Source organism: Paenibacillus sp. FSL M8-0228 (assembly GCF_038007385.1).
GTDB lineage: Bacteria > Bacillota > Bacilli > Paenibacillales > Paenibacillaceae > Paenibacillus > Paenibacillus polymyxa_D.
The window spans coordinates 2421274-2882646 of record NZ_JBBOXA010000001.1; the positions used below are offsets into that span (position 1 = coordinate 2421274).

A 461373-nucleotide genomic window follows, 5' to 3' on the forward strand; every position below is an offset into this window, starting at 1 on the left:
AAAGGCCAGGAATACGGGAATGCTGCACTTCACTGTTACATATCAGGATCATGAGGCTGTGGAGCATCATTTTGTGTATTCGGTACTTGTGCGGCCTTTGTCAGTCGTCGTGGAGGGCTTGCAGAAAGAGTATGACCAATACATTCAAGCCCGCGCTATAGATATTCTTCATTCTGCGCAGAAAATACAAATAGAGGGCCTGCTTGAAGAATTAAAAAGGTTAACGGATTTGCCGGAAGATCCTTTTGAAATCTGGGATTACCGGATTGTGCGTGAATATATCAAGCTATTAAAACAGATCTTCACAAATGGACATACCGAGCAGTCACATTCCCCATCCTTACTTCAAGAAGAACACATCTTTTTGTGTAATGACGGAATTGGGGAAGGATTTTTTGTCTCCCGTTTGGACAATAGTTTGCAACGCTATACCATTCAGCTTCCCAGAAGCTATTCGGCTGACCGACAGTATCCTCTGATCGTTCTGATGCCAGGCAAGCGATATGAGCTGGGTTTGCCGGATTTTCAGAATCGAGGTTTTGGGCGAGGCTGGGAAGAGGAAGCTATATTCGTTACTTTTTCGTGCCGTGGTGTAACGTTGGGTAGTTATATTGGAGAAGCTGCTTTTTTGGAGGGGCTGGATGTCATACTGCAAGCGTATCGAGTGGACGAAGATCGGGTCTATCTGACGGGTTATTCGAACGGAGCATATGCTGCTTGGGCGATGGCACAGGCTTATCCTTCTCGTTTTGCGGCTATTGCGGTTATCTCTGGAGCGCCACATCCCAAGCATCTGATAAATCTGTTGAATATGCCAATATTAAATGTATGTGGAGATCAGGATTACTTATTTGCACAAGCATTTACAGCCCCTGTAACAGCGCTTCCATCTGATCATTTTAAAGGTGTCGTAGAACGTCATTCTAATCACTGGGACACGCATGAGCTGAGACTTCTGGACGGTGTACTAGGCTGGCTTATGCAATGGAAAAGAGATGTCGTACCTCAGCGTATCGCCTACCGGACGGAACGGGGCAGACATAACCGGGCTTACTGGCTGGAACTGACGCGAATGGATGTAAATGAGGAATATGCCGAGTTGTACGGTGAAATGAGTGCCACAGGTGAGTTAGATATCGAGGCAGTTCACGCCGAAGAATTTATCATTCATCTTTCTCAAGAGGTCATGCCCTTGGAATTGGCCCAAGTTCGTATCGGAGCCCGTATTTTCGTGTTGGATTTGCGGGAATACAGTCGCTTTCGCTTTGTTAAGACACAGTCACATAAACGTCCCTCCCCTGAATACCGTTTGATTGCCGAACGGGAGGAAGAAAGCAGTGGATGCTTTACAAAAGAATCGGATGCCAAAAAGAAAATGGTGGATTCGAAAAGCGTGGGAAGAAACGTTTTGAGCCATGGTATGGGTGTGCTTGACGTTTATATGGATCGTCTTCACATTGTCCTTCCGTCCAGCTACGCTACACCGGAGGAAGAGCAGGCGGTGAGACGGACGGCGAACGCTTTAGCTAGCCCACGAACAGCGACTTGGAATCCGTATATCGGTGTTCATTATCCGGTGGTGTCTTCCAATGATATTACGGAGGAAGCACTGGCTGATAGCAACGTGATTTGTGTCACTTCGGGCCTGTCCAGACATGAGCTGCTTCAGAAGCACCAAGCCGATCTGCAAATTACATGTACGGAGGAAGGGTATACATTGGGCGGCGATTTTATGGCTGGCGAGTATTGCCTGTCATATATTCAACCTAGCCCATGGTCTGCAACCCAGCAAATGCTTGTCGTAGCGACCAATTCTCCCCGTATGCTGGGTAAAAACCTATTTATGCGCAGACTGATTATGCCCGGATACTTTAATGGTCTACACCCGTATTTGAATAAAGAGATTATTGTGTATGATAGCCAGGGAGTGCGTGCTTTTAACTTTACTTCTATTAGACATACGCAGCAAAAACTGCAAGGCCAATAGCCAATAAAAAAGTAACAATGTTATAATAATCCATAATTTAAAAAACCGTCTGGAGGCACATTGGCGATCCTGACGGTTTTTTGCTGGTTCATTGCAGTGATTTGTGATCGGGATGACGTCATATAAAGAAGGGCATTATGGCAGCTTAGCTTTTATATTGCTCCATCAGGTACATGATCTTTACTTCATCGGCCAAATCTCCAAAGGGTTCTAACGGATTCTCTTGAATGATATGATATAAACGCTGGACTCGTTCCTTTGGCAGTTTGCGCACATATCTGGAAATGAAAGCGGCATGGGTGACTACGTAGCGCTTTTTACGGACAGCTGCACTGGCTACGCGGACGAGAATATCTTCGCCCCCTGCCAATTCCAGAATACGGCGCTCATAAAAGACTACGTATCGGAATGTCCGGTCCTTGATCAGCTCACGATTGAGTCTGGCAATCTCTCCGATATATCTGACCATAAGCGGCTCAAAGCTCTTGATCAGGAGAGGATCGAGCGTTAATTCCATGTCTTTGCGGAGAACAAAAGATTGCAGCAGAGCGACCTGCTGGAGCCTTATCCGATCATTGTGAAGGAGTACAGCCATCTCACGCAGCATTTCATAGGAGACACGCTCACTAAGCTGCCGCAGGGCAACTGCGTTTTTATGATTAACGTTTAGTCCTTCCTGGATCTGCCCTATACGGCCTCTGAACAGACGTATAAGCTGCCTACGCCGTTCATAAGGATAAATACCCTGCTGTAGAAGCACCAAGGGCAGCAGAAGAAGCGCACCGACGATACCGCACAGAAGCATTTGTTGCGGCGAGTGGCCGAAAAAGACAGTAGCGGCCAGCAATATGACACTAACGACAAGGTCTTTACGAAAATAACGTTTGGCTCTGAGTCTGGCATATTGCTCTACAGGGACTAGTGTATCCCGACCACATGATGTGCACTCTTCTTCCCAAAGGGCGGTAAATTGTCCACAACGCTTGCAGACTCTTAGCTTTTGGAAGGCGTACTCTGTGCGGGTAAATGGGCGAAATTGTACAGCTTGTTTGGAACTATTCATTGTGCTCACTTCTCCGGTTCAGCAGCGCTAGAAGCTCGGTGTCGATTTGTGTAATCGACGGGGCGCGTTTTTTATGTATATAGTAAATTAGTGATTTGATGGCGACAAAAAGAAACATAATCGCCAGACATCCGTATGAGATCATAGTGTATTTCCTCTTTCTACTTGGATTTTTACTTCAATATTTTACATGGGCGGGTTTCGCTATTGTTATTTTTGTCGTATAAAGGAGAAGGCTGGTGCCCGATTGCCCTTGTTGGGGTATAATTATATCATTACTGCAGGATATTGGTAAAATCTCGCGGTATAACAGGCTTTTGGGTTGGATTCAGACCATTCGGGCAGTATTTTCAGCTGGCGCTCATGTAAAACTCATTATAATTTAATAGTAGGGGAGTACAACTGTAATTTAGAATGAGAATTAACCGGCAAAGGGGTACAAGCGATGTTTAGTAGAGACAGAAAATGGTTTTTGGTCATCGGAATCATATGTACAATGATCATGACCTCGATTTTGGCATGGCAGCCAAAGATGGCGAATGCAGCTTCACCCTCTGCTTCTAAGGTGGATGCGGTGCTGGTCGTCGATGTAAGTAATTCAATGAACACCAGTGATCCTGGGAAAATTGGCAATGAAGCCATGAAAATGTTCATTGATATGCTGTCGACGCAAAATGACAAGGTCGGGATTGTAGCGTATACGGATGTCGTACAGCGTGAGAAAGCCTTGCTTAATATTACATCCGAAGCGGATAAGCAGGAACTGAAGACGTTTATTGACGGACTGAACCGGGGGGCGTATACTGACACCTCCGTGGGTGTCAAGGAAGCAATCCGCATTTTGCAAGATGGTAAAACAGCTGGACATGCGCCTATGATCGTCATGCTGGCCGACGGTAACAACGATTTTAATAAGACGACAGGTAGAACCGAAAGCCAATCCGATCAGGATATGGCACAGGCTGTAGCCGAGGCTAAAAATAGCGGCGTTCCGATCTACACCATCGGCTTGAATGCAGATGGGAAGCTGAATAAAAACAAGCTCGCCGACATAGCGCAGCAAACGGGCGGCAAGTCCTTTATTACAAGCTCAGCGGATGACCTGCCGAACATTTTGAGTGAAATTTTCGCCAGCAATTTGAAGTTGAAAGTGGTGCCTTTGCAGTCCATTACGGCAAACGGCGACTATCAGGACGTAACGGTAACCGTACCGAACGATAGTGTGCTGGAGGCTAACATTTCGATCATGTCCTCGAAACCGGTGGATGCGAGACTGATAGACCCGTCGGGCAACAGCAAGCCGATTCCTTCGAGCGATGTGCTGCTGTCCAAGTCCAAAAGCTACTCACTGATTAAACTGCTCAAGCCTGCGGCTGGTGACTGGAAGCTCCAAGTCAAGGGAGTCCAGCAGGATCAGATTGATATTAATCTGGTATTTAACTATGATCTGGAGCTGAAAATGGACGCACCGCCCGCCAAATCATACAAAAAAGGCGATGCAGTTCAAATTCGTTCCTACCTGACGAGCAATAGCCAGCATCTTCAGGATCAGGAATTGTATGCGAATATGAATGCTGTTCTGAAGGTCAAGGATCTGGATTCCGGTACAACGAATGAGGTGCCGTTAACCAACGCAGGGGATTCTTTTACCGGTTCCTATACGATTCCAGATGAGCATGACTACGAACTAACCGTTAGAGCAGAGGAGAAGAGCTTCTACCGTGAAACACAGCCTGTAACCATTAGTGCTAAAGCAGGGGCGACGAGCGGTACAAATACGGGCACGACTCAGCCAACAACACCTGCTGAAAAGTCCAAGCTAATGCCACTCATTCTTTTAGGGCTGGGACTGCTCGTTCTGCTGGTTGCCGCATATTTCATCTGGAAGGCTATGAAAAAGGCCAACCGTGGCTTTGTCGGTCAAATCGTACTGGAAATCCGGGATGAGAACACTGGCGAAAAAACGTATCCGCAGTACAAGAAGCTGAACACCTTCCGGGGCAAATTTAATCTGCACCAGTTGCTGCAACTGGCACCGGAATTTGCTGGAACCGACAAGGTTGTGTTCACACCAGCCAATCAGGATCGTATCATTGTGCGCAGTACCTCCGAGATTACGATTGAAAAATCCGGGCGGGCTGTAGACACAGGCAACGGTCTTGAACTCAAAAACGGTGATCGTCTGACCATCCCGTTAGCCAGTGTGGACAAAACCATTTTGCTGGAATTTATTTCAGTAAACAGCTAAACGAACCCTTAGGAGGTCATATCTATGAAACCAGTAGTTAGAGAGCATATCCAACAATTAGACGTATCACTCGGCGGGGGGATCGTAAGCGATAAGATCAGAGTGGATACTATTGATAATCCTATTTTAATTATCGGACTCGGAGGTACGGGAATTGATGCCCTTCTCCGCTTGAAATATCAAATTAACCGCAGATTCAAGCTTCCAGCAGATCCGATCTCCAAGAAAAAGAGCGATAAACCGGACAATGTGGAATTTCTCGCTTTTGAAACGAATGAACAAGACCGCAACAAAAAATACAAGGGGATTGGTTTGGACCCCATCAATGAGTTTGTATTGCTGTCCAATGCGGAAATCGGCGGATTGCTGCAAAACCGTAGCATTCTAGAGCCGTACATTACCGATTGGCTGTCTCCAGAGCTGAGCATTACCGATGGTATGAACGGGGCGGCAGGGGTACGTCAGGCAGGACGATTACTGCTGTTCACCAAAATTAATCAGGTCGTTCAAAGCATTGACAAAAAAATCAAAACCTTGTCTGAGGGCACCAATAAGAAGCTTATGGTGTTCCTGCTGTCCGGTTTGTCCGGCGGTACAGGAAGCGGTACTTTCCTCGATATCTCATATATCGTCCGAGGAATTATTGAGCGCGATTATGGCTCTGCAGGTGTAGACCGTGTAAATACATTAGGGTATCTGTTTACACCGGATATCAATTTGGCGAACAAAAGCCTGAGTGAGCATACACGTGAATATATTAAAAAGAACGGCTATGCTGCACTGAAAGAGCTGGACTACTGGATGAATGTAGACAGCCGTGGTGAACGCTTTAAGCAGCAGTACGGAAATATTTTGACCGTGAACTCGCCGCTTCCGCCGTTTAATCTGTGCCATCTCATTTCGGCCACGAATACGGAAGGCAAGCTGTTGGAAAATGCTTATGATTACTGTATGAATGTCACCGCCGAAAACATCACCAACTTTATGGCGAGTGAGGAAAAACAATCCGGCGAAGAATTTGCCATTCATGACTATATCAGCAATATCCGTACCAACATCGCACAAATGAATAAGGCGTATCCAGCAAACTACGATTACAATATTATCGGGGCTTCCTCGGCGGTGCTGCCAATGGAGGAAATGACGACGTATCTGGCTTATCGAATGTTTGGCAAAATGTCCAAAATGTTCGAGCAATCGCCAAATCAAGAGGATGTAGAGAAGTTTGCCCGCAAGCTGGGAGTGGATCTGGATAGCATGATCAAAAACTTTGAATCCCGTGTACCTGAGCCGCTTCCGGGCTTTGAAAACAGTGAACGGTTAAGTTATAGCAATGTCGTTAAAATGCAAGTTGTCAATATGGACACCGAGCTGGAGCAAACGTTCCTGACGCGTGCCCGCGAAGAGTATATCAAAGCGAAGAAGCAGCTTCCTGGTGAAATTACAGGACAGTTTACGGATCAAATTCGCCGGATGTTTCTGCATCCTGAGCAAGGACCGTTTTATGTATCCCGCATGATTTATACTGAAAAAGGATTTAGCTTGCTGAAAATGCTGCTTTCATATGTGGAGACGTTGCGTGAATCACTGCACCGTATTCCGACGGACATTGAATGGGCGCGTGAGCAGGCGAACGAAAAGTTGGGCGATGCCAAGAGCGCGTTTGTATCCAAGGATAAAAAGAAAAATGCGTACATTGAAGCGAAAATTAATGAATATTGGCTGCGTGCTGATGTGGAACGTACAGAGCAGCTCATTGAATTTTATGAAGACCTGTATGACCTGTTGAATAAGGAAAATAACCGCATTTATAATGTATTTACTGAAATTTTGAACGCATTGAGCGCAATATTCGAGAAGAATGGTGATCTGCTGATTAACGGCGAGGAACAGTCCGATCACAAAGGTAACAAAACGTACTATTGGAATCTGGTAAGTGTACCGGATATTTCTGAAGTTGTGACCAAGCTGCTGGATAACCGCAACGGTGACGATTTGATTCGTGATTTTGCCCAAGAATTACTCGAAAATTCAGATCAATGGGTGAAGGATCAGGATATGGACATCATCAGCTCAATCTCCAATTTCTTGACTGATAAGTTCGGTGATCTCATTACCCGTTCCATGGAGGATTTCCTCGTCATGAAATACGGGCAAGATGAAGCCATTGAAAAATTTGTGGAGCGCTACATTGCGAGCAAACTGGATGAGGAAGCTGTACCTGTGTTCCATCTGAGCAATAGCTCTGGCAACTTGTACTTCCCGTCTTGGGGATTCGTTTCGGTACCTGTACAGTCGCCTAATATCCTAAAAGGCGTTCGCAATTATCAAAATAATGCAATTGGAAAATCACACTTTACTATTAAAGAAAGTGAAGTTCGTAACCGGATTTTCTGGCTCAATACGCGTAATGGTGTTCCTCTGTTTGTATATACGCCGCTCAAAGTGTATGAAGAAAGCTATGAAAAAACGATTCTTGACCGCGAAGGTATTGGCCGCCATCTGGTGCAAACAGGCCAGAACAACTGGACTAATCTGCCGTCGCCGATTCCTGAAAAGTCATGGGGCGAAACTTACGTCAATTCGCGTGTGCAAGCATACAATGCACGCATTCGTAATGATTTTGACCGTGCCAAGTCACTTGGCGTGATTCGAGAAAAGGATGTCGATCAGAATACGAGCAGCCGCTTCACTGTAATCCGTTCACATGCGCTAGATCTGAATGCGATGCTGGCAGGCTACGATATGCGCTTGCATGAATCCAAGCCGAATTTGGGTGAGGTGAAAAGAGCATGGTCTGAGTTGAAACGTCTGCTGGCTGAAGGGCTGGAGCAGGCCGGAAGCAAGGACATCTTTGGCAGCATCAATGAAGAGATGGCGAAGGAAAACCTGATCCGTTCACCAGAGTTAACACAGGTGGTTCGTGAAGAACTGGTGAAGTATACACAAATTGAAGCAAAAGCCGCTGAACTGGAAGCTTTGCTGGGTAAATATCAGGATGAAGAAAAATGGCTGGATCAGTTCATTCAGGCTCTCTATACGGATACGATTACGAAAAAAGGCGCTTTGTATGTCTATGATCGTGACGAAGAGGAAGAGGCTTGGGAGCCGTTTGCGAACGTCATGAAGAGCCGCAATTATGTGGAGTTTGAAGTGTTTACAAACTTCCGTGGTTTGGAAGAAAAGAAATTTGCAGCTCTAATGCGCAAGGCGGATCGCCGTGATGCTGTATTGACTTCATCTGAGGATATTACACCATTGCTGGCAAAGCTGGATGAACTGGCTGCAACTTACACAGAGGCCCGCAATCAATTGGAATATGAAAAGGTGGAGCTGGCTAACGGAGCGGAACTTTATGCATTCTATGCTCAAATGGCTGGAAAATTAAACGACATCCGCAGAAAGTTGAAATAAAGTATGAGAGAGCAGCTGTTACGTTATGCGGCTGACTATGCAGCCGCAGAGGACCAATTAATCGGAAGCGGGGATGGACGCAGTAGCATCCATTTCCCGTCCGTGTTTCTTTTTATCGGGGATCGCATGAACCCGGTGATGAACACCATTGCAGATATCAACCGAACCAAGTGGGATAACAGCACGGGAGTAACATATATTCAGATTCGCTCGCAGGAAGAACATGCGGCTGTAGATCGTTCGGTGGATGCTATTGTTCATACGATAGCGGTACCGGAGGAAAGTGGCCACCAAACGATACGCCGTGACTTACACCAAGCCTTTTATACACATGAATCGCAGCTAATTGAGCTTAACACCGCGTTGCGCCGGGCTAGTGGACATCTGGCAGATTACGGTCGGTTGTATTCTTCGTTCGAGCGTGTCCATTTGTCGATCTTGACGACAGCGGATGACCCCATGAACGTATTAATCCCTGAAGTTACACTGTTGGCGGAGTATATTTTTGCACAGTCTTTTAAATCGGTACAAATGGATCTGTATGTGTTGGTGAATGAAAGCGATCAGACTGCCCAATTTGGCTACAGTAGTGCAACGTCCGTTGCTTTCATGCGAGAGCTGGACTATATCCAGAGTCCGGAGTATACGTTTACGGCACCGCTTCATATGACCGAGGACAAATTGACCATTCCGGTATCCCATGCTCCATCGCCGTTGTTCGATCTCGTCTATGTGCTGTCCGACAAGAACGAACGCGGCGTAACGGTGCCGAATAGTCTGCGAGAAAGCTGTGACATCATTTGCCACATTCAGCTTCTTAAAAACCGTTATCAGGCAGGAGATTCCTATCGGTCACAGGATGGGGGATACAACAATACATCGTTTAAAAACAACATCATGACGGAATCCGGGCGGCAGGGTTATGTGTCGGCTGGATTTTCCCGAGTCAACCGCCCTAACCAGTCAATCGCACTTACGGTGCTGTATCACTTTTATGTGAAGCTGTTAGAGCGTATGAGAACAGAGCAGGAGTGGGACATACGCGATAAGCTGAATTATTTTGGTTTAGATGCTGCTGAGCGCGGTCGCACGCGAAATGATCTAGTTCCTGGTAATGAAGCGATCACGGACATGAGTGCACTGATGACCAGCGGAGCCAGCTACGGCTCGTTGAAGCGAATGACATTACGTGAGGCGGAGGAGGCCTTGTTTGGTCAGGGCTGCGAAGCCTTTTTCCGTGATAATTGTGAACGGATTGTGCACAAACGGTTGGGAGATTTTCAGGCGGAATCAGGTCTGCAGTTGGCTGTGAATGCAGCTGCCAAGGAATATCCTGAAATCGGATTTTTCGAGCTGACAGACTGGACGGATGAAAATAAAACAGGGAATGTGCTTACGGCTGTTCGGGGGCTGATTCGTGATACGTCCAATGACTTGCAGATTAGTGCCGCTGAACTGGATACCCTGTATAACGGGCGGGTGGAGGACCAGCCTTTTCAACGACTACCACTCATGGATAAGCATAATGTGCGCAGCTTGATCCGTTACCTGACCGAGACAGTTTACGGGCACAAGCTGCACATGCTGCGGATTCAAGCGGATTTGGAGTTACTTCGCCGCTATGAACTGGCACTAGAGAAATGGCATGCACAAGCGAAGCATATTACAGTACAGCTTGCCAGCCTGGAGCGTGAACTGCATCAAGCTGCAACGGACAGTATTCGGCAGGCCGACAGTTACACAGGTCAAAACCTGTTCGAGTATTACGAGCGTGTGACAGAGGATGTCATGCGTGAGCTGGAAAGCAAGCGGGGAAAATCTATATTCTTTGATACCCGGCATATGGGGCCTGTATCCGGATTGCTGGACGGGGGTCTGTCCGCATTGGTGGATCGACTTACGCAGACCTGTCGTACCTTGATTCTCAGTTCACAGCCGTTTAATCAGACCTTCGAAGAAGAATTATTGCGGCGTGCGAATGTAGCTGCTGCATATGAAAATCGGCTGGTCGTTCCGAAGGATGAGCTGTTTAGAAAACTGTATCAAACGTTAGAGGAACATGGCGGAATTAACGTACGTTTGCTCGACTATACCCATGAGCATCGGTATGAAGAAAAGTACTTCTTTGGTGACTACGAAGGCGAATTTCTTCCTTATGCGATGGATGTGGACATTACTTCGCGTATTTACAAACTGGGTTTTGTGCATGAGCGCCGCAGTAGCGGGGTGGAAAAACTGCATTTGATGGGCGGCTTCCATCTGGAGGATCTGATGGTTTACCGCAACGGCAAAACGTATTATGAGACATATACTGCGAATGGTTTCGTGTTTCACGGAATCGACGTGGACCGGTTGCCGGAATTGCGGTAGCCACATATTCATCCTACTTTAATGATGGAAGGAAGCAACGATTCTTATGAAGCAGCGTAAATTTAACGTTCTCCTATTACTGTTCGGCTTGCTGGGCGCTGTAGTAGGCTTCATCTTGGGAGAGCTTATTCTTCACAAATTGATAGGGCATTGGCCGCATATCATCGTGATCGGGCTGTATTTTGGCATCATGGCCCTGTGCATTGGCCTAGGCTGTCTGATTGGCGAACTGATTTCGCCACAGTTAAATGGACATTCATGGCGGCAGCGCTACTCCGGGTTATCCTGGAAGTTACTGGTGCCTGCTACGTTGGTGATGTTGTTCGTGGCAGGTCTGCTATTGGAGTTGGGCTATCAGGTTAACCCTGAAGGGCGCAAGAGCGTACAGGACCTCGTACTTGTGATTGATAATTCCGGAAGTATGCAACAAACAGATCCTGATAATGAACGCCTAACGGCTGCCAAGAGTCTGATTGCCCAAATGGATGGAGACAAGCGGGTAGCCATTGTTTCATTTGAATCTGCTGCGCAGTTGGTTCAGCCATTTACTCCCATTGGCACAGATGCAGAGAAGCAAGCGGTATATTCTAAAATTGATAGTATGCAAACTATAATGTCAGGCGGTACAGAGATCGGGCTTGCTTTGGACGAGACGATCAAGGAGATTGAAACCCAAGGCAATGCGGAAAAAGGTTCTCTCGTTATTATGCTCTCTGATGGTTTTAGCGATCTGGATACCCAGACAGCATTGGCTCCTTATATCGCCCGCCAGATTCCGATTAATACGATCGGGCTGAAACTGGCAGAGTCCGATGGTATAGCCTTATTGCAAAATATTGCTAACCTGACAGGTGGAACTTATTCTAATGTAGCCAATGCCCAAGGACTTACTCAGGCGTTCGGTAAAATATATAACAAAATCGGTGATCGCACACTGGTAACGGAGCGGACAGGTGAATATGCCGACAGTCTGTATTTTGCCATTTATCGTGTAACGGCTCTGGTCATTATCGGCGCTCTATTGGGATTAGCTCTTGGGCTGATGTTCGATAACCGTTTTCTTGCACGGAATTTCGCCATTGGTGGAGTCCCGGCAGGCTTGCTCGCTGGCTTTATTTTGGAAAAAGGATTATCTGGATCGCCTATAGGCGACTTGATGATTCGTTTGTTGGCAGCGCTCGTACTGGCAGCCCTTATTGCTGTCTTTTCGCTTGTTCTGCCGATTGCGGAAAATACTCGCCGATCTTCCGGTGGAGGAAGTCAGGGTGAGTCGTCAGGACGCCGAAGAGGGGCACCGGAAGCCCCGACGCGCAATCGACGCAGCAGTGGATTTTAGAACGGGAGGCTGGAACTTATGCAGTATAGGGAAGCACAGCCCGGTGATCCTATTATTTCGGAGCTGAGCCACAAAATTGATGACAACCGGGTTGTGTTACGCTGGCAGTGGCCTGAGGGCGCAGCCGTGGTATATATTGCGAAGCAATCAGCCGATGCAGGTGTGAATGGGCAAAATAAAGGTGAAGTTTTACCGCCTTTTTCAAGCCTAAAACTTTTTACACGCGAGGAGTATAAGGCTGCTGGCAGCTATCGTGACCGAATTGAAGGCATTGGACGCGTGCGGTATACCGTGTATCCGGCTGTTCGGGAGGATGGAGACACTTACGTGATCCGTCAGCAAGACGGAGCCAACCAACTGGAGTTGAGCACCGGAAGGGCTAAAATCAGATATGCGGTTCACCATAAAAAAGGCTGGTTTCGCAGCCGCAAAACCGTCCAAATTCAGGTGACAGCCGAAGTTCCTGTCCCGCAGGAGGCGCTTTGCTACGTGAAGAAGCGTGGGGGCTATCCCGCAGATCGGGACGATGGAACCTTGTATCCGTTCACAGCACCTTTTGTTGCGGGACGGAATGTTTTACCCGCTGTTGAAGTGGGGGGAGATGAATATGTGCGGCTGTTTTTTACGGACGGCCAGAAATATGGCACGGTATATGAATTAGTTCCTGAATGAAAGGAGGCCGCAACCGATGAGTTTTCTTAGCAATTTATTCAGAAGAAAGCCACAGGCAGCGCCAAGGCCGTTATTTTATGATATTGTGTGCCCTTATTGCTTTAGTAAATTCTCCCCGGAGGAAGTAGTATTCCGTGCTTCTCATCACCGTGAAGATGACGAGGACTACGCTTTGGGTGAAGATGAGCTGTTGAACAAATATCGGGAGCGTTTTGGCTTGGACAGTGTGCATGATATGGAGGCGATTTTACATCCCCTTGATGTTCCTGAGGAACATCGATTGTATTCTGATCATGTACTGACAGGACTGACCGACCGTTATGGCGAGCTGACGCGTCACCGACTGTGCCCGCACTGCCATAACGAGTTGCCCGTGACTGCGGGTAAGGTGCCTAGCAATATCATTTCGATTATTGGAGCTTCGCAGGCAGGGAAATCTGTTTATATGACCTCCCTGATTCACACGCTGCAACATGTTACGGCCGATCATTTTGACGCGGCTTGCATGCCACTCAATGCAGAGATCAGCCGAAAGTTCCGCACTATGTATGAGGAACCCTTATTTGAAAGAGGCGATCTGCTTACATCGACACAAAAAGAAAAGATGCAGGAGCCTTTTATCTTCCAGTTCGTATTTAAGGATGAGGAAAAGCCGCCACTGACGCTAGTGTTTTTTGATGTCGCCGGTGAGGGAATGGTAGATCAGGACTATCTGGGACTGCATGGACAGCATATTAAGAATTCTGCAGGTATTCTCTTTATGGTCGATCCACTACAAATCCGCTCTATTCGGGAGCGCATTAAGATTAACCTTGGCGATAAGCCGGGTGAGTGGGTCTCACAATATGATGAACCGCGTGACGTTGTACTTACGATGTTCGGTGATTTTATTGCCTATCAGGAAAAAGGGAAAACGGACATTCCGACCGCTGTCGTCCTGACCAAAAGTGATATGCTTACTGCGTTGGCAGATGAAGAAGGCACATACATCAAGACGAACAGCAATATTTTTAATCCGATGGAGCATCGCAAATATATGGATTTGGATGAGTTTGCGAACATTGATGGCGAAGTTCGGCGCTTCATCGAAAAGGTGGATAAACCGTTCAAGGGCACGATGGATGTATATTTTACGGATACGGCCTATTTCGCGGTTTCCGCGCTGGGTAGCAATCCGGTTGAGCAAAAGCTGCAAGGGTTGGTTAGTCCGATCCGTGTGGATGAGCCATTTATTTGGCTGCTTTATAAGTTGAAGTACATTGAGGGGAGAGAATCACAGTGAGTTATGCTACCTCTCATTTGATACAACAGCAGATGTACACACGGGAACGGCGTGGTATTTTCCGTTCTACGGAAGGCTTCGATACAGTGGCTAATTCCAAAGGATTGGATGCTTCTTTTATTAAAAAGGTGCTGCATCCCTTATGTGTATATGATGCGCCTGCTGCTTTGACGGCGCGCGGCGAGAAACAGGAAAGTGTCTATCCGGAAGCCATACATCTGGTACGGACGGAGTCCGGGGATGTAGTACTTGGCCGCAGTATTTATAAGGCTGCGGATTTTACTGGGCTACGAAGCGCCCTTTTCACGCACAACTATGTGATTCCAGCCGGACATGGTGAATCTCCGTCTGACTATAAGCAGTGGCTGAACACCTCCTTTGTTGATACTTATGATATTGAGCAGGGAACGGATTTGCCGGAATTGGAGCGCCTACCAGGTGGAAGTGTATTTCCGGCTGTTGACCCGTCTACAGTGCTGGCTCAATTGCAGCTGAGCGAAGAAGTGTTCAAACAGCTTTTATACGCAGTCATGATGTCCGCAGCGGGTCGCAAAAAGGTATACGTAGCGCTGAATGTTCCTGTAGAAGCGGTCGGATCTTCAGCCAAGCAACTGCTTGGTGTGTTATATGCAGCACTGCCTTATGCATTTCGCAACAGACTCGGATTTCTTACATATGCACAGGAACCAAACAGCAGAAAAGGCATTCACTTGATGTTTGTTGAGCCTTTTAGTTTGCGTCCCGGTGATCGGAATGTAGAAAAGGACTTTGTATTTGACCTGTCTAATCATAGTCGAATACTTAATGTGGATGCAGAGCAGGTGAGACAGCCGTATTTTGACTGGATCGTCCGTACGTTGTTGAATGGTGAGACGCCGGACGATTTCTTCAAATTTGCCGAGCAAATGCTGACAGGTATGGAGGCTGGGCGTGATTTGACGCCATCCAGCTATCATGAGCTAATTACGTTGTACAGAATTGAGCAGGGAGAGCGGGCATTATACAACGAACAACGAATCACTGTGTTACGAAGCCTGACTGATTATTTATCGCCACCCGATGCGCTGCCACGTAAAATGAGGCTGAATGATCTGTTTCTGTCGTTCTTTGATCATGAATTTGATCGGGTGAAGGATGGATATATTCCGGATGTAGGCCTGGTAGATAGTTTCAAGGACTATTATAAAGTTCATGCACGCAGCAGCGAAAATCGGTTGGTGGAATATTTAATCCGTTCGCTAAACAATGCTTATACTGCCAGAAATACGGAAGCAGTCACGTATATTTATCATACAATTGAAGAGAATCCATCATTAGGCAAGGCATATTTTACGAAAGTGTTGGGTAATCCGGCACTGACAAAAATGCTGTTCATTCCCTACATGGACAGTCAGATGAAAAGAACACCGGATGCCAAGGGGCTGCTGGCTGTTGTGCACGAATGGGGCAGTAGGTATATCGAAGTGTCGGCGAATGCCGATTTTCAGCTTTTGGCAGAATCTGCACTGATGGGTCGACTGCGTGCGGAAAGAAAACCAGTAGAGGCTGTGGCTGCCATTCACCAACGCTTGCGTCAATGGGACAGCAACTCTGCCGTAGGCAAACTGTCCCCGCTGGAGCAATCTGGATTGACAGAACGCTTGCAGGAAGCGTCGGATCGGTATTTACTTACCGAAGTAGAGCTAAAGGAAATATCACCCGATCAGGTCGTACAGATTCCTTTTTTCACACGGCCTGATTTGGTGCAGTGGGTTGGAAAGCTGCCTGCTCCTCTTAAGGGACAAGCTGTGCGATTAGTTGCGGCTTATGATTGGTTTAACACGGAGGACCCGGAACCGTCGGTGCTGGACGGTCTGGAGCCCGGCGAAGTAGAAAAGGTACAGGATTGGGCTTACAGCTGGCTGCCCCAGCAGCTTGCGGAAGGCCATTTTGCCCGTCTGTTGCCTGCCTTTTATCGTTCTGACGGGCCGGGAGAGGGAATATTGGATTTCGCTCGCCTGGTCAGTTCGATTCGCAAATGGGCAAAGGATAACGATACGATGTACCGCTTTATCCGATGGTCGGAGGAACACCCTGAGTTTGCTACTCCACGCGGCGGTTTTGAACCATCCTACAGACGTGCGCTACTTCTATTCTTCCAAAAGGAAGGACGAGAGGGACTGCATAAAAAAACGCTGTGGCGTCAATATTTTGAACCTGCGAAGCCTGCCTTTAAAAATTTCTATTTGGCAGCAAAGCGTGAGACGGACACGCCTCTGGTCAAAACGCTTCGTCGTTTCCGTAAAGGTGGGGTGATTTCCGGGATCGTGCTGATTGTCATTGCAGGTACGCTAGGCGGCCTGAAAGCAACCGGGGTGATCGGATCTGCTGACACACCTGCGCCTGTTGCCACTCCGAAGCCTGTACAACAACAGCCTGTAGAGCCTACAGTGCCCGTAAAAAAGGAGCCTACGGCGATAGTGACACATGTGCCTAATACCAAGTCCACTACGAAAATGGTCAAGCTGTTGTTTGCGTTTCAGACATCGACAGAGCAGGCAGAATTTAAGCCGAAGAAGCTCGTCATTGTCGGTGCGGATCAGCAGGAGCACTTATACGAAAATTTTACACTTGCTGAACAGAACGACAAGGAAGCAGCCAGTAAGGCGAACAATGATCCATCCGGTGATGTAAACACTGGGAGCGCCACTACAAAAAGCACGACAGCAGATGGACAATCCACGGACAATGGTTCCACAGCTCGTGGGGGTACATCCAGTGGAAAAAGTGGTGATCAATCTGGAGCAGTGACTGGCAACACGGACGGAGGCTTGACTTCGGAGATTACTACTGAGGGTAGTGGCAATGGAGCAAATACAGACACAGACACTGACACACCATCGGAGTATGATCTGAAGAAGTATCCTTATCGTACGCTATTGACCCTTTGGCAGCGGTTGGAACTGAATGATGCTAGCACGGTTACCGTTGATGGAGAAGAATATCCGCTAGTTCAAGTGAAAACTGCGGACTAAGCAACTATAAAACAGAAATGAATGATGAATGAAGTAAAAGACGGGTTTCCTTCAAAGGACTCGTCTTTTATTGTGCCTATATTTCCATAAAGGATGAATTTGTAATTCAAAATTAACCCTATCTAATAAAGCATCATGTTACGAAAGTATTGACACTAAGTAGACAGCTGATTAAAATTAGTTGGAATTCAAACTATTAAAATTAGATAGATATGGAGGTTCGTAGTGAGATGGGAAGCGAGGTGTATCCCGTTTGTCTTCCTTGGGAGGAAGAGAGCACGATGTATTTAATTAAATGGATTTTCACTACCGTCCGGCGCGAAATTGAAATAGCACTGCGCCCTTTGGGGCTCACCTCCCCACAATCGCAGACGCTCTATATACTGGCGATGTCGCCTGGAGTCACCAATACGGATTTGGAAAAGCTATTGCTTATTGATAAATCAAGCGTTACTAGCCTGGTTAACGGGATCGTTAAGAAAAACTGGGCAGTACGCAAAAGTCACCCGGAAGATGCACGCATGAAGCAAATCTATTTGACTGAGGAAGGCTTGAAGATTCACAAGGTAGCTGAACGTACTATTGAGGCAATTAAAAGCTCGGTAGGGGAAACGTTATCTGTCGGAGAATCGGAGACGCTGCGCGGCCTGCTTAAAAAAATTCTCCGCGACTACCACCCTGCGGACGCCCGTGCATGAGCGAATATATAGAGATTTTACCCGGATAGGGGTATTCAAAAGCAGTGAATTACGATCTTAGATAAGAGGTTTACAGGAGAGGGAGACAACCAAATGATAAATGAACAAACTTATCCGAATGCGGATAAGCTTATGCGTGTGCTAGCTTTCACACTTGTTTTTTCAGTGATGAACGCTTTTATGTTTAATGTCGTTATGCCTGTGATTCGAGAGGAGTTTCATATTAGTGCTTCCGATGTAAGTTGGTTGCTGACTGGCTATATGATCGTGTATGCGGTTGGCTCGGTGACCTACGGCAAATTGGCAGATAAATATCGTCTTAAGGATTTGCTGACGTTTGGGATTATCTTTTTTGCACTGGGTTCGCTTATTGGACTGTTGGCCAATCAATTTTGGATGCTCATTGTAGCTCGTTTGCTTCAGGCTGCAGGGGCTGCTGTTATTCCGGCCACTGCTATGATCGTCCCAGTCCGTTATTTCTCGGCTGAAAAAAGAGGACGTGCTTTGGGCGTCACAGCAATCGGCTTGGCGTTAGGTACTGCACTGGCTCCGATTATTTCCGGTTTGATCACAGGCTTTGCAAGCTGGCGTTTTTTGTTCGTCATTTCCATGCTGCCACTGATCGCATTGCCGTTCTTTCGTAAATATTTGGACGATCAGCGTGGAGAGGATCAGAAGTTCGATTTTCTTGGTGGATTATTGCTGGGTGGAACAGTAGCCTTCTTATTACTTTCGATTTCGCAAACCAATATGATGTTTTTTCTGGTCGGTATGGTGCTGTTTGCACTGTTTATATGGCGCATTAACACTGCACATGACCCATTCATCCAGCCGAAGCTGTTCCGTAACAAACAATATTCATACGGGCTCCTTATCGCTTTTTTAGGGACGGGGATTAGCTTTGGATTGCCGTACTTGGCACCGCAGTTTCTGAACAGTCTCAATCAGCTTACGCCCGCAATAATTGGACTGGTTATGTTTCCGGCTGCTATTGCTTCGGCTCTATTGGGTAAAAGAGGGGGGCGTTTGGCGGATAGCAAAGGAAATTCGTTTCTCGTCTATACAGCTGTATCGCTTTTGTTTATTTGTTTTATCAGCTTGTCTACGTTTGTGGGTGCGTCTCCGTATCTGATTTTGTTTTTGCTTATTTTCGGAAACGTAGGTCAGACCTTCATGCAAATTGCCATGTCCAACACGATTTCTCGTACCTTGTCGAAAGACCAGATTGGTGTTGGAATGGGGCTGCTATCTCTGCTGAATTTCATTGCCGGAGCGATTACGACAAGTATCTTGGGCAAAACGCTAGATAGTTCGTCGTCCTTTCATCTGAATCCTGTCGTATCTAATGTGCAGGTGTTCAACTTTAGCAATATTTTTACGGTGCTTGCACTGATTGCGCTTGTGACGATGGGACTTTATGCGTTGCAATTCCGAAGGGGTCCACGCGGTAATACGCCTGCTGTTGAACAAGGATAAACATTTGATGTAACCTCATGCCAAAACAAGGGTATAATATAGAAGGAAAAGTTCATCTATGGAAGGACGGAGTGTCCGGCATGACAAGAAACCTTCAATATGTACCCTATGGTTATGAGCCTCCGATCGAGATGCATAAAGGGACCATGGTCTACTATGATACGTTCGAGCAGATTACAGCCAGAGAGCTGGAGCTTTTTGCCGAAACGGGGGCTGCATTATCTTTTACAAAGCTGGTGCTGTATCCGCTGCATGAAGAAACCGTCAGAAGAATGTGGAAGCAGCCGGTACGTTCGTATTACAAGCGGGTGGACGAGCTGGGAGAGTGGCAGCGGGAGCAGGCTTTGAGTGCTGTTGTCATTGAGAGCTGGGAAGGTAAGCGTAAAAAGTATACGCCGATTGAAGCAGCTATTCGTTTTTTGGCGGAAAAGTATACGACCCCACTTTTTTTGTACATGAGTCCTGAAATGGCAAATTTGTGCGCTTCCTATGCATCGTTTGGAGAATGGATTAGAAATGTCAGATTGGTGCTTTCGAGCGAACCACTACAACTTCATCCGAAGCTTGCACAGTACCGTAATCGCTGGAACACGGTAGAAGAAGCGATAAACCGTGACTCTAAGGTTGACAAAGCGGAGCATGAATTATAGAATAAAACTAATCGTAAAAATTACTATTGTAATTGTATACCATGTATTCCAATTAAGGAGGAAGAGAAATGCGCGTAATTGTTACCTTGGCATGCACCGAATCCGGTGACCGCAACTATACAACAACTAAGAACAAAAGAAATCATCCGGACCGTCTTGAAATGAAAAAATACTCTCCGCGTCTGAAAAAGTACACGATCCATCGTGAAACTAGATAATTTGAGGCCTGCTGTATAGCAACCTGAATTATCCTGCTTCCTGAGCGAAGCCTGTTAAGTTTGCAAAAGCCTGCGTTATGGAACCGGCGAAAACTTGAATTAGTCCAGTGGACAGAGCGTCTAAAGTTAAAGCTTGCATCTAAGAGAACGGCTTTTTTTCACGGCTGTATGATAGATGCTGAGCTACATGGCACGCTTTGCCTTTTGAATCGAAAGCACGTGGCTACCGACTTCTCCTGTGCTGGTGTCAGCATTTGGGACGAGCCGGAGGACCATTCACTATATGCTTATATAACGATGAAGGCTGACGAAAGATCCGGAGCGTTCGTGCAATGGGCGATGCGATATATGCGGCATCGTTTGCTTGTCGTTTACGAGCTTGAGCGCCAACCGTTAAGGTCTGTCGTCTTTTTTTCTGGGACATAACCGTTCCTTTTGCCAACTGATGGAGTATTGCGCCAGTACGTTTGAAGTTGAAACTAAAACTACATGAAAGATTAGGTGAAACTAATGAAAAAAGATATTCATCCAACATTGAACAAAGTTATCTTTTTGGACCCTAGCTGTGGATTTACTTTCCTGAGTGCTTCCACTAAATATTCGCAAGAAACGATGGAATGGGAAGATGGTAACACATACCCAGTTATCCGTGTAGATACTAGCTCCGCTTCCCACCCGTTCTTCACTGGTAAACAAAGAAACGTGGATATCGGTGGCCGTGTGGATCGCTTTAACAAAAAATATAACCTTAAGTAAGAACAGTCGAGCGTTGTGTTCATGGATTATGCTTATAATCCGTGAACATCGCTTTTTAAAAAACCTCCTGCATCTGCAGGAGGTTTTTTTGTCTTAATTTAGACCTGTTATTTATAGCGAAATGAAGCACTGTTCCCATTGGTCGGTAATGGATGCTTTGTCGAGCTGCTCCCCAATGAGCGTGACATATCCCTGACTCACGGGAAGTGCAGTAGGCTGCCACTCCAAGTGATTTCCTGAAAATTGCAAAAGCATTGTCCCTTCCTGAGGAAGCACGCAATAACCTTTCGCTCGAAGCAGAGAGGAGCCTAGCCCTGTCAGAAAGCGCTCCAATCGTTGTTTTTCGAGTGGCTGAGGAGAATATTGATGCAGCGTTAAGCTCTCCAAATGGGAAAACGAGTGGGTCTGGTTGGGATCGTGGCTGTGGCTATGACTGTGTGCAGAAATAACTTTGAACGGCGTACTTATAGAGGTAATACTGGGTCGTCCGGAACTTTTGACGGGAATGGGGACAGACAGTGCATCTGCATCAGTGGGCTGGACCTGTGCAGGTGCTGGTTGAGGTGTCTGTACAGGTTTCGCGGCAACGGATGTGGAGGCCAGAACAGGCTCTAGCAGTGGTTCAAGGTCAACCCGGCTATATTCAGTAGTTTGCAGCTTGGCCGTATCGTTGAGCTTGCGGATGCTTTTGACGACCTTCGTCACTTCACGGCTGCTTGCTGCATCCGTCTTGTTCACCACAATGAAGTCTGCGGTGCGCAGTTGTCCGTGCAGGGTGCGAACCAGTTCTTTATCAGCCGTAAAACGGCTATTGTATTCATGGAACAGCTCAGCATCCACAACACTGATGCTGTGAACCAGATAAAGCTGATCTGCCAGTAGAGGGGAGCGAAGCTCCTCCAGTACTTGTTCGGGGTTGGCTACCCCGGTGGTCTCCATGAAGATCAGATCTGGCTCCTGGCTGAGCAGGGTATGCAAAGCCCCTGCCAGTTCATTTCTTTTGCTGCAACAAATGCAGCCTTCTAGCAATCCTTCTACTGTTACGTCAGGCATTTCCTCTGAAATTATAGCGCTGTCTACATTATATTCACCCATTTCGTTCATTAAAACAACAGCACGAAGGGGAATTTGGCGGGTATGGGCTAACAGGCGCAAAAGCAGTGTTGTTTTGCCGCTTCCAAGAAAACCACTGATTAAAATAACAGGAACTTTGTTCATCATTTTTCCTCCTTGGCGGGGTTAGTGTGTTGTGTTCAAGCGATCAAAGGTAGCTACCGAGTCTGCTTGGGTATAGACATAAGGGGATTCTGGCTGCTCGACAGCGGTTATTTTTTCGGATCGAATTTCAAGTACGGGAGCGTTTCCCTTTTGTGCGGTATGCAGTGTTCCTTCAATGGTCACCCAGGTATCCTTGTCAAAGGACGGGGCTTTCTGGGATTGGACGATGATCCCGAAGGGCATGGCATCGGCAGTACAGCACATGACGAGGAATCTTCCTACTGCAAAAAGCCCTTTACCCGGCAGATTGTCGTCTTTATACACAAAGCCAGTCACCTGTACTTTTTTTCCTTCAAAAGCTTGTTTATATAATTCAATGGCTCCAATAGTTTCGGAAAAAATCTCTGGCTTGATCTGTATGATAGGTTGCTGATACAGGCGTTTCGCCAGTTCGGCGAATTCCACATTGTACTTATCAGGCGGAACGAACAGCTTATCCAGCGTTTCCTGACTCCATTTCCCCTCTGGAGGGGGCGAAGTGGGGACAGAAGATGCAGTTGATAAAAGGGAGGAGGTGGATGCTTTCGTGGTCTGTGTATCTGTTTTCCGTCGGATGTCCGGGTTGGGATACGTGAAGGACATGCCTTTTTTGGCGGCCATATCACTACCAAGTGCCTGATTGGGCAGCAAAGAACCGAATAGGAGCGGAATGAGCAGCATTCCATATACGAGTGTTTTTTTGAACCAGCTTTGCGGCAACGGGTGCTCACAATCACATACATCCTCACCGTCCCGCCCCCCAACGATTCCGTGCCATGCCATCGCCAATGCGATGAACAAGAGGGGTACAGGACAGAGTAGGAGTAGCTTTTGCATATGGGGAGCTAGGTAGTAATGAAGTGCATTCGTGCGGCTTAATGAGATGATGTATACAGCCAATCCGATCATGAGCAAGGAGCGAATGCCATATTGCCAGCGGATGCTAAAGGTTGAATTCACGTTTGTATTCACCTCCCCAATAACCATTCAGCAGCTATAGAACCCACTAGAACAAGTGAAACAATGAGCAAGGCCAGGATGGCGACAAATTTGGTGCGGAAGGTGCTTAGTAGCATGAGCGTGCCTTTGAAATCTAGCATCGGACCAAGTACAAGAAAGGCCGCCAGTGGACCCAGTGTAAAGGTATGTGAAAAAGCAGTGGCTACAAAGGCATCAGAGGTGGAACACAGCGACAGTATGTAGGCAAAACCCATCATAAAGGCGTACGATCCGACCGTTCCTTCACTTAACGAAAGCATCTCATTACGTGGGATGAAGGTTTGGATGCAGGCTGTCAATAATGCGCCGATAATGAGATATTTACTCATGTCCAAAAACTCGTCCCCAGCATGTACAAAAAATCCCCGCCATGTGCGATTATGCCGATGAGTCTGATTGTTCTGCTTTTGCTGGTTAAAAGAGAGTAACGACCGTTTGAGCGGATGTACTCGCACAAAGGCATACACGATCAGTCCGATGATCGCGGAAACGGTAAAAGCCAAACCCGTTCGAACGGCAGTGACCTCGGGATGGGAAGGGAAAGCCATCATCGTCGCAGCCAGTACCACGGGATTGATAATGGGCCCGCTTAAAATAAAAGTGATACCCATATAGGCAGGCATTCCCTTGAGCATTAATTGGCGAACGACAGGGATCATGCCGCATTCACAGATGGGAAACAGTATACCTAGTAAGGAGGCCAGCAGGACACCCGGTACAGGATGTGCAGGCGCTATTTTGCGAATCCATGTCTCCGGTACAAGCCACTGCAAAAGGGATGAGACGAGCACACCGATAAGGAGAAACGGAACAGCTTCCAGAAAAATACCCATAAATACCGTTTTTAATGGCTGCAGCTGCCCCACATCTAACAAACGAAGCCACTGGGGAGATAGCGTGACAAGCACAGGGATGAGAAAGGCAAACGGAATCATAAAAGGCAGCATCTTCAACAGCGTACTGTTTTTCATTCCACGTCTCCTTGGGAATAAGGGTTCTTATCTACAGCCTATGCCTGTAAGGGGACAATCATGCCCGCCGGATTGTGTGTGAATCACCTCCCTATATTGACAAATCTGAGCATGCTCATATATATTTATACTCATTAATAGTAATTATTACGATTAAAATCCGATAAATGATTGCAAGAAGGAAATTTTTAAGGTACGATCCATATTAAATGTTGCAAAGACAAGGAGGGGTTATATGATACCGATTGTTGTTTTATCCGGTTTTTTGGGTAGCGGTAAAACCACTCTTCTTCAGCATGCGCTGGCTTACTACAAGGAAAAGGGTCTCAAGCCAGCCATTTTGATGAATGAGTTGGGTGATGTTAATCTGGACGGTAGTTTGGTGAATGGACAAGCACCCATGAAGGAAATGCTCAGTGGCTGTATATGCTGTACCATTCGCGGGGACTTGGGCGTCGAGCTCATGAATCTTGCTGAGGAATATAAGCCGGACGTGATTATTGTAGAATGTACCGGAGTGGCTAACCCGATGGAGATTGTAGATGCAGTGACAGACGCCTCAATTTATTCTACTATGATATTACAATCCGTTATCACGGTCATAGACGCGCGTCAATTTTTGGATTTTGCCTCGGGGAACGAGAGAAGCAAATCGCTTCGTTTGATGCAGGATCAGCTTCGATGCGCTTCCAAACTGATTATTAACAAGACCGATTTATTGGCTGCGGGCGAGTTACAGAAAGTACAGGCCCTCGTAAAAGAGTTAAATCCATATGTTTTGACTGTGAGCACGCAACGAAGTGACGTGGACGCTGGAATTTTTTTCTCCACTCAAGGAGAGGAGCGTATGGATGTTTCGCGACATAAGGAATCCGCAGTTGATATTGAGAGTGAACATCCTCATTTGGAAAATCATCTGCACACGTATGACCATGATGACCATACAGATCATCAGTCTCATGACCATGACCACGAACACGAACATGGGGAGCATTATCATTCCTACGACCATGTAGTTGTTCACACGCATTTTTTTGGACAACCTGTGCCACGCTACGAGTTTGAACAGTTGTTCCGCAGTTTGCCAGCTGAAATTTATCGGGCCAAAGGAATTGTGCGGTTTCTGGAATCAGAGGGTCAGATGATGTTTCAATTTGCCTATCGGGAGCTGGAAATCATTCCGATCCGCCCGCAAAAGCCAGTGAACGATGTAGCGGTTGTCATGGGTGAGAATTTCTCTGCTTCCGAGATCGAGGAACAATTGAGAAAGCTGGAAGCGGCCGAAAAGCCATTGAGTAATTCATGACTTCGAGAACGAGTCACCTTAATCCATCAAGACCTAATCCATCACAACATCATTCTCGTGCACACCTAGCGGGCAAGCCTACTTGGGGATTTACAACAATTCTGCTGCTGACTGCTGGGCTGTTGCTTTCGGTCACACTCGCGGTCATGCTGGGCCCTGTAGCTGTCGCACCGGGGACGATATGGCGAATTGCACTGTCCCATCTTCCCTGGCTGGACCAGTGGATACCCGTGACATGGACCAAGCCTGAGCAATATATCGTTTGGGAAATCCGCTTTCCACGCGTGTTGTTAGGTGTCATCGTAGGAGCAGGACTAGCTGTTACAGGGGCGACTATACAGGCATTAATTCGTAATTCGTTAGCGGATCCCTATATTTTAGGTGTCTCGTCTGGGGCTTCGGTGACAGCCACATTGGTAATTGTGTTCGGAGCTTTCGGGTTTTTAGGACGACTTGCGCTGCCTTTATCTGCTTTTATAGGATCGTTAGCTGCAATGCTTATGGTGTTCGCGTTAGCCCGTGTAGCTGGGAGCATATCGACGACCCGCTTATTGCTGGCAGGGGTGGCGGTGTCTATGATGCTGTCGGCTGTGACTAGCTTTATCGTGACGACGGCCCCGAATGAAAAAGGCATTCGTGACGCGATGTATTGGATAATGGGAAGTCTAGCAGGTGCTCAATGGGACACGCTTTTCATTCCAAGCCTTATTGTAGTCGTTGGAACGGTTGTGCTTCTGACCCGATACCGGTCGCTGAATGCTTTGCTAACGGGTGAAGAGACCGCAGTAACGCTTGGTGTGAACGTACAGGCGTTCCGCGTATTACTGGTTGTGGTGGCGTCTCTTTTAACCGGGGCAGTCGTATCCGTTAGTGGCTCGATTGGCTTTGTCGGACTAATGATTCCGCACATCGTTAGGCTGGTAGTGGGATCAGATCATCGGCGTGTACTGCCCGTCAGCCTGTTGGCGGGAGCTATTTTTGTCGTGTGGGCTGATGTATGTGCCCGGCTTGTGCTGGCTCCACAGGAGCTACCGATTGGTATTGTGACGGCTGTGTGCGGAGGACCTTTTTTTGTGTGGCTGCTGCGTCGTAGTTCCTACTCGTTTGGAGGCGAAAAATGAATATAGAAGTCGAATGCGTGACCTTCAGTATTCACGACAAACGGCTGATCGACGGCATCTGTCTCCAGGTAAAAGCAGGGGAGCTAGTCGGATTGATCGGTCCGAATGGCAGCGGGAAGTCGACGTTGCTCAAAAATATGTATCGTGTGCTAAAGCCTGACAGTGGTGTAGTTACGTTGGATGGCCAGGATATGCTACGGATGAAGTATAAAGAGACAGCCCGACAAATGGCAGTGGTGAGTCAGGATGCGCCGCAAACGTTTGATTTCTCAGTACGGGACATCGTCCTGATGGGTCGCCATCCGCATAAGAAACTGTTGGAAGCAGATACTGTCGTCGATCATGAACTGGTCGAGCAGGCGCTGGAGCGGGTAGGCATGAATGCTCAGGCAGATCAGGGCTTTGCCACCTTGTCTGGCGGCGAAAAGCAACGGGTATTGATCGCCAGAGCTTTGGCCGGGCAGGCGAAATTTCTTGTTTTGGATGAGCCGACGAATCATCTGGACATCCGGTATCAGCTGCAAATTCTGGATTTGGTCAAAACACTTCGGATAACTACGCTAGCTGCACTGCATGATTTGAATTTAGCGGCATTTTATTGTGATCGAATGTATGTATTAAAAGAAGGCAAAGTGGTAGCCTCCGGCATAACAGAGGATGTGCTTCAGCCAGACCTGCTGTGGAGTGTATTCGGGGTCGAGACAGAAATCTGCATTCATCCAAAAACCGGAAAGCCGAATATTACCTTTTTACCGGATTCTCTCAGGAGAGGAGGCCATCCATGATGTTAACAGAAAAGGCGATACGATGAGGTAAGAATAACTACAAATAAAAGAGGAGACGGTACATATGAAAAAATATAGCAGGCCCGCGTTACCGCTGGTTATGCTCGCTTTGGCGATGATGCTGTTGTTATCAGCCTGTGCAGCAGGAAACACGGCCCAAACAAGCGATCCATCCGCAAACGGGCAGCAACCTGCCGCATCCCAATCAGCAACCAAGGAGACGTCGGTAGAGCTTGAAAACATGGGCGTTAAAATGGCATTTCCCGAGGCGCCTAAACGCGCGGTTACACTGAACCAGCACGCGACTGAGGTTATGCTGGCTCTTGGACTGGAATCCTCTATGGTAGGAACTGCGTATTTGGATGATCAGATTTTGCCAAAATATAAGGCTCAATATGACAAAATCCCGGTACTGGCCGAACAATATCCGTCCAAAGAGGTGTTTATGGCCGCTGCACCGGATTTTGCCTATGCGGGCTGGAAGAGTGCTTTTAATGATAAAAATCTGGGTTCCCGTGAGGAGCTAGCCAAACAAGGGGTGCTGACCTATGTACAGGAGTCCTCAAATAAGCCGGGCCCCACATTAGAAGATGTATATCAGGATATACTAAATATTGGGCGTATTTTTAGGGTTGAGGAGCGTGCAGAAAAGCTGGTAAATGAAATGCGTGAACAAGTGCAGTCCATTCAGACTCAAATTGGTGTTGTTGAACAGGCACCCAAGGTGTTTGTTTATGACAGCGGAGAAGACAAGCCCTTTACGGCTGCCAACAATTATCTAACGTCTTTGATTGAAAGTGTGAAGGCGAAAAATATTTTTGATGATATCGACAAAAGTTTTACTGAGGTAAGCTGGGAAGAGGTTGTGAACCGTAATCCTGACGTCATTGTCATTCTCGACTATGGAGATACTTCACTGGCGGATAAAGAGAAACTGCTTCTGAACAAGCCTGCGCTGGCTGGTGTGGAAGCGATCAAAAACAAACGGTTTATAGTCCTGCCATTATCCGCAGCGGCTGAAGGCGTGCGCGCTCCGATCGCGTTGAAAACCTTGGCTGCAGGCTTGTACCCGGACAAAGTGAAGTAAACAAACAAAAGAGTTGCCAAAACATTGACGAACCTTGCCTAAACTGTTAAACTTGCTAATGCGTAAAGGTTACGTTTATCAAACGCCTATTTTTTTATTACCAAATCGTAATAATTACGATAGATGGTTTAATGATCATAAACGACCTGGAGAATCTGCGCAAAGGATGATTGCTCAGATGGCTCCAGGCTTTTTAAAGGAAAAGGAGATTTGCGTCATGTTATTGGCCTCATTGGAACAGGTCACATTTGGCTACGGAGATGTTCCTAACTTGGTGGATGCCAATGTTGAAATTTTTTCGGGAGAATTTGTAGCCATTACCGGACCGAATGGTGCTTCCAAGTCAACCATGCTCAAACTGTTGCTCGGCTTGCTTCAGCCTTGGAAGGGCAAGGTGTTCATGTCTAATCGTACAGGTGAAGGCAAAAAGCTCGTTGTTGGATTTGTATCCCAACAAATTGCCGCCTTCAATGGCGGATTTCCAAGTACGATTTTGGAATTTGTCCGTTCAGGAAGATATACTCATGGCTCTTGGTTACGCCGTATGCGGTCTGAGGATCATGATCTGACGGAGCAGGCGCTGCGTCAGGTAGGCATGTGGGATTTGCGTCACCGTAAAATCGGCGAATTGTCCGGTGGACAGAAGCAGCGTATTTGTGTGGCAAGAGCGCTCGCTCAGGAATCGGATTTGCTCATTTTGGATGAGCCTACGACCGGAATGGATCAGGAAAGCCGCTACCACTTCTACGATCTGATGAATCAACAGGTTAAGGAATATGGAAGAACCGTGGTCATGGTGACCCATGGACTATCGGAAGTGCAACATTATCTGGATCGAATTATTGAGCTTGAGAGGAAGGAAGATGGCGGATGGAAATGCTGCACTACGACTTCATGCAGCGGGCATTTTGTGCCGGTGGGGTAATTGCACTGCTGGCCTCGGTGCTTGGAGTATACCTGATGCTACGGCGTCAGGCTCTCATGGCGGACATGCTATCGCATGTATCGCTGGCAGGGGTGGCAGCAGGTGCCTATTTAGGTATTAACCCGACGATAACCGGATTTATTGTTGCCGTAATCGGAGCGATTATCGTTGAGTACGTCCGCAGGTCTTATAAAACATATAGTGAGATATCTGTGGCTATTATTATGGTAGGTGGCCTCTCGACGGCCGTTATTTTAATGAATCTGAATCAGAGCATCAACAAAGGATTTTCCGCTTATTTATTTGGTTCGGTAGTAGCTGTCAATCAGACAGAGCTGATGTTGATGATCGTTGTGGCTGTCATCGGAGGTATTTTCTTTTTCGTGTTTCGGCGCCCTTTGTATCAGATTACTTTTGATGAAGAAACGGCGAAGACCAACGGTCTTCCTGTCAAGTCCATCTCATTTGCATTTAGTATTTTAACAGGGATGATTGTAGCTGCTGCAATGCCGATTGTCGGTGTGCTGCTTGTCTCCTCACTCATCGTGCTCCCTGCAGCGCTGGCGATTCGAATTGCACCGAGCTTCGCGGCAGCCATCTGGATATCTATGGTCACTGCATTGATCGGCGTATTTATGGGTTTAACGGCATCGTATGAACTTAGTACACCCCCAGGGGGGACAATTGCCATGGTGCTGTTATTATTCCTGATTGTAGGAGCTGGTATACAAAAGCTGGTCCGCAAGCTGGGCAAGCAACAGGCTTCGCGACGGCAGAATGCGGCAGGTCAGTGAGTGTAATTACAGTGAGAATAACTAAAAAATCTAATGGATAAAGGAGTAATGAATATGAATACATGGTTCAAAAAATCATTTGTATTGTCTGCGGGACTAGCACTTATTTTGTCTGGCTGCGGAGCCAAATCTGATAATACAGCTACAAACGCTTCCCAAACCGAGCCGAATGCGGCACAAACAGCAGACAAGCTGAATGTGGTCACCACTTTTTATCCAATGTATGAATTTACCAAGCAAGTTGCTGGAGACCATGCTAACGTAACCGCGTTGATTCCAGCTGGTGCCGAGCCGCATGACTGGGAACCGAGCGCCAAAGATATGGCACAGGTAAAGGATGCTGACGTGTTTGTTTATAACGGTATCGTCGAAGGCTGGGCAGAACAGGCTTTGAGTAGCGCGTCCAACGATAAGCGTGTTGTAGTTGAAGCGAGCAAAGGGTTAAACCTGATGGAAGGCACCGCTGAGGAGGAAGAAGGAGAAGAAGCACATGCAGAGGAAGGCCATGATCACGATCATGTGATGGACCCTCATGTATGGCTTAATCCAGTCTTGGCCCAAAAAGAAGTGGAGTCCATTGAAGCAGGGCTTGTAGCAGCCGATCCAGCAAACAAAGCTGATTATGAGAAAAACGCTGATGCTTATATCGCCAAGCTGAAAGAGCTGGATACCGAGTTCAAAACAGGTCTGAAAGATGTAAAACGTAAAGACTTTATTACGCAGCATGCTGCTTTTGGTTATTTAGCTAAGCAATATGGTCTGACCCAAGTACCCATTGCCGGATTATCTCCAGAGCAAGAGCCTACACCGGACAAGCTGGCGGGTATTATCAAATTCGCTAAAGAAAATAATGTTAAAACGATTTTCTTCGAAACTCTTGTTGATCCGAAGGTCGCTGAGACCGTAGCTACTGAAATCGGTTCAAAAACCGATGTACTGAATCCGCTCGAAGGATTGACGGATGAAGACAAACAGAAGAACCTGGATTACCTTGGTGTGATGAAAAACAATCTGGAGGCTTTGAAAAAAGCTCTGAATGAATAAGAAATGCTAAACGAATAAGTTTATAAACTGACGTCGGAATGATACCGACGTCAGTTTTTTTATAACTATCCAAGAAGATTGTGCTTTTATGGCTAGTGCTCAAGATACAGTAGATATATAGTCCTTTGTAATTTGCTTTTCAGAAATGATTTACGTCATTGTGAAACGTTTTTTTGAAAACTAATTCTGTAGTAGCTAGTTTCAAATTTCTTTTATAATTCATTGGTAGCGTTTTTATTTTTACAGATTCTTTCTATTAATTTTACCAGTTTTTTCACCGATATTGAAGTTTGGGCGTGCATATCATTTGACAACGGATTGGAGAGATTAATTTGGCAGCAGTTATAGTAGTGGATGATTCTTTGTTTATGCGTTCTGTACTTAAAGATATTCTTTTGGATTTAGGTCACGCTGTTATTGCGGAAGCAGAAAACGGGTATGATGCTGTTTTGAAATACGCACACTTTCGTCCCGATTTAATCACCATGGATATTAATATGCCTAAGATGGACGGGCTTGAGGCTGTTAAAAAGATCATAGAACTTGATCCCCAAGCCAACATTTTGATGTGTTCTGCTTTGGGGCAGCAGGAAGCGATTATAAAAGCATTTCAGGCAGGTGCAAAAGACTTTATTGTTAAGCCATTTGAGATGGAAAGGGTCGTGAATGCAGTCACAAAATTGCTTGATAGTTAATGAATCAAGATTTTTAATACATAATTATTGAACATGTAGAAGCAGGAATTCCATGCTTATTTTCACGAATATGGAGATGAATAGAATGAGCAATCGAGTGTTGTCTCAAAAAGTATTTATAGACGAACTGATCGCTACGATCAAGAAAGGAGGGCTTGTCCCTGTAAATTATGAACAACTCGTCAGCGAACAAAGAGAAAGAATGGATGCTCTTAACAATGAACTCACCCTTCGAATTGAGGGATTAGAGACAGATTTGATCTCTGCTTCGACATATTCCATTCCTTTTGCCAATGGCGAAATTATGTTTCTTGCTCGCTATATTGTACTCATTGGGGATCATACCGAGGGATACTTTGTGTTCTATCGAGCAGAAGACTGTGAAAGCCCAGAGGAATATCAGTTTTTAACAAGCTCTTATCAACTTCCCCATTTATTACTTGAATTATCTCTTTCTTTAAAAGAACATGGTACTAATGAGCCGCTTGATATTCTCACTTATTGGAATGGCCCTGTCCATCCTCTGAAAGATTTGAATAAAGAAGATATTAAGCTATCCACTTATGAATTTTAATTCCCTTGAGAGAGTCAAATCCCTCAGGGGATTTTTTTACATTGATAATCAAACGCATGTTCGCATATAATACAAACAAACGTTCTGATAAGGAGTGAAGGATCATGTTGGAAAAATACGTGGGGCAGATCGTGGAAATCGTGTATTTGGATCGGAAGGGCAAACTGTCTCATCGGCGTATCGAGGTGCATCGTGTGCAGAATGGCTTGATACGAGCCACCTGTTTACAGACAGGCCAGCCACGTGTTTTTCGATTAGATCATGTATTGGCATGGCATCCGGTAACCAGAACAGCATAGGAGGGGCTTACGATGGGGAAAAAGCTTGAAGGAAATGGCATATGGGAAAGCTCGCGCATGATTTTGCCTGAGCATCGGGAGGCATATTTAAGACTGATGAAGGAGCAAGGTAGGCGCGGCAAACCGACACTGGACGATCAGGAAATGCAGCAGATTGAACAGGCCATCATCGTATCCTATAACGAACGTAAGCCTATTACGCTAAAAGTGTTCAATCCATTTGATGATGAGGAGCTGCGTGGACTGGTCACGGTGATTAACACAAGTCGGCGAGAAGTGAAGCTGTCCCGTGGGGAAGAGGATTTTAGCTGGATTAAGTTGGAGGAAATTATCGAGGCGGATATATAAAAAACAGTCTGACTAAGTCGGAGTGCTTTTTACATTTGTCCCGCCGTTTTTTTAAAAATAAGATTGTAGCTCTATGAATTCATATTTAAAATAAAACTGTAATTGCAAAAAGGAGGAGTTCAATATGAAAATAAGTAAAAATAATGCTGAACATTATATATGGGGAGATCAATGTGATGGTTGGCGCTTAGTGAAAAATAAGGATTTGAGTATTATTCATGAGCGGATGCCCGGAAATACTCATGAGGTCAGACATTATCATCATCATGCACGCCAATTTTTCTTTATTTTATCAGGTACAGCGGTACTTGAAGTGGATGGTGAACAAATCCAATTAGGATCTCAGGAAGGGTGTGAGGTTCCTCCTATGGTACCTCATCAAATGTTTAATGAAACGAATGAGGATGTTGAATTTTTGGTTATCTCTCAGCCTGCGAGCAGAGGCGATCGGGTTCTGACCGAATAACTTAGAGTATAAAAATAAAACCAGCCTAGCACATATAAATCAAGTGCCGACTGGTTTTTTATCAATAAATGTCCTTAGCATCTGCTGGGAGAGCTTTTACGCGATGGAGATAGTTCGTAACACGTTGATCGTCCAGAGTCGGATATTCGTAACCATAATGGTTCGCTACTTCCAAGGCAACTTCTCTAAATAAATTTCCCATGATCAAAAGAGACTGCCACATATGTTCATAATCTGCATCCGCAAACGTTTGAATGTAGAGCGTCCAAAGTCGAGGCTCAAGATGGTTCTCGAAATATTTTCCCTGCTTTCCCGGATCTGCCGCGAAGTCGGTTCGTATACCAATATGCCATTCCAGCATCAAGTGAAGCGCATCCCTTACAGGCCGATCTAGCATAAATTTGGCATAGGGCAGCTCCTGTCGCCATAATCCTTTAGCTACATAAGTACTGACCCACCAGAACTCTTTGCAGGAATTCGCATAGACTTGGGCAGTTGGAGGTATCGTCTTATAATCTTGAAGACTTGGCGGTGGGAAAGGCTCCACCAGTCCATCTTTATCCAGCAGCAGTACACTTAAGCTGTCTCGGGTCCAATTGACGATGTTATTCGCAGGGTAGAGTGTAAGATCTATGCGATTGCCGTCCGTAAATAACATGAGAAAAACAAAGCGATCATGGGGCGTCGAAGTAGGTTCCATATGCTCATCGGGCGTCTGCATAATGATCAATTCACCAAAGTGGTTGATCCAGTGACGTTCCTGAATAAAGCTGTCCATGGAAGATACGAGAAAGACGATATCATAATCCTGAAAAATGTCCCGTGGAGCATGTGGATTGGCGCGTGAACCATTCAGAATCACGGCACGCACCCGTTCGTCCGCTTGAGCGAATTGAAGAATAGTATGAAGCATTTCATGTTCACTTCTCATTACAGCTGTCTCCACAAGCGGTATCGAAAGGAAAAAAACGTAGACAAGACAGCAGTAGAAATAAAGGCTACCAGTTCAAGGATCATCAAGAAAAACAACCTCCTGTAAGTTATTTTATCTGGGAAAAGTCTCCTATCCTTACAATAGTCTATACACAGAAGCCATTTCAAAAGCTTATGAGAGGAAGTCCGGATAATAAAGCCTTCTTTAAAGAAATCAACATATTGCTTCAAGAAATTCTATGACCTACATATCTGGTGGCCTATTTGAATAGTTTACGAATGGACTCTATATCATAATCACTCGTAATTTTATAGGAAGTGACTTTATTTTTCGTTTTGGTTTCATCATATATTTCTATATAGTTTTGGTCATACAGGGTGATTCCAAATAAGTCCCTTTCGTTTTCGTGATCTACGAAAATACTGAGCATGTATGCAGAATTAAGACCTTTATCTAATACACTGGATTTTCTTAATTTCATTTCAGCAAGAGCATTAAGAATACTTTGAATTTCATTTTTGTCTTTTACCAATTGGTCTGTATAGTCTGGCGATTTACTAATGAGAATAGTATTAATCTTGGCTGTATCCATGCGATCCAAAACGACTTTTCTAAAAGAGGTATCCAGATTTACGATATAAATCATTCCGATTATAGCTGCAATCAGAATGATTGCAGACTTAACGATGTAACGTTTACGTCTTCTCATAGGCTACATCTCTCCTTAGTTGTAGAGGTGATGAGCTTCAAGACTTGGTACCGACTGCAAGCATATGCGGGCTCATACCGATCACAGATTCCTGCTCTTCAACCTGCCGTGCTATATCCAGCAAACGGCTGCGATGGGAAGGAAACGCCCACTTTTCCTCAAATCCGGGTGCAATCCAGACTGGACCTTCCACGCCCAGTACACGAGGCTTCGGCAATCCAGCCGCCTGCCAATCTGCACGCAAGGTATCCGGTGTATGAAAGTAGGAGCGCGCGATAAAAGAGGGGTAAGCAACAGGGCGCACATGCTGACCGTCTGTTAGCTCCTGTCTGACCATATCCATGAACGCATCTTCCTCCACAATGGTGTTGCACTCACCGTACACGGATAGTCCCCACAGTAGCGAGCCAAACCTGGAAATAGCTGAAGTAATTAGCGTTCCCCCTTTTTTTAAGACGCGTGCCGCTTCTTGGAGTGCTTTTACTCGTTCCTTCTGTTCCGTTAAATGATATAAAGGTCCCATCAATAGCACGATGTCCGCGCTTTCATCTTTACGATCGAGATTTCTGGCATCCGTAGTTTCCAGCTTGCTGATGATGGGTTTATTCAGTTGCTGCTGACGAGCGAATTCAATGGCTTGGGAAGATAGATCAAATAGATGAACTTCGTATCCCAGCTCCGCCAGCCACGAGGAGTAGACCCCTACACCGCCGCCGATATCGTAAATAACATGAGTAGACTCTCTGAGATAACGTGAAATGATTTCCTTTGATCTTTCTAGCTCTATTTTTCCGATACCTCGCTCTAACCTGCCTATTTCTGCACCGCCATCATAATAAGCCCAAATTTCATGTGTATCTTTCTCGAGCATAGTGCACCTCATCTCAACTGATTGGAATAATATAACATTATCACTTACATCATGAACAAGTCTACCGTGTTTAGGATAAAGAAACCCTCGGAAGTATTGGAAAAGAAAAAAGCTGCTCCCAGTAGCTAAACCTACTTTTTTGGGAACAGCTCTTATTTAAATGGTGTTTGTTTCCAGCATGCCTTCGAGATCTTCTTTGGTGAGATGGTAGTGTGCGTTACAAAAGTGGCAATGAGCTTCAGCCTGTCCATCGGTATGGATCATATCTTCTATTTCTTTATTTCCTAAGCTGATAATGGCATTGGTAACGCGCTCTTCTGAGCAGGGACAATGAAATTGTACAGGCATGGTTTCCAGTATATTCAGGTTGCCTTCTCCCAAAGTCTGACCCAGAATCTGCTCTGGTGTAAGACCTTCCATAACCATTGCGGAGATGCTTGGAATGCTCTTAATGCGTCGCTCGATAAAACTGATAACCTCTTCCTGCGTATCTGGCATCAGCTGAATAATGAAACCTCCAGCCGCCTGAATAGAGTTATCCGGATTAACAATAACTCCCGCTCCTACAGAAGAAGGAATTTGCTCGGATTGGACGAGATACGATGTGAAATCCTCGCCCAGCTCACCCGATATGAGAGGGACTTGTCCAACGAATGGGTGTTTTAAGCCGATATCTTTGGATACAATGAGCGCTCCATCTGTTCCTACAGCTCTGGCGACATCTAATTTCCCGATCTGATTAAGCTCAAAATGGGTTTGTGGATTTTTTACATAACCTCTAACTTCACCTTTGGAGTTGGTATCGACAAGAATAGTGCCGATAGGTCCACCACCGTTAATTCTGATCGTCAGTTTATCTTCATCTTTAAGCATGGCTCCCAGCATGACACCCACCGTCATGGAACGTCCCAGTGCAGCCGATGCTGTGGGCCAGGTATAATGACGCCGTTGGGCTTCACTTACCGTTTCCGTTGTTCTCACGGCATAAGCCCGTACCTGATTATTGTAGGCAAGAGCTTTTACTAAGTAATCGTTCATGTTCATGTTCCTCTCTGATAATTAGTGTTCTTTACAAGACCATTTTTTCCTGAATCCAGTTCTCCAAAGAAGTAATTTTGGCATCATATCCTTCTTTAAAAAAGTCAGCGGATAGTGACGCGATGGTTTCCCTTTTCAGAACGGCCTTCCAGGAGGCTTCCGCTTCTTCCATCAAATTTGTCAGTAAACAACACTGATCGTCTTTCTTTAATTCAAGCATTTCGTTGTATATACCACTGGAAGAATAAAGGGTTTGTTGTCCCTCAATCGCTAGGTAAATATCAAATACCCGTATATCCTCAGGTTTTTTCTTTAATTTGAACCCGCCCTTGACACCAGGTACAGAAGTAATCAAATCGGAGCTAACCAATTTTCGTAACAGTTTATGAAAATAAGTAGGTGAAGCACCTAACTGCTGGCTAATGGCCTCCCCAGGTAAAACAGCTTTGTCCGGCAGCATCGTGAGTAGAAGAAGAGCGTAGACAGATTGTTCGACACCTGTTTTCATATGCACTAGCAATCACCTCAATATTTATAACCAGGCTAATGTGGATAACCATTATCCACATATTTGCATAATAGATGAGCTTATCATAAAAGTAAACTGATTTTTGATAAAAACTAAAAATTTAAATCATTTGCAATTCATAACGGGACACATTATTATAATTGACGTATCAATTGATAGGTCAAAGAATTAAGGCGTTGAGGGAAATACGTATAATAATATATTGACAGGGGGTTTATATATAATGACTACGCGGAACGTTGCACTATCTATATTAGATCTTGCACCTGTCATTGAAGGCGGCACTCCTGCCGATTCCTTCCGCGACACGGTGGATCTTGCCCAGCATGCAGAACAATGGGGGTACCATCGGTACTGGCTAACGGAGCATCATAACATGCAGGCAGTTGCTAGTGCAGCTACGTCCGTGATCATCGGGCATGTAGCTGCACATACAAACAAGATTCGGGTCGGTTCAGGCGGTATTATGCTGGCGAACCATGCTCCCCTCATGATTGCGGAGCAGTTTGGAACATTAGAGTCGCTCTATCCGGGACGAATTGATCTGGGACTTGGCCGTGCTCCAGGCACGGATCAACCCGCGATGAGGGCACTGCGGCGAAGGCTTCATAGTACTGGGGAAGATTTCCCCGAGCAATTGAATGAGCTGCGTTCTTACCTGAATCCAGCGCTAAGCGGAGCAGTTCCGGGAGTAAGAGCGGTTCCTGGAGAAGGGCTGGACATTCCCATCTGGTTACTGGGATCAAGCGGATTCAGCGCACAGCTGGCAGGTCAGCTTGGGTTGCCGTTCGCGTTCGCCAGCCACTTTGCCCCGGCTCATTTGCTACAGGCTTTAGAGTTGTATCATCGCAATTTTCGACCATCTAAAGCACTGGATAAGCCCTATGTGATGGTCGGTGTTAATGTGCTTGTTGCAGATTCTGATGAGGAAGCGAAAAGGCTCTTTACATCACAAGAACAACAGTTTCTAAATGTGCTGCGCGGGCACAGCGGAGGACTGAAGCCACCAGTTGATGACATGGAGAAACTCTGGAGTGAGCAGGAAAAGGAGGCGGTTCGTGGTAATATGCTGGGGTATTCAGCCATTGGCAGTCCTGACACCGTCAAGCAAAAGATAGATTGGATTATAGACCAGACTAGAGCCAATGAGCTGATTACAACCTCTCAGGTATATGACCATCAAGCGCGCCTGCGCTCGTATGAGCTGCTAGCCAAAGTAATGCGAACAGACGATTAGTTGGTCAAACCATAAGGCCGTGCTGAAAAAGGTTCTCATAACCTGATCTGGCATGGCCTTATTATATTTTAAAGCTTATATTTACGAATCAAATAGGTTGGGGTCCAGCTCCACGCGTGACAGTAGCTGTTGATTAGATAGCTGCCGTAGGGTGAAAAGGCTTTGTTATGGGGATCGTACAACTCTCAGAACGTGTCCGCTCCATTCTGATGGGAGGCATACTGCTTTACCTGCAGGGATGTTATAAAGCCACCCTTCAAAAACCAGTGAGAAGACGATTTGGAAAACTGCGGGACTAGGTAAGCTAAAAGACTTAGAAATCCCCACAATTTGTAAGAATTTCTCCATTTGGAGGGTTGCGAAAATGTTGGAAAAGCGAGTCTATTCAGACATGGAATGTTGTTGTAACATAAAGTTACGCACCTTTCTTGTTGGCATGGTTGATTTGACACTTCCATGATACCAAACAAGTAAGGTGTTTTTTGTCAATACGGAAAAATTTATTCGATTTTTCCTTACTCACTCAAGGGGTTAGGCTGATTTTCTAGGTGCGAAAGTTGAGTTAATAATTTGTTAGATATGATTGTTTGTTTACCCACAAAATTTAGACATTTATTCAGTCAATCGGTCCGATCAAACCTCAACCTAATCAGCGGATATGACGGTGCTTGGAATTCGTGTATTCGCTGCCGTTGTTCATCACAAAAAATTATTGTTCAAAAGTTTGGTGGGATGAATTGAGCTAAAGAATTATATGATGAATGGTGAGAGTGGCGGCCGGAAGTCCAAACACTCCCAGCCTGACGAACCCGCCGTTCCTGCCACAGGATCACCTGCTTGCGAACCAGCGGAAGCCTTACAAATTTAAGAAGCTTTTCTAACCGTAGGAATGATTCAGCTATCCTGTACTAGAACATCGGCCATTGTAGCCACATATGTATACGGGAAACGCCTGTGGTGTACAGCTTTAGGGAGCAGCAACTTAAGAAAGGGTGAAAGTATGGAAATATTTAGTCAGCAAATTCAATCGCATACTAACCGACGTCTTGCAGTAATTGATACGAAGTTTCCATGGAAGCTAAGTGGTTTTCGATATTGGGAGAACTTTAATATATTCGAGCAAAGGCCTGATACTTTGTTCTTTGCAACTGAACCTAATGATGATTATTTTCCTTCTAAAGTTTATCCTTTTTCTGATTTTATGAAAGTTGCAGTGTCTGAGGGGGTTACAGATGTATATTGTGTTTTCTTAAATTTAACACTTAGTTTGCTTGGTCATGGCTTTCTTCCGGATGGAAGTTATTTGCCAGGAGCAAATCCTAATCTAAATATTAAGCCATTCTTAGATGACCGAAATATTAATCTTCATGCTACCTTGTACCCTGGTGGCGGACTGGATCCATGGACAAAAAAAGAGTTTCTTTCCATTGCAGGACAGCATTGTTCGACCGTATTTACAAACATCAATGAAGTTATGGAATCGATTGTTGGAAGTATTTATTATCCCGTTGTGATTAATACCGACTTATATACATTCAAACAGAAGAAAGTTGAAATGCCTATACAGTTAACATTCTGTGCTTTTAATGCCATTAGAAAAGGTTTCCCCATTATGGCAGATGCATTTAATCGACTTACGGATGATTTTCATCTTAATCTAATTGGTGATTGGGAAGATCAATTACTTCTATTGAAAAATAAGAATTATACATTCTATGGCTTACTTTCCCCTGAAGAGTTAAAGTCAGTGTACGAAAGAACTCATATATTTCTAAATTGCAGTGTTCCGGATCGATTTGCTTTAGATGGTTTTCCAACTACGGCTGCCGTTGATGCGATATCGACAGGATGTGTACTTGTTACGACAAACCCCCGAAATGATAGATTTATTCTTGAGGAAGGAAAGGATTATTTTGAAGTTGAACCTAACGGGTACGCAATTTCTGAGAGGTTGTTTTGGATCCAGGATCACTTTGAAGAAGCGTTGATTGTTGGAAAAAATGGTTCTAATAAGATAAAAAGTAAATTTAATGCTAGTCAAATAGTGAAATCAAAGCTTGCTAACATATTTAAGTAATTTATAAATATTTGGGTTTTGACTATATTAACTCACGGTTTTCAGCTTTGAAGCAAGAGCTGCGAGAAGGGGATACCGCAAATCGATGGGGGTTTCATTATTTATGGAATGAGAAACAAAAGCAGGAACAATTTGAGGATTTAAAAAACAAATCTGTAAGAGTGTTGTAGCATGACGCAAGTGGTATTTGTAACAAGGATGAGGGCACCCCTTTCTCTTAGGGTGCTTTTTTATGGTTTGGAATGATATAGGAAGGGGCAAATCTTTCATTTCCTTTCCTTGAGAGAGAATTAGGAGATTTCCAAAACTTGAGAACAACGAGTAGATTGAGGCTCGATCGGACCGAATGACAGAATAAATAATATCTTATTTTTTAATGGGTAAACAAACAATCATATCTAACAAATTATTAATATAATACATGGGAACTCCAGGTTCCTTTTCTATTTTCGTCCTAGTATTTTACTTGATTGCATGGAGTTATTGTTAATAACCAGTAAAGGAGGCGTTAACTTAATGGCAATATTAACAACTGGTCCTATTGAGAACAGTCCTGTTGGTGGGGTCAGGCCGATCCAACAGGTCACTGTTAAAATGGTAAACCGTGACTTAGTCAATTCTTCAACAATATTAATTCAGGGATTCATTTTAAATGGTTTACGAACATTACATGTACTAGAACAAATAGCTTTAGCCCCCAATGCAGTTGTTACGAGAAATTATCTAGCGAACTTCGACGCATATGAATTCGTTTTTACCACAAGCGGTTTGGCAGAAGAAAGTACTGATATTTCTGTTTGGGGAAAAAACGGGAGTGGTACAATCATTGGTGCTCAGCGTATTGTTGCGGATGAGCAGTTAGAGTCTTAAAACTCAACAAATGTATAGAGGTAAAGCCACAATCATATCACATGTTTTAGAAATAAAATAGAGGGAACATGATCTTGAGATAGACCTCATTGTTTACAAGAAAAGCTTGCTTTTACTAGAAAGGAGGGAATATCTAAATGGCAGTATTATCTACTGGACCCATTGCAAACGATCCTGTTCTAGGAGTCAGACCCACCCAACTGGTCACAGTAAAAATAGATAACCGAGATTCTGTAAATTCTTCTACTGTTTTGATCGAGGGTTTTGTTTTAAACGGCAGTAGAACAGTATATGTACAACAACTAGTTGTAGTGGGACCAAATGCGGTTATAACTAGGAATTTCTTTGCAAATTTAGACGCATTTGAATTCGTGTTTACCACAAGCGGACCAGCAGTGAATGAAACTCAAATTTCTGTTTGGGGTAAAGATGCATTGGGGCAATTAGTACCTGCGCATCGGTTAGTATCTGATGAACTTTTAGGAACCGATCAAGGCGTCCAAGGACCTCAGGGTGTTCAGGGAGCCCAAGGCGACCAAGGACCTCAGGGAGTTCAGGGAGCCCAAGGCGACCAAGGACCTCAGGGCGTACAAGGTGACCAAGGACCACAGGGAGTTCAAGGCGTACAAGGTGATCAAGGACCTCAGGGCGTCCAAGGCGACCAAGGACCTCAGGGCGTTCAAGGCGACCAAGGACCACAGGGAGTTCAAGGAGTCCAAGGCGACCAAGGACCTCAAGGAGTTCAAGGAGCCCAAGGCGATCAAGGACCTCAAGGAGTTCAAGGAGCCCAAGGTGATCAAGGACCTCAAGGAGTCCAAGGCGACCAAGGACCTCAGGGTGTTCAAGGCGTGCAAGGCGACCAAGGACCTCAAGGAGTTCAAGGCGTGCAAGGTGACCAAGGACCTCAAGGAGTTCAAGGCGTGCAAGGCGACCAAGGACCTCAAGGAGCCCAGGGTTCGTCCAAGGCGACCAAGGACCTCAAGGAGTTCAAGGCGTGCAAAGGACCAAGGACCTCAAGGAGTTCAAGGAGTCCCAAGGCGACCAAGGACCTCAAGGAGTTCAAGGCGACCAAGGACCAAGGACCCTCAAGGAGTTCAAGGAGCCCAAGGCGAGGGACCTCAAGGAGTTCAAGGCGACCAAGGACCTCAAGGAGTTCAAGGAGTCCAAGGCGACCAAGGACCTCAGGAGTTCAAGGCGTGCAAGGCGGAGTCCAAGGACCTCAAGGAGTTCAAGGCGTGCAAGGTGACCAAGGACCTCAAGGAGTTCAAGGCGTGCAAGGCGACCAAGGACCTCAAGGAGTTCAAGGCGTGCAAGGTGACCAAGGACCTCAAGGAGTTCAAGGCGTGCAAGGCGACCAAGGACCTCAAGGAGCCCAAGGCGACCAAGGACCTCAAGGAGTTCAAGGCGACCAAGGACCTCAAGGAGTTCAAGGAGTTCAAGGAGCCCAAGGTGATCAAGGACCTCAAGGCGTCCAAGGCGACCAAGGACCACAGGGTGTTCAAGGCGACCAAGGTGACCAAGGACCACAGGGAGTTCAGGGAGCCCAAGGCGACCAAGGACCTCAGGGAGTCCAAGGCGATCAAGGTGATCAAGGACCTCAAGGAGTCCAAGGCGACCAAGGACCTCAGGGTGTTCAAGGCGTGCAAGGCGACCAAGGACCTCAAGGAGTTCAAGGCGTGCAAGGTGACCAAGGACCTCAAGGAGTTCAAGGCGTGCAAGGCGACCAAGGACCTCAAGGAGTTCAAGGCGTGCAAGGTGACCAAGGACCTCAAGGAGTTCAAGGCGTGCAAGGCGACCAAGGACCTCAAGGAGCCCAAGGCGACCAAGGACCTCAAGGAGTTCAAGGCGACCAAGGACCACAGGGAGTTCAAGGAGTCCAAGGCGACCAAGGACCTCAAGGAGTTCAAGGAGCCCAAGGCGATCAAGGACCTCAAGGAGTTCAAGGAGTTCAAGGAGCCCAAGGTGATCAAGGACCTCAAGGCGTCCAAGGCGACCAAGGACCACAGGGTGTTCAAGGCGACCAAGGTGACCAAGGACCACAGGGAGTTCAGGGAGCCCAAGGCGACCAAGGACCTCAGGGAGTCCAAGGCGATCAAGGACCTCAGGGCGTTCAAGGCGACCAAGGACCTCAGGGCGTACAAGGTGACCAAGGACCACAGGGAGTTCAAGGCGTACAAGGTGATCAAGGACCTCAGGGCGTCCAAGGCGACCAAGGACCACAGGGTGTTCAAGGAGTTCAAGGCGACCAAGGACCTCAGGGCGTACAAGGTGACCAAGGACCTCAGGGAGTTCAAGGCGTCCAAGGCGAACAAGGACCTCAAGGAGTCCAAGGCGATCAAGGACCTCAAGGAGTTCAAGGTGTTCAAGGCGACCAAGGACCACAGGGTGTTCAAGGAGTTCAAGGCGACCAAGGACCTCAGGGTGTTCAGGGAGCCCAAGGTGACCAAGGACCTCAAGGCGTTCAAGGCGTGCAAGGCGACCAAGGACCTCAAGGTGTTCAAGGCGTCCAAGGTGACCAAGGACCTCAGGGTGTTCAAGGAGCCCAAGGCGACCAAGGACCTCAGGGTGTTCAAGGCGTGCAAGGCGACCAAGGACCTCAAGGACCACAAGGTGACCAAGGACCTCAAGGAGTTCAAGGCGTGCAAGGTGACCAAGGACCTCAAGGAGTTCAAGGCGTCCAAGGTGACCAAGGACCTCAGGGTGTTCAGGGCGTCCAAGGCGACCAAGGACCTCAGGGTGTTCAAGGAGCCCAAGGCGACCAAGGACCTCAGGGTGTTCAGGGAGCCCAAGGCGACCAAGGACCTCAAGGAGTTCAAGGCGTGCAAGGCGACCAAGGACCTCAGGGTGTTCAGGGCGTACAAGGCGACCAAGGACCTCAAGGAGTTCAAGGCGTGCAAGGCGACCAAGGACCTCAAGGAGTTCAAGGCGTGCAAGGCGACCAAGGACCTCAGGGAGTTCAAGGAGTCCAAGGCGATCAAGGACCTCAAGGAGTCCAAGGCGATCAAGGACCTCAAGGAGTCCAAGGAGACCAAGGCCCTCAAGGAGTCAAAGGAGACCAAGGCCCTCAAGGAGTCCAAGGAGACCAAGGCCCTCAAGGAGTCCAAGGCGTACAAGGTGATCAAGGACCTCAGGGAGTTCAAGGTGATCAAGGACCTCAAGGAGTCCAAGGTGACCAAGGACCTCAGGGCGCTCAAGGCGACCAAGGACCTCAGGGAGTTCAAGGAGACCAAGGACCTCAGGGAGTTCAAGGTGACCAAGGACCTCAGGGAGTTCAAGGTGACCAAGGACCACAGGGAGTTCAAGGTGATCAAGGACCTCAAGGAGTCCAAGGTGACCAAGGACCTCAAGGAGTTCAAGGTGACCAAGGACCTCAGGGTGTTCAGGGCGTACAAGGAGACCAAGGCCCTCAAGGAGTCCAAGGCGATCAGGGACCTCAAGGAGTCCAAGGCGATCAAGGCCCTCAGGGAGTTCAAGGTGACCAAGGACCTCAAGGAGTCCAAGGCGATCAAGGCCCTCAGGGAGTTCAAGGCGTACAAGGAGACCAAGGACCTCAAGGAGTCCAAGGCGATCAAGGACCTCAGGGTGTTCAAGGCCCTCAAGGAGTTCAAGGCGATCAAGGCCCTCAAGGAGTCCAAGGCGATCAAGGCCCTCAAGGAGTCCAAGGCGATCAAGGACCTCAGGGTGTTCAAGGCCCTCAAGGACCTCAGGGCGTACAAGGCGACCAAGGACCTCAAGGCGTCCAAGGCGACCAAGGACCTCAAGGAGTTCAAGGCGTGCAAGGTGACCAAGGCCCTCAGGGTGTTCAAGGACCGCAAGGCGACCAAGGCCCTCAGGGAGTTCAAGGCGTCCAAGGCGACCAAGGACCTCAAGGAGTTCAAGGCGTGCAAGGCGACCAAGGCCCTCAGGGTGTTCAAGGACCGCAAGGTGACCAAGGACCAGCTTAAGGTCAAGGTATATTTAGAGGACTCAAAAGTTATTTATAACTTTTGGGTCCTTTTTTTGTCTTAAGTTAATGTTTGCAGTCCTGCTGTAACAAAAAAAACCTTTGTCGAAGTCTCATGGAAATGATTCAGAGAGACTTCGACAAAGGTATTGGAAAATAATTGTTGGCTAATATTCTAATCAGCCTTGTTGTAATTTACGGCAACACAACCACTTTCTCTTTGCAGGACGCAATAAATTTTCCATATTGAATACAAGTTTCTAATGAATCATTTGGCTCCATAGGCCACCATCGTATGGCTCCCCTGGGAGCTTTGGAGGCATAGGTTTCGATTTCTGATGGAATTCGACCTACAACCACAATTTCGATCTCCCTAAAGTTGTTTTCAATGCCCTTTTGGAGCGTTTTAATTAATTGGGTGTGCTCTATTTCAGGACAGGAATGGGGGATAGGGAACAATATCGAGAATTTAGAAGTATCTTCTTGAATAACGTGAGCAGATTTCCGGGCAGGATCATCCGTAGAAGTCTCCCATATACGACGATAAGGCAATTGCTGTGGTAAATCGAGTTCTTTCAGTCTCATTTGTATCCTTTGAAAATAGCATCTATTTAGTTCCCCTACAAGAACCTGAATCTGCTTATTTCTTAGGAATGTAGTGTTATTCCCATGTTCGTTACGATATTGGATATATATCAAATCGGGGATGTTTGCAAATTTAGTGCAAAGAAACGTCCGGACCAGCATATCGTAATCATCTGCAACCAGTAGTTCATTGCGATGTCCCCCGATCAGATGATAACAGTCCCTTGTCCACGCACGGGGATGATTGGGTAAACCGACCAAATGTCGAATGGTTTTGCCATTAATGGTCGTATGTTTTTGTACATTTTGCCATCTGTTCATTTCATGCAGCCAGACTCGATAATGAACACTGTAGCCAAAGCCACAATCCCAGCCATACCAATGTGCATGATTGCTCCCTGCATACACTTCAGCACAATCCCCATAAACAAAGCCACAGTCAGGGTTTTGTTGAAATGCTTTGACGATTTTCTCCAGGCAGTCAGGAGTTAGCTCATCATCATGATCGACTTCTACCAAAATTTCCCCTGTACATAGACCTGCTGCAAACCTTTTGATAGCCCCTATATAACCATTGCGGGAATCCTGGCGATATCTCCGCACACGGTGATCCTCTAAAGGGAGTAAATACTCCTTGTACGTTTCATCTTCATCACCGGAATCATCCACGATTACCCATTCCCAGTTCTTGTAGGTCTGCTTCAATAAAGATTGATAAGGTCGTTGAATTTTTTCCTTTGATCTGTAGCTGGCAGTAAAGACGGATATTAAAGGTGTGTTTGAAGAAAAATGTGTAGGAGGAATCGTTCTATTCTCCGGAAGAGGATCTGTTGCCTTAAGCCAGCAGAAAAATAAATGCATAGGTTGAATTTCGTCAGGTGATTGGAAGTGTAACCAGCGTTTTTTTTCGTGACCAGGCAATGCTTTTAGTGCTGAAAATTCTCCCCACTCTTCTCCGATCGAGACGTAAACCCGAGGTTTTTGGAGGCTATTGTCTATAAGTGGCTGATCAGCCTCATACAAGTTTATTGTAATGTTATTTTCTTCCAATCTATCTATCAATTCTTTTACATGATCCTTTAAAACCTTCTTCGATACAAATAAATGAGTTGTCAGTAGCGGAGTGAAATTCAATGACATGATCATTCCCCTTTACCAGTTTCGAACATCAACGAGAGGGAGGTGCCGTTCAGACGTAAGCTATTGTTTTTATTGAAACAACCATTTTCCTGGCATCATTTTATTTCCCAGTAGTATATATGTATGTGTATGTGTTCGGGGATGTGAGAAAAATACCAGCCCATATGAACATAGCGAATAAACCGTTTGAAACCTCCGTCGTAAACACCGAAGCATTAAAGAAAGGTGGAGTAAGTGTGGAATGCCCATTAGTAAGTGTAGTTATACCTGCATATAACCGGCCGCATACACTAAAAATCGCCATCGACAGTGTATTGGAACAAACTTACCCGAACATCGAAATTATTATCTGTGATGACAGTACAACGAATGAAGTACAAGAAATGATTGATTCTTATTTAGATTCTTTTCCCCAAGTTAAATATTATAAAAATGATAAAAATCTTTTTCTTGGAAATTGGCATAAATGTTTTGATTTGGCATCAGGTGAATATATCAATTACTTGATGGATGACGATATGTTTCATAAAGAAAAAATAGCAAGGATGCTCTATTTTTTTGAAAATTTTGAAAAGATCACACTGGTTACTTCGTATCGGCAAACCATGAATGAATTAGGGGCTATTCTCCCACCGCTCTATGCAACGGAAAAGTTATACGAAGAAACAAGGATAATGGACGGAAGAATGTTGGCAAACGTTGCATTAACTCGTTGTTTAAATGTGATTGGTGAACCTACAACAGTGTTTTTCAAAAAAACAGATCTTATCGAACGGTTTGGAGTTTATAAAGGGAAACAGTATTCTCTTCTTAATGATTTAGCTTCCTGGTTGAACTTACTATCCAAAGGAAAAGCAGTTTATATTCCTGAAGCGCTAAGCTATTTTCGAATACATCCCAATCAAAATAATCAAACGCTTGGTCAAAATGCGTTCACGGAATGGTTAGATATTATGATTGCCTCGAGAGATGATGGATTTCTTGATACCAACGATTTGTTTAAAACTGCACTTCATTCTTATCATGAACGTATAAAAGGCCGTCCACAATTTGTTGCAGATATCAAGCGAATTGAAATGATATTAAAAACATTGGAATCCTAACTTGCTCATCCCATGTGCAAAGGAGGCTTGGCTTATGTTTGAAATTCCCTTCTTACGACCTAGTTTAGTAAAAAAGGAACGATTTATTGCTAATTTTGAGAAAATAGAAGAGACGCGAATTTACTCCAATTATGGCCCCTTAAATAACCTGTTTGAAGAGCGGGTCATTGCGCAAGTGTTTAATGGAATCGGTTCGGCTGTGACTGTTAGTAACGCTACCATCGGCTTGATTTTGGCTATCGCTCACAGCAAGCGACCACAGGGCAAATATGCAGTTATGCCAAGTTTTACTTTTGCTGCCACCCCACTTGCTGCTGAGTGGTGCGGGTTAGAACCCTATTTCCTTGACATTGAACCGGAGAATTGGCAAATGAATAGGGAGCAGTTAGAGCAGGCAGTCAAGCTGCTGGGAGATGAGATTGCGGTAATCGTTCCTTATGCCACTTTCGGTACAGCCATTGATTTGTCTGTATACAATAAGCTGCAGGAGCAAGGAATTCCGGTAGTCATTGATGCTGCTGCCAGTTTTGGGACTATATCTCCCGAGGAAGCCACCCATTTTGGTAAAGGCTTTGGAGGGGCCGTAGTATTCAGCTTTCATGCCACCAAATCTTTTGGTATCGGAGAGGGTGGATTGGTATACAGTTTGGACCAGGATCTCATTAAGCGAATTCGTCAGGCGGGGAATTTCGGTTTCTCCAGCAGCAGGGAGTCTGTCACCCAAGGTCTTAACAGTAAGATATCCGAGTATACCGCTGCTATCGCTTTAGCTACTCTCGATCACTTCAAAACTGTACGGGAGAATAGAAGGACGATCTACGAATATTATCTTCAAGAACTGCTCCAAGCAGACTTATTAGAACGAGGATGGTCTGTACAAAAAACACAAGGATCGGTTGTCCATCAATTTATCCCTATTCTTAGTCCGGATTCACACACGAATCAAGAGGTCGTTAAGTTATTAGCCTCTAATTCAATAGAAGCCAGAACCTATTTTTCTCCGGCGTGCCATCAGCAGAAGCAGTTCCAAAGTTATCCCCGGTCTACTCTTCATGTTACCGAGCATATTACCAAACATATTGTCAGCCTGCCCTTGTGGGAGGAACTGGATGAGATTATCGTTCGAAGAATTGTAAATGTTCTAAGAAGCTTGGGAAGAGAGACAGCCAGATGAGGAAACTCGTGATTTGGGGATCGGGCGGACATGCCAGGGAAATTAACTGGTTATGTGAAGAGTTAGGAGTTCGAGTGATAGGATTCTTAGACGAACGGCCTGAGACGAAAGGGCAGATCGTAAATGGGGTTCCTGTACTGGGGACGTTGACCGACATTAAAGCGTTAAAATATGAGGTGGAACTGATATGTGCGGGAGTGGGTGACCCAGCATTAAAGAAACGATTCGCTTATCATACAATTCAATCGGGATTTCGTATCGCAGCCCCGCTAATACATCCGCGTGTTCGTTTGTCTCGAAGAAACACCATTGGAGAGGGAAGTATGATCTTTGAAGGGGCTGTCCTGTCGGACAATATTAAGATCGGACAGCATGTGATTATCAATCGGAGTGTTAACGTGAGTCATGATGCGGTTATTGGCGATTATATAACCATAGCCCCTGGCGTGAATCTGGCAGGTAACGTAACCATAGATGAGGGGGCCTATATCGGCGTCGGTGTCTCGGTACGGGAGAGATGTCACATTGGTTGTTGGTCTATGATAGGTGGAGGTGCCTTTGTTAAAGATGATATACCCAGCTTTACCATGGCTGCAGGGGTACCAGCAGTCGTTAAAAAACGACTTGATATTCCCTGAGTAGTCTTTCTTTGGACGGAGCGTATTCGATTTGTAGTAATATGCTTGAATGAAGTGATTTACCTACCAAAAGGCCGTGCCGGAAAAGGTTCTCATAACCTGATCCCGGCGCGGCTTTTGATTAATGTACACAGATTACAGATGGATGAAAATTAAAATTTATTTTTGATTATTTTTGTATTACTTATTTTCAAATTAAAACAAAGGTGTTATAGTCTCCATAAACAAAGAATAACCACTGTAATAAAGCCTTTCAAAACTAAAACTAAACTTGGAGGTCTTTTTCCTATGGTACAAAGTCTGTGGATTTCTTCACAAGCGTCTGAGCAGAAAAGCATGCTGGAACAGCTCGTATACCGTTCTAACCTGATTGGTACAGAGAGGAGTGTGTGCAATTGGGGAGGCGGTAATACTTCGGCCAAAACGACGATACCAGATTTTCGCGGGCGTGAAGTAGAAGTGATGTACGTCAAGGGCAGCGGTTCCGATCTCGCAACAATGAAAACGCATAACTTCACAGGACTTCGTATGGAGGATATTCGTCCTTTATTTGAAAGAGAAGATATGTCTGACGAGGATATGGTCGCATATTTGGCGAACTGTATGATAGATGCCAAGCATCCACGGGCTTCAATTGAGACGCTATTACATGCTTTTCTGCCTTTTAGACATGTCGATCATACGCACCCGGACGCGATTATTAGCTTGTGCTGTGCGCACAACGGTAAGGAAATCGCTAAGGAAATTTTCGGTGACCGTTTTGTATGGGTGCCTTATATCCGTCCTGGATTTAAGCTGTCGAAAATGATTGCCCAAGGTGTACTCGATCATCCACAAGCTGAATTGGTATTGATGGAAAAGCATGGTCTGGTTACGTGGGGAGACACATCCGAAGCGGCTTATGCCAAAACGACCGATATCATCCAAGAAGCAGAAAGCTATATTAAAGCTCGTCAAGAGGAAAAGCAGGCGTTTGGAGGAACAAAATATAAAGCGCTTACTTATGAAGGACGCCGTAGCATTGCATCTCAAGTTATGCCGTCGATTCGGGGAGCGGTCAGTGATGAGAAAAAGATGATTTTAACCTTTGATGATGCGGAAGATGTGTTGGAGTTTGTGAACGGCCGGGATTCTGCTGCTTTATCCCAGGTCGGGGCTGCGTGCCCGGATCATCTGGTCCATACCAAGATGAAGCCACTCTATGTAGATTGGACACCGGATGTGGAGGATGTAGAGGGCTTGAAAGTTAAGCTTGCCGAGGGTATAGCAGCTTATAAGGAGCAGTATCAAGCTTATTTCGAGCGCAATCGGCTTGAAGGGGATGTTATGTTTGAGGCTGCGCCACGTGTAATTTTGGTTCCGGGTGTTGGTATGATCAACACAGGTAAAAGCTGGAGCAATGCGCAGGTAAGCGGTGCTCTGTACCATCGGGCTATCGCTGTCATGCAAGGGGCAACGACGTTAGGAGAGTTTGTTTCACTCAGTGAGAACGAGTCATATAACGTGGAATATTGGCCGCTGGAGCTTTATAAGCTGTCACTCGCGCCAGCAGAAGTTGAATTTTCCCGTAAAATTGCGTTCATTACAGGTGGTGCAGGCGGAATTGGCAGTGCAACCGCACGTCGTTTGGTGGATGAAGGCGCACATGTCGTACTGGCAGACCTGAATCTGGAAGGCGCGCAAAAGGTAGCCGCAGAGATCAATAGTAGCTACGGAGAAAACTGTGCCATTGCCGTAAAAATGGATGTGACGCAGGAGGAGCAAATTCAGGCTGCCTATGCAGAAACGGCATTGACCTATGGCGGTGTAGATATCATCGTCAACAATGCAGGCCTTGCTACATCCAGTCCGTTCGATGAAACATCGTTAAAGGAATGGAATTTAAATGTGAATGTGCTGGGAACGGGTTATTTTCTGGTTGCACGAGAAGCGTTCAAGCTCATGAAGGAGCAGACACTTGGCGGCAGTATGGTGTTCGTCGGCTCCAAAAACTCGGTCTACGCAGGTAAAAATGTAACGGCCTACAGCTCGGTCAAGGCGCTGGAAGCGCATTTAGCCCGATGTATTGCCGCAGAAGGTGGTGAATATGGTATCCGTGTGAACACCATTTTGCCGGATGCCATTCTGCAAGGCTCGGCAATCTGGAACTCCAACTGGCGTAATGAACGCGCCACTGCCTACGGCATTGAGCCAGACCAGCTGGAGGAGCATTACCGCAAACGGACGACGCTGCTGGTCAACATTTACCCGCAGGATATCGCCGAGGGCATTGCCTTTTTCGCCTCATCCAAGGCAGAGAAAACGACAGGTTGTATGCTGACCATCGACGGCGGCGTCCCCGCTGCCTTTACACGCTAGCCGAATTAAAATGAACCTGGGTAAGCGATAGACTCATTTCAACGGCTCAACACTTAGGATTATAACGAACTAATTTAATGTACTAATCTATTTCACTAATCCAAGCCACATGTTATACACACACTAACACTTTAAAAATAGAAGTGACTTTATGGGTGGTCAGCAGCGGAGCGATCGGAAGAACAATCCGCACGCGAAGCGATCTCCCATAACTCACTTCATTTTTCCAAGGAGGAACCATGATGAGTGACAAAGCGTACGCCTTATTCGAGGAACAACAGCAACAACGAGGCATTGACCTGGAGCGAGTAAAGGCAAAGCTGAAAGCGCTTAGCATAGAAACACCATCCTGGGGATATGGCGACTCAGGTACACGATTTAAAGTCTTTCAGAAAACGGGCGTGCCGCGTGATCCGTTCGAAAAGTTGGAGGATGCCGCGCAGGTTCATGCCGTGACGGGCTTATGTCCATCCGTTGCTATTCACATTCCGTGGGATAAAGTAGACAACTACGGCAAGCTTCGCAGTCATGCGGAAAGCCTCGGTCTGCGGATTGGGGCCGTGAATCCTAATCTGTTTCAAGACGAGGACTACATGCTCGGCAGTGTCACCAATGTAGACCCGTCCATCCGCCGCAAGGCCATCAACCATTTGCTAGAATGCGTAGATATTGCGAAGGAAACGGGCTCGAACGATTTTAGCTTATGGTTCGCAGACGGAACGAATTATCCCGGTCAGGGGGACATTCGCAAACGGAAAAATTGGATGCTGGAAGCGCTCAGTGAAATGTATAAGGCACTCACATCTGACATGCGCATGCTGATTGAATACAAGGCGTTCGAGCCAGCCTTTTATCATACGGATATTGCCGATTGGGGCATGGCGTATAATTACGCAACCAAGCTGGGGCCGCAGGCACAGGTGCTGGTGGATACTGGGCATCATCTGCCGGGAGCCAACGTGGAGCATATTGTGGCGTTTCTAATTGATGAGAAGCGATTAGGTGGTTTTCATTTTAATAGCTACAAATATGCGGATGATGATCTGATCGTGGGCTCCGCGAATCCGTATGAACTGTTCTTGATTTTTTATCAAATTTTAAATGCGGCTCAGGATGTGGATAAAGATATTCGGCATACGGTGGACAAAATTGCTTATTTGATCGATCAGTCGCACAATATTGAGCAAAAAATTCCGGCGATGATTCGTTCGGTGCTGAATGTGCAGACTCAATATGCGAAAGCGCTCCTAATTAATCATGCAGAAGTGGAGGAAGCATCGAGCCGCCAGAATGTGCTGGGTGCGGAGGATGCTGTGCGACAAGCGTTTGAGTTTGATGTGGCACCATTGCTCAGAGCGATCCGTGAAGAGCAAGGCTTACCAGCAGACCCGATGAAAGCTTACTTAGCGTCTGAGTATGGCACGCAGATTTTGCAAAGAGGCAAGGGTGGTGCAAGCTGGTGAGTATCCTCGCTTATGATTTGGGGGCAAGCAGTGGCAGGGTTCTACTCGGAGAATTGACGGATTCACGTATAGTGGTGGAGGAAATCCATCGCTTTTCGAATGATCCGGTCAAGGTTGGGGAACATCTGCACTGGGATCTGTTGCGTCTGTATCACGAGGTTCAGCAAGGATTGATCAAAGCCAAGCATAGGGGAGTGAATCCATCCAGTCTTGCGATTGACTCCTGGGCGGTCGATTTTGGACTGATCGGAGAAACTGGAGAATTGCTGGGCAACCCTTATCATTATCGGGATTGGCACACCCATGGGGTAATGGAAGAAGTACAGGAACGGCTGGGAAAAGAGTTTATTTTCCAGCGCACAGGCATTCAGTTTTTGACGTTTAATACCATTTATCAGCTGGCTGCTATGCGAAATGCGAGTTCACCGTTGCTGGAGCAGGCAAAGCATTTCTTGATGATTCCAGATCTGCTACGGTATTTTCTGACAGGTGAAATGTACAATGAGTTTTCCAATGCGACCAGCACGCAATTATATAATCCGTTGCAGCAAAAATGGGATGATGAGCTTTTGTCTGGAATCAACATTCCTCATTCCTGGTTTGGTGAGGTGCTGGAGCCAGGAAATGTTGCAGGAACGATCCGCTCGTCGGTTATGAACGATTTGGGCATTGGAGCGATTCCTGTGATTGCAGTAGCAGAGCACGATACGGGATCTGCTGTGGCTGCCGTGCCTGCGCTGGAGCGCTCGTTTGCGTACTTGAGCTGTGGAACATGGTCCCTGATGGGAACGGAAACGGCACAGCCTGTAATCAATGACGATACGCTTCGTTTTAATTTTACGAACGAAGGTGGGGTCAGTCGAACTTACAGGCTGCTTAAAAACATCATGGGCTTATGGATTTTACAGGAGGCGCGTAGGGAGTGGGAACGGCAGGGGTACTCCTATTCCTTCCCTGAACTGGTTCATATGGCAGAACAGGCTCCAGCATTCACTTCTTTGATTGATCCGGACGATGAACTATTTCTGCACGCCGGGGATATGAGAACACGAATTCGCCAATATTGCCGCAATACCCGACAGCCATTGCCCGAGACGCCGGGAGAAATCACGCGTTGTATTTTGGAGAGTCTGGCGTTAAAGTACCGTTACATTTTGGAGCTTACAGAACAGGTGTCAGGACAACGGTTTAATGGTTTACATATGGTCGGAGGAGGGATTCAAAATCGCTTGTTGTGCCAATGGACGGCCAATTCGATTCAAAAACCAGTGTGGGCGGGACCTGCAGAAGCGAGCGCAATCGGCAATCTTGCGGTACAATGGATGACACAGGGAAAGTTCGCCGATATATGGGAAGCCCGCCGGGTCATCGCGAATTCTATTTCCGTGGAGGAATATGAGCCTGCCGAATCAGAAGCGTGGGAGGATGCCTATGGGCAATTCCGGCGGGTAGCGGGACTTTTTGTACATTAAAGATGTGGAGTGAGATTGCCATGCTGGTCGCAGAAAGATATGAGATGATTGTGCAGCTCGTGAATGAAAAAGGAAGCATACGAGTGTCCGAATTGAGTGAGTTGTGCAAAGTAACGGAGGAAACGATTCGCCGTGATCTGGACCGTCTGGAGCAGGCGGGACGACTGCGCCGTTCGCATGGGGGAGCGGTCAGTGTCAAAAACGAGCAGCCTGAAACGCCCTATGCGGTACGGGAAATTATGAACGCAGAGGAAAAGCGCAGAATTGCCGAAGAAGCAGTCAAGCAGATTCAGCCGAATGATCGTATTTTGCTGGATGCCAGCACAACCGCCTGGTATATGGCCTCAAGTTTACCGGATATTCCTTTGACAATATTAACGAATTCGATTCGGGTAGCTACAGAGCTGGCGGGTAAGGAAAAAATCGAGGTCATTTCGACGGGGGGGCAGTTGCTTCAACGCTCGCTGTCATTTGTAGGCCCGCTCGCAGAGCGTTCCCTGGAAACCTATTATGTGGATAAATTGTTTTTCTCCAGCCAGGGGGTTCATCTGGATCGCGGTATTAGTGAATCGAATGAACTGCAAGCTCGTTTGAAGCAGAAAATGGTCAGCATTGCAGACCGTGTGATTTTACTGGCCGATGCGAGCAAATTTGGGCAACAGGCGTTTACGCATGTCGTGAACCTGTCGCAGGTATCCGAGATTATTACGGATTCGAGGTTGTCGGATCCGATTCGCAGTCAACTTGCGGAGCAGGCTATTCCAGTTACGGTTGTGTGAATTTAAAAATGTCGAGGTGGAGAGTGTCGCTCCGCGTTTCATTTGCTCTTACGCTCGCTGTTGCAGTGGGATTCTTTGATGATGTAAAACACGTTTAGGTGAGAATCCCACTGCAAGCTTATGCTTACGTAGAGAGCTTTCCTTTGGAAAGCTTTTAGGCAAACGCTGACGCTTCTCCAGATTCAAATGAACCGATCCGCTGGTATCCTCTATAAAGTAATAGCTATTCCATAGACGTAAGGGGTGTTCCGTATGAAGGTATCTTTATTTATTACTTGCCTGAGTGATGCGATTTATCCCAAGGTGGGGGAAGCGATGGCATGCTTGCTTTCCAGATATGGTGTTCAGCTGGATTTTCCGAAGGTACAGACATGCTGCGGACAGCCGTCCTATAACAGCGGCTATTGGGATGAAACGAGGGTTGCTGCCAAAACAATTCTGAAAGCGTTTAACGACAGCGATTTTGTCGTATCTCCTTCCGGTTCCTGTACATATATGATTCATCATTACCCGGAGTTGTTTAAGGATGAGCCCGAATGGCTCGATTCAGCACGGAGGCTGGAACAAAAGACGTATGAGTTTACGCAATTTATGGTACAGGTGCTTGGCGTGACCGATGTGGGCGCGTCTTTTCCGCATACAGTAACCTATCATCCGTCTTGCCATGGCACACGTTTGCTCGGCGTGAAGGAGGAACCGATGAAGATGCTTGGCAGTGTAAAGGGGCTGCAATTAGTACCACTTCCCTTTGCTGAGGACTGCTGTGGCTTTGGCGGGACTTTCGCGGTGAAAATGCCAGATATTTCGGGAGCGATGGTGACTGAAAAAGTGGACCATATCAGGGAGACCGAAGCCGAGGTACTGGTCGGACTAGATATGGCCTGCTTGATGAACATTGCCGGAAATCTTCGGTATCGGGAGGAGCCAGTTCGGGTCATGCATCTGGCTGAGCTGCTGTACGAAGGGGTGAAGCACGCATGACCGTCGTACACACACATTCCATGAACCAAAAGGTCAAAAAACGTGCAGAGCTGGCCCTAAATGATGATTTTCTGCGGAATGCAGTTCGTTTCACTACAGAGCGTTTGCGTAACGGAAAGCAGGTGGCTTCAGAGCAACACGGAAATTGGGAAGAATGGCGTGAACGGGGCCGTCAAATTCGTCTGCATACCATTGCCCATCTGGACTATTACTTAAATCTATTTGTAGAAAATGCCCGTGCCAACGGGGTGCATATCCATTTTGCCGATACAGCAGCCGATGCCGTACGTATTACCCTGGATATTGCTGCACATAGCCAAGCCCGTTCCGTCGTCAAATCCAAGTCGATGGTGTCGGAGGAGTTACATTTGAATCAGGCGCTGGAGGGTGCGGATATCGAGACGATTGAAAGTGACCTCGGTGAATATATTATTCAACTGGCAGGAGAGCCCCCGTCTCATATCGTCATTCCGGCGATTCACAAAAACCGCTTTCAGATTGCCGAACTGTTATCCCAAGAAGCAGGTGAGAAACTGTCCGCGGATACGACGATTTTGGCGGGCTTTGTCCGCAAAAAGCTGCGTGAGAAGTTTCTAGAAGCGGATATTGGCATGACGGGCTGTAATTTCGCCATCGCCGAGACAGGCTCCATGGTCCTGTTTGAAAATGAAGGGAACGCACGGATGGTATCCACTCTGCCCAAAACCCAAATTACGCTGATGGGCATGGAGCGGATTATTCCATCCTGGACGGATTTGGAGGTGATGGCTACATTATTGCCACGATCCGCTACGGGGCAGAAGCTGACCATGTATATGTCTGGTATTTCAGGCCCTCGGCGCAGCCAAGATGCCGATGGGCCTGACGAAATGCACATCATCATCGTAGATAACGGACGTTCACTACAGCTGGGCAATCCCGAGTTTCAAGAGTTGCTGAATTGCATTCGCTGTGGTGCTTGCCTGAATGCCTGTCCGGTGTACCGACACATTGGCGGGCACGCGTATGGCGGGACATATAGTGGCCCTATCGGTGCGGTGCTTACGCCTGCCCTTCATAGCAACATCGAAGAGTGGAACGATATTGCGAGTGCGTCCAGTCTGTGTGGTGCGTGCTATGAAGCCTGTCCGGTCAAAATACCGCTGCATGATATGCTGGTATATTTGCGCAGACGCAAGGTGGAGGCGGGACAAGGAGATAAGCTGGAAACGGCAGGGATGAAAGGTTTTGCGACCGTAGTTTCCAACTCGAAGCGATTCGCAGTGGCGATTCGGCTAGGGCAGATCGCCCAGAAAGCGATCGTCCGTAAAGGTGAAATTACCTTGAAGCTGGGCCCGTTAAAAGGCTGGAATACGTACCGTGTGGCTCCCTCTCTGGCGAAAAAATCCTTCCGTCAGCAATGGAACACGCTGGAGCATAAGCTGGAGCAGGAACGCAACGTGATGCAGCCGGATGTTCTCAGCCGAATGGAGAAGATTTTGGCAGATAGAAGTAAAGGAGGGACGCAGCATGAGTGAGCATAGTAATCCTTCTGCGCAAGCAAAAGCGGCCCATGAAGCGTGGCTTCATCAAATGGAAGAAGAATCCCGTGCCAAGCAGGTACGCTTTATGGACGGCATCGCGACGCGGCTCAAGCGTCCACGACAGACGGAGCCGCCAGTTCAGCCGTTTCGCGGGGCACCTGCATTTTGGTACGAATTCGATTGGAGCGCGGAGCGGCGCATCGAGGAGTTCACTGCTAACTTTACAAGTGTTGGCGGGCATGTCGTGCGTCTGCCGAATTTGGAGCAGACCGCAGACTGGATCGCGTGCAAAGCGCGAGAGCTGGGAGCGGCCTATATCGTCCGGCAGAATGAGCCGGACCTGGATGCGCTCCAGCTGGAATCGGCACTGCCGCAAGTCCGTTTATCGGTGTGGAACACCGATCCAGTCGAGGATTGGAAGGCCCGCGCCGCTGAGGCGGATATCGGCATCGTCATCGCCGACGAAGCGGCTGCTTACACCGGCTCGGTAGCGGTGCTATCCTCGCCGGAGAAAGGCCGTGCGGTCAGCCTTTTGCCAACCGCACTGATCATTCTTCTGCCAGTAGAGCGCTTGCGAACACGACTGGGCGAGATTCTAAGCCGCTTTGACGAAGTCGGGCGTGAGCAACTGCCTGCAGGCATTCATTTTATTACTGGACCAAGCCGCTCGTCGGATATTGAAAATGATTTGACGATCGGTGTACACGGGCCAGGTATCGTCTATACGTTGTTAGTGGGCTAGCGTGTAGACCGCCTAACGAGCATGATAGAGGGGAAAACGGGTTTCAAAATCTGTTTGTCTGCGATTACTCCTAACCGAAATGCGGCCATTGTGCAGCTCGGTAATACTTTTTGTAATCGCAAGGCCCAGCCCGGTGCCTCCAGTTTCCTTGGAACGTGATTTGTCCACCCGGTAAAACCGTTCAAACAAGTACGGGACATCTTCCGCAGGAATTGGGGTGCCGTAGTTGGTGCAGATTACCACCGCCTCGTCGTCTTCGCGTCCTATGGTGATATCAAGGCGTTTGCCGTCTTTTCCGTATCGAATAGCGTTGGAAAACAAATTTTCATACAGGCGTACCATCTCGTCGGTATCGGCTAGAATCCGAACAGGCTCGACGATTCGGACACGGTAGGACATGTCTGCCTGTTCCAGAGAGGGTACAAATTCCTCAGCAAGCTGAGTGAGCAATTTGCCGAGATCTACAGGCTCCAGCTCCAGTGGCAGGCTGCCACCGCTCACACGCGTGTATTCAAACAGCTCGTCGATCAGCTTCTTAAGCGTCAATGACTTTTCATAAGCAATGTTCACATAATAGCGCAGCTCAATTTCATCCCGATAGCGGTCGGTTTCAATATATTCCAAAAAACCGATCACGGATGTTAGCGGGGTACGAAGATCATGGGATACGCCAGTGATCAGGTCGTTTTTGGCCTTGGCAGAAGCCCGTTCTTCTTCCAGCGAGAGACGGAGCTTGTCCGCCATGGTGTTCATATTTTTCGCCAAGGTACCCAGCTCGTCCGCTGAAGAAACAGGAATCGTATAGGACAGGTCTCCGTCAGCAAACTCCTGCATCCCCGTCGTAATTTCGCGAAGGTAACCAATCGTATTTTTGGTAAAAAGGAAAAAGAAATAGATATATGTAGGTAGCCCGCCTACCAGCATGATCAGTGGGGACCCAATGTGATTTACGGTCCAGCGAACCAGACGAGTGCCAAAAAATGAACGGGAAGGATTCAGCCATAGTAGCAAAGATGCTCCATAATAAGACACCATCAAAATCAGTCCAGTTAGAGCGAAAGCGGCAAGGCTAAGGGCTGCCAGTTTCCATCCCAACGTATCATATCGTTTTGCCTTCAAGACGTGAATCCTCCATTAATCGAATTTTTCCATTTTGTAGCCGATGCCCCACACCGTTTTTAGATATTTGGGTTTTCTCGGATCAGCCTCAATTTTCTCGCGAATTTTACGCACATGAACCATCAGCGTGTTGTTGGATTCCAGATATTGCTCCTTCCACACTTTTTCATAGATCTGCTCCATGCTCAGCACTTGACCACGATTACGGGCCAACAGCTCGACAATGGCAAATTCTCGTGGGGTCAGCTTAATGGATTCTCCGGCGAGAGTGACCTCATGCGTAGCAGAATTAATGGAGAGTTCATCCAGTATCATTTCATGCTCCGATACAGGGGAGGAATGGGTATATTTCCGTACTCTACGCAGCTGGGATTTAATGCGTGCCACCAGTTCCAACGGGCTGAACGGCTTAGTGACGTAATCATCGGCCCCAACGCTGAGTCCTGTGATTTTGTCCATATCTTGTCCCTTCGCAGACAACATAATAATCGGAAAATGCTCGGTTTCCCTGATCTTCATGCAAGCTTCAACCCCGTCCATATTGGGCATCATCACATCAAGCACCATCACATCTATCGATTCCCGACTGATTTGCTCCAGAGCTTCCAGTCCGTCTCGTGCCATAAGCAGTCGATATCCTTCATTTTCCAAATAAATTTGCATCAGCTTAATAATTTCAGGCTCATCGTCTACTAATAAAATGGTTCCGTTATGCATGGCCCGTGCACCCTTTCTGTTCTTTCCAGCAGTATACAATATGGCGTATTATATACTTTTTTAAAGATGGAGGCTATGGACACTCTTCTCAGTTCGCTTGCTTGGGGACGTCAGCCTTTGGATAGTGCTGTTTCAGTTGAAGAAATACGGTTTTCTTGCTTGAATTGTCTTTTTTCTATTCCCGGTAGTTGACCGAACAGGATCCAAGCAAATGGTAGGAAACGGGAGATGGTAGACACGACGAGCCAAGAGCAAAGAAGTGCAAAGAAAAAACCTCCAGCGTACCACACATGAATAAGCTGCGGAGAACCGATATGTGGTGAAAACTGCCGATACAGAAGCAGGAAAAACGGATGAATCAGATACACACCAAAGGACAGTGTGCCCAGACGTTCCAGCTTGCGAGTGACAAAGGAATGTTGTCGTCTATACATTAAAAAGGAAATCTGTAGTATTACCAGCGTGCTGGACAGGCTGTACATATTATACATAAGTTCGAAAACTAGCGAATTATACGAGATTCCGTACATTCTATTTTCGCACCACATATAGACATGCATGGTGGCTGAAATCAGCCATAAAGCCCAAATTGTGATCCATGTCAGCACTCCGGCAACACTTCGTTGCCCCTTACGCATCAGAAACCACGTTTTCAGCTGTGGGTAGTAATAACCTAGAGCAGCACCCAGCATGTAACAGGCTACATAAGACAGTGCCCAACTGCCCTTATTTTGCACCTGAAATAGAAATTTATTGCCAATTACAAATGACCACTGTAGCAACAGCCCAAGGACAATAGACCATTGTGGAAGTTGCCGATATCGCTGGAACAGCCACAGTACGAATGGAAATGCAAGATAGAATTGCATCATGATAAAAATATAATATAAATGGGTATACGCTTTGCCTGTCGCCAGCTTCAGAGCAAAGCTTTTCGCAAGTGTGGCTATATTCCATGGTTCGGAGCTGCTAGCCATAAGAGACAGGAAGAAATAAAATAGGGAGAACATGACGTAAGGTAAGAGAATATACAGCAATCTCTGCTTATAAAAGCGACTTAAGAACTGTCGTCCCATTGGACGATCCTTGTAGTTGTAGAACAGTACCATGCTGCTAAGCGCGATAAATACGGGGGTTCCATACTTCATCAACACATTGAGCGCATTGTATACAACATATAGGCTGGAATTTGTAAGCTGAACCGTTGCATAAGAAGTGGCATGTACCATCAAGACGGCTAAAATCGCCATGGCTCTGACCAACTGCAATTCGGGAATTTTTTCTTTGGTCGTAGGCTTCATAAGCTTCATTTCCTTTCAGGAGTGAACTGTATCTTGTTGAACTCTTTCTATTAAAAGATAAAGTTCTTAACAACCCTAAAGGGAACGGCTTAAGAAACGCTTATGAACTTCTTAACTTTTGTTAAGAATTGAGGATTTTGCAAAAATCCTGAATTAAGAAAAGAACTTCCATAGCCTCAAAATGAGTGGTATGGAAGTTCTTTTTTATACTCATGATTATTCGTTATTTGCAACGTTTGATAGGTGCGCGTCTAATTTGTCCACGAATAGCACCATTCGGATGACGGATCGTGTGGACATTGACGTAGGCATTACCCTCTCTAATTTGGCACACCAAATCATAAATGGTTCTGCCTCTGAGTGGACCGGTAAGATCACATGCACGGAGCACGCCGCTAACGACGCCTCTTCTAACGGTTATTCCAAACTTCGAAGGACCAAACAGTGTAGCAACAACAGGGCCATTTTCACCTCTTCGTCCCAGATGAATATGCGCTTCGGTTACCCGTGAGATATTGCGTACAGTCAGTTCAAAGCTTAATTGTTGGCTCGTTGGACGGTAACGAAATTCGGCTGTTCCTGTCGCATTTGTTCTGACAGGAGGCACTTCATTAGCCCCCCTTAAGGTGGCTCTAAACTTATTAGACATGACATCCCTCCTTTCTCAGTGTTGGTTTAGTGTATTCACAGGGCTAGAGAAGGGGCTGCACATTAGCCTATTCATCAGAAGTTGTGTGTTTTACAAGTTATTCAGTCCAAGCACAAAACAAACTTTTTCATAGTCTATGAGTATCTGATAGAGAGAGGAGGAGAAACCATGGGAACATTTATTGATGGGAGAACATCCCAGAATGCTTCGACAGCCAACTCTATTGCCATTCCGATCACTCTTATAAATACGCCTCAATTGTTCGGGCAGATCGGGTTAAACACACTGGGAGCTACAGGTACGCCACGGGTTTTGCTTAAAGGAACTATATCGCTTCAACTTCCGCTTGCTTTAGTCGGAATAACGATCACTATTGTAAGAGGTACCCTGGTTACTGACCCTGTTGTTTATTCGGCCACGTCAACTTTTAGTTTGAGTTTGTTGGCTCCACAGGTTATTGCATTCTCAGCCGATGACTTTAACCCGCCGATTACGGAACAATTGGTGTACACTGCTTTTGTTTCAGCTAACCTGCTGGGTACAATACGTGTAGGTCCAGAGAGCTTTGACGGAATTTTGGTTGCGGATTAATGTAGTAATTTTGATATGACGAAATATCGCTTCATGAGGCTTCGCAGATGTAACTGCGAAGCTTTTTTGTGTACAAGACAAGTTTCAAGCTTAACGATTAAACTACTTTTCTTTTGCATAAGAATTACACAGGCATAACCCTGCAACAATGGGTAGAATTTTATGTATGCGCTTACAGTAAATATCCATTGCTTCGTACAATTAAAAATCTGGAGGAGGAATGAAGAATGGTGTGGAAAAAAGGATTGACTCATATGCTTTTAGCAGCTTTTTTATGTGGTGCAACAGGTGTGGGCATAGCTCTCCCGGCCCAGGCATCCGCTGGCGAGTACAAGTTTGATTTTGGCGGAGGTACGGTCGAAACGGGTTATACCGGAGTGAGCGCTTCGCTGTCTTATGACTTAGCACGTGGCTATGGCTTTCGTACCCCTGAGAATATGCGTAATGTCAGTGCTTCGGGGACTGGAGTGGCAAGTGATGCGGTACGTTTCCTGGTTACAGGTACGAAAAGCGAGAATACTTTTGATGTTGATCTTCCTCCTGGTTTGTATGAGGTGTCGGTTACTTTAGGAGATACCTCTCGTTCGAGTATTGCAGCTGAAGGGGTGTATCAGGTCATAAATATGACAGGGAATGGGGCCAAGGATCGCTTTCAAATTCCAGTAACAGACGGACAACTAAATCTGCTGGTTACTGAAGGCAAAGAGGGGGCGGTCTTCACACTCAGTGCAATGGAAATCAGGCAATTATCTAGCAATCCGGTTACGAATCGAACAATTTATATCGGTGGGGATTCTACGGTATGTAACTATTATCCGCTGGATAGCAGCGTGCAGGCGGGATGGGGTCAACTGCTGCCAGAGTTTGTGAACACGAATACTTTTCAAATTCGCAATATGGCGTCAGGAGGCCAAATTGCTAGAGGCTTCCATCAGGACGGTCAGTTGGAGGCCATCGTCCAATATATTAAGCCGGGGGATTATTTTATTCTCCAATTGGGCATTAATGACACCAATCCAAAGCATAACGAAAGCGAAGCAGAGTTTAAGGACTGGATGCGGGATATGATCCGGCAGGCGAAGGCTAAGGGGGCGACGGTAATCCTGTCAACTCCGCAAGGACGAGCCACTGACTTTAATGCTAACAATGTACACAACGCAGAAAATAGATGGTATAGAAGTGCTATTTTGGCGCTGGCTCAAGAGGAACAAACGCCTTTAGTCGACCTGAATGTTCTTAGCTCAGCTTATTTTACTTCTATTGGTAAAGTCGCTACACTGGCTTTGTACATGAACGGTGATACACTCCATCCAAACTATGAAGGTGCAAGGGAACTGGCACGATTGGTAGCACAGGATTTAAAAAGGCAGGGTCTGAGCGGATTCTAAATTTAAACGATGGGTTTTCCCCTGTTTCTTACATTTGTAGGAGCAGGGGTTTTTAGCATCTGTTCAGGGTGCTATAATTATTGAAAAAGCAATAGTAATACGGAGGAATTAGAACATGCAGCCTTTCACTGCCCGTGTGCTTCAAATTATACTGTTGATCCCTGAGGGAAAAGTAATGACTTACGGTCAAATTGCGGCAGAGGCCGGAAGCCCAAGAGGTGCCAGACAGGTGGTGCGGATTTTGCATACATTGAGCCAAAAACACCAGCTTCCTTGGCATAGAGTAGTCAACCGTTTGGGGGAGATTGCTTTGCAGGAGGATGAGTCCGCATCCCTGCAGCGTCTGTATTTGGAGGAGGAAGGCATACGGTTTAATGAAAACGGGCGCATTCCACTGGATCAATATCTCTATGATCCGCAGGCAGAGATGGAAGAATAGGCGCGGAACAAGCTATGCGGTTTTATATTAAATTTGATCATCATAAAGAACCGGGACAAGTCAATTAACGATTTGTCCCGGTCTTTTTCATCTAGCATACGAAGCAGATAACTAGAGGTAATCTGTTATTTATAGCATAAGATTCATTTGTCATTTTATCCGATAAGATGCTGCTGATCCCGTTGGGCAAGGTGAAAAGAAATGCTGTTCATCAGTGGTATATCGTTATTTTTCCGGGCTTCCCGGATGAGTTGTTTCTTTTTTTGTTCTGATTCACGTAAAAAGCGGGTCATCCACAAATCAGACGGTTCGTTAGTGGTTGTCATACGAGATTCTTTTATCATCTATTAACCCTCCCAGTGAGCGGCTGTTATTCTTTCTCTAGTATATGTTCCAAACCTTAATAGATGCTGTTGGTTTCCTTAAAATTAGCTGAAAATTAGGTAAAGTTAAGGTAAAAATAGGTTGAATCCATATCTGATTGGACGAAAAGTAGTATAAAGCGAGTAATCTGGAAGTAAAGGTTACAAAAATGTATTGTTTTGACACCTTGTACCAACACAAACCTGAAAGTACAATTAGAATGCAAAGAGTTTGTGGAAATTTATGTCGAAAAAAACGGAAAAGATTCGAAGAATGCACCGAAAGGGGAGAGATTCATCTATGAAGCAAAAAGCGGCTGCCGTGCTGCTTGTATTGTCATTATCATCAGGCTTGGCCTCCACAGTACAGGCTGAGAGTTTATCAGGAAATGTAGCATCAAGTACGTCAGTTAAACCTTCTGCTGCGGCTCCATCGAAGACATCATCCATAACGGGTCAGGCTTTACCTACATTGACACTCAAGCAGGCCGCGGAATGGGCACAGACGAACAGTTACAATACACGTACCGCCGAACGGGACGTAGAGCGTCGCAGAATGGAACTGAAAAATGCAGAAAAGGACCTGGGCAATTCACCTGTCGATTTTATAGACAATGAGTATGTTGATGATGAAACGTCATGGAGAAATTACAGTTCCTCGACGCTATCTTATTTAGCCAGCAAAAAGCAGGCGCAGTTCGCCAAAGACCAGATTTATTTTAATGTGATGAAAAGCTATCAAAGTGTGTTCGTGGCAGAGAATCAGGTGAAAAATGATCTAGAAGCGCTTGAAATCGCCCAAGCGGAGGAAAAGATTGCACTTGCCAAATTTGCGCGCGGAAAGCTGTCTGAGTATGCGAAAAACGAGAGTACACAGGCCGGAAGCCAAGCTCAGCAAACCGTAGAGCAGGGGAAAATTGCGTTGCAAAAATCCAGGGATGCCCTGAACTTCCTCATGGGACAGCCTAATGGAACAGCTTATGAATTGGTCGATCGACCCGTGTACAAGGAACCGAAGAAGCTGGATATCGAATTACATATACAACAGCTGACAGACATGAATCCAAATTTATGGAAGCTGGAGGATAGCATCAAAACTTCGGAGCTTAATGTGAGATATTTCGATTTTAACAATGGTGCTGGTGCTTATGATCTAGCTAAAATGGATGTCGATACGGCTAAGGAGGAACTCGACAAAGGTCAAAAGGATTTTGCCGAATCTCTCCGTAATTTGTATGCCACAGTTAAGGAAAATCAAAAGAAATACGTACAACTGGAAGAAAGCTTGCGTACAGCAAAAGAGGCCTTGGAATTATCACGCAAAAAGTGGGCCAGAGGTCTAATTATTGAGATGGAATTGAAAAATAATCAGTTGAAAGTGAACCAGATTGAACGGCAAATGGAAGAGCTTGCGATCGAGTTGGATCAAAATGAGTATACGTTGAACAAGCCATGGAGCACATAGGGAGGAAACGGCATTGGCAGAAACGGTTTTAAATGACGCTTTAATCAAGTTACGGAGAAAACGGAGAAAAAAGTGGATCTGGACTGCAATTGTTCTACTGGTTGTCGGTGGAGGCGGAGCAGCAGTATACCTAAATTTGCCCAAAGAACAGGCGGCACCGTTGGTTCAGGATGAGAAGCTTAAAGTAGAACGCGGCGATGTGAGCGAGAAGCTGGATACGTCCGGTACCGTACAGGCTTCCAAGGAAGTGAAGTTGAATTTTACAAGCGCAGGCGAAAATAAGCTGGCAGCGGTGAACGTGAAGGCCGGAGACAAAGTGAAGAAAGGACAAGTCCTGGCTCTTCTGGACAGTTCTGAAATTAAAATGCAAATTCAGAGTGCGTCTGATACTTTGGAAATATCTAAAGCCAAGCTGGCTGAATTGGAGAAAGGTCCGAAGGCTGAGGACATTGAAATTCAGAAAACAAATGTACTTCGGGCCAAAATGGCTATCGATACAGCGCAAGAATCATTTGAGCTGGAAGAAGCCGAAAGTCAGAAGAAAACTTCCCAAAAGCAGTTGGAACAGGCGCGAAAGGCATATGAAGACCAAAAGTTTTTACATGATGCCGGGGCGGTGTCCAACAGTGAATTGGAGCAGGCAGAGCAAGCACTGGATAAAGCACAGACGGACTATGATGGTCTGGATCTGCAGTTCCGCAAAATCATGTCACAAAAACGTCGCACCATTTCAGAGGCTGAAATCGGATATCGTACGGCAATGGCAGAGCTTCGCAAAATTCAGGTTCCGGCTGATGCATCCAATATTCAAGCCTCACGGATAGAGGTTCGAAGACAGGCGACGGAACTGGAGCAGAAGAAAAATGAATTGAACAAGCTTCAGGTTACAGCACCTTGGGACGGGGTAATCTTGAAGGTGAACGGGGATGTAGGGACCAGTCCGACAGCTCCATTCATTGTCATGAATAACTCGGATTCCAACGACCTTAAGGTGGTTGTGAAGGTAAGTCAGACCGACATTGTCAAAGTAAAGAAGGGTCTTTCAGCCGTGTTGACTACCAATGCCTATCCGGGTGAATCATTTCCAGGGAAGGTGCAATTCGTGTCACCGGAAGCCTCTACGGATGAAGGGATGACGACGTATCTGATGGAACTGTCTGTTCATGACCCGAAAGGCAAGCTCAAAACGGGCATGATTATGAATGTGGCCGTTATTTTGGGAGTACACAAAAATGTACTGTTCGTACCTGCGACTGCGCTGAGATCCGAAGGGGGACAGGATGGCGTGTATGTTTCCGCTAATAATGCTGCAAATCCAGGGGCGCGCACTTTCAAGCCCGTAGAACTCGGATTTTATACGCCAGATCGAGTCGAACTCAAGTCAGGTGTAAAGGAGGGTGACACGCTTATTGTGCCTGCTCCTGAACCTCCGCCGGACCCTTCCGCTATGGGCGGCATGCAGGGAGGCTTTTAAACGGGTATGAGATACGTCATTCAGATTGAGGATTTGAAAAAAGTGTACCATGTCGGAGATCAGGAAATTCATGCTCTGCGTGAGGTTCAACTTGATATTGCTGACGGTGATTTTGTTGCGATTATGGGACCGTCTGGATCAGGCAAGTCCACGATGATGAATGTTATCGGCTGTCTGGATTTACCTACGTCAGGACAATTTTATTTGGACGGCTATTCGATCTTAGATGCCCGTGAGGATGAACTGGCTATTATACGTAATCAGAAAATCGGATTTGTATTTCAAAAATTTCATTTGCTCCCGCGATCAACGGCTCTGGAGAATGTGGAACTGCCTATGATTTATGCAGGTATTCCTGTCAAGGAGCGTCGTTTGCGGGCAATGGAAGCCCTCACTAGCGTAGGTCTAGGCGATCGGATGAACAATAGGCCGAACGAATTGTCAGGCGGTCAGCAGCAGCGGGTATCCATTGCCCGCGCACTTGTGAACAATCCGGTCATTCTCTTGGCGGATGAACCTACAGGCGCATTGGACTCCAAAACAAGTGTTGAAATAATGGGGATTTTTCAGCGTCTGAATGATCAGGGGAAAACGGTTGTATTGGTTACTCATGATCAAGAGGTTGCGGAATACGCCAAGCGTCTGATTCATTTTCGAGATGGGCGGATTGAAGAGGATCAGCCTGTTGGGAAACGAAGAATGGCGGCAGAGGAAGTGAAGGCATGAAGTTTAAGGAAATTATCCGTGTATCACTCAACAGTTTGCGAACCAATATGCTGCGATCTTTGCTGACCATGGTGGGCATTATTATCGGAGTGGCCGCTGTGATTATGATTGTAGCCATCGGTAAAGGATCAACGGCTACGATTACATCTCAGATCAACAGTATGGGAAATAATCTGCTGATGATCTATCCTTATGCTCCATATGATGGCTCTAGTTCCATGTCGTTCAATCAGACGAAAGGAATATCTCTAAAAGATATCGATGCGCTAGAGCAGCAAAAAGCAGTAGCAGAGGTAGCACCAAGTGCTATGACCAATGCAGATATTACGTGGAGTCGCAATAAGGTCAGCGGACAAATTGAGGGGACTTCACTGGCATTCGTTCATGTGAGAAAGCTGTCACTAGCTCAAGGCAGGTCGTTTACCCACTATGAAGTGGATAAACAAATGAATGTGGCCGTGCTTGGGAGTGATGCGGCCCGTAATATTTTTGGTCCGGATGCCTCCAGAGCGGTCGGTGAGACGATCATGATCAAACAGCTTCCTTTTAAGGTGGTCGGTGTGCTGGCAAATTCCAATTCCAATATGAGTAACAGCGGTCAGCAGGTATATGTACCGATTACAACGGGGATGGAACGGCTAGGCAATATGAGTATTCAGCAGGTGAACGCCTCTGCAACATCAGAGGAGAAGATTGATCAGGCAAGTGCAGAAATTCGGCAGGTGCTTCGTGTCAGACATGAGCTAAAGCCATCAGAGGGCGATGACTTTCAGATCATGACCCAGACGGAAATCTTAAAAACAGTGTCCGGGGTTGATCGGATTATGAATATGCTGCTGGCCGGTGTAGCTGCAATTGCGCTTGGCGTTGGAGGTGTCGGCATTATGAATATTATGCTGGTGTCCGTCACGGAACGTACGAGGGAGATCGGGATTCGTAAAGCGATTGGTGCGCAACGTAGTGATATTATGCTGCAGTTTGTGGCTGAGGCTGTTTTTCTCAGTCTGATGGGTGGACTAGTTGGCGTAATGGTGGGTCTCGGAGGTGCAAAACTGCTTGAGAAATTCGTCCAAATGCCGATTGTGTATTCGATAGAGCCCGTGCTTTACTCTTTTCTGTGCTGTATGGCAGTCGGAGTGTTGTTCGGAGTATATCCGGCGCGGAAGGCGTCTAAGCTGCGTCCAATTGATGCTTTAAGATACGAATAAGAGAGCGGGTACTTCGCCTTACTCGAAAGAGCAGGGTGTAAAGTGCCCGTTTTTTTGTGTTGAATAAGTGTTTTAAATGATAAAAAGACATGAATAACCACTTTAATTTTATATATGTGATGTTTTATATGCTTTTTAAGGTTGATTTATTGTTATATATGACGTATTATATTCAATATTAGATCGCAAGAAAAAAAGGAGGGACGTTCATCATCGACCTTACGGCAAGACAAGTAGAAATTTTAAACATCGTACAAAAGCATGCCCCAATTACCGGGGATCAGATTGCGGAAATGCTTAATCTCAGTAAGGCGACCATTCGGACCGACCTATCCAAATTGGGTATTCTGAATTACATAGATGCAAAGCCCAAGGTCGGATATTTTGTTGGAAAGCGGGGCACGCCGAACCGGGAGGAAAAATTCCGGCTATTGCAAATGAAGGTGGGCGATCTTCACGGGGTTCCAGTCATCGTACGTGAAACAACAACGATTCAGGAAGCTGTTGTAGCTCTCTTTTTGGAAAATGTGAGCAATTTGATCGTTACCGATGAAGACGGAGATTTGGCAGGGGTAGCTTCCCGCAAGGATTTACTTAAGGTAACGTTAGGGAATCCCAATGCAGCAACCATTCCTGTCAGCCTAGTGATGACCCGACAGGCGAATGTTGTCACCGTTTCCCCAGAGGATACGGTATTAGAGGCAGCGCGCAAAATTATTGCCCGTCAAATCGACAGTCTGCCTGTCGTCGTCCCTTCCGACTCCGACAAGCCAGGAGAGCACTGGAAAGTCGTGGGACGTATTACAAAAACAAATATTATTAAAATGTTGCTCGATATGGTAGCAGAGGATTAATGGGAGGAATCGAATGGTTCAGGCGAGCAGTCATTTTATAGCGATCTGTTCAGACTCGATTGGCGAGACGGCAGAAGCTGTCGTACAGGCGACCATGCGCCAGTTTGAGTTACCGGACACAGAGATCAAAAGATTTATGAACGTGAGGGATGAAGACGAACTGAGCCGGGTGATGGAGGAAGTTGCCGAGCGTAGAGGCTTTGTAGCTTATACGCTGGTACAGCCGGAATTGAGAGAGGCGATGAAAGAAGAGGCTGTCCGGCTGAATGTGCGGGCTGTCGACATTATGGGACCAATGATGCAGGCGTTTGCCGATACGTTCCATAACGATCCCAAAGAGAAGCCTGGTCTGCTGCACCGACTGGACGACAACTATTTTCGGCGTGTAGAGGCCTTGGATTTTGCGGTTCAATACGATGATGGCAAAGATGTGAGCGCCATTCTCAAAGCGGATATTGTATTGCTTGGAGTATCCCGTATTTCCAAAACTCCTTTATCCATGTTTCTCGCGCATAAAGGTTATAAAACGGTCAACATACCGGTTGTGCCGGAGCTGACACCGCCTGTTCAGTTGAAGGATGTTCAGCGTGGTCGAGTGTTCGGATTAACGATCGAGCCAGAGTTACTGTTGAAAATACGCAGTGAGCGACTAAAGGTTATGGGGCTACCTAATAATGTGCAGTATGCTACAGCGACGAGAGTGGAAGAGGAAATAGCGTATGCGCAGTCTTTGTTTAAAGAGCTGAACTGTCCGGTTATTGATGTTACAGATAAGGCGATTGAAGAGACGGCAGGTTTAATTATCAGAATGTTATAGAGCCTAGTAGCTGCTCATATAACTAAAAATTAAAAACGTAGGATACAGGAGTTTAATAGATAAATAGAAAGATTGCAGCAAAGCTGCCCTAAATATATTCATTTGCTTAAGGGTAATAATTATTTTAGGAGAGGTGGAGGGATAGGTATGGAGAGTCAAATGGCATTGGAATTCGTTCGGGTAACAGAGGCAGCGGCACTGCAATCAGCACAATGGACAGGGCGTGGAGATAAGAATAGCGCAGACGAGGCGGCTACGGTAGCCATCCGCACTCATTTTAATGCGGTATCCATGGACGGCACGGTCGTCATTGGCGAAGGCGAAATGGATGAGGCTCCCATGCTGTATATCGGGGAAAGAGTAGGCAATCGCAGAGGACCGGCTATGGACATCGCTGTCGATCCACTGGAAGGAACCGAAACGGTGGCAAATGGTTTGAATAACGCTCTGTCGGTCATTGCTGCTGCACCTCGTGGTAGTCTACTCCACGCTCCGGATATGTACATGCAAAAAATGGCCGTTGGCCCGGCGCTGGCTGGAAAGCTGTCACTTGAGGACCCAATCCCGACCACATTGTCAAAAGCTGCACGAGCACTCGGTAAATCCTTGCCTGATCTTACCGTGTCTATTCTGGATCGTACACGGCACGCCGGGATTATCAAGCTTCTGCGGGAAAGCGGAGTTCGTATCAAATTGCTAGGCCATGGGGATGTGATGGGCGCGATTGAAACATGCCTGGATAGCGGTGTAGACTTGCATATCGGTTCTGGTGGCGCTCCTGAGGGTGTATTGGCCGCTGCAGCGCTGAAATGCATGGGCGGAGAAATACAGGGCCGTTTGTTGCCTCATGGTGAAGAAGAGATTGAGCGTTGCAAACGTATGGGCATTACTGATCCTGGCGCGTTGCTATCTATGGATGATATGGTCGGACGGCAAGGCGTGATGTTTGTGGCTACAGGTGTAACACCTGGAGAGTGGTTGCAGGGGGTTCGTTCTCTTCCCGGCCACAGAGCGGAAACTCATTCAGTCGTAATGCACTCGGATACAAAAACGATTCGCTTCGTGCGGAGTATCCATCATACAGCTGATTCTTCCGGTACGCTTGCGGTAGCGGCATCTTCTTGAACATTGAAGTCATGGCTTATAGTTCAATAAAACAGCGGTATCTAGGACTTATCCAAGGATACCGCTGTTTTTCATATTTTAGGGTCAATCTAACTGTCATAGAACAGATGAAGTTATCAACTCCATGGAATAAGAATCGAGTATACCTCACTTTTATTGAGTGACGTAAACATAATTATCTTTGTCATGCATCTCTCTTTAGTCTACTTCGTAATTTCTTAACCCTCTAAATGATCTACTAAATGTATATCCAACAATATACGTCTATCTGATTATTGTTTAAGGTATGAAGTACCTTGGCCCTAAAAGTTTGATAAATTTCTCTGCTAGAATAGATCAACCTTCGAAATCATCCGAGAACTAATTTGGAAAAGCAAATCCTTATGTAAAATTAGAATAACACATTTAAGTAATACTTCTGTCTATTGGGATTATGAATTACTTTGGTCTAATATCTATAGTTATCTATCAAAAGGAATTAATTGCAAGTAGAATTAATTTGGTATACGTGTTAAATTACTAGTCCAGCCAATAAAACAAGATCAAAGATTTTTAATAAGTTTGAACAAGCTGGGAACTTTTACAGATAGACTTAATTGCTTTAAATTGATATATTGTTAGTCTAGCCCGAAAATGATTATTCAATAATATGGGTTGGATGACTCGCCTGGAATTATTTACAGGTTGATTGAATTAGTTGAAAATGTTATATTATTGTTCTGGCTCAAACGAAGCCGAATGATAATTTGATCTTTGAAAACTGAACAACGAGTGAGTACGGATTTTGCTTGCAAAATCCAACGCTGAAATTTTGGTACATGCCATCCAGGCTGTATAAGATGGAAGCAAACAAGAGATATTTTTATCTCGTCAGTTTCAACATGAGCTTATCGCTCTTTCTATAAACCAGCTTCGGTTGGTCTTTAATGGAGAGTTTGATCCTGGCTCAGGACGAACGCTGGCGGCGTGCCTAATACATGCAAGTCGAGCGGGGTTAGTTAGAAGCTTGCTTCTAACTAACCTAGCGGCGGACGGGTGAGTAACACGTAGGCAACCTGCCCACAAGACAGGGATAACTACCGGAAACGGTAGCTAATACCCGATACATCCTTTTCCTGCATGGGCGAAGGAGGAAAGACGGAGCAATCTGTCACTTGTGGATGGGCCTGCGGCGCATTAGCTAGTTGGTGGGGTAAAGGCCTACCAAGGCGACGATGCGTAGCCGACCTGAGAGGGTGATCGGCCACACTGGGACTGAGACACGGCCCAGACTCCTACGGGAGGCAGCAGTAGGGAATCTTCCGCAATGGGCGAAAGCCTGACGGAGCAACGCCGCGTGAGTGATGAAGGTTTTCGGATCGTAAAGCTCTGTTGCCAGGGAAGAACGTCTTGTAGAGTAACTGCTACAAGAGTGACGGTACCTGAGAAGAAAGCCCCGGCTAACTACGTGCCAGCAGCCGCGGTAATACGTAGGGGGCAAGCGTTGTCCGGAATTATTGGGCGTAAAGCGCGCGCAGGCGGCTCTTTAAGTCTGGTGTTTAATCCCGAGGCTCAACTTCGGGTCGCACTGGAAACTGGGGAGCTTGAGTGCAGAAGAGGAGAGTGGAATTCCACGTGTAGCGGTGAAATGCGTAGAGATGTGGAGGAACACCAGTGGCGAAGGCGACTCTCTGGGCTGTAACTGACGCTGAGGCGCGAAAGCGTGGGGAGCAAACAGGATTAGATACCCTGGTAGTCCACGCCGTAAACGATGAATGCTAGGTGTTAGGGGTTTCGATACCCTTGGTGCCGAAGTTAACACATTAAGCATTCCGCCTGGGGAGTACGGTCGCAAGACTGAAACTCAAAGGAATTGACGGGGACCCGCACAAGCAGTGGAGTATGTGGTTTAATTCGAAGCAACGCGAAGAACCTTACCAGGTCTTGACATCCCTCTGACCGGTCTAGAGATAGACCTTTCCTTCGGGACAGAGGAGACAGGTGGTGCATGGTTGTCGTCAGCTCGTGTCGTGAGATGTTGGGTTAAGTCCCGCAACGAGCGCAACCCTTATGCTTAGTTGCCAGCAGGTCAAGCTGGGCACTCTAAGCAGACTGCCGGTGACAAACCGGAGGAAGGTGGGGATGACGTCAAATCATCATGCCCCTTATGACCTGGGCTACACACGTACTACAATGGCCGGTACAACGGGAAGCGAAGCCGCGAGGTGGAGCCAATCCTAGAAAAGCCGGTCTCAGTTCGGATTGTAGGCTGCAACTCGCCTACATGAAGTCGGAATTGCTAGTAATCGCGGATCAGCATGCCGCGGTGAATACGTTCCCGGGTCTTGTACACACCGCCCGTCACACCACGAGAGTTTACAACACCCGAAGTCGGTGGGGTAACCCGCAAGGGAGCCAGCCGCCGAAGGTGGGGTAGATGATTGGGGTGAAGTCGTAACAAGGTAGCCGTATCGGAAGGTGCGGCTGGATCACCTCCTTTCTATGGAGAATCGTTTCCTGCGATGGAAACATTCAAATTAGCAGGTACATGTACCTGCGACCGGATATTCAATTCGGTTCATCACATTCGTGTGAATGAAATGAATATCCTGAACTTACTCACTCGTTGCTCAGTTTTGAGAGTTCAAACTCTCAAGCTTCGACGAATACTTCATTCACACATCCGTGTGGAACCGAAATATTCATCGGGTTTCGCTTCGATGAAGCGAATTGCACCTTGAAAACTGGATACCGAAACGAAATTGCGTTTTAGAATATTCCTTTAAGCTGATCTTGTGTAAACAAGTGAAATAAAGGTAGCTGCCTTGAATTTCATTCACACGTAAGTGTTGAACCGAAATTCAAAGCAAATCGTATTTACGATGTAAATACTAGGTTAAGCTACAAAGAGCACACGGAGGATGCCTAGGCGCCAGGAGCCGACGAAGGACGTGGCGAACAACGATAAGGCCTCGGGGAGCTGTAAGCAAGCTTTGATCCGGGGATGTCCGAATGGGGAAACCCGGCTGTCTTCATCGACAGTCACTTTCTGCTGAATACATAGGCAGAATAGAGGCAGACCAGGGGAACTGAAACATCTAAGTACCCTGAGGAAGAGAAAACAATAGTGATTCCGTCAGTAGCGGCGAGCGAACGCGGATTAGCCCAAACCAAGGAGCTTGCTCCTTGGGGTTGTGGGACGTCTCACATGGAGTTACAAAGGAACCGGTTAGATGAAGAGGTCTGGAAAGGCCCGCCAGAGAAGGTAAAAGCCCTGTAGTTCAAAACTTGTTCTCTCCGAGACGGATCCCGAGTAGTGCGGGGCACGTGAAACCCCGTATGAATCCGGCAGGACCATCTGCCAAGGCTAAATACTCCCTGGCGACCGATAGTGAAGCAGTACCGTGAGGGAAAGGTGAAAAGCACCCCGGAAGGGGAGTGAAATAGATCCTGAAACCGTGTGCTTACAAGAAGTCAGAGCCCGATCTATGGGTGATGGCGTGCCTTTTGTAGAATGAACCGGCGAGTTACGTTCCCGTGCAAGGTTAAGGTGAAGAGCTGAAGCCGCAGCGAAAGCGAGTCTGAATAGGGCGAATGAGTACGTGGACGTAGACCCGAAACCGGGTGATCTACCCCTGTCCAGGGTGAAGGTGCGGTAACACGCACTGGAGGCCCGAACCCACGCATGTTGAAAAATGCGGGGATGAGGTGGGGGTAGCGGAGAAATTCCAATCGAACCCGGAGATAGCTGGTTCTCCCCGAAATAGCTTTAGGGCTAGCCTCGGAAAGAAGAATCGTGGAGGTAGAGCACTGATTGGGTGCGGGGCCCGCAAGGGTTACCAAGCTCAGTCAAACTCCGAATGCCATAGATTTAGTTCCGGGAGTCAGACAGTGAGTGCTAAGATCCATTGTCGAAAGGGAAACAGCCCAGACCATCAGCTAAGGTCCCCAAGTGTGTGTTAAGTGGGAAAGGATGTGGAGTTGCACAGACAACCAGGATGTTGGCTTAGAAGCAGCCACCATTGAAAGAGTGCGTAATAGCTCACTGGTCGAGTGACTCTGCGCCGAAAATGTAACGGGGCTAAACACACCACCGAAGCTATGGCTTGATGCTTGCATCAGGGGTAGGGGAGCGTTGAATGCGGGTTGAAGGTGTACCGTAAGGAGCGCTGGACTGCATTCAAGTGAGAATGCCGGTATGAGTAACGAAAAGATCTGTGAGAATCAGATCCGCCGAAAGCCTAAGGGTTCCTGAGGAAGGTTCGTCCGCTCAGGGTAAGTCGGGACCTAAGGCGAGGCCGATAGGCGTAGTCGAAGGACAACAGGTCGAAATTCCTGTACCACCGTAATCCGTTATGAGCGATGGGGTGACGCAGTAGGGTAGTGACGCGGACGGATGGATGTCCGTCTAAGCAGTGAGGCTGATGTGTAGGCAAATCCGCACATCGTTAAGGCTGGGCTGTGATGGGGAGCGAAAATTGTAGTAGCGAAGGTCATGATCTCAGACTGCCAAGAAAAGCCTCTAGCCAGGAGAAGGTGCCCGTACCGCAAACCGACACAGGTAGGCGAGAAGAGAATTCTAAGGCGCGCGGAAGAACTCTCGTTAAGGAACTCGGCAAAATGACCCCGTAACTTCGGGAGAAGGGGTGCCTCGGTAGGGTGAATAGCCCGAGGGGGCCGCAGTGAAAAGGCCCAAGCGACTGTTTAGCAAAAACACAGGTCTGTGCGAAGCCGCAAGGCGAAGTATACGGGCTGACGCCTGCCCGGTGCTGGAAGGTTAAGGGGAGTGGTAAGCTCGCAAGAGCGAAGCTATGAACCGAAGCCCCAGTAAACGGCGGCCGTAACTATAACGGTCCTAAGGTAGCGAAATTCCTTGTCAGGTAAATTCTGACCCGCACGAATGGCGTAACGACTTGGGCGCTGTCTCAACGAGAGATCCGGTGAAATTTTAATACCTGTGAAGATGCAGGTTACCCGCGACAAGACGGAAAGACCCCATGGAGCTTTACTGCAGCTTGATATTGAATTTGGGTACGATCTGTACAGGATAGGTGGGAGCCGTCGAACTTTGAGCGCCAGCTTGAAGGGAGGCATCCTTGGGATACCACCCTGATCGTATCTAGGTTCTAACTTGGTACCGTGAACCGGTGCGAGGACAGTGTCAGGTGGGCAGTTTGACTGGGGCGGTCGCCTCCTAAAGAGTAACGGAGGCGCCCCAAGGTTCCCTCAGAATGGTTGGAAATCATTCGAAGAGTGCAAAGGCAGAAGGGAGCTTGACTGCGAGACCTACAAGTCGAGCAGGGACGAAAGTCGGGCTTAGTGATCCGGTGGTACCGCATGGAAGGGCCATCGCTCAACGGATAAAAGCTACCCTGGGGATAACAGGCTTATCTCCCCCAAGAGTCCACATCGACGGGGAGGTTTGGCACCTCGATGTCGGCTCATCGCATCCTGGGGCTGAAGTAGGTCCCAAGGGTTGGGCTGTTCGCCCATTAAAGCGGTACGCGAGCTGGGTTCAGAACGTCGTGAGACAGTTCGGTCCCTATCTGTCGTGGGCGTAGGAAATTTGAGAGGAGCTGTCCTTAGTACGAGAGGACCGGGATGGACGTACCGCTGGTGTACCAGTTGTTCCGCCAGGAGCACCGCTGGGTAGCTATGTACGGAAGGGATAAGCGCTGAAAGCATCTAAGCGTGAAGCCCCCCTCAAGATGAGATTTCCCAATTAGTAAGACCCCTTGAAGACGACGAGGTAGATAGGTTGGGGGTGGAAGTGCAGTAATGCATGGAGCTGACCAATACTAATCGGTCGAGGGCTTATCCTAAGATAAGACGCAAATGAGTTTCGGATCCAGTTTTCAGGGTGTAACCTTGAAGGTATGTAGAAATACATACGAAATACGCATTGAAATTCATTCACACAGCTGTGATGAACCGAGTTTCAATACGGTAGAATTTGCATAGCAAATTCATGTTTGGTGGCGATAGCGGAGGGGTTCCACACGTACCCATCCCGAACACGACCGTTAAGCCCTCCAGCGCCGATGGTACTTGGACCGCAGGGTCCTGGGAGAATAGGACGTCGCCAAGCACGATAAAAAGAGCACAGCCTTAATGGGCTGTGCTCTTTTTGTATACCATAAGGCTTTCGCATTTTGGAAATTATATATACATGAACCCATACATATACTCCATTCCACTAAATTAATAAGATTGGGGGATAACTACAATAAAGCTTACAACACTCTGCATATCGACCGATAGTGAAGTCAAACATAATGAAATTTATAAAGCAGCAAGTCTCCAACAACGGGGAGCCTTGCTGTTTGCCGCTACTGTTTTTTGAGAGGGTGAAAGATTAAAAGTAAGGCTATAAATTTCTAGAGAATAGGTACTTTTGAAGCGAGATAGAAACGTTTTTATTAGAGTTTGAAAAGAAAATTCATAGATTTAGGAGAGAAAAATTCAATTCGAACTGGATTTTTTAGACGAAGAGTCAGAAAAAAATATGAAAAAAATGGTCCTTTATGACTATGGAATAACAATATTTATTACAAAAATAAAGAGTTATTAATTTTGTCTTATGTGAGCTTGATACAAATCCAATCCAATATTTAGGTGATTGAAGAGAGCTGCGGAAAAAGTCGGAATTTGTCGGATGATATCAGGTTGAATTTGTTACATTTATGTTAATGGCAAGTAAAGATAAAATTGTTGTAGGATAAGGGGTTGGGACCTCAATGTAAATCAAAATGAGTTCAGTTTTACAAAATTCGTGAAAACCTGAAATCTTGTTTTAAACTAAATTAACAGATCATGATTGACAGATAACTCATACAAAAAGTGAAATTGTTGCTTTTGAAGTTTGGAAACAAATAACATAATATGGATTTTATTTTATTTTTATGAGCTCTATCAATTTAGCCCTTTTGTCCCATGCCAAGTGGTTTTAAAGTTTGTATATTTAAAAACAGTTAGAAAGTGTTGGAAGAAAAAAAGAGATATAAGGATTTACTGTAAAATTATGAACTGCATAGAGGATGGAGGAATTCTTATGACAACTCGATCACAATCTTGGTTCGCGAAAACAGAGGTCCAACCGACTACGAAGCTCCAACTATTTTGCTTTCCCTACGCCGGTGGTGGTGCTTATATATTTAACTCTTGGAAGTCCAGGTTTGCGCCTGACATTACCGTGTTGCCTATACAACTTCCAGGACGTGAAAGCCGCTCAACAGAAGCTCCAATGGATACTCTTCAAGACATCGTTCAATCGTTGGTTCCAGCTATGGCTCCATACATACATAAGCCGTTCGCTTTTTTTGGACACAGTATGGGGGCACTGATTGCATTTGAAACAGCACGGCAATTGTACAGCAAAACTGGAAAGCTACCTGAGCATATCATCATATCCGGTAAATCCGCACCACATATTCCATATTCCAAAAAACGACTCCATGATTTAGCAGACGATTCTTTCACCGAAGAGCTTCGTTTGATGCAGGGAACACCTGAAGAGGTGCTGCAAAATGCAGAATTGATGCAAATTATTATGCCTCGTCTGCGTGCAGATTTTAAGGTATGTGAAACTTATGTTTATCAGCCGGGAAATCCATTGATATGTCCGATGACTGTTTTAGGCGGAATGAAGGATTTTGAGGTTAGCACAGATTCACTGCATGCCTGGCAACAGCATACGACATCACCTATGGATGTTCGAATGTTCGAAGGTAATCACTTTTTCATCCATGAACAAGAACAAGAGGTTATGAGCACAGTCGAGAACATTCTTTCTACATCCTCGCCGATGGCCCACGCGGCGGGAGCTCATACAGCTTACAACACAAGCACCCTACAACCACGATTCAGACAGAGTTAAATGTCCCACACATCACGATACACTTCGTTATTACCATCTCAGCAACAATCAACAACCAACCCACACCAAGATGCAAATTCCAGCATAGTTCAAAATCGCATTTTATTCTGTACGGATACTCATGCATCCAAACCCAGAGTTTATCTCAACGACGTCCACAGCCAATATAAAAAGTTCGCACTGAAAAAGTGTGGGCAGCGAAAAGAGGGATGCCCTTGTTTCGATTAAATTCTGCTTTTCGGAGACTCGCACGTTATGTAAGGCCGTATAATCTATGGGTTTTCATAACGGTGATCACCTCCTTGTGTTTGGCAGCTATTGACATTATTTTGGGTAAGGCCATTGAGCAAATGGCACAGGGGACATTCTCCTCTACCCAGAACATGATCTATCTGGTTGTTGGTATGACGCTAATTGGAATGCCCTGTAAGTTTGTGATGAGGTACGCTTCAGCGCGATTTAGTGTTAGTGCTCTGCGCGACTTGAGAGGCGATCTCGTACATAAGTTTTGCGATTTACCGGTTTCCAGCGTGGAAAGGAAATTTACCGGAGATTTGGTATCCCGTCTAACCAATAATACGGCAGTATTACAGAACTTTTTTATCCAGCAGTTTGCCAATCTGTTCTATTTACCGCTCGTGTTTACGGCATCACTCATATTGCTTTTACTGACAAGCTGGAAACTGATATTGGCAAGTCTTGCGCTCATGCCAATAGGAATGATCATAACATCACTAATGAGCAAGCCAATTGAAAAATACTCCGCGGATCTTCAGGAGAAAATTGCTCATTTGAACGCTGTGGGGCAAGATGCAATCGGAGGAATCCCTATCGTCAAGGCATTCAATATGCAAGCTGTGCTGTTGAAGAAGTATATGGTGATTATGGAGGAGGTCGTCAAGCGCGGCTTACGGCTAGAAAAGCGCTATGCAGCCATTACTCCGGTAGGTGTGATGATGCTAGCAACACCGATTATTTTGGTCATTGTATACGGAGGATACCTGATACAACATGGAGAGTTGAATGCTGGAGGCATTGTACTTTTTTTATACCTGATTTCGTTCATATTGCAGCCGATTGCCATGCTGCCGACGATCATTTCGCAAATGAAGGAAGCGGGTGGAGCCGCAAAGCATTTGTTTGAGGTGCTGGATTGGCAGAATGAACGTCAGGACGGCGAAATGACCTTGGTAGATCAGAAGCGAGAGAATAGGGCGCCTCATTTGAAAGACGATGCAGATGGGGAAGCCAACCGAATGAGTGAAGGCGGAGCAGAAAGTGATGATGACGTTGATAGTGTTGCTGTAGTCAGCTTTGAGCATTTGACCTTTGGCTACGATGAAGGGAACACAGTGCTGAAGGATATCAGCTTCCAGGCAGGGCAAGGGGATATGGTCGCGATTGTCGGTGCCAGCGGTGGGGGTAAAAGCACGATTTTCAAGCTGCTTTGCGGATTTAATGAACCTGGAGAGCATGCTGGAACCATTCAACTATTTGGAAAGAGTTTGACAGATTGGAATTTAACAAGCCTGCGCAGTCATATTTCGATGGTATCTCAGGAGCCGTCGCTTTTTCCGGCCACCATTGCAGAAAATATCGGATATGGACGTTTGGAGGCGACTCGAGAAGAAATTGTCGAGGCGGCGAAAGCGGCACATGCGCATGATTTTATTGTTCAACTTCCCGAGGGCTATGAAACCCTGTTGAGCGAGCGGGGAGGCGGATTGTCTGGCGGTCAAAAACAGCGTATTTCCATAGCAAGAGCATTATTGAAAAATGCTCCGCTACTTCTATTGGACGAGCCGACTTCAGCACTCGATAGTCAGTCGGAGGCTCAGGTGCAGAATGCGATGAATGCGGTAATGCAAAACCGGACGGTACTGGTCATTGCTCATCGACTGTCAACCGTACGTCAGGCGAACCGCATTATTGTACTCGATCAGGGGAGCATTGTGGAATCGGGTTCTCATGAGGAATTACTGGGTCGTGATGGTGTGTACCGAAAGCTGTATTTGAAAAATTTTGAAGAAGAACAGCATACGGCGGAAAACGGTAATTCGTTGCCTGAGGAAAGGGGTGAGCGTCGTGACCTTCAAGCAGGGGTTTTATGAATTTAAGCAGTTGATGTCCCTGATGAAGCCGCACCAAAAATGGTATTTTACCGGGCTGGTTGGCAATAGTCTGACCAATGCCAGCATCACGATTTTACTTTCTTTTGTGGTGCATTATTTGCTGAATTTCGCGGTTAATGGCAATGTACAGGAGCTATACCGAGCGGTCTATTTGGTCAGTGGTACATTTTTGGCATTAAGTCTTATCTCCCCCCTGTGCAGCTATATGTATAAACGGTGTGTAAAGCTGGCGATTGCTGATGTACGAATGAAACTATTTGGCCACATTGTCAAGCTATCGTACGAAAAAGCCGAAAAACACCATTCGGGTGATCTTGTATCCCGTATGACGAACGATGTACAGGCGCTAGAGCAGGCTTACACCGTTCATATTCGCTCGATTATACTGGAAATTTCGCTTTTCTTGGGCTCGTTGGTCATTTTGATGGCTTTGGATTGGCGATTTGGGATTATGGCGGTTGTACTTGGGCTGGCTTCAGCCTGGATAAATGCTCATTTCGCGAAGAAAATGCGAAAGACGAGTGAAGAGTTACAGGGACGGATGAGCAGGTTCACGGAACGATTGAGTGATTTGCTTTCCGGTTTGCAGACGGTGAAGTTGTTTGGGTTGAGGACGAAGGTAGGTGGACTATGTAACGATGCAAGCGAGGACATCAATCGCATCAGCATCCGGCAGGGACGTCATATGGGCTTGCAGGATATGTGCAATTTTGTCATAGAGTTCATTACGCTGGGCGGTGTGCTTGTCGCCGGATTGATTCTGGTATCGCAGAAGCAAATGGAACTGGGAGTATTGGGACAGATTGTACAACTGCAAACCGGTATTTCAACGGTATTTTTGGAGCTAGGGGCGGCTGTAACACTGTTACAAAACTCCTTGGCAGGCTTGGCGCGTATCCGCGAAATTCTGGATGAGTCGAAGGAAGAGGAACAGTTCCCCGCGGCTAAAAAGAAGGGACCGCTGACTAGGCTTAGCGATCCCGAGACGGCAGCTTTATCAGCCCGTGAATCTGGGGAATTCTATGGCGATGTTGAAACCTTAGGTTCAGACCACGCCATTGAACAGACTCCGGCTGCGCTGGAGCTGCACGACATCACCTTTGGCTATCAGCCTGACCATCCAACGCTGCAAAGGTTAAACTTGGTCGTGCCGGAAGGGCAGGTCACTGCACTTGTCGGTCCGAGTGGTGGTGGCAAAAGCACAGTCATGAAGTTGTTGCTGGGATTTTACCCACCGGATGAAGGTGTGCTGCGGGTTCGTGGTCGTTTGGCAGAAGAATTTCCGTTGGATGAGGTCAGGGATTTGATGGCCTATGTACCACAGGAGGCTACGCTGTTCCACGGTACAGTAGCGGATAATATCCGTTTTGGCTCACCGACTGCCACGGATGAGGAAGTGGAGGCTGCAGCCAAAACAGCCTATGCCAGCGGCTTCATAGCCGAGTTGCCAGAGGGGTACGACACGATTGTCGGTGAACGCGGAGCCAATTTGTCCGGCGGTCAAAGACAGCGGATTGCAATTGCCCGTGCTTTGCTCAAAAATGCACCGATTTTGCTATTGGATGAAGCGACCTCGGCTTTGGATGCAGAATCGGAATATGAAGTCCAGCAGGGCTTAAATGAGTTGATGAAGGATCGTACGACATTAGTTATTGCCCATCGATTGTCTACGATTGAACGGGCGGATACGATCTGTGTCCTTGCCGATGGCGAACTGAAAGAGCAAGGTACCCATGATCAGCTCCTTGCCGAGGGCGGCCATTATGCAGAGCTGTATGAGCTTCAATTTCGAAAGCATCCCGAGGAACAAACCGCATGAATATGCGAATTTCCTTTTTACCAAATATCTATTTTGTGAGGAGAGAGACGGATGACACAGCAAGATGTTCAATTGTTTTCCTTAAGCCAGCCACAGCAACGTATTTGGTATACGGAGCTTTTGTATCCTCATCGGAACACTTCAACAATTATTGCTACTGTAAAGATCAGGGGAACTGTTCGCATAGATGCCTTGCAGCAAGCAATGAATCGGGTAATTGCCCAAAATGATTCTTTTCGTATCAAAATTACTGCTCAGGATGGGATTCCATATCAATATGTAGAGCCATTTACGGCAGAAAGTATAGAAACGATCCAAGTTACCCCGGAAGAAGCGAATGTATGGTTAAAGCATCATAATCCACAGCCGTTCTCATTGTTGGATTCGCAGCTGTACCGATTTGTTATCTTGCAGCTCGGAACAGAAGAAACCTGGTTTAATTTTAAAATGCATCATATTATTTCAGACGGCGTGTCCATGAATCAGGCCATTAATGAAATCACAGGACATTATATGGATATTGTGCATGGTACAGGCCAAGATGCGCCGACCAAAGGCAATCCCTATCTGGATTTTATCCAGGTAGAGCAAAGTTATGAGCAATCAGACCGTTATCAAAAGGACAAAACGTACTGGACGGAAAAGTTTGCCGATTTGCCTGAGACTACAGGTTTGAAATCATATAACCCGCTGACACTGAGTACAGCTGCACGCCGGGAGAGCTTTATACTGGAACATGAGTTGTATCGTGGTGTTACGGCTTTTTGCGAAGAGCATAAAATTAGTATTTTCACGTTCTTCCTGGCGGCTCTGTATATTTATTTGCATAAAGTGACGGGGGAGCAGGACTTAACCGTGGGGACACTCTATGCCAACCGTACGTCTAAGAAGGAAAAGGATACCATCGGTATGTTCGTCAGCACCGTGGCTACGCGTCTGTTGGTCGAACCAGAATCCGAACTGCTGACCTTTCTGCAAGGTGTAGGGAAGGAGCAGGCGTCCATTTTGCGGCATCAGCGTTACCCGTACAACAAAATTATTCAGGATTTGCGTGAACAGCAAAGCAGCCTGGACATTCAGCGTCTGTTTGGTGCTTCCATTCAGTACCGCACCTTGAGTTTCTCCCGGTTTGATGAAGCGATTCAGCAGGTGGATAACGATTTCTGCGGAGATACGGTGAACGACTTCGATATTCACATGGTTGAAATGCTGGATGATGATAGACTCGTGCTGTATCTGGATTATCGTACCGAGCTGTTTAGTGAACAGGAAATTGCTCGAATTATTCGGCAATTTTTGAGTGTGGCGGAGCATATGGTGCAGGGCCCACACAAGCGGATACAGGAATTGTCGCTGATCAGTGAGGAAGAACGGGCGCAAATCGTCGACGTATTCAATGCTACAGCGGTGGAATATCCACACGAAGCAGGCATTCATGAGTTGTTTGAGGAACAGGCTGAACATACACCGAATCAGACAGCAGTTGTGTTTGGAAATGCCCGTTTAACTTATGGCGAACTGAATGTAAAAGCAAATCAACTGGCTCACACGTTGCGCGGACACGGTGTTACCGCCGAGCAAACTGTAGGTATCGTTGCTGAGCGTTCCACGGATATGATCGTCGGCATGTTGGCGATTCTCAAAGCGGGCGGTGCATATGTACCCATTGACCCTGATTATCCGGCTGAACGTGTACGTTACCTGTTGGAAGATTCGGGAGCGAAGTTGTTGCTGGTGCAGCGTGCAGAACAGCAACCGGAGGAATACACCGGAATCGTACTGGATCTGAGCGATGCTAAGGTGTACGCGGCAGAGGATGACCAAGGCTTGAATACCGTACATGGGGAGCAAAACGAGGCTTATCATGTGGATTATGCCGATTATACAAATCCGAAAAATGAGATTTTAAATGAGATTTTAAAGGAATCGTCCTCGTCTGTCGTAGACAGCACTGCTGGGACACAAGAATGGAAATTTGGAAACCGACTAGCTTATTTGATGTATACTTCGGGCACGACCGGACAGCCCAAAGGGGTTATGGTAGAACATCGCAATGTCGTGCGCTTGGTAAAGCATACAAACTATGCGCAACTGGGTGCTGACACGCGCATTTTGCAAACTGGCGCCGTTGTCTTTGACGCGTCCACCTTCGAAATTTGGGGTGCACTATTGAATGGTGGACAGCTCGTGCTGGTGAGTCAGGATGTTATTTTGGACGCTCCCAAGCTCAAGGAAGCCGTGCGCAACCATGGTATCACGACAATGTGGCTGACTGCGCCGCTCTTTAACCAGCTATCTCAGCAGGACTTGGAGCTGTTCGAGGGGGTAGAAGAACTGCTGGTCGGTGGTGATGTGCTGTCCGTACCGCATATTAACCGGGTGCTGGAGGCTTATCCGTCTCTGCGGATTATTAACGGCTATGGTCCGACGGAAAATACAACTTTTTCTACAACTCATGCGATTGCTGGAGTGCAATCAGAAGCGGTGCCGATTGGGCGTCCGATCCACAACTCCACAGCGTATGTCGTAGACCGTTCCATGCAGCTTCAGCCTGTTGGAGCATGGGGTGAGCTGATCGTCGGCGGCGACGGGGTGGCACGTGGCTACCGGAACCGTCCTGATTTAACGGCTGAAAAATTCGTAGATAGTCCGTTCCGTAGCGGAGAGCGCTGCTACCGTACAGGCGATTTGGTTCGCTGGAATGAGGATGGAACGCTGGAATACAAAGGACGGATCGACGCACAGGTGAAAATCCGGGGCTACCGGATTGAGCTGGGCGAGGTGGAAGCGCAGCTCTTGAAGCTAGATGCGGTACAAGAAGCTGTCGTCATTGCACGTGAGGATGAGCAGGGACAGAAACAACTCTGCGCATATGTAGTCACCCTTGTGGATATCGCGGCTAGTGAGTTGCGAAGCACCTTGAGCCAAGAATTGCCGGGTTATATGGTGCCGTCGTATTTTGTGCAGATGGAGCAATTGCCGTTAACACCAAATGGCAAAGTGGATCGTCGGGCGTTGCCGCAACCGGAGGGAAGCGTGGATTCCGGCGAGGATTATGTAGCAGCCCGTAATGAGGTAGAGCGGACATTGGTATCGGTATGGCAATCTGTACTGGGAATCGAACAGATTGGTGTTCTGGATAACTTTTTCCATTTGGGCGGCGACTCGATCAAGGCCATCCAAGTGTCTTCAAGACTGCTGCAAAATGGTTACAAGCTGGAAATGAGGGAGTTGTTCCAGTATCCGACGATTGCTGAGCTGAATGGACGGGTGCAGCGGGTGACCCGCGTTTCCGATCAAGGAGAAGTTAGTGGAACCGTGGCATTGACACCGATTCAACACTGGTTCATTGAACAGCAGCCATCCAATCCTGAGCACTATAACCAGGCTCTGATGCTGCATCGTGAGGATCGACTGGACGAAACGGCGCTTCGTCAGGCACTGCAAAGCATTGTCGAGCATCATGATGCTTTGCGCATCGTATTCCGCCAGAATGCAGACGGTGGGTATGAAGCATGGAACCGAGGCGTGCAAGAAGGAGAGCTGTATAACCTCGAAGTGGTGGATTATACAAGGGAGTCTGACTTTGCTCATTTGCTGGAGAACAAAGCCAACGAAATCCAAAGCAGCATCCGTCTAGATGAAGGACCGCTGGTAAAGCTGGGGCTGTTCCGTTGCAACGATGGAGACCATTTGTTGGTAGCAATCCACCATTTTGTGGTTGACGGTGTGTCTTGGCGTATTTTGTTGGAGGATTTGGCAACAGGCTATGAACAGGCTTTACGGGGCGAGTCTGTCCGTTTGCCAAATAAAACGGATTCCTTCCGCCTTTGGGCTAATCAGCTGCCAGCTTATGCGAACAGCACAGCATTGGAGAAGGAGCGTGCGTATTGGGAGCAAATTGAGGAAGCAGGGAAAAGCCAGGCATCCTTGCCTAAGGATTACAATCGTAAATCTCAGGCCAAGCCACAGCTTCGCGATGATCGGACGCTGACCGTAGCGTGGACGGTAGAAGAAACAGAACAATTCTTGAAACAAGCTCATCGGGCCTACAATACGGAAGCGAACGACCTCTTACTGACAGCTCTGGGCACTGCAATTCAGGAGTGGGCGGGCATCCGTCAGGTGCTTGTAAATCTGGAGGGTCATGGACGGGAAGCCATTTTGCCGGATATGGATATTACGCGCACAGTCGGTTGGTTTACCAGTCAATTCCCGGTTGTACTTGATATGAATGAGGACCGAAATGTAGGACGGCGTGTCAAGAACGTCAAAGAAGGGCTGCGCCGTTTGCCGCATAAAGGGATTGGATACGGGATTTTGAGATATCTTGCTGGCGGTGAAGGAGAAGCAACTTTTGTCAGCGAGCCGGAAATCAGCTTTAACTATCTAGGACAATTCGATCAGGATTTGAAACATAATGCATTCCGCATGTCTCCTTATTCCATCGGAGCTTCCATTAGTGACACGTTGACCAAGCGGTATGCTCTGGATATTAACGGCATGATCACGGACGGTGCACTGGAACTGACGATCAGCTACAGCAACAAAATGTTTATGAAAAAATCAATCAAAAAGCTGGCTGATCTGTTGCAGGAGGGCTTACGTGAGATATTGGCTCACTGTGTGGGTAAAGAGTTGCCGGAGCTGACGCCAAGCGACTTGTCCTTCCAAGGACTGACGGCTGGAGAGCTGGATCATATTGTAGAGCAGACGGCTAATGCGGGAGAACTGGAAAACATTTATTCGCTCACACCCATGCAAAAAGGCATTCTGTTCCACGGCTTAATGGAGCCGCAATCTGGGGCGTACTTTGAGCAGGCGACATTTGATCTGCAAGGCAGCTTTCAAGTGGAGGCTTTTGCCGAAAGCCTAAATCAGCTGGTGGATCGCCATCAAATATTCAGAACGAATTTTTATAGCGGATGGAATGAGCAGCCTTTACAGGTGGTGTACCGTCACAAGCACGCCGGGTTCCGTTTTGAAGATGTACGTTCGATGGAACAAGGTGAGCAGGACGCATATATTGCTGATTTTGCTGAGCGCGACAAAGCCGAAGGCTTTCATTTCAGCTCAGGCGAGCTGATGCGGGTGTCTATTTTACGTACAGGCGAGGAGTCGTATCGTTTTGTGTGGAGCTTCCATCATATTTTGATGGACGGTTGGTGCTTGTTCCTTGTTGTAGGGGAAGCATTTAATACGTACTTTGCCATCCTCGAAGACCGCAAGCCGGAGCCCGCCCCGGTAACATCATACAGCGAATACATTGAATGGCTGGATCGGCAGGACAACGTGGAGGCTGAACGGTTCTGGAGTGATTATTTTGCTGGCTTTGAGCAGCAGACCGTATTACCGCAGGTAAAACAGCTGGACAGTCACGCTAAAGAATATGAAGCGGACAAGCTTTCGTTTACACTGGGCCACGAAGTGACGGAACGGATGAACAAGCTGGTTAAGCAGAAGCAAGTAACGGTCAATACCCTTCTGCAAGCAGCGTGGGGCGTTGTGCTGCAACGGTATAACAACAGTCGGGATGTTGTATTTGGCAGTGTCGTATCCGGCAGATCAGCGGATATTCCGGGCATCGATAAAATGATTGGTTTGTTCATTAATACGGTTCCTGTACGAGTTCACAGTGAGAAAGATATGACGTTTGCTGCGTTAATGAAGCAGATACAGGAGCAGGCACTGGTTTCCCGTGCCTATGAAACCTATCCGTTGTATGAAATTCAGGCCCTAACAGAGCAGAAACAGGACCTGGTGAACCATATTATGGTGTTTGAAAACTACCCGGTGGAACAGCGCATGGAGCAAATGGGCAGTCGTGGCACGAATGGCTTTACGATTGCAAATGCTTCCGTGTCGGAGCAAACGAACTATGATTTCAACATTACGGTTGTGCCGGGCGATGAAATTCATGTCCATTTGGAGTACAATGCGCGAGTATTGGAACGCACAGCTGTAGAGCAAATCCGCGAGCATTTGCTGCATATGATTGAAGAAGCGATTAACAGACCAGATGCGCTGGTAGATGAACTTGAGCTGGTGACTGCTGCGGAAAAAGCAAAAATCATCGACGGTTTTGGATCCGTGGGCGTATCTGCATGGAGTGATGAAAAGCAATCAGAAGGGTTGTTCCATGCCTATGTGGAAGAACAAGCGCAGCTTGTGCCGGATCATGTGGCAGTGGTATACGAGGAGCGGCAGCTTACGTACCGCGAGCTGAACGAGCGTGGGAATCAACTTGCTCGTAGATTGCGGAATGAAGGCATTGGGCGTGAATCCATTGTTGGTATTTTGAGCGAGCGATCGGTGGACATGATGGTCGGCGTACTGGCGGTGTGGAAGGCCGGCGGTGCATACGTGCCGTTAGATGCAGATTATCCGTCCGAACGGATCCGCTTTATGCTCGAGGACAGCGGTGCGACAGTGCTGCTAACGCAAACAGGTTTGCAGGAGCGCGCGCAGGCATGGCTGGAGGAAAGCCGACAGGCCTTGGTCGGAGGGCAATCTGAGGGAGAGTTGGAGACAGCGGCTGGCGCTGAAACGATGGAAAGAGACAGCCTGAATGAAGAATTAAGCTTGAAACCAAATTCGGAGTCTGACAGCGAATCAGCATCCGAATCCGCAGTGGACTTGCGTCTGCATGCCGTGCTAGCGCTGGACGATGAGTCGCTGTACACCGGAGATGCCACGGATGTGGAACCTATCAACGAGCCGCAGGATCTGGCATATGTGATCTACACGTCCGGTACAACGGGACGTCCGAAGGGTGTCATGATCGAGCATCACAGTTTGGTAAACACAGCCGCGGCATACCGCCGGGATTACCGTCTAAATCAGTTCCCGGTACGCCTGTTACAACTGGCAAGTTTCTCCTTCGACGTATTCGTCGGCGATATCGCGCGGGCACTTTATAACGGTGGCACGATGGTTATCTGTCCAAAAGACGACCGGATTGATCCGAGCCGTCTGTACGGCTGGATTCACGATTACCAAATTACGGTGTTCGAATCCACACCGGCTTTAATCGTACCGTTTATGCAGCATGTGCATGAACAGGGCCTTGACATGAGCAGTCTGGAACTGCTGATCACCAGCTCGGATAGCTGCAGCGTGACGGATTATCGGGTGCTGCAAGAACGGTTTGGCGCAGATATTCGCATTATGAACAGCTATGGCGTCACGGAAGCGGCGATTGACTCCAGCTTCTACGACGAAGAACTGTCAAAGCTGCCAAGTAGCGGCAGTGTGCCGATTGGTCAAGCATGGCTGAACGCACGCTTCTACATCGTGGACAGCCAGCTGAATCCGGTGCCGATCGGTGTACTGGGTGAGCTGTGCATTGGCGGTGCTGGCGTGGCACGAGGCTACCTGAACCGTGCAGACCTGACGGCCGAGAAGTTCGTAGCGAATCCGTATGTAGCCGGTGAACGATTGTACCGCACAGGTGACCTGGCGCGGTGGATGCCAGACGGCAATGTGGACTTTATCGGCCGGATGGACTATCAGGTCAAAATCCGGGGCTACCGGATTGAGCTGGGCGAGATTGAAACGGCAATCCAGCGGGTACCGGGTGTGCGTCAAGCGGTAGTCATCGACCGGACGGATGAGCGTGGACACAAGTACTTGTGCGGGTACATCACGGGAGAAGCTGAGCTGCGGATCGAGGAAGTACAAGCAGAACTGGAATCCGGGTTACCAGCGCACATGGTGCCAGCACGCTTGATGCGACTGGAGACGATTCCGCTGACCAGCAACGGCAAAATCGATCGCAAGGCCTTGCCGGAACCGGAGGGAAGCATCCATACGGGTGCAGCCTATGTGGCACCACGTACTACGGCAGAGCAAGTACTGGCTGCAGTGTGGGCCGGAGTACTCGGCGTGGAAGCGGTAGGCACGCAGGATAACTTCTTTGAACTGGGCGGCGATTCGATCAAAGCACTGCAAGTATCGTCCCGCTTGCTGCAAGCAGGCTATCGATTGAACATGAAGGATCTCTTCAGCAATCCGACGGTAGCGGCGCTCAGTCCTTTGCTTCGTACAGATGGTAAGATGGCCAGTCAGGAAGAAGCAGTAGGCAAGGTAGATCTGACACCCATTCAGCGATGGTTCTTCGAGCAGCAGCCTGCTGATCTGCACCACAGCAATCAGGCGATGATGCTGTACCGAGCTGGGCGCTTTGACGTCAACGCGCTACGCCGTACAATGGACCGTATTGTCCAGCATCATGACGCATTGCGCACGGTATTCCGTGAGACGGAGCAAGGCTATGCAGCTTGGAACCGCAGTGTAGAGAAAGGCGAGCTATACACGCTGGACATTGTAGATTTTAGTGGAGTTGAAGACGAATCCACCGCTGTAGAAGCTAAGGCGAGTGAAATTCAAGCCAGCATTCATTTGAGCGAGGGGCCGCTGGTGAAGCTCGGTCTGTTCCACTGCGCTGAGGGCGACCATTTGCTAATCGTCATTCATCATTTGGTTGTGGACGGCGTATCGTGGCGTATTTTGCTGGAGGATTTGGCATCCGGTTATGAGCAGGCTATTGCAGGTAAAACAGGCACAGCTATTCGGCTGCCGCATAAAACAGATTCATTCCAGGTATGGGCCGAGCAGCTGTCGGCCTATGCGAATAGCGCGACGATGGAGCGGGAGCTTGCTTACTGGCAGCATATCGAACAAGCAGAAGCCAGTCTTGCGAAGCCTTTGCCGAAGGATTTTGCGAATGACAATGCACTGCTTGGGGACAGTGAGGTTGTGACGGTCCGCTGGACGAAGCAGGAAACCGAGCAGTTGCTCAAACAAGCTCATCGCGCATACAACACGGAAATGAATGACCTGCTGCTGGCTGCGCTCGGAAAAGCCGTATATGACTGGTCTGGTTCTGAACGGGTGCTGGTCAACCTGGAGGGCCATGGACGGGAAGCTATTGTACCGGATGTGGATATTACGCGGACAGTCGGTTGGTTTACGAGCCAGTTCCCGGTTGTACTGGATGGAAGTCTGGGACAAGGGGGGAATACGGCTCGTCTGATCAAACGGGTCAAGGAAGGGCTGCGTCATATTCCGCAGAAAGGCATCGGCTATGGTATTTTACGATACCTGTCGGATACGAATGTTCTGGAGAAAGCAGGCGTGCAGTTAAAGGCTCAGCCTGAGATCAGTTTTAACTATTTGGGCCAATTCGATCAGGATTATAAAGGCAATGATCTGGAGCCTTCCTCCTATTCCATCGGTGTGCCTGTCAGCACGAATGCGGCTATGGATTTTGCACTGGATATCAATGGAGTCATCGAGGATGGAGAACTGATTTTCACGATTCGCTACGGTACAACGCAATTCCGTCATGAGACGATTGCACGACTTGGAGAGCTGCTGGCATCCGGCTTGCGTGAGGTGATTCATCATTGTGTCGCTCAAGAAAGAACGGTGCTGACCCCAAGTGATGTCCTGTTAAACCATGTAACACTGGATGAGCTGGAGCAATTGGTGAAGGATACGCAAGATATGGGTGAGCTGGAAAATGTGTATGCTTTGACGCCGATGCAAAAGGGCATGCTCTTCTTCAGTCTGATGGATGAAAATTCGGCAGCTTATTTTGAACAGGCCACCTTTGAGTTGAACGGTCGTTTTGATGTGGTTGCTTTTGGTAAAAGCTTTGATCTGCTCGTGCAGCGTCATGAGGCATTGCGGACGAACTTTATCAGTTCATGGAAGGATGAGCCTGTACAGGTCGTCTTCCGCAACCGTAGCGGACAAATATATTATGAAGACTTGCGCGGACTAGAAAAAGAGGAACGAGAAGCTCGTGTTGAAGCTTTTGCCATCGAGGACAAAGCGAAAGGATTCAATCTCGCAGAGGATGCACTCATTCGTGTCTCCATTTTGCAAACGGGGGATGAAACGTATCACTTTGTTTGGAGCTTCCATCACATTTTGATGGATGGCTGGTGCTTGTCCTTTATGACACAGGAGGTATTTGGCAGCTATCTGACACTGCGCGCCGGTCATGAGCCAGCGCTGGAGCCTGTCACGCCGTTCAGTCGATTTATCGAATGGCTGGAACGTCAGGACCGTGAGGCAGCTTTGCAATATTGGCGTGGGTATCTGGCGGACTATGAGCAGCAAATTACGCTTCCTCAGCAAAAAACACAGCCGAAATCGATGCAAGCCGGGCTATATGTCGCTGAAGATCTGGAATGTGACTTCCAGCCAGAGCTGGTTGCTCAGATCGAACGGGTAGCGAAGCAAAATCAGGTCACGATCAATACGCTGATTCAGACCGTATGGGGCGTTCTGTTGCAAAAATATAACAACAGTACGGATATCGTGTTTGGCAGCGTTGTGTCCGGTCGTCCAGGGGATATTCCAGGCGTGGAGCACATGATCGGGCTATTTATCAATACAATTCCAGTGCGTGTGCAGTCTGAACCAGGTGAAACCTTTGTCGAGCTGATGAAACGAACACAGCGGCAGGCGCTGGCTTCCAATGCCTACGATGCGTTCCCGCTGTATGAAATTCAAGCACTGACCGAGCAGAAGCAGGATTTAATCAATCATATTATGATTTTTGAAAATTATCCGGTGGAGCAGCAGGTAGAACAGTTAGGCGGCGATGGGCAGAATAAATTTACGATTTCGAACGTGGTGTCTACAGAGGCAACCAACTATGATCTGAACGTCGTCGTGATGCCGGGAGAAGGCATCAAGATTCGTTTTATGTATAACACGCTCAGCTTTGATCAAGCAGGTATTGAGCGCTTGTATGGACATTTTGCACGTTTGCTGGAGCAAATTTCGCTCAACCCGCATGTTCGGGTGGAAGAGCTGGAACTACTCACAGCAGCAGAAAAACAAAAGATTACAGCGGCCTTTAATGACACCGCTTGTGCATTTCCGTCCCATCAGACGATCCATCAGCTGTTTGAGGAGCAGGTGGAGTGTACGCCGGATCAGGTGGCATTGGTGTTTGAACATCAGCGTCTGACGTATCAGGAGCTGAATGAACGGGCGAATTCATTGGCTCGAATGCTTCAAGCCCAGGGAGTAGGACCTGACAAACTGGTCGGTCTGATGGTACAGCGCTCCGTGGAAATGATCGTAGGTCTGCTGGCTGTGCTAAAAGCAGGCGGTGCTTATGTGCCGATTGATCCCGAATTTCCATCCTCTCGTATTGCATACATGCTGGAAGACAGCGAGGCCGCAGTGCTTCTGACCCGTCGTGAACTGGCAGAAGAACACCATTGCCATGCCAATACCCTGTTTCTTGAGGATGCCGCATTGTATCAGGGAGAAAGTAGCAACCTGGAGACGATTGCCCGCCCAGAGCATTTGGCTTATGTCATCTATACGTCGGGTTCGACTGGAAATCCGAAAGGAGTTATGCTCCAGCATCGCTCGGTCCTCAACTTTATTACTGGGATGCGCGAAGTCATTGATTTTGAAGCGAGCCAAACCATGTTGTCACTGACGACCATTTCATTCGATATTTTCGTATTGGAAACCATTCTCCCCCTGTTGGGTGGAATGACGGTGGTGCTTGGCGACAGCCAGCATCAGGTGAATCCTCAGGCGCTGGGTGAGTTGATTACTCAACATTCGATTGAGATGTTGCAAATGACACCATCTCGGCTGCAAATGCTGTTGGGTCATGAAGCAGGCTCGCGCGCGCTGCAAAGCGTGAAGGCAATTATGGTTGGGGGCGAAGCACTTCCATCCAAGCTGCTCGCAGCATTGCAAGAAATAAACGGTCCCCGTATTTATAACATGTACGGACCTACAGAAACGACGGTGTGGTCGACCGTGCAGGAACTGACCCATGCTCAACATATTAATATTGGACGTCCTATTGCGAATACACAAATCTATATCATGAATGCGAATGGGGAATTGCAGCCCGTCGGCGTGCCGGGCGAGTTATGTATTGCAGGGGAAGGCTTGGCCCGTGGATATTGGAAACGTGAAGAACTGACGGCTGAGAAATTTGTAAATAATCCGTTTGCTGGTGGCAAGGCAGGCCATGAGCGGATGTATCGTACAGGCGATTTGGCAAGATGGATGCCAGACGGCAACATTGAATATTTGGGGCGGATGGACCATCAGGTGAAAATTCGGGGCTACCGAATCGAACTGGGCGAGATCGAATCGCAGCTGTTGCAGGTGGAGTCGGTGCAAGAAACGGTCATCATGGCTCGTGGGGACGAAACGGGTCAAACACAGCTCGTGGCGTACTATGTGGCGAGTCAAGAACTGGGAGCCGGTGAGCTGAGACATGAGCTGGGACAAGAACTGCCAAGCTATATGATGCCGTCGTATTTCATCTGGTTGGAGCAGATGCCGCTGACACCGAACGGTAAAATCGACCGCAAGTCCCTGCCAGCACCGGAAGGCAATCTGCACAGCGGTGCGGATTATGTAGCGCCACGCACTGCACCGGAACGAGCGCTTGTAGTGGTCTGGCAGTCCGTCCTGGGTGTGCCAACCGTCGGTATGTTGGACAATTTCTTTGATCTGGGTGGCGATTCGATCAAGGCGATTCAAATCGTATCGCGTGCATTCCAGGCCGGCTACAAGCTGGACATGAAGGATTTGTTCCGCTATCCCATCGTCGCAACCCTGGCATCGCATATGCATGAGGTCAGTCGTATGGCAGATCAGGGAGAAGTAAGCGGAGAAACGGCGTTGCTTCCGATCCAGCACGAGTTCTTTGCGCAGGAGCAAGTGGATGCGTATCATTTTAATCAGGCGGTTATGCTGCACCGGGAGCAGGGGTTTGACGAGTCGGCTCTGCGTCAGGCGCTTGGCAAGCTGACAAAGCATCATGATGCTTTGCGGATGGTGTTCAGCAAGACAGAACAAGGCTATAAAGCATGGAGTCGCGGAATACAGGAAGGTGAGCTGTATCATCTGGATGTGGTGGACTTTACGAACTTGACGGATAAAGCCACGCTCAGCGCAGCCATTGAGGCGAAAGCCAGTGAAATTCAAAGGAGTATCCAACTGCATGAAGGGCCGCTGTTTAAAGCAGGTTTGTTCCACTGTGTAGATGGCGATCATCTCCTGATGGCGATTCACCATTTGGTCGTGGACGGGGTATCCTGGCGTATTTTGTTTGAGGATTTGGCTACTGCCTATGAACAGGCCGTTCATCAGAAAGTGCTTCAGCTGCCGGACAAAACGGATTCATTCCGTTCCTGGTCACAAAAACTTTCCGAGTATGCGAATAGCGCAGCCATGGACAGTGAACACGCCTACTGGGAACAATGGAACGCAGCTGCTTTGGCTGACCAAGTACGTTTGCCTGAGGATCAAGCGCAGGCCGAAACATTTACCTTAGCTGACACGGATACAGTGGCCTTCCAGCTTACGGAAGAAGAGACAGAAAGATTATTGAAGCAAGCACACCGTGCGTATAACACGGAAATGAACGATCTGTTGCTGACGGCTTTGGGCATGATGCTGTATACGTGGACGGGTCATGAACGCAGTCTGATTCATTTAGAGGGACACGGACGTGAGAACATTTTGCCGGATACGGACATTTCTCGTACGGTAGGCTGGTTTACGAGACCATATCCGGTATGGCTAGACATCGGTCGTGATCACGCTTTGTCGGGATGCATCAAACAGGTAAAAGAAAGTCTGCGTCATATTCCGAATCAAGGAATGGGCTACGGAATCTGGAGATATTTGAGTGAATCCGGCCAAGCCATGGCTCAGCAAGCAGATGCACTGCATCTTGGTCAACATCAAGCTTTTGCCGAGCCACAAGTGAGCTTTAACTATCTCGGACAGCTGGATCAGGACTTGCAAAACAGCGATATTCGTATGTCTCCTTACTCGATGGGATCGGTCGTTAGTGACCGGACGAAGATGAAATATGCGCTCGATGTGAGCGGGATCGTAACGAACGGCATCCTGGAACTGGACATTCGGTATAACAGCAAAGCCTTCCGTAAGGACACCGTCCAAATGCTGGCTAATCTGTTGAAATCCAATCTGCTTGAGATTATCGAGCATTGTGTCACACGAGATCGGATCGAATTAACTCCAAGTGATGTACTGTTCAAAGGTCTGACCCTGGAGCAATTAGATACGATTAAGGAGCAGACCCAGACGGTTGGGGAATTGGAAAATGTATATCCGTTAACCCCCATGCAAAAGGGTATGCTGTTCCACAGTTTGATGAATGCAGAAACAGGCGTGTATTTTGAGCAGGCGACCTTTGATCTGGAGGGCAACTTTGCGCCATCTATATTCGAGGAAAGCTTGAAGCTGCTGGTTAGTCGACATGCGATATTACGGACGAATTTCTATAGTGGCTGGCATGGTCAACCGTTGCAGATTGTCTATCGTCATAAAAATCCGAGCTTCTTTTATGAGGATGTCAGAGGGTGTGAACAGGCTGTAGCTGAATTTGTGGCCCAGGACAAAGCTCGAGGCTTTGATTTAAGCAAGGATGCGCTCATGCGTGTAGCTGTCTTCCGCACGGGTGATCGCTCATACCGTTTTGTATGGAGCTTCCATCATATTGTGATGGACGGCTGGTGCCTGTCCCTGATGACGGACGAAGTGTTTGGTGCCTATGCTGCCTTGCTGGAGAATAAGCAGCCAGAGCTCGCACCTGTCAAGCCGTATAGTGACTATATCGAATGGTTGGAACATCAAGATGCACAGGAAGCGACCCGTTATTGGAGTGACTATTTGGCGGGTTTTGAGCAGCAAACCTTGTTGCCTGGTGAGAATACGCATGTTTCTGTGGCAGAACGAGATGACGACACAAACAGAAGCGGTCAAAGTTCAAATTCCGGCTATGTTTTGGAAAAACTGCCATTTATGTTGGGCAAAGAACGAAGTGCCGCATTAAAGCAAATAGCCAAGCAACAACATGTCACGATTAACACCTTGCTGCAAAGCGTGTGGGGCGTTATTTTACAGCAATACAATAACAATCAGGATGTTGTGTTTGGTGGTGTGGTATCCGGTCGTCCGGCAGACATTCCAGGCGTGGAGGACATGATCGGACTGTTTATCAATACCATACCGGTTCGGATTCAAAGTGAACGGAATGCTACATTTGCTGAAATATTGCAGCGCACACAGGAACAGGCTTTGGCCTCCGGTGTCTATGACACATTCCCGCTGTACGACATTCAGGCACGGACTGAACAAAAACAAGACCTGATCAATCACATCATGGTCTTTGAAAACTACCCCATCGGGCAGCAGATGAAGCAGATGGGCGGCTCCGGTGAGACCAAGGCACAAACCGGCTTCTCTATTGCCAATGTGGCACTTACAGAGCAAACCAACTACGATTTCAACCTGATTGTCGTGCCTGACGAAGATATCTCTATCCTACTTGAATACAATGCGCTGGTGTATAACCGGTCTGCAATGGAGCGTATCCAGGGTCATATCGACCATGTCATCAGGCAAATCGTAGACAACCCGCATATCTGTGTGAATGAGCTGGCATTGGTGACAGCGGAAGAACAGGCACAGATCATTCAGGTTTGGGGGGATACGGCGGTAGCCTATCCGCAGGATCAGACGCTAAGTGCGTTGTTCGAGCAGCAGGCAGCGAACACGCCGGATCAGGTGGCAGTGCTGTGTGGAGCGGAATCGTTGACCTACGCTGAGTTGAATGAGCGAGCGAACCGTTTGGCTCGGACGCTGCGTGCGGAAGGTGTTGAACCGGATCAACCAGTCGGTATTCTGGTCCGCCGTTCGCTGGAGATGATCGTAGGCATCTACGCGATCCTCAAGGCAGGCGGAGCCTATGTGCCGATTGATCCAGAATATCCAGCCGACCGCATCCGCTTTATGCTGGAGGACTCGGGCGCGAAGCTGGTGCTGACGCAATCGCATCTGGCGGAGCAAGCCTCACTGAGTTTCGACGGCCAGGTGCTGGTGCTGGATCGTCAGGAGCAGGATGGCCAAGACATTTACCACAAAGACGGTTCGAATTTGGAGCCACTGGCCGGGCCGCATCATGTAGCCTATGTCATCTATACCTCCGGCTCCACAGGAAAACCGAAGGGCGTGATGGTGGAGCATCATTCCGTGCTGAACCGGATTTTGTGGATGCATGATCGTTACGGCTTGAGTGCGGAGGATACGATCCTGCAAAAGACCGCCTTCACGTTCGACGTGTCGGTGTGGGAGCTGTTCTGGTGGTCAATGGTCGGCTCGAAGGTAAGCCTGTTGTCCGTGGGCGGGGAAAAGAACCCGGAAGAGATCGTGGACACGATTGCCCGCGATGGCGTAACCACGATGCACTTTGTACCCGCTATGCTGCATGCGTTTCTGGAGTACGTGGAGCAGCAGCCTCGGGAAGTGATGCAAGCGAAGCTGGGCACGCTGCGCCATGTCTTTGCCAGTGGTGAAGCTTTACCGCCACAGCATGTGGCCCGGTTCCAACGACTCGTGTCGAGCCTGACCGGAGCGAAGCTGATCAACCTGTATGGACCAACCGAAGCGACGGTGGACGTATCGTACTTCGATTGCGAGCCGGATGAGGAATATGCGGTTATCCCGATCGGGAAACCGATTCAAAACATTCGTCTGTACATCGTGAAGGAAGGCACGGAGCAATTGCAGCCGATTGGGGTGGCAGGGGAACTGTGCATCGGCGGTGTCGGCGTAGCCCGAGGCTATCTGAATCGTCCGGAGCTGACGGCCGAGAAATTCGTAGCTGATCCGTTTGCTGGCGGGGAAGCAGGCTATGAACGGATGTACCGCACCGGCGATTTGGCGAGATGGATGCCGGACGGCAACATCGAATATCTGGGCCGGATCGACCATCAAGTCAAAATCCGGGGCTACCGGATTGAGCTGGGCGAGGTCGAATCGCAGCTGCTCCAAGTGGAATCGGTACGCGAAGCCGTCGTCATGGCTCGTGCGGATGAAACGGGACAAAAACAAATGGTGGCCTACTATGTTGCGGGGCAAGAGCTAGGAGCCAGTGAGCTGAGAAGTGAGCTGGGCCGGGAGCTGCCAAGCTATATGGTGCCATCGTACTTTGTACAGCTGGAGCAAATGCCGCTGAGTCCCAACGGCAAAATCGACCGTAAGGCCTTGCCGGCACCGGAAGGCAGCCTGCAAACTGGAGCTGATTATGCAGAGCCGCGTACGGCGCAAGAACGCGCACTGGTAGCGGTCTGGCAGTCGGTACTGGGACTACAGACGGTCGGTATTTTGGACAATTTCTTTGATCTGGGCGGCGATTCCATCAAGGCCATTCAAATCGCATCTCGTGCGTTCCAGGCCGGTTATAAGCTGGACATGAAGGATTTGTTCCAGTATCCAACGGTTGCAACACTGGCACCGCATATGCATGAGGTCAGCCGTATGGCAGATCAAGGAGAAGTGAGCGGGGAAACCGCATTGCTACCGATCCAGCATTGGTTCTTTGCGCAGGAGCGCGAGCGTCCGCAGCACTTTAATCAAGCGGTCATGCTCTATCGCGCTGAGGGCTTTAACGAGGCAGTGGTTCGGCAAGTCATGGATCACCTTGTGAAGCATCATGATGCGCTTCGTACGGTTTTCCATCAGGCTCCCGCAGGTTATACGGCTTGGACACGCCCTGTAGAGGAAGGCACGCTGTATACGCTGGAAACGGTGGATTACCGTGAACAGGAAACTTATGCAGAAGCGCTGGAAGCGAAGGTAACGGAAATTCAAAGCAGCATGGACCTGTCCGCAGGACCTTTAGTCAAACTCGGATGGTTCCGCACAGCCGAAGGCGACCATCTGCTAATCGCCATTCACCACTTGGTGGTGGACGGAGTGTCGTGGCGGATTCTGTTCGAAGATTTCTCGACAGGCTACGAGCAGGCGAGCAAGGGTGAGCCTGTACGATTGCCCTATAAAACGGATTCCTTCCAAGCATGGGCACGGGAGTTGTCGTCTTACGCCAACCGTCCTGAGGCTGCCTCGGATGAAGTTTATTGGAAGCAGCTGGAACAGGCCAAAGCGGAAGCCGCACCGCTGCCTAAGGATTTTACCTACGAGGGCTCCTTAAACGCAGACAGCGAAGTGCTGACGGTAGAGTGGACCGAAGCTGAAACGCAGCAGCTGTTAAAGCAGGTCCATCGCGCCTACAACACCGAGGTCAATGATTTGCTGCTGACCGCGCTGGGACTGGCGGTGCACAATTGGACAGGCGCAGGACAGGTACTGGTGAACCTGGAGGGCCATGGCCGGGAAGCGATCCTGCCAGAGGTGGATATGACACGTACCGTAGGTTGGTTTACGAGCTTGTATCCAGTGCTGCTGGAGACCGGCAAGGAAATGACACTGGCTCAGCGGATTAAAGAAACGAAGGAAGGTCTGCGCCGGATTCCACATAAAGGGCTGACCTATGGAACTTGGCGCTACTTGTCTCCTGCGTCTGCATCGGATGAAGCGCATACGATTGCAGCAGAACCGGAAATCAGCTTTAACTATTTGGGTCAGGTCGATCAGGATCTACAAAACAGTGGAATCGCATTGTCACCCTATAGTGCAGGGGAGACAGAGGATGCACATTCACCGCTGCAATATACGCTGGATTTAAACGCGATGATCTCGGAAGGCACGCTGCGCTTGACGATTGCTTACAGCCGTAAGCAGTATCGTAAAGAAACGCTGGAACGTGTGGCAGGACTGCTTCAATCCGCTTTGCAAGAGGTGATTACGCATTGCGTCGCTCAGGAACAGCCGGAACTGACCCCGAGTGATGTATCCTTCAAAGGTCTGACGACTAGAGAACTGGAACAAATTGCGAAACAGGCGGCACATACCGGTGATTTGGAAAATGTATACGCACTGACGCCGATGCAAAAGGGGATGCTCTTTTATAATCTGATGGATTCGCAATCGGGAGCTTATTTTGAACAGGCCTCCTTTGATCTGCGAGGACATTTTAATATCGCTGCATTTGCGGCCAGTTTGGATGTTTTAATGCAACGGCATACGGTACTGCGCACGAACTTCTACAGCGGCTGGCAGGATGAACCGCTTCAGGTTGTGTACCGCAATAAGCGCAGTGAACTGTATGTGGAAGATTTGCGGGATATGAAGGACGAGCAGCAAAACGAATACATGCTCGAATTTACGCGTAAAGACAAGCAAAGAGGCTTTGATCTGGCACAAGACGCCTTGATGCGTGTCGCTGTGTTGCGCACAGGTGAGGAGACGTACCGTTTTGTATGGAGTTTCCATCATATCGTGATGGATGGCTGGTGCTTGTCGCTGGTGACCAACGAAGTGTTTGCGAGCTATTTTGCGATCCTGGCCCATAAACAACCGGAACTGGCCCCTGTAACGCCGTACAGTCAATATATCGAATGGCTGGAGCAGCAGGATCGTCAGGCCGCATCAAGCTACTGGAGCAAGGTTCTGGAAGGATATGAGGAGCAGTCTCGTTTGCCACAGGCTAAAATTCAGGGCAAAACGGGGTATCAGTCGGAGCGTTTAGATTTTGATTTGGGCGCGGATCTCACAGCTGGTATTCAGCGCATAGCCAAGCGTTATCAGGTGACGATCAATATGTTGATGCAGACCGTTTGGGGTATTTTGCTGCAAAAATATAATGGCACCGATGATGTCGTGTTTGGCAGCGTGGTATCTGGACGTCCGGCAGACATTCCGAATGTGGAGCACATCATTGGTCTGTTTATCAATACGATTCCGGTGCGTATCCGCAGTCAAGTGGACAGTTTATTCTCCGATGTGATGAAGCAAACCCAGGAGCAATCGATTGCTTCCCATACCTATGATACGTATCCGTTGTATGAAATTCAGGGACTGTCGGAGCTTAAGCAGGATTTGATCAATCATATTCTTATTTTTGAGAACTATCCGGTCGAGGAACAAATCGAGCAATTAGGCAGCGGTGATGAGTCCAGCTTCACGATCACCGGAGCCGAGTCTGTCGAGCAGACCAACTATGACTTTAACCTGGTGGTGCTGCCGGGGAACACCATTCACATGAGCTTTGGCTATAATGCTCTGGCCTTTGAACGGGAAAGCGTAGAACAAATTCGAGGTCATCTGGTGCAATTGCTGGAGCAGGTGACTGCGAATCCGAACATCCGTGTACATGAGCTGGATATGTTAAACGAGCAGGAGCGCGAGCAAATCGTTAAGGTTTGGGGGAATACAGCAGCAACCTATGCAAGCGAGCAAACGATCCATGGCTTGTTCGAGACGCAAACGGCGCAGACACCGGAGCAGACAGCCTTGTTCTTTGAAGGAGAAACGCTGACTTATCGCGAGCTGAATGAACGCGCCAATCGCCTGGCTCGTACCTTGCGCAGTCAAGGCGTGACGAAAGATCGTTTGGTGGGTCTGATGACCGAGCGGTCGGTGGATATGATCGTGGGCATCTTCGGGATTTTAAAATCCGGAGGCGCATATGTCCCCATCGATCCAACCTACCCGGAAGAGCGTATCCGCTATATGCTGGACGACTCGGGGGCGAAGCTACTGTTGACACAAAGTCATCTGGTGGACAAAGTCGCGTTTGACGGCCACATGCTGGTGCTAGATGGAGCACAAACGGTGTATCACGAGGATGGTTCTAACCTGGAGCCGGGGTCTGGCCCGAATGATTTGGCGTATGTGATTTATACATCAGGTACAACCGGGCAGCCGAAGGGTGTCATGCTGGAGCATCACGGGCTGTGCAATCTGAAAACATATTTTGATCAGACGCTTCGAATCCGCACGTCGGATCATGCGTTGCTGTTCGCTAGCTATTCGTTTGATGCGGCTTGCTGGGAAATCTTCCAAGCGCTGTTCTGCGGAGCCACGTTATATGTGCCAACGACAGAGACGATTTTGAACTACGAGCGGTTTGAGCAATATATGGCGAATCACCGGATTACGGTGGCCGCTTTGCCGCCGACCTATGCGGTGTATCTGGAGCCAGAGCGGATGCCACACCTGCGTATTCTGTTCACTGCGGGTTCAGCATCTTCCACCGAACTGGTATACAAGTGGAAGGATCAAGTGGCGTACTACAACGGCTACGGTCCAACTGAAAACTCAGTTGCAACGTCCATCTGGCCGGTGTCCGAGGATGAGAGAGCTGGACAACTCATTTCCATTGGACGTCCTGTGCCGAATCATCGGGTATACATGGTGGATGGGCATGGACATTTGGCTCCGGTAGGCGTAGCAGGTGAGCTGTGCGTGTCTGGTCCAGGTCTGGCGCGTGGATATCTGGATCGTCCAGAGCTGACGGCGGAGAAATTTGTAGCGAACCCGTTTGCGGTTGGTGAAGCAGGCTATGAACGAATGTACCGTACGGGTGACTTGGCGAGATGGATGACGGACGGCAACATCGAATATTTGGGCCGGATCGACCATCAAGTAAAAATCCGGGGCTACCGGATCGAGCTGGGCGAAGTCGAGGCACAAATCTTGAAAGTGGAAGACGTGCAAGAGGTCATCGTACTGGCCCAGGTGGACGAGCAGGGGCAAAACCAACTGGTGGCGTACTATGTCGCTGAAAGAGACGTAAGCGCGGGTGAACTGCGCAGCTTGCTGGGTGAGGAGCTGCCCAACTATATGGTACCTTCGTACTTCATCCAGCTGGAGCAGATGCCGCTGACACCCAACGGCAAAATCGACCGCAAGGCACTGCTGGCATCGGAGGGTAGCCTGCAAAGCGGAGCGGATTATGTAGAGCCGCGCACAGCGCTGGAGCAGACGTTAGTGTCCATTTGGCAGGCTGTATTAGGAACGAAGAGAATCGGGATTTTGGATAATTTCTTTGATCTGGGCGGCGATTCGATCAAGGCAATCCAGGTATCGTCCCGCTTGCTGCAAGCGGGCTACAAGCTGGAGATGAAGGATTTGTTCCAATATCCGTCCATTTCGTTGCTGAGCGGTCATGTACACAAGGTCAGCCGTACAGCCGATCAGCGGGTGGTCTCGGGAGCAGTTAAATTGAGCCCAATACAGCAATGGTTCTTTGGACAATCCTCAGCAGAGCCACATTATTTCAACCAATCGGTGATGCTGTATAGAGCACAAGGATTCGATGAAGCCGCATTGCATCAAACGGTGACCAAGGTAACTGAGCATCATGATGCGCTGCGTATGGTCTTCCGTCAGACCGAACAGGGCTATGAAGCGTGGAATCGTGGTTTGAACGAAGGTCAGCTGTACAGTCTGGACGTTGTTGATTTGACGGGTGTCGAAGACGCGGCAGATGTGACGGTGGCGATTGAAATGAAAGCCAATGCCATCCAAAGTTCCATTCGTCTGGACGAAGGACCGCTGGTGAAGCTGGGACTTTTCCGCTGCATGGATGGAGATCATTTACTGATTGCCATTCACCATTTGGTCATAGACGGGATTTCGTGGCGGATTGTGTTTGAGGATTTTGCCACTGGGTATGAGCAGGCCGTGCGGGGAGAAGCGATTCGCCTGCCATATAAAACGGACTCTTTCTCTGCTTGGGCAGAGCAGTTGTCTCAATATGCGAACAGTCCGGCGATCGACAACGAACGCGAATATTGGCAGCATCTTGCCCAAATGGAAGTTGCATCGTTGCCTAAGGATCAAGAGAGAGCGGAGGGACAACATTCTCTAATCAGAGACACTGCGACGGTGAGCGTAGCTTGGAGCGAACAGGAAACACGGCTGCTGCTGCTGGAATCGCATCGGGCGTATAACACAGAGGTCAATGATCTGCTGTTAACCGCACTCGGCACCGCGTTATATAACTGGAGCGGTCAGGAGCGTGTGCTGGTCAATCTGGAGGGCCATGGCCGGGAAGCCATTGTTCCAGATATCGATATCACCCGTACCGTGGGCTGGTTTACGAGTCAGTATCCAGTACTGCTGGGTGTGGATGGGAAGGCAGAAGTAGGGCAGCGAATCAAGCGGGTGAAGGAAGATCTGCGTCATGTGCCGCATAAGGGTATTGGCTACGGTATTTTGAAGTATATGTCTCAGCATGATGTCCATCCTTCCTTGACCTTGCAGCCTGAAATTAGCTTTAACTATTTGGGACAGTTTGATCAGGACTTAGAAAATGGGGATATCACGCTGTCTTCGCATCCAGGTGGAGAGCCGATGAGTGACCATACCGTTCTGGAGCAGCCGCTGAATGTGAACGGCATGATTACAGCAGGCGGGCTGACACTGGAAATTCGCTATGACAGCCACGTATATCATCAGCAAAATGTAGAGAACTTTGCGCAGTTGCTGCAGGAAAGCCTGCAGGAAGTGATCGCGCATTGTGCCTCCCAAGAGCGGAGCGAACTAACCCCAAGCGATGTCTTGTTCAAAGGCTTGTCGTTGGAACAACTGGAGCAATTGACGGAGCAAACGGCTTCTGTGGGCGAACTGGAAAATGTGTATGCTCTTTCGCCGATGCAGAAGGGGATGCTGTTCCATAGTCTGATGGAGCCGGACTCAGGTGCATACTTCCAGCAAGCGTCGTTTGATCAAAAAGGCAGCTTTGATGTTGAAATTTTCCGCAAGAGTCTAGATGTACTGACACAGCGTCATGAAGCACTGCGGACGAATTTCCATCGATTTGAAACAGGACATGGTCCGGAGCCATTGCAAATCGTGTTCCGTCACAAAGATAGCGATCTGTCCTTCAAGGATATACGCGAAATGCAGGAAGCGGAGCAACAGGCGTATATCCAGACGTTTAAGCAGGAAGACCAGGCTAGAGGCTTTGATCTCGGTACGGATGCACTTATGCGTGTACAGGTATTGCAGACCGATGAAGAAACGTATCATTTGGTCTGGAGCTTCCATCACATTGTCATGGATGGCTGGTGCTTATCGCTCGTTACAGGCGAAGTGTTTGGTACGTACTTTGCGCTGCTGGAGCAGAAACAGCCGGAGCTTGCTCCTGTCACATCATATGGTCAATATATCGAATGGCTAGAGCGTCAGGATGAACGTGCGGCACAAGAGTATTGGAGCAGCTATTTGGCTGGCTTTGAACAGCAAACCTTGTTACCTGGATTGGATACTTCATCGAAAGACCAAGCGGCTAATACTGTATTCGCTACAGCAAACGAAACCAGGGAATATATTTCTGAAAAAATAACGGTAGATCTGGATCCAGCGTGGAGCGAAGCGATGTACCGGATTGCAAAGCAGCAGCAGGTCACGATTAATACGCTGATGCAGAGCGTGTGGGGCCTTATTTTGCAGAAATATAACAACAATGAGGATGTTGTATTCGGCAGTGTGGTATCTGGACGTCCGACGGATATTGCGGGTGTAGAGCATATGATCGGTCTGTTCATTAATACGATCCCAGTGCGGATTCAAAGTGAACAGAATGCCACGTTTGTGGACATCATGCGGAAAACGCAGGAGCAGGCACTGGCCTCAGGAGCCTATGACAGCTTCCCGCTGTATGAAATTCAGGCATTGACCGAGCAGAAGCAGCATCTGATTAACCACATTATGGTATTTGAGAATTATCCGGTAGAGGAGCAAGTCGAGCAGCTTGGGGAAGTTCGTCCATCCGCTTTTGAAATTACGAATGTGGAGGTTGTCGAGCAAACAAACTATGATCTGGACTTGATTGTGATGCCCGATGAAACCTTCCGCATTATGTTCAGATATAACGCCAATGTATACGATCGGTCTACGATCGAGCGGATGCAGGGACATGTACTGCATGTCATCGAGCAAATCGTGAATAATCCGCATATCCGTGTGAATGAGCTGGAATTGGTGACACCGGAAGAGCAGGCGCAGATCGTTCAGGTCTGGGGGGATACGGCGGCAGCTTATCCGCAGGATCAAACGCTAAGCGCACTGTTCGAGCAGCAGGCAGCGAATACACCGGATCAGGCAGCAGTGTTGTGCGGATCGGAATCGTTGACCTACGCGGAGTTGAATGAGCGCGCGAACCGACTCGCACGCACTTTGCGTGCGGAAGGCGTCGAGCCGGATCAGCCTGTAGGCATACTGGCTCACCGTTCTCTGGACATGATCGTAGGTATTTATGCGATCCTCAAAGCAGGCGGAGCCTACGTGCCAATTGATCCAGAATATCCGGCCGACCGCATCCGCTTCATGCTGGAGGATTCGGGAGCGAAGCTGGTGCTGACGCAATCGCATCTGGCGGAGCAAGCATCGCTGAGTTTCGACGGCCAGGTGCTGGTGCTGGATCGTCAGGAGCAGGCTGGCCAAGACATTTACCACGAAGACGGCTCGAATCTGGAGCCACTGGCCGGACCGCACCATGTCGCCTATGTCATTTATACCTCTGGCTCCACGGGAAAACCGAAGGGCGTGATGGTGGAGCACCATTCTGTGCTGAATCGGATTTTGTGGATGCATGATCGGTACGGCTTGAGTGCGGAAGATACGATCCTGCAAAAGACCGCCTTCACGTTCGACGTGTCGGTGTGGGAGCTGTTCTGGTGGTCGCTGGTCGGCTCGAAGGTGAGCTTGCTGTCGGTAGGCGGGGAAAAGAACCCGGAAGACATCGTGGACACGATTGCCCGCGATGGAGTGAGCACGATGCACTTTGTACCTGCCATGCTGCATGCGTTCCTGGAGTATGTGGAGCAGCAGCCACGGGAAGTGATGCAAGCGAAACTGGCAACGCTGCGCCATGTCTTTGCCAGTGGTGAAGCCTTGCCGCCACAGCATGTGGCTCGCTTCCAACGGCTCGTGTCGAGCCTGACCGGAGCGAAGCTGATCAACCTGTACGGTCCAACCGAAGCGACGGTGGACGTATCGTACTTTGATTGCGAGCCGACGGAAGAATATGCAGTCATTCCGATCGGAAAACCGATTCAAAACATTCGCCTGTACATCGTGAAGGAAGGCACGGAGCAATTGCAGCCGATTGGGGTTGCAGGGGAGTTGTGCATCGGTGGTGTCGGTGTGGCACGTGGGTATCTGAACCGTCCGGAGCTGACGGCCGAGAAATTTGTGAAAGATCCGTTTGCCGGCGGGGAAGCCGGGTATGAGCGGATGTACCGCACCGGCGATTTGGCGAGATGGATGCCGGACGGCAACATTGAATATTTGGGCCGGATCGACCATCAGGTGAAAATTCGGGGTTACCGGATTGAGCTGGGCGAGGTCGAAACGCAGCTGCTCCAAGTAGCGTCCGTGCGAGAAGCGGTTGTCATGGCTCGTGCAGACGAAACGGGCCAAAAACACATGGTGGCCTACTATGTCGCGGGGCAAGAAATCAGTGCCAGCGAGCTGAGAAGTGAGCTGGGCCGAGAGCTGCCAAGCTATATGGTGCCGTCCTACTTTGTACAACTGGAGCAAATGCCGCTGAGTCCCAATGGCAAAATTGACCGTAAGGCCCTGCCAGCACCGGAAGGCAGCCTGCAAAGCGGAGCCGATTATGTCGCACCGCGGACGTGGGTGGAAGTGAAGCTGGCGCAAATTTGGCAGGATGTGCTGGGCCTGGCGCAGGTCGGCGTGAAGGAAAACTTCTTCGAGATTGGCGGACACTCGCTGCGGGCGACGACACTGGCCTCGAAGATTCACAAGGAGCTGAACAAGCCGCTTCCACTGCGCAGTATTTTTGAAGCACCAACGATTGAGCAACTGGCAACGGTGTTAGAAAGTCTGGATCAAGTAACATATGCGTCCATTCCGGTAACAGAAGAACGCAGCTTCTACCCGTTATCTTCAGCACAAAAACGACTGTATGTACTGCATCAGTTTGATCCAAGTGATGTGAACTACAACATGCCGTCGGTGCTGCAAGTGAGCGGTCCGCTGGATGTGAAACGAGTAGAGGACGTGTTCCGTCAACTGATTGCCCGCCATGCGACCTTGCGTACCCGCTTTGAGCTGGTAGACAATGAGCCGATGCAATGGATTGAGGATACCGTGCCATTCGAGGTGGAATATACGAAGGTACAGGTAGAGAGTACGACTACGGCTACGTACACGAGGATTAGCGAGGAAGCACAAGAACGGGTACGGCAGTTTATCCGTCCGTTTGATCTAAAAGCTGCACCGCTGCTGCGGGTAGGCTTGGTGGATCTGGGTGTCCAAGGAGTAGAGCAAGAATCCCAGCATTTACTCATGCTCGACATGCACCATATCGTTTCGGATGGCGCGTCGATGGAGGTACTGACCGATGAGTTTGTCCGCTTGTATGGCGGTGAAGAACTGTCGCCATTGCGGATTCAGTACAAAGACTATGCCGTATGGCAGCAAAGCGAAACCCATCAGGAGTGGATGCAGCGTCAGGAAGCGTACTGGCTGGGCACCTTCCGGGGCGGAGTGCCTGTACTGGATCTGTCAACCGACTTTGCCCGTCCGGCGGTGCAGAGTACGGCAGGGGATACGATCGAATTTGCATTGGAGCGTGAGGTTAGTGAACGCCTGAAAGAACTGGCTTCGCAAACAGGCGCTACCCTATACATGGTGCTGCTGGCGGCGTACACTACGCTCTTGCACAAATACACGGGCCAAGAGGACATTGTCGTCGGCACGCCGATTGCAGGACGACCGCATGCGGAGCTCAGTAATCTGGTGGGTGTCTTCATTAACACGCTGGCGATTCGCAATTATCCGTCCAGCGACAAAACGTTTCTGGATTATCTGCAAGAGGTGAAGGAGCATGCGCTCAGTGCTTATGAGCATCAGGACTATCCTTTTGAAGAACTGGTTGAACAGCTGAATTTGACGAGAGATACGAGCCGAAATGCGCTGTTTGACACGATGTTTGAGTTGAAAACCTTGGAGCAACAGGAGTTACTGCTGGAAGGTTTGACCTTGAGCTCCTATCCACTGGAAAATCATACGGCCAAGTTTGATCTGACTTTAGATGCAGTGGAGCAGCCAGAAGGCATTCTGTGCAGTCTGGAATACAGCACGGCGTTGTACAAGCCTGAGACCATGACGCGATTGGCACAGCATTTTGCGGAAATCGTTCGAGCTATTGCATACCATCCACAACAGCCCCTGGCAACTTTGAATATGGTAACCGTTGAGGAAAAGGAGCAACTCATCTACGGTTTTGGAGAAGTGGGAGTAACGGATGGTGCTGCAGTTGAAGCAGGAGCCCTGTTCCATACCTATGTGGAAGAACAGGCACAGCTTGTACCAGATCATGTGGCGGTGGTGTACGAGGAGGAGCAGCTCACTTACCGGAAACTGAACGAGCGCGCGAACCAATTGGCGCGGAGATTGCGGAATGAAGGCGTTGGACGCGAGTCGATTGTCGGCATTTTGAGTGAACGCTCGGTAGACATGCTGGTCGGCGTACTGGCGGTGTGGAAGGCGGGAGGCGCCTATGTGCCGCTGGATGCAGACTATCCGTCTGAACGGATTCGTTTCATGCTGGAGGACAGTGGTGCGACGGTATTGTTGACCCAAATCGGCTTACAGGAGCAAGCACAGATATGGCTTGGGGAAAGCCGACAGGCCTTGGCCGGAGGGCAGACTGAGGGTGAGTTGGAAACAGCGGCTGGTGCTGAAACGATGGAAAGAGACAGCCTAAATGAAAACTTAGGCTCAAAATCAGATTCGAAGTCTGACAGCGAAGCAGCATCCGAACCGGCAACAGGGCTGCGTCTGCATACCGTATTGGCATTGGACGATGAGTCACTGTACACCGGAGATACGACAGACGTCGATCACATCAACGAACCGCACGATTTGGCGTATGTGATCTATACATCCGGGACAACCGGACGGCCGAAGGGCGTCATGATCGAGCATCGCAGCCTGGTGAATACGGCTGCGGCGTATCGCCGGGATTATCGCCTGAACCAATTCCCAGTCCGACTGCTGCAACTGGCGAGCTTCTCCTTCGACGTGTTCGTCGGGGACATTGCACGGACGCTCTATAACGGCGGCACGATGGTCATTTGTCCGAAAGACGACCGGATTGATTTTAGCCGTTTGTATGGCTGGATTCGCGATGTCCAGATAACCGTGTTCGAATCGACTCCAGCCCTGATCGTACCGTTTATGCAGCATGTGCATGAACAGGGGCTGGACATGAGCAGTCTGGAACTACTAATCACCAGTTCGGACAGCTGCAGTGTGACGGACTACCGGGTGCTGCAAGAACGGTTTGGTGCGGATATCCGCATTATGAACAGCTACGGCGTCACCGAAGCGGCGATTGACTCCAGCTTCTACGACGAAGAGCTGTCAAAGCTGCCAAGCAGCGGCCATGTGCCGATTGGTCAGGCGTGGCTGAACGCACGCTTCTACATTGTGGACAGCCAGCTGAATCCGGTGCCGATCGGCGTACTGGGTGAGCTGTGCATTGGTGGAGCCGGGGTGGCACGGGGATATCTGAATCGTGCAGACCTGACGGCCGAAAAATTCGTAGCGAATCCATATGTAGCGGGTGAACGATTGTACCGTACAGGCGATTTGGCGCGGTGGATGCCGGATGGCAATGTGGACTTTATCGGCCGGATGGATGATCAAGTCAAAATCCGGGGCTTCCGGATTGAACTGGGCGAGGTGGAAGCGCAGCTGCTGACCGTGGACGGCATTCAGAAAGCCATCGTCACCGCCTGGGAAAACGAAGACGGAGACAAGGATCTGTGTGCGTATGTCGTAGCCTCGGAGGCGCTGAATTTGCCGGATCTGCGCAGCACACTCCAGCCCAAACTGCCGGGCTATATGATCCCGACCTATGTCGTACAACTGGATCGTTTCCCGCTGACACCGAACGGAAAAATTGACCGCAAAGCGTTGCCTGCGCCAGAAGCGCGCCTCGAAGGAGGCACGGCGTACGTGGCACCGCGCACACCGCTGGAAGAGCAGTTGGTACGTATTTGGCAAAGCGTTCTGAATCATCATCAAATAGGCATCCAGGATAACTTCTTTGAAGTGGGAGGACATTCTCTGCGCGCTACCACCCTGATGGCGAAAATCCATCAGGAGCTGAATCACAAGCTGGCGTTGCGAGATATTTTCCAATATCCGACGATTGAGCAACTGGTGCAGTTGATGGGTGAAGATCAGACCCAGCAAACGTATGTATCTATTCCTGTGGTGGAGGAGCGTGAATATTATCCTGTTTCCTCGGCGCAAAAACGGATGTACGTGCTGAGTCACCTGGAAGGTGGAGAGGTTAGCTACAACATGCCAGGAGCGTTGATTATCGAAGGTTCCTTGGATAAAATGCGACTGGAACAAGCCTTCCGCCAGCTGATTGCCCGTCATGAAGCCCTGCGAACCCGATTCGAGATGGTGGATGGTGAGGTGATTCAACGGATTGAATCGGGCGTCGCATTCAGCGTGGAGCATGTGCAGGCAAGCGAAGAAGAGACCCAGCAGTATGCCCAAGACTTTGTACGCGCATTTGATCTCGCACAAGCACCATTGCTGCGGGTTCAGCTGGTGGAAACCGGACCGGAGCGTCACGTCATGCTCTATGACATGCACCATATTATTTCGGATGGCGTCACGGAAGGAATTATCGTGCAGGAGTTCTCTCAATTGTATGAAGGCAAGGAACTGCCGCCACTCCGTATTCAGTACAAGGACTATGCGGTTTGGCAGCATGCAGATATGCAAAGTGAGCGGCTTCGTGAGCAGGAAAGCTACTGGCTGAACACGATGGCTGGTGACATTCCGGTGCTGGATATGCCTACGGATTTTGCAAGACCAGCCGTACAGCGTCTGGAAGGAGCTCGATTGGAATTTGCGATCAGCCTGGAGGACAGCGAACAGTTGAAACAGCTGTCCGCGCAAACCGGTTCCACCTTGTACATGGTGTTGCTGGCCGCGTATAGCACACTCTTGCATAAATACACGGGTCAAGAGGACATTATCGTCGGCACGCCAATTGCCGGAAGACCACATGCGGAACTGGAGAGCTTGGTAGGCGTATTCCTCAACACGCTGGCAATCCGCAATTATCCGGCTGGTGACAAAACGTTCCTGGACTACTTGCAAGAGGTCAAAGAGCATGCGCTCAGTGCTTACGAACATCAGGAATATCCTTTTGAAGAGCTGGTTGAAAAGCTGAATTTAACGCGGGATACGAGCCGGAATGCGCTGTTTGACACGATGTTTGAGTTGAAAACATTTGAGCAGCAGGAGTTCGAGCTGGAAGGTCTGACCTTTAAGACGTATCCGACAGACAATCATACGGCCAAATTTGATCTGACCTTGGATGCCGTGGAGCAGCCGGAAGGCATTCTGTGCAGTCTGGAATACAGCACGGCGCTGTACAAGCCTGAGACCATTGCGCGCTTGGCACAGCATTTTACCGAACTTGTACGTGCGATTACTCTTCATCCGCAGCAATCACTGGCAGCTTTGGAAATGGTAACCGTCGAGGAAAAAGCACAAATCATCTACGGTTTTGGAGATGTGGGAGTATCGGATGTTACTGCTGAAGCAGGAGGCTTATTCCATACTTATGTGGAAGAACAGACCCAGCTTATACCAGATCATGTGGCGGTGGTGTACGAGGAACAACAACTGACGTACCGCACACTGAACGAGCGTGCGAACCAATTAGCCCGTAGACTGCGAAATGAAGGCATTGGACGCGAGTCGATTGTTGGCATTTTGAGTGAACGTTCGGTCGACATGCTGGTTGGCGTACTGGCGGTGTGGAAGGCAGGAGGCGCCTATGTGCCGCTGGATGCAGATTATCCGTCCGAACGTATTCGTTTCATGCTGGAGGACAGTGGTGCGACGGTACTGTTGACCCAAATCGGCTTGCAGGAGCGTGCACAGGCATGGCTCGAGGAAAGCCAACCTACATCCGAACCCGCAACAGGGCTGCGTCTGCACACCGTACTGGCACTGGACGATGAGTCGCTGTACACCGGAGATACCACAGACGTCAATCACATCAACGAACCGCAGGATCTGGCGTATGTGATCTACACGTCCGGTACTACAGGACGCCCGAAAGGGGTCATGATCGAGCATCGCAGCTTGGTGAATACCGCCGCGGCGTATCGTCGGGATTATCGCCTGAACCAGTTCCCGGTACGTTTGCTGCAGCTGGCAAGCTTCTCCTTCGACGTGTTCGTCGGCGATATCGCCCGGACGCTCTATAACGGCGGAACGATGGTTATCTGTCCGAAAGACGACCGGATTGACCCGAGCCGTCTGTATGGCTGGATTCGTGACTACCAGATTACCGTGTTCGAATCGACTCCAGCCCTGATCGTACCGTTCATGCAGCATGTATACGAGCAGGGACTGGACATGAGCAGTTTGGAATTGCTGATTACCAGCTCGGATAGCTGCAGCGTGACGGATTATCGGGTGTTGCAAGAACGATTTGGCGCAGATATTCGCATTATGAACAGCTATGGTGTTACGGAAGCGGCGATCGACTCCAGCTTCTACGACGAAGAACTGTCGAAGCTGCCAAGCAGCGGTAATGTGCCGATTGGACAGGCATGGCTGAACGCACGCTTCTACATCGTGGACAGCCAGCTGAATCCGGTGCCGATCGGCGTACTGGGTGAGCTGTGCATTGGCGGAGCTGGGGTAGCACGAGGCTACCTGAACCGTGCGGACCTGACGGCCGAGAAATTCGTAGCCAATCCGTTCGTGCCAGGTGAACGATTATACCGCACAGGTGACTTGGCGCGATGGATGCCGGACGGCAATGTGGACTTTATCGGCCGGATGGACTATCAAGTGAAAATCCGGGGCTATCGGATCGAGCTGGGCGAGATCGAAACGGCGATCCAGCGGGTGCCGGGTGTACGTCAAGCGGTAGTCATCGACCGGACGGATGAGCGTGGACACAAGTACTTGTGCGGATACATCACAGGAGAAGCTGAGCTGCGGATCGAGGAGGTACAGGCCGAACTGGAAGCCGGACTGCCAGCGCACATGGTGCCTGCACGTTTGATGCAACTGGAGACGATCCCGCTGACCAGCAACGGTAAAATCGACCGTAAGGCCTTGCCGGAACCGGAAGGAAGCATCCATACGGGTGCAGCCTATGTGGCACCGCGTACCACGGTGGAGCAAGTACTGGCTGCGGTATGGGCCGGAGTACTCGGCGTGGAAGCGGTAGGGACGCAGGATAACTTCTTTGAACTGGGTGGCGATTCGATCAAAGCCTTGCAAGTATCCTCCCGATTGCTGCAAGCAGGTTATCGACTGGAGATGAAAGACCTGTTCAGTCATCCAACCGTGTCTGCCTTGGCACTGAAAGTCCAATCGGTGACCCGATTGGCGGATCAGAGCGAAGTGGTGGGCGCTGTGAAGCTGACACCGGTGCAACAATGGTTCTTTGAGCAGAACCTGACGGATGCTCATCATCATAACCAGTCCATTATGCTGCATAGCAAGGACGGTTTTGATGAACCGGCATTGCGCACGGCGATGGATCAAATCGTTAGCCATCACGACGCACTGCGTATCATTTTCCGACCTACGGAGCGCGGATATGAAGCTTGGAACCGCGCGGTCGGTGAGGGCGAGCTGTATACGCTGGATCGGGCCGACTTCAGAAATGAGTCTGAGGTATCTGCGGCGATCGAGGCCAAAGTGAATGAAATTCAGGCGGGTATTCATTTAAGCGAAGGACCGCTGGTGAAGCTGGGGCTGTTCCATTGCCCCGATGGAGATCATTTGCTGATAGCTATTCATCACTTAGTGGTGGATACCGTATCTTGGCGCATTTTGTTCGAGGATATTACGACCGCCTATGAGCAGGCATTGAACGGACAAGCGGCTCGTCTTCCGCACAAAACGGATTCGTTCCGCACCTGGGCGGATGGGCAGTCTCAATATGCGAACAGTCCGGCCATGGCAGCAGAACTCGCATTCTGGCAGGAAATGGAACAAGGCGTATATCAGCCGCTTCCAAAAGACGAGTCCCCTTCTCATTCCTTAAATAGGGACAGCGAGAACATTACAGTTACGTGGACAGCTCAGGAAACGGAGCAGCTGTTAAAACAAGCGCATCGTGCTTACAACACGGAGATGAATGATTTGCTGCTTACCGCATTGGGACTGACGATTCATCGCTGGGCGGGCCTGGAACGAATGCTCGTGAGCCTGGAAGGTCATGGACGGGAGTCCATTCTGCCAGAACTGGATATTACGCGCACCGTGGGCTGGTTTACGACCCAATTCCCGGTTGTGCTGGATATGAGCGTGGGGCAAGACCTTTCACAGCGCATCAAACAGGTGAAAGAAGGACTACGTCGCATTCCGCAAAAGGGCATTGGCTACGGTATGTTGAGATACCTGTCCGCAGCACGTGAGCAAGAGCATTTTGTAACCGAACCTGAAATCAGCTTTAACTATTTGGGACAATTTGACCAAGATATGCAAAATCAATCCATTGGTGTATCTCCTTACGCTAGCGGTGCAGAGCTTAGCGCCCATGCAGCTAGAACGCACACGCTGGATATGAACGGACTGATTTCGGAAGGCAAGCTGCAATTGACGATCAGCTACAGCAAGCAGGAATATCGTCGTGAAACGATGGAGCAGTTAGCCGAACAGTTCCGAATCAGTTTGCAGGAAATCATTACGCATTGCACAAGCCGCAAACAGCAAGAGCTGACGCCAAGCGATGTCATGCTTAAACATGTAACCATGGCCGAGCTGGATCAATTGGTAGAACGGACTCGTGACATGGGGGAACTGGAAAATGTCTATGCGCTGACGCCGATGCAAAAAGGCATGTTGTTCCATAGTCTGATGGATGCAGAGTCAGGTGCTTATTTTGAACAAACGACCTTTGATTTGCATGGACGCTTCCAAGCGGATATTTTCCAGGATAGCTTGAACCATTTGGCGCAGCGGCATGAGATATTTAGAGCTAATTTCATCAGCGGTTGGCAGGATGAGCCTGTGCAGGTCATTTTCCGCCGCAAGGATGTTGGTTTTAGATGTGAAGATTTGCGTCATCTGAATGAGCAGGAGCGTGACGCGTATGTGAAGGAATTTATTCGCAAAGACAAGGCAGCCGGGTTCGATTTGTCCCGGGATGCGTTGATGCGCGTGGCGATTTTACGGACAGGTGATGAGGATTATTATTTTGTGTGGAGCTCTCATCACATCTTGATGGATGGCTGGTGTGTGGCGTTAGTCACGGATGAGGTGTTTGAGGCTTATTTTGCAGCCGTGGAGCATAGACAGCCGAAGCTTGCCCCCGTGACTCCATACAGTCAGTATATTGAGTGGCTTGAAGCACAGGATGTAGAAGCAGCAGCTTCCTACTGGAAGGATTATTTGCTCGGCTATGATCAGCAAACTTCGATTCCGACCGGAAAAGTAGGCGTGAAAGCGGACGGTGCACAATTTGAGCATATCCTGTGCGATCTCGGCAAGGACTTGACCGGACGTATGGAAATGGTGGCTAAGCAGCACCACGTGACCGCGAATACATTGCTGCAAACAGCCTGGGGCTTGCTGCTCCAAAAGTACAACGGTAGTGACGACGCTGTTTTTGGCGGTGTAGTGTCTGGTCGTCCAGCGGATATTACGGGGATCGAAAATATGGTGGGCTTGTTCATTAACACCATTCCAATACGTATCCGTAGTGGGGCTGAGGACACCTTTGCTGACATGATCAGAACGAATCAACAGCAGGCGCTGACTTCTCAAGATTATGAAACGTATCCGCTGTATGAAATTCAAGCCTTGAGCGAGCAAAAGCAAGATCTGATCAACCACATTATCGTGTTTGAAAACTATCCGGTGGAGGAGCAGGTCGAGCAACTTGGCGAAGGTGCAGCGTCGGATTTTGAAATTCGCAATGCCGGCATGATTGAACAAACCAACTATGATTTCAATCTGGTTGTCATGCCGCAGAAAGCGATGAAAATCCGATTTGAATACAATGCGAAGTTATATGATCGGGAAGCCGTTGAACGGACTCAGGGCCATCTGATACAGCTGTTGGAGCAGGTGGTGGCGAAGCCGGACATTCGAGTGCATGAGCTGGATATGGTAAGTGAGCAGGAGCGTGAGCAAATTCTCAGCGTATGGGGAAATACAGCTGCTGAGTATCCAAGCGGGCAAACGATTCATGGCTTGTTCGAGGCGCAAACCAAGCAGACACCGGAACAGCCAGCGTTGTTCTTCGAAGGAGAGCAGTTGACCTATCGCGAGCTGAATGAACGTGCGAATCGTCTGGCTCGAACCTTACGCAGTCAAGGCGTGACGAAGGATCGACTGGTGGGTCTGATGACCGAGCGTTCGGTGGACATGATCGTGGGCATCTTCGGGATTTTAAAAGCCGGGGGCGCATATGTGCCCATCGATCCGACCTATCCAGAGGAGCGTATCCGCTACATGCTGGACGACTCGGGTGCGAAGCTGTTGTTAACGCAAAACCATCTGGTTGATAAAGTGGCTTTCGACGGTAGCGTGCTGGTGCTGAATGGGGCACAGGGTGTGTATCACGAGGATGGTTCCAATCTGGAGCCGTTGTCTGGTCCGAACGATCTGGCCTATGTCATTTATACGTCAGGTACGACGGGTCAGCCGAAGGGTGTTATGTTGGAGCATCGCGGTCTATGCAATCTGAAAACGTATTTTGATCAGACGCTCAAGATCCGCACGTCGGATCATACGTTGCTGTTTGCTAGCTATTCGTTTGATGCGGCTTGCTGGGAAATCTTCCAGGCGCTGTTCTGCGGAGCCACGTTGTATGTACCAACGTCAGAGACGATTTTGGACTATGAGAGATTCGAACATTATATGACAGAACATCAGATTACGGTGGCGACGTTACCACCGACCTATGCGGTGTATCTGGAGCCGGAGCGGATGCCATACCTGCGTGTTCTGTTCACTGCGGGTTCAGCATCCTCAACAGAATTGGTATACAAGTGGAAGGATCAGGTGGCGTACTACAACGGCTACGGTCCAACCGAAAACTCGGTGGCGACGTCCGTCTGGCCGGTATCCGAGGACGAGAGAGCAGGACAACTCATTTCCATCGGACGCCCTATACCGAATCATCGGGTGTACATGGTGGATGTGCATGGACATTTGGCTCCGGTAGGCGTAGCGGGTGAACTGTGCGTGTCCGGTCCGGGTCTGGCCCGTGGTTATCTGGATCGCCCAGAGCTGACGGCTGAGAAATTTATACCAAATCCGTTTGCAGCTGGTGAAGCCGGCTACGAACGAATGTACCGTACGGGTGACTTGGCCAGATGGATGCCAGACGGCAACATTGAATATTTGGGCCGGATCGACCATCAGGTGAAAATCCGGGGTTACCGGATCGAGCTGGGCGAAGTCGAGGCACAAATTTTGAAGGTGGAGGACGTACAAGAGGTCATCGTACTGGCACAAGCGGACGAACAGGGGCAAAACCAACTGGTGGCGTACTATGTTGCTGAACGGGAAGTAAGCGCTGGTGAGCTGCGCAGCTTACTGGGCGAGGAGCTTCCAAACTACATGGTGCCTTCGTATTTGGTACAGCTAGAACAGATGCCGCTGACACCGAACGGTAAAATCGACCGCAAGGCACTGCCAACACCGGAAGGCAACCTGCAAAGCGGAGCTGATTATGTCGCACCGCGGACGTGGGTGGAAGTGAAGCTGGCGCAAATTTGGCAGGATGTGCTGGGTCTGGCGCAGGTTGGTGTGAAAGAAAACTTCTTCGAGATTGGCGGACACTCGCTGCGGGCGACGACGCTGGCCTCGAAAATTCACAAGGAGCTGAACAAGCCGCTTCCACTGCGCAGTATTTTTGAAGCGCCAACGATTGAACAACTGGCAACGGTCATGGAAGGTCTGGATCAAGTGGCGTATGCGTCCATTCCGGTAACGGAAGAACGCAGCTTCTACCCGCTTTCCTCGGCGCAAAAACGACTGTTTGTGCTGCATCAGTTCGACCCGAATGATGTGAACTACAACATGCCGTCAGTGCTGCAAGTGAGTGGTCCGTTGGACGTGAAGCGAGTGGAGGACGTGTTCCGTCAACTGATTGCCCGTCATGCGACCTTGCGCACTCGCTTTGAGCTGGTGGACGGTGAGCCGGTGCAATGGATTGAGGACACCGTGCCGTTCGAGGTGGAGTATACAAAGGTACAGGTAGAGGGTGCGACTACGGATACAGATCAGGATACAACCACGGATACGGACACGATGGTCAGCCCAGAAACGCAGGCATTGGTACGCCGCTTTGTACGTCCGTTCGATCTGAAAGCCGCTCCGCTGCTGCGGGTAGGCTTGGTAGATTTGGGCGTACAAGGAACCGAGCAGGAATCGCAGCATTTACTCATGCTCGATATGCACCACATCGTCTCGGATGGCGTGTCCATGGGGGTACTGACTGAAGAATTTGTCCGCTTGTATGACGGTGAAGAGCTGCCGCCACTGCGGATACAGTACAAAGATTATGCGGTATGGCAGCAAAGCGAAGCCCATCAAGAGTGGATGCAACGTCAGGAAGCGTACTGGCTCGACACCTTCCGGGGTGAACTGCCTGTATTGGATCTACCGACAGACTTTGCCCGTCCGTCGGTACGAAGTACGGCAGGCGATACGGTGGTGTTCGGACTGGAACGTGAAGTCAGCGAGCGGCTGAAAGAACTGGCGGCGTACACAGGCTCCACGCTGTATATGGTGCTGCTGGCGGCGTACACCGCGCTCTTACACCAATACAGCGGGCAAGAGGACATCGTAGTCGGCACACCGATTGCCGGACGACCGCATGCAGATTTGGAACCGATCCTCGGGATGTTCGTCGGTACGTTGGCATTGCGAAACTATCCGACAGCGGAACATACCTTCCGCAGCTACGTGGAAGAAGTGAAAGTTTGTGCTCTGCAAGCCTATGAACATCAGGACTATCCATTTGAGGAACTGGTGGAAAAGCTAAATGTGAAGCGGGATATGAGCCGCCATCCGCTGTTCGATACGATGTTCACCCTGCAAACCACCGAGGAAGGCGAACTGCAACTGGCAGATCTGAGCTTCCGTCCATACGGCTTGGAACAAACGCCAGCGAAGTTTGATTTGACGCTGGAAGCCAGAGAGGAAGAGGCAGGTATCCAGTTCGGATTGCAGTATGCAACTGCGTTGTACGAGCGCGAAACGGTAGAACGGATGACGCGTCACTTTGTTCGCTTGGCCGAAGCCGTGGCGGCGAACCCGGATGCGAAGCTGGGTGAGCTGGAGTTGATTACGGCAGAAGAAACCGAGCAGATTCTGAAGGTGTTTAATGCTCCGAATGCGCACAGCCTGCTTGGAGCATTACAAGGCCATTCGCTCAGCGAACGCTTTGAAGAGCAAGCGAAGCGCAACCCTGAGCGGATAGCCGTTGTGTCTGGGGCCACCGCGCTGACCTACACTGAGCTAAATGAGCGTGCGAACCAATTGGCTCGTGTGTTACGAGCGGAAGGGGTCGAAGCAGATCAACCGGTTGGCGTATTGCTGGAACGTTCTGCGGATATTCTGGTGAGCATTCTGGGGGTACTGAAGGCCGGAGGCGCGTATGTGCCGATGGATACGATGTATCCACAGGAGCGCATCGACTACATGCTCCAAGACAGTGGGGCCAAGGTCGTGATTACAAGTAGAGTTGCCAACCTGTCGCTCAGCTTGCCATCCACAGTTCGAGCTGTAGTCTTGGATGACGAGGACGTTCAAGCTCAACTGGGAGCACAGGATGCGAGCAACCTGATCCCTGTCGCCGGCCCGCATAACCTGGCCTATATGATTTACACGTCAGGCACCACCGGTCAGCCGAAAGGGGTCATGATCGAGCAGGGCAGTGTTAGCAATCTGGTAGATGCTTTATGGAAACGAGTATACAGCCGTTACGAACAGCCGCTTCATGTCGCATGGCTGTCAGCATTTGTATTTGATGCTTCGGTGAAGCAAATCTTTGCCAGCTTGCTGTTAGGCCACACTCTGCATGTGGTGTCCCGTGACGTCAGCCTGAGCGGAGAGCATTTGATCGCCTACTACCGCACGCACCGGATTGATCTGTCGGACGGCACACCTGCGCATCTGCATATTTTGAGCGAAAGCGTCAGTGTGACGGAAGCGCCGGAAGTGAAGCATTACCTGATTGGTGGCGAAGCATTATCCGTGCAGCTGGTACAAGTGTTCCTGCACAAGTGGTCCGGGTATCGTCCGGTGATTACGAACGTGTACGGTCCGACCGAAACGACGGTAGATGCGACCGCTTATACGATTGAAGATGTGGAGTCCCTGAACGCACTGCTGGAAAAAGGGGAGCATACGGTATCCATCGGAACGCCGATCGCGAACCAGTCGGTGTACATCTTGAACAGCCAGCAACAGCTGGTGCCGATCGGTATCGCAGGTGAGCTTTATATCGGGGGTGCAGGTGTCGGACGAGGATACCTGAACCTGCCGGAGCTGACGGCAGAGAAGTTCGTCCTGAATCCGTTTGCTGATGCGGCAGCAACCGATCCAGCGGACAGCACTCACGCAAACCGGATGTACCGCACGGGCGACTTGGCACGGTGGATGCCAGACGGCAGTATTGAGTATTTGGGCCGGATCGACCACCAGGTGAAAATCCGGGGTTACCGGATCGAGCTGGGCGAGGTGGAGGCGCAGCTGCTGACCGTGGACGGCATTCAGAAAGCCATCGTCACAGCATGGGAAAACGAAGACGGACACAAGGACCTGTGTGCCTACATCATAGCTTCAGCGTCCCTGAGTTTGCCGGAGCTGCGTAATGCGCTGCAGCCGAAGCTGCCGGATTACATGATCCCGACGTATGTGGTACAACTGGATCGTTTCCCGCTGACACCGAACGGGAAAATCGACCGCAAGGCGTTGCCGGCACCGGAAGCACGTCTCGAAGGAGGCCTGGAGTATGTTGCACCGCGGACGCCGCTGGAAGCCAAGCTAGCCCAAATCTGGCAGGATGTCTTGAAGCTGTCCAGCGTAGGAGTCACCGACTCATTCTTTGACGTGGGTGGGCACTCCCTGCGGGCAACGACGCTGGTGGCCAAAATCCATCAGGAACTGGACAGCCGGATTACGCTGCGTGAGGTGTTCCAACACTTTACGATTGAGCAGCAAGCCCAGCTCATCGCAACGCACGGCACAGACACCTATACGGTGATTCCTGCGGCGGCGAAACAGGCATACTACCCGGTTTCCTCGGCTCAAAAAAGACTGTACATTTTGAGCCATCTGGAAGGTGGGGATCTCAGCTACAATATGCCGGGTGTACTAACCGTGGAGGGACCGCTTCAGGCCGATCGGCTGGAGGATGCGTTCCGTCAGTTAATAGCTCGTCATGAAACGCTGCGGACTTCCTTTGAAATGCTGGAAGGCGAGGTCGTACAGCGGGTGTACGATCAAGTGGAGTTTGCAGTAGAGCACCTGCAAGCCAGGGAGTCCGAAGCCGATGCCTATATCGAGTCCTTTGTACGCAGCTTTGACCTTCGCCAGGCACCACTGCTGCGTGTCCGTCTTATTCAAACCGGACCAGAGCGCCATCTCCTGATGTACGACATGCACCATATTATTTCAGACGGTGTATCGTCGAACAATATCGTGCAGGAGTTGGTACAACTGTACGAAGGACAGGCATTGGAGCCGCTGCAAATTCAGTACAAAGACTACGCCGTGTGGCAGCAGCAGGAGATGCAGCGTGAATCATACCAACGCCGGGAACACTTCTGGCTGGAGCATTTAGCTGGAGAGTTGCCGGTACTGAATTTGCCAATTGCTTATCCTAGACCTGCTGTTCGCAGCTTCGAAGGTGCGATGTATGAATTTACAGTGGACGCGAATGTATCTGAGCAACTGCACCGAATTGCGACACAAACCGGAAGTACACTGTACATGGTGCTGTTGAGCGCCTACACCGTTCTGCTGTCCAAATACAGCGGTCAGGACGATTTGATCATCGGTACGCCAGTAGCAGGCCGCTTGTTGCCTGAGCTGGAGCCACTGATCGGAATGTTCGTCAATACGCTAGCCATCCGGCATCAGCCGAAGGGCAACCAAACGTTCCACAGCTACTTGCAGGAAGCCAGAGATCGTACGCTGCAAGCCTTTGAGCATCAGGATTATCCACTGGAAGAGTTGTTGGAAAAGCTGGATGTAGCACGGGATGCAAGCCGTAACCCGTTGTTTGACACCATGTTTGTACTGCAAAATACAGAGTCGCAGGAAACGAAGCTAGAAACGCTGTCCTTCAGTCCATATGTTCAGGAGCACAGCATCTCCAAATTCGATTTGACCTTGTCTATGAGTGATGAAGACGGGGAAATCAAGGGTTCGTTTGAATATTGCACGAAGCTGTTTGGGGCCGACGCTATTGAGAGATTAACCAGAGATTTGATAGCGATCCTGTCCCAGATTGGAATCGATCCAGATTTGCTGTTAGGCGATATTCAGGTTAACTCGGACGAGCGGCCGGAAGGCTTCTCACCGGATTCCATCGACTTTGTTTTTTAAATCCGTTTTCTAAAATGCAATGAGTTCACTTTGCGTGTGCAGAGGGCGGCGGCTTGTCCGACTGCCCTTGCCTGCAAAGTATTCTTTTTCTGACACAACGCTCATGTACGTAACAACGCACCATCCAACCGGGGAACAGGCCCCGAGAAGCAGGAGGGATGTCATTGAAAGCCTTATTTGAGAAGGAAAAAAATTACTGGAGTCATAAACTGGAATCTGAGGATCATACCATCTGCCTACCATACACTAACCATGTGTCCAGAAGTACAACTGTAACGAGTTTAAATTCCCATATGTACACGCTCACATTTCCAACTGAAATTTCCCAAAGAATATCATCTATAACAGGTGGCGCTCCATGGGCCGTGTTTATGGTCCTGCTTGCTGGAGTAGAGAGCTTATTGCATAAATACACAGGTGAGGAACGTGTGCTGCTGGGCATTCCGGTAGCCAAGTCTAGCAACGGTGCTACAAAGCCGATCAACCATCTACTTTTATTGAAAAATACGCTGGATTCCAGCACAACCTTCAAAGCCTTGCTGTCTCAAATCAAAACCTCTGTCGGCGAAGCTATTGAACATCAAAACATTCCTTTTTGGAACTATTCTGAATTACTTGACATTCAACGTGATGAGGATGGAAAGCCTCTTATTCACACCACAGTATCCTTGCGAAATATTCATATTTCTGATTTTTTGGATCACGTACAATCTGAACTAGATTTCCAGTTTCAATGGGAACATGAAGCGGTTTCCCTAAACGTAAAGTATAGTAGCGACCGTTATAGCGAGACGACGATTGAGCACTTTGTTGAGCAGCTTCTGCGGCTGTACACTATTGTTTTGCAGCAGCCAGAGTTGGCGATTTCCACAGCACAAGTGCTGTCAGAGCAAGAAATAGAGCAGCTGCTCCATACCTTCAACGATACAAATGTGGATTATCCACGTCATGCGTCTATTCATGAATTGTTCGAGAAACAGGCGAAGCAGACACCACAGCAGGTGGCGGTAGTGTATGGGCAAGATAGCCTAACCTATGCAGAATTGAATGAAAAGGCCAACCGACTGGCTCATTCTTTACGTAAGCAGGGAATCCGCACCGAGCAGACGGTCGGCATTGTAGCTGAACGCTCGATTGAGATGATTGTCGGTATGCTCGGAATTCTCAAAGCAGGTGGAGCGTATGTACCCATTGATTCTGATTACCCGGATGAGCGTGTACGCTATTTGCTGAAGGATTCCGGTGCGGACATACTGCTCGTGCAGCGAATGGAACATCGGCCCACTGATTTTAAGGGAATGGTGCTTGACCTTAGCGATGCCGCAATTTATGGAACGGATGATGCTGATCGTTACGATCCCATTTTGTCGAATGAGCACGGGACGAATACTGATTCGGGATACGTGGACTGCCTAGATCCGTTCTACTCCATTTCCGCCAGTCCCGAACTTGCTTCTACGACAACCATACAACCAGAAATCATGCAACCAAAAGCTACGCAATCAGAACAAGCAGAACCAGAACAAATACAGCAGACTTATGCAGCTAAAGAACAACCACAGGCGAGCGCAGCTGGTCGCTTGGCCTATATTATGTACACCTCAGGGACTACAGGCCAGCCCAAAGGGGTTATGGTGGAGCACCGTAATGTCGTGCGTTTGGTGACAAACACAAACTATGCACGCTTGAATGCCGACACACGCATTTTGCAGACCGGGTCTGTTGTCTTTGACGCGTCCACCTTCGAAGTTTGGGGTGCGCTATTGAACGGTGGACAGCTGGTGCTGGTGAGTCAGGATGTTATTTTGGACGCGCCCAAGCTCAAGGAAGTTGTCCGCAATCACGGCATTACCACGATGTGGCTGACCGCACCACTCTTTAATCAGCTATCCCAGCAGGACTTGGAACTATTTGAGGGGATGCGGGAGCTATTGGTCGGTGGTGATGTGCTGTCCGTACCGCATATTAATCGGGTATTGGAGGCCCATCCGAATCTACATATTATTAACGGCTACGGTCCGACGGAAAATACGACTTTTTCTACCACACAAGCCATTACTGGCGTTCAATCGGGATCTGTGCCCATTGGTAGCCCGATCTATAACTCGACGGCATATGTCGTGGACGGTTCGATGCAGCTCCAGCCTGTTGGAGCGTGGGGGGAACTGATTGTCGGCGGTGACGGGGTGGCTCGCGGATACCGCAACCGCCCAGAACTGACGACCGAAAAGTTCATTGACAGCCCGTTCCGTGGTGGCGAACGCTGCTATCGAACAGGGGACCTGGTGCGTTGGAATGCGGACGGGACGCTGGAATATAAGGGACGGATCGACGCGCAGGTAAAAATCCGGGGCTACCGGATCGAGCTGGGCGAGGTGGAAGCACAGCTGTTGAAGCTGGAGGCAGTCCGAGAAGCTGTTGTAATTGCACATGAAGATGAACAGGGGCAAAAGCTGCTCTGCGCATATGTGGTCACCCATGCGGAAGTAGCGACAAGTGAGCTGCGTAGCGCTTTGAGTCAGGAGCTGCCGGGCTACATGGTACCGTCGTATTTTGTACAGCTAGAGCAATTGCCACTGACGCCCAACGGCAAGGTGGATCGCCGAGCGTTGCCACAGCCAGAGGGAGGTGTAGGCTCAGGCGCAGAATATGTACCTCCTCAAAATCAATTACAAGCACAACTGGCTAGCATCTGGAAAGATGTGCTTGAGCTTGAGCGCATTGGCATTAAGGATAACTTTTTTGAGGCAGGAGGACATTCCCTGCGGGCGACACATGTCATATCACTCATCTATAAAGAATTGCATAGAAATGTGCAGCTAAAGGATCTGTTCCAGCATCCGACCATTGAACAGCTGGCGCAAGTTATTGAAGCACTGGAGCAAACCACTTATGAATCCATCCCTGTTACGGAGAATAAGCCATTTTATGCGGTCTCTTCGGCTCAAAAACGGATGTATATCCTCAATCAGCTTGATGGAGCGGGAATTAGCTATAACATACCTGGTGTCCTGACTCTGACCGGTTCACTTAATCACAAGGCACTGGATAGCGCGTTCCGTCAGCTTATTGACCGTCATGAAACATTGCGCACAAGTTTTGAGACCATGAACGGTGAACCTGTCCAGCGAGTACATGACGAGGTTCCTTTTTGCATGGAATTGACTAATGCTCACGGAGCTACCCCAAAGGAAACGGATGAGCTGGTACGTAACTTTGTCCAACCATTCGATCTGGGGCAGGCTCCGTTATTCCGAGTTGGTTTGATTGAAACAGACCCAGAGCATCATATTTTGCTCATGGATATGCATCATATCATTTCGGACGGCACCTCTATAAATGTACTAATTCAGGACTTCATTCATTTATATGCAGGCGACACGCTGCCCTCGTTACGCATTCAGTATAAAGACTACGCCGCTTGGCAACAGAAGCAGCAGCAAAGTGAACGCTACCGGGAACAGGAAAACTACTGGCTCAATACCTTCGCAGGAGAGCTACCAGTGCTTGATCTACCGACTGATTATCCACGGCCAGCGGTGAGAAGCTTTGAAGGAGATGTGCTGGAATTTACGCTTGACCAACGACAAAGCGCAGGCTTAAAAAGCATTGCGGTGCAGACGGAATCGACATTATATATGGTGCTGTTGGCAGCCTATTCGGCTTTGCTTAGCCACTATAGCGGGCAGGAGGATATTATTGTCGGTTCGCCAATTGCAGGGCGGCCCCATGCGGATCTTGGCAGTCTGATCGGGATGTTCGTGAATACACTGGCAATCCGTAATTATCCAGAAGGCGGGAAAACGTTCCGCGATTATGTGTTGGAGGTCAAGGAAAACGCGTTAAAGGCTTTTGAACATCAGGATTATCCGTTTGAAGAGCTAGTGGAGAAGCTAAGCGTGGATCGAGATTTAAGCCGTAATCCGTTATTTGATACCATGTTTGCACTACAAAACATAGAGCAAAAAGAGCAGCAGCTGGCGGGGCTGCAATTGGCATCTTATCCAAGTGAGCAAACGACGGCCAAATTTGATTTGAGTCTGTTCGCAGTGGAGGATGGAGAACAAATTTCCTGTGCTCTTCAATACGGAACTCGGCTGTACAAACGAGAAACCATTGAACGACTGACTGAACATTTGCAGCAGCTTATCAATGCGGTTACTCAACAGCCGGATATCGCTCTTTCGGCTATAGAAATGGTTTCGGCCCAAGAAAAAGAGCTGCTTGTGCAGAGATTCAATGATACGGTAGCAGACTATCCGTATCCACGAGATCAAGCACTGCATGTGCTGTTCGAGGAACAGGTAGCACAATCACCTGATCGGCTGGCCATCACCTTTGCGGACATGCAGCTTACCTACCGTGAGCTGAATGAACGTGCCGACCGTCTGGCACGCATTCTCGCTTCCCATGGGATACGGCGCGGGTCCGAGCCAGAGACACAGCGAGTAGCAATTATGGCTGAACGCTCCATTGAAATGGTCGTCGGTATGCTGGCGATTTTGAAGGTCGGAGGGGCTTACGTTCCCATTGATCCTGATTATCCTGAAGAGCGTATCCGTTATTTACTGGAGGATTCCGGTGCGGGGCTGTTACTGTTACAACGACGTGAGCAGATGCCTTTTGAACCAGGCATTCCGGTCATCGATTTGAGTGATGAACAACGATGGAGTACCAAATCTGAATTTGACGCTCATACGGATGGAACACTTCCGATTACAACAGGGGGATCTTCCTCGGATCTTGCGTATGTGATCTACACCTCTGGTACGACAGGCAAGCCGAAGGGCGTGATGATTGAGCACCGTAATGTCGTGCGCCTAGTGAAAAACAAAAGCTATGCCACGCTTGATGAAAATACACGTATGCTGCAATTGGGCGCAGTTGTGTTCGATGCCTCCACATTTGAAATCTGGGGAACGCTGCTGAACGGGGGACAACTGTATGTGGTAAGTCATGACACTATTCTGGATGCCTCCAAGCTCAAACAGGCAATTGACAAGTATCGTGTTAACACGATGTTCATGACCACGGCTTTATTCAATCAATATTCGCAGCAAGAAATCGGAGTGTTTGCGTCCTTGAAGGAGTTGCTCGTGGGTGGTGATGTGTTGTCTGTACCGCACGTCAATCGTGTGTTGAAGGAGTACTCGCAGCTTCGCCTAGCCAATATTTATGGGCCGACTGAGAACACCACCTTTTCCACCATCTATGACATTACAGAACCGCAAACCCAGGCTATTCCCATTGGACGTCCAATTGATCACTCGACCGCTTATGTGGTCAATCGTTCGTTGAAGCTGCAACCTATCGGGGCCTGGGGGGAACTGATCGTCGGTGGTGATGGTGTTGGGCGTGGATATCTGAATCGGCCCGAGCTTACGGCGGAAAAATTTATTGAAAGTCCATTCCGGTCTGGAGAATATTGCTATCGTACAGGGGACTTAGTGCGTTGGCGTGCTGATGGTGTACTGGAGTACAAGGGAAGAATGGATGAACAGGTCAAAATTCGCGGCTACCGCATTGAACTGGGTGAAATTGAAACCCGTTTGTCCACGATTCCAGGTGTGAAGGAATCAGTTGTTACCGTGCGGCAGGACGATCACGGACAAAAACAGCTATGTGCCTATTTTGTAACAGATAGCGAACTGAGCGCCAGCGACTTACGTAACATTTTGTCGCAGGATCTGCCTGGCTATATGGTGCCGTCCTACTTTGTGCAGCTCTCCAGACTGCCTTTGACGCTGAATGGCAAAGTAGACCGCAGGGCACTGCCCGCACCTGAGCACAATCTCGATACAGGTATGGACTATGTGGCACCCGAGACGGATGTCCAACAGGCACTGGCTACAGCTTGGGGAGCCATTCTTGGTATCCCGAAAGTCGGAATACAGGATAACTTTTTCCATTTGGGTGGTGACTCCATCAAGGCCATTCAAGTATCGTCCCGCTTATTTCAGGCTGGATACAAGCTGGAAATGAAGGACTTGTTCAAATACCCGACAATTGCAGGACTAAGCACATGTATTCAGCCTGTTAACCGAATAGCCGAGCAGGGCGAGGTTACAGGAAATGTAGTGCTTACACCGATTCAGCGCTGGTTTTTTGAACAACCAACGGGAGAACCACACTATTTTAACCAATCTGTCATGCTCTATCGGCAGGAAGGCTATGACGAACAGGCACTACGGCGGGCGCTCCATCAGATTACATCACACCATGATGCATTGCGTATGGTTTTTAGTTTGTCGGAGAACGGATGTACAGCATGGAACCGCAGTGTAGCGGAAGGCGAACCGTACCATCTGGAATGCTTTGACTATAATGACAGCGATGTAAACCAGCAAGATTTGGCGAAGATAATTGAAGCGAAGTGCAATGAAATTCAATCTGGTATTTCTCTAAGTGAAGGTCCGCTGATGAGACTGGGGCTGTTCCGTTGCCCGGATGGAGATCATCTGCTGGTCGTGATTCATCATTTGGCGGTGGACGGGGTATCTTGGCGCATTTTATTCGAGGATTTGGCGACTGCCTATGATCAAGCTTCCAAGGGTGAACAGGTGATTCAGCTGCCTCATAAAACAGATTCGTTCCAAACGTGGGCCGAGCAGCTGCACGCTTATGCCAACAGTCCAGCTATGGAACGTGAGCGTGCGTATTGGGGGAAACTTGCACAAGCGGAACTAGCCCCTTTGCCGCAGGATTACGGGTATAACGAGCACGAAAAGCCATTGATTGGCGATAGTGAGTCGGTTACTGCTTTGTGGACACACGCAGAGACAGAGCAGCTGCTCAAACAGGCCAATCGTGCCTACCGTACAGAAATTAATGACCTGTTGTTGACGGCAGTAGGAATGGCATTGCAAGCATGGAGTGGAAATGATCGGTTCCTGATAAATCTAGAGGGACATGGACGTGAAGCCATTTTACCAGAGGTGGACATTACCCGGACGATAGGGTGGTTTACAAGCCAATATCCTGTTTTGCTCGATATGCCGGAAGAACTGGCACTTTCGCAACGGATTAAGCGGGTGAAGGAAGGACTGCGCGGCATCCCGCAAAAAGGGATTGGCTACGGTGTACTGAAATACTTAGCCGATCATCAGACACAGGCACCGGAGGCATCTTCAGCTATATTTACGACAGATCCCGAAATCAGCTTTAACTATTTGGGACAGTTCGATCAGGATATGAAAGGGAACGACTTGCAATCTTCCTCATATGAGGGTGGGATGCCGCTGAGCCCGACCATGGCTCGAACGTATACGCTGGATTTTGGTGGCATCATTTCGGGAGGCCAACTGGGTCTGACGATTAGCTATAGCCGTACCAGCTATAGACCGGAGACGATCGAGCGATTGGCGAAATTACTGGAATCGAGCCTGCGTGAAATTTTGGTGCATTGCATCCATAAAGAACACCCGGAGCTGACCCCGAGTGATATTTCCTATAAAGGAATGAGTGTGGAGGGTTTGGACAGCCTCTTATCTGAAATGGGTGCTGCAGGTGAGATCGACAATGTATATGCACTGACCCCGATGCAGAAAGGGATGCTGTTTCACAGCCAGCTAGATAGTCAAGCAGCCGCGAATGACGCGTATTTTGAGCAGGTTTCTTATGATATGCGAGGTCAGATGGACATTCGGGCTTTTGCAGAAAGCCTGAATATTCTGGTTCGGCGACATGAGGCGCTGCGTACACATTTTTATTTTGGCAGAGATACGGAACCATTGCAGGTGGTGTATCGAAATCAGGATTGCGGCTTTCAATATGAAGATTTACACCATCTGGAGAAGGATGAAATAGATACCCGGGTGGAAAATTTCAAGCTACAAGATAAAGCACGAGGTTTTGATCTGCGTAGGGATGTTCTGCTGCGTGTAGCGATTTTACGTACCGGAGAAGACAGCTATCATTTTGTATGGAGCTTCCATCATATCGTCATGGACGGCTGGTGTCTGTCCCTTATAAATAAAGAAGTGTTTGAAAGCTATGCAGCACTTCAGGAGGGCAGAGTACCAGAGCTGGCACCCGCAGTGCCGTACAGCCGCTTTATTGAATGGCTCGAAGCACAGGATCGCAAGGCGGCAACCGACTACTGGAGCAGCTATTTATCCGGATATGAGCAGCAAACAGCATTACCAGCTGTAAAATCCGGTCGCAAGAGTGGAGGCAACACGGCTAGTGATTGGGTGACGGTTTTGGAACGTGAGTTGACCCTCCGGGTGGAGGAGACGGCTAAGCGATATCAAGTGACCATGAATACGTTACTACAAACCGCATGGGGGATTTTACTGCAAAAATATAACAACCACAGTGACGTCGTATTTGGCAGTGTCGTCTCAGGCCGTCCATCGGATATTATCGGGGTAGAGGATATTATCGGCTTGTTCATTAATACCATTCCTGTTCGCATCCTTAGTGAGGCAGGGGAATCTTTTGCAGAAGTTATGAAGAAAACGCAGGAGCAGGCTCTGGCTTCTCATGCGTATGATACGTATCCACTGTTTGAGATTCAGGCATTGACCGATCAGAAACAGGATTTAATTAACCATATTATGGTATTTGAAAATTATCCGGTAGATGAGCAGGTCGAAGAACTGGGAAGTGACGGGCAGGAACTATTCCCGATTTCCAACGTGGTGGCTGCAGAGCAGACTAACTATGATCTGAGCTTAGTCGTTATGCCAGGAGAATGCATCAAGATTCGTTTTATGTATAATGCGTTAAGTTATGATCAAACAGGCATTAAGCGTCTGCATGGACATTTTGTGAATCTGTTGGAGCAAGTTTTGCTTAACCCGAATGTTTGCATAGAAGAGCTGGAACTGGTTACAGCGGCGGAAAAACAACAAATTACAGGAGAGTTTAATAACACTGCCTCTGCATATCCAAGCAATCACACGATCCAAAAATTGTTTGAGGAGCAGGCAGAGCGTACGCCGGATCATATTGCCGTCGCTTTGGGTCATCAATCATTGACCTACCGGGAGCTCAATGAGACAGCCAACCGATTAGCGCATACGCTGTGTGATGCAGGGGTGAAACCCGATGAACCTGTTGGCATTTTGACGGAGCGCTCGCTGGATATGATTACGGGAACACTCGCTATTTTGAAGGCTGGTGGCGCGTATGTGCCGGTAGATCCACAATATCCGGAGGACCGTATCCGTTATATGCTGGAGGACTCGGGAGCCAAACTGCTGCTGGCTCAACAAGATTTGCTGGATCGTTGCTATTTTGACGGACAGATTGTTAATCTGAATGAGGATACGTCCTACAGTGCAGATGCTTCCAATCTGGGTATAGATGGAGCGGGTAATCATGCTGCTTATGTTATTTATACCTCAGGCTCAACAGGTAAGCCTAAGGGTGTCGTTGTTGAGCATCAAAGTGTCGTGCGCCTTGTCCGCAATACCGATTATGTGCCATTTGATGAATCGACTCGAATGCTGCAGACTTGCGCGTTTGTATTTGATGTATCTACGTTTGAAATTTGGGGCGCGCTGCTGAACGGCGGTCAGCTTGTTCTTGTGCATAAGGATGATCTATTGGACGCGGCCAAGCTTAAAGAGACGATACGGGATCATAGCATCACCATGATGTGGCTGACCACACCGTTATTTAATCAGCTTTCACAGCAGGATAGTAAACTTTTCGGCGATGTGAAGTATTTGCTGGTTGGTGGTGATGTTTTGTCTGCACCCCATATTAACCGGGTTCTGCGTGATAATCCGGACATGAACATCATTAACGGCTATGGACCAACGGAAAATACAACCTTTTCGACGACGTATCACATTACGGAAGAACAGCTGGATTCTGTGCCGATCGGACGTCCCATCTGCAATTCGACGGCGTATGTTGTGGATTCGTCATTTAACCTGCAACCGGTCGGAGCCTGGGGTGAGCTGGTTGTCGGCGGAGACGGAGTTGCACGTGGTTATTTAAATCGTTCTGAGCTGACGGCTGAGAGATTTCTTGCTAACCCGTGGGTGGACGGAGATCGCCTGTACTGTACAGGAGATCTTGTTCGCTGGCGTGAAGACGGCATATTGGAATACGCCGGACGGATTGATCAACAGGTTAAAATTCGCGGTTACCGGATTGAGCTGGGCGAAGTGGAGGCGCGGCTGGCAAGTGTACCGTCCGTGCGGGATAGCGTCGTTATCGCTTTGCGGGATGGAACGGGTCAACAGCAATTATGTGCTTACTTCACTGCCGATGAACAGCTGACCGTCCGTGAGATTCGAGCTGCGATGTCGGCCAGTCTGCCGAGCTATATGATTCCATCCGCATTTGTACAACTGGATCGGCTTCCGCTGACGACAAACGGCAAAATCGATCGCAAAGCTTTACCTGTGCCGGACAAAGGGCTGCACACGGGTATAGAATATGTCGCCCCGCGAACCGATGTGGAGCAGTTGCTGGCATCCATTTGGCAGGAAGTGCTTGAAATTCCACAAGTGGGTATCCATGATGACTTTTTCACGTTGGGTGGACATTCCTTGAAAGTACTGGAGCTTATACGCAAAGTTCACCTTGCCACAGACATTGAGCTCCCCATCCGTAGTGTTATGGACTTCCCGACTATAGAAGAGCAGGCGCTCACATTATTGAAAGCGGATCTGGAATACAAGGCCGATAGTCCAATCATACGGTTGAATGAACACGGTCCGATCTCCATCTTCTGCTTTCCTCCTATGCTTGGATACGGGCTGTCGTTCGCGGAGCTGGCCAAACAACTGGATCAGGACGCAGTCGTGTATGGATTGGAGTTCGTGGATGATGCTGCCGATGAGCAGGCCATGCTGGCACGTTACGTTGATTTGATCGTCAGCACGCAAGCGCAAGGTCCGTATGTACTGCTTGGTTATTCCATAGGTGGTAATCTGGCGCATAAGGTTGCTGACACACTGGAACGTCAAGGTCATACCGTATCAGATATTTTTATGCTCGATTCGGTCAAAAGGGCGGAAGCCCTGCCCTTCACAGCTGAAGAAACAGAGCATGAAATTCATGACATGCTGGAACAGGTTCCCGACTCCTACCGTGAGCTGTTGAATGAAACGTACCAACGTAAAATGATCGCTTACGCGGTGTATGGCAACCAGCTTGTGAATACAGAGAGCGTTCAGGCGAATATTCACGGCTTTGTCGCCGTTGGATCGGAAACGGTGAGGGGTACAGGAGATAATCGACTTTTATGGAAAGACGCTACACAAGGTAGCTATGAAGAGCATAGCTTGATTGGTAATCATTATGAACTACTGGAACCCGGATTTATCGAGAAAAATGTAAAAAGTATCCGTGCCGCAATACAAAAGATAACTCGGAACACGGACAAAGACATGACACAAGATTTAGCACATCATAAATCTTGAAAATCTACGGTTGATGATTTTAAGAACTGAATCACTAATTTTTTAATCTGTAACACATGAATCCTGATCGACAGGTAAGATGCCGTCTGCTTACACGACTCGATCAGGATTCGCTTTATTATGTGCACTCCCGCGATGGGAAGTGCGATGATTCCATAGCGCCATGCTGATGGCTTCCATACGGAGTATAAATATCTGCTCGCTATGCAATCACCGCACGGTTCAAATCATTAAATCAACTTCATACGTAAGGATGGTACTTCAATATGAAGAATAAAGGCATTTGCTACCTATCCGCATTTTTAGCAGCGTTGTTTCTCTGGAACCTGCTCATTGCTCCGGCATGGGCAATAGACAGCATAACACCTAATTCATTGGAAAAAAAAGTGGACGATATCATGGTTACAAAATTGGAAAAATTGCATATTCCGGGGGCTGCGGTCGTCGTGACTCAGGGAACCCAAATTCTTTTTAGTAAAGGCTACGGATATGCAGATCTGGAGCGGAAAATGGCATTCGATCCAGCAAAGACCATTGTTCGTGTCGGCTCTCTAACCAAATCATTTAGTGCAAGCGCCACGATGCAGCTGGTTGAGCAAAACAAGCTTGATTTGAATGAAGACGTGAATAACTATCTCCACAGCTATAAAGCTACGCAATACCAGAATCAGCCTTTCAATTTGCATCAGCTTTTGACACATACCTCAGGATTGGATGAAGCGCTGTACGACATTAACAGCTCGACTCGGGCAGGCGTTTTACCCACAGAACAGTATCTCAGCACGTATTTTCAAAATCAGCCACCTATCCGCAAACCTGGAATTCAGTATGAATACAGTAATGTCGCCTTCGGTCTGATCGGTAATATCGTGGAGCAAGTAAGCGGTCAGGGACTGAATGATTACCTTCGTACACATCTGTTCCAGCCGATGAATATGCCCAGCGCGACACTGGAATTGCCGTTAAATCATCCTGCACAGGCCCAGTCGTATCAGTGGAAGGATGGAGCGTATTTGAAACAGCCTTTGTCGTATATCAATCTGCCCGGAGCAGGAGCGTTGAACGTCACACCCAACGAGTTTTCCCATTACTTGATCACTCATTTAAACCAAGGCAAGTATGAGGGCAAAGTGGTGCTCCAACCACATACGGTAAAAGTGATGCATGCGCAGCAATTTGCAGTCGATGCACGCCTGGATGGCGTGGGCTACGGATTTTTTCGTGGTCATTTGGAGACAGGAGTACCTATGCTGTGGGCTACCGGGGAAATTGATGATTTTATTTCCGAAATGGTACTGATTCCGTCACAAAAGATCGGCATTTTTGTGATCATTAATTCAGCTGACACGGACACTCTGCTTCATGGAAAAGTCATCGATGCGATAGCCCAAATGCTGCCCGCAAATCCGCAGGCCGCTTCTCAGTCACTGGCTCGTTCTACCACGCAAGTGAAGCTTTCGCCAGAGATTGAGGGTGTATATCAGGTGGATTCTAATCCTGTTCATGGGTGGGGAAAATGGATTCGAATACTGGGAAACATTACATACACCGTGCGAATTCAAGATGATCATACGTTAATTGTTAAAGGAAAATACCCAAATGAGAATGAAGCAACAGACAAAGTTTTTCAAGCAGCAGGCGATGGATTGTTTGTGGAAAAGGAGGGCCAGCTTAAAATTTTGCTGTATCAGGAAAACGGTACGTGGATGATGGTTGCCCCGGATAGTAAAACCATGAAGCAAACGACACTTTGGCACCGCACCTGGACTCTGCTTGTCAGCTATGCAGCCGCCTCCTTATTTTTCATCACAACCTTGCTAATTTGGATCGTAAGATATGTGATCAAAGCTATCCGTAAAACGAATAATCACATTTCGTCCAACCTTGCATTCATTGCGTCACTAAACACGATTTTTCTCGGAGTGCAGGTCGTCTATGGTAACAATCAGATCGTGTATGGCTATTCCGCGTGGTATATCTGGGGAATTTGCACACTGCCACTCATTTCAGCACTCATTGCCGTGTGGGTATTGATCGTGAATGGCGCAAAGCTGATTACAGGGGAAAGAAGAACCCGGGCTGCCGGGAAAATCCTATTTGCGGTGCTCACATTGCTGCATACAGTGTATCTTTTTTATTGGAATTTCCTTCCTATCCATTATTCCTAAAGATTTACAAAACAATGCATATTCGAACATAAATGAATGCTAAAATTTGTATCTGATGCCCCCCAGAAGGGCTTTAAACCAACAAACAGGAGGGAAAGAATGGGAATCTTTCGTCGTTTTACATCCCGTAGCTTCAAATATGCAACTGCTATGGTTTTCACTTTATCGTTGTATGCTGGTGTTGCGGGCAGCATGCAACCGGTACGGGCAGAAGGTCCGGCGGACCCAGCCCCCTTCATTGCAGCGAAAGTGGTCAATGAGAACGCTGGTAAAAAAGTGCTGTTTGATAATACTCATGGACAGACAGCTGGCGCAGCAGATTGGGTGATTGATGGTGGATTTTCAGACTTCGGCCAAGCCCTCGCGAGCAATGGCTATGATGTACACGAGCTTCGCCAATCTACGCCCATTACTTACAATGATCTAAAGAATTATGATGTATTTGTTACAGCAGAGCCGAATATTCCTTTTAAACAGAGCGAACAGGCTGCAATGGAGCAGTATGTAAAAGCAGGCAATAGTATTTTTTTCATTGGAGATCATTATAACGCGGACCGCAACAAGAATCGCTGGGACGGATCGGAGAGCATTAATGGCTATCGTCGTGGTGCATGGGAAGACCCTGCGAAGGGAATGAGTGCGGAAGAAAAAAGCTCGGCAGCAATGCAGGGCGTAGTCAGCTCAGATTGGCTGGGCAGCCAGTTTGGTGTGCGCTTTCGCTACAATGCATTAGGCGATATCACGGCCAATCAGATTGTCGAGCCAGCACAGGCGTTCGGCATTACAGCTGGAGTGAGTAATGTGGCAATGCATGCAGGATCAACACTCGCAATTATCGACCCAGCGAAAGCCAAGGGAATCGTATATCTACCTAAAACCAATCAGGCTTGGGGCAACGCGGTAGATCAGGGCGTGTATAATGGAGGCGGCATTCCGGAAGGACCTTATGCAGTTGTATCGAAAGTAGGACTAGGCAAAGCTGCTTTCATTGGGGACTCGTCTCCTGTCGAAGATGCAACGCCAAAATATTTGCGCGAAGAGACAGGAACCAAGAAGACAACCTATGACGGCTTTAAGGAGCAGGATGACGCCGAGTTACTGGTCAATATCGTAGACTGGTTGTCCAAGAAGGAGGAGTATACCAGCCTGACGGAAGTGAAAAGCTTACAGCTGGACCAGCCGACGGCATTACTGCCTTTTGAAGAGCCACAGGCTTCCACGGAACCACAAGCCGAGCCTTGGTCCGCTCCCGCAGCTGGCTACAAATGGTGGGATCAGCGAACCTTCAAAGCAGGGTCCTATGGCGGACCTACAGCCAGTGCGCAGCCTGTGTACAACATCGTTCGTCAAGAGCAGCTGCCCAATGCACAGCCTTTTCAAATTCGAGTTACTGCCGATCAGCTGGCTCCCAATAGTACGATTAGCGGATTCAGCACAGGTATTTATATAGAGGGCGGCAATCAAGTAGCCCAGATTCAAAATCCGGATGGAAGCTGGCCAACCTCTTACGGCTATAGCGGAACATTTAGTCTGGAGTCCAACGGCAAAGGGCATGCCTATAAGGACTTGACGGTGCGAATCAAGCCGGGAACCAGTGGTTCAGCTAATCTTAGACTGAGGCAAAACGGCAGCAATCTGCTGACTCAATCCGTCGTGTTGGCTGATGTCCCGGCCCAGCCGTTGCCTGAGGAAGGCAATACGGTTCCAGCTCGTATCAGTGTCGCAGAAGCACGGAGTCTCCCGGCTGGTAAAGTCGTGACCTTAGAGGGTGTTGTGACGACAGAACCAGGTGTATTCGGTGGTCAAGCCTTTTACATGCAGGATGAAAGTGGCGGTATTTATGTATATCAGAACCAAAGCGGCTTTCACCAAGGGGATCGAGTAAAGCTTACAGCAAGCTTGGCACTGTTTAATAGTGAGCTAGAGTTAACCGATCCAGTGGCAATTGAAAAAACGGGAGAAGGACAACTTCCAGAAGCTGTACAAGTCACCCAACTCAGTGATGCGAGCCAAGGACAGTTGGTTGAGCTTCCTACGGCAATGATTCGTAATGTGATAGACGCGACTCCCGTAGGTTCGTTTGAATTTGATGCAGTATCAGGTGAAGTAAGTCACCATGTGCGTGTCGATGCACGTACAGGCTTAACACGGACAACTTTTCCATATCAAGAAGGACAGCACGTGAAGCTAAAAGGAATTTCGGCGATTTTCAAAGGGAATTATCAGTTGAAACCGCGTGGACTGGATGATTTTTCAGCTCAGGCAGGTGCAGAGTTGCAAGAAGTAGAGCTTTCACTGGATCAAACGACCCTCAACATTGGGGATACGGCAGTGACACATCTCAAGGGTACGCTGACAGATGGCAGCGAAGCAGATTTAAACCGCGCTTCTGTTCAGTATGTCAGCAGTCATGAATCCGTTTCGCTGGATACGTATGGAGAACTTAAGGCCCTAAAAGAGGGGAGCGCGGAGATTACAGCCAGCGTTACCTTGGATGGTAAAACGGTCGTATCCAATCCTGTAACTGTTAGAGTCGAAAAGACTGGTGTAGGTGAAGTGCCGAGTAAACCTGTGCTGTCGCATGATAACGGGCAGGACACTGGGCTGAAGGATGGCAATTACAACATCACTATGGATCTGTGGTGGGGTACGAATGGTGATGAACTCAAGTTGTACGAAAATGACAAGCTGATTGGCACTCAATCGTTGCAAGCGGCTTCTCCTGGAGCACAGCATGCAGTCATTCCTGTTACAGGTAAGACCAACGGTACCTACACGTATACTGCAGAACTGATCAACGCTTCTGGTAAAACGACCAGCGACCCGTTAACTGTCGAAGTGACCGATGCTTCTCCTGGCATTCCAGTGCTGTCTCATGACAATTGGGATGGTGATGGTGCCTATACTCTTGCTATGAACATGTGGTGGGGCACAAATGCGACGAAATACAACTTGTATGAAAACGGAAAGCTGATCGACGCGCAGGATCTGCTGAGCCAAAGTCCGCAGGCCCAAAGTGCAGTGACCAGCATCCAAAATCAAAAGCCGGGTACATATGAGTACCGGGCCGAGTTAGTCAATGCTTCAGGAGAAGTTTCTAGTCAAACGATAAGTGTAGAAGTAAAGGGCCATGAAGTAGAAATGATGGGCCGTTAAAAAGTAAGAGCATCTATTGACCTCGTGAGAGTCTATAGATGCTTTTTTATTTTTTACGAAGCGGGAATTATCATTTTAGGATTGGGTTGGCGAAGCGGAAAGTCCCTCTATATCTGAGGAGCCATAGAAGAACATGGCAACTAGAATCACAATAATGACAACCTCTGCAAAATATTCTCCATCAAACTCACTCACCACATAAGTCTCCTTTCGCCACTTGTTAATTATTTATTTTCTGTGAAAAGGCTTGTATCACCTGGTCCAGTGTCATATTCCCGTTATCATTTAAAAATTTCACCATATTATCGACATTGGATGGAGTGGATGCTAGTGTTTTGTATTTTCCTGTGAGTCCTAAAAACAATGTTGCTTGTCTGTATAAAGTCACCGAATCGACGTTTAGTTTTCCTGTTAGTAGGAGGGCTGCCACAAGGACCTCCACATTTTTTCCTTGAAGCGCGGAAAAGATAGCCGAATTACTGTTTAATCCATTTTTCTTTTGACCGTTAGGTGGGGATTTGGATTTACGATTCCCGTTTCCATTGCCATTCCCATTGCCGTTCTTTCCTAAGGAAGCCATTGAATCTTCCTCCCGCCATATACTGTTCTTGCCTGGTTTTTATGAAAATTCGGGACAAGGACAGCGGCACTACAGTGCTCATCAAAATACGTTATGATCATACGATATGCGAATAAGAGAGCATTGGTTACTATAAGAATCACCCTGGCTGAAGGCAGTTGGCTACTGTTATCCAGTAATTTATTTCGCATGTTGGTCCGATTTAGAGTAAACTACAATAAAGCAAGCCAAATGATCAATTGCATAAATCCCAGAGCGTTTTCAATCAGCAATGTTTAGACTAAAACGGTTTAGTTCGTTTATTGTATTTTTGAGCGTTGAATTGGAATTAAGCAAAATGCTGAAATAGGAGTTGTAGATAAAATATGTCGAATGAAGAAGTATTGTTAACTAAAGAGGGATTGGCCAAGCTGGAGGATGAGCTAAAGGAACTGAAGACCGTAAAACGCAAGGAGCTAGCCGAACGCCTTAAGTTGGCTATCAGCTACGGCGATTTGAAAGAAAATAGTGAGTATCACTCAGCCAAGGACGACCAAGCGTTTATGGAAACCCGCATTCTCATATTGGAGAAGATGCTGACCAAAGCCCGGGTCGTGGATGAGAGTAATTTAGACCTTAGAACCGTTAGTATTGGATCGACTGTCATTTTGAATGACATCGAATTTTCAGAAAAGATGGAATACAAAATTGTAAGTCCTGCTGAGGCGGATGTTCTTGATAACAAAATTTCCTATGAGAGTCCTTTAGGCAAGGCACTTTTGGGAAAAGAAGTGGGCAGTATCATTCATGTGGATGCACCCATGGCTGTAATTAAATATGAGCTGCTTGAAATTAAGCTCACATAGTTCATTCCCGATTCCCTTATATGAGGGGGCCGGGATTTTTTTATTTCTCGCTGCTTACATACCGTCCATGTGGAGCACAGTTGCACTCCACATACACTGGACAGGATTTTCTTTACTCCGCTAAGTGCACTAAGTTAGTCCGTCATTAGGAAGCCTGCTTGCTCCAATGCAGCGCAGGCATCATTAATTTTATCTTCATCCGAGGCATTCAAGGTGTGCAGGTGGATGCCTCCCGTCAGCTGGGACAAATAAGTGGCCTGGGTGAAGCTGATTTTACGGATAAAATCGTCCACTTCCTTGCGAGTTCCAACCCGTATCGGAGCAGTCAGATCCCCGTATACCGGATGCTCAACAATAACATCCTGCACACTTACACCGTAGTCCACAATCAGCTTTAGTTCCTCTTCTGTCTGTTCAGGTCGATGTTTACACACAATAATACGTGAGGCTAAGGGAGTTGCCTGACCCGCAGGCTCCATATAAATGTATCCTTGACTCGTTGCAAGGATAGGCTCTTGGCTTGCTTTTAACAGGGAAATATCCTGTACAATTACTTGTCGGGAGACGGAGGATCTGCGCGCCAGTTCGCTCCCGGTCAGTGGTGATTCGCTCTTGAGCCACAATAGTAGCTGTTCGCGGCGATCCGTACCTGACCGTTTTAAAGATTCAGTCAACGGGATAAGCTCCTTTCTTTTCGATGCGTCAGGTCTGTCAAAATATCTACCAATACATTCAATTCCTCGATGGTGGTCGTTCTTCCGAAAGAAACACGGATAAATTGTAACGCTTCACGGCCGGATGCTCCAAGCGCCTGTAAGGCAGGCGAAGGATCGTGGTGTCCGGCAGCACATGCGCTTCCAGTGGATATACAGACACCTCTGCGATTACATTCCAGCATAACATATTGTCCCTCGTAACCGTGAAAAAAACAGCCTACTATATGATGAAGCGCTGCTTTATTCTCGCTTTCCTGTACCACCCAACGTAACGGAATGGATCTTTCCCGAATTTTCGTAATAAAGTGTCTTCTCAGGGAAGCATATCGCTCCTGATGCGACTCCATCTGTTCGGTCATCATTTCTGCCGCCGCGACAAAGGCTGCAATCCCGGGAACATTAACCGTTCCAGGACGAAATCCGTTTTCATGTATTGTATCAGGGTACACGGGACGCCAAGGAGTTCCGGGTTTGAGATATGCAGCTCCGACGCCTTTGGGGCCATACACTTTATGGCTCGATACAGAGAGTGCATCTACTCCCATGGCTTCTACATCTACGAGAATATTCCCAAATGTCTGTACCGCATCACTATGCAGCAAAATACCCCGTTCGCGTAGCAGGGGAGATAAGGCAGCAAGGTCCTGAACCAATCCCGTTTCCGAATTGGCGTGTTGTACGGATACAAGTCCGGTGTTTTCTCTCAGGTGAGGTAAAAGAGCTTCACGAGTCACTCGTCCTTCCCGATCCGGTTGCACAATGGTCAGCTCATAGCCCTGACGTTCCAGCAAAGTGGCAAGGTTGTACATCGAGTGATGTTCCAAAGCGCTCATGATCCAATGCTTTTTATGCTGCGGCAACCCGTTCAGGATCGATTGCACAATCAGCATATTGGATTCTGTTCCCCCTGTCGTAAAATAGATGCCTTCCTTTTGCCCGCCAATCATATTTGCTATTCGTTGCCTGCTGTAATCCAGCGTGTAGGCTGCTTGACCGCCCGCATCATGAAGGCTGCTGGCATTTCCGAACATTTCCTTATTTAATACGTTAAACATATTTAAAGCTTCACCACACATAGGTGTAGAAGCGGCATAGTCGAGATAAATCACACCAAATCCTCCCTGCTTAAAAATAATTCCATTCAAAAACTCTTGAGATTATTGTAGGCATGTGTAAATATAAGTGTCAAGACACTTGTAAATATGAATGTACACAAAGCGGTTATCTGTTCGCTGAGAGCGGAACGATCAGCCGCATCGATATGGAGGGATTCTAATGTCTATGCTTGACGTTTTACAAGGAAATCGAGGGCTTATGCCAGAGCATTATAAGACACTGACGGTTGCTGAAATGGAGCAGCGAGTGGCCGAACTGAAACAAAAATGGGGACCCAAGCTGCTTATACCGGGCCACCACTATCAGAAGGACGAGGTTATTCAGTTTGCTGATATAACAGGAGATTCTCTACAGCTTGCTCAAATGGCTGCACAAAATCAGGAAGCGGAGTTCATTGTATTTTGTGGGGTACATTTTATGGCGGAGACAGCGGATATGCTGACTACCGATCGACAGACTGTTGTCCTGCCGGATATGCGTGCAGGTTGCTCGATGGCAGATATGGCGAATGTGGAACAGACAGAACGAGCATGGAAGCATTTACAGGAGTTGGTAGGAGATACGATCATTCCGTTAACATATGTAAATTCCACAGCAGAGATCAAAGCCTTTGTAGGACGGCATGGTGGGGCTACCGTGACTTCTTCGAATGCTAAGCAAGTGCTGGAGTGGGCGCTGAAGCAAAAGGAACGTATTTTGTTTTTGCCGGATCAGCATTTAGGTCGCAATACAGCTTACGATCTTGGAATTCCGCTAAATGAAATGGCCGTGTGGAATCCAATGACAGATCAGCTTGAGACTGAACAGGACCCAGCAACCGTAAAAATTATTTTATGGAAAGGGCATTGCTCCGTTCATGAAAAGTTTACAGTAGATCATATTCGCAACGTTCGCGAGCGTGATAAGAACGTCCGGGTCATCGTTCACCCCGAATGCTCTTATGAAGTCGTACAGCTCGCAGATTGCGCGGGCTCCACAAAATTCATCATCGATACCATCCGTGCGGCAGAGCCAGGGACCCAATGGGCTGTTGGCACAGAAATGAATCTCGTGCAACGAATCAAGCAGCAGTACCCTGAACAGCACATTGAATCGCTCAATCCAGATATGTGTCCCTGCCTGACCATGAACCGGATCGATCTTCCCCATTTGCTGTGGGCAATGGAACAGTTTGACCGGGGTGAGCCTGTGGGTGTGATTCGTGTGGATGCTCAGATCAGACAGGATGCTGTACTAGCATTGAATCGTATGCTTGCTATCCGTTAAGTTTTTACCGTAATATAGAGCGTCCTTCCACCGGATTTGAGCATTAGACCGAAGGAGCAGAAATAATTATTTCAGTTGCTTGTGATCCAACCCGTATCTCTAATTAAAGATTAGTCGCTTGTCCGGTTTCGTGCTATAATTGTAGCAACAAACCGAAGGAGGTGAATCCCTTGTTTGAGCTTCAAGACCTACTCCCTTATTTATTTACAATCGGTTTGCTGTGCACAGTGACTTATACGTATCTCGCTCATTTGCACGGCAATGTACCCGAATGCTGGGTCGAAGGTGGGCCCGTGAGGTCTCATGCCTCTCCGCAGATGCCGATGTCTGCCCGTGGACAGGACATGCCTGTCCGGCTGGCCCGACATATCCGGCGTAAAGAAGCGCCGGATGAAGATGCATCCGATTGTTCTCCCTCGTTGAACGATGGCACAGCCAATCAACGAGGAGGAACATATGAAACGATTCAAGGGATTCACCTTTTGGGGTAAAAAAGAACGGATATTTGGATTAATGGTAGCGTTGGCGGTGGTCATGCTACTGTCTGGTTGTGGTGCGAATGCTGCGGAGATAAATGCACAGACACCCGGATTTTTTAATCATTACGTGGTGTTCCCGCTTTCTTGGCTTATTCAGCAATTGGCGCAATGGTTTGGTGGAAGCTTTGGGCTGGCGATTATGACATTGACATTCATTGTCCGTCTGGCCTTACTGCCTCTTATGATGCGTCAAACGCGTGCCCAGCAGGGTATGAAGCGCAAGATGAGCGCTATGCAGCCCGACTTGGACCGAATTAAGAAGAAGTATGAAAACAAGAAAGATACCACCAGCCAGCAGAGTATGCAGCAGGAAATGATGTCGCTTTACAAAGAACATCAATTCAATCCGCTTAATATCGGTTGTCTGCCTATTCTCATTCAGCTCCCGATCTTGAGCGGTATGTATACAGCAATCCGCTTAACCCCGGAGCTCGCATCTCACTCTTTCCTATGGTTCCGGCTCGGACAGCCGGACTGGATTTTGTCAATCGTCGTCGCAATTGTATACTTGGCACAGGCCAAGCTTTCTCAGTTTCAGATGACGCCTGACCAGCGCAAGCAATTTGCGATCATGGGCTATCTTTCACCGATTATGATGGCGGTCTTTTCCTTCAATGCCCCTGCTGCCATGCCATTATATTGGACAGTAAGCGGCACCTTCTTGCTGCTTCAGTCGCTGTGGTTCCGCAGACGCTATCCAATAGAGGAAGCAGAGAGTAAGGTTAAACTTGGAGAAGTCACACCAACCTAATTAGTAGATGATGCTTGTTTAACTTGGGAATTACGTTTGTAGTATGCCACGTGTAATCATAGGATGTCATTCGAGCCGTTTATAAGGCTTGAATGGCGTCCTTTTTTGTTGCTGCTTTTTTCGCTACAGTCCGCTTGCGATTTTGTAGTCAATATGAATTTCTTATATTATAAAATGATTCTGAAAGTGATATTTTTTGAAAACGGGTTTCATTATGTGGAGGATGCAACTAATTCTTTTAATGAAATGATAAGGGAAAAGTGGGCAAAGTAAGACCTATATCTAAGCTAATGCTGCACTTTGTTTTATCACGCAATGAATATTATGGAGGAACTACAGAAAATGAAGCAAACATCAACAAAGCTGCCCATTTCCTTGGCTCTGCTCACATGTATAGTATGTGCATTCGGTTTTGGCTTAATCGCATTATGGGTGAGTGACCATCAAGTTCGGCATTTTGACCAGGAAATTATTTCGGTTATTGGACAACTGGAGTCGCCCGCCATGACCCGTGTAATGAAATTTTTCACCATGATCGGCAGCGGAATTCCAGTTGTGATCATTGTTTTAATGGCCATGTTCGTGCTCTATAGAGTATTGGGACACCGCAGAGAACTGCTTTTTTTGGCGGCTGGTGTATTGGGATCGGTAATGCTGAATACGATACTGAAAGTACTTTTTCAGCGTGCGAGACCGGAGATTCACCGTATTATTGAAGAGAATGGATACAGCTTTCCAAGCGGACATTCCATGACAGCTTTCAGCATGTATGCGGCGCTGACATTTTTAGTGTGGAAGCATGTTCCTTCTAGGCTGGGGCGTATCCTTCTTATTGTACTCAGCAGCCTGCTGATTGTAGCAATCGGGACGAGCCGCATTTATTTGGGCGTACATTATCCGAGCGACGTTGTGGGTGGCTATTTTATGAGTGGCTGCTGGATGGCAGCTTGTATTTGGTTTTATCAGCGGTACGAAGAACGACGAATGCTGTCACTTCGCTCTAAATCGACAGCATAACGGGTTGCATAAATAATGAAGTTTCTAAAAAGCAGACGCTTTAGCGTCTGCTTTTCATTTGGACAGAGGAAGTGTGTTCAGTCATCTTGGTTCTGGCCTGTTCACCAGGCTTGAGCCCCAGCTTCTGCTCCCATTTTTCATAAAATATAATAGCCGCCTGCATAAAGATGCCAGGTAGCTTCCGACTTCGAATGAATTGATGAACGCCGATGGCACAACCTGCACCAATAAGCGCACCTGCCAAAATATCCGAGGGATAATGCACTCCGGTCCATACGCGGGATACTGCGATGAGTACAGCTAAAATAACCCAGAGAACACGAAATTTTTGATGATGAAGCCATAAAATGGCAGCCAGAGAAAACGCTCCAAGTGCATGGTTACTCGGGAATGAAGCATTGGGATCATGATGAATAAGCTGAATGACTGAATGTCCGACAAAAGGCCGATCTCTGTAAAACAAATGTCCAAGACCCCAACTAATTACAAAGCCGATACAAACCGTTATAACGGCTTCTAAAACCATCATTCGATGCGGCATTTTAAAGGTGAACCAGTAAATCAGCAAAGCCACTCCGAATAAATACGGTGCATATTGCGCCAAGAAACGCATGGTTCCATTCAAAAAGGCGAGGGAATTAGCGAGTTCATTGATCCAGTGAAATAAAGCATAGTCTACATTAATTAACATGAATAAATTACTCCTTAACATCAAAAAATTGAATAACAAAGTTATATTATAGAGCGACTACACGGATAAAAGCTTAAAATCAAATAAAAAATGAATGTCATTTCCGTTACTCATTTGCTTTTTCTATAGAAATAGGTGGTTTTGCGATGGAAAAGTCGGTGCTGGTCATTGATGATGAAGAGAAGATATCCAGATTGCTTCAGTTGGAGTTATCCCATGAAGGATATGCAGTTGAAATCGCACAAACGGGCAGAGAAGGATTGGAAAAAGCTCTAGCACGTACATGGGATATCATCATTCTGGATGTCATGCTGCCGGAAATGAACGGGGTCGAGGTGCTGAAGCAGATTCGAAAAGTGAACAATCATACACCAGTAATTATGGTCACTGCACGTAACACGACTCCTGATAAGGTTTCAGGTCTGGATGAAGGTGCCAATGATTACATTACGAAGCCTTTTGAGATTGAGGAGTTATTAGCGCGGATGCGGGCCAGTATGAGGCATCAAATGGAGCCAACAGCTACCGCTTCACAAAAAGAGGACAAGTTGTCGTCCAGGCTCCAAGTGGATAGCTTGGTGTTGGAACGCAAGACTAGGTCAGTGGTGCGGGAAGGAAACCGAATCGAACTGACGCCCAAAGAATATGATCTGCTTCTCTATCTGATGGAGCACAAAAATCAGGTATTGCAGCGGGATGAATTGATTCAGAACGTGTGGGGGTTTGATTTTGTTGGTGATACGAATGTCGTAGATGTGTATATCCGGTATGTTCGCAAAAAAATTGATCATGGATACAAAAAGAAATTAATTAAAACCGTACGTGGTGTGGGGTACTGCATCAGGGAGGAAGAACATTGAAGCTGCGGACCAAAATCACCCTGCTCAGTTCTATTTTAGTGATGATAATACTCCTGTTTGTGGATGTCACGGTTCATTTGTTGTTCGTCAAAATCGCTACGCGAAATGAAAGAGAAGTGCTGCAAAATAAGTGGACTGAAATCATTGCCGAAACCGGACATACCATGATTCTGAAGAATGCATGGAGTCCAAAATTGAAAGATGAGCTTTCCGGAGATACTATTCTGAGGGTGTTTGATCAGCAATCCCGACTTCTGTATGAAGTAAGTCGCCAGTCACGCTTTAAGCTGGGCGATATTCGTTTTAACACTTCTCAAAGCTCTCAATTGACTGATGTACAGGGTCATAAAATTCTGGTAATCCATCTCCCCGTGCTTTCTCCGGAGGGCAATCAGAAGGGAACGCTGGAGATCGTGGAAAAATGGGATGCACTCGAAACCAATCTCGATATTTTAAATACGATTCTCATCACTTCGACTGTAGGAGCAATGATGCTAAGTTTGGTAGGGAGCACGATTTTGGCGAATGCCATATTGCTGCCGATTTCCAGTAGTATTCAAACGATGCAGGAAATTGAGAGAAGCTTAAAATTTAAAAAAATCCCCGCTGGCAGTCATAATCAAGATGAATTGTCCCAAATGACCGCTACTTTTAACCGAATGATGGAGAGATTAGAAGAAAGCTTTCAGAGCCAGCAGCAGTTTGTTTCAGATGCCTCACATGAACTGAATACCACACTTATGATTATTGAGGGCTATGCCAACATGCTGCGGCGGTGGGGCACGCGTGATGAGGACATTCATAAGGAATCCATTGAATCGATCTATGAAGAAACTCAGCGAATGCGTACGATGACACAGCAGTTGCTGACTCTTGCCTCCTCACAGCAGAAAGACCCTGAGCCGCATGAGCGGATAGAAATGATCGGTTGTTGTCAACAGGTAGTAGCGCATCTCAAGCCTGTACATGATCGTCAAATTTCTATTTTAACCGAAGAGAAAGAAATTTGGCTGGATGCCAACCTGACAAAAATGAAGCAATTGCTAGTGATCCTACTGGATAATGCATTAAAATACAGCTCGGATGAGATTGAAATAGGCTTATCTAAAGATAAAAAGGATGTCTATATCCGGGTTAAGGATTATGGGATCGGAATACCTGAGGGCGAGATCAAGCGGGTCTTCGAACGATTTTATCGGGTAGATAGCTCCAGGCATCGTAAAACTGGAGGGACCGGGCTGGGGTTGCCGATTGCCAAGGCAATTACAGATGCTCATCAGGGTACGATACGTATGGAGAGCGTAGAAGGAGAAGGAACGGTAGTCATCGTCACGCTGCCCCAAAGACAAAAGGAAAGGCTGTCCCTCCAGTAGAAATATCTACTCGCGGAACAGCCCTTTTTATTGTTATTTGTAAGTTAAGCATTCGGTGGATGGGAATCAACTAAAATTTATCCTAGAGGACACGACGTGCTGTTGTGTAATTGCGGCTCCACCAGCCCGAATTTAGATCTGTAACCGTTACGCCGCCTTTACCATACGTATGCAGAATTTTGCCGTTCCCCATGTAAATGGCTACATGATGAATTGGCGCATAGAAAAAGACCAAATCGCCTTTTTTCAGCTGACTACGCGGTACGAAAGTGCCAACAGTTGATTGCTGTCTGGACGAACGTGGAAGCTTGATGCCATTTTGTGCAAATACATATTGAGTGAACGAAGAGCAGTCAAAAGATCTTGTATTGCCTGCTGGGGCTCCATGCTCATAACGCACACCCATAAACTGGGAACCTTTAGAAATAATCTGATCAGCTTTACTTGCCGAAGCGGCATGAGTGGTGGCTGGCCCAACGACGAAGCTCCCTGCGCTCAATGCCAAAGTCATAGTAAAGCAAATACCCATCCACAATTTTTTTGAAGTACGTTTCATATATAAATTCCTCCGTTATTCGTATTGTGTTGATGTCCTGAAATGACAATAACACAAATAAAATGTCCGGAATTTACCACTCATGGTTACAAACCTGTTACCCCAACGCTTTGTCCTCATTTATTAGAAAACGATGAGAATTTTCTCCTTAATTTTAGCTTGACAAATTGTATAGACTCCCCTTATAGATAGGCTCGTATGGCAAAAAACGACTTGCAGACGATTGGCACAAGCAATCACGCAAAATATACATACCTATATACTACAATTTATAACTTGTACGGGAGTATGCTCTGATTCCCGTTGACATCGTAAGGATCACACCGTATTTCCGGTCAGGAAGGGGAATTCGTATGGCTTCAAGGCAGAATAAAGCACTCAAAAAACGGCGTCTAACCATTGTTCAGGTCATTTCCAACTATCCCGATGCACAGCCGGTACCCTCTAACAAAGGCGGAACGGAAAAGGTCGTGCATGAATTAACTGAGGAATTGGTGAGACGAGGGCATCATGTATCGCTGTTTGCCGCCCGTGGGAGCAGGAGCAGTGCGCGGTTGATTACCTACCCCAAGGGTTTGAAACAAAGTCAGATCCCCCAATATGTACTCCGGCATATGCCTTCCAACACACATATCATTCATGATCATACTTTTCGTTCTTCTGTGGGACGTAGGAAGCTGCCTTGTCCATCAGTATGCACCGTTCATCTTCCAGTGAAGAGACACGGTAAAAACCCGGTATATGTCAGTAAACGAGCGCGTCAGCTGATGGGCAGGGGCAAAGGTTTTTATATCTATAATGGTATCAACACCCATGAATACGAGTTCAGCAGTGAGAAGCGTGGCTACTTGCTGTTTATGGGCAGAATCATACGAGATAAAGGTGTATTGCAGGCCATTCAGGTTGCAGAACGAACAGGAAAAAAACTGCTTATTGCAGGTCCTATCAAAGCTCCAGAATTTTTCCGTAAAGAGATTCAGAAACGAATTCAGCGTAATCCGAATATACGCTATGTAGGTGCAGTTGGAGGTGCTCAGAAACAGAAGCTGCTGAAACATGCAGAGTGTCTGCTGTTTCCGACACTGTGGGAAGAGCCATTTGGACTCGTAATGGTCGAGGCCATGGCTTGTGGAACACCGGTGCTGGCATTAAAAAATGGCTCCGTTCCCGAGGTACTCTTGGGCTTTCCACAGTTGATTTGCAAATCAGTTAGCCAAATGGCAGGAAAGGCACAGCAAAAAAATTATCCGTCACCAGCGCAGCTTCGTTCATATGTCAACCAAAGATTTACCAACAAACAGATGACCAGTAACTACTTAAGACTATACCGTGAAATCATCCGTCGGCGAGAACAGAAGAGAGGACAACGACAGCCTATACGGAGGTGAAGGGGATGCAGGTCAAACGATATATGCTCGGAAATGGCTCTTGGGCAACTCCTTATTATATAGTCACAGGGGGGCAGAAAGGTCCGTGTGTGATGGTGGTCGCGGGGATACATGGTAATGAAATAGCTAGCATACGAGCTGCTGAGAAACTGGTGAAGCTTTTGAATCAGCAAAAACTGCGAATTAGCCAGGGTAAGCTTATAATTGTACCGATTGTAAACCAAAAGGCTTACCGCAAACGGATTAGAGGAATACCTGATCTTAATCGAACCTTTCCGCGCAAAAAAAAGCAGCTGGCAACACAACCACTTTCCGCTGCTCTATTCAAATTAACACAAAAGCATCAACCTGAATGGTATCTTGACTTGCATGAGGCCAATGGATTGTCACAAAAGGATGCCGAGGTGCTTGGTCAAACGCTAATCTCCAACAAGGCCAACCCGGTGGTTCCTGCGGTTCGTCGGGTTATTAAGCGAATGAATCGCTCCATACAGGTGAGCGACCGACATTTCAACCTTCGGCTGCATGAGCTTCCAGGTTCCTCCCGCACCGCTGTAGCCCGTATTTTAGGTGCACGCGCGGTTACCGTGGAAACGGGTTGGAGCCTGCCCAAGAAAGTACGCATACACTATCAGTTGGAGATCGTTCAGCATTTTTTAAAAGAAGCCGGAATAGTCAAAGGTAACTGCATCACAAAATAAAATCGCTTCTGGAGCAAGGACTTTTTCACCTTGCTCAGGAGCGATTTTTTATGTGCGACCTGCGACCTTCGTTCAGAATCCGTAGCGTGCATTATATCTGAGGATTTTGCAAAAATCCAATAAGCGACTTCCAATGAACAATATATAGATCGAAATGCTCTAGTTCGTCTATATATTGCACTTTGGAGCGACTGGAATCAAATTTTGCAAAATCCTGATCTATGTGTTGTCAGGACTCGGATTTATAGAAGGCGTTCACCAAGCTGTTTCCCAGACGTACCTCAATTAGCTCCAGTGGTGTATCCAGATCGGCACGGATTGTGTGATGCGTATCGACCGGAATGCTAAATACAGAACCGCTTGCCGCAGCAAAACGTTCTCCGTTCAGCATGACCTCTCCCCGGCCGGACACGATCGTCCATACTTTAAGTCCACTGCCGTGAATACGGCCATTCAAACGTTGATCTGGCAGTACCGTCAGCCGTATGGCCAGTATATCGCTCAGACTCCGATGATCAAATTCGTCCAGCACTCGGTAACTGCCCCAAGAGGTTTCACCATGCATGGGGTGAAGTTGAAGTTTACCTAGCTGCTCCTTGATTACGTGGGCATGGCTCTTGGACGCAATGAGAATGCCATCGGGACTCGCGGCAGCAATAATATCTTCCACACCAATGACATGAAGTGGATAGGGCAGCTCATTAACGATATGCGTGCCGTGAGTCTGCCCACTAATCTGTCCACGCCCGATTACTTGACTGTTTAGCTGCTCTGTTAGAGCCTGCCAGTTGCCGATGTCGTGCCATTCGCCATCGTAGGGCAGGACGATGGCATGTTCGGCACGCTCTGCAATCTCTTCGTCGAAACTGCGAACGGGGAGGCTATCATACATCGCGCATAATGCTTTATCGTTCAGCGGCAGATCACTTCGCTCCATACAGGACAACATATACCGTAATGTAAAAGCGTAAACACCACAGTTCCAGAGCGCGCCCTGATGAATAAGCTGTTGTGCTCCGGGGAGATCCGGCTTTTCTGTGAAGCGAGCAACTTGCGCATAGGAAGTTTTCCCTTCCCGTATCATTTGCAGACCCGGAACGACGTAGCCGTATTGGTCGGAGGGATGAGTGGGCCTTGTCCCAAGCATAGCCAGATCGGCTCCGCTCTCAAACAATATGCCGGAGAGCGCTGCTATGCTATGGAAGAAATCCTCTCCTGCAAACATGTCCGCTGGGGCAATGCAGAGAACTTCATCCAGCCCTGTGCCTCTGGTGTGAAAATAAGCAGCTGCCAGTGCAGCAGCGGTGAAGGTTCCACGTTTGGCAGGCTCGCCCAGAACGGGCAGACGACCTTCTGTATGGCGAAAGGCTAGATTTACCTGACTCCGATGAGCCAGAAGCAGGGCAGAGGAATCCAGCCCGGTTAAGGTAAGCTGACGGTACACCCGACCGAGCATAGATTCCTTATGCCCGTCAGGAGCGGACAACAACCGGAGAAACAGCTTCGACCGGATTTCGTTGGATAGTGGCCATAGCCGTTTTCCGGCACCACCGCATAATAATACGATGCGCACGGACGTTTCCTCCTTCAATGCAGATCTATTTTGGACTGCATCATTTTGCAGGATTTTAAAAACTATTTTAGCGATGATTCAATCTTTGTTTTTGGAGTAAGCTGGTACACCTTGCGTTGATGAAAAGATAAGGAGCGATAGCTCTTAGCCAAGACATCCAATTGTTTTTGCGACAGGGAAGAAGCCCGACGATGAAGCGCTTTATTCAATGACTTGCGCAAAATCATCCGAGAGGGCTGATTACTGTATAAATAGTTGGCATACGTTTCATATTCGGAAAACCCAAACTGTTTTGTCCGGTCTATACTGTGGATAATTGCGTTGTACCAAGGTTTTCCATGACGGGCCTCGATAACTTGCTTGAGCTGGGTAAGCCGCGCTTTTTCAAAAAGCATATAATGAGTAACAAAGGACTTTGGTGAGGGAGCTTTAACGCCCATCAGCTTGTGATGGGTGCGAAAATACTCAGGCTGGCTCCAGCTGCGGTAGTAAAAAATCGTTTTTCCGTCTTTACGGAACGTATGTGGACGAATCAAAACCGTGTCCGCGTCAATGACGAGGAAAAAAGAGGCTTTACTGATTTTGTCGCCATTCATTTTGAGCAATTGTTGATACAGCCAGCCTGAACGGTCCCAGCGCGTTGTTCCGTAATGGATATGTTTTTTGGTAATGGGCAGCACCGTTTTTTCGTCTATAAATGTACATTTCTTGTTTACGCACAGACGGCGAATCCCGGTGCTTTGCGGTGAAACGATATAAATATTTCCAATTCGGTGCTGCACGTGACGGCGCAGACTGTCAATTACCAGCGGTAGTGTGGCAATATCTTTATCAATTGCGGGAATCAGAACATCGATTGTAAGGGAACCCTTCCGTGGACCATCCGATTGCGCTGACATGTTATTCACTCCCTATATGTGCAAATATACGCTCCCAGCGTCTCCCAATATCGTATGCTTGGACAGGCGCTTTCGACCGGGCAAGGTCAAACGTCCATTTCTATGCAGGACAGGGCTGATGAAGCTTCGAATGGGGAGTTAGCGCATACGATAGATTGATCTTTTTTAACAAGAGCGTTCTACCTGAGAGTAGAGAGGAGAGGGGCAAGTGAATTCTTCACAAGCGCAGGCGTCGCGCAGCAAATGGCATAAAACCCAATTGTTGCTTCAGAATGGAAGCATCAAACCTTATGTACCAGAAACTCGCAAATATAACAAAGCAAATTTGAAGTCAATGCTGGAGAAATACGGTATGGTCTATGTAAAACCCGAGCGAGGTACCTTTGGTAAAGGTGTAATGAGAGTAGAGCAGGAGGCTGGCCAGCGTTTCGCCTATCAATATGAGGAAACGCGTCAAGAATTTAAACATTTGGATGCACTATATACCAGCCTATCGAAACATACGGGGAAGAAAAGTTATCTTATTCAAAAGGGAATCCATTTACTACGCCATCAAATGCGTTATTTTGATATTCGGGTCATGGTGCAGCGTAATGAAAAAGGGCTATGGGAGTCTACTGGAATTATTGGACGTCTGGGTCATCCCCGTAAAATCGTGACTAACTATCATAGTGGTGGCAAGCCGATGGCCTTGGAGCAGTTACTAAAATCCCATTTATCGCAAAGCAAACAGGCGGAGCTGGTCAAGAAACTAAATGAACTGGGTCTTACCATCGCCAAACAACTGCAAAAAACATATCCAAATTTCCGGCAAATTGGTGTGGATATTGGACTGGATCATCGCTTTACCCCATGGATTATTGAGGTGAATACGAAGCCAGACCCATATATTTTTAACCAATTATCAGATAAGTCCATGTACCGTAAAGTATTAGGCTATTGGCGACTGGCTAATGAAAGAAGGAAGGTTAGGGTCCCAAGCAAAGACACAAATAAAGATAAGAACAAAGATAAGAATGTAATTAAGGATTCTAAAAAAGAAAAAGTATCTTGATTAGTGGATTGCTTCATTGCCAGCCCACTCCTATATGAACAATGGAGTGGGTTATTTAAAATTGAACAACCTGTGACCCTGTGCTATGCTTACATGAAAGAGAAGCTAGACGTACTAATGATGATCTTTACTATGCGTATAAACATCTGATGATACGACGAATAGAAAGGATGTACAGCCATGAATTCTGTCATTGAACTTAACAATGTAAGCTGGAAGAGAGATAACCGCACCATACTAGATCAAATCAATTGGCAGGTAGCTGAGGGAGAGCACTGGGCTGTACTCGGCTTGAATGGGTCAGGTAAAACAACGATGCTCAATATGATTAACGGTTACATATGGCCAACCACAGGTAGTGTTGATGTATTGGGCCATACCTTTGGGGATGTGGATCTGAGGGAGCTGCGCAAATCTATTGGTTGGGTCAGTTCCTCTTTACAGGAAAGAATTAATGGGAGTCAGCGTACGCAGGATGTTGTTATTAGTGGCAAATTTGCCTCCATTGGACTTTATGATCAGACGACGGATACAGATTATGAACAGGCCGTTCAGCTTATGACGCAACTGGGGTGTGCTCATCTCGTGGATCGGTTGTATCAGGGATGCTCACAGGGAGAAAAGCAGAAAGTGCTTATCGCCCGCGCATTAATGGCCTCGCCCAAGCTACTGATTTTGGACGAGGCGTGTAATGGTTTGGACTTTTTTTCCCGGGAAGCATTGCTGGATAGCATTCGCCAGTTATCGGAGTCGCCGGCTTCGCCGAATTTACTGTATGTTACACATCATATCGAAGAAATTCTACCGATGTACACGCATACGATTTTAATCCGCCGGGGCACGGTATTTGCTAAAGGTAAAACGACTGATATTCTAAGCAGTGAAACGCTTAGTGCTTTTTTTGAAACGCCTGTGCAAGTAGAATGGAGACAGAATCGCGCATGGCTCTCTATGGTGTAGAGAGTCTTTTTTTCTCGCTAACCTGCCACCAACATAATCAGAATAGGCAATATCAGGAATGAGGCAAGCGTGCTCCACAGGATGCAGGTGGAAACCAGTTTTGGCGATGCATTAAATTTTTCTGCTAAAATGACAGCATTTACAGCAACCGGCATTGAGGCCAGAATGAAGAGAACGGAGAACAAAAGACCTGAAATTCCCAGTATCAGCATAGCAAGACAAGCCGCAAGTGGGGAGAGTAGAAGCCGAATTGTTAGTCCGGCGTAGCTGGCTTTTTTAATAGACGACTCCAACTTAAATATTTTTACATAAGCCATCTGGGTACCCAGAATCGCCAGCACGACCGGAGAATAGGCAGCAGCAATCATCGAGACGCCTGATTGAATCCCTGAGGGAAGATGCCAGTCCAGTAGCCGCAGTCCCATGGCGAGTAGAGCTGCATAGATCGCAGGAAGTGAAAACACCGACTTAACAGCACTTTGAACAGAAAATTCAGAGCGGGCTGCAAAATAAACGCCAATGGTATTGACTATAATTATCTGGATGACGACATACACGGAGGCTTTATCCAGACCGAGCTGCCCAAAGGCAAGTAAAATTAGGGGCAGGCCATAATTTGCACTATTGGTGAGTGTGGAGATTAAGGTAAGTCCAGCCGTTTCCGGAGTGCTCAGTCTAAAGATTTTCCCTGCTAATTGTGCAATTCCCCACAACAGCAGCAGGTTTAATATTGAAAAAGCGGCAGTCTGCGCCACATCATGCCAGGTAAGCTGTGCTTTGAGTAGCGTGTCCAGAATCATGGCGGGGCTTAAAAAATATAAATACAAAGTCGAGAGCGGTTTCGTTTCCAGCTTCATGAATTTTCCAAGTAAAAATCCGGCGATCACCGGAATGGACAGCGGAACGATAACCGATAATAGAGTTGAAAGTACGATTTGAATCATGAATTCCACCCATCCTTTCTGTAATGACATTTTCCATTATAAGACGCTACTTTCGAGCCCGTCCAAGATGAAAATACAATCAAGGCCATAGGTATATACTATGAAGCCTACGACACTTATTGTGAAAACAATAAAAGGGATGCCCACAGCCATGATGAACGGCTAATAGGGCATCCCTTTTATTATAATGAACCAATGATACTGCCAATTTATGCAGTAGCTACGGTTTCCGCTTTGGTTCGGCAATCGTCAGAGCAATAGTGCTGATGCTGTTCTTCGCAATCTGAACATGCAATATGCTGGAGATTGCACACTGGGCAGTTGATATAATGATCGCTCGGCGTTTCACAATGGAAGCACTTGCCGACAATGACGTCCTCATCCGTATGATTGATCGGAATCGAGATTCGTTCGTCAAATACGTAGCATTTACCGTCAAACAAACGTCCTTGTACTTCCGGGTCCTTGCTGTAAGTCACAATGCCGCCATCCAACTGGCCTACATCGTTAAATCCTTCTTTGATCAGAAGACCCGATAACTTTTCGCAACGGATACCTCCGGTGCAGTACGTCAGAATTTTCTTGTCTTTGAACTGAGTCATATTGTTGCGAATCCATTGTGGAAATTCACGGAACGATTCGACTTCGGGGCGAATAGCCCCGCGGAAATGACCGATGTCATATTCATAGTCATTACGTCCGTCCAGAACAACTACATCTTCATCTTGAAGCTGTTCATAAAACTCCTTTGGTGACAGACGCTTACCGCTAATTTCATTAGGGTCCAGCTCATCTTCATGACGCAGCGTAACAAGCTCCTGACGATGGCGTACAAATATTTTCTTGAACGCATGACCGTCAGACTCATCTATTTTAATAACGATATCGTGGAATTTCGGATTGGCGCGCAAATCACGCATATATTGCTCCGTTTGCTCTACTGTACCAGACAGTGTTCCGTTGATTCCTTCCGCAGCAATCAAGATTCTTCCCTTGACGCCCAGCTCCTTGCAGTAAGCCAGATGCTCTGCCGTAAAGGTGGCAGGATCTTCAATGTTGACATATTTGTAAAACAACAAAATTCGATAAGTATGTTCACACATGTAAAATCACCCTCTGATTCAAGTCAAAGTTTTTTAAAAGCAATTTTAAATGTACCACATTCTTTTAGTTAGTCAACTTAAATGTATAAAAAGTGGAAATGAAAAAGGAGACGAGCGACAAAAGTAAGGGTTTACATTATAATAGTTACGTACTGATGAGGGGATTTTTGGTAGCAGGATGAGATCTACTGGATGAAAGGATGAATGAAATGAAGCATCATTTGACAGCGCATACACCACCTATGGGGTGGAATAGCTGGGATTGCTACGGTGCAGCAGTACGGGAAGAGGAAGTACGGGGAAATGCTCAATATATGGCGGAGCATCTGAAGGAATATGGTTGGGAATATGTCGTGGTAGATATTCAGTGGTATGAGTCAGGAGCAGTATCTTCACAGTATCGCCCGTTTGTCCCATTGGAAATGGATTCATTTTCACGTCTTATTCCAGCAGTGAATCGGTTTCCTTCGGCAGCAGATGGACGAGGCTTCCAAGCTCTTGCGGAATATGTACACGGTCTGGGATTGAAATTTGGTATACATATTATGAGAGGCATCTCCCGTCAGGCGGTGCATCAGGATACCCCGATTTTGGGAACCACAGCCACGGCGAGACAAATTGCGCATCCCAACTCTATTTGTCCCTGGAACACAGATATGTATGGGGTAGATGCATCCAAGGAAGGCGCACAGGAGTACTATAATTCGTTGTTTGATCTGTATGCGGAATGGGGTGTGGATTTTGTCAAAGTAGATGACATTGCTGCATCACGTCTCTATGGTATTCATTTGGCGGAAATTGAATTGATTAGGCGGGCTATCGCCCAATGCGGACGTCCGATGGTGTTGAGTCTATCGCCTGGTCCTGCACCGCTGGAGCATGCATCTGATTTAATCGCAAACGTGAATATGTGGCGTATGACTGATGACTTCTGGGATGTATGGCCTTTACTGTATGGTATGTTTGAGCGCTGCGAGAAATGGGCGGAACATGTAGGGCCGGGTCACTGGCCGGATTGCGACATGCTACCACTGGGTCATCTGGGTATTCGTTCGGTAGATTCGGTAGATTCCGGCAGCCATGACAGATGGACACGCTTTACTAAGGATGAGCAGCTAACGATGATGACCTTGTGGAGCATTTTCCGGTCTCCCCTGATGTTCGGGGGCGAACTGCGGGATAATGATGCATGGACTCTTTCTTTGCTGACTAATGAAGAAGTGTTAAATGCTCATCGCAACGGTTTGAATGCACGGCAGGTGTATAGAAAGGATGAACATATCGTTTGGACTTCACATAACGGGAAAGGGCATGTATATGCAGCTTTGTTTAATGCTGGGGATGAATCTTCAAAGGTGCGTGTATCCTTAAAAGACCTTGGTATTGAAGGTCAGGCAAATGCCAGAGATTTATGGAACCATGTAGATTTAGGTGTTTTAGCACAAGAGCTGTCCACAGATTTACCTCCTCACGGAGCAGCTCTATTTATTTTGAAATAGAGGATTTTGCAAAAATCCTGAATAACATAATGTAAGGAAGAACTATGCTGTAGTTCCAACCCAATCACCCTATCGTAAAAGTGAAAGATATCTTTACAATAGGGTGTTTTTTTGCATGTGTAACTTTAGGATATTTTAACGAACTCGACATTATTCTTGGGAATATGACATTTGGAACGTGTTAATTTTATATAGTGCCTATTTCTGTACAAATTTAAATCATTTTAACGAATAGACTCGAGAAAGGAGTCAAATGATGAAATTAAAAAAAATCCACCAAAATGAACAGGACGAGCCTTGGCCCTCTAGCAAACCAATACTATGTATCGGGGGGGCCAATTTGGATCGTAAAATCATGATTAAAGGTACATTTCAGCTTCATACCTCCAATCCGAGCAGTACAAGACTGCAATCTTGCGGTGGGGTAGCACGAAATGTAGCCGAAAATTTAGGGAGGTTGAGCCAGCGGGTCAGCCTGCTGACCACAGTTGGGGACGATGCGGAAGGTGAATTTATTATCGAACAGTCCAGCCGTTACATGCACGTGGTTCCTCTGCAAGTCCAAGGTGAACCGTCAACTGGGGTTTATACTGCCTTGCTGAACGAGCGTGGTGAACTGATTGTAGCGACAGCAGAAATGGAGATTTATGATCAGATTCGTCCTTCAGTAATTTTTGAAAATGCTCCTTTAATTGCCTCATCCCGACTCGTTCTGCTGGACACTAATTTCTCTATGAACGTAATTGCAGCCACCATACATGTCTGTCATGAGCATCGGATTCCGATTGTCGTTTCTTCGGTATCGGCCTCGAAGATGAGAAAGCTTCCCCGAAATTTGCATGGAGTGGAGTGGCTGGTATGTAAACCGGTGGAGGCTGAAGCCTATTTGGAGCTAGAACTTACAGATGATCAGCATATGTTGGATGCCACCCGAATTTTTCACAAACTTGGAGTTCAGAATGTCATTTTTATCTGCGGTGCTGATCGTGTTTTGTACGCCTCTCAGGATGGAACTCATGGCCAAATTCCCATTCATCCCGTTCAAGAGGTCATTGATGTCACAGGCGCAGATGATGCTTTTATTGCCGGGATGATATATGGAATTACCCAAGGTTATCCTATGGAGCAAGTGTGCCAATTTGGAATTAGCTGTGTCGACTTGACCCTGCAAACGGATCGGACGGTCTCAGAGACTCTTTCTATGAATAAACTTCATTCTAGGTTTCAGGAGCTGTATGGCACACATACGCAAAATTTTGTGTTTTTCAAGGGCGTGTATTTTAAAAAGAATGATACATAATTAATCAAGAGAACTCTAACCTACAACAGCGCATATTTGGAGCTTCACGTATGTAATGGCCTCAATTATTGAATTTGTAAAAGGAGCATGTTGTATGATGGACAGACTGATCTATTCTATGCGGCCCTTACAGGTAGAGCAGGGTAACGAGTTTCTTGCTGTGTAGCAGAAGATTATCTCCTTGACTAGAAATTACATTTCGTGTAAAGTGGTGAAAATTGTAATATATAGGAATAGTGTAGACCAAGGATCAAAGGTTCAATACTCGCTATACAGAGAAGAAACTCATGGGCTGAAAGGTTTCTCGCCGCGAATGAACGTTTCCCTGCCTTGCGAGCTGTAGCGGTTTGTATGATAAACCGTTACCGGCTAGACGCCGTTATCTAATGAAGGACCGTTCCGTGTATGGCTACGGTCAAATGAAGGGTGGTACCACGACACATTCGTCCCTGACGGATGTGTCTTTTTGCGTACATTTTATCGTCCAACAAGGAGGAAGCTACACATGCGCCAAAGCCAATTATTACTGACAACCTTGCGTGAAGCAACCGCAGAAGCTGAAGTGATCAGTCATCAGCTTATGCTGCGGGGAGGATTTATCCGCCAACTGGCGGCTGGAATGTACACCTATATGCCCCTGGGCAGACGGGTGCTCAGAAAAGTAGAGCAAATCGTACGGGATGAAATGGATCGCGTAGGGGCTGGGGAGCTGCTGATGCCTGTATTGCAGCCAACGGAGCTGTGGCAAGAATCAGGAAGATACGATGTTTATGGTCCTGAGTTGATGCGTTTGCAAGATCGGCATGGTCGGGAGTTTGCTTTGGGGCCTACACATGAAGAGGTCATTACGTCTTTAATACGAAATGAAGTGAATTCTTATCGCAAATTGCCTGTAACGTTGTATCAAATTCAAACCAAATTTCGGGATGAACGACGTCCGCGATTTGGCCTGCTTCGCAGTAGAGAATTTTTGATGAAGGATGCCTATTCGTTTGATGCACATTGGGAAGGACTAGATCATACCTATTCGACCATGTTCCAGGCATATCATCGCATTTTCACTCGCTGTGGTCTAAACTTTCGTGCAGTAGAAGCAGATGCGGGTGCCATTGGTGGCGAAGGTGAAACCCATGAATTTATGGCTCTAGCTGATATTGGAGAGGACACCATTGTAGCATGTACCTGCTGTGAATATGCAGCTAATCTTGAAAAAGCCGTGGCGCGATCGACGGGAAAAATAGAAATATCTCCTGTCTCATATAAAAATGAACAAGTCAGCCCTCCTTCTTTTGATACAGCTAAAATGGAAAAATTCCATACTCCAGGCCTGTGTACAATAGATCAACTGGTTGAATCGCTTCACATAGAGCCCAAAGAAATCATCAAAACACTGATTTATATGGCTGACGATCAACCTATTGCTGTAGTTGTTAGGGGGGATCATGAGGTTAACGAAGTGAAAATTAAACATATTTTAGGTAGTGAAAAATTCGAAATAGCAAGTACAAACATCGTGTCAAAGGCGACTGGAACCCCCTCGGGGTTCATAGGCCCATGCGGATTGACAATCCCTGTGTGGGTGGATTACGCCGTTGTCCAAATGTCCAGCGGTATCGCAGGCGCGAACGAGCTGGATTACCATTATCGACATGTGAACCCAAGGCGCGATATAGATCTTCGGCATGTGGCTGACTTGCGCAATGTCATAGAAGGGGATAGATGTCCTCGATGTGACGAAGGGGAATTGAAACTTCATCGTGGAATTGAGATCGGACACGTATTTAAATTGGGCACCAAATATAGTGAGAAGCTGGGTGCGACCTTTCTGGATGCGTCTGGAGCTGAGCAAGCGATGATTATGGGCTGCTATGGCATTGGCTTATCCCGGATCCTTTCTGCCATTGTAGAGCAAAATCACGATCAGAACGGAATGATATGGCCTTATGCACTAGCCCCGTTTCAAGTTCATATTATTCCGATTTCTGTGAAAGACAGGCTTCAGATGCAAATAGCCGAGAAATTACACAACCAGCTGCAGGATCGCGGTGTGGAGGTGCTGCTGGATGATCGGGAGGAACGGCCTGGGGTTAAATTCAAAGACTCCGATTTAGTAGGTATTCCCGTGCGCATCATCGTAGGTAAAGATGCCGAACACGGGAAAGTAGAGTTAGTGGAACGAAAAAGCTGCAACAAAGAGACGATTCGTATTGAAGATGTAGAGAGACGAATATTGGAACTACACTAAGCATCTATATCCCGTAGAATATGGCCTTCTCCGAGTGTAATCTCATGAAAGTCCGCCATCTGACGTGCCTGAAACCGGATTGGCTTGTCCCGACCTATCATAATGATATTTTGAACGTCGGCAGCGCCTTCCGAGGGGAGCGAGAAAGTTGAGACATAGGCAAATTCTTCACGTAACGTTGTATGAATGGCATTGATCAAATGGTCGTGTTCACTTTTGCCCATTAAATTCATGATCAGGGAGCCTTCGGAATCCAGCTTTTCTTTGGCCATCTTGAAAAATTCCCAGGATACTAAATGCAAGGGCGTACCCAGCTCCGTGAAGGCGTCCAAAATAACATAGTCATAAGCATCCGGCGCTTCCTTCTCCAGAAGGCGTCGTCCATCGCCAACAGTCACATTATCCTGATCGTATCCAAAGAATGTTCGGCTGAACTCTACAACTTGTGCATCCAGCTCGGCAATCTTAAAACGTTTATCTGTAAAATGACCCGCTATTGTACCTATACCGTGCCCGATAACAAATACATCTTCAAATGATGGATCGTTCAGCTCCATAAGATGGATAATTGCTCTCGGATATTCGAACAAAATGCGTTGTGGATGATTCAAGTCCACCGCGCCTTGGACGGCTGTATTTGAAAACTGCATCACCCGAAATAATCCCTTTTCACCATACAGCTCGGTGGTTTCGTATACTGTGATTTCATGATTATGGCTCAACTTTTTGTACAAGACATCCAAGTGAATGATCTCCTTCAAGTCAGACTTCCTCTTCATCTTAGACATGGATAGGGAGATTGTCCATAGATGAGGAGAAATGAAAGTACACATTTTCAAGCATCCCTAATTAGGTAGAATTGTTTATTTTTCCATAACAGAGTTGTTTAAACTTGTTCGTATGTCCTTTAGGAGATATAATATACAAGGATATAATGAAGTTCGTTGTGTATATTCATATAGGAAGAGAGCGGGATATTATGGGACGTAAGTGGAATAACATTAAAGAAAAGAAGGCATCCAAGGATGCTAATACGAGTCGTATATATGCTAAATTTGGCGTGGAAATTTATGTGGCAGCCAAACAAGGCGAACCTGATCCTGAATCCAATCGGGTACTAAGAGTAGTTCTAGAACGTGCAAAAACGTACAATGTACCCAAAGCAATCATTGACCGTGCTATTGAAAAAGCAAAAGGTGCTGGCGATGAAAACTACGTAGAGCTTCGTTATGAAGGTTTCGGACCGAACGGTTCCATGGTCATTGTAGATGCGCTGACCAATAACGTTAACCGTACAGCATCGGATGTGCGTTCTGCTTTTACTAAAAATGGTGGTAGCCTGGGCGTGAGCGGATCTGTAGCCTACATGTTTGATTCAACAGCAGTTATTGGTCTGGTGGGTAAAACCGCAGATGAAGTGCTGGAGCTACTGATGGAGGCAGATGTAGAGGTACGTGACATCATTGAAGAAGATGAAGCCGTCATCGTATATGCAGAGCCTGATCAATTCCATGCTGTGCAGGAAGCTTTCAAACAAGCAGGAGTAACTGAGTTTACCGTTGCGGAGCTCACCATGCTTGCCCAAAATGATATTTCTCTTCCAGAAGATGCACAGGTTCAATTCGATAAATTGATTGATGCATTAGAAGATTTGGAGGATGTTCAGCAGGTTTACCACAATGTAGACTCTGAGGAATAGTCTTTGTTAATTAGTTTGTAAAAACACCGTATTTAGATACGGTCAGATTGTCGAGAAACCCCGTCATTTTGAGACGTGGGTTTCTTTTTCACATCATAATGCTCTGGTCTCTGGAGAAGCAGGGGGGGTTACCCCTGTTTCTCCAGGCGAGCTAGGTGGATCGCCATCTTCTTCATGTTCTGCACGGCTGCCGTCATAAGGGCTTGTTCCCTGACGTTTGGAAGACCGCGCAAACGGCAATAGCGAAACCCATGGAGCTCTTTGGCATCCGCGAAGCTTCGCTCAATCGTCTCTTTTCGTTTGCGGTACAGCTTTTTACCAGATGGGCTCAGCCGGTTGCTCCGTACCCACTCTTTGCTGTCTTCCCAGACATGCCGAGTCACCACTTTGCGGTGGTTTCGAGACTGGGTACACTGACTTAGCAGTGGGCAATGCTGGCACTGAGCTGGGTCAGAGGCATACTGCCGGTATCCCTTACGGTCCGTCGTTCGGTAGGGCAGTTCCTGTTGGGCTGGGCATCTATACGCATTGCGTTTGGCATCGTATTCAAACTTCCATTTCGGAAACAGTCCTTGTCTGGGATGGAATCTTCGGTGAGCAATCACGGCAAAAATCTTTCGGTTCTGCAAACCTCGGCAAATCGGCGTTGTTAAATAACCTGAATCTAGTGCAACAGCTTCTACTTGAAAACCAAAACGTTCTCTTTGGCGATCCAAACGGGACAAATAGGGGACAGAATCATGTACATTCCCTGGTGTCACATACACGTCCGTAATCAGATTGTACTTCATATCCACCGTGCGGTGGTCCAGATAGAAGAAGCCTTCGGGCTTGCCATCACGGATCATATAGCCGCTGTCCGGGTCTGTTTTGCTCACTTTAATTTCTTTTTCTTCGTTCACTTCCTCTCGGGATTTTAAGGCTTTTTTCCGTGGTTTCTCCGGTCATCCTTCACCGCTTCGTTCAGCTCGTCCATATAGTCTTTAGTATTCTGCAACACTTGTTCTTTGGTGTACTGGTGCCTGTTAGCATTGGCTTTGACGTGTGTGGAATCGGTGACGAGAACACGCCCACCCACCATTCGGTGAGAGATCGCCTGCAGCACAATTTCATCGAAGATATCTTGAAAGATCGTGGTGTCTTTAAAGCGAGTGCGACGATTCCAGCTAATCGTCGTATGGTCCGGAACTTTATCCGTTAAGCCCAACCCCAGAAACCAACGATAAGCTAGGTTCGTCTGAATTTCTCGCTCGAGTTGCCGTTCTGAGCGAATGCCATAGAAATAACCGAGAAAGATCATTTTAAACAATACGGTAGGATCAATGGCAGGACGCCCGTTGTCTGCACAATACAGTGGTCGAACTTTATCATCGATAAACGAAAAATCGATATACTTATCTACTTTGCGGAGCAAGTGATCTTGAGGAACCAGATCTTCGATGGAAACAAATTCGTAGGATTGTTGTTTTTCGCGGTTGGAGCGTAGCATATCAACACCATCCGTTCTACAATAGTTACCTATATTATACAACATTAACGCGGTGTCGTCTTAAACAAAATTAACATAAAATAGGCTGTCGAGACTTTCTCGACAGCCTGACCGTATTTAGATACGGTGTTTTTTTGTATAGTAATCATCGGACCTCTTATAGTTATTTCTTTTTAGGGTCATAAGAATAACTGGGATATTTGACAACGGGCCATTTTACCTTTCGTAAATTTGAGATCACATCAGTACCTACATGTAAATTACTCTGAATCAGTTCTGTAGGCGTAAGGGCCATCCATTGATTCAAGGAAACATCTGCAAAACGGTCACTTTTAAACATTTCAAGAAACCAAAGTGTGCTGGAGCCTGTATTTTGAATGTAATGACCGTAAGCAAAAGGCACATATCCAACATCTCCGGCTCTAAAATCAAACGTACGGGCTGCACCATTACCGCCAAAGACAGTCATCCGTCCTTGCCCGGCAAGATAGTATTGCCATTCGTCATTATTAGGATGCCAGTGCATTTCTCGCATGGCGCCGGGCTCAATCTCAACAAGAGCAGCTGCAATGGTTTTGGAAATCGGAAAATTGGAGGAGTCGACGATTCGTACGCTTCCGCCCGGCGTTTTGATTGGGGGCTGGGCTAGTAATTCATGCTTGAAGGACTGAGGTATCGTACCATAGGGAGAGGAAACCGCTTGGCTTTGAAGAGAACCGGGAACGGAATCCTGATAGATATATACTTGGTCTTGAGGAATTGCTGCAAAATCAGCTTCTGGTACACCAAAATTTGCAGAAAGTACGTCTTTGGGAGTATGTGCGAACCAATCGGAGATGGATAGGGTGTTCAGATCGGAGAAACTACCATCATCAAAAACCAGCAAAAATTCGCACCCATCCTCAAGTCCCTGTATAGAGTGCGGAATGCCAGGAGGGAAATACCAGAGATCTCCGGGACCCACATCAGCAATAAAATTACGTCCATTTTGGTCTACTGCCGTAATGCGAGCACTTCCCAACAGCATATATGACCATTCCGCTTGCTGATGCCAGTGAAGCTCACGTACACCACCCGGTGTCAAACTCATATTCACCCCGGCAAGGGTTGTAGCAATAGGTAATTCCCTTACCGTTACTTCTCTTGACCACCCACCGTGATTAAGCTGCATATGGGCATCAGAAAAAGAAAATCTCATATTTGGAATGAGACCATTGTCCGTTACGGGGGGAACCAGCATATCGGGATTCTGTAGATCCCTCATCACATCACGTGGACCCTTGTCGATGCCCCCAGCACCATCACATCTGATGGGTTGGGGGATTCTTGCATTTTTAGGGCAATCATTATGCATCATTAAATCTTCCTCTCCAGGTTGAAGCTTGATGAAGTATGGGATAAGAAAATACGCATAAAGATTTTATGATCATGTAGTGAGTTTTATGCTGTATGCGTTAGATCTGTAAACTGAGCCTGAATGATTTGAGCTAAATCGTGCGGACTTAACTCCAGTTGGGTCCCAATTTTCCCACCGCTTACAACGATGGCTTCCAGTTCCAATGCAGGCTGGTCGATAAAAGTGGGGTAGAGCTTTTTCATTCCAATGGGGGAGCAGCCACCGCGAATATATCCCGTAAACTTTTGCAAATCCTTAACTGGAAGCATTTCAATTTTTTTCTCTCCCGCGGATTTGGCTGCTTTTTTGAGATCAAGCTCTTTATGTACAGGAATTACAAAAACAAACAGATTTTGTTTGCTGTGTGCAACCAAAGTTTTGAAAACTATCTCCGGGGCTCTATCGATTTTCTCAGCCACATTCATACCGTCTATTTTTCCATCTTGATGATCATAACTCAAAATATTGTATTGTATATGTTGCCCGTCCAATATGCGCATGGCGTTTGTTTTGCTGGCACTCATCTTATTTCTTCCTTTCTTTAGAGTTTTTCCAAGTGATCCACATAATCCTTTGCATCCTTAAGGGAAAGATCCTTAGCCGTTCTCAGTTCTTTTATGGCTTGAATCTTTTTTCCTTCCCTAATGAGCAGGAGCAACCTTTCATTGATATCTTCTGAAGCTCCTGCATCTAGAATATGTGGAGGAGAGGCAGGGATGGTGCCTGACAGCGATGTTCCTTGTATTCCTGAACGATTTTCTAGACGCTCCACGTCGGATTTCAAGTCATTAAGCCGAGATTGAAGGCTGTAGACCTTAATTAAAAGTATGACGGAGAGGAGCAATGCGATGATTGCTATATACTCAATAGCTGACAACAGAATTCCCCCCTATTTAAGTGACTTTCAACGCAGAAATGCTGCACTAAAAATTTATTTCTTATTTATAGTATAGCATGATGATAGAGGAGAAGAGGAAAAGGCGTACAAATTGACTTTTTACAGGCAGAGCGTTATATTACAACTTATTATAAACCTTTTAATAAATACTGGAAAAGGAGTGTATTCAAATACAACCAGTCTCCAATAACACCATTCGGGTTAAACAAATTAATGTAGAGTTAGTTAAAAACACACTGAAATCCAAGGAATATGCAACCAAGTCATCGATAGCCAGTATCACAGGTCTTAGTGTGGCAACCTGCGGAAATATTCTGAATGAGCTTCTTCAAACCGGGGAAGTATTAGAGACGGAATTGGAAGAGTCGAACGGCGGACGTCCGGCTAGACGTTACAAATATAACGCTGATTATTCTTATATTATCTGTTTAAATGTGAAAACGGAAGGCGGTATACATTCTCTTACTTATGCTGTTGCTAATTTGCTTGGTGATATCATCATCGAGAATACTTCCATTGTGCCTCATATTGATTATGAGGTCATAGAAACCAAAATTGGAGAGCTGATTAATAACTATGGAAACGTCAAAGCCATTGGAATTGGCATCCCCGGGGTTGTTCATCAAGGAATTATCGATGTTTGTGATCTCGACCTGCTCATAGGAGTCCCTGTAGGTCCACAGCTTCAAGATAAATACGGATTAGAAGTTACCATTGAAAATGATATGCATTTAACAGTCTACGGATTTTATAACATGCAGAATTATGATGAGGATAAAACCTTTGCTATTGTTACGTTTCCAAAAGACAATTTCCCCGGAGCGGGTTTTATTGTCGATGGACATTTGTTAAAAGGAAATACCAAATTTGCGGGGGAAGTTTCCTTCTTACCTTTTGATTTAACAAGAGAGGAACAGCTTAAACAGTTAAATAGCACAGAGGGATTTGTTCCTCTGGCGATCCAAACGATAACTTCCATTATTGCGATTATAGACCCTGTATCTATCGCTTTGACTGGAGAGTTATCCAAGCCGAATCTGTTGGACGATATTTATAACGGCTGTCTAAAAGATGTACCCAAAGAACATATGCCCGAAATTTTTGTGAAAAACGATACTCATGATGAATACATGTTTGGGTTGATTTCAGTGACCCTTGAAAGTCTGACGTACAATTTGCAATTGGTGGAGAAAAGGAAATAGGGCATCGTTCAATAAAGCATGAGAGGATGAGATTAATGAATCAAAAATCGATTGCATGGACTACAGGGACATGGACTAATCATCCTGTATCATCCATAGAAGAAGACCAGTTCCTTAAAGTTGAAACCAGAGAAGGAAGCGACTACTGGGAAAAAACTTTGTATGGGTTTGAACGCAGTAGCGGACATTCCCTGCTTACAGACTGGGAAGAAGGCTCTGCCATCGAAGTCACGTTTCAATTAGGCTCATTTACGGAGCTTTACGATCAGGCCGGTATAATGCTGTATCAAGGACAACAAAAGTGGATTAAAGCCGGAATCGAATTAAATGACGGAATTCCTCAACTGGCAGTCGTAGTCACAGATGGCTATTCCGATTGGTCATTAGCTCCTGTACCCGATTGGGTAGGGAAAAATGTCACGATCCGTGCTTCACAACTACAGGACGCGGTTATCATTAGAGCCCGAACCGAAAATCAAAGCTGGCGCACTGTACGTGTAGCACGTTTTCCTTATGAAACGGGACAACAGGCAGGTCCTTTTGCCTGCGCGCCGACTCGAGCCGGCTTTCAGGTTATCTTTACACGCTGGGTAAGTACTGAACCAGATAGAGATATTCATGTAGATCCGCCATTTGAAGAATAGTCATTTTACTCAATAATAGAAGAGTTATAAATATGGGAGTAATTATTGGAGATAATACTGTGATAAGTTCTGGATGTTTTTAAAATAAAACTTGACATGAAACGCGTTACAAACCTTAAGATTCAATTAGAAGTACTTTATAACACATTTGCATAAGGGTAACGTGTTTTTATCCTAGTTAATAAAAAACATCAGCAAAGGCGGAGAAAATATGAGTACACAGTTTCCAAAAGATTTCCTGTGGGGCGGAGCAGTTGCTGCTAATCAGCTCGAAGGCGCTTATCAAGAAGATGGAAAAGGCTGGTCCATTCAGGATGTAACTCCTCGTGGTGGTTGGGGGCCCGTTACGGATGTACCCACAGAAGATAACATGAAATTGATCGGTATTGATTTTTATCATCATTATAAAGAAGATATCAAACTCTTCGCGGAAATGGGTTTCAAAGTATTCCGTACTTCTATCGCATGGTCACGTATTTTCCCTAAAGGTGACGAACTGGAGCCTAACGAAAAAGGCTTGCAATTTTATGATGATTTGTTTGATGAACTTCACAAATATGGAATTGAGCCACTCGTTACACTATCTCACTATGAAACACCTTTACATTTGTCCAGAGAATACGATGGTTGGGTAAACCGTAAGCTTGTTGATTTTTATGAGCGCTATGCTACAACTGTATTTAATCGCTACAAAGATAAAGTTAAATACTGGTTGACTTTCAATGAAATCAACTCCATTCTTGAAGCACCATTCATGAGTGGAGGAATTAGCACACCAAAAGATCAACTTAGTGAGCAAGATCTTTATCAAGCTATTCACCATGAGCTTGTAGCGAGTGCAAGAGCGGTAAAAATCGGTCATCAGATCAACCCTGATTTCAAAATTGGCTGTATGGTGCTGAGTATGCCTACTTATCCGCTGACACCAAATCCAGACGATGTCATTGCTGCGATGGAATTTGATCACAGAAACATGGCATTTGCCGATATTCACGCAAGAGGTCAATACCCAGGTTACATGAAACGTTTCTTTAAAGAAAACGGAATTACTATTCACTTTGAACCAAGTGATGCCGAAGATTTGAAACATACCGTTGATTTTATCTCGTTCAGCTATTATATGAGTACTTGTGAGACAGCTGACGAAGCTAAAAAAGTCAAAGGTGAAGGTAATATCCTTGGTGGTGTCATCAATCCGCATCTTGAGGCAAGTGAGTGGGGCTGGCAAATTGATCCGCAAGGTTTACGTTATGTCCTGAACACGTTCTATGATCGCTTACAAAAACCACTATTCATCGTTGAAAATGGTCTGGGCGCCGTTGATGAACTGATTACAAATGAAAAAGGCGAAAAAACGGTTGAAGATGACTACCGGATCAACTACCTGAATGATCATTTGGTTCAAGTTGGAGAAGCTATTGAGGACGGAGTAGAGGTTTTGGGCTATACGTCTTGGGGATGTATTGACCTTGTCAGCGCATCGACCGCTCAGCTTAAGAAACGTTATGGCTACATTTACGTAGATCGTCACGATGATGGCAGCGGTACACTTGAAAGATATCCGAAGAAATCGTTCCATTGGTATAAAGAAGTTATTGCTACGAATGGTGAAAGCTTGAAACGTTAATTTATAAATAATCCAGTGATTAATTATATATAAATGAAGGCTTATAGATAGCGACCGCTTTTTTTCTTTTACGAAGCGGTTGCTAATTTTTTAGGGGTGTTAGAATTGGACAAAAATTAATTACTAATATATATTAAGACTTATTAAAACGATAATAATAACTATACAGAAAATAGAGTCCAGTATAAATTAATGATTTTTAATGATGAGGGCTACAGAAGGAGGAAAATAATGAAGATTGAGCATGTAGCGATCTGGGTGAGAGACTTAGAAAAGATGAAGAGTTTTTACGAGCAATACTTTGATGGGAAATCTAATGATAAATATTATAATGCGACAAAAGGGTTTGAGTCCTATTTTATCACTTTTGAGGATGGAGCAAGGTTAGAAGTTATGCGCAAAACGGGAGTAGATCATTCTCCACAGATCAATATTACGGGCTGGGCTCATGTGGCATTTTCCGTTGGAAGTAAAGCACTGGTGAATGAAAAGACAGAGCAGCTCATGCTTGCAGGATATGAAGTAGTGGGTCAGCCAAGATTGACAGGTGACGGCTATTATGAAAGCGTAATTAAAGATCCAGAAGGTAATTTAGTGGAAATTTCAATGTGAGTAGCTTTTCAGTTCTGAAGAGTGAGCATGTGGAATCCTACAATGAAGCTTTAAAAGAAATCTGACTTCTGTATCTAAATAAGCGAAGCGAGGATGGATCGGTGGTAATGTGCCTTCTGGTGTGATTGCGGTTGAAAACCCTTGCAAGGTCACCCGTAAAATCACCGAAGATGATAAGTACAAATATAAAAGGAATAACAATAAACTACAGCTCACTCGGAGCTGTAGTTTATTGTCTTAAAAAGAGTATGACCAAACGAAAGAACATTTTTGCACAGATTTGTTTAGGGAATAATGCAATAATGTGCTTAAGTGGAATATTTTCAGCCTATTCAGAAAGGAAAGAATAATTATGAAATTGATGTTTATATCAGATATTCACGGCTCACTGCATTGGTTGCAATTGGCACTGGAAAAGTTCAGGGAGGAGAAAGCCGATCGTCTTGTCCTGCTCGGAGATTATATGTACCACGGACCACGTAATCCGTTACCAGAAGGGTATAATCCGGCAGAAGTCGCCGCACTGCTGAATAAGCACAAGTCCCATATTGCGGTTTCTGTGCGCGGAAATTGCGATGCAGAGGTGGATCAGATGCTGCTGGAGTTTCCTATGATGGGTGATTATGCTTTGCTATACCATGAAGGACGGAGAATCTATGTCACGCACGGACATGGCTTTAGTATCGGAAATTTACCACCACTAGAAGCGGGAGATGTGTTTATCCAGGGACATACTCATATTCCGGTAGCGGATGTGGAAAATGGGATCTTTATACTGAACCCCGGTTCGATCTCGCTGCCAAAAGAAAACTATCCATCCTCTTACGGTGTGTTGGAGGGGGCACAATTCACTGTGAAGGATTTTGATGGGAATACAGTGAAAGCAATCACATTTTCAAAGTAATTTACTCCAATGTGAATGTAAATTATTGAAAGTTTTCCGCTTCGATTGAGACAAAGATCATATTATTGTATGATAGGAGCGGAGTCTACATTATGAAAAAGAAAGAGAGCTTCAATACATGCAAATTAAGGATTCACATTATAAGATGCCGCCTGAATGGGCGCCACATGAACGCACGTATATTTCTTGGCCTGTAAAATCTTCAATGGTTTACCCGGATATGCATGCTGATGTATGCAAGGGCTATGCCGGAATTGTACGCGCCATGGCGGAATTTGAACCAGTTACTGTGGTCGTAAATCCGGAAGATTTGGAGAGCGTTAAGGCGCTTGAACTTGGGGAACGGGTAGAACTGCTGTCGATTGAGCACAGCGATGCGTGGCTGCGTGATAACGGCCCTACTTTTCTCACAGACGAGCATGGTCAGTTGGCAGGTGTTAACTGGAAGTTTAACGCCTGGGGTGGCAAATACGCCCCATGGGACCTGGATGACCAGGTTGCACCGCAAATTTTGGACAAACTTGGAGTTCCACGGTTTGATGCACCGGTTGTGATGGAAGGCGGCTCACTGCACGTAGATGGCGAAGGCACACTGATTACAACCGAAGAGTGTTTGCTCAATTCCAACCGAAATCCGGAATTAAGCAGAGAAGAAATTGAACGGCATGTATGTGAGTATACAGGTGCCGAGAAGATAATATGGCTAAAACGTGGTCTTAGTGGCGACGAAACAGACGGTCATGTGGACAATATTGCTTGTTTTGCAGCTCCTGGCAAGGTCATTATGCAAGTGTGTGATGATCCTGAGGATGAAAATTACGAAATCACGCAGGAAAACCTGCGCATTCTGGAGCAAGCAACGGATGCCAAAGGCCGTAAGCTGGAAGTGATTCGAATCGGTCAGCCGCCGCGTGTGGATTATGAAGACAGCCGATTGACACTGAGTTATATTAACTTCTATTTTGTGAATGGCGGTATTATTTTGCCAGTGTTCGGCGGCACTGCCGCTGAGAGTGATCTTGCAGCTGAGCAAGTGCTGGCAAATGTATTCCCAGATCGCACCATTCGTACTGTAGACGGTATGGCGGTCATCCGTGAAGGCGGTAACGTGCACTGTACGACCCAGCAGATGCCTGCTGTAAAGCGTTGAACGATACAACATCTAAAAGGAGGACTAAAGTGAGAAAAGTAAAAGTTGCAGCAACTCAAATGAGCTGTTCTACCAATATCGAAGAAAATATTAGTAAAGCAGAGAAGTTAGTACGTGAAGCGGCTGCGCAGGGCGCACAAATTATTTTGCTACAGGAGTTGTTCGAGACTCCATATTTCTGCCAGAAGGAAAAGTCTGATTATTATTCATATGCCACTGAGCTGGAGCACAACAAAGCGGTTAACCATTTTAGGAAAATCGCCAAAGAATTACAGGTTGTGCTGCCAATCAGCTTCTATGAAAAGAAAAACTACGCGCGCTACAACAGTCTTGCCGTCATTGACGCAGACGGTGAAGTGTTAGGTAAATACCGCAAAAGCCACATCCCGGACGGTCCTGGGTATGAGGAAAAATTTTATTTTAATCCGGGCGATACCGGTTTTAAAGTATGGAATACACGTTATGCCAAAATTGGGGTAGGCGTGTGCTGGGACCAATGGTATCCTGAGGCGGCCCGCTGTATGGCGCTCATGGGCGCAGAACTTTTGTTCTATCCGACAGCTATTGGCTCGGAACCGCAGGATTCTGCCATTGATTCCAAGGATCACTGGCAGACTTGCATGCTGGGTCATGCGGCTTCCAACCTGATTCCAGTCATAGCTTCCAATCGGATCGGAACTGAAACGGACGAAGACTCCAGTATTACATTCTACGGTTCATCCTTTATTGCCGGACATCAAGGTAACAAGATCGCAGAAGCGGGTCGTACCGATGAAGAAGTGCTTACTGCTGAATTTGACCTGGATGAGCTGGAAGTAGGACGGATTGAATGGGGCATTTTCCGTGACCGTCGTCCTGAACTGTACAATATGATTGCCACCTATGATGGTGATTTAAAAGTATAATCTTGATACGGATAGACAAGTCTCCCTTGACATCAAGCCGGGGTGTTTCCTTTCATTGGACTCACCCGGCTTTTCGGGCAGGGGATTTTTGGTTTCTGAATGGAGCACTTCTAGTGATGGATAGGAGGAAAGAAAACAGCAATGAGACATAAGGGGATAGACCAATCACTCGCACAGTTCTCAACTTCGACAGAAGAGGATCAAGAGTGGGAATACTCGAATGAAAGAGATATGGCTATTCTGGGCTTGTGGGACGAATACACACTATCTGCTCAGCGTTTATGTGAACGAATGGCTACCGAAACCCACCAATTCAGACCTTCTGAGTTCGACCCGTTCCCAACTCAGTTTGAATGGCTGGAACAGAAAGAAACAGACTTGATTATTGATGGAATATGGTCAGCTGATTTGCATGGTGATCATTGTCTGTTTATGAATATTGGGGAGCATCACCCAGAACGGCATACATCTATTGAGGCTTATATTTACGATACCCAGGTCATCGACGAAGGATTTTTCCTTAAATATCTGAATACCTCTCCTAAAGCCTCAGCCTACGCACCTTTATTCGAAGTAAATGGATATACCACAATGTGTGGACTGCTGGACAGATACGTTAGGGAAGGGATTTTGGTACGTGTACCCAACGGTTTTAAAAGAACAGCTCGGTAGATGGATACCAGAATATAAGCATGATTTTTCCACACCAAAGGGACATTCCTCACAGGATTGTTCCTTTTTTATTTTATTTATAACTCCAGTTAATCTATAGATTGAAACTATGATTTAGTACATAAAATAGCATTAGAATTTATGGATTAGATGATATAAAATCAAGTCATAAGGAATAATCGTACTCAATAACATCTCGATATTCCCAAAAGTGAAATAAATCACATATGAGAATGCTTTAATGGAAGCTTGAACATGAAATTTGTACACTCGCAAGGAGGAAGAACAATGAACCACTATCCTGCTATCTTTGAACCTCTAACCATACGACGCATGACCTTGAAAAATCGGATTGTTATGCCCCCAATGGGAACTAACTTTGCTGCCATGGACGGAAGCTTTGTTCAGGATCATATTGACTATTACGTGCAACGGGCCAAAGGTGGTACCGGCTTGATAACAGTAGAAAATGTTTGTCTGGATTTCCCAATGGGTACAAACGGAACAACCCAGCTGCGTATGGATAACGATCAGTTTATTCCCGGACTGTTTAGATTAACAGAAGCCCTACACTCTTATGGAGCTTGTGTTTCTGTACAAATTAACCATGCGGGTGCTTCAGCTTATGCGGGACGACTGAACGGAATTCAGCCTGTATCTTCTTCCAATATTCCTTCTAAAAAGGGCGGAGCGATTCCAAGACCTTTGCAAAAAGAAGAAATTTACGCCATTGTGCGCAAATACGGAGAAGCAGCGGGAAGAGCGCAACGAGCAGGATTTGACTGTGTTGAAATTCATGCGGGACACTCCTACTTGCTGAGTCAGTTTCTTTCGCCGATGTATAATAAACGCACGGATGAATTTGGCGGCAGTGCAGAAAACCGTACCCGTTTTGCCAGATTAGTCATTGATGAAATTCGTTCAGTGGTAGGCCCATTCTTCCCTATTTGCTTACGTTTTAGCGCGGAAGAGTTCACAGAAGGTGGGAACACACTGGAAGATACACTCGAGTTATTGGAGTATCTTAATGATGAGGTAGATATTTTGAATGTTTCTGCTGCTCTGAATGATTCCATCCAGTTCCAGATTGACGGGATGAACCTGCCAGATGGTTGGCGCTCATATATGGCCAAAGCGGTAAAAGAAAAATTCGGGAAGGTAACGATGACCTCAGGTAATATTCGGAGCCCACAGGCTGCGCAGGATATTTTGGTGAGAGGTGACGCGGATCTTCTGGCAATGGGTAGAGGCTTGATTGCAGAACCGAACTGGGTGCTTAAAGTGCAAAACGGCTACGAACATTTGCTTAGAAAATGTATCTCTTGCAACATTGGTTGTGCCGATCATCGTATCTCCAAAAGTAAACCGATTTGCTGTACGGTAAATCCGGATCTGTTCAAGGAAGCTGAATACCGGAAACAACGTGTTAAAAACAATGTTCAGGTTGTTGTGATCGGTGGGGGTACCGCTGGGATGGAAGCAGCATGTACGGCAGCCGAAGTAGGCTGCAAAGTAACCCTCTTTGAGGAGAAACCAGAGTTGGGCGGTTTGGCCCGTGATATTGCCCGCTTGCCAGACAAAACACGCATCAATGATTTCCCTGATTATCTGATTCAACGCACCAAACAGTTAACCAATCTGAACATTGTAACAGGGAGCCGAGCCGATTTGGCGATGATTAGTGCCCTGAATCCTGATATTATTGTCAATGCGACGGGGGCCATACCACTTCTTCCGCCTATTGCAGGTTTGCATGAGCAACTGGGCAAACCGGGGACAAAAGTGTTCTCCATCTTTGATCTTTTGCACAACATGGAGAAATTCCAGGAGTTTGAAGGTAAACGCATTGCTGTAGTTGGTGGCGGGGCTGTGGGACTGGATGTCGTCGAATATTACGCAGAGCGTGGAGCACAAGAGGTTTCCATTATTGAGATGATGCCGCTACTCGGTAAAGATCTGGATATGATTACCCGAATCTCCATGATGAAAATGGTAGAGGAGCGGGAAGTGAACGTCCATACGGAAACAGCTTTGACAGAAGTGTGTAGCGACCGTTTCAAAGTAAAGCATGGAGAACAGGAGTTTGAGATTCCTTTTGATCTTGGATTCGTATGCTTGGGTATGCGTTCATACAGTCCGCTGATGGACAGCTTGCTCGAATATGGTAAAAAACATCAAGTAGAAGTTATTAATATTGGGGATAGTAAACAAGCTCGTCGTATTATTGATGGTACACGTGAAGGTCGCAATATTCTCAAAACCATTCAACGGGTAGACGAATTTAAACATGAGTTTTCGTATTCTTACTGATTTTATAATATAAGTGATGGGTGTTCACGATGGCAACTCAGTGAATATTGAGGTTGAAGAGACAGCTTCTCTTTTCAGCCTTTTTTATTTGAGTTTTTTCTGGAAGAAGATTGATTCCTCTGTCATTTCAAAGGTAAACTATGGAAAGCATATAGTAAGTTAGTAAGTAAGGCTATTTTAACGTGGGGGGATGAGCGTGACTCAACTCTTTAGTGAAATACCGGGTGCCAGCAAGTGGAGCAACGTGGAAGAGATTCATAGAGGCTGGTCCAGTGACAAAAAATATTATATTCGAACCACTGATGGTAGAGACTTGCTGCTAAGAATGGCGGATATGGTTCATTATGATAAAAAGAAACGCGAGTTTGAAGCTGTAAAAAAGCTGAATCACGTGGAGAATCTGTTCATGTCCCGGCCGCTTGAATTTGGGTTTTGTAATGAGGGTCAATCTGTATATTCCTTGTTCACCTGGATCGAAGGGAAAGATGCTGAAGAGATGATCCCCACGTTAGCTGCAGCACAACAGTATCAACTTGGAGTTCAAGCGGGAGATGCATTGAAAAAAATGCATGAGATTCATGCAGAGCCAGATCGAGCCCCATGGGCTGAGCATTATAATGGCAAAATCAACAGGTATATTACAAACTATAAGTCATGCGGTATTTTCTTAAAGGGAGCAGATCAAGCCATAAGCTTTATTGAGCAAAACCGTCATCTATTAGAAAATCGTCCTCAAACATTTCAGCATGGGGATTATCATGTGGGCAATATGGTGGTTACCCCATCTGGTGAACTGGGTATCATCGATTTTAATAGAATGGACTATGGTGATCCTTGGGAAGAATTCAATAGAATTACCTGGTGTGCAGCATTAAGTCCTTTATTCGCTTCGGGCCGAATCCACGGTTATTTTAATAACAATGTACCTGATTTATTTTTTAGATTAATGGCTCTGTATATTGCAAGCAATCAGCTTTCATCGATCCACTGGGCCATTCCATTTGGCAAAGAAGAGGTAGACGATATGGTGCAACGAGCTGAAGAGGTATTGGAGGCATATGATGACTTTCAATCCTATATACCGAAATGGTACCTGCCCAGTTACCGCGACTTGTAAATATGAAGACCGCTGCTCCTGGGAGTGACGGTCTATTTTTAGCATTCTATTATCGTCACTTTTAGCTTAACGGTAGAACCTTTGGCAGAAACGGAGGAGGCCTTTACGCTGTTACCTTCACTAATGGATTGACCTGCCACCTGGACAGCAATGGCCTAATCGTGCCTACGTGATCGTTGTATACCAAGGTTGCTTGTTGAAACGTAACGATAAACGTTGATGTTGCTGAAGCTGCGAGCGCGTACGTTCCATTGAACATCAGGGATACCACTACCCATAGAATAGCCGATGCTTTCGTCCATATGACTTGAATCTATTTAGTAGAGAGAGGGAAGGGAAAATCTGATGAAAAAAATATATAGCGAACAAGAACTCATAGATATGACGATTAAACTGCTTGAACAAACTTCAATATATGAAGAGCAGTATGAGCAATATGTAAGACGACCTTTCTGTACGGATTTTTATGATGATCTGAGTCCGTATGTGCAAGTGAGCAAGCGGGGTTATACGCTCCAAATGTATGAAAGAGGCATACAGATGCTGAACAAGCTTACGAAAGAGGAAGAGGATGTGATTTATTGGATCATCGAAGATACAATTCACATCATTGCCCATCTGAATCTGCTTCGCAAATATAAAGTGGATAACATAAATACTCATTTAAAATATACAAAGGAGATCATGAAGGAGCTGACAACTTCAATGAACAAAGCATTTTATGAAATTGGAGGAATCTATCAGGAATGGCATGAAGCGAATAGAAGAGCAACACTGGAGAACCCATTAAAGTAAAACAAAACAAGAAATAGTTGACAATCAGTGAGGTAAAATTTACAATTTTATATTAGTGATAATGATTATCAATATCATTAATTTTAAGTATGCTTTGCACTTACTATATTTCAAAGGAGATTTGCAACATGCATCGTATGATGAACAAGAAGTTTCACATGATTTTATGTGCACTATTCGTAGTGATTTTCGTTATTTCAGGTTGTGGGAATGCTGGCAGCTCCTCTGATTCATCTGCTAAATCCGCGTCGTCCACGAAGGAAGAGGTAAGCAGTGATTCTGATACACGTACAGTCTCTACGGTAAAAGGAGATGTGAAGGTGCCCGCTAATCCTCAACGGGTAGTCGTGAACTGGTATGTTGGCGATGTATTTACACTAGGGATTAAGCCGGCCGCAGTCATGGGGTGGAAACAAGAAACGATGCCTTTTTACGATAAGTTTAGCGACGTCCCCAATATTGAAAAGTGGGAAACTGAGGAAATTATGAAGTATGATCCTGATCTTATCATTACATATGATACAAAGGATTATGATAAGCTGTCTAAAATTGCGCCTGTTCTTGTGATACCTGAGGATAAAATGACCTCCCTAGAACGTTTGAAATTTCTTGGTCAGGCCACAGGACATGAAGCAGAAGCGGACAAAGTGATTTCACTGTTTGAAAGCAAGCTGAGTCAGGCCAAAGAAAAACTAAATTCCGACATATTCAAGGACAAAACGTTTAGCATTTTCGAGGACTGGGGCAGTGGCTCCTACGGAATTTATTATGAAACAGGCTCACGCGGAGGAACGTTGCTTTACAATTATCTTGGACTTCACAAACCGGAAAAGCTCAACACATTGGTTAAAAACTCCGGAGAGAATCGTGGTTCTTTATCCTACGAGGTAGCTGCTGAATACTTTGGAGATTATGTCCTTTGGTTTAAGCAGGAAGGCAAGGAATCCGAATATGCGAAGACAAAAATCTGGAGCAGCATTCCAGCCGTTAAAAACGGACATATCATCGAAATTCCAGCGAAATATGCAGGACTGTTCTATTATTCGGACGTTGCTAGTATGACGGGACAGCTAGATTATATGATTAGCAAATTGCTGGAACAGACGAAGTAATGATGCATAATTGACCAACTAAGGGTGTAATCGATGTCTACTCACAAAGAACCAAATAAAAAAGGAATATTTCATTTTATAGGCTGCATGATCGTGGGCGTGTTCCTGCTTCTGGTGGTTACCGCAGCATCCATTACCTTTGGTGCTGCTGAAATGAGCTTGAAGCTGGCGTGGGGGGCTATATTTCAGTTTGATCCCTACATTACGGAACATCAGATTATTCACACCTTGCGGTTTCCACGCACCGTGGCAGATATCATGGTAGGGTGTAGCTTGGCTGTGTGTGGGGCGATTATGCAGGGAACCACTCGTAATCCACTAGCGGATTCGGGACTCATTGGCATAAGCTCAGGCTCGACATTTGCTATTGCGTTATGTATGGCCTTTTTGCCTGGTCGCACCTACGGAGAAACCATGCTGTATTCTTGCCTAGGTGCAGCAATCACTACGGGCATTACGTATTACATCGCATCTATAGGCAAGCGAGGCATGACGCCTCAGCGACTGGTACTGGCAGGAATGTCCATCTCCATGCTTTTTGGTGCATTTAGTACGTTTATCGCTATTAAGTATGAGATTGGCCAAGCCCTTGATTACTGGTCTGCTGGTGGTACAGCCAGTGCCAAGTGGGGTGAACTAGCTTTCATTGCTCCACTGTTTGTAGTGGGTTTGGTCTGTGCCATCGCGCTTTCTCCCTCAATTACGATTTTGAGCTTCGGGGAGGATGTAGCATCAGGCTTGGGTATTCGTGCCAATAGGATTAAGTTGTTTTCAACCCTAATTGTATTAATTCTAACAGGATTATCGGTAATTGTGGTCGGTCCTGTTGGCTTCGTGGGTTTGATCGTGCCACACATTATGCGCCATCTGGTCGGAACGGATTATCGGTATATTATCCCGGCCTCAGCTTTGTATGGAGCAGTCTTTCTGTTGGCAGCGGATTTACTTGGACGACTGATCAATCGCCCTCACGAAACACCCCTTGGCATTATTTTTGCCTTGGTGGGCGTACCCTATTTTCTCTACCTTGTGCGCAAGCAAAGGAGGGAGTTTAGTTGAAGCTGTCCCGCAATAGCAGGGGTATTAGCATTATTTTACTGTTAGTAGTGCTGACGCTGTTAGTGGCTATACTCAGTATGAATGTTGGGAAAATGAACCTTTCTCCACTCGAAGTTTTCAAGGTCATCATGGGCGAAGGAACGAGCAAACAGAACCTGATCGTGTTTGACTTTCGACTGCCACGTATTGTGCTTTCTATATTGGTAGGTATTGGCATGGGGATATCAGGCTGTATCATGCAAAGCTTGCTCAAAAACGACATGGCCAGTCCCGGGACACTCGGCATCAGCTCAGGCTCGGGGCTATTTGTACTTATGTATATTACGTTGTTCGCTAGTGAAGGATTGCTATCGCCGATTCTTCTTCCAGGGTTAGCTTTTGCAGGCGGCCTCACGGCAGCTTTCTTGATTTTTATGTTTGCTTTCAGGCGGGGAAGAGACATCTCGCCTACAGGCCTAATTTTAACCGGTGTCGCTATGGGGAGTGGCTACAGCGCATTATCTCTGATGTTGACACTCCGGCTAGACAAGCAACAGTATGACTTTGCTCTGAGATGGCAGGCTGGAGACCTGTGGGGGGACGACTGGAGCTATATTATGGTGCTGCTCCCGTGGGTGTTTATCATCTGTTTTTACGTTTTTTACAGGTCTAACACACTCAATACGTTGAATTTGGGGAATCAGACAGCATCGGGCCTCGGTGTAGCAATTAAAAGGGAGTTTATCGGCTTGACGATTGCTGCCGTTGCGCTCGCTTCTGGTAGCGTGGCACTTGGAGGGAATTTCTTTTTTGTAGGCATGGTCAGTCCCCATCTAGCGCGCAAGCTAGTAGGGCCCAATCATAAGCTATTGCTACCTACGACAGCATTAGTTGGTGCACTCGTCATTTTGATTGCTGACACACTTACTCGGACGATCAGCTTTGGTGCAGATATTCCAACCGGAATTATTATCACCATACTGGTTACCCCTTATTTCCTTTACTTGCTGTCGAAAGCTAGTTAAATGCAGAATAATGAAAAGACGCTAACCCCTGTCCATGCAAAATATGGCTGGGTTAACGTCTTTTTTCGCGTTACTACTTAGGTCTCCTTGCGGAAAGATAATTCTTTCTCGCATTCTGTTAGGATTTCCGGCCTTCGTGTCGGAGGGGATTGTAAATAAAGCCTAATCCTTGCCATAATTCAAACCAAAGTGATAAGCTTGATCCAGCAGCATTACAAAATGACCGGAATTTGAACTCAGGGTCTCATCTAAGAATTCAACCTTGGAATTGGAAACTCCGCAATAATCTGCAATTCCCACATTCAGCAAATGAGTAATCATTTCATCATAGTTACGCTTTTTCAACTGTTCTTTCGAAACGCCGGCCAAGCCAAGCCACAAGATATGCTGATGATGCAGGTGATTCGAACCGTACGCAAACCCATTGTTCCATACACGGTCAATATAACCCTTCAGCATAGCTGGCAAATTCCACCACCAAAGTGGAAAAATAAATGCCAATGCATCATGCTCCTTCATCCGCCTTATTTCCATTTCTACTTCAGGGGAAAAGGACTGTTCCGCAACTGTCAAATCCGGTTCATCTACTCCTTTTAAAATAGGATCAAAACCAATCCCATGCAAATCTAATATCTCATAATCGTGGCCTGCATCGGCAAGACCCTGTACGAAACGATCAGCAACCTTAAAGGTCAAGGAATCTTTTCTCGGGTGTGAAACAACGGTTAATACTTTCATGCTTCTTCACTACCTTTCTCAATAGCTTACTTCTAGGAATGCTCAATGCTTGATGCTATTATATACAGTAGGAAAATAATCTGGAAGTACGCACTTCTAAGTTCTATAGGATGATACAGGTGCCATAGGAACATGGAAGTGCCCTAGGTAGATTCCCTAGAAACTGATCTGAGTAATGAATTGAAGTGATGGGTTGTTCTGAGCAAACGAAGCCTTCTAAAGGAGGATTAAGAAATGACTGAACAGACAAAAAATAGGGTTCAAAAGAAGTATCAAGTTGGAGTGGAAGCGGCTTTAGAGGTGATGGGAGGGAAATGGAAGCCTTTAATTATCTACCATCTGATGACAGGACGGAAACGAACGTCTGAGTTTCGTCGGTTAATACCCGGCATTACACAAAAAATGCTGACCACTCAGCTCAGAGGCCTAGAAAAGGATGAGATCGTTACACGAAAGGTTTATAATGAAATCCCTCCTAAAGTAGAGTATGAGTTAACGGACTACGGCTGGGGATTAAAACCCGCGCTAGACCATTTATGCTACTGGGGAGAGGATCACCTGGATAAGATTCATGGAGACAAATTCAAGGTTTTGGAAGAATTCTAAGGCTGCTGTATAGAGTAACTTTAAGCTGATATTAAGCCCTCACAAAGTATTCAATTAGAATAGCTTGCGAGGGCTTAACTATCGCAGGGTAATATAACAGACTAACTGTCGGTCATTCCGTTATCATAACTTAATTGCCATTCAATTCCGAACTTATCTTTAAGGCTACCGTAACATTTGCTCCAGAATGTTTCTTGAAGTTCCATGTTTACGGTTCCTCCTTCTTTTAATTTATGAAAGTACGATCGAATTTTCTCTTCGTCCTTATTGACGATGGCGAGGCTGATGTTGTTTCCGGCTACGAATGGCATACCAGGAAAAACGTCTGAAAACATGACATTACTACCATCAATTTGAAGCCGCGTGTGCATGACCAGATTTTTGGCTTCTTCTTGTAGAGGATAATCAGGATTGGGCGGTGCTTCACCGAACGTCATAATTTGTGGTTTCTCAGTCCCAAATGCCTCTGCGTAAAACTCCGCTGCTTCACGACAGTTTCCATTAAAGTTAAGATAAACATCAACAGACATGTGTTTCACTCCTTTAAGAATCATTATTTTTCCATACTATATGGCCTTATCTCATTATTAACCTGCAAACTAACAAAAATACAGTAAGATCCGTTTTGCGAAAGTATTTGCGGCTTAACATGTTCAATTTTTAAAACAAATGGGCATTATATTCAAAGTAATGGTATGATAGCTTAGTTAAATCTGAACGACTAGTAATGGAGTGATCATATGGGTGGAAAAAGCAAGGGCGGCGGGACCGGCAGAGGCACAGGTAGTAAGGGATGGACACGCTGGAACAAAACTGCGAAGCCAGTAAGGACAAAAAGCGCTTCTACAAGCGCACCGGGAAGCAAAGCGGCAGGTGGCACAAAAGGCGGCACTGCCAAACCAACAAGGAATAAAAACGGCGGCAACAGTAGCAAATAAGCCGGGAAAGTATAAGTTGTCGTAAACGGCGAACATCTGATTAAGCAAGAACAATCAGGTGTTTTTTTAATTATTTTATTTAAACTCACATATTATAATCAGAAGCAGGTGAATCGTGAGAATTAACAAGTACATCAGTGAGACAGGATTCTGTTCACGTCGGGAAACCAACAGACTGATTGCAGCAGGACGAATTACGATTAATGGCATTGTCTGTGAAGCGGGCGCGGAAGTAGAGCCACAGGATATCGTGCTGATTGATGGGGAAGTTATTCCGTATAATTCCAGTGAACCTGTATATTTGGCTCTGAATAAGCCTATAGGCATTGTTTGTACCGCAGCAGAACAGGTTGCTGGTAATATTATTAGTTATGTTAACTACCCTTCGCGGATTTTTGCCATTGGCAGGCTGGACAAAGCGTCAGAGGGACTCATTCTATTAACCAACGATGGAAGCATTGTCAATCAAATGATGCGTTCCGAGCATGGTCATGAGAAGGAATATGTAGTAACTGTAGACAAACCTGTTACAAACGAGTTTACGCAGGCTATGTCTTGTGGCGTTGAAATATTGAACGTTATTACCAAACCGTGCAAGGTTGATCGTACAAGCGAATACGAGTTCCGCATTATTTTGACGCAGGGTCTGAACTTGCAAATTCGCAGAATGTGTAAGGCCTTGGGGTACAGGGTGCTCAAGTTGGAACGTGTTCGAATTATGAATATTACCTTGGATCATCTGGAACGTGGGCAATGGAGACATCTTGAGAGGGAGGAACTGGAGTTGCTTCTTGCTAAATTGCAATAATGAGTACAACAAAAGTTTATTTGAAGGACAGTATGTTCATACGGCCAACGCAACTTTAGTGATACTTTTTACGAAATTTTAGCGAGCCGCCTACCTTACCCACCAGCCATAGCACAATAGGAAACACGATACCGAAAATCATGGCGTAAAAAGGCCATACTGAAAAAAACTTGATTAAAAATTGCATATTTGGCCAAATAGAATGAACCATTGCCAATGCGATTAGGATCAGAGGAACTAAGAGAGAGTTAGCGCTTCGAAGACGAAAAGCATCTGCAAGCCCTTGCGCTGAAACATATAAAAGCAGTGCGAGTCGGAAAAAAATGGTGACAAACCAAAACACTGCAACGAAAATTTCAAACCGTTGAAGAAACTCTCCGTTACTGATTGTTCGGTTAATAAAAAAAGTAGGAAATGTCAAATTAGATACAACACCTTCACTCATCACGGCAATTATTTGTAAAACCATGAAAAAATACATGCCGCCGCTAATCAAAGCACAAGTTATCACTGTCTTTCTCCACTTTTTTGGATCGGGGATGTACTGTGCAAAAAAAAGATACAGAATTGCCTCAAGGTAGGGAAAGGCAAACAAATTGAACGATGCGAGAACGATAGGGTTCAAACCATACTCAAAAATAGGGAGCACATTATCTATGGTGGTATCAGAAAGAAGGGTAATCCTGACCAACAGATACAGAACCAGAAGGAAAAAAAATAGGATTTCCGCACAACGGCCAATTACAGCAGGGCCAGATCGAACGGCAAAATAAATGACTATAAGCATAATGAAATATATCGAGTCGGAGGGAGTTTCCGGCATAATAGCTGTCGTGATAAAGTCGCCCAGATTTCGAAGTGTCATAATGAACACAAGAAAGGGAAACAAAAAAATGAAAACGATGCTAATCGTCCCGCCCAAGGGACCGAAGAGGCAACGGAGATGCTCTACAAAAGATTTCCCCTGCATTTGCCTAGCGATGGAGGCATATAAAGGTATCAATAACAGATGGAAACCTAAGGAGACTGGGATGGAGAGCCAGGCATCTTGTTTAGCGACAGCGGTAATTACCGCTGGGAGCACCAGATATGCGCTTCCTATTTGATACAATGCAAACCACAAAATAGCTTGTCGAACTGTCAAATTGGAATTCATCCCCATGCCTCCTTAAGATAATATTTCAGTAAGTAACCGGCTTATCGGTTGAAATAGGATTTGGATGCCCGCCAGTGGAGTCGGCAGTTTAATGTTGGCGATCCGTAGGATAATCAATATAACGCCTATAATCAACAATATCGAGCTGAATACAATTTCACGCACATATTGTTTCGCCTTAAATTTTTTAAACTCATACAACGATGTTAAAATGGAAGTTACGAGAATCACATAAAGCATATGCATTCACTCCTGATTGTGTATTCCCATATCAATTGGACTGGTAATGTCTCCGAACCGGACTAAACGATAGTTGAGCTGAATATCCACTTTAAGCGTTTGAAATTTTTGTGGCCAATCCTCTTTCCATCTATGCCATTCACGTGGGAACTTGCGGTGAAAAGCTTCTCCAAACCCGAATATATCGGAACCGATTTGTTGTGCGTGCGAAATGCCTTTCTTCAAAGACTGTTGCAGATGCTCTTTAGCTGATTCTTGAAGATCTCTAAATGTCTCTTCATTCTTAGGGTTGGCATTGCACGAGATCGTTCCGATATTGGATTCTGTATCCACAATAAGAGAAATGTGCGGCTCATGGTCTATTATTTCTGGACGCATCTTTACTTTGGAACGGATTACTTCAACAACAAATTTCCCTTTGGAATTCGGACAATCGATGGAAGCTACGGTGCTGGAAACACGGTTGGATATATAGGTAAAGGCTTTACTTTGTGAATCATCCATCCAATCGATAAGTCGGTCGCCCTTGAAAACACCAATTCCAGTGAAAAAATATTTAACATGTTGGGGCGACTTTGTCACATTATCAATAGTTAGACCTTTTTCTACGTTTGTCAGTCGAATACCGGTGAGAACCGGTTCAATGCCATCCTCTGTAAATTTCTCTAAAATATCTTTCACATTGACCGCGGAAGTTGGAGCCCATGCTTTTTCAGAAAGCCTTAATGCCTTATACATATCCATTGCAGGCAAGATCTCGGTTGGAGCTACAAAAGTAACGGCCTCCTTTGCCGAGTTTCCTCTGACAACGGCCAAATAGAAATCAGGCCGAACTTCATGATCACGGAACAGAAAGTCCAGCGGCTCCTTGATTCCTTTTTTTGCCGTTTTCTCATCAAAAATGACAAACTTTAAGTGAGACATATACATTTTTCGGGACGATTCCGTTGTTAATTTTCGAATAGCTTCAAATATGGTATCGGCGCGCTTGGAAAAAACGATCGTTGGCGTCCGTTCCATGGGGGAATTCTGCGACATTTTCGATGGGTCAACCACTTGTAAACTGACTTCATATTGGTCATCAACGGCATCAATGCCCAGAGCCATCACGACGGAAATTGCGCTCAATTCCTTACTGTTCCAGCAACCCGTAAGAAACACCATTAGCCAGATGCACATAAACAGTAATAAAATGGTGGATCGATACGAGTTCATGATGGTTTACTCCTTTAGTTTTTACGATGTTTTTTAGTTCTATATGGAAAACGCAATATGGCGTCCCTCTGCTCCGACGATTTGTAATTGGCAAAGGGGCTCAAATACGGTACACCGAATGAATGAAGCCCATTCAGATGTACAAAGAGCATGAGAATACCAACAGTCAATCCGTACACACCAAACATAGCGGCTATGCCTATGAAAGCGAAACGTAATATCCGGATTGGAATAGCAAAAGTGTACGAGGGAATGACAAAGCTCGAAATGGCAGTTATTGCAACAACAATGACCATAACAGCCGAAACGATGTTTGCTTCTACAGCTGCTTGGCCGATCACTATTGACCCGACAATAGAAACGGCTTGACCGACCGTCCGTGGCATACGAAGACCTGCCTCCCTCAGAATTTCAAAAACCACTTCCATGATCATCGCCTCAATAAATGCTGGAAACGGTACTCCTTCACGTTGCGCGGATAAGCTTAATAACAAAACGGTTGGAATCATATCCTGATGGAATGTCGTTAATGCGACATAAATGGCCGGAGCCAACATACAGATTGCCAGGCAAATGTACCTTAATATTCGAATGATACTACTGTAAACAAAGGATTGATAATAGTCTTCTGCGGATTGAAGGAAATCTGCAAACACCGCAGGTGCAAGGATGGCGAAGGGAGATCCATCCACAAATATCGCTATTTTCCCCTCCATAATTCCTGCTGCAATAGAGTCTGGGCGATCAGAATTATAAAAGAGCGGAAATATCGTGAATTGTTTATCTTCATGGAGACATTCTTCCAAATATTCGCTTTCAAGTACGCCCTCCACATGCATGTTCTTTAACTTGGATATCATGTCCTGCACCTTTTTTGGGTCAGCGATCCCATGTAAATACATGACCGATATATCGGTCTTAGTTTTTTTGCCAACTTTTAGGGTAGTTAGACGTACTCTTGTATCCTTCACCCTTCGACGAACCATAGTCGTATTCGTACGTAAAGTTTCTGTAAACGCTTCTTGCGGACCTCTGACCACTGGCTGTGTCTTTGAGTCCGAAATGCTGCGTTCTTCCCATCCAGGCAAAGAAATGACCAATCCTTCATCCATATCGTTCAGGAGTAGGAGAAGACCACCGGAGAGGATCTGTTCCAAGGCATCTTCAAAGTTTTGAGTAAAGTTTGCTTCACCAATGTCCAAAATTGCGTTTTTCAATAACGGTAAAGTGATCTCGTCAGAGGAGACACGATCATGCAACGGACGGATCACGTTATCCTGTACCTTTTGCATGTCAGTCATGCCGTCCAAATAAAAAAGAGCAGCGTGTTTATGGCCAGTCGTGATCTCACGAACAACAAAATCCGAACTGTTTCCCATGAAGTCACAAATGAGCTCGATATTCTGGCATAATTGTCTTGAAAATTTGGTATGTAACTTCATTTTCACCCTCCTCAGATACGTAGTATTAACAATAATCCAAAATAATACCACAATAATACCACAATAATCCATAATTGCGTTGTTGTCGGTAAGGTCAATGACATCTTCAACGGTGGAGGATAAAGGCTATTCTCTTTCTTTGAAGGCTTGGTATGATGAGGAAAGGCAAAAATGGTGGGAGAACGTGACTACGAAGGATACAATACCTGCAATAACATACTATATGCTATTTATCTTAAGATGTAATATTTCATGAGAATACGCTAAAAGGAGTTTTCCTTATGAATATTACATCAGTTTTAATTTATTGTTTTATTGCTACCTTCACACCAGGCCCTACCAATATCGTCATATTATCCACAGTGCATCATTTTGGAGCAAAAAAGGCAATGAAATATACGTTTGGAGCATTTGAGTATATGTCACATCTAAAGTGAGGAGGAGGGAGTATGTTTAAATAGGCTACAGATGACTATCCTTTTTTGGAATAGTTTACTTGTGTAGTATAATATCTTTGAAGGATATTCTTTTCTATCAATTCATTTAAACATCCAAATAGAGAGGTATTTGATCATGCTATTTATTACAAAAAAAACAATCAATAAGTTAGCAGAACCTTATAGAGAATCTGACATGCTTGTCTGCTATTCAACTCCACAGAGCTTTTCGGCTTATACAAGTCGAGCCATATTACTCTTAAATAATGATAGGATTATTATCCTTTTCCTCAATCTATTTTCCACAAAAGTAGTACAAAAAGTTGAATATGAAGTTGCTGATTTACAAGAACAAAAATATCATTTTGGACACCTGTCTTCTGCAATATGGTCATTTAAAATCAAAGGCCAGCATTGTAGGTTTAGGATAATCAAAAAAATTCTTACTCTTGGCTCTATGCAAAGAGATTTTCTGAATTTCTTGCAACAAAATAATTTAAACTAGCGACCGAGTAGATCGGTAATTTCTGTCTGCCTAAGGCGGGGCACCGTAAGTACTTTATGGGGATAAGTGATGAAGGTAATATTCGGTGTTTTTTTGTTATATATCATTGAGGGGAGGAATTCTACATGAACGAACAACTCATAAAAAGCGATGGAATAGAAATCTGTAGTGAGAGTTTCGGCGAGCAAGTTAACCCGGCAATATTACTGATTATGGGGGCTCAATCCTCATTGGTCTGGTGGGAGCAAGAATTTTGTCAGCGTTTAGCTGAGACAGGTCGCTTTGTCATTCGCTATGATAACCGAGATGTTGGACGTTCTACAACCTATGAACCTGGTCAACCGGACTATACCTTCGAAGACATGGCAGATGATGCGATTCGAGTATTAGATGCTTATAAGATTGAGCAAGCGCATATCGTAGGGATGTCTATGGGCGGTATGCTGACTCAGTTGATAGCTCTACGACATCCAGACAGAGTATTAACCGTGACTCTTTTAGCAACGTCAAATTTTGCTTCCGATCTTCCACCGATGGAGAAAAAGGTTATGGACTATTTCTCGAATATGGGAGCAATAGATTGGTCGAACGAACAATCGGTGGTCGATTTTGTGGTGGGTAGATCAAGAATTTTAGTCGGTTCAAAGCATCCTTTCAATGAGAAAAAGGTTTATCAATTAGCAAAAGAAGAATGGAAAAGAAGCAACAATATGGCCAGTATGAATAATCACGCTATGCTGTCAGGCGGAGAATCCTATTTGGCTAGAACAGGGGAAATAAACGTTCCTACACTGGTTATACACGGTACTGAAGATTCGATTATCCCTTATGAACACGGAATAAATCTTGCTAACGCAATTCCGCGTGCGGTTTTACTGACATTGGAAGGTGCCGGGCATGAGCTTCACTATGACGACTGGGATTTAATAATCGATTCTATCTCAAAACACACTTCGATACTCAATTAGGTCAGCTGATGTGTAGGATAGCTGAATAAAGCCGTTTACGAGAGAAGCATTCTTCCTGAATAAAAAGGCAATCTCCTTTTTTAAGGGGATTGCCTTTTGCTATTTGTATGCCCTTATTTTCATGAAGACTGGGCAAGTCTCAAGTCTCAAGTCTCAAGTCTCAAGTCTCAAGTCTCAGGCACAAGTATCCCAAAGCTCCATCAATTTAGTTATGGCTGTATCAATGTTGTCTAAGGACACACCATCTCTGGCTTCCGTAGATATACCTTCCAGAAAGGTAACGAATAGTGTGGTTAACATGCTAACATTTGTGGATTCTTGAAGTTCTCCATTCTTGGTAGCTCGCTCAATACGAGCATAGAACTTGTTCCTAGTCACTGCTCTTTGCCTGATCAATAGTTCTCGAATATGAGTGTTTTCTGGGGAACATGTATTTGCAGAGAATATGACTAAACAACCCAAGGGATGGGTCTGTTCAGTCTGCATGATTGCTGAACTTCTTAAGGCTAATTCAATAGCTGTGCGCGATGAAAGTGAATAGTTTGTAAGGCTTGTCGATACTTGTCCGTATGTAGCCAAATACCGGTCCAGCGCTTCTTTGAATAATGCGTCTTTTGATTCAAAAGCTGCATAAAAGCTGGCTGAGGAGATGCCGCCCATCGCCTTTTTGAGTTGAGCCAAAGAGGTTGATTCATATCCATGCTCCCAAAATAACATCATAGCTTGGGAGATCGCTTCGTCGCGACAGAATTTACGTGGTCTTCCGGTTCTAACCATGGAGTCGCCTCCTTTTATCTTGTACTTATATACTAATCGATCCAAAAGTAATTGACAAGACAGAGAGGCATCTTTAAAATATGGATTGATCGATCCATAAGTAAAATAAAAGGAGGGCAAATCATTGGCATATATGCTTGATTTTTCGCTTGAACTTGTTTTGAAATCGATTTTAAGGAGCTGCGCTAATGTCCAGCAATAACTCTTCTACTACTGTAAAGATTGCTTCTTCCGCCTCCTCTGAGCGCTTTCCCTGGCTTGGTCTGCTTGCTTTGGCTATGACAGGATTCATCTGTATTATGACGGAAACGATTCCGGCTGGTTTGCTTCCGCAAATAAGCAAGGGACTTTATATTTCAGAGGCAATGGCGGGTCAACTGGTCACTGTCTATGCTATCGGTTCCCTAGTGGCTGCCATCCCTGTAGCTATAGTTACCCGCCAATGGCGGAGGCGTCCGCTGTTACTTCTGGCTATTTGGGGGTTCCTGGTTTTTAACAGTGTCACCGCAATTTCTTCCAGCTACATACTGACGCTGGCTGCCCGTCTACTGGCAGGAGTTTCGGCTGGAGTTCTATGGGGGATGATCGGCGGTTACGCTCTCCGCATGGTATCTGCTACATTGAAGGGGAGGGGGATGGCCGTTGCCATGGTTGGAACGCCGATCGCCTTGGCTATTGGTGTCCCAGCGGGGACGTTTCTGGGGAACCTTATGGGTTGGCGTTCTGTTTTTGGAATTATGTCACTACTGACAGTTATACTGATCGCGTGGGTGCTTTGGAAGGTGCCGGACTATCCGGGACAGTCCTCCGATAAGCAAGCTTCGATCTATGCAGTCTTCCTTACACCGGGGATTCGGCCCATACTATTGGTTGTACTGACCTGGATGACAGCCCATAATATTCTCTATACTTATATTGCTCCATTTCTTGCGGCCAATGGGATGGGTGAGAGAGTGGGTCTGGCTCTGTCTTTCTTTGGCATTGCTGCTCTCGTAGGTATATGGATAACTGGCGTATTCATCGACCGTTGGCTGCGTAAGCTTGTCTTGATTAGTCTTATTTCCTTCGTCTTAATTTCTATTGCCATGAGCTTTAGCAACTCCAATGCCCTTATGATCTATATCATTGTTACGGTATGGGGGTTAACTTTCGGCGGTGCAGCAACGCTGTTGCAAACGGCGCTTGCTCAGGCTGCAGGGGAGAGCAAAGTGGATATGGTTATGCCGATTAACACGACCGTATGGAATCTGGCTATCGCCGGCGGCGGGATGGCTGGGGGTATTTTACTCGAAACTTTTGGTGCGGGATCATTTTCATGGGCATTATTCATACTCTTATTCCTTGCGCTTCTCGTGGCTTGGGGTGGCAAAAAGTATTCGTTCCCTCCACACTAACCTAGTAATTAGTGAAGGTTTTTTAAAAATTTTCTTGTTATGACTTCTAACTTTAATGCACAGAAGATGCTGTCCCAAGGGCAGTTGCTATAAAATAAAGCGCATTGTCCAAGCCGATGTTGTCGACAGGGCAATGCTCCTTGTGTTTGCATTCGAACATACGATAAAAATGAAGTGCATTCCGCACCAGACTGGTAGCCTGTAAGTTCGACTTCACCATCCTTCAGAACTAGGAGCAAATGATGCTCTGTGTCTGCGAACGGCTTGTCGCCTAAGGAAAGTTGGGTAGGTACATAGATATATTATGATGGTCCCTCCGCGCTCCTTCGTAAAGCCAATAAAATGACCCATACTCTTGGTGTAAAACTGATTACGGTGGATGGGAAATCTACAATAAAAGAGAATTTTACGTTGGTTGAAAAACATTTATTGAAATAATGCACAATTAGATTAAGACTAATATTTATTTCTTAGAAATGTTATCCCGCCGGGTAGGGCTTTATTTGGTTTGTTCTATTTAGTAAATAGTCTGTGCTTGTATGGTGGAAATTAGCTAGTCTAATTAAAATCTCCGTTGGAATGTCTATTTCCCCACGTTCATAATTGCTGTATATCCGCTGGCTACAATTCAGATAATCGGCCATTTGAGTTTGAGTCAAATCCTTATCTTCACGTAAATCTCGAATCCGTTGATACATCATATTCACCTCGAACTAAGAATATCTTAGCGAAATAATCGCTATTGATTTTTAGCGAATAATTCGCTAAAATTAGTCAGAGGGTTAATAATACATATCATGAAGGAGTAGAACATGAGTATCTTGGAGAACTTTTATTACGGAAAATGTAACCCAAGTGAACGAATCAAATCGAAAGACACTGAGTTTGAACTGGTCTCTCAGAGAATAGCCGATGCTGAGGAAGCCCTCAAAACAAAATTGCCAGAACAAGATTACAAATTAATTGAAGACTTTCGGATTTACAAGATGTTTTAATTTCCTTATTGTCCGCTTCGGCTTATATTGAGGGTTATAAAATGGGGGCACTAATAATGATTGAAGTATTTGACGGGAAAGAAGAGTTGAAATAGGTAGTTCAGAAGATTGTAGGGGGCGATTATAAAAAAATAAAAAAGGTAGCTCCTTTATGAGGAGTTACCTTTTTTATTTCTAAAAGTAGCTAGCCTGCGGGATAAGGTTTTTTTTGTTTCGTTCTGTTTAACAAGTAGTCTGTGCTTGTGTTATGGAAATCAGCTAGTTTGATTAGAATCCTTGTAGGAATATCAACATCGCCGCGTTCGTAATTGCTATAAATTCGTTGACTGCAATTCAAATATTCAGCCATTTGGGATTGAGTCAAATCTCTATCTTCACGCAAATCTCGGATCCTTTGGTACATCTTCTCACCTCCAAACCTAGAATATCCCAGCGAAATAATCGCTATTTATTTTTAGCGAATATTTCGCTATTTAGTCAGAGGATTTCATTTAGGTTTAGAGCATGAAGGGAACAAACGTATGTGCATCCATTTATTGTTTGAAGTATATGATTTTGAGACTCAATATTTTTACCAAATATGCGCACCCACCGTTTCTTACTGCGCTTGCTTCTGTAGACATGATTTATGTTCCCTAATTTGGTTTGTTGAAAAATCAAAAGGCCGGCACATTGGCCGACCTGGTTCACCGAGGCTCGAAAGCGGCGGGGTGTTCCTTATTTAATTTTCCATGATATAAATATATCATGCTAAAAGTCTAACGAACGGCCATCATTCGGTCAAAAGTTATTTAATAAACAGTCTCTTTTCACAGGTTATAATAACCATTTATTGTCCAAATACTATGAATAGATATTATTACAGGAAAAATCATCTACTATATTCCTCTATTTTACAAATATATATAATTCATGTTAGTATATTGAAGAAAAATACCAAATATATGAAGAGAGTTGCCAACACCGTAGAATCTTCTATAACTTCAGAGACTAAGATAGACTTGGAAAATGGAATTGTTGATGAAAGAGTAGAGCAAGAATTAAGACAAGTTGATTATGATGACCTTTTCAAAACTGTAGGCACTAATCTTGGAATGGTCGATACTCAACGTCCATCTGGGGAAGTAAGTACACAAGGCTGGAGATCAAAGTTCGCAAAGGAAGTAGCGTTAGAATTAATTTCTAAACTGAAAAATATTGGATCACGTGCTTGGAATGAACAGATAAAAATTTATGTAGATAAGATACCACTTTTGACCGACGGTGCAAAAGAAACTTTGAAATATTATCTTGGTTATCAAGTAATAATGCAAGCTTTGGATATCATGGTAGATTTCACAGGCACAGCAGAGGACGGTCTTGCTTACGCCTTAAAATATGTTGGGTTGCCTGCGTGGTTGGCCGAACCCGCATCCAGAGCTATTGTCTTCTTCTTGCTGTAAAATCGGAAAAAAGGGGGACTAAACGTGTACATACTCGCATTGATTATACTTATTACTACAGGTTTGGTATCCATAGCTGATATTTTGTTTGATATAAAAGATTCCGGTGAAGGAATCAGGTTGATGGTTAAAACTTCACAGGCTCTATTCTTTTTATCATTGTTGTTTTTTACAGTAAAAAGCGGTACCAAGAAAAGAGACTGAACTCGTCACACACAGAAAAAGGGTGGAGTTGATAAACTATATCAACTCCACCCTTTTTAGTTATTCGTCGTACGTGTTGATATAATCGCTCCTTCTCCTGGCTTAGCAAACAACTTCACTTCCGCAAGGCAAAAGACGTGACCGGGCTGATCATTCATAACGACTAGGAATTCCAGATACACAATAACAATTATTTATTTAATGTATGCAATTTACAAATGGTATTATTGTCACCATGTTGACGATAACACAAAATGCTGTTATTGTAATTATAGTCAGTATGGTGACAATAAAAAGAAAAGGATATATTTATGGAATATTCTAAAGCGCTTAGAGAGTTATATATAATGCAACAAACTTACGCTACTTTTTTTTCCGTTACTAATAAGTTGCAAATACAAGGCGACAACTATTTTGAGAAATTAACATCACGACAGTACATGATCATGCTGGCAATAGCTCATTTGCCAGAGGATGAAACAACACTTGTTAATATTGCAAGAAAGTTAGAAACAAGCAAACAAAGCGCACAAAAGCTTATAGTCAATTTAGAGAATAAAGGATACCTAATTACGACGCCAAGCAAACGGGACAAACGTGCAATTAACGTGGAAATCACGGAATTAGGGAAAAGAGTCATGCTGGAATGTGGTGAGAAAGCAATATGCCTAATGGCAGATATTTTTAATGGATTCACAACTGAAGAATTAGAAGTGTTATGGAGTTTATTGAAAAGAATATATGGTGCTCACAACGAAGAGTACGTTGGTTTTGAGGAAGATGTAAATTATAAATTTGAAGACTTGGAAGGGTTTCAAGAAGCACAAATTCGAGCTTTAGATAGCTTTATTTTACGGAGAAAGCATTTTTAAATAATGGGAAACATTTTTCCATCAAAATTCATTGCTACTTTTGGAGGTCGCGAGATGAAATTACAAGTACAACCGAGAATTGCAATAATTGATGAAAAAATCGATTTTTGTGTCACCGGGTTACCACCAGAGGACAAAATAAAAATAACTGCATCCATGCATTTTCCTTGGGCAGTTAGTGAAAAGTATCAATCATTTGCTTGGTTTACTGCGGATTCAAACGGTAGTGTTGATTTATCGAAACAGAAACCTGATTCTGGAACTTATGATTATATAGATAGTATGGGCCTTATTGCTTCTTTACAGAAGATTAATAGTGAGGGAGGAAATATCGCTCATAATATTTCAATAGATGGTAGTCTATTTATTGACATAGTATGTGAAAATGGACAAGATCGGGAATGCATAAGTCTAGAGCGTATGTTTAAGTTACCGGAAGTGAAAAGACATCAGATTACTGATGCATTCGTGGGAGAGTTGTTTTACACTGAAAACTCAAATTATAAAACGATTGTATTATTGGGTGGGTCTGATGGTGAACTAAGTGGTCTTTCGATTTTGTCAGGACCATTGGCATCTAGAGGTTTTAATGTTTTAACCGTTGGATATTTCAATGAAAAGGGATTGCCTAAAAAGCTTGAGGAAATTCCCCTTGAATATTTTGAAAAAGTGTTCTCTTGGCTTAAAAAGAATTCATTAACACGTACTAATGAAATATATGTACATGGTACATCTAAAGGTGGAGAATTGGCGTTACTTTTGGCGTCACGATATAAATTCATTTCTAAAGTTGTGGCTTCTGCACCTCATGCATATTGTTTTCAAGCGTTGGATGGTTTGATGAGTGGTAAAAATGTTTCATCATGGTCGTATGAAGGGAGATCATTACCATTTATACCAGTTGATAATGAAATTTTTTACGACCATCAGCGTCATTGCTTAGAAAAAAATATACCTTTTGGTTTTACTACTACATATAAAAAAAGTGTGGAAAGGGCAAGAAATAAAGAGGAGGCTCGAATAAAAATAGAGAATGCAAATGCGAATTTATTGCTAATTGCAGGTCATCAAGATAATATTTGGAATACTCACGAGGCATGTGTAGAAATAATGAGTATTTTGAAAAAAAACAATTATAAATACAAATACAATCTTTTAGACTATAAGGATTTAGGTCACTCATTACCAATACCATTTATTATACCTTTAAGCGAAACATTGAACTTAAAAATGGGTGGAGGCGTTTTTACTTGTGGTGGTACTTTAAAAGGAAATTCTTTTGGTCAATCAGATTCTTGGCAGAAAACAATAGAATTTTTTATGAATTAGGGCGTGTCTTCAAACTCAGGCAAGCCAAACAATAATGGTTGCCAAGGCAAAAAAAGACTTGAATGTACACGCCATTTTACATAGTGAGTCGCCAGACGACGATAAATTCTTTACTTTATTAAAGAGCATTCCACCAAATAACGTTTTTTTGTAAACGATCTTATCATATTTTAGGATGACTCGGCGATTTTTTTCGGGAATCACTGGAATAGCCTGTTGTTCCTTCAAAAACATGCGAATGGCATGGATATCTTACGCGCGGTCGTCAATCGTATTAGGCTCCATGTTTTTTTCGACAAACACTAATGATGGAAGGAGATAAAGGAGTGAAAGGTGTTTTATCCCAGTCCGAATATTGATTTTCGAAAAAAAAGCCGCGGCTCGTTAATAAACGCTGAAGCGTGTCATTATCAGTAAAGCGACATGCAATTCGAGAAGTTGTTTTCTCCGATCCCCAATCACGGAACGTGACCCAGTGCATGATCTGGCTACTTGAATCATACGACTGTGTCCCAGATACCTTGACTTTAATTCCATCCTTATCGATAAATTTTCCCCAGATGCTTTCCTCTTGGTTGGATAAATCGGTTCCAAAGGGGTTTCGTGTTTCAAAAACAAACACCCCATTTGGCTCTAGGTGCTTGTAGACAGTTTCGAGTAAGGCTCGTTGATCCTCGTCGCTCAAAAATGCCTGGAATGCATTTCCTGTCAGATAAATCATGGAAAAACGCTTTTCGGATTCGAATGTACGAGCATCAGCTTCAATAAAATCCACAGGCAAACCTTGAGCTTTAACTCGCGCATATTCAAGCATCGATGAAGAAATATCAACACCTGTTATATGTATCCCCGATTTTGATAAATGAATGGTTGTCAATCCTGTACCACATGCAAGTTCCAAAACTTCGCCTGGGTTCAATCTAGCAATATCAAGATAGAAATTATATTTATTAATCTCGTCGCCAAATTCAAGATCATAATTAATCGGGTCTCGATACTCTTCAAGATTATCGTGATCTATCAATATAAATCATCCCTTCACTACAATACGATTTCTTTAAATCGTCCTTCATCATACCATACATTTCTGGGTATTGATATAAATGGAAACCGTGTTGAAGTTTTATGAAAACGGACTGACGCACCAGCACTTTTAAAATAAAAAAGCCGCTAATTTAGCGGATCGGATGAGACAATCGTTTCGTCTTTTCATTTGAAAATAAATTTTACCATCACCTTGACTGAAATCATAGTTTTATAGTTTGAAGACATACTCTAGTATAAGAGCCGCAAGGTTCGATACCGATTTAACATCAATAGAAAGGATGACCTACTGAGGGATGCCATAACCTAATTAAAAAGCGCTGATTTGCGTATACGTGATGTTAAGGGAGAACTTTATATTGAAGAACGATAAAGGGGCAGCGTTTAAAATGGAAAAAATAATGGATGTTAGTATAACTTTTGAGTCAAAAGATGAAGGTACAATTTTAGTAGGAACAAACAAAGGATTAGACCATTTAACCTACCCAGAAATAAAAAAAATCATAGGTGATAAAATTCTTATTAAAAATGCAGATCAAATTGAGACGGTATTAAGCGTTAGCTCTGTTCAAATTTCAACCTCAATGGCTGAAAGGAAAAATATTGGAATATGCATTGGCAAGTTAGCATCTCCTGATCTTGTTCAAGTTGGGGCAAGTATTTACAGTTTGGAACATTAATTAATATCAGTTTAAAGGTGGAATAAAATGAATATATTAAAAAAATTGAAGAAGGAAAATGTTCAATAGATGAGTTAGAAAATTTGCTAGAAGAAAAGAACCCCATAGTTTTATATCATGCAATGACACATATCGGAAAAGAAGGTATTCGTACAGAGGAAATATTTAAAAAATTAAATGGATTATCTTTAAAAAGGGAACATCAAGATAAGCTGATAGGTCATTATAAAGTAGGAGACTTAGCAATAGCTACTATGATAAAACTTGGAGAAAAAGAAGATGAGATGACTGGGTTTAAGATATTAGACGAATTTGAAAAAAAGATGGTTTTCCGTTTATTTGAAGAAATCGAATGGTAATGCCTCCTGTTCGTCTGAATGCACTTAATTCAAAACTTATTTCACCTCGAACCATGAGGAGAAATAAGTTTTTTTCATATCTAATGGAGGTGGACCAAATGAATAGAATACTTATTCAAGCTGTAGAGCGTTTGTATTCAATTCATTTTGAAAGTTTAGGTGTGTTGTTGAGGTCCAGAAGGCAAAAAGCAAACATCGTAGGTTTAGACAGGTAAAGACAATCGTTATCGATGCTAGTGCGCTTGGACTCCGTAACAATCCGTTTAATATTAAACCCAATTTCATTGAACACCTAAATATCCTTGATCTAAAAATGTTAGTGAAAACAGTTTGGCTTGGATCGTTGAATATGGTTACTGTTACGCATATCCGCGACTAAAAGAAAAGGATCGGGCATTAATGAGAGGGGATAAATGTTATTTATAGATTGAAGTTTGAATTGTAAGATAACTCATGATTGATGGCTATTCTGGTTAGAACTAGTCGCATAAAATGGCATGAATATAAGCTTCGCAACAGCCTGGAATTATTAGCATACTCCACAAGTTGCAAAGCTGTCGCCCAATTTGAACGGTCTGTTAAAGGACAGAAGCCGACACTTCTTGTTGTCGATCTTGGCATTTCCCCCCGGCAACGATTAGAATCGCATGCTTTGCTCTCCCCGGAAGGATAAAGCCTTGGCGAACCATGCAGGAATGATGCCCAATAGTATCGACCACTTGTTCCAAAGTGGCGTTTATGGTATTATATTCCTGGATATCGTTTTCCCGACTGTGTAGCCTAAAATTCGCTTCAACGCTTACTAACGACATAATATTCCTTTGTAATTATGTAAAAGCTTTCAAGTTCAACTCTAAAGTTAAAGTTTTCAATCGGTACGTGTAATGAAAAAGAAGGGAGGGGAATTTGGGAATACGATCGGTAGTTCGTTAATATACAGGGTTGCCTATGAACCAGACACTATATTTGAGCACCTTGAACTTTGGGGATTGACATTTGAGCACAAACAGCTCGAAGAGCACCATCTTGCATGAAGACGACTGTTATGGCTTGCCATCGGTGAATTAAGGCGCTGATATCCAAAAGAATGCCTGGAACCCGTGCAACGCAGTTTGCTGTATGTACCGTAACCAAGGTAATTATAAAAAGCTATTAACTGAAATTTATTGGGCGAAAATAAAAATGATGAACTGGCTAATTCGGCTTGATTCGAGTCCCCACTGTAAAAATGAAAGCGGTTACAAATTTAGAGGGGAGGCTATAATATCTGCTGAAAATGTTACAAGTCCAAGTTTCGGAGCACCAACCTTCAAATAGGATACAAAATTACTAATTAAATCTATGCATAGGCAATTTGTAAACTTTTAATAGACATAATATATAAAAATGGAGGAATATGTTTATGATTAAAAAATTTTCGGTGTTTTTATTAGCTTTTACATTATTGCTGAGTTGTTTACCAATGGTACCTGTACATGCTGCTAACAATGCAATTGCAAAGCTTCCAGGGAATTCGAATCCTCTTATGGACCATAAATTGGGCGCTGATCCCTATGCGTTGGTCTATGATGGAAGAGTCTATATCTATATGTCCAGCGATACGTATGTGTATAACAATGACGGCTCGATTAAAGACAATGACTTCAGCGGACTGGATCGCATCCAGGTCATCTCTTCCGCGGACATGGTGAACTGGACGGATCACGGTGCCATTCCGGTTGCCGGTGCGAACAACAAGAACAACGGCAGAGGCATTGCCAAGTGGGCCGGCAACTCCTGGGCTCCGGCCATTGCGCAAAAAAAAATCAATGGCAAAGATAAATTCTTTCTCTATTTTGCCAATGGTGGAGCCGGCATTGGCGTTCTGACCGCAGACACGCCGATCGGCCCTTGGACAGACCCCCTGGGCAGAGCTCTTGTGACACATAATACGCCGGGAATGGCTGGTGTAACCTGGCTTTTTGATCCGGCTGTGCTGGTGGATGATGATGGCACAGGGTACTTGTATAGCGGCGGCGGCATTCCGAACGAATCCGATCCGGCCTCCATTGCGAATCCGAAAACCGCCAGAGTCATCAAATTGGGCGCAGATATGACCAGCGTTATTGGGAGCGCTACCACCATTGATGCCCCGTACCTGTTTGAAGATTCGGGCCTTCATAAGTATAACGGAAAGTACTACTATTCCTACTGTATCAACTTTGCCGGGACACACCCGCCACAGTACCCTGCAGGTGAAATTGGCTACATGGTCAGCGACAGCCCGGTGGGTCCCTTTACTTATAAAGGGCATTTCCTGAAAAATCCGTATACGTTCTTCGGTGTGGGCGGCAACAACCATCACGCTGTATTTAACTTTAAGAATGAATGGTATGTGGTGTACCATGCCCAGACGGTCAGCAAGGCTCAAATTGGAGCTGGGAAAGGCTATCGCTCCCCGCATATTAATAAGCTGACGCATAATGGAGATGGAAGTATCGCTGAAGTGCAGGGGAATATGACAGGAATCGCTCAGTTCTCCAATCTGAATCCGTATACCAGAGTGGAAGCAGAGACCATGGCGTGGCAAGCGGGAGTCACAACCGAGCCTACTCAAGCCAGCGGCGGTCCCATTAGTAATCTGAATGTGACAAACGTACACAATGGAGATTGGATCGCTGTAGGAAATGCCGACTTTGGTAGCGGTGGAGCCAAGACGTTTAAAGCAAACATAGCATCCAATGCAGGCGGTAAAATAGAAATACGTCTGGACAGTGCAACGGGTCCTCTGGTTGGAACTCTTAATGTCAGTTCTACTGGAGGAACACAGACCTGGAAGGAAGTCGAAACCACTGTAAGCAATGCAACAGGAGTCCACAAGGTTTTCTTAGTGTTTACCGGAACAGGGACTGGTAACTTATTTAATATTGATTACTGGCAGTTTACACCCAATACTACTGGAACAAGGGTTGAAGCTGAGGATATGACTCTCGGTGGGACTTACGCTGGGAAGATCAGTTCTCCTTTCAATGGGGTCGCTTTATACGCCAATGATGATTATAGTGCATACACTCAGTATTTTGCCAACTCTACTCATAGTATTTCAGTCAGGGGTGCTTCGAATAACTCCAGTACCGCCAGAGTAGACTTGCAAATAGGAGGAACCACAGTTGGCTCCTTTTATTTTACGGGAACTACGCCGACGGTCCAAACCTTGTCTAATATCACCCATGTAACCGGAAATCAAGAGGTCAGACTGATCGTAACCACCGATAACGGTACTTGGGATGCCTATGTGGATTATTTACAATTTAATTAACTAAAACTAAAAGCTTTTGAACCTATCAAAGATTAGGGGCGATTCTAATATGTATAGGAGGATAAGTGTGCTTTTATTAGTTTTACCATTATTCATGAGTATGATGTCCAATACTTCTGTATTTGCAGCTACTACTTTTACAAACCCGTTTATACATGCTGATTCTCCAGACAACGATGTTATCAGGGTAGGTAATACTTTTTATATGACTAGCACGACCATGCACATGAATCCTGGAGTTCCGATCATGAAATCTTATGATCTCGTCAATTGGGAAATCGTAAATTATGTTTACGATACGTATGCCAACAATGACGCACAAAATCTTAACAACGGGCAGAACGAATATGGAAAAGGCTCGTGGGCAAGCAGCCTTAGATATTATAACGGCATCTACTATGTGTCCTTTGGCTCCAATTCTACCGGCAAAACATACATCTATCAAACCAGCAATATAGAAACTGGTCCATGGACATCATCAGTGCTTGACAACTATTATCATGACGCATCGCTGCTGTTTGATAATGGACGTGTATTCTTGGTTTATGGCAGTGATAATATCAGCATTATTGAGCTTACTGCAGATGCAAAGGCTATCAAGCCAGGGGGACTTAATCAGGTGATTATTTCCGCTGCCAGTAATATTGCCGGTTCCAGCTTCATAGTCAAGGCTGAAGGCGCGCACATACAAAAGATCAAGGGAATGTACTATATATTTCTTATATGCTGGCCATCGGGAGGCAACCGCACACAATTAACCTATCGTGCAAGTAGCTTGACAGGACCCTATACAGGTCAGGTGTCATTGAATGATTCAGGTATTGCACAGGGGGGAATTGTTGATACTCCTTCTGGCTCCTGGTATGCTATGCTGTTTAAAGACAGCGGAGCAATTGGACGTATGCCGTATCTTGTTCCGGTTACATGGTTAAATAATTGGCCGGTATTCGGTGTTAACGGTAAGGTTCCTCTTACGATGGATGTTCCTGTTGAAGGTTATCCCGAAAAGAAGGTCTATGCGTCTGATGAGTTTTCATCTTCTCAAGCCTCCAGTCAGCTTATTGCAAACGGTGGATTTGAAAATGCCACCATAAGCCCGTGGACGAATAATAACACTGCATTTGTTGCAGCAACCACTACAGACTATTACATCGGCTCAAAAAGCTTGTTTGTCAGCGGTAGACAACAAACAGCTGCTGGTCCAAGACAAGTAATTACCGGAAAAGTAACAGCCGGCGGAATGTATAATTTTTCTGCAAAGGTTAAATACACTGAAGGTCCTGCCACTAAGCAATTTAATTTTGGTATTCAGAATGGTCCAAGTTACACAGGTATATCGATTCTTGGGTCCACCACGCTAACCAAGGGCCAATGGGGCACAATTCAAGGAACATATACACTTCCGGCAGATGCCGACCTCTCACAAACGTTTATTTTCATTGAGACACCCTACAGTTCAACCCCAGACCCAACAAGTGATTTGATGAATTTCTATGTGGACGATGTTTCGTTTACAGGAACCTCGTCTTCTGAAGCGACTCTTAAAAAGGAGTGGCAATGGAACCACAATCCTGACAATACTCATTGGTCCCTTACACAGCGTCCTGGATTTATGAGAATGACTACAGGGAAAGTGAGTAAAAGTATTCTGGATGCCAGAAATACGCTTACCCAAAGGACATTTGGACCGAAAAGTACAGGAATCATTGCAATGGAAACAAGCGGGATGAAGGACGGAGACTATTCCGGTCTTGCAGCTTTTCAGGCTAATTATGGATTTGTAGGCATAAAGATGAACGGGACCTCCAAATCCATTGTTATGGTGAATGCCAGCTCTGGAGCAATGACTGAAGTGGCAAGTGTCCCTTTCACCCAGAACAGAGTATATCTTAAGCTTATATGTGATTTTACAAATCAGATGGATAAAGCATATTTCTACTACAGTCTTAACGGCACAAATTGGACGGCTATAGGCAACACACTTCCGATGTCATATACAATCCCTCACTTTATGGGATACCGTTTTGCTTTGTTCAATTATGCTACTAAATCAACGGGTGGTTTTGTTGATTTTGATTATTTAAACTTGCAGTGACAAACAAGAGGGTTTGAAGCTGTGGACTTAACTCCCTGGATTTATTAGATGTTAAATAATGGAAATTAAGGGCCGATAGACATCTAAGTTCGTTTCTTGCGCTCCTTCAAGGTTCTTCGGTTCGAAAATCTAACCATGCTAGGCCGCATGAATTGAAAAGCTCAGAGGAAATTACGGACTTCTCCATTGAGATAACAGGGGGAAATGAATGGACTAAACCGACTCCATAATTGGAGTCGGTTTTTACTTGCCAATGGGATAACAACGATTGAAGCTATGGAACTACGATTTTTTGATGGGCATGTTGCGTATAAAAAAAATATATATTTACAGTTGTTATAGGAACTTCTTCATTTCATTAAATGCTAACTCCCTGTGACCTGCTTGGCAGTGTTGCTCGCCACCTGTTTCTTTAGTAAATACTTTGGTTGTAATGGACGCAGCATTGATTAATTCTTGTTGGATTTGTGCGAGTCGGCTAATAGGTACGTATTGATCATCTTCTCCAGCTAGTAAAAGAACATCTTGATTAATGAATGCCCCAATGCCGTGCATCGTGTGCTTTTCGAAATTTTTAATGAGATCAAAAGGCGTTGCTTCACCGGTGTTTTCCATCCCTTTGGTAATCTTCCAATGCAAATCAATATTGTGAGTCATCATCTGTTCGAATAATGAATTCACTTGATCTACTTCATTACGTTCGACTAGCTGCACTATGCTTTGGTAAGTTTCTTCTGGCATTCCCATTTTTAAGGCATCTAAACCACAATAGAAAATGTTAAAAGCAACTACTTTATCGATTCTCTTTTCGAAGGCTGCCGCACGCATAGCTAAATATCCTCCCCAAGAAGCACCTACGAGACTTGCACGATCTAGTTTGAAATAATCAATCACCGTTGATATGGGCTTTTCCCAGTTGTGAATGAATTTTAGGCCGTTTTTTAATGCAGTTCCTTGGCCTGGACCATCAAATACAATAATATTGTAATTAATTCCCTTCATGAATTTCATCATTTTAAGCATCTCTTCCATGTAAGAATCATACCCACCAAAGACAAGTAATGTTTTCGTAGCTCCAGGCGTCAACAATTTTACAGCAGGAAGATAGGAATCTTCATATGGAATTTGGTAGGATTCATAATCAAAATCATGAAAGCCTTTATAGAAGGTATCTCTATATTTTCGATACATTTTTTCTTTATTGGGGTCTGTGGTTGCAAGATAAAATTCTGCAGCTTGATAGTAGACTGAGGCTAAGTCATAGTCCTTGCTGTCTTCGCGTTCCCTTGCAAAATTGAGCCAAGCTTCATACCAGCTATGGGTGTCTTTTAATTTCGGAATCATTTTTTCTAAGTCAGCTTGTGCTCGATCATCTTCTTGATAATAATCATTGATAAAACGATTAATTTGAAGATTGAACTGTTCGTTATGGACATAGGATTTAAACATATATTGTCCTCCTTCAATTTGGGTATGTGCTTACTATAGAGTATAGTTACTACATAAAAAATAATTAGTATCGCATAATCTGTAAGATATCTTACACGGTATATATGAAGTGTTCGAAAACTTACACATAAGGAGCAAGTGGTTAAATGAATGAAGATATCAGAATTTATAAAACAAAAATAGCTATTGAGCGAGCTTTCATTGAATTACTCCAACAACATGATTTTAAAGATATTACGATCAAAAAAATTTGTGATCAATCCCTTATCGGACGTTCTACGTTTTATAGTCATTATTTGGATAAGTACGACTTGCTAGAAAAGATAGTTAAACAGTATGCTTCTGATTTTAAAGTTGAAATTGAGCAGCGTTTTGATTCCATGGAAGATGGCAAGGTGGCAAACGCCATAGAACTTGTAACCGATCAAATGATTAAAAATAAGATGGAAATTTCAACATTGTTAACCGTTCATGAAATATCCGCCGATTTACGTAAAGAATTTGAACAAATTTTGTTTCGGACTTGTTTAGATTATTTAAAGCAACAGAATTCTTCAACTTCGATCGCATTGGAGTATTTAGCTGAACTATATGCTGCTAACTCAATGACGTCTATTCAGTGGGTTTTGAAAAATGGCAAAGATACTAACATCATTCTTCTTTTAGATCAAATGCAAGAATACATTTTTAATCAGTTAAAGTCTGATCTATATACAAGTTAGCACGCGTGGAGTGATGTTTTTATGACTGATAAATCATCAATGGGTTGCAGAAATAAACTTTAAAGAAGGGGTTGAAGGGAGGAAACAGTAGGAGAATTGAAGCACTGGTTCAATTCTTCTACGCTAACAACATCGTTTCACGAAAAGGTAGCTTGCTGGAACTTTAACTTTATAATCCTTGGGTAAGTCCTAATATCTGATCATTCACATGTACATTACTTAATCCCCCGTGATAACAAGCTACGGATGTAATGTCGAGATCTAAATACTTTTTCAATGAGAGACGAGCTGCACCCACATCCGGTGTGGTCGGGACATGAATCCCCCCCCAGAATCCCGTTTACACTGTACATCGAATCCCCGGCAATAAGAGTCTTACTTTGCCTTTCGAGGGATCTCAAGGTGACTATCTTTTAAAAGGGGGATCTCCCCTTGAATATACGGCTTATCCAGTTCGTGTGCATAGACTTTGATATGATTGCCACACTCCTGCAAAATCTCAGGAAGACAACCTATATGATCGACATCCTGATGCGTCAAAATCACAGCTTTTAGTTGGCCGAACGACACGTCTTAGCTGAAGCATTTTCTACTCCCTGTGAAATTTCCATAATATCGGACTTCACGAACACGAATTTTTGTCACATTGCCGTGAACTGCATCACGTACATATTCCGTATATTGTGTTTGAGTCACAGAAATTGGTTTCGAGACACCAACAAGTAAATGCAACGTTGCATCATAGGTGTACGTTGTTGGTACACCCAACACGTCAACAGCGCTTGTGATACTACCATAGTCGTTATAAGTCTGTGATGTATTAACCACATACTTATTGGTATTTCCTGATTCATCCTTGGTTTTACGAGTCTTCCAATACCGCAAGATCGAATTACAAAATTGTTAGGTTGATGTAAGGCAAATCGATAGCTTAGGCCAGCCTGGCAGGATAAGATTAGAACAAACGAAAATAGAAATTTTTTGAAAGGAGAATCGAGATGAGGCTGTTTGAACTGTTGCTTTTATTGTCAAACATCGGCTTATTTGCATTAACCGTACTATTAAAAAAAGGACGGCGTAGAATTCCAGTATTCGTTGCAAGCGGGATTGCCACACTTTTACTGGTCATTCATTGGACGGTGGAAGGATACAGAGTTCAGCTATTTTTCCCATATTGCATAACGATCATTTTTTTAGCCATTTCAGGTTATAGCTCTTTTAAAAAAACCGGCCCCAAAAAAATCCCACGATTCATGTTGGGTTCAGCTTATACCGCTATAGCAATAATGCTGGTCGCAACAGCGGGTCTCATGTATGCTTTTCCTGTATTTAAACTACCTGAACCGACAGGCGAATTTAAGGTAGGAACGCAAACTTTTCATTTCGTGGATACAAATAGGAAAGAGATTTTCGACGAAGCCAGAGAGGGTAAGAGAGAATTGATGGTTCAGGTCTGGTATCCGGCTCAAGCTAGCACCGGCAAGTACGCTCCCTTTATTCCCGATACCCAGATTTTACGTTATATGGCCGCGAACTATGGCCTTCCCGAGTTTACGTTTCAACACCTGAAGTACGTATCCAGTCATGCTTATTCGGGGGCCGAAGTCTCTTCGGCACAGACTTCGTACCCGCTGATCCTTGCGAATCCCGGCAACGGCTCTTCCAGGTTTCTTCACACGTCGCAAGCCGAAAATCTCGCGAGTCATGGATATATCGTGGCAGTGATCGACCATACCTACAATACATTTGCAACCGAGTTTCCGGACGGGCGAATCACGACCAGCACAACCAACGACTTATTCTCGCCCGACCATGATTACCAGACGAGTAGAGGAAATCGCGACAAGTTGGGAAAAGTTTTAACCGGCGATGTGGCGTTTGCGTTGGACCAATTCGAGCTCATCCAATCGGGGTTGATCCCAAGTCATCTAAAAGGGAGGATTGATCTCGGTCATGTCGGGACGTTCGGTCATTCCATCGGCGGAGCGACGGCCTATGACGCTTCTTATGATCCGCGAATCACGGCTGGAATAGACCTTGATGGAGGGCTTTATCGACTGCGTGACAGAGAGGGTCTACGAAAGCCGTTTTTGTTCATCAACTCGGAAAGCTATTTCGAAAAATTGAAAATGGTGATGGATAACCGGGTCTACACGGATGCAGAGCTTAACCGTATGGGATCAACAAGAGAGTGGGAGGATCAAGTAACGGAAGATAAAAAGTTGGAGCTTGAACGGATGCGCGAAACGGTCGACGAAGGAGGACAAGTCCTCTATATCGAAAATACGGAGCATTTGAATTTTACCGACGTACAGTTCATTTCTCCGATTTTCAAAATGCTGGGCATTACAGGAAAGATTGCGCCCGAAAGAGCGAACTCCGTTATCAATGCCTATATGCTGGATTTCTTCGATAGGTATCTGAAAAATCAAGGCGGAATCTTAATGAAAGGACCGGATAACCGCTTTCCGGAGGTGAAGTTCGTAACCTCGCTATTATAAATTACGGAACAGAGTACCGATTTTGATATGCTCCCCTTCAAGTAGACAGGTTTAATAAATAAACCGCTACTTCAAGGGGAGTTTTCCTTTGTCTAAGAAGAACGAATACAATGCGATTGAGAAACTAGCCATCATACAGGAGTTAAAAGCAGGGCAGAGCAGCCGTGTGGGAGTAGCAAAAAACATAACACAGCGTTACCACCTTAGTGAAGTGGCGACATCGCTATGAGTTGTACGGAATTGAGGGCTAAGGTTTCCTCCGGATAAGAAGATTTGTGGATGCTCACCACCACGTGTCTTCTGGTAATCGTAGATGACCGACGGGGCTACACCGCGTCCGGTGCGATACGTGCTACTACGTTTGTTTTAATGGCAGTTAAATTTCTTATTGATTTATAAAGACCGGCTTTATCTATATGAGAAAGTTATTTTTAAGAAAAAACCTTAAATATAGGTTGAATATGTATTTTGTTTCCATTATACTCCTGCTTGAGCGGTATACCTTTTCAATCGTCTATCTACGATTCTAATTTATGAGCTGTCCAAGAAGAAAAATATAAAGAGAGGTGATTCCCGTTTCAATCGTCAATACCGCTTGAAGGCTTATTTTCCTGAAGTGTCTAAGAACTTGGATTATTATTATTGAGGAGGGAACTAATGCTAAGAAAAGGATTATGTGCGGTTGCGCTGCTCAGTCTCCTAACCGTTCTGCTTCCAGCAATGCATACAAGCGCAGCACCGAACTCGAATCTTGTGTGGAGCGACGAATTTAATGGAACTTCGTTAAACCGGTCCAATTGGACCCCTGAAATCGGTACCGGAAGCGGCGGATGGGGAAACAATGAACTGCAGTACTATACCAACCGTACGCAGAATTTGCAGGTTACCGGAGGCAATCTGGTGATTACGGCACAAAAAGAAGCTTACGGCGGAATGAATTACACCTCTGCCCGGATCAAAACTCAAGACTTGAAAAAATTTACTTATGGGAAAGTAGAAGCGCGCATCAAGTTACCGTCCGGTCAAGGGATATGGCCAGCTTTCTGGATGTTAGGCAGCAACATCAGCTCGGTAGGTTGGCCGAAATGCGGAGAAATCGACATTATGGAACGTGTAAACAACAATCCTTCTGTGAACGGTACTGTGCATTGGGATGCGGGAGGCCACGCTGACTTTGGGCGGGTATCGGGCAATCTGGATTTTTCCCAATACCATGTGTATAGCATCGAGTGGGACTCCAAGTATATCCGCTGGTTTGTCGACGGACAGCAGTTCAATGAATTTTATATAGAGAACGGAACCGGGAACACCGAAGAATTTCAGCAGCCGTTCTTTATTCTCCTGAACCTAGCGGTCGGCGGAAACTGGCCTGGTGCTCCCAATAACTCGACGCAGTTCCCGTCCCAAATGCTAGTCGATTACGTGCGTGTCTATCAATAAAGTGTGGGCATTAGATACAATTCATATGAACATTATAAAAGCAACCCCGGTCATTTACGGGGTTGCTTCAATTCGCTATAAATTAACTCGCCACTAAGTCCTAATATCTGATCATTCACATGTACATTACTTAATCCCCCGTGATAACAAACTACGGATGCAATATCGAGATCTAAATACTTTTTCAATGAAAGACGAGCTGCATCCATATCCGGTGTGGTCGGGACATGAATTCCCCCGAGAATCCCATTTACACTGTACATCGAATCCCCGGCAATAAGAGTCTTACTTTGCCTTAAATAAAGACTGATATGACCAGGAGTATGCCCAGGCGTATGGATGACGCGAATCCTGCCGCAAAACGGCAGCTCCTGACCATCTATTAAGGTATCGTCCACTTTGCCCTTCGGGCGATGCACAAGGTGACTATCTTTTAAAAGTGGGATCTCCCCTTGAATATACGGCTTATCCAGTTCGTGTGCATAGACTTTAATATGATCGCCACACTCCTGCAAAATCTCAGGAAGACAACCTATATGATCGACATCATGATGCGTCAAAATCACAGCTTTTAGTTTGTCGAACGACACGTCTTAGCTGAATCATTTCTACTCCCTGTAAAATTTACATAATATAGGGCCTCCGTACAATGTAATTGACACCCATACTAAAATAGGTTCAAGGGGCGAATCCAACTCTATGGCGTTGCCGTTCCTTAATGTCAATGGATACGGTGCGAATAGATGTGATAGGAATAACAAGCGTTTGATATTGCGTAAGATATTTAACGAACTTGTCGTCAATCTGATCCAATATCCCGTCGCATACATTTGCCCCATCTATAAAATGAATAGTTACTTCCTTACCTTGTAAACTTGCTAACATGATATCACCTCATATTTTCTTAAAGTTTCTTGCGGATCATTAGGGTTTGAGCATACTCTATAAAGAAGTGATCACCTGATCAATAACACCATATTCCAGTGCCTCCTGAGCGGACATGTAAAAATCCCGGTCCATATCTTTTTCGACTTTTTCAAAAGATTGTCCGGTCCGTTCAGCTGTGATACGGGTTGCCTTTTCACGAGTCCATAAAATTCGTTTTGCGCTGATCGCAATATCGCTGGCCTGACCTTGTGCGCCGCCGTGCGGCTGATGGATCATGATTTCACTGTTCGGCAACGCCGAACGTTTCCCTTTGGCGCCCGCTAGCAACAGGATCGCGCCAAACGAAGCAGCGAATCCCGTACATATCGTGTGTACATTGGGTTTGATGTACTGCATCGTATCATAAATGGCAAATCCTGCGGAAGTAGAGCCACCCGGGCTGTTGATATACATGTAAATTTCTTTTTCCGGATCTTCTGCCGCCAGAAACAATAATTGAGCAATAATACTGTTAGCCAAATGATCATCGATGGCTGCCCCGACAAACACAATACGATCCTTTAATAGTCTGGAATAGATATCGTACGATCTTTCACCTTGAGCAGTTTGCTCAACAACATAAGGAACATAAACACTCATTTGTGATACCCCCAATTTCCTGTTTTCAGTTGATTTCTCCTTGTAAACGAACCGAGGCCGTAAAAAGATACGGAGGTTTCGATGGGAAAACGATTTGCGTAAATGGTGTAACTTTTACAACCACTTATTCGTTTACATTGGAGGTAACAAAAGGCTTTGCTCTAGGAAAGGGCAGAATAAGACCGTGGAGGAGAGGACCTATGCGCATAGATGATTCTATACAAATGACAGATAATACAATAAACATCGAGAACTTGGAGGAATTACAGGCAGTCCTGAAGCGTTACTGTCTGTCGCTTACCAAATCAAATTGGGATGCGGAAGAATTGGCTCAGGATACTTGGGTAAAAGCATTAGGAAAGTTAAACAATTTCGAACATACAAACCCCAAAGCGCTTTTGCTGCGGATTGCGAAGAACACCTGGATTGACGAGATACGGAGAAAAGCAGTCTACAGTCGGGTATTGAATAGAGAACAAGCGAAAGTAACTGTGCCGGATCATGGAACTTTTGAAATTGAGATAGCGTTGCAGTCCTTAATGAATCATCTATCACCGCTTCAGAGAACTGTCTTTTTGCTGCGAGATGTGTTCGCATTTTCGATTAGTGAAACATCCGACATGCTCAAAACAACGGAGGGAGCGGTAAAAGTTGCACTCCACCGGGCACGAAAATCGCTTGAAGCAGTCAAGGAGGATCTCCTCAAAGGAGAGTTATCCTTACCGGAAAGTGAAAACTCGAAAACTTTTCTGAGAGCGTTGACAGCGGCATATCATAGGGGGGATATTGCAACATTGGTTATGCTCTCCCATCAGGATGTAATGGAGCCGGACGTGGTAATCGGAATCGTTAATCATAAGCTGCACCGGAGTCTCGCTTCAGTAAAACAAACGGATTCCCATACCATGAGTATGATAGCGGCGTAGTTTGCGAAGAGAAATGTGGAACTCATCATAGTGGTTATTTCTGATAAAACATGTTCCCGGTCATTCCAATTTATAGCTCTTAGCTGGGATTAAAATGAAGTATATTAAAGAAGATAGCGGAAGGGGAAGGTTCAAATAGGTGAATTAGAAAATTTGTTAGAAGATAATAACCCCATAGTCTTATATCATGCAATGACACAGATAGGAAAAGAAGGCTTCCGTACAGAGAAAATGATAAAAAAATTAAGTGAATTATCATTAAAAAGGGAACCCCAAGATAAACTATTAGGTTATTATAAGGTGGGAGACCTAGCAATAGCGACTTTGATAAAACTTGGAGAAAAGAAAGAAGAAATATCTGGATTTAGAACTTTAGATGAATTTGAAAAAAAGATGGTTTTCCGATTATTTGAAGAAGTTGAATGGTAAGAATTCCTGTTCATCTGGATGAAAGCTTTAAATAAACTTATTTCAACTCGAACCAAGAGGAGAAATAGGTTTATTCGTATCTAATGGGCATAAACCAAATGAAAAGGATACGTAATCAATCGATGCATGGGACAAGCACATTGCGAATTAAAGCAATCTACCTGAACGAAATGAGTGTAATATTTCAAACTGTATTTCTTTTGATAACGATGCAAGAAGCCATCAACTAGTTTGGCGTTTGTCATCTGAATTACAGACCGATCTTCGAATTCCTCGGCCATATCATCATCCGTCATGGACACGAAAAAAATAATATCTTCTTTGGCTTGACCAAATTGATTGAAAAGCACGTCGTCAGTTTCCTTAACTACCTTGGCCATAATTTTTATCATTTCATCTTTATAGTCAAGCACATTGTCAGTTGCATATAGAAATTTGCTAATATGATTGAGGTGTGTTGTATCACCATATTGATATTCGCAAAATCCCCATCTATAATAATTTTCATCTTCCTTGCTGTTGCACAGCCCTTGGGCTTTCATGTTTGTGATATGTCTAACAAGTGATTCCTCTGTATTAACAGCAAGAAACAAAGTGGCAAAATCGCTGTCTGTCCCAAAAGCACAAGTGTAAACTTTCTCATTCTTCACTTCTTCCAGTATGCTTTTAAGATCATCCAAAAATCCTGCCCTAAATCTTTCCTCAAATTCATTCAAAAAATTGTTCATCTGGTTCATATGCTCCTTTATGAGTCTTATGCTTGATTATACATTATCATTATTTTGTTTGTAAGATTGGTTGCGAGACCATTAGTGGGTAAAGTGATACCCAAATTCGTAGGACAAACAAACCTTATCAGAACTTTTTCCACAGTTGGTTTAGAAATTTTGGTGTAGCATTTTGGATTGAGCTACTGGTTGCTCAGCCAATAGCAAGATTTGCAATGAAAAAAATAAACGCAAGACAGGCTAACCAAGCAGAAAGTGTAAATCAGTAACATCTAGAAGCCGCTCCTAGGCTAACGAGGACTCCTGTTCAGCTGGATAAATGCACTTAATTTCAAATTTTTATTCGGAAGCTAAGTTAGAAAGTGTGTCTCACACTCTGAAAAAAGTATTGGGGAGTCGGTTATGGATGGTAAAAAATTTGTTCTTATGCTTTTACTTTTTTGCTTGTTGGGCATTGTAGGTCTAGTTGCTTTAATCTACGGATTTATGTGGTTCGTATTCATGGTTAGTGTTTAAAATCAGCTATCTAACAGCTCAATTTTTAATCGCTTGCTTTTTGCTGATATCATTTAGCTGGTCCCAGGTGAGCAGAAGTTATGCTATACTTGCGAGGTAAAAGGGGGTGCCTACTGATGGAGAATCTGTTAGGATTGTCTGTGACTTCTTACACTCATGCAAAGCCAATTATTAAGAAAGCGTTACTTTGTATGGGGCGAAACAATTTTTAACGCTGAATAAGCTTTTTAATATTTTTGGCTTTGCACCTTATTTTAAAAAATCAAAATAAGGGGCGAGTAAAATTGAGATATACGAATGCTTCCAAAGTTTTACCTCAAGAATTAATTATAGAAATCCAAAAATATGTTCAAGGAGAGACTCTGTATATTCCTAAGCCAAAAACGGAATATATGGATTGGGGAAGCTTGAGTGGCGGGAGATGGTTGCTAGAACAGCGAAATGCCGCAATCAGAAATGCTTTTCAAAATAGAAGCAGTATCGAGCAATTAGCTAATGAGTTTTTCCTCTCTACCGAAACCATTAAGAAAATTGTTTATTCACATAAAAAGTAGATGGACATAACGTGATAAGCTTAAGACGCGACCGGATAATCGCTATGAACGACCAATCCGGTCGCGTCTTTTTGTTTGGTAAAAGGTTTGATGTGCCTTCGCATTCCCACAGCCAGATTCCGAAATACTTTTTTGGCATTCCATTTTTTTATAATTTTTATGTCAAGAATGATTCTAACTCGTTGTTTTCATTTATAAAGCTGATTTTAAACTTAAAATATAAATATAAACGACAACAACAATTGAAGGGAAATATGTATTGATTCATTGTCTTTAAAACAAGAAAGTGAGGAAAAGATTACTATGAGGGAGCAAAAAAGTAGAAGTAGACATCTGATTGATCCAGAAATTATCAGTGCAGTTGATTTAATACCAACAACCGATCTTACCGAATCTACACTAAGGGAAGCACGTAAAAATCAATCTCAAATGATGCAACAAATAGATGTAACGCAGATGTTCCCTATTACATTAGAAAAAAAGGCTGTGCCAAGTTATTTTAGTGGTCCAGATATTCAAATCGAAATCATTAAGCCCAAACAATCAAAGCATCATAAGATGCCTCTATATTATTCGATACACGGAGGCGGGATGGTCTTAGGAAGTCCAGTCGTGGATCGTCCTGCTAATGCATCTCTTGCGGCACAACATGGTTTCTGTTGCGTATCCGTGTACTATCGCCTAGCACCAGAGCATGTACAGCCAAGTCAGTTACAGGATTGTTATTCGGGCCTAAAATGGTGCATTGAACATGCGGAAGAGTTAGGGATAGATACTCAGAAAGTTGCCGTAGGGGGCAGCAGCGCTGGCGGCGGTTTGGCGGCTGGCCTAGCCTTGTACATTCGTGATCAGAAGGAATTCGAAATCCATCATCTAAGATTAATGAGGCCAATGCTAGATGATCGCACAAGTACCGCACCAGAGCACCCATACGCAGGAGAGTTTATTTGGACAAAACAAAGTAATTATTTTGGCTGGAAATCTGTATTGGGGGATGAACCGGGTCAGGAGGAGGTATGTGAGTATTATGTGCCGGCTCGTGCTAAGTCATTGGCCGGATTACCACCGACTTATATAAATATAGGTACCATTGATTTATTCATTGATGAATCCTTGTTTTTTGCAAAACAATTGGCCTTTGATGGAGTCTTAGTCGAATTACATGTCTTTCCCGGGTACCATCATATGTCGCCCGCGTTTCCGGATGCACATTTTTCCAAAGAAGGGGCCAGAACAAGTGAATACGCCTTACTGAAAGCTCTCGAGATCTTTGATATAAATTCTAATGAGTATAATGCTTGAGAGTCATTATCTTTTTTCATCTCTTCCGACTTTTACCACCCATTTAGGGTAAAATAGTACCAAGTATAAAATTCAACTACGGAAGTGGTGATGTCCCATGACAACGAGCAGCAAACCGAATAGACTATCCAAGGAAAAATCACCGTATTTGCTACAGCATGCTCACAATCCGGTAAATTGGTTCCCTTGGTCAGATGAGGCTTTTGAAATGGCTAAACGTGATAACAAGCCTATTTTCCTATCTGTTGGCTATTCCACTTGCCATTGGTGCCATGTAATGGGGAGAGAATCTTTCGAGGATGAAGAAGTGGCTGAGGTATTAAACCGGGATTATGTATCCATTAAGGTGGATCGTGAAGAACGTCCAGATGTGGATCATATCTATATGTCCATCTGCCAGACGATGACGGGGCATGGAGGCTGGCCACTGACGATATTGATGACACCGGATCAGAAACCTTTTTTTGCGGGGACGTATTTGCCCAAGGAGCAGAAGTTTGGCCGTGTCGGACTGTTGGAGCTGCTTGGCAAGGTGGGTACCCGGTGGAAAGAACAGCCGGAAGAGCTGGTGGAGTTGAGTGAGCAGGTACTGATCGAGCATGAGCGGCAGGACTTGCTTGCGGGTTATCGGGGTGAACTGGATGAACAGAGCTTGACTAAAGCTTTCCATGAATACAGCCACACCTTCGATAAGGAATATGGCGGCTTCGGGGAAGCACCCAAGTTTCCTTCTCCGCATAACCTGTCTTTTTTGCTGCGATATGCACAGCATACGGGGAATCAACAGGCACTGGAAATGGCAGAGAAGACGCTGGATGCGATGTCCCGGGGCGGAATCTACGACCATATAGGCATGGGGTTCTCACGATACTCCGTGGATGAGAAGTGGTTGGTGCCGCATTTTGAAAAAATGCTATATGACAATGCTCTGTTGGCCATCGCGTATACAGAGGCTTGGCAGGTGACAGGCAAGGAACTGTACCGACGGATTACAGAACAAATCTTTACATATATCGCAAGGGACATGACGGATGCAGGTGGTGCCTTTTATTCGGCGGAGGATGCGGATTCCGAAGGAGAAGAGGGGAGATTCTATGTCTGGGACGACTCTGAGGTAAAGGCTGTACTAGGCGATAAGGATGCCGCCTTTTTCAACGATTTGTATGGGATTACACCTTACGGCAATTTTGAAGGTCACAACATTCCAAACCTGATTGATATCAATCTGGAAGCCTATAGGATCAAGCATGACTTGACTGAGCAGGAACTGGAGCAGCGGGTTAGTGAGCTACGGGCCAAGCTGTTTGCTGCCAGAGAACAACGGGTTCATCCTCACAAAGATGACAAGATTTTGACCTCGTGGAACGGATTGATGATTGCTGCACTGGCGAAGGCAGGACAAGCTTTTGGAGACACGAGATATACAGAGCAAGCTCAGAAAGCGGAGACGTTTTTGTGGAACCATTTGAGACAGGAGGACGGACGGCTGTTGGCGCGTTATCGGGACGGCGAGGCAGCTTATCCCGGTTATGTGGATGATTATGCTTTTTATGTGTGGGGCTTGATCGAGCTATATCAGGCGACCTTCGATGTACAATATCTGCAACGGGCATTGACGCTCAATCAAAATATGATCGATTTGTTCTGGGATGAGGAACGGGACGGATTATTCTTTTATGGGTCAGATAGTGAGCAGCTCATTGCCAAGCCTAAAGAAATTGATGACGGAGCCATTCCGTCAGGTAACAGCATTGCGGCCTATAATTTTGTGCGGCTTGCGCGGCTAACGGGTGAATCTGGATTGGAGAACTATGCAGCCAAGCAGTTTAAGGCTTTTGGCGGTATGGTTGCTCATTACCCGTCAGGCCACTCCGCGTTGCTCAGCGCGTTGTTGTATGCGATGGGAACGACGAAGGAGATTGTGATTGTGGGTCACAGGGATGATCCGCAGACCGTACAGTTCATTCAGGCGGTTCGAGCTGGGTTCAGGCCGAATACGGTCGTTATTTTGAAGGATGAAGGACAGTCGGAGATTGCAGAGACGGCTCCTTATATCCGTGATTATGATCTTGTGGAAGGCAAATCAGCCGTATATGTGTGTGAGCATTTTACCTGTCAGGCACCTGTTACCAGGCTCGAAGATCTGAAGGTGTTGTTGGATTAGAACTGAATAAAGCGATCGAACCTAATCCCCTTGGGAGTAGAAAATATATGGCGATTTTCAAAAATGACCCTATGTTTGCTACCTTCAGGGGGATTATTTTCATGTTAAGTGGTAGGTATAGTGAGATGAAACTAACACTTTCTTAACATCTATACTGCATTTTTTTTAATATTTTTTAGGTATATTATATCAAAGAACCGGTTCCGACCAGCCTTGCTGTTTTCGAAAATAAGTACATATACCTATTTAACTAGCGTGTTTATATCTTTTATGTCCAAGCGTTTTAGCAGCAGATGTGAAAAATGTGAAAGAGAGTCTGTCGGGTGATTGTCGTCATCGGCAAGACGAAGAGGTTCGCTATAGGTTGGGAAATACAGGTAATGAAATGGAGATGTTTATTAATGAAGAAGTTATCGGGGAAAAAGTGGCTAGTCGCAAGGAAGCTCAGCAAAAATTTTAAAACGAAGCTAATGGTCGCCTTTATTGCATTTTTGATTTTACCGTCCATGATCGTGGGGGCTTTGTCGTTTATAAGCGCGAGTCAGCAGATTCGAAACCAGATTGAAGAAAGTGCCGAGCAGGCTATTGTCCGCACTAATTTTATTATTGATAGTACTATTGAACCCAAGGTACATGACGCAGACTATTTTGCAGAAAGACTAAAAGGCAATCGGGTAGAGACGGAGGAACAAGCGGCGAATTTGGAAGAATTCTTTAAGCAATATATTGCACTCCATCCTGAAACAGAATCCATTTATTATGGTACGAAGGACGGCAAATTTACAACCTACCCACAGAAGCAATTACCAGATAATTATGATCCACGAGTCAGACCTTGGTACGATAAAGCGATAAAGGAACAAGCGAAGGCAGCAATTAGTTCTCCTTATCTTTCGGCAAGCTCGAAGCAAATGACGGTTACTGTGTCCAAGGCAACGTCAGATGGATCGGGTGTTATTGGCATTGACCTGAAAATGAGTGGTATTAAAGAGACGTTGAACAATATTAAAGTAGGTCATGAGGGTTATGCCATATTGCTGGACAATAACCATACTTACATTGTTCATCCGACGAAGGAACCAGGTACCAAAATTACAGATATTGAATCACGCATGTTTCAGAGTGATACTGGTGAATACGAGTATGAGTATGAGGGCCAGCTCAAATATATGAACTATGCGACTAACAAGCTGACTGGCTGGAAGATAGGCGGAACGCTGTATTTGTCTGAAGTCGATGATGCAGCAGGACCGATTTTGATCAGCACTTTACTAACCATTGTCGGTTGTCTTGTGATTGGTATTATCATTGTTTATTTCCTGATCCGTTCCATCATCAAACCGATTTTAAAGTTAAAAGAACAAGCGGTAAATGTGAGCGCCGGAGATCTCACACAGGACATTCAAGTAAAGAGCGAGGACGAGATCGGAGAATTAGGAGTAGCTTTTCAAAATATGCAGAATAACTTGCGATCTGTCATTCAGAACGTAGGGAACAGTGCAGATCATGTCACAATTTCTTCCAATGAACTGACAATAAGCGCGGAACAAACCAGTGCTGCAAGTGAGCAGGTGTCCCAGGCTGTACAAGAAATTGCCAGTGGTGCAGAGAAGCAGACTACAGGGCTGGAAAATAATTCGGTGGCCCTGGATGAAATTGCACAAGGGATCACCCAAATTGCTGAACGATCGATTTCGGTAGCTGATTTGGCCAAACGATCTGCCTTGCAAGCCGAGGAAGGACGAAAGTCTGTTGAGCAGACAGGCGAGCAAATGAATTCCATTCATCAATCAGTAGAGCGTTCCAACCAGATGATTCAAACCTTGCAAGCCCGCTCTCATGAAATCGGTGAAATTACGAAGGTTATCGGCGATATCTCCAATCAGACAAACCTGTTGGCATTGAATGCAGCTATTGAGGCAGCCAGAGCGGGCGATCATGGAAAAGGCTTTGCCGTCGTTGCTGATGAGGTGCGTAAGCTGGCAGAGCAGTCTCAGACATCCGCCACACAGATTGCCACCTTGATTGCCGAAATTCAGCATGAAACCGAAACAACAGTGAAGACGATGGACAGGGTCACGACTGAGGTGCAGGATGGACTACAGATTTCCAAAGCAACCATTGTCAAGCTGGGTTATGCGATGGAAGGCATTCGAGAGACAACACCTCAGGTAGAGGAGGTCGCTGCGATTGCAGAGCAAATATCAGCCAGTGTACAAGAAATCGCAGCGACAGCCAACGAGCTGGCGACGATTGCAACCGGTAATGCCGCCACATCTGAGGAAGTTGCTGCCTCCTCACAAGAGCAACTGGCTTCCATGGAGGAAATATCAGCTTCAGCACAGTTGCTTTCGACGATGGCTGCTGATTTGAAGATGATGATCAGTCGTTTCAAATATTAAAACGAGCTTGAACCTTATGGAATCTATAGTACAATGAATGCTCGGGACAGTTCTTTAAGCCTTATGGCATAAGGAATCTGTCCTGAGTTTTTTGTATTTTCGATATATTCTAAAAAAAATGGAAGATTATAGGGGGTGGACACTTGGTTCGAGATTTAGTGCTATGTGCTATCGTGATTTTATTGTTAGTTTTGGTTTTTCAGCGTCAACTTGTTCGTCAGGCGATCACAGGTGTATTTTATGGAGGAGCGGGAATTTTGTTCTTATGTTTTGGCATAAGCGATAAAACACCGTTGACCTGCGTGCTAGAGTTAGGGATGGGTCTAATGTTCATGACTCTGTTTGTGCACACTTTAACCACCGCTAAGTATACATATGGACAACGTTTGTTAAACAAAGACCGTGATCTGCTGAATTTACTAGGTGTTCAACCTGGCTTTACCTTCAAGCTAGAGAAAAGCGGTAATGAATTTTATTATAGGCTGCTTGAAGGTGAATTGCTGGAGCGCGTGGGTCTGAATATGCAAGTCAACTACAATAAAAGGGAGCATGTGAAGCGTCTTGGGGACATTTTGGAGCTTTCCTCTGAAACGATGGAGCAGCTTTGCCAATACTACAAACAGGCCTGGTTCGGTGATCGGACCGTATTTGAATTGGAGTTTTGGGAATATTCGGCTCTCATTACCTTACATCCGGTTATGGAGGACGGGGTTACTAGCTCTGTTATCGGTCACGCATTGGATATTACGGAGTGTAAAGCCTCAGAGCAGAAGAGAAAGGAAGTGGACGAGGCTAACCGTGCGAAAAGCATTTTTTTGGCTCATATGAGTCACGAAATCCGCACCCCGCTGAATGGAATCATCGGTCTGTCAAAGCTGTTAAATAAGACTGAACTGACTGCCGTTCAAAGAGATTACCTCCACAAGCTTCTCGCTTCCTCTCGTACCCTTTCATCCATGCTCAGTAACGTATTGGACTTTTCCAAAATGGAAGCCGGCAGTCTGGAACTGGAAAAGGTAGAATTCGAGCCGGAAAAAATGCTTCGGCATCTCGCAGATACCGTTGGAACTTTACTTGAAGATAAGGAAATAGAGGTTCTATTTATAATGGACCCGGCGTTACCGAAAAGCTTTAAGGGAGACCCGCTTCGAATCGAGCAGGTGCTTTCAAATCTTCTGACCAACGCCATCAAGTTTACGGATCAGGGACATGTATTGTTACAGGTAAAAATGCTAAGTCAGCAGGAAGGGCGAGTAGGCGTTTCTTTTATGGTAGAAGATACGGGCATAGGAATTTCCGAGACGTGTATGGACAAGCTATTCGTCCCTTTTATCCAGGCGAGTACAGCAACCAGCCGCAGATATGGGGGCTCTGGGCTGGGTTTGGCCATTAGCAAGCATTTGGCTGAAGCTATGGGGGGGAAAGTAGAGGTGAAAAGCCGATTAGGAGAGTACAGTCAATTTCACTTTAATGTCGAGCTGGAAACTGGGGAATTGAATGCAGGAAGCACACGAATAGAAAAACAAATCAAAGGCAAAGCCCTAATTGTTGCGCAGCATGAACTGGTGAGATACAGCTTGAACGAACTACTGCAAGACTTGGGATTAAAAACATTCACTATTTCATCCTTCCAAGAAAGTGTGGATGCTTTTCAAAAGGGTGAGCATTTTGATTATGTTATCATTGATATGGGGATGGAAGGTTTGAGAGAACTGGACTCCCGGAGGCAATGGCTTCAAATGCTGGATAAGCAGATAACTCAGATCATTGGACTTACAACCGTGTTTCAGATGGGAAAAATAGCTGCAGGGGACATGGATTATAGTGTGGATGCCTTTTTGTCCAAGCCCGTTACCCGGAACGCTCTGCTGGAGGTTCTCTGCTGGAAGAAGGAACATTCAGTGCCTGCAGATGGTAATACTCTGGAGACTCATGCGACGATGAGTTCCCGCAATGAGATAGGGGATACAACACAAAAGTATCAAATTCTCATAGCAGAGGATAACGAAATTAACCAGGTGGTGATTACCGAGTTTTTAGCAGAGCGTAACTTTGAGGTAACGATGGTCACGAACGGAAGGGAACTAATAGCGTTACTTGAACTGCGTTACTGGGATATGGTGCTGCTTGATTTGCATATGCCAGAGATGGATGGTTTTGAGACGGCGAGACATATTCGGAGAAACAAAGCTTTTAACAGGCTTCCCATTATCGCTTTTACCGCTGATGCTGTGCAGCATGAACAGGAAGTTTGTCTTCGTGCCGGTATTAATGCCGTGTTGCTCAAGCCTGTCCATGAACTGACCGCTGCTAGAGTGTTAACTAGCTGGATTAATTTAGCGTGGCTGCAAGATTTACATGGTATTCACGCTGAGCAGTCGATAGCAGGTATGGATGGCAAGGTGTATATTTTTCAATTTGCCCTTTACAAATGGATACAGGAATACCAGTATCTCGATAAAAGAGTTGTGAGAAAAATGGACAATGGACAGTTATCTTCTGCTCTTCGATTAATCCACTCGCTTAAGGGAGGAACGGGGAACCTGTGCGCGCCTGAGTTGCTGGCAAAGGTTATAGAGCTGGAAAAGGCATTGAAGCGCAGCAATGAAACCTCAACAGGAGAACTGTATCCAGACTGGAAAGAGCATCTGAGCGCGGTTCAGAAGGATATTAACCAAATCAAGTCATCACTTCCTTGGAGCTGACCGTGTTATTGCATAAATTTGTAGCCGATTCCCCAGATGGTCTTAATCAATTGCGGTTTCTTAGGGTCTTTTTCGATTTTTCTGCGTAAATGGTTAATATGTACGTCCACGGCCCTCTCGTTAATAAAGGAGTCTGTGCCACGGAGAGCCTGAATTAAAGCATACCTGCTGAATACAATTCCTCGGTTCAAATAAAAAAGCTTCATAAGCTCAAATTCTGAATATGTTGTCTCCACATTTTGTCCGTTAACGGTAATCATTCTTCTCGCTAGATCCAAAGTAATGCCCGTTTCAGGTTCAGGTGCTCTGCCACTTCCTTGTAAGCGCGTGATTTCAATACGACGAAAAAGAGCCTCCATCCGTGCTTTTAGCTCTTGCATACTAAAAGGCTTGCAAATATAATCATCTGCTCCCAACGTAAGTGTACGAATGCGCTCTGATATGTTGTTTTCTGTAGAAATCACGATGATGGGGACGTCCGTATGCTTGCGTATCAGTGGGCAGGGATTCACGCCATCCAAATCTGGAAGCAGCAGATCCAGCAAAATAATATCGGGCTGTACGACCTTAAGCCTTGCAATACCCTCAGACGCTTGTTCCACTCGAGTAACGTTGTAGTCTTCTCCTGTTAAATACAAGGAAAGGGTATCTCCCAGCATATTGTCATCTTCAATAATCAAAACATTAGACATGATCATATTTCCTTATCTTTCTATCAAATTCGAGCCAAATAGTTAGGATAACTGCAATGTTTACAACAAGTTTTGACAGGTTCTGTTGATAGAGTAAACTCCTTTGGACAGTCTGTCAAAAGATCAGGTTTGTTGTGACAATCCTGTGGACAATTAGTCCAGATGTATATCTATTTGATATGGAAATGTACTATTTTTGAGATTTATCACTATAATACGACATTTTTCGTTTTATTTTAACAATATACTACAAGCCGCTGATGATAAATTACAAAAATTTAACAAAACACCTCAGAAACATGCATTGACTTAAATGAAAATTATGGTATTTTATTACATAGGAGTTGACATCCTCTGATAGGCCTCTTAGAAAAACCCACTATTTAATCTTCTACTAATCTACTCTCATGTGCTATCTCTGTATTTAATTTTAGTACTTTAATTGTTCTTGTAATCGTACTCATGATTCTTTGGTGTGGATATCCCATTGTGAATTCAGACTGTCTTCTCATTTAGATTACATATTTACACTTTTTTTGCTTTCCATGCTTGTATGTTTTTAAAATCAGGTCAGCGGGAGGACGAGAGATCATGAACACATTCGAAGCGCTGGAGTCCAATGTAAGATCCTATTGCAGAAGTTTTCCAGTTGTATTCAACAAAGCTAAAAACGATGTACTGTACACGGAGACAGGCAAGGGTTACATTGACTTTTTTGCCGGGGCAGGGGCTTTGAACTATGGGCATAATAATGATTTTATGAAAAACCGGTTATTGGATTATTTGACATCCGATCGGATTATGCATGGTCTGGATATGTACACGACGGCCAAGCAAGAGTTTATGGAGTCTTTTTCAGAGCGTATTCTCCAGCCCAAGGGCTTGAATTATAAGCTGCAATTTTGCGGACCGACCGGAACCAATGCGGTGGAAGCAGCACTGAAACTTGCACGCAAGGTGAAAAACAGAAATGGTATTTTTGCCTTTATGGGTGCGTTCCACGGAATGTCGCTGGGTAGTTTATCGATTACCAGCAACACCTCCATGCGAGAGAGCGCAGGGGTTCCCCTGAACAATGTTACCTTTATACCTTATAACAGCACATTTAACGGAATGGATACCATTTTGTATATGGAGCAGCTTTTAACAGACACCCATTCAGGTGTGGAAAAGCCTGCCGCGATCATTTTGGAAACGGTACAGGCTGAAGGCGGCATTCATATTGCAGATACCGAATGGCTGCGTGATTTGCGACAGTTGTGCGATGATCATGATATTTTGCTTATTGTGGACGATATTCAAGTCGGTTGCGGTCGAGTTGGTTCGTTCTTCTCATTCGAGCGGGCGGGAATCGTTCCTGATATGGTTGTTTTGTCCAAGTCGATCAGTGGATACGGTTTGCCCATGTCTCTATTGCTGCTCAAGCCAGAATTGGATATATGGAGTCCAGGTGAGCATAACGGCACCTTCCGTGGAAATCAGCTTGCTTTCGTCGGGGCAAAGGCGGCGCTTGAGTTCAGAGATACGGTAGGGCTGGAAGCACAAGTGAAGGAAAAAGAGGCTTTTGTTCAGCAGTTCTTGCGTGAACAAATCCAATCCATAGATCCTCTTATTGAAATTCGCGGCATGGGATTGATCTGGGGGATTGATGTATCTCATCTGGGAGAAGCGTTCGCCAAGGAGGTAACGACTCTCTGCTTTAGTAGGGGACTCATTGTTGAGCGTGCTGGGCGTAACGATACAGTAATTAAAATTATGCCAGCGTTAACGATAAGCTTGGAAAACTTGCGTAAGGGCTGCGACATTATTAAAGAAAGCATGGCACAGGTAACCAGTACCTTGGTTACGATGTAATCAATCAGTAAAGCCCCTTGGTTGGAGCTGCCGTCTGCTGTAAAGCAGGTATGACAGGCGCCGTCCAAGGGGCTTTCTAGTAAAAAATTAAGAAATAACTGTTTGCGCGTATTTTTGTGCGGATTGGTCTAGTTGCTCATCGGTCAGTACTGCAGCACCATATTGTACGAAATAAGGGAGCAATTTGACACCAATCATATGGCCTGTAGCTTCCAGAGGTCTCAGTAGCTCTTCGATCGTATACCTATTCCGTCCGTCATGTTGATAGTTTTCCTCAACACTGGCAGCAGACAAGGCAATCAACAACTCTTTGCCCTGTAGCTTGCCACCTTCGCTCCCATAAGCCCAGCCGTAGGTTAGAACCTTATCCAGCCATTTTTTCAGTAGGGAAGGAGTGCTGTACCAGTAAAAAGGAAATTGCAGAACGATACGGTCATGCTGCTCTAGCAGTTCCTGCTCCTGGGCGACATTGATTTGCTCATCCGGATATACTTCATACAGGTTGTGAACGGTCACGCCGGATTGTTTCTTGAGTTCTTGCACCCATCTTTTGTTAATTCGAGATTCCGCAAGATCAGGGTGAACGACAATAACGAGGGTTGGCATACAAAAATCATCTCCTTAGACTTATTTTTAGTAAGTAAATAACCAATACATATGTAACTATTTTAGTTTCAACTTATGGAGTTGTCAACTCTATTAAATTTTGAGCTCTATATACAAGAAAACTCCGGCAAGCCGGAGTCTCATCAAATGAAGCGTTTTTACATTAAGCGGTATGATTAAGAGCAACAATTTTGTTTTTCCCGGAGCGCTTGGCTTGATACAAATAGTTGTCTGTCTCCTGGAAAAATACATCTTTGTCTTTGTTCATATCCTCGGTATAGCCTTTTAATCCAATGCTAACGGTTACGGAAACGATTTGCATTTTCTCCTGAAAGGTCATATTCTCTACTTCACGCCGGATATTCTCAACGATCTGATAGGCTTCCTCAGAAGTATGCTCAAACATCAAAATAGCAAATTCTTCACCGCCATAGCGGGCCGGAATGTCATTCGCTGTAATTTGCTCTGTAATGATTTGAGAGATGCCTTCCAAAATTTTATCACCGAACTGATGTCCGTAATTGTCATTGATTTTCTTGAAATTATCAATATCCACTAACGCCAGATGGATGATCGCTCCTTGTTCAGCATATTCGAGTGCTTTTTCATAAAAGTTTTGAAAGGACAAATGATTGTACAGCTTTGTCAAACCATCAGTCATTGACATTTTGCTGATAATCGCATTACTGATCATTAATTCCTGTTGGGCACGCTTTGTTTTATACAAATCCACTAACAAATCGCGGCCGCTGGCCTGAATAATGAGAGCAAGAAAGGTGGACATAATCAAAAAGGTTGGAATCGCCACAATATCAAAGTCTGACAAATAGCTGCGGAATGATCCATCTGCTGCCAGCAACAGAAAAAAGACGACCACTTGCAATACAAAGGAAAGCCATATTAAGCGACGATTGAAGAACAGAATAGAAGAGAAAATAGGCAACAAACATAGCGCAGGAATAATCCGGATATCATAATTTAGGCGAATAATCATCCAGCAAATGACGGTGCTTGCCATAAACAGGATCGCAAAAGAATACCTGTTAAATTTAAAATGAGCCAACTCTGCCAGTAAGTTGGAACCACTCATGATTAGCGTAGGAACAATCAGGGTTCCGACGTAAAATTCATAAGGCGAAGCGGCGTAATCAAGAAATAAGTAGCTGCCCAGCTGGACGATAAAATGTACAGCTATAATCATCCAATACAGTAATAACATTTTGCGTACCCAGTGGGCTTGCTTTGTTTTGTAATCCATGGTTTGAGTAAGCCGTTTTGTCTTGTTCATGATGTCACCACACTTAATGTATCTTTAGCCATTCTCGTATTATAAGATACTATGTGATGAAGTTGAAGCTAATTTTTTTGAAGGCCATGAACTTGTTAGCCTAGTAACACTTTTACTTGGTGGATAGCCCCGTCCGCTGCAACCGGCAGAATATTATTCGTAAGGAGGGTACCGTCTACAGTAACCGTAGCTACACCCTTGGAGACATGCTGTGGATTCGTGATATGGATCACGTAGGTATCGCCACGGAAGACGCGGGTGACTATGAATTCGTCCCAGGCTGTAGGAATGCACGGGTCAATACGCAGACCGTCCCATTCCGGCTGGATACCGAGGATGGATTGAGTAATAGCTATAAAGTTCCATGCCGCTGTACCCGTCAGCCAGGAATTTTTGGCTTCGCCTTCACGAACAGCATCCTTGCCCGCAATCATTTGTGCATACACATACGGCTCGGTGCGGTGAATGTCGCTGATGTCCTCCAGATAGGCAGGTGCAATTTTGCTATATAGCTCAAAAGCGCGATCTCCACGTCCTATTACGGCTTCCGCCATCATAATCCACGGGTTATTGTGGCAGAAAATACCGGCATTTTCCTTATACCCGGGAGGGTAAGATGAGATTTCGCCCAGATTGATGTAGTAACGGGAATAAGATGGATGTTGCAGCACGATGCCGTAGGGAGTTTCCAGTCGATCACGTGTAGAATCGAGAGCTTTATGTGCCAAGCCTTCTTCAACACCAATTCCTGCCATGACACAGAAACCTTGAGGTTCAATGAAAATTTGACCTTCCTCACAATCCTTGCTTCCTATTTTGTCTCCATAATGGTCATACGCACGTAAGAACCATTCCCCATCAAAACCATGCTCCAATGTAGCTGCTCGCATACGATCCACATGGGCTTGAGCTGTGGACGCTTCTTCATCCAAACCTCTGCGCTTGCAGAGCTCAATAAAATCCGGTCCCGTATATACGAATAGTCCGGCGATAAACACGGATTCAGCTACTCGGCCCTCCAAATTCTGTGTTGTCTGATAGGACTCATCGGGTGTAGCGGAAAAACAATTGAGATTCAGACAATCGTTCCAGTCAGCTCGGCCAATGAGTGGAAGACCATGCGGACCAAGATTATTTATTACATGGTAAAAAGAACGCTTCAAATGTTCAAACAGCGTAGCCGCACGCTCTACATTTCCGTCAAAGGGCACTTGTTCGTCCAGTATGCCAAAGTCTCCCGTTTCTTTGATATACGCTGCGGTACCGACAATAAGCCATAACGGATCGTCGTTAAAGCCACCGCCAACCTCGTGGTTTCCTTTTTTGGTTAACGGTTGGTACTGATGATAAGCTCCGCCGTTTTCAAATTGAGTAGAGGCAATGTCGATAATCCGTTCCCGTGCCCGCTCCGGTATTTGGTGGACGAAACCGAGCAAATCTTGATTTGAATCCCGGAAGCCCATACCACGTCCGATACCAGATTCAAAATACGAAGCTGAACGTGACATATTGAATGTAACCATGCATTGATACGGGTTCCATATGTTTACCATTCGGTTCAGCTTGTCGTCGTGGCTTTGAAGGGTGTACTTGGACAGCAGATTGTACCAATAGGCTCGGAGTTCACTCAAAGCTTGTTTTACATCGGTTTCATCCGCAAACTGCGCAATCATGGCATGTGCCTGTTTTTTATTAATAACACCGTGGGACTCCCATTTCTCTTCCTCGGGATTTTCCACATAACCGAGTATAAAGTTACAGCTTGTTTCTTTGCCTGGCTCCAGCGTGATCTCAATGCAATGTGATCCGACAGGGGACCATCCGCTGGCAATAGAGTTCGAGGCTTGCCCAGCGGCGACCGTTTGAGGCTGATCTAATCCGTTGTAGAGTCCCAGAAAAGCTTCACGATCTGTATCATAACCCGCTAGCGGACGATTAGCAGAGAAAAAAGCATAGTGATTGCGGCGTTCACGGTATTCCGTTTTGTGATAAATGACAGAGTCCTGTATCTCAACCTCGCCCGTGTTCAAGTTGCGCTGGTAGTTGGTCATATCGTCATAGGCGTTCCACAGACAAAATTCCACGAACGAAAAGAGTTTGATCTTTTTGGTTTGTAATGATGTGTTCTGAAGCTTAACCTGATGGACCTCGCCGTCAAAGGATAGGGGTACAAAAGCCAGCTGCGTGGCTCGAATACCGTTGCGTTCTCCCATAATTGAGGTATAACCAAGTCCATGGCGGCATTCATACTGCTCCAGCTCCCGTTTGACCGGCATCCAGCCTGGAGTCCAATAATCCCCATCATCATAAATATAAAAATAACGACCACCGTTATCGACAGGAATATTATTGTAACGGTAACGTGTTAAGCGACGTAAGCGAGCATCCCGGTAAAATGCATAGCCGCCACTTGTATTGGAAATCAGTCCAAAAAATCGTTCATTACCTAAATAATTAATCCAAGGATAAGGGGTTTGAGGGGTGTGGATGACATATTCTTGATTGACATCATCGAAGAAACCATACTTCATGGCGCAGAACTCCTCTCGATTTGAAAAAATAAAAGGCCCAATACATGATTATATTCAAACATGAAGCCGTTCTTCCTTTAGGAAGATATTCCCCTCTTTATGTAAAATGCGCTTGATTTTCTCAACCTTTCTTCTGGGATTTGCAAAATATTTGAAATGGGTAAATATACCTTTTTATGCTAAAATGAAAAAGTTAGAACTTAGCAAGGCAGGAGGTTGCAAGAATGGCACCTATCACATTATTTTTCATCCCATATGCAGGCGGATCGGCGTCGGTCAGCTTCAAATGGAAAAAGTCGCTACTTCCGCAGATTAAGCTTGTTCCACTGGAATTAGCGGGCAGGGGTATTCGTTCTGGGGAACCGCTAAAGGAAAGCATTGAGGAGATGAGCGAGGATCTGATGCACAAGATCAGCGAAGAGATAGCCCCCGGCAATCCTTATGCCATATACGGCCACAGTATGGGGACGATGATCTCATTCGAGCTGTACTACAAGCTGGTGGCCGGTGGATATGGCAAGCCTGCTCATCTGTTCGTTTCGGGTGGACGGGCACCGCATGTCCCAAGAAATTCCTCGTGGTTACACGATCTGCCCGCAGATCAGTTCAGGACGCATTTGCAGCGGTACGGTCAGCTTTCGGAAGCGATTTTTGACAATCAGGAATTATACGACTATTTTATGCCCGTGTTAAGAGCGGATTTCAAAGCTGTTGAGTTGTATAAGTACACGGCTAAAGCCGCACTTTTACATTGTCCTATCACCGCTTTGACGGGAATGACCGATAACACGGTGACCTTACAAGATGCAGAGGCATGGGCACAGCATACGGATCAGCAATTTCGTATGTTTACCTTTGAGGGAGGACACTTTTTTATTCATGATGAAGTGGAGCGGATTACGCACATCATCAATGAGACCTTGGAGCAGATTACGGTAACAAGTAGCATACAAAAATAAAAATAAGAGGTGAATTTTAGTGACAGTAGGTGTATTGGCACATTTGTTTGGCAAGTTGCCTTATCGCGAATTGGCTGCAAAGGTAGGCGCAGCGGGCTTTACTCATGTTCAGCTGGCTCCGTGGAGAGCGATCAGTGATGTGGATTTTAATAAACCGGGTAAGTTCAATCCGGGATTGGCACTGTCTATCGCAGAAGAATTTCGTAAGCATGGTGTTTCCATATCGGTGCTCGGGTGCTATTTGCATTTTTTTGTACAGGATGAGGAATTGCTGCGTGAAAATGTAGAGCGCTTTAAAGAGCTGATCCGATATGCGGGTCTGTTAGGAGCACCCATGGTTGCAGCTGAAGTGGGACGTAATGAGGATGGTACCGCCTATACGGAACGTGACTGGAGAGTTGTAAGGGAAGTAGTGCGTGAATTAGCAGATGAAGCGGAGAAGTGGGGCGTATTCGTAGGATTGGAAGCTGCAAACGATCACTTGGTAGGAACTGCCGTAGAGTTGGCTACCTTTCTGGAGGAAGTGCCCTCTTCACACATCGGTGTTGTGATTGATCCTGGTAATCTGCTGAAAACGGAAAATATGGCGCAGCAGGATGAGATCATTCGGGAAGCTTTCCAACTGCTGGGCCCCCGGATTATCGCTGCGCATGCCAAAGACCGGCGTTTGTCATCGTCGGGTGAAATTGAGACGGTGCCGCCGGGTTTTGGAGACATGAACTATGGCCTCTACATGGAACTGCTGGAGCAGTACAAGCCGGGGGTTCATATTATTATGGAAGCTGCTCAGGAGCATGAGATGGCTGAATCCAGACGTTATATCGAAGGACACCGGATAGCCGCTCAGAAAGCGCAACAAGTGCAGACGAAATAATGTATTCTATCATAATACTCAGGAATGCTACGTTAATAATTCGAGAGACTTGGAAGCGCCTCCTTTTCCAAGTCTCTGTTTCTTTACCCTTGTTTAACCCTGCACAACCGCCACGATCACAATGACCCAGCTTGCCAAAAAAGCCAACCCGCCAATGGGGGTGATTGCTCCAAGCTTTTTCACACCGGATATACTAAGGGCATACAGACTACCGGAAAATAGGAGAATACCCACCAGCATAACCCAGCCTGCGGTTACGATGAGAGAAGAATGGACAAGTCTGTCAGCAAGAACTCCAAGCAGCAGCAAACCCAGTCCATGAGCGATTTGATATTGAATTCCTGTCTGGAATATGCTCATCATGTCTGCGGAAAGTCTCTTTTTCAATGCGTGTGCGCCGAACGCTCCAAGCGCTACGGCTAAAAACATCACGATACAACCAAGCAATAGCAAAATTTTCATGTTTTAACGCCTCCCTGTGAAATAGTACCGATTCCAATTGATTTCGTCAATTTTCCTTGTGAAACTCTAAACATATATAATTTTTCGACTCTCATTTGGCGCCTAGTGTGGTATATTTTTTCCAGGGCCAATGCGAAGCATTTGGAGCAATAGACAGCGTGTCCTCCACCTTTTTTATGGGAAAGTGAGGTGATGGTGCTGTCTTTTTGTGCTGTCATTTTTCGGAATAAAATCTTGTGTAAAGTCAAAATTGATAATGGAGAGGATGAATGCAAAGTGATCAGCAGAAAATCCGTGTTCAGGAAATCTGTCTCTATGGTCATGTCAGCTATTTTGGTACTTCCGTTAACCTTGGGCTTATTTCAGGCAGAACCCGACCGTGCATCAGCTACAACACCGGAATCGACACGCTTTCTACAATTGTATAAACAGCTGAAGGATCCGGCTAGCGGATACTTTTCAAAAGAAGGCATACCTTATCATTCCGTTGAAACGCTCATGAGCGAGGCTCCGGATTACGGACACTTAACGACTTCGGAAGCGTACAGCTACTGGATGTGGCTGGAAGTACTGTATGGTCATTATACCGGGGATTGGGGGCATTTGGAATCCGCGTGGGACAACATGGAGAAATATATCATTCCTGTTAATGAAGGCGACGGTAAGGAAGAGCAACCGACAATGAGTAACTATAACCCGAACAGCCCCGCCACTTATGCAGCAGAATATTCGCAGCCGGATCAGTACCCAAGCCGCCTAAGTGGTCAGTATGGTGCTGGCAAGGATCCACTGGACTCTGAGCTGAAGGCAACCTATGGCAACAACCAGACTTATCTGATGCACTGGTTGTTGGACGTGGATAATTGGTACGGTTTCGGAAATCTTCTGAATCCGTCGCATACAGCAGCCTATGTAAACACCTTCCAGCGCGGGGAACAGGAATCGGTCTGGGAGGTTGTACCACATCCATCGCAAGACAATCAAAAGTTTGGCAAGCCTAATGAAGGCTTTATGAGCTTGTTCACCAAGGAAAATAATGCCCCGGCTCAGCAATGGCGTTACACGAATGCCACCGATGCAGATGCACGGGCAGTTCAAGCGATGTACTGGGCTAAGGAATTGGGATATGACAACTCCGTATATTTGGATAAAGCCAAAAAGATGGGAGACTTTTTGCGTTACGGCATGTACGATAAATACTTCCAGAAAACCGGAAGCGCTTCCAATGGAAGTCCAATTGCTGGTACGGGCAAGGATGCCAGTCTTTATCTGATGGCATGGTATACATCCTGGGGCGGCGGACTTGGCCAAAGCGGCAACTGGGCTTGGCGTATTGGTGCCAGCCATGCACATCAGGGCTACCAAAATGTCGTCGCAGCATATGCGTTGTCCAACCAAGATGGTGGATTAATACCGAATTCACCAACGGCGGGACAGGATTGGGCGACCTCGCTGAAGCGCCAACTGGAGTTTTATACTTGGCTGCAATCCGATGAGGGGGCCATTGCAGGCGGAGCGACGAATAGCTGGGATGGTGCCTACAAGGCTTATCCATCTGGCACAAGTACCTTTTATGGCATGGCTTATACAGGGGCTCCTGTATATAACGATCCACCGTCGAATAACTGGTTCGGGATGCAGGCTTGGCCTGTCGAGCGAGTTGCCGAGCTGTACTACATTTTAGCCAAGAAAGGGGATACTTCGTCCGAGCAGTTTAAAATGGCTAAACAAGTGACGGAAAACTGGATCGCATGGTCCAAGAACTATGTATTTGCCAACGAACGGCCTGTGACTGACGTGCAGGGATATTATTTGGATGCACAAGGCAAGCGTATTCTGGGTGGCAAAAATCCGAAAGTGGCTACTACAGCAGCTAAAGGCGAATTCTGGCTGCCGAGCAATCTGGAGTGGAGTGGAAAGCCTGAAACCTGGAGCGGATTTGCCAATCATAAAGGGAATACCAATCTCCATGTGGTAACAAAGAATCCGGGGCAGGATGCCGGAGTACTGGGCAGCTATGTTAAAGCACTTACTTTCTTTGCTGCTGGAACGAAAGCTGAAAAAGGAGACTATTCCGAGTTAGGCAAGGAAGCTAAGGATCTGTCTAAAGCTTTGCTTGATGCTGCATGGGGTTATAACGATGGTATAGGTATTACAACGAAGGAAGCTCGCGAGGATTATTATCGTTATTTTACTAAAGAAGTGTATATCCCGAACGGCTGGAGTGGTAAGACTGGACAAGGCAACACGATCCCTGGCACAGACGCTACCGCTTCTGACCCGTCCAAGGGCGGCAATGGTACCTATTCCAGCTATAGCGATATCCGGCCTAATATCACTAAAGATCCGCAATGGTCCTATCTTAAAGATAAATACACGACTTCTTGGAACAATCAGACCAAAAAATGGGATAAAGGTGCTCCAGAATTTACGTATCACCGTTTCTGGTCCCAAGTCGATATGGCAACGGCTTATGCTGAGTATGACCGTCTCATTAACGGTAGTGGACCAACCGAGCCGACAGCTCCCAAAGCTCCGGCAAATGTGAAGGCAAACGCAGGGGATGCTCAGGTTACACTCACTTGGAGCAAAGCGACGGGTGCCGATAGCTATACGGTCAAGCGCTCGACAACCAGTGGTGGTCCTTATACCACAGTAGCAACGGTAACAGACAGCACTTACAAGGATACAGGAGTGCTGAATGAAACCACTTATTATTATGTAGCAAATGCAACAAATTCTTTAGGAACCAGCCCGGATTCTGTCGAGGTCAGTGCTAAGCCTACGGCAGCTCCCATTCCAGCAACGGGAGACGTGATTGCCCAATACCGCGTGGGCGACACTAATCCGGGAGATAACCAGATTCGGCCACTGTTCCGTGTTGTAAACAAGGGTAAAGAGGCTGTCGAACTGAAAAATGTTAAGCTGAGATACTACTATACCGTAGATGGCGACAAGTCACAGGAATTCCATTGTGACTATGCACAGTTGGGTAGTAGTAACGTTCAGGGACGTTTTGTGAAACTGGATAAGGCCGTTACAGGTGCAGATTATTATCTGGAGATCTCCTTTGGAGCTGGTGCGGGAAGTCTGGCAGCAGGGGAAAATACAGGAGATATTCAAATTCGCATGAACAAGACGGACTGGAGCGACTATAACGAAAGTGATGATTTTTCCTATGATTCTACCAAGACCTCTTATACGGATTGGGACAAAGCACCTTTGTATATAAACGACAAACGTGTTTGGGGCCTGGAGCCTTGATTGCGAACTGAGTGTGGAAATCGCGGGCGGAATGTGAGAGCACTGAACTGGATTCATTTCCGTCCGTTTTTTTGTGATCGGATTCGTGGTACACTATGATCGTTACATCATTACATACATGACCGAGGTGACCTGAGACATGAATGACAATTTGGCACAGGCTCTGAATGAGCAAATGAACTTTGAATTTTACTCCGCTCACGTATATCTGGCGATGGCTGCTTATTGCTCCAGTGAAAGTCTGGATGGGTTTGCAAACTTCTTCCTAGTACAAGCTGAGGAGGAACGGTTTCATGCCATGAAACTGTATAAATACATTAATGACCGTAGAGGACGTGCTACATTGGCTGCATTACCAGAGCCCAAGAACAGCTACGATTCCATGCTGGACGTATTTGAGCATGGCTACAAGCATGAGCAGCAAAACACGCAAAAATTTTATCATTTGGCTGACTTGGCCCTCGATGCACGTGAGCATGCAACGATCCATTTCTTGAAATGGTTTATTGATGAGCAAGTCGAGGAAGAAGCGCTGTTCGACAGTGTTATCCAGAAGCTTAAACGCATTGAAAGAGACAGCAACGCCTTTTATATGCTGGACAGCGAGTTTGCCAAACGCAGCTTTACTGCCCCTGCGGAGTAACACTGCAAACATGTTGTGTTTGAAAATGCCTGAGGCATGGACAGCATTTTATTCGTCAAGAAAGTAAAGGAGCCCGGCTTTCGGGCTTTTTTGCGTTGACTTTGATTTACCGAATGCCCCTCTTTCGAGGGGATATTGTTATTTTAAATGGAGTTATAGAAAAAATTAATTTGTCGCTGGATGGTGAGCATGCTACAGTTATTTTAACTTTTATATCTGATTAAATAGATAGGAATAATTATATAGTGGTTCACGCGTTTTATAAAAACACTATAAGGAGGCGGGTTAGTATGAGTGAAATCTATCGTCTGGCACTCCAAGAGGACGCAGAAAGATTGCAGTATGTGACGTATGAGGCGTATGAAACAATTCGGCAGTTGGGGCTTCGATGGCCTGCCGCTCAGGCAGACGTTGCTCTCATTCAAGAAAATATTAAAAATAATGATTGCTATGTGCTGGAAGTAGACGGTGTCATTCAGGCTACCGTTAGCCATCTCAAAAATAGAGCCCTTAATTTTATAACCGATCTACCGTTTGTGATGTGGTTTGCTGTAGACCCGGCTACCCAGGGCAAAGGATATGGGAAAAAATTGTTGAATTGGGTAGAGCAAACGATTATACGTGATCAGGTGGGAGCTCCTGCAGTAACACTGGCGACTGCAGAAAAGCATCCCTATTTGCTATCCATGTACGAGCGTTGGGGATATGAACGTATCCATGCTTTTGACCATGGAACAGGGGACGGGACGATGCATTTACTGCGTAAAGTGGTGAATCCTGAATTATTCTCCACTTACATTCGTGAAAAAAATGAAGCCGAGACAGCCAACCAAAATTAGACCCGATCAACCGGAACAGACGAAGCCGATTCGTTCGCTGAAAGGGGCTTGGAGCGAATGAATTTTCAGTTATGATTGATGAATAACGTTACCCTCTCTCATGAAATTAACCGAAATAACGGTATTTTCTGGTCGATAGCGACTGAGAGAGGGGCTTTTTAATTTTGGACAAATTGACAGAAATAAATTAAAAGAGTAACGTAATTGTATAATTATTATAATCACATAAAATTAATCGGATTAATTAAAATTTGAAAATGTGGAATCTGATGATATAAGGAGGGATTTTTTTGGGCGACTCGCAATTTAGCACGACCAAGCGCTGTATAACAGCCGAGGATTTATATCGACTTCACTGGGTTAGCGATCCAGTTATTCATCCTATTAGTGGTGAAATCGCTTACGTAGAACAGTATATTAATAAAGAACGGACAGATTATAACTCAGGAATTTGGCTATTATCGTCCGATGGCGCTAGCGCATTACCCTTTACATACGGACCGAAAGATGAAATGCCTGTCTGGTCACCCGACGGATCACAACTAGCTTTTCTCCGTACAACAGACGGCAAGCGCCAGGTATGGATTATTCCAGAACGCGGGGGAGAGGCACGACAGCTTACATACGTAGAGAACAACGTTCGTTCATTAGCCTGGTCTCCTAATGGGACCTGCATATCGTTTGTAGCTAAAACGGCCGAGAACCCGTCAAGCCCGATATCCGATGAAGGAACTCAGGAGGCGCAACTTAAGGGACGAGTTGTTAATCGAACGAAAGCTAAATCCGACGGCTATGGACTGTGGGATGATACTCGTGATCACTTGTATGTAACGGATGTGACTTCGGGGCACACAGTTCAACTGACTTCCGGCGCTTATGATGCGGCAGAGCCTGTGTGGTCACCGGATGCTCAACGTATTTTATTCGTCGCCAGAATAGCAGAACATTCGAAAGAGGATACGGATTTACGTGAACTAAATGATTTGTTTACGATAACTCCTGCGATTTCAAATGATGATGCCGCAGCACCGCTTAAGCTGACCTATACTGAACTGCACATCGAGAGTGCTGCTTATTCTCCCGACGGTTCAACGATTGCCTTTTACGGCCATGATCGACATGCCAAAGGCGCTACTCAGACCCGACTGTACACGGTTCCTTCCAGTGGGGGGACGGCAGTATGCGTTAGTGAGATGCTTGACGCTCACCTTGGTAATGCGGGTATGAGCGACATGCGTTCACATCTTCATATAGGACCACCACGCTTTAGTGCCGACGGTCAATCCCTGTACACGCTGGTTACACGTGAAGGAAATGTGCACGTATATCAGTTTGCTCTTGATGGAACTTTTAAAATTTTAACGCAAGGAGAACGAGAAATTTACCAATTCGAGCTTACATCGGATGAGCAGCATATCATTGCCGCTTCCACCGATGTAACTTTACCAGGCGATTTGTTCCGGATTGCGATTCATTCAGGAACTGAGGAACGGCTGACACGAGTAAATGATTCTTTGCTTGATGAGATTGAGATTAGTGTGCCTGAGTGCTTTTGGACGGAGGTTGAGGATGGCCGACGGGTGCAGGGATGGGTAATGAAGCCTGCTGGGTTTAAGGAGGGAGTATCCTATCCTGCCATTTTGGAGATACACGGTGGCCCTCATGCCATGTATTCCAATTCTTTTTTTCATGAATTTCAGTTGCTGGCCGCTCAGGGATATACAGTCATCTACACGAATCCCGGAGGAAGCCGAGGGTACGGACAGTCTTTTACCAATGTCGTCCTTAGAGATTACGGCGGACGCGATTACACTGATCTACTGAGCGCAGTGGACGAGGCTATACGCCAGTTCCCATTCATTGATCCGGAAAGGCTGGGTGTAACAGGGGGCAGCTATGGTGGCTTTATGACAAACTGGATTGTTGGCCATACCGATCGTTTCCGCGCAGCTGTAACCCAGCGCTCCATATCTAATTGGCTGTCAATGTATGGAGTGAGCGACATAGGGTACTCGTTTACTGAAGATGAAGTCGGCGGGAATCCGTGGGAGGATTGCGAGCTCTTGTGGAGGCAATCTCCGCTGGCTTATGTGCAGCAAATTAACACACCGCTGCTCATATTGCACGGGGAGCAGGATCTGCGATGCCCTATAGAGCAGGGAGAACAGCTGTTTACAGCATTGCGTCGCTTGGGGAAACCTACGCAATTTGTCCGTTTTCCAGCTTCAAGTCACGAGCTTTCACGAAAAGGGCACCCGCAGCTTCGCGTGGAACGACTGCAACGCATTACCAATTGGTTTGCCCAACACGAATTATAAGTTAAATCGATTTCTTGTGTTGATGTAAAAATGTCAGGTCCTCATCATAGGACTTGGCATTTTTAGTATGCCTTGCTACAATTCTCTCAACCTCATTCAAAAGGAGATATATAATGGCTGAGCCCTTAAAAAATATGTACACGGAGAATTTTCTTCAACAATTCGGTGAAAAAGTACAGTCTGCATACAGGCCGTTCGATACCATCGGATTTATCCATCAAGTGATGGATGAAAAATGGGATGAGCTGGAGCTGAAAGAACGAATACGGCGTATTTCGTTAACATTAGGGGCATTTTTGCCCAGTAATTATGAAGAAGCTCTGGGTATTCTTTTTAATATAGATGAGCATTGCAGTGGTTTTCCGTACTTGTTTTTCCCCGATTTTGTGGAGGTGTATGGGCAGGGAGAAGGGGATTGGGACCTGTCCATGAAGGCGCTGGAGCGATTCACATCTAGGTCCTCTGCGGAGTTCGCCGTAAGACCCTTCCTCCTGCGTGAACCGGAACGGATGATGCAGCAAATGACGACCTGGGCGGGACATCAAAGTGAGCACGTTCGTCGTCTTGCCAGCGAAGGCTGCCGTCCACGGCTACCCTGGGGACAGGCGTTGCCTGTGTTTAAGCGCGATCCTGCTCCAGTATTGGCTGTATTGGAATTACTGAAAGCCGATCCATCACTATATGTACGTAAAAGTGTAGCCAACAACCTGAACGATATTGCCAAGGATCATCCTGATGTGGTCATTGCTACGGCTCAACGGTGGAAAGGGACACATCCTGACACCGACTGGATTGTGCGTCATGGCTGCCGGACCCTGATTCGCAAATCTATCCCCGAAGTGATGGCAATGTTCGGCTATGCGGATGAAACAGACGGGGGACCGTTGGTCACGGGTGCCTCTTTCACCACAGACCTTACCGTGCTAAAGCTTGGTGATAGCTGTGAGTTGAGCTACGCGCTTCAGCTTCGTGAAGGTGACCCGGTACGAGTCCGCATCGAGTACGGCATTGACTTTGTAAAGGCGAGAGGACAAGTTTCACGTAAACTGTTTTTGCTATCTGACAAAACGGTCCCCGGAGGAACCCATCTTACAGGTACACGGACACACCGTTTTGCAGACCTGACAACTCGTCGCCATTATGCGGGAACGCATCGGATTGCGTTGCTCGTAAATGGTCAGGAAGCGGCTTATACAGGGGTAGAACTCCAGTTGTAGATCAAGATTGCAGTGAAGAAAAAGAGCCTGAGATCAGGCTCTCAGATTGTCGAGAAACCCCGTCATTTTGAGACGTGGGTTTCTTTTTTACATCATAATGCTCTGGTCTCTGGAGAAGCAGGGGGGTTACCCCTGTTTCTCCAGGCGATCTAGGTGGATCGCCATCTTCTTCATGTTCTGCACGGCTGCCGTCATAAGGGCTTGTTCCCTGACGTTTGGAAGACCGCGCAAACGGCAATAGCGAAACCCATGGAGCTCTTTGGCATCCGCGAAGCTTCGCTCAATCGTCTCTTTTCGTTTGCGGTACAGCTTTTTACCAGATGGGCTCAGCCGGTTGCTCCGTACCCACTCTTTGCTGTCTTCCCAGACATGCCGAGTCACCACTTTGCGGTGGTTTCGAGACTGGGTACACTGACTTAGCAGTGGGCAATGCTGGCACTGAGCTGGGTCAGAGGCATACTGCCGGTATCCCTTACGGTCCGTCGTTCGGTAGGGCAGTTCCTGTTGGGCTGGGCATCTATACGCATTGCGTTTGGCATCGTATTCAAACTTCCATTTCGGAAACAGTCCTTGTCTGGGATGGAATCTTCGGTGAGCAATCACGGCAAAAATCTTTCGGTTCTGCAAACCTCGGCAAATCGGCGTTGTTAAATAACCTGAATCTAGTGCAACAGCTTCTACTTGAAAACCAAAACGTTCTCTTTGGCGATCCAAACGGGACAAATAGGGGACAGAATCATGTACATTCCCCGGTGTCACATGCACGTCCGTAATCAGATTGTACTTCATATCCACCGTGCGGTGGTCCAGATAGAAGAAGCCTTCGGGCTTGCCATCACGGATCATATAGCCGCTGTCCGGGTCTGTTTTGCTCACTTTAATTTCTTTTTCTTCGTTCACTTCCTCTCGGGATTTTAAGGCTTTTTTCCGTGGTTTCTCCGGTCATCCTTCACCGCTTCGTTCAGCTCGTCCATATAGTCTTTAGTATTCTGCAACACTTGTTCTTTGGTGTACTGGTGCCTGTTAGCATTGGCTTTGACGTGTGTGGAATCGGTGACGAGAACACGCCCACCCACCATTCGGTGAGAGATCGCCTGCAGCACAATTTCATCGAAGATATCTTGAAAGATCGTGGTGTCTTTAAAGCGAGTACGACGATTCCAGCTAATCGTCGTATGGTCCGGAACTTTATCCGTTAAGCCCAACCTCAGAAACCAACGATAAGCTAGGTTCGTCTGAATTTCTCGCTCGAGTTGCCGTTCTGAGCGAATGCCATAGAAATAACCGAGAAAGATCATTTTAAACAATACGGTAGGATCAATGGCAGGACGCCCGTTGTCTGCACAATACAGTGGTCGAACTTTATCATCGATAAACGAAAAATCGATATACTTATCTACTTTGCGGAGCAAGTGATCTTGAGGAACCAGATCTTCGATGGAAACAAATTCGTAGGATTGTTGTTTTTCGCGGTTGGAGCGTAGCATATCAACACCATCCGTTCTACAATAGTTACCTATATTATACAACATTAACGCGGTGTCGTCTTAAACAAAATTAACATAAAATAGGCTGTCGAGACTTTCTCGACAGCCTGAGAGCCTGAGATCAGGCTCTTTCTTTTTGTTGTTGGTTTTACCCAATTTATTTTTTTCCAAAAAAATGATTAAAAAATGATTCTGGTATTAGAACCTGGTACTAAGACGTGTTATACTACAGTAAGAAAGTGGATCTCATCTTATGTATAAAGGGGAAGGTATAATTTGACAGATCAACAACAATGGCTTGCGCCTGAATATTACAATATGACTTCGGAAATGGAACACCATGAGGCTGATAAAACAGCACTTAAGTGGCTGAGTGAGACAGGAGAATACGAAGAAATCACCTATGGAGAGCTGTTGAAAAAGGCTAACCGACTGGCTGGAGGACTCGCAAGTCTGGGATTTAACAAAGGTGACAGAGTTCTGGTCGTAGTACCACGGCGTATTATTGCGTATGTAATTTATATAGCCTGCTTGAAGCTGGGGCTTGCTGTCATTCCATCTTCAGAAATGCTGCGTGCCAAGGATATTGCATATCGTCTTCGCCATTCTGAAGCACGCGCAGTCATTGCCTGGAACGGAGTAACAGGTGAAGTGGACAAAATAAGCGATGATTTGCCTACTCTGGATTATCGTATCGTGGTCTCCGGGGACGACACGCCAGATGTATCTGGCTGGCTCGTGCTGAATGAGCTGATGGATGGACAGGAAGATACTTTTGAAGCTGTGAAGACGCACCGTGACGACATGGCCATTCTGGCCTATACTTCGGGCACCACGGGAAATCCTAAAGGTGTTGTACATAGCCATGGCTGGGGATATGCTCATCTGCGGATAACATCACCATGGTTGGATATTCGAGCTTCAGACGTAGTATGGGCTACAGCTGCACCAGGATGGCAAAAGTGGATTTGGAGTCCGTTTTTATCTGTACTGGGGAATGGAGCGACCGGATTCGTATATAATGGTCCGTTTCGTCCGGGTCGCTATTTGCAGTTCATGCAGCAGTACGGAATCCAAGTGTTGTGCTGTACGCCGACAGAATATCGGATTATGGCGAAAACGGATGGTTTGGATCAATATGATCTATCCCAATTGCGCAGCGCAGTTTCTGCGGGAGAGCCTCTCAATCAGGAGGTCATTAATAAGTTTCAGGAGCAGTTCAACATTACGATTCGTGACGGCTATGGTCAAACGGAGAGCACATTAATTATTGGTAATTTAAAGGATGCACCTCTGCGTACAGGCTCGATGGGCAAATCTATTGCACCGGGACTCGTTGAGGTCGTAGACGAGGATGGCATTCCGCTGGCTCCGGGGCAAGTGGGCGATATTGCGGTACGCGCTGATCTGCCGGCATTATTCCAAACGTATTACCATGATCCAGAACGCAAATTAACTAGTGTCCACGGAGATTATTTTGTTACGGGAGACCGGGCTCGCAAAGATGAGGATGGATATTTCTGGTTCGAAGGACGTGGGGATGATATCATTATCAGTTCTGGCTATACCATTGGTCCTTTTGAAGTAGAGGAAGCGCTTATGAAGCATGACTCCGTGCAGGAATGTGCTGCCGTAGCCAGCCCTGACGAGATCCGTGGACATGTTGTAAAGGCTTTTGTCGTACTCAAAGCTGGGGTAGAAGGATCACCGGCGTTAGTGAAGGAACTGCAACATCATGTGAAAACATGGACGGCGCCTTATAAATACCCACGAAAAATAGAGTTTATTAAAGAACTCCCTAAAACCAGCTCAGGCAAAATACGAAGAGTGGAGCTGCGTGAACTGGAGAAGCAATCCGTACTGTAATGATGAAATTATTCAATATAATCAAAACGGAACAGGAGCGTGGAAAAATGAGTACATTTGAATCATTGTTGGAGCAATACGCAGAACTGGTTGTAAGAGTAGGGGTTAACATTCAGCCTGGACAGGTGTTTTTGGTAACTGCACCACTGGAAACTGTTGAGTTTACACGCCTGATTGTCAGCAAAGCCTATGAAGCAGGCGCTAAATATGTACAGGTAGAGTTTGAGGATGATTCCATTACACGTAGTCGTTTTGAACATGGTGACGAAGCTAGCTTCGATTACTACCCTGCTTGGAAGGCAGAAATGATGGAGAAATTTGCCGAAGAGGGTGGAGCCACACTAACGATTAAAGTGCCGAACCCCGATTTATATCAAGGTATTGATCCACAAAAGGTATCTCGTGCGACTAAGGCGGCAGCTACGGCGAGAGAAAGTTTTTCCAAATATACCCGAAATCATAAAATTAGCTGGTGTTTAATTAAAGCGCCGACGAAGGCTTGGGCCGATAAAGTATTTGCAGATGTAGCAGAAGAGGATCGTATACGTGTCATGTGGGATACAATCTTCCAAATGAACCGTGTAGATGGCTCTGATCCTATTCAGAATTGGCAGAAACATTTGAAAAACCTTGAACAGGTACAAGACAAGCTGAATCATAAAAAGTATAAAAGTCTCCACTATCGTGCACCAGGAACAGATTTGCGAATTGAACTGGCTGACGGGCATATTTGGCGCAGCGGCGGTGGGGAGAACGAGCGCGGAGATTACTTTGTCGCGAATATGCCGACAGAAGAAGTGTTCACGATGCCTAAGCGTACAGGTGTGAATGGTCATGTCACAAGTACCATGCCACTCAATTTAAATGGACAACTGGTGGATCGCATAACGTTTACCTTTAAGGACGGTAAAGTCACTGAATATACAGCAGAATCCGGCGAGCAGCATCTGACTCATTTGCTCGCTACGGATGAAGGGGCCAGCTATTTGGGAGAAGTTGCGCTGGTGCCGCACGATTCACCGATCTCCAATCTCAATCGTATTTTTTACAATACAGGTATCGACGAAAATGCCTCCTGTCACTTGGCCCTAGGCAGTGCGTATCCATTTAATATGGAAAATGGGACACAAATGAACCGGGAGGAGCTGCTCCAGAACGGTGCCAATGTCAGTCTGACTCATGTTGACTTCATGATCGGCTCAGCTGAGCTGGATATTGATGGCGAACTGCAAGATGGAAGTAAAGAAGCCGTGTTCCGCAAAGGAAATTGGGCTATTTAGTCCTTTTCTCAACCTCAATTCAATCAACCCGCAAACGATCTCATTCGTATGCGGGTTTTTCTATTCCCTAAATCTCAAATCACTCCTTGTTTTGTGAAATATAAAGTGCTAAACTGAGTTCAAACAAAAATTTAAACAATGTTTTAATTGTTGTTTGAAAAGTTGCTTATATAAAGTTGTCCGTTTCATTTGTCCGTTATGATTGAACGAAACAGGAGGAGGAAAAACATGAATCACCCAGACAAAAAACAACAAACCAAAGAAAAAATCTTAGACGCTACGCTGGAATTTATTCAAAAGGAAGGTTTTGAGGCGGTTACAATCCGAAAAATTGCCGATCTGTCTGCTACTAATATTTCATTAGTTAATTATTATTTTGGCTCCAAGGAAAATTTGCTCAGTGAAGCTATTGAAGTGATATTAAATGGCTTTCAACACACCTTTTCTATTTTGGATAATACAGCGATCCCCCCCCAAGATAGACTGAAACAATTTTTACATAACTATTTACAGGTGATTCGTCAATATCCAGAGCTTCTTTCGCGAATTATTGCCATGGGTAGCACGCCCTTCACATCTCAACAGGAATACGGAAGGTTTTTAAACATAATGGGATTTCCAAAGGTTCAGAACACGATCAAGGAGCTGACAGGCGAGCAACAGCCGGAGCGCTTGTTAGCGATGATGCTGCAAATATTCGGAGCTATTTTTCTGCCCGCACTGATGAGTCCGATTCTTGAATCAGGGGCAGTTGTGAAAATACCTTCAATAGAGGAACAATTAAATCTGCTGTTTGAAAGATATTTTGATCAAAAATAAAGCATAGGAGTGACTAATATGAATTATTTGAGAAAATATTGGCAAGATGCAGGGGCTATAATCGGTGTGGTCGTATGTGTTGTTTTGCTTATGAATCAAGCTATCCTTTCGGATATAACAGGCATGTTATGGTTGAGTTTTGTAGCTATATTGTTTCATCAATTTGAGGAGTACCGCTGGCCTGGATATTTTGCTGGTTTATTTAACAACGTTATGTTTAAAAGTGAAGCACCCGATCATTACCCCTTAAACACTCAATCAGCGATGATTATCAATGTTGCAATTGCCTATGTGTTTTACCTGCTCCCCGTATGGTTTCCGCAAGTAATCTGGCTTGGACTCGCACCCGTTTTTATGGGATTTTTTCAGGTCGTCTGGCACGGTATCGTCGTAAATATTAAAGCAAAAACCCTATATAATCCTGGCTTGTTTACGGCACTTCTCCTGCATGTTCCAGTCGGAATTTGGTATATACATGCAATAGTACAGCGAGACATCCCAACGGCAATAGACTGGATTGCGGGTACGATCTACTTTGTTTTTGCTGTATACATCTTCATCATTAAAGGGAATATATGGTTGAAGAAGAGTGACTCTCCTTACTCCTTTTCTAAACAACAGCTGGGATCTTATGGTCGTAAATAGTGTATATTAGAAAATCATTAATGTCCTTGTTTACAAGTTGGAAACAAGTAGAGGTATTCTGGAAACGAGGTTCGGTTACACTTGGTTTGTACCCATGAACAAGAAAAGAGTGATCTTATAATGAAGCATACACATCAATCTTATGATCGTAAAAAGTTGGCTTACAAGCTAATCACCACTAGTGCTTTATTGGCGATAGGTTTTGCTGTGATGACAGGATGCAGCAATAGCGGGGAAGCAAAATCAACTGCTCCTACTAAAGCAGAAACAGTCACATCGCCTGCTAGTTCTACAGATCAAAACACGGATCTCAATACTAATGGGCAAGGCTCAACCTCAACCTCGACCCATCAAGAATCTGCCAATAGTACAGCTACACCTCACAGTAAACACAGCCCTGCAGCTGCTATATTTAGCGCAGCCAAGCAGGGAACCTTACCGAATTTGCCTAAAGGTCTTGGCTTGGGAACTAGCAGCGATCTTTTATTTGAGCTGTGGGGGAAATCCGAGTCTGGTTCTACTGGTCCTATGAGAAGTTACGCTAAGTATCATACAGATATCATGCTGGATGGAAGCGATAAAGTTACAGAAATTACATCTTCCGATCCAGACTATAAAAAGTTGCTTATCAAACAAATTGTTGACGATTTAGGCCAACCTACGGAAACCGTTGATACCTCTAGAGACATACCTGACACAGCAGAAGCTAATTATACGATCAATAACACATCAGGACTTAGTTATAATTTAGTATTTTCCTATCAAACCAAAACGCAAAAGGTCAATTATATCCGATTATATTTTAACTCTAAAACGCCATAATTGGATGTATATAACAGAGTCGTTTCCGTTAGAATTGCGGAGGCGACTTTGTTCAAGCTCATTGTATTTTTAGGGTATGTCGTTTATACTATTTTGTAATTGATTAATCACTAATCAGAAAACTGTGTTAAATAAAAGGATGAAAAAACATGACTAAAGCTACGTCAACATCTATAAATCGCCAAAAGGAAATCATATCTGCTGCCATTGAAGTGTTTGCTGAGATGGGCTACTACCGAGCTACAACAGCCAAAGTTGCAGAACGGGCCAATATTTCTCAACCCTATGTCTTTCGTTTTTTCGCTACCAAGGAAGCATTGCTTGTTGAAGCCCTGAAGGTTTCATTTACACGTATCATAGATTCTTTTCACAGCGTCATTCATTCGGCCTCATCTGAGCAGCTCGAGCAAGAGCTAATTGCAGCCTATTCGCAAATTATGACGGAATACCGTAATGAAACACTTTTGCAAATGCAGGCGCAGACGATCCGCGAGGATGAGGTTGTAAGCGTGATGCAGCAAGGGTTACGTGAAATTCATACGACGGTGTATGATGCTTTCCGACGAGCAGGTATTGAACAAGCAATGGAAAGAACGATGCTTTTTCTCGCTAGAGGTATGCTGTGTAATATTTCGATGTCGCTGGATCTGCCAGAACTGATGAAAAAAGACGATTAATTTTGGTTTATGTTTATGCATTAGAGTCGCGTTTTTGCGCGGCTTTTTTTGCTTTTAATTTTATTTGTTTAAGACATGATTTTGTTTGCTTCTGAGAAAAAACGGCCAAATAAGTTGACAAGAGAAGTGAGTATCATTATCCTAATACCTATAGGGGTATATGTATAAAAGATTTAACTAAGCTAAGCCCCTCAAAAAACAGGCGGAGGTTATAGAATGTCATCAACTAACAATATCCAAGCAGATCATATTCTTGATTGTAAAGGGCTAGCTTGTCCTATGCCTATTGTAAAAGCAAGAAAGGCTATGAATGAGCTCGTTCCCGGAAAGATTATGGAGGTTCAGGCGACTGACAAAGGTTCATTAGCCGATTTTCAGAGCTGGGCCAAAAACACCGGACATCAATATTTGGGCACCCTCCAAGATGGAGATGTAATGCGACATTATCTACAAAAAGCAAATCTAGCTGAGGTGAAGAAGGAGCAAATATTTTCTTCTACGATAAGCCATGAAGAGCTACAAGCAAAATGTTCTGGCAAAGAGAACTTCATTTTACTCGATGTTCGTGAACCCGCTGAATTTACGCTTAAACATATCCCTGGATCTAAGCACATCCCTCTTGGCGAACTGGAGCACAGACTTTCTGAACTGAACTTGGAAGAAGAGATCGCAGTGATTTGCCAAGCTGGAGCACGCAGTGAAATGGCTTGTCAGTTATTAGTTGCCAAAGGCGCTAAAAAAGTCAAATCTGTGCTTTCAGGCATATCCGAATGGGCTGGAGAGACTAAGGGAAGCGAATCCATATGAGCACACCCAAAACAACGATTGTATTATTCAGCGGGGAGCTGGATAAGGCGATTGCTGCATTCATTATTGCGAACGGAGCGGCAGCATATGATCACGAAGTAACTATTTTCTTTACTTTTTGGGGGCTAAATACGTTACGCAAGGATGAAATCGTGAGCACTAATAAGGGGATACTCGAAAAAGCCTTTGGTTGGATCATGCCTCGTGGACCCAAAAAGCTTGCACTATCCAAAATGAATTTTGCCGGACTCGGTCCACAGATGATCAAGCATGTCATGAAAAAACACAATGCGCTTTCCTTGCCGCAGCTTATAGAGTTGGCACGAGAGCAGGGGATCAAGCTCGTCGCCTGTACCATGACCATGGATTTGTTAGGGCTGCAGCAAGAAGAGCTAATCGAAGGTTTGGAATATGCTGGGGTAGCCGCCTACTTGGGGGATGCTTCCCAGGGCAAGGTGAATCTATTTATTTAGGGTATCCTATTTATTTTTTTGGTTTATAATATACCTATACGTGTATATGGTAAGTCAAAAAAGGAGTGCATTACTTATGGATTACAATTACAGTGATGAACTGAAAACGCGCCTGAGGAGGATTGAGGGACAGGTGCGTGGGGTACTTCGTTTAATGGATGAAGGAAAATCGTGCAAAGACGTCGTTAGCCAGTTATCTGCCGTACGTAACGCATCAGATAAAGCGATTGCCCAAATTGTAGCAGAGAATCTGCAACGATGTATATTGGAAGAGCAAGAGGCAGGAGGAGACACGGATAAGCTGGTTAAAGAAGCGATTCAGCTTCTTGTGAAAAGTAGATAATCTGACTCCGGAGTCCAAGCTAGCGGGCAATGATGTCACTATGCACAAAATTACGGGAGCTGGCATATTGCCTTTGATTAAGATTATATACTAGCCGTAATTAAAAAGTTCGCTGCCTCTAGTTGGTAGCGGGCTTTTTTATTCGGACATTTCAGGAATAATCCTCTGTTTATGCTGAGGTAGGCCGGTGTAAATAACACATAACAAAACAACTTCTTCCGGGAGGCCTATTTATGGAGGTATTTGTTTCGATTGGTGTCAAATTGATCATCAGCTTTTTTGGCTTGTGGATCATTACTTTTATTACAGGTCGGAAAACACTCAGTCAGTTAACACCACTCGATTTCCTAACATCATTGGTGTTAAGCGAAATTGTGGGAAATACGTTATATGACGATAAGGTGACCATTGGGCAGCTTTTGTTTGCTTTGGCACTATGGTGCGCGCTGGCCTACTTTTTTGAAAAAGCCACGACCCATTTTGTGAAATTTGGATATATGGCAGAAGGTCGAACAGTGCTGCTCGTGGATAAAGGGCAGGTAAATCAAGAAATGCTGGAGAAATATGATATAGAATTTACACAGCTACTCTCCATGCTACGCCAGCAAAATATTTTTTCTCTGCGTGAGGTCTGGTACGCTACGTTAGAGACGAACGGCTCCTTGTCAGTCATGCGCAAACCTGAATACGAGCCACCCGCCGCTCAGGATATGGGAATAGATGCACAGCCTGATCTTTTTTCTGTTACTGTCATTGATAAGGGAAGGTTGCTAAATGAATCTATGCGTGGGAAAACAATTGATATTGGAGAGATTAAGGCTAAGGTGCGAGAGCAGGGATATGATAGTATCGATGAGATTGCCTATGCAGAGTTAAGCGAGGATGGAACACTTCATATCGTGCCAATGAAATAGAAAAAGCATTAAAAATAAGACCATTTTGATAATTAAGCCAAGAAAGAGGAGCAAGGTGAACAGTCAGGGTTGTACTTCCCAGCTCAAACAATGAAATACAGATGATCAACTCTGATACCCGGAGTATATTTTTACTCATTGCTTCCATTCACTGCTCCATATTTATTTCATGCATTTAATTATCATTTTTAGATCCCAGCAGTTCTTTAAAAGATTTTTGAAATAACCCTATAGAATATTTGAGTCCCGGATTGAGGAGACTACCTCATGAGTTTGAAATTTTTCAGAAAGTGGTGATCAGATTTGAGTTTCTCGGATGATCAGCTTATCTGTCTCCGATTTGAGGACGAACTAGGGTGTTTTGCTAAGGCTGCTGCTCCTCCTATTTATGAGACTGCTCCATTTTTCTTTGATACTTACGAAGATTATGCTGAAGCGGCTAATAATGAAAAGGAGCATTATGTCTATTCGAGGGGAACCAATCCTACCGTTCAGATTGCAGAGCAAATGATTGCTGCACTGGAAGGTGGGGCGGACTGCAAGTGCTTTGCTTCCGGAATGGCTGCTATCAGTGCGGCTCTAATGTGTAGTTTATCCGCCGGGGACCATCTGATTCTGGTCGGACACATATACGAAACCTCCGTCAGCCTAGCTAAATACTTATCGAAGTTCAATATAAATTATACAATTGTACATTCCACTTCTACGGAAGCAGTTGCTGATGCCATCAAACCGCAGACCCGTGCTATTCTTATGGAGTCTCCTACCTCATTCACATTCGATATGGTAAATATTCAGGAGGTAGCTTCGCTTTCCAAAGCGAAGGGCATCCGCACAATCATAGATAATTCATGGGCTACACCCCTTTTTCAAAAACCATTAGAATGGGGCGTAGATATCGTTGTTCACTCCGCATCCAAGTACTTGGGTGGTCATAATGATTTAATTGCAGGGGCAGTGATCGCTTCTAAAGAGATAATAAATCGTATGTATGCTGAAGAGTATGAGTTGATTGGCGGCTCGTTGGCCCCTTTTGAAGCCTGGCTACTCATTCGGGGGCTAAGAACACTCCCTCTCCGAATGGAAGCCCATCAGAGAAATGCTCTGTCGGTTGCTCGTTTTCTATCAGATCATCCGGCCATTTCAAAAGTGAATCATCCCGGACTTCCTTCTCACCCACAACATGAGCTGGCATGTAGGCAGCTCAAAGGGTATGCCGGATTATTCAGTTTTGAACTAAAAGATTTGGGTTATGAGGATATATGCAGAGTGATCAATAAACTGCGACTGATTCGGATCGGTGTATCTTGGGGGTCTATGGAGAGCCAGGTGATCTCACCAAACTACGGCTTCAATAAGCAGAGTCTAGAAAAACAACACATGCCCGAATCGCTTATCCGCCTAGCTGTAGGGCATGAGCCTGCTGAACTTCTGATACAGGATTTAGCTACAGCTTTAAGCTAAGCTAACTTTCAGGATTTTATCTAAAAAAGCGGAAGTAGCGGTTCCTCCAATACATAAAGAGCTTCTGCTTTTCTGATTTATGATGTTTATACCTGATCAACTTTGCACTTGAAGTAGGAGATAAGAGAGTCTCAGTTGTTCCAGGTAAATCACCGTGTAGAAATACAAACTAGTAAATTGGGAAATATTACAACTTGCCTGATAGGTATACACGTGATAAATTATATATCCAGCCAGTTAAACGGCTGTTGACTTGATCTTTGAAAACTGAACAACGAGTGAGTACGGATTTTGCTTGCAAAATCCAACGCTGAAATTTTGGTACATGCCTTCCAGGCTGTATAAAATGGAAGCAAACAAGAGATATTTTTATCTCGTCAGTTTCAAAATGAGCTTATCGCTCTTTCTATAAACCAACTTCGGTTGGTCTTTAATGGAGAGTTTGATCCTGGCTCAGGACGAACGCTGGCGGCGTGCCTAATACATGCAAGTCGAGCGGGGTTAGTTAGAAGCTTGCTTCTAACTAACCTAGCGGCGGACGGGTGAGTAACACGTAGGCAACCTGCCCACAAGACAGGGATAACTACCGGAAACGGTAGCTAATACCCGATACATCCTTTTCCTGCATGGGCGAAGGAGGAAAGACGGAGCAATCTGTCACTTGTGGATGGGCCTGCGGCGCATTAGCTAGTTGGTGGGGTAAAGGCCTACCAAGGCGACGATGCGTAGCCGACCTGAGAGGGTGATCGGCCACACTGGGACTGAGACACGGCCCAGACTCCTACGGGAGGCAGCAGTAGGGAATCTTCCGCAATGGGCGAAAGCCTGACGGAGCAACGCCGCGTGAGTGATGAAGGTTTTCGGATCGTAAAGCTCTGTTGCCAGGGAAGAACGTCTTGTAGAGTAACTGCTACAAGAGTGACGGTACCTGAGAAGAAAGCCCCGGCTAACTACGTGCCAGCAGCCGCGGTAATACGTAGGGGGCAAGCGTTGTCCGGAATTATTGGGCGTAAAGCGCGCGCAGGCGGCTCTTTAAGTCTGGTGTTTAATCCCGAGGCTCAACTTCGGGTCGCACTGGAAACTGGGGAGCTTGAGTGCAGAAGAGGAGAGTGGAATTCCACGTGTAGCGGTGAAATGCGTAGAGATGTGGAGGAACACCAGTGGCGAAGGCGACTCTCTGGGCTGTAACTGACGCTGAGGCGCGAAAGCGTGGGGAGCAAACAGGATTAGATACCCTGGTAGTCCACGCCGTAAACGATGAATGCTAGGTGTTAGGGGTTTCGATACCCTTGGTGCCGAAGTTAACACATTAAGCATTCCGCCTGGGGAGTACGGTCGCAAGACTGAAACTCAAAGGAATTGACGGGGACCCGCACAAGCAGTGGAGTATGTGGTTTAATTCGAAGCAACGCGAAGAACCTTACCAGGTCTTGACATCCCTCTGACCGGTCTAGAGATAGACCTTTCCTTCGGGACAGAGGAGACAGGTGGTGCATGGTTGTCGTCAGCTCGTGTCGTGAGATGTTGGGTTAAGTCCCGCAACGAGCGCAACCCTTATGCTTAGTTGCCAGCAGGTCAAGCTGGGCACTCTAAGCAGACTGCCGGTGACAAACCGGAGGAAGGTGGGGATGACGTCAAATCATCATGCCCCTTATGACCTGGGCTACACACGTACTACAATGGCCGGTACAACGGGAAGCGAAATCGCGAGGTGGAGCCAATCCTAGAAAAGCCGGTCTCAGTTCGGATTGTAGGCTGCAACTCGCCTACATGAAGTCGGAATTGCTAGTAATCGCGGATCAGCATGCCGCGGTGAATACGTTCCCGGGTCTTGTACACACCGCCCGTCACACCACGAGAGTTTACAACACCCGAAGTCGGTGGGGTAACCCGCAAGGGAGCCAGCCGCCGAAGGTGGGGTAGATGATTGGGGTGAAGTCGTAACAAGGTAGCCGTATCGGAAGGTGCGGCTGGATCACCTCCTTTCTATGGAGAATCGTTTCCTGCGATGGAAACATTCAAATTAGCAGGTATAACGTACCTGCGACCGGATATTCAATTCGGTTCATCACATTCGTGTGAATGAAATGAATATCCTGAACTTACTCACTCGTTGCTCAGTTTTGAGAGCTCAAACTCTCAAGCTTCGACGAATACTTCATTCACACATCCGTGTGGAACCGAAATATTCATCGGGTTTCGCTTCGATGAAGCGAATTGCACCTTGAAAACTGGATACCGAAACGAAATTGCGTTTTAGAATATTCCTTTAAGCTGATCTTGTGTAAACAAGTGAAATAAAGGTAGCTGCCTTGAATTTCATTCACACGTAAGTGTTGAACCGAAATTCAAAGCAAATCGTATTTACGATGTAAATACTAGGTTAAGCTACAAAGAGCACACGGAGGATGCCTAGGCGCCAGGAGCCGACGAAGGACGTGGCGAACAACGATAAAGCCTCGGGGAGCTGTAAGCAAGCTTTGATCCGGGGATGTCCGAATGGGGAAACCCGGCTGTCTTCATCGACAGTCACTTTCTGCTGAATACATAGGCAGAATAGAGGCAGACCAGGGGAACTGAAACATCTAAGTACCCTGAGGAAGAGAAAACAATAGTGATTCCGTCAGTAGCGGCGAGCGAACGCGGATTAGCCCAAACCAAGGAGCTTGCTCCTTGGGGTTGTGGGACGTCTCACATGGAGTTACAAAGGAACCGGTTAGATGAAGAGGTCTGGAAAGGCCCGCCAGAGAAGGTAAAAGCCCTGTAGTTCAAAACTGGTTCCCTCCGAGACGGATCCCGAGTAGTGCGGGGCACGTGAAACCCCGTATGAATCCGGCAGGACCATCTGCCAAGGCTAAATACTCCCTGGCGACCGATAGTGAAGCAGTACCGTGAGGGAAAGGTGAAAAGCACCCCGGAAGGGGAGTGAAATAGATCCTGAAACCGTGTGCTTACAAGAAGTCAGAGCCCTATGATATTTTCCTTTGGAAAAATCACGGGTGATGGCGTGCCTTTTGTAGAATGAACCGGCGAGTTACGTTCCCGTGCAAGGTTAAGGTGAAGAGCTGAAGCCGCAGCGAAAGCGAGTCTGAATAGGGCGAATGAGTACGTGGACGTAGACCCGAAACCGGGTGATCTACCCCTGTCCAGGGTGAAGGTGCGGTAACACGCACTGGAGGCCCGAACCCACGCATGTTGAAAAATGCGGGGATGAGGTGGGGGTAGCGGAGAAATTCCAATCGAACCCGGAGATAGCTGGTTCTCCCCGAAATAGCTTTAGGGCTAGCCTCGGAAAGAAGAATCGTGGAGGTAGAGCACTGATTGGGTGCGGGGCCCGCAAGGGTTACCAAGCTCAGTCAAACTCCGAATGCCATAGATTTAGTTCCGGGAGTCAGACAGTGAGTGCTAAGATCCATTGTCGAAAGGGAAACAGCCCAGACCATCAGCTAAGGTCCCCAAGTGTGTGTTAAGTGGGAAAGGATGTGGAGTTGCACAGACAACCAGGATGTTGGCTTAGAAGCAGCCACCATTGAAAGAGTGCGTAATAGCTCACTGGTCGAGTGACTCTGCGCCGAAAATGTAACGGGGCTAAACACACCACCGAAGCTATGGCTTGATGCTTGCATCAGGGGTAGGGGAGCGTTGAATGCGGGTTGAAGGTGTACCGTAAGGAGCGCTGGACTGCATTCAAGTGAGAATGCCGGTATGAGTAACGAAAAGATCTGTGAGAATCAGATCCGCCGAAAGCCTAAGGGTTCCTGAGGAAGGTTCGTCCGCTCAGGGTAAGTCGGGACCTAAGGCGAGGCCGATAGGCGTAGTCGAAGGACAACAGGTCGAAATTCCTGTACCACCGTAATCCGTTATGAGCGATGGGGTGACGCAGTAGGGTAGTGACGCGGACGGATGGATGTCCGTCTAAGCAGTGAGGCTGGTGTGTAGGCAAATCCGCACATCGTTAAGGCTGGGCTGTGATGGGGAGCGAAAATTATAGTAGCGAAGGTCATGATCTCAGACTGCCAAGAAAAGCCTCTAGCCAGGAGAAGGTGCCCGTACCGCAAACCGACACAGGTAGGCGAGAAGAGAATTCTAAGGCGCGCGGAAGAACTCTCGTTAAGGAACTCGGCAAAATGACCCCGTAACTTCGGGAGAAGGGGTGCCTCGGTAGGGTGAATAGCCCGAGGGGGCCGCAGTGAAAAGGCCCAAGCGACTGTTTAGCAAAAACACAGGTCTGTGCGAAGCCGCAAGGCGAAGTATACGGGCTGACGCCTGCCCGGTGCTGGAAGGTTAAGGGGAGTGGTAAGCTCGCAAGAGCGAAGCTATGAACCGAAGCCCCAGTAAACGGCGGCCGTAACTATAACGGTCCTAAGGTAGCGAAATTCCTTGTCAGGTAAATTCTGACCCGCACGAATGGCGTAACGACTTGGGCGCTGTCTCAACGAGAGATCCGGTGAAATTTTAATACCTGTGAAGATGCAGGTTACCCGCGACAAGACGGAAAGACCCCATGGAGCTTTACTGCAGCTTGATATTGAATTTGGGTACGATCTGTACAGGATAGGTGGGAGCCGTCGAACTTTGAGCGCCAGCTTGAAGGGAGGCATCCTTGGGATACCACCCTGATCGTATCTAGGTTCTAACTTGGTACCGTGAACCGGTGCGAGGACAGTGTCAGGTGGGCAGTTTGACTGGGGCGGTCGCCTCCTAAAGAGTAACGGAGGCGCCCCAAGGTTCCCTCAGAATGGTTGGAAATCATTCGAAGAGTGCAAAGGCAGAAGGGAGCTTGACTGCGAGACCTACAAGTCGAGCAGGGACGAAAGTCGGGCTTAGTGATCCGGTGGTACCGCATGGAAGGGCCATCGCTCAACGGATAAAAGCTACCCTGGGGATAACAGGCTTATCTCCCCCAAGAGTCCACATCGACGGGGAGGTTTGGCACCTCGATGTCGGCTCATCGCATCCTGGGGCTGAAGTAGGTCCCAAGGGTTGGGCTGTTCGCCCATTAAAGCGGTACGCGAGCTGGGTTCAGAACGTCGTGAGACAGTTCGGTCCCTATCTGTCGTGGGCGTAGGAAATTTGAGAGGAGCTGTCCTTAGTACGAGAGGACCGGGATGGACGTACCGCTGGTGTACCAGTTGTTCCGCCAGGAGCACCGCTGGGTAGCTATGTACGGAAGGGATAAGCGCTGAAAGCATCTAAGCGTGAAGCCCCCCTCAAGATGAGATTTCCCAATTAGTAAGACCCCTTGAAGACGACGAGGTAGATAGGTTGGGGGTGGAAGTGCAGTAATGCATGGAGCTGACCAATACTAATCGGTCGAGGGCTTATCCTAAGAATAAAACGCAAATGAGTTTCGGATCCAGTTTTCAGGGTGTAACCTTGAAGGTATGTACAAGTGACATACGACAAGCGCATGGCTATTCATTCACACGATATGTGGTGAACCGAATAACCGTACGGAAGAATTTGCGTAGCAAATTCATGTTTGGTGGCGATAGCGGAGGGGTTCCACACGTACCCATCCCGAACACGACCGTTAAGCCCTCCAGCGCCGATGGTACTTGGACTGCAGGGTCCTGGGAGAGTAGGACGTCGCCAAGCACGATAAAAGAGAGCACATCCATAATGGGCTGTGCTCTCTTTTATCTTTTCGGAATTAGATATTTAAACAGTTTAATGAAAGGATATGGAAACTAAGAAGGAATAACATAGAAGTAACCTAGTCCTGACGAAGAGTAGGGTGACGTAGTTCTTACATTGAAATAACAAAAATGGAACATGTATAAAAATGCCTTGGTCATACCCTGCTGGATTAATGAACTCGTATCCCGTTTCTAAAGCTGTAGGGAATGTTCGCCATACAGACGCAAGTTTAATTGAAGAAATTCCTCTGAACTCAAAGTGAACTGTTAGCCTAAAGAGTGCTATTATATGTATGAGCATGGATATGTATTACGTCCATATCAAATAAAAGTAAGAATAGCAGAATACTGGATTATTATGCTTGTTCCTAAAGATATGTATCTGAAAGGTTTTAAGACATTTATTTTATGGGTGCTAACAAGGACAAAGTGAGAAATCAGCTTGCTAAAGCGACGATAAGTGAAGTATCTTTTATGAGGAGCACCTTTGTAACTTAATTTTTCATTATAAAATTCGTCATAAAAAGCGTGGCATCAGGTTGCATTTTAGAACTTTTGATCTTCTTCATTTACTTTGCATACATAAAATGAAAACTGGGTCTTCATATCGTGGAAAAAAAGGGTTTCCAAAATTAAGACAAGGAACACTGACTTTAGAAATGCTGAAAAAAGCCAACTTAGGCGGATATGAGAGAACCATTTATCGTATATGACATTTCCCATTTCTTCATAAATTACTACATCAACCTAGCTTTATTATTTTTAATCCTCAGTTAGCCCAAAGCATGATTGATGCTGAGTTTATGTTGTATAACATTTTTAGTGGCAGATACATTCATTTGGGTATAAAGAAAGAAGATAATTCGGACTTTTACGTTCCTGTTACTTTTTTGGAGCGTAAACCCCCTTATCAAGGAATGACTGTTGTTAAAATTGATGACATAGATATTGATTTTACCTGAACATTCAGATAACTTAGTGCAGATGAACAGTATGTGACCTACGAAGCGTACGAAATGATCCGGCAGTTGGGACTCCAGTGGCCTGTCACTCAGGCAGACGTTGCTCTCATTCGGGAGAACATTAAACACAATGATTGCTATTGCTATGTGCTGGAAATTAACGGGGTCATTCAGGCTACTGTTAGCCATTCGAAAAATAAGCCCTTGATTATATAATCGACTTGCCGTTTGTGATGTGGTTCGCTGTAGACCCGGCTGCACAGGCCAAGGGTACGGGAGAAAACGAATTGAGTAGAACACACGATTATTCGTGATCAGTTGGGTGCCCCTGCGGTGACACTGGCGACAGCGGAGAAGCATCCATATCTGCTATCCATGTACGAGCGTTGGGAATATGAACGTATCTCGATCACCAAGAACGGACGAAGCCGATTTGTTCGCCGAAAGGGGGTTGGATAAAGCCACGAACTTTCATGAAAAGGACATGCGCAGCTTCGTTTGGAACGACTGCAACGCATTACAATTTGGTTTGTCAAGCACCAGATATAACACAAAATCTGTTTCTTGCACTTACTACACAGAAATTTTACAAAAATTCATTAAAAATTACAAACAATGCCTGATTTTTAGACAAAAGAGGGCATTGTTTGTGTGTATAATATACTTATACATTATATCGACATACTTTAATTTACTTTTATATTTATATTGAAACAAAATCATTCATATATCGCATTTTTTCCTTATTAAAGGAATTTAAAAAAGATATTGACATTTTTCGAGTCCATATCTATTATATAAATAAAATATTTCTCATTTAATACTTAACATCGAAAAACATCCTGTATGACCTCAACAATTTCTCATCACATTCATCTATGATACTGAATTTTAGGTTCCAAGCCTGGAATTCCAGTATACCTCAAGTTTTTTTACACTTCCAAGTCTACTCACACATCTGACTTTTGATCTCAATCACACCACGAATGGAAACTCCATAACCAACTCATTTTTACATGTCGATTACTGTTTTTTGACAATCGGTTTTGTTGCTTTTTGCTACATCTATCTCTACAGCTATTGTCTTCATACATATGTACATTAACACCTGAATCGTAAAAACATTTTTGCTTTGCCACATCTTTGTGGGGAGGAAAGGGGTTTGATATGAATCGCATTGCTTTGGTTTTTCCTGGGCAAGGCTCTCAGTATGTAGGAATGGGGGCTACGTGGCATAGCGGCTTTGCAGAAGCGGATCGCTTGTTCGAAGAGGCTGCTGATATTTTGGGATATGATCTGAAAGCTTTATGCATGGCAGGTCCGATGACCCAGCTATCCAGAACATTCTATACTCAGCCCGCACTTCTCACGATCAGTGTCATTGCATTCCGGCGTTATATGCATGAAATCGGAATTATCCCTGAATTTTCAGCAGGTCATAGCCTGGGTGAATATTCAGCTCTGGTAAGTAGCGGTGTTCTATCCTTTAGCGACGCTTTACGACTGGTTCAAAAGCGAGGACGCATCATGGAAGAAGCCGCAGAGGCCGGTCTGGGCAGCATGATTGCCATTCGCGGAGCTGAGTTGAACGCCGTGGAAGAATTCTGTCGTCTGCACTCCCCAATCGATCAGCCTGCTGTTATTGCTTGTTACAATTCGCCTAATCAGTATGTCATCTCTGGTCATCATACATCGATAGCTATGGTAGCTGACAAGTTAGAACAGCGGGGGGCCCAAATTACTCGCTTGCAGGTCAGCGGCCCTTTTCATAGTCCGCTTATGCAGCATGCTGCGGACAGGCTGACCATCGAGCTGCAAAAATACACTTTCCATGAAGCGCAGTGGCCCGTGATCTCCAATGTGACCGCTCTGCCATACCCCGATGTTGACAGCATCCGTCAAGGATTGATTTTGCAAATGACTCACCCGGTTCGCTGGATTCAAACCATGCAGTATATGGAGAATCATGGCGTGGAACAAGGCATCGAGTTAGGTCCACGAACGGTGCTGAAAAATTTGGCGAAGGAAATAAGCACTACCATTGAATTGCTGTCCGTGGATAGAGACTTGGATCGCGTTGAACTGGAACGCCGCTTCTCAATCCGTGATTGGGTTGCTCGTTCCCTTTCACTGGCGGTATCTACCCCCAATGCCAATTGGAATGAAGATGATTATCGAAAGGGTGTTATTTTACCTGTTCAAAGACTGGAAGAATTACTTCGAAGCTCTGAATCAGGGAGCGGTTCACCTCCTGCTTTTGAGCAAAGACAGGAGATTTTGGAGTGTATTCGCCTGGTGTTGCAAACCAAACAGGTCTCCGAAGGAGAGCAGAAAGTAATGCTAGAGCAATTGAGGAGGGATCAGGATGGAACAGTTTCAAACTTTAATTGAAATCATTCATGACCGTGCAAGCCGGGATGAGAACGGAATCACCTTTATTTCTGGTGATAAACAAGAGGAATACGTATCCTACTGTAAACTTCTGGAGCAAGCATCACAGGTACTTTATGAATTACAGGAAAAAGGGATACAACCTGGCGATGAGCTGATCATGCAGATCGACGACAATCATACCTTTGTGAATGTATTTTGGGGTTGCCTACTCGGTGGAATCGTTCCTGTTCCTGTAAGCATAGGGAATAATGATGAGCATAAAATGAAATTGTTTAAAATCTGGAATACACTTTCCCGCCCTTATATGATTGCAGATGACAAGGTATTGGAGCAGTTGGAAAAATACTCGCACCAGCACGAACTGCTGGATTCCTTTGAGCCCGTTAAAAAAGCGACTTTTTCAAGCCATATATTCGATTTTTCCAATCAGAGTAAAGGTGTTGCCCATATACCCAAACCGGAGGATTTAGCTTTTATCCAATTTTCCTCAGGTTCTACAGGTGATCCCAAAGGAGTCATGCTGACGCATGAAAATTTGGTTTACAATATTCGGGATGTCGCAAATCAAACGGGCATGAGCTCCAAGGATGCTTATTTGGGCTGGATGCCGCTTACGCATGACCTGGGATTGATCGCATTTCATTTAACCTGTGTGATCGCTAATGCCAAGCAGTTGATTATGCCAACGGCACTTTTTATCAGACGCCCGTCTTTATGGCTAAAAAAAGTATCGGAGCATAAGGTGACTCAAATATGCTCTCCCAATTTTGGATATAAATTTTTTCTCGATCAGTATAAACCCGAAACAGCAGCTAACTGGGATTTGTCAAATGTCCGTATGATCTTAAATGGAGCGGAGCCCGTATCTGTGGAGCTTTGTGATGAGTTTATGGATGCAATGAGTGTTCACGGTTTGAATAAAAATGCGATGTTTCCTGTCTACGGATTGGCAGAGGCGAGTGTGGGAGTTTCCTCTCCACCTCTGGACAAAAGCACCTTTATACCCATTCATTTGAACCGGCAGCAGTTACACGTGGGTGAACCCATAGAAGAAGTGGACAAGTCCGACAAGCGGTGTCTTACTTTTGTGGATTTGGGGTATCCGTTGGCCAGTACCTCTGTCCGCATTTGCGATGAAAAAAATCAGGTGCTTGAAGATGGGGTGATTGGACACACACAGATCCGCGGCAAAAATGTGACATCCGGATACTATAACAATCCAGAGGCTACCGCGAAGGTCAAAACAGAGGATGGCTGGCTTATCACCGGCGATTTAGGGTTTATGCGGAACGGTCGCCTGACTATTACTGGTAGAGCCAAGGATATCATTTTCGTGAACGGACAGAATGTCTACCCGCATGACATCGAGAGGATTGCCGAGGAACTGGATGGTGTGGATCTCGGAAAAGTAGCCGTGTGCGGTGTACATGATACGCAAACGAGGCAGGATCGTATTATTGCCTTTGTGATGCACACGAAAAAGATAGAGCATTTTGTACCGCTTGTCCAAAAGCTGAAAAGTCATCTAAATTACCGGGGAGGTTGGCATATTCAGGATGTGGTTCCGATCCGGCGTATTCCTAAAACAACCAGTGGAAAGGTTCAGCGCTTCAAATTAGCCCAGAGTTATGAGCAGGGCGAATTTGATGAAATATTGACAGCACTGGCCGAGGCTACTCGAGTCATGCAAGCAGCTGAGCGTGTAGTCTTACCTCAAGGAGAGATAGAACAGAAGCTGATTGGAATCTGCCAGGATATTTTAAATGTAAAGTCGATCGGGACGGACGACAGCTACTTTGATATCGGAGTGACTTCCTTGCAGCTCGTTCAAATTGTGGACCTGTTGGAGGATCAATTAGGGATTCATATTGAGGTGACGGACTTCTTTTCCTATCCGACCATCGCCAAGCTTGCTGCATATATCTCTAGTCAGGGCATGAGCAGCGACCCGGCTGCAACAGCACAGTCCGAGACCAAGGAGGAAGCAAATGTCCGGGATATCGCCATCATCGGCATGTCAGGCAAGTTTCCTCAAGCGGAAACATTAGAGCAGTTTTGGGCGAATGTGGCATCAGGGGCTGACAATATCGGCCCGTACAGCGATGAAAGAAGAAAAGATGCCGAAGATTTCATTTCCCGTTTGAATACGGAAGGACGGAATATGCAAATTGCAGAAGGCGGCTATCTGGATGAAGTAGACAAGTTCGATTACTCCTTCTTTAAGCTGACTCCACGGGAAGCCTCACTCATGGACCCGAATCAACGGTTATTTCTACAAACAGCCTGGAGCACGATTGAGGATGCGGGGTATGGGGGTAAGCAACTGGCAGGCCGAAAGGTCGGCGTGTATGTCGGCTTCTCCAAAACCAGCTTCGAATACGAGCGTTTGTTGTCTGAGGTGGAACCGGGAGCGCTGCCGAACTTTGCCATTGGTAATTTATCATCCATTATTTCCAGCAGGATTGCATATTTGCTCGATCTAAAAGGTCCGGCGCTAACCATTGATACAGCATGCTCTTCATCCCTCGTGGCAGTGCATTTGGCCTGCAAGTCCATCCTTAGCGGAGACTGCGACATGGCCTTGGCAGGAGGAGTGAAAACGATTTTACTGCCGCTGAAAGCGGGCATTGGCATGGAATCCTCCGATGATCGAGCACGCGCCTTCGACGACCAGTCGGACGGAACGGGCTGGGGTGAAGGAGTTGGAGCCGTTTTACTGAAGCCGCTGCGCAAAGCGGAACAAGACGGTGACAACATTTTAGCCGTGATCAAGGGAAGTGCCATCAATCAGGACGGCAGCACGATTGGTATTTCCGCGCCGAATGCCCTCGCTCAGGCAGAAGTGATTTCGCAGGCGTGGCGTGATGCACGGATTGATCCTGAAACGATAAGTTATATCGAAGCACATGGCACCGGCACCAAGCTGGGTGATCCGGTTGAGATTGACGGCATTACCAAGGCTTTCCGCAAGCATACACAGCGTAAGCAGTTTGTGGCGATCAGCACGGTCAAAACGAATATCGGTCATTTATACGAAGCCGCCGGGATTGCGGGCTTGATCAAATCCGTATTGTCCATGAAGCACCAACAGATTGCGCCGCTCGTTCATTTTCGCACACCAAACCAAAAGATCCATTTTGAGGAATCCCCGGTATATGCCAATACGAGGCTTAGGGAATGGAAGACGGACGGTTTCCCCAGAAGAAGCGGCCTGAGTTCCTTTGGATTCAGCGGGACAAACTGCCATGTGGTGCTGGAGGAATATATAGCGAGGGCAGAATCAGACCAAGCCTCAACGGACAGCAATAATAGATCATCACCACTGCTGCTGACCCTGTCAGCGCGGAGTGAATCCGCTTTGCACGAGCTGGTCGGGCGGTACGCAGAACGGTTCGGATGTGCGGAAGAACTCGTGATGCAGGAGGTATGCTATACGGCTAACACAGGCAGAAGTCACCTGAATCACCGGATTGCTGTTACTGCCGCAGGGGCGGATGCGTTGAAGGCGAAGGTGCTTCAGTTACACGAACAAGGTAGAGTCGTCGAAGGTGTATACACCGGGAAAGCGGATAGCACAGGTGGCGCAGAGATGGTCACTGGAAGCTTGGACACGTTGCAATCACTGGAGCAACTGGCTGCCAAGTATGTGCAAGGAGCGCAGATCGATTGGAATGCCCTCTATGCAGGTAAGCACTATAAAAAGGTTTCTCTGCCTACGTATCCATTCGAACGGAAAAGATGCTGGATTAACGTACCCGAACAGGTTCGAACGGAACAGAAGGTACCAGTTCATGAAAACTCAAAAGCAAAGGAGTCTGGAATTATGGGGAACGAGTATTCAGCGCCAGCATCTACTACCGATCAGCACAAATCATCTATTCTTCAAAAGTTAGCGAAAATGATCGGTAACGTGTCCCAACTCAGTCTGGAGGAACTGGAGCCACAAACACATTTTCTGGAGCTTGGGCTGGATTCCATTAATTTGTCCCAGGTTCGCCACAGTATCAAGGATACCTTCGGACTGGACATTCCAATGAACGAATTTTTCGAATCGTTGACCACGCTGGAGCTGTTGGCCAGCTACGTAGCCGAGCGGGTCAGCATTTTCACTTCTGCTGAAACCCCGGTTCAATCTGTGGAAAATCGTCCAGAAACAACTCTGAATCAGGTTGATCACGCAGCTTTCCCGCTAACCCAACCGTCTCATGAATCCGCTGTTCCGGCTGCGGCATCCGTTTATGCCATAGACACGGCTGGACAAACACGGGCTCAAAGCTTTCCAATCGCTACAGCTCCTGCGGCTGTAGAGCGAATTTTGGAGCAACAGCTACATCTGATGTCACAGCAGCTCGATGTTCTCCGGCATCAGCCATTTGCATCCGTAATAGCTTCCGAGGCATTTAACCCGGAAACGGGCGTTTTGCTACCGGCAAGTAGTGAAAGTGCGCAGATCATCCGTACCGAATCCAAGCAGAAAGTCGCGGCTGCATTAGCACCAGCACCATCCGTAAAGGCTGTTTTCAAGCAGACAGGCAATGAAGCCAAGCCGTATACGCCTTATAAAAAGCTGGATGTTAAAGCACGTGAATTGCTTTCGCTCCGTCAGGAACAACACCTACAAGAACTGATTGAACGCTACACGGCCCGTACGCGTAGCACCAAACAGTACACCCAGCAGTATCGCTCCGTATACGCCAATAACCGCAATGTGGCTGGTTTCCGGCCTGTTTTGAAGGAAATGGTGTATCAAATTGTATCCCAACGCGCCGATGGTTCAAAAATTTGGGATCTGGACGGCAATGAATATGTCGACTTGACGATGGGCTTTGGTGTGAATCTGTTCGGACACAATCCAGCCTTTATTCGTGAAGAAATTGAAGAAGAGCTGAAGAACGGCATGTGTGTCGGCCCCATGTCCAACATGGCCGGACAGGTCGCCGAGCGAATATGCAAGATGACCGGCGTGGAACGGATTGCCCTGTATAATTCCGGCACGGAAGCCGTCATGGTCGCGCTCCGTTTGGCACGTGCTGCCACTGGACGAGCTAAAGTCGTCATTTTTGCTGGCTCGTATCACGGTACATTCGACGGGGTGCTGGCACTGGGGAGCGCGGGTGATGACAAGGAGCATTCGACACCTCTAGCTCCAGGTATCTTGCAGCATATGGTGGACGATGTCGTCGTGCTTCATTATGGGGCGGACGATTCTCTGGATTATATCCGCACCCATGCGCATGAACTGGCCGCGGTTATCGTGGAGCCGGTACAAAGCCGCCGACCAGATTTTCAGCCTAAAGCCTTTTTGCAGGAAATTCGCCAGATAACGGAGCAGTCGGGTACTGCCTTCATTTTTGATGAAGTCATCACAGGCTTCCGGATTCAGCCCGGAGGAGCCCAAGCGTGGTTTGGGGTACAAGCCGACCTCGTAACCTACGGTAAAATCATTGGCGGCGGGCTGCCCATCGGCATCGTAGCCGGAAAAGCCGCCTTTATGAACGGGATCGACGGAGGCACGTGGAGCTTCGGGGATGATTCCTATCCGCAGCATGAGCAGCAGCGAACCTTTGTGGCAGGAACCTTCTGCCATCATCCGCTGGCAATGGCTGCATCCTTAGCGGTGCTGGATCATTTGGAGAAGCATGGCGAGCAACTGCAAAATCGCTTGAACAGCCGCACCTCGGCGTTAGCAGCGGAGCTGAACAGCTATTTCACTGACGAACGCGTACCTATGAAGGTCGTTCACTTTGGCTCCCTATTCCGCTTCGTGCTCAAAGGCGATCTGGAGCTGTTCTTCTATCACATGCTGGACAAAGGCATCTATATCTGGGAGGGACGAAACTGCTTCTTGTCTACGGCCCATACCGAGGAAGATATTGCGCGAATCGTACAAGCGGTCAAGGATAGCGTGAACGAGCTGCGTAAAGGGGGATTTTTATCGGACCCGCCCCCGAATGGAAACGGCCCGGGGCCGGGAAAGCAACCTGTACCTGTAACCGTACCTCCAGAGGCTGAAGCAGCAGAAACTGTTATTGCGTTAACTCCAGAGCAAAAGCAGCTTTGGTTCGCTTCTGTTTCAGATCGAAGTGACTCTCAATCTTTACACGAAACCGCCTTGTTGCGGTTTCGTGGTCCACTTCAGCAGCAGGCGTTCAACCAAGCTGTCCAGACCATTGTAAACCGTCATGAAGCCTTACATATCTTTATGAGCGGCGATGGGGAAACTCAGGTGTTCGCTCCTGTGGTGAAAGCGGAAATCCCGCTTCATGATTTTACCAGTTATCGCCCAGATGAACAGGAACAACATATCTGGGCATGGATGATCAAGGACAGTGAAACCCCATTTGCCATGACGCCAGGCGAGCCATTATTCCGGATTCATCTGCTGAAAATATCGAATGAAGAGCATCTGGGTGTTTTTACGTTTCATCATTTTATCGCGGATGGCTGGTCAATCAGTGTATTCATTCAGGAACTGGAACACATCTATTCTGCGCTAGTTCGACATGCTGCCTACAACCTTCCCGATCCAGTACCTTTTCGGAATTACGTTGTTTGGCAGCAGGATCAATTGAAAGCCGGGAAAGATGAGGCCCTAGCTTTTTGGTCGGCAGTGCTAGAAAAGCAGCAGCCTGTTCTCCATTTGCCATCTCCGGTGAGGGGAATACAGATTCCGTCTTCCAGAGGAAGCAGACATACCGTAATGCTCGAAGCGCCGCTCGTTAAACAATTGAGATCCGCCAGCATAAAGCTAGGCAGCAGTCTTTTTATAACGCTGCTATCCGCCTTTCAGATTTTTCTACATCGGCTGACAGGGCAGCAGGAAGTAACGGTGGGGGTTCCCACCGCAGGACAATCCCATATGGACGCCTTCTCTCTGATCGGCAACTGTGTCAACTTGCTTCCGATGATCAGCGAAGTGCGTCCTGATGCTACTTTTACGGAGCATGTCCAAACAGTCAAAAAGCGCATGAATGAACTGGATAGCTTCCAAAAGTACAGCTTTGCGGGACTCGCTCAGCTGGGGCTGAGGCATTTGCCTGTCATTAACGCTGTATTCAATATGGATCGACCGATTCCGCGTTTTCAATTCCATGAACTGGAAGTGGAACTCATTGAGAATGAGGTATCATTCAGCAAATACGAGTTGTTTTTGAACGTGACAGAGGCGCAGCAACAATTACGTCTTGATTTCGACTACAATTCGGATCTTTTTCAGCCAAACATTATCGAAGCCTGGTCAGGATATTTCCTGAATCTGCTGTATTCCATTGTAGAGGAAGAAGGGGCCCGCGTTTCCGCGCTGACTTTACTCCGTGCGTCGGAGAACGAACAACTTCGAACTGCATGGGCAGCAAATACCGACGCCAACGGAAACTATCTTTGCGTCCTCGATGCCTACAAGCATTTGGCACCTGTTGGGACAGCAGGGGAGGTGTATCAAGCCTCAGGAGCAGGCCTGTTGGGAACGACCCGAGAATGGGCTTACGTAGAAAACGATGGCAAGCTGCGACATATTGGCAATTTGAATCGGACTATCCACATTCGCGGACATCGGGTTAATTTGGGGCAGTTGGAGAAACACCTGCTGCAAACTTTCCGATTGGAGTCCTGCGTCATTACACCGCAAACGGACGAAGCTGGAAAAGTCTCATATATAACCGCCTATGTGGTCGCAAACGCATCGAAGCCATGGGAAGAAGACGCACTGAAAAAGGCTGCAATCGAAATTCTTCCAGATTATACGCAGCCCCGTTTTTGGATTCCTATGGATCATATTCCTCTTCTGCCGGATGGTCAGCCTGATCTACAGGCTTTGCCAGAGCCGGGACAAGCAAGTGTATTGACTAAAACAGACACCGCTCCTGAGAACCACGGCGTAGAAGATCAACTCGTGAACATTTGGATGGACGTTCTGAATGTAACAGATATCAGCGATGACGATAATTTTTTTCAACTGGGTGGTGATTCACTAAAAGCGACGGTCATTCTGTCGAGAGTCAATAAGGAATTGGGTGTACACATTCCACTCAGCCACATTTTTGAGCTGCAAACGATTGCTGAGCTGGCTACATACATTGCGGGTGGAACAAAGAAGAACTATGAACCGATTGTATCTGTGAAATCGCAAGCCTTCTATCCGGTATCTTCTTCCCAAAAGAGAATGTACGTGCTGGATCAGCTGGGAGGTGGAAAGGCCTATCATGTACCAGGTCAGCTTTTCATAGAGGGAGATCTGGAGGTTCCCCGCTTCATTGAAGCCGTTAGGGAAGTTATTTTGCGTCATGAATCCTTTAGGACGTATTTCGATCTGGAAGACGGGGAAGTGGTACAAAAAGTTCGGGACACGATTCCATTCGACATTCCATATACCCGTATTTCCAAGGAAGAAGCAAAACAGGCTCGGACCTTGTTTGTTCAGCCTTTTCATCTGGGAACAGCTCCTTTATTCCGCGCCGAACTGTACGAATTTATCGAAGGTGGCTTCAATCTGCTAGTGGATATGCATCACATCGTGTCCGATGGTTTCTCCATGGCCGTGCTGCTAGATGAAATCATTCAACGGTATCAGGGCAGACAGCTTGCGAACATTCAGCTTCATTACAAAGACTTTGTTGCTTGGCAGAAGCAGCAGATCACTGACGACGCATTGCAAGCGCATGAATCATATTGGCTCCAGACCTTGAAGGGCGAGCTTCCTGTACTAAATATGCCTACGGACTTTTCGCGTCCACAAGCACAAAGCTTTGAAGGTGACAGCTTGACCGTCACCTTGGAATCCAAACTTACTAACACACTCTACAAATTGGCCCAAGATACCGAATCTACGATCTTTATGGTACTTTTGGCGGCTTATAATGTCCTGCTGGGCAAATATACTGGCCAAGAGGACATTATCGTGGGTACACCTGTTGCCGGAAGACGGCATGTGGATACGCAAGCGATGATTGGCATGTTCGTCAATACGCTGGTTCTTCGCAATCAGCCGCGATCTTCTTTAACGTTCCAATCCTTTTTGCAGGAGGTTAAGCAAAACTCGCTGCTGGCACTGGAGCATCAGGAATACCCGTTTGATGAGCTTGTAGACAAACTGGAACTGGTGCGCGACGTAAGTCGAAACCCGGTGTTCGATACGATGTTCAGTTTGCAAAATGTCGGCACAGATGTTTTGGAAACAGGAGGCATTCGTTTTAAACCGGAAGAATTCAACGCGGGTATATCCAAGGTGGATTTTTCATTGCATGTGACCGAGGAAAAAGAATGTTTGTCCTTCACTTTGGAGTATGGCACAAAGCTGTTTAAACCGGAGACCATCCGACGGATGGGAGAGCATTTTGTGCGAATTTTGGAAACGGTGACGCAGGATGTCGGGGTGCGGTTGGCCGATATTACGATCGTATCTGATGAAGAGAAGCAATTACTGCTAACCGAATTTAATCATACCGTCGTACCTTTCCCGCACCATGAGACAGTTCACAGGCAGTTTGAAAAGCAGGTCGTACAGACGCCGGGTCATATAGCATTGGCGTTCGGAAATCAGCGTCTGACCTACCGGGACTTGAACGAACGTGCTAACTCACTGGCACGGATACTTCAAGCGAATGGTGTAGGACCCGATAAGCTAGTCGGCCTGATGGTGCAGCGTTCGGCGGAAATGATTATCGGTCTGCTCGCCGTGCTAAAAGCGGGTGGCGCTTATGTGCCTATCGATCCTGAATATCCGTCAGCCCGTATTGAGTATATGCTGAGTGACAGTGAGGCTGCCGTGCTCCTGACCAGTCGCGATCTGGTAGGAGAACACCATTACAGCGCCAACACCCTGTTTATCGAAGATGAGGAAGTATATCAAGGAGAAAGGACCAATCTGGAAGCCACTGCTCAGCCGGAGCATCTGGCTTACGTCATCTATACTTCTGGCTCAACCGGAAATCCGAAAGGAGTTATGCTCCAGCATCGCTCGGTGCTGAATTTTATTACAGGAATGCGTGAAGTGATTGACTTTGCAGCGCACAAAACGATTTTATCGCTAACCACTATTTCGTTCGATATTTTCGTTTTGGAAGCGATTCTGCCGCTGCTAGGCGGAATGACCGTCGTGCTAGGCGACCGCCATCATCAGGTCGATCCTCAGGCACTTGGCGAACTGATTACTGCACATCATATTGACATGCTGCAAATGACGCCATCGCGGCTGCACATGCTGCTGAGTCATGAGGAAGGCTCCCGTGCGCTGCAAGGTCTACAGGAAATTATGGTTGGGGGAGAAGCGCTTCCACCCAGGCTGCTGGAGGCATTGCAGAAATTGAATGGCCCCCGTATTTATAACATGTACGGACCTACGGAAACGACGGTTTGGTCGGCAGTGCAGGAACTTACCCATGCCAATCAGATTGACATTGGACGCCCCATTGCGAATACGCAAATTTACGTCATGGATGCGCAGGACAGATTACAGCCAATCGGTATACCGGGTGAGCTATGCATTGCAGGAGAAGGGCTGGCGCGTGGCTATTGGAACCGCGAGGATTTGACGGCAGAAAAATTTGTGGATAATCCATTTTCAATAGGGACACGAATGTACAGAACGGGTGACCTCGTTCGCTGGAAAGCAGATGGAAATCTGGAGTTTATCGGCCGAATCGACCATCAGGTGAAAGTACGTGGATTCCGGATCGAACTGGGTGAGGTTGAAAATGCTTTGATGAGCCATTCTGCAATTCAAGAGGCTGTCGTCACTGTATATCAAAACAAAGAGCAAGAATCCGTCTTGTGTGCCTACATTGTATTGCATACAGAAGAAACACCAAGCTTAACGGTCATTCATGAACATGCCGCCAAGTTGCTCCCGTATTATTCGGTTCCGTCTTACTTCGTGTTTCTGGATCGGATACCGTTGACACCGAACGGAAAAACCGACCGAAAAGCATTGCCGGAGCCTGAAAAGCTATTCCGACCGGATGTGGCCTATGTAGCGCCGCGAAATGATGTGGAAGAAGCTTTGGCCGCCGTATGGCAAGATGTTTTGGGACGCGATCAGGTGGGCATTCAGGATAACTTTTTTCTGCTCGGAGGCGACTCGATTAAAGCAGTTCAAGTCATCGCACGCATGCGTCTCCACGGGTATTTGCTGGATATCCGACACGTACTGGAGCATCCGTCCATTGAAATCCTGAGCGGCTATGCAGAAACATTGTCCCGTCCGATAGAGCAAGGTCCGATAGATGGAGAAGTACCACTGACACCGATACAACGACATCTACTCGATGGGTTTGAACGGCATCCAGCATCCGAGGCACTTCCTGCCGCAATGTCGGTACTGCTGTTGGCAAAGTCGGGCTTTGACGAGCAGCCATTGCGAGCCGCATTGAAGAAAATCGTAGAGCACCACGATGCTCTGCGCCTTGGCTTATTACAACAGGCTGACGAGTCGGTTACGCAAGCTCACAAAGGACTGCATGAACAGCTAATCACGCTGGAGGTACTGTCGCTTACGGGAACGGAAAGCGAAGCACGCAGCCAGATGGAAGCTGAATGTCAACGGATTCAAAGCAGCCTGCGGCTGTTTGAAGGACCACGAGTTCGGGCAGGGCTTTTCCGTCTGGATAGCGGAGATCATCTTTTCCTTGCTGTAGACCCACTAGTGGCTGACGCCATTTCATGGAATATTTTGCTCGAAGATCTGGCAACAGGCTACGGACAAGCTCTGGATGGGGAAACGATTGTTTTACCGGACAAAACGAACGCTTACCAAACGTGGGCAGAGCATCTTGAACATTATGCGAATAGTAAAGAGCTGCTCAAGGAGCAGGACTATTGGAACAAGATAGAGTTGTCAGAGTGGAGAACGCTTCCCAAAGACCATGAAGTCATTACGGATTCTGGATCGGAGAGACAAACACATCAGCTCCACCTGCAATTATCAACTGACGAAACCCAGCATCTGATGACACAGGTCAATCATGCCTATAATACCGTGCCGGAGGAAGTACTGCTGTCCGTACTGGGGCAAACAGTGTCCGAATGGTCAGGACAAGAACGGATTGCACTATACGTGGAGAACCCTGGCCGAGAGCAGGCTGAAACAAATTCGCTGGATATCTCCAGAACGGTAGGGCAGTTTACGTCCGTGTATCCAGTTGTACTGGACATCAAATCTGCGGATGATATAGCGCTGTTGCTCAAGCGTGTGAAGGAAACGGTTCGGCAGGTTCCAAATCACGGATTGGGCTACGGTGCATTGAGATATCTGACCGAAGCCAGCAATCCAACGGATTCTAAACGTTTTCGTCATCCGGAAATTGGTTTCCGTTATATAGACTCCCCACACCCGGAATCGGTTTATTTTTCAATATCGCCGCTGCAAGCTGAAATTGGACCAGGTACCAAGGATGTGATTAATGGTTCATCTTATGCTCTTTATATGGATAGCCGGTTGGAGGACGGAAAATTAAGTATCCGTATATCCTATGACAGGAATGCATATGAAGAGCGCACGGTCAAACAACTTTTCTCCCGCTTCGAAACACACCTGTTGAATACCATTCGTCATTGCCTTAATCAGTCCGGTCAGGAACTGACACCAACAGACGTAGGGGCAGATGATCTGGATTTGGAAGAGTTCGAAGAGATGAAGCATTTTTATGAAAGCCTATAAATATTCGATTGAGGGGGAAATCCGATGAGTAAAAGGCTTGAAATCGAAAAAGTGGCCAATTTAACGCCTTTGCAGGAGGGGATGCTCTTTCATACAGTGATGGAGCCGGAATCACAGGCGTACTATGAGCAAGTACGAATGATCATCCGGGGTGAACTGAACCTGGAGGCTCTGCAAAAGAGCTTCGAGACTCTGGTGCAGCGTCACGAAACGCTTCGTTCGAATATTTATCATAAAAGTGCTTCCCGTTCGCGGCTCATCGTGTTTAAGGAACGAAATCCAACGCTTCGTTATGAGAATCTGACGAATATTCCCGAGGCAGAGCAAGCAGAGGCCATTCGCAGCTACGCAGACGCAGACCGAAACCATCGTTACGATCTGAGCAAGGATTTGCTCATTCGTCTGGCTGTGCTTCAAACCCAAACGAACGCATATACGCTGCTTTTAAGCTTTCATCATATTATTATGGACGGCTGGTGCCTCGGCATCGTTATGGACGAGCTGTTCGCGGCTTATGAAGCACTGAAAGCAGGGAAGCCCGTACAACTGCCGAACCCGCAGCCCTATACTGGCTATGCCCGCTGGCTGGATAAGCAGGATAAGGAGGCGGCGAAGGAATACTGGCGGTCCATCCTGAACGACTATGATCAGCCAGCTGTGCTGCCTACCCTACCTGTAGCCCATCCGCTCCAGCCAGATACCGGGTACTTGCTGCATGAGCATAAAATAACACTCACGGATGAAACAACCCGTCAATTACGGACGGTGGCTGAACGCAACGGAACAACCCTTAGCAGTCTGTTTCTGGCTGCATGGGGAGTGGTGCTTGGAGGATACAACCAAAGTGAAGACGTCGTCTTCGGCACCGTTGTTTCCGGTCGACCGCCGGAGCTTGAAGGTGTTGAACAGATGTTGGGACTTTTCATTAACACCATACCGGTACGAATCAAATTGGATGCAGATCTGCCATTCTCAGATCTGCTTCGCGAAGTGCAGCGCAGCGCGATTCAATCACGGGCATATGACTATTTCTCACTCGCTGAAATACAGTCCCAGTCAGCACTCAAGCAGCAACTCATGGACCATTTTGTTGTATTTGAAAACTACCCGCTGCAGGATATGGTTGGCCGGCCTGATCTGAAGGAACGACTTGGATTCGTCGTGGAGGACGCTCAGCTGTCCGAAGAAACACCTTACCACTTCAACATCGAAGTGGAGGACGGAAAAGCGCTGAGCTTTATGCTGTCCTACAACAACTATGTTTACAGCGATGAAGCGATGACACGGTTAGCTGGGCATTTGGAGCATGTTCTCCTCCAAATTGCACGTACACCAGAACTCCTGCTGGGGAACATTCGTCTGCTGACCGCTACAGAAGAGATGGAACTCACCAATGTATGGAGCGGGCCGATTACCGACTATCCTGCTGGAACGTTTCATGGAATATTTGAGGCGCAGGCAGAACGTATCCCGGAACAGACCGCCGTCATCTACGAAGACACCGCACTTACCTATCATGAGCTGAATGAGAAGGCTAATCTGCTTGCTCAAGCACTGCAAAACCGTGGGGGCAAGCGTGAGCATCTCGTCGCCGTGATGCTTGAGCGTTCAGCAGACATGATTATCGCTGTGTTAGGGATTATGAAGGCGGGAGCTGCCTACGTACCTGTCGATCCGACCTACCCGAAAGAAAGAATTGCTTACATGCTTCAGGACAGCGGAGCTACGATTATGCTCACGCAGTCTTCCTTGACTGAACTATTAGCCGATGTGGATTTTGCGGGGGAAGTGCTGGACTTGCCAGCGTTACTTCAACAGGCTTCACAAGCGGAGCATTCCCATCAACAAGCGCCTATCTACGCACCTATTCATGATCCCGAGGCTTTGGCCTACGTCATTTACACATCGGGAACGACGGGCAACGCCAAAGGCGTGATGATCGAGCATCGCCATTACGTAAATACGGCGTGGGGCTATAGAGAAGCTCACCAGTTAAAAGAGTTTCCCGTCAAGCTCCTTCAGATTGCCAGTATGTCGTTCGATGTCTTTGCCGGTGATCTGGCCAAGACATTCGTGAACGGAGGCACCATGGTCATTTGCCCACAGGATGTGCGCAACGATCCTCCAGCTTTGGCCCAGGTTCTCGAACAGCACGAAATTACGACGTTTGAAGTTCCACCAGCCTTGTTGACGCTGCTTATGGACTACGTATATGAACACGGTACAGATGTCAGCGCCATGAAGCTGCTTACTACAGGCGCGGACAGCTTTGGCGTTGAAAACTATCGGACGCTTTTGAATCGCTTCGGCGATACGATGCGCATCATGAATACCTACGGTGTAACCGAAGCGGCTATTGATTCCAGCTTTTATGAAGAAACAGCTGAACGTTTGCCTCCATCAGGTATCGTCCCGATTGGAAAGGCACTGCCGAATCATAAAGTATATATCGTGGATGAGGCTTTTCGTCCGCTCCCTGTCGGCGTAGCCGGGGAGTTGTGTTTGGGCGGCGCTTCTGTGGCCCGCGGTTATTTGAACCGTCCTGACCTGACGGCGGAGAAATTTGTACCGAATCCTTTTGTAAAGGGAGAGCGTCTGTACCGCACCGGGGATCTGGCACGCTGGCTGCCGGATGGCAACATTGATTTCATCGGTCGGATTGACTTTCAGGTGAAAATTCGTGGCTACCGGATCGAACCTGGTGAAATTGAGTCGGCCTTACTCCAATTGGATGAGGTACGCCAAGCGGTGGTCACGGATAGAACGGATAAAACCGGACAAAAGTATTTGTGCGCCTACGTAGCAGGTACAACCGACAAATCCCTTCTGCGGACAGAGCTTGCCAAGCAGTTGCCAAGCTATATGGTGCCCGCACATATTATCGTGCTGGATCAATTACCTTTGACCCATAACGGTAAAATTGATCGACGTGCGCTTCCAGAACCCGAAGATTTTGTGTTGACCGACGTCGAGTATGAAGCGCCGCAGAGCGAACTGGAGCAAACACTCGCTTCCATCTGGGAGGAAGTCATTGGCGTTAAGCCGATTGGTCTGCGCAACAACTTTTTCGAGCTTGGTGGCGATTCGATCAAAGCGTTGCAAATCGCAGCCCGATTAAACGCGAAGGGCCTCAAAATGGACATGAAGGATTTGTTCCGCCATCCGCAGATTGATTTGATTGCTCCTTATATAAAAAAAGTAATTCGGACCATCCCGCAGGGGGCGGTACAAGGTACAGTGGAGTTGACACCGATCCAATGGGAATTTTTTGAGCATCATCGTATAGAACGTCATCATTACAGTCAGGCTGTCATGCTCCAGAACCCCGAAAGATGGAACGAAACCTGGCTGCGAAGCGCCGTGGACAAGCTGACCATGCACCATGATGCCTTGCGCATTACCTTTGATGAACGTGAAAAAGAACCTGTCGCCTATAACAGAGGCACAGCCGAAGGTGAACACTTTACATTGGAAAGCTACGATTTTTCACATGCTGACCAGCCTGAGGAAGAAATCGCGCAGCTCACTGACGCGTTACAAAGCAGTTTTAATTTGCGTAACGGCCCGCTTGTACGTTTGGCTTTAATTCGGCTGCAGGAATCCGATCATTTGTTAATCGTCATTCATCATCTTGTCGTAGACAGTGTGTCGTGGAGAATCCTGCTGGAAGACTTGGAAACAACCTACCAACAGTTAGCTAACGGTGAAAAGCTACAGTTACCCGCCAAGACCGATTCCTACAAAGAATGGGCAGCACGTTTGTCCAAGTATGCACAAAGCGAGCTGGCGCGTCAGGAAATCAGCTATTGGAATACGGTAGAAGCTCGTGAAATACTTCCGCTGCCAAAAGATCATGAGGTTCCAGATAGCTTGATCCGTGACGTGCGCAAATCCGAAGTGACACTCAGCCGGGAAGAAAGCGAAAACCTGCTAAAACATGCGCACCATGCTTACAATACAGAAACAAATGATATTTTACTGACGGCGCTAGGACTGGCTTACCGGGAATGGAGCGGACATGCTGAAATTGCAGTCCAGGTGGAAAGTCATAGCAGGACGGAATTGATTAAAGACATTGACGTATCACGTACAGTTGGCAGGTTTACGTCCGTGTATCCGTTGGTGGTAAATGTGAGCAAACCCGAAGATTTGGCCCATCAAATCAAGCTGGTTAAGGACAATTTGCGACGCGTACCCAACAAGGGTTTCGGCTATGGCATTTTACGCTACTTGACCGACAGGGAGCAGCAGAATAGGGTAACCTTTTTTTCTGCCAAGCCACCTGAGATCAGCTTTAGCTTTGACGGAGAAGCCAGAGAAGGTACGACATGGCGTACCTCGCCACTATCCACGTTTGCCGGTACTGAAATCAACCCTCTGACTAAAAAAGCGCCCAGCTTTGATATTCATGGTGCGGTGGCTGACGAAAGACTCCGCATTGTATTCGAATACAACGCACGTGAATATGAAGCATCGACGGTGGAGCGACTTACAGCCAGCTTTAAGAATCATCTGATCGAACTTATTCGCCATTGCTGTGCCAAGGATACAGCAGAACAAAGCCCGACGGATTTTACATATGGGCAATTGTCTCTGGACCAGTTTGAAAATATTGCAAATCGCTTGTCAAATAAGCTGTTAAACCACCAAGTGAAAATTAAAGATCTCTATCCGCTATCCCCGATGCAGGAGGGAATGCTATTTCATTCCATACTTGATGAAGAGTCAGAGGCTTATTTCGAACAAACGATCATTACCATTCATGAAGCTATGGATACCAACCTAATCAGCCGAAGCTTACAAAAGCTGATTGACCGATATGATATTTTCCGTACGGTATTCATGTATAAGGAGGCGGATCGTCCGCTTCAGGTTGTACTGGGGGAACGATTAGCTGCTCCTGTCCATACCCAAGATGTGCGTAGTTTACCGGATGCGGAAAAGCACAGACGACTTCAAGCCATTTTACAGGAAGAGCGGCAGAGAGGTTTTGATCTGGAAAAGGAGGTTCTCATCCGGTTAGCGCTTGTACAGTGGGATGAGGACACCTCAAAGCTCATCTGGATCTCTCATCATATTATTATGGACGGCTGGTGTCTGAGGGTGGTAGCCAAAGATTTTTTTGATATTTACACATCGCTTCGGGACGATACTCCTTTAAAATTAGAGCCTGTCCAGCCATTTAGCAGCTTTATTCAGTGGTTGGAAAGACAAAATAAAGAGGAAGCAGCAGCATACTGGAAACAATATGTGGCTGATTTTGAAAATGAAACTGTCGTGCCCGGCTATACTCAATCCGTCGATCCTTCATTTCAGGTAGAGCAACTCATATGCACATGGGGAGAGCAGCTGACCCAAGGCATGGAACAAATCGCCAAGCAAAACCGTGTCACCGTCAGCACCTTATTTCAAACAGTTTGGGGCTTATTACTACAAACGTACAACAACAGTAAGGACGTCATTTTCGGGTCTGTTGTGTCGGGCAGACCTGATGAAATCCCCGGTATTGAAAATATGGTCGGATTATTCATTAATACCATACCCGTACGTATTAAAAGCTCCGCTGAACTGCGGTTTTCCGACTTGCTTACGTCTATACAGGATTCCTTAATGGAGTCCAATCGGTATTCCTATTTTTCCTTGGCTGATATTCAAGCCCATAGTGTACTAAAACAAAACCTGATCCAGCATATTGTCGCCTTTGAAAACTTTCCCGTTTCGGAAGAACTTACTGGATTAGAAAAAAAAACCAAAGCACTCCGTGTTGGTGAAGTAGAGGATATTGAACAGACGAATTATGATTTGAATGTAATCGTCATGCCTGGGCGCGAGCTGGAAATCAAATTTAGCTATAACGCGCTGACGTATAACAAAAATGCGATCAAACAATTGGCTGCTCACCTCATCCAAATGATGGAGCAAGTTATTCAAAACCCAAATATCCGGGTTTCGGAGATTGATCTATTGACAGCGGAGGAAAAACAGCAGCTCTTATTTGATTTTAACGATACACGGAGACCGTATCCATCGGACCACACCATACATCACGTATTTGAAGAACAGGCTGAGAAAACACCGGATGCAGTAGCTATTGTATTTGAAAATCGTGAGCTAACCTACCGCGAATTAAATAAAAAAGCTAATCAGCTGGCCTCGAAGCTGCAGAAACTGGGTGTTGCGCCGGATACCATCGTAGGCATTTTGACTAAACGTTCACCAGAAATGATTATCGGTATTCTTGGTATTTTGAAGGCGGGTGGAGCCTACTTGCCATTGGAGCCTTCTTATCCGCAGGAACGGATTATGTTTATGCTTCAGGATAGCGGTAGCGAAATTCTGCTAACCCTATCCGACAAGGGAAAACAGATGCACACTTTCGATTTTTCCGGTACAGTTCTGGATCTGGCCGACATCAGCTCCGACGACTCCGACGACTTCATTTTTTCCGAATCGACAACGGCAGACGATCTGGCCTATGTCATGTATACATCTGGCTCAACTGGACGTCCCAAAGGTGTCATGATTGAACATCGGAATGTCATACGGCTGGTGAAGAACACCAATTACGTACCATTTGCCGAGAACGAACGCATTTTGCTGACCGGGGCGCTCGTGTTCGATGCCTGTACCTTTGAAATTTGGGGAGCATTGCTGAACGGATTGCGTTTGTACATTGTACCGGAATCCATAATCTTGGATGCTGTTCAGCTTGGTGAAGCGCTGGATCGATATCATATTACAACGATGTGGCTGACATCGCCCTTGTTTAACCAACTCACACAGCATAAACCAGATCTCTTTGCTTCTCTAAAGCACTTGCTGGTGGGCGGGGATGTGCTTTTACCTGGGATCATTAATACGGTTAGAGCACATTCTCCGGGACTGAACGTTATCAACGTCTATGGCCCCACAGAAAACACAACATTCTCTACTTATTTCCCGATTGATAAGGAATATAACCGCATTCCTATTGGTCGCCCAATTGGCAATTCAACTGTTTATATTTTGGACTCTTCAAGCAGGCTGCTGCCTATTGGTGCTCAAGGGGAAATTTGTGTTGGTGGGGATGGTCTGGCGCGCGGCTATCTAAACAGGGATGATCTGACCCAGCTAAATTTTGTCCCTAATCCATTCATTCTGGGCGAAAAAATATATCGGACAGGTGATTTGGGCAGATGGCTACCGGACGGCAATCTGGAGTATCTCGGACGGATAGACCAGCAGGTTAAAATCCGCGGATATCGTATTGAACCCGGCGAAATTGAAACCCAGCTCATGAAACATGATGCAGTTCGGGAGGCGCACGTAGCGGTAAAAAGCACGAAGGATGGTCAAAAAACGCTCTGTGCTTATATCTCAACCGACGTACCGCTATCCAAGAGTGATATGAAGACCCATTTGATTGGCCAGTTGCCGGATTATATGATTCCTGCCCAGTATGTGTTCCTGCCGGCGTTTCCCCTGACAACGAACGGTAAAATCGACCGCCAAGCATTGCCTGAGCCAGAAATGACCAGCGGTTCCGATATGGAATACGTTGCTCCAAGAAATGAAGTGGAACAACAGTTGGCGAACCTGTGGCAAGCGGTGCTTGGCGTTGAAAAGGTCGGCATTGACGACGGCTTTTTCGAGCTTGGAGGTCATTCATTGAAGGCCATTCAACTGGTATCGAAAGTACATGAATCGAACATTCCGCTGGATATACATCAATTGCTTCAATATCAGACAATAAGAAGTTTGTCTGATCTTTTACAACGTGTTGAAGAGGGCGGAGTGAACGCGGATACGCTCATTGCGAAAGCTCAGGAGGTTGAGCGGGCTATTACAGAAGCGTTTGGTGTACAGGTCTTTCTTCAGACTGTTTCCACCGATAATCAAAACTATTTGTTCCTGCAAGTGGAGCCTTTTCACGTAGAACAAGTTCAGGCAATCTCAGAATTTATCCAATCTCATATCCATCCAGACCTGCACCCGCATTATATCGTCCGCTGGGGAACCGACGAACCAGATAGAATTCTCGGAGCTATACCGACAAACGAAGAACAAGAAACCTTACTTAAACAACAGGCCGATGTATGGCTTGCCAGCATTGCTGAGTTAAATACTGAGTGGAATACCAATATACTAAGTCTGAATGCTATTGGGCGCTATCCGCTTGCACCAGCTCAGCATTACCATTTGCAACATTTTACAGGCTCGGGTATGGCTGTGCAGTTAGATAGCTACTTGAACACCGAGCGTTTGACCGTAACGATTCAGCGGCTTATTGAACGCCATGAATTGCTAAGAAGCGTACTTGTTCAATCATCCGGAGCATGGGAATGGGAGTTGCGTCCAGTTCCAGAGCATTTTTCTTTACCGACTGTTGATCTCTCCGGTCAGCCGGTACAAGCACAACGCAGGCTTCTTTCTTCCATTGCTTCTAAGTTATTTTTAGAACCTTATAAACTTACACAGTCGCTGCAGTACCGGATCGTCCTGATTCGCTTAAATTTGCGGGAACATCTGCTATTGCTCCCTTGCTCGCACATCATTTTTGATGCTACGAGCAGCGACATCCTGCGCAGACAACTCCTTGATGAATATCATCGTCCGCAGCAGACGGCACATGCGACAGAAGAGGTGCAATACCGGGAATATGTAAACCATATCCGCCAAGGCCCTCAAGGAATCGGGGATCAGGAAATCAGCGAGCAATTCAAACTCCAAACGTTTGGTGAGAATAATGATCGTATCCATGTGCTGACCGAAGAACGCAACTATGCGGACACTACCAGATATCGTTGGGAGCTGAATTTAAGCGACATTTCAGAGCAGCACGGCGCTGCGAATATGTGGGATATTTCGCTTCAAATGGCTGTAAGTTTTTTCAGCAGCTATTTCCAACTCTCTGATGTTCCGCTTTGGATTACTAATTATGGAAGACAATATGGCGACCGAAACTATTTTGGAACCGTAGGCGAGTGTATTGATCATATACCCGTTGTGCTGCAGGAAGATGACTCTGAATCCTATGAAAAGAGTATCCATACCCACCTGGACTTTGCTTCACGCTATCATTTGAACTTTTTCAATCTGATCTTCAATGCTGAAATGGAGAAAGCTTACCCGATATCTAGCAGCATTTTGATAAAAGGACTTGAACAGCTGCCTATCGTATTCAACTATTTGGGTGAGGGACGAGAGGATGCAGAATTGCTCGACAATCTGCATACCGAAGGCACACAGGCCAATGTCAACAAGGTTATTTTCTTTGAGTCAGAGCATGTGGGGGATATTCTGAAAATCTCACTTACCATTCCATATCATGAGAACGACCAGTATATCCATCAAATCTTCCAGACTGCTAGTGACAGGCTCTTGAATGCTTTGACCATTTTGCAGTAAGGAGATGAAGATGTGAATCCATTGTTTAAGGATAGCCGTTTTATCCGATTTTTTGCATCTCGTACTTCTGCCAATATCGCAGACAGCATTTATTCTATCGTCCTGCTGTATTTTGTTCAGCAATCGACACAGTCGGTGGCGATGACCAGCTTCACGTATACGGCCGTATCTGCGGCGTCGATTTTCAGCTTTCTCGTGGGTCCTGTGGTGGACCGTTATTCACCGCCTTTGTTAGCCAGTATCGCCTTGTTTACGCAGGCTGTGCTAATTTTGGTCGTCCCATTTCTCATTCAGGACGGGATGGTCAATCTGGTCGCTATCCTTGTTATTGTCTTCATTGCATCCTGCTTCTCCACACTGTTTTATCCGGCCAATAGTAAAATGCTGCCGCAATTGATAGGCTCGCCGGATTTGATTGTCCGGGCGAATTCCATGATTTTGTCGACGGATCAGGTTATTAATATTGTCGGATATCTGGCTGGAGCCTCGCTCATCATCGCAATGGGGATGAAAAACACGTTTTTTCTAGCCGGCGCGATGCTGTTTCTGGCAGGCTTTGTATATGTCAGGCTCAACAAGCAAATTGATGCTCCTCCGGTGGAAGACACGAACGGAAGGAGTTCGCTAAAGCTCGTGTACTATTTGAACGAATTGAAAGAAGGGTATCTTTTTGTAAAACGGCACACCTTCCTGAGAATTATGCTTCCGTTCTTTGCGCTGACAAACTTTTCGATGGCGATCTTGGTCATTGCCATGCCTTCTATCGCAGTATCCTATGGCTCGCCAATCTATTACAGCTTGCTGTATGTAGCCTACTTTATCGGTATTTTCATCGGTTCCTTTCTGGTCAGTGTATTGAAAAAGAACGGCATTACCATCGCGGTTTCCTGGGTAGCCATGGGACTGGCAATCTATGTTTTTTCCCTTGTACCCGAGATGTGGATGAAGCTGCTGGCAGCTCTGTTATTAGGCATTTTTACTGGCATCATCAATGTGCTGCAAACGTCTTTGATTCAAATTATTACACCGCTGCCGTTACTGGGACGTGTTACAGCCTTTTTAAACACCTTGTCGAATGCGGCTCTGCCATTAGGGGCCGTGATTGGAGGGGCGCTAGCTTTACGGTTTTCTCTGAGTGAGGTTCTTTTTTTCAGTGGACTGATTACTGTACTATGCGGATTGATTATGTTTCTGGTTAAGGATATTCGCCAGTATCAGATTCCTTCTGGAGAGATTGGAGGAGTTGCCCCTTCCCACAATTCCTAAGCCATCCATGCCAATGCCAGGTTCTCATCATAGAACCTGGCATTTTTAGTATGTCTGGCCTCGCCATGATAAGGCTTTATCATAGACAAAGGTAAAACTATCGTTACTTTTGGACTCCAAAGGAGATACAAGATGGCTCAGCCTTTGAAAAAATATGTACACAGCGAATTTTCTTCGCTCTTTCGGTGAAAGAAGTATAAATAGCTTATAGCTCGTTTGATACCCAGGGATTTATTCTTCAAATCATGAACGAGACGTGGGATGGGCTGGAGCTAAAAGAACGAATAAATCGGTATAATTTACATGTAGTATTCAGCAAACCTAAATGATATATTATTCATCCGGCCGTAAGATAGGCTGTGATGTAATGGTTCAAAAATTCAAAAGATCGTCTATGAGTTATTATTTACCAGTAGTATGAATCACCAAAGTATGATATATTATTAGTCCGGCCCAAGAAAAGCCGAATGAGAAAAATGATCTTTGAAAACTGAACAACGAGTGAGTACGGATTTTGTTCACAAAATCCAACGCTGAAATTTTGGTACATGCCATCAGGCTGTATAAAATGGAAGCAAACAAGAGATATTTTTATCTCGTCAGTTTCAAAATGAGCTTATCGCTCTTTCTATAAACCAGCTTCGGTTGGTCTTTAATGGAGAGTTTGATCCTGGCTCAGGACGAACGCTGGCGGCGTGCCTAATACATGCAAGTCGAGCGGGGTTGTGTAGAAGCTTGCTTCTACACAACCTAGCGGCGGACGGGTGAGTAACACGTAGGCAACCTGCCCACAAGACAGGGATAACTACCGGAAACGGTAGCTAATACCCGATACATCCTTTTCCTGCATGGGAGAGGGAGGAAAGACGGAGCAATCTGTCACTTGTGGATGGGCCTGCGGCGCATTAGCTAGTTGGTGGGGTAAAGGCCTACCAAGGCGACGATGCGTAGCCGACCTGAGAGGGTGATCGGCCACACTGGGACTGAGACACGGCCCAGACTCCTACGGGAGGCAGCAGTAGGGAATCTTCCGCAATGGGCGAAAGCCTGACGGAGCAACGCCGCGTGAGTGATGAAGGTTTTCGGATCGTAAAGCTCTGTTGCCAGGGAAGAACGTCTTGTAGAGTAACTGCTACAAGAGTGACGGTACCTGAGAAGAAAGCCCCGGCTAACTACGTGCCAGCAGCCGCGGTAATACGTAGGGGGCAAGCGTTGTCCGGAATTATTGGGCGTAAAGCGCGCGCAGGCGGCTCTTTAAGTCTGGTGTTTAATCCCGAGGCTCAACTTCGGGTCGCACTGGAAACTGGGGAGCTTGAGTGCAGAAGAGGAGAGTGGAATTCCACGTGTAGCGGTGAAATGCGTAGAGATGTGGAGGAACACCAGTGGCGAAGGCGACTCTCTGGGCTGTAACTGACGCTGAGGCGCGAAAGCGTGGGGAGCAAACAGGATTAGATACCCTGGTAGTCCACGCCGTAAACGATGAATGCTAGGTGTTAGGGGTTTCGATACCCTTGGTGCCGAAGTTAACACATTAAGCATTCCGCCTGGGGAGTACGGTCGCAAGACTGAAACTCAAAGGAATTGACGGGGACCCGCACAAGCAGTGGAGTATGTGGTTTAATTCGAAGCAACGCGAAGAACCTTACCAGGTCTTGACATCCCTCTGACCGGTCTAGAGATAGACCTTTCCTTCGGGACAGAGGAGACAGGTGGTGCATGGTTGTCGTCAGCTCGTGTCGTGAGATGTTGGGTTAAGTCCCGCAACGAGCGCAACCCTTATGCTTAGTTGCCAGCAGGTCAAGCTGGGCACTCTAAGCAGACTGCCGGTGACAAACCGGAGGAAGGTGGGGATGACGTCAAATCATCATGCCCCTTATGACCTGGGCTACACACGTACTACAATGGCCGGTACAACGGGAAGCGAAATCGCGAGGTGGAGCCAATCCTAGAAAAGCCGGTCTCAGTTCGGATTGTAGGCTGCAACTCGCCTACATGAAGTCGGAATTGCTAGTAATCGCGGATCAGCATGCCGCGGTGAATACGTTCCCGGGTCTTGTACACACCGCCCGTCACACCACGAGAGTTTACAACACCCGAAGTCGGTGGGGTAACCCGCAAGGGAGCCAGCCGCCGAAGGTGGGGTAGATGATTGGGGTGAAGTCGTAACAAGGTAGCCGTATCGGAAGGTGCGGCTGGATCACCTCCTTTCTATGGAGAATCGTTTCCTGCGATGGAAACATTCAAATTAGCAGGTACATGTACCTGCGACCGGATATTCAATTCGGTTCATCACATTCGTGTGAATGAAATGAATATCCTGAACTTACTCACTCGTTGCTCAGTTTTGAGAGTTCAAACTCTCAAGCTTCGACGAATACTTCATTCACACATCCGTGTGGAACCGAAATATTCATCGGGTTTCGCTTCGATGAAGCGAATTGCACCTTGAAAACTGGATACCGAAACGAAATTGCGTTTTAGAATATTCCTTTAAGCTGATCTTGTGTAAACAAGTGAAATAAAGGTAGCTGCCTTGAATTTCATTCACACGTAAGTGTTGAACCGAAATTCAAAGCAAATCGTATTTACGATGTAAATACTAGGTTAAGCTACAAAGAGCACACGGAGGATGCCTAGGCGCCAGGAGCCGACGAAGGACGTGGCGAACAACGATAAGGCCTCGGGGAGCTGTAAGCAAGCTTTGATCCGGGGATGTCCGAATGGGGAAACCCGGCTGTCTTCATCGACAGTCACTTTCTGCTGAATACATAGGCAGAATAGAGGCAGACCAGGGGAACTGAAACATCTAAGTACCCTGAGGAAGAGAAAACAATAGTGATTCCGTCAGTAGCGGCGAGCGAACGCGGATTAGCCCAAACCAAGGAGCTTGCTCCTTGGGGTTGTGGGACGTCTCACATGGAGTTACAAAGGAACCGGTTAGATGAAGAGGTCTGGAAAGGCCCGCCAGAGAAGGTAAAAGCCCTGTAGTTCAAAACTTGTTCTCTCCGAGACGGATCCCGAGTAGTGCGGGGCACGTGAAACCCCGTATGAATCCGGCAGGACCATCTGCCAAGGCTAAATACTCCCTGGCGACCGATAGTGAAGCAGTACCGTGAGGGAAAGGTGAAAAGCACCCCGGAAGGGGAGTGAAATAGATCCTGAAACCGTGTGCTTACAAGAAGTCAGAGCCCGATCTATGGGTGATGGCGTGCCTTTTGTAGAATGAACCGGCGAGTTACGTTCCCGTGCAAGGTTAAGGTGAAGAGCTGAAGCCGCAGCGAAAGCGAGTCTGAATAGGGCGAATGAGTACGTGGACGTAGACCCGAAACCGGGTGATCTACCCCTGTCCAGGGTGAAGGTGCGGTAACACGCACTGGAGGCCCGAACCCACGCATGTTGAAAAATGCGGGGATGAGGTGGGGGTAGCGGAGAAATTCCAATCGAACCCGGAGATAGCTGGTTCTCCCCGAAATAGCTTTAGGGCTAGCCTCGGAAAGAAGAATCGTGGAGGTAGAGCACTGATTGGGTGCGGGGCCCGCAAGGGTTACCAAGCTCAGTCAAACTCCGAATGCCATAGATTTAGTTCCGGGAGTCAGACAGTGAGTGCTAAGATCCATTGTCGAAAGGGAAACAGCCCAGACCATCAGCTAAGGTCCCCAAGTGTGTGTTAAGTGGGAAAGGATGTGGAGTTGCACAGACAACCAGGATGTTGGCTTAGAAGCAGCCACCATTGAAAGAGTGCGTAATAGCTCACTGGTCGAGTGACTCTGCGCCGAAAATGTAACGGGGCTAAACACACCACCGAAGCTATGGCTTGATGCTTGCATCAGGGGTAGGGGAGCGTTGAATGCGGGTTGAAGGTGTACCGTAAGGAGCGCTGGACTGCATTCAAGTGAGAATGCCGGTATGAGTAACGAAAAGATCTGTGAGAATCAGATCCGCCGAAAGCCTAAGGGTTCCTGAGGAAGGTTCGTCCGCTCAGGGTAAGTCGGGACCTAAGGCGAGGCCGATAGGCGTAGTCGAAGGACAACAGGTCGAAATTCCTGTACCACCGTAATCCGTTATGAGCGATGGGGTGACGCAGTAGGGTAGTGACGCGGACGGATGGATGTCCGTCTAAGCAGTGAGGCTGGTGTGTAGGCAAATCCGCACATCGTAAGGCTGGGCTGTGATGGGGAGCGAAAATTATAGTAGCGAAGGTCATGATCTCAGACTGCCAAGAAAAGCCTCTAGCCAGGAGAAGGTGCCCGTACCGCAAACCGACACAGGTAGGCGAGAAGAGAATTCTAAGGCGCGCGGAAGAACTCTCGTTAAGGAACTCGGCAAAATGACCCCGTAACTTCGGGAGAAGGGGTGCCTCGGTAGGGTGAATAGCCCGAGGGGGCCGCAGTGAAAAGGCCCAAGCGACTGTTTAGCAAAAACACAGGTCTGTGCGAAGCCGCAAGGCGAAGTATACGGGCTGACGCCTGCCCGGTGCTGGAAGGTTAAGGGGAGTGGTAAGCTCGCAAGAGCGAAGCTATGAACCGAAGCCCCAGTAAACGGCGGCCGTAACTATAACGGTCCTAAGGTAGCGAAATTCCTTGTCAGGTAAATTCTGACCCGCACGAATGGCGTAACGACTTGGGCGCTGTCTCAACGAGAGATCCGGTGAAATTTTAATACCTGTGAAGATGCAGGTTACCCGCGACAAGACGGAAAGACCCCATGGAGCTTTACTGCAGCTTGATATTGAATTTGGGTACGATCTGTACAGGATAGGTGGGAGCCGTCGAACTTTGAGCGCCAGCTTGAAGGGAGGCATCCTTGGGATACCACCCTGATCGTATCTAGGTTCTAACTTGGTACCGTAATCCGGTGCGAGGACAGTGTCAGGTGGGCAGTTTGACTGGGGCGGTCGCCTCCTAAAGAGTAACGGAGGCGCCCCAAGGTTCCCTCAGAATGGTTGGAAATCATTCGAAGAGTGCAAAGGCAGAAGGGAGCTTGACTGCGAGACCTACAAGTCGAGCAGGGACGAAAGTCGGGCTTAGTGATCCGGTGGTACCGCATGGAAGGGCCATCGCTCAACGGATAAAAGCTACCCTGGGGATAACAGGCTTATCTCCCCCAAGAGTCCACATCGACGGGGAGGTTTGGCACCTCGATGTCGGCTCATCGCATCCTGGGGCTGAAGTAGGTCCCAAGGGTTGGGCTGTTCGCCCATTAAAGCGGTACGCGAGCTGGGTTCAGAACGTCGTGAGACAGTTCGGTCCCTATCTGTCGTGGGCGTAGGAAATTTGAGAGGAGCTGTCCTTAGTACGAGAGGACCGGGATGGACGTACCGCTGGTGTACCAGTTGTTCCGCCAGGAGCACCGCTGGGTAGCTATGTACGGAAGGGATAAGCGCTGAAAGCATCTAAGCGTGAAGCCCCCCTCAAGATGAGATTTCCCAGTATGTAAGACCCCTTGAAGACGACGAGGTAGATAGGTTGGGGGTGGAAGTGCAGTAATGCATGGAGCTGACCAATACTAATCGGTCGAGGGCTTATCCTAAAGATAAAGCGCAATGAGTTTCGGATCCAGTTTTCAGGGTGTAACCTTGAACGTATGTACAAGAGACATACGACAAGCGCATGGCTATTCATTCACACGATAAGTGATGAAGCGAATAGCCGTACGATAGAATTTGCACAGCAAATTCATGTTTGGTGGCGATAGCGGAGGGGTTCCACACGTACCCATCCCGAACACGACCGTTAAGCCCTCCAGCGCCGATGGTACTTGGACCGCAGGGTCCTGGGAGAGTAGGACGTCGCCAAGCACGATAAAAGTATGACCTCTATATAAAAAACCGCGATAATCGCGGTTTTTTTGTTTCCAAAAAGATGTGTTTGTCAAAAATCCTGTATGAATGCCATAAGTCAAGACAAGTAAGACAAAAGTAAACCCGTTTTGTTTTTGAAAAAAACATGTTAAACTTTTCTCATAAAAATAAATGTACTTTCTGAGGTGAGTTGAAGTGTTGGAACGTTCTATGGAGAATACAAGGGAATTACACAAAGGAAAGGGAGTGATTTGAAAAAGAGAAGGTGATTATAAATGAGCACTTATCAAACAGTTTTTAGTGATGGATTTGAGCTGAAATATGCTATAAGAGGTAACGGAAGGCCGATATTGGTGATCGGCAGTAGTGTATATTATCCTCGTTTATTTTCAGACCATTTATATAAAAAGTTTCAGTTTATTTTTCTGGATCATCGAGGGTTTGCAAAACCGACTCGAGCTTTAAAACCAGAAGACTATACTTTGGATAAAGTTATTAATGATATAGAAACAGCAAGACAATGCCTTCATCTAAATGAATTTATCATATTAGGACATTCCGGGCATGCCTTTATGGCTTTGGAATATGCTAAACAATACCCGGATTATGTTCAAAAAGTGGTGCTATTAAATTCAGCACCTACGAACAGCCAAGAAAGACAGCGGCAAAGCTCTTCATTCTTTTATGAAACGGCCAGCCCAGAAAGAAAGGAACGTTTTGAAAAGGACATTGTTTTATTAGAGGAAGATATCAAAAGAGACCCAGATAGAAGATTTGTTCACATGTGTATACGAATGGGAGCCCAAACCTTTTATGATTATGCTTACGATGCGGCTTATATGTGGAAGGATGTATATACGAATATGCCTATCATTGATTATTTATGGGGAGAAGCTTTCGGTAACATGAATTTAATACAATCCTTGGCGGATATCCACAAACCTGTATATATTGGTTTGGGAAGGTATGATTTTTTGGTTGCGCCAGTTTCTTTATGGGATAGGGTCGATGACACCTACGAGAACGTGAAAAAAGTGATTTTTGAATATAGTGGGCATAACCCAATGTTTGAAGAACCTCATTGTTTTGATCAAACATTAGCTAAATGGATTAATGAAGATCACTAGGATTTTTGCTAAATCATCTCTTAGATGCTCAGAAGCCCGTAAAATGAGAATCACCTTCATTTTACGGGCATTCTTATTGAGCGTTATTTACCTTTTGCACCGGTGACAAAATACTATGACTTTGTTATTAGTGACTTGACGGTTTAACTAGGTTCTGTATAATAACCGAAAGGTAATAATGTATTGTTAGTTTTTCGTTGTGCTACTATCAGAAACAATCTAAGACTCATGGAACTGAACAATAGTCGTAAAGCAATGATATGGAGGTCGTTATGAAATACGAAATTATTATATTTGATGTCGATGACACGCTGTTTGATTTTAAAAAGGCAGAGAGTTATGCGCTACATAATACGTTTACCCAATTTGGCTTGCCACAAGGGGCCACGGAGTATAAAGCTAGTTATGATGAAATCAACAGCGTATTGTGGCGAGAGGCAGAGGAAGGACTTATTACCTCAGCGCAACTGCGTGTGGAGCGGTTTAAGCGATTATTTACTTTTCATGATCTAGATTTTAATCCAGATGCTTTTAGTGCTGCATATTTACGTTATTTGGGTGAAGGTGCTTTTTTAATGGACGGAGCGGTTGAATTATGTGATATGCTGTCTGATTGTCGCTTGGCGATCATTACGAATGGAATCAAAGAGGTGCAAACCTCCAGAATTCAGCTTTCACCGCTGCGTGATGTATTTGAACAGATAATTATTTCAGAGGAAGTGGGTTGCCAAAAGCCACAAGCTGGTATTTTCGATTACGCATTTACTAAGCTAGACATTTCAGATAAGAGTAAGGTTCTCATGGTTGGTGATTCTTTGACCTCCGATATTCAAGGAGGCAACAAATACGGAATGGATACCTGTTGGTTCAACCCTGCTGGGAAAACAAACGCGTCTGGCATTCAACCTACTTATGAAATAAAAAGCCTGATGGAGTTATCGAATCGTGTGCTTTCAAAGCGTCCCATCCTGAATCGTACATCGGCGGAAATCTAGATGAATGAGAAATTGGAAATCAGGATGAATAATGTCGAAATCAGAAGACGGAAGTTAAAGACACCGAAAAGTTGAATGAATTGTTTAGAGTTGTGATTACAGACACGTTCACTTAAGAAGGCATTGGTCATATGCTGGAAGATATAGAGGACGAAATTGAGACTAAGCGAGCGTATTTGGTAAGTGACATGGAGAGTCACGGTTAGCAACACGGGCACCAAAGTGATTAAACAAGGCAGGCCGGAAAATCGGTCTGCCTTGTTTTGATTTTTTTATCGTCACTGGCCAGATTCACAATTAGCAGGAAATAGCTTTAAGGCGGAAAGTAGAGCTGGTGAAGTCTCCAGAGAGATCCGAGACAACAAGCCCAATTTTCATTAGGCGGTCGCCTCCAAAAATTTCGCCATCAAATGCTACGCGGAAGGGGGAACCGCCATCTTCCACTAAGGTATTACCCGTATGGACTGCAGTGCTGCCTGTCGCCCCGTGTTCGATTATATACTTTTTATCTGGGTCAAGTCCTTTTAGAGTTAGTCGCCGGATGGGCCCATTTGGTTCAGCAAGTACGCGGAAGTAAGCGACAAACGCTTCGGATTGGTCCTCGCTAACAAACATCCAGGCCGTGTCGCCTCGGCCTTCAAACGGACTAAGCAGTCGATACATATCTCCCTGCTGTACAAGGGAACGGATTTCTTTATACTGGGCAATTTGTTTGGCAGCGAGTTCTTTTTCTTCATTCGTAAATGCAGTAAGGTCGAGTTCGTAGCCAAAATTCCCGCTCATTGCCACGTCGCCGCGTATGGCGAGGGAGGTGTTTCGTCCCACCTGGTGGTTCGGCACGTTCGATACATGTGCGCCCATGGTACTGGCCGGGTACACGATGCTTGTTCCATACTGGATAGCCAATCTTTCAATGGCATCGGTATCATCACTGGTCCATGTCTGCGGCATATAGTAGAGCATTCCGGGATCAAATCGCCCACCGCCTCCAGAACAGCTTTCGAACAAGATGTCCGGGAACTGGGAGGTCAGACGTTCCAACAGATCGTAAAGTCCGAGCATATAACGGTGCGCAGTTTCCTTTTGTCGTTCGCTAGGGGCTGTAGCCGAAGCAATCTCCGTCATGTTACGGTTCATGTCCCACTTGACATAAGTGATTGGAGCGATCGAAAATACGGAGCTAAGCGTCTCGTACAAGTAGTCGCATACTTCCTTGCGGGAGAGATCGAGCACCAGTTGGGATCGGCCTTCCGTCCGCCGCCGACCTTCCGCATGCAGGCACCAGTCGGGATGGTTGCGGTACAGTTCACTATCAGGTGATACCATTTCCGGCTCAACCCACAAACCAAACTGTAATCCTTGTTCATTAACCCGTTTGGCCAGGTCAGTAAGACCGCCGGGCAACTTGTGGCGGTCTTCGAACCAGTCCCCAAGCGAACTGTTGTCGTTGTCTCGCTTACCAAACCAACCGTCATCAAGAACAAACAGCTCAATTCCAAGAGGCCCCGCTTCTTTGGCAATCGCCTCGATTTTATCGGCGTCGAAGTCGAAATATGTGGCTTCCCAATTGTTCACGAGAATCGGACGTTCTTTGTCACGGTAAGCCCCTCGGCACAGACGTGTGCGATAGAGTCGGTGATAGGTGCGCGACATGCCCCCAAGACCTTCTTCGGAAAAGACCAATACGGCTTCAGGAGTCTGGAATGACTGACCCGGCTCAAGCCGCCAGGAGAAGTCAAAGGGATTGATTCCGATACTTACACGAGTCTGATTGAACTGCTCTACTTCTGCCTGTGCGACGAAGTTGCTGCTGTAGATTAGACTGAAACCGTACACATCCCCACGATCTTCAGTCACATCAGGCCGAAGCAGTGCCAGAAAGGGATTCATTTGGTGACTGCTGGAGCCCCGTCTACTCTCGAGCCGAATGGAGCCAGGTCCGAGGTCGCGGCGTTGGATATGTCTTTCCCGAACCCAGGCTCCAGGTAAGTAGAGGGCTTGGTAGTTGGAATCGGCGAAGTCGACAGAGGCGCTCATGGCGTGTTCAATATTCATGGTAGCGCTTCCCTTTTGTTCAAAAAGAGTAGATCTAGCAATGGCACTGTGGTCCGCAAATACAGTATAGAGCAGTGTAGTCTTAAGCCCCGAGTATTGATCCTCAAGGATCAGATAGAGGGTTGTGGCTTCATCATCCGATTCGGCATAGACGGAAGGAAGTCCCTCGAGCTTGGGTTTACCTGGTTCAATACGGTAACCACTATATTTTAGCTCAGTAGTTCGAGTACCGTCCGCAAGTGCAACCTGGTAAGCCGGTTGACGAAAGTCGCTTGTTCCATACTGGGGGTATTCCTGAGGAAGCGTGTCCAAAGAAATTATACGACTGGAAGAAACGGGAGTGGGAGAGAAGGAGCAACGCTCCCTAAGTTCCAATATACTTGCGAGACTTTGGTCATGATGAAGTTGGGCTCCCCAATAGACATGTGCGGGATATCCTTCTACAAGCTGGATAATATAGCTGCAATCCTTGGACTGCAAATGAAACAAACCAAGTGCTTCGTTAACATGAATGTTCATGATATTCACTCCTCAGGGGTTATCATATTGATTGTTTTACGAAAGGATATTAATCAATGACAATAAGACTCTCAAGTACTAATGTTAGCCTTTTTTGCATGAGCTTTCCCGAATGACAAGCTTAGTCCCGATCACGCTATACGCAGGCGGTTCACGCCCCTCAAACCGTTCAGAGAGCAGTTGCACGGCAGCCTTTCCCATCTGTTCGGGATATGCACGGATAGTGGTTAGCGGAGGCTGCACGAAGGCTGCCATCTCAATGTCGTCGAAGCCAACAACAGCCATATCCTCTGGTACTTTGACTCCAAGTCCATGAAGGGCGCGGAGGGCACCAATAGCGAGCGGATCGCTTGCGACGAAGCAGGCTGTCGGTCGTTCCTGTTGGGCTAGGAGTTCGTTCATCATGAGATAACCATCCGCGGTACTCCAGGAACCTATACGGACGAATTGAGGATTGTACAACCCTTGTTCCCGCATGAATCGTTCAAAATAATGCGTCCTTCGCTCACCGTCGCTCTTACCGCCGATAAATCCGATTTGTCGGTGGCCAAGCTCAAGTAGATGTCCGAGTGCCTGATCAACAGCTTGCCTGAAATGAAGTCGTACAGAATCATACTCTAGCTGTTCATGGTACTGGTCGACAAGGACAATGGTGTTCTTGTCAGGATGAAGCTTGAATACCTCTTCAGGATCAACGCCGCCCACAACAATCAGACCGTCCGCCTTCTGCAGGGTGCCGATGGATGAGCGGCCTCGCAAGGTCTGGCCCAACGTCAGGCCAAGCTCTTCACAGCGCAGTTCGATTCCACGGCGGATCGAAGCGTAATACGGATCGTCTCTTTCCTCCTCAATAGAACACCATAGCAGGAGGGAGACCGTTTTCCCGGCCCGTTCCGTATTCTGCTTTAATTGCCTCAGCCGGCTAGGCTTATACCCGAGTTGCTCGGCAACCCCAAAAATTCTGTTTTTGGTGTCTGAGCTTACGGACAGTGACAGATCGTTATTTAAAACCCTTGAAACGGTTGCGGCAGACACACCCGCTTCGCGGGCGATGTCTTTAATAGTTGCCAAAAGAGCTCACACCTTTTTAGTTAATAATTTTACTAAAAATCGACTTTATCCTAACACATCTCTAAAGTACTTTCAAGATGGACGGTTGAATTTTTTAAACTTTATTTTTGATCTACTACTGTAGAGATTGTTTGTGTTAACATGATGAATATTCTCTTGATGACGGAGGGGTTCTAGTTGAATATTCTGTCACTAGCTCGTAAGTGGTTTGGTCGACTTCGCTTTAAGAGCAAGGTTATAACGGTATTTCTTCCGCTAATTATTATTTCTCTGCTTATTCTTGGACTGTTGTCCAACCAACTTTTCAGCCGTTCTTTGATAGATCAAACCACCAGCAATGTGGTCGATGAGTCTCAGCTTATCTTGTCTAGGACCGATTACATTTTCAGGAGTGTGGAAACGGCGGCCAATATTATGGTCACAAATATTAACCGGATGTACGATTCAAACGGCGCCAAACCTGATACTGCCATGGAGCCTATCCAATTTGGAAACTTGATGCAGAGCCGACTATCCATTGATTTGTCAATCTTTCGTGAGGTGGATGCCGCTGTCTTCATTGATAACGAAGGGAAGATTTTCGCCTCTTATACCGAAAGCGGGGATGATCGCAAGATCTATAGCATGCTTAAGCGGGTAAGGGAATCTGAAAGTTATGGACAGGCCCTCTGGTTTGATATGGAGAAGAGGGATTTCCTAACTCCAGATCCGAGCTCTCCCGTTTTGACACTGGGGAAGACGGTCATTAATATAGACACCGGCGAACCCTATGGAACGCTTTTTCTGTTAGTGAAGGAAGAAGGTTTGTCCGATTACTTTCGTTCCAGCGATCCAGATGCACCCAAATCTTATTATTTTTTAGATAACGAAATGCGCGTGGCTGTGGCAGAAGACAATGAGATGCTGATGAATCCGGTGAATCCACAGCTGGGTGAGGCCATCCAACGTTGTGCCCCTAATGCATCCCATGGAACGTGCTCATTCGAGTATGAGGGCAACCTGATAACGGTCACTGATTATAACCGAATGGAATGGAAGTTGGTCAATATTGTTTCTCTTAGCCTGCTTACAGCTGATGTCCGGCAAAATGTTAGATTGTCGCTATTAATCGGTGTGTTATGCCTTGTTTTTTCCTGGCTGGGTGCTAGCTTTCTGTCCAGAATGGTCGTTAGTCCTCTCGAACAATTGACTAAGGCCATGCGAAAAGTAGTAACTGGTGATTTGCAACCTGTTGCAACAGTCCGTACTGAAGATGAAATCGGTACCATTGCAGAGGCGTTTAACTTTATGGTAAGACGGGTTCGGGAGCTGCTGGATGAGGTAAGGCAGGAACAGAACCGTAAGCGTGAATATGAGCTTGCACTGATAAGCGCCCAAATTAAACCGCATTTTCTGTACAACACTTTAGATACCATTTATGCACTCAATGGATTAGATCGTAATGAGGAGGCTAGAGATACTACAAAAGCGCTGGCAGATTTTTATCGAATGGTGCTGAACAAGGGACGGGAACTAATCACTTTAGAAAAGGAAGCTCAGATTACTGATGATTACCTGACGATTCTGCAAATCCGTTATCCCGATGTGTTTCGCTATGAAGTGGATATTCCTCCCGAGTTTGAAGGTACACCGATCCCGAAGCTCTCGCTTCAGCCGCTTGTCGAGAATTCGATTTACCATGGCCTTAAGAAGAAAGGAACAAAAGGTTTTATCCGCATTTTTGCCTTTAGACAGGGCGATAAGGTGGTCGTTAGAGTGGAGGACAACGGCGTGGGGATGAACGAAATACAGGTTCAGACCATTATGTCCAGACATTTGCCGGAAGAAGGAATACGATCAATCGGCACCTACAGCGTTCAGCAGCGGCTGAGCCTGTATTTTGGCGAGGAGTATGGGATATCCGTGCAAAGTGTGCTCACGAAGGGAACAACTGTTGACCTGTCGCTGCCGATGCTGCCAAAGGGGAGTGAACACCAAAATGTATAAAGTGATGATTGTCGATGATGAACCGCTGTTCCGAGACTTTCTGCGTATGAAGATAGATTGGGAAATTCATGGTTTTCGGGTTTGCTGCGAAGCAAGGAACGGACAGGAAGCACTTCAGGAAGCCGAGCGGCATCAGCCACATCTCGCCCTCGTAGATATCAATATGCCCTTCATTGACGGAATTGAATTAGCCAAGAGATTGAAAGTCAAGTTCGAACGCATCGTTATTGTATTCATATCTGGACATAACGAATTTGAATACCTACAGAAGGCGGTTCGAACCGGAGTACAGGATTATTTGTTGAAGCCGTTCAATGCAGAAGAAATGCTCTCGATGTTGGAACGCATTAAGCCGAAGCTACCGGTGCTTCCACAGGAGAGCGAAAGTGCAGAGTTAAGGGGACAGGGCGGCGAAGTGTTGCATAGCAGAGCAGGTATGCCTGATTTGGGCCATCTACGCGATGCGGTTGTGCTTGACCTCCGAATGAAAGACAGTGAAACGCTAGAGGAGGTCCGTAAGGCAATCCGTCAGCTTAGTAAATATAAATGGGGAGACGAATACGCAGATGCGATGCTTATGGGAATCGTATCTTTAGCCCTTTCCTTTGCCAGTGAACGAGGCATTCCTTATGACCGGCTATGGGAAAATGGAGGAGACAATTCTCCTTACGAACGGCTGCGAGAGTTAGATTCCTGGGAGGCTGCTGAAGGTTGGATGCTCGCTCTATACCGCAAGCTGATCCAACTGATGGAGAATATGCGTCCTACGAAGGCTTCCAATTTATTTGTGGCGGCGATCAACTATATTGAGGAACATTATGCAGACTCAGAGCTGTCTGCTGAGCAGGTTTCGTGCGGAGTATTCGTCGATCCCAGCTACCTGCGCCGCGTATTTCGCAAGGAGTCTGGCTTTTCCATAGTGGATCATATTACACACATCCGAATGAAGAAGGCTAAGGAGCTTTTGCTGAAAGGAAATCGGAAGCTGTCAGAAATCGCTGAAAGTGTAGGATACAGTGACCCCAATTATTTTGGCAAATGCTTCAAGAAACGCTTTGGCATGACACCCACTGAATATGAGCAACTCAAAAAAAGGTAGCGCCTGTCCTGCGAGGCAGGACAACTTCGATTTAAGCCTGGCGGTTTTCCTATATACGGAGAACCGCTGCTCTATTTGTCCCGTTTTTTACTGGTTATGCCCGTTTTATTCCTTAATCAAGAATAGAAGCGGCAGTATACTGTAGTCATGCAAATGAAAGCGCAAACATAAAACACACTGCATGAGGGGGATTAAGCAAATGAAAAAAACTTACAAAAGTTGGAGTGCAGCTTTGCTAGTGCTCACTATGTCGATTGGATTGATTGCTTGTGGGGAAGATAACTCGACCTCTTCCAAGAGCGAGGCAGGGGACGGTACGATCAAATTAAAGGTGTATGCACAACATTTTGATGACGATACCATAAAGCCGTTCGATTATGCGGTGGAAGAGCTTAAAAAGAAGATGCCAAACGTAGAAATTGAACTGGATCCTGCCGTACAGGACGGAGGACAGAAGCTTAAAACTTATGCGGCAACGGGCAATATGCCGGATGTCTATTTAGCGGATTGGGCTGTCCTGCAAACTTTCGCAAAATCGAAAAATGTTGAGGTGCTGGACAACTATGACACAACGGCCGAATTCAAGAAGAATCTTAATCCGGGTGTTGAATCGCGTTTGGTAGCTCCAGACAATCATGTATATGCTTATCCCGAAACCGGCATTGAATTCCAAATGATCTATTACAACAAGTCAATTTTCGAGAAGGTAGGAATTAAAACACCGCTTAAGACGATTGACCAGATGACCGATGCAGCGAAAAAGTTGAAAGCTGCTGGTTACGTACCTATGTCAATCTTTGCCAAAGAAAAATGGATTACGACCGCTTTCTATAATGGGCTGGTTACAAGGGAGCAGCCGCGTGGATTTGGAGCACTTGATGAGAAGGGTGTAAAAGCATTGCCGGAAGCATTCGTAACAGCGGCACAGCAGATGAAGCAACTGCAAGCAGCCGGATTATTCGATGCAAACGCGACGAACACCAATTATGATCAGGCTTCGTCCCTGTTTTATCAGGGCAAAGCTGCCATGTTCGTGAATGGACAATGGGAAATTTACAGCTCACAGGAAAAGCTGGGCGACCAGGTCGACTGGATGTACTGGCCTGCAAAGGATGAAGCAACCTACGAGAAATCCAAATATTTCATTGACGGCTCAGGTTCTCCGCAGGGCTACGCAGTATCATCAAGTAGCAAAAATAAGGAAACAGCCGTAAAGGTAGCGGCGTTCCTTGCCACAAAGTCAGCCGAATACAGATACACTCAACTTGGAAGCCCAATTGTTTCGCAGAAAGTGGATAAGCCAATCGCCTCCAATGTTCCAGCAATGATGCAGCGAGTTGTCAAAGAGTTGCTGCCAAATGCGCAGGAATATGCTCAACTTCTGAGTAGTACAAAAATTCAGAACACTATTAATGACAATACTCAGAATTTGATGGTAGACAACTTTTCTGAAAACGATTTTGTGAACAATCTGAATAGCACATTGGATAAAGAAAACTGAGAATTCAGGAACTCGGCTGCCCTTGGCGGCATAAGTCGCTAGGGGATGCTGTTCCGAAGATAAGGGGTGGAAGCAAGACATGAATAAATATTTGGGGAACAAACCGGCACTCGCGCTGTTTCTCCTCCCTGCTTTGATACTGTATAGCGTAATTTTGATATATCCCGTTCTGCAAACCGTTCTTCGCAGCTTTTATGATTGGGATGGCCTGAGTACGCTGACCTTTTCGGGACTGAGTAATTATCGGGAACTGTTCTCCGATCCTCTACTTGCTACTTCGCTTAAGAACGGATTAATATTTGCCATTGTTCTGGCGGTCTTTCAGATCGGACTGGGAACACTATTAGCGCTAATCTGTGCTGACCCGCGCACACGCGGGCGAAAAATACTGAAAACGTCTTATTTTATCCCAGTTGTCCTATCGGTAACCGTGGTGTGCCAGCTGTGGATCGCAATCTATGACCCAACTAACGGATTGATCAACCGACTGTTTGATCTCTTGAACATCCCGTACCAGCAAAATTGGCTGAGCTCCCCGACAGCATCGATTATTGCCATTGCCTTCGTTAATGCCTGGCAGTTTATGGGTTATCAATTTGCGTTGTTATATGCGGGAGTTAAGTCAATACCCGAAGACTACTTTGAAGCCGCCACGATTGACGGTTGCACCAAATGGAGAGCGCACTGGCATGTCACGCTTCCACTGATGAGGGAAACGTACAAATTCTGCTTCATTATTGCGATTACCTCTGGAATAGGGGCCTTTGTGCAGATGCTGATTATGACAAACGGAGGGCCCGGTACTACAAACTATACATTGACATTCATGATTTACCGCTATGCTTTTATGGAAAGCAATTATGGGTATGCGTGTGCTGTATCCGTGCTGCTTGTACTAATCTCACTACTGGCAACTGTAGTTATCAATAAGCTGTTCGACCGCGGACAAACCGCCTGATAAGGCGTGTATTGAAAAGGAGAACGAAATGAGTAAAACTGCTTTGAGCAAGTTCAGACAAGCTGTTCTGCAGATACCGCTGTGGTTGTATTTTATTGTTTCGGTCTACCCGTTGTTCTGGATGGTTTCCTACTCGTTCAAGAACAACGATGAGATCTTTGTCTCTAACCCATTTGGACTGCCAACGCATTTTCGTTACGAAAATTACATCAATGCGTGGACGCAATTTAATATTCCCCGTTACTTTCTGAACAGTCTGGTCGTATCAACGATTTCGACTTTGTTCATCCTTTTGCTGGCTCTGATGTTTGCCTTCGCAGTGGCTCGTATGAGATGGAGGTTTCGTTCAGCTGTCCGGACTTATATGATCATAGGAATGTTTATGCCACTGCAGGTTATCATGATACCGCTGGCGATTTTGGTTCGCGATTTTCATCTTACGAATACGTACGGAGCTCTTATTCTTCCTTATATCGCAATTGGGCTTCCTTTCTCGTCAATGATTTTCTATGGATTCCTAACAGCAATTCCTAAAGAGATTGAAGAGGCGGCATGCATGGATGGAGCTAATATTTATAGACTGTTCCTGAAAATCATTATGCCACTTGCATTGCCTGCAATTGCGACGGTAGCCATTTTTCAATTCTTGAACAACTGGAATGAGTTCACTTTGGCCTATATTCTAATTTCTGATGAAAATATGAAAACATTGCCTCTAGGCTTACTTTTCTTCCAGGGTTCCTACAGTACGGATTGGGGAGCCATGGGAGCTGTTATGACTATGGCCTCCTTACCGATGGTACTTGTCTACCTGTTCTTGAGTGAACAAGTGGAGCGGGCGATGACGGTAGGTTCTGCTGTAAAAGGGTAGAAAGAATAAAATGCCCGGCTAGAGAATCAGAAAAAGATTCTCTAGCCGGGCATTTTTGATATGTACATACGTTAATTCAATCCGACGATGGTTTGTGGCTAATCAGAAACCTTACAGTAAAATAGAGGTTTTTGTAAGTTTAAACTGTTGTTCGTTATGTAGAAGCTGTTATGCTGGTAAACAGCTAGGCAAGGAAAGAAGTGAAGCAAACTTTGAAAGATCCAAAGCAAAGTTTCCATGAAACATTAAAAAATCATAAAAGAACTATTATAACAGTCACAGTTATCGTTATTATAATTATACTGTTAATCACTCTGGTGCTCGGCACCATGTATATAATTCGGGATTCAATATACACCACCATGAAAAACTCCTAATCATCTACAACCAAAGGGGGTTAGATTGTTGTTATTGCTTGAACGATCAAATAAAGGCATTATATAGAGAAATCAGTTGTTAAAAATTCAAGCACTAAGAAGGTAGAAAACACGATGCAGAAGATATTAATAGTAGAGGATGACCCTCAAATCAGCTCCTTGCTCCAATCCTATCTTGAGAAATATGGTTATCAAGGAATTATTGTTTCAAATTTTGATCAAGTTCTGGCTATCTTTGAAGAGGTAAAGCCTGATTTGGTACTACTTGATGTGAATCTACCTCGTTTTGATGGATTTTATTGGTGCAGGCAAATACGGACTCAGTCTACATGCCCCATCCTTTTTGTGTCTGCACGTGATGATAAAATGGATCAGGTCATTGCTTTGCAAAACGGAGCAGATGATTACATTACGAAACCATTTTATCCCGAAGTACTACTGGCCAAAGTAGAAAGTAATTTACGGCGTGCCTATGGTTCCTATGCCGTTGCTCCACCATCACGATCCTTAACGGTGTCAGGCTTGACTCTTTATCCCGACATTATGGAACTTGTATACCATGACAAGCAGGTAGAGATGAGTCATAAAGAAGCGGCCCTCCTGGAGCTATTGATGACATATCCTAAGCAGGTTGTAGGGCGAGTTCATATCTTAGAGGCTTTATGGGATGATGACCAATATGTAGGGGAGAACACACTGAATGTTTATGTCACACGTGTCCGCAAAAAACTGAGCGAGCTGGGACTAGGGGATATCATAGAGACGGTTCGAGGGGCTGGCTATCGGCTTCACTTGACTGAGGAGGAAGAACGGTGAAGCTTTTTTGGCGCGACCATTTTTCGCTGGTCATTTTTAATATCATCCAACTTTTTCTTGTGTTAAGTATCTATTGGATGGATGGTTATCGTAACTGGTCGACGGCCCTATATTCCGTCTTTTTTGGGTCCATCCTATTGGTAGTCTATTTGCTGTTCCGATACGTTATGTATTCTGGCTTATATCGCATATTATCCGCTACAAACATTAGAGATTTAGATGAGCTTATTCAAATGAAGGTACTTAATCCGCTAGCCTCTTCTTTACAACATTTGCTTTTACAATATTATCGATTATATCAGTCCCGAATACATCAGTTAGAGCATCAGCAGCGCGATCATATTACGTTTATCAATCAGTGGGTTCACCAGATGAAAACTCCTCTTTCTGTTATTCATTTAATCCTCAAAGGAAGAATAGACCCCGAATCGGATCAGATTCACGATGAGATTGATCGAATGGGCAAAGGACTGGACATGATTTTGTATATGTCACGATTGGAATCCTTTGAACCAGATTTTCATGTGGAGCCTGTTGTATTACGAAATCTGATTAGTGATGTGATTTATGATAACAAAAGATTATTGATCCGCAACGAAATTTATCCTTCCAATGAAGTGGACGAGCAGTTGAGTGTGATTACCGATGCCAAATGGCTAGGGTTTATCATTAACCAATTGGTGACCAATGCGGTAAAGTACTCTTCAGGTCATGCCCGCAGTCTGAAGCTGATGTCTGACGTAAGAGAGGATGTCATTGTGTTGGAAGTACAGGATGAGGGGATTGGTATCCCTAAAAAAGACATAGAACGGGTATTTGAGGCTTATTACACAGGTGAAAATGGGCGGAAGTATCGTGAATCAACCGGGATGGGACTCTATTTGGTGTCTGAAATCTGCAAAAGACTGAATCATGATATTCAATTGAAATCGACGGTTGGTAAAGGGACGACGGTTCAAATCCTGTTTTCCATTGGCAAATGAGAAACCTTACAACACATTTAAGGTTTTTGTAATGTTAATCGGTCGCTTCACTTATCTGGATGGATTATGATCATGACATAGGAAAAAGAAAGGAATGAACGATGGAGATTGTACAAATGGATCAAGTTACCAAAATATACTATGGCAAGGTTCCCTACCGAGCTCTTAACAATATCCATTTAACGATCAAACAAGGCGAGTTTGTTGGTATTATGGGGCCGTCTGGTAGTGGGAAGACAACATTATTAAATATGATTTCGACCATTGATATGCCGACTTCTGGCGAGGTTAGCATTAAAGGGGAAAATCCACATCTGCTCAAGAAGGATAAGCTGGCTTTATTTCGCCGCAAAGAACTGGGGCTTGTATTTCAAGATTATAATTTGCTGGAAACCCTCACTTTGGGAGAAAACATACTGTTTCCTCTGATGCTGAATAAAAAAGGGTTAAAGGAAATGGAGCACAAACTGGAAGAAGTAGCGAAAAAACTGGATATTTCAGATGTTTTGGACAAACGGCCTTATGAGGTATCGGGGGGACAAAAACAACGTGCAGCCATAGGCAGGGCTATGATTCATTCTCCTTCGCTCCTGCTTGCAGATGAACCAACCGGAAATCTCGATTCCAAGTCTTCGCGTGTTGTAATGGAAATGCTGAGCCTTGTTCACCGTGTAGACTATTCTACAATTGTGCTGGTAACACACGGCGCCTTGGAAGCTAGCTATTGCGATCGGGTCATTTTTATTAAAGATGGTGAGTTATATAATGAAATCCGTCGTAGTCATAGTCAGCAAATATTTTTTCAGGAAATCATAGATATGCTCTCCTTTTTGGGGGGAAGTAGACATGCACATGAGCTTTCGTCTGTTAGCATGGAATAATCTCAAACGCAATGCGCGTGCTTACGTTCCTTATTATTTAAGCAGCTCCTTGATGATTACGATTTTTTTCGTATATGCGGTATTTATTTTTCACCCGGATGTCTCGAATGTAATCACAGCAGCTAACGTAAAAAAGGGATTACAGGTTGCGGATCTGTTAATCTTTATATTTTCCTTTTTTTTCGTATTATACACAAACAATATCTTTGTTGCTGCACGTAAGAAAGAATTTGGTATACTCACCATTTTAGGAGCGAGTCATAGGCAAATTTGTTTTTTGGTAGCTTTTGAAAATCTAATTATAGGCTTTTTATCATTGGTGACCGGGATGATCGGAGGATTTGTTTCAGCGAAGTTTTTCCTGCTTATGGGTTCCAATGTCATAGGAATGTATTTAAGATTTTATTTTCCCTGGAAAGCACTTGCCTTTACAGGAATTGGATTTATGTTTTTGTTTATATTGATCTCACTTGTGTCTGTTTTCTTTATCCGACGTTTTAAACTACAGCAGCTTTTTAGCAAGGCTCCTCAGCTCAACAAAGAGCCTAAAGCTTCATGGAGTCTGTCCATTCTTGCCGTAGTATTAATCGGAGCGGCTGTATATTTAATGAAGCTTGATTTTTCACCCTACATTTATCTGGCACCTTATCGTTTAGGGACCCTTTCCTTTTATATATTGCACTATTCGGTTGGAGACACCTTTAAATATACAATTATAATGGGATCTCTGGGTATTTACTTATTTTATACTCAATCATGTGTACTATTCATTCAATTGCTTAGAGCTAACAGGAAATGGTCTTGGAGCGGATCGCGTTTGTTATGGTTATCTGAGATCACATATAAAATGAGGAATAATGCCGGGCTTTTTTCATTGATTACCCTCATTTCTATCATTTCCTGTGTAGGAGCCGCATCAACTTTTGACTCCATGCAACAGCAAAAAAGATTTCTTAGGGAGCAATCTTATTCATTTGCATTTACTTCTGATGTTGTAAGTTCTAACGAGCTTGAAAAAGAGATTGACCAAAATCTGTATACGGCTGGGGTGGATTATGGAAAAGGTGAAGTATTAGTCTTCCCTTTTCGGGAACAGATTGCGCCAGTGATGAAACAATCCAACTATGAAGCACTTGCTTCCAAGTTTAAGAAGCTAAAACAGGTACCTACGCTTCGGGAGAATCAAGGTTTTTTCATTATCGATCCAAACGAGATGCCTCTCGAAGAAAAGAAAACCCTTTTTGAAAAAAAGCTAACTTACAAGCAAGGGAAATCTCATATGATGAATCTTGAGATTATGGATACTAAGACGATAGATCATAACCTGAAGTTTGATGGAAATATCGTCTCTGAACTAGGAAGGCTACTTGTTGTTACTGATCGAACTTACGACTATTTAATTGAACATCGGTATTTCAATGATCCGTTGGCATTTAAATCTACTTATTATTTTGTGCCAAAATGGAAGAATGGCCAGCTTTCCTTAGAAACTTCTGAAACTCAACAAGAGGTATGGTTGTATTCTGTGTTGGCCAATAGGGTGAATAAAGGGGTGCTTAACTCTAGGGCCGTAGACTATTTGACATCGGAGATGGATCTGGTTATTAGTGAATTTATTGGCGGATTTATCGCCATTATTATGTTGGCAAGTACAGTAAGCCTGCTGTATTTCAGACTATATGTAGATCTTCAGCGAGATGAAGAAATATACCGAGCTTTATCGAAAATTGGACTAAACTCAAGGGAAATGAGACAATCGGCTTCCAGACAAATTGCATTCCTGTTTCTTCTGCCATTAGTCGTATCGTCTATGGGAATGGTGCTTTGTTTAGTGATGTCAGAACCATCTGTAATATATGGAGTACCCGTTCATCTTACGCTGATTCAGATTATGCTGTGCTTCTGGGCCATCCAATTTCTTTCCTTTCTTATTGTACGTTCTCTGTATCTTCGTCAATTAGATTTAAAGATACTATAAGGAACGGTACGTTGTGTGTAAAAAGTTGCAGAAGGGCAGGACGGTGTTCCTCCTTTCTGGAATGTGCACCGAATAGAAGGTAAGGTCTCAAGTGGGATACAGAAGAAAACACATAATTCATATAACAACTTATTTAAGAACCGACCTTAGTCGTTACCATATTTTTAAAGTGGGGATATCTATGAAAAAACGTATGTTCATTTTATTGCTGCTCGCCTTGTCGGCCAGTTCTTTATCAGAGTCCTTTGTTCAAGCAGAGGAGGCGCAGCAGCAGGTTACCAAAGCAAGTGTGAAATTAACACTGAGTCAAGCCCAGCAGTGGGCACAATCCAATAGTTTTAGCTTGAAGGAAGCCCAGCAGACGATAGATCGCAACCGGATTATGCTAAAAAATGCAGGCAAGAATCTGGACTTCATTCCGGCAGGTCAAGGCAACGGTGAAGAAGATGCGGCTAGTAGTTCAGCATGGAAGGGGTATGCTTCATCGACAGTTTCTTATTTGGAATCCAAAAAGCAAATCGAACTTGCCCAAGATCAGACAGATTACACTGCAATGAAGAATTATTATGACGTACTTCTGGCTGATAACAAAGTAAAGAGTAGTGAGGATGCACTTTCGCTTGCGCTATTGGAGGAAAAAGCTGCTGAAGCGAAGGCCAACCGTGGAAAAATTTCTCCAGGTGATCGAAGTACGATTATTCAGACTCGTATAGAGGCTCAAAAGAATGTAGACATTGCTAAAGCTGCACTGCAAAAAGCGCAGGATTCGCTTAATACACAAATGGGGCAGTCCCAAGGAACGTTATATGAACTAGTGGACCGACCCGTTTACCGGAAGATGGATAACACGAATCTGGATACGCTGGTGACGCGTGCCATCTCGGCGAGTCCTTCAGTATGGAGACAGGAAGAGGCAGTCAAGCTAGCAAAAATGGAAATTAAATATTACACGTGGAATTCGGGAACGGATGACTATGAAATTAAGCAGATTGATGTAGATTCAGCAGAAGGTGGACTGGAAAATACCAAGGATCAACTAGCAGAAACACTGAAGAGTATGTACTTTAACTTACAGCAAAATGAAGAACAATATGAGCAAATGCGAAGTAATCTACAGAACCTTAATAAAGTGTTGGACATTTCTCGCAAAAGAAAGGACCGTGGATTTGCTACGGGCACGGAGGTCGCTACAAATCAGTTGAAAGTAAAGCAAATTGAACGGAATATGGATGAACTCGTTGTCCAAATGACGCTGCTGCAACATGCTTTAAACAAGCCGTGGAGCGTATAAAATTTAGAAAAAATACATTTTAAGGGGATATAACATTGTCGGAAACAGAAAAGAAAGATTCACTACAAGTGTTAAGAAAAAAAAGAAGAATGAAAGGAATCATAAGTATTCTGGCCTTGCTCATTATTGTAGGGATTGGTGGTACGCTCTACATGAAAAGGGGTCAGGGAAAGCCTGTGGAAGCTCCGGCGAACCAGGTGGTACAGGTACAGAAAGCTAACATAACCGAGTCGCTTGCCGTGACCGGAACCGTTCAGGCTTCCAAGGAAGTAAATATTAATTTTACAAATGTCGAGGGTGCCAAGCTCATCGCTGTCAATGTCAAAGCAGGGGATAGCGTTAAAGCAGGTCAGGTTCTAGCACGATTAGATGATTCGGACGCTAGGCTGCAAATTAAGGATGCCGAATCCAATGTCGCGATTGCAAGAGCCAAGCTGGAAGAAGCCAAGCGCGGACCCAAAACGAATGATATCGAGCTACAGAAAGCAAATGTCTTAAAGGCACAGATGGCGATTAAAACAGCCAAGAACGCGATGGAATTAGAGGAAGCCACGGCACAAAAGGAGGCAGCCAAGGTGACTTTAGATAAAGCCCAAAAGGATTATGATGACCAGGCTTATCTGGTTCAGAATGATGCGGCTGCAGAAAGTGACCTGGCGACAGCCAAGCAAAATCTGGATAAGGCAAAACTGGACATGAGTAATGCGGAGCTGCAGTACAAGAAGGCACAGACCAAGCAAACTGAGGCGATCGAAGAGGCGGAAATGGGCTATAAAACAGCATTAATACAATTAAAGGCTGCACAGTCCCCGCCTGAAGCTTCCAACATCCAATCTGCACAAGCTTCTTTATTGCAGGCTGAGACGGCATTAGAGCAGAAGAAAAGTGTTCTGAGTAAATTACAGGTTACGGCGCCGTGGGATGGGATCATTTTGAAAGTCAATGGCGATGTGGGGACTAGTCCTACTGCACCCTTTATTGTCATGAATAACTCCAACACAGGGGTTATGAAGGTTCTTGCCAAGGTTAATGAAAGTGATATTGCTAAATTGAAGACTGGACTTCAGGCGACAATGCACTCGAATTCATTCCCGGACAAAACATTTAAAGGCGAAGTACGTTTTGTTTCTCCAGAGCCGGTGACGGAATCCAATGTGACTACATACAAAATTGAATTGTCTTTGAATAGCCAAAACATAAGATTGCAACCGGGGATGAACATGGATGTATCCCTACTGTTAGCCGAACACAAAAATACGCTGTCTGTGCCATTGTTTGCCTTGAGGTCTGAAGGCGGTGTGGATGGAGTATATGTGGCGAAGAACACAGCGAATCCGGCCGATTATGAGTTTAGACCCGTGAAACTGGGTGTTTATACAGCGGATCAGGCCGAAATCAAGTCCGGTGTCAAGGAAGGTGAAACCATTGTTATTCCTCCTCAGAACAGCAGTGCTGACCCGAATGGCAGTGGAGGGGGGCAGACACAATGAGTGAAACTCAATCCATTAAAACCGTGATTGAAATTAAAGATTTGAAAAAAAGGTATGAAGTAGGCGGTCAGGAGATTCAGGCTCTACGAAGTGTGAACTTATCTATTAACGAAGGTGAATTTGTTGCTATCATGGGACCCTCTGGTTCAGGCAAGTCCACCATGATGAATGTTATTGGTTGCCTGGATCATCCGGATACCGGTAAATACTATCTGGATGGTTACTCCATATTGGATGCTCGTGAGAACGAACTTTCAGAGATTAGAAATCAGAAGCTAGGATTTGTGTTTCAGAAATTCTATCTGCTTCCTCGTACTACAGCTTTAGCAAATGTGGAGCTGCCTATGATGTATGCAGGTGTTCCTGCCAAGGAGCGTCGGGAAAGAGCTATAGAGGCGCTTCGGATGGTGGGTCTTGCAGAACGGATGTATAACAAGCCTAACGAGCTTTCTGGCGGTCAGCAGCAGCGGGTTTCCATCGCCCGAGCTTTGGTGAATCATCCGGTCATTCTGCTGGCAGATGAGCCTACGGGTGCACTGGACACGAAGACGAGCATCGAGATTATGGAGCTGTTTCAAGGCTTGAATGAGCAAGGAAAAACCATTGTCCTGGTTACTCATGAACTGGAAATAGCGGAATATGCCAAACGATTGATCAGCTTTCGGGATGGTAACATTGAGCGAGATGAGCCTATTGCAAATAGACGAATTTCATCAAGGGTGGTAAGTCTATGAATCTGATGGAAACGATCCGTGTATCGATGAACAGCTTAACTACCAACAAGATGCGCTCATTTTTAACGATACTCGGTATTATTATCGGGGTGGCAGCGGTGATTGCCATTATGGCCATCGGGAATGGCTCAAAGGCCAGTATTAAGGAGGAAATCAATAAGTTAGGGAATAACGTACTTTTGGTTGCTCCCGTCATGCCAATGACTGAGGAAGAAATAAATCAGGATACCTTGCCCTCATTTACGTGGACAGATGTCGAGGCATTGGAACAAAAGAGTTCGATTGCAGCAATGATGCCCCGTATTTCAAGCAGTTCAAAAGCTGCATGGGGGCGATATAACTATAATGCAACCATTGTAGGGACATCTGCTTCATTTTATAAGGCCAAAAAGTTTTCCTTTGCCGAGGGCAGAACATTTACCAACGATGAGATGGATAAACGTAGGAATGTTGCCATTCTGGAAAGCCAAGCGGTTGTGCGTCTTTTTGGTGGAGATACCAAAGGCGTATTGGGACGAACGTTTCAAATCAAACAGATCCCTTTCAAAGTAATCGGAGTATTGAATTCTCAGCCTGTTACGAATTTAAGCTACAGTACGAATGATCAAATCTACATCCCGGCTACAACCATGATGAACCGTCTGGGTGAGAAAAGCATTACTGGTCTGGAGGTATCCGCCAAGTCACCAGGCTTGATGGGTCAGGCTCAATCAGACATATTGGAAAGCTTGCGTGTGACGCATCAGCTAAAACCTTCGGAACCGGATCAATTTCAAGTAATGAGTCTGTCCGAAGCAGCAGGTGCAGCATCCGGTGTAGATAATATTATGACCAGCTTGCTGGGAGGTGTAGCTGCGATCTCGCTTGTGGTAGGGGGAATCGGAATTATGAATATTATGATGGTGTCGGTTATAGAGCGCACGAAAGAAATTGGTATTCGAAAAGCTATTGGTGCCAAGCCAAGAGATATTATGATTCAATTCCTGTCCGAAGCGGTCATTTTTGGTCTGCTAGGGGGGATGCTCGGGGTTGTTACAGGCGTAGGCGCCTCCAAAATAATCGAAGCAACAGCACACATGACCATTGAATTTACAATCTCGCCGATCCTATATTCGTTTCTTAGCTCTGCAGGTACAGGCATTCTATTTGGGGTATATCCGGCTTATAAAGCAGCAAGATTAAAACCAATAGATGCATTGAGATACGAATAATTGAATGGGCACATGGTCGCAACATAAAACGTGAACTGCTTCTAGATTTTTGGAGGAATATATACTATGGAAAAAGGCTATGTGCAAAATAGAACCAGAGCTCATCGAATGAAGAGGAAGAGAAGAAGACTACTGTTTATTATTCTCATTTGTATGGTTCTAATGATTATAAAACTCTTTGACATCTTCAGTAGTAAACCACAGCCAGTAAAAACGATTGAATATGCAGAAAAAATAGAATCAGTATCAACCGACAAACTAAATAACAAATCCAAAGGGAGCGAATCTTCTCTACAAAATGTTTCGGGTGTTGAAGATGCAGCATTTGTTGAAAAGTACTTAAATCAGCAAATGCAAGGGCAGCGACCTGAGGGGATCGACGGTAAAAAAGTAGTCTATTTATCTTTTGATGATGGTCCATCGGTTACCGTAACGCCTAAAATATTAGATATTCTTAAAAAAGAAAGTGTGAAAGCAACGTTTTTTGTGGTAGGAAAAGCAGTAGAGGAAAATGAAGTGACTAAAAAAATAACAAAAAGATTGGTTAAGGAAGGACATGCGATCGGAAATCATACCTACTCACATGACTACAGTTATTTGTATCCGAATCAGACTGTGAATTCGAGCAGTTTTATGAATGATATTGAAAAAACAAATCAAGTTTTAAAGCAAATATTGGGGCAGAATTTTTCCACAAGAGCGATTCGATTTCCAGGCGGCCACATGACATGGCAGAGAAATGATCCCGATGGTATGGAAGTACTGGACAAAGCACTACAGGATAAGGATTACCATCAGATTGACTGGAATGTGTTACCTAAAGATGCAGAGGGTGCACGTAAGAATGCTGAGCAATTAATTAGTGAATTCATGAGAAATATTGGGACTAGAGAAAAAGCAGTGGTACTCATGCATGACACTTATGGGAAGGAAGAGACAGCCAAAGCCTTGCCTGAAATCATAAGATATTTAAAAAAACAGGGATATGAATTTAAGACTATCAAGTAACGTACCGATTTCAATCAAAGCAGAAGGGATACGCAATAATATGGATGTTAAAGATCTGGAGGATCTATATTTATCTTGCAAATCAGACCTCTTTGGCTATCTATTGAGGATATTGCATAACAAACAGGATGCTGAAGATTTGTTGCATGAGTGTTTTATTCGGTTTATAAGAGCTTCGCCTGACTTGCCCCAAGATCGTATTCGGTTTTACCTTTTGAGAATTGCCAAAAATTTAGCTATAGATTTAATCAGAAAACGAAAAAAGATGGAGGAATACATTTTACGTAAGGGGCTGCTCCACTATCACTGGGATATCCTTGATTTTGAAATTCAGGAGGAGGTCAATCAAATTCTCTTGATGGCAAGTAATACCGAGCAAAGAACGGTACTTGAATTGCGATTAGTCCAAGGATACTCCATAAAGGAAACGGCTAGAATTTTAAACAAGAGTGAGAATGCAGTGAAGTCTTCGCTTCACAGAGCTTCCCAACGTATTAAATTGAGATATATTTCTTGAACTGATTGGATGAAAAGAGGAGTAGACATAGAGTCTGCTCCTCTTTTCGCTCAATACAGAGATAAAACAATAAGATCGATATTTTCCACCATAATAGATAATAAATATCCCCTTTTTTTGGATTGTTTCTATTTATAATGAAAGCGCACCCATAACAATCAAAGGAGCTGATTTGTTTTGACACGTAACAAACGCTTAAGAAGATTGTCCACCGCCATGTTAACGGTGCCTATGCTCACGATGTTCGCTTCAAGCGCAATGGCAGAGCAGGAATCGAACGGACATAAGCCTCCGGTTTCTACTGGAAGCGGCGTATTTTATGAAATTTATATCAATTCTTTTTATGATTCGAATGGAGACGGACATGGTGATTTGAAAGGAATCACACAAAAGCTTGATTACTTAAACGATGGAAAACCCCATTCGGGTAGGGATTTGCAGGTCAGCGGCCTCTGGCTTATGCCCCTAAATCCATCTCCAAGCTACCATAAATATGATGCAACTGATTACTATCAGGTGGACCCACAGTATGGGAGTCTAAATGATTTCCGCACCTTGATGAAAGCAGCGGACCGAAAGGGCGTTAAGGTGATCATGGACCTTGTTATCAATCATTCAAGCAGCGAGCATCCATGGTTCAAGGAGGCCAGTGCCAACCCGCAAAGCAAATTCCACGACTATTACGTATGGGCGGATGAGAACACAGATTTGGAAGAAAAGGGCTCGTGGGGTCAGCAGGTATGGCATAAGAATCCGAATGGCGAAGGGTATTTCTACAGTACGTTCTGGTCGGGCATGCCGGATCTGAACTTTGACAATCCCGAAGTCCGCAAAGAAATGATCAAAGTCGGCAAGTATTGGCTGCAGCAAGGTGCAGACGGGTTCCGACTTGACGCGGCGATGCATATTTTTAGAGGACAGACGAAAGATGGTGCGGATAAGAACATTGCCTGGTGGAGTGAATTTCGTTCCGAGATGGAGAAGGTAAATCCAAATGTATATCTGGCAGGAGAGGTATGGGACAAACCGGAGACCATAGCTCCTTATTACGGACAGCTCCACTCCTTGTTTAATTTTGACCTGGGCGGAACGATTTTGAAGTCCGTGAAAAACGGCCGAGATCAGGGTATCGCGGCATTCGCCGAGAAAACGCTGCAACTGTACAAATCATATAATAAGGCGGCACTCGATGCTCCGTTCCTGAGCAACCATGACCAGACTCGTGTCATGAGCGAGCTAGGCGGGGATGTGCGAAAAGCCAAGCTGGCCGCTTCCATTCTTTTAACGCTTCCGGGTCAGCCGTTCCTCTATTATGGCGAAGAAATTGGTATGAAGGGAGAGAAGCCTGATGAGTTTCTTCGTGAGCCTATGCGCTGGTACAAGGGAGAGGGCCCTGGTCAAACGACATGGGAGAAACCCAAATACAACAAAGGCGAGGTATCAGTGGAAGCGCAGCTGAGAGACGATGATTCCCTGCTGGAAAGCTATCGCACACTCATCCGTCTGAGGGAAAAACATGAAGCTTTACGCAGCGACAGTCTGCAACCTATACAAGCAGGCTCTGCCAGCGTGACCGCATTTAAACGTACTTCAGGCAAAGAAGCACTGTATGTATATCATAACCTGTCTGGAGAGCCGGTTACCTTGCAGATGAAAGATCCCGATAAGGGTAAATGGAAAGTGGTCTTCTCCACCTCAAAGGATGTGAAGGTGAAGAAAGGAACAGTTAAAATTCCGGCTTACAGTTCTCTGATTACCGAAGAAGACAGAAAGAGCTGAATATACGCAAAATTACCGTTCAGATGAAGCAGGACATATATCGTTGAATCCAGTTTGGGGTGTTAACAGCACCCCTTTTTTCTATTGAACCGGAAACGTACGTGTTCTAACTATACCGATTTGACGTAAAGCACGCCCCTTAGAGTACACACAGGGAAGGAAAAATGACATTCTCCAGTGTATATTCCAAGGGGCATTATTTAATACCCTCAATCATAGTAAAGATCGGACGATTCCATATGATTATAAAGGGGGTATGCCTTCCGGTATGTTTCGACTCTTGCTCTTGGCAAGCAACTGCTCATCAAACGGCAAATTCTCTTTGATCGCCCACAGATCGTCATAGCTGAGAATACAGCGATCAGCTCTGGACAGATCCTGCCGGCCGGAGCCGGGGTTATGGAAGCCGATACAGTACATTCCTGCACTTTTGGCTGCCTGGACCCCGTTATGTGAATCCTCAATAACGATGCAATGGGCTGGTGCAATGCCTAGCTGCTCGGCGGCGTATAAGAAGATGTCCGGTGCCGGCTTACCCTGCAGTACCTCTTCACCGGTGATTCGAATGTCAAAGTAACGGCCAAGTCCTGTCTTTTCCATAATGAGATCAATCAGCGCCCGCGGAGAGGAAGAGGCCACCGCGACCGGAATCCCTTTCTCTTGCAGCCAGTCCAGCCACCGCTCCAGTCCATCGATCGCCGCAAGGCCCTCGTGTGCAATCATTGTCTGCATCACATTTTTTCGGTGATAGGACAAGGCCTCTTCCACCGTATTGGTGAGCTGATGCCTGTCCAGCACTTGACGCCACATGGATTCGAGTGTCACTCCGACATAGGTGTGATGCTCTTCTTCCGTCATGGGCGCACCGAAATGGGCAAAGGAGCTGCGTTCGACCTCAAAGTAGATCGGTTCGCTGTCTACTAACACCCCGTCCATGTCGAAAATGACCGCTTTGACTGGAACGGACGCGGATAGGTCTCCTGTGCATTCATTATTCGTCGGTGTAACATGATGGATGCTCGTCATGTCCATTCTCCCCCTTGTTAGTAGCTAAATTTAGTTGTCGGAGCCACTAGATTGCAGCACAATCTTGATCGCCTGAGACGAGGGCTGAAGTGTCCGCTCGCTGATATTGCATCCAAGCGTCTTAAAGGCTTCATGGTAGTCATCCAGCGGATACGAGTGGGTAATGATTTTTTTGGCGGGAATGATTTGCTGCTCAATCAGGTAATGCGCCGTGGAGAACGTGCCCAGAGAATCAATCGAACCGATGATTTTAAGGCTACGGTCAACTACCTCTTTCGGATTAAACGAGCTTATCCCATCTCTCAGCCCCACCAGCATCAAATACCCGCCGCTCGCAAGCTGGCTTAGCACCTCAGTGCCGACCACTCCTGTGGTGTCCACAATCATGTCCACCTGATTTTTTAACGGAGCCAGCTTATGAATGGCCGATTCCAGTGTGGCGTGCGCGGACCACCGTTCGGGGGCAATAGAATCCGCTATGGCGAGCCGTTCCTCCGAGATGTCAACAAGGCAACCAGTTACGCCTTTCGAAGCAAGAGCATAGCTGTACAGAATCCCGATCGGACCTGCGCCTATAATAACGGTTGTGAAGTTCGGCAGCAGGTTAATCTGGTTGATTCCGGTCAGCATACAGCTCAGCGGCTCGGTCAGCGTCGCTTCTTCGTAGCTGATATGGTCCTTCAACTTGTACAAAAAACGGTCCTCAGTCACATAATAATCGGTGAACGTACCGTCTGCGCTGACTCCGGTCTCTGTTACGGATTTGTGTGTGCAATGATTTTGTCTTCCTGTCCGGCACATTTCGCATTGGCCGCAGTAGTAAGTTGGATCAATCACCACTCGGTCTCCAGGCTGCAGTGAACTGACGGCTGGTCCTACAGCGATCACATCCCCCGCTGATTCGTGCCCCAAAATCGTAGAAGGCACGGCATGATATTTGCCACTGATGATACCTAGATCCGTACCGCATACGCCAGTCGCCCGAATCCGGACGAGTACATCGTTATCTTTTTTTATCTCCGGGATAGGTCTTTCCTCAAGTGCGACATCCCAAGCTGATTTATATACAAGTGCGAGCATGTATAATTCCTCCTTTTGCTTATTGGGCAGATCGTTAGTGAAGGGTAGCAAGAACGGCGTCAAGCCGTTTAACAATTTCGGCAATCTCATCTTCGGTAGCCGTGAGGGAAGGTCTGACTTTGACCACATTCCCATAACCGTAACGGGAACCTCTCAGAATTAATTGTTGTTCCTCAAATGCGCGATCGATAATCCCGTTGCTTTTCACTGCATCCGGGGCATCGTCCTCGTCTACAATTTCCAGTCCCCACATCAGTCCGACGCCACGAGCCTCACCAATGCAATCATACTTGTCGGCCATCTCCGTCAGTAGGGATCCGAGCAGGCTTCCTTTGGACCGGACGGCTTCCAGAAAACCGGGCTCGGTTACAACCTCCAATGTGGATTTGGCTGCCGTGACCGAGATCAGATTGCTGCCCGAAGTAAAGGAATGTTCGTGCTTCTCCAGGACATCGAGACGAGACTGCATCAATACCGCCGCAACCGGGACTCCAATACCACCCAGACCCTTAGCGAGAGTAATAATATCCGGTTGGATGTCAAACAGTTCACTTGCGAACATGTAACCTGTCCGCCCGATTCCGGTCTGCACTTCGTCTGCAATCAGAATCATCCTATGCTCGTCGCATAGCTGACGGAGGCGCTTGAAATATCCTGCAGGCGGGATGATATTACCTCCGTTGCCCAGAATGGGTTCAATAATCATGCAGGCCACAGACCCTGAGCTTCCATACTCAATGGCGTCCGATATAGCGTCAATACAATGATGACCACACTTGTCTGGTGAAGAATTAAAAGGACAGCGATAACAGTAGGGGGCAGGCACATGCAGAGAATTTGCTGCAACTGAGTTAGGGAAATTCTTGCGACGAAAGGCATTACCGGAAATGCCTGTTGCAAACTGGGTTTGTCCATGATGTGATAGATGCAGACTGATGATATCGGTTGCTCCGGTGTATTTTTGGGCCAGCTTCACAGCACATTCGTTCGCTGTGGAGCCGGTAATATCTCTCATCCATCCGGCGTCTATGCCGTTCGGGGCATACTGGATTAGATGATCTAGGACTTCTTCGACATAAGGCTCTGTAAAAGTAGAAGACATGTGTGCAAGATTGCCGACTTGCTCCTGTACTTTGCTTACGACATGAGGGTGGTTATAACCGAGCGACAAGTTGAAGGTGCCGGATACGCCATCCAAATACTCCTTACCCGAATCGTCAATTAGAGTAATGCCTTTACCATATCTGAAACGTTCTTTGGTCAACGTATGCACGATATTTCCCCTCCATATCAGAATATACATTCTTATTAAGTCATCTTTATAAAGTCTACCACCCTATCAGAGCATAACGAGGCTGAACTCACCTCCCCAAAATAAGAAATCCACCTTCCTTGCCCTCATGGACAAGGGAGCATAATCCGGTGCTTCTGCGATAGGCCTCACCTCCCCTAAGAACTAAAACAATATCATCCTTCCTTGCCCTGATGGACAAGAGAGTCAACGACTCGGCTGCCCCGATCATTCCACAGATGCGTGAGAATAAGTGCCAGCAGCAAAATCAGAGTAAACCCTCCTAAAATCCAGAGGCTAGCCGCCACTGGCCATTCGCTCATGCTCCAGCCAATTACATATTGAAGCACCGAGCCGCCAATTCCGCCCGACGCAATCAGAATGCTGGTCGTCCGCTCGGTCATTCCTGGAATCAGCACGTTGGCATAGACAAGCGCGATACAGAAGAGTCCAGACATGAATAGACCTGCACCGAAAATTATAAGGTATGTAGCCCATTGGCTGGATATAAACACCATGGCAACTAGGAAACAGAAAGTACCGATTGCACTCCACAGCAGGTAAGGAATATATCCTGCTGACTCTGCAATCCTTCCTGAGAACATACGACCAATGATCATTGCAATCCAAAGCACGCTGACACCCAGCGAGGCTACGGATCCTTGAAGATGTAGCGTCTCTGTCAGAATAGAAGGTAGGAAGTTCATGAGCCCCAGTTCAAGACCCATATAAACAAAGAAGAATATAATGAAGATTCCTAGCAATACACGATGCTGTCCAGAGTAACGGGCTTGTTCAACTGAACGTTCAGTAGTTCGGATGTCTGCTTGGGTAAGGTGAGAGGAGGCGGATGTAGGCATGGTAAGCCACAACAGCGCTAAGACAAAAGTGAGAAGGGAGATGGTGTAAAAGGTTAGATTCCACATTCCAAGCCAGATATACAGGCTAACGATCGCCGGAATAAGCAGTGCACCAAGTGCAAAATAGACATCCAGCTTAGACATGGCCACGGCTTTTTGCTCCTCCGTGAACTCAATGGTAAACGCTCCGATGGACGATTCAATGATGCCTGAGCCGAAACCAACCCAGATGGCCATTGCGATGACCCAATTCCATGAGGGTAGTACACCCAAGATAATGCACGCTGCCACGATACTACCCAGGGCTATGGATAACATGGACTTGCGACCCAGATGCAGAGCCATGAAGGGGGTGAGCAGAACACCGACAAGAAATCCGAAAAACTGCAGGAACAGCAGTAATCCACCATCGCTGTACCCCCGTCCATAGTGAGATAGTAAAGTCGGCAGTAATGCCCCAAGCACCACACTGGTGACGCCGATTAACAGATAGAAAGCACAACTTAAAGCGAATAGTCTCTTCAAGGCCTGTCCCTCCAGTAGGTCATATTTTTTATATGAGTATTTTTTTTACTAGAATATACCATCACATTGGAAATGTATATATATTTTTATATAGAAAATGTAAAAAATTAATTTGACAATTTTACACGTATTTAACTTCAATTATGTTTAATCCAGTTAAGGTGAAACCTTTATCTAAAGAAACTGCAAGCGGCAGGAGGGAATAAGATCAGTCCAAATTGTTCTCGAACGCCAAACGGCTCATAATTAAGTCATAACTTTGAGTTTGCAATAATGTTAGTAAGGATACCTAGTAAAGATGCCTAACAGTTGCTTTACTTCATAGCAACTATGATTGATAGGGTAGAAAACGAATGTTAAACGCTTACAATTCAAAAGGGAGAGGGAATTTTATTCGCTAGTTGAGAAGGAGAAGCATGAAGAAGGGAAGAAAGGAATGCAGTGCAGCATAATTATCATTAGTCATGTGCACGGCTTTTTGAACTTTACTGCAAAAGGAGTCTACCAAAATGAATTTTTATTTAGAAATCCCGGAGCTTGACCGACATTTTCCTTTCCGGAGTTTTATTAATAAAGGCGACGTGCTTTGCTATCCTCATTGGCATAAAGAAATTGAAATTATTTATGTGACCCAGGGAACCTTGGATCTGGGAATTAACGATATTTCGATACGCATGAAACAAGGTGAAGTTCAGTTTATAAATGGGGGTGATGTTCATTATTTCTTGGCCTCTCCCGACAGCGAACGGGTGGTTATTCAATTTGATCTGAGCTTTTTTCAAGAGGTTTCCACATTAAGTGATCAGAAACGCCCTCTAAGATATATATTTACGGAGATGGAGCAATCAAGCTGGAACTGGCCAGAAGAAACAGCAGCTAAAATGCTTCCTCTGATTCAAAGCATTTATGATGAGAACGTCAACCGACACGAAGGCCATGCTTATATGATCAAAGCCAAGGTGTTTGAGATGTTGACTCTTATTATGCGTGAAGTGCCGAGAAGCATAACCCCAAGGCTTCCTGAACTCTCAGAAAGAACCTTAACACAATCCAAGGACACTCTTTATAAACTGGAACGTATTTTTGAGTATGTGGAATGTCATTATCATGAAACCATCTCGCTGAAGAATGTCGCTGATTATATGGGGTTCAGTCCTTATTATTTCGCCAGGCTGTTTAAGAAGAATACGGGGATGACCTTTGTAGCATTTTTGAATGATTACAGACTAAATAAGGCAAAATGGATCTTGTTGAATGAAAACAATCCGATTACTGAGGTCGCAGAGGCGGCAGGGTTCAGTAGTGTAAAGACGTTTCATCATCTCTTTAAGGAAGCGACAGGAACATCACCATTGAAATACCGCAGGACAATATTCGGGAATAAAACAGCAAGAAATGAGGAGGAAAGCTTTTCATGAGATTTGTATGATAGAGCTATCCGACGAAGTTAAGGGTGAGTTACGAGGACATTAAAATTTATTGACATGAGCACCCACTTGATAGGCGGTGGGCTTAAATCAGGAGTGGAGGAAGATGAAAATGGACAATCGTATATACAATGTAGTCATCATCGGTTATGGAGGCATGGGAAGCTACCATGTTCAATTGATCGAATCTAATCAGCAACTTGCCGTTGGCGGTGTATATGATATTGTCGATTACCGGATGGAACTGGCTGCGGCTGCCGGCTATAAAACCTACGCGAGCCTGGACGCCGTTCTGGCCGATGAGGCCGTCGATATTGTTTTGATAGCAACACCTAATGATGTTCATAAGGAAATCGCGATCCAGGCGCTACAAGCCGGAAAGCATGTCATTTGCGAAAAACCGGTTACGATAACGAGCGCGGATTTCTTGGATATTGTTGAGGTGGCAAAGAAAGAAAATCGTGTGTTTACGGTACATCAGAACCGTCGATGGGATGAAGACTTCCGAATTATCAAAGATATAATTGGCAATAAGACCGTGGGCGAGCTCTTCCAGCTGGAATCGCGAGTTCAGGGAGCTAATGGCATTCCAGGTGACTGGCGGCAACTAAAGGCGTATGGAGGAGGAATGCTACTGGATTGGGGAGTACATCTGTTGGACCAGCTGCTTCAGATTACGGACAGCAAAATAGAAAGCGTAGCTGCTACCCTAAGCTATATTTTGGGGACTGAAGTGGATGACGGCTTTGCCAGCTTTATTGAGTTCAAGGACGGCCTGACAGCAGTCATTGAAGTGGGTACAACCAATTACGTAAAGCTGCCACGCTGGTATATTAAAGGAACCGAAGGAACCGCAGTGATTCGAGATTGGGATTTGAGCGGAGAGATCGTCACCCGAAATCCAGATGTTGCTCACGTGGAACCCAAGCCGATTCAAGCAGGTCAAGGATTGACGAAAACGATGGCGCCGCCGTCTGAGGAATCCACCCTTAAGTTCCCGATTGAGAAAATACCTGCTGCTGCAGAAAGCTTTTATGAGAATTTTGTCTCCACCATCGAAGGAAAAGCGGAGATTGCGATCAAAAATGAAGAAGTACACCGTGTATTGGTGCTGATTGAGACGATTTTTGAGGCGGCAGCAACCAAAAGCGTGATTCGAAGAACTATTTAGATCTGCTCTATTTTTCGATCCATCATAAGAGAGATATATAGGAATCTGGAGAGAAACAAACAGATTTATTTAATGAAATTTTGGGATGCATTTAAGTAATCAGTAAACCTTTGAAATGGTGAGCAAAATAGTTTTGCCCACCATAAAACTCAAGCGGGTATCGCTCCACAACCGAATTCTATGGCTTGATCATTTTTAAGTTGCTTTTTACATAAAAATTAAATCCGCTATTTCCTCCTTAAATCAACACATTTCACTCTAAATCTTCCATGAAAACATAAAATAATCCATGAAAGAGCTAGAATAATCAGTATTAAGGGAATGACATTCCTAGGAGTGTCGGTGATTTGGGGTTTTAAAAACACACTCATAAACATATGGGTGTGTTTTTTGGTGTTGAGAATGAGTCGTTCATGCATTAACAGAATTTTATCATGATTAAGTAATTCGCCAAATCACTCATCATTGATTGAAAGTAGCCCAGATAACAATATGATGTAACATTTTCCACAGCTTATTACATTAATGTAGACACCTTAACGTACTTAAGAGTATTCTTATGTGTACTTAAGAGGGACCTCATCGCAACCAAAACCAATGAATATGTAAGTATATAAAGGAGGCCCATATATATGAAGTCTCATACCTCTGAGCGTATTAAATTCCCGCCAGGATTGTGGGCAGGATTATGTCAGTTAGGGTTTGGCGCCCACGACGTAGCACGCAAAGCACGACTGCCGATCACCATTATTACTGAACCAGTAGTCACCACCGCCCAATATTTCGCGATCTGGCAGGCATATTCTGATCTCATTGGTGACACAGCCCAAGGAATCATCAGACTTGTGACCGTCTTTGATACAGCAAAGTACCCACCGACTGTCTTAGCGACTTACCACGCTCGGGACTATCGCGACGCTCTAAACCGAATGGCTCGGTACAAACAACTGTGTCCCCCGGAAAACCTACATATCACGGAGGAGGGCGAGCACTGTACAATTGATCTGGAGTGGCTATCTCCCGAGCAGTCTGGTCCGCCGATGCTGGTTGGTAGCACGCTGGCTTGTCTTCTGGAGATTGGGCGCCGGGGCACAGGTCAACCTTTGAAAGCGCAGCTTGTTGAATTTTCGCACTACATGGGCGATATACAAGCCCTTGAAGCTTATTTCGGCTGTCGTATCCGGATTGGTGCAAAATGTAACCGATTGACGCTACATCGAAGAGACCTGGACCGCCCCTTTGTCTCGTACAACGAAGAGTTGCTGGAAATCTTGACTCCTGTTCTGGACCGATCGTTGGATGAACAGCAGCGCAGCCGTTCAATTACCGAGATGGTCAAATGGATCATGAAACGCAGCCTTACAAGAGGGCGCCCCGACATTCAGGCTGTGGCGAAGGAGCTCAGTATGAGCGATCGTACCTTGCAGCGCCGTCTTACTGACGAAAATACGAGCTTCAAGATTCTATTGACAAAAGCTAGACATGAGCAGGCACGAGAGTACTTGGCAGACCCCTCGCTCGATATTAAAGAGGTAGCATTCCTGATTGGGTACGAAGATCAAAACTCGTTTTACCGCGCCTTCCGCCAATGGGAGGGGGATACGCCTTCAAATTGGCGGACTGAACATTTAGGTACAAACTCGATATCAGGAGCACGCTAGGACTGCCTAATGAGTTTTGTCATTTGGCGTGTTAAACAAGAACTTTGGCGCAATATGCTAGTTACTGGACAATCCAGACAAGATAATATAATCACTATCCGGAGCACAATTGTTTTAAAAAAGGAGAAGTGTATTATGGATATGGGATTAAAATATAAAACAGCTTTAGTTACAGGATCAACGAAAGGCATAGGTAAAGCAATTGCCATTGAACTAGCCAAAGAAGGTGTTAATGTACTAATTAATGGACGAAATTATGAAGAGGTAGAACGAACTGTAAATGAAATTAAGTCAGATTTCCCAGCTACCTCCCCTCAAAATGCTACAGCCGATATTGTGGATATTGGACAAAGAGAAGCCTTATTTGAAAAATGCCCCGAAATTGATATTTTAGTTAACAATATGGGTATTTATGAAATTATGCAATATGTGGACGTAGACGATGAAGTATGGGAAAAATACTTCCGCACTAACGTTCTTGCTGCAAATGGATTATCAAAATTTTATTTACCTAAAATGTTGAAAAATGATTATGGTCGCCTTATTTTTATTGCGAGTGAAGAAGCAATTATGCCTTCAGGACAAATGCCTCAGTATGGTATGACAAAATCTATGTTGTTGTCATTGTCAAAAAGCTTATCTAAATTAACAATAGGAACAGAAGTTACAGTCAATACGATCATGCCGGGACCAACGCTCTCTGAGAATGTGCACCAAATAATTGAGAGTATGTATCCTCATGAAGATATGACTTTTTCAGAAAAAGAGAAAGATTTTATGGTTACAAACCTGCCTCAATCTGAAATACAGCGATTTATCAAGCCTATTGAAATAGGAAGACTAGCTACATTTGTATGTAGCCCTTATGCATCTGCATTTAAAGGTTCTCCAATCCGTATGGATGGAGGAATGGTACCGACTATTTTTTAGCGTTTGTGGAGAAACTTGCTGAAATTACGCTGACATTGCGGAACATTATGATAAGATGAAGTCAAATTTCACTCGAGGGTAGGATGAGGATCATGAACCATTTTGCTATGTATGGAAAGTTGATGGCACTTCCAGGGCAAAGGGATGCTCTTGCAGGCATCTTGCTAGAAGCGGCCGATCTGTTGAAGTCGAATACTGACTGCTATTTGTATATAGTCAATGTGTCAGACGACGACCCGAATGCGGTGTATGTGACCGAAGTGTGGAAAGATGCAGATGCTCATGCAGCCAGTCTTAAGAACGAAGAGGTACTGGCGTCGATACAACGCGGCCGACCGTTGATTGTCGGAGCGGAGCCTATTAAACTGCGTGCCCTAGGCGGAAAAGGCCTGTAGGGTTATCACTCAATAACGAGTATTCTAATCACATTAATGAAAATTATTGTTGCATATTACGCTGAAGGAGTTCAAGCAGCTAAGTTATGTTTTTAGATATTTAAAGGTCGGAGGCTACATTCGATGTGCAATCCCAGATGGTTACTTTCCGGATGAATGGTATCAAAATATAGTCAAAATCGGAGGACCTGGGAAAACGCTTTTGTAACAAGTGAAAGGTCAGCAGATAAAATTGGCCTTGGTATAATAAGGGTAATTCACTAAGGAGAGATTTTATTGTCTAGAGCTGTTCTTTACTAATCCAATTCCATAAAAAGGGGTTTTCATGTACTTACTATTTCTCTGCCCAATTTTTGTATTACGGGTGGGATTTGAAAGCTTCGGAATTAGTTAAGAACAACGGATATTACCAGATCCTTAGGGATACCTGTTATAATGAGTCCAATCCGTGTTGTTTCAGCGCGGATTTTTTTGTGGCCCAAATAGCAGTTGATATGAGGGTAGGAATGACGTATGTTCATTCCTACCCTTTTCCAATTTTTAGCAAAGTGGGATAGAAGGGAATTACTCCAATTGGATCAAATACAACCAGATTTCTTGAATGAAAGATTCAATCTAAGTAAATAGAAAGGTGGACAATATATGAACTTCAAACGAATCGGCTCTTATTAAAAACACTTGATCTTAATTTAATCGAAGCAGCAGCCCGACGTGATATAGGTGCTATTGAAGCTTTGGGTTATAAAACCAGTGATGAATGGCCGGGGCCTGATAAAAATAATGGCACTAGAGGTTTTGATTCTTGGATCATTGTAGATAAGGATAACCAAGAAATTGTTGGAGGGATTGGTTTTTTAGGAGATCCTGACCAGAACGGTATGATTGAGATCGGTTTTGCAACGAATGAAAGCCATCGCCGCAAAGGCTATTGCTATGAAGTCGCTCAAAAAATAATAGAGTGGTCATTAAATCATGAAGAAGTTCAAATCATAACGGCAAGATGCGTACTTGACAATATCAGCTCTAAGAATTTGTTATTGAAGTTAGGATTTCAAATTTGTCACAAGGATGAAGAATTGCTTTATTGGAAATATCAAATGAAGAAAGTAGGAGGGGTTTAGCAGAAAAGAATGCGAATACTGGAGGGTGGGTTCGCTAAAGTAACTGAGAACGATAGTTCAACGCTATTTTCTCATTAATATCATCATTTTCTTTTGAAATGCCGATATAAAATTGAGTCTAGAGAACTATTTTATACATAAATTTTACCTAAAGGAAGTGGAAAGAGATGTTGAAAAAGAAATGGCTTATCGCCCCGTTGGTTGCGACGACACTGTTTTTCGGTCAATCTGCCTTCGCGGCAAACACGTTTTCTGATGTGGAAGGAACAAAATATGAATGGGCTGCCGAATCGATTCGTTCCATGGTCGATAAGGGCATTGTCAAGGGCTATGAAGATGGGACCTTCAAGCCAAGCAAAACCATAACGAAAGCGGAATTTGTACATATGTTTCACAAGCTTTTTCTAGAAATTGATCGTTCTTCCGGCGAATCTTCCGATTTTGTGGATGCGCGTAAACACTGGGCGAATAAAGATTTTGCAGCAATATTCAACGGGGACTATGTTTGGCCGTATGCTGAAAGTGTTGGGGGGAAATATCCAAACTATCAATTCTATGTCAAGCCTGACAAACCACTGACCCGCTGGGATGTGATGATGATTGCCTCTCTTCGGACGAATTATACCAATCAGACGCTTCATCCTGAGATTGAGGAAGTGATCTCCGCAGCTGCGCAGTACAAGGATATGAAAGTTCGTCAAGCCAATTACAATGATAATTTCTCGGCCTACTATCCGGTGCTGTACATCGACAAGACTGGAGAAGAGTACTCCTATGATGGAGATTCCCAGGATCAAAAGGCAGAAGCATTCTACACCCTAACCAAGATGGGGGTCCTTACCGCTAATGAAGGATACCTTCACCCAAAAGCGCTAGTCACACGGGCTGAAGCTGTTACCATTTTACAGCGTTTGTACGAGGCCACAACGAAGTGATTTTTAGATCAATGATTATCAGATAAAAGCAAAAAAAGATTCAACAAATGGCTTCATTTACACCTCAAAGGGTAGTGCTGTTAGGTTTTGATAAGCCGAATTCAGAAAATAAACAAATCTAAAAGTATGTTGATGAATATGTGGGAAAATTGAGATTTCAAACCGCTGATCTGAACAAATCAGCGGTTTTTTAGTACGAAATGGGAGGGCGAATCACGTTACATCTGCTGATAAAGGGTCGACCTACCGCGCCATCGAGGCAAAAGTTAAGTCAAACCTTGATCAAGGTGGTCAGTGGATGATAGGCACTAGCCGCTTGCGCATTGTAGCCATCAAAGAAACTGAATAAGGAGATGAACTGCTTTGGAGTTTTCTACTTACTTAGTTACATATCTATGGCGACGCCTGACCGTTCATTACTGTCGAAGGACAACAACTATGTATAAAAAGTCGCCAAATTGGCGTTTTTTGTTGTAACCATCTTTAAGCCAAAAACATTAAATCAAACGTTGTATTGTCCGATAGAATACCAAGAAACGACTGATTCGTATCCAAGAAGTTAAAAGATTATAGTGATGTACTGTGATTAACTAATGTAAACGACGAATAAAATATCATTTAAATATGTGTTGAGGAAGTTTTCCTGTTTGATTGTCCAATTTTCAATCGAACAAAAAAGCTTCCTTTTTATTAAAATCCTGAAGCTACTAGAGTTTTCCCAGTATATCAAAAGCTGGGGAAATGTTATTCTTTCTTTCGGATTCTTCCCTTCTTCGATTTATGTGATGTACCTAGATTATCTAGTGTTTATTTATAAACTTTCTTTCCACCATCCTGCGTAAAGCCTTCCATTTTGAGGGGAGACACCATCTTTACGCCAGATAAATGACATTTGGTTCATGATGATCCGTGCCACACATTGGTTTGAGATATGAACTTGGTGAACCTATGACTCATGCAATTGCGCTGACTTCTGGTGCCGCCGACTTATGAATACCAAAGACAATGCAATTACCGTGAGGATAATCCCAAGCATTTGAAATCCCTTGAAGCTAAATGTACCTCCCATTACGATACCTATCAATAATGAAGAGATAATGGTTCCCAGATATCTTGATGTGCTAAATAATCCGGATGCTACACCGATTATTTCTTTTGGAGAACTTTGAAACAGGGCTGCTTGCATACCTACATTGTTCAAACCGTTGCTAATACCGAATGCAGCTAAAGCCAAACACACGCTGATAACCGGTGAATTTGGATTCAATGTCACCAGCCACACTGACCCCAATGTCATCAGAATTGCGGACACCAGCAATGCCGGTCTGGGTCCTGATTTATCGATCCATTGTCCTGCAATGGGAGAAGTAATTAGCGAGCACAAGCCTAAGCTTAGCATGAGAATGCCTGTTTGGAATTCGCTGACATGACGTACCATTTGCAAGTAGGACGGAAGCCCGAAAAAGAGCGAGTAATATAGTACGTTAACGAGCATGAATTCGACATTAATCCAAATCATCGCAGGGTAACTGGCGAATGTGCGTAAAGGAATGAAGGGTGATGTCGCTTTTAACTCATGTCGTACGAATGCCCCCAGCGCAACGAAGCCTATCAGCCCGACAATGACATTTCCTAATGAGATATGCCCAGATGATTTTGCCGAGAGTAACCCAACGAGCAGGGCAACCAGACCCAATGTGAAGAGCAGAATCCCTGTTGCATCAATCAAATCAAACCATTTACGAAAAGACATGTTGCGTGCTACGGATGTTGGCAGTTCGTCCTTAGGAATATTCCTCCAAGCCAATACAAAGCTGGCCACCACAAACGGAATATTGATGAAAAAGATAGCAGGCCAATTCCACCAATGAATCAACACCCCGCCAATAAAGGGGCCAATTGCTGCTGCTCCAGATAGGAATATGGACAAAACAGACAACGCAGTTGCTTGTTTCTCTGTAATATGAATTCGAACAATAGCCATTCCAACTCCAACCATCATGCTTGTTCCGATGGATTGCACAATGCGGAACATGATGAGCCACCCGAAATTTAGTGATAATGGAGCTAATAATGATGCAATGAAGGCTACAACAAGCCCGGTAAGGAATATCTTCCTACGACCAAATAAATCGCTGGCCTTACCCATGACAGGTTGAGCGATGCTACTTGCAATGTAGAAAGAAAAAATAATCCAGGAAACACCTGTAAAGTCAAGATGGAACACATTTTGTAGACTTGGAATAGCAACTGAAACCATCGAAGAATTTAATGGGTTCAATAGTATCCCTAGACCAACTGAAATCATTAACCACCAGCTGCGAACGCTCATTTCTGGTCCCCCCATAGCGAATTAATGTCATCGTACTTGAAATCGATTATTTATTCCAACGCATTTGATGTTATAATCTCATTGACTTGAGGGAATGAATGGAGGGCATAATGGAACTTCTTCAACTGCAATATTTTCTGACGGTAGCTCGTTTGGAACATGTGACCGAAGCTGCACGAAGTCTGCACGTTACTCAATCGTCGCTGAGCAAAACGATTCAACGCCTGGAGGAAGATCTGGGGGTTCCTCTATTCGATCGAACAGGGAGGAAACTGCGATTGAATGAGTTCGGAAGCAGATTCCTTCATCGAGCAGAGAGGGCTTTATTTGAATTGGAGCAGGGGAAGCAGGAGCTTAGTGATTTATCCAGCCCGGAACATGACACTCTCGAATTGGCGGTGACCACCGCAAGCACATTACCCAATATCCTGCGAGAGTTTCGGAAAAAGCGACCTTATATTCATTTTCATGTGCAAATGCTGACCACACAGGAAATGGTAACGCTTCTTCATAGAGGCGAGGTCGATTTTTGCTTGTCCTCACCTCCAATAGAGGGGGATAACATCGAATGCCAGATCGTGTTTATCGACCCAATCCTTGTAGCTGTTCCAAAGGGGCATCGGCTGGCAGATCGAAGCAGTGTAACATTGACAGATCTAAGGGATGAATGGTTTGTTGGTGTAAAGAGTGGCTACGGTACTCGCGATTTAGTGGACTCAGTATGCAAATCGGAAGGATTTGTACCTAAATATGTGTATGAGGGGGATGAGCCTGCAAGGCTTAGTACGCTTGTGGAAGCTGAAATTGGCATAGCCTTCATACCAAGCACGGCAAGGAATTCACGGGAACATCTTAAATATCTCCAAGTAGAAAATCACGAATTGGTACGGGAGATCGCTTTATTATGGCACAGGAGTCGGTATATTTCGCGGGCTGCTCTGGAATTCCGTGAGGTAGTTGTAGAATATTTCGGAGCGATATCCAAACAGACAATTTAATCCCAAATATAAGCGAAATAAAACATTAACAGAAGCGGTAGCGTAGGACATGTTAACCAAACGTCCTAAGCGACCGCTTATTCTTTTATTCAACTGCAAAATTTGTAATTTCAATTTGTATGCTACCATACACACACGCCCAGCTATTGAAGAAGTTTTTGGATTGTACTAACCCATCCTTCTTAGCTGACGAAACTGCTCCGGTGTGATACCTGTTTGCTCCCGAAACCTCTTGATAAAATAGCTGCTTTGATGAAAGCCAGTTTCCAGTGCAATCTGCTTTACAGTGAGTGCCGTGGATACAAGGAGATGCTTGGCCAACGTTATTCGGCATTGGAGTAAATATTGAGCTGGGGTACTGCCCATGATCTGATGGAAGAGCCGGCTAAAATGAAAGGAGCTATAACCTGACGTCGCAGCCATTGTCTTCAAATCGAGCAAGTTCTGACAATGCATACGAATATATTCCGCCGTATGACGAATCCTCTCGTGGACGGTACCGCCGGGGAAGGTGCCGAAAATTTGGTTGGAATGGTGGACGATCTCCAGAAGAATTTCATAAAGCAGGGAAGAGATCCGTACATCATAGTCGTGACGGTAAGCTTGGGCAAGTTGCAACATTTCTTCCATCAGCGGTTTTAAACGTTCTGGCCGATGGAGCGAGAACAGATACGGTCCGTGCATGCTTCGGCCTTGTAATAGCGAATCTACATCTTGCCCGTCAAAATGAATCCATCGGACATCCCAGGGATCCTCGGGTTTAGTTCGATATTGCTGCGTCGTATGCTTGCCGAAAAGAAAGCCCATGCCAGGGGTAAGCTCGATTTCCTTCCCATCATGCACAATAGCGCCTTTGCCTGCAAAAATGATATGTAAATTGTATTCCTTCAGTAATCCTGCATTCCTTCGCTCCCCATGATTGGGGAAGTTCTTGTAACGCCCTAACGATTCGGGAAACAGCATACCTTTATTTAGAATGGGCGAAGGAAGATAACAATCTATTTTAATCATGTATCCATCTCCTTGACTAAGTTAGCAAAAAAGTAATTCAATTAGCAAAATCGAGTTATTCTAATCCATTTTTTCCTATATTACAATAGATACGATTATCAGAGAATAACATTTTTGTACTATTACTTCTACTGAAGGAGAATTGGAGCATGCCGAAATCCTTATCTTTAGATCGCTTTCATTTGGGAGCTTGTTATTATCCTGAACACTGGGACGAATCGTTGTGGTCGGACGATCTCATAAGAATGAAGGAACTGGGCTTCAGCATCATTCGGATTGGAGAATTTGCTTGGTCGATCTTCGAGCCGGAGGAAGGAAAGTTCGAATTCACGCTGTTTGACCGTTTCTTGGAGCAGGCAGACGCGAACGGGATTCAAGTGATCATGGGCACACCAACAGCTACGCCACCAGCATGGCTTACTTATAAGTATCCCGAGGTGCTGAACGTATCCATGGAGGGGGTCACGTTCCAACATGGTCAGCGTCGGCATTATAACTACAGTAGTCCCATTTATTTAGAGCTTTGCGCACGTATTACAAGAGCGATGGCACAACATTACAAAGATCATCCGGCCATCATTGGGTGGCAAATTGATAATGAGCTGAACTGCGAGATAAACGTCTTCTATGCCGAGGCAGATCATCAGGCTTTCCGGCGCTGGCTAGAGGCAAAATACGGTACATTGGAGCAGCTCAACAAGGCTTGGGGTGCTGTATTCTGGAATCAAACTTATGACAGCTGGAAGCAGGTTCATCTAACTCGTCCAACCGTATCCGGGTCAACAAATCCTCATCAGGCTTTGGACGAGAAACGATTTATATCCGATAACACCATTTCGTTTGCCAAGCTACAAGTGGACATACTTCAGTCAGTGGCGCCTAATCAGTGGGTGACAACCAACGGTGTATTCGGGCATTTGGATAGCCATAGGATGACGGATCAACTACTTGATTTTTTCTCGTACGATTCTTACCCTCAATTCAGTACCATTTATCCAGACCAAGGGGAGAAGCCATTGCTGGATCGCAAGTGGGGGCTTTCTTTAAGTAACGTCAGAGGGATGTCACCAAATTTCTGCGTGATGGAGCAGCAATCCGGTCCGGGAGGATGGGTGAACAGAATGGAGATGCCATCTCCACGCCCGGGGCAGATGCGATTGTGGACCTACCAAAGCATTGCTCACGGGGCAGACATGGTTTTGTATTTCCGCTGGAGAACGGCAACGTTTGGTACGGAAATGTACTGGCATGGAATTAATGATTATCACAATCAGTCGAATCGTCGGGTCGCAGAAGCAGGTCGCGTCGGTAAGGAGCTGCAAAAGGTTGGAGGGCGGATTCTTAGCAAACGCTACGTGGCAGAGGTTGCTCTACTTCGCGATTATGATAACGAGTGGGATGGCGAGTTGGATAAATGGTATGGTCCCTTGACAAAGCAAAGTGAGCTCGGCTGGTACAAGGCACTGCAGTATGGACATATACCTTCGGATATGGTTACAATCCGTCCGGGTAAGGAATCAGAACAGTTGCGGGAACTGGCCAATTACAAGGTGCTGGTATACACGCATCCGGCGATCCTACGAGACAGTACGGCAGCTATGTTACAAAAATATGTAGAGGATGGGGGCATCCTGATCTTCGGTTGCCGCACCGGTTATAAGAACGAGTTCGGTCACTGCCGTATGCAGCCACTCCCAGGCCCTGCAGCCGCAATGAGCGGCGTTCACGTAGAGGAATTTACGATGATAAATGGGACGGCATCACCTGTATTGGTGCGATTTAAGGATCAAGCTCTTGATTTTTGTGCTCCAGGCTTCAACGATATATTGAGTGTTCATGCTGACACGGTAGAAGTACTCGCGGAGTACGCATCAAGCTACTATGAAGGGAAACCGGCCTTGACCGTCAACCGTGTTGGCGAGGGACTAGTTTACTATTGGGGTGCAGCTTTTGACTTACCGATAGCGGTTGAGCTTCTAAGACAGCTGCCAGTGACATCCCCGCTTGCGGGCTGGTGCCAAGCTCCTTCAACGGTAGAAGTCGCTATTCGTGCGGATGCACAAGAAGAGCTGGTATTTCTACTGAATTACAGCGAAGAAACGGCTCAGGTTAAACTGAGTGTTGAGACGGAGGAACTCCTTTCCGGTAGCAGGCTGACTGGTATCGTATCCTTGGAACCGTATGGAGTATGGGTATTAAAGAAAGTTTAAAATGAAGAGAGCATCAGCCGCTGATTTTAATCCAGAGATCAGTGGCTTTTTATTACATAAAGCAAGGGAATAACGTGTTGCTTTTTTGTATAGGGTTCGGCTCAATAATCGCTGTCTTTCCTATGGGTTCTTGAACCAGAGAAATCGAACGTGATCGGTATTTAATACAAAATTAATAATTTAATACAATATTATTGACTCTTTTTTTATATTGGTGTGATGTGAAAGGCATGCTCGTCTGGTCGGAAAAGGCGTCGACCTTTGAGTTCAATGATCAGCGGTTAGCCGCTTTACGAAGGAATGGCTGGAAATCGTACCGCAGCAGTACAATCATCCAAGCATCACAACTTGGGTCCCGTTCAATGAATCGTGGGGCATATCGACCATTGGACATGATGTAAGGCAGCAGCAGTTCACGCAAACCATTTATCATCTGACGAAGACGATTGATCCGTATCGTCCGGTGGTTACCAATGACGGATGGGAGCATAGGGTCTCGGATATTTTTAACTCTTCATGATTATGTGGAAACGGGCGAAGAGTTTTTGGGGCGATATCAGGACAAGGAAAGCACCGTAAACAACAGCATTTCCTTTATTCAGTCGAAGCTTTTATCGAACGTTTCCGTGCAATCACCGGAGCAATTAAAGCGACCCCCTATCTCTCGGGCTATTGCTATACACAGGTGACCGATGTACAGCAGGAAGTCAACGGGTTGTTGACGGAAGACCGAAAACCGAAGGTTCCGCTTGAAGTGATTCGGAAGATAAATCTGGCTTGAAGTGATAATTAAGATAATAGAATTTGCAGAACGGCTGTATGCTGTCTCTTCCGTTGGAGAATAAGGAATACGGCATCTTCAGCATACTTTTCGCATATAGGCTTTTTAGTAGAAAACTGGATTTAACTATTTTGATTTTTTGTTCCCCACTCACATAATCCTTCCAAAACAGGTAATAGCGTTTCTGCTTTATCTGTGAGACTGTACTCGACTTTAGGAGGAATTTGAGGATATTCTTTTCGATTTACCAGACCATCCGCTTCCAATTCTTTTAGTTGTGAACTCAATGTTTTATAAGTAATAGCCCCTATCTGTCTTTTCAGATCATTAAAGCGAACGGTTCGGTTTTCGGCTAGAAGATAAATAATAACCATTTTCCATTTACCACCAATCAATGAAACTGTATAACCAAAAGGTGTATCTTGAATATTTTTAACTTTACCTTTAAATTCAGCCATACTCATGGTAACAATATCCTTTCGGGTAGTACCTATCAAAATAGTGCGTACTACGTTTTTATTTGTGTTCAGTTTATACTAACCTTACTTTTGAAGTAAAGGAGAGAATAACATGACTAAAAAAACAATACGCCTGTTAATGCCACAATGGCAAGGGGGAAACAATCCTAATTACTCTTTTGGAGCCGAACTGCTTGCTTGGCTAGCTCCGGATAATGATCAACCCCTTATTCATGTTCCAGTTCAAGCTTATGATGGAACTCCACTTGAAAACGAAAACGGTATGAATGGGAGAACACAGCTACTTGAACAATTAGAGGCTGCTCAGCATATCATTGATGCTCATAAGCCAGATCGCATTGTAATGTTTGGTGGTGACTGCTTAGTGGAACAAGCTCCATTTGCCTATTTAAACGAACGATATGGTGGGGAATTAGGTTTAATTTGGATCGATGCTCACAGTGATTTAGTTAGATATGTAGGCTATGATAACGGACATACATTACCGCTCGGAAATCTGTTGGGAGAAGGAGATGAGGAATTCGCAAAGCATGTGAAAATCCCTCTAAAACCAGAAAATGTTTTTATCGCAGGATTAGCAACTCCTACAGAGCAAGAAATAGAAGTGATTTCAGAAGCGTTTCAAAGACTAGGTATAGCACCAACAGAACCAGATACAGAAGTGATTCAAAGACTAGGGATTAAAACTGCAGAAGCTCAAGAGTTAACAAACAGTACTGAATCTATAAAAGAGTGGATTAAAGAAAGTGGCATTAAGCATCTGGCTATTCACCTTGATTTAGATGTGCTTGACCCAAAAGCATTTCGTTCTTTATTATTCGCCAACCCTGAAGCACCTTATAATTATTCTCCTGCGGGAACAATGCAAATGCCCCAACTACTTAATCTGATTAGAGAACTATCTGAAGAAACAGATGTAGTTGGCTTAGGTATAACGGAGCATATGCCGTGGGATTCTATTAATTTAAAAAATCTGCTTGGAGAGATACCTATATTAAATAACTAAGTTCATACACGGATTATAAGAGAACAATGATCTGCTTACAGTTTGTCTGGTTCTACTCCGCTTGTACTTTTCGGAAGCTGCACATTAGGCGAATATCCCCTATAATGGATCTTAAAACTAATTACAGAAGCGTCTTATTATGTAAAAGTACGTTGAAATCGGTTACCCAATATATGAAGAAATGCCTGTTTATCCAGGATTGCCAGAAGTGAGGTTAGAGCCTAGAGAGCGTTTGGACAAAGGGGATGACTGGAATGGAGTGTGTTAAGTATAGGCTATTTTGTTCACTATGGCTTGGTTAACATCATCAGCACTGCAAGGAGAGACAACAATATATACGCATAAGAAGTCGCCATTTTGGCGGCTTTTTTGTTTTGGATAAAATTTATAGTAAGCCTTCAAAGGTGCCTATAATCTTTATAATGATGGTTTGACACTGAATTAGTGGGAAATGTGGGAAGGCGGTTCACTTGCTTCATTTGCTGAATAATTGATCATTAGCTCATAGTCTCTTTAAAAAACGTTTCTTTTAGGGAGTTACAATAACAGCTATTAAATAATTTGCATGATTCAGGCGCATTGTTATGAGTTTTTCAAATAGATTTTAAAACTTTTTATTAATCAAGGAATAGTGCTGGAGGACAAAAATATATATGCTTTAGGTCGCTTTGATGAATTTTATCTCTGGAGGACGATATAGAAAATCAATCGAAGCGAAATAAGTGATGTAACTCTAAATGAAAGCGGTTAAAGGAGGAGCCTTTATTAAGCCTTTGGGATGAAGATTTGAATAGAAAACTATGAAGGGAGGGTCGACCTAGAAAAGACAATTTAGGTAAATTAGTGAACTTCAAGATGAATAATACAGGACTAATCAAGCAGTTGTTTATTTATATGAATTGGAGGTTTTGAGATGAAAAAAACCATAACATGTTTGATTTTGTTTGGTCTGCTTATTAGTCTGTTGCCGATCAAAAATGTGAGCGCTTCCGAAAGCCTTGTTCTCACCAAATCGGCAACTGCAAGCTCCGTCGAAGATTCGAGTAAGGCGGCTGATTTTGCGATTGACGGGAATTCGCTAACTAGATGGTCTTCACAATATTCAGATCCACAGTGGATAAGTGTAGATCTCGGCAATACTACCGAAATCAATGGGGTTACGCTTAACTGGGAAGCGGCTTATGCGAAGTCCTTCCAAGTTCAAACATCAACGGATAATGATCATTGGGCTACCGTCTATTCCACTACGACTGGAGAGGGAGGAATTGAGAAGATATCTTTCGAAGCAACAAACGCAAGGTATGTAAGAATGAACGGCATCGAAAGGGCTACTGGCTACGGATATTCCCTCTGGGAATTCGAGGTGCATTCAGCCGACGAACCGGGGGATAACACACCTCCAACAGCGCCCTCCGGCCTGACTAGTTCCTCTATATCTGATACGACGGTAAGCTTAGAGTGGACGGAATCTACAGACAATGTAGGGGTTGCCGAATACGACATCTACAACGGATCAAACCTCATAGGCTCCAGTGCGTCTACGTCCTTTATCGTTACCGGCTTAACAGCTAACATGGCGTACAGCTTTTATGTGAAAGCCAGAGATGCTGCTGGGAACGCGTCGGCTGCAAGCAATGTGATTGATGTGAACACTAGCGCATCCGACACAAGTATTGTTTCAGGTGAAATTTATAAACTAACAGCACAACATAGCAGAAAAAACCTAGAGGTAGCAGGAAACTCCACTGCCGATGGAGCCAAGGTGCAGCAGTGGACGGACAGCGGCAGACCCCAGCAGAAATGGAAAGTGATCGACGTTGGCGATGGATACTATAAACTGATTGTGCAATCCAGCGGTAAAGCATTAACAGTAGCTGGAGGTTCTCTCGAAGATGGTGCTAATGTGCAGCAATGGACAGACAACGACTTATCTAATCAAAAGTGGAAGATTATTAGCGTCGGCGGCGGATATTATAAGTTGCTCGTTAAATCTAGCGGTAAAGCGCTGGATGTAATCGGGGGTTATACTAATGATGGGGCAAATGTACAGCAATGGGTGGATAACGGAAATGATCAGCAGAAATGGAAGTTTACGCTTGTCGAATCCACCGCTGATACGACAGCACCAACGGCACCAGCGAACCTGAAAAGCTTTTCCAAAACAAACACTTCGGTAAGTCTTATATGGGATGCTTCAACAGACGATGTAGGGGTTACCAGCTACGATGTGTATAATGGAACAACATTAGTCGATTCAACCGACACGACAAGTTATACGGTGACAGGACTTACCGCCAATACAACGTATAGCTTCACAGTAAAAGCCAGGGATACGGCAGGGAATGTTTCAACAACAAGCAATATCACAAATGTGACGACAAATGCTACCTCTGAGAATACAGGCTTTTATATTAACGGAACAACGCTGTACGATGCCAACGGAAATCCGTTCGTAATGAGAGGAATCAATCACGCTTATACATGGTATAAGGGTCAAGAGTCAGCAGCGATCCCTGCCATTGCGAGAACGGGAGCGAACACCATCAGAATCGTACTGTCGGATGGTCAGCAATGGACAAAAAACAATCTGTCTGAGTTACAGAATTTAATCACTTTGTCAGAGCAAAACAAATTGGTTGTTGTCCTTGAAGTACATGATGGTACAGGGTCTGATAGCGCTACTGTATTGAATAATATTGCGAATTACTGGATTGAAATGAAAGGTGCACTCATTGGAAAAGAAAGCACCGTTATCCTCAATATTGCGAACGAATGGTATGGAACATGGGATGGCGGAGGCTGGGCGCAAGGCTATAAGTCTGTTATACCCAAGCTTAGAAATGCCGGCATCAAAAACACAATCATGGTTGACGGAGCAGGATGGGGACAGTATCCGCAATCTATTTTTGACTACGGAACAGAAGTCTTTAATGCAGATCCGCTTAAAAATACGATGTTCTCTATTCATATGTATGAATATGCCGGTGGAAATGCTGCTACAGTAAAAAGCAACATGGATAATGTACTGAATAAAAACCTGGCTCTTGTGATTGGCGAATTCGGCATCAAGCATACGAGCGGTGATGTTGATGAGGCTACCATTATGAGTTACGCTGAGCAAAAGGGGGTAGGTTATCTAGCATGGTCTTGGAAAGGAAACAGCGCGGGTCTCGATTATTTGGATATGGCTACTGACTGGGAAGGAACAAGTTTTACGGAACAAGGTCGTATTATTATTGAAGGTCCCAATGGTATTAGGGCGACATCGAAATTAAGCACAGTTTATAGTGGTTCAGCCGACAAATAGCCTTCTACTGCTCCTTCCAATCTTGCGGGCGCAGTTATATGTACTAAATCCTCTTATCGGCCGATTCCACATGCAGCTACATTTCTCGCTTCCAAGAAGGCTAGTTGGCTTATCCAGATTACACCCTGAGTTATTCCAAAAATCCAGCGAATTTAGTTTTATGAATGAACAGAGCTGAGAAATGACAACTTAAGAAAGTAGTATACATCACAATTTCCAAAGGAGGATATCTGTTATGGCTCACCAGAAGAAAAGGAAAGAAGCAGCCTGGAAGTCACGAAAGCAAGAACAGCATCCCCATGGTAAAGTCAAATCGCTCAAGGAGTTGTCCAGCGAATAGGATTGAGGAGTATACTGCGTAAAAGAGAAGAGCTGTCGATGAAATTCATCGGCAGCTTCTTTTTGCAATGATTTCGCGTACACAAAGAATTCCCTTAATGCTGCAACTGGATTTACTAGCAACCATCCAGCTATTGCTTGTGAGCTTTTCAGATTGAGGGACTTGCAAAAAATGTATCTTGATGACAGACAGTTAGGGTTGGGTGGGGATCAAGCAACGCAATGATCTTTCGGACATTTTAAGCTCGATAGAAGACACGTCTTCAAACATCAAATTGCTATGTGCTACATTCATCTTCACCAATTTTAGACCAGTAACTTATAGCGTTCTAGTATAGAAGGTATCTTCTTAAATTCGTTTTTCAGAAGGGCGCCAGTTCCGGCTAAAAATTGAAGCATCTCCTGACTAGGAGATGCTTCTTCTACGTTATGATTGGGTAGTCTGAGATAAGCTGATTTATCAGGATACGATTGAATTCAGGAGACCTTGCTTCACCTGATCCGACAGTGGCATAAGTGGCAGGCGCAATTGCTCGGCGGCAATAATTTCTTGCTGGGTAAGCCACCACTTGATCGCGGCCGGGGCTGGCTCTGCAAATACATGCTGGATCAGCGGTTCCAGTAGCTTAAAACTGTCTCGCGACCCGTTCATGTCGCCAGCTGCAAAACGTTGGTACGTATCCACATACTTCTGGATATTGAGATGAGCGGATGCAAGCATACCGCCGGCAGCTCCCTGACATAGCATGGCATGGAAATAGGCATCCTCTCCGCAGAGGACAGGCTTGGTCTCGTACTGGGTCAATTTTAAGAGCAGATCAAGACCGCCCGTGCTGTCCTTGAGCCCAATTACGCCATCCAGGTCCAGCACCTTGCGTATGGTATCTATTGTCATGCGACTGCCCGTGCGAACCGGAATCTCATATACAAGCACAGGCAGGCCTACACGAGATACGACACGGAAATGCTCCAAGATCCCTTCCTGCGTCGGTCGGTTGTAATACGGAGTGACCACCATGGCTGCATCCGCTCCTAATTCAGCCGCCATTTCCGTCCGATGCACCGTTGAATAGGTATCGTTCGTTCCAGTGCCAATGACGATCGGAATGGTTTTGTTCATGCTCTTCAGAACATCCTGCGTCACCTGTACCATTTGCTTTACTTCATCCCAGGATACGGTTGGCGACTCTCCTGTCGTACCGTTAACAACCAGACCCTGAATGTCATGGCCTGCAAGATAGGTAACATACTTCCGGTACGAATCGATGTCCAACTTATAGTCACGCGTAAAAGGTGTAATCAGCGGTATGAAAATCCCATGAATATGTTGTTCGTTCATCATCACCAGTTATCCCTTCCCGTTGAATTAAATCTAATGTAACATAGGAGACAGCATCGGAGTTATCTATAATAAGCGATGATTCTAATCAAAATTTTCGATGGGGTGGCCAGAATGGATTTCATTTATCTTCAGACATTTCGGGAAGTTGCTATTCGTGAAAGCTTTACGAGAGCAGCAGAAGTGCTCGGTTACGCACAATCCAGCGTCACGACCCAGATTCAGAAGCTGGAGAAAACGTATCAAGTCAAATTGTTCGAACGCTACAGCAACAACAAGATTCGTCTTACCTCTGCCGGGGAAGAACTGTTCAAGCTTGCTGGACAAATGCTGGAGCTTTTCGAGCAATCGAAAGAAAAATTGGCCAAGCAGGGCGGCGGCTCTATGACGATCGGTACTATGGATTCCATCGCTTCGTATTTTCTGCCGCCGTTTATGCAGGCAACTCGCAAAGAATACCCTGATCTAAACATACGATTGCATACGGATCGCGAAGAGATGATTTTGCACCAGGTCAGGGAAGGGGAGGCCGATGTTGGACTGATCCTCGCGGACGATTCAAGCAATCCGGCCTTGCAGTGGATTACGATTCGAGAAGAACCGCTTGTGCTGATTGTCCATCCGAACCATCCGCTTATCGCTAAAGAGCGAATAGGCCTGGATGATCTGGTGGATGCGGAGTGGATTATGCCCGAGCATACGTGCAACTACAGACAACTGCTGGAGAGAGTGCTTCGAGCAAATGGAATCACCTATCGCGTAAGCCTAGAGCTGGGTAATCCGGAAGCGATCAAACGGAGCATCAAGACTGGAGAGGGTATATCCATTCTACCTCTAATGGCTGCGCTGGAGGAGATTGAACGGGAAGAGCTGAAGGTGTTACCCTTTGAGCATGCCGAGCTCAAGCTGGAAATTCAGCTTGTTCTTCATCCCAAGAAGTGGGTGTCCAACGCATTGAGCTTTTTTATGGAGAGCATGAGAATGTAGATTTTCCTCCACATCAAAAATTAATATACAGTACGAGCGCTTCCTAGTGGAAACCAGAAGCGCTCACAGTTTATTCAAATCATCCACGTATTTTTTTGAAAAATAAGCAATCAAAATGTGCATTAATTAATTTAAAAAGCGGGATCACTATGAAGAATAGCGTATGGCTCCGATGACTACGTGGTCAGGCAATGCCGGTTTTACGATATAGACGAAGAAGTGGCTTACTACAACAAACGAGTAAATGACGTAATCTTACTTTGAAGTTTTGAAATCATGCTTAGAGTTGACAAATGAAACAAACATGTTAGTATATATGCGTGTGCATGCATTTTGTTGTTGTATTTCCTAATATAACTCAGAGAGGAGTCTTTCTCACATGAAAGATTTATTTAGTCCCTATACAATTAAAGGTTTGGAATTGAAAAATCGCGTAGTTATGCCTCCAATGTGCCAATACTCGGTTGAAAAAAAGGACGGGGTTGCCACAGATTGGCATTATATGCACTATGTTAGCCGTGCAGTAGGCGGAGCTGGTTTTATCATAATTGAAATGACAGATGTAGAGCCGGATGGTCGTATCTCCGATTTTGATCTTGGTTTATGGTCAGATGAGCAGATTCCTGCTCTCAAACGGATTGTAGATGCTTGTCATAGCTACGGTGCCAAAGTGGGAATCCAGATCGCGCATGCCGGACGCAAGGCGGAAGATGCTGAAGTTCCTGTAGCACCATCTGCTATTGCATTTGATGAAAATTCAAAACAACCTCGCGCGCTTACAACAGAAGAGGTTAAAGGCCTGGTTGAGAAATTTCGTGCTGCTGTAGCTCGCGCTGTCAAGGCTGGATTCGACAGCATTGAAATTCATGGTGCACATGGCTATTTGGTTCATCAATTTCATTCGCCGCTTACGAACAAACGGGAAGATGAATATGGTAAAGACCTTACCCTTTTTGGTCGGGAAATCATCCAGGCAGCGAAGGGTGAAATGCCAGAAGATATGCCGCTCTTGATGCGTATTTCTGCCAAAGAATACGTAGAAGGTGGATATGGTATTAAGGAAAGCATTGCTTTTGCCAAGGAATATCAAAAGGCAGGAGTAGATATGTTTGATATTTCATCTGGCGGTGAGGGACCTATAGCTGCATGGGGCAGACCAGGAACTCACGCAGCGTATCAAGTCCCCTTAGCAAAAGAGATCAAAGAAGCTTTGGATATTCCAGTGATGGCCGTTGGAAGACTAGAAGATCCAATATTGGCGAATGCAGTTATCGGAAATGAAGAGGCCGATCTGGTTGCTGTGGGTAGAGGGATGTTGAGAAATCCTTATTGGTCACTGGAAGCCGCATCAAAATTGAAAAAAGAAACTGCAATCCCTACACAGTATACTACAGGGTTCTAAGACTGAGCTCTTGCTAATCATAATTGGCCTGTCAAAGTTAAAATGGTGGTGAACCGCTAGCTATATTTGACCAGGAAAAGATTTTAAGACCGAATGCAACGATAAAAGACTTTGAAATGGAAATGGTCGATTAAGCGAAAAAAGTACGTCCTTTAGACCTTTTGTAAAGTACTCTATCAAGGTACTCTACAGAAGGTCTAATTCAATGAACTATGCGACCACAGAGAGCATGTCAGAGGAAGATACATAAGATGAGATTCGGTTTTAGCTCTTAGGTGTTGTGATATGTGGCACTATAAGATGGTTATTCATACCATGGACGTTACAATGCAATGTAGCTATCAATGTTAGAAGTGAAGGTTGGTAAAAGCCTTGCAAACCACTCCTCGAGTTTTTGGCATTTCCATTGAACTTTTTGTGTGGAAAATTTGGTGAAAATACAAGCTGGTTACGGAGGATTTTTTGTATTCCATATTTTCTCTAATTGACTTTGTAACCCAACATTATTATTATCTTATACTATAAGATTAATTATCTCATACTATAAGGTATTAGCGAGAAGGTGTTGTGACCATTGGATTATAAAGCATTAGCGACAGAACTATTCGAGTATATCGTCAAATCGCGGAAACCAGCATTAGAGGAACGAGGGCACTTCTCACGTGGCGAAATGGGGATTCTCATTTGTCTGAATTTCAATAAGGACGGGGTTACCTCTGGCCACTTGAGCGAATACTTGTCCGTCAGTACGGGACGAGTAGCAACGGCACTGAAGAGCCTTGAGAAGAAAGGACTAGTTGTACGGCGTACTGATGTCAATGACAAACGTAAGGTGATTGTATTCATTACGGATTCAGGTAAGCAATTTATGATTGATAGGCATAAGGAAGGAATCACATGGACCGAGAATGTTCTTCGAAAGTTAGACGAACAGGATGCCAAAGAACTGATCCGGCTCATTAAGCTTATTGTCTCTAGAAGCTGAATTTCTATGCAGACGCAGGAGCACCATACTTCACCAGACATCAAAGACTATCAGATAAAAGGAGAGCAACGGAATGCTAAAGATATTCAAATATCTCAAAAAAAATGAATGGATGCTCGTGCTTTGCAGCCTGGCTTTCATCGTTGTGCAGGTTTGGCTTGATCTGAAGCTACCTGATTATATGGCGGAAATTACGACCAAGCTGCAAACAGAAGGAACACCTATGTCCGAACTGCTGATTCCCGGCAGTTACATGTTGTTTTGTGCCGTCGGCAGTATGATTGCATCTATTATTGTCGGCTATTTTGCGGCAAAGGTCGCGGCAGGGCTGGCCATGCGTCTGCGTGCGATGGTCTTTGACAAGGCCTTATCTTTTTCCATGGAAGAGATGAACAACTTTTCAACAGCCAGCCTTATCACCCGCTCCACGAACGATGTTACCCAAATTCAAACGGTGGTTGCGCTGGGGCTGCAGGTGATCATCAAGGCGCCGATTCTGGCCGTGTGGGCCATTGCAAAAATTGCGGATAAAAACTGGCAGTGGACCGCCTCTACAGGAGTGGCTGTGGCTGTCCTGATCCTGATGCTGAGTGTCATTGTTATTTTCGCTCTTCCGAGTTTCCAAAAAATCCAACGTCTCACCGATAATCTGAACAGAGTAACACGTGAGCATCTGACCGGGCTTCGGGTGGTGCGCGCTTATAATGCAGATCAGTATCAGGAGGAGAAGTTCGGGCAGGCTAATGCCGAATTGACGAATACAAACCTGTTTGCGAACCGGTTAATGGCAATGGTTGGCCCGGGTATGACCTTTATTATGTCGGGTCTGAGTGTCTCGATCTATTGGGTTGGCACTTACCTGATTAACGGAGCGGCCGTGCCGGACCGCATTACGCTATTCTCTAATATGGTCGTATTCTCCTCTTATGCGGTGCAGGTGGTCATGGCCTTTATGATGGTAAGTATGATTTTCTTCCTGATGCCTCGAGCTTCGATTTCTGCCAAACGGATCATGGAGGTTTTGAATACCGAATCCAGTATCGTTAACGGGCATGAGACGACTGGAGAAGAAAGCGTTATGGGGCAAGTGGAATTCCGTAATGTCAGCTTCAAATATCCGGACGCGGAGGAGGCCGTGCTTCGCAATATTAGCTTTACGGCGAAACGAGGCGAGACGGTTGCCTTTATTGGCGCTACAGGCAGCGGCAAAACCAGCGTGATCAATCTAATTCCCCGCTTCTATGATGTGACCGAGGGAGAGGTACTCGTGGACGGTGTGAATGTCAGGAACTATAATCAGCAGGCACTCCATAACAAAATCGGATATGTTCCCCAGAGAGCTGTACTGTTCAACGGTACGGTGGTATCCAACGTTTCGTATGGTGTTAACGGAAGAGCAGGAGCTTCAGAGAAACTCGTCAAAGAAGCCGTTGGTATTGCTCAAGGAACGGAGTTTGTTGAAAAAATGGATGGTCAGTATCAGGGTAGAATTTCGCAAGGTGGAGCGAACGTGTCCGGTGGTCAAAAGCAACGGCTGTCGATTGCGCGTGCCATCTACCGACAGCCGGAAATTTATATTTTCGATGATTCCTTCTCGGCACTAGATTACAGAACAGATCGGATTCTGCGCTCCGCTCTCAAAAAAGAAACCGGCCACGCTACGACACTTATTGTTGGTCAGCGCATAGGCACTATCAAAGACGCTGACCGAATTATCGTGCTGGACCAGGGGGAGATTGTAGGGAGTGGCACGCATGAAGAGCTGATGACGAACTGCAGCACCTATCAGGAGATCGCATATTCGCAGCTTTCGAAGGAGGAACTCATACATGGATAAGAATGAACACACCGTCGACAGCCAGCAAATGAAAATGAATCAGCCAGGTCCCATGGGCAAAGGTCCCGCGGGGGGCAGGGGTGGTGGTGAAAAAGCAAATAATTTTAAAAAGACCATCAGCCAGCTTGCATCCTACAGCAAGGCCTATGTGCCTATGATTATACTCGCTATGGTACTGGCCCTGGTCGGCTCTACCCTCAACGTGATTGGCCCAGATAAGCTCAGTGATATTGCCAACCTGATTCAGGAAGGAATCGTAACCGGGATTGATGTAAGTGCTGTTCAGAAGATTGTTTTTGTATTAGCGCTTTTATATGGATTTGGTCTTATTTTTAACTATTTTCAGGGCTTCATTACAGCAACCGTCTCACAGCGTCTTACAAAGAAGATGCGAACAGAGCTGTCTCGAAAAATCGATCATATGCCTTTGAAGTATTTTGACTCTACGAGTTACGGTAATGTGCTTAGCCGCGTAACAAACGATGTCGATACCATCGGACAAACGCTAAACAACAGTCTCGGCACGCTTGTTAGTGCGCTGGCTACCTTTGTGGGTGCTTTGATTATGATGCTGTATACGAACTGGATCATGACCGTTACCGGAATTGTAGCTACGCTGATCGGCTTTAGCCTGATGAGCGTGATTATGAAGCATTCACAGAAATATTTTGTAGCACAGCAAGCGGAGCTTGGCCAGATCAACGGTCATATCGAAGAAACCTATGCTGGTCATAACGTAGTCAAGGTCTATAACGGGGAACAAGCAGCCAAGGAAGTGTTTCATGGCATTAACACCCGCTTATATACAAATGCATGGAAGTCCCAGTTCATGTCTGGTCTGATGATGCCAGTCATGATGTTCATTGGAAATTTTGGTTATGTCGCGGTCTGTGTTGTGGGAGCTTTGCTGGTCAACCAACAGACTATAACCATCGGAACTATTGTCGCCTTCATGGTGTATATTCGTCTGTTTACACAGCCCTTGTCACAGCTGGCACAGGCTGCAACCAATCTGCAATCGGCGGCCGCTGCCAGTGAACGTGTATTCGAATTTTTGGGTGAAGAAGAACTGGCGGATGAAAGTGACAAGACTATGAAGCTGGATAACGCCAAAGGGGATGTTGAATTCAAACGTGTTCGTTTCGGTTATAACGAAGACCATATGATTATCAAAGACTTCTCTATGAAAGCTAAAGCTGGTCAGAAAGTCGCCATTGTCGGTCCGACAGGCGCTGGTAAGACCACGCTCGTGAATTTACTCATGCGGTTTTATGAGCTGAACGATGGAGAAATCTACATTGACGGAACCCCGATCAGCCAATTAACGCGTGAGAATATTCATGAATTATTCTGTATGGTGCTTCAGGATACCTGGCTGTTCGAAGGAACGATTCGTGACAATATCGTCTTTTCCAAAGATCATGTTACTGATGAGCAGGTAGAAGCTGCATGTAGAGCGGTGGGACTGCACAGTTTCATTAAAACACTGCCGCAGGGATATGATACAGTTCTGGATGACAAAGCCAATCTCTCTGCGGGTCAAAAGCAATTGATTACCATTGCAAGGGCGATGATTGAAGATTCACCTATGCTCATTCTGGATGAGGCCACAAGCTCGGTCGATACGCGTACGGAATTGCTGATTCAACAAGCGATGGACCAGCTGACTGTGGGGAAAACCTCCTTTGTGATTGCTCACCGACTTTCGACGATCAAGAATGCGGATCTGATTCTGGTCATGAAGGACGGTGACATTATCGAAATGGGTAACCATGAGGAATTGCTAGCAAAAGGCGGCTTCTATGCCGATCTATACAACAGTCAGTTTGAACATGCGTCCTAAAAAGTAACTGCTTGAAAGTATAATGAATATCCATATAGTTCCAACTTAATTAACATCATCATGTGGACATTATAAGGTATAAGAGTCAGAATTTCTTAATCATAATTGTGGAGGCAGATCAATGAACCAGCGTTTTCGAATCACCCGTTCCATGCAGGAAAATCCTGTGGAGCAATCCATTTCCCTGGAGGAGTGCAAAGATTACTTTGCATCCCAGCCAGACTTTTCGTATTCACGGGAGCTTATCATACAAGGTGCTGAGAGCACCATGTCGATCGAGGGAGATTTTTTCATGTGGAAGTATGCTGACGTAGAAATACCTTTTCGTCATTACATGGGGGATGTGTACGTGGCTATTTCCAATGAGGCTGTCGTGCCTAAGATGATTGAAATTGCAACAGATTTACAAGCAGATGTAGTGGATGGGTGAAGAACGATTCTTATTGCAGCAAAGTAGGCGTAGAAGCCAAGCTCTGATTATCCGGTTCAGTTCTCGCACCAGTTTGAATCGGTTAATGTGGACAGCCGCGGGAATCCCTTGTCATCTAAAAGACGTGATATACGATTGTTTGTCTGGATATCTGGTGAGTGGTTGCAAAGGATTTGTTCCATGTCTGATCACAGGGCAGAAGCTCAATCGGTTGTGATGCGCTCGGCAACAAAAACGATTCGATTCGTACACAGTATACATCACACAACAAATGTTTCTGGTACGTTCGCTGTGGCAGTATTCACTTCATTCTTAAGGGTCAAGTCGCCAAAACATAAAAATAGCAAGTCTCTTGCAACATGGAGACTTGCTATTTTTATGTTTCCGGTTCATTGAATTTTGCGAAAAAAATAGTTCCATAGTTATGATTTTTCTAAAAATTTATACTTTTAAAGGAAGATCAAAACGTTTCTATTAAATAAAAAGCAAAGTTTCTAGCTAAAATTAGAGAAAAATTTAATCTGAACTGAAATTTCAGAAGAAAATTAAAGAAAATTTTGCATGTGAATTAGTTCAAAAGAGCTATGAAAAGTCACTATCTATTTAAAAAATGAAGAGTTATTAATTTTGAATCACTTCAGCTTGATGTGAATAAATTCCATTATATAGGTGATTAAAGAATATTGCTGAAAAAGTTGAAATTTGTCGGATGATGTCAGAATTGATTTGTTACATTTGTGTTAATGATGTGTAACGTAAAATTTGTTTTGATACAAGGGTTTTGGACTTTTTTGCAAGTCTACGTCATTTTGATTTTATCAATTTATAAAATCAAAAATTTTGTCTTAAATCACGTTAACGGGTCATGATCGGTATTCAATTTAATAAAAAAAGTGAAATTATTGTATTTGAAGATATAAAAATAATAGAATAATATGGGTTATTTATGGATTTCATGAAATCTATCAATTTGGAACTTTTGTCCCATGCTAATCGGTTTTAAAGTTTGTATATTTAAAATAGCTAGAAAGTATTGGGAGGAAAAAAGGGATATAAGGATTTATTGTGAAATTTTGGGCAATAAGAGGATTTGAGAAATTTATATGGCGACTCCGATCATGTCTTAGTTTTTAAAAATCGTGATCTATCTGACTGAGAAGATCCAGTTATTTTCGCCCGATATGAGGACTTTGCTTAATGGCTTGCAGAACATAGAAGTTGTTCAACAGAAGCTCCATGGACATCAAGCAGGACAACATGCCCTCACTGCTTCCCGAAATGGCTTCATAAGTACATAAGCTGTTCTCTTTTTTAGACAATGTATGGGGGCACTGATTGTAATTGAAACAGCATGGCAGTTGTATAGGCCAAACTGTAAGATTCCCTGTCCATAGCATCATATCCAGTAAATCCGTCCCACATCTCCCGTATTGCAAAAGACAACTTCATTATTTTTAAGGTATGTGAAACGTATCCTTAGCAGCCTGGGAACCCCGTTGGCCCGTCCGATGACCATCATTTTTCATCCATGTACAAAATCAGGAAGTCATAAGCGCAGTCGTGAATCACGCTCCTAACCACGCTGCAGCAGCTCATGTATCTCACAGCATCGATACCCTCCAGCCAAGATTCGACAGCACACATCATGATACACTACGTTGTTAATATTGTGGCAACCATTCTACAACCCACCACCAAGATGCACTCTCAGCATAATTCAAAAATATTCTCATTCCATGCACATTTTCATACATCCAGAGTCAGAGTTATTTGCTATGTCCGCACAACTAAAAAAGCTTGCACTGCGAAAGTGTGAGCGATGAAAAGAAGATGCGCTTGTTTCGATTCAAATTCAGCTCTTTGAAGGCACCCATATCTCAATGGTATATCAGGAGTGATCGCTTTTGCCGACTACCATTGGCAATTTAATGCCGGAGAAAAGACACGCATGACTAGTTCCTTGACAAGGGCGGTCATTTATGAGGAGTTACTTTACCTCTATCTATTTCGCGAGGAGAGATACGTATGACTCAGCACAATGTTCAACTGTTTGCATTAAGCCAACCACAGCAACGTATTTGGTACACGGAGCTTGTGTATCCCAATCGCAACACGTCCACGATTATTACCACTGTTAAAATCAAGGGAACGGTTCGAATAAATGCATTGCAGCAGGCAATGAACCGGGTGATTGCACAAAACGATTCTTTTCGTATCAAAATCACGGCTCGGGATGGCATCCCCTATCAATATGTGGAACCGTTTGCTGCTCAAAGCATAGAAACGCTTCAGGTTACCCCGGAGGAAGCTGAGCTATGGGTCAGCCATCACAACGCACAGCCGTTCCCCTTACTGGATTCGCAGCTGTATCGGTTTACTATTTTGCAGCTGGGGGCAGAAGACACCTGGTTTAGTTTCAAGATGCATCATATTATTTCGGATGGCGTTACCATGGAGCAGGCCATTAATGAAATTACGGGGAATTATATGAATATTGTGCATGGTACAGGTTCAGATGCGCCGGCCCCAGCGAACTCATATCTCGATTTTATTCAGACGGAGCAAAGCTATGAGCAATCGGACCGCTATCAAAAGGATAAGATGTACTGGACGGAGAAATTTTCCAATTTGCCGGAGGTTACAGGTTTAAAATCGTATAATCCGCTCACAGTAAGCACGGCTGCACGCCGGGAGACCTATACACTGGAGCACGAATTATATCGTGGTGTCACGGCTTTTTGCGAGGCGCATAACATCAGTATTTTTACATTTTTCCTGGCTGCTCTGTATATTTATTTACATAAAACGACAGGTGAACAAGATTTAACGGTTGGTACATTGTATGCTAACCGTACGTTGAAGAAGGAAAAAAATACAATGGGCATGTTCGTCAGCACTGTGGCTACACGTTTGCAAGTTGAGCCGGAATCCGAGCTGCTTACTTTCCTACAGGGTGTTGGCAAGGAGCAGTCGTCCATTTTGCGGCATCAGCGTTATCCGTATAACAAAATCATACAGGATTTGCGTGAACAACAAAGCGGCACGGATATTGGCCGCCTGTTTGGCGTTACCATTCAGTACCGTACGCTGAGCTTCTATCGTTTTGATGAAGCTGTTCAGCAGGTGCATACCGATTTCTGCGGAGATACAGTGAGTGACTTTGATATTGCCATGATTGATATGCTGGATGACGATAAACTTGTATTGCAACTGGATTATCGGACCGAGCTGTTCAGCGAGCAGGAAATCGCTCGAATTATTCGTCAATTCTTGAGTGTGGTAGAGCATATGGTGAAAGGGCCACAGCAGCGGATTCAGGAGTTGTCACTGATGAGTGACAAAGAGCGGGCACAAATTATGAATGTATTTAATGCGACCACAGTTCCCTTTCCAGACGATGTGGGGATTCATGAGTTATTCGAGAAACAGGCAGAATGTACACCAGATCAGACAGCGGTTATGTTTGGAAGTCAGAGTCTGACTTATCGGGAACTGAATGAACGGTCGAACTCATTGGCACGAATGCTTCAAGCACAGGGAGTAGGACCTGACAAGCTGGTCGGCCTGATGATGCAGCGCTCCGTGGAAATGATCGTAGGCCTGCTGGCTGTTCTAAAAGCAGGCGGTGCTTATGTGCCGATCGATCCTGAATTTCCGTCATCTCGTATTCAATACATGCTTGAAGACAGCAAGGCTGCAGTGCTTCTGACCAGTCGTGATCTGTTGGAAGAGCATCATTGCAATGCCAATGCAATATTTCTTGAGGATGCAGCATTGTATCAGGGAGAAAGCAACAACCTGGAGACGATTGCTCGCCCAGAGCATTTGGCTTACGTCATCTATACCTCTGGATCGACCGGAAATCCAAAAGGAGTTATGCTCCAGCATCGTTCGGTACTGAACTTTATTACCGGGATGCATGAAATCATTGACTTTGAAGCTGGCAAAACCATTTTGTCACTCACGACCATTTCATTCGATATTTTCGTCTTGGAAACCATCTTGCCACTGTTGGCTGGAATGACGGTTGTGCTTGGCGACCATCAGCATCAGGTGGACCCTCAGGCGCTGGGTGAGTTGATTGCTCATCATTCTATAGACATGTTGCAAATGACACCATCCCGGCTACAGATGCTGCTGGATCATGAAGCTGGTTCCCACGCGCTGCGAGGCGTGAAGGAAATCATGGTGGGTGGTGAAGCCCTTCCGTTCAAGCTGCTCGCAGCACTGCAAGAAATAAATGGTCCCCGTATTTATAACATGTACGGACCTACAGAAACGACGGTTTGGTCGACCGTACAGGAACTGACTCATGCTCAAGAAATTAATATAGGACGTCCGATCGCGAATACCCAAATCTATATCATGAATGCGAGCTGGGAATTGCAGCCAGTCGGTATGCCGGGCGAGTTGTGTATTGCGGGGGAAGGATTGGCCCGTGGGTATTGGAATCTCGAAGATCTGACGGCAGAGAAATTTGTGGAAAATCCGTTTGCCGGAGGCAAAGAGGGCTATGAACGGATGTACCGTACAGGCGATTTGGCGAGATGGACACTGGATGGCAATATTGAATATTTGGGACGTATGGATCACCAGGTTAAAATCCGTGGCTACCGGATCGAACTGGGCGAGATCGAATCGCAGCTATTGCAGGTGGAGTCGGTACGAGAAGCGGCTGTCGTGGCCCGTGCGGACGAAACAACGGGTCAAAAACAAATGGTGGCGTTCTATGTGGCCAGTCAAGAAATGGAAGCCAGTGAACTGAGAAGTGAGCTGGGGCGGGAGCTACCAAGCTATATGGTGCCGTCGTATTTCATTCAGTTAGAGCAGATGCCGTTGACACCGAACGGTAAAATCGACCGCAAGTCCCTGCCAGCACCGGAAGGCAGTCAGCAAAGCGGAGCGGATTATGAAGCGCCCCATACCGCGCCGGAACGGGCACTCGTGGCGATCTGGCAGTCTGCCTTGGGCGTGCCAACTGTAGGTATTTTGGACAATTTCTTTGATCTGGGCGGCGATTCCATCAAGGCGATTCAAATCGTATCCCGTGCGTTCCAGGCAGGCTACAAGCTGGATATGAAGGATCTGCTTCGCTGTCCAACCATCGCAGCATTGGCACCGTTTATGGTAAGTCGTATGGCAGATCAGGGAGAAGTGAGCGGGGAAACGGCATTGCTTCCGATCCATCATTGGTTCTTTGAACAGGAGCATGTAGACGCGCATCACTTTAATCAGGCGGTTATGCTGCACCGGGAGCAGGGCTTTGACGAAGCTGCTTTGCATCAGGCGCTAATCCAGTTGACCGAGCATCACGATGCACTACGGATGGTATTCAGGAAGACCGAGCAAGGCTACCAAGCGTGGAACCGCGGAGTACAGGAAGGCGAGCTGTATCATCTGGACGTGCTAGACTTTAGGGCTTTGACGGATGAAGCCATTCTGAGCGCGACGATTGAGGCGAAAGCAACTGAAATTCAAAACAAAATGAATCTATCCGAAGGACCGCTGGTAAAGCTGGGTCTGTTCCGTTGCAACGATGGAGACCATTTGCTGGTGGCGATCCACCATTTGGTGGTTGATGATGTGTCTTGGCGTATTTTGCTGGAGGATTTGGCAACCGGCTATGAGCAGGCTTTACGGGGCGAGTCTGTCCGGTTGCCGAATAAGACGGATTCCTTCCGTCTGTGGGCAGACCAGCTATCCGCTTATGTGAGCAGTGCAGCGTTGGAGAAGGAGCGTGCGTATTGGGAGCAAATTGAGCAAGTAGGGAAGAGCCAGGCATCCTTGCCAAAAGATTACACTCGTAAATCTCAGGCCAAGCCACAGCTTCGCGATGATCGAACACTGACCGTAGCGTGGACGGTCGAAGAAACGGAACAATTCTTGAAACAAGCTCATCGGGCCTACAATACGGAAGCGAACGACCTCTTACTGACAGCTCTGGGCACTGCGATTTATGAGTGGGCAGGCATCCGTCAGGTACTTGTAAATCTGGAGGGTCACGGACGGGAAGCGATTTTGCCGGATATGGATATTACGCGCACGGTCGGTTGGTTTACCAGCCAATTCCCGGTTGTACTTGATATGGACGAGGACCGGAATGTAGGACGGCGTGTCAAGAACGTCAAAGAAGGGCTGCGCCGTTTGCCGCATAAAGGGATTGGATACGGGATTTTGAGATATCTTGCTAGCGGTGAAGGAGAAGCAGCTTTTGTTGCCGAGCCAGAAATCAGCTTTAACTATCTCGGACAATTCGATCAGGATTTAAAGAATAATGCGTTCCGCATGTCTCCTTATTCCATCGGAGCTTCCATGAGTGACACGTTGACCAAGCGGTATGCTCTGGATATCAACGGCATGATCACGGACGGTGCACTGGAACTGACGATCAGCTACAGCAACAAAATGTTTATGAAAAAATCAATCAAAAAGCTGGCTGATCTGTTGCAGGAGGGCTTACGTGAGATATTGGCTCACTGTGTGGGTAAAGAGTTGCCGGAGCTGACACCAAGCGACTTGTCCTTCCAAGGACTGACGGCTGGAGAGCTGGATCATATTGTAGAGCAGACGGCTAATGCGGGAGAACTGGAAAACATTTATTCGCTCACACCCATGCAAAAAGGCATTCTGTTCCACGGCTTAATGGAGCCGCAATCTGGGGCGTACTTTGAGCAGGCGACATTTGATCTGCAAGGCAGCTTTCAAGTGGAGGCTTTTGCCGAAAGCCTAAATCAGCTGGTGGATCGCCATCAAATATTCAGAACGAATTTTTATAGCGGATGGAATGAGCAGCCTTTACAGGTGGTGTACCGTCACAAGCACGCCGGGTTCCGTTTTGAAGATGTACGTTCGATGGAACAAGGTGAGCAGGACGCATATATTGCTGATTTTGCTGAGCGCGACAAAGCCGAAGGCTTTCATTTCAGCTCAGGCGAGCTGATGCGGGTGTCTATTTTACGTACAGGCGAGGAGTCGTATCGTTTTGTGTGGAGCTTCCATCATATTTTGATGGACGGTTGGTGCTTGTTCCTTGTTGTAGGGGAAGCATTTAATACGTACTTTGCCATCCTCGAAGACCGCAAGCCGGAGCTCGCCCCGGTAACACCATACAGCGAATACATTGAATGGCTGGATCGGCAGGACAACGTGGAGGCTGAACGGTTCTGGAGTGATTATTTTGCTGGCTTTGAGCAGCAGACCGTATTACCGCAGGTAAAACAGCTGGACGGTCACGCCAAGGGATATGAAGGGGATAAGCTTTCGTTTACACTGGGCCACGAAGTGACGGAACGGATGAACAAGCTGGTTAAGCAGAAGCAAGTAACGGTCAATACCCTTCTGCAAGCAGCGTGGGGCGTTGTGCTGCAACGGTATAACAACAGTCGGGATGTTGTATTTGGCAGTGTCGTATCCGGCAGATCAGCGGATATTCCGGGCATCGATAAAATGATTGGTTTGTTCATTAATACGGTTCCTGTACGAGTTCACAGTGAGAAAGATATGACGTTTGCTGCGTTAATGAAGCAGATACAGGAGCAGGCACTGGCTTCCCGTGCCTATGAAACCTATCCGCTGTATGAAATTCAGGCCCTGACTGAGCAGAAACAGGACCTGGTGAACCATATTATGGTGTTTGAAAACTATCCGGTGGAACAGCGTATGGAGCACATGGGGAGCCGTGACACGAACGGTTTTACGATTGTTAATGCTTCAATGTCAGAGCAAACGAACTATGATTTTAACATTACGGTTGTGCCAGGCGATGAAATAGACATTCATTTGGAATTCAACGCGCTGGTGTTTGAACGTGCAGCTGTCGAGCAAATCCGCGAGCATTTGCTGCATATGATTGAAGAAGCGATTAACAGACCAGATGCGCTGGTAGATGAGTTAGAGCTGGTGACTGCTGCGGAAAAAGCAAAAATCATCGATGGTTTTGGATCCGTGGGCGTATCTGCATGGAGTGACGAAAAAGAATCTGAATTGTTGTTCCATGCCTATGTGGAAGAACAAGCGCAGCTTGTGCCGGATCATGTGGCAGTGATATACGAGGAGCGGCAGCTTACGTACCGCGAGCTGAACGAGCGTGGGAATCAACTTGCTCGTAGATTGCGGAATGAAGGCATTGGGCGTGAATCCATTGTTGGTATTTTGAGCGAGCGCTCGGTGGACATGATGGTCGGCGTACTGGCGGTATGGAAGGCCGGCGGTGCATACGTGCCACTGGATGCAGATTATCCATCCGAACGTATCCGCTTTATGCTCGAGGACAGCGGCGCTACGGTGCTGCTTACGCAAACAGGTTTGCAGGAACGCGCGCAAGCATGGCTGGAGGAGAGCCGACAGGTCTTGGCCGGTGGGCAGTCTGAGGGCGAGTTGGAAATAGCGGCTGGCGCTGAAACGATGGAAAGAGGCAGCCTGAGTGAAGGCGTAAGTTTTAAATTAGATTCGAGTTCTGACAACGAAGAAGCATCCGAACCGGCAACAGGGCTGCGTCTGCGTACTGTATTGGCGCTGGACGATGAGTCGTTGTACACCGGAGATGCCACGGATGTGGAACATATCAACGAGCCGCAGGATCTGGCATATGTGATCTACACGTCCGGTACAACGGGACGTCCGAAGGGTGTCATGATCGAGCATCACAGTTTGGTAAACACAGCTGCGGCATACCGCCGGGATTACCGTCTGAACCAGTTCCCGGTACGCCTGTTACAACTGGCAAGTTTCTCCTTCGACGTATTCGTCGGCGATATTGCACGGGCGCTCTATAACGGTGGCACGATGGTCATCTGCCCGAAAGACGACCGCATTGATCCAAGCCGTCTGTATGGCTGGATTCACGATTATCAGATTACGGTGTTCGAATCCACACCGGCTTTAATCGTACCGTTTATGCAGCATGTGCATGAACAGGGCCTTGACATGAGCAGTCTGGAACTGCTGATCACCAGCTCGGATAGCTGCAGCGTGACGGATTATCGGGTGCTGCAAGAACGGTTTGGCGCAGATATTCGCATTATGAACAGCTATGGCGTCACGGAAGCGGCGATTGACTCCAGCTTCTACGACGAAGAACTGTCGAAGCTGCCAAGTAGCGGCAGTGTGCCGATTGGTCAGGCATGGCTGAACGCACGCTTCTACATCGTGGACAGCCAGCTGAATCCGGTGCCGATCGGTGTACTGGGTGAGCTGTGCATTGGCGGTGCTGGCGTGGCACGAGGCTACTTAAACCGTGCGGACCTGACGGCCGAGAAGTTCGTAGCGAATCCGTATGTAGCCGGTGAACGATTGTACCGCACAGGTGACCTGGCGCGGTGGATGCCAGACGGCAATGTGGACTTTATCGGCCGGATGGACTATCAGGTCAAAATCCGGGGCTACCGGATTGAGCTGGGCGAGATTGAAACGGCAATCCAGCGGGTGCCGGGTGTGCGTCAAGCCGTAGTCATCGACCGGACGGATGAGCGTGGACACAAGTACTTGTGCGGGTACATCACGGGAGAAGCTGAGCTGCGGATCGAGGAAGTACAGGCCGAGCTGGAAGCCGGGCTGCCCGTGCACATGGTGCCAGCACGCTTGATGCAGCTGGAGGCGATCCCGCTGACCAGCAACGGCAAAATCGACCGTAAGGCTTTGCCGGAACCGGAAGGCAGCATCCATGCGGGTACAGCCTATGTGGCACCGCGTACTATGGTAGAACAGGTATTAACTTCGGTATGGGCCGGGGTGCTGGGTGTCGAAACGGTAGGCACGCAGGATAACTTCTTTGAACTGGGCGGCGATTCGATCAAAGCGCTGCAAGTATCGTCCCGATTGCTGCAAGCAGGTTATCGACTGGACATGAAAGACCTGTTCAGCAATCCGACAGTAGCGGCACTCAGTCCGTTGCTTCGTACAGATGGCAAGATGGCCAGTCAGGAAGAAGCCGTAGGCAAGGTAGAGCTGACACCCATTCAGCGGTGGTTCTTCGAACAGCAGCCTGCTGATCTGCACCACAGCAATCAGGCGATGATGCTGTACCGAGCTGGGCGCTTTGACGTCGACGCGCTACGCCGTACGATGGACCGTATTGTCCAGCATCATGACGCATTGCGCACGGTATTCCGTGAGACGGAGCAGGGCTATGCCGCTTGGAACCGCAGTGTAGAGGAAGGCGAGCTATACACACTGGACATTGTAGATTTTAGCGGCGTTGAAGACGAATCCACCGCTGTAGAAGCCAAGGCCAGTGAAATTCAAGCGAGCATTTATTTGAGCGAGGGTCCGCTTGTGAAGCTTGGTCTGTTCCACTGCGCTGAGGGCGACCATTTGCTAATCGTCATTCATCATTTGGTTGTGGACGGTGTATCGTGGCGTATTTTGCTGGAGGATTTGGCATCCGGTTATGAGCAGGCTATTGCAGGCAAAACAGGCACAGCTATCCGACTACCGCATAAAACAGATTCGTTCCAGACTTGGGCCGAGCAGCTGTCGGCCTATGCGAATAGCGCGACGATGGAGCGGGAGCTTGCTTACTGGCAGCATATCGAACAAGCAGAAGCCAGTCTTGCGAAGCCTTTGCCGAAGGATTTTGCGAATGACAATGCACTGCTTGGGGACAGTGAGGTTGTGACTGTCCGCTGGACGAAGCAGGAAACCGAGCAGTTGCTCAAACAAGCTCATCGCGCATACAACACGGAAATGAATGACCTGCTGCTGGCTGCGCTCGGAAAAGCGGTATATGACTGGTCTGGTTCTGAACGGGTGCTGGTCAACCTGGAGGGCCATGGACGGGAAGCTATTGTACCGGATGTGGATATTACGCGGACAGTCGGTTGGTTTACGAGCCAGTTCCCGGTTGTACTGGATGGAAGTCTGGGACAAGGGGGGAATACGGCTCGTCTGATCAAACGGGTCAAGGAAGGGCTGCGTCATATTCCGCAGAAAGGCATCGGCTATGGTATTTTACGATACCTGTCGGATACGAATGTTCTGGAGAAAGCAGGCGTGCAGTTAAAGGCTCAGCCTGAGATCAGTTTTAACTATTTGGGCCAATTCGATCAGGATTATAAAGGCAATGATCTGGAGCCTTCCTCCTATTCCATCGGTGTGCCTGTCAGCACGAATGCGGCTATGGATTTTGCACTGGATATCAATGGAGTCATCGAGGATGGAGAACTGATTTTCACGATTCGCTACGGTACAACGCAATTCCGTCATGAGACGATTGCACGACTTGGAGAACTGCTGGCATCCGGCTTGCGTGAGGTGATTCATCATTGTGTCGCTCAAGAAAGAACGGTGTTGACCCCAAGTGATGTCCTGTTAAACCATGTAACGCTGGATGAGCTGGAGCAATTGGTGAAAGATACACAGGGTATGGGCGAACTAGAAAATGTGTATGCTTTGACACCGATGCAAAAGGGCATGCTCTTCTTCAGCCTGATGGATGAGAATTCGGCGGCTTATTTTGAACAGGCCACCTTTGAGTTGAACGGTCGTTTTGATGTGGTTGCTTTTGGTAAAAGCTTTGATCTGCTCGTGCAGCGTCATGAGGCATTGCGGACGAACTTTATCAGTTCATGGAAGGATGAGCCTGTACAGGTCGTCTTCCGCAACCGTAGCGGACAAATATATTATGAAGACTTGCGCGGACTAGAAAAAGAGGAACGAGAAGCTCGTGTTGAAGCTTTTGCCATCGAGGACAAAGCGAAAGGATTCAATCTCGCAGAGGATGCACTCATTCGTGTCTCCATTTTGCAAACGGGGGATGAAACGTATCACTTTGTTTGGAGCTTCCATCACATTTTGATGGATGGCTGGTGTTTGTCCTTTATGACACAGGAGGTATTTGGTAGCTATCTGGCACTGCGCGCGGGTCATGAGCCAGCACTAGAGCCTGTCACGCCGTTCAGTCGATTTATTGAATGGCTGGAACGTCAAGACCGTGAGGCAGCCTTGCAATACTGGCGTGGGTATCTGGCGGACTATGAGCAGCAAATTACGCTTCCCCAGCAAAAAACACAGCCGAAATCGATGCACACCGGGGAATATGTCGCTGAAGATCTGGATTGCGAATTCCAGCCAGAGTTGGTTGCGCAGATCGAACGGATGGCAAAACAAAATCAGGTGACGATCAATACGCTGATTCAAACCGTATGGGGCGTTCTGTTGCAAAAATATAACAACAGTACGGATGTCGTGTTCGGCAGCGTTGTGTCCGGTCGCCCGGGAGATATTCCAGGCGTGGAGCACATGATCGGGCTATTTATCAATACAATTCCAGTGCGTGTGCAGTCTGAACCAGGTGAAACCTTTGTCGAGCTGATGAAACGAACACAGCGGCAGGCGCTGGCTTCCAATGCCTACGATGCGTTCCCGCTGTATGAAATTCAAGCACTGACCGAGCAGAAGCAGGATTTAATCAATCATATTATGATTTTTGAAAATTATCCGGTGGAGCAGCAGGTAGAACAGTTAGGCGGCGATGGGCAGAATAAATTTACGATTTCGAACGTGGTGTCTACAGAGGCAACCAACTATGATCTGAACGTCGTCGTGATGCCGGGAGAAGGCATCAAGATTCGTTTTATGTATAACACGCTCAGCTTTGATCAAGCAGGTATTGAGCGCTTGTATGGACATTTTGCACGTTTGCTGGAGCAAATTTCGCTCAACCCGCATGTTCGGGTGGAAGAGCTGGAACTACTCACAGCAGCAGAAAAACAAAAGATTACAGCGGCCTTTAATGACACCGCTTGTGCATTTCCGTCCCATCAGACGATCCATCAGCTGTTTGAGGAGCAGGTGGAGTGTACGCCGGATCAGGTGGCATTGGTGTTTGAACATCAGCGTCTGACGTATCAGGAGCTGAATGAACGGGCGAATTCATTGGCTCGAATGCTTCAAGCCCAGGGAGTAGGACCAGACAAGCTGGTCGGTCTGATGGTACAGCGCTCCGTGGAAATGATCGTAGGTCTGCTGGCTGTGCTAAAAGCAGGCGGTGCTTATGTGCCGATTGATCCCGAATTTCCATCCTCTCGTATTGCATACATGCTGGAAGACAGCGAGGCCGCAGTGCTTCTGACCCGTCGTGAACTGGCAGAAGAACACCATTGCCATGCCAATACCCTGTTTCTTGAGGATGCCGCATTGTATCAGGGAGAAAGTAGCAACCTGGAGACGATTGCCCGCCCAGAGCATTTGGCTTATGTCATCTATACGTCGGGTTCGACTGGAAATCCGAAAGGAGTTATGCTCCAGCATCGCTCGGTCCTCAACTTTATTACTGGGATGCGCGAAGTCATTGATTTTGAAGCGAGCCAAACCATGTTGTCACTGACGACCATTTCATTCGATATTTTCGTATTGGAAACCATTCTCCCCCTGTTGGGTGGAATGACGGTTGTGCTTGGCGACAGCCAGCATCAGGTGAATCCTCAGGCGCTGGGTGAGTTGATTACTCAACATTCGATTGAGATGTTGCAAATGACACCATCTCGGCTGCAAATGCTGTTGGGTCATGAAGCAGGCTCGCGCGCGCTGCAAAGCGTGAAGGCAATTATGGTTGGGGGCGAAGCACTTCCATCCAAGCTGCTCGCAGCATTGCAAGAAATAAACGGTCCCCGTATTTATAACATGTACGGACCTACAGAAACGACGGTGTGGTCGACCGTGCAGGAACTGACCCATGCTCAACATATTAATATTGGACGTCCTATTGCGAATACACAAATCTATATCATGAATGCGAATGGGGAATTGCAGCCCGTCGGCGTGCCGGGCGAGTTATGTATTGCAGGGGAAGGCTTGGCCCGTGGATATTGGAAACGTGAAGAACTGACGGCTGAGAAATTTGTAAATAATCCGTTTGCTGGTGGCAAGGCAGGCCATGAGCGGATGTATCGTACAGGCGATTTGGCAAGATGGATGCCAGACGGCAACATTGAATATTTGGGGCGGATGGACCATCAGGTGAAAATTCGGGGCTACCGAATCGAACTGGGCGAGATCGAATCGCAGCTGTTGCAGGTGGAGTCGGTGCAAGAAACGGTCATCATGGCTCGTGGGGACGAAACGGGTCAAACACAGCTCGTGGCGTACTATGTGGCGAGTCAAGAACTGGGAGCCGGTGAGCTGAGACATGAGCTGGGACAAGAACTGCCAAGCTATATGATGCCGTCGTATTTCATCTGGTTGGAGCAGATGCCGCTGACACCGAACGGTAAAATCGACCGCAAGTCCCTGCCAGCACCGGAAGGCAATCTGCACAGCGGTGCGGATTATGTAGCGCCACGCACTGCACCGGAACGAGCGCTTGTAGTGGTCTGGCAGTCCGTTCTGGGTGTGCCAACCGTCGGTATGTTGGACAATTTCTTTGAACTGGGTGGCGATTCGATCAAGGCGATTCAAATCGTATCGCGTGCATTCCAGGCCGGCTACAAGCTGGACATGAAGGATTTGTTCCGCTATCCCATCGTCGCAACGCTGGCACCGCATATGCATGAGGTCAGTCGTATGGTAGATCAGGGAGAAGTAAGCGGAGAAACGGCGTTGCTTCCGATCCAGCACGAGTTCTTTGCGCAGGAGCAAGTAGACGTGCATCACTTTAATCAGGCGGTTATGCTGCACCGGGAGCAGGGGTTTGACGAGTCGGCTCTGCGTCAGGCGCTTGGCAAGCTGACAAAGCATCATGATGCTTTGCGAATGGTGTTCAGCAAGACCGAGCAAGGCTATAAAGCATGGAACCGTGGAATACAGGAAGGCGAGCTGTATCAGCTGGACGTGCTGGACTTTAGGGATATAACGGATGAAGCCATGCTCAGCGTGGCAATGGAGGCGAAAGCTACCGAAATTCAAAGCAGTATCCAACTGCAAGAAGGGCCGCTGTTGAAAGCAGGTTTGTTCCACTGTGTAGATGGCGATCATTTGCTGATGGTGATTCACCATTTGGTGGTGGACGGGGTATCCTGGCGTATTTTGTTTGAGGATTTGACTACTGCCTATGAACAGGCCATCCATGAAGAAGTGCTTCAGCTGCCGGACAAAACGGATTCCTTCCGTTCCTGGGCTAGGCAACTTTCCTCCTATGCGAATAGCACAGACATGGACAGTGAACACGCCTACTGGGAGCAATGGAACGCTGCCGCTTTGGCTGACCAAGTACGTTTGCCTGAGGATCAAGCGCAGGCTGAGCCATTTACCCTAGCTGACACGGATTCAGTGGCCTTCCAGCTTACGGAAGAAGAGACTGAACGGCTGTTGAAGCAAGCACACCGCGCGTACAACACGGAAGTGAACGATCTGTTGCTGACGGCTTTGGGCATGATGCTGTATACGTGGACGGGTCATGAACGCAGTCTGATTCATTTAGAGGGACACGGACGTGAGAACATTTTGCCGGATACGGACATTTCTCGTACGGTAGGCTGGTTTACGAGACCATATCCGGTATGGCTAGACATCGGTCGTGATCAGGCTTTGTCGGGATGCATCAAACAGGTAAAAGAAAGTCTGCGTCATATTCCGAATCAAGGAATGGGCTACGGAATCTGGAGATATTTGAGTGAATCCGGCCAAGCCATGGCTCAGCAAGCAGATGCACTGCATCTTGGTCAACATCAAGCTTTTGCCGAGCCACAAGTGAGCTTTAACTATCTCGGACAGCTGGATCAGGACTTGCAAAACAGCGATATTCGTATGTCTCCTTACTCGATGGGATCGGTCGTTAGTGACCGGACGAAGATGAAATATGCGCTCGATGTGAGCGGGATCGTAACGAACGGCATCCTGGAACTGGACATTCGGTATAACAGCAAAGCCTTCCGTAAGGACACCGTCCAAATGCTGGCTAATCTGTTGAAATCCAATCTGCTTGAGATTATCGAGCACTGTGTGACACGGGAGCGGACCGAATTGACTCCAAGTGATGTGCTGTTTAAAGGCCTGACAATGGAGCAATTAGATACGATTAAGGAGCAGACCCAGACGGTTGGGGAATTGGAAAATGTATATCCGTTAACCCCCATGCAAAAGGGTATGCTGTTCCACAGTTTGATGAATGCAGAAACAGGCGTGTATTTTGAGCAGGCGACCTTTGATCTGGAGGGCAACTTTGCGCCATCTATATTCGAGGAAAGCTTGAAGCTGCTGGTTAGTCGACATGCGATATTACGGACGAATTTCTATAGTGGCTGGCATGGTCAACCGTTGCAGATTGTCTATCGTCATAAAAATCCGAGCTTCTTTTATGAGGATGTCAGAGGGTGTGAACAGGCTGTAGCTGAATTTGTGGCCCAGGACAAAGCTCGAGGCTTTGATTTAAGCAAGGATGCGCTCATGCGTGTAGCTGTCTTCCGCACGGATGATCGCTCATACCGTTTTGTATGGAGCTTCCATCATATCGTAATGGACGGCTGGTGCCTGTCCCTGATGACGGACGAAGTATTTGGTGCATATTTTGCCTTGCTGGAGAACAAGCAGCCAGAGCTCGAACCTGTCAAGCCGTATAGTGACTATATCGAATGGTTGCAAGATCAGGATGCACAGGAAGCGACCCGTTATTGGAGTGACTATTTGGCAGGCTTTGAGCAGCAAACCTTGTTGCCTGGTGAGAATGCGCAAGCTTCTGTAGCCGCACGGGATGAAGAACCAGACGGAAGTGGTGGAAGTTCAAATTCTGGCTATGTTTCGGAAAAGCTGCCATTTATGTTGGGTAAAGAACGGAGTGCCGCATTAAACCAAATGGCCAAGCAACAACATGTCACGATTAACACCTTGCTGCAAAGTGTGTGGGGCGTTATTTTACAGCAATACAATAATCATCAGGATGTCGTGTTTGGTGGTGTGGTATCCGGTCGTCCAGCAGACATTCCGGGTGTGGAGAACATGATCGGGTTGTTTATCAATACCATACCGGTTCGGATTCAAAGTGAACGGAATGCTACATTTGCTGAAGTATTGCAGCGCACACAGGAACAGGCTTTGGCCTCCGGTGTCTATGACACATTCCCGCTCTACGACATTCAGGCACGGACTGAACAAAAACAAGACCTGATCAATCACATCATGGTCTTTGAAAACTACCCCATCGGGCAGCAGATGAAGCAGATGGGCGCTTCCGGCGAGACCAAGGCACAAACAGGCTTCTCTATTGCCAATGTGGCACTTGCCGAGCAAACCAACTACGATTTTAACCTGATTGTCGTGCCTGACGAGGATATCTCTATCCTGCTTGAATACAATGCTCTGGTGTATAACCGGTCTGCTATGGAGCGTATCCAGGGCCATATCGACCATGTCATCAGGCAAATTGTGGACAATCCGAATATCCGTGTGAATGAGCTGGAATTGGTAACACCAGAAGAACAGGCACAGATCGTTCAGGTTTGGGGGGATACGGCGGTAGCCTATCCACAGGATCAGACGCTAAGTGCACTGTTCGAGCAGCAGGCAGCGAATACACCGGAGCAAGTAGCGGTGCTGTGCGGAGCGGAGTCGTTGACCTACGCGGAACTGAACGAACGAGCCAACCGTCTCGCACGCACCTTGCGTGCGCAAGGGGTTCAGCCGGATCAGCCTGTAGGCATACTGGTTCACCGTTCGCTAGACATGATCGTAGGCATCTATGCGATCCTCAAGGCAGGCGGAGCCTACGTGCCGATTGACCCGGAATATCCAGCGGACCGCATCCGCTTTATGCTGGAGGACTCGGGCGCGAAGCTGATGCTGACGCAATCGCATCTGGCGGAGCAAGCATCGCTAAACTTCGATGGTCAGGTGCTGGTGTTGGATTGTCAGGAGCAGGATGGCAAGAATATTTATCACGAAGACGGTTCGAATTTGGAGCCACTGACTGGGCCACACCATGTCGCCTATGTCATCTATACCTCTGGCTCCACGGGAAGACCGAAGGGTGTGATGGTGGAGCACCATTCCGTGCTGAACCGGATTTTGTGGATGCATGATCGGTACGGTTTGAGTGCAGAAGATACGATCCTGCAAAAGACCGCCTTCACCTTTGACGTGTCGGTGTGGGAGCTGTTCTGGTGGTCGATGGTCGGCTCGAAGGTGAGCTTGCTGTCGGTCGGCGGGGAAAAGAACCCGGAAGACATCGTCGACACGATTGCCCGCGATGGCGTGAGCACAATGCACTTTGTACCGGCGATGCTGCATGCGTTCCTGGAATATGTAGAGCAGCAGCCACGAGAAGTGATGCAAGCGAAGCTGGGCACGCTGCGCCATGTCTTTGCCAGTGGTGAAGCATTGCCAACGCAGCATGTGGCCCGGTTCCAGCGGCTTATGTCGAGCCTGGCCGGAGCGAAGCTGATCAACCTGTACGGTCCAACCGAAGCGACGGTGGACGTATCGTACTTCGATTGCGAGCCGAATGAAGCCTATGCGGTCATTCCAATCGGGAAACCGATTCAAAATATTCGTCTGTACATTGTGAAGGAAGGCACGGAGCAATTGCAGCCGATTGGGGTTGCGGGTGAGCTGTGTATCGGCGGTGTCGGCGTAGCCCGAGGCTATCTGAACCGTCCAGAGCTGACGGCCGAGAAATTTGTGAAAGACCCGTTTGCAGGCGGGGAAGCAGGCTATGAACGGATGTACCGCACGGGCGATTTAGCTAGATGGATGCCGAACGGGAACATTGAATATTTGGGCCGGATTGACCATCAGGTGAAAATCCGGGGGTACCGGATTGAGCTGGGTGAAGTCGAATCGCAACTGCTTCAAGTAGCGTCCGTACGAGAAGCGGTGGTCATGGCTCGTGCGGATGAAACGGGCCAAAAACAAATGGTGGCCTACTATGTTGCGGGGCAAGAGCTCGGTGCTAGCGAGCTGAGAAGTGAGCTGGGCCGGGAGCTGCCAAGCTACATGGTGCCGTCCTACTTTGTACAACTGGAGCAAATGCCGCTGAGTCCAAATGGCAAAATTGACCGCAAGGCCCTGCCAGCACCGGAAGGCAGCCTGCAAACTGGAGCTGATTATGCAGAGCCGCGTACGGCGCAAGAACGCGCACTGGTAGCGGTCTGGCAGTCGGTACTGGGGCTGCAGACAGTCGGTATTTTGGACAATTTCTTTGATCTAGGCGGCGATTCCATCAAAGCCATCCAAATCGCATCGCGTACGTTCCAGGCCGGTTATAAGCTGGACATGAAGGATTTGTTCCAGTATCCAACGGTTGCAACACTGGCACCGCATATGCACGAGGTCCGTCGTATGGCAGATCAAGGAGAAGTAAGCGGGGAAACCGCTTTGCTTCCGATCCAGCATTGGTTCTTTGCGCAGGAGCGCGAGCGTCCGCAGCACTTTAATCAGGCGGTCATGCTCTATCGTGCCGAGGGCTTTGATGAGACGGCAGTTCGCCAAGTCATGGATCACATCGTGAAGCATCATGATGCGCTTCGTACGATATTCTGTCAGGATTCCTCTGGTTATACGGCTTGGACACGCCCTGTAGAGGAAGGCGCGTTGTATACGCTGGAAACCGCAGACTACCGTGAACAAGTAGCCTATGCGGAAGCGCTGGAAGCGAAGGCAAATGAAATTCAAAGCAGCATTCACCTGTCCGAAGGACCGCTGGTGAAGCTGGGATTGTTCCACACAGCCGAGGGCGATCATTTGCTCATAGCTATTCACCATTTGGTGATAGACGGGGTGTCGTGGCGGATTCTGTTTGAAGATTTCTCGACAGGCTACGAGCAGGCGATCAAGGGTGAGCCTGTACGATTGCCCTATAAAACGGATTCCTTCCAAACTTGGGCACGGGAGTTGTCGTCTTACGCCAACCGTCCTGAGGCTGCATCGGATGAAGTTTATTGGAAGCAGCTGGAACAGGCCAAAGCGGAAACGGCGCCGCTGCCTAAGGATTTTGCCTACGAGGGCTCCTTGAACGCAGACAGTGAAGTGCTGACCGTAGAGTGGACCGAAGCTGAAACGCAGCAGCTGTTAAAGCAGGCGCATCGCGCCTACAACACTGAGGTCAATGATTTGCTGTTGACCGCGCTGGGACTGGCGATGCACAACTGGACAGGCGCAGGCCAAGTACTGGTGAACCTGGAGGGACACGGTCGGGAAGCGATCCTGCCAGAGGTGGATATTACACGTACGATCGGCTGGTTTACGAGCTTGTATCCGGTGCTACTGGACACGGGTGCAAATCTGACGCTGGCCCAGCGGATTAAAGAAACGAAGGAAGGCCTGCGGCGGATTCCGCATAAAGGGCTAACCTATGGCACTTGGCGCTACTTGTCCCATGCATCAGAGCCGGATGAAGCGCATACGATTGCAGCAGAACCGGAAATCAGCTTTAACTATTTGGGTCAGGTCGATCAGGATCTACAAAACAGTGGAATCACATTGTCACCCTATAGTGCAGGGGAGACAGAGGATGCACATTCACCGCTGCAATATACGTTGGATTTAAACGCGATGATCTCGGAAGGCACGCTGCGCTTGACGATTGCTTACAGCCGTAAGCAGTATCGTAAAGAAACGCTGGAACGTGTGGCGGGACTGTTGCAATCCGCTTTGCAAGAGGTGATTACGCATTGCGCGGCTCAGGAGCAGCCGGAGTTGACCCCAAGTGATGTGTCTTTCAAAGGTTTGACGACTAGAGAACTGGAACAGATCGCGGAACAGGCAGCATGTATCGGTGAGCTGGAAAATGTATACGCACTGACCCCGATGCAGAAGGGCATGCTCTTTTATAATCTGATGGATTCGCAATCGGGAGCATATTTTGAACAGGCCTCCTTTGATCTGCGAGGAGAGTTTAATATCGCTGCCTTTGCGGCCAGTTTGGATGTTTTGGTGCAGCGGCATACAGTACTGCGTACGAACTTCTACAGCGGCTGGAAGGATGAACCGCTTCAGGTCGTGTACCGCAATAAGCGCAGCGAACTGTATGTTGAAGATTTGCGGGATATGGAGGAAGAGCAGCAAAACGAGTACATTCTCGAATTTACGCGCCAAGACAAACAAAGAGGTTTTGATCTGGCGCAGGATGCTTTGATGCGTGTCGCTGTTTTGCGCACAGGTGAGGATGCGTACCGTTTTGTATGGAGCTTCCATCATATCGTGATGGATGGCTGGTGCTTGTCGCTGGTGACCAACGAAGTGTTTGCGAGTTATTTTGCGATCCTGGCCCATAAACAACCGGAACTGGCCCCTGTAACGCCGTACAGTCAATATATCGAATGGCTAGAGCAGCAGGATCTTCAGGCCGCATCGAGCTACTGGAGCAAGGCTCTGGAAGGATACGAGGAGCAGTCCCGCTTGCCACAGGCAAAAATCCAGGGCAAAACAGGGTATCAGGCTGAGCGTCTGGATTTTGATTTGGGCGCGGATCTCACAGCTGGTATTCAGCGCATAGCCAAGCGTTATCAGGTGACGATCAATACGTTGATGCAGACGGTTTGGGGCCTTTTGCTGCAAAAATATAATGGCACAGATGATGTGGTGTTTGGCAGCGTGGTATCTGGACGTCCGGCAGACATTCCGAATGTGGAGCACATCATTGGTCTGTTTATCAATACCATTCCGGTACGCATCCGCAGTCAAGTGGACAGTTTATTCTCAGACGTGATGAAGCAAACCCAGGAGCAATCGATCGATTCCCATGTCTATGATACGTATCCGTTATATGAAATTCAGGGGCTGTCGGAGCTTAAGCAGGATTTGATCAATCATATTCTTATTTTTGAGAACTATCCGGTAGAGGAGCAAATTGAGCAATTAGGCAGCGGTGAAGAGTCCAGCTTCACGATCACCGGAGCCGAGTCTGTCGAGCAGACCAACTATGACTTTAACTTGGTGGTGCTGCCGGGGAACACCATTCACATGAGCTTTGGCTATAACGCCTTGGCCTTTGAACGGGAAAGTGTAGAGCAAATCCGAGGTCATCTGGTACAGCTGCTGGAGCAGGTGACAGCGAATCCGGACATCCGTGTACATGAGCTGGATATGTTAAACGAGCAGGAGCGCGAGCAAATTCTCAGCGCATGGGGAGATACGGCGACCGAGTATCCAAGCGAGCAAACGATCCATGGCTTGTTCGAGACGCAAACGGCGCAGACACCGGAGCAGACAGCCTTGTTCTTTGAAGGAGAAACGCTGACTTATCGCGAGCTGAATGAACGCGCCAATCGCCTGGCTCGTACCTTGCGCAGTCAAGGCGTGACGAAGGATCGTTTGGTGGGTCTGATGACTGAGCGGTCGGTGGACATGATCGTAGGTATCTTCGGGATTTTAAAAGCCGGGGGTGCATATGTCCCCATCGATCCAACCTATCCGGAGGAGCGTATCCGCTACATGCTGGACGACTCGGGGGCGAAGCTGCTGTTGACGCAAAGCCATCTGGTGGACAAAGCCGCTATCGACGGTCATGTGCTGGTGTTGGACGGGGAGCAAACGGTGTACCACGAGGATGATTCTAATCTGGAGCCATGGTCTGGTCCAAATGATTTGGCGTATGTGATTTATACATCGGGGACGACGGGGCAGCCGAAGGGTGTAATGCTGGAGCATCACGGGCTGTGCAATCTGAAAACATATTTTGATCAGACGCTTCGGATGAGCACGTCGGATCATGCGTTGCTGTTCGCTAGCTATTCGTTTGATGCGGCTTGCTGGGAAATCTTCCAGGCGTTGTTCTGCGGCGCCACATTATACATGCCAACGACAGAGACGATTTTGAACTACGAGCGGTTTGAGCAATATATGGCGAATCACCGGATTACGGTGGCTGCTTTGCCGCCGACCTATGCGGTGTATCTGGAGCCACAGCGGATGCCAAACTTGCGTGTTCTGTTCACTGCGGGTTCAGCATCCTCAACAGAGCTGGTATACAAGTGGAAGGATCAGGTGGCGTACTACAACGGCTACGGTCCAACCGAAAACTCGGTGGCGACGTCGATCTGGCCGGTATCCGAGGATGAGAGAGCGGGACAACTGATTTCCATCGGACGCCCTGTGCCGAATCATCGAGTATACATGGTGGATGGGCATGGACATTTGGCTCCGGTAGGCGTCGCGGGTGAGTTGTGCGTGTCCGGACCGGGTCTGGCGCGTGGTTATCTGGATCGCCCAGAGCTGACGGCTGAGAAATTTGTAGCGAACCCGTTTGCGGTTGGTGAAGCCAGCTACGGACGAATGTACCGTACGGGTGACTTGGCGAGATGGATGCCAGATGGCAACATCGAATATTTGGGCCGGATCGACCATCAAGTAAAAATCCGGGGCTACCGGATCGAGCTGGGTGAGATCGAGGCACAAATATTGAAAGTGGAAAACGTGCAAGAGGTCATCGTACTGGCCCAAGCGGACGAACAGGGGCAAAATCAACTGGTGGCGTACTATGTCGCTGAATGGGAAGTAAGCGCTGGTGAGCTGCGTAGCTTACTGGGCGAGGAGTTGCCAAACTACATGGTGCCTTCGTATTTCATCCAGCTGGAGCAGATGCCGCTGACACCGAACGGTAAAATCGACCGCAAGGCCCTGCCGGCACCCGAAGGCAGCCTGCAAAGCGGAGCGGATTATGTAGAGCCGCGCACAGCGCTGGAGCAGACGTTAGTGTCCATTTGGCAGGCTGTATTAGGAACGAAGAGAGTCGGGATTTTGGATAATTTCTTTGATCTGGGCGGCGATTCGATCAAAGCGATCCAGGTATCGTCCCGCTTGCTGCAAGCGGGCTACAAGCTGGAGATGAAGGATTTGTTCCAATATCCGTCCATTTCGCTGCTGAGCAGTCATGTACACAAAGTTAGCCGCACAGCCGATCAGCGGGTGGTTTCGGGAGCAGTTAAATTGAGCCCAATACAGCAATGGTTCTTTGGACAATCCTCAGCAGAGCCACATTATTTTAACCAATCGGTGATGCTGTATAGAGCACAAGGATTCGATGAAGCCGCATTGCATCAAACGGTGACCCAGGTGACGGAGCATCATGATGCATTGCGTATGGTCTTCCGTCAGACCGAACAGGGCTATGAAGCGTGGAATCACGGTTTGAACGAAGGCGAGCTGTATCATCTGGACGTTGTTGATTTGACAGGCGTCAAAGACACGGCAGAGGTGGTGATGGCGGTTGAAACGAAAGCCAATGCCATCCAAAGCTCCATTCGTCTGGACGAAGGACCGCTGGTGAAGCTGGGACTTTTCCGCTGCATGGATGGAGATCATTTACTGATTGCGATCCACCATTTGGTCGTAGACGGGATTTCATGGCGGATTGTGTTCGAGGATTTTGCGACTGGATATGAGCAGGCCATGCGGGGAGAAGCGATTCGCTTACCATATAAAACGGACTCTTTCTCTGCTTGGGCAGAGCAGTTGTCTCAATATGCGAACAGTCCGGCGATCGACAACGAACGCGAATATTGGCAGCGTCTTGCGCAAACGGAATTCGCATCGCTACCTAAGGATCAAGAAAGAGCGGCAGGACAGCATTTTGTGGTCAGAGACAGTGAGACGGTGAGCGTGGTTTGGAGCGAACAGGAAACCCGGCTACTGCTGCAGGAATCGCATCGTGCGTACAACACCGAGGTCAATGATCTGCTGTTAACTGCACTCGGCACCGCGTTATATAACTGGAGCGGTCAGGAGCGCGTACTGGTCAATCTGGAGGGCCATGGTCGGGAAGCCATTGTTCCAGATATCGATATCACACGTACCGTGGGCTGGTTTACAAGCCAATATCCGGTGCTGCTTGATGTGGATGGGAAGGCAGAAGTAGGGCAGCGAATCAAGCGGGTGAAGGAAGACCTGCGTCATGTGCCGCATAAGGGCATTGGCTACGGCATTTTGAAATATATGTCTCAGCATGATGCTAATTCTTCCTTGACCTTGCAGCCTGAGATCAGCTTTAACTATTTGGGACAATTTGATCAGGACTTGGAAAATGGGGATATTACGCTGTCTTCGCATCCAGGTGGAGAGTCGATGAGTGACCATACTGTACTGGAGCATCCTTTGAATGTGAACGGCATGATTACAGCGGGCGCGCTGACACTGGAAATTCGCTATGACAGTAAGGTATATCATCAGCAAAATGTAGAGAAGTTTGCCCGGTTGCTGCAGGAAAGCTTGCAGGAAGTGATCGCGCATTGTGCCTCCCAAGAGCGGAGCGAACTAACCCCAAGCGATGTCTTGTTCAAAGGCTTGTCGTTGGAACAACTGGAGCAATTGACGGAGCAAACGGCTTCTGTGGGCGAACTGGAAAATGTGTATGCTCTTTCGCCGATGCAGAAGGGGATGCTGTTCCATAGTCTGATGGAGCCGGACTCAGGTGCATACTTCCAGCAAGCGTCGTTTGATCAAAAAGGCAGCTTTGATGTTGAAATTTTCCGCAAGAGTCTAGATGTACTGACACAGCGTCATGAAGCACTGCGGACGAATTTCCATCGATTTGAAACAGGACATGGTCCGGAGCCATTGCAAATCGTGTTCCGTCACAAAGATAGCGATCTGTCCTTCAAGGATATACGCGAAATGCAGGAAGCGGAGCAACAGGCGTATATCCAGACGTTTAAGCAGGAAGACCAGGCTAGAGGCTTTGATCTGGGTACGGATGCACTTATGCGCGTACAGGTATTGCAAACCGATGAAGAAACGTATCATTTGGTCTGGAGCTTCCATCACATTGTCATGGATGGCTGGTGCTTATCGCTCGTTACAGGCGAAGTGTTTGGTACGTACTTTGCGCTGCTGGAGCAGAAACAGCCGGAGCTTGCTCATATCACACCATATGGCCAATATATCGAATGGCTAGAGCGTCAGGATGAACGTGCGGCACAAGAGTATTGGAGCAGCTATTTGGCTGGCTTTGAACAGCAAACCTTGTTACCTGGATTGGATACTTCATCGAAAGACCAAGCGGCTAATACTGTATTCGCTACAGCAAACGAAACCAGGGAATATGTTTCTGAAAAAATAACGGTAGATCTGGATCCAGCGTGGAGCGAAGCGATGTACCGGATTGCAAAGCAGCAGCAAGTCACGATTAATACGCTGATGCAGAGCGTGTGGGGCCTTATTTTGCAGAAATATAACAACAATGAGGATGTTGTATTCGGCAGTGTGGTATCTGGACGTCCGACGGATATTGCGGGTGTAGAGCATATGATCGGTCTGTTCATTAATACGATCCCAGTGCGGATTCAAAGTGAACAGAATGCCACGTTTGTGGACATCATGCGCAAAACGCAGGAGCAGGCACTGGCCTCAGGAGCCTATGACAGCTTCCCGCTGTATGAAATTCAGGCGCTGACCGAGCAGAAGCAGCATCTGATTAACCACATTATGGTATTTGAGAATTATCCGGTTGAGGAGCAAGTCGAGCAGTTGGGTGAAGTTCGTCCATCCGCTTTTGAAATTACGAATGTAGAGGTTGTTGAGCAAACGAATTATGATCTGGACTTGATTGTGATGCCAGATGAGCTTTTCCGCATCATGTTCAGATATAACGCCAATGTATACGATCGGTCTACGATCGAGCGGATGCAGGGACATGTACTGCATGTCATCGAGCAAATCGTGAATAATCCGCATATCCGTGTGAATGAGCTGGAATTGGTGACACCGGAAGAGCAGGCGCAGATCGTTCAGGTCTGGGGGGATACGGCGGCAGCTTATCCGCAGGATCAAACGCTAAGTGCACTGTTCGAGCAGCAGGCAGCGAATACACCGGATCAGGCAGCAGTGTTGTGCGGATCGGAATCGTTGACCTACGCGGAGTTGAATGAGCGCGCGAACCGTCTCGCACGCACCTTGCGTGCGCAAGGGGTTAAACCGGATCAGCCTGTGGGCATTCTGGTTCACCGTTCATTGGACATGATTGTAGGCATCTATGCGATTCTCAAGGCCGGCGGAGCCTATGTGCCGATTGATCCAGAATATCCGGCCGACCGCATCCGCTTCATGCTGGAGGATTCGGGAGCGAAGCTGGTGCTGACGCAATCGCATCTGGCGGAGCAAGCATCGCTGAGTTTCGACGGCCAGGTGCTGGTGCTGGATCGTCAGGAGCAGGCTGGCCAAGACATTTACCACGAAGACGGCTCGAATCTGGAGCCACTGGCCGGACCGCACCATGTCGCCTATGTCATTTATACCTCTGGCTCCACGGGAAAACCGAAGGGCGTGATGGTGGAGCACCATTCTGTGCTGAATCGGATTTTGTGGATGCATGATCGGTACGGCTTGAGTGCGGAAGATACGATCCTGCAAAAGACCGCCTTTACGTTCGACGTGTCGGTGTGGGAGCTGTTCTGGTGGTCGCTGGTCGGCTCGAAGGTGAGCTTGCTGTCGGTAGGCGGGGAAAAGAACCCGGAAGAGATCGTCGACGCCATTGTCCGCGATGGCGTGAGCACGATGCACTTTGTACCTGCCATGCTGCATGCGTTCCTGGAGTATGTGGAGCAGCAGCCACGGGAAGTAATGCAAGCGAAACTGGCAACGCTGCGTCATGTCTTTGCCAGTGGTGAAGCCTTGCCGCCACAGCATGTGGCTCGCTTCCAGCGGCTCGTGTCGAGCCTGACCGGAGCGAAGCTGATCAACCTGTACGGTCCAACCGAAGCGACGGTGGACGTATCGTACTTTGATTGCGAGCCGACGGAAGAATATGCAGTCATTCCGATCGGAAAACCGATTCAAAACATTCGCCTGTACATCGTGAAGGAAGGCACGGAGCAATTGCAGCCGATTGGGGTTGCAGGGGAGTTGTGCATCGGTGGTGTCGGTGTGGCACGTGGGTATCTGAACCGTCCGGAGCTGACGGCCGAGAAATTTGTGAAAGATCCGTTTGCCGGCGGGGAAGCCGGGTATGAGCGGATGTACCGCACCGGCGATTTGGCGAGATGGATGCCGGACGGCAACATTGAATATTTGGGCCGGATCGACCATCAGGTGAAAATCCGGGGGTACCGGATTGAGCTGGGCGAGGTCGAAACGCAGCTGCTCCAAGTAGCGTCCGTGCGAGAAGCGGTTGTCATGGCTCGTGCAGACGAAACGGGCCAAAAACACATGGTGGCCTACTATGTCGCGGGGCAAGAGCTAGGAGCCAGCGAGCTGAGAAGTGAGCTGGGCCGGGAACTGCCAAGCTACATGGTGCCGTCCTACTTTGTACAACTGGAGCAAATGCCGCTGAGTCCAAATGGAAAAATTGACCGCAAGGCCCTACCAGCACCGGAAGGCAGCCTGCAAAGCGGAGCCGATTATGTCGCACCGCGAACGTGGGTGGAAGTGAAACTGGCACACATTTGGCAGGAGGTGCTGGGCCTCACGCAGGTCGGTGTGAAGGAAAACTTCTTCGAGATTGGCGGACACTCGCTGCGGGCGACGACACTGGCCTCGAAGATTCACAAGGAGTTGAACAAGCCGCTTCCCCTGCGCAGTATTTTTGAAGCACCCACGATTGAACAACTGGCAGCCGTTCTGGAAGGTCTGGATCAAGTGGTGTACGCGTCCATTCCGGTAACAGAAGAACGCAGCTTCTACCCGTTATCTTCAGCACAAAAACGACTGTATGTACTGCATCAGTTTGATCCAAGTGATGTGAACTACAACATGCCGTCAGTGCTGCAAGTGAGCGGTCCGCTGGATGTGAAACGAGTAGAAGACGTGTTCCGTCAACTAATTGATCGTCATGCAACCTTGCGTACCCGCTTTGAGCTGGTAGACAATGAGCCGATGCAATGGATTGAGGATACCGTGCCATTCGAGGTGGAATATACGAAGGTACAGGTAGAGAGTACGACTACGGCTACGTACACGAGGATTAGCGAGGAAGCACAAGAACGGGTACGGCAGTTTATCCGTCCGTTTGATCTAAAAGCTGCACCGCTGCTGCGGGTAGGCTTGGTGGATCTGGGTGTCCAAGGAGTAGGGCAAGAATCCCAGCATTTACTCATGCTCGACATGCACCATATCGTTTCGGATGGCGTGTCGATGGAGGTACTGACCGATGAGTTTGTCCGCTTGTATGGCGGTGAAGAACTGTCGCCATTGCGGATTCAGTACAAAGACTATGCCGTATGGCAGCAAAGCGAAACCCATCAGGAGTGGATGCAGCGTCAGGAAGCGTACTGGCTGGGCACCTTCCGGGGCGGAGTGCCTGTACTGGATCTGTCAACCGACTTTGCCCGTCCGGCGGTGCAGAGTACGGCAGGGGATACGATCGAATTTGCATTGGAGCGTGAGGTTAGTGAACGCCTGAAAGAACTGGCTTCGCAAACAGGCGCTACCCTATACATGGTGCTGCTGGCGGCGTACACTACGCTCTTGCACAAATACACGGGCCAAGAGGACATTGTCGTCGGCACGCCGATTGCAGGACGACCGCATGCGGAGCTCAGTAATCTGGTGGGTGTCTTCATTAACACGCTGGCGATTCGCAATTATCCGTCCAGCGACAAAACGTTTCTGGATTATCTGCAAGAGGTGAAGGAGCATGCGCTCAGTGCTTATGAGCATCAGGACTATCCTTTTGAAGAACTGGTTGAACAGCTGAATTTGACGAGAGATACGAGCCGAAATGCGCTGTTTGACACGATGTTTGAGTTGAAAACCTTGGAGCAACAGGAGTTACTGCTGGAAGGTTTGACCTTGAGCTCCTATCCACTGGAAAATCATACGGCCAAGTTTGATCTGACTTTAGATGCAATGGAGCAGCCAGAAGGCATTCTGTGCAGTCTGGAATATAGCACGGCGTTGTACAAGCCTGAGACCATGACGCGATTGGCACAGCATTTTGCGGAAATCGTTCGAGCTATTGCATACCATCCACAACAGCCCCTGGCAACTTTGAATATGGTAACCGTTGAGGAAAAGGAGCAACTCATCTACGGTTTTGGAGAAGTGGGAGTAACGGATGGTGCTGCAGTTGAAGCAGGAGCCCTGTTCCATACCTATGTGGAAGAACAGGCACAGCTTGTACCAGATCATGTGGCGGTGGTGTACGAGGAGGAGCAGCTCACTTACCGGAAACTGAACGAGCGCGCGAACCAATTGGCGCGGAGATTGCGGAATGAAGGCGTTGGACGCGAGTCGATTGTCGGCATTTTGAGTGAACGCTCGGTAGACATGCTGGTCGGCGTACTGGCGGTGTGGAAGGCGGGAGGCGCCTATGTGCCGCTGGATGCAGACTATCCGTCTGAACGGATTCGTTTCATGCTGGAGGACAGTGGTGCGACGGTATTGTTGACCCAAATCGGCTTACAGGAGCAAGCACAGATATGGCTTGGGGAAAGCCGACAGGCCTTGGCCGGAGGGCAGACTGAGGGTGAGTTGGAAACAGCGGCTGGTGCTGAAACGATGGAAAGAGACAGCCTAAATGAAAACTTAGGCTCAAAATCAGATTCGAAGTCTGACAGCGAAGCAGCATCCGAACCGGCAACAGGGCTGCGTCTGCATACCGTATTGGCATTGGACGATGAGTCACTGTACACCGGAGATACGACAGACGTCGATCACATCAACGAACCGCACGATTTGGCGTATGTGATCTATACATCCGGGACAACCGGACGGCCGAAGGGCGTCATGATCGAGCATCGCAGCCTGGTGAATACGGCTGCGGCGTATCGCCGGGATTATCGCCTGAACCAATTCCCAGTCCGACTGCTGCAACTGGCGAGCTTCTCCTTCGACGTGTTCGTCGGGGACATTGCACGGACGCTCTATAACGGCGGCACGATGGTCATTTGTCCGAAAGACGACCGGATTGATTTTAGCCGTCTGCACGGATGGATTCGCGATGTCCAGATTACCGTGTTCGAATCGACTCCGGCCCTGATCGTACCGTTTATGCAGCATGTGCATGAACAGGGGCTGGACATGAGCAGTCTGGAGCTGCTGATCACGAGCTCGGATAGTTGCAGCGTGACGGACTACCGAGTGCTGCAAGAGCGGTTTGGTGCGGATATCCGCATTATGAACAGCTACGGCGTCACCGAAGCGGCGATTGACTCCAGCTTCTACGACGAAGAGCTGTCGAAGCTGCCAAGCAGCGGCCATGTGCCGATTGGTCAGGCGTGGCTGAACGCACGCTTCTACATTGTGGACAGCCAGCTGAATCCGGTGCCGATCGGCGTACTGGGTGAGCTGTGCATTGGCGGAGCCGGGGTGGCACGAGGCTACCTGAATCGTGCAGACCTGACAGCCGAGAAATTCGTAGCGAATCCGTATGTACCAGGTGAACGGTTGTACCGTACAGGCGATTTGGCGCGATGGATGCCGGACGGCAATGTAGACTTTATCGGCCGGATGGATGATCAAGTCAAAATCCGGGGCTTCCGGATTGAACTGGGCGAGGTGGAAGCGCAGCTGCTGACCGTGGACGGCATTCAGAAAGCCATCGTCACCGCCTGGGAAAACGAAGACGGAGACAAGGATCTGTGTGCGTATGTCGTAGCCTCGGAGGCGCTGAATTTGCCGGATCTGCGCAGCACACTCCAGCCCAAACTGCCGGGCTATATGATCCCGACCTATGTCGTACAACTGGATCGTTTCCCGCTGACACCGAACGGAAAAATTGACCGCAAAGCGTTGCCTGCGCCAGAAGCGCGCCTCGAAGGAGGCACGGCGTACGTGGCACCGCGCACACCGCTGGAAGAGCAGTTGGTACGTATTTGGCAAAGCGTTCTGAATCATCATCAAATAGGCATCCAGGATAACTTCTTTGAAGTGGGAGGACATTCTCTGCGCGCTACCACCCTGATGGCGAAAATCCATCAGGAGCTGAATCACAAGCTGGCGTTGCGAGATATTTTCCAATATCCGACGATTGAGCAACTGGTGCAGTTGATGGGTGAAGATCAGACCCAGCAAACGTATGTATCTATTCCTGTGGTGGAGGAGCGTGAATATTATCCTGTTTCCTCGGCGCAAAAACGGATGTACGTGCTGAGTCACCTGGAAGGTGGAGAGGTTAGCTACAACATGCCAGGAGCGTTGATTATCGAAGGTTCCTTGGATAAAAAACGACTGGAACAAGCCTTCCGCCAGCTGATTGCCCGTCATGAAGCCCTGCGAACCCGATTCGAGATGGTGGATGGTGAGGTGATTCAACGGATTGAATCGGGCGTCGCATTCAGCGTGGAGCATGTGCAGGCAAGCGAAGAAGAGACACCGCAGTACGCACAGGACTTTGTACGTGCATTTGATCTCGCACAAGCACCATTGCTGCGAGTTCAGCTGGTGGAAACCGGACCGGAGCGACACGTCATGCTCTATGACATGCACCATATTATTTCGGATGGCGTCACGGAAGGAATTATCGTGCAGGAGTTCTCTCAATTGTATGAAGGCAAGGAACTGCCGCCACTGCGCATCCAGTACAAGGACTATGCGGTTTGGCAGCATGCCGATATGCAAAGTGAGCGTCTTCGTGAGCAGGAAAGCTACTGGCTGAACACGATGGCTGGTGACATTCCGGTGCTGGATATGCCTACGGATTTTGCAAGACCAGCCGTACAGCGTCTGGAAGGAGCGCGATTGGAATTTGCGATCAGCCTGGAGGACAGCGAACAGTTGAAACAGCTGGCCGCGCAAACCGGCTCCACCTTGTACATGGTATTGCTGGCCGCGTATAGCACGCTTTTGCATAAATATTCGGGACAGGAAGACATTATCGTCGGCACGCCGATTGCCGGAAGACCACATGCGGAACTGGAGAGCTTGGTAGGCGTATTCCTCAACACGCTGGCAATCCGCAATTATCCGTCTGGTGACAAAACGTTCCTAGACTACTTGCAAGAGGTCAAAGAGCATGCGCTCAGTGCTTACGAACATCAGGAATATCCTTTTGAAGAGCTGGTTGAAAAGCTGAATTTAACGCGGGATACGAGCCGGAATGCGCTGTTTGACACCATGTTTGAATTGAAAACATTTGAACAGCAGGAGTTCGAGCTGGAGGGACTGACCTTTAAGACGTATCCGACGGACAATCATACGGCCAAATTTGATCTGACCTTGGATGCCGTGGAGCAGCCGGAAGGCATTCTGTGCAGTCTGGAATACAGCACGGCGCTGTACAAGCCTGAGACCATCGCGCGATTGGCACAGCATTTTACCGAACTTGTTCGTGCCATTACCCTTCATCCGCAGCAGCCACTGGCAGCTTTGGATATGGTAACTGTCGAGGAGAAGGCACAAATCATCTACGGTTTTGGAGATGTGGGAGTATCGGATGTTACTGCTGAAGCAGGAGGCTTATTCCATACTTATGTGGAAGAACAGACCCAGCTTATACCAGATCATGTGGCGGTGGTGTACGAGGAACAACAACTGACGTACCGCACACTGAACGAGCGTGCGAACCAATTAGCCCGTAGATTGCGAAATGAAGGCATTGGCCGTGAATCGATTGTTGGCATCTTGAGTGAACGCTCGGTCGACATGCTGGTCGGCGTATTGGCGGTATGGAAAGCCGGAGGTGCATATGTACCGCTGGATGCAGACTATCCGTCTGAACGCATCCGCTTCATGCTGGAGGACAGTGGTGCTACGGTACTGTTGACCCAAACGGGCTTACAGGAGCGCGCGCAGGTCTGGCTGGATGAAAGCGAAGCAGTATCCGAACCCGCAACGGGACTGTGTCTGCATACTGTACTGGCGCTGGACGATGAGTCGCTGTACACCGGGGATGCCACGGACGTTGAACCTATTAATGAACCGAAGGATCTGGCGTATGTGATCTACACGTCGGGAACAACGGGACGTCCGAAGGGCGTCATGATCGAGCATCGCAGCTTGGTGAATACCGCCGCGGCGTATCGTCGGGATTATCGCCTGAACCAGTTCCCGGTACGTTTGCTGCAGCTGGCAAGCTTCTCCTTCGACGTGTTCGTCGGCGATATCGCCCGGACGCTCTATAACGGCGGAACGATGGTTATCTGTCCGAAAGACGACCGGATTGACCCGAGCCGTCTGTATGGCTGGATTCGTGACTACCAGATTACCGTGTTCGAATCGACTCCAGCCCTGATCGTACCGTTCATGCAGCATGTATACGAGCAGGGACTGGACATGAGCAGTTTGGAATTGCTGATTACCAGCTCGGATAGCTGCAGCGTGACGGATTATCGGGTGTTGCAAGAACGATTTGGCGCAGATATCCGCATTATGAACAGCTACGGTGTCACGGAAGCGGCGATCGACTCCAGCTTCTACGACGAAGAACTGTTGAAGCTGCCAAGCAGCGGTAATGTGCCGATTGGACAGGCATGGCTGAACGCACGCTTCTACATCGTGGACAGCCAGCTGAATCCGGTGCCGATCGGCGTACTGGGCGAGTTGTGCATTGGCGGAGCTGGGGTAGCACGGGGATACCTGAACCGTGCGGACCTGACGGCCGAGAAATTCGTAGCCAATCCGTTCGTGCCAGGTGAACGATTATACCGCACAGGTGACTTGGCGCGATGGATGCCGGACGGCAATGTGGACTTTATCGGCCGGATGGACTATCAAGTGAAAATCCGGGGCTATCGGATCGAGCTGGGCGAGATCGAAACGGCGATCCAGCGGGTGCCGGGTGTACGTCAAGCGGTAGTCATCGACCGGACGGATGAGCGTGGACACAAGTACTTGTGCGGATACATCACAGGAGAAGCTGAGCTGCGGATCGAGGAGGTACAGGCCGAACTGGAAGCCGGACTGCCAGCGCACATGGTGCCTGCACGTTTGATGCAACTGGAGACGATCCCGCTGACCAGCAACGGTAAAATCGACCGTAAGGCCTTGCCGGAACCGGAAGGAAGCATCCATACGGGTGCAGCCTATGTGGCACCGCGTACCACGGTGGAGCAAGTACTGGCTGCGGTATGGGCCGGGGTGCTCGGCGTGGAAGCGGTAGGCACGCAGGATAACTTCTTTGAGCTGGGTGGCGATTCGATCAAAGCCTTACAAGTATCCTCCCGATTGCTGCAAGCAGGTTATCGACTGGAGATGAAAGACCTGTTCAGTCATCCAACCGTGTCTGCCTTGGCACTGAAAGTCCAATCGGTGACCCGATTGGCGGATCAGAGCGAAGTGGTGGGCGCTGTGAAACTGACACCGGTGCAACACTGGTTCTTTGAGCAGAACCTGACGGATGCTCATCATCATAACCAGTCCATCATGCTGCATAGCAAGGACGGTTTTGATGAACCGGCCCTGCGCACGGCGATGGATCAAATCGTTAGCCATCACGACGCACTGCGGATCGTTTTCCGTCCTACGGAGCACGGATATGAAGCCTGGAACCGTGCGGTTGGGGAGGGCGAGCTGTATACGCTGGAACGTATAGACCTCAGCCATGAGACTGAGGTGTCAGCGGCGATCGAGGCTAAAGTGAATGAAATTCAGGCGGGTATTCAGTTAAGCGAAGGACCGCTGGTGAAACTGGGGCTGTTCCATTGCCCAGATGGTGATCATTTGCTGATGGCGATTCATCACTTGGTGGTGGATACCGTATCTTGGCGCATTTTGTTCGAGGATATTACAACCGCCTACGAGCAGGCATTGAACGGACAAACGGCTCGCCTTCCGCACAAAACGGATTCGTTCCGCACCTGGGCGGATGGGCAGTCTCAATATGCGAATAGTCCGGCTATGGCAGCAGAACTTGAATTCTGGAAGGAAATGGAACATGGCGTATATCAGCCGCTTCCAAAAGACGAGTCCCCTTCTCATTCCTTGAATAGGGACAGCGAGAACATGACAGTTACGTGGACAGCTCAGGAAACGGAGCAGTTGTTAAAACAGGCGCATCGTGCCTACAACACGGAGATGAATGATTTGCTGCTTACCGCCTTAGGACTGACTATTCATCGCTGGGCGGGCTTGGAACGAGTGCTCGTGAGCCTGGAAGGCCATGGACGGGAGTCCATTTTGCCAGAACTGGATATTACGCGGACGGTGGGCTGGTTTACGACCCAATTCCCGGTGGTGCTGGATATGAGCGTGGGGCAAGACCTTTCACAGCGCATCAAACAGGTGAAAGAAGGACTCCGCCGCATTCCGCAAAAGGGCATTGGCTACGGGATGTTGAGATACCTGTCCGCAGCCCGTGAGCAAGAGCGTTTTGTGACCGAACCTGAAATCAGCTTTAACTATCTGGGACAATTTGATCAAGATATGCAAAGTCAGTCCATTGGCGTATCTCCTTACTCTAGCGGTGCAGAGCTTAGCGCCCATGCAGCCAGATCGCACACGCTGGATATGAACGGACTGATTTCGGAAGGCGAACTGCAATTGACAATCAGCTACAGCAAGCAGGAATATCGTCATGAAACGATGGAGCAGTTAGCTGAAGAGTTCAAAATCAGTTTGCAGGAAATCATTGCGCATTGTGTAGGCCGCAAACAGCAAGAACTGACGCCAAGCGATGTCATGCTTAAACATGTAACCATGGCCGAGCTGGATCAGTTGGTAGAGCGGACTCGTGACATCGGGGAACTGGAAAATGTATATGCGTTGACGCCGATGCAAAAAGGCATGCTGTTCCATAGTCTGATGGATGCAGCGTCAGGAGCTTATTTTGAACAAACGACCTTTGATTTGGACGGACGCTTCCAAGCGGATATTTTCCAAGATAGCTTGAATCATTTGGCGCAGCGGCATGAGATCTTTAGAGCTAATTTCATCAGCGGTTGGCAGGATGAGCCTGTGCAGGTGATTTTCCGCCGCAAGGAGGTTGGTTTCAGATGTGAAGATTTGCGTCATCTGAATGAGCAGGAGCGTGACGCGTATGTGCAGGAATTTATTCGCCAGGACAAGGCAGCCGGATTCGATTTGTCCCGGGATGCGTTGATGCGCGTGGCGATTTTACGAACAGGTGATGAGGATTATTATTTTGTGTGGAGCTCTCATCACATCTTGATGGATGGCTGGTGTGTGGCGTTAGTCACGGATGAGGTGTTTGAGGCTTATTTTGCAGCCGTGGAGCATAGACAGCCGAAGCTTGCCCCCGTGACTCCATACAGTCAGTATATTGAGTGGCTTGAAGCACAGGATGAAGAAGCAGCAGCTTCCTACTGGAAGGATTATTTGCTCGGCTATGAGCAGCAAACTTCGATTCCGACCGGAAAAGTCGGCGCGAAAGCGGACGGTGCACAATTTGAGCATATCCTGTGCGATCTGGGCAAGGACTTGACCGGACGTATGGAAATGGTGGCCAAGCAGCACCACGTGACCCCGAATACATTGCTGCAAACCGCCTGGGGCTTGCTACTCCAAAAGTACAACGGTAGTGACGACGCTGTTTTTGGCGGTGTAGTGTCGGGTCGTCCAGCGGAGATTTCGGGGATCGAAAACATGGTGGGCTTGTTCATTAACACCATTCCAATACGTATCCGCAGTGGGGCTGACGATACCTTTGCCGACCTGATCAGAACGAATCAGAAACAGGCGCTGACTTCTCAAGATTATGAAACGTATCCGCTGTATGAAATTCAAGCCTTGACCGAGCAAAAGCAAGACCTGATCAACCACATTATCGTGTTTGAAAACTATCCGGTGGAGGAGCAGGTCGAGCAACTTGGGGAAGGTGCAGCGTCGGATTTTGAAATTCGCAATGCCGGCATGATTGAACAAACCAACTATGATTTCAATCTGGTCGTTATGCCGCAGGAAGCGATGAAAATCCGATTTGAATACAATGCGAAGTTATATGATCGGGAAGCCGTTGAACGGACTCAGGGCCATCTGATACAGCTGTTGGAGCAGGTGGTAGCGAAGCCGGACATTCGGGTGCAGGAGCTGGATATGGTAAGTGAGCAGGAGCGTGAGCAAATTCTCACCGTATGGGGCAATACAGCTGCTGAGTATCCAAGCGAGCAAACGATTCATGGCTTGTTCGAGACACAAACGGCGCAGACACCGGAACAGCCAGCGTTGTTCTTTGAAGGAGAGCAGCTGACCTATCGCGAGCTGAATGAACGTGCGAATCGTCTGGCGCGCACCTTGCGTAGTCAAGGCGTGACGAAGGATCGACTGGTGGGTCTGATGACCGAGCGTTCGGTGGACATGATCGTGGGCATCTTCGGGATTTTAAAAGCCGGGGGCGCATATGTCCCCATCGATCCGACCTATCCAGAGGAGCGTATCCGCTACATGCTGGACGACTCGGGTGCGAAGCTGTTGTTAACGCAAAACCATCTGGTTGATAAAGTGGCTTTCGACGGTAGCGTGCTGGTGCTGAATGGGGCACAGGGTGTGTATCACGAGGATGGTTCCAATCTGGAGCCGTTGTCTGGTCCGAACGATCTGGCCTATGTCATTTATACGTCAGGTACGACGGGTCAGCCGAAGGGTGTTATGTTGGAGCATCGCGGTCTATGCAATCTGAAAACGTATTTTGATCAGACGCTCAAGATCCGCACGTCGGATCATACGTTGCTGTTTGCTAGCTATTCGTTTGATGCGGCTTGCTGGGAAATCTTCCAGGCGCTGTTCTGCGGAGCCACGTTGTATGTACCAACGTCAGAGACGATTTTGGACTATGAGAGATTCGAACATTATATGACAGAACATCAGATTACGGTGGCGACGTTACCACCGACCTATGCGGTGTATCTGGAGCCGGAGCGGATGCCATACCTGCGTGTTCTGTTCACTGCGGGTTCAGCATCCTCAACAGAATTGGTATACAAGTGGAAGGATCAGGTGGCGTACTACAACGGCTACGGTCCAACCGAAAACTCGGTGGCGACGTCCGTCTGGCCGGTATCCGAGGACGAGAGAGCAGGACAACTCATTTCCATCGGACGCCCTATACCGAATCATCGGGTGTACATGGTGGATGTGCATGGACATTTGGCTCCGGTAGGCGTAGCGGGTGAACTGTGCGTGTCCGGTCCGGGTCTGGCCCGTGGTTATCTGGATCGCCCAGAGCTGACGGCTGAGAAATTTATACCAAATCCGTTTGCAGCTGGTGAAGCCGGCTACGAACGAATGTACCGTACGGGTGACTTGGCCAGATGGATGCCAGACGGCAACATTGAATATTTGGGCCGGATCGACCATCAGGTGAAAATCCGGGGTTACCGGATCGAGCTGGGCGAAGTCGAGGCACAAATTTTGAAAGTGGAGGATGTACAAGAGGTCATCGTACTGGCCCAGGCGGACGAACAGGGGCAAAACCAATTGGTGGCGTACTATGTTGCTGAAAGGGAAGTGAGCGCTGGTGAGCTGCGCAGCTTACTGGGCGAGGAGCTTCCAAACTACATGGTGCCTTCGTATTTGGTACAGCTGGAGCAGATGCCGTTGACACCGAACGGTAAAATCGACCGCAAGGCTCTACCAGCACCAGAAGACAGCCTGCAAAGCGTAGCCGACTATGTCGCACCGCGGACGTGGGTGGAAGTGAAGTTGGCGCAAATCTGGCAGGATGTGCTGGGCCTGGCGCAGGTCGGCGTGAAGGAAAACTTCTTCGAGATTGGTGGACATTCACTGCGGGCGACGACGCTCGCCTCGAGGATTCACAAGGAGCTGAACAAGCCGCTTCCATTGCGCAGTATTTTTGAAGCACCAACGATTGAGCAATTGGCAGTCGTACTGGAATATCTGGATCAAGTAACATATGCGTCCATTCCAGTAACGGAAGAACGCAACTTCTACCCGTTATCGTCGGCGCAAAAACGACTGTATGTGCTGCATCAGTTCGACCCGTATGATGTGAACTACAACATGCCGTCGGTGCTGCAAGTGAGCGGACCCCTGGATGTGAAGCGGGTAGAAAACGCGTTCCATCAATTAATCGCCCGTCATGCGACCTTGCGTACCCGCTTTGCACTAGTGGACAGTGAGCCAATGCAATGGATTGAGGACACTGTGCCGTTTGAATTGGAATATACAAAGGTACAGGCAGAAGCTGCGACTATGGGTACAGACCAGGACACAACCACGGATGCGGACACGATGGTCAGCCAGGAAGTACAAGAACGGGTGCGGCAGTTTGTACGACCGTTCGATCTGCAAGCTGCTCCGCTGCTGCGAGTAGGCTTGGTAGATTTGGGCGTACAAGGAACCGAGCAGGAACCGCAGCATTTACTCATGCTCGATATGCACCACATCGTTTCGGATGGCGTGTCCATGGGTGTACTGACCGATGAATTTGTCCGCTTGTACGACGGTGAAGAGCTATTACCATTGCGGATACAATACAAGGATTATGCGGTATGGCAGCAAAGCGAAGCCCATCAAGAGTGGATGCAACGTCAGGAAGCGTACTGGCTGGGCACCTTCCAGGGTGAGCTGCCAGTGCTGGATGTACCTACGGACTTTGCCCGTCCGGCGGTGCGAAGTACGGCAGGCGATACGGTGGTGTTCGGATTGGAACGTGAAGTCAGCGAACGGCTGAAAGAACTGGCGGCGTACACAGGCTCCACGCTGTATATGGTGCTGCTGGCAGCGTACACTGCACTCCTACACCAATACAGCGGGCAAGAAGATATCGTAGTCGGCACACCAATTGCCGGACGACCGCATGCCGATCTGGAGCCGATGATTGGGATGTTCGTCGGAACGCTGGCATTGCGGAACTATCCGACGTCAGAGCAAAGCTTCCGAAGCTATGTGGAGGATGTGAAGACGCGTGCCCTGCAAGCTTACGAGCACCAGGACTATCCGTTTGAGGAGCTAGTGGAAAAGCTGAACGTGAAGCGGGATATGAGCCGCCATCCGCTGTTCGATACGATGTTTACGCTGCAAACGACTGAGGAAGGCGAACTGCAACTGGCAAACCTGAGCTTCCGTCCATACGGCCTGGAACAAACGCCAGTCAAGTTTGATTTGATGATGGAAGCTAGAGAGGAAGAGGCAGGCATCCAGTTTGGATTGCAGTATGCAACTGCGTTGTACGAGCGCGAAACGGTAGAACGGATGACGCGTCACTTTGTTCGCTTGGTCGAAGCCGTGGCGGCGAATCCGGATGCGAAGCTGGGAGAGCTGGAGTTGATTACGGCGGAAGAAACCGAGCAGATTCTGAAGGTGTTCAATGATCCGAATGCACATAGCGTGCGTTGTGCTGAACACAGACAGGTGCAAGGCCATTCGCTCAGCGAACGCTTTGAAGAGCAAGCTGAGCGCAACCCTGAGCGGATAGCCGTTGTGTCTGGGGCCACCGCGCTGACCTACACTGAGCTAAATGAGCGTGCGAACCAATTGGCTCGTGTGTTACGAGCGGAAGGGGTCGAAGCAGATCAACCGGTGGGCGTATTGCTGGAACGTTCTGCGGATATTCTGGTGAGCATTCTGGGGGTACTGAAGGCCGGAGGCGCGTATGTGCCGATGGATACGATGTATCCACAGGAGCGCATCGACTACATGCTCCAAAACAGTGGGGCCAAGGTCGTGATTACAAGTAGAGTTGCCAACCTGTCGCTCAGCTTGCCATCCACAGTTCGAGCTGTAGTCTTGGATGACGAGGACGCTCAAGCTCAACTGGGAGCACAGGATGCGAGCAACCTGATCCCTATCGCCGGCCCGCATAACCTGGCCTATATGATTTATACGTCAGGCACCACCGGTCAGCCGAAAGGGGTCATGATTGAGCAGAGCAGTGTTAGCAATCTGGTAGATGCTTTATGGAAACGAGTATACAGTCGTTACGAACAGCCGCTTCATGTCGCATGGCTGTCAGCATTTGTATTTGACGCTTCGGTGAAGCAAATCTTTGCCAGCTTGCTGTTAGGCCACACCCTGCATGTGGTGTCCCGTGACGTCAGCCTGAGCGGAGAGCATTTGATCGCCTACTACCGCACACACCGGATTGATTTGTCGGACGGCACACCTGCGCATCTGCATATTTTGAATGAAAGTGTCAGTGTGACGGAAGCACCGGAAGTGAAGCATTACCTGATCGGTGGCGAAGCATTATCCGTGCAGCTGGTACATGTGTTCCTACACAAATGGGCCGGGTATCGTCCGGTGATTACGAACGTGTACGGTCCGACCGAAACGACGGTAGATGCGACCGCTTATACGATTGAAGATATGGAGTCCCTGAACGCACTGCTGGAAAAAGGGGAGCATACGGTATCTATCGGAACGCCGATCGCGAACCAGTCGGTGTACATCCTGAACAGCCAGCAACAGCTGGTACCGATCGGTATCGCAGGTGAACTCTATATCGGGGGTGCAGGTGTCGGACGAGGATACCTGAATCTGCCAGAGCTGACGGCAGAGAAGTTTGTCCTGAATCCGTTCGCTGTTGCGGCAGCAACCGATCAAGCGGACAGCACTTACGCACACCGAATGTACCGAACGGGCGACCTGGCCCGGTGGTTGCCAGACGGCAGCATTGAGTATTTGGGCCGGATTGACCACCAAGTGAAAATCCGGGGGTACCGGATCGAGCTGGGTGAGGTGGAAGCGCAGCTGCTGACCGTGGACGGCATTCAGAAAGCCATCGTCACAGCATGGGAAAACGAAGATGGACACAAGGATCTGTGTGCCTATATCATAGCTTCAGCGTCCCTGAGTTTGCCGGAGCTACGGAATGCGCTGCAGCCGAAGCTGCCCGATTACATGATCCCGACGTATGTGGTACAACTGGATCGTTTCCCGCTGACACCGAACGGGAAAATCGACCGCAAGGCGCTGCCGGCGCCGGAAGCACGCCTCGAAGGAGGCCTGGAGTACGTTGCACCGCGGACGCCGCTGGAAGCCAAGCTAGCCCAAATCTGGCAGGATGTCTTGAAGCTGTCCAGCGTAGGAGTCACCGACTCATTCTTTGACGTGGGTGGGCACTCCCTGCGGGCAACGACGCTGGTGGCCAAAATCCATCAGGAACTGGACAGCCGGATTACGCTGCGTGAGGTGTTCCAACACTTTACGATTGAGCAGCAAGCCCAGCTCATCGCAACGCACGGCACAGACACCTATACGGTGATTCCTGCGGCGGCGCAACAGGCGTACTACCCGGTTTCCTCGGCTCAAAAAAGACTGTACATTTTGAGCCATCTGGAAGGTGGGGATCTCAGCTACAATATGCCGGGTGTATTAACCGTGGAGGGGCCGCTTCAGGTCGATCGGCTGGAGGATGCGTTCCGTCAGTTAATAGCCCGCCATGAAACGCTGCGGACTTCTTTTGAAATGGTGGAAGGCGAGGTCGTTCAGCGGGTGTACGATCAAGTGGAGTTTGCAGTAGAGCACCTGCAGGCCAGGGAGTCCGAAGCCGATGCCTATATCGAGTCCTTTGTGCGCAGCTTTGACCTTCGTCAGGCACCACTGCTGCGTGTCCGTCTTCTTCAAACCGGACCAGAGCGCCATCTCCTGATGTACGATATGCACCATATTATTTCAGACGGTGTATCGTCGAACAATATCGTGCAGGAGCTGGTACAACTGTACGAAGGGCAGGAATTAGAGCCGCTGCAAATTCAGTACAAGGACTACGCCGTGTGGCAGCAGCAGGAGATGCAGCGTGAATCATACCAACGCCGGGAACACTTCTGGCTGGAGCATTTAGCCGGAGAATTGCCGGTACTGGATTTGCCAATTGCTTATCCTAGACCTGCTGTTCGCAGCTTCGAGGGTGCGATGTATGAATTTACAGTGGACGCGAATGTATCCGAGCAACTGCACCGAATTGCGGCACAGACCGGAAGTACACTGTACATGGTACTGTTGAGCGCCTACACCGTTCTGCTGTCCAAATACAGCGGTCAGGACGATTTGATCATCGGTACGCCGGTAGCAGGCCGCTTGTTGCCTGAGCTGGAGCCACTGATCGGAATGTTCGTCAATACGCTAGCCATCCGGCATCAGCCGAAGGGCAACCAAACGTTCCACAGCTACTTGCAGGAAGCCAGAGATCGTACGCTGCAAGCCTTCGAGCATCAGGATTATCCACTGGAAGAGTTGGTGGAAAAGCTGGATGTAACACGGGATGCAAGCCGTAACCCGTTATTCGACACCATGTTTGTACTGGAAAACACAGAGTCGCCGGAAGCGAAGCTTGAAACACTGTCCTTCAGCCCGTATGTTCGGGAGCATCGTATTTCCAAATTCGATTTGACTTTGTCTATGAGTGATGAAGATGGGGAGATGAAGGGTTCCTTTGAATATTGCACGAAGCTATTTGGGGCTGACGCTATTGAGAGATTAACCAGAGATTTGATAGCGATCCTGTCCCAGATTGGAATCGATCCAGATTTGCTGTTAAGCGATATTCAGGTGAACTCGGACGAGCAGCCGGAAGGCTTCTCACCGGATTCCATCGACTTTGTTTTCTAAATCCGTTTTCTAAAATGCAATGATTTCACTTTGCGTGTGCAGAGGGTGGCGGCTTGTCCGACTGCCTTGCCTGCAAAGTATTCTTTTTCCGACACAACGCTCATGTACTAACATTAAAAAAAATACAATTCCCTTTGAAAATTTAAGTATTATAAACAATTCGTCGAGTTTAGGTTGATTATGCACATTATATATTAGGGGAAGAGTATAAGATGGATTAGCTCCATTTTATATTCCGAATTGTTTAGATTATATAAAAGGTACCACTTTGAGTAAGCTCAATGAACTCTAACAAAAGAAGACCCGCGTTTCAATAACGCGGGTCTTCTTTTGTTAGAAATTGCTGGTTTGATTTATATGCAGTTTAAAGATCAATTTGATTAAACCATCATTTTAATTACGATAATTCCAATCAATGCAAGAATTAAGCCGAATATCTCTTGACGACTCATTTTTTCTTTTAGATAGAATTGAGACACGTTCTAAAAGTGTCCCTTTATTTTTTTGATTTTTTGTTTTGCTTCATTAAAAATTACATCTGTTGAAGAAGGAACTTGTCTAATCTTAATTACAAAGCCTATAAAACAAGATGGCCAGTATGCCCCATTGCCAGTCTTGATACTGTCCTACTTGCAGATCTCGCTTGTATCTAACAACGATAAGAGAGAGGATAATGATACAGAATCCGACTAGCTGCACTAAAACGGCGTCTCTTCCCAAAGCAAAGGAGCTAGCAGGATAACAAGCGCAGGCGTTAGTCCCGAAAAAAATGCTATGACTGAAGCTCGACCAAGACAAACTTAAGATCGAAACAAAGAGATATGAGCATCAAGCTTCAGTCTCTTTTATCTTTCTCATGATTTGGTGATGTAGCAGAGTGTGTTAATATGCGGTCAAGTATTTTTTTAGTAAATGGCATAAAGTAATTGAGTATTAGCCCCCCTAAACAAACGGTTAACAAGGTTCCAATGCCAATGGGTCCGTTTAAAAGGACTGCTATGATCAAGAATATAAGGTAGATGAATGTTCTCGAAAAAAATAGATTTGTTTTAGTTAATTCCTTTATGATTAATGTTAATCGATCAACTGGAATGGGTGCAAAATTTGTCTGTAAATATGTTGCAGTTCCTAATCCTACAACAACTAAACCAATTCCAAAACAAACAACTTTGCTGTACCATAGTTCAGGTGTTATCAAATTGTGCAGTAAAAAAAGCCACATATCAATACCAATACCCGTTATAAATGCTGTTAACAACCCCAAAACTTCTGGTGTTTGTCTTTTTAAAAGCGAATTACAACCTATCAATATTATAGCTATTATGATTTCCCAACTTCCCACAGTAAGCCCCACATTTATAGACAGTCCTACTAAAAGTGCATCAAAAGGTGAAGCCCCAAGGTCTGATTGTATAGTGAACGAAATTCCAAGGGATAATATAAAAATTCCTAATACGAAAAAAATATATTTCAATTTACTCGACCTCTTTAATATAATTTTTTGTTGCAAATGCAATAAAAATAAGGTAAATTCAATATATATCATTTTTATTGCATTTGCAACAAAACAGGGGTAAAGGAGTTCATTATGAAGGAAGTACTTCGTGAAATTGGAATGATCGCAAGAGCATTAGATTCTATAAGCAATATCGAATTTAAAGAATATGACCTTACAAAAGGACAATATTTATACCTTGTACGAATATGTGAAAACCCAGGAATCATTCAAGAAAAGTTAGCCGAGATGATAAAAGTAGATCGAACAACCGCATCTCGTGCTATAAAAAAACTTGTTATTAACGGATTTATTGAAAAGGAAGAGGATCAGCATAACAAAAAAATTAATAAACTCTTTCCAACAGAAAAAGGGAATAAAGTCTATCCTTTTATAAAAAGAGAACATGATTATTCGGATAATGTTGCATTAGCGGGATTTTCGGAAAGTGAAGTAAACACCATTTTTAATCTTCTTCAAAGAGTAAGAAAAAATATAGGTGATGAATGGGAATTTGTAAAAAAAGGGAACAAGAGAAATTATTGATTTACATGAAGGAGCGATAATTTAAAGTGACTGTAAAAATAATAAAGTGCAGCCGTGAAGATCTACAAATACTCCAAGAAATAAGTATTGAAACATTCAACGATACTTTTAAGGATCTGAATTCACCTGAAAATATGAAGGCCTATCTGGAAAGAGCATTTAACTTTAAACAGTTGGAGAAGGAATTGTCCAACGTCTCTTCAGAATTCTTTTTCATCTATTTCAATGAAGAACTTGCTGGATATTTAAAGGTAAATATAAATGAGGCCCAATCCGAAAAAATGGGTGGTGAGTCGCTCGAAATAGAGAGGATTTATATAAAAAACAAATCTCAAAAACAGGGGCTTGGTAAATATCTACTAAATAAATCTATGGAAATTGCGATGAAACATAATAAAAAGAAAATCTGGCTCGGTGTATGGGAAAAAAATGAAAACGCCATTGCTTTTTATAAGAAAATGGGGTTTGTTCAAACTGGCGCACACTCTTTTTATATGGGTGATGAAGAACAAATTGATTTCATAATGACCAAAACAATGATATAAGTTTAGGGAGATATACGAATTTTTATTGATTTTATATTGTGTTTTATTCACTAATATGTATAATGTTAACTATAAAATTGAATTCAAAAATGTTTTCTAGGGTTCCGCGATAATATCGGCTGGTCCGAGAGAAAACTCACAGTCGTCGTACTGTGCCACGGAGGGATAAAAGCCTGGGAGAAAAACTGCTGTATGCAGTATTCTCTCAGGCTTTTTTTTATTGCTGCTATAAATTCATACTACATTTGCAGCATTATCTAAAAGGAGGAAGCACAGAATGAACAAGACATGGTTATCTGTTGTAGTTGCGGCATTATTCGAAGTTGGATGGGTCATCGGCCTGAAACATGCCAGCGGCTGGTTAGAGTGGGGGGGCACTTTAGTTGCCATTTTAGTAAGTTTCATACTCATGATTATGACTTCCCGTACGCTTCCGGTAGGTACGGTGTATGCAGTATTTGTCGGATTGGGAACGGCCGGCACTGTATTAGCAGAAATTTTGTTGTTTGGTGCTGAGGTAAAGGGATCTAAATTGTTGCTAATCGGGGTGCTTCTGCTCGGAGTTGTAGGACTCAAAATACAGAGTAAAGAGAAGAAACAAGGAAAAGAGGTGCACTGACGTATGAACTGGGTATTTCTTATTTTGGCAGGCGTATTTGAGATGATGGGAGTTCTCATGATTAATAAGCTCCATAAAGACCGGAATTTCCTGTCTGCTTTTTACTTGCTTGCAGGCTTTGGATTGAGCTTTTTGTTTCTATCCCTGGCCATGGAAACACTACCAATGGGAACGGCCTACGCTGTCTGGACCGGTATTGGAGCTTCTGGCGGAGCCATATTGGGCATGATCTTCTACAGTGAACCGCGTAATACCGCGAGGATTCTGTTCATCGCGATGGTACTCGGTTCAGCAGTTGGCCTAAAGCTGGTAAGCTGAATAATGATGGAATTAGAAAAACTGCTGCTCATCTTAGAACAGCAGCGAACTATCTGAATGCTTATGGTAGCTAGAAAAGACCAGCGTGCAGACAAAGTATCGATAAGAAATTTTGTCTGCATGTTTTTTTGCATACTCTTAGCCTTCTATCTCTGATCTTCAGGATCGCCGCGTTGTGTTTTCAGTTTTAGAAAATGAAGAGTCATTTGAAGCTTCAGGCGAATATCACCATCGCTTAGATCAACCTCGAAAAGCTCACGTATCCTGTTGATTCGATAGAACAAAGTATTTCTATGAATAAAAAGTGTTTTAGCAGCAAGATTTGGAGTGTCCACATATTGAAGATAGGCTTCAAGGGTGGGCAGTAAACTTGTTTTGTGGCCATTGTCATAAGCAATTAACTTTTGGATAACTGGATGGCAGAAGTCAGCGAGATCGTTCTGTTCCGATATGATCTTTCCAATATGCTCGAAGAGATAGTCCTCATACATATACACTGACTTGTTTGAATTAAGTTGGAAACCAATCTCGACGGCGGTTAGGCATTGCTTATAATATTTTCGCAAAAAAGTTAAATGACTAAAGCAGTCACTCAGCGAAGCAGTTAGATCGTTTACTTGGAGAAATTCCAGAAATCGTTTGTCTTCAGCAATGATTTTACAGGATGAATCAACGAGGGAAATGAGAAATACAATGCGTCCCTGATATACGATCCAGCGGCTATCCGGTAGCAATTGGATCATATGCTGTGCAACTAACTGAACTTTCCCGTCAAAAAAGCTGTTCTTCAGGTCTGTCAAGGTCATCACTCTTAGGTAGGTGTAAGCGTCCAGTCCAGATGAGCCAGTCGCATTGCGATGACATTAGCATCATTGAGCTCGCCTGTGAGCAGTTCGGAAAGCAAAAAGCTATGCATCATTCCTTGACTACAATTATAAAAGTCGTTCTTTTGCAATTCTACCGAAACCAGCTCACAAAGAAATTGCACTCAGTTCAAAATCAATATCTGTAAATTTACGATCCAGTTCCATAACACTGACCTGCGCGAATTCTATACCATGTACGTACACCAAAGCTGTTATCCAACAGTCGTTGGTCTCGGGATCGCGTGAATAATAAACTGCATTTCACCGAAGGTCAGCGCGTTACTGTTCCAACAGGGGTTTCCTTATTTCCCAAGGAGCTGCCCACGCCTCCCCGAAGCTGGGTAGAACACGTCTATAATATTACGTACTGGGAGAAAGCGAATAAAGGCGGTCATTTCGCCGCTATGGAAAATCCTAAATTGTTTGCCGACCATCTAAATCATTTTTTTCATTCATTAAGCGTCTGATAGCCTCTATCCTTCGGGGAGCAATGCAGGGGGGATAAACAACAACGGAATGGACAAGAGAGCAGGGTACGTGCTCACGCTTTATCAGTTCTAGGGGCGGGATAACCGCTAATACTTGATGGTTGTTGGTCATTAAATATACGGAAGAATTTACGCACATAGAAGCTGTCGTTGGGGCATCTTGGTTCACTCCCATCCGTTAAAAATTTAGTTCAGAGCAATATCCTGACTCTCTCTCTTAGATATACTTTTTAATTGGAAGCAACCTTAGCACAGTGCAATACCGAACTGAGGTTGCTTCAGTTATCTAAGACATACTACCGTTTACTTCAGATAGGTTCCCGTTTCTCCAATTCCACCTCTACCATTCAATACATATACCCTTGCATTTCCTTTGCCGGAGCATGTCAGGGTAATCTTGCCATCAGTAACGGTTTTGGAATCACCGGTCACCGCATCCACATAGGTTCCGTTCGGAATTCCGGTAAACGTGGCGTTTCCTGAAATCGTGACCAATGCAAAGCTGTCAATGCCTTTGGCACTGTCGGTATATCTTCTCTTAAACGCCAGATTGCCCGACACATTCTCTGTGGAATACTGGCCTTTTTGCAAGGCGGGAACAGCTCTTCTGATTAAATTAAGCTGTCTGATATGTTTCGCCAGAGGATGGTTGAGCGATTCCGCAAGCGTGCCAGTAGCATTTGTGTATTTGCCGTAATCTTGTACCGTAACATTGCCTTCCACGTGATCGCCGAAATATGCTCGTCCCGTTTTGCTTAGCGGTGCGTTTGGACCTGTATCAATAGTTGCCCCTTTTTGAAACTCGATTTCGGAGCCGTAGAAGATAGCGGGTATTCCGCGGAAGGTGAACATCAGATCGAGATTCTCAGCCCAAGTGTCCTGTGTGCCCGCGAATCTTTGATTTTCCGGAGCCTGGTCAGGAGCATAGTCATGCGAGTCGACATAGGTTACATTCCACGTAGCATCATTATAGTATTGGTCGCCACTTCTCATATTGAATGCTTCATGCGCGGTCTTGAATGCCCAATGCATTGGAAAATCAATCACATCCATGCCCGATTTCATCGAATAGTCAGGCGTATGATAGGTATTTCCGTTTAAGAGAGCATTGTTCGAGGTTGGCTGTCCTGCTGTAGTAGAGTTGTCCGTCCACTCTTGTTCAACTGACGCTTTATTGGAGGCGTAGTCATTCTTTCCATCGCCTGGATACGATTTCGAGCTTTTCCAAGTATAGAATGGCGTCGAGATCGCCGGAATTCCACTGTTCCAAACATCTCTGTAACGTGTGGCTACTTCTCCAAAAATATAGAAATCCGAGCCGCCTCTTGTTTTCCAGGCAGGAATATAGTATTTATTGAAAATATACCGGCTCACATGCTTCACCGTATCGACACGGAAAGCGTCAACACCCATGTCAATATAGTGATTGTAGGTATCAATTAAATATTTGTTAACTGCAGGGTTTTCCGTGTTCAAATCCACGCAATCTCCCGCTATCTGACCAGTCTGAACCGTATAGGATTCCCAGGAAAGACTTTTCTCTGTATGGTAAATGTTATTGTTCGTTCCCTCGTTCTTCATTAAGGCGAGCCTTGCCTGATACTGCTGATCGGGTGTCATAGTATCATAGTTTGGTGGCAGCTTATCCGTAGTTTTCACCAAGTTGTTAGCAGTATCCGGTTTAGCCGGATCTTTCTTGAACATGGGGTACAGATTCTCTTCACCGAAATTACCCGTATGATTGACGACGATGTCCTGAATAACCTTCAGCCCTTTGGCATGGGCTGCATTGATCAAATCCTGATAAGAAGCTCCCGCCGATTCATACCGTGGGTCTACTTTGGCAAAATTTAAAGCATGGTAACCATGGTAATCATAACCGCTGGCATTTTGCACAACAGGTGTAATCCAGATGGCGCTGAATCCGAGGGCTTTGATATAATCGAGCTTTTGAATCAGCCCCTTAAAGTCTCCTCTCCAAGCCGGGTCCGAATCTGGATTGCGCGCCTTTCCATCATCCCATGCGTGCACGTTGTTGCTCGGATCACCGTCATAGAACCGAGAAGTAATCACGAAATAGATGGTGTCTTCCCGAAAATCCTTCTTATTTCCAATATTATAAACAAAGCTCTGCTTGGTTTGATTACCAGCGCCGTCTATAACGAGAAATTTTAATGTCGTAGTCTTGGAGATAAGAATAGACGGTCCAGTCAATCCGGTCAGCGCGTTGCCGAGAATATAGACTTTTGAGCTTGTGGTTGGTTCTGTACCATCCTCCGTATAGTATGCCTTGGTCGTTGCCGCCTTGTTATCTTTCAGGTTAAAGGATACAGTCACCGAGGAATCAGAATGCCCGGCAGGCAAATTCGCTGTGATTGTCGGAGCTTGCAGATCTGCATTCAGGTCAATTACATAATCAAAAGAGGATGCATTTCCAGTTTGCCCGATTGAGTTGATACCGAAGGCCTTAATGGTCAAAGAGGAAGCAACTTGGATTGGAGAGGTATACAAGGTCGAGGATGTCGTAGGTGTCGAACCATCTATCGTATAGTAAATCTTATCATCACTGTTGGTGCTGGAAAGCGTCACCGTTTGGGACGAATCATATGTTTTGGGTACAGGAGAGGCGGAAATCGCCGGAATTTTAGGCATTTCCGGGCTGACATCATACCATGTGTTATCTGTGTAATACCAGCCCTCTTTCACACTGCGGGACAAGTCGGCCGTTTGTTTGCCGCTACTGTCATTGAAAATGAGGCTTGAGCCTGTGGCATCGGCAATGGTGTAGCTGTACCAGTCATTTCCATCCGACTTCATCAGGATTCCCGGCCACGCCCCGCTTATCGGAACGCTTGCCGGATTCAGGTTCCAGTAATGGATTCGAATCGCTGAATTCCAGCTTGAAGGTTTCTTAAAGTGAACCGTTAACCCAGTTTGAGTTGATTTAGTTGTTGTGGTAGGTGTATACGTTGCGGTAACGGTAGACGTGATCGAAGCGGTTGTCGATGGAAGAGCAGTCGCTGTGGAATTCGTGTAGGTGGCTGTATAATCGTTGTTACTCGAAGCTACGCCGGGTAAGCCGAAGAAGTTGAAGCAAAGCGATAAAATAATCAACCAAGAAATAAAACTCCCAGTTTTTTTTCTTAGCAAGTTAACAACCTCCTGATAATATTTAGTGGAATGGATTTTGCAACCGGTTGCATTAAAAGTAAAAAAAAGAAAGGCATTTATTTGGATAAAATAGATTCATTGATCGCCTCCTCCATGGTATGTAGGGAAATAAATCATTGTACGCGCTTACAAAAGAAAATATGAAAAAAACATCCACAGGGCACTATGCCAATGATTTTTCCTTTTATGATTATATCAACCATACTTTTACTAGTCAATGCAATTGCAGGGACATTATTCAAATCTAAGAAAACCAGTTCGTAATTGAAGTCAACGTCCAAAAAGTCTTGAAGGCACAGTGAATAATAATGAGGGGGAAAAAAGGCCGTTGGAAATTTATCTTTAATATAAGCATTGACAAATTGTCAAATAAATGAAATCATGTCGTTGAGCTCAATTATGTGCAAACGATTGCCCTTTTTGGAAGCGTATACATGTTGTTTTGCCCTCTTTTATTTACTCCTAATCTCTCAAGAGAGGTTGGTTGTAAAATAAAATTTAAAAGGAGAGTTTAGTATGAGGAGGAAGACAAGCCCCATCTTGAGGCGTACCTGGAGTATCGTTCTCTTTGTCGTATTGTTGTTGCAAACGAATGGCTTTACTCCCGAAGCACAGGCGAATGCCGATGTTCGGCAGTTAGGAGGTTCGGATGCGAAGCTATCGGCTGTCGCAAACTACGAACTCCCGGAAAGAACGAAGGATGGTCTTATTTTTCATGCGTGGAACTGGTCTTTTGACAACATCACCAGGAACCTTCCGGAACTGGCTCAGGCGGGATTTAAAGCGGTGCAAACTTCGCCAATCCAAGCCAGCAAGGAAGGGTTGACAGAAGGCAGCAAGTGGTGGATTTTGTACCAGCCCATCAACTTTAAAATCGGCAACTCTCAATTGGGAAGCAGGGATGATTTCAGACAGCTTTGCCAGGAAGCGGATAAATACGGCATAAGTATCATTGTTGATGTTGTCGCCAATCATACGGGGAATGCGGGCGGTGGAAATCAGCAGTATCAGCCGGCGCATAATGTTGATTCGGCAATCAAGAATAACAGCTATTTCTGGCATGAGGCCAGAGGTGTGGAAAACTGGAATGACCGTTGGCAAGTCACACAGTGGGGAATTGGTCTGCCCGACCTCAACACGTCTAACCAGGAATTGCAAGATATCATTATCGGCTTCCTGAATGACGCCATTTCCTTGGGCGCCGACGGCTTCAGATTCGACGCCGCCAAGCATATTGAGTTGCCCAACGATCCGGGGGGCTCCAACTTCTGGCCCCGGGTACTGGGTTCGTTAAACAATAAAGATAGACTGTTTAATTACGGAGAAGTGCTTCAAGGTGGAGCTGACAACTTTGCCGGCTATGCCAATTACCTCAGCTTGGCCGCCTCCAGCTATGGGGACAGTGTCAGAAGCGCCGTTGGTTATCACGGTGGCATCAATGTTGATGCGGCCAAATCTTTTAACGCTAATAATGTAAGCCCCTCCAAATTAGTTACCTGGGTCGAATCGCATGACACTTATGCCAACGACAACAGCGAATCGACGGGGTTGAACGATTGGCAAATCAAAATGGGCTGGGCAATCATCGCCTCCCGGGCGGAGACGACCTCTCTGTTCTTCAACAGACCGACAGGAGGTGGGAAATTTGCGAATCGGCTCGGCGATGCGGGGAATACGCTCTGGAAGGACCCGGACGTCGTTGCCATTAACAAGTTCCACAATGCCATGGTAGGTCAAGACGAATACATTAGGACGCAAGGGAATCAAATTATGCAGGTTGAACGCGGTACCAAAGGCATGACGATTGTGAATCTTGGAGGCAATGCTCAAATCAACTCCCCTACCAGACTGGAGGACGGCGTTTACCAGAACAAGGCCAATGGCGGTGGATCGTTTACGGTGTCGAACGGCAGAATTACCGGCCATCTGGACGGAGGCAGGATCGCCGTACTGTATAGCGCAGCGCAACAAACTCCGTCAGTATCCGTCGATCCTGGGGAAGGAGCCTTTTTCACAGATTCTGTTAACGTGAGAATGAACTATTCCAATGCAGACTCGGCAACGTACACTTTGAACGGGGGGCCGGTGACTCCGTTCAGTTCGGGAGATATGGTCAGCATTGGCGCTGGAACTCCAATCGGATCGACGTTTGTTCTGAAAATAGTCGCCGCGAATTTGTCTGGTCAAACAGAGAAGATGTTCAGATATACGAAGGAGGAACCGAGCTCGGGCATGACCGTTCATTTCTACAAGCCTTCCGGCTGGGGAGTACCGAACATCTACTACTACGATGATTCCGTGACTCCGCTCAGGGAAGGCTCAGCTTGGCCGGGCGTGGCCATGCAGAATGAAGGCAACGGCTGGTATGTGTATAGAGCCCCGGACTGGACGCAGGCGAAGGTCATATTCAACTCAAATGGAAATCAGATACCCGGATCGCAAATGCCTGGATATGCCGTAAGTGGCGAGAGATGGATCAAGGAAGGACGGATTACTCCGCAAAATCCCGATGGGACAAAACCGACGGTTACGATCGATAAACCGGAAGGAACATTCCAAGGGGATAGTCAGGAAATCACGCTCAATTACACCGATGTCGACAGTGGTACTTAGAGACTGAACGGCGGTTTTTTACTACCGACCACAAACTAACGATAGGCACGGGTGATCTGCCCGGTGCCCGCTATACGCTGGAAGTGACAGCTAGCAACGCTATAGGGAAAACGAACAATAGCTATACTTTCGCCAAAGCACAAAGCCCAAGCGAGAAGATGTTGACTTCCAAGAAAGAAAATACAGCTGGGTCGGGAGGTCCAGGGGAGCGGCTTGTATGAATGGCTTTTGGGAAACCTATCTCATTGCATGAATTCTTTTACCCGCTAATGCAAGGTTGCGGCTCGGTCGTTTTGCAATGCAATATTGAGCTTGGCGGTTCAGATCAGCATTTGTCGAGGGACAAGAACATAGTCCTATTAAAAGTCGCTATTTTGGCGGCTTTTTTTGTTGTATAGGCTTTTCAAAAAAACTGAAACTTATTTAAGTTCGCACTTAGCCAGCTTTAGAAAGTTTTTTATATTATTTTGCTGCTATCCTTCCACTGAGAAAGCTAGTATAGAATCAGGATTTTGAGGCTTCTTTAAGGATGTTATTACATAAGAACGGATCTTAATACAATCTTAATGCTGTAGGCAAATTCGTAATACGGTACTGATTTTGCCCATGATATACTAAGGATTGAGAGATATATAATAGAGGGTGGGCACAGGATGGCAGCAAAACAGAACGATGCCGAGTCCATATTTGATCAAATTACTGACTTGCCGGTAAGGAAAAGAAGAGGAAGATTGAAGGTTTATGTTGGATATGCACCAGGTGTTGGGAAGACCTGTGCGATGCTTAGCGACGCCCACGAAGAGCAAAAAGAGGGTATAGATATCGTAGTTGGATATATTGAACATTATGCCCGGCCATACACTGCGGCGCTGTTGGAAGGACTTGAACTTCTTCCTTACATCAAAATTTCAAATAAAGAATCCTCAACTAAGGAATTTGATCTGGACCAAGCGCTCCAGAGAAGCCCTGACCTTATATTATTGGACGATTTGGCCCATACCAACGCGGCAGGATGCCGACATAAAAAAAGATATCAAGATGTGGAGGAGCTTCTTCGCGAAGGAATTCATGTATATACGACGATGAATGTTCAACAGCTCGAAAGCCTAACGGATATTGTTTACTCCATTACTGGCATTTCCGTTGACGAACGCATACCGGACAGTGTATTTGACAGTGCTGATCAGGTGGAATTAGTCGATATTGAACCGGATGATTTAATAGGACGTTTGAATAGGGGAAAGATTTATCCTGAGGAGGAGAATACACAGGCTCATTTATTTACCAAGGAGAAGCTGACGGCTCTACGTGAAATTGCTTTGCGTAATAGAGCAAGTCAGTTAAACCGAATTGCGGAGCAAATCAGTGAGCAGGCGATAACAAATGAATCTGATACGAAAGAACATATTCTGGTCTGCCTGTCTTCGGCTGCTTCCAATAAGAAAGTGATCCGAACAGCAGCAAGAATGGCGGCAGCTTTTCATGGTCATTTCACCGCGTTGTTTGTGGAAACACCAGAAGCGAGAGAATTGACATCAAAAAATAAAGCGGAGTTAAGGGAAAACCTTAGGCTGGCTGAGCAAATGGGTGCACAAATCGCAACGATGTATGGAGACGATATTCCAGGACAGATTTCCGAATATGTCAAAACAAGCCATGTATCGAAAATTGTCCTAGGACGCTCCCCTTACAAGAGAAGAGGGCTTGCAAAATCCAATGTAATGGATAAACTAACGGCCTTGCTTCCTAATATTGAAATCTATATTATCCCCTATACTCAGTCCTCCTTATATAAAAGATTGCCTTTTTACGAAAAATACCCAATGCTGTCGTTGGCAGATACTATCAAGACCATTGTTATCTTGACTGTGTGCACAATTATTGGCTTGTGGTTTAAGTATTTGGAATTCCGAGAAGCTAACATTATCACCGTGTACATTCTAGGGGTTTTGTTAAATGCAATTGTGACCAAGGGCAGAATGTATAGCGCCATTTCTTCGGTTATGAGTGTACTTGTGTTTAATTATTTCTTTACCGAGCCTTATTATTCTTTACAGGCTTATGATTCAGGCTATCCGGTCACCTTTCTGGTCATGCTGGCTGCTTCTTTCATGACGAGTACACTAACTATGCGAGTTAGAGAGCAGGCTCGGCAGTCCGCGCAAAAAGCTTACCGTACCGAGGTGCTTCTGGAAACAAGCCGGAAATTGCAACAGGCCAAAGACTCTCCGGCTATTATTAATGAAATGGCGCATCAAATGGTGAAGTTGTTGGACAGAATGGTCATTTTCTATTCAGTTGACCAAGGGGAACTGTCGGCGCCGCAGTTTTTTCCAAAGAAAGAATCTGCAGTTGATCCAGGGGTCTACACAGGAGGCAACGAACGTGCAGTTGCAGAGTGGGTATATAAAAACAACAAGCGTGCAGGAGCTACGACGGATACTTTTTTTGGCGCTAAGTGTCTATATCATGCGGTGCGTGGAGGAGATCAGGTTCTTGCGGTGGCAGCTATTGTAATGGATGAGGAAGAACCTTTAGAAGTTTTTGAAAATAGCCTAATGCTTGCCATGCTGGGAGAATGCGCGCTGGCGCTGGAGAAAGAAAAACTGAACGAAAGACAACAAGAGATCTCCATGCAAATCCAGCAGGAGCAACTCCGTGCCAGTCTGCTTCGGTCCATTTCTCATGATTTACGCACTCCTCTTACCAGCATCTCAGGCAATGCGGGGATTCTTCTTGGAAACTCAGAGGTACTAAACGAGGAACAAAAAAAAGGTCTATATACGGATATATATGACGATTCCATGTGGCTGATCAATTTAGTAGAAAATTTGCTGTCCATTAGTCGAATCGAAGGTGGTACTCTAAATCTTAATTTTCAGGCAGAATTAATGGAGGAAGTCATTTCGGAGGCTCTGCTTCATGTGAATCGCAACAGTGTGAAGCATGTCATTCAGACGGAATTGGATGATGAATTGATGATGGCTCGAATGGACTCCCGACTTATTGTTCAGGTATTGATCAATATGATTGATAATGCAATCAAGTATACCCAAGATGGCTCTCACATCACGATTTCCGCAAGACACGAAAGACATATAGTCGTTGTAGAAATCTCAGATGATGGCCCCGGTATTTCTTCAGAAGAAGTCAAGGTCAGACTGTTTGAGATGTTTTATACGGCAGACAACATTCATGGGGACGGACGCCGTGGATTAGGGCTGGGGCTTTCTCTGTGCAAATCAATTGTGAATGCTCATGGAGGTACTATTGGTGTTAAGGACAATGTCCCTAAAGGGACGATTTTTTATTTTACCCTGCAAGCTGAGGAAGTGAATGTTCATGAATAAACCTTTTATCCTTGTTGTGGAGGACGATAAACCCATCCGCAAGCTGATTACGACAACCCTGGAGACACAGGGTTATAAATACCATACGGCTGAAACAGGGGAAGCATCGATTTTAGAAGCAGTATCCAAGCAGCCGGACCTAATGATTCTGGATTTGGGGCTGCCGGATATGGACGGTGTAGATATCATAAAAAAGCTTCGTGCATGGTCGAATATGCCTATTATCGTGGTCAGCGCACGCAGCGAAGATCGGGATAAAATAGATGCGCTGGATGCTGGAGCGGACGATTATCTAACAAAGCCCTTCAGTGTAGAAGAACTGCTGGCCAGACTTCGAGTCAGTTTACGAAGAATTCGAAATGACAGTGATAAGCTCCTGAAGGATGCTTCCAGCTTTATTAATGGAAATTTGAGAATTGATTATGCAGCAGGATGCGTATGGATTGGTGAAGAAGAAATTCACCTGACCCCAAGCGAATATAAACTGCTTTGCCTGCTGGCAAAACATGTAGGCAAAGTACTGACCCATAATTTTATTCTGCATGAAATCTGGGGCAGCCACAGCTATGACATTCCTGCCCTGCGTGTGTTTATGGCAACGCTGAGAAAAAAAATAGAAAAAACATCATCACAAACTAAGTTTATTCAAACACATATCGGAGTTGGTTATCGTATGCTTCAGGTTGGAGATGATGGCTAGGTAATCATATTATAATGATGTAATTAGAGATCATGCTCTTTTGGAGCATGGTCTCTTTATTTTTCATCTGTCATCTAAATCTTAAGGTGATCTTTATACCTATATGAAAACCCTAATCCTAAACTAATGGTGAAAATGTTACGCTGAATTCGGAAGTAGAGAGGATAAGGAGGTTTGGCATGTGAGATGGGCACTCCCATGTTCGTCTGTTTCATCGGCTAAGCTGTCAACTGAGTGGAAAGGGAAAGAGGTATGGGGAATGAATGAAATTTTAACAATTGCGGGTCTGATCTCAATTGTGCTGGCGGTGCTGTATTTCGTTAAAAAAATATATGATTTTATCGATTTGCAGAAGTTGACACGGAAGGATATCTATGAGAACTATGATATCTATAAAGCAGCTCAGAAGTTTGCTCTCGGTACACCCGTCGATGAGATCAGAGAAATCCTGACAAACAGCTATGAGTTAGACGATAACCAGGTTGAAGAGACAATGCTTTTGGCTCTTCCTCATCGGCACGATACCGATGGTGGTTATCTTGCCTTTATCAAGGCTGTAAATCGGGTGCTGGAACAAGAGGTTTACAGTTAAACGTTAGTAAGAAGGAAAAATATGAATTGTTAGGCCGAGTTACTGGTGTTTGCTCCCAATTTGGCCAGAGAACAATTTCTACAAGTGCTGAGTGAAGGAGAGAAATTATTTGTTGCTTTGGCATCCAATCCTGATCAACAACAACATTTGTAAGAATTAGGAGTAGAAAATGTTATTGAAAGCTTAGAAGGCTTATTCCACTTGTTGAAGACGGAGTGAGTCTTTTTTACATGCTAAAAATTCAACTACAATAAGCAATTAAAAACGGCAAGTCGATGTATGCAAAGAGGAAGAGAGAATAAGTTCTATGAATTCCATGAAAGCGTTTGACATATTTGAATATCAATCTATAATTATGAACAGAATTGGACCTCACCGAGATGGAGGTATCCTGATTTTTTCAATCTGAATCGGATTAAGATGTCGCCAATTTTCAAATAGGTCGCTGCCTATGAGGAAGACGATAATTGATAGAGCTGTTATTCATAAACAGCAAGCTCATAACCTGGGGCTTGCTCTTTCATTTACCTAAGGAGAATGGGTCGGAATGACACTTAAAAAAAGAATCTTTTTATTGTTTTTTCTCAGCGCATTTATTCCCTTTATCAGTATATTTGCAATTTCTTACTATACCATTGATTCCATTTTTGCGAATAAAATCAATGATGGAATTAGGAGCAATCTACAGCAGGTAACTTCATCACTGGAAAATTCAATTACCAACCTGAATCATGTTACTCAGCAATTATCCTATAGTGGTACATTAGGCAAAAAACTGGATGAAGTCTTGAAGCCTTCCTCCAATATATTTGAATTGATTGAGGCTAGAGATGAATTAAAGAATGAGTTAAATGTCGTAACGTTTACTAATCCGAATATAGGTCTGACCTTATACTATTTCCAGAAAGAAGGCACTACACAGTTCGCTAACTTTCCCATCAAAGATCGTTTTTCTCCCGAGTCTTTGCCTGTGCTTTCCAAATCATATGGCATTGCGTACTATGGTCCCCATATGAGTATGAACCGATTTGATGATCAGCTTGTTTTATCTGCTATGCGAAAGGTACAGCTGCCTCAAAGGGACGATGTATATATTTACATCGAATCCGGCTTTCGTCTTACACAGGATATACTGGGTTACAATCAATACAAAGGAGCTTTATCGCATTTAATCCTGAATGGTGAGGGCAACATTGTTTACAGTGAAATTCCAGAAGCGATGAAGGTCGGAGAGAATTTTTCCAGCATATCGAAAGGTACTGCAAAAGATGGAATATCCCGTGATTACCATTGGTTTAAGGAGGACTCCACTCAGAACTGGAGCGTCATATCGGTAATTTCGCAGGCTAAGTATCAACAGGAGAAAAACCAGTGGTTGCTTCAAATATTACTGGTCGCTTTATTCTTTCTCGGCTTTACCGTATTTCTGGCTTGGCTTCTGTGGAAGATGGTTTACAAACCATTAGGTCTGTTCCATTCGGAAATTAACGGAATGTCTCAGAATCCACAAAAGGCAGGCAGCCAGACCCGCACTCAAATTCCCGAGTTTGATTTTCTATTGGGGGAATTCTCAAATATGCAGCATCAAATCGGCGACCTGTTCAAGGAAGTGCAGCAGAAAGAGAAGATTCGTGCAGATTTGGAAGTGGAAAAATTGTTATATCAGATCAATCCTCACTTTCTGATGAATACGCTGGATACTGTGCACTGGCTGGCCGTCATGAACGGACAAGGGGAGATTGACAAGTTGGTGCAATCCTTAAACAAGCTGTTGTATTACAATTTGGGTAAATTAGGGCAAGTATCCACGATGGAAGAGGAAATTGATGCGCTAAGACAGTACCTAATCCTGCAGCAAATTCGATATGACTTTGAATTTGACGTACGTATTTCAGCGGATGATCAAGTGCTTCAAATACCTGTGCCTCGTTTTATTTTGCAACCGTTGGTTGAAAATTCACTTTATCATGGACTGAGTGACGAAGGTTTTATTCAAATTGAAGTTACACTTGCTAAAACGCTGAATATTTTAATACAGGATAATGGAGCAGGCATGACCGAGGAAGCGATTCAAAGACTTCTGAATAATCGTATAACTGAACATAAAAAAGTAGGGATGGGCATTGGACTCAATTATGTCCACCGCATGTTGAGGGCACAGTACGGAGATCAAGCACAACTGGTGATCGAAAGTGAATTGGGTACAGGGACAAGTATACTGCTCATACTTCCTATCAAAGGAGAAGATGTCTGAGGATGATTAAGGTATTGATAGTGGATGACGATAAATTAGTACGAAAAGGAATAAGCTCTGCGATGCCGTGGAACGAGTTCAATATGGAGGTTGTAGGAGAAGCAAGTAACGGGTTGAAAGCACTGGATTTTCTGAAAGCCCAACCGGTCGATCTGATGTTGACCGATCTCGCGATGCCGGTGATGTCAGGTATTGAACTGATGCGAGCTGCAAGGCAGCTCTATCCAGAACTACATATTGTCGTATTAACACTGCATCAAGATTTCGATTATATCCAAGAAGCGCTCAGACTTGGAGCCATCGACTATATAGCCAAAGTTCAGCTCGAGAAGGAGCAATTCGAACACGTGCTGCATCGAATACATGCTCGGATTGACGAACTGGCGAATACAAGACGAAAGCTGCCTCTGCTAAGTGAGACCAATGTCCATTATCGCCATGTGTATGCACTTGTTTCACTGGATCGCAAGTCAGGACAGAGCTGGCCGATTGAACTGACATCCAATGTAGACGAGATCCGATGGGAGGTTGAACGGAACTGTTGGATGTGGACGGCACCCATGGACGTAGAGGATCAGCTGTTCCATAAACTGAAGGAATCCCTGAATCAAGTTCCCCAAGGCGCCTTGCTGGTTATATCCGATGTACAAGACCGAACATGGTCGCAAATCCAAAACTGGATTATGAATTATACAGAAACGTCCTTATTCTATGCATACAACCCTTATGATCCTGTCATTGCCGTTTCGATGGATGTGGAGGACTCTTTTCCAATAGAACCGAAGGATGAAGACATGGATCGTATTAAGCAAAGTTGGTTCCTATCACCATGGACCCACAACGATAGTTACTACAACCAACTGATTGAACAGCTCAAATCACTAAGACTGCATAAAGGCCAGCTGATGGGATTGCTATACTCTATAGTTATGGAATGGAATCACCTTTTTGCCCAGACTACGCTGGGTAGAATCTCAATGATCCATTCTTTTCAATCCTGGTACGAGGTAGAAGAGTGGATCAAGCAGACCTCTGAGGGCATTCGTAAGTCAGATGAACAGACTTCGTATTCACAGGAAATTGTAGACGCCGTGAAAAAAGCGATTATGATCATGCACAATGATTTGGACCAAGCTTTTACAGCTTCAGGTCTGTCCCAGCAACTGAACATCAGCCGAAGCTATTTCAGTCAATGCTTCAAGGATCTGATGGGGAAAACCTTTAATGAGTACTCCCGATTTATACGAATAGAGAAGTCTAAAGAGTATTTATTGAATACAAACAACACGATTTTCTGGATTGCGGAGCGAGTGGGTTATACGGATGAAAAATATTTCAGCCGAATTTTTCGCGAATTGACAGGTCTGCTACCAAGCGAATATCGACACCTCGGCAGAGGGGATAAATAGCGTACTCTCCCAGATGACCAATAAACCGGGCGAAAGAGGGGAAAGCGATGATTAAGAAGATGGCTGCATGTGTTCTTGTCGTCAGCTTAATTGCAGTGACCGTATATTTCAGCAAACCATACTTCCGGGAATCGCCAATGGGACCAACGAAAACAATCTCGGACACTGCCGCTGCCGATCCATTTGGGAAATATGAACATCCCGTTTCCATCCGACTGGGATATGCGGTAGACCCAACAGGCGCGGATCTCTCTGGAGGAGAAACACTTGAGAAGAATATATGGAAAACGGTGATTAAACAAAACCTTAACATTGATGTCCAGGTATTATGGCAGGTATCGAAGGAAAATCTGAGTCAGAAAATCGACCTGGCTATCGCCAGCAATGATCTGCCGGATGCCATGATTGTAAATCAGCTGCAGCTGAACGAGATGATCAAGGCTGGTGAAATTGAAGATCTAACCGAGGCATACAATAGCAGCGCATCACCGGAAATAAAAAAAATTATTGATAGCACAAACGGATTGGCTATGGAACAAGTGACCTTCGCTGGCAAGATAATGGCTGTTCCTTCTGTGACAGCGGAAGACTTCAGCATGCTCTGGATTCGACAGGATTGGCTGGACCGTCTTGGACTGAAGCCGCCGAAAACGGTAGATGATCTGGAAGCTATCGCCAAGGCCTTTGTGGAGAATGACCCAGATGGAGACAGTAAGCGGGATACGATTGGCCTTGCTTCAAGCACTGGACTGTATAACGATTTCAACAACAGTGCTTTTTCTTTTGATCTAACGCCAATCTTCGCAGCATATGGATCTTTTCCGGGATATTGGCTGAGCAAAGATGGAAAACCTGTATACGGTTCGGTTCTACCGGAAACGAAGGACGCCTTGGTCAAACTGCGTGAAATGTACGCCAAAGGCCTTCTCGATCCAGAACTGGGTCTCCGCAAAGAAGCGGAAGAAACAGTTATTAACGGTCAGGCGGGGATGTTCTTTCAAGGTTTCTATGCTGGGTACTGGCCCCTTCCGAGCGCTTGGCAGAACGAGCCGGAGGCGAACTGGCAAGCATACGCACTCCCACTGGATGCAAACGGTGCATACCATGTAAAGGTGGATAATCCGTCAAGTTCATTCTTGGTGGTACGAAAAGGATATGCTCATCCCGAAGCGATCATAAAAATTAACAATCTGTACCTTCGTGATGAGTTCAAGTACGGTACGCGTTTTATGCTGGGCCGCAATTTCTTAGCTCCGGCAGATGAAGCACGATTTGAATCAAAGGCTGCGCAGGATATTCTGATGGGAACCAAAACACCCGCCGATTTCAAGGACAAGTCTGAATACAAATTGCTGGAAAATTTGGTTTCGACAATAAAACAAACCAAATTGAAGCCTTATGATCAATATGGTATTTCCTATTGGAATGAACACAGCAACAGCTTTATGCGGGGTTATTCGCTTCTAGTAGGCGGAAGAAATTTTTTCGATCCAAACATCCATAAAGTTCGAAGCCTTACCTATATACGAACTCCAACGATGGAGAAGACTTGGGGTGAACTATCAAAACTGGAACATGATACATTTTTAAAAATTATTTTAGGCGCTGAACCGACCGATTCATTTGATCAATTTGTCGAGGAATGGAAGGAACAAGGGGGCGATCAAGTGACTGTGGAGGTGACTGCACTCCATAACCATCGCTGAAGACCATCATGAATGTGATACGATAAATTCTATAAGACACTTTTATAATTCCATTAATCAAGCCGACGATTCCTATTTCAGGAGCTGCCGGTTTTTTTTGTTCTTCACTTTGATTAGTAAGTAAGGATAGACAAATGTATGTCGGTAGGTAGGATAAATGCTTACAAGCCAACTTTGGCTTTTTGATCCCGAATGAAACCGCATACATTTCTCTATCCAAACAGACGTTCAATCCCTATCTCGATTTGTCTTCTCCGAGCTTTATAATGAAAGCGCAAACAACAATGATAGAGAAATATTCAGAACGAAGGGGAATCGAATGTGATGAGAACTAAATGGTTCATAAAAAGCAAATTGTTGACGAGACGTCTGGCTGCGCTGTCGATGTCTGCCCTGGTGATTTCAACCCTTGCAGCCTGTGGGGGCTCTTCCAACCCTCCCACTGCGGAGGAAGCGGGCAAGTATGAGGCAACACCGGGAGACCCATTCAGTGCCTATAAAGACGAAATAACCGTAACGATGGGGCGTGTGACTACAGCCAACCCGAAACTGCCGGCTGGAGATACGTATGAGAACAACGCGTATACTCGGCTGGTCAAAGAAACGTTTAACGCTAAGATTAAAGACCAATTTGAAGCCAACGGAGAAGATTACAGCCGTCAGGTTTCTCTCGCCATCGCCTCTGGAGAACTGCCTGACATGATGCGTGTTGATTCCAAGGATGAACTCAAAGAACTGGTTGATAATGATCTGATTGAAGATATGACGGAAATTTACAAGCAGTATGCCACAGATAACATCAAGAACATATACGACTCTTATGAGGGCCGTGCATTGGACAGTGCGACGATAGATGGACGTTTAATGGGACTTCCGGCTACTTCCCTAGATTCCGCGCCAACCATGGTCTGGGTTCGTCAGGATTGGCTGGATCTACTGGGAATCCAACTTGACGCAGACGGAGACGGGGCCATCAAACTGGATGATGTGGAGAAAACGGCCGAGGAATTCTTGAAAAGAGATCCTGGCCAATCCGGGAAACCGGTAGGTATTCCCTTTGTGAACACCCTGAATACAAGTGACTATAATGGTTCTGCCTATACCATGCTCGGAGTTGCCTCCACCAAGGGTGCATTCCCTCAATACTGGTTGAAGGGGAAGGACGGCAGCATTGTTTATGGCTCGACAACTAAGGAAACCAAGCAGATGTTAGGCGTCATGGCAGATTGGTTCAAGAGAGGCCTCATCGACCCGCAATTTGGAACACGCACATTTGATGATATTACGGCACTGTACACCAACGGTCAAAGCGGCATTGCTTTTGGACCATGGCATATTCCTGACTGGGGTCTCAGCAGCGTGAAGCAGATGGATAAGAATGCGAAATTCACGGCTTACACTTTGGAGGATGCAGACGGAAAGGTAAACGTGGCACACGCCAATCCAGCCAATCAGTTTATCGTTGTGAGAAAAGGATATGAACACCCGGAACTCGCCGTTAAAATAGTAAACCTTTTCTACGATAAATTGGCAAATGATAAAAATGTGGAAACATCTATGCCAGAAGCCGCCAAGTATCAAGAGAACGGCGTAGACGGTTCTACCAGACCTTTTAATATTGAAGTCAACTCGGCTACCTCGCTGCTGGATGATTACTCTGACATTGTTCGCGGGATTAAAGGGGAGATTAGTTTGGATCAGGTCCGGACGACAGAATCAAAGAACAATATTAAAAGTATTCAAACCTACTTGAGCGATATGGATACGGATAACGTAACAGCCTGGGCGAAATATCACTCGCGTATCAACGGAGTGGGACTCATCGACAAACTGACACGGGAAAACAAATTCGTTTGGATGACACCCGCCTTCTCTGGCACTACACCAAGCATGAAACAGACATGGGCTAATCTGACCAAGATGGAGCAAGAATCTTTCATCAAAATCGTGACTGGTGCAGAATCTCTGGATTACTTCGATACTTTCGTTAGCAATTGGAAGAAACAAGGTGGTGACCAGGTAATTCAGGAAATTGAAGACGAAGCTGCATCCGAAAAATAAACAATCATGAACTGCTAGAAGGGCTGCGATAAGCAGCCTTTCTTCAGGAAAGGGGTCCATCCATGAAACAGGGAAATGATAGAGCAAAAGGTCGGTTGGGCACGGGTGCCATGTATCATTTGATGATGCTTCCGGGGATTTTATTTTTACTGGTATTCAGCTATGTTCCGATGGTCGGTGTCATTACGGCGTTTCAGGATTATATACCAGCCAAGGGGATGTTTGGCTCCAAATTTGTAGGGCTGAAGCATTTTATTTATATGTTTAAGCTGCCGGACATCGCACAGGTTTTTAGTAATACGTTGGTGATTGCCATTGCCAAGATTCTATTGGGAACAATGATGGCTATCATTTTTTCCATCTTGTTAAATGAGATCCGCATCAAATTCGTTAAAAAATCCGTACAGACAATTGTTTATTTGCCACACTTTTTATCCTGGGTAGTTCTAGCATCCGTGGTTGTTAACATGTTCAGTTTGGATGGAATTGTGAATCAAATTTTGGCTTTTTTCGGTCTGGAGAATATTAATTTTCTCGGCAGCAACACCTGGTTCCAGCCGCTGATTATTGGGACAGACGTGTGGAAGGAGTTCGGTTACAGTTCCATCGTCTATTTGGCTGCAATTACTTCGATTGATCCGGGTCTGTATGAAGCGGCAGGAATGGATGGAGCCAGCTGGTGGAGAAAAGTATGGCATATTACATTGCCAGGTATGCTGCCTATTATCCTGCTCATGGGAGTGATGAGTCTGACCAATATTTTGAGTGCCGGCTTCGATCAAATTTATAATCTGTATAATCCGGTTGTCTATGAGTCGGGAGATATTCTGGATACTTATGTATATCGGATTGGACTCGTTGGGCGACAGTATAGCTTCGGTACGGCTGTTGGCCTGTTCAAGTCAGTGATCGGTATTGTTTTGCTATTGTCCGCCAACCATTTGGCCAAGAAATACACCGACCGGAAAATATTCTAAGGAGGCAAAGCCTATGTCATATTCTGTAAGCCTAAAAGATCGAATTGGCCGGTTTGTCATCAATGCCATCGTCATATTTCTGGCATTGATCTGCCTTCTTCCGTTATGGAATATCGTTGCGATTTCATTCAGCAGCAGCGAGGCCGTGTCAGCTAATGCTGTAGGTCTCGTACCGGTCAATTTTACAACAGCAGCGTATACGAAAATTATCGATGATGCTCAGTTCTGGCGTTCCTTTGGCATATCTGTTCTACGTGTTGTGCTTACACTTATTCTCAACATGATTCTTATTATTTTAATGGCATACCCGCTCTCCAAGTCGAAAAGGGAATTTAGTGGCAGAAACATTTATATGAATGTCATGATTTTTGCCATGCTGTTCAGCGGCGGGATGATCCCGAGTTATCTACTGATCAAAAACCTCGATATGCTTAATACAATTTGGTCGCTTGTTCTACCGGGAGCTGTCCCTATATTCAGTGTCATCCTTGTCATGAACTTCTTCTCTGCTGTACCTAAGGCGCTAGAAGAAGCAGCATTCATCGATGGGGCGAATCCGCTCCAGGTCCTGTTCAAAGTGTATGTTCCCGTGTCCATCCCTGCGCTGGCGACGGTAGCACTATTCAGTATCGTGGGAACGTGGAATGATTTCTTTAGCGGTTTGATCTATATGACCCAAGTCAGCAATTATCCGCTAATGACTTATATTCAGTCCCTTAACGTGAATATTGCCGAACTTCTTCAATCCGGCACCAACTCAGCACAACTCAGCAACCTGACTGAAATTTCAAACAAAAATCTAAATGCGGCAAAAATCGTAGTCGCTGTCATCCCGCTACTGCTCATTTATCCGCTGCTTCAAAAATATTTTGTGACTGGAATTGTTGTAGGATCGGTAAAAGAGTAATTGTATGATGTGACTTGATTAAGATAAAAATACTATTTGTGATTGGAAGGGTTGTAATGAACAATGGAAAATAAAAATTGGTGGAAAGAAATCGTTGTATACCAGATATATCCACGGAGTTTTCAAGATAGTAATGGTGATGGAATCGGCGATTTGAAAGGAATTGTTTCCCGTCTAGACTATTTGCAGCAACTCGGTGTCGGTGCAATTTGGCTATCACCAGTTTGTAAATCCCCTCAGGATGATTTTGGTTATGATATTTCGGACTATCGGGATATTGATCCGATGTTCGGGTCTTTGGATGATATGGGGATGTTAATTCATGAGGCTGGGAAACGTGACATTCGAATCATAATGGATTTGGTGTTAAACCATACTTCCGATGAGCATCCATGGTTTCAAGAAGCAAAAAAAAGTAAAGAAAATCCGTACCATGACTACTATGTCTGGAGAGATGGCGTTGAAGGAATGCCACCAAACGATTTGGGTTCCATCTTTGGTGGTTCAGCATGGGAATGGGTACCCGAGATAGGACAATATTATTTACATCTTTTTTCTGTAAAACAGCCGGATCTCAACTGGGAAAACCCAAAAGTCCGACAAGAGATTTACGAAATGATCAATTGGTGGATAAGCAAGGGTGTAGGCGGTTTTCGACTTGACGTAATTGACTTAATCGGAAAAGAGCCAGATTTGAAAATTACCAGCAACGGGCCGAATCTGCATAAGTATATCAGGGAACTCAGCAAGGAGACGTTTCAAAAAGCTGGAGACCTGCTGACGGTTGGAGAAACATGGGGCGCTACGCCAGAGATCGCCAAATTGTATAGCAACCCGGACGGCAGTGAGTTCTCAATGGTATTTCAATTTGAACATATTAGTTTGGACGAACAAGCGGGGAAAGGGAAGTGGGATCTTAAGCCTCTAGATTTTCTAGAATTAAAAAAAGTGTTGTCTAAATGGCAGACAGAGCTGAAGGGGGATGCCTGGAACAGTTTGTTTTGGAATAATCACGACTTACCCCGAATCGTTTCTCGTTGGGGAGATGACGGAGAATACAGGATAGAATCGGCTAAAATGTTGGCAACCCTTCTTCATGGCATGCGAGGCACACCATACATTTATCAGGGGGAAGAATTAGGAATGACGAATGTTCAATATCCAATTGAAGACTATCGGGATATTGAGTTACTAAATTTCTACAAAGATAGAATTGAGAAAGGATACCCTGAAGACAAAGTTATGGAGTCAGTCTTTGCAAAGGGTCGTGATAACGCTCGAACACCAATGCAGTGGGACGCTTCCAACAACGCTGGTTTTACATTAGGGAATCCTTGGATTAAAGTAAACCCGAATTATAAGGACATCCATGCACAAGAAAGTTTAAATAACCCTGAATCCATATTCCATTATTATCGGAAACTAATCCGATTAAGGAAAGATCATGAAGTGATCATATATGGGGATTATGAGCTGATATATCCCAAGAATAAAGATTTGTTCGCGTACACTCGAACGCTGAAAGGAGCCAAACTACTTGTAGTATGTAATTTTCAAAAATACACAACCCATCTCCCACTTCAGAAAGAGCTGGCAGAGACTAAGCAGCTGCTAATATCCAATTATCCAAGTAACATGTCTGAAATAGAAATGCGCCCTTATGAAGCGAGAATGTACCTTATCGATACACTCCATAAATGAAAAGGTCTCAGCTTTTTAGATTTCTTTTTTTGATGACAATAACCACAAATAGTAACAAAGGGAGAAGAATTTGAAAAATAGGAAACCAGGAATTAAGAACAAATTTTCGACCGATTACCATGTGATGAGTATAGTTAGGCGACAGAAAAGAAAGCCCGTAAATAAGTGCAGCAAGGGGAAGAATCCATTTTTTAAATCCGACTCCGGTTATTTTTTCAAGTCCTATCACTGCACCGTTAAAAAATAAAGACATTTTGATGATCAAGCCAAGAAAAAGAAGCAAGGTGAAAAGGGCATCCATTCGTTCGAACAGATCTGCTAATTCAATCAACTGAACGGTTTCCAAAAGAGGAAGTGTGCTATTGGCGGCGATCTTGGGTCCGAGAACAAAAATATCCAATTGATTAACAAATGTTAGAGCAAGTGCGGTCATTATATAGGCAAAGAAAACGGGTTTTGTGAGATTCCGGCCTTTATGTACAAGCGGATAAAATACAAGAAATAACACAGTTTGTCCGAATGGAAAGGAGATAAGCTCAGGAATAGCGGCTTTAAATATGGGTTTCCATCCTTCCTCTAAAACTGGAAGGGAATTTTCCAAGTGAAAGAGACCAGTTGCCGGAATTAATATACTAATTATGGCGTATCCAAGTACAAAAAAAGGGAAAAGGAACAAGCAAAATAAGAAAAATGCTTTGTAGCCGTAACGAACCGTGTTGGATACAACCACGATTGTGATCAAGATGATGATCCACAAAGGGGTTTGGCGGAGCAAAGTCATTACTGTCACCTCGCCTAAATCGCGTATGTTCCGAGAAGCTTCATATGTAAAATACATCACAAAAAGTAAATTGATGAGTGTACCCACATATTTCCCAGTGTAACGGCGAAACAACATGAACAAATCTAATTCAGGATCTTGATAGTGAATAACAAGATGGAGCTTTAGCAGAAGTAGTCCTGCTAAAGCTCCTATCAACATGACTAACCAAGCATCTTGATTTGCTTCAGCCCCCATTAAAAACAAAGTTGTACTTCCAACTTCAAATAAAGACATACAAATGATCAACTCGGATACTCGGATTTTATTTTGACGCATGGCTTCAATTCACCTCTCCCTGTTTATCTCATTTCACAGTTCGTTAAAAGATTTTTCGAATAATCCTGGACGTGCAAGCTTCATTTTTACATCTATTTTTATATCCATGTTTGCTAACTCTCCAGGCCACGTCTCTTTTATTTTTTTCCAGTCTTTTGGATACTTGTGATGAATTTTATTTCCAATACCGATAAGGTCGATATTCTTTTGCTGTAAGGCTTTCCAGCCTTCCTGAATTTGCGATTTGATCGTTTCTGCTGCTTGCATCTGCAATTGATGTGTACTTTGCATATTTTTCATTTCTCTTTGGGAAGAGGCTGACAGAAGATCACCGGTAGCTTTAACGTCAACGTTTAGGTAATAATGATTTAAATTCTTGATTGGCGTAGCCTTAATCTTGGCTTTCCGGATGAGGAAAGCGGACGTAACATTTCCATCCACATAGTTTACAGTAGTGTTTTTAATCTGGTTGTTTAACCATGAAACCCCCATACTTTCCTTTTCATTTAGGAAGCCGACTCTCTTGTCTTTCTGAAAAATGCTTAAACCCGATAACTTGAGTTTACTTTTGGCGGAGGTTTCCTTGAAAACATCAACAGAGTTTAGTTTCTCCGGCTCTGAACCCTCAAGAGATATTTCTGGAACTCCGGCTGCGCCACTATCGGAGCTAATTTTCGAAATAAATTCATACATGGATATTGCGGGGTAGATTGATCCTAATTTGCTATCTCTTTCTATAATCTTTTCTAAAGCTTGACCAGGAATTTTCTCTGGTGGTACAAGCTTTTTTAAAAAATCACGAGCCTCTCCGTTGGCAATGAATACTTTTACAGTTTCTCGTGAATCAAGGTTGCGGAGGTAAATATCAATAATCTCTTCAATGCCTTGTTCTGCTGCTTTTTTTCCAATAACGAGTATATTATTTTGGGCAAAATATAGTTTACGCGGGTATTCCAGGCTACTCTTCGTAACGGTTTCTCTCAATGTTTTTCCATGTGTAGAAAAGGTATGTACAGCGCTTTGCGATGCCCCGGTGGAAGAACCACCTGATCCAGTCGTCATAGCTGATGGAATTATGATTTGATAGGTATTGATCCAGTCGCCCTTATGGCCATCAATTCCAGTTGCTGTTGTGATGGCTAATTCGTTCAATTCTGTACGATCTACGCACCCTGTAAGTAATAACCCTGCAATAAACAGAACATAACTAACTCTTAATTGCCGCACCATTGATCTCTCCTATTTTTGGGTATCAGACTTGTCATTATTTTTGATTTCATCCGAACTAACAGGGTATTGGTGAGCTGCCTGTCTTGTCTGGTTATGGCCTGATTTTTCGCTAGGTCTGGTTTTCATAGCCCACCACGGAGCTCTGATGATAAGGTCCTTCATATTAGATTTAAAGGTGGGGCTGTAGGGCACAAAATAATCAACTCCGAATGATTTGAGAGATACAAGATGAACAAGAAGGGGGATAATTCCTATCAGAATACCGAATAAGCCCAGAGCCCCCGCCAGTAGCATAAGTGCAAAACGCAACAACCTGACTGCTGAAGCCATACCAAAATACGGGATGACAAAGTTCGATATAGCAGTGAAGGCAACAACGATAACCATTGCACCTGAGACCAGTCCGGCTTGCACCGCTGCCTGCCCGATAACCAGAGCTCCTACAATGGAAACGGCTGGTCCGATGACCCGTGGCATTCGCACACCTGCTTCACGAATCACTTCAAACATCAATTCCATCATTAATGCTTCAATTAATGCAGGAAAAGGAGTTCCTTCCCGTTGAGCCATCAGCGTAATTAACAGCGTGGTGGGGATCATTTCCTGTTGGAAAGTCGTCAAGGCTATAAATAGAGAGGGAAGCAACAATGAGACTAGAAAAGATACCACACGAAGAGCCCTTAAAAAAGTTGAAATGTCATATCTCTGGTAGTAGTCTTCGGCCGTTTGAAAGAAATTGAAGAAAGTTACAGGTGCAATCAGAGCGAATGGCGTCCCATCAACCAGAACAGCTACTTGTCCGTCTAAAAGGCTACCTGCGACAGTATCCGGACGCTCTGAGTTTAGCATGGTGGGAAAGAGACTAAGTGGTTCATCCTGTATGAATTCTTCGATATAGCCACTTTCAAGTATGCTGTCTGTATCAATGGATTGAAGCCGTTTTGTAATTTCCCGTATTACTTCTGGATTAGCGACATTTTCAATGTAAGCTAATATGACTTTAGTTTGTGTATATCGTCCAATAACGTGACTTTCAAATTTAAGGTCAGGTGTCCGCAATTTTCTTCTGATCAGTGTAATGTTAGTTGAGACATCCTCTGTAAATCCTTCTTTAGGACCCCGTACTACGGTCTGAGTACTGGGTTCCTGAATAGCCCGTCTTACTCCGCCTGCGATGGAAACTGCCAAAGCATAGTTGTTTCCGTTGATGACAATGACAGCATTCCCGGAGAGAATGGCTTGATATACCTCATTTTGCGAATGTATCATTTGAATATTTCCTGCTGGAATTGTCTTCTTTAATAGAGAGACCGTGCTATTTTCACCAAGCTTAGAGGAAGATTCAGAGAGTTTTTCTGTAATTAAACCTTCCATTAAATCGGAAAGTAAGTTTTGATCAATTAATCCCTCGATATAACATACTGCGAGATGACCGGCATGGGCAGGATTTTCGGAAAAATTACGAATGATAAAATCAGGACCTTGTCCGAGTTTCGATTTGAGTAAAGACAGAGTTTGGGGCAATGACGGATTAATGGGGTCAGTTGTTTGCTGATTGGACTTTTCACTATCTTGTCTACGCCTTCTTTCAGGTCTCAGAACGTTTCTAAACCAACCTAACAACACAAGTTAACCCCCTTGCTTTATTGATAAAGCATATTTTATCCTCTAAGACCTAAAATATACTTCTTAAGAGCAGTTGATTCCAAAGTTAACCATTAAAATCTAAAAAATCAAAAGCGGGCGCCGTCCAACAGACGAGAGCGCCCGCTTTTGATTTTTTGGAAATAACTAAATTCAACTAGCAGGTCAGGGAATCAACTCGAGCCCTTCTCCCGGTTCCAACACTTTCCCTACCCCTTCCTTTAGAAGCGAGGCGAAGTAGTGAGGGTCTTGTTTGATATGAGGGAACGTATTGAAATGGATCGGCACAACTTGTTTCGCTTGAAGCCATTCAGTTGCCAGCGCAGCATCTTCTGGACCCATAGTATGGTTGTCTCCGATCGGCAGAAATGCCAAATCGATATTGCTGAGTTCTCCAATCACCTTCATATCGTAGAACAAACTTGTGTCTCCTGCGTGGTAAATCGTTCTGCCCTCTGCTGTGAACAGAATCCCTGTAGGCATTCCCGTATAGATGATTGTTTTAGTCTCCAGATTAACGAGGCTTGAGCTATGAAAAGCCTGGGTTAATTTCACTTTTCCAAATTCGAATTGATAAGCTCCCCCAATGCTCATGGCGTGGGTTCGTACACCTTGCCAACTGAGAACATCCGCTAGCTCTGCCGATGCGATTACCAGCGCGTCATTTCGTTTTGCAATTTCCACAGTATCTCCAACATGATCCCCGTGGCCATGGGTCAGAAGGATTACATCAGCCTGCACGTCGGCTGCTTCCAGATCGGTGTTGGAGTTGCCTGTAATAAAAGGATCAATAAGAATAATTGTGCCATGGGTTTCGATTTTTACAACGGAATGTCCATGATAAGATACTTTCATTTTTCTTCCCCCTTGGTCAAATCGGCGGTGCCGGGTTTATTAATGTGATGTAACAAACCATTGCCACGATATTGACTAATCTCCAATCGCTATCGAAACATACTCTTAGAAATTCTTCGCAGCATTGCGCGCTTTTTCAATTGCTTCGGCTTTGATTTGGGGAGCGCGGTCTCCCGCCGTGGACAGACCTTCCACAAATAGGCTATCAAAGTCTGTTACGCCGACAAAATTCAAAACCGTCTTCAAATGACGGCTTCCATTCTCGCGTTCCGCCACAGGACCTTCCGAATAGATGCCGCCGCTAGCTTGAATGTGGAATGCTTTTTTGTTATGCAGCAGTCCAACGGGGCCATTCTCCGTGTATTTGAATGTTTTGGCTCTGACGCAAAAGGAATCAATGTATGCCTTCAATACCGGAGGGTAAGAAAAGTTCCACATGGGTGTAACGAACACGTACTTGTCCGCAGTGACAAACTCTTCGAGCAAATGATTCAGTTGGGTTATTTTTTCTTGATGCGCGGCAGTCAATTGATCAAACGATGCTCCCGTTTGAAGCTTGCCCCATGCCTCCAATACATCTGCATCGATATGCGGAATGTCTCGTTGATACAGATCTACGTGCACAATCTTATCTTCTGGGTGACTTTCTTGATAGGCTTGTACAAATTGCTCGCCAACGGAAAGGCTGTAAGATGCTTCAGGATTACCAGGATGCGCAGTGATATAAAGAATAGTCGACATAATTATATTTTCTCTCCTTCTTATATAAAATTACGATTTAAACAATAAAAGGGGCGATGCCGTTGCCATAAGACCAGTTGTCTTTCGTGACTTCAATTAAATTGATAAAAACATCCTCGGTTCTAATGTTGCACTGCTCATGCAGTTGTTCAGCTAATGCCGCATAGAACTCTTTTTTTACTTCAGACGATCTGCCGACATTCAAAATGATTTGAACGATGAGAAATCCATCGCTTCTTTCAATGTCCAGACAGTTTGGATCAAAGTTGAAGTTCTCTCGGTTGTGTTCCTCGATAATCAAAAAACGATCATTTTCAGGCACTTGCAGCTTGTCCACGATCGTTTGCGAGACGGCCTCTTTAATACGGGCTTTAGCTTCGCTCGAACGTCCTTCCAACGTGACGATACGCGTTAAAGGCATGTAGATTACCTCCTCTTTTTGTTGATATGCTTTATTCTATCTGTTAAAATCCAGAACACGAATGTACATGAGTTCGTGTTAGTTCGTGTCAGAGATGCTCAAACTATTGAAGCCAGGTGATAAGATGGAAGACGAAAAATCTTTGAAAGATTGGCCCCATGATTGGATTAAAAAAATTCGTTCCAGGCCCGCTAGACATAACCTTTCCAAACGAACACGGCAAGTTGACTTGGCAAGGCAAGTTGGCGTCGATCCACGAACCGTTCAACAGTGGGAGAACGGAGATCGTCTTCCCAGCGTTGGCAGCCTCAAACGTTTGATTCAAGTCTTTTTGGAGGAAGGACTCTTCCTGGAGGGAGCCCAGCGGAAAGAGGCTGAGGAGCTTTGGCTTGCAGTAAAACGCTTTTCGGAAGTGCGCTCTGCAACAAAACGGGAGTTTCCGGATTTTGATGTCACTTGGTTTGAAACCGTTGCTTCGTTCGAAGGTTCCGCGCAGGAAGGTCGGGTTGCCACGCAAGCCGTTTCACTTGCAAGGCAAAGTCAGTTACCGAAGCCTCCTTCTCTCTTTATAGGAAGAAACCAATCCATGGCTGACCTGAAAGAACAGCTGAAGTTCCATTCCCTTGTGTCAATCGTAGGACCCGGAGGGATAGGGAAAACATCACTTGCTGTTCGAGTCGCTTCAACGCTTGCTGAAACGTATCCGGACGGTATTTGGATGTTCGAATTCGGCGCCGTAAAGGATCATCATTTTTTGGGCCAGTATCTGTTATCCACTATGGGACTGCAAAATCAAGGGAATCGAACTGATCTCCAAACCATATTAGATGTAATCTCCGAGAAAAGAATGATGTTTATTTTCGACAACTGCGAACACATCATTGATGCATGCGCGGCTTTAGCTGAATCACTCCTGATGGCTGCGCCAACACTAAGCATCATGGTCACGAGCCGAGAAGCCTTGAACATTTCGGGGGAATACGTCTATCGGATTCCCCCGTTATCCTTTCCAGGTGAGGAGTATTCGCTGGAGGTGCTTTCCGAAGAAGAAATCAAGGAATTTGAAGCCGTGCAACTGTTTATGGAACGTGCGCTTTTGGTTGCTCCTAAGCTTCAACCCACGCTGGCAAACTTGCAGCTTGTAGGTGCCATATGCAAAAAATTAGAAGGGATTCCGTTAGCCATTGAGCTTGCGGCTTCCAGAATGAGTATGTTGACATTAGAACAGATGGAAGAACGTCTGGCGAGTCTGCTGACATTATTGACTGCTGGAAAACGAAATGCTGTGCCTCGGCAAAAAACGCTGAAATCTACAATCGATTGGAGCTACGATCTACTAACCGGCAAGGAGCAACTGCTTCTGAGAAGGCTCAGTGTATTTTCGGGAGGGTTTACGTTGGAGGCAGTGGAGCGGATCTGTAGCTGCGAACCCGCATTGCCCACCCGTGATGATAAACTTGCTCGGGAAGATATGCTTGATCTGTTATCCGGACTGGTCAACAAGTCACTCGTCTCAATTGAAACCAGTGATGACTACCGCTATATCCGTTATTTCATGCTGGAAGCCATTAAGGAATATGCTGGCGAGAAGATGCGGGAAGAAACTGACGGCCGTAACAGACATGTTCTTCTTGAACGTCATGCTCAATATTACAGCCAAATTTTGAATCGTGCCGAGGCCAAGTTCAGGACTCGCGAGCGTGATGCCTGCCTTGATGAAGTGAGACGAGAATATGCAAACCTGCGCTCAGCCATGCAATGGTGTTATCAGAATGATGCACATACCAACTCAATTGGATTTCATATGGTTTCAAACCTTTACTGGTTCTGGCTTCATGAAGGCAGATTAAAGGAGGGGATTTTTTGGCTTAATCGTTTTCTGGAAAGTACCGTTCATAAAGAACTGCCTGGTGGAGATTTTGCCAAAGCATTGCATGGGCGGGGCGTCATTCAATTGGTTCAAGGAAACGTTGAAGAAGCCATGGTTTCAGCTGCACGCAGCGCTGAGCTCGCCCGTGATCTGAACCATTCTGCACAATTAGCCTCTTCTCTTCGTCTCATGGCATTTATTTATATCAACCAGCTACTTTTGAAAGATGTCGAGCCTCTCGTTAAGGAGAGCGTTGATATTGCCAGGAAAACGAAGGACATGTGGAATTTGGCGGCTTCGTTGCATGCTTACGGAAAGCTAAAGCTGGAACAAAAGGAGTATCATGAAGCATCCATGCTTCTAAAAGAGAGCGTGTACTTCTTCGAATCGGTTCAGGATAAATGGGAAGTACCCGGTCCGTACGAAAGCCTCGGTTATGCTGCCTTGAAACTTGGGCAGACCGATCAATCCATTGAATGCTTCAAAAAAAGCATTGCGATCAGCCAAATTTACAAAGGGACATGGATTCTCTCTCGCGGAATAGAAGGGTTGGCTATAGCTTTATGGGCAAAGAAGGCTTATCCAGAAGCGGTCATCCTTCTGAGTGCTGCTGAGAAATGTCGCGAAAGCTTCGGAGCTGCTGCCGTTCCGAATTTTCCCGTGGAGCATAATGCAGTGCTTCTTGATCTTCAACATGTTTTAATTGAACAGGAAATACGCGATATTTGGAACAAAGGAAAGAGTCTAACGAAAGACCAGATTCTCGCATATTCTTTAGAAACTTAGGTGTGATAGCCTCCCTGAAAATCTGATCGTCCAAACGATGGACAGCCTCATTGACAACACGAACAAGGTGATAGTACAAAGAAACCGTTCCTTTCGTAAATGGTGGGTCGCACTTCCATTTACCAAGACGGTTTCTTTTTGTTTTACATCTTTGAGAAAAGCGGTCTTCCTGTGGGGTATGCAGTTTATGAACGACCAATAAAAGTCAAAAAATTGGTGTCTGCATTTCAAGATCCCTCTTGACACTCATTTTTTTCTGTAACTATAATGATTACATTAAAAAGGGAGTTAGTAATGATAATATTCAGCGGATTTTCAATAGGACTCGAAAAAGTTCCACTGCTGAATGTTTACCAGACAGTGGAAGTCATGGAGTAGGGGAAGCTCTTTCATATCCACGAACAGCATAGCTAGAATTGCTATTAATAGCATTGTATCCTCAATTATTTTAATCATAACATAGGAGTGGATTTATCATGGCAACTGTATTGTACGTAACCGCGCATCCTTTAAAAGACGGTACATACAGCTTATCAGTCGGCAAACAGTTTATCGAAACCTATCAGGAGGCCAATCCAGGAGATGAGGTCATTCATTTGGACCTGTATCGCATGGATCTTCCGCAAATCGACGCCGATCTTCTAAGACGCTGGGGGCAGCCACCAAGTGGTCTTTCTTTCGATGAACTGAGCGAGGGATCGAAGGTCAAAGCGGTGCGAATGCGCGAGATTGCGGACCAATTCATGACTGCGGATAAAATCGTCATTGTCAATCCGGTATGGAATTATTCTTTCCCGTCGGTTCTGAAAGCGTACATTGACGCGGTTATAGTTCCGGGAAAAACTATTAAGCGAGCCGATAATGGGCTGCGGGGTTTGTCCGGTTTGATTGGGACGCAGCAGGACAAAAAAGTGATGCACATTCAGGCTTCCGGCACGGTTCTCTCCCATGGGAAGTTCAAAGATGTAGAGTACAGCCATAGTTATGTAAAAGCTATCATGAATTTACTGGGCATTGACGATGTGCAGGCTATCTTTGTTGAAGGTATCAGTGAGCAGCCGGACCAAGCGCAGAGCATAAAGGAATCAGCAATCCGGCAAGCCATATTGGCAGCCAAAGCGTTTTGATGTGACAGCCTAAAGAAAAAGCGGAAAAATTCCAGGATTTTTTTTCTGGTTTTTCTTTCTCTTTTTTGACCATGATGGGGGATTGTATTGTTGTTACACCTGATGTACGTTACCCAAATAAGTTGCATTATTACAATCCTTGATACTTAAGGCAATTCCTTTGTTTTGGCGGCCACAATGCGGTCATCATTATGGAGCGCTATGAGCCATAAGTGGAAATATAATGGTTAAACCCCAGGGACCTTATCCATCTGGAAGAAGCCCTGAGGTTTTTTGTTATTGAGCAGGGAGGCCTTGCCTGTAGTAATACGAAGCGGTCTCAAAATCTTTTTGGTGATAATAAGCTTCAGCTATAAGGATATACAATTCACTCATTTTTTTGTGCGCTTGCTTTTGTTATTGAGTTGGGCTTTTAAATCAGCTTCTTCCTCTGTGATTTCTATACTCTTTATTATGTTTAGAAACTCATTTAACAAATTGCTTTCAAGATATTGTTCCGCCCTTACCAATTGAGTAGGAATGGAGGGAGGAGGAGAAACGGTTTCCGAAGCCACTTCTTCTAAGAGAAAAGTAATAGAGCAATTTAATCGCTCCGCAAGCTTGCTAATGATCTCAAAAGAGGGCATCGCATTTCCTTTCTCAATTTGACTAATCAATATCAGATGATGAATTCACCCGCAGCTGGTTAGCAGCAGGGATAAGCAAGGATTATGCTGAGATCATGACCGGACTCGACCGTAAAATTCGCGAGGAAGGAGCGGAAGATCTAAGTACTGATACTGTAATGAGGGTGACTGGGAAGGCGCCTGTCTCCTTCCAACAATTTGCACAGAGACACGCAGGAATCTGGATGCGGGAATTAGACAGTACTATGACATTTTAGCCAAACTCAAACAGCGTGCACCAAGCTTGGAAAATTCCCTTGGAATCCTCGGCACTTCGCGTAGATATTTGTGTGTCCCAGCTTCCAACTGACAAAACCGAAAATATCTAGTTACGAACACAAGCTGAGAATTGCGCTAACAGAGATGCTCGTTGAATAAATTAGTCTAAATCTTCTATTAGAAACAGACTAGAATTATTGCTTTAATAGGGGGGATTATGATTAAGCGAAAGGTGGCATCTTATAAAGCGGAAAAGCGAATCCAAGGGTCAATTCAAGTAAAGAAAGGACAGGGTTCACTTTAAACCGCTCTGCCCTTTCTTTATAGATGAGGATAAACGAGTGATAAGTTTATGGTTCGATCAAGGTTTACAGATCGATTCTCCAGTTGCCCATCATCTTGGCGACTTCCGGGTCGCGATACGATAAGAAAAGACTTTCCCGCGTATCGAGGGCCGAGATTTGTTCGATATCATCCGCGCTCAACTCAAAATCGAAAATGTCAAAGTTTTCGACGATCCGCTCTTTTCTCACCGATTTTGGAATTACAACGACTTCACGCTGAACAAGCCAGCGCAATACGACCTGAGCGACGGACTTGTTGTATTTTTCTGCGATCGAGAGCAACACTTCGTTTTTGAACATGTTGTTAAGTCCCTCAGCGAATGGGGCCCACGACTGGTGTTGAACTCCGTGCTCTTTCATAAAAGCTGCGCTCTCTGTTTGCTGGTAGAACGGGTGCGTTTCGATCTGGTTGACGGCGGGTACGATTTCGTTATGAACGATGAGGTCCATCAGGCGGTCGGGTAGGAAGTTGCTGACACCGATCGCCCTAATCTTGCCTTCGCGGTACAGGTCTTCCATCGCACGCCATGCACCGTAGTAATCGCCAAATGGCTGGTGAATAAGGTACAGATCGAGATAGTCGAGTTGAAGCTTCTTCAAGGATTTGGCAAATGCGTGCTTGGTACTCTCGTAGCCGGCATCCTGAACCCAGAGCTTGGTCGTGATGAACAGCTGCTCACGCGGTACGCCGCTGCGGTTAATCGCACGACCGACCGCTTCCTCATTCAAATAACCGGAGGCGGTGTCGATCAGGCGGTAACCAGCCATCAGCGCTTCATATACAGCGTTCTCGCATTCTTCAGCATCTGGAACTTGGTAGACACCAAAGCCGATGATCGGCATTTTCACACCATTGTTTAATGTTACGGTTTGCATTGTATTTCCTCCCATTGTCCAAATGTAAAACGCAAACGGCCGCAAAACTCGGAAATCGGGCACCTCAGTGGGCTTCCGCTTACGGTCGACTTGCATTACAATAAGCCTAACGCCTTCGTGTTACACGAAGTCAAGCCATCTTCAAAAATTTTTATTTTTCCAAGGAGGATTCCACATGCATACAGTCAAAGAAGCTGCCCAGATAACGGGACTCACCGAGCACGCTGTACGCTTTTACACGGATAAAGGCCTGGTACCAAGCGTACAGCGCAATCAAAACAACATTCGGATGTTCGACGAAGAATCGATCAACTGGTTGCATGGCGTCAAATGTCTCAAGCAATCCGGGATGCCGATTGAAGTCATTAAAATGTACGTCGATTTCTGTCTCGAAGGGGATTCGACCATTCCGCAACGCTACACACTCATGATGGAGCATAAGGAAGCGGCGCTCATTAAGCTCGAAGAAGCCAAACAGCACGTTGCCCATTTGGAACAAAAAACGGCTCTATATCAGGCCATTCTGGAGCACCGCTCTCCAGACACGACCAATCCTGGCAACTGGGATAAAATTCAGCATATGCATAGTGACGTTTTTTACTCGCCCTCTGTTCGGAAGGCTAGAGATCTACGTGAGACACAACCACTCGAAGAAAATCCTCTGTTTTAAATTTCTGGTTGGCTTAGGATGAACAAGATTCAGAACAGTCTAGATTGGACTAACGAGAGACGATAACTTAATCATAACGAGAAGGCAGCAGGCCAAATGGACCCATTGCCTTCGTTCAAATCCTCTGTTTTTACACCAAATAACAGCACTGAACGCATCGTAAAAGATCATAAAATGGTAACGTTGTTTCAAACATGAGTCGAACCGTCTGGGTAACTTAGTTCTCGGACTGATCTTCCCAATGTATGTATTTACCTTTTTGCGGGATCAGTCGATCAGCTAACGCACTTTCAGGAAAGCTTTCTATGCATCGTATGTACACATGATTTAAAAGGAGGCAGCACCCCACGCCAGCGGTAGAATTGACTACTACAGAGATTAGAATGTAAAGAAACGTAAGTCTGAAATAACAAGGGGCAGACTGAAAGATTTAATGGAACTGCGTCCAAGACTTAAACAGGCACAGTATGCAAAAATACTTGGGCTAAGCCAATTCAGTGTCTCACATCATATGCGAAAATTCAGAGAAGATTCAACTTGTGAATAGCTCACTTAACTACGTAATTGACCATTGCCCAATTATAATATACTATTGGTTAAAAATGTAATCAGGAGGCAGCTATATGTTTAACTCGGCAGTTTTAGAATCAATAAGTGACATAAACCTTTTGTATGAAATGCTGCAAGCAGAGTTTTCACTAGATGGTTGGGATGCTATGGTACATATTGCGGATAAACTCCACCACTCAATCAACGCATTCTATGAAGAAGACCAACTTAGACAAGCAAAAGGGCAGCCGAGAATTGATACTAAAAGACTTAAACGAAGTGTTGCTTTTTATTTTGGATATTCTATGGTGGCGAAAGGTATCGCATTGCAAAAGATGGGCGATTACTCAGCAGCCAGGGATTGTATTGAAAAGTACTCTGAATTGGGATGGATATCTGGATTGGACGATGAGGGGAAGGAGGATGTAGCACATTTCAGGATGATTGCAAATGCCAATACATATGTTTTGAATTTGCTGGAAGGTAATATGGAGACGCTTCCTGAATATGTGCAATTTATACACAATGCCGAGGAAGAAGAGTTGTTGCCGGGGATTATTACGATACTGGAGTCAGCTTTAAAACATAACTGTAACGTTGATTGGGCATTAAAAGAATTTGAGCCTAATTTGGACGCTCTGGATGGAGAGTACGAAACGGAAGCCAATATTCGTTATTATATAGATCATTTATATCTTATGTCCCTTTACCACTTTACTAATGGTAATATTTACAATGCATTAAATATATCCCTCAAGGGATTGCGAATGTCTGATAAACTTAAGGATGATACTGGATATAAAAAAATCAATGCATTATTTGTTTCATTTAGTGTTCATGCAACTAAAGAACAGCTGAATGAATATAATGTATTGAACAAAACTATCCTAGAAAGGGTGTTAAAAGATGAAAAAGGCATTAGGTATGATGGCAGTAGTATTGTTTCTGTTAGGTAACGTAATCATCCCTACTGGTGCAGCAACGATCCAACCTAACAATCACGGCATGAATAGCTTCCAACAACTTAATAATCATGGCATGAATAGCTAGGTTCGTATATTTGAAACCCCTTCTACAAAGAAGGGGTTTTTATTTGGTAGAATAGTTCCAAAGAATCATAACAATCTTCTAGAAATCTACTGATTTTTCTGAAGGATATCCACTCAATTCACAGAACACTATCATTGAGGAGAGGCGTGTCGAGGCAGGGGGTGCTTCGTGCCCTCATAAAGCCATTTCAGCAGCACAAAGACTTAATGTCTCGGCCGTCAATTCAAATATATCGGTTACATTGGGCGTTTTACATTGCAATAAAAACGATGGAGGGCGCTCAACGTGATAACACTGACTAGTAATCGTTACTGATAATATTCCCTCCATTCCTATTCCAGTCATAGGTTCAATATCAATTAACCCCATGCATACTAAATAATGAAAAGTTAAGTGTCGTTCAGTATTTAGTTCTAGCGGACCTGACAAAAGGCATTGTCAAACAGTTTTCTGGGAAATTTTAAGCGATCGTTATAGACGCTCCAAAGCAGATTAGCTTTTTATAATCACCCGAAAAGGTGGCTATGGAAAGCTTTTTTACCGGTTTAATGAATCATTAATACAATGATGGATGTAGTCGGTACGACGTACATACACAAATTTCGTTAGAGCGACGAGCATAGGTTTTGCTGAAATACAATAGTTCTTTGTACAATAAAGTTGTTTTCTAATGTCTAACAATTTCTTAATCCTGATGTCATTGGACTGTCCAATTAAGTGCAGCCTAAAAAAATTCGAAGAAAATCTCCCGAGCATGATACAAAAAAGGAAGAAGGTTCGTCTTCCTAATAGCTGCAGCTTAAAAGGAGGCAATTATAAAATGAGTATTCCGGAATCCTCACCATTCCGCAACATATTTTATGAGCATTATCCAACCGTACGCAGAAAACTGGCTGCGCTTGTGCGAGATGAAGCAGCAGCCGACGATCTGGCGCAGGAAGTATTTCTGAGGCTGTACAGAAATCCGCCGGACAACCCGGCAACCCTGGGGGCATGGCTACACCGGGTACTGACAAGAATCGGATACGATTATTTAGAGAAGAGAGCAAGAGAGAGAAAGCTGCAGAATAAGCAGGAGATAATGTATGAAGGGGAAGTCGCTTCTGAATCCGGCGAAGAGGCGCTGATGCGTCGATTGGATCAGGAAGAGGTTCAGATTTGGCTGGACAGACTGCCCGAACGAGACCGCCAAGCGCTGCTTCTGCGCTACTCCGGCTACAGCTATGCGGAGATCGCGGAAGAGCTTAATGTCAGGTCGCCGCTAATAGGCAGTCTGCTCCAAAGAGCGACACGCAAGCTGCAGGCCACATCCAGCAAGGCTATAGCAAGGCAGGACTAATCAAATATTCGGAAAGGATTGAAATGATATGACAACTAAATTGCAGCATTCAGAAGCTGACAAAAGTACACATGAAGCCTGGGAGAGGTTGCTACAGAAGCTGGCCATGGAGCCGGTAAACGCCAAGTGGGAGACCAGGGACGCAAATAACAAAGAGGACGTTCTGAGGCTTGCCGATGCCCCTAGGCCGCCAGCGGACTCAGCTGCAATTCAGGATTCGGAATCCAGTTTGAAAGTTGATGCTCCGGCTCCGGTTGCTTCTTTCCGCCGGCGAGCAGGCAAGGGCCGAAAGTGGGCCGCAGCGGTGGCGGCAGCCGTTATCTTTGGCGTCGTACTTACAACCCCTGTGGGAAATAACGCGCTGGCGGCATTTTTAAATCAATTCCGGGTGCAGGATATCGCTACAGTTGACGAAAGCACGCTCGAAGGTATGTTTAATCAGCTGGTTCCGGGAAAATCGGCCGACATAGAAAACACCTTTGGCCAGTTTACATCGGAAAGCGGAAACGTACAGGGGGATTTTACGCGTGAACAAGCCGTCTCTAAGCTCGGATATCAGCTTCTTCCAGTAAATGTGGCCGGAACGAAGGAAAGTGTGTACGTTACTCCTTCGCAAAAAATTACAATGATGCTGAATGTGGATGAGCTCAATAAAGCTATGCAGCGTGTAGGGGCAACGAAGCTGCTGCCGGAGTCGATGGACGATAAAGAAATAGCGTTTAGTACACATGAAAGCGTAAATTACGATTTGGGTACCGATCAGGACCACTGGGCAACTCTGACACAGATGCAGGCTCCAGAAATTATGGTAGATCCGTCCGTTGATACAGAGGAAGCGGTGGATGCCGTTCTTCAGCTTCCGATTCTGCCTTCCGATCTGAAAGAGAAGGTAAAGCGCAGCCGCATTCTGGCAGGTTCCATTCCTATGCCATATGTGGTTAATAAAAGTGCTGAAACTTCTGAGATTACCGTTGGAGGAACCAAGGTTCTGGTTACAAACATGAAGTACAGCTCAATGACGAATCGTACCGCTATCTGGATCAAAGACGGACAGTTCTTTTCCTTTGAAGGTGGGAGCGCCTATGAGTCAGAGTTTGATTTCATGAACAAGCTTAAGGAGCTGGTTGAGGCATGAGTAAGCCGACAATCGACACTAAAGAATTAACCAAGGAATACAGCAACGGGCGCGGCTGCCGCAACGTGACCATCACCGTAGGGAAAGGGGAAGCCTTTGGCTTCCTCGGCCCCAATGGAGCCGGGAAAAGCACATTTGTGAAAATGCTGGTCGGGCTCATCCATCCGACGGTCGGAGGAGCAACCCTGATGGGTGCACCCATCGGAACGCTCGAAGCGAAACGGCAAATCGGGTATCTTCCCGAGCTGTACCGGTATCAGGAATGGCTTACAGGTGATGAGGTCGTCCGGTTGCATGGGCGATTATGCGGTTTGGACAAGCAGGTGATCGACAAGAGAGTTCCTGAGCTATTGCACATGGTAGGTGTGGGTCAGCGGGGGAAGGACCGTGTTAAGCATTATTCCAAAGGCATGCAGCAGCGGCTTGGACTGGCTTGCGCGCTGGTGAATGATCCGGCCGTGATTTTTCTTGACGAGCCTTCTTCCGCCATGGACCCGGTTGGACGAATGCATGTACGTAATATACTTGAGGAACTGAAGCAGCAGGGGAAAACGATTTTCTTAAACTCCCATCTGCTTGAGGATGTGGAAGTATTATGCGACAGAATGGCACTCTTGAATAACGGACAGGTTCTCCGCCATGGGCGGGTAGCCGAAATGCTCCAGAAGCGAGTCTGCTGGCGTTTTAAAGTCGGCGGATTTTCGCCTTTTTTGCTGTCCTGGCTTATGGATACGACAGAGCTCAGCTTTCGAGTAATAACAGATGGAAAAGCCGAAGGCGGATTTACAGGAGAGAGGGGCATAGATGATACCGTCTGGCTTGAAGCGGAACTGGAGAGCGAAGAACAGGCAGGCTGGATCAATACGTTGCTGATCGGACAGGGGATGACGTTATATGAAGTCACCAAAGTTCGAGAACGGCTTGAAGAGTGGTTCATGAAGGCTGTTGCAGGGCTGAATCATAGGGGGGAACTGGAATGAGGATTATTTGGACCATGACCTGGAAGGAGCTACTGCGCAAACGGGTCCTCCTGCTGACACTTTTATTAACTGTTGTATTCCTGCTGGGATTTTGGTTTATTGCCGGCGCCATCGCAGGAGATTCTACCTCTAGGGTGATCACAGGCGGTACGAATAATGAAACTATGATCCAGGAATTTACGCTCGGGATGTTCATTTTGATGCTCGGTTTTTTCTTCGCAAGTTTTGTACTCGCCTTTTTAGCGATTTTCAGCTCATTTTCCACGATTGCGGGTGAGGCGGAGCAGGGGGTCATGCAGGCGATGCTGCCACGGCCGATTCCGAGGTGGAAATGGTATACGGGCCGCTGGCTGGGCTATGTTTCGCTTGGTGTAATCTATGCCTTGGTATTGTACAGCCTGATTTTGTGGATCACCGATGTGCATGCTTCGATCCCGCGTGATCCGGTAGTGCTGGTGCAGTCTTTTTTGCTATTTGCTTCAGTCGTTCCCTTGCTTGTAACCGTGTCCATGTTCGGATCCGGCTATTTGTCATCGGTTGCGAATGGTGTCGTCATGACGATGCTTTATGGGGCTGGTTGGCTCGGTGGCATGGTTGGAAAAATCATCGGCTCTGTGGGTCTGGAGTCAGGTCCCATGCAGACCCTGAACAATATAACGGGTGTCCTGTCCCTGATCATGCCTGCCGATGGACTGCAGCGTAAAATGCAGGCAGTGTTGTTCAGCTTTGAGAATATTAATGGACTCATCCCGGTAAGTACAAGTGGACCGTTTGGTATCGGCGAGATTCCTTCAACAGCCTTTTTGATATACGCGGCATTTTACACGGCTGTGCTCTTTGGACTCGGGCTGCGCCGCTTTGTCCGCAAGGATTTATAGGTTCTACTTTGAAGTTTCAGACTTCAGCAGCCATTCAAAAAAATTGTTTTAAAAGACCTTCTGAGAATAAAAAAGGTGGTCTAAAAAGACCGCCAAATTGCTTGCTTTATTCCAATAAATGAATCTATGAGTCTGTTTATCTATTTCGATCGTTCATTAGTTTCAGCCTCGTCTTTACGCCATAATCACGCTTAAAGCGATCAAAAAGGGCGCTAAGGTCTCCAAGTCTATAGAAGGTGATAACGACATTATTGCAACCATATCTACACAGCGATAATAATATTTTAATTGGGGCAGAACAAGATGGACTGCTGCTAGTTACTATTCTGACAATATGCATCTTAATTACAGTTTGATGTTACCCGTTAGAGAGCATCGGGTACAAGCTCAAACTTTAATCATTTGATGTTGACCTCTATGGCTAATATTTCTATTTTCAAAAGACGTTTTAGGATAACCTAGAGCGTTTTTTTATTTTGAAAATCACCTGGGTATATGCCCATTTCTGCAAACGATGCTTATCTTTCCAGCGTAACAATCAATAGAAACCTACTAATTTGATTAACCATGTCAAGTTGGAGTTTTTCATCCTGTACAATAGAAAAAGACAGTGGTTTAGAATTTCTATTTGGCCAAAAGTATTCAAATATGACAGGCGAAGAACTGCTCATGGACGTGGAAAAACTATTAATCGCTTGAGCTTCATAAAATACAAATGCAATTGCTCTACATAAAAAGTTGACCTGATTTTTGCCCGCCAGCTAGAGCATCTTCCGAAAATATTTTTCCACATCGTAGCCGATCATGGCAAGCATCCTTCCATCACAGGTTGCAAGTGAGTCGTCATTTGTTACCTCCCCAAATCAAATGTTTGAAAGGTCAGAAGTTTGTCAAAAATGGATATTATATCCTATATTTGCAATTCGAATAATCTTCAAAGGGGAGCTATAAATGGTAAAAAAAATTCAGTTGCCATTGCAAACCTTAAGTCTGGTTGTCTCCTTTATGGTCTGGGTCTTGATCTCTTCCCTGATTTCTTACATAAGTCAGGATATTCCGCTGACGCTCGGACAAAGAGCGTGGTCCACCGCGATCCCGGTAATCTTGGGCTCTTTGCTGCGAATTCCGGCGGGGATTCTGACCAACCGCTTCGGGGCAAGGCTGATGAATACAGTCAGTTTCTTTATTCTGCTTGTTCCTGTCTACTATTTGAGCCAGGCCAATACTTTTCTGGATTTGGCGGTCGGGGGCTTCTTTCTTGGGATAGGTGGAGCCACGTTCTCGGTCGGTGTGACTTCACTGCCCCAATATTATCCCAAAGAAAAGCAGGGCACCATCAACGGGATATACGGGATCGGGAATCTGGGTACGGCCATCTCTACCTTTGGTGCACCGTGGGTGGCTGATGCGATCGGCTGGTCAAGAGCCCTTCAGTTTTTTTTGATTTTGCTCGCCCTTTTCGCTCTACTGAATCTGTTTTTAGGGGATAAGCACGAAGAGCGCGTACGAAGGTCCTGGAAGAATCAACTCAAGCAGGTTTATCGCAACGAAAAGTTGTGGTTTTTCAGCATATTTTACTTCATCACCTTCGGCTCCTTCGTAGCTTTTACAATCTATCTCCCCGGTTTTCTGGTCAGCTATTTTGAATTAAGCAAGGTGGATGCCGGACTCAGGACGGCGGGTTTTATCGCCTTGGCTACCTTTCTCCGTCCAGTAGGCGGGATACTGTCCGACAAGTTCAATCCTTTTGTAGTTCTTATGTTCGTGTTTGCCGGCCTAACCTTGTCAGGAGTTTTACTCTCTTTCGGATTGACCATGCCTCTTTTTACGTTGGGTTGTTTGATGGTAGCCGTGTGCGCCGGTATCGGGAACGGCGCGGTGTTCAAACTGGTCCCGCTTTACTTTTCCAAACAGGGGGGCATCGCCAGCGGGATCGTCTCTGCAGCGGGCGGTCTGGGCGGTTTTTTTCCTCCACTGCTGCTTACCCTGCTGTTTGGGTGGACGGGCCACTACGCAATCGGCTTTATGGCCTTGTCCGAAGCCTCGCTGGCCAGCCTGATACTTGTTCTGTGGGTATTTTTCAGCAACAAGCTGGAGTTTGCGTCGGATATTATCAAGTCCACAGCCGATGCCGTGATGGTCACTGATGCCAAGGGCGTGATCCATACCGTAAACGCTGCCTTCACCGAGGTCACCGGATATCCCAAAGAAGCGGTGATCGGAAAAACTCCCAATATACTCAGCTCCGGCTTCCATGATCGCTCTTTCTATAATGCCTTTTGGGACACTTTACTGACCACCGGAAAATGGCAGGGAAAGATCGTCAACCGCAAGGCAAATGGGGAGGTTTTTCGGGAGTGGCTCTCCGTAACGGCGATCACGAACGAGCAAAATGCCACCCATTATGTGGCTATATTCAGCGACCTTTCGCATTCTGACTCCGTAATCGGGGAAGGTGAAGGCGACAGGCTGGAAAATCAATTCTCAAAAAAAGCAACAGGAAAGGAGGCGGGGGCTTCATGTCAGGACCCGCATTGAGACATGTGGACAGTCATTCGATGATTCATGAGGCGGCCTTAGGCGAAGCAAGAGAGCTTACCGAGCTGTTGAATCGAAGTATAAAAAAAGGTGAATTGGACAAAGCGGAGGAAATTGCCTACATCACGGTGGAGCATTGGGAGGGGCGTACGCTTCAGCACGCGGCCAGCGAAGAGGAAGGATTATATGTAGAAGCTGTGGGCATCAAGCCGGAGTTGAAGAACGTCATTATTTCTCTGACTCGCGATCATCAAATAATGCGAGAAATTGTCGCTGAGATTAAGGAACTGCTGGTGCAGGGCAAGGTGGGAGGCGAGCTTCTTGCCCGTTTTCAGGCTTTGATTGTCGTTGATGAACTGCATAACCGGGATGAAATGAACATGCTGGAAAAAGAAGTGGAGGGGCTGCTTCATGATAAATGAGACCTATACACTGGCGGCGATGCTTCCCGACAAACCGCTTCAATCCGTGGAGCCGAGGCTGTATCGGCTACTGGTACAAGAGCTCGAGAGGCTCCACCTTCATCCTTATGATGTGAAGGCGGGTGGCCGGGCTGATGCTCAAGGTATCACCGTCTACCTCCGATTTGGAGAGGAATTGGGACAGGTCACCAGCAGGAAATTTTTATGGGCATTGGTGGAAGGTGGCGACGAGGAGGTCTTGGCCTTTTTTAAACAGTCGGCGGAAAAGATTAAGAAATCGATGATTGCCGATTATTTTAAAATGATGAAATTCTGACAAGGGTCGGCAGATGAGTGTAGAAAAGTAGCTACGAAAGAAGGCGAACCAGATGAATCAGGTGGAAACGGAACAGTTTGTCCGGGATGATCGGAATGATTTGCTTGCCTTGCTTGAGATGAGATTCGGCGGAGTGCCGCAGCCTGTGCAAGAACAAATCTGCCGGCTGCAGGATCTGAACGAGCTTCAGCGCCTGATTATCGCGGCTTGCAACGCAGCGGATTGGGAAGTGTTTATGGAAGAGCTTCAGTTGGGACAAGACAGCTTTAAACTGACGGGGGAAAGGTTTAACCCGGTAAACCAGCAGGGAAAGGAGCATCTGTGCAATGGCTGAACATAAAAACAAGCTGCTTGAAGCGTTGAAATACTTAAAACGCGGAGAGGCCATTAACGAGGGATGGACCGAGGAGAGCCCCAGATCCCGGGATTGGGAGAGCCTATACCGCGGCCGCTGGCAGCATGACAAGGTCGTCCGGTCGACACATGGTGTCAACTGTACCGGTTCCTGCAGTTGGAATGTTTACGTCAAGGACGGCATTATCACCTGGGAAACACAAAAAACGGACTATCCGACCACGGGGGTCGACAGCCCCGAGTATGAACCTCGGGGCTGTCCGCGCGGGGCTAGCTTTTCCTGGTATACCTATAGCCCGATCCGGGTGAAGTATCCCTATATCCGCGGCGATTTGTACGACATGTGGCGTGAGGAGTTGGCAGTTGTGGAGGACCCGGTCAGGGCCTGGAAAAACATCGTCAGTGATCCCAAAAAGCGTGACAGATATGTCAAGGCCAGAGGGAAAGGCGGCTTCGTCCGGGCGGATTGGGATGATGCCTGTCAGATGATCGCCAGTTCTATTATCCATACCATTCAACAATACGGTCCGGATCGTGTCGTCGGCTTTAGCCCGATCCCGGCCATGTCCATGGTGAGTTATTCGGCAGGGACACGCTTCCTATCGCTGATTGGCGGGACCATCCTCAGTTTTTATGATTGGTATGCAGACCTTCCCCCTGCCTCGCCGCAGGTTTGGGGAGAACAAACAGATGTGCCGGAAAGCGGCGACTGGTATAACTCCAAGTATTTTATTATCTGGGGGACCAACATTCCGCAAACCCGGTCTCCTGATGCGCATTTCATGGTGGAAGCCCGTTATAACGGCACCAAGGTGGTCGGAGTCAGCCCCGATTATGCCGAATATGAAAAGTTTGCGGACATTTGGCTGCCGGCTAAAGCCGGAACCGATGCCGCGCTTGCCATGGCTATGACCCACGTCATTCTTAAAGAATTCTACGTGGATCAGCAAGTCCCTTATTTTACGGATTACGTGAAAAAATTTACAGACCTGCCTTTCCTCGTGATACTAGAGAAACATGGCGATGCGCTTCGCTCGGGCCGCTTTCTCCGGGCCTCCGACTTGGGCGATGCCCAGGAGTTGGCTGAATGGAAAACGGTAGTCTGGGACGCCGCATCTGGAGCGCCGATGGTTCCGAGCGGCAGTCAGGGCTTCCGTTGGGATCAGGACAACAGGTGGAACCTGGATCTCGAAAATCCCGACGGGACAGTAGTGGATCCTCTGCTGTCATTTATTGATGCGGCGGAAGAAGTGGCTCTCGTTGACTTTCCTTATTTCGTGGAATCGGAGGGAGGGACAGTTCGGCGTGGAGTTCCTGTAAAGCATTTGCCGAGTGTGGAAGGCAGGACGCTCAAAGTCGTGACGGTTTATGACCTTATGATGGCTCATGTGGGTGTACCCAGACAGCAACTGCAAGGCGATTATCCGGTCGATTATAACGATCCGAAGCCTTACACTCCGGCTTGGCAGGAGGCGATTACTGGCGTCAAGAAATCTCATTGCATTCAGGTAGCGAGGGAGTTTGCCGAAAATGCGGCCAAGACAGGTGGAAAATCGATGATCGCCATGGGCGGAGGAACGAATCATTGGTATCACAGCGACCAAATCTACCGTTCCATTCTGAATTTGGTTCTGCTCACGGGCTCCCAGGGAGTAAATGGCGGCGGATGGGCCCATTACGTAGGTCAGGAAAAGGTGAGGCCAGTGGAGGGGTGGCAGCAGATCGCATTTGCAGGAGATTGGATCAAGCCTCCCCGCTTACAAAACGGAACCTCCTTCTTCTACTTCGCGACGGAGCAGTTCCGCTATGAGGCCAAGGTCAATGAGGAGCAGAAACCATCCTGGGGCGGGCGGTTTAACCATATGCATCCTGCGGATGTCAATGCTCTGGCCGTAAGGCTCGGGTGGCTGCCTTCATTCCCGCAATTCAACCAGAACTCCATCGATGTGGCCAGACAGGTTCGAGAAAAAGGGTTTTCGGACGATCAGGAGGCCGTACAGGAAATTGCGAGAATGGTTAAAGAGGGAGAGCTAGATTTTGCGGTGGAGCACCCCAATGATCCGAACAATTTCCCGCGTGTCTTTTTCAACTGGCGGTCCAATCTGCTTGGCGATAGCGGTAAAGGGCATGAATACTTTGCCAAGCATTTGATCGGGACGGACAATCAGGTGTTGACGGACCCGAGCCATTCGTGGCGGCCGGAGACGGTGAAGACGGATGATGTTCCGCCGGAAGGCAAAACCGATTTGTTCATCAGCATGGATTTTAGAATGACGAGTTCAGGGCTGTTTTCGGATATCGTGCTGCCAGCAGCGACCTGGTACGAAAAATACGATTTAAGCACGACCGATATGCATCCGTTTGTCCATCCGTTTAATCCAGCTATTGAACCACCTTGGCAAAGCAAAAGCGATTGGGACGCTTTTCGGGAAATCGCCAAAACGTTCTCCCAATTGGCAGAGAAACATTTGCCAGCCTGCGAGGATGTTCTCATGACTCCGCTCGGACATGACAGTCCAGATGAAATCGCCCAAGTTCACGGAAAAATCCGCGATTGGCGCAAGGGAGAGACGGAGGCAGTGCCCGGCAAAACGATGCCCCATTTTTTATTGGTGAAGCGTGACTATCCGAACGTGTATGGAAAAATGATTACCATCGGACCGAACATTAAAAAGGGCTATGGAACAAAGGGGATTAAAATTCCCGGCGACAAGGTGTACGGCCAGCTCATGGAGCGGCTGGGGGCATCGAAACATGAGGGGATTGGCAAAGGACAGCCGGATCTATTCCGGGATAAACAGGTAATCGAAGCGATTCTGCTGATGTCTGGCGCCACGAACGGAGAACGGGCCGTGGAAGGCTGGCGTTCGTTAGAGACCAAAACCGGCAAAAAGCTGGAGGACATCTCAAAACCTCGGGAAGAAGAGGCTTTCACACTTCTGGATATTACTGCTCAGCCCCGGCATACGATCTCAACTCCGGTCTGGAGTGGCTTGGAGAAGGACAATCGGAGATACTCGCCCTTTACCTTAAATACGGAGTACAGCATTCCATGGCGCACTTTAACAGGCAGACAAAGCTTTTATCTGGACCATGAGATGATTTTGGATTTCGGTGAAGGGCTGCCGCTTTATTTGCCGCCGCTGGAGCACGTTCCTTTTTTTAAGGGTGAGAAAGAAGTGCCAGCGAATGGAAAAACGATGACGATCCGTTATTTGACCCCGCACCAAAAATGGGGAATTCATACGATGTTCATCGACACCAATCAAATGTCGACGCTGTTCCGCGGATGGCAGGTCGTCTGGCTGAACGAAAAAGACGGGGCTTCGATCGGGATCAAGGATAACGATTGGATTGAGGTATATAACCGGAATGGAGTCATCGCAGCAAGAGCGGTGCTGACTTACCGGATTCCAGAGGGGATCGCTTATATGTATCATGCCCAGGATCGCACGCTTGGCGTGCCGGGTACCTCTATCACCAAGCAGCGCGGCGGTACCCATAACAGTGTGACTCGAATTACGATGAAGCCGACACATATGATCGGAGGCTATGCCCAACTGAGCTACGGGTTTAATTACTACGGGCCGACAGGAAGTCAGAGAGATACGATGACAATCATCCGACCGTTGAAGGAGGTTGACTGGCTTGAGGATTAAAGCGCAAGTCGCCATGGTCATGAACTTGGACAAATGCATCGGCTGCCATACCTGTTCGGTGACCTGCAAGAACACGTGGACCAATCGGCCCGGAACGGAATACATGTGGTACAACAATGTGGAAACCCGGCCGGGTCCCGGTTACCCTCGGGCATGGGAAGACCTGAGGAAATTTAAAGGCGGGTGGGTTCTGCGCAACGGAAAGCTGGCACTCCGGGCGGGGGGGCCAATCACCAAGCTGGCGAATATTTTTTACAATCCGAATATGGCCAGCCTGGACAACTTCTATGAGCCGTGGACCTATGATTACGATAACTTGATTCATAGCCCCAAGCGGAAGCATCTTCCGGTCGCCCGGCCTGTATCACTGATTACCGGCGAATATATGGACAAGCCGGAATGGGGCCCGAACTGGGATGACGACCTGGCTGGCGGAAGCGAGATCGTACCGCTGGACCCAAATGTCAAGCAGCTTCAGGAACAGATCGCCATGGAGTATGAGAAGACGTTCATGATGTACCTGCCCCGCATTTGCGAGCACTGTCTGAACCCTTCCTGCGTGGCTTCCTGTCCATCCGGAGCTTTGTACAAGCGGGAGGAGGACGGTATTGTACTTGTGGATCAAGACGCCTGCCGGGGGTGGAGATTTTGTACCAACGGCTGCCCCTACCACAAGGTATACTACAACTGGAATACGCACAAGGCGGAAAAATGCAATTTCTGCTACCCGCGGACAGAAGCGGGCATGGCCACGATTTGCTCGGAAACCTGTGTGGGCCGGATTCGCTATATCGGTGTCGTCTTCTATGACGCAGATCGAGCCAAGGCGGCAGCTTCCGTGGAGAATCCGCAGGATTTGTATGAATCCCAGCTTTCGGTGTTCCTTGACCCCTTCGAGCCGGAAGTGATCAAGGAGGCGAGAAGAAGCGGGATCAACGATTCCTGGATCGATGCGGCACAGCGCTCGCCGATCTACAAGCTTGCCATGAAGTGGAAGGTTGCTCTGCCACTTCATCCGGAATACCGCACGCTCCCTATGGTGTGGTATGTTCCACCGCTTAGCCCGATTATGAACCATATTGAAGAAGACGAGCTTCAGACCGATCACTATATTCCCGCCGTCGATCAAATGCGGATTCCAATGGAGTATCTGGCATCTCTGCTTACGGCAGGGGATACCTCCGTCATCCGTAGAGTGTTGCTTAAAATGACCGCCATGCGTGTACATAGGCGGCAGCAAGCCGTTGGCGGCATGGATGATCTCAGACACAGCCAGCTTTTGGGAGAGGCGGGAATTACAGTGGAGGAAATTGAAGAGATGACCCGATTGTTCGCTGTTGCCAAATATAACGAAAGGTTTGTGATCCCAACCGCTCGGAGGGAAATGGATGGCGCGAAAGAGCTTCATTACAAGCAGGGGGCCTGCAGCATTGAATCCATTACCCCGTCAAGCGCGGTCACGTCACATCTTTTCGCAAGGGAGGACATGGATGATGGAACATAAGCCCGTTTTGCTGGCGGCCTGCGCCAGATTGCTAGGATATCCCGGTGAGGATTTTCAGGAAATGAAGGAGGAACTGCTTGCAGCTGTCCAAGAGGAAATGAAAGATAATGAGCTGGCGAGCAGGTTTGGCCAGGCGGCCGAGGCTATCTTCTCGGTTCCTCCCAAGGAGCTTCAGGAAATTTATGTTTGGACGTTCGATTGGAAGGAAAAGACCGGACTCTATCTGACCGCTCATGAATTGGGTGACAGTCGGGAACGTGGGGCAGCTCTGATTTTGCTTCAGCATATTGTCCGGGATGCGGGCTTTATGATGCCGAGCGGGGAGCTGTGCGACTTCATTCCGCTGTTGTACGAGCTACTGGCCGTAAGGTCCGACAATGTTCATGTACGCGCGCTTGAACTCCGGCTGGCCGCAGCCACAGAGCGGATTCGGAAGCATCTGTCTGAAGACAGTCCCTATTCCAGGTTGTTGAACTTTCTGATGACCGATGTTTTCGAGGTCCCTACGGAAGAAGAAATTCGCATGCTGGAGAGCAAGCGGGAGAGCGCCGATCTGGATGAACTGCCTTATCCTATCCTGTTTGGCATGGACGGTACGGCTCGTAGCGATTCAGGCTTACCTGTCTACAAAACGTGCGAAGGAATGGAGGTATAATGATGACTGGTATCTTTTGGTGGGTCGTGTTTCCCTATCTCACCTTGACGGTGATGATCTTTGGCTTGCTCTATCGGTTTGCTTTTCGTCAGGTCAGCTGGACGGCGCCTTCCACGGAGATTTTTGAAAAAAGATGGCTCAGAATCGGTTCGACTGTGTTCCATTACGGGATCATTTTCGCGTTTGTTGGCCATATCATGGGTGTGTTGATCCCGCGCAGTGTTTATCATTTCTTCGGCATATCCGATGAGACCTATCATATATTTGCGATCGCGGGGGGCGGCTTTGCCGGTCTGATGGTCGTCATCGGTCTGGTTCTTCTGCTTATGCGCAAAATCCTTAACCGTCGGGTAAGGGCCCATGCGGGTTTTGGTGATTATTTTGCAGTGATTTTAGTCCTGATCATCGCAGCCATCGGAACCTATATGACCATCGTGTATAATACGACTGTGGTGGCCTATGAATACCGTACGACCATCGGGCCTTGGTTTCGCAGCCTGTTCACCTTTAATCCGCAATACGGGTTGATGCACATGGTTCCCTTCGTGTTTCAGCTTCACATCATCCTGGCGTTTCTTCTGTTCGCTTCCATTCCGTTTACCCATCTGGTCCATATGTTTTCTTTTCCCGCACGTTATCCGGCAAGATCTCCGCAGCAGTACCGTTCCAGAAACAGTTACCGGAAACGGGAGAGAACCTGATTTTTATTTTGATATGGACGAAAATTTCTGATGACAATAATAGCTGTTCATGAAGAGCATCTCTGCTTAACCAATGAGAAACTGATTGAAAAATATGCTTCAGCTTTTGGAAAACCAGCTTTATCCGTGCATTCTCTGAGACATTCATTTGCAACCCGTTATCACCTAGAGAACAATAATGTGCCCAGATTGAAAAACAACCTTTATTGTTGGTGGGCGATCAAATTAAGATTGAAGCTCTTGGAGGACAGAACATAGGATGTAGAAAGTCGCCCTTAATGGCGGCTTTTTTCTATAGTAATGGATTCAGAATGATGGTTTGCGTCCAAGGAGAATTCTTTCATGGAATACATAGATAAAATTGTATAATAATATATAATTCACCACTTGCAAGAGGTGATTTCAGTTTCATCATTGATCAAACGACCAAAGTGATGAACTTATAGGTGGGGAGGTTTATCAGTGCTTCTGAACTATTGCCATGACTATATTATGTTTTTTGATTGGTTAGTTTCAGAAAACTTTACTAAGGAATCTATGATTGATGAGGTAGGATTCAATGCTCAGCGCGTACTGATGGAGTACATGAAGATAGCTTTTGCAGACATTAATTGGGTAGAGACGATGGTAGATGATGAAGACGAAGGACTCACCGGAGACGAAACGGAGGCTTTAAGTATTCAATAAACCGATTCCTGAATATCGTAAGAACCCACATTGTTCTGCCAAGAGATGCTTAAATTCTTTCCTGACGATTGGCAGGCAAGCACTCTTATGGATTTAGCAAATAATCCTCGTGTTTCAGTCTGTTCAGGTCAGAGTGTAGGAAAACCGGGCTGGAAGCAGCAACGACCCTTTATTTTCTGCGGTGGATTTTTGTGTTAATGAAGGGGCAATTTTTTACCCTGCCATCGCATTAACTTACCATTGAGGATGACATGGATAGTGTTTTATTATCAAATAACAGCCCCCTTACAAAATTTAATATAAAACAAACATTTTGAATTGAGCAATTTTTTTCCTATGGCAAGGGTTGTATGTCCATCCAATCCTACGGGTGGTCAAAAGGGGCTTATTGAAGGGAGCGAGAAGTGGTGAAGTGGGGCAATAACCTTCTTCGGAGAAAGTAATAGGAGGGCAGTTGTTTTCGAACAAAAATTACCGGCCAATGTCGGTAACGAACATTTTTTTTAATTAAATTGGAACCGGTTTCATAATATTAGGAGGAGAGAAATATGGATTACAAGCAAGTTGCAGCTGACATCCTGGATGCCCTGGGAGGTAAGGAAAACATAACGGCAGCTGCTCATTGTGCGACGCGATTGCGGCTCGTTCTTGAAGATGAATCTTTGCTTGATCAAAAAGCGCTTGATCAAATGGACGTTGTTAAAGGGACTTTTTCTATAGCAGGGCAATATCAAATTATCCTTGGAGCCGGGATTGTAAATAACGTGTATGGCGAGTTCGCCAAACTTACGGGTCTCGGAGAAATGTCCACCGGCGATGTAAAGACGGCAGGAGCAGCTAAAATGAATCCGCTTCAACGACTTGTGAAAGCACTTTCCGACATTTTTGTTCCGATCATTCCGGCGATTGTTGCCGGGGGTCTATTAATGGGGATCAACAACGTTCTGACTGCCAGCAATCTGTTTGGTCCCAGGTCTCTGGTCGAGATGTACCCTGGTATTGCCGATTGGGCAAGCATTATTAATTTATTCGCCAACGCTCCATTTGTTTTCCTTCCCATCCTGATCGGCTTCTCGGCCACTCGCAAGTTTGGTGGAAATCCTTATTTGGGTGCGGCGCTGGCCATGATTATGGTTCATCCCGATCTGCTTAATGGTTACAGCTACGGCCAGGCACTTGTAGATGGGACAGTACCCACCTGGCAACTGTTCGGTTTCTCAATCGAAAAGGTTGGCTATCAGGGAACGGTTCTGCCAGTACTGGCCATATCCTATATTTTATCGGTAATCGAGAAAAATTTGCGAAAGGTAATTCCATCTTATCTTGATAATCTGTTGACTCCCTTGCTGTCTGTCCTCGTTACCGGCCTCTTGACCTTTGCTGTTGTTGGACCGGTCCTTCGCGCCGCGGGCAACGGACTGACAGATGGTCTCTTCTGGCTCTATGATACGACGGGTTTCATTGGAGGAGGTATTTTCGGTTTTTTCTATTCTTCGATTGCCATAACGGGAATGCATCACAGTTTCCTCGCTGTGGATACCCAACTATTGTCGGACGTTGCTAAGACGGGCGGATCCTTCTTGCTTCCGATTGCCTCGATGGCGAATATCGCTCAGGGCGCGGCTACGCTGGCCGTCTTTCTCATCACACGCAACAGCAAGACGAAGAGTATCGCCTCAGCTGCCGGCATATCCGCGCTGCTCGGTATTACCGAACCTGCAATGTTCGGAATCAACCTGAAGCTTCGCTACCCGTTCATTGCTGCGATGATCGGTTCCGGCCTGGCTTCCGCCTATATTGCTTACGCACATGTGCTGTCCATTTCAATGGGACCGGCGGCGCTACCCGGTATTATCGCAATCCGTCCACAGTCCATCGCTGATTTCTGTATCGGCATGGGCATCAGCTTTCTGGTTACGTTTCTCATCACCCTGCTCTGGGGCAAGCGGAAAAATGCGTCAGCCTCAGGGGAGACTTCAAGCGAAGCAGCGGATCGACCGTAAGTTTAAGCATGCTTGGAACTATTTTGCAGTAAGGAGGTTGCTGTGGAGTGGACAAAAGAAGAGAGATACAGAAGATTAGAAGATACCAATACGGAGGAAATCTCCGGTCTGGCCGCCAGAGTGGCAAGGTGCCCCTGGCGCCAGGGGTATCATATCCAGCCTGAGACAGGGTTGCTGAACGACCCGAATGGATTTGCTTTTTTTCATGAAGAGTATCATTTGTTCTATCAATGTTTTCCTCTCGGTACTGTGCATGGTCTCAAATATTGGTATCATACCAGCTCTCGGGATCTCGTTCACTGGACGAACCGGGGAGTGGCGTTAAAACCGGACCGGGATTTTGACAGTCATGGAGTATACTCGGGCAGTGCAATCGAACACAATGGGCGATTGTACCCTCAGGTACACCGGCAATACACATGATAAGAGTTGGGAGCGAGTGCCTTATCAGTGTATGGCTCAAATGGAGAGAGATGGACGTATACACAAGTTCTCCTCCCCGGTTATAAGCGGACCTCCGTCCGGGTATACCGATCATTGTCGCGACCCCAAAGTATGGAAACAGAAAGATTGCTTTTATGCCGTTTGGAGCGCAACGTTCCAATCTTACCGGCTGAGCCATGCTCTATCGCTCCATTGATCTTTACAAATGGGAAGAGGGTTTACTCTACGAGTTCAGACCGGTGACAAAATCAAGAAAGGACAGCTGCTGGAATTTGATATTTCCGAAATCGAGCAGGCGGGCTTTCCGGTGATCAC

At 46.4% G+C, this 461373-nt stretch carries 281 protein-coding genes, 9 rRNA genes, 7 pseudogenes and 1 riboswitch (2 of these 298 cut by a window edge); of the genes and pseudogenes, 222 read left to right on the forward strand and 75 right to left on the reverse strand.

What is annotated here, in order from left to right; genetic code table 11:
* Positions 1-1987: the 3' portion of a PHB depolymerase family esterase gene (locus tag MKY98_RS11380; protein WP_069010200.1), read on the forward strand. 770 nt of this gene lie to the left of the window's left edge; 1987 of the gene's 2757 nt are visible here — the last part of the coding sequence; the start codon falls outside the window, past its left edge; the stop codon is at positions 1985-1987.
* 145 nt (positions 1988-2132) lie between these two features.
* Here the strand turns inward: MKY98_RS11380 and MKY98_RS11385 are convergent, their stop codons facing one another.
* Together MKY98_RS11385 and MKY98_RS11390 are read right to left on the reverse strand one after the other, a co-directional pair.
* Positions 2133-3050: a hypothetical protein gene (locus tag MKY98_RS11385; RefSeq protein WP_029519144.1), complete on the reverse strand. Its 918-nt coding sequence runs from the start codon at positions 3048-3050 to the stop codon at positions 2133-2135.
* Positions 3043-3195, reverse strand: a complete 153-nt coding sequence (locus MKY98_RS11390) for a hypothetical protein (protein ID WP_165147246.1) — start codon at positions 3193-3195, stop codon at positions 3043-3045. Before MKY98_RS11390 ends, MKY98_RS11385 begins: the two co-directional genes overlap by 8 nt.
* A 300-nt stretch (positions 3196-3495) precedes the next feature.
* Here MKY98_RS11390 and MKY98_RS11395 point away from each other — a divergent pair, with 300 nt between their 5' ends.
* The 12 genes from MKY98_RS11395 to MKY98_RS11450 all read left to right on the forward strand — a co-directional run bounded on the left by MKY98_RS11395 (position 3496) and on the right by MKY98_RS11450 (position 21184).
* Entirely contained in the window at positions 3496-5298 is a 1803-nt protein-coding gene (locus tag MKY98_RS11395; RefSeq protein ID WP_069010199.1) for a vWA domain-containing protein, read from the forward strand.
* Between the two features lie 24 nt (positions 5299-5322).
* Positions 5323-8712 (forward strand): tubulin-like doman-containing protein, encoded by a 3390-nt coding sequence (locus MKY98_RS11400; protein WP_069010198.1) that lies wholly within the window; start codon positions 5323-5325, stop codon positions 8710-8712.
* 3 nt (positions 8713-8715) lie between these two features.
* Positions 8716-11082: a transcription initiation factor TFIID gene (locus MKY98_RS11405; RefSeq protein WP_069010197.1), complete on the forward strand. Its 2367-nt coding sequence runs from the start codon at positions 8716-8718 to the stop codon at positions 11080-11082.
* A 46-nt stretch (positions 11083-11128) separates the two neighbouring features.
* Positions 11129-12418 carry a vWA domain-containing protein gene (locus MKY98_RS11410; RefSeq protein WP_069010196.1) on the forward strand — a complete coding sequence of 430 codons (1290 nt, stop codon included), beginning with the start codon at positions 11129-11131 and terminating at the stop codon, positions 12416-12418.
* An 18-nt stretch (positions 12419-12436) separates the two neighbouring features.
* The gene (locus tag MKY98_RS11415) at positions 12437-13090 is read left to right on the forward strand and encodes a beta-mannanase (RefSeq protein ID WP_069010195.1); all 654 of its coding nucleotides are present in this window, start codon (positions 12437-12439) and stop codon (positions 13088-13090) included.
* A 16-nt stretch (positions 13091-13106) separates the two neighbouring features.
* Entirely contained in the window at positions 13107-14372 is a 1266-nt protein-coding gene (locus tag MKY98_RS11420; RefSeq protein WP_029519150.1) for a TRAFAC clade GTPase domain-containing protein, read from the forward strand.
* Positions 14369-17386, forward strand: a complete 3018-nt coding sequence (locus MKY98_RS11425; RefSeq protein WP_029519151.1) for a GAP1-N2 domain-containing protein — start codon at positions 14369-14371, stop codon at positions 17384-17386. The genes MKY98_RS11420 and MKY98_RS11425 overlap by 4 nt, the downstream gene beginning before the upstream one ends.
* 230 nt (positions 17387-17616) lie before the next feature.
* Entirely contained in the window at positions 17617-18084 is a 468-nt protein-coding gene (locus MKY98_RS11430) for a MarR family winged helix-turn-helix transcriptional regulator (protein ID WP_029519152.1), read from the forward strand.
* A 93-nt stretch (positions 18085-18177) separates the two neighbouring features.
* Positions 18178-19560, forward strand: a complete 1383-nt coding sequence (locus MKY98_RS11435) for an MFS transporter (protein WP_069010194.1) — start codon at positions 18178-18180, stop codon at positions 19558-19560.
* A gap of 80 nt (positions 19561-19640) precedes the next feature.
* On the forward strand, positions 19641-20210 hold the full coding sequence (locus tag MKY98_RS11440; protein ID WP_069010193.1) for a hypothetical protein: 570 nt from the start codon (positions 19641-19643) through the stop codon (positions 20208-20210).
* A 68-nt stretch (positions 20211-20278) separates the two neighbouring features.
* Positions 20279-20428, forward strand: a complete 150-nt coding sequence (rpmG, locus tag MKY98_RS11445; RefSeq protein ID WP_013310116.1) for a 50S ribosomal protein L33 — start codon at positions 20279-20281, stop codon at positions 20426-20428.
* Between the two features lie 510 nt (positions 20429-20938).
* Entirely contained in the window at positions 20939-21184 is a 246-nt protein-coding gene (locus MKY98_RS11450; RefSeq protein WP_013310118.1) for a type B 50S ribosomal protein L31, read from the forward strand.
* A 111-nt stretch (positions 21185-21295) separates the two neighbouring features.
* On the opposite strand, the gene MKY98_RS11455 is transcribed toward MKY98_RS11450, so the two are convergent.
* From MKY98_RS11455 to MKY98_RS11465, 3 genes are read right to left on the reverse strand one after another with little or no spacing between them, the layout of a single operon-like run.
* On the reverse strand, positions 21296-22405 hold the full coding sequence (locus MKY98_RS11455; RefSeq protein WP_049817075.1) for a CobW family GTP-binding protein: 1110 nt from the start codon (positions 22403-22405) through the stop codon (positions 21296-21298).
* Between the two features lie 18 nt (positions 22406-22423).
* Positions 22424-23401 (reverse strand): TIGR03943 family putative permease subunit, encoded by a 978-nt coding sequence (locus MKY98_RS11460; protein WP_029519156.1) that lies wholly within the window; start codon positions 23399-23401, stop codon positions 22424-22426.
* 8 nt (positions 23402-23409) lie between these two features.
* Complete coding sequence (locus MKY98_RS11465) at positions 23410-24411, reverse strand: permease (RefSeq protein ID WP_029519157.1); 1002 nt, start codon at positions 24409-24411, stop codon at positions 23410-23412.
* Between the two features lie 235 nt (positions 24412-24646).
* Here MKY98_RS11465 and MKY98_RS11470 point away from each other — a divergent pair, with 235 nt between their 5' ends.
* The 12 genes from MKY98_RS11470 (at position 24647) to MKY98_RS11525 (ending at position 33855) form a co-directional block, all read left to right on the forward strand.
* Positions 24647-25717, forward strand: coding sequence for a CobW family GTP-binding protein (locus tag MKY98_RS11470; RefSeq protein ID WP_029519158.1), 1071 nt, complete (start codon positions 24647-24649; stop codon positions 25715-25717).
* Positions 25714-26838 (forward strand): FecCD family ABC transporter permease, encoded by a 1125-nt coding sequence (locus MKY98_RS11475; RefSeq protein ID WP_069010192.1) that lies wholly within the window; start codon positions 25714-25716, stop codon positions 26836-26838. Before MKY98_RS11470 ends, MKY98_RS11475 begins: the two co-directional genes overlap by 4 nt.
* The gene (locus MKY98_RS11480) at positions 26835-27623 is read left to right on the forward strand and encodes an ABC transporter ATP-binding protein (RefSeq protein ID WP_029519160.1); all 789 of its coding nucleotides are present in this window, start codon (positions 26835-26837) and stop codon (positions 27621-27623) included. The genes MKY98_RS11475 and MKY98_RS11480 overlap by 4 nt, the downstream gene beginning before the upstream one ends.
* Positions 27624-27687: 64 nt before the next feature.
* Positions 27688-28710 (forward strand): ABC transporter substrate-binding protein, encoded by a 1023-nt coding sequence (locus tag MKY98_RS11485; protein WP_069010191.1) that lies wholly within the window; start codon positions 27688-27690, stop codon positions 28708-28710.
* Between the two features lie 217 nt (positions 28711-28927).
* Positions 28928-29635, forward strand: a complete 708-nt coding sequence (locus tag MKY98_RS11490) for a metal ABC transporter ATP-binding protein (protein WP_039273487.1) — start codon at positions 28928-28930, stop codon at positions 29633-29635.
* On the forward strand, positions 29581-30429 hold the full coding sequence (locus tag MKY98_RS11495; RefSeq protein ID WP_029519163.1) for a metal ABC transporter permease: 849 nt from the start codon (positions 29581-29583) through the stop codon (positions 30427-30429). Before MKY98_RS11490 ends, MKY98_RS11495 begins: the two co-directional genes overlap by 55 nt.
* A 54-nt stretch (positions 30430-30483) precedes the next feature.
* Positions 30484-31473, forward strand: coding sequence for a metal ABC transporter substrate-binding protein (locus MKY98_RS11500; protein WP_029519164.1), 990 nt, complete (start codon positions 30484-30486; stop codon positions 31471-31473).
* A gap of 332 nt (positions 31474-31805) precedes the next feature.
* On the forward strand, positions 31806-32168 hold the full coding sequence (locus tag MKY98_RS11505) for a response regulator (protein WP_029519165.1): 363 nt from the start codon (positions 31806-31808) through the stop codon (positions 32166-32168).
* Between the two features lie 85 nt (positions 32169-32253).
* Positions 32254-32742, forward strand: a complete 489-nt coding sequence (locus MKY98_RS11510) for a hypothetical protein (RefSeq protein WP_029519166.1) — start codon at positions 32254-32256, stop codon at positions 32740-32742.
* 104 nt (positions 32743-32846) lie between these two features.
* Positions 32847-33041: a hypothetical protein gene (locus MKY98_RS11515; RefSeq protein WP_013310131.1), complete on the forward strand. Its 195-nt coding sequence runs from the start codon at positions 32847-32849 to the stop codon at positions 33039-33041.
* A 12-nt stretch (positions 33042-33053) separates the two neighbouring features.
* On the forward strand, positions 33054-33389 hold the full coding sequence (locus MKY98_RS11520) for a YolD-like family protein (protein ID WP_029519167.1): 336 nt from the start codon (positions 33054-33056) through the stop codon (positions 33387-33389).
* Between the two features lie 124 nt (positions 33390-33513).
* The gene (locus MKY98_RS11525; protein WP_069010190.1) at positions 33514-33855 is read left to right on the forward strand and encodes a cupin domain-containing protein; all 342 of its coding nucleotides are present in this window, start codon (positions 33514-33516) and stop codon (positions 33853-33855) included.
* A 61-nt stretch (positions 33856-33916) separates the two neighbouring features.
* On the opposite strand, the gene MKY98_RS11530 is transcribed toward MKY98_RS11525, so the two are convergent.
* From MKY98_RS11530 to MKY98_RS11550, 5 genes are all read right to left on the reverse strand, one after another.
* Positions 33917-34786, reverse strand: coding sequence for an aminoglycoside 6-adenylyltransferase (locus MKY98_RS11530; RefSeq protein WP_069010189.1), 870 nt, complete (start codon positions 34784-34786; stop codon positions 33917-33919).
* Between the two features lie 262 nt (positions 34787-35048).
* Complete coding sequence (locus MKY98_RS11535; RefSeq protein WP_069010188.1) at positions 35049-35498, reverse strand: DUF5301 domain-containing protein; 450 nt, start codon at positions 35496-35498, stop codon at positions 35049-35051.
* Positions 35499-35535: 37 nt separating this feature from the next.
* Positions 35536-36369, reverse strand: a complete 834-nt coding sequence (locus MKY98_RS11540; RefSeq protein WP_069010187.1) for a class I SAM-dependent methyltransferase — start codon at positions 36367-36369, stop codon at positions 35536-35538.
* Positions 36370-36525: 156 nt separating this feature from the next.
* Positions 36526-37407, reverse strand: a complete 882-nt coding sequence (gene hslO / locus MKY98_RS11545; RefSeq protein ID WP_069010186.1) for an Hsp33 family molecular chaperone HslO — start codon at positions 37405-37407, stop codon at positions 36526-36528.
* A 31-nt stretch (positions 37408-37438) separates the two neighbouring features.
* Complete coding sequence (locus MKY98_RS11550; RefSeq protein ID WP_080658677.1) at positions 37439-37915, reverse strand: Rrf2 family transcriptional regulator; 477 nt, start codon at positions 37913-37915, stop codon at positions 37439-37441.
* Positions 37916-38159: 244 nt separating this feature from the next.
* Here MKY98_RS11550 and MKY98_RS11555 point away from each other — a divergent pair, with 244 nt between their 5' ends.
* The 4 genes from MKY98_RS11555 (at position 38160) to MKY98_RS27065 (ending at position 46064) form a co-directional block, all read left to right on the forward strand.
* Positions 38160-39173: an LLM class flavin-dependent oxidoreductase gene (locus MKY98_RS11555; protein WP_069010185.1), complete on the forward strand. Its 1014-nt coding sequence runs from the start codon at positions 38160-38162 to the stop codon at positions 39171-39173.
* Between the two features lie 1000 nt (positions 39174-40173).
* Entirely contained in the window at positions 40174-41250 is a 1077-nt protein-coding gene (locus MKY98_RS11560; protein WP_080658678.1) for a glycosyltransferase, read from the forward strand.
* A 516-nt stretch (positions 41251-41766) separates the two neighbouring features.
* Positions 41767-42120: a hypothetical protein gene (locus MKY98_RS11565; RefSeq protein WP_029519178.1), complete on the forward strand. Its 354-nt coding sequence runs from the start codon at positions 41767-41769 to the stop codon at positions 42118-42120.
* Positions 42121-43832: 1712 nt separating this feature from the next.
* Positions 43833-46064 (forward strand): hypothetical protein, encoded by a 2232-nt coding sequence (locus tag MKY98_RS27065; RefSeq protein WP_445671405.1) that lies wholly within the window; start codon positions 43833-43835, stop codon positions 46062-46064.
* A gap of 194 nt (positions 46065-46258) precedes the next feature.
* Here MKY98_RS27065 and MKY98_RS11575 read toward each other — a convergent pair whose 3' ends face one another.
* Positions 46259-47788: a glycosyltransferase gene (locus MKY98_RS11575; protein WP_069012380.1), complete on the reverse strand. Its 1530-nt coding sequence runs from the start codon at positions 47786-47788 to the stop codon at positions 46259-46261.
* A gap of 236 nt (positions 47789-48024) precedes the next feature.
* Here MKY98_RS11575 and MKY98_RS11580 point away from each other — a divergent pair, with 236 nt between their 5' ends.
* From MKY98_RS11580 to MKY98_RS11625, 10 genes are all read left to right on the forward strand, one after another.
* Positions 48025-48891 (forward strand): glycosyltransferase family 2 protein, encoded by an 867-nt coding sequence (locus MKY98_RS11580; protein ID WP_069012379.1) that lies wholly within the window; start codon positions 48025-48027, stop codon positions 48889-48891.
* Between the two features lie 34 nt (positions 48892-48925).
* The gene (locus MKY98_RS11585; protein ID WP_029518454.1) at positions 48926-50065 is read left to right on the forward strand and encodes a DegT/DnrJ/EryC1/StrS family aminotransferase; all 1140 of its coding nucleotides are present in this window, start codon (positions 48926-48928) and stop codon (positions 50063-50065) included.
* On the forward strand, positions 50062-50703 hold the full coding sequence (locus MKY98_RS11590; protein WP_039275128.1) for an acetyltransferase: 642 nt from the start codon (positions 50062-50064) through the stop codon (positions 50701-50703). Before MKY98_RS11585 ends, MKY98_RS11590 begins: the two co-directional genes overlap by 4 nt.
* A gap of 288 nt (positions 50704-50991) precedes the next feature.
* Positions 50992-53061, forward strand: coding sequence for a bifunctional aldolase/short-chain dehydrogenase (locus tag MKY98_RS11595; protein WP_069012378.1), 2070 nt, complete (start codon positions 50992-50994; stop codon positions 53059-53061).
* 242 nt (positions 53062-53303) lie between these two features.
* Complete coding sequence (gene rhaI, locus MKY98_RS11600) at positions 53304-54524, forward strand: L-rhamnose isomerase (RefSeq protein ID WP_069012377.1); 1221 nt, start codon at positions 53304-53306, stop codon at positions 54522-54524.
* Positions 54521-55996: a rhamnulokinase gene (gene rhaB, locus MKY98_RS11605; RefSeq protein ID WP_069012376.1), complete on the forward strand. Its 1476-nt coding sequence runs from the start codon at positions 54521-54523 to the stop codon at positions 55994-55996. Before rhaI ends, rhaB begins: the two co-directional genes overlap by 4 nt.
* A 20-nt stretch (positions 55997-56016) precedes the next feature.
* A complete protein-coding gene (locus MKY98_RS11610) occupies positions 56017-56775 on the forward strand; it encodes a DeoR/GlpR family DNA-binding transcription regulator (protein WP_029518449.1) in 759 nt (252 codons plus the stop codon).
* A gap of 252 nt (positions 56776-57027) precedes the next feature.
* A complete protein-coding gene (locus MKY98_RS11615) occupies positions 57028-57756 on the forward strand; it encodes a (Fe-S)-binding protein (RefSeq protein ID WP_029518448.1) in 729 nt (242 codons plus the stop codon).
* Positions 57753-59273, forward strand: coding sequence for a LutB/LldF family L-lactate oxidation iron-sulfur protein (locus MKY98_RS11620; RefSeq protein WP_029518447.1), 1521 nt, complete (start codon positions 57753-57755; stop codon positions 59271-59273). Before MKY98_RS11615 ends, MKY98_RS11620 begins: the two co-directional genes overlap by 4 nt.
* Positions 59266-60021, forward strand: a complete 756-nt coding sequence (locus tag MKY98_RS11625) for a LutC/YkgG family protein (RefSeq protein ID WP_029518446.1) — start codon at positions 59266-59268, stop codon at positions 60019-60021. The genes MKY98_RS11620 and MKY98_RS11625 overlap by 8 nt, the downstream gene beginning before the upstream one ends.
* A 12-nt stretch (positions 60022-60033) precedes the next feature.
* Here the strand turns inward: MKY98_RS11625 and MKY98_RS11630 are convergent, their stop codons facing one another.
* The 4 genes from MKY98_RS11630 to MKY98_RS11645 all read right to left on the reverse strand — a co-directional run bounded on the left by MKY98_RS11630 (position 60034) and on the right by MKY98_RS11645 (position 63807).
* Complete coding sequence (locus tag MKY98_RS11630) at positions 60034-61140, reverse strand: sensor histidine kinase (RefSeq protein ID WP_069012375.1); 1107 nt, start codon at positions 61138-61140, stop codon at positions 60034-60036.
* 15 nt (positions 61141-61155) lie between these two features.
* On the reverse strand, positions 61156-61857 hold the full coding sequence (locus tag MKY98_RS11635) for a response regulator transcription factor (protein ID WP_029518444.1): 702 nt from the start codon (positions 61855-61857) through the stop codon (positions 61156-61158).
* A 110-nt stretch (positions 61858-61967) separates the two neighbouring features.
* A complete protein-coding gene (locus MKY98_RS11640) occupies positions 61968-63158 on the reverse strand; it encodes an acyltransferase (protein WP_069012374.1) in 1191 nt (396 codons plus the stop codon).
* Between the two features lie 223 nt (positions 63159-63381).
* Positions 63382-63807 (reverse strand): CHRD domain-containing protein, encoded by a 426-nt coding sequence (locus MKY98_RS11645; RefSeq protein WP_023988435.1) that lies wholly within the window; start codon positions 63805-63807, stop codon positions 63382-63384.
* 168 nt (positions 63808-63975) lie between these two features.
* Between MKY98_RS11645 and MKY98_RS11650 the strand changes: the two genes are divergently transcribed.
* The 3 genes from MKY98_RS11650 to MKY98_RS11660 all read left to right on the forward strand — a co-directional run bounded on the left by MKY98_RS11650 (position 63976) and on the right by MKY98_RS11660 (position 66225).
* A complete protein-coding gene (locus tag MKY98_RS11650; protein WP_029518442.1) occupies positions 63976-64398 on the forward strand; it encodes a hypothetical protein in 423 nt (140 codons plus the stop codon).
* Between the two features lie 227 nt (positions 64399-64625).
* A complete protein-coding gene (locus tag MKY98_RS11655; RefSeq protein WP_029518441.1) occupies positions 64626-65786 on the forward strand; it encodes a rhamnogalacturonan acetylesterase in 1161 nt (386 codons plus the stop codon).
* Between the two features lie 115 nt (positions 65787-65901).
* Entirely contained in the window at positions 65902-66225 is a 324-nt protein-coding gene (locus MKY98_RS11660) for an MGMT family protein (RefSeq protein ID WP_069012373.1), read from the forward strand.
* A gap of 155 nt (positions 66226-66380) precedes the next feature.
* Here MKY98_RS11660 and MKY98_RS11665 read toward each other — a convergent pair whose 3' ends face one another.
* The gene (locus tag MKY98_RS11665) at positions 66381-66569 is read right to left on the reverse strand and encodes a hypothetical protein (protein ID WP_013370989.1); all 189 of its coding nucleotides are present in this window, start codon (positions 66567-66569) and stop codon (positions 66381-66383) included.
* A 319-nt stretch (positions 66570-66888) separates the two neighbouring features.
* Here MKY98_RS11665 and MKY98_RS11670 point away from each other — a divergent pair, with 319 nt between their 5' ends.
* The 17 genes from MKY98_RS11670 (at position 66889) to MKY98_RS11750 (ending at position 145103) form a co-directional block, all read left to right on the forward strand.
* Complete coding sequence (locus tag MKY98_RS11670) at positions 66889-68052, forward strand: TolC family protein (protein ID WP_069012372.1); 1164 nt, start codon at positions 66889-66891, stop codon at positions 68050-68052.
* 13 nt (positions 68053-68065) lie between these two features.
* Positions 68066-69526, forward strand: coding sequence for an efflux RND transporter periplasmic adaptor subunit (locus MKY98_RS11675; RefSeq protein WP_029518438.1), 1461 nt, complete (start codon positions 68066-68068; stop codon positions 69524-69526).
* Between the two features lie 6 nt (positions 69527-69532).
* Positions 69533-70252: an ABC transporter ATP-binding protein gene (locus MKY98_RS11680; protein ID WP_029518437.1), complete on the forward strand. Its 720-nt coding sequence runs from the start codon at positions 69533-69535 to the stop codon at positions 70250-70252.
* The gene (locus MKY98_RS11685; protein ID WP_029518436.1) at positions 70249-71460 is read left to right on the forward strand and encodes an ABC transporter permease; all 1212 of its coding nucleotides are present in this window, start codon (positions 70249-70251) and stop codon (positions 71458-71460) included. Before MKY98_RS11680 ends, MKY98_RS11685 begins: the two co-directional genes overlap by 4 nt.
* Positions 71461-71699: 239 nt before the next feature.
* Positions 71700-72314: a helix-turn-helix transcriptional regulator gene (locus MKY98_RS11690; RefSeq protein WP_223822107.1), complete on the forward strand. Its 615-nt coding sequence runs from the start codon at positions 71700-71702 to the stop codon at positions 72312-72314.
* A 13-nt stretch (positions 72315-72327) separates the two neighbouring features.
* On the forward strand, positions 72328-73131 hold the full coding sequence (locus MKY98_RS11695) for a pyruvate, water dikinase regulatory protein (protein ID WP_029518435.1): 804 nt from the start codon (positions 72328-72330) through the stop codon (positions 73129-73131).
* Positions 73132-73278: 147 nt separating this feature from the next.
* A complete protein-coding gene (glpX, locus tag MKY98_RS11700) occupies positions 73279-74256 on the forward strand; it encodes a class II fructose-bisphosphatase (protein ID WP_029518434.1) in 978 nt (325 codons plus the stop codon).
* Between the two features lie 923 nt (positions 74257-75179).
* Positions 75180-76735 (forward strand): 16S ribosomal RNA (locus MKY98_RS11705).
* A 394-nt stretch (positions 76736-77129) separates the two neighbouring features.
* Positions 77130-80057 (forward strand): 23S ribosomal RNA (locus MKY98_RS11710).
* A 149-nt stretch (positions 80058-80206) separates the two neighbouring features.
* Positions 80207-80323 (forward strand): 5S ribosomal RNA (gene rrf, locus MKY98_RS11715).
* Together the 16S, 23S and 5S rRNA genes form the textbook arrangement of a ribosomal RNA operon.
* Before the next feature lie 963 nt (positions 80324-81286).
* Positions 81287-82111 (forward strand): thioesterase II family protein, encoded by an 825-nt coding sequence (locus tag MKY98_RS11720; RefSeq protein ID WP_029517088.1) that lies wholly within the window; start codon positions 81287-81289, stop codon positions 82109-82111.
* A 215-nt stretch (positions 82112-82326) separates the two neighbouring features.
* Positions 82327-84222: an ABC transporter ATP-binding protein gene (locus MKY98_RS11725; protein ID WP_081317618.1), complete on the forward strand. Its 1896-nt coding sequence runs from the start codon at positions 82327-82329 to the stop codon at positions 84220-84222.
* Positions 84197-86062 carry an ABC transporter ATP-binding protein gene (locus MKY98_RS11730; RefSeq protein WP_069012585.1) on the forward strand — a complete coding sequence of 622 codons (1866 nt, stop codon included), beginning with the start codon at positions 84197-84199 and terminating at the stop codon, positions 86060-86062. The genes MKY98_RS11725 and MKY98_RS11730 overlap by 26 nt, the downstream gene beginning before the upstream one ends.
* A 51-nt stretch (positions 86063-86113) precedes the next feature.
* Positions 86114-128395, forward strand: a complete 42282-nt coding sequence (locus MKY98_RS11735; protein ID WP_341010886.1) for a non-ribosomal peptide synthase/polyketide synthase — start codon at positions 86114-86116, stop codon at positions 128393-128395.
* Between the two features lie 164 nt (positions 128396-128559).
* Complete coding sequence (locus tag MKY98_RS11740; RefSeq protein ID WP_208332773.1) at positions 128560-139779, forward strand: non-ribosomal peptide synthetase; 11220 nt, start codon at positions 128560-128562, stop codon at positions 139777-139779.
* 266 nt (positions 139780-140045) lie between these two features.
* A complete protein-coding gene (locus MKY98_RS11745) occupies positions 140046-141947 on the forward strand; it encodes a serine hydrolase domain-containing protein (RefSeq protein ID WP_069011683.1) in 1902 nt (633 codons plus the stop codon).
* A gap of 99 nt (positions 141948-142046) precedes the next feature.
* Entirely contained in the window at positions 142047-145103 is a 3057-nt protein-coding gene (locus MKY98_RS11750) for an endonuclease (RefSeq protein ID WP_069011680.1), read from the forward strand.
* A 220-nt stretch (positions 145104-145323) separates the two neighbouring features.
* On the opposite strand, the gene MKY98_RS11755 is transcribed toward MKY98_RS11750, so the two are convergent.
* A complete protein-coding gene (locus MKY98_RS11755; RefSeq protein ID WP_029514846.1) occupies positions 145324-145683 on the reverse strand; it encodes a hypothetical protein in 360 nt (119 codons plus the stop codon).
* A gap of 365 nt (positions 145684-146048) precedes the next feature.
* On the opposite strand from MKY98_RS11755, the gene greA reads away from it, so the two are divergent.
* Positions 146049-146528 (forward strand): transcription elongation factor GreA, encoded by a 480-nt coding sequence (gene greA / locus MKY98_RS11760; RefSeq protein ID WP_013310174.1) that lies wholly within the window; start codon positions 146049-146051, stop codon positions 146526-146528.
* A gap of 134 nt (positions 146529-146662) precedes the next feature.
* On the opposite strand, the gene MKY98_RS11765 is transcribed toward greA, so the two are convergent.
* Both MKY98_RS11765 and MKY98_RS11770 read right to left on the reverse strand, forming a co-directional pair.
* A complete protein-coding gene (locus MKY98_RS11765) occupies positions 146663-147202 on the reverse strand; it encodes a transcription repressor NadR (protein ID WP_069011678.1) in 540 nt (179 codons plus the stop codon).
* Positions 147199-148353, reverse strand: coding sequence for an IscS subfamily cysteine desulfurase (locus tag MKY98_RS11770; RefSeq protein ID WP_069011676.1), 1155 nt, complete (start codon positions 148351-148353; stop codon positions 147199-147201). The genes MKY98_RS11765 and MKY98_RS11770 overlap by 4 nt, the downstream gene beginning before the upstream one ends.
* 166 nt (positions 148354-148519) lie before the next feature.
* Between MKY98_RS11770 and nadA the strand changes: the two genes are divergently transcribed.
* From nadA to MKY98_RS11790, 4 genes are all read left to right on the forward strand, one after another.
* The gene (gene nadA / locus MKY98_RS11775; protein ID WP_165150061.1) at positions 148520-149626 is read left to right on the forward strand and encodes a quinolinate synthase NadA; all 1107 of its coding nucleotides are present in this window, start codon (positions 148520-148522) and stop codon (positions 149624-149626) included.
* 161 nt (positions 149627-149787) lie between these two features.
* Positions 149788-150117 carry a hypothetical protein gene (locus MKY98_RS11780; RefSeq protein WP_223830783.1) on the forward strand — a complete coding sequence of 110 codons (330 nt, stop codon included), beginning with the start codon at positions 149788-149790 and terminating at the stop codon, positions 150115-150117.
* Positions 150083-150916 (forward strand): membrane protein insertase YidC, encoded by an 834-nt coding sequence (gene yidC, locus MKY98_RS11785; protein WP_069011673.1) that lies wholly within the window; start codon positions 150083-150085, stop codon positions 150914-150916. Before MKY98_RS11780 ends, yidC begins: the two co-directional genes overlap by 35 nt.
* A 342-nt stretch (positions 150917-151258) precedes the next feature.
* Complete coding sequence (locus MKY98_RS11790; protein WP_029514854.1) at positions 151259-151933, forward strand: phosphatase PAP2 family protein; 675 nt, start codon at positions 151259-151261, stop codon at positions 151931-151933.
* 40 nt (positions 151934-151973) lie between these two features.
* On the opposite strand, the gene MKY98_RS11795 is transcribed toward MKY98_RS11790, so the two are convergent.
* Positions 151974-152624: an undecaprenyl-diphosphatase gene (locus tag MKY98_RS11795; protein ID WP_029514856.1), complete on the reverse strand. Its 651-nt coding sequence runs from the start codon at positions 152622-152624 to the stop codon at positions 151974-151976.
* 146 nt (positions 152625-152770) lie between these two features.
* On the opposite strand from MKY98_RS11795, the gene MKY98_RS11800 reads away from it, so the two are divergent.
* On the forward strand, positions 152771-153484 hold the full coding sequence (locus MKY98_RS11800; protein WP_069011671.1) for a response regulator transcription factor: 714 nt from the start codon (positions 152771-152773) through the stop codon (positions 153482-153484).
* Positions 153481-154857, forward strand: a complete 1377-nt coding sequence (locus MKY98_RS11805) for a sensor histidine kinase (RefSeq protein ID WP_029514860.1) — start codon at positions 153481-153483, stop codon at positions 154855-154857. The genes MKY98_RS11800 and MKY98_RS11805 overlap by 4 nt, the downstream gene beginning before the upstream one ends.
* Before the next feature lie 82 nt (positions 154858-154939).
* Here the strand turns inward: MKY98_RS11805 and MKY98_RS11810 are convergent, their stop codons facing one another.
* Positions 154940-155413, reverse strand: coding sequence for a C40 family peptidase (locus MKY98_RS11810; protein WP_029514862.1), 474 nt, complete (start codon positions 155411-155413; stop codon positions 154940-154942).
* Positions 155414-155766: 353 nt separating this feature from the next.
* On the opposite strand from MKY98_RS11810, the gene MKY98_RS11815 reads away from it, so the two are divergent.
* Complete coding sequence (locus MKY98_RS11815) at positions 155767-156801, forward strand: glycosyltransferase family 4 protein (RefSeq protein ID WP_029514864.1); 1035 nt, start codon at positions 155767-155769, stop codon at positions 156799-156801.
* A 5-nt stretch (positions 156802-156806) separates the two neighbouring features.
* A complete protein-coding gene (locus MKY98_RS11820; RefSeq protein WP_069011670.1) occupies positions 156807-157502 on the forward strand; it encodes a succinylglutamate desuccinylase/aspartoacylase family protein in 696 nt (231 codons plus the stop codon).
* Positions 157503-157731: 229 nt separating this feature from the next.
* On the opposite strand, the gene MKY98_RS11825 is transcribed toward MKY98_RS11820, so the two are convergent.
* Together MKY98_RS11825 and MKY98_RS11830 are read right to left on the reverse strand one after the other, a co-directional pair.
* Positions 157732-159075 (reverse strand): sugar phosphate nucleotidyltransferase, encoded by a 1344-nt coding sequence (locus tag MKY98_RS11825; protein WP_029514867.1) that lies wholly within the window; start codon positions 159073-159075, stop codon positions 157732-157734.
* A 62-nt stretch (positions 159076-159137) separates the two neighbouring features.
* Positions 159138-159974 carry a DUF6492 family protein gene (locus MKY98_RS11830; RefSeq protein WP_029514869.1) on the reverse strand — a complete coding sequence of 279 codons (837 nt, stop codon included), beginning with the start codon at positions 159972-159974 and terminating at the stop codon, positions 159138-159140.
* A gap of 208 nt (positions 159975-160182) precedes the next feature.
* On the opposite strand from MKY98_RS11830, the gene MKY98_RS11835 reads away from it, so the two are divergent.
* Positions 160183-161028, forward strand: a complete 846-nt coding sequence (locus MKY98_RS11835; protein WP_069011669.1) for a YheC/YheD family protein — start codon at positions 160183-160185, stop codon at positions 161026-161028.
* Positions 161029-161208: 180 nt separating this feature from the next.
* On the forward strand, positions 161209-161988 hold the full coding sequence (locus MKY98_RS11840; RefSeq protein WP_069011668.1) for an ABC transporter ATP-binding protein: 780 nt from the start codon (positions 161209-161211) through the stop codon (positions 161986-161988).
* A 17-nt stretch (positions 161989-162005) separates the two neighbouring features.
* Here the strand turns inward: MKY98_RS11840 and MKY98_RS11845 are convergent, their stop codons facing one another.
* Together MKY98_RS11845 and trhO are read right to left on the reverse strand one after the other, a co-directional pair.
* Complete coding sequence (locus tag MKY98_RS11845) at positions 162006-162932, reverse strand: AEC family transporter (protein WP_069011667.1); 927 nt, start codon at positions 162930-162932, stop codon at positions 162006-162008.
* 209 nt (positions 162933-163141) lie between these two features.
* On the reverse strand, positions 163142-164035 hold the full coding sequence (gene trhO / locus MKY98_RS11850) for an oxygen-dependent tRNA uridine(34) hydroxylase TrhO (protein ID WP_069011666.1): 894 nt from the start codon (positions 164033-164035) through the stop codon (positions 163142-163144).
* A 209-nt stretch (positions 164036-164244) separates the two neighbouring features.
* Between trhO and MKY98_RS11855 the strand changes: the two genes are divergently transcribed.
* The 3 genes from MKY98_RS11855 (at position 164245) to MKY98_RS11865 (ending at position 169079) form a co-directional block, all read left to right on the forward strand.
* A complete protein-coding gene (locus tag MKY98_RS11855; protein ID WP_069011665.1) occupies positions 164245-165534 on the forward strand; it encodes a glycoside hydrolase family 27 protein in 1290 nt (429 codons plus the stop codon).
* A 256-nt stretch (positions 165535-165790) separates the two neighbouring features.
* Positions 165791-166834, forward strand: a complete 1044-nt coding sequence (locus tag MKY98_RS11860; protein ID WP_069011664.1) for a carbohydrate kinase family protein — start codon at positions 165791-165793, stop codon at positions 166832-166834.
* Positions 166835-167339: 505 nt separating this feature from the next.
* The gene (locus MKY98_RS11865; RefSeq protein ID WP_069011663.1) at positions 167340-169079 is read left to right on the forward strand and encodes a proline--tRNA ligase; all 1740 of its coding nucleotides are present in this window, start codon (positions 167340-167342) and stop codon (positions 169077-169079) included.
* Here the strand turns inward: MKY98_RS11865 and MKY98_RS11870 are convergent.
* The gene (locus tag MKY98_RS11870) at positions 169076-169840 is read right to left on the reverse strand and encodes a spermidine synthase (RefSeq protein WP_080658550.1); all 765 of its coding nucleotides are present in this window, start codon (positions 169838-169840) and stop codon (positions 169076-169078) included. The genes MKY98_RS11865 and MKY98_RS11870 overlap by 4 nt on opposite strands.
* A gap of 218 nt (positions 169841-170058) precedes the next feature.
* On the opposite strand from MKY98_RS11870, the gene MKY98_RS11875 reads away from it, so the two are divergent.
* Complete coding sequence (locus tag MKY98_RS11875) at positions 170059-170778, forward strand: YebC/PmpR family DNA-binding transcriptional regulator (protein ID WP_013310214.1); 720 nt, start codon at positions 170059-170061, stop codon at positions 170776-170778.
* A 128-nt stretch (positions 170779-170906) separates the two neighbouring features.
* On the opposite strand, the gene MKY98_RS11880 is transcribed toward MKY98_RS11875, so the two are convergent.
* From MKY98_RS11880 to MKY98_RS11895, 4 genes are all read right to left on the reverse strand, one after another.
* Positions 170907-172267 (reverse strand): IS1182 family transposase gene (locus MKY98_RS11880; RefSeq protein ID WP_341011430.1). Its coding sequence is split into 2 segments (ribosomal slippage): positions 170907-171700 and positions 171700-172267, totalling 1362 coding nucleotides; the frame shifts between segments, so codons are not numbered across the junction.
* A gap of 163 nt (positions 172268-172430) precedes the next feature.
* Positions 172431-173621: an oxalate decarboxylase family bicupin gene (locus tag MKY98_RS11885; RefSeq protein WP_069011190.1), complete on the reverse strand. Its 1191-nt coding sequence runs from the start codon at positions 173619-173621 to the stop codon at positions 172431-172433.
* Positions 173622-173707: 86 nt separating this feature from the next.
* Positions 173708-174187: a Cys-tRNA(Pro) deacylase gene (gene ybaK, locus MKY98_RS11890; protein WP_069011189.1), complete on the reverse strand. Its 480-nt coding sequence runs from the start codon at positions 174185-174187 to the stop codon at positions 173708-173710.
* 17 nt (positions 174188-174204) lie between these two features.
* Complete coding sequence (locus tag MKY98_RS11895; protein ID WP_069011188.1) at positions 174205-174540, reverse strand: ribosomal protein L7/L12; 336 nt, start codon at positions 174538-174540, stop codon at positions 174205-174207.
* Between the two features lie 314 nt (positions 174541-174854).
* Here MKY98_RS11895 and MKY98_RS11900 point away from each other — a divergent pair, with 314 nt between their 5' ends.
* The 10 genes from MKY98_RS11900 to MKY98_RS11945 all read left to right on the forward strand — a co-directional run bounded on the left by MKY98_RS11900 (position 174855) and on the right by MKY98_RS11945 (position 185704).
* Positions 174855-175763: an ROK family protein gene (locus tag MKY98_RS11900; RefSeq protein ID WP_080658555.1), complete on the forward strand. Its 909-nt coding sequence runs from the start codon at positions 174855-174857 to the stop codon at positions 175761-175763.
* A gap of 35 nt (positions 175764-175798) precedes the next feature.
* Complete coding sequence (locus MKY98_RS11905) at positions 175799-176407, forward strand: DUF1349 domain-containing protein (protein WP_029515109.1); 609 nt, start codon at positions 175799-175801, stop codon at positions 176405-176407.
* A gap of 211 nt (positions 176408-176618) precedes the next feature.
* Complete coding sequence (locus tag MKY98_RS11910; protein ID WP_069011187.1) at positions 176619-178034, forward strand: glycoside hydrolase family 1 protein; 1416 nt, start codon at positions 176619-176621, stop codon at positions 178032-178034.
* A gap of 231 nt (positions 178035-178265) precedes the next feature.
* On the forward strand, positions 178266-178646 hold the full coding sequence (locus MKY98_RS11915; RefSeq protein ID WP_069011186.1) for a VOC family protein: 381 nt from the start codon (positions 178266-178268) through the stop codon (positions 178644-178646).
* 352 nt (positions 178647-178998) lie between these two features.
* The gene (gene yfcE, locus MKY98_RS11920) at positions 178999-179550 is read left to right on the forward strand and encodes a phosphodiesterase (RefSeq protein ID WP_029515104.1); all 552 of its coding nucleotides are present in this window, start codon (positions 178999-179001) and stop codon (positions 179548-179550) included.
* Positions 179551-179668: 118 nt separating this feature from the next.
* Positions 179669-180700: an agmatine deiminase family protein gene (locus tag MKY98_RS11925; RefSeq protein ID WP_069011185.1), complete on the forward strand. Its 1032-nt coding sequence runs from the start codon at positions 179669-179671 to the stop codon at positions 180698-180700.
* Between the two features lie 29 nt (positions 180701-180729).
* Entirely contained in the window at positions 180730-181605 is an 876-nt protein-coding gene (gene aguB, locus MKY98_RS11930; protein ID WP_029515101.1) for an N-carbamoylputrescine amidase, read from the forward strand.
* A 141-nt stretch (positions 181606-181746) separates the two neighbouring features.
* Positions 181747-182277: a hypothetical protein gene (locus MKY98_RS11935; RefSeq protein ID WP_029515099.1), complete on the forward strand. Its 531-nt coding sequence runs from the start codon at positions 181747-181749 to the stop codon at positions 182275-182277.
* 288 nt (positions 182278-182565) lie between these two features.
* Complete coding sequence (locus tag MKY98_RS11940; protein ID WP_029515097.1) at positions 182566-184587, forward strand: NAD(P)/FAD-dependent oxidoreductase; 2022 nt, start codon at positions 182566-182568, stop codon at positions 184585-184587.
* 196 nt (positions 184588-184783) lie between these two features.
* Positions 184784-185704, forward strand: a complete 921-nt coding sequence (locus MKY98_RS11945; RefSeq protein WP_069011184.1) for an aminoglycoside phosphotransferase family protein — start codon at positions 184784-184786, stop codon at positions 185702-185704.
* A gap of 103 nt (positions 185705-185807) precedes the next feature.
* Here the strand turns inward: MKY98_RS11945 and MKY98_RS11950 are convergent, their stop codons facing one another.
* Positions 185808-185963 (reverse strand): hypothetical protein, encoded by a 156-nt coding sequence (locus tag MKY98_RS11950; protein WP_245231687.1) that lies wholly within the window; start codon positions 185961-185963, stop codon positions 185808-185810.
* An 86-nt stretch (positions 185964-186049) separates the two neighbouring features.
* On the opposite strand from MKY98_RS11950, the gene MKY98_RS11955 reads away from it, so the two are divergent.
* The 4 genes from MKY98_RS11955 to MKY98_RS11970 all read left to right on the forward strand — a co-directional run bounded on the left by MKY98_RS11955 (position 186050) and on the right by MKY98_RS11970 (position 189674).
* Positions 186050-186499: an Imm63 family immunity protein gene (locus MKY98_RS11955; protein WP_029515094.1), complete on the forward strand. Its 450-nt coding sequence runs from the start codon at positions 186050-186052 to the stop codon at positions 186497-186499.
* A gap of 128 nt (positions 186500-186627) precedes the next feature.
* Complete coding sequence (locus MKY98_RS11960; protein WP_069011183.1) at positions 186628-187611, forward strand: ABC transporter substrate-binding protein; 984 nt, start codon at positions 186628-186630, stop codon at positions 187609-187611.
* Positions 187612-187644: 33 nt separating this feature from the next.
* Positions 187645-188670, forward strand: coding sequence for a FecCD family ABC transporter permease (locus tag MKY98_RS11965; protein WP_069011182.1), 1026 nt, complete (start codon positions 187645-187647; stop codon positions 188668-188670).
* Positions 188667-189674: a FecCD family ABC transporter permease gene (locus tag MKY98_RS11970; protein ID WP_029515089.1), complete on the forward strand. Its 1008-nt coding sequence runs from the start codon at positions 188667-188669 to the stop codon at positions 189672-189674. Before MKY98_RS11965 ends, MKY98_RS11970 begins: the two co-directional genes overlap by 4 nt.
* 162 nt (positions 189675-189836) lie before the next feature.
* Here MKY98_RS11970 and MKY98_RS11975 read toward each other — a convergent pair whose 3' ends face one another.
* Complete coding sequence (locus MKY98_RS11975; protein WP_029515088.1) at positions 189837-190412, reverse strand: NAD(P)H oxidoreductase; 576 nt, start codon at positions 190410-190412, stop codon at positions 189837-189839.
* Positions 190413-190646: 234 nt separating this feature from the next.
* On the opposite strand from MKY98_RS11975, the gene MKY98_RS11980 reads away from it, so the two are divergent.
* Positions 190647-191018 carry a winged helix-turn-helix transcriptional regulator gene (locus tag MKY98_RS11980; protein WP_029515086.1) on the forward strand — a complete coding sequence of 124 codons (372 nt, stop codon included), beginning with the start codon at positions 190647-190649 and terminating at the stop codon, positions 191016-191018.
* 101 nt (positions 191019-191119) lie between these two features.
* Here the strand turns inward: MKY98_RS11980 and MKY98_RS11985 are convergent, their stop codons facing one another.
* A complete protein-coding gene (locus MKY98_RS11985; RefSeq protein ID WP_029515084.1) occupies positions 191120-191548 on the reverse strand; it encodes a VOC family protein in 429 nt (142 codons plus the stop codon).
* A 210-nt stretch (positions 191549-191758) separates the two neighbouring features.
* On the opposite strand from MKY98_RS11985, the gene MKY98_RS11990 reads away from it, so the two are divergent.
* Both MKY98_RS11990 and MKY98_RS11995 read left to right on the forward strand, forming a co-directional pair.
* Complete coding sequence (locus tag MKY98_RS11990) at positions 191759-191956, forward strand: DUF3934 family protein (protein WP_029515083.1); 198 nt, start codon at positions 191759-191761, stop codon at positions 191954-191956.
* A 115-nt stretch (positions 191957-192071) separates the two neighbouring features.
* Entirely contained in the window at positions 192072-192764 is a 693-nt protein-coding gene (locus tag MKY98_RS11995; RefSeq protein WP_029515081.1) for a pseudouridine synthase, read from the forward strand.
* 55 nt (positions 192765-192819) lie between these two features.
* Here MKY98_RS11995 and MKY98_RS12000 read toward each other — a convergent pair whose 3' ends face one another.
* From MKY98_RS12000 to MKY98_RS12015, 4 genes are read right to left on the reverse strand one after another with little or no spacing between them, the layout of a single operon-like run.
* On the reverse strand, positions 192820-193920 hold the full coding sequence (locus tag MKY98_RS12000; protein ID WP_069011181.1) for a GerAB/ArcD/ProY family transporter: 1101 nt from the start codon (positions 193918-193920) through the stop codon (positions 192820-192822).
* A 12-nt stretch (positions 193921-193932) separates the two neighbouring features.
* Entirely contained in the window at positions 193933-194160 is a 228-nt protein-coding gene (locus MKY98_RS12005; protein ID WP_069011180.1) for a hypothetical protein, read from the reverse strand.
* Positions 194161-194166: 6 nt separating this feature from the next.
* Positions 194167-195375, reverse strand: coding sequence for a Ger(x)C family spore germination protein (locus MKY98_RS12010; protein ID WP_069011179.1), 1209 nt, complete (start codon positions 195373-195375; stop codon positions 194167-194169).
* 14 nt (positions 195376-195389) lie between these two features.
* Positions 195390-196817: a spore germination protein gene (locus tag MKY98_RS12015; protein WP_069011178.1), complete on the reverse strand. Its 1428-nt coding sequence runs from the start codon at positions 196815-196817 to the stop codon at positions 195390-195392.
* Positions 196818-197098: 281 nt separating this feature from the next.
* Between MKY98_RS12015 and MKY98_RS12020 the strand changes: the two are divergent.
* The 3 genes and pseudogenes from MKY98_RS12020 to MKY98_RS12030 all read left to right on the forward strand — a co-directional run.
* Positions 197099-197227: pseudogene (locus MKY98_RS12020) on the forward strand (LysE family translocator); the annotation flags it as partial.
* Positions 197228-197390: 163 nt separating this feature from the next.
* On the forward strand, positions 197391-197759 hold the full coding sequence (locus MKY98_RS12025) for a hypothetical protein (RefSeq protein WP_208332777.1): 369 nt from the start codon (positions 197391-197393) through the stop codon (positions 197757-197759).
* 125 nt (positions 197760-197884) lie between these two features.
* On the forward strand, positions 197885-198727 hold the full coding sequence (locus tag MKY98_RS12030; RefSeq protein ID WP_069011176.1) for an alpha/beta fold hydrolase: 843 nt from the start codon (positions 197885-197887) through the stop codon (positions 198725-198727).
* Positions 198728-198901: 174 nt separating this feature from the next.
* Here MKY98_RS12030 and MKY98_RS12035 read toward each other — a convergent pair whose 3' ends face one another.
* Positions 198902-199504 (reverse strand): TetR/AcrR family transcriptional regulator, encoded by a 603-nt coding sequence (locus MKY98_RS12035; protein WP_069011175.1) that lies wholly within the window; start codon positions 199502-199504, stop codon positions 198902-198904.
* A gap of 188 nt (positions 199505-199692) precedes the next feature.
* Between MKY98_RS12035 and MKY98_RS12040 the strand changes: the two genes are divergently transcribed.
* Entirely contained in the window at positions 199693-200898 is a 1206-nt protein-coding gene (locus MKY98_RS12040; protein ID WP_069011174.1) for an MFS transporter, read from the forward strand.
* 479 nt (positions 200899-201377) lie between these two features.
* On the opposite strand, the gene MKY98_RS12045 is transcribed toward MKY98_RS12040, so the two are convergent.
* Complete coding sequence (locus tag MKY98_RS12045; protein ID WP_305954128.1) at positions 201378-201599, reverse strand: helix-turn-helix domain-containing protein; 222 nt, start codon at positions 201597-201599, stop codon at positions 201378-201380.
* A 111-nt stretch (positions 201600-201710) separates the two neighbouring features.
* On the opposite strand from MKY98_RS12045, the gene MKY98_RS12050 reads away from it, so the two are divergent.
* Positions 201711-201893, forward strand: a complete 183-nt coding sequence (locus MKY98_RS12050; RefSeq protein ID WP_312887715.1) for a DUF6809 family protein — start codon at positions 201711-201713, stop codon at positions 201891-201893.
* 184 nt (positions 201894-202077) lie between these two features.
* On the opposite strand, the gene MKY98_RS12055 is transcribed toward MKY98_RS12050, so the two are convergent.
* Positions 202078-202296: a helix-turn-helix domain-containing protein gene (locus MKY98_RS12055; protein ID WP_029515066.1), complete on the reverse strand. Its 219-nt coding sequence runs from the start codon at positions 202294-202296 to the stop codon at positions 202078-202080.
* 541 nt (positions 202297-202837) lie between these two features.
* Here MKY98_RS12055 and MKY98_RS12060 point away from each other — a divergent pair.
* The 3 genes from MKY98_RS12060 to MKY98_RS12070 all read left to right on the forward strand — a co-directional run bounded on the left by MKY98_RS12060 (position 202838) and on the right by MKY98_RS12070 (position 205740).
* Positions 202838-203335 carry a hypothetical protein gene (locus tag MKY98_RS12060; RefSeq protein WP_051718059.1) on the forward strand — a complete coding sequence of 166 codons (498 nt, stop codon included), beginning with the start codon at positions 202838-202840 and terminating at the stop codon, positions 203333-203335.
* A 515-nt stretch (positions 203336-203850) separates the two neighbouring features.
* Positions 203851-204411, forward strand: coding sequence for a MarR family winged helix-turn-helix transcriptional regulator (locus MKY98_RS12065; RefSeq protein ID WP_029515063.1), 561 nt, complete (start codon positions 203851-203853; stop codon positions 204409-204411).
* A 54-nt stretch (positions 204412-204465) separates the two neighbouring features.
* Complete coding sequence (locus MKY98_RS12070; protein WP_069011173.1) at positions 204466-205740, forward strand: acyl-CoA thioesterase/bile acid-CoA:amino acid N-acyltransferase family protein; 1275 nt, start codon at positions 204466-204468, stop codon at positions 205738-205740.
* A 274-nt stretch (positions 205741-206014) separates the two neighbouring features.
* Here the strand turns inward: MKY98_RS12070 and MKY98_RS12075 are convergent, their stop codons facing one another.
* Positions 206015-206764, reverse strand: coding sequence for a class I SAM-dependent DNA methyltransferase (locus MKY98_RS12075; RefSeq protein ID WP_245231688.1), 750 nt, complete (start codon positions 206762-206764; stop codon positions 206015-206017).
* 379 nt (positions 206765-207143) lie between these two features.
* Between MKY98_RS12075 and MKY98_RS12080 the strand changes: the two genes are divergently transcribed.
* A complete protein-coding gene (locus MKY98_RS12080; protein WP_245231689.1) occupies positions 207144-207464 on the forward strand; it encodes a hypothetical protein in 321 nt (106 codons plus the stop codon).
* A gap of 83 nt (positions 207465-207547) precedes the next feature.
* A complete protein-coding gene (locus MKY98_RS12085) occupies positions 207548-207823 on the forward strand; it encodes a hypothetical protein (protein WP_069011171.1) in 276 nt (91 codons plus the stop codon).
* A gap of 578 nt (positions 207824-208401) precedes the next feature.
* On the opposite strand, the gene MKY98_RS12090 is transcribed toward MKY98_RS12085, so the two are convergent.
* Positions 208402-208635 (reverse strand): hypothetical protein, encoded by a 234-nt coding sequence (locus tag MKY98_RS12090; RefSeq protein WP_069011169.1) that lies wholly within the window; start codon positions 208633-208635, stop codon positions 208402-208404.
* 590 nt (positions 208636-209225) lie between these two features.
* Here MKY98_RS12090 and MKY98_RS12095 point away from each other — a divergent pair.
* Both MKY98_RS12095 and MKY98_RS12100 read left to right on the forward strand, forming a co-directional pair.
* Positions 209226-211121, forward strand: a complete 1896-nt coding sequence (locus tag MKY98_RS12095; RefSeq protein ID WP_069011167.1) for a carbohydrate-binding protein — start codon at positions 209226-209228, stop codon at positions 211119-211121.
* A 67-nt stretch (positions 211122-211188) separates the two neighbouring features.
* A complete protein-coding gene (locus MKY98_RS12100) occupies positions 211189-213216 on the forward strand; it encodes a beta-xylosidase family glycoside hydrolase (RefSeq protein ID WP_340885303.1) in 2028 nt (675 codons plus the stop codon).
* Positions 213217-213552: 336 nt separating this feature from the next.
* On the opposite strand, the gene MKY98_RS12105 is transcribed toward MKY98_RS12100, so the two are convergent.
* Positions 213553-214665, reverse strand: a complete 1113-nt coding sequence (locus MKY98_RS12105) for an alpha/beta fold hydrolase (protein WP_069011161.1) — start codon at positions 214663-214665, stop codon at positions 213553-213555.
* A 146-nt stretch (positions 214666-214811) separates the two neighbouring features.
* On the opposite strand from MKY98_RS12105, the gene MKY98_RS12110 reads away from it, so the two are divergent.
* The gene (locus tag MKY98_RS12110) at positions 214812-215387 is read left to right on the forward strand and encodes a TetR/AcrR family transcriptional regulator (protein WP_069011159.1); all 576 of its coding nucleotides are present in this window, start codon (positions 214812-214814) and stop codon (positions 215385-215387) included.
* Between the two features lie 169 nt (positions 215388-215556).
* Here MKY98_RS12110 and MKY98_RS12115 read toward each other — a convergent pair.
* Positions 215557-215957: pseudogene (locus MKY98_RS12115) on the reverse strand (MBL fold metallo-hydrolase); the annotation flags it as partial.
* Between the two features lie 428 nt (positions 215958-216385).
* On the opposite strand from MKY98_RS12115, the gene MKY98_RS12120 reads away from it, so the two are divergent.
* From MKY98_RS12120 to MKY98_RS12130, 3 genes and pseudogenes are all read left to right on the forward strand, one after another.
* Positions 216386-217888, forward strand: coding sequence for an alpha/beta hydrolase family protein (locus MKY98_RS12120; protein WP_069011157.1), 1503 nt, complete (start codon positions 216386-216388; stop codon positions 217886-217888).
* A gap of 88 nt (positions 217889-217976) precedes the next feature.
* Positions 217977-218117, forward strand: coding sequence for a hypothetical protein (locus MKY98_RS12125; RefSeq protein WP_013371081.1), 141 nt, complete (start codon positions 217977-217979; stop codon positions 218115-218117).
* Between the two features lie 428 nt (positions 218118-218545).
* A pseudogene (locus MKY98_RS12130) lies at positions 218546-219325 on the forward strand (glycoside hydrolase family 16 protein); the annotation flags it as partial.
* 53 nt (positions 219326-219378) lie between these two features.
* Here the strand turns inward: MKY98_RS12130 and MKY98_RS12135 are convergent.
* From MKY98_RS12135 to clpP, 3 genes are all read right to left on the reverse strand, one after another.
* Entirely contained in the window at positions 219379-219918 is a 540-nt protein-coding gene (locus MKY98_RS12135; protein ID WP_069011154.1) for an MBL fold metallo-hydrolase, read from the reverse strand.
* An 88-nt stretch (positions 219919-220006) separates the two neighbouring features.
* The gene (locus MKY98_RS12140; protein ID WP_039275041.1) at positions 220007-220213 is read right to left on the reverse strand and encodes a hypothetical protein; all 207 of its coding nucleotides are present in this window, start codon (positions 220211-220213) and stop codon (positions 220007-220009) included.
* Between the two features lie 57 nt (positions 220214-220270).
* Complete coding sequence (gene clpP / locus MKY98_RS12145; RefSeq protein ID WP_069011152.1) at positions 220271-220855, reverse strand: ATP-dependent Clp endopeptidase proteolytic subunit ClpP; 585 nt, start codon at positions 220853-220855, stop codon at positions 220271-220273.
* 200 nt (positions 220856-221055) lie between these two features.
* Here clpP and MKY98_RS12150 point away from each other — a divergent pair, with 200 nt between their 5' ends.
* Together MKY98_RS12150 and MKY98_RS12155 are read left to right on the forward strand one after the other, a co-directional pair.
* Positions 221056-221781: an RNA polymerase sigma factor gene (locus MKY98_RS12150; RefSeq protein ID WP_069011151.1), complete on the forward strand. Its 726-nt coding sequence runs from the start codon at positions 221056-221058 to the stop codon at positions 221779-221781.
* 153 nt (positions 221782-221934) lie between these two features.
* Positions 221935-222210 (forward strand): hypothetical protein, encoded by a 276-nt coding sequence (locus tag MKY98_RS12155; protein ID WP_039275043.1) that lies wholly within the window; start codon positions 221935-221937, stop codon positions 222208-222210.
* 80 nt (positions 222211-222290) lie between these two features.
* Here MKY98_RS12155 and MKY98_RS12160 read toward each other — a convergent pair whose 3' ends face one another.
* On the reverse strand, positions 222291-222938 hold the full coding sequence (locus MKY98_RS12160; protein ID WP_256026059.1) for a DUF4303 domain-containing protein: 648 nt from the start codon (positions 222936-222938) through the stop codon (positions 222291-222293).
* A gap of 800 nt (positions 222939-223738) precedes the next feature.
* Here MKY98_RS12160 and MKY98_RS12165 point away from each other — a divergent pair.
* The 5 genes from MKY98_RS12165 (at position 223739) to MKY98_RS12185 (ending at position 232581) form a co-directional block, all read left to right on the forward strand.
* Positions 223739-224008 carry a CD3324 family protein gene (locus tag MKY98_RS12165; RefSeq protein WP_039275052.1) on the forward strand — a complete coding sequence of 90 codons (270 nt, stop codon included), beginning with the start codon at positions 223739-223741 and terminating at the stop codon, positions 224006-224008.
* Positions 224009-224311: 303 nt separating this feature from the next.
* Entirely contained in the window at positions 224312-225310 is a 999-nt protein-coding gene (locus MKY98_RS12170; RefSeq protein WP_069011149.1) for an alpha/beta hydrolase fold domain-containing protein, read from the forward strand.
* A gap of 97 nt (positions 225311-225407) precedes the next feature.
* A complete protein-coding gene (locus MKY98_RS12175; protein ID WP_069011147.1) occupies positions 225408-227474 on the forward strand; it encodes a thioredoxin domain-containing protein in 2067 nt (688 codons plus the stop codon).
* 401 nt (positions 227475-227875) lie between these two features.
* On the forward strand, positions 227876-229876 hold the full coding sequence (locus MKY98_RS12180; RefSeq protein WP_029515044.1) for a methyl-accepting chemotaxis protein: 2001 nt from the start codon (positions 227876-227878) through the stop codon (positions 229874-229876).
* Positions 229877-230019: 143 nt separating this feature from the next.
* A complete protein-coding gene (locus MKY98_RS12185; RefSeq protein ID WP_069011145.1) occupies positions 230020-232581 on the forward strand; it encodes a response regulator in 2562 nt (853 codons plus the stop codon).
* A gap of 5 nt (positions 232582-232586) precedes the next feature.
* On the opposite strand, the gene MKY98_RS12190 is transcribed toward MKY98_RS12185, so the two are convergent.
* Complete coding sequence (locus tag MKY98_RS12190; RefSeq protein WP_029515042.1) at positions 232587-233273, reverse strand: response regulator transcription factor; 687 nt, start codon at positions 233271-233273, stop codon at positions 232587-232589.
* A 591-nt stretch (positions 233274-233864) separates the two neighbouring features.
* On the opposite strand from MKY98_RS12190, the gene ectB reads away from it, so the two are divergent.
* On the forward strand, positions 233865-235127 hold the full coding sequence (gene ectB / locus MKY98_RS12195) for a diaminobutyrate--2-oxoglutarate transaminase (RefSeq protein ID WP_029515041.1): 1263 nt from the start codon (positions 233865-233867) through the stop codon (positions 235125-235127).
* A gap of 87 nt (positions 235128-235214) precedes the next feature.
* Here ectB and MKY98_RS12200 read toward each other — a convergent pair whose 3' ends face one another.
* From MKY98_RS12200 to MKY98_RS12210, 3 genes are all read right to left on the reverse strand, one after another.
* Positions 235215-235733: an NAD(P)H-dependent oxidoreductase gene (locus MKY98_RS12200; RefSeq protein ID WP_029515040.1), complete on the reverse strand. Its 519-nt coding sequence runs from the start codon at positions 235731-235733 to the stop codon at positions 235215-235217.
* Between the two features lie 163 nt (positions 235734-235896).
* The gene (locus MKY98_RS12205; protein WP_029515039.1) at positions 235897-237021 is read right to left on the reverse strand and encodes a GGDEF domain-containing protein; all 1125 of its coding nucleotides are present in this window, start codon (positions 237019-237021) and stop codon (positions 235897-235899) included.
* 95 nt (positions 237022-237116) lie between these two features.
* Complete coding sequence (locus tag MKY98_RS12210; protein WP_069011143.1) at positions 237117-239552, reverse strand: GH36-type glycosyl hydrolase domain-containing protein; 2436 nt, start codon at positions 239550-239552, stop codon at positions 237117-237119.
* A 224-nt stretch (positions 239553-239776) separates the two neighbouring features.
* Between MKY98_RS12210 and MKY98_RS12215 the strand changes: the two genes are divergently transcribed.
* The gene (locus MKY98_RS12215; protein WP_069011141.1) at positions 239777-240511 is read left to right on the forward strand and encodes a thioesterase II family protein; all 735 of its coding nucleotides are present in this window, start codon (positions 239777-239779) and stop codon (positions 240509-240511) included.
* Between the two features lie 19 nt (positions 240512-240530).
* Positions 240531-241385, forward strand: coding sequence for a sugar phosphate isomerase/epimerase family protein (locus tag MKY98_RS12220; RefSeq protein ID WP_039275066.1), 855 nt, complete (start codon positions 240531-240533; stop codon positions 241383-241385).
* A 93-nt stretch (positions 241386-241478) separates the two neighbouring features.
* Here MKY98_RS12220 and MKY98_RS12225 read toward each other — a convergent pair whose 3' ends face one another.
* A complete protein-coding gene (locus MKY98_RS12225) occupies positions 241479-241847 on the reverse strand; it encodes a DUF423 domain-containing protein (RefSeq protein WP_069011139.1) in 369 nt (122 codons plus the stop codon).
* A gap of 276 nt (positions 241848-242123) precedes the next feature.
* On the opposite strand from MKY98_RS12225, the gene MKY98_RS12230 reads away from it, so the two are divergent.
* The 5 genes from MKY98_RS12230 (at position 242124) to MKY98_RS12250 (ending at position 250128) form a co-directional block, all read left to right on the forward strand.
* Positions 242124-245111: a glycoside hydrolase family 48 protein gene (locus MKY98_RS12230; protein WP_029515031.1), complete on the forward strand. Its 2988-nt coding sequence runs from the start codon at positions 242124-242126 to the stop codon at positions 245109-245111.
* A 139-nt stretch (positions 245112-245250) separates the two neighbouring features.
* Positions 245251-245754 (forward strand): ferritin, encoded by a 504-nt coding sequence (locus MKY98_RS12235; protein ID WP_039275069.1) that lies wholly within the window; start codon positions 245251-245253, stop codon positions 245752-245754.
* Between the two features lie 290 nt (positions 245755-246044).
* On the forward strand, positions 246045-246593 hold the full coding sequence (locus MKY98_RS12240; protein ID WP_029515029.1) for a GNAT family N-acetyltransferase: 549 nt from the start codon (positions 246045-246047) through the stop codon (positions 246591-246593).
* Between the two features lie 290 nt (positions 246594-246883).
* Complete coding sequence (locus MKY98_RS12245) at positions 246884-248911, forward strand: S9 family peptidase (RefSeq protein ID WP_069011138.1); 2028 nt, start codon at positions 246884-246886, stop codon at positions 248909-248911.
* 113 nt (positions 248912-249024) lie between these two features.
* Positions 249025-250128 carry a DNA alkylation repair protein gene (locus MKY98_RS12250; protein ID WP_069011136.1) on the forward strand — a complete coding sequence of 368 codons (1104 nt, stop codon included), beginning with the start codon at positions 249025-249027 and terminating at the stop codon, positions 250126-250128.
* A gap of 126 nt (positions 250129-250254) precedes the next feature.
* Here MKY98_RS12250 and MKY98_RS12255 read toward each other — a convergent pair.
* A protein-coding gene (locus tag MKY98_RS12255) for an IS1182 family transposase (RefSeq protein ID WP_341011432.1) occupies positions 250255-251615 on the reverse strand; the annotation gives its coding sequence in 2 pieces (ribosomal slippage) (positions 250255-251048 and positions 251048-251615; 1362 coding nt in all).
* Positions 251616-251891: 276 nt separating this feature from the next.
* Between MKY98_RS12255 and MKY98_RS12260 the strand changes: the two genes are divergently transcribed.
* The 25 genes from MKY98_RS12260 to MKY98_RS12380 all read left to right on the forward strand — a co-directional run bounded on the left by MKY98_RS12260 (position 251892) and on the right by MKY98_RS12380 (position 301947).
* A complete protein-coding gene (locus MKY98_RS12260) occupies positions 251892-253481 on the forward strand; it encodes an acyl-CoA synthetase (RefSeq protein WP_069012580.1) in 1590 nt (529 codons plus the stop codon).
* Between the two features lie 47 nt (positions 253482-253528).
* Complete coding sequence (locus tag MKY98_RS12265; protein WP_029516797.1) at positions 253529-254761, forward strand: aminopeptidase; 1233 nt, start codon at positions 253529-253531, stop codon at positions 254759-254761.
* A gap of 228 nt (positions 254762-254989) precedes the next feature.
* Positions 254990-255580 carry a TetR/AcrR family transcriptional regulator gene (locus tag MKY98_RS12270; protein ID WP_029516796.1) on the forward strand — a complete coding sequence of 197 codons (591 nt, stop codon included), beginning with the start codon at positions 254990-254992 and terminating at the stop codon, positions 255578-255580.
* Between the two features lie 18 nt (positions 255581-255598).
* Entirely contained in the window at positions 255599-256225 is a 627-nt protein-coding gene (locus MKY98_RS12275) for an HXXEE domain-containing protein (protein ID WP_029516795.1), read from the forward strand.
* 120 nt (positions 256226-256345) lie between these two features.
* A complete protein-coding gene (locus MKY98_RS12280) occupies positions 256346-257047 on the forward strand; it encodes a DUF4309 domain-containing protein (protein ID WP_069012581.1) in 702 nt (233 codons plus the stop codon).
* Positions 257048-257196: 149 nt separating this feature from the next.
* Positions 257197-257724, forward strand: coding sequence for a TetR/AcrR family transcriptional regulator (locus MKY98_RS12285; RefSeq protein ID WP_029516793.1), 528 nt, complete (start codon positions 257197-257199; stop codon positions 257722-257724).
* 216 nt (positions 257725-257940) lie between these two features.
* Positions 257941-258531, forward strand: coding sequence for a sulfurtransferase TusA family protein (locus MKY98_RS12290; protein WP_029516792.1), 591 nt, complete (start codon positions 257941-257943; stop codon positions 258529-258531).
* Entirely contained in the window at positions 258528-259004 is a 477-nt protein-coding gene (locus tag MKY98_RS12295) for a DsrE/DsrF/DrsH-like family protein (RefSeq protein ID WP_029516791.1), read from the forward strand. The genes MKY98_RS12290 and MKY98_RS12295 overlap by 4 nt, the downstream gene beginning before the upstream one ends.
* Before the next feature lie 76 nt (positions 259005-259080).
* The gene (locus MKY98_RS12300; protein ID WP_013310304.1) at positions 259081-259347 is read left to right on the forward strand and encodes a metal-sensitive transcriptional regulator; all 267 of its coding nucleotides are present in this window, start codon (positions 259081-259083) and stop codon (positions 259345-259347) included.
* Positions 259348-259580: 233 nt separating this feature from the next.
* Entirely contained in the window at positions 259581-260261 is a 681-nt protein-coding gene (locus tag MKY98_RS12305; RefSeq protein ID WP_069012582.1) for a YetF domain-containing protein, read from the forward strand.
* Positions 260262-260564: 303 nt separating this feature from the next.
* Complete coding sequence (locus MKY98_RS12310; protein WP_069012583.1) at positions 260565-261725, forward strand: trans-sulfuration enzyme family protein; 1161 nt, start codon at positions 260565-260567, stop codon at positions 261723-261725.
* A gap of 430 nt (positions 261726-262155) precedes the next feature.
* Positions 262156-263711: ribosomal RNA gene (locus tag MKY98_RS12315) — 16S ribosomal RNA — on the forward strand.
* A 395-nt stretch (positions 263712-264106) separates the two neighbouring features.
* Positions 264107-267054: ribosomal RNA gene (locus tag MKY98_RS12320) — 23S ribosomal RNA — on the forward strand.
* A 152-nt stretch (positions 267055-267206) separates the two neighbouring features.
* Positions 267207-267323, forward strand: a 5S ribosomal RNA gene (rrf, locus tag MKY98_RS12325).
* Positions 267324-268359: 1036 nt separating this feature from the next.
* Positions 268360-268542 carry a GNAT family acetyltransferase gene (locus tag MKY98_RS12330; RefSeq protein ID WP_245231691.1) on the forward strand — a complete coding sequence of 61 codons (183 nt, stop codon included), beginning with the start codon at positions 268360-268362 and terminating at the stop codon, positions 268540-268542.
* A gap of 117 nt (positions 268543-268659) precedes the next feature.
* A complete protein-coding gene (locus MKY98_RS12335) occupies positions 268660-268785 on the forward strand; it encodes a hypothetical protein (protein ID WP_256026113.1) in 126 nt (41 codons plus the stop codon).
* A 708-nt stretch (positions 268786-269493) separates the two neighbouring features.
* The gene (gene fabD / locus MKY98_RS12340; protein ID WP_069012384.1) at positions 269494-270717 is read left to right on the forward strand and encodes an ACP S-malonyltransferase; all 1224 of its coding nucleotides are present in this window, start codon (positions 269494-269496) and stop codon (positions 270715-270717) included.
* Complete coding sequence (locus MKY98_RS12345; RefSeq protein WP_341010917.1) at positions 270692-283372, forward strand: amino acid adenylation domain-containing protein; 12681 nt, start codon at positions 270692-270694, stop codon at positions 283370-283372. The genes fabD and MKY98_RS12345 overlap by 26 nt, the downstream gene beginning before the upstream one ends.
* A 24-nt stretch (positions 283373-283396) precedes the next feature.
* Positions 283397-292759 carry a non-ribosomal peptide synthetase gene (locus MKY98_RS12350; RefSeq protein WP_069012382.1) on the forward strand — a complete coding sequence of 3121 codons (9363 nt, stop codon included), beginning with the start codon at positions 283397-283399 and terminating at the stop codon, positions 292757-292759.
* Positions 292760-292771: 12 nt separating this feature from the next.
* Positions 292772-294025: an MFS transporter gene (locus tag MKY98_RS12355; protein ID WP_069012381.1), complete on the forward strand. Its 1254-nt coding sequence runs from the start codon at positions 292772-292774 to the stop codon at positions 294023-294025.
* A gap of 652 nt (positions 294026-294677) precedes the next feature.
* Positions 294678-296233, forward strand: a 16S ribosomal RNA gene (locus MKY98_RS12360).
* Positions 296234-296627: 394 nt separating this feature from the next.
* A 23S ribosomal RNA gene (locus MKY98_RS12365) occupies positions 296628-299554 on the forward strand.
* 151 nt (positions 299555-299705) lie between these two features.
* A 5S ribosomal RNA gene (rrf, locus tag MKY98_RS12370) occupies positions 299706-299822 on the forward strand.
* A 278-nt stretch (positions 299823-300100) separates the two neighbouring features.
* Positions 300101-300952, forward strand: coding sequence for an alpha/beta fold hydrolase (locus tag MKY98_RS12375; RefSeq protein WP_069011302.1), 852 nt, complete (start codon positions 300101-300103; stop codon positions 300950-300952).
* Between the two features lie 272 nt (positions 300953-301224).
* Positions 301225-301947 carry a YjjG family noncanonical pyrimidine nucleotidase gene (locus tag MKY98_RS12380; RefSeq protein WP_069011304.1) on the forward strand — a complete coding sequence of 241 codons (723 nt, stop codon included), beginning with the start codon at positions 301225-301227 and terminating at the stop codon, positions 301945-301947.
* 297 nt (positions 301948-302244) lie between these two features.
* Here MKY98_RS12380 and MKY98_RS12385 read toward each other — a convergent pair whose 3' ends face one another.
* On the reverse strand, positions 302245-304521 hold the full coding sequence (locus MKY98_RS12385; RefSeq protein WP_069011305.1) for an alpha-galactosidase: 2277 nt from the start codon (positions 304519-304521) through the stop codon (positions 302245-302247).
* 84 nt (positions 304522-304605) lie between these two features.
* On the reverse strand, positions 304606-305592 hold the full coding sequence (locus MKY98_RS12390; RefSeq protein ID WP_069011307.1) for a LacI family DNA-binding transcriptional regulator: 987 nt from the start codon (positions 305590-305592) through the stop codon (positions 304606-304608).
* 177 nt (positions 305593-305769) lie between these two features.
* On the opposite strand from MKY98_RS12390, the gene MKY98_RS12395 reads away from it, so the two are divergent.
* The 16 genes from MKY98_RS12395 to MKY98_RS12470 all read left to right on the forward strand — a co-directional run bounded on the left by MKY98_RS12395 (position 305770) and on the right by MKY98_RS12470 (position 325072).
* Complete coding sequence (locus MKY98_RS12395; RefSeq protein ID WP_069011308.1) at positions 305770-307578, forward strand: cache domain-containing sensor histidine kinase; 1809 nt, start codon at positions 305770-305772, stop codon at positions 307576-307578.
* Positions 307571-308677, forward strand: coding sequence for a response regulator transcription factor (locus tag MKY98_RS12400; protein WP_029518497.1), 1107 nt, complete (start codon positions 307571-307573; stop codon positions 308675-308677). Before MKY98_RS12395 ends, MKY98_RS12400 begins: the two co-directional genes overlap by 8 nt.
* Before the next feature lie 199 nt (positions 308678-308876).
* The gene (locus tag MKY98_RS12405; protein ID WP_069011309.1) at positions 308877-310178 is read left to right on the forward strand and encodes an ABC transporter substrate-binding protein; all 1302 of its coding nucleotides are present in this window, start codon (positions 308877-308879) and stop codon (positions 310176-310178) included.
* 79 nt (positions 310179-310257) lie between these two features.
* The gene (locus MKY98_RS12410) at positions 310258-311136 is read left to right on the forward strand and encodes a carbohydrate ABC transporter permease (protein ID WP_069011311.1); all 879 of its coding nucleotides are present in this window, start codon (positions 310258-310260) and stop codon (positions 311134-311136) included.
* Positions 311137-311164: 28 nt separating this feature from the next.
* Positions 311165-312007, forward strand: a complete 843-nt coding sequence (locus MKY98_RS12415) for a carbohydrate ABC transporter permease (protein WP_029518494.1) — start codon at positions 311165-311167, stop codon at positions 312005-312007.
* 491 nt (positions 312008-312498) lie between these two features.
* On the forward strand, positions 312499-313200 hold the full coding sequence (locus MKY98_RS12420) for a response regulator transcription factor (RefSeq protein WP_069011312.1): 702 nt from the start codon (positions 312499-312501) through the stop codon (positions 313198-313200).
* Complete coding sequence (locus MKY98_RS12425; protein WP_069011314.1) at positions 313197-314183, forward strand: sensor histidine kinase; 987 nt, start codon at positions 313197-313199, stop codon at positions 314181-314183. The genes MKY98_RS12420 and MKY98_RS12425 overlap by 4 nt, the downstream gene beginning before the upstream one ends.
* A gap of 101 nt (positions 314184-314284) precedes the next feature.
* A complete protein-coding gene (locus tag MKY98_RS12430) occupies positions 314285-315064 on the forward strand; it encodes an ABC transporter ATP-binding protein (RefSeq protein ID WP_069011315.1) in 780 nt (259 codons plus the stop codon).
* Positions 315030-317042, forward strand: a complete 2013-nt coding sequence (locus MKY98_RS12435; protein WP_069011317.1) for an ABC transporter permease — start codon at positions 315030-315032, stop codon at positions 317040-317042. Before MKY98_RS12430 ends, MKY98_RS12435 begins: the two co-directional genes overlap by 35 nt.
* 181 nt (positions 317043-317223) lie before the next feature.
* Positions 317224-318333 carry a TolC family protein gene (locus tag MKY98_RS12440; protein ID WP_069011319.1) on the forward strand — a complete coding sequence of 370 codons (1110 nt, stop codon included), beginning with the start codon at positions 317224-317226 and terminating at the stop codon, positions 318331-318333.
* Positions 318334-318368: 35 nt separating this feature from the next.
* The gene (locus tag MKY98_RS12445; protein WP_069011321.1) at positions 318369-319823 is read left to right on the forward strand and encodes an efflux RND transporter periplasmic adaptor subunit; all 1455 of its coding nucleotides are present in this window, start codon (positions 318369-318371) and stop codon (positions 319821-319823) included.
* Positions 319820-320557: an ABC transporter ATP-binding protein gene (locus MKY98_RS12450; RefSeq protein WP_208332515.1), complete on the forward strand. Its 738-nt coding sequence runs from the start codon at positions 319820-319822 to the stop codon at positions 320555-320557. Before MKY98_RS12445 ends, MKY98_RS12450 begins: the two co-directional genes overlap by 4 nt.
* Complete coding sequence (locus tag MKY98_RS12455) at positions 320554-321768, forward strand: ABC transporter permease (RefSeq protein ID WP_069011322.1); 1215 nt, start codon at positions 320554-320556, stop codon at positions 321766-321768. Before MKY98_RS12450 ends, MKY98_RS12455 begins: the two co-directional genes overlap by 4 nt.
* Positions 321769-321834: 66 nt before the next feature.
* On the forward strand, positions 321835-322776 hold the full coding sequence (locus MKY98_RS12460) for a polysaccharide deacetylase family protein (protein ID WP_069011323.1): 942 nt from the start codon (positions 321835-321837) through the stop codon (positions 322774-322776).
* A 40-nt stretch (positions 322777-322816) separates the two neighbouring features.
* Complete coding sequence (locus tag MKY98_RS12465; RefSeq protein WP_029518484.1) at positions 322817-323293, forward strand: RNA polymerase sigma factor; 477 nt, start codon at positions 322817-322819, stop codon at positions 323291-323293.
* Positions 323294-323470: 177 nt separating this feature from the next.
* On the forward strand, positions 323471-325072 hold the full coding sequence (locus MKY98_RS12470) for an alpha-amylase family glycosyl hydrolase (protein ID WP_069011325.1): 1602 nt from the start codon (positions 323471-323473) through the stop codon (positions 325070-325072).
* 243 nt (positions 325073-325315) lie between these two features.
* On the opposite strand, the gene MKY98_RS12475 is transcribed toward MKY98_RS12470, so the two are convergent.
* The 4 genes from MKY98_RS12475 to MKY98_RS12490 all read right to left on the reverse strand — a co-directional run bounded on the left by MKY98_RS12475 (position 325316) and on the right by MKY98_RS12490 (position 329854).
* Positions 325316-326098 (reverse strand): HAD family hydrolase, encoded by a 783-nt coding sequence (locus MKY98_RS12475; RefSeq protein ID WP_029518482.1) that lies wholly within the window; start codon positions 326096-326098, stop codon positions 325316-325318.
* Positions 326099-326128: 30 nt separating this feature from the next.
* The gene (gene gutB1, locus MKY98_RS12480; RefSeq protein ID WP_029518481.1) at positions 326129-327178 is read right to left on the reverse strand and encodes a 2-amino-2-deoxy-D-mannitol dehydrogenase GutB1; all 1050 of its coding nucleotides are present in this window, start codon (positions 327176-327178) and stop codon (positions 326129-326131) included.
* 34 nt (positions 327179-327212) lie between these two features.
* Positions 327213-328481, reverse strand: a complete 1269-nt coding sequence (locus MKY98_RS12485; protein ID WP_209018357.1) for an aspartate aminotransferase family protein — start codon at positions 328479-328481, stop codon at positions 327213-327215.
* A 164-nt stretch (positions 328482-328645) separates the two neighbouring features.
* Positions 328646-329854: an MFS transporter gene (locus MKY98_RS12490; protein WP_069011329.1), complete on the reverse strand. Its 1209-nt coding sequence runs from the start codon at positions 329852-329854 to the stop codon at positions 328646-328648.
* 509 nt (positions 329855-330363) lie between these two features.
* Between MKY98_RS12490 and MKY98_RS12495 the strand changes: the two genes are divergently transcribed.
* From MKY98_RS12495 to MKY98_RS12525, 7 genes are all read left to right on the forward strand, one after another.
* Positions 330364-331272, forward strand: coding sequence for an AraC family transcriptional regulator (locus MKY98_RS12495; protein ID WP_029518478.1), 909 nt, complete (start codon positions 330364-330366; stop codon positions 331270-331272).
* A 115-nt stretch (positions 331273-331387) separates the two neighbouring features.
* Complete coding sequence (locus MKY98_RS12500; RefSeq protein WP_039275006.1) at positions 331388-332452, forward strand: Gfo/Idh/MocA family protein; 1065 nt, start codon at positions 331388-331390, stop codon at positions 332450-332452.
* 632 nt (positions 332453-333084) lie between these two features.
* Positions 333085-334113, forward strand: coding sequence for a helix-turn-helix transcriptional regulator (locus MKY98_RS12505; protein ID WP_069011330.1), 1029 nt, complete (start codon positions 333085-333087; stop codon positions 334111-334113).
* A 135-nt stretch (positions 334114-334248) separates the two neighbouring features.
* Positions 334249-335043 carry an SDR family NAD(P)-dependent oxidoreductase gene (locus MKY98_RS12510; RefSeq protein WP_069011331.1) on the forward strand — a complete coding sequence of 265 codons (795 nt, stop codon included), beginning with the start codon at positions 334249-334251 and terminating at the stop codon, positions 335041-335043.
* Between the two features lie 92 nt (positions 335044-335135).
* Positions 335136-335438 carry a putative quinol monooxygenase gene (locus MKY98_RS12515; protein WP_029518474.1) on the forward strand — a complete coding sequence of 101 codons (303 nt, stop codon included), beginning with the start codon at positions 335136-335138 and terminating at the stop codon, positions 335436-335438.
* Between the two features lie 638 nt (positions 335439-336076).
* Positions 336077-336559, forward strand: coding sequence for a GNAT family N-acetyltransferase (locus MKY98_RS12520; protein WP_069011332.1), 483 nt, complete (start codon positions 336077-336079; stop codon positions 336557-336559).
* 167 nt (positions 336560-336726) lie between these two features.
* Entirely contained in the window at positions 336727-337494 is a 768-nt protein-coding gene (locus MKY98_RS12525) for an S-layer homology domain-containing protein (protein ID WP_069011333.1), read from the forward strand.
* Positions 337495-338440: 946 nt separating this feature from the next.
* Here MKY98_RS12525 and MKY98_RS12530 read toward each other — a convergent pair.
* A complete protein-coding gene (locus tag MKY98_RS12530) occupies positions 338441-339826 on the reverse strand; it encodes an MFS transporter (protein ID WP_029518470.1) in 1386 nt (461 codons plus the stop codon).
* Positions 339827-339936: 110 nt separating this feature from the next.
* Between MKY98_RS12530 and MKY98_RS12535 the strand changes: the two genes are divergently transcribed.
* Positions 339937-340824, forward strand: coding sequence for a LysR family transcriptional regulator (locus tag MKY98_RS12535; RefSeq protein ID WP_069011334.1), 888 nt, complete (start codon positions 339937-339939; stop codon positions 340822-340824).
* Positions 340825-340992: 168 nt separating this feature from the next.
* Here MKY98_RS12535 and MKY98_RS12540 read toward each other — a convergent pair whose 3' ends face one another.
* Positions 340993-341835 carry an AraC family transcriptional regulator gene (locus tag MKY98_RS12540; RefSeq protein WP_081317565.1) on the reverse strand — a complete coding sequence of 281 codons (843 nt, stop codon included), beginning with the start codon at positions 341833-341835 and terminating at the stop codon, positions 340993-340995.
* A gap of 149 nt (positions 341836-341984) precedes the next feature.
* Between MKY98_RS12540 and MKY98_RS12545 the strand changes: the two genes are divergently transcribed.
* Positions 341985-344045 carry a beta-galactosidase gene (locus MKY98_RS12545; RefSeq protein ID WP_069011335.1) on the forward strand — a complete coding sequence of 687 codons (2061 nt, stop codon included), beginning with the start codon at positions 341985-341987 and terminating at the stop codon, positions 344043-344045.
* Between the two features lie 203 nt (positions 344046-344248).
* Positions 344249-344826 (forward strand): annotated as a pseudogene (locus tag MKY98_RS12550) (glycoside hydrolase family 2 TIM barrel-domain containing protein); the annotation flags it as partial.
* 122 nt (positions 344827-344948) lie between these two features.
* Here MKY98_RS12550 and MKY98_RS12555 read toward each other — a convergent pair.
* Complete coding sequence (locus MKY98_RS12555; protein WP_029518466.1) at positions 344949-345290, reverse strand: winged helix-turn-helix transcriptional regulator; 342 nt, start codon at positions 345288-345290, stop codon at positions 344949-344951.
* A 106-nt stretch (positions 345291-345396) separates the two neighbouring features.
* On the opposite strand from MKY98_RS12555, the gene MKY98_RS12560 reads away from it, so the two are divergent.
* The 3 genes from MKY98_RS12560 to MKY98_RS12570 all read left to right on the forward strand — a co-directional run bounded on the left by MKY98_RS12560 (position 345397) and on the right by MKY98_RS12570 (position 349958).
* Positions 345397-346311, forward strand: a complete 915-nt coding sequence (locus MKY98_RS12560) for an arginase family protein (RefSeq protein ID WP_069011336.1) — start codon at positions 345397-345399, stop codon at positions 346309-346311.
* Between the two features lie 913 nt (positions 346312-347224).
* Positions 347225-349618: a cellulase family glycosylhydrolase gene (locus MKY98_RS12565; protein ID WP_069011337.1), complete on the forward strand. Its 2394-nt coding sequence runs from the start codon at positions 347225-347227 to the stop codon at positions 349616-349618.
* Between the two features lie 235 nt (positions 349619-349853).
* On the forward strand, positions 349854-349958 hold the full coding sequence (locus tag MKY98_RS12570; protein WP_023988604.1) for a DUF6254 family protein: 105 nt from the start codon (positions 349854-349856) through the stop codon (positions 349956-349958).
* 459 nt (positions 349959-350417) lie between these two features.
* Here the strand turns inward: MKY98_RS12570 and dapA are convergent, their stop codons facing one another.
* The gene (dapA, locus tag MKY98_RS12575; RefSeq protein ID WP_069011338.1) at positions 350418-351299 is read right to left on the reverse strand and encodes a 4-hydroxy-tetrahydrodipicolinate synthase; all 882 of its coding nucleotides are present in this window, start codon (positions 351297-351299) and stop codon (positions 350418-350420) included.
* 111 nt (positions 351300-351410) lie between these two features.
* On the opposite strand from dapA, the gene MKY98_RS12580 reads away from it, so the two are divergent.
* The 7 genes from MKY98_RS12580 to MKY98_RS12610 all read left to right on the forward strand — a co-directional run bounded on the left by MKY98_RS12580 (position 351411) and on the right by MKY98_RS12610 (position 402979).
* Positions 351411-352283, forward strand: a complete 873-nt coding sequence (locus MKY98_RS12580) for a LysR family transcriptional regulator (protein WP_069011343.1) — start codon at positions 351411-351413, stop codon at positions 352281-352283.
* Between the two features lie 379 nt (positions 352284-352662).
* On the forward strand, positions 352663-353685 hold the full coding sequence (locus MKY98_RS12585; protein WP_069011339.1) for an NADH:flavin oxidoreductase/NADH oxidase: 1023 nt from the start codon (positions 352663-352665) through the stop codon (positions 353683-353685).
* A gap of 574 nt (positions 353686-354259) precedes the next feature.
* Positions 354260-354670, forward strand: a complete 411-nt coding sequence (locus MKY98_RS12590) for a MarR family winged helix-turn-helix transcriptional regulator (RefSeq protein ID WP_069011340.1) — start codon at positions 354260-354262, stop codon at positions 354668-354670.
* 73 nt (positions 354671-354743) lie between these two features.
* Positions 354744-356507, forward strand: coding sequence for an ABC transporter ATP-binding protein (locus MKY98_RS12595; protein ID WP_039275165.1), 1764 nt, complete (start codon positions 354744-354746; stop codon positions 356505-356507).
* Positions 356500-358350: an ABC transporter ATP-binding protein gene (locus MKY98_RS12600; protein ID WP_069011341.1), complete on the forward strand. Its 1851-nt coding sequence runs from the start codon at positions 356500-356502 to the stop codon at positions 358348-358350. Before MKY98_RS12595 ends, MKY98_RS12600 begins: the two co-directional genes overlap by 8 nt.
* A gap of 121 nt (positions 358351-358471) precedes the next feature.
* Complete coding sequence (locus tag MKY98_RS12605) at positions 358472-358780, forward strand: hypothetical protein (RefSeq protein WP_039275163.1); 309 nt, start codon at positions 358472-358474, stop codon at positions 358778-358780.
* Positions 358781-360805: 2025 nt separating this feature from the next.
* Positions 360806-402979, forward strand: a complete 42174-nt coding sequence (locus MKY98_RS12610) for a non-ribosomal peptide synthase/polyketide synthase (RefSeq protein WP_341010926.1) — start codon at positions 360806-360808, stop codon at positions 402977-402979.
* A gap of 835 nt (positions 402980-403814) precedes the next feature.
* Here MKY98_RS12610 and MKY98_RS12615 read toward each other — a convergent pair.
* Positions 403815-404453 carry a YczE/YyaS/YitT family protein gene (locus MKY98_RS12615; RefSeq protein ID WP_069011474.1) on the reverse strand — a complete coding sequence of 213 codons (639 nt, stop codon included), beginning with the start codon at positions 404451-404453 and terminating at the stop codon, positions 403815-403817.
* Between the two features lie 114 nt (positions 404454-404567).
* Here MKY98_RS12615 and MKY98_RS12620 point away from each other — a divergent pair, with 114 nt between their 5' ends.
* From MKY98_RS12620 to MKY98_RS12635, 4 genes are all read left to right on the forward strand, one after another.
* The gene (locus MKY98_RS12620) at positions 404568-405020 is read left to right on the forward strand and encodes a MarR family winged helix-turn-helix transcriptional regulator (RefSeq protein WP_029515334.1); all 453 of its coding nucleotides are present in this window, start codon (positions 404568-404570) and stop codon (positions 405018-405020) included.
* A 26-nt stretch (positions 405021-405046) separates the two neighbouring features.
* Entirely contained in the window at positions 405047-405565 is a 519-nt protein-coding gene (locus MKY98_RS12625; RefSeq protein ID WP_069011473.1) for a GNAT family N-acetyltransferase, read from the forward strand.
* A gap of 85 nt (positions 405566-405650) precedes the next feature.
* Positions 405651-405747, forward strand: a riboswitch (guanidine-I (ykkC/yxkD leader).
* A gap of 95 nt (positions 405748-405842) precedes the next feature.
* A complete protein-coding gene (locus MKY98_RS12630) occupies positions 405843-406184 on the forward strand; it encodes a DMT family transporter (RefSeq protein WP_069011472.1) in 342 nt (113 codons plus the stop codon).
* Between the two features lie 3 nt (positions 406185-406187).
* Positions 406188-406502, forward strand: coding sequence for a DMT family transporter (locus tag MKY98_RS12635; protein WP_023988641.1), 315 nt, complete (start codon positions 406188-406190; stop codon positions 406500-406502).
* Between the two features lie 146 nt (positions 406503-406648).
* On the opposite strand, the gene MKY98_RS12640 is transcribed toward MKY98_RS12635, so the two are convergent.
* Together MKY98_RS12640 and MKY98_RS12645 are read right to left on the reverse strand one after the other, a co-directional pair.
* Positions 406649-407302 (reverse strand): helix-turn-helix domain-containing protein, encoded by a 654-nt coding sequence (locus tag MKY98_RS12640; RefSeq protein ID WP_069011471.1) that lies wholly within the window; start codon positions 407300-407302, stop codon positions 406649-406651.
* Between the two features lie 857 nt (positions 407303-408159).
* Complete coding sequence (locus MKY98_RS12645) at positions 408160-411006, reverse strand: alpha-amylase family glycosyl hydrolase (protein ID WP_069011470.1); 2847 nt, start codon at positions 411004-411006, stop codon at positions 408160-408162.
* A gap of 537 nt (positions 411007-411543) precedes the next feature.
* Between MKY98_RS12645 and MKY98_RS12650 the strand changes: the two genes are divergently transcribed.
* From MKY98_RS12650 to MKY98_RS12705, 12 genes and pseudogenes are all read left to right on the forward strand, one after another.
* A complete protein-coding gene (locus MKY98_RS12650; RefSeq protein ID WP_081317572.1) occupies positions 411544-413640 on the forward strand; it encodes a starch-binding protein in 2097 nt (698 codons plus the stop codon).
* A gap of 221 nt (positions 413641-413861) precedes the next feature.
* Positions 413862-413978 (forward strand): annotated as a pseudogene (locus tag MKY98_RS12655) (hypothetical protein); the annotation flags it as partial.
* A gap of 315 nt (positions 413979-414293) precedes the next feature.
* Positions 414294-416990, forward strand: a complete 2697-nt coding sequence (locus tag MKY98_RS12660; RefSeq protein WP_069011468.1) for a sensor histidine kinase — start codon at positions 414294-414296, stop codon at positions 416988-416990.
* Positions 416983-417690, forward strand: coding sequence for a response regulator (locus tag MKY98_RS12665; protein WP_029515325.1), 708 nt, complete (start codon positions 416983-416985; stop codon positions 417688-417690). Before MKY98_RS12660 ends, MKY98_RS12665 begins: the two co-directional genes overlap by 8 nt.
* Before the next feature lie 259 nt (positions 417691-417949).
* Complete coding sequence (locus tag MKY98_RS12670) at positions 417950-418282, forward strand: hypothetical protein (protein ID WP_069011477.1); 333 nt, start codon at positions 417950-417952, stop codon at positions 418280-418282.
* A 547-nt stretch (positions 418283-418829) separates the two neighbouring features.
* Positions 418830-420536 carry a sensor histidine kinase gene (locus MKY98_RS12675; protein ID WP_069011467.1) on the forward strand — a complete coding sequence of 569 codons (1707 nt, stop codon included), beginning with the start codon at positions 418830-418832 and terminating at the stop codon, positions 420534-420536.
* A gap of 2 nt (positions 420537-420538) precedes the next feature.
* Positions 420539-421945 (forward strand): response regulator transcription factor, encoded by a 1407-nt coding sequence (locus MKY98_RS12680; protein WP_069011466.1) that lies wholly within the window; start codon positions 420539-420541, stop codon positions 421943-421945.
* A 47-nt stretch (positions 421946-421992) separates the two neighbouring features.
* Positions 421993-423651 (forward strand): extracellular solute-binding protein, encoded by a 1659-nt coding sequence (locus MKY98_RS12685; RefSeq protein ID WP_245231644.1) that lies wholly within the window; start codon positions 421993-421995, stop codon positions 423649-423651.
* 324 nt (positions 423652-423975) lie between these two features.
* A complete protein-coding gene (locus tag MKY98_RS12690) occupies positions 423976-425712 on the forward strand; it encodes a sugar ABC transporter substrate-binding protein (protein ID WP_069011465.1) in 1737 nt (578 codons plus the stop codon).
* 62 nt (positions 425713-425774) lie between these two features.
* Positions 425775-426689, forward strand: coding sequence for an ABC transporter permease (locus MKY98_RS12695; RefSeq protein ID WP_029515318.1), 915 nt, complete (start codon positions 425775-425777; stop codon positions 426687-426689).
* Between the two features lie 13 nt (positions 426690-426702).
* Entirely contained in the window at positions 426703-427596 is an 894-nt protein-coding gene (locus MKY98_RS12700; RefSeq protein WP_069011464.1) for a carbohydrate ABC transporter permease, read from the forward strand.
* 63 nt (positions 427597-427659) lie between these two features.
* A complete protein-coding gene (locus tag MKY98_RS12705; RefSeq protein ID WP_069011463.1) occupies positions 427660-429297 on the forward strand; it encodes a glycoside hydrolase family 13 protein in 1638 nt (545 codons plus the stop codon).
* A 7-nt stretch (positions 429298-429304) separates the two neighbouring features.
* Here MKY98_RS12705 and MKY98_RS12710 read toward each other — a convergent pair whose 3' ends face one another.
* From MKY98_RS12710 to MKY98_RS12735, 6 genes are all read right to left on the reverse strand, one after another.
* A complete protein-coding gene (locus tag MKY98_RS12710) occupies positions 429305-430396 on the reverse strand; it encodes a GerAB/ArcD/ProY family transporter (protein ID WP_069011462.1) in 1092 nt (363 codons plus the stop codon).
* 33 nt (positions 430397-430429) lie between these two features.
* Positions 430430-431626: a Ger(x)C family spore germination protein gene (locus tag MKY98_RS12715; protein WP_069011461.1), complete on the reverse strand. Its 1197-nt coding sequence runs from the start codon at positions 431624-431626 to the stop codon at positions 430430-430432.
* Between the two features lie 9 nt (positions 431627-431635).
* Positions 431636-433252, reverse strand: coding sequence for a spore germination protein (locus tag MKY98_RS12720; RefSeq protein WP_069011460.1), 1617 nt, complete (start codon positions 433250-433252; stop codon positions 431636-431638).
* A 183-nt stretch (positions 433253-433435) separates the two neighbouring features.
* Positions 433436-434125: a metal-dependent hydrolase gene (locus MKY98_RS12725; RefSeq protein ID WP_341010932.1), complete on the reverse strand. Its 690-nt coding sequence runs from the start codon at positions 434123-434125 to the stop codon at positions 433436-433438.
* 105 nt (positions 434126-434230) lie between these two features.
* Entirely contained in the window at positions 434231-434866 is a 636-nt protein-coding gene (locus MKY98_RS12730; RefSeq protein WP_029515311.1) for an FMN-dependent NADH-azoreductase, read from the reverse strand.
* 37 nt (positions 434867-434903) lie between these two features.
* Positions 434904-435287 (reverse strand): tautomerase family protein, encoded by a 384-nt coding sequence (locus MKY98_RS12735; protein WP_029515310.1) that lies wholly within the window; start codon positions 435285-435287, stop codon positions 434904-434906.
* 124 nt (positions 435288-435411) lie between these two features.
* Between MKY98_RS12735 and MKY98_RS12740 the strand changes: the two genes are divergently transcribed.
* Both MKY98_RS12740 and MKY98_RS12745 read left to right on the forward strand, forming a co-directional pair.
* Positions 435412-437943 (forward strand): NB-ARC domain-containing protein, encoded by a 2532-nt coding sequence (locus tag MKY98_RS12740; protein ID WP_069011458.1) that lies wholly within the window; start codon positions 435412-435414, stop codon positions 437941-437943.
* Positions 437944-438419: 476 nt separating this feature from the next.
* Complete coding sequence (locus MKY98_RS12745; RefSeq protein WP_039274885.1) at positions 438420-439070, forward strand: FMN-dependent NADH-azoreductase; 651 nt, start codon at positions 438420-438422, stop codon at positions 439068-439070.
* 371 nt (positions 439071-439441) lie between these two features.
* Here MKY98_RS12745 and MKY98_RS12750 read toward each other — a convergent pair whose 3' ends face one another.
* The gene (locus tag MKY98_RS12750) at positions 439442-439726 is read right to left on the reverse strand and encodes a helix-turn-helix domain-containing protein (protein ID WP_141695491.1); all 285 of its coding nucleotides are present in this window, start codon (positions 439724-439726) and stop codon (positions 439442-439444) included.
* A 596-nt stretch (positions 439727-440322) separates the two neighbouring features.
* Complete coding sequence (locus tag MKY98_RS12755; protein WP_029515308.1) at positions 440323-441174, reverse strand: aldo/keto reductase; 852 nt, start codon at positions 441172-441174, stop codon at positions 440323-440325.
* Between the two features lie 175 nt (positions 441175-441349).
* Here MKY98_RS12755 and MKY98_RS12760 point away from each other — a divergent pair, with 175 nt between their 5' ends.
* The 21 genes and pseudogenes from MKY98_RS12760 to MKY98_RS27075 all read left to right on the forward strand — a co-directional run.
* A complete protein-coding gene (locus MKY98_RS12760; protein WP_029515307.1) occupies positions 441350-441844 on the forward strand; it encodes a MerR family transcriptional regulator in 495 nt (164 codons plus the stop codon).
* Between the two features lie 623 nt (positions 441845-442467).
* Positions 442468-443349, forward strand: a complete 882-nt coding sequence (locus MKY98_RS12765) for a hypothetical protein (protein ID WP_029515306.1) — start codon at positions 442468-442470, stop codon at positions 443347-443349.
* A gap of 914 nt (positions 443350-444263) precedes the next feature.
* Positions 444264-444782 (forward strand): sigma-70 family RNA polymerase sigma factor, encoded by a 519-nt coding sequence (locus MKY98_RS12770; protein ID WP_069011456.1) that lies wholly within the window; start codon positions 444264-444266, stop codon positions 444780-444782.
* Between the two features lie 28 nt (positions 444783-444810).
* Positions 444811-445917, forward strand: a complete 1107-nt coding sequence (locus tag MKY98_RS12775) for a hypothetical protein (protein WP_069011455.1) — start codon at positions 444811-444813, stop codon at positions 445915-445917.
* Positions 445914-446897 (forward strand): ABC transporter ATP-binding protein, encoded by a 984-nt coding sequence (locus MKY98_RS12780; protein ID WP_069011454.1) that lies wholly within the window; start codon positions 445914-445916, stop codon positions 446895-446897. The genes MKY98_RS12775 and MKY98_RS12780 overlap by 4 nt, the downstream gene beginning before the upstream one ends.
* Positions 446894-447775 carry an ABC transporter permease subunit gene (locus MKY98_RS12785; protein WP_069011453.1) on the forward strand — a complete coding sequence of 294 codons (882 nt, stop codon included), beginning with the start codon at positions 446894-446896 and terminating at the stop codon, positions 447773-447775. The genes MKY98_RS12780 and MKY98_RS12785 overlap by 4 nt, the downstream gene beginning before the upstream one ends.
* 951 nt (positions 447776-448726) lie before the next feature.
* The gene (locus MKY98_RS12790; protein ID WP_069011452.1) at positions 448727-450313 is read left to right on the forward strand and encodes a nitrate/nitrite transporter; all 1587 of its coding nucleotides are present in this window, start codon (positions 448727-448729) and stop codon (positions 450311-450313) included.
* A complete protein-coding gene (locus MKY98_RS12795; protein WP_069011451.1) occupies positions 450295-450735 on the forward strand; it encodes a hemerythrin domain-containing protein in 441 nt (146 codons plus the stop codon). Before MKY98_RS12790 ends, MKY98_RS12795 begins: the two co-directional genes overlap by 19 nt.
* The gene (locus MKY98_RS12800) at positions 450725-451051 is read left to right on the forward strand and encodes a hypothetical protein (RefSeq protein ID WP_069011450.1); all 327 of its coding nucleotides are present in this window, start codon (positions 450725-450727) and stop codon (positions 451049-451051) included. The genes MKY98_RS12795 and MKY98_RS12800 overlap by 11 nt, the downstream gene beginning before the upstream one ends.
* A gap of 52 nt (positions 451052-451103) precedes the next feature.
* A complete protein-coding gene (locus tag MKY98_RS12805) occupies positions 451104-451385 on the forward strand; it encodes a hypothetical protein (protein WP_029515295.1) in 282 nt (93 codons plus the stop codon).
* Positions 451378-455064 (forward strand): nitrate reductase subunit alpha, encoded by a 3687-nt coding sequence (locus MKY98_RS12810; RefSeq protein WP_069011449.1) that lies wholly within the window; start codon positions 451378-451380, stop codon positions 455062-455064. The genes MKY98_RS12805 and MKY98_RS12810 overlap by 8 nt, the downstream gene beginning before the upstream one ends.
* Complete coding sequence (gene narH, locus MKY98_RS12815; protein WP_069011448.1) at positions 455054-456568, forward strand: nitrate reductase subunit beta; 1515 nt, start codon at positions 455054-455056, stop codon at positions 456566-456568. The genes MKY98_RS12810 and narH overlap by 11 nt, the downstream gene beginning before the upstream one ends.
* On the forward strand, positions 456555-457223 hold the full coding sequence (gene narJ / locus MKY98_RS12820; protein ID WP_069011447.1) for a nitrate reductase molybdenum cofactor assembly chaperone: 669 nt from the start codon (positions 456555-456557) through the stop codon (positions 457221-457223). Before narH ends, narJ begins: the two co-directional genes overlap by 14 nt.
* 2 nt (positions 457224-457225) lie before the next feature.
* Entirely contained in the window at positions 457226-457924 is a 699-nt protein-coding gene (narI, locus tag MKY98_RS12825) for a respiratory nitrate reductase subunit gamma (protein WP_069011446.1), read from the forward strand.
* A 75-nt stretch (positions 457925-457999) separates the two neighbouring features.
* Positions 458000-458128, forward strand: a pseudogene (locus tag MKY98_RS12830) (tyrosine recombinase XerS); the annotation flags it as partial.
* A gap of 258 nt (positions 458129-458386) precedes the next feature.
* Positions 458387-458611 carry a hypothetical protein gene (locus MKY98_RS12835; protein WP_069011445.1) on the forward strand — a complete coding sequence of 75 codons (225 nt, stop codon included), beginning with the start codon at positions 458387-458389 and terminating at the stop codon, positions 458609-458611.
* 548 nt (positions 458612-459159) lie between these two features.
* Positions 459160-460614 (forward strand): sucrose-specific PTS transporter subunit IIBC, encoded by a 1455-nt coding sequence (locus MKY98_RS12840; RefSeq protein ID WP_069011444.1) that lies wholly within the window; start codon positions 459160-459162, stop codon positions 460612-460614.
* 42 nt (positions 460615-460656) lie between these two features.
* Entirely contained in the window at positions 460657-461037 is a 381-nt protein-coding gene (locus MKY98_RS12845) for a hypothetical protein (RefSeq protein ID WP_069011443.1), read from the forward strand.
* Positions 460997-461254, forward strand: a complete 258-nt coding sequence (locus MKY98_RS12850) for a hypothetical protein (RefSeq protein WP_245249158.1) — start codon at positions 460997-460999, stop codon at positions 461252-461254. The genes MKY98_RS12845 and MKY98_RS12850 overlap by 41 nt, the downstream gene beginning before the upstream one ends.
* A 9-nt stretch (positions 461255-461263) precedes the next feature.
* Positions 461264-461341: pseudogene (locus MKY98_RS27070) on the forward strand (PTS sugar transporter subunit IIA); the annotation flags it as partial.
* Positions 461342-461365: 24 nt separating this feature from the next.
* On the forward strand, positions 461366-461373 hold the 5' end (the start) of the coding sequence (locus MKY98_RS27075; protein ID WP_412178876.1) for a hypothetical protein. Its footprint extends 115 nt past the window's final position; the window shows 8 of its 123 coding nt (coding positions 1-8); the start codon lies at positions 461366-461368; its stop codon lies off the right edge, out of view.

What these genes read in the sequence shown, in the direction of transcription:
- MKY98_RS12790 (WP_069011452.1), top strand. Translation starts at nt 448,727, where the DNA reads ATGGTAAAAAAAATTCAGTTGCCATTGCAAACCTTAAGTCTGGTTGTC.
- MKY98_RS11865 (WP_069011663.1), top strand. Translation starts at nt 167,340, where the DNA reads ATGCGCCAAAGCCAATTATTACTGACAACCTTGCGTGAAGCAACCGCA.
- narJ (WP_069011447.1), top strand. Translation starts at nt 456,555, where the DNA reads ATGATGGAACATAAGCCCGTTTTGCTGGCGGCCTGCGCCAGATTGCTA.
- MKY98_RS11915 (WP_069011186.1), top strand. Translation starts at nt 178,266, where the DNA reads ATGAAGATTGAGCATGTAGCGATCTGGGTGAGAGACTTAGAAAAGATG.
- MKY98_RS12055 (WP_029515066.1), bottom strand. Translation starts at nt 202,296, where the DNA reads ATGTACCAAAGGATCCGAGATTTGCGTGAAGATAGAGATTTGACTCAA.
- MKY98_RS11810 (WP_029514862.1), bottom strand. Translation starts at nt 155,413, where the DNA reads ATGAAACGTACTTCAAAAAAATTGTGGATGGGTATTTGCTTTACTATG.
- MKY98_RS11875 (WP_013310214.1), top strand. Translation starts at nt 170,059, where the DNA reads ATGGGACGTAAGTGGAATAACATTAAAGAAAAGAAGGCATCCAAGGAT.
- MKY98_RS12210 (WP_069011143.1), bottom strand. Translation starts at nt 239,552, where the DNA reads ATGAAGTATGGTTTCTTCGATGATGTCAATCAAGAATATGTCATCCAC.
- MKY98_RS11855 (WP_069011665.1), top strand. Translation starts at nt 164,245, where the DNA reads ATGAAGCATCATTTGACAGCGCATACACCACCTATGGGGTGGAATAGC.
- MKY98_RS11465 (WP_029519157.1), bottom strand. Translation starts at nt 24,411, where the DNA reads ATGAAAAACAGTACGCTGTTGAAGATGCTGCCTTTTATGATTCCGTTT.
- MKY98_RS11925 (WP_069011185.1), top strand. Translation starts at nt 179,669, where the DNA reads ATGCAAATTAAGGATTCACATTATAAGATGCCGCCTGAATGGGCGCCA.
- MKY98_RS11645 (WP_023988435.1), bottom strand. Translation starts at nt 63,807, where the DNA reads ATGTCTAATAAGTTTAGAGCCACCTTAAGGGGGGCTAATGAAGTGCCT.
- MKY98_RS12060 (WP_051718059.1), top strand. Translation starts at nt 202,838, where the DNA reads ATGAAGAGAGTTGCCAACACCGTAGAATCTTCTATAACTTCAGAGACT.
- MKY98_RS12695 (WP_029515318.1), top strand. Translation starts at nt 425,775, where the DNA reads ATGAAACAGGGAAATGATAGAGCAAAAGGTCGGTTGGGCACGGGTGCC.
- MKY98_RS12565 (WP_069011337.1), top strand. Translation starts at nt 347,225, where the DNA reads ATGAAAAAAACCATAACATGTTTGATTTTGTTTGGTCTGCTTATTAGT.
- MKY98_RS12380 (WP_069011304.1), top strand. Translation starts at nt 301,225, where the DNA reads ATGAAATACGAAATTATTATATTTGATGTCGATGACACGCTGTTTGAT.
- MKY98_RS11845 (WP_069011667.1), bottom strand. Translation starts at nt 162,932, where the DNA reads ATGATTCAAATCGTACTTTCAACTCTATTATCGGTTATCGTTCCGCTG.
- MKY98_RS11965 (WP_069011182.1), top strand. Translation starts at nt 187,645, where the DNA reads ATGTCTACTCACAAAGAACCAAATAAAAAAGGAATATTTCATTTTATA.
- MKY98_RS12105 (WP_069011161.1), bottom strand. Translation starts at nt 214,665, where the DNA reads ATGTTTAAATCCTATGTCCATAACGAACAGTTCAATCTTCAAATTAAT.
- MKY98_RS12670 (WP_069011477.1), top strand. Translation starts at nt 417,950, where the DNA reads ATGAATGAAATTTTAACAATTGCGGGTCTGATCTCAATTGTGCTGGCG.
- ectB (WP_029515041.1), top strand. Translation starts at nt 233,865, where the DNA reads ATGAACACATTCGAAGCGCTGGAGTCCAATGTAAGATCCTATTGCAGA.
- MKY98_RS12525 (WP_069011333.1), top strand. Translation starts at nt 336,727, where the DNA reads ATGTTGAAAAAGAAATGGCTTATCGCCCCGTTGGTTGCGACGACACTG.
- MKY98_RS11415 (WP_069010195.1), top strand. Translation starts at nt 12,437, where the DNA reads ATGCAGTATAGGGAAGCACAGCCCGGTGATCCTATTATTTCGGAGCTG.
- MKY98_RS12415 (WP_029518494.1), top strand. Translation starts at nt 311,165, where the DNA reads ATGAGTAAAACTGCTTTGAGCAAGTTCAGACAAGCTGTTCTGCAGATA.
- MKY98_RS11485 (WP_069010191.1), top strand. Translation starts at nt 27,688, where the DNA reads ATGAAAAAATATAGCAGGCCCGCGTTACCGCTGGTTATGCTCGCTTTG.
- MKY98_RS11500 (WP_029519164.1), top strand. Translation starts at nt 30,484, where the DNA reads ATGAATACATGGTTCAAAAAATCATTTGTATTGTCTGCGGGACTAGCA.
- MKY98_RS12095 (WP_069011167.1), top strand. Translation starts at nt 209,226, where the DNA reads ATGATTAAAAAATTTTCGGTGTTTTTATTAGCTTTTACATTATTGCTG.
- MKY98_RS12755 (WP_029515308.1), bottom strand. Translation starts at nt 441,174, where the DNA reads ATGCAAACCGTAACATTAAACAATGGTGTGAAAATGCCGATCATCGGC.
- clpP (WP_069011152.1), bottom strand. Translation starts at nt 220,855, where the DNA reads ATGAGTGTTTATGTTCCTTATGTTGTTGAGCAAACTGCTCAAGGTGAA.
- MKY98_RS11560 (WP_080658678.1), top strand. Translation starts at nt 40,174, where the DNA reads ATGGAAATATTTAGTCAGCAAATTCAATCGCATACTAACCGACGTCTT.
- MKY98_RS12760 (WP_029515307.1), top strand. Translation starts at nt 441,350, where the DNA reads ATGCATACAGTCAAAGAAGCTGCCCAGATAACGGGACTCACCGAGCAC.
- MKY98_RS12070 (WP_069011173.1), top strand. Translation starts at nt 204,466, where the DNA reads ATGAAATTACAAGTACAACCGAGAATTGCAATAATTGATGAAAAAATC.
- MKY98_RS12505 (WP_069011330.1), top strand. Translation starts at nt 333,085, where the DNA reads ATGAAGTCTCATACCTCTGAGCGTATTAAATTCCCGCCAGGATTGTGG.
- MKY98_RS11935 (WP_029515099.1), top strand. Translation starts at nt 181,747, where the DNA reads ATGAGACATAAGGGGATAGACCAATCACTCGCACAGTTCTCAACTTCG.
- MKY98_RS12175 (WP_069011147.1), top strand. Translation starts at nt 225,408, where the DNA reads ATGACAACGAGCAGCAAACCGAATAGACTATCCAAGGAAAAATCACCG.
- MKY98_RS11625 (WP_029518446.1), top strand. Translation starts at nt 59,266, where the DNA reads ATGAGTGAGCATAGTAATCCTTCTGCGCAAGCAAAAGCGGCCCATGAA.
- MKY98_RS11455 (WP_049817075.1), bottom strand. Translation starts at nt 22,405, where the DNA reads ATGATGAACAAAGTTCCTGTTATTTTAATCAGTGGTTTTCTTGGAAGC.
- MKY98_RS11480 (WP_029519160.1), top strand. Translation starts at nt 26,835, where the DNA reads ATGAATATAGAAGTCGAATGCGTGACCTTCAGTATTCACGACAAACGG.
- dapA (WP_069011338.1), bottom strand. Translation starts at nt 351,299, where the DNA reads ATGATGAACGAACAACATATTCATGGGATTTTCATACCGCTGATTACA.
- MKY98_RS12705 (WP_069011463.1), top strand. Translation starts at nt 427,660, where the DNA reads ATGGAAAATAAAAATTGGTGGAAAGAAATCGTTGTATACCAGATATAT.
- ybaK (WP_069011189.1), bottom strand. Translation starts at nt 174,187, where the DNA reads ATGAGTGCCAGCAAAACAAACGCCATGCGCATATTGGACGGGCAACAT.
- MKY98_RS12600 (WP_069011341.1), top strand. Translation starts at nt 356,500, where the DNA reads ATGGATAAGAATGAACACACCGTCGACAGCCAGCAAATGAAAATGAAT.
- greA (WP_013310174.1), top strand. Translation starts at nt 146,049, where the DNA reads ATGTCGAATGAAGAAGTATTGTTAACTAAAGAGGGATTGGCCAAGCTG.
- MKY98_RS12850 (WP_245249158.1), top strand. Translation starts at nt 460,997, where the DNA reads ATGGGCGATTGTACCCTCAGGTACACCGGCAATACACATGATAAGAGT.
- MKY98_RS12225 (WP_069011139.1), bottom strand. Translation starts at nt 241,847, where the DNA reads ATGAAAATTTTGCTATTGCTTGGTTGTATCGTGATGTTTTTAGCCGTA.
- MKY98_RS12215 (WP_069011141.1), top strand. Translation starts at nt 239,777, where the DNA reads ATGGCACCTATCACATTATTTTTCATCCCATATGCAGGCGGATCGGCG.
- MKY98_RS12270 (WP_029516796.1), top strand. Translation starts at nt 254,990, where the DNA reads ATGAATCACCCAGACAAAAAACAACAAACCAAAGAAAAAATCTTAGAC.
- MKY98_RS11905 (WP_029515109.1), top strand. Translation starts at nt 175,799, where the DNA reads ATGAATCAAAAATCGATTGCATGGACTACAGGGACATGGACTAATCAT.
- MKY98_RS11535 (WP_069010188.1), bottom strand. Translation starts at nt 35,498, where the DNA reads ATGAGAAGACGTAAACGTTACATCGTTAAGTCTGCAATCATTCTGATT.
- trhO (WP_069011666.1), bottom strand. Translation starts at nt 164,035, where the DNA reads ATGTGTGAACATACTTATCGAATTTTGTTGTTTTACAAATATGTCAAC.
- MKY98_RS12430 (WP_069011315.1), top strand. Translation starts at nt 314,285, where the DNA reads ATGGAGATTGTACAAATGGATCAAGTTACCAAAATATACTATGGCAAG.
- MKY98_RS12045 (WP_305954128.1), bottom strand. Translation starts at nt 201,599, where the DNA reads ATGATGTATCAACGGATTCGAGATTTACGTGAAGATAAGGATTTGACT.
- MKY98_RS11885 (WP_069011190.1), bottom strand. Translation starts at nt 173,621, where the DNA reads ATGCATAATGATTGCCCTAAAAATGCAAGAATCCCCCAACCCATCAGA.
- MKY98_RS12530 (WP_029518470.1), bottom strand. Translation starts at nt 339,826, where the DNA reads ATGAGCGTTCGCAGCTGGTGGTTAATGATTTCAGTTGGTCTAGGGATA.
- MKY98_RS12700 (WP_069011464.1), top strand. Translation starts at nt 426,703, where the DNA reads ATGTCATATTCTGTAAGCCTAAAAGATCGAATTGGCCGGTTTGTCATC.
- MKY98_RS11755 (WP_029514846.1), bottom strand. Translation starts at nt 145,683, where the DNA reads ATGGCTTCCTTAGGAAAGAACGGCAATGGGAATGGCAATGGAAACGGG.
- MKY98_RS12765 (WP_029515306.1), top strand. Translation starts at nt 442,468, where the DNA reads ATGTTTAACTCGGCAGTTTTAGAATCAATAAGTGACATAAACCTTTTG.
- yidC (WP_069011673.1), top strand. Translation starts at nt 150,083, where the DNA reads ATGAAACGATTCAAGGGATTCACCTTTTGGGGTAAAAAAGAACGGATA.
- MKY98_RS12810 (WP_069011449.1), top strand. Translation starts at nt 451,378, where the DNA reads ATGGCTGAACATAAAAACAAGCTGCTTGAAGCGTTGAAATACTTAAAA.
- MKY98_RS11815 (WP_029514864.1), top strand. Translation starts at nt 155,767, where the DNA reads ATGGCTTCAAGGCAGAATAAAGCACTCAAAAAACGGCGTCTAACCATT.
- MKY98_RS11860 (WP_069011664.1), top strand. Translation starts at nt 165,791, where the DNA reads ATGAAATTAAAAAAAATCCACCAAAATGAACAGGACGAGCCTTGGCCC.
- hslO (WP_069010186.1), bottom strand. Translation starts at nt 37,407, where the DNA reads ATGAACGATTACTTAGTAAAAGCTCTTGCCTACAATAATCAGGTACGG.
- MKY98_RS12485 (WP_209018357.1), bottom strand. Translation starts at nt 328,481, where the DNA reads ATGTATATTCTGATATGGAGGGGAAATATCGTGCATACGTTGACCAAA.
- MKY98_RS11595 (WP_069012378.1), top strand. Translation starts at nt 50,992, where the DNA reads ATGGTACAAAGTCTGTGGATTTCTTCACAAGCGTCTGAGCAGAAAAGC.
- MKY98_RS11620 (WP_029518447.1), top strand. Translation starts at nt 57,753, where the DNA reads ATGACCGTCGTACACACACATTCCATGAACCAAAAGGTCAAAAAACGT.
- MKY98_RS12420 (WP_069011312.1), top strand. Translation starts at nt 312,499, where the DNA reads ATGCAGAAGATATTAATAGTAGAGGATGACCCTCAAATCAGCTCCTTG.
- MKY98_RS12540 (WP_081317565.1), bottom strand. Translation starts at nt 341,835, where the DNA reads ATGATTAAAATAGATTGTTATCTTCCTTCGCCCATTCTAAATAAAGGT.
- MKY98_RS12775 (WP_069011455.1), top strand. Translation starts at nt 444,811, where the DNA reads ATGACAACTAAATTGCAGCATTCAGAAGCTGACAAAAGTACACATGAA.
- MKY98_RS11750 (WP_069011680.1), top strand. Translation starts at nt 142,047, where the DNA reads ATGGGAATCTTTCGTCGTTTTACATCCCGTAGCTTCAAATATGCAACT.
- MKY98_RS11430 (WP_029519152.1), top strand. Translation starts at nt 17,617, where the DNA reads ATGGGAAGCGAGGTGTATCCCGTTTGTCTTCCTTGGGAGGAAGAGAGC.
- MKY98_RS11640 (WP_069012374.1), bottom strand. Translation starts at nt 63,158, where the DNA reads ATGAAGCCTACGACCAAAGAAAAAATTCCCGAATTGCAGTTGGTCAGA.
- MKY98_RS12025 (WP_208332777.1), top strand. Translation starts at nt 197,391, where the DNA reads ATGCTATTTATTACAAAAAAAACAATCAATAAGTTAGCAGAACCTTAT.
- MKY98_RS12780 (WP_069011454.1), top strand. Translation starts at nt 445,914, where the DNA reads ATGAGTAAGCCGACAATCGACACTAAAGAATTAACCAAGGAATACAGC.
- MKY98_RS12685 (WP_245231644.1), top strand. Translation starts at nt 421,993, where the DNA reads ATGATTAAGAAGATGGCTGCATGTGTTCTTGTCGTCAGCTTAATTGCA.
- MKY98_RS12675 (WP_069011467.1), top strand. Translation starts at nt 418,830, where the DNA reads ATGACACTTAAAAAAAGAATCTTTTTATTGTTTTTTCTCAGCGCATTT.
- MKY98_RS12605 (WP_039275163.1), top strand. Translation starts at nt 358,472, where the DNA reads ATGAACCAGCGTTTTCGAATCACCCGTTCCATGCAGGAAAATCCTGTG.
- MKY98_RS11635 (WP_029518444.1), bottom strand. Translation starts at nt 61,857, where the DNA reads ATGCATAACGGAACCATTTTATTAGTAGACGATGAGCCTGAAATTATT.
- MKY98_RS11575 (WP_069012380.1), bottom strand. Translation starts at nt 47,788, where the DNA reads ATGTCATTGAATTTCACTCCGCTACTGACAACTCATTTATTTGTATCG.
- MKY98_RS12715 (WP_069011461.1), bottom strand. Translation starts at nt 431,626, where the DNA reads ATGGTGCGGCAATTAAGAGTTAGTTATGTTCTGTTTATTGCAGGGTTA.
- MKY98_RS12150 (WP_069011151.1), top strand. Translation starts at nt 221,056, where the DNA reads ATGCGCATAGATGATTCTATACAAATGACAGATAATACAATAAACATC.
- MKY98_RS12795 (WP_069011451.1), top strand. Translation starts at nt 450,295, where the DNA reads ATGTCAGGACCCGCATTGAGACATGTGGACAGTCATTCGATGATTCAT.
- MKY98_RS12735 (WP_029515310.1), bottom strand. Translation starts at nt 435,287, where the DNA reads ATGCCTTTAACGCGTATCGTCACGTTGGAAGGACGTTCGAGCGAAGCT.
- MKY98_RS12610 (WP_341010926.1), top strand. Translation starts at nt 360,806, where the DNA reads ATGACTCAGCACAATGTTCAACTGTTTGCATTAAGCCAACCACAGCAA.
- MKY98_RS12280 (WP_069012581.1), top strand. Translation starts at nt 256,346, where the DNA reads ATGAAGCATACACATCAATCTTATGATCGTAAAAAGTTGGCTTACAAG.
- MKY98_RS12450 (WP_208332515.1), top strand. Translation starts at nt 319,820, where the DNA reads ATGAGTGAAACTCAATCCATTAAAACCGTGATTGAAATTAAAGATTTG.
- MKY98_RS12545 (WP_069011335.1), top strand. Translation starts at nt 341,985, where the DNA reads ATGCCGAAATCCTTATCTTTAGATCGCTTTCATTTGGGAGCTTGTTAT.
- MKY98_RS12680 (WP_069011466.1), top strand. Translation starts at nt 420,539, where the DNA reads ATGATTAAGGTATTGATAGTGGATGACGATAAATTAGTACGAAAAGGA.
- MKY98_RS11790 (WP_029514854.1), top strand. Translation starts at nt 151,259, where the DNA reads ATGAAGCAAACATCAACAAAGCTGCCCATTTCCTTGGCTCTGCTCACA.
- MKY98_RS11990 (WP_029515083.1), top strand. Translation starts at nt 191,759, where the DNA reads ATGGGTGGAAAAAGCAAGGGCGGCGGGACCGGCAGAGGCACAGGTAGT.
- MKY98_RS12090 (WP_069011169.1), bottom strand. Translation starts at nt 208,635, where the DNA reads ATGTCGTTAGTAAGCGTTGAAGCGAATTTTAGGCTACACAGTCGGGAA.
- MKY98_RS11390 (WP_165147246.1), bottom strand. Translation starts at nt 3,195, where the DNA reads ATGATCTCATACGGATGTCTGGCGATTATGTTTCTTTTTGTCGCCATC.
- MKY98_RS11385 (WP_029519144.1), bottom strand. Translation starts at nt 3,050, where the DNA reads ATGAATAGTTCCAAACAAGCTGTACAATTTCGCCCATTTACCCGCACA.
- MKY98_RS12400 (WP_029518497.1), top strand. Translation starts at nt 307,571, where the DNA reads ATGTATAAAGTGATGATTGTCGATGATGAACCGCTGTTCCGAGACTTT.
- MKY98_RS12650 (WP_081317572.1), top strand. Translation starts at nt 411,544, where the DNA reads ATGAGGAGGAAGACAAGCCCCATCTTGAGGCGTACCTGGAGTATCGTT.
- yfcE (WP_029515104.1), top strand. Translation starts at nt 178,999, where the DNA reads ATGAAATTGATGTTTATATCAGATATTCACGGCTCACTGCATTGGTTG.
- MKY98_RS11655 (WP_029518441.1), top strand. Translation starts at nt 64,626, where the DNA reads ATGGTGTGGAAAAAAGGATTGACTCATATGCTTTTAGCAGCTTTTTTA.
- MKY98_RS11960 (WP_069011183.1), top strand. Translation starts at nt 186,628, where the DNA reads ATGCATCGTATGATGAACAAGAAGTTTCACATGATTTTATGTGCACTA.
- MKY98_RS11665 (WP_013370989.1), bottom strand. Translation starts at nt 66,569, where the DNA reads ATGATAAAAGAATCTCGTATGACAACCACTAACGAACCGTCTGATTTG.
- fabD (WP_069012384.1), top strand. Translation starts at nt 269,494, where the DNA reads ATGAATCGCATTGCTTTGGTTTTTCCTGGGCAAGGCTCTCAGTATGTA.
- MKY98_RS12635 (WP_023988641.1), top strand. Translation starts at nt 406,188, where the DNA reads ATGAACTGGGTATTTCTTATTTTGGCAGGCGTATTTGAGATGATGGGA.
- MKY98_RS12295 (WP_029516791.1), top strand. Translation starts at nt 258,528, where the DNA reads ATGAGCACACCCAAAACAACGATTGTATTATTCAGCGGGGAGCTGGAT.
- MKY98_RS12205 (WP_029515039.1), bottom strand. Translation starts at nt 237,021, where the DNA reads ATGAACAAGACAAAACGGCTTACTCAAACCATGGATTACAAAACAAAG.
- MKY98_RS11525 (WP_069010190.1), top strand. Translation starts at nt 33,514, where the DNA reads ATGAAAATAAGTAAAAATAATGCTGAACATTATATATGGGGAGATCAA.
- MKY98_RS12275 (WP_029516795.1), top strand. Translation starts at nt 255,599, where the DNA reads ATGAATTATTTGAGAAAATATTGGCAAGATGCAGGGGCTATAATCGGT.
- MKY98_RS12265 (WP_029516797.1), top strand. Translation starts at nt 253,529, where the DNA reads ATGAGTACATTTGAATCATTGTTGGAGCAATACGCAGAACTGGTTGTA.
- MKY98_RS12120 (WP_069011157.1), top strand. Translation starts at nt 216,386, where the DNA reads ATGAGGCTGTTTGAACTGTTGCTTTTATTGTCAAACATCGGCTTATTT.
- MKY98_RS12710 (WP_069011462.1), bottom strand. Translation starts at nt 430,396, where the DNA reads ATGCGTCAAAATAAAATCCGAGTATCCGAGTTGATCATTTGTATGTCT.
- MKY98_RS11685 (WP_029518436.1), top strand. Translation starts at nt 70,249, where the DNA reads ATGAAGTTTAAGGAAATTATCCGTGTATCACTCAACAGTTTGCGAACC.
- MKY98_RS12160 (WP_256026059.1), bottom strand. Translation starts at nt 222,938, where the DNA reads ATGAACAATTTTTTGAATGAATTTGAGGAAAGATTTAGGGCAGGATTT.
- MKY98_RS11520 (WP_029519167.1), top strand. Translation starts at nt 33,054, where the DNA reads ATGGGGAAAAAGCTTGAAGGAAATGGCATATGGGAAAGCTCGCGCATG.
- MKY98_RS12235 (WP_039275069.1), top strand. Translation starts at nt 245,251, where the DNA reads ATGAATGACAATTTGGCACAGGCTCTGAATGAGCAAATGAACTTTGAA.
- MKY98_RS12805 (WP_029515295.1), top strand. Translation starts at nt 451,104, where the DNA reads ATGAATCAGGTGGAAACGGAACAGTTTGTCCGGGATGATCGGAATGAT.
- gutB1 (WP_029518481.1), bottom strand. Translation starts at nt 327,178, where the DNA reads ATGCTCGCACTTGTATATAAATCAGCTTGGGATGTCGCACTTGAGGAA.
- MKY98_RS12500 (WP_039275006.1), top strand. Translation starts at nt 331,388, where the DNA reads ATGAAAATGGACAATCGTATATACAATGTAGTCATCATCGGTTATGGA.
- MKY98_RS12405 (WP_069011309.1), top strand. Translation starts at nt 308,877, where the DNA reads ATGAAAAAAACTTACAAAAGTTGGAGTGCAGCTTTGCTAGTGCTCACT.
- MKY98_RS12630 (WP_069011472.1), top strand. Translation starts at nt 405,843, where the DNA reads ATGAACAAGACATGGTTATCTGTTGTAGTTGCGGCATTATTCGAAGTT.
- MKY98_RS12560 (WP_069011336.1), top strand. Translation starts at nt 345,397, where the DNA reads ATGACTAAAAAAACAATACGCCTGTTAATGCCACAATGGCAAGGGGGA.
- MKY98_RS11410 (WP_069010196.1), top strand. Translation starts at nt 11,129, where the DNA reads ATGAAGCAGCGTAAATTTAACGTTCTCCTATTACTGTTCGGCTTGCTG.
- MKY98_RS12570 (WP_023988604.1), top strand. Translation starts at nt 349,854, where the DNA reads ATGGCTCACCAGAAGAAAAGGAAAGAAGCAGCCTGGAAGTCACGAAAG.
- MKY98_RS11435 (WP_069010194.1), top strand. Translation starts at nt 18,178, where the DNA reads ATGATAAATGAACAAACTTATCCGAATGCGGATAAGCTTATGCGTGTG.
- MKY98_RS11590 (WP_039275128.1), top strand. Translation starts at nt 50,062, where the DNA reads ATGAGGAAACTCGTGATTTGGGGATCGGGCGGACATGCCAGGGAAATT.
- MKY98_RS11670 (WP_069012372.1), top strand. Translation starts at nt 66,889, where the DNA reads ATGAAGCAAAAAGCGGCTGCCGTGCTGCTTGTATTGTCATTATCATCA.
- MKY98_RS12595 (WP_039275165.1), top strand. Translation starts at nt 354,744, where the DNA reads ATGCTAAAGATATTCAAATATCTCAAAAAAAATGAATGGATGCTCGTG.
- MKY98_RS12065 (WP_029515063.1), top strand. Translation starts at nt 203,851, where the DNA reads ATGGAATATTCTAAAGCGCTTAGAGAGTTATATATAATGCAACAAACT.
- MKY98_RS12800 (WP_069011450.1), top strand. Translation starts at nt 450,725, where the DNA reads ATGATAAATGAGACCTATACACTGGCGGCGATGCTTCCCGACAAACCG.
- MKY98_RS11975 (WP_029515088.1), bottom strand. Translation starts at nt 190,412, where the DNA reads ATGAAAGTATTAACCGTTGTTTCACACCCGAGAAAAGATTCCTTGACC.
- MKY98_RS11395 (WP_069010199.1), top strand. Translation starts at nt 3,496, where the DNA reads ATGTTTAGTAGAGACAGAAAATGGTTTTTGGTCATCGGAATCATATGT.
- MKY98_RS12305 (WP_069012582.1), top strand. Translation starts at nt 259,581, where the DNA reads ATGGAGGTATTTGTTTCGATTGGTGTCAAATTGATCATCAGCTTTTTT.
- MKY98_RS11695 (WP_029518435.1), top strand. Translation starts at nt 72,328, where the DNA reads ATGGTTCAGGCGAGCAGTCATTTTATAGCGATCTGTTCAGACTCGATT.
- MKY98_RS11660 (WP_069012373.1), top strand. Translation starts at nt 65,902, where the DNA reads ATGCAGCCTTTCACTGCCCGTGTGCTTCAAATTATACTGTTGATCCCT.
- MKY98_RS11795 (WP_029514856.1), bottom strand. Translation starts at nt 152,624, where the DNA reads ATGTTAATTAATGTAGACTATGCTTTATTTCACTGGATCAATGAACTC.
- glpX (WP_029518434.1), top strand. Translation starts at nt 73,279, where the DNA reads ATGGAGAGTCAAATGGCATTGGAATTCGTTCGGGTAACAGAGGCAGCG.
- MKY98_RS12660 (WP_069011468.1), top strand. Translation starts at nt 414,294, where the DNA reads ATGGCAGCAAAACAGAACGATGCCGAGTCCATATTTGATCAAATTACT.
- MKY98_RS12770 (WP_069011456.1), top strand. Translation starts at nt 444,264, where the DNA reads ATGAGTATTCCGGAATCCTCACCATTCCGCAACATATTTTATGAGCAT.
- MKY98_RS12475 (WP_029518482.1), bottom strand. Translation starts at nt 326,098, where the DNA reads ATGACGAGCATCCATCATGTTACACCGACGAATAATGAATGCACAGGA.
- MKY98_RS12290 (WP_029516792.1), top strand. Translation starts at nt 257,941, where the DNA reads ATGTCATCAACTAACAATATCCAAGCAGATCATATTCTTGATTGTAAA.
- MKY98_RS12240 (WP_029515029.1), top strand. Translation starts at nt 246,045, where the DNA reads ATGAGTGAAATCTATCGTCTGGCACTCCAAGAGGACGCAGAAAGATTG.
- MKY98_RS11980 (WP_029515086.1), top strand. Translation starts at nt 190,647, where the DNA reads ATGACTGAACAGACAAAAAATAGGGTTCAAAAGAAGTATCAAGTTGGA.
- MKY98_RS12170 (WP_069011149.1), top strand. Translation starts at nt 224,312, where the DNA reads ATGAGGGAGCAAAAAAGTAGAAGTAGACATCTGATTGATCCAGAAATT.
- MKY98_RS11610 (WP_029518449.1), top strand. Translation starts at nt 56,017, where the DNA reads ATGCTGGTCGCAGAAAGATATGAGATGATTGTGCAGCTCGTGAATGAA.
- MKY98_RS11470 (WP_029519158.1), top strand. Translation starts at nt 24,647, where the DNA reads ATGATACCGATTGTTGTTTTATCCGGTTTTTTGGGTAGCGGTAAAACC.
- MKY98_RS11800 (WP_069011671.1), top strand. Translation starts at nt 152,771, where the DNA reads ATGGAAAAGTCGGTGCTGGTCATTGATGATGAAGAGAAGATATCCAGA.
- MKY98_RS12385 (WP_069011305.1), bottom strand. Translation starts at nt 304,521, where the DNA reads ATGAACATTCATGTTAACGAAGCACTTGGTTTGTTTCATTTGCAGTCC.
- MKY98_RS11510 (WP_029519166.1), top strand. Translation starts at nt 32,254, where the DNA reads ATGAGCAATCGAGTGTTGTCTCAAAAAGTATTTATAGACGAACTGATC.
- MKY98_RS11450 (WP_013310118.1), top strand. Translation starts at nt 20,939, where the DNA reads ATGAAAAAAGATATTCATCCAACATTGAACAAAGTTATCTTTTTGGAC.
- MKY98_RS11910 (WP_069011187.1), top strand. Translation starts at nt 176,619, where the DNA reads ATGAGTACACAGTTTCCAAAAGATTTCCTGTGGGGCGGAGCAGTTGCT.
- MKY98_RS11405 (WP_069010197.1), top strand. Translation starts at nt 8,716, where the DNA reads ATGAGAGAGCAGCTGTTACGTTATGCGGCTGACTATGCAGCCGCAGAG.
- MKY98_RS12455 (WP_069011322.1), top strand. Translation starts at nt 320,554, where the DNA reads ATGAATCTGATGGAAACGATCCGTGTATCGATGAACAGCTTAACTACC.
- nadA (WP_165150061.1), top strand. Translation starts at nt 148,520, where the DNA reads ATGTCTATGCTTGACGTTTTACAAGGAAATCGAGGGCTTATGCCAGAG.
- MKY98_RS11940 (WP_029515097.1), top strand. Translation starts at nt 182,566, where the DNA reads ATGAACCACTATCCTGCTATCTTTGAACCTCTAACCATACGACGCATG.
- rhaI (WP_069012377.1), top strand. Translation starts at nt 53,304, where the DNA reads ATGAGTGACAAAGCGTACGCCTTATTCGAGGAACAACAGCAACAACGA.
- MKY98_RS12285 (WP_029516793.1), top strand. Translation starts at nt 257,197, where the DNA reads ATGACTAAAGCTACGTCAACATCTATAAATCGCCAAAAGGAAATCATA.
- MKY98_RS11555 (WP_069010185.1), top strand. Translation starts at nt 38,160, where the DNA reads ATGACTACGCGGAACGTTGCACTATCTATATTAGATCTTGCACCTGTC.
- rpmG (WP_013310116.1), top strand. Translation starts at nt 20,279, where the DNA reads ATGCGCGTAATTGTTACCTTGGCATGCACCGAATCCGGTGACCGCAAC.
- MKY98_RS12005 (WP_069011180.1), bottom strand. Translation starts at nt 194,160, where the DNA reads ATGCTTTATGTGATTCTCGTAACTTCCATTTTAACATCGTTGTATGAG.
- MKY98_RS12440 (WP_069011319.1), top strand. Translation starts at nt 317,224, where the DNA reads ATGAAAAAACGTATGTTCATTTTATTGCTGCTCGCCTTGTCGGCCAGT.
- MKY98_RS11720 (WP_029517088.1), top strand. Translation starts at nt 81,287, where the DNA reads ATGACAACTCGATCACAATCTTGGTTCGCGAAAACAGAGGTCCAACCG.
- MKY98_RS12460 (WP_069011323.1), top strand. Translation starts at nt 321,835, where the DNA reads ATGGAAAAAGGCTATGTGCAAAATAGAACCAGAGCTCATCGAATGAAG.
- MKY98_RS12015 (WP_069011178.1), bottom strand. Translation starts at nt 196,817, where the DNA reads ATGAAGTTACATACCAAATTTTCAAGACAATTATGCCAGAATATCGAG.
- MKY98_RS11515 (WP_013310131.1), top strand. Translation starts at nt 32,847, where the DNA reads ATGTTGGAAAAATACGTGGGGCAGATCGTGGAAATCGTGTATTTGGAT.
- MKY98_RS12690 (WP_069011465.1), top strand. Translation starts at nt 423,976, where the DNA reads ATGAGAACTAAATGGTTCATAAAAAGCAAATTGTTGACGAGACGTCTG.
- MKY98_RS12465 (WP_029518484.1), top strand. Translation starts at nt 322,817, where the DNA reads ATGGATGTTAAAGATCTGGAGGATCTATATTTATCTTGCAAATCAGAC.
- MKY98_RS12035 (WP_069011175.1), bottom strand. Translation starts at nt 199,504, where the DNA reads ATGGTTAGAACCGGAAGACCACGTAAATTCTGTCGCGACGAAGCGATC.
- MKY98_RS12725 (WP_341010932.1), bottom strand. Translation starts at nt 434,125, where the DNA reads ATGAAAGTATCTTATCATGGACATTCCGTTGTAAAAATCGAAACCCAT.
- MKY98_RS12030 (WP_069011176.1), top strand. Translation starts at nt 197,885, where the DNA reads ATGAACGAACAACTCATAAAAAGCGATGGAATAGAAATCTGTAGTGAG.
- MKY98_RS11745 (WP_069011683.1), top strand. Translation starts at nt 140,046, where the DNA reads ATGAAGAATAAAGGCATTTGCTACCTATCCGCATTTTTAGCAGCGTTG.
- MKY98_RS11840 (WP_069011668.1), top strand. Translation starts at nt 161,209, where the DNA reads ATGAATTCTGTCATTGAACTTAACAATGTAAGCTGGAAGAGAGATAAC.
- MKY98_RS12515 (WP_029518474.1), top strand. Translation starts at nt 335,136, where the DNA reads ATGAACCATTTTGCTATGTATGGAAAGTTGATGGCACTTCCAGGGCAA.
- MKY98_RS12435 (WP_069011317.1), top strand. Translation starts at nt 315,030, where the DNA reads ATGCACATGAGCTTTCGTCTGTTAGCATGGAATAATCTCAAACGCAAT.
- MKY98_RS11735 (WP_341010886.1), top strand. Translation starts at nt 86,114, where the DNA reads ATGACACAGCAAGATGTTCAATTGTTTTCCTTAAGCCAGCCACAGCAA.
- MKY98_RS12535 (WP_069011334.1), top strand. Translation starts at nt 339,937, where the DNA reads ATGGAACTTCTTCAACTGCAATATTTTCTGACGGTAGCTCGTTTGGAA.
- MKY98_RS12050 (WP_312887715.1), top strand. Translation starts at nt 201,711, where the DNA reads ATGAGTATCTTGGAGAACTTTTATTACGGAAAATGTAACCCAAGTGAA.
- MKY98_RS12840 (WP_069011444.1), top strand. Translation starts at nt 459,160, where the DNA reads ATGGATTACAAGCAAGTTGCAGCTGACATCCTGGATGCCCTGGGAGGT.
- MKY98_RS11565 (WP_029519178.1), top strand. Translation starts at nt 41,767, where the DNA reads ATGGCAATATTAACAACTGGTCCTATTGAGAACAGTCCTGTTGGTGGG.
- MKY98_RS12110 (WP_069011159.1), top strand. Translation starts at nt 214,812, where the DNA reads ATGAATGAAGATATCAGAATTTATAAAACAAAAATAGCTATTGAGCGA.
- MKY98_RS11540 (WP_069010187.1), bottom strand. Translation starts at nt 36,369, where the DNA reads ATGCTCGAGAAAGATACACATGAAATTTGGGCTTATTATGATGGCGGT.
- MKY98_RS12620 (WP_029515334.1), top strand. Translation starts at nt 404,568, where the DNA reads ATGAAGGAAGTACTTCGTGAAATTGGAATGATCGCAAGAGCATTAGAT.
- MKY98_RS12785 (WP_069011453.1), top strand. Translation starts at nt 446,894, where the DNA reads ATGAGGATTATTTGGACCATGACCTGGAAGGAGCTACTGCGCAAACGG.
- MKY98_RS11680 (WP_029518437.1), top strand. Translation starts at nt 69,533, where the DNA reads ATGAGATACGTCATTCAGATTGAGGATTTGAAAAAAGTGTACCATGTC.
- MKY98_RS12740 (WP_069011458.1), top strand. Translation starts at nt 435,412, where the DNA reads ATGGAAGACGAAAAATCTTTGAAAGATTGGCCCCATGATTGGATTAAA.
- MKY98_RS12345 (WP_341010917.1), top strand. Translation starts at nt 270,692, where the DNA reads ATGGAACAGTTTCAAACTTTAATTGAAATCATTCATGACCGTGCAAGC.
- MKY98_RS12375 (WP_069011302.1), top strand. Translation starts at nt 300,101, where the DNA reads ATGAGCACTTATCAAACAGTTTTTAGTGATGGATTTGAGCTGAAATAT.
- MKY98_RS11420 (WP_029519150.1), top strand. Translation starts at nt 13,107, where the DNA reads ATGAGTTTTCTTAGCAATTTATTCAGAAGAAAGCCACAGGCAGCGCCA.
- MKY98_RS11820 (WP_069011670.1), top strand. Translation starts at nt 156,807, where the DNA reads ATGCAGGTCAAACGATATATGCTCGGAAATGGCTCTTGGGCAACTCCT.
- MKY98_RS12665 (WP_029515325.1), top strand. Translation starts at nt 416,983, where the DNA reads ATGAATAAACCTTTTATCCTTGTTGTGGAGGACGATAAACCCATCCGC.
- MKY98_RS12580 (WP_069011343.1), top strand. Translation starts at nt 351,411, where the DNA reads ATGGATTTCATTTATCTTCAGACATTTCGGGAAGTTGCTATTCGTGAA.
- MKY98_RS11585 (WP_029518454.1), top strand. Translation starts at nt 48,926, where the DNA reads ATGTTTGAAATTCCCTTCTTACGACCTAGTTTAGTAAAAAAGGAACGA.
- MKY98_RS12200 (WP_029515040.1), bottom strand. Translation starts at nt 235,733, where the DNA reads ATGCCAACCCTCGTTATTGTCGTTCACCCTGATCTTGCGGAATCTCGA.
- MKY98_RS11490 (WP_039273487.1), top strand. Translation starts at nt 28,928, where the DNA reads ATGTTATTGGCCTCATTGGAACAGGTCACATTTGGCTACGGAGATGTT.
- MKY98_RS12730 (WP_029515311.1), bottom strand. Translation starts at nt 434,866, where the DNA reads ATGTCGACTATTCTTTATATCACTGCGCATCCTGGTAATCCTGAAGCA.
- MKY98_RS12350 (WP_069012382.1), top strand. Translation starts at nt 283,397, where the DNA reads ATGAGTAAAAGGCTTGAAATCGAAAAAGTGGCCAATTTAACGCCTTTG.
- MKY98_RS11530 (WP_069010189.1), bottom strand. Translation starts at nt 34,786, where the DNA reads ATGAGAAGTGAACATGAAATGCTTCATACTATTCTTCAATTCGCTCAA.
- MKY98_RS11985 (WP_029515084.1), bottom strand. Translation starts at nt 191,548, where the DNA reads ATGTCTGTTGATGTTTATCTTAACTTTAATGGAAACTGTCGTGAAGCA.
- MKY98_RS11615 (WP_029518448.1), top strand. Translation starts at nt 57,028, where the DNA reads ATGAAGGTATCTTTATTTATTACTTGCCTGAGTGATGCGATTTATCCC.
- MKY98_RS12010 (WP_069011179.1), bottom strand. Translation starts at nt 195,375, where the DNA reads ATGAACTCGTATCGATCCACCATTTTATTACTGTTTATGTGCATCTGG.
- MKY98_RS11550 (WP_080658677.1), bottom strand. Translation starts at nt 37,915, where the DNA reads ATGAAAACAGGTGTCGAACAATCTGTCTACGCTCTTCTTCTACTCACG.
- MKY98_RS12585 (WP_069011339.1), top strand. Translation starts at nt 352,663, where the DNA reads ATGAAAGATTTATTTAGTCCCTATACAATTAAAGGTTTGGAATTGAAA.
- MKY98_RS12180 (WP_029515044.1), top strand. Translation starts at nt 227,876, where the DNA reads ATGAAGAAGTTATCGGGGAAAAAGTGGCTAGTCGCAAGGAAGCTCAGC.
- MKY98_RS11955 (WP_029515094.1), top strand. Translation starts at nt 186,050, where the DNA reads ATGAAAAAAATATATAGCGAACAAGAACTCATAGATATGACGATTAAA.
- MKY98_RS11950 (WP_245231687.1), bottom strand. Translation starts at nt 185,963, where the DNA reads ATGTTCAATGGAACGTACGCGCTCGCAGCTTCAGCAACATCAACGTTT.
- MKY98_RS11400 (WP_069010198.1), top strand. Translation starts at nt 5,323, where the DNA reads ATGAAACCAGTAGTTAGAGAGCATATCCAACAATTAGACGTATCACTC.
- MKY98_RS11495 (WP_029519163.1), top strand. Translation starts at nt 29,581, where the DNA reads ATGGAAATGCTGCACTACGACTTCATGCAGCGGGCATTTTGTGCCGGT.
- MKY98_RS11830 (WP_029514869.1), bottom strand. Translation starts at nt 159,974, where the DNA reads ATGTCAGCGCAATCGGATGGTCCACGGAAGGGTTCCCTTACAATCGAT.
- MKY98_RS11650 (WP_029518442.1), top strand. Translation starts at nt 63,976, where the DNA reads ATGGGAACATTTATTGATGGGAGAACATCCCAGAATGCTTCGACAGCC.
- MKY98_RS12000 (WP_069011181.1), bottom strand. Translation starts at nt 193,920, where the DNA reads ATGAATTCCAATTTGACAGTTCGACAAGCTATTTTGTGGTTTGCATTG.
- MKY98_RS12250 (WP_069011136.1), top strand. Translation starts at nt 249,025, where the DNA reads ATGGCTGAGCCCTTAAAAAATATGTACACGGAGAATTTTCTTCAACAA.
- MKY98_RS12555 (WP_029518466.1), bottom strand. Translation starts at nt 345,290, where the DNA reads ATGAGTATGGCTGAATTTAAAGGTAAAGTTAAAAATATTCAAGATACA.
- MKY98_RS12190 (WP_029515042.1), bottom strand. Translation starts at nt 233,273, where the DNA reads ATGTCTAATGTTTTGATTATTGAAGATGACAATATGCTGGGAGATACC.
- MKY98_RS12495 (WP_029518478.1), top strand. Translation starts at nt 330,364, where the DNA reads ATGAATTTTTATTTAGAAATCCCGGAGCTTGACCGACATTTTCCTTTC.
- MKY98_RS12410 (WP_069011311.1), top strand. Translation starts at nt 310,258, where the DNA reads ATGAATAAATATTTGGGGAACAAACCGGCACTCGCGCTGTTTCTCCTC.
- MKY98_RS12140 (WP_039275041.1), bottom strand. Translation starts at nt 220,213, where the DNA reads ATGTTAGCAAGTTTACAAGGTAAGGAAGTAACTATTCATTTTATAGAT.
- MKY98_RS12300 (WP_013310304.1), top strand. Translation starts at nt 259,081, where the DNA reads ATGGATTACAATTACAGTGATGAACTGAAAACGCGCCTGAGGAGGATT.
- narI (WP_069011446.1), top strand. Translation starts at nt 457,226, where the DNA reads ATGACTGGTATCTTTTGGTGGGTCGTGTTTCCCTATCTCACCTTGACG.
- MKY98_RS11440 (WP_069010193.1), top strand. Translation starts at nt 19,641, where the DNA reads ATGACAAGAAACCTTCAATATGTACCCTATGGTTATGAGCCTCCGATC.
- MKY98_RS12510 (WP_069011331.1), top strand. Translation starts at nt 334,249, where the DNA reads ATGGATATGGGATTAAAATATAAAACAGCTTTAGTTACAGGATCAACG.
- MKY98_RS12745 (WP_039274885.1), top strand. Translation starts at nt 438,420, where the DNA reads ATGGCAACTGTATTGTACGTAACCGCGCATCCTTTAAAAGACGGTACA.
- MKY98_RS12040 (WP_069011174.1), top strand. Translation starts at nt 199,693, where the DNA reads ATGTCCAGCAATAACTCTTCTACTACTGTAAAGATTGCTTCTTCCGCC.
- MKY98_RS11475 (WP_069010192.1), top strand. Translation starts at nt 25,714, where the DNA reads ATGACTTCGAGAACGAGTCACCTTAATCCATCAAGACCTAATCCATCA.